This is a genomic window from Solwaraspora sp. WMMB335 (genome assembly GCF_049179075.1).
GTDB lineage: Bacteria > Actinomycetota > Actinomycetes > Mycobacteriales > Micromonosporaceae > Micromonospora_E.
On sequence record NZ_JBMHMF010000001.1, the window covers coordinates 5,516,324 to 5,977,696 of the forward strand.

384 protein-coding genes, 2 tRNA genes and 8 pseudogenes (2 of these 394 only partly in view) are annotated in these 461,373 nt (G+C 70.1%); 219 read left to right on the plus strand and 175 right to left on the minus strand.

Going from position 1 to position 461,373, the window contains the following annotated elements; all coding sequences use genetic code 11:
* Positions 1-525, minus strand: the 5' portion of a protein-coding gene (locus ACN27F_RS24040; protein ID WP_421437178.1) for a YqjF family protein. 258 nt of this gene lie to the left of the window's left edge; the window shows 525 of its 783 coding nt (coding positions 1-525); the start codon lies at positions 523-525; its stop codon lies beyond the left edge, outside the window.
* An 84-nt stretch (positions 526-609) separates the two neighbouring features.
* On the opposite strand from ACN27F_RS24040, the gene ACN27F_RS24045 reads away from it, so the two are divergent.
* A complete protein-coding gene (locus tag ACN27F_RS24045; RefSeq protein ID WP_421437181.1) occupies positions 610-1,077 on the plus strand; it encodes a PPOX class F420-dependent oxidoreductase in 468 nt (155 codons plus the stop codon).
* Between the two features lie 41 nt (positions 1,078-1,118).
* Here ACN27F_RS24045 and ACN27F_RS24050 read toward each other — a convergent pair whose 3' ends face one another.
* The 8 genes from ACN27F_RS24050 to ACN27F_RS24085 form a co-directional block, all read right to left on the minus strand.
* Positions 1,119-1,325 carry a hypothetical protein gene (locus tag ACN27F_RS24050; RefSeq protein WP_421437182.1) on the minus strand — a complete coding sequence of 69 codons (207 nt, stop codon included), beginning with the start codon at positions 1,323-1,325 and terminating at the stop codon, positions 1,119-1,121.
* A 170-nt stretch (positions 1,326-1,495) separates the two neighbouring features.
* A complete protein-coding gene (locus tag ACN27F_RS24055) occupies positions 1,496-1,783 on the minus strand; it encodes a hypothetical protein (protein ID WP_421437185.1) in 288 nt (95 codons plus the stop codon).
* 23 nt (positions 1,784-1,806) lie between these two features.
* Positions 1,807-2,082 carry a hypothetical protein gene (locus ACN27F_RS24060; RefSeq protein ID WP_421437188.1) on the minus strand — a complete coding sequence of 92 codons (276 nt, stop codon included), beginning with the start codon at positions 2,080-2,082 and terminating at the stop codon, positions 1,807-1,809.
* A gap of 34 nt (positions 2,083-2,116) precedes the next feature.
* Positions 2,117-2,314 carry a hypothetical protein gene (locus ACN27F_RS24065; protein ID WP_421437191.1) on the minus strand — a complete coding sequence of 66 codons (198 nt, stop codon included), beginning with the start codon at positions 2,312-2,314 and terminating at the stop codon, positions 2,117-2,119.
* A 438-nt stretch (positions 2,315-2,752) separates the two neighbouring features.
* Complete coding sequence (locus ACN27F_RS24070; protein ID WP_421437194.1) at positions 2,753-5,086, minus strand: hypothetical protein; 2,334 nt, start codon at positions 5,084-5,086, stop codon at positions 2,753-2,755.
* A complete protein-coding gene (locus ACN27F_RS24075) occupies positions 5,083-5,955 on the minus strand; it encodes a hypothetical protein (RefSeq protein ID WP_421437196.1) in 873 nt (290 codons plus the stop codon). Before ACN27F_RS24075 ends, ACN27F_RS24070 begins: the two co-directional genes overlap by 4 nt.
* A gap of 162 nt (positions 5,956-6,117) precedes the next feature.
* The gene (locus ACN27F_RS24080) at positions 6,118-6,828 is read right to left on the minus strand and encodes a Crp/Fnr family transcriptional regulator (RefSeq protein ID WP_421437199.1); all 711 of its coding nucleotides are present in this window, start codon (positions 6,826-6,828) and stop codon (positions 6,118-6,120) included.
* Between the two features lie 73 nt (positions 6,829-6,901).
* Positions 6,902-8,032 (minus strand): LCP family protein, encoded by a 1,131-nt coding sequence (locus ACN27F_RS24085; protein ID WP_421437202.1) that lies wholly within the window; start codon positions 8,030-8,032, stop codon positions 6,902-6,904.
* A 250-nt stretch (positions 8,033-8,282) separates the two neighbouring features.
* On the opposite strand from ACN27F_RS24085, the gene ACN27F_RS24090 reads away from it, so the two are divergent.
* On the plus strand, positions 8,283-8,558 hold the full coding sequence (locus tag ACN27F_RS24090; protein ID WP_421437205.1) for a GlsB/YeaQ/YmgE family stress response membrane protein: 276 nt from the start codon (positions 8,283-8,285) through the stop codon (positions 8,556-8,558).
* 18 nt (positions 8,559-8,576) lie between these two features.
* Here ACN27F_RS24090 and ACN27F_RS24095 read toward each other — a convergent pair whose 3' ends face one another.
* Positions 8,577-9,734: a tetratricopeptide repeat protein gene (locus tag ACN27F_RS24095; RefSeq protein WP_421437208.1), complete on the minus strand. Its 1,158-nt coding sequence runs from the start codon at positions 9,732-9,734 to the stop codon at positions 8,577-8,579.
* A 186-nt stretch (positions 9,735-9,920) separates the two neighbouring features.
* Here ACN27F_RS24095 and ACN27F_RS24100 point away from each other — a divergent pair, with 186 nt between their 5' ends.
* Entirely contained in the window at positions 9,921-11,537 is a 1,617-nt protein-coding gene (locus ACN27F_RS24100) for a PQQ-dependent sugar dehydrogenase (RefSeq protein ID WP_421437210.1), read from the plus strand.
* A gap of 121 nt (positions 11,538-11,658) precedes the next feature.
* On the opposite strand, the gene ACN27F_RS24105 is transcribed toward ACN27F_RS24100, so the two are convergent.
* From ACN27F_RS24105 to ACN27F_RS24135, 7 genes are all read right to left on the minus strand, one after another.
* Positions 11,659-12,150, minus strand: a complete 492-nt coding sequence (locus ACN27F_RS24105) for a hypothetical protein (RefSeq protein WP_421437211.1) — start codon at positions 12,148-12,150, stop codon at positions 11,659-11,661.
* 77 nt (positions 12,151-12,227) lie between these two features.
* On the minus strand, positions 12,228-12,548 hold the full coding sequence (locus ACN27F_RS24110; RefSeq protein ID WP_421437212.1) for a DUF2470 domain-containing protein: 321 nt from the start codon (positions 12,546-12,548) through the stop codon (positions 12,228-12,230).
* Positions 12,545-13,210 carry a heme oxygenase (biliverdin-producing) gene (locus tag ACN27F_RS24115; RefSeq protein WP_421437214.1) on the minus strand — a complete coding sequence of 222 codons (666 nt, stop codon included), beginning with the start codon at positions 13,208-13,210 and terminating at the stop codon, positions 12,545-12,547. The genes ACN27F_RS24110 and ACN27F_RS24115 overlap by 4 nt, the downstream gene beginning before the upstream one ends.
* Complete coding sequence (locus tag ACN27F_RS24120; RefSeq protein ID WP_421437216.1) at positions 13,203-14,117, minus strand: heme ABC transporter ATP-binding protein; 915 nt, start codon at positions 14,115-14,117, stop codon at positions 13,203-13,205. Before ACN27F_RS24120 ends, ACN27F_RS24115 begins: the two co-directional genes overlap by 8 nt.
* Positions 14,114-15,163 carry a FecCD family ABC transporter permease gene (locus ACN27F_RS24125; RefSeq protein WP_421437218.1) on the minus strand — a complete coding sequence of 350 codons (1,050 nt, stop codon included), beginning with the start codon at positions 15,161-15,163 and terminating at the stop codon, positions 14,114-14,116. Before ACN27F_RS24125 ends, ACN27F_RS24120 begins: the two co-directional genes overlap by 4 nt.
* Positions 15,164-15,168: 5 nt before the next feature.
* A complete protein-coding gene (locus tag ACN27F_RS24130) occupies positions 15,169-16,272 on the minus strand; it encodes a heme/hemin ABC transporter substrate-binding protein (protein ID WP_421437220.1) in 1,104 nt (367 codons plus the stop codon).
* Positions 16,269-17,159 (minus strand): hypothetical protein, encoded by an 891-nt coding sequence (locus ACN27F_RS24135; protein WP_421437222.1) that lies wholly within the window; start codon positions 17,157-17,159, stop codon positions 16,269-16,271. The genes ACN27F_RS24130 and ACN27F_RS24135 overlap by 4 nt, the downstream gene beginning before the upstream one ends.
* 213 nt (positions 17,160-17,372) lie before the next feature.
* Between ACN27F_RS24135 and ACN27F_RS24140 the strand changes: the two genes are divergently transcribed.
* From ACN27F_RS24140 to ACN27F_RS24150, 3 genes are all read left to right on the plus strand, one after another.
* Complete coding sequence (locus ACN27F_RS24140; protein WP_421437224.1) at positions 17,373-18,881, plus strand: HtaA domain-containing protein; 1,509 nt, start codon at positions 17,373-17,375, stop codon at positions 18,879-18,881.
* Between the two features lie 74 nt (positions 18,882-18,955).
* On the plus strand, positions 18,956-20,083 hold the full coding sequence (locus ACN27F_RS24145) for a WxL protein peptidoglycan domain-containing protein (protein WP_421437226.1): 1,128 nt from the start codon (positions 18,956-18,958) through the stop codon (positions 20,081-20,083).
* Positions 20,080-21,108, plus strand: a complete 1,029-nt coding sequence (locus ACN27F_RS24150; protein WP_421437227.1) for a hypothetical protein — start codon at positions 20,080-20,082, stop codon at positions 21,106-21,108. Before ACN27F_RS24145 ends, ACN27F_RS24150 begins: the two co-directional genes overlap by 4 nt.
* On the opposite strand, the gene ACN27F_RS24155 is transcribed toward ACN27F_RS24150, so the two are convergent.
* Together ACN27F_RS24155 and cobF are read right to left on the minus strand one after the other, a co-directional pair.
* Entirely contained in the window at positions 20,993-21,823 is an 831-nt protein-coding gene (locus tag ACN27F_RS24155) for a GntR family transcriptional regulator (RefSeq protein WP_421437229.1), read from the minus strand. The two genes, ACN27F_RS24150 and ACN27F_RS24155, sit on opposite strands and share 116 nt — an antisense overlap.
* The gene (gene cobF / locus ACN27F_RS24160; protein ID WP_421437231.1) at positions 21,816-22,610 is read right to left on the minus strand and encodes a precorrin-6A synthase (deacetylating); all 795 of its coding nucleotides are present in this window, start codon (positions 22,608-22,610) and stop codon (positions 21,816-21,818) included. Before cobF ends, ACN27F_RS24155 begins: the two co-directional genes overlap by 8 nt.
* Positions 22,611-22,816: 206 nt before the next feature.
* Here cobF and ACN27F_RS24165 point away from each other — a divergent pair, with 206 nt between their 5' ends.
* From ACN27F_RS24165 to ACN27F_RS24180, 4 genes are all read left to right on the plus strand, one after another.
* A complete protein-coding gene (locus ACN27F_RS24165; protein ID WP_421437233.1) occupies positions 22,817-24,505 on the plus strand; it encodes an amino acid adenylation domain-containing protein in 1,689 nt (562 codons plus the stop codon).
* Entirely contained in the window at positions 24,505-25,923 is a 1,419-nt protein-coding gene (locus ACN27F_RS24170) for a hypothetical protein (RefSeq protein WP_421437235.1), read from the plus strand. Before ACN27F_RS24165 ends, ACN27F_RS24170 begins: the two co-directional genes overlap by 1 nt.
* 57 nt (positions 25,924-25,980) lie before the next feature.
* Positions 25,981-26,745: an enoyl-CoA hydratase-related protein gene (locus ACN27F_RS24175; RefSeq protein WP_421437236.1), complete on the plus strand. Its 765-nt coding sequence runs from the start codon at positions 25,981-25,983 to the stop codon at positions 26,743-26,745.
* A gap of 264 nt (positions 26,746-27,009) precedes the next feature.
* A complete protein-coding gene (locus ACN27F_RS24180; RefSeq protein ID WP_421437238.1) occupies positions 27,010-27,228 on the plus strand; it encodes a hypothetical protein in 219 nt (72 codons plus the stop codon).
* Between the two features lie 116 nt (positions 27,229-27,344).
* Here the strand turns inward: ACN27F_RS24180 and ACN27F_RS24185 are convergent, their stop codons facing one another.
* From ACN27F_RS24185 to ACN27F_RS24225, 9 genes and pseudogenes are all read right to left on the minus strand, one after another.
* Positions 27,345-28,313: a TIGR03557 family F420-dependent LLM class oxidoreductase gene (locus tag ACN27F_RS24185; RefSeq protein ID WP_421437240.1), complete on the minus strand. Its 969-nt coding sequence runs from the start codon at positions 28,311-28,313 to the stop codon at positions 27,345-27,347.
* Positions 28,314-28,465: 152 nt separating this feature from the next.
* Positions 28,466-29,689 (minus strand): beta-ketoacyl synthase N-terminal-like domain-containing protein, encoded by a 1,224-nt coding sequence (locus ACN27F_RS24190; protein ID WP_421440417.1) that lies wholly within the window; start codon positions 29,687-29,689, stop codon positions 28,466-28,468.
* Between the two features lie 65 nt (positions 29,690-29,754).
* Positions 29,755-31,038, minus strand: a complete 1,284-nt coding sequence (locus ACN27F_RS24195) for a beta-ketoacyl-[acyl-carrier-protein] synthase family protein (protein WP_421437241.1) — start codon at positions 31,036-31,038, stop codon at positions 29,755-29,757.
* Between the two features lie 125 nt (positions 31,039-31,163).
* Positions 31,164-31,535, minus strand: a pseudogene (locus ACN27F_RS24200) (cupin domain-containing protein); the annotation flags it as partial.
* Positions 31,528-32,388: an SRPBCC family protein gene (locus ACN27F_RS24205; RefSeq protein ID WP_421437243.1), complete on the minus strand. Its 861-nt coding sequence runs from the start codon at positions 32,386-32,388 to the stop codon at positions 31,528-31,530. The pseudogene ACN27F_RS24200 and the gene ACN27F_RS24205, both read right to left, overlap by 8 nt.
* Entirely contained in the window at positions 32,385-33,773 is a 1,389-nt protein-coding gene (locus ACN27F_RS24210) for an acetyl-CoA carboxylase biotin carboxylase subunit (protein ID WP_421437245.1), read from the minus strand. The genes ACN27F_RS24205 and ACN27F_RS24210 overlap by 4 nt, the downstream gene beginning before the upstream one ends.
* A 13-nt stretch (positions 33,774-33,786) precedes the next feature.
* Positions 33,787-34,305 carry an acetyl-CoA carboxylase biotin carboxyl carrier protein gene (locus tag ACN27F_RS24215; RefSeq protein WP_421437246.1) on the minus strand — a complete coding sequence of 173 codons (519 nt, stop codon included), beginning with the start codon at positions 34,303-34,305 and terminating at the stop codon, positions 33,787-33,789.
* Positions 34,302-36,101 (minus strand): acetyl-CoA carboxylase carboxyl transferase subunit alpha, encoded by a 1,800-nt coding sequence (gene accA / locus ACN27F_RS24220; protein ID WP_421437248.1) that lies wholly within the window; start codon positions 36,099-36,101, stop codon positions 34,302-34,304. The genes ACN27F_RS24215 and accA overlap by 4 nt, the downstream gene beginning before the upstream one ends.
* On the minus strand, positions 36,098-36,436 hold the full coding sequence (locus tag ACN27F_RS24225; protein ID WP_421437250.1) for a TcmI family type II polyketide cyclase: 339 nt from the start codon (positions 36,434-36,436) through the stop codon (positions 36,098-36,100). Before ACN27F_RS24225 ends, accA begins: the two co-directional genes overlap by 4 nt.
* A gap of 341 nt (positions 36,437-36,777) precedes the next feature.
* On the opposite strand from ACN27F_RS24225, the gene ACN27F_RS24230 reads away from it, so the two are divergent.
* Positions 36,778-37,566 carry an AfsR/SARP family transcriptional regulator gene (locus ACN27F_RS24230; RefSeq protein ID WP_421437252.1) on the plus strand — a complete coding sequence of 263 codons (789 nt, stop codon included), beginning with the start codon at positions 36,778-36,780 and terminating at the stop codon, positions 37,564-37,566.
* A gap of 73 nt (positions 37,567-37,639) precedes the next feature.
* Here ACN27F_RS24230 and ACN27F_RS24235 read toward each other — a convergent pair whose 3' ends face one another.
* Together ACN27F_RS24235 and ACN27F_RS24240 are read right to left on the minus strand one after the other, a co-directional pair.
* Positions 37,640-38,290 carry a hypothetical protein gene (locus tag ACN27F_RS24235; protein WP_421437253.1) on the minus strand — a complete coding sequence of 217 codons (651 nt, stop codon included), beginning with the start codon at positions 38,288-38,290 and terminating at the stop codon, positions 37,640-37,642.
* A gap of 75 nt (positions 38,291-38,365) precedes the next feature.
* Entirely contained in the window at positions 38,366-40,228 is a 1,863-nt protein-coding gene (locus ACN27F_RS24240) for an ABC transporter ATP-binding protein (protein WP_421437255.1), read from the minus strand.
* 78 nt (positions 40,229-40,306) lie between these two features.
* Between ACN27F_RS24240 and ACN27F_RS24245 the strand changes: the two genes are divergently transcribed.
* From ACN27F_RS24245 to ACN27F_RS24265, 5 genes are read left to right on the plus strand one after another with little or no spacing between them, the layout of a single operon-like run.
* Positions 40,307-40,882 carry a TetR/AcrR family transcriptional regulator gene (locus ACN27F_RS24245; protein ID WP_421437257.1) on the plus strand — a complete coding sequence of 192 codons (576 nt, stop codon included), beginning with the start codon at positions 40,307-40,309 and terminating at the stop codon, positions 40,880-40,882.
* 57 nt (positions 40,883-40,939) lie between these two features.
* Complete coding sequence (locus ACN27F_RS24250) at positions 40,940-41,347, plus strand: TOBE domain-containing protein (RefSeq protein WP_421437258.1); 408 nt, start codon at positions 40,940-40,942, stop codon at positions 41,345-41,347.
* The gene (gene modA, locus ACN27F_RS24255; protein ID WP_421437260.1) at positions 41,347-42,156 is read left to right on the plus strand and encodes a molybdate ABC transporter substrate-binding protein; all 810 of its coding nucleotides are present in this window, start codon (positions 41,347-41,349) and stop codon (positions 42,154-42,156) included. Before ACN27F_RS24250 ends, modA begins: the two co-directional genes overlap by 1 nt.
* Before the next feature lie 17 nt (positions 42,157-42,173).
* A complete protein-coding gene (locus ACN27F_RS24260) occupies positions 42,174-42,989 on the plus strand; it encodes an ABC transporter permease (RefSeq protein WP_421440419.1) in 816 nt (271 codons plus the stop codon).
* Positions 42,986-44,131 (plus strand): ABC transporter ATP-binding protein, encoded by a 1,146-nt coding sequence (locus ACN27F_RS24265; RefSeq protein ID WP_421437262.1) that lies wholly within the window; start codon positions 42,986-42,988, stop codon positions 44,129-44,131. The genes ACN27F_RS24260 and ACN27F_RS24265 overlap by 4 nt, the downstream gene beginning before the upstream one ends.
* Here ACN27F_RS24265 and ACN27F_RS24270 read toward each other — a convergent pair.
* Positions 44,116-45,213, minus strand: a complete 1,098-nt coding sequence (locus ACN27F_RS24270) for a sugar ABC transporter substrate-binding protein (RefSeq protein WP_421437263.1) — start codon at positions 45,211-45,213, stop codon at positions 44,116-44,118. The two genes, ACN27F_RS24265 and ACN27F_RS24270, sit on opposite strands and share 16 nt — an antisense overlap.
* 152 nt (positions 45,214-45,365) lie before the next feature.
* On the opposite strand from ACN27F_RS24270, the gene htpG reads away from it, so the two are divergent.
* Entirely contained in the window at positions 45,366-47,279 is a 1,914-nt protein-coding gene (gene htpG / locus ACN27F_RS24275; RefSeq protein WP_421437265.1) for a molecular chaperone HtpG, read from the plus strand.
* 94 nt (positions 47,280-47,373) lie between these two features.
* On the opposite strand, the gene ACN27F_RS24280 is transcribed toward htpG, so the two are convergent.
* Positions 47,374-48,246, minus strand: coding sequence for an LLM class F420-dependent oxidoreductase (locus ACN27F_RS24280; RefSeq protein ID WP_421437267.1), 873 nt, complete (start codon positions 48,244-48,246; stop codon positions 47,374-47,376).
* 731 nt (positions 48,247-48,977) lie between these two features.
* On the opposite strand from ACN27F_RS24280, the gene ACN27F_RS24285 reads away from it, so the two are divergent.
* Complete coding sequence (locus ACN27F_RS24285; RefSeq protein WP_421437269.1) at positions 48,978-49,328, plus strand: hypothetical protein; 351 nt, start codon at positions 48,978-48,980, stop codon at positions 49,326-49,328.
* A 27-nt stretch (positions 49,329-49,355) separates the two neighbouring features.
* Here ACN27F_RS24285 and ACN27F_RS24290 read toward each other — a convergent pair whose 3' ends face one another.
* Together ACN27F_RS24290 and ACN27F_RS24295 are read right to left on the minus strand one after the other, a co-directional pair.
* Positions 49,356-49,994, minus strand: a complete 639-nt coding sequence (locus tag ACN27F_RS24290; RefSeq protein ID WP_421437271.1) for a hypothetical protein — start codon at positions 49,992-49,994, stop codon at positions 49,356-49,358.
* A 95-nt stretch (positions 49,995-50,089) separates the two neighbouring features.
* Positions 50,090-51,322: a PucR family transcriptional regulator gene (locus tag ACN27F_RS24295; protein ID WP_421437273.1), complete on the minus strand. Its 1,233-nt coding sequence runs from the start codon at positions 51,320-51,322 to the stop codon at positions 50,090-50,092.
* Positions 51,323-51,596: 274 nt separating this feature from the next.
* Here ACN27F_RS24295 and ACN27F_RS24300 point away from each other — a divergent pair, with 274 nt between their 5' ends.
* The 4 genes from ACN27F_RS24300 (at position 51,597) to ACN27F_RS24315 (ending at position 55,870) form a co-directional block, all read left to right on the plus strand.
* Entirely contained in the window at positions 51,597-52,517 is a 921-nt protein-coding gene (locus tag ACN27F_RS24300; RefSeq protein WP_421437274.1) for a dihydrodipicolinate synthase family protein, read from the plus strand.
* Positions 52,518-52,713: 196 nt separating this feature from the next.
* The gene (locus tag ACN27F_RS24305; RefSeq protein ID WP_421437276.1) at positions 52,714-54,762 is read left to right on the plus strand and encodes a M6 family metalloprotease domain-containing protein; all 2,049 of its coding nucleotides are present in this window, start codon (positions 52,714-52,716) and stop codon (positions 54,760-54,762) included.
* Positions 54,759-55,220 (plus strand): hypothetical protein, encoded by a 462-nt coding sequence (locus ACN27F_RS24310; RefSeq protein ID WP_421437278.1) that lies wholly within the window; start codon positions 54,759-54,761, stop codon positions 55,218-55,220. Before ACN27F_RS24305 ends, ACN27F_RS24310 begins: the two co-directional genes overlap by 4 nt.
* A complete protein-coding gene (locus ACN27F_RS24315; protein WP_421437280.1) occupies positions 55,217-55,870 on the plus strand; it encodes a TlpA family protein disulfide reductase in 654 nt (217 codons plus the stop codon). Before ACN27F_RS24310 ends, ACN27F_RS24315 begins: the two co-directional genes overlap by 4 nt.
* A 568-nt stretch (positions 55,871-56,438) precedes the next feature.
* Here ACN27F_RS24315 and ACN27F_RS24320 read toward each other — a convergent pair.
* Both ACN27F_RS24320 and ACN27F_RS24325 read right to left on the minus strand, forming a co-directional pair.
* Positions 56,439-56,630: a DUF397 domain-containing protein gene (locus tag ACN27F_RS24320; RefSeq protein ID WP_421437281.1), complete on the minus strand. Its 192-nt coding sequence runs from the start codon at positions 56,628-56,630 to the stop codon at positions 56,439-56,441.
* On the minus strand, positions 56,621-57,412 hold the full coding sequence (locus tag ACN27F_RS24325) for a helix-turn-helix domain-containing protein (protein WP_421437283.1): 792 nt from the start codon (positions 57,410-57,412) through the stop codon (positions 56,621-56,623). The genes ACN27F_RS24320 and ACN27F_RS24325 overlap by 10 nt, the downstream gene beginning before the upstream one ends.
* A gap of 517 nt (positions 57,413-57,929) precedes the next feature.
* Between ACN27F_RS24325 and ACN27F_RS24330 the strand changes: the two genes are divergently transcribed.
* On the plus strand, positions 57,930-58,067 hold the full coding sequence (locus ACN27F_RS24330) for a hypothetical protein (RefSeq protein ID WP_421437285.1): 138 nt from the start codon (positions 57,930-57,932) through the stop codon (positions 58,065-58,067).
* Complete coding sequence (locus ACN27F_RS24335; protein WP_421437286.1) at positions 58,064-58,381, plus strand: hypothetical protein; 318 nt, start codon at positions 58,064-58,066, stop codon at positions 58,379-58,381. The genes ACN27F_RS24330 and ACN27F_RS24335 overlap by 4 nt, the downstream gene beginning before the upstream one ends.
* Positions 58,382-58,617: 236 nt before the next feature.
* On the opposite strand, the gene ACN27F_RS24340 is transcribed toward ACN27F_RS24335, so the two are convergent.
* Positions 58,618-60,510: a CocE/NonD family hydrolase gene (locus ACN27F_RS24340; RefSeq protein ID WP_421437288.1), complete on the minus strand. Its 1,893-nt coding sequence runs from the start codon at positions 60,508-60,510 to the stop codon at positions 58,618-58,620.
* 330 nt (positions 60,511-60,840) lie between these two features.
* Between ACN27F_RS24340 and ACN27F_RS24345 the strand changes: the two genes are divergently transcribed.
* The 3 genes and pseudogenes from ACN27F_RS24345 to ACN27F_RS24355 all read left to right on the plus strand — a co-directional run.
* Entirely contained in the window at positions 60,841-62,235 is a 1,395-nt protein-coding gene (locus ACN27F_RS24345) for a cellulase family glycosylhydrolase (protein ID WP_421437290.1), read from the plus strand.
* 157 nt (positions 62,236-62,392) lie between these two features.
* Complete coding sequence (locus tag ACN27F_RS24350; protein ID WP_421437292.1) at positions 62,393-62,560, plus strand: hypothetical protein; 168 nt, start codon at positions 62,393-62,395, stop codon at positions 62,558-62,560.
* Between the two features lie 109 nt (positions 62,561-62,669).
* A pseudogene (locus ACN27F_RS24355) lies at positions 62,670-63,131 on the plus strand (TerC family protein); the annotation flags it as partial.
* Between the two features lie 15 nt (positions 63,132-63,146).
* On the opposite strand, the gene ACN27F_RS24360 reads toward ACN27F_RS24355, so the two are convergent.
* A complete protein-coding gene (locus ACN27F_RS24360; protein ID WP_421437293.1) occupies positions 63,147-64,928 on the minus strand; it encodes a S8 family serine peptidase in 1,782 nt (593 codons plus the stop codon).
* A 750-nt stretch (positions 64,929-65,678) separates the two neighbouring features.
* Between ACN27F_RS24360 and ACN27F_RS24365 the strand changes: the two genes are divergently transcribed.
* The 4 genes from ACN27F_RS24365 (at position 65,679) to ACN27F_RS24380 (ending at position 74,740) form a co-directional block, all read left to right on the plus strand.
* Positions 65,679-71,660, plus strand: a complete 5,982-nt coding sequence (locus tag ACN27F_RS24365; protein WP_421437294.1) for a DNRLRE domain-containing protein — start codon at positions 65,679-65,681, stop codon at positions 71,658-71,660.
* Positions 71,661-72,113: a hypothetical protein gene (locus tag ACN27F_RS24370; RefSeq protein ID WP_421437296.1), complete on the plus strand. Its 453-nt coding sequence runs from the start codon at positions 71,661-71,663 to the stop codon at positions 72,111-72,113.
* Positions 72,114-72,158: 45 nt separating this feature from the next.
* Positions 72,159-73,526, plus strand: a complete 1,368-nt coding sequence (locus ACN27F_RS24375) for an RHS repeat-associated core domain-containing protein (protein WP_421437297.1) — start codon at positions 72,159-72,161, stop codon at positions 73,524-73,526.
* Positions 73,527-73,606: 80 nt separating this feature from the next.
* A complete protein-coding gene (locus tag ACN27F_RS24380; protein ID WP_421431045.1) occupies positions 73,607-74,740 on the plus strand; it encodes an IS630 family transposase in 1,134 nt (377 codons plus the stop codon).
* A 144-nt stretch (positions 74,741-74,884) separates the two neighbouring features.
* Here ACN27F_RS24380 and ACN27F_RS24385 read toward each other — a convergent pair whose 3' ends face one another.
* On the minus strand, positions 74,885-76,450 hold the full coding sequence (locus ACN27F_RS24385; RefSeq protein ID WP_421437299.1) for an IS1634 family transposase: 1,566 nt from the start codon (positions 76,448-76,450) through the stop codon (positions 74,885-74,887).
* 32 nt (positions 76,451-76,482) lie between these two features.
* Here ACN27F_RS24385 and ACN27F_RS24390 point away from each other — a divergent pair, with 32 nt between their 5' ends.
* Positions 76,483-76,728: a hypothetical protein gene (locus ACN27F_RS24390; protein WP_421437301.1), complete on the plus strand. Its 246-nt coding sequence runs from the start codon at positions 76,483-76,485 to the stop codon at positions 76,726-76,728.
* Between the two features lie 206 nt (positions 76,729-76,934).
* On the opposite strand, the gene ACN27F_RS24395 is transcribed toward ACN27F_RS24390, so the two are convergent.
* On the minus strand, positions 76,935-78,251 hold the full coding sequence (locus ACN27F_RS24395; protein ID WP_421437303.1) for an IS4 family transposase: 1,317 nt from the start codon (positions 78,249-78,251) through the stop codon (positions 76,935-76,937).
* Positions 78,252-78,664: 413 nt separating this feature from the next.
* On the opposite strand from ACN27F_RS24395, the gene ACN27F_RS24400 reads away from it, so the two are divergent.
* Together ACN27F_RS24400 and ACN27F_RS24405 are read left to right on the plus strand one after the other, a co-directional pair.
* Positions 78,665-79,039 carry a hypothetical protein gene (locus tag ACN27F_RS24400; protein WP_421437304.1) on the plus strand — a complete coding sequence of 125 codons (375 nt, stop codon included), beginning with the start codon at positions 78,665-78,667 and terminating at the stop codon, positions 79,037-79,039.
* Positions 79,040-79,198: 159 nt separating this feature from the next.
* Positions 79,199-80,653, plus strand: a complete 1,455-nt coding sequence (locus ACN27F_RS24405) for an RHS repeat-associated core domain-containing protein (RefSeq protein ID WP_421437306.1) — start codon at positions 79,199-79,201, stop codon at positions 80,651-80,653.
* On the opposite strand, the gene ACN27F_RS24410 is transcribed toward ACN27F_RS24405, so the two are convergent.
* Positions 80,632-81,393 (minus strand): transposase family protein, encoded by a 762-nt coding sequence (locus ACN27F_RS24410; protein WP_421437308.1) that lies wholly within the window; start codon positions 81,391-81,393, stop codon positions 80,632-80,634. The genes ACN27F_RS24405 and ACN27F_RS24410 overlap by 22 nt on opposite strands.
* Positions 81,394-81,988: 595 nt before the next feature.
* On the opposite strand from ACN27F_RS24410, the gene ACN27F_RS24415 reads away from it, so the two are divergent.
* The 3 genes from ACN27F_RS24415 to ACN27F_RS24425 all read left to right on the plus strand — a co-directional run bounded on the left by ACN27F_RS24415 (position 81,989) and on the right by ACN27F_RS24425 (position 83,408).
* Positions 81,989-82,630: an RHS repeat-associated core domain-containing protein gene (locus ACN27F_RS24415; protein WP_421437310.1), complete on the plus strand. Its 642-nt coding sequence runs from the start codon at positions 81,989-81,991 to the stop codon at positions 82,628-82,630.
* A 236-nt stretch (positions 82,631-82,866) separates the two neighbouring features.
* A complete protein-coding gene (locus ACN27F_RS24420) occupies positions 82,867-83,118 on the plus strand; it encodes a hypothetical protein (RefSeq protein ID WP_421437312.1) in 252 nt (83 codons plus the stop codon).
* Complete coding sequence (locus ACN27F_RS24425; RefSeq protein WP_421437313.1) at positions 83,115-83,408, plus strand: DUF1905 domain-containing protein; 294 nt, start codon at positions 83,115-83,117, stop codon at positions 83,406-83,408. The genes ACN27F_RS24420 and ACN27F_RS24425 overlap by 4 nt, the downstream gene beginning before the upstream one ends.
* Positions 83,409-83,687: 279 nt before the next feature.
* Here the strand turns inward: ACN27F_RS24425 and ACN27F_RS24430 are convergent, their stop codons facing one another.
* Positions 83,688-83,957 (minus strand): hypothetical protein, encoded by a 270-nt coding sequence (locus ACN27F_RS24430; protein ID WP_421437314.1) that lies wholly within the window; start codon positions 83,955-83,957, stop codon positions 83,688-83,690.
* Positions 83,958-84,219: 262 nt separating this feature from the next.
* Here ACN27F_RS24430 and ACN27F_RS24435 point away from each other — a divergent pair, with 262 nt between their 5' ends.
* A complete protein-coding gene (locus ACN27F_RS24435; RefSeq protein ID WP_421437316.1) occupies positions 84,220-84,840 on the plus strand; it encodes an NUDIX hydrolase in 621 nt (206 codons plus the stop codon).
* 29 nt (positions 84,841-84,869) lie between these two features.
* Here ACN27F_RS24435 and ACN27F_RS24440 read toward each other — a convergent pair whose 3' ends face one another.
* Together ACN27F_RS24440 and ACN27F_RS24445 are read right to left on the minus strand one after the other, a co-directional pair.
* Positions 84,870-86,231, minus strand: a complete 1,362-nt coding sequence (locus ACN27F_RS24440; protein WP_421437318.1) for a hypothetical protein — start codon at positions 86,229-86,231, stop codon at positions 84,870-84,872.
* Positions 86,232-86,380: 149 nt separating this feature from the next.
* Positions 86,381-86,569: a hypothetical protein gene (locus tag ACN27F_RS24445; protein ID WP_421437320.1), complete on the minus strand. Its 189-nt coding sequence runs from the start codon at positions 86,567-86,569 to the stop codon at positions 86,381-86,383.
* A 116-nt stretch (positions 86,570-86,685) separates the two neighbouring features.
* Between ACN27F_RS24445 and ACN27F_RS24450 the strand changes: the two genes are divergently transcribed.
* The 3 genes from ACN27F_RS24450 to ACN27F_RS24460 all read left to right on the plus strand — a co-directional run bounded on the left by ACN27F_RS24450 (position 86,686) and on the right by ACN27F_RS24460 (position 89,682).
* A complete protein-coding gene (locus ACN27F_RS24450) occupies positions 86,686-86,895 on the plus strand; it encodes a hypothetical protein (RefSeq protein ID WP_421437322.1) in 210 nt (69 codons plus the stop codon).
* Between the two features lie 178 nt (positions 86,896-87,073).
* Entirely contained in the window at positions 87,074-87,496 is a 423-nt protein-coding gene (locus ACN27F_RS24455) for a DivIVA domain-containing protein (RefSeq protein ID WP_421437324.1), read from the plus strand.
* Positions 87,493-89,682 (plus strand): hypothetical protein, encoded by a 2,190-nt coding sequence (locus ACN27F_RS24460; protein WP_421437325.1) that lies wholly within the window; start codon positions 87,493-87,495, stop codon positions 89,680-89,682. Before ACN27F_RS24455 ends, ACN27F_RS24460 begins: the two co-directional genes overlap by 4 nt.
* A gap of 169 nt (positions 89,683-89,851) precedes the next feature.
* On the opposite strand, the gene ACN27F_RS24465 is transcribed toward ACN27F_RS24460, so the two are convergent.
* Complete coding sequence (locus tag ACN27F_RS24465) at positions 89,852-90,436, minus strand: winged helix-turn-helix transcriptional regulator (RefSeq protein ID WP_421437327.1); 585 nt, start codon at positions 90,434-90,436, stop codon at positions 89,852-89,854.
* Between the two features lie 62 nt (positions 90,437-90,498).
* Between ACN27F_RS24465 and ACN27F_RS24470 the strand changes: the two genes are divergently transcribed.
* Complete coding sequence (locus ACN27F_RS24470; RefSeq protein ID WP_421437329.1) at positions 90,499-91,377, plus strand: SDR family NAD(P)-dependent oxidoreductase; 879 nt, start codon at positions 90,499-90,501, stop codon at positions 91,375-91,377.
* Between the two features lie 100 nt (positions 91,378-91,477).
* Here ACN27F_RS24470 and ACN27F_RS24475 read toward each other — a convergent pair whose 3' ends face one another.
* The 5 genes from ACN27F_RS24475 to ACN27F_RS24495 form a co-directional block, all read right to left on the minus strand.
* Positions 91,478-92,152 (minus strand): LysE family transporter, encoded by a 675-nt coding sequence (locus tag ACN27F_RS24475; RefSeq protein ID WP_421437331.1) that lies wholly within the window; start codon positions 92,150-92,152, stop codon positions 91,478-91,480.
* A gap of 71 nt (positions 92,153-92,223) precedes the next feature.
* On the minus strand, positions 92,224-92,424 hold the full coding sequence (locus ACN27F_RS24480) for a hypothetical protein (RefSeq protein WP_421437332.1): 201 nt from the start codon (positions 92,422-92,424) through the stop codon (positions 92,224-92,226).
* 3 nt (positions 92,425-92,427) lie between these two features.
* Complete coding sequence (locus ACN27F_RS24485) at positions 92,428-93,273, minus strand: hypothetical protein (RefSeq protein WP_421437334.1); 846 nt, start codon at positions 93,271-93,273, stop codon at positions 92,428-92,430.
* A 128-nt stretch (positions 93,274-93,401) separates the two neighbouring features.
* The gene (locus ACN27F_RS24490; RefSeq protein ID WP_421437336.1) at positions 93,402-96,167 is read right to left on the minus strand and encodes an AAA family ATPase; all 2,766 of its coding nucleotides are present in this window, start codon (positions 96,165-96,167) and stop codon (positions 93,402-93,404) included.
* Between the two features lie 149 nt (positions 96,168-96,316).
* Positions 96,317-96,763 (minus strand): hypothetical protein, encoded by a 447-nt coding sequence (locus ACN27F_RS24495; RefSeq protein WP_421437338.1) that lies wholly within the window; start codon positions 96,761-96,763, stop codon positions 96,317-96,319.
* A 591-nt stretch (positions 96,764-97,354) separates the two neighbouring features.
* Here ACN27F_RS24495 and ACN27F_RS24500 point away from each other — a divergent pair.
* Positions 97,355-97,693: a ribbon-helix-helix protein, CopG family gene (locus ACN27F_RS24500; RefSeq protein ID WP_421437340.1), complete on the plus strand. Its 339-nt coding sequence runs from the start codon at positions 97,355-97,357 to the stop codon at positions 97,691-97,693.
* Positions 97,694-97,702: 9 nt separating this feature from the next.
* Here the strand turns inward: ACN27F_RS24500 and ACN27F_RS24505 are convergent, their stop codons facing one another.
* Entirely contained in the window at positions 97,703-97,921 is a 219-nt protein-coding gene (locus tag ACN27F_RS24505) for a hypothetical protein (protein ID WP_421437342.1), read from the minus strand.
* A gap of 246 nt (positions 97,922-98,167) precedes the next feature.
* Positions 98,168-98,734 carry a TetR/AcrR family transcriptional regulator gene (locus tag ACN27F_RS24510; RefSeq protein WP_421437344.1) on the minus strand — a complete coding sequence of 189 codons (567 nt, stop codon included), beginning with the start codon at positions 98,732-98,734 and terminating at the stop codon, positions 98,168-98,170.
* A gap of 113 nt (positions 98,735-98,847) precedes the next feature.
* On the opposite strand from ACN27F_RS24510, the gene ACN27F_RS24515 reads away from it, so the two are divergent.
* From ACN27F_RS24515 to ACN27F_RS24530, 4 genes are all read left to right on the plus strand, one after another.
* Complete coding sequence (locus ACN27F_RS24515; protein ID WP_421437345.1) at positions 98,848-99,246, plus strand: hypothetical protein; 399 nt, start codon at positions 98,848-98,850, stop codon at positions 99,244-99,246.
* A 100-nt stretch (positions 99,247-99,346) separates the two neighbouring features.
* Positions 99,347-99,967: a DM13 domain-containing protein gene (locus ACN27F_RS24520; protein WP_421437347.1), complete on the plus strand. Its 621-nt coding sequence runs from the start codon at positions 99,347-99,349 to the stop codon at positions 99,965-99,967.
* 2 nt (positions 99,968-99,969) lie between these two features.
* Positions 99,970-100,701: a response regulator transcription factor gene (locus ACN27F_RS24525; RefSeq protein WP_421437348.1), complete on the plus strand. Its 732-nt coding sequence runs from the start codon at positions 99,970-99,972 to the stop codon at positions 100,699-100,701.
* The gene (locus ACN27F_RS24530; protein ID WP_421437350.1) at positions 100,694-101,740 is read left to right on the plus strand and encodes a sensor histidine kinase; all 1,047 of its coding nucleotides are present in this window, start codon (positions 100,694-100,696) and stop codon (positions 101,738-101,740) included. Before ACN27F_RS24525 ends, ACN27F_RS24530 begins: the two co-directional genes overlap by 8 nt.
* 39 nt (positions 101,741-101,779) lie before the next feature.
* Here ACN27F_RS24530 and ACN27F_RS24535 read toward each other — a convergent pair whose 3' ends face one another.
* Together ACN27F_RS24535 and ACN27F_RS24540 are read right to left on the minus strand one after the other, a co-directional pair.
* Complete coding sequence (locus ACN27F_RS24535; RefSeq protein WP_421437351.1) at positions 101,780-103,393, minus strand: ABC transporter permease; 1,614 nt, start codon at positions 103,391-103,393, stop codon at positions 101,780-101,782.
* Positions 103,387-104,301 (minus strand): ATP-binding cassette domain-containing protein, encoded by a 915-nt coding sequence (locus ACN27F_RS24540; RefSeq protein WP_421437353.1) that lies wholly within the window; start codon positions 104,299-104,301, stop codon positions 103,387-103,389. Before ACN27F_RS24540 ends, ACN27F_RS24535 begins: the two co-directional genes overlap by 7 nt.
* 177 nt (positions 104,302-104,478) lie before the next feature.
* Between ACN27F_RS24540 and ACN27F_RS24545 the strand changes: the two genes are divergently transcribed.
* From ACN27F_RS24545 to ACN27F_RS24555, 3 genes are all read left to right on the plus strand, one after another.
* Complete coding sequence (locus ACN27F_RS24545) at positions 104,479-105,225, plus strand: helix-turn-helix domain-containing protein (protein ID WP_421437355.1); 747 nt, start codon at positions 104,479-104,481, stop codon at positions 105,223-105,225.
* A 9-nt stretch (positions 105,226-105,234) separates the two neighbouring features.
* Positions 105,235-106,599: a ThuA domain-containing protein gene (locus ACN27F_RS24550; RefSeq protein ID WP_421437357.1), complete on the plus strand. Its 1,365-nt coding sequence runs from the start codon at positions 105,235-105,237 to the stop codon at positions 106,597-106,599.
* Between the two features lie 532 nt (positions 106,600-107,131).
* On the plus strand, positions 107,132-108,118 hold the full coding sequence (locus ACN27F_RS24555; protein ID WP_421437359.1) for a glycoside hydrolase family 11 protein: 987 nt from the start codon (positions 107,132-107,134) through the stop codon (positions 108,116-108,118).
* Between the two features lie 73 nt (positions 108,119-108,191).
* On the opposite strand, the gene ACN27F_RS24560 is transcribed toward ACN27F_RS24555, so the two are convergent.
* The 3 genes from ACN27F_RS24560 to ACN27F_RS24570 form a co-directional block, all read right to left on the minus strand.
* Entirely contained in the window at positions 108,192-108,368 is a 177-nt protein-coding gene (locus tag ACN27F_RS24560; RefSeq protein WP_421437361.1) for a DUF397 domain-containing protein, read from the minus strand.
* 420 nt (positions 108,369-108,788) lie between these two features.
* The gene (locus ACN27F_RS24565) at positions 108,789-109,172 is read right to left on the minus strand and encodes a hypothetical protein (protein WP_421437362.1); all 384 of its coding nucleotides are present in this window, start codon (positions 109,170-109,172) and stop codon (positions 108,789-108,791) included.
* 152 nt (positions 109,173-109,324) lie between these two features.
* A complete protein-coding gene (locus tag ACN27F_RS24570; protein WP_421437364.1) occupies positions 109,325-110,212 on the minus strand; it encodes a helix-turn-helix domain-containing protein in 888 nt (295 codons plus the stop codon).
* 269 nt (positions 110,213-110,481) lie between these two features.
* Here ACN27F_RS24570 and ACN27F_RS24575 point away from each other — a divergent pair, with 269 nt between their 5' ends.
* On the plus strand, positions 110,482-111,006 hold the full coding sequence (locus tag ACN27F_RS24575; RefSeq protein WP_421437365.1) for a hypothetical protein: 525 nt from the start codon (positions 110,482-110,484) through the stop codon (positions 111,004-111,006).
* Between the two features lie 15 nt (positions 111,007-111,021).
* On the opposite strand, the gene ACN27F_RS24580 is transcribed toward ACN27F_RS24575, so the two are convergent.
* The 6 genes from ACN27F_RS24580 to ACN27F_RS24605 all read right to left on the minus strand — a co-directional run bounded on the left by ACN27F_RS24580 (position 111,022) and on the right by ACN27F_RS24605 (position 115,950).
* Positions 111,022-112,017: an ADP-ribosylglycohydrolase family protein gene (locus tag ACN27F_RS24580; protein WP_421440421.1), complete on the minus strand. Its 996-nt coding sequence runs from the start codon at positions 112,015-112,017 to the stop codon at positions 111,022-111,024.
* Positions 112,018-112,053: 36 nt separating this feature from the next.
* Entirely contained in the window at positions 112,054-112,719 is a 666-nt protein-coding gene (locus ACN27F_RS24585; RefSeq protein WP_421437367.1) for a VOC family protein, read from the minus strand.
* Between the two features lie 240 nt (positions 112,720-112,959).
* On the minus strand, positions 112,960-113,256 hold the full coding sequence (locus ACN27F_RS24590; protein ID WP_421437369.1) for a SelT/SelW/SelH family protein: 297 nt from the start codon (positions 113,254-113,256) through the stop codon (positions 112,960-112,962).
* 142 nt (positions 113,257-113,398) lie between these two features.
* Positions 113,399-114,598: an RtcB family protein gene (locus ACN27F_RS24595; protein WP_421437371.1), complete on the minus strand. Its 1,200-nt coding sequence runs from the start codon at positions 114,596-114,598 to the stop codon at positions 113,399-113,401.
* Between the two features lie 115 nt (positions 114,599-114,713).
* Positions 114,714-115,166 (minus strand): ArsR/SmtB family transcription factor, encoded by a 453-nt coding sequence (locus ACN27F_RS24600; protein ID WP_421437372.1) that lies wholly within the window; start codon positions 115,164-115,166, stop codon positions 114,714-114,716.
* Positions 115,167-115,218: 52 nt separating this feature from the next.
* Positions 115,219-115,950: an SDR family oxidoreductase gene (locus ACN27F_RS24605; RefSeq protein ID WP_421437374.1), complete on the minus strand. Its 732-nt coding sequence runs from the start codon at positions 115,948-115,950 to the stop codon at positions 115,219-115,221.
* A gap of 174 nt (positions 115,951-116,124) precedes the next feature.
* Here ACN27F_RS24605 and ACN27F_RS24610 point away from each other — a divergent pair, with 174 nt between their 5' ends.
* The 7 genes from ACN27F_RS24610 to ACN27F_RS24640 all read left to right on the plus strand — a co-directional run bounded on the left by ACN27F_RS24610 (position 116,125) and on the right by ACN27F_RS24640 (position 125,207).
* Positions 116,125-117,543 (plus strand): GH1 family beta-glucosidase, encoded by a 1,419-nt coding sequence (locus ACN27F_RS24610; protein WP_421437375.1) that lies wholly within the window; start codon positions 116,125-116,127, stop codon positions 117,541-117,543.
* 167 nt (positions 117,544-117,710) lie between these two features.
* Positions 117,711-118,733, plus strand: coding sequence for a sulfite exporter TauE/SafE family protein (locus ACN27F_RS24615; RefSeq protein WP_421437377.1), 1,023 nt, complete (start codon positions 117,711-117,713; stop codon positions 118,731-118,733).
* Positions 118,730-119,647: a nucleoside hydrolase gene (locus tag ACN27F_RS24620; RefSeq protein WP_421437379.1), complete on the plus strand. Its 918-nt coding sequence runs from the start codon at positions 118,730-118,732 to the stop codon at positions 119,645-119,647. Before ACN27F_RS24615 ends, ACN27F_RS24620 begins: the two co-directional genes overlap by 4 nt.
* 23 nt (positions 119,648-119,670) lie before the next feature.
* Complete coding sequence (locus ACN27F_RS24625) at positions 119,671-121,902, plus strand: glycosyl hydrolase family 95 catalytic domain-containing protein (protein ID WP_421437381.1); 2,232 nt, start codon at positions 119,671-119,673, stop codon at positions 121,900-121,902.
* Positions 121,903-121,905: 3 nt separating this feature from the next.
* Complete coding sequence (locus tag ACN27F_RS24630; RefSeq protein WP_421437383.1) at positions 121,906-122,976, plus strand: FecCD family ABC transporter permease; 1,071 nt, start codon at positions 121,906-121,908, stop codon at positions 122,974-122,976.
* Between the two features lie 2 nt (positions 122,977-122,978).
* Complete coding sequence (locus ACN27F_RS24635) at positions 122,979-124,010, plus strand: FecCD family ABC transporter permease (protein ID WP_421437385.1); 1,032 nt, start codon at positions 122,979-122,981, stop codon at positions 124,008-124,010.
* A gap of 159 nt (positions 124,011-124,169) precedes the next feature.
* Positions 124,170-125,207 carry an iron-siderophore ABC transporter substrate-binding protein gene (locus ACN27F_RS24640; RefSeq protein WP_421437387.1) on the plus strand — a complete coding sequence of 346 codons (1,038 nt, stop codon included), beginning with the start codon at positions 124,170-124,172 and terminating at the stop codon, positions 125,205-125,207.
* Positions 125,208-125,334: 127 nt separating this feature from the next.
* Here ACN27F_RS24640 and ACN27F_RS24645 read toward each other — a convergent pair whose 3' ends face one another.
* Complete coding sequence (locus tag ACN27F_RS24645; protein ID WP_421437388.1) at positions 125,335-126,651, minus strand: PQQ-binding-like beta-propeller repeat protein; 1,317 nt, start codon at positions 126,649-126,651, stop codon at positions 125,335-125,337.
* Positions 126,652-126,909: 258 nt separating this feature from the next.
* Between ACN27F_RS24645 and ACN27F_RS24650 the strand changes: the two genes are divergently transcribed.
* Entirely contained in the window at positions 126,910-127,182 is a 273-nt protein-coding gene (locus ACN27F_RS24650; protein ID WP_421437390.1) for a cellulose binding domain-containing protein, read from the plus strand.
* A 94-nt stretch (positions 127,183-127,276) separates the two neighbouring features.
* Here ACN27F_RS24650 and ACN27F_RS24655 read toward each other — a convergent pair whose 3' ends face one another.
* Positions 127,277-127,789, minus strand: coding sequence for a DinB family protein (locus tag ACN27F_RS24655; RefSeq protein WP_421437392.1), 513 nt, complete (start codon positions 127,787-127,789; stop codon positions 127,277-127,279).
* Positions 127,790-127,944: 155 nt separating this feature from the next.
* On the opposite strand from ACN27F_RS24655, the gene ACN27F_RS24660 reads away from it, so the two are divergent.
* The gene (locus tag ACN27F_RS24660) at positions 127,945-129,225 is read left to right on the plus strand and encodes a cellulose-binding domain-containing protein (RefSeq protein WP_421437394.1); all 1,281 of its coding nucleotides are present in this window, start codon (positions 127,945-127,947) and stop codon (positions 129,223-129,225) included.
* 53 nt (positions 129,226-129,278) lie between these two features.
* Here ACN27F_RS24660 and ACN27F_RS24665 read toward each other — a convergent pair whose 3' ends face one another.
* Complete coding sequence (locus tag ACN27F_RS24665) at positions 129,279-130,271, minus strand: acetylxylan esterase (protein ID WP_421437395.1); 993 nt, start codon at positions 130,269-130,271, stop codon at positions 129,279-129,281.
* 54 nt (positions 130,272-130,325) lie between these two features.
* A complete protein-coding gene (locus ACN27F_RS24670; RefSeq protein ID WP_421437397.1) occupies positions 130,326-131,384 on the minus strand; it encodes a LacI family DNA-binding transcriptional regulator in 1,059 nt (352 codons plus the stop codon).
* 299 nt (positions 131,385-131,683) lie between these two features.
* Here ACN27F_RS24670 and ACN27F_RS24675 point away from each other — a divergent pair, with 299 nt between their 5' ends.
* From ACN27F_RS24675 to ACN27F_RS24705, 7 genes are all read left to right on the plus strand, one after another.
* Positions 131,684-132,685: an ABC transporter permease gene (locus ACN27F_RS24675; protein ID WP_421437399.1), complete on the plus strand. Its 1,002-nt coding sequence runs from the start codon at positions 131,684-131,686 to the stop codon at positions 132,683-132,685.
* Positions 132,682-133,605 (plus strand): carbohydrate ABC transporter permease, encoded by a 924-nt coding sequence (locus ACN27F_RS24680; protein ID WP_421437401.1) that lies wholly within the window; start codon positions 132,682-132,684, stop codon positions 133,603-133,605. Before ACN27F_RS24675 ends, ACN27F_RS24680 begins: the two co-directional genes overlap by 4 nt.
* Positions 133,606-133,664: 59 nt before the next feature.
* A complete protein-coding gene (locus ACN27F_RS24685; protein ID WP_421437403.1) occupies positions 133,665-135,329 on the plus strand; it encodes an extracellular solute-binding protein in 1,665 nt (554 codons plus the stop codon).
* 120 nt (positions 135,330-135,449) lie between these two features.
* Positions 135,450-137,000 carry a GH39 family glycosyl hydrolase gene (locus tag ACN27F_RS24690; protein WP_421437404.1) on the plus strand — a complete coding sequence of 517 codons (1,551 nt, stop codon included), beginning with the start codon at positions 135,450-135,452 and terminating at the stop codon, positions 136,998-137,000.
* Positions 136,997-137,686: a DUF624 domain-containing protein gene (locus ACN27F_RS24695; protein WP_421437406.1), complete on the plus strand. Its 690-nt coding sequence runs from the start codon at positions 136,997-136,999 to the stop codon at positions 137,684-137,686. The genes ACN27F_RS24690 and ACN27F_RS24695 overlap by 4 nt, the downstream gene beginning before the upstream one ends.
* Entirely contained in the window at positions 137,683-139,737 is a 2,055-nt protein-coding gene (locus tag ACN27F_RS24700) for a beta-galactosidase (RefSeq protein WP_421437407.1), read from the plus strand. Before ACN27F_RS24695 ends, ACN27F_RS24700 begins: the two co-directional genes overlap by 4 nt.
* 143 nt (positions 139,738-139,880) lie before the next feature.
* Positions 139,881-141,527 carry an FAD-binding oxidoreductase gene (locus ACN27F_RS24705; protein ID WP_421437409.1) on the plus strand — a complete coding sequence of 549 codons (1,647 nt, stop codon included), beginning with the start codon at positions 139,881-139,883 and terminating at the stop codon, positions 141,525-141,527.
* Positions 141,528-141,655: 128 nt separating this feature from the next.
* Here the strand turns inward: ACN27F_RS24705 and katG are convergent, their stop codons facing one another.
* The 3 genes from katG to ACN27F_RS24720 form a co-directional block, all read right to left on the minus strand.
* Positions 141,656-143,932 carry a catalase/peroxidase HPI gene (gene katG / locus ACN27F_RS24710; RefSeq protein ID WP_421437411.1) on the minus strand — a complete coding sequence of 759 codons (2,277 nt, stop codon included), beginning with the start codon at positions 143,930-143,932 and terminating at the stop codon, positions 141,656-141,658.
* 22 nt (positions 143,933-143,954) lie between these two features.
* Positions 143,955-144,443 carry a Fur family transcriptional regulator gene (locus ACN27F_RS24715; RefSeq protein ID WP_421437413.1) on the minus strand — a complete coding sequence of 163 codons (489 nt, stop codon included), beginning with the start codon at positions 144,441-144,443 and terminating at the stop codon, positions 143,955-143,957.
* A gap of 156 nt (positions 144,444-144,599) precedes the next feature.
* Complete coding sequence (locus tag ACN27F_RS24720; RefSeq protein WP_421437414.1) at positions 144,600-144,731, minus strand: hypothetical protein; 132 nt, start codon at positions 144,729-144,731, stop codon at positions 144,600-144,602.
* 205 nt (positions 144,732-144,936) lie between these two features.
* Between ACN27F_RS24720 and ACN27F_RS24725 the strand changes: the two genes are divergently transcribed.
* On the plus strand, positions 144,937-146,637 hold the full coding sequence (locus ACN27F_RS24725) for a LamG-like jellyroll fold domain-containing protein (RefSeq protein WP_421437416.1): 1,701 nt from the start codon (positions 144,937-144,939) through the stop codon (positions 146,635-146,637).
* Positions 146,638-146,685: 48 nt separating this feature from the next.
* Here the strand turns inward: ACN27F_RS24725 and ACN27F_RS24730 are convergent, their stop codons facing one another.
* Positions 146,686-147,087, minus strand: a complete 402-nt coding sequence (locus ACN27F_RS24730; protein ID WP_421437417.1) for an MmcQ/YjbR family DNA-binding protein — start codon at positions 147,085-147,087, stop codon at positions 146,686-146,688.
* A 138-nt stretch (positions 147,088-147,225) separates the two neighbouring features.
* Here ACN27F_RS24730 and ACN27F_RS24735 point away from each other — a divergent pair, with 138 nt between their 5' ends.
* A complete protein-coding gene (locus ACN27F_RS24735) occupies positions 147,226-147,600 on the plus strand; it encodes a hypothetical protein (RefSeq protein WP_421437419.1) in 375 nt (124 codons plus the stop codon).
* Positions 147,601-147,638: 38 nt separating this feature from the next.
* Positions 147,639-147,935: pseudogene (locus ACN27F_RS24740) on the plus strand (tetrahydrofolate dehydrogenase/cyclohydrolase catalytic domain-containing protein); the annotation flags it as partial.
* Here ACN27F_RS24740 and ACN27F_RS24745 read toward each other — a convergent pair.
* From ACN27F_RS24745 to ACN27F_RS24755, 3 genes and pseudogenes are all read right to left on the minus strand, one after another.
* Positions 147,936-148,404, minus strand: a pseudogene (locus tag ACN27F_RS24745) (DNA polymerase beta superfamily protein); the annotation flags it as partial. It lies immediately after the preceding pseudogene.
* A 299-nt stretch (positions 148,405-148,703) separates the two neighbouring features.
* Complete coding sequence (locus tag ACN27F_RS24750; protein ID WP_421437420.1) at positions 148,704-148,883, minus strand: hypothetical protein; 180 nt, start codon at positions 148,881-148,883, stop codon at positions 148,704-148,706.
* Between the two features lie 29 nt (positions 148,884-148,912).
* Positions 148,913-149,095 (minus strand): DUF397 domain-containing protein, encoded by a 183-nt coding sequence (locus ACN27F_RS24755; RefSeq protein ID WP_421437422.1) that lies wholly within the window; start codon positions 149,093-149,095, stop codon positions 148,913-148,915.
* 195 nt (positions 149,096-149,290) lie between these two features.
* Between ACN27F_RS24755 and ACN27F_RS24760 the strand changes: the two genes are divergently transcribed.
* Positions 149,291-149,848 carry an MOSC domain-containing protein gene (locus tag ACN27F_RS24760; RefSeq protein WP_421437423.1) on the plus strand — a complete coding sequence of 186 codons (558 nt, stop codon included), beginning with the start codon at positions 149,291-149,293 and terminating at the stop codon, positions 149,846-149,848.
* A gap of 16 nt (positions 149,849-149,864) precedes the next feature.
* Here ACN27F_RS24760 and ACN27F_RS24765 read toward each other — a convergent pair whose 3' ends face one another.
* Positions 149,865-151,916, minus strand: a complete 2,052-nt coding sequence (locus ACN27F_RS24765; protein ID WP_421437425.1) for an alpha-glucuronidase — start codon at positions 151,914-151,916, stop codon at positions 149,865-149,867.
* A 142-nt stretch (positions 151,917-152,058) separates the two neighbouring features.
* Here ACN27F_RS24765 and ACN27F_RS24770 point away from each other — a divergent pair, with 142 nt between their 5' ends.
* Entirely contained in the window at positions 152,059-152,559 is a 501-nt protein-coding gene (locus ACN27F_RS24770; protein ID WP_421437426.1) for a DUF456 domain-containing protein, read from the plus strand.
* A 24-nt stretch (positions 152,560-152,583) separates the two neighbouring features.
* Here ACN27F_RS24770 and ACN27F_RS24775 read toward each other — a convergent pair whose 3' ends face one another.
* Positions 152,584-154,581, minus strand: a complete 1,998-nt coding sequence (locus ACN27F_RS24775; RefSeq protein WP_421437428.1) for a heavy metal translocating P-type ATPase — start codon at positions 154,579-154,581, stop codon at positions 152,584-152,586.
* A gap of 66 nt (positions 154,582-154,647) precedes the next feature.
* Here ACN27F_RS24775 and ACN27F_RS24780 point away from each other — a divergent pair, with 66 nt between their 5' ends.
* From ACN27F_RS24780 to ACN27F_RS24840, 13 genes are all read left to right on the plus strand, one after another.
* Positions 154,648-155,016 (plus strand): ArsR/SmtB family transcription factor, encoded by a 369-nt coding sequence (locus ACN27F_RS24780; RefSeq protein WP_421437430.1) that lies wholly within the window; start codon positions 154,648-154,650, stop codon positions 155,014-155,016.
* A gap of 129 nt (positions 155,017-155,145) precedes the next feature.
* A complete protein-coding gene (gene rpmF / locus ACN27F_RS24785; protein ID WP_421437432.1) occupies positions 155,146-155,325 on the plus strand; it encodes a 50S ribosomal protein L32 in 180 nt (59 codons plus the stop codon).
* A complete protein-coding gene (locus ACN27F_RS24790) occupies positions 155,322-156,635 on the plus strand; it encodes a GTP-binding protein (RefSeq protein WP_421437434.1) in 1,314 nt (437 codons plus the stop codon). Before rpmF ends, ACN27F_RS24790 begins: the two co-directional genes overlap by 4 nt.
* A gap of 90 nt (positions 156,636-156,725) precedes the next feature.
* Positions 156,726-157,412, plus strand: a complete 687-nt coding sequence (locus ACN27F_RS24795) for a choice-of-anchor M domain-containing protein (protein WP_421437436.1) — start codon at positions 156,726-156,728, stop codon at positions 157,410-157,412.
* Positions 157,413-157,443: 31 nt separating this feature from the next.
* Positions 157,444-158,094 (plus strand): choice-of-anchor M domain-containing protein, encoded by a 651-nt coding sequence (locus ACN27F_RS24800; protein ID WP_421437437.1) that lies wholly within the window; start codon positions 157,444-157,446, stop codon positions 158,092-158,094.
* A 169-nt stretch (positions 158,095-158,263) separates the two neighbouring features.
* On the plus strand, positions 158,264-159,892 hold the full coding sequence (locus tag ACN27F_RS24805; protein WP_421440423.1) for an anchored repeat ABC transporter, substrate-binding protein: 1,629 nt from the start codon (positions 158,264-158,266) through the stop codon (positions 159,890-159,892).
* Positions 159,893-159,959: 67 nt separating this feature from the next.
* Entirely contained in the window at positions 159,960-160,829 is an 870-nt protein-coding gene (locus ACN27F_RS24810; protein WP_421440425.1) for a choice-of-anchor M domain-containing protein, read from the plus strand.
* Positions 160,826-161,569 carry an anchored repeat-type ABC transporter ATP-binding subunit gene (locus ACN27F_RS24815; RefSeq protein WP_421437439.1) on the plus strand — a complete coding sequence of 248 codons (744 nt, stop codon included), beginning with the start codon at positions 160,826-160,828 and terminating at the stop codon, positions 161,567-161,569. Before ACN27F_RS24810 ends, ACN27F_RS24815 begins: the two co-directional genes overlap by 4 nt.
* Complete coding sequence (locus ACN27F_RS24820; protein ID WP_421437441.1) at positions 161,569-162,519, plus strand: anchored repeat-type ABC transporter permease subunit; 951 nt, start codon at positions 161,569-161,571, stop codon at positions 162,517-162,519. Before ACN27F_RS24815 ends, ACN27F_RS24820 begins: the two co-directional genes overlap by 1 nt.
* Positions 162,520-162,633: 114 nt before the next feature.
* Positions 162,634-164,103 (plus strand): choice-of-anchor M domain-containing protein, encoded by a 1,470-nt coding sequence (locus tag ACN27F_RS24825; protein ID WP_421437442.1) that lies wholly within the window; start codon positions 162,634-162,636, stop codon positions 164,101-164,103.
* 168 nt (positions 164,104-164,271) lie between these two features.
* Positions 164,272-165,387: a WxL protein peptidoglycan domain-containing protein gene (locus ACN27F_RS24830; protein WP_421440427.1), complete on the plus strand. Its 1,116-nt coding sequence runs from the start codon at positions 164,272-164,274 to the stop codon at positions 165,385-165,387.
* Between the two features lie 24 nt (positions 165,388-165,411).
* Complete coding sequence (locus ACN27F_RS24835) at positions 165,412-167,079, plus strand: TIGR03773 family transporter-associated surface protein (RefSeq protein ID WP_421437443.1); 1,668 nt, start codon at positions 165,412-165,414, stop codon at positions 167,077-167,079.
* A gap of 93 nt (positions 167,080-167,172) precedes the next feature.
* Entirely contained in the window at positions 167,173-167,553 is a 381-nt protein-coding gene (locus tag ACN27F_RS24840; protein WP_421437445.1) for a sensory rhodopsin transducer, read from the plus strand.
* Here ACN27F_RS24840 and ACN27F_RS24845 read toward each other — a convergent pair.
* Complete coding sequence (locus ACN27F_RS24845; protein WP_421437446.1) at positions 167,548-168,339, minus strand: hypothetical protein; 792 nt, start codon at positions 168,337-168,339, stop codon at positions 167,548-167,550. The genes ACN27F_RS24840 and ACN27F_RS24845 overlap by 6 nt on opposite strands.
* 115 nt (positions 168,340-168,454) lie before the next feature.
* Here ACN27F_RS24845 and ACN27F_RS24850 point away from each other — a divergent pair, with 115 nt between their 5' ends.
* Positions 168,455-169,153 carry a TetR/AcrR family transcriptional regulator gene (locus ACN27F_RS24850; RefSeq protein WP_421437448.1) on the plus strand — a complete coding sequence of 233 codons (699 nt, stop codon included), beginning with the start codon at positions 168,455-168,457 and terminating at the stop codon, positions 169,151-169,153.
* 111 nt (positions 169,154-169,264) lie between these two features.
* Here ACN27F_RS24850 and ACN27F_RS24855 read toward each other — a convergent pair whose 3' ends face one another.
* From ACN27F_RS24855 to ACN27F_RS24875, 5 genes are all read right to left on the minus strand, one after another.
* On the minus strand, positions 169,265-170,815 hold the full coding sequence (locus ACN27F_RS24855) for a TULIP family P47-like protein (RefSeq protein WP_421437450.1): 1,551 nt from the start codon (positions 170,813-170,815) through the stop codon (positions 169,265-169,267).
* A 166-nt stretch (positions 170,816-170,981) separates the two neighbouring features.
* A complete protein-coding gene (locus ACN27F_RS24860) occupies positions 170,982-171,173 on the minus strand; it encodes a hypothetical protein (protein WP_421437452.1) in 192 nt (63 codons plus the stop codon).
* Positions 171,174-171,539: 366 nt separating this feature from the next.
* Positions 171,540-172,166, minus strand: coding sequence for a helix-turn-helix domain-containing protein (locus ACN27F_RS24865; RefSeq protein WP_421437454.1), 627 nt, complete (start codon positions 172,164-172,166; stop codon positions 171,540-171,542).
* A 50-nt stretch (positions 172,167-172,216) separates the two neighbouring features.
* Positions 172,217-174,160, minus strand: a complete 1,944-nt coding sequence (locus ACN27F_RS24870; protein ID WP_421437456.1) for a LamG-like jellyroll fold domain-containing protein — start codon at positions 174,158-174,160, stop codon at positions 172,217-172,219.
* Between the two features lie 73 nt (positions 174,161-174,233).
* Positions 174,234-174,899 carry a TetR/AcrR family transcriptional regulator gene (locus tag ACN27F_RS24875; protein WP_421437458.1) on the minus strand — a complete coding sequence of 222 codons (666 nt, stop codon included), beginning with the start codon at positions 174,897-174,899 and terminating at the stop codon, positions 174,234-174,236.
* Positions 174,900-175,004: 105 nt separating this feature from the next.
* Between ACN27F_RS24875 and ACN27F_RS24880 the strand changes: the two genes are divergently transcribed.
* A complete protein-coding gene (locus ACN27F_RS24880) occupies positions 175,005-176,642 on the plus strand; it encodes a glutaredoxin domain-containing protein (protein ID WP_421437459.1) in 1,638 nt (545 codons plus the stop codon).
* A gap of 4 nt (positions 176,643-176,646) precedes the next feature.
* On the opposite strand, the gene ACN27F_RS24885 is transcribed toward ACN27F_RS24880, so the two are convergent.
* From ACN27F_RS24885 to ACN27F_RS24895, 3 genes are read right to left on the minus strand one after another with little or no spacing between them, the layout of a single operon-like run.
* The gene (locus ACN27F_RS24885; RefSeq protein ID WP_421437461.1) at positions 176,647-177,336 is read right to left on the minus strand and encodes a class I SAM-dependent methyltransferase; all 690 of its coding nucleotides are present in this window, start codon (positions 177,334-177,336) and stop codon (positions 176,647-176,649) included.
* On the minus strand, positions 177,333-178,121 hold the full coding sequence (locus ACN27F_RS24890) for a TIGR04282 family arsenosugar biosynthesis glycosyltransferase (protein ID WP_421437462.1): 789 nt from the start codon (positions 178,119-178,121) through the stop codon (positions 177,333-177,335). The genes ACN27F_RS24885 and ACN27F_RS24890 overlap by 4 nt, the downstream gene beginning before the upstream one ends.
* A complete protein-coding gene (locus ACN27F_RS24895) occupies positions 178,118-178,792 on the minus strand; it encodes a glycosyltransferase family 2 protein (protein WP_421437463.1) in 675 nt (224 codons plus the stop codon). The genes ACN27F_RS24890 and ACN27F_RS24895 overlap by 4 nt, the downstream gene beginning before the upstream one ends.
* Positions 178,793-178,936: 144 nt before the next feature.
* Between ACN27F_RS24895 and ACN27F_RS24900 the strand changes: the two genes are divergently transcribed.
* The gene (locus ACN27F_RS24900; protein WP_421437465.1) at positions 178,937-180,334 is read left to right on the plus strand and encodes a hypothetical protein; all 1,398 of its coding nucleotides are present in this window, start codon (positions 178,937-178,939) and stop codon (positions 180,332-180,334) included.
* Between the two features lie 26 nt (positions 180,335-180,360).
* Here the strand turns inward: ACN27F_RS24900 and ACN27F_RS24905 are convergent, their stop codons facing one another.
* Positions 180,361-181,428 carry an NAD-dependent epimerase/dehydratase family protein gene (locus tag ACN27F_RS24905; RefSeq protein WP_421437466.1) on the minus strand — a complete coding sequence of 356 codons (1,068 nt, stop codon included), beginning with the start codon at positions 181,426-181,428 and terminating at the stop codon, positions 180,361-180,363.
* Positions 181,429-181,581: 153 nt separating this feature from the next.
* Between ACN27F_RS24905 and ACN27F_RS24910 the strand changes: the two genes are divergently transcribed.
* Complete coding sequence (locus tag ACN27F_RS24910; RefSeq protein ID WP_421437467.1) at positions 181,582-182,907, plus strand: molybdopterin-dependent oxidoreductase; 1,326 nt, start codon at positions 181,582-181,584, stop codon at positions 182,905-182,907.
* Positions 182,900-183,436: a hypothetical protein gene (locus tag ACN27F_RS24915; protein ID WP_421437468.1), complete on the plus strand. Its 537-nt coding sequence runs from the start codon at positions 182,900-182,902 to the stop codon at positions 183,434-183,436. Before ACN27F_RS24910 ends, ACN27F_RS24915 begins: the two co-directional genes overlap by 8 nt.
* On the opposite strand, the gene ACN27F_RS24920 is transcribed toward ACN27F_RS24915, so the two are convergent.
* From ACN27F_RS24920 to def, 3 genes are all read right to left on the minus strand, one after another.
* Positions 183,437-184,960, minus strand: a complete 1,524-nt coding sequence (locus ACN27F_RS24920; protein WP_421437470.1) for a catalase — start codon at positions 184,958-184,960, stop codon at positions 183,437-183,439.
* A 186-nt stretch (positions 184,961-185,146) separates the two neighbouring features.
* Complete coding sequence (locus ACN27F_RS24925) at positions 185,147-186,031, minus strand: ABC transporter substrate-binding protein (RefSeq protein ID WP_421437472.1); 885 nt, start codon at positions 186,029-186,031, stop codon at positions 185,147-185,149.
* 63 nt (positions 186,032-186,094) lie between these two features.
* Positions 186,095-186,646 carry a peptide deformylase gene (gene def, locus ACN27F_RS24930; RefSeq protein WP_421437474.1) on the minus strand — a complete coding sequence of 184 codons (552 nt, stop codon included), beginning with the start codon at positions 186,644-186,646 and terminating at the stop codon, positions 186,095-186,097.
* Positions 186,647-186,695: 49 nt separating this feature from the next.
* On the opposite strand from def, the gene alaS reads away from it, so the two are divergent.
* Positions 186,696-189,356: an alanine--tRNA ligase gene (gene alaS, locus ACN27F_RS24935; RefSeq protein ID WP_421437476.1), complete on the plus strand. Its 2,661-nt coding sequence runs from the start codon at positions 186,696-186,698 to the stop codon at positions 189,354-189,356.
* A gap of 7 nt (positions 189,357-189,363) precedes the next feature.
* Here alaS and ACN27F_RS24940 read toward each other — a convergent pair whose 3' ends face one another.
* Complete coding sequence (locus ACN27F_RS24940; RefSeq protein WP_421437478.1) at positions 189,364-189,831, minus strand: Fur family transcriptional regulator; 468 nt, start codon at positions 189,829-189,831, stop codon at positions 189,364-189,366.
* 143 nt (positions 189,832-189,974) lie between these two features.
* Between ACN27F_RS24940 and ACN27F_RS24945 the strand changes: the two genes are divergently transcribed.
* The 4 genes from ACN27F_RS24945 (at position 189,975) to ACN27F_RS24960 (ending at position 196,712) form a co-directional block, all read left to right on the plus strand.
* A complete protein-coding gene (locus ACN27F_RS24945; protein WP_421437480.1) occupies positions 189,975-190,604 on the plus strand; it encodes a copper resistance CopC family protein in 630 nt (209 codons plus the stop codon).
* Between the two features lie 68 nt (positions 190,605-190,672).
* Entirely contained in the window at positions 190,673-191,257 is a 585-nt protein-coding gene (locus ACN27F_RS24950) for a copper chaperone PCu(A)C (protein WP_421437482.1), read from the plus strand.
* Positions 191,258-191,292: 35 nt separating this feature from the next.
* Positions 191,293-192,519 carry a Dyp-type peroxidase gene (locus tag ACN27F_RS24955; protein ID WP_421440429.1) on the plus strand — a complete coding sequence of 409 codons (1,227 nt, stop codon included), beginning with the start codon at positions 191,293-191,295 and terminating at the stop codon, positions 192,517-192,519.
* Positions 192,520-192,695: 176 nt separating this feature from the next.
* On the plus strand, positions 192,696-196,712 hold the full coding sequence (locus ACN27F_RS24960; protein WP_421437483.1) for a glycoside hydrolase family 9 protein: 4,017 nt from the start codon (positions 192,696-192,698) through the stop codon (positions 196,710-196,712).
* 100 nt (positions 196,713-196,812) lie between these two features.
* Here ACN27F_RS24960 and ACN27F_RS24965 read toward each other — a convergent pair whose 3' ends face one another.
* Both ACN27F_RS24965 and ACN27F_RS24970 read right to left on the minus strand, forming a co-directional pair.
* The gene (locus ACN27F_RS24965) at positions 196,813-197,406 is read right to left on the minus strand and encodes a hypothetical protein (RefSeq protein WP_421437485.1); all 594 of its coding nucleotides are present in this window, start codon (positions 197,404-197,406) and stop codon (positions 196,813-196,815) included.
* A gap of 140 nt (positions 197,407-197,546) precedes the next feature.
* Entirely contained in the window at positions 197,547-198,131 is a 585-nt protein-coding gene (locus tag ACN27F_RS24970; protein WP_421437487.1) for a hypothetical protein, read from the minus strand.
* Between the two features lie 553 nt (positions 198,132-198,684).
* Between ACN27F_RS24970 and ACN27F_RS24975 the strand changes: the two genes are divergently transcribed.
* The gene (locus tag ACN27F_RS24975; protein WP_421437489.1) at positions 198,685-199,185 is read left to right on the plus strand and encodes a DUF5980 family protein; all 501 of its coding nucleotides are present in this window, start codon (positions 198,685-198,687) and stop codon (positions 199,183-199,185) included.
* An 85-nt stretch (positions 199,186-199,270) separates the two neighbouring features.
* Here ACN27F_RS24975 and ACN27F_RS24980 read toward each other — a convergent pair whose 3' ends face one another.
* Positions 199,271-200,995, minus strand: a complete 1,725-nt coding sequence (locus ACN27F_RS24980; RefSeq protein ID WP_421437490.1) for a cellulose binding domain-containing protein — start codon at positions 200,993-200,995, stop codon at positions 199,271-199,273.
* Positions 200,996-201,142: 147 nt separating this feature from the next.
* Positions 201,143-203,824 (minus strand): CHAT domain-containing protein, encoded by a 2,682-nt coding sequence (locus tag ACN27F_RS24985; protein WP_421437491.1) that lies wholly within the window; start codon positions 203,822-203,824, stop codon positions 201,143-201,145.
* A gap of 180 nt (positions 203,825-204,004) precedes the next feature.
* Between ACN27F_RS24985 and ACN27F_RS24990 the strand changes: the two genes are divergently transcribed.
* The 3 genes from ACN27F_RS24990 to ACN27F_RS25000 are packed head-to-tail and all read left to right on the plus strand — an operon-like array spanning position 204,005 to position 206,563.
* Complete coding sequence (locus ACN27F_RS24990; RefSeq protein WP_421437493.1) at positions 204,005-205,411, plus strand: S8 family peptidase; 1,407 nt, start codon at positions 204,005-204,007, stop codon at positions 205,409-205,411.
* A 56-nt stretch (positions 205,412-205,467) separates the two neighbouring features.
* Positions 205,468-206,124 (plus strand): RNA polymerase sigma factor, encoded by a 657-nt coding sequence (locus ACN27F_RS24995; protein ID WP_421437495.1) that lies wholly within the window; start codon positions 205,468-205,470, stop codon positions 206,122-206,124.
* Complete coding sequence (locus tag ACN27F_RS25000) at positions 206,099-206,563, plus strand: hypothetical protein (protein ID WP_421437496.1); 465 nt, start codon at positions 206,099-206,101, stop codon at positions 206,561-206,563. Before ACN27F_RS24995 ends, ACN27F_RS25000 begins: the two co-directional genes overlap by 26 nt.
* Positions 206,564-206,701: 138 nt before the next feature.
* Here ACN27F_RS25000 and ACN27F_RS25005 read toward each other — a convergent pair whose 3' ends face one another.
* The gene (locus ACN27F_RS25005; RefSeq protein ID WP_421437498.1) at positions 206,702-207,742 is read right to left on the minus strand and encodes a hypothetical protein; all 1,041 of its coding nucleotides are present in this window, start codon (positions 207,740-207,742) and stop codon (positions 206,702-206,704) included.
* A gap of 621 nt (positions 207,743-208,363) precedes the next feature.
* Between ACN27F_RS25005 and ACN27F_RS25010 the strand changes: the two genes are divergently transcribed.
* From ACN27F_RS25010 to ACN27F_RS25030, 5 genes are all read left to right on the plus strand, one after another.
* The gene (locus ACN27F_RS25010) at positions 208,364-209,290 is read left to right on the plus strand and encodes a sterol desaturase family protein (RefSeq protein WP_421437499.1); all 927 of its coding nucleotides are present in this window, start codon (positions 208,364-208,366) and stop codon (positions 209,288-209,290) included.
* A 128-nt stretch (positions 209,291-209,418) separates the two neighbouring features.
* Positions 209,419-219,087 carry an amino acid adenylation domain-containing protein gene (locus tag ACN27F_RS25015; RefSeq protein ID WP_421437501.1) on the plus strand — a complete coding sequence of 3,223 codons (9,669 nt, stop codon included), beginning with the start codon at positions 209,419-209,421 and terminating at the stop codon, positions 219,085-219,087.
* The gene (locus tag ACN27F_RS25020) at positions 219,074-220,804 is read left to right on the plus strand and encodes a phytoene desaturase family protein (RefSeq protein ID WP_421437502.1); all 1,731 of its coding nucleotides are present in this window, start codon (positions 219,074-219,076) and stop codon (positions 220,802-220,804) included. Before ACN27F_RS25015 ends, ACN27F_RS25020 begins: the two co-directional genes overlap by 14 nt.
* A 1-nt stretch (position 220,805) precedes the next feature.
* The gene (locus ACN27F_RS25025; protein WP_421437504.1) at positions 220,806-221,861 is read left to right on the plus strand and encodes an MDR family NADP-dependent oxidoreductase; all 1,056 of its coding nucleotides are present in this window, start codon (positions 220,806-220,808) and stop codon (positions 221,859-221,861) included.
* Between the two features lie 977 nt (positions 221,862-222,838).
* Positions 222,839-225,922, plus strand: a complete 3,084-nt coding sequence (locus ACN27F_RS25030) for a choice-of-anchor M domain-containing protein (protein WP_421437505.1) — start codon at positions 222,839-222,841, stop codon at positions 225,920-225,922.
* Between the two features lie 193 nt (positions 225,923-226,115).
* On the opposite strand, the gene ACN27F_RS25035 is transcribed toward ACN27F_RS25030, so the two are convergent.
* The 9 genes from ACN27F_RS25035 to ACN27F_RS25075 form a co-directional block, all read right to left on the minus strand.
* On the minus strand, positions 226,116-227,366 hold the full coding sequence (locus tag ACN27F_RS25035; protein ID WP_421437507.1) for a DUF1501 domain-containing protein: 1,251 nt from the start codon (positions 227,364-227,366) through the stop codon (positions 226,116-226,118).
* A gap of 10 nt (positions 227,367-227,376) precedes the next feature.
* Positions 227,377-228,648 (minus strand): DUF1800 domain-containing protein, encoded by a 1,272-nt coding sequence (locus ACN27F_RS25040; RefSeq protein ID WP_421437509.1) that lies wholly within the window; start codon positions 228,646-228,648, stop codon positions 227,377-227,379.
* A gap of 58 nt (positions 228,649-228,706) precedes the next feature.
* On the minus strand, positions 228,707-229,882 hold the full coding sequence (locus ACN27F_RS25045) for a glycosyltransferase family 4 protein (protein ID WP_421437510.1): 1,176 nt from the start codon (positions 229,880-229,882) through the stop codon (positions 228,707-228,709).
* Positions 229,879-230,709 (minus strand): glycosyltransferase, encoded by an 831-nt coding sequence (locus ACN27F_RS25050; RefSeq protein WP_421437512.1) that lies wholly within the window; start codon positions 230,707-230,709, stop codon positions 229,879-229,881. Before ACN27F_RS25050 ends, ACN27F_RS25045 begins: the two co-directional genes overlap by 4 nt.
* A complete protein-coding gene (locus ACN27F_RS25055) occupies positions 230,706-231,890 on the minus strand; it encodes a glycosyltransferase (RefSeq protein WP_421437513.1) in 1,185 nt (394 codons plus the stop codon). Before ACN27F_RS25055 ends, ACN27F_RS25050 begins: the two co-directional genes overlap by 4 nt.
* The gene (locus tag ACN27F_RS25060) at positions 231,887-233,131 is read right to left on the minus strand and encodes a polysaccharide pyruvyl transferase family protein (RefSeq protein WP_421437515.1); all 1,245 of its coding nucleotides are present in this window, start codon (positions 233,129-233,131) and stop codon (positions 231,887-231,889) included. Before ACN27F_RS25060 ends, ACN27F_RS25055 begins: the two co-directional genes overlap by 4 nt.
* Positions 233,128-235,995 carry an O-antigen ligase family protein gene (locus ACN27F_RS25065; RefSeq protein ID WP_421437517.1) on the minus strand — a complete coding sequence of 956 codons (2,868 nt, stop codon included), beginning with the start codon at positions 235,993-235,995 and terminating at the stop codon, positions 233,128-233,130. Before ACN27F_RS25065 ends, ACN27F_RS25060 begins: the two co-directional genes overlap by 4 nt.
* A gap of 561 nt (positions 235,996-236,556) precedes the next feature.
* Positions 236,557-237,372 (minus strand): pentapeptide repeat-containing protein, encoded by an 816-nt coding sequence (locus ACN27F_RS25070; protein WP_421440431.1) that lies wholly within the window; start codon positions 237,370-237,372, stop codon positions 236,557-236,559.
* 200 nt (positions 237,373-237,572) lie between these two features.
* Positions 237,573-238,400 carry a siderophore-interacting protein gene (locus ACN27F_RS25075; RefSeq protein ID WP_421437518.1) on the minus strand — a complete coding sequence of 276 codons (828 nt, stop codon included), beginning with the start codon at positions 238,398-238,400 and terminating at the stop codon, positions 237,573-237,575.
* Between the two features lie 208 nt (positions 238,401-238,608).
* On the opposite strand from ACN27F_RS25075, the gene ACN27F_RS25080 reads away from it, so the two are divergent.
* From ACN27F_RS25080 to ACN27F_RS25120, 9 genes are all read left to right on the plus strand, one after another.
* On the plus strand, positions 238,609-239,817 hold the full coding sequence (locus tag ACN27F_RS25080; protein WP_421437520.1) for an ABC transporter ATP-binding protein: 1,209 nt from the start codon (positions 238,609-238,611) through the stop codon (positions 239,815-239,817).
* 28 nt (positions 239,818-239,845) lie between these two features.
* Positions 239,846-240,607, plus strand: coding sequence for an isochorismatase family cysteine hydrolase (locus tag ACN27F_RS25085; RefSeq protein ID WP_421437521.1), 762 nt, complete (start codon positions 239,846-239,848; stop codon positions 240,605-240,607).
* A gap of 45 nt (positions 240,608-240,652) precedes the next feature.
* Entirely contained in the window at positions 240,653-241,375 is a 723-nt protein-coding gene (locus ACN27F_RS25090; protein WP_421437523.1) for a cysteine hydrolase, read from the plus strand.
* Positions 241,372-242,493, plus strand: coding sequence for an ABC transporter substrate-binding protein (locus tag ACN27F_RS25095; RefSeq protein ID WP_421437524.1), 1,122 nt, complete (start codon positions 241,372-241,374; stop codon positions 242,491-242,493). The genes ACN27F_RS25090 and ACN27F_RS25095 overlap by 4 nt, the downstream gene beginning before the upstream one ends.
* A gap of 5 nt (positions 242,494-242,498) precedes the next feature.
* On the plus strand, positions 242,499-244,268 hold the full coding sequence (locus ACN27F_RS25100; RefSeq protein ID WP_421437526.1) for an ABC transporter permease: 1,770 nt from the start codon (positions 242,499-242,501) through the stop codon (positions 244,266-244,268).
* A 54-nt stretch (positions 244,269-244,322) separates the two neighbouring features.
* Entirely contained in the window at positions 244,323-245,513 is a 1,191-nt protein-coding gene (locus ACN27F_RS25105; RefSeq protein WP_421437528.1) for a M24 family metallopeptidase, read from the plus strand.
* 4 nt (positions 245,514-245,517) lie between these two features.
* Positions 245,518-246,816, plus strand: coding sequence for an MFS transporter (locus tag ACN27F_RS25110; protein WP_421437529.1), 1,299 nt, complete (start codon positions 245,518-245,520; stop codon positions 246,814-246,816).
* A gap of 125 nt (positions 246,817-246,941) precedes the next feature.
* A complete protein-coding gene (locus ACN27F_RS25115; protein ID WP_421437530.1) occupies positions 246,942-247,622 on the plus strand; it encodes a GntR family transcriptional regulator in 681 nt (226 codons plus the stop codon).
* Between the two features lie 40 nt (positions 247,623-247,662).
* A complete protein-coding gene (locus tag ACN27F_RS25120; RefSeq protein ID WP_421437532.1) occupies positions 247,663-248,907 on the plus strand; it encodes an MFS transporter in 1,245 nt (414 codons plus the stop codon).
* Between the two features lie 791 nt (positions 248,908-249,698).
* Here ACN27F_RS25120 and ACN27F_RS25125 read toward each other — a convergent pair.
* From ACN27F_RS25125 to ACN27F_RS25180, 12 genes are all read right to left on the minus strand, one after another.
* Positions 249,699-250,412, minus strand: a complete 714-nt coding sequence (locus tag ACN27F_RS25125; protein WP_421437534.1) for a response regulator — start codon at positions 250,410-250,412, stop codon at positions 249,699-249,701.
* Between the two features lie 74 nt (positions 250,413-250,486).
* Positions 250,487-250,666, minus strand: coding sequence for a hypothetical protein (locus ACN27F_RS25130; protein ID WP_421437536.1), 180 nt, complete (start codon positions 250,664-250,666; stop codon positions 250,487-250,489).
* A 142-nt stretch (positions 250,667-250,808) separates the two neighbouring features.
* Positions 250,809-253,700: a BTAD domain-containing putative transcriptional regulator gene (locus tag ACN27F_RS25135; RefSeq protein ID WP_421440432.1), complete on the minus strand. Its 2,892-nt coding sequence runs from the start codon at positions 253,698-253,700 to the stop codon at positions 250,809-250,811.
* Between the two features lie 475 nt (positions 253,701-254,175).
* Positions 254,176-255,192, minus strand: coding sequence for a hypothetical protein (locus ACN27F_RS25140; protein ID WP_421437537.1), 1,017 nt, complete (start codon positions 255,190-255,192; stop codon positions 254,176-254,178).
* Between the two features lie 156 nt (positions 255,193-255,348).
* Positions 255,349-256,605 (minus strand): ATP-grasp domain-containing protein, encoded by a 1,257-nt coding sequence (locus ACN27F_RS25145; RefSeq protein WP_421437539.1) that lies wholly within the window; start codon positions 256,603-256,605, stop codon positions 255,349-255,351.
* Positions 256,606-256,611: 6 nt separating this feature from the next.
* The gene (locus ACN27F_RS25150) at positions 256,612-257,463 is read right to left on the minus strand and encodes a [LysW]-aminoadipate kinase (protein ID WP_421437541.1); all 852 of its coding nucleotides are present in this window, start codon (positions 257,461-257,463) and stop codon (positions 256,612-256,614) included.
* Complete coding sequence (gene argC, locus ACN27F_RS25155) at positions 257,460-258,512, minus strand: N-acetyl-gamma-glutamyl-phosphate reductase (RefSeq protein WP_421437543.1); 1,053 nt, start codon at positions 258,510-258,512, stop codon at positions 257,460-257,462. Before argC ends, ACN27F_RS25150 begins: the two co-directional genes overlap by 4 nt.
* Positions 258,509-258,682 carry a lysine biosynthesis protein LysW gene (gene lysW, locus ACN27F_RS25160; RefSeq protein WP_421437544.1) on the minus strand — a complete coding sequence of 58 codons (174 nt, stop codon included), beginning with the start codon at positions 258,680-258,682 and terminating at the stop codon, positions 258,509-258,511. The genes argC and lysW overlap by 4 nt, the downstream gene beginning before the upstream one ends.
* The gene (locus tag ACN27F_RS25165) at positions 258,679-259,644 is read right to left on the minus strand and encodes a transketolase family protein (protein WP_421437546.1); all 966 of its coding nucleotides are present in this window, start codon (positions 259,642-259,644) and stop codon (positions 258,679-258,681) included. Before ACN27F_RS25165 ends, lysW begins: the two co-directional genes overlap by 4 nt.
* On the minus strand, positions 259,641-260,480 hold the full coding sequence (locus ACN27F_RS25170; protein ID WP_421437548.1) for a transketolase: 840 nt from the start codon (positions 260,478-260,480) through the stop codon (positions 259,641-259,643). Before ACN27F_RS25170 ends, ACN27F_RS25165 begins: the two co-directional genes overlap by 4 nt.
* Positions 260,480-261,775: a DegT/DnrJ/EryC1/StrS family aminotransferase gene (locus tag ACN27F_RS25175; protein ID WP_421437550.1), complete on the minus strand. Its 1,296-nt coding sequence runs from the start codon at positions 261,773-261,775 to the stop codon at positions 260,480-260,482. The genes ACN27F_RS25170 and ACN27F_RS25175 overlap by 1 nt, the downstream gene beginning before the upstream one ends.
* 105 nt (positions 261,776-261,880) lie before the next feature.
* Positions 261,881-262,600 (minus strand): hypothetical protein, encoded by a 720-nt coding sequence (locus ACN27F_RS25180; RefSeq protein WP_421437552.1) that lies wholly within the window; start codon positions 262,598-262,600, stop codon positions 261,881-261,883.
* Positions 262,601-262,772: 172 nt separating this feature from the next.
* On the opposite strand from ACN27F_RS25180, the gene lysX reads away from it, so the two are divergent.
* From lysX to ACN27F_RS25205, 5 genes are read left to right on the plus strand one after another with little or no spacing between them, the layout of a single operon-like run.
* Positions 262,773-263,633 carry a lysine biosynthesis protein LysX gene (gene lysX / locus ACN27F_RS25185; RefSeq protein WP_421437554.1) on the plus strand — a complete coding sequence of 287 codons (861 nt, stop codon included), beginning with the start codon at positions 262,773-262,775 and terminating at the stop codon, positions 263,631-263,633.
* The gene (locus ACN27F_RS25190; RefSeq protein ID WP_421437556.1) at positions 263,630-264,703 is read left to right on the plus strand and encodes a M20/M25/M40 family metallo-hydrolase; all 1,074 of its coding nucleotides are present in this window, start codon (positions 263,630-263,632) and stop codon (positions 264,701-264,703) included. The genes lysX and ACN27F_RS25190 overlap by 4 nt, the downstream gene beginning before the upstream one ends.
* Positions 264,700-268,482, plus strand: a complete 3,783-nt coding sequence (locus ACN27F_RS25195) for a non-ribosomal peptide synthetase (protein ID WP_421437558.1) — start codon at positions 264,700-264,702, stop codon at positions 268,480-268,482. The genes ACN27F_RS25190 and ACN27F_RS25195 overlap by 4 nt, the downstream gene beginning before the upstream one ends.
* Positions 268,483-268,491: 9 nt before the next feature.
* Positions 268,492-269,628, plus strand: coding sequence for an acyl-CoA dehydrogenase family protein (locus ACN27F_RS25200; protein WP_421437560.1), 1,137 nt, complete (start codon positions 268,492-268,494; stop codon positions 269,626-269,628).
* Position 269,629: 1 nt separating this feature from the next.
* Positions 269,630-270,628, plus strand: a complete 999-nt coding sequence (locus ACN27F_RS25205; protein WP_421437562.1) for an acyl-CoA dehydrogenase family protein — start codon at positions 269,630-269,632, stop codon at positions 270,626-270,628.
* Between the two features lie 93 nt (positions 270,629-270,721).
* On the opposite strand, the gene ACN27F_RS25210 is transcribed toward ACN27F_RS25205, so the two are convergent.
* Positions 270,722-271,762, minus strand: a complete 1,041-nt coding sequence (locus tag ACN27F_RS25210; RefSeq protein WP_421437564.1) for a scyllo-inosamine-4-phosphate amidinotransferase — start codon at positions 271,760-271,762, stop codon at positions 270,722-270,724.
* Between the two features lie 149 nt (positions 271,763-271,911).
* On the minus strand, positions 271,912-272,682 hold the full coding sequence (locus tag ACN27F_RS25215) for an SDR family NAD(P)-dependent oxidoreductase (RefSeq protein WP_421437565.1): 771 nt from the start codon (positions 272,680-272,682) through the stop codon (positions 271,912-271,914).
* A 210-nt stretch (positions 272,683-272,892) separates the two neighbouring features.
* Here ACN27F_RS25215 and ACN27F_RS25220 point away from each other — a divergent pair, with 210 nt between their 5' ends.
* The 6 genes from ACN27F_RS25220 (at position 272,893) to ACN27F_RS25245 (ending at position 279,572) form a co-directional block, all read left to right on the plus strand.
* Positions 272,893-273,480, plus strand: coding sequence for a hypothetical protein (locus ACN27F_RS25220; protein ID WP_421437566.1), 588 nt, complete (start codon positions 272,893-272,895; stop codon positions 273,478-273,480).
* Position 273,481: 1 nt separating this feature from the next.
* Entirely contained in the window at positions 273,482-274,540 is a 1,059-nt protein-coding gene (locus ACN27F_RS25225; RefSeq protein WP_421437568.1) for a BtrH N-terminal domain-containing protein, read from the plus strand.
* Positions 274,541-274,548: 8 nt separating this feature from the next.
* Entirely contained in the window at positions 274,549-275,748 is a 1,200-nt protein-coding gene (rocD, locus tag ACN27F_RS25230) for an ornithine--oxo-acid transaminase (RefSeq protein WP_421437569.1), read from the plus strand.
* A gap of 43 nt (positions 275,749-275,791) precedes the next feature.
* Positions 275,792-276,991, plus strand: a complete 1,200-nt coding sequence (locus tag ACN27F_RS25235; protein WP_421437571.1) for an MFS transporter — start codon at positions 275,792-275,794, stop codon at positions 276,989-276,991.
* Positions 276,992-278,236, plus strand: coding sequence for an ATP-grasp domain-containing protein (locus tag ACN27F_RS25240; RefSeq protein ID WP_421437573.1), 1,245 nt, complete (start codon positions 276,992-276,994; stop codon positions 278,234-278,236).
* A 442-nt stretch (positions 278,237-278,678) separates the two neighbouring features.
* On the plus strand, positions 278,679-279,572 hold the full coding sequence (locus ACN27F_RS25245; RefSeq protein ID WP_421437575.1) for an IS982 family transposase: 894 nt from the start codon (positions 278,679-278,681) through the stop codon (positions 279,570-279,572).
* Positions 279,573-280,172: 600 nt separating this feature from the next.
* Here the strand turns inward: ACN27F_RS25245 and ACN27F_RS25250 are convergent.
* The 6 genes and pseudogenes from ACN27F_RS25250 to ACN27F_RS25275 all read right to left on the minus strand — a co-directional run bounded on the left by ACN27F_RS25250 (position 280,173) and on the right by ACN27F_RS25275 (position 287,495).
* The gene (locus ACN27F_RS25250; protein ID WP_421437576.1) at positions 280,173-281,261 is read right to left on the minus strand and encodes a hypothetical protein; all 1,089 of its coding nucleotides are present in this window, start codon (positions 281,259-281,261) and stop codon (positions 280,173-280,175) included.
* A 129-nt stretch (positions 281,262-281,390) separates the two neighbouring features.
* A complete protein-coding gene (gene fxlM, locus ACN27F_RS25255) occupies positions 281,391-283,475 on the minus strand; it encodes a methyltransferase, FxLD system (protein WP_421437578.1) in 2,085 nt (694 codons plus the stop codon).
* Positions 283,476-283,489: 14 nt separating this feature from the next.
* Complete coding sequence (locus ACN27F_RS25260) at positions 283,490-284,752, minus strand: lanthionine synthetase C family protein (protein ID WP_421437580.1); 1,263 nt, start codon at positions 284,750-284,752, stop codon at positions 283,490-283,492.
* Positions 284,749-285,342: pseudogene (locus tag ACN27F_RS25265) on the minus strand (thiopeptide-type bacteriocin biosynthesis protein); the annotation flags it as partial. The gene ACN27F_RS25260 and the pseudogene ACN27F_RS25265, both read right to left, overlap by 4 nt.
* A gap of 27 nt (positions 285,343-285,369) precedes the next feature.
* Positions 285,370-287,289, minus strand: a complete 1,920-nt coding sequence (locus ACN27F_RS25270) for a lantibiotic dehydratase family protein (RefSeq protein WP_421437582.1) — start codon at positions 287,287-287,289, stop codon at positions 285,370-285,372.
* A 71-nt stretch (positions 287,290-287,360) separates the two neighbouring features.
* A complete protein-coding gene (locus ACN27F_RS25275) occupies positions 287,361-287,495 on the minus strand; it encodes an FxLD family lanthipeptide (protein WP_016815038.1) in 135 nt (44 codons plus the stop codon).
* A 574-nt stretch (positions 287,496-288,069) separates the two neighbouring features.
* Here ACN27F_RS25275 and ACN27F_RS25280 point away from each other — a divergent pair.
* Together ACN27F_RS25280 and ACN27F_RS25285 are read left to right on the plus strand one after the other, a co-directional pair.
* Positions 288,070-288,945, plus strand: coding sequence for a helix-turn-helix domain-containing protein (locus ACN27F_RS25280; RefSeq protein WP_421437584.1), 876 nt, complete (start codon positions 288,070-288,072; stop codon positions 288,943-288,945).
* The gene (locus ACN27F_RS25285; protein WP_421437586.1) at positions 288,942-289,151 is read left to right on the plus strand and encodes a DUF397 domain-containing protein; all 210 of its coding nucleotides are present in this window, start codon (positions 288,942-288,944) and stop codon (positions 289,149-289,151) included. Before ACN27F_RS25280 ends, ACN27F_RS25285 begins: the two co-directional genes overlap by 4 nt.
* Positions 289,152-289,350: 199 nt before the next feature.
* Here the strand turns inward: ACN27F_RS25285 and ACN27F_RS25290 are convergent, their stop codons facing one another.
* Together ACN27F_RS25290 and ACN27F_RS25295 are read right to left on the minus strand one after the other, a co-directional pair.
* On the minus strand, positions 289,351-289,725 hold the full coding sequence (locus tag ACN27F_RS25290) for a hypothetical protein (RefSeq protein ID WP_421437588.1): 375 nt from the start codon (positions 289,723-289,725) through the stop codon (positions 289,351-289,353).
* Between the two features lie 22 nt (positions 289,726-289,747).
* Positions 289,748-291,082: a transcriptional regulator gene (locus ACN27F_RS25295; RefSeq protein WP_421437590.1), complete on the minus strand. Its 1,335-nt coding sequence runs from the start codon at positions 291,080-291,082 to the stop codon at positions 289,748-289,750.
* A 536-nt stretch (positions 291,083-291,618) separates the two neighbouring features.
* Between ACN27F_RS25295 and ACN27F_RS25300 the strand changes: the two genes are divergently transcribed.
* From ACN27F_RS25300 to ACN27F_RS25310, 3 genes are all read left to right on the plus strand, one after another.
* On the plus strand, positions 291,619-291,831 hold the full coding sequence (locus tag ACN27F_RS25300; RefSeq protein ID WP_421437592.1) for a hypothetical protein: 213 nt from the start codon (positions 291,619-291,621) through the stop codon (positions 291,829-291,831).
* Positions 291,828-292,223: a type II toxin-antitoxin system HicB family antitoxin gene (locus ACN27F_RS25305; protein WP_421437593.1), complete on the plus strand. Its 396-nt coding sequence runs from the start codon at positions 291,828-291,830 to the stop codon at positions 292,221-292,223. Before ACN27F_RS25300 ends, ACN27F_RS25305 begins: the two co-directional genes overlap by 4 nt.
* A gap of 483 nt (positions 292,224-292,706) precedes the next feature.
* Entirely contained in the window at positions 292,707-293,534 is an 828-nt protein-coding gene (locus ACN27F_RS25310) for an abortive infection family protein (protein WP_421437595.1), read from the plus strand.
* Between the two features lie 369 nt (positions 293,535-293,903).
* Here ACN27F_RS25310 and ACN27F_RS25315 read toward each other — a convergent pair whose 3' ends face one another.
* The 6 genes from ACN27F_RS25315 to ACN27F_RS25340 form a co-directional block, all read right to left on the minus strand.
* The gene (locus tag ACN27F_RS25315; protein ID WP_421437597.1) at positions 293,904-299,639 is read right to left on the minus strand and encodes a tetratricopeptide repeat protein; all 5,736 of its coding nucleotides are present in this window, start codon (positions 299,637-299,639) and stop codon (positions 293,904-293,906) included.
* A 41-nt stretch (positions 299,640-299,680) separates the two neighbouring features.
* On the minus strand, positions 299,681-299,995 hold the full coding sequence (locus ACN27F_RS25320; RefSeq protein ID WP_421437599.1) for a trypco2 family protein: 315 nt from the start codon (positions 299,993-299,995) through the stop codon (positions 299,681-299,683).
* A gap of 366 nt (positions 299,996-300,361) precedes the next feature.
* A tRNA-Arg gene (locus tag ACN27F_RS25325) sits at positions 300,362-300,433 on the minus strand.
* Between the two features lie 65 nt (positions 300,434-300,498).
* Complete coding sequence (locus tag ACN27F_RS25330) at positions 300,499-301,116, minus strand: helix-turn-helix domain-containing protein (protein WP_421437601.1); 618 nt, start codon at positions 301,114-301,116, stop codon at positions 300,499-300,501.
* A 191-nt stretch (positions 301,117-301,307) separates the two neighbouring features.
* Positions 301,308-302,012: a DUF305 domain-containing protein gene (locus ACN27F_RS25335; protein ID WP_421440434.1), complete on the minus strand. Its 705-nt coding sequence runs from the start codon at positions 302,010-302,012 to the stop codon at positions 301,308-301,310.
* 29 nt (positions 302,013-302,041) lie between these two features.
* The gene (locus ACN27F_RS25340) at positions 302,042-302,920 is read right to left on the minus strand and encodes a DUF3105 domain-containing protein (RefSeq protein ID WP_421437603.1); all 879 of its coding nucleotides are present in this window, start codon (positions 302,918-302,920) and stop codon (positions 302,042-302,044) included.
* Positions 302,921-303,022: 102 nt separating this feature from the next.
* On the opposite strand from ACN27F_RS25340, the gene argS reads away from it, so the two are divergent.
* The 4 genes from argS (at position 303,023) to thrC (ending at position 308,545) form a co-directional block, all read left to right on the plus strand.
* Entirely contained in the window at positions 303,023-304,687 is a 1,665-nt protein-coding gene (argS, locus tag ACN27F_RS25345; protein ID WP_421437605.1) for an arginine--tRNA ligase, read from the plus strand.
* 52 nt (positions 304,688-304,739) lie between these two features.
* Positions 304,740-306,125 (plus strand): diaminopimelate decarboxylase, encoded by a 1,386-nt coding sequence (lysA, locus tag ACN27F_RS25350; RefSeq protein WP_421437607.1) that lies wholly within the window; start codon positions 304,740-304,742, stop codon positions 306,123-306,125.
* A 2-nt stretch (positions 306,126-306,127) separates the two neighbouring features.
* On the plus strand, positions 306,128-307,432 hold the full coding sequence (locus ACN27F_RS25355) for a homoserine dehydrogenase (RefSeq protein WP_421440436.1): 1,305 nt from the start codon (positions 306,128-306,130) through the stop codon (positions 307,430-307,432).
* A gap of 63 nt (positions 307,433-307,495) precedes the next feature.
* Positions 307,496-308,545, plus strand: a complete 1,050-nt coding sequence (gene thrC, locus ACN27F_RS25360; protein WP_421437609.1) for a threonine synthase — start codon at positions 307,496-307,498, stop codon at positions 308,543-308,545.
* On the opposite strand, the gene ACN27F_RS25365 is transcribed toward thrC, so the two are convergent.
* A complete protein-coding gene (locus ACN27F_RS25365) occupies positions 308,513-309,052 on the minus strand; it encodes a MarR family winged helix-turn-helix transcriptional regulator (protein ID WP_421437610.1) in 540 nt (179 codons plus the stop codon). The two genes, thrC and ACN27F_RS25365, sit on opposite strands and share 33 nt — an antisense overlap.
* Before the next feature lie 202 nt (positions 309,053-309,254).
* On the opposite strand from ACN27F_RS25365, the gene ACN27F_RS25370 reads away from it, so the two are divergent.
* From ACN27F_RS25370 to prfA, 8 genes and pseudogenes are all read left to right on the plus strand, one after another.
* Positions 309,255-312,563: an efflux RND transporter permease subunit gene (locus tag ACN27F_RS25370; RefSeq protein ID WP_421440438.1), complete on the plus strand. Its 3,309-nt coding sequence runs from the start codon at positions 309,255-309,257 to the stop codon at positions 312,561-312,563.
* 105 nt (positions 312,564-312,668) lie between these two features.
* Positions 312,669-313,889: pseudogene (locus tag ACN27F_RS25375) on the plus strand (MFS transporter); the annotation flags it as partial.
* A gap of 235 nt (positions 313,890-314,124) precedes the next feature.
* Complete coding sequence (locus ACN27F_RS25380) at positions 314,125-314,997, plus strand: SPFH domain-containing protein (protein ID WP_421437612.1); 873 nt, start codon at positions 314,125-314,127, stop codon at positions 314,995-314,997.
* Positions 314,998-315,012: 15 nt separating this feature from the next.
* The gene (locus ACN27F_RS25385) at positions 315,013-315,255 is read left to right on the plus strand and encodes a hypothetical protein (RefSeq protein WP_421437614.1); all 243 of its coding nucleotides are present in this window, start codon (positions 315,013-315,015) and stop codon (positions 315,253-315,255) included.
* A 9-nt stretch (positions 315,256-315,264) separates the two neighbouring features.
* Positions 315,265-316,209 (plus strand): homoserine kinase, encoded by a 945-nt coding sequence (thrB, locus tag ACN27F_RS25390; protein WP_421437616.1) that lies wholly within the window; start codon positions 315,265-315,267, stop codon positions 316,207-316,209.
* A 292-nt stretch (positions 316,210-316,501) separates the two neighbouring features.
* The gene (gene rho, locus ACN27F_RS25395; protein WP_421437618.1) at positions 316,502-318,376 is read left to right on the plus strand and encodes a transcription termination factor Rho; all 1,875 of its coding nucleotides are present in this window, start codon (positions 316,502-316,504) and stop codon (positions 318,374-318,376) included.
* A gap of 225 nt (positions 318,377-318,601) precedes the next feature.
* Positions 318,602-318,826, plus strand: a complete 225-nt coding sequence (gene rpmE / locus ACN27F_RS25400) for a 50S ribosomal protein L31 (RefSeq protein ID WP_421437619.1) — start codon at positions 318,602-318,604, stop codon at positions 318,824-318,826.
* Between the two features lie 121 nt (positions 318,827-318,947).
* Positions 318,948-320,036, plus strand: coding sequence for a peptide chain release factor 1 (prfA, locus tag ACN27F_RS25405; RefSeq protein WP_421437621.1), 1,089 nt, complete (start codon positions 318,948-318,950; stop codon positions 320,034-320,036).
* Positions 320,037-320,091: 55 nt separating this feature from the next.
* Here the strand turns inward: prfA and ACN27F_RS25410 are convergent, their stop codons facing one another.
* Complete coding sequence (locus ACN27F_RS25410) at positions 320,092-321,642, minus strand: GGDEF domain-containing protein (RefSeq protein WP_421437623.1); 1,551 nt, start codon at positions 321,640-321,642, stop codon at positions 320,092-320,094.
* A 111-nt stretch (positions 321,643-321,753) separates the two neighbouring features.
* Here ACN27F_RS25410 and prmC point away from each other — a divergent pair, with 111 nt between their 5' ends.
* From prmC to ACN27F_RS25485, 15 genes are all read left to right on the plus strand, one after another.
* Positions 321,754-322,644 (plus strand): peptide chain release factor N(5)-glutamine methyltransferase, encoded by an 891-nt coding sequence (prmC, locus tag ACN27F_RS25415; RefSeq protein WP_421440440.1) that lies wholly within the window; start codon positions 321,754-321,756, stop codon positions 322,642-322,644.
* Between the two features lie 83 nt (positions 322,645-322,727).
* Positions 322,728-323,372, plus strand: a complete 645-nt coding sequence (locus ACN27F_RS25420; protein WP_421440442.1) for an L-threonylcarbamoyladenylate synthase — start codon at positions 322,728-322,730, stop codon at positions 323,370-323,372.
* The gene (locus tag ACN27F_RS25425) at positions 323,373-324,017 is read left to right on the plus strand and encodes a phosphotyrosine protein phosphatase (RefSeq protein WP_421437625.1); all 645 of its coding nucleotides are present in this window, start codon (positions 323,373-323,375) and stop codon (positions 324,015-324,017) included.
* Between the two features lie 32 nt (positions 324,018-324,049).
* Positions 324,050-324,505 carry a hypothetical protein gene (locus ACN27F_RS25430; RefSeq protein WP_421437627.1) on the plus strand — a complete coding sequence of 152 codons (456 nt, stop codon included), beginning with the start codon at positions 324,050-324,052 and terminating at the stop codon, positions 324,503-324,505.
* Between the two features lie 104 nt (positions 324,506-324,609).
* Entirely contained in the window at positions 324,610-324,828 is a 219-nt protein-coding gene (locus tag ACN27F_RS25435; protein WP_421437629.1) for a hypothetical protein, read from the plus strand.
* Positions 324,829-324,853: 25 nt separating this feature from the next.
* Entirely contained in the window at positions 324,854-325,654 is an 801-nt protein-coding gene (atpB, locus tag ACN27F_RS25440) for a F0F1 ATP synthase subunit A (protein ID WP_421437631.1), read from the plus strand.
* 131 nt (positions 325,655-325,785) lie between these two features.
* Positions 325,786-326,007, plus strand: coding sequence for an ATP synthase F0 subunit C (gene atpE, locus ACN27F_RS25445; protein WP_421437633.1), 222 nt, complete (start codon positions 325,786-325,788; stop codon positions 326,005-326,007).
* 91 nt (positions 326,008-326,098) lie between these two features.
* Positions 326,099-326,626, plus strand: coding sequence for a F0F1 ATP synthase subunit B (locus ACN27F_RS25450; RefSeq protein WP_421437634.1), 528 nt, complete (start codon positions 326,099-326,101; stop codon positions 326,624-326,626).
* Positions 326,626-327,450 carry a F0F1 ATP synthase subunit delta gene (locus ACN27F_RS25455; RefSeq protein WP_421437636.1) on the plus strand — a complete coding sequence of 275 codons (825 nt, stop codon included), beginning with the start codon at positions 326,626-326,628 and terminating at the stop codon, positions 327,448-327,450. The genes ACN27F_RS25450 and ACN27F_RS25455 overlap by 1 nt, the downstream gene beginning before the upstream one ends.
* A gap of 57 nt (positions 327,451-327,507) precedes the next feature.
* The gene (atpA, locus tag ACN27F_RS25460; protein ID WP_421437638.1) at positions 327,508-329,160 is read left to right on the plus strand and encodes a F0F1 ATP synthase subunit alpha; all 1,653 of its coding nucleotides are present in this window, start codon (positions 327,508-327,510) and stop codon (positions 329,158-329,160) included.
* 12 nt (positions 329,161-329,172) lie between these two features.
* Positions 329,173-330,108 carry a F0F1 ATP synthase subunit gamma gene (locus ACN27F_RS25465; RefSeq protein ID WP_421437640.1) on the plus strand — a complete coding sequence of 312 codons (936 nt, stop codon included), beginning with the start codon at positions 329,173-329,175 and terminating at the stop codon, positions 330,106-330,108.
* Positions 330,108-331,562, plus strand: coding sequence for a F0F1 ATP synthase subunit beta (atpD, locus tag ACN27F_RS25470; RefSeq protein ID WP_421437642.1), 1,455 nt, complete (start codon positions 330,108-330,110; stop codon positions 331,560-331,562). The genes ACN27F_RS25465 and atpD overlap by 1 nt, the downstream gene beginning before the upstream one ends.
* Before the next feature lie 163 nt (positions 331,563-331,725).
* Complete coding sequence (locus tag ACN27F_RS25475; RefSeq protein ID WP_421437644.1) at positions 331,726-332,862, plus strand: LCP family protein; 1,137 nt, start codon at positions 331,726-331,728, stop codon at positions 332,860-332,862.
* 85 nt (positions 332,863-332,947) lie between these two features.
* A complete protein-coding gene (locus tag ACN27F_RS25480; protein WP_421440444.1) occupies positions 332,948-333,238 on the plus strand; it encodes a F0F1 ATP synthase subunit epsilon in 291 nt (96 codons plus the stop codon).
* 13 nt (positions 333,239-333,251) lie between these two features.
* Positions 333,252-333,689 carry a DUF2550 domain-containing protein gene (locus ACN27F_RS25485; protein WP_421437646.1) on the plus strand — a complete coding sequence of 146 codons (438 nt, stop codon included), beginning with the start codon at positions 333,252-333,254 and terminating at the stop codon, positions 333,687-333,689.
* Here the strand turns inward: ACN27F_RS25485 and ACN27F_RS25490 are convergent.
* Both ACN27F_RS25490 and ACN27F_RS25495 read right to left on the minus strand, forming a co-directional pair.
* The gene (locus ACN27F_RS25490) at positions 333,686-334,126 is read right to left on the minus strand and encodes a VOC family protein (RefSeq protein WP_421437647.1); all 441 of its coding nucleotides are present in this window, start codon (positions 334,124-334,126) and stop codon (positions 333,686-333,688) included. The two genes, ACN27F_RS25485 and ACN27F_RS25490, sit on opposite strands and share 4 nt — an antisense overlap.
* A 23-nt stretch (positions 334,127-334,149) precedes the next feature.
* A complete protein-coding gene (locus ACN27F_RS25495) occupies positions 334,150-334,722 on the minus strand; it encodes a cob(I)yrinic acid a,c-diamide adenosyltransferase (protein WP_421437649.1) in 573 nt (190 codons plus the stop codon).
* Between ACN27F_RS25495 and murA the strand changes: the two genes are divergently transcribed.
* Together murA and ACN27F_RS25505 are read left to right on the plus strand one after the other, a co-directional pair.
* A complete protein-coding gene (gene murA / locus ACN27F_RS25500) occupies positions 334,721-336,190 on the plus strand; it encodes a UDP-N-acetylglucosamine 1-carboxyvinyltransferase (protein ID WP_421437651.1) in 1,470 nt (489 codons plus the stop codon). The genes ACN27F_RS25495 and murA overlap by 2 nt on opposite strands.
* Positions 336,191-336,327: 137 nt before the next feature.
* Positions 336,328-337,176 (plus strand): 3-hydroxyacyl-CoA dehydrogenase family protein, encoded by an 849-nt coding sequence (locus ACN27F_RS25505; protein WP_421437652.1) that lies wholly within the window; start codon positions 336,328-336,330, stop codon positions 337,174-337,176.
* 753 nt (positions 337,177-337,929) lie between these two features.
* On the opposite strand, the gene ACN27F_RS25510 is transcribed toward ACN27F_RS25505, so the two are convergent.
* Positions 337,930-338,781, minus strand: coding sequence for an ABC transporter permease (locus ACN27F_RS25510; RefSeq protein WP_421437654.1), 852 nt, complete (start codon positions 338,779-338,781; stop codon positions 337,930-337,932).
* Positions 338,778-339,644 carry an ABC transporter ATP-binding protein gene (locus tag ACN27F_RS25515; protein ID WP_421437656.1) on the minus strand — a complete coding sequence of 289 codons (867 nt, stop codon included), beginning with the start codon at positions 339,642-339,644 and terminating at the stop codon, positions 338,778-338,780. The genes ACN27F_RS25510 and ACN27F_RS25515 overlap by 4 nt, the downstream gene beginning before the upstream one ends.
* 107 nt (positions 339,645-339,751) lie before the next feature.
* On the opposite strand from ACN27F_RS25515, the gene ACN27F_RS25520 reads away from it, so the two are divergent.
* Genes ACN27F_RS25520 through ACN27F_RS25540 form a run of 5 tightly spaced genes read left to right on the plus strand, consistent with a single transcriptional unit; the run spans position 339,752 to position 343,472 of the window.
* Positions 339,752-340,186: a GntR family transcriptional regulator gene (locus ACN27F_RS25520; protein WP_421437658.1), complete on the plus strand. Its 435-nt coding sequence runs from the start codon at positions 339,752-339,754 to the stop codon at positions 340,184-340,186.
* Positions 340,183-341,067, plus strand: coding sequence for an ATP-binding cassette domain-containing protein (locus tag ACN27F_RS25525; protein WP_421437659.1), 885 nt, complete (start codon positions 340,183-340,185; stop codon positions 341,065-341,067). The genes ACN27F_RS25520 and ACN27F_RS25525 overlap by 4 nt, the downstream gene beginning before the upstream one ends.
* Positions 341,064-341,789, plus strand: coding sequence for a hypothetical protein (locus ACN27F_RS25530; RefSeq protein ID WP_421437661.1), 726 nt, complete (start codon positions 341,064-341,066; stop codon positions 341,787-341,789). Before ACN27F_RS25525 ends, ACN27F_RS25530 begins: the two co-directional genes overlap by 4 nt.
* Positions 341,790-341,805: 16 nt before the next feature.
* The gene (locus tag ACN27F_RS25535) at positions 341,806-342,732 is read left to right on the plus strand and encodes an ABC transporter ATP-binding protein (RefSeq protein WP_421437662.1); all 927 of its coding nucleotides are present in this window, start codon (positions 341,806-341,808) and stop codon (positions 342,730-342,732) included.
* Positions 342,729-343,472: an ABC transporter permease gene (locus ACN27F_RS25540; RefSeq protein WP_421437664.1), complete on the plus strand. Its 744-nt coding sequence runs from the start codon at positions 342,729-342,731 to the stop codon at positions 343,470-343,472. The genes ACN27F_RS25535 and ACN27F_RS25540 overlap by 4 nt, the downstream gene beginning before the upstream one ends.
* A gap of 55 nt (positions 343,473-343,527) precedes the next feature.
* Here ACN27F_RS25540 and ACN27F_RS25545 read toward each other — a convergent pair whose 3' ends face one another.
* Complete coding sequence (locus tag ACN27F_RS25545; RefSeq protein ID WP_421437666.1) at positions 343,528-344,421, minus strand: polysaccharide deacetylase family protein; 894 nt, start codon at positions 344,419-344,421, stop codon at positions 343,528-343,530.
* A gap of 162 nt (positions 344,422-344,583) precedes the next feature.
* Positions 344,584-345,201: a DUF4126 domain-containing protein gene (locus ACN27F_RS25550; protein WP_421437668.1), complete on the minus strand. Its 618-nt coding sequence runs from the start codon at positions 345,199-345,201 to the stop codon at positions 344,584-344,586.
* Positions 345,202-345,270: 69 nt separating this feature from the next.
* Here ACN27F_RS25550 and nucS point away from each other — a divergent pair, with 69 nt between their 5' ends.
* Entirely contained in the window at positions 345,271-345,927 is a 657-nt protein-coding gene (gene nucS, locus ACN27F_RS25555; protein ID WP_421437670.1) for an endonuclease NucS, read from the plus strand.
* Positions 345,928-345,959: 32 nt separating this feature from the next.
* Positions 345,960-347,348, plus strand: coding sequence for a DUF2786 domain-containing protein (locus ACN27F_RS25560; protein WP_421437672.1), 1,389 nt, complete (start codon positions 345,960-345,962; stop codon positions 347,346-347,348).
* A gap of 62 nt (positions 347,349-347,410) precedes the next feature.
* Here ACN27F_RS25560 and ACN27F_RS25565 read toward each other — a convergent pair whose 3' ends face one another.
* Complete coding sequence (locus tag ACN27F_RS25565) at positions 347,411-348,916, minus strand: aldehyde dehydrogenase family protein (protein WP_421437673.1); 1,506 nt, start codon at positions 348,914-348,916, stop codon at positions 347,411-347,413.
* A gap of 349 nt (positions 348,917-349,265) precedes the next feature.
* Here ACN27F_RS25565 and ACN27F_RS25570 point away from each other — a divergent pair, with 349 nt between their 5' ends.
* From ACN27F_RS25570 to ACN27F_RS25585, 4 genes are all read left to right on the plus strand, one after another.
* A complete protein-coding gene (locus ACN27F_RS25570) occupies positions 349,266-349,769 on the plus strand; it encodes an FHA domain-containing protein (RefSeq protein WP_421437675.1) in 504 nt (167 codons plus the stop codon).
* A gap of 176 nt (positions 349,770-349,945) precedes the next feature.
* Positions 349,946-351,679 (plus strand): 3-hydroxyacyl-CoA dehydrogenase family protein, encoded by a 1,734-nt coding sequence (locus ACN27F_RS25575; protein WP_421437676.1) that lies wholly within the window; start codon positions 349,946-349,948, stop codon positions 351,677-351,679.
* 45 nt (positions 351,680-351,724) lie between these two features.
* Positions 351,725-352,087, plus strand: a complete 363-nt coding sequence (locus tag ACN27F_RS25580) for a hypothetical protein (RefSeq protein WP_421437678.1) — start codon at positions 351,725-351,727, stop codon at positions 352,085-352,087.
* 114 nt (positions 352,088-352,201) lie between these two features.
* Positions 352,202-353,014 carry an alpha/beta hydrolase gene (locus ACN27F_RS25585; protein WP_421437680.1) on the plus strand — a complete coding sequence of 271 codons (813 nt, stop codon included), beginning with the start codon at positions 352,202-352,204 and terminating at the stop codon, positions 353,012-353,014.
* Between the two features lie 37 nt (positions 353,015-353,051).
* Here ACN27F_RS25585 and ACN27F_RS25590 read toward each other — a convergent pair whose 3' ends face one another.
* Both ACN27F_RS25590 and ACN27F_RS25595 read right to left on the minus strand, forming a co-directional pair.
* On the minus strand, positions 353,052-354,026 hold the full coding sequence (locus ACN27F_RS25590) for a glycosyltransferase family 2 protein (RefSeq protein ID WP_421437682.1): 975 nt from the start codon (positions 354,024-354,026) through the stop codon (positions 353,052-353,054).
* Entirely contained in the window at positions 354,026-354,889 is an 864-nt protein-coding gene (locus ACN27F_RS25595; RefSeq protein ID WP_421437684.1) for a WecB/TagA/CpsF family glycosyltransferase, read from the minus strand. Before ACN27F_RS25595 ends, ACN27F_RS25590 begins: the two co-directional genes overlap by 1 nt.
* 221 nt (positions 354,890-355,110) lie before the next feature.
* Here ACN27F_RS25595 and ACN27F_RS25600 point away from each other — a divergent pair, with 221 nt between their 5' ends.
* The 10 genes from ACN27F_RS25600 (at position 355,111) to ACN27F_RS25645 (ending at position 373,548) form a co-directional block, all read left to right on the plus strand.
* On the plus strand, positions 355,111-356,082 hold the full coding sequence (locus ACN27F_RS25600; RefSeq protein WP_421437686.1) for a glycosyltransferase: 972 nt from the start codon (positions 355,111-355,113) through the stop codon (positions 356,080-356,082).
* 582 nt (positions 356,083-356,664) lie between these two features.
* Positions 356,665-358,548 carry a DUF4082 domain-containing protein gene (locus ACN27F_RS25605; protein WP_421437688.1) on the plus strand — a complete coding sequence of 628 codons (1,884 nt, stop codon included), beginning with the start codon at positions 356,665-356,667 and terminating at the stop codon, positions 358,546-358,548.
* A 342-nt stretch (positions 358,549-358,890) separates the two neighbouring features.
* Positions 358,891-360,057 (plus strand): hypothetical protein, encoded by a 1,167-nt coding sequence (locus tag ACN27F_RS25610; protein WP_421437690.1) that lies wholly within the window; start codon positions 358,891-358,893, stop codon positions 360,055-360,057.
* On the plus strand, positions 360,054-361,433 hold the full coding sequence (locus tag ACN27F_RS25615) for an O-antigen ligase family protein (RefSeq protein ID WP_421437692.1): 1,380 nt from the start codon (positions 360,054-360,056) through the stop codon (positions 361,431-361,433). Before ACN27F_RS25610 ends, ACN27F_RS25615 begins: the two co-directional genes overlap by 4 nt.
* A 280-nt stretch (positions 361,434-361,713) precedes the next feature.
* A complete protein-coding gene (locus tag ACN27F_RS25620; RefSeq protein WP_421437694.1) occupies positions 361,714-365,604 on the plus strand; it encodes a DUF4082 domain-containing protein in 3,891 nt (1,296 codons plus the stop codon).
* A 54-nt stretch (positions 365,605-365,658) separates the two neighbouring features.
* On the plus strand, positions 365,659-368,025 hold the full coding sequence (locus tag ACN27F_RS25625; RefSeq protein WP_421437696.1) for a glycosyltransferase family protein: 2,367 nt from the start codon (positions 365,659-365,661) through the stop codon (positions 368,023-368,025).
* Positions 368,012-369,535, plus strand: a complete 1,524-nt coding sequence (locus ACN27F_RS25630) for an oligosaccharide flippase family protein (protein ID WP_421437698.1) — start codon at positions 368,012-368,014, stop codon at positions 369,533-369,535. Before ACN27F_RS25625 ends, ACN27F_RS25630 begins: the two co-directional genes overlap by 14 nt.
* Before the next feature lie 91 nt (positions 369,536-369,626).
* Positions 369,627-370,748, plus strand: coding sequence for a glycosyltransferase family 2 protein (locus ACN27F_RS25635; protein ID WP_421437699.1), 1,122 nt, complete (start codon positions 369,627-369,629; stop codon positions 370,746-370,748).
* Positions 370,745-371,893, plus strand: a complete 1,149-nt coding sequence (locus tag ACN27F_RS25640; protein WP_421437701.1) for a glycosyltransferase — start codon at positions 370,745-370,747, stop codon at positions 371,891-371,893. Before ACN27F_RS25635 ends, ACN27F_RS25640 begins: the two co-directional genes overlap by 4 nt.
* 236 nt (positions 371,894-372,129) lie before the next feature.
* Positions 372,130-373,548 carry a hypothetical protein gene (locus ACN27F_RS25645; RefSeq protein WP_421437703.1) on the plus strand — a complete coding sequence of 473 codons (1,419 nt, stop codon included), beginning with the start codon at positions 372,130-372,132 and terminating at the stop codon, positions 373,546-373,548.
* 63 nt (positions 373,549-373,611) lie between these two features.
* Here the strand turns inward: ACN27F_RS25645 and ACN27F_RS25650 are convergent, their stop codons facing one another.
* Genes ACN27F_RS25650 through ACN27F_RS25685 form a run of 8 tightly spaced genes read right to left on the minus strand, consistent with a single transcriptional unit; the run spans position 373,612 to position 382,020 of the window.
* Positions 373,612-374,478, minus strand: a complete 867-nt coding sequence (locus tag ACN27F_RS25650) for a DUF6492 family protein (RefSeq protein WP_421437704.1) — start codon at positions 374,476-374,478, stop codon at positions 373,612-373,614.
* Positions 374,479-374,533: 55 nt separating this feature from the next.
* Positions 374,534-375,556 carry a TolB family protein gene (locus tag ACN27F_RS25655; RefSeq protein ID WP_421437706.1) on the minus strand — a complete coding sequence of 341 codons (1,023 nt, stop codon included), beginning with the start codon at positions 375,554-375,556 and terminating at the stop codon, positions 374,534-374,536.
* The gene (locus ACN27F_RS25660) at positions 375,553-376,854 is read right to left on the minus strand and encodes an MFS transporter (RefSeq protein WP_421437708.1); all 1,302 of its coding nucleotides are present in this window, start codon (positions 376,852-376,854) and stop codon (positions 375,553-375,555) included. The genes ACN27F_RS25655 and ACN27F_RS25660 overlap by 4 nt, the downstream gene beginning before the upstream one ends.
* Before the next feature lie 16 nt (positions 376,855-376,870).
* Positions 376,871-378,016, minus strand: coding sequence for a DegT/DnrJ/EryC1/StrS family aminotransferase (locus ACN27F_RS25665; protein ID WP_421437710.1), 1,146 nt, complete (start codon positions 378,014-378,016; stop codon positions 376,871-376,873).
* On the minus strand, positions 378,013-378,708 hold the full coding sequence (locus ACN27F_RS25670; RefSeq protein WP_421437712.1) for an acetyltransferase: 696 nt from the start codon (positions 378,706-378,708) through the stop codon (positions 378,013-378,015). Before ACN27F_RS25670 ends, ACN27F_RS25665 begins: the two co-directional genes overlap by 4 nt.
* Entirely contained in the window at positions 378,705-379,901 is a 1,197-nt protein-coding gene (locus ACN27F_RS25675) for a DegT/DnrJ/EryC1/StrS family aminotransferase (RefSeq protein WP_421437713.1), read from the minus strand. Before ACN27F_RS25675 ends, ACN27F_RS25670 begins: the two co-directional genes overlap by 4 nt.
* A complete protein-coding gene (locus ACN27F_RS25680; RefSeq protein ID WP_421437715.1) occupies positions 379,898-380,941 on the minus strand; it encodes an SDR family NAD(P)-dependent oxidoreductase in 1,044 nt (347 codons plus the stop codon). The genes ACN27F_RS25675 and ACN27F_RS25680 overlap by 4 nt, the downstream gene beginning before the upstream one ends.
* Positions 380,938-382,020 carry a Gfo/Idh/MocA family protein gene (locus ACN27F_RS25685; RefSeq protein WP_421437717.1) on the minus strand — a complete coding sequence of 361 codons (1,083 nt, stop codon included), beginning with the start codon at positions 382,018-382,020 and terminating at the stop codon, positions 380,938-380,940. Before ACN27F_RS25685 ends, ACN27F_RS25680 begins: the two co-directional genes overlap by 4 nt.
* Before the next feature lie 370 nt (positions 382,021-382,390).
* Here ACN27F_RS25685 and ACN27F_RS25690 point away from each other — a divergent pair, with 370 nt between their 5' ends.
* Positions 382,391-383,041 (plus strand): acyltransferase, encoded by a 651-nt coding sequence (locus tag ACN27F_RS25690; protein WP_421437718.1) that lies wholly within the window; start codon positions 382,391-382,393, stop codon positions 383,039-383,041.
* Positions 383,042-383,044: 3 nt separating this feature from the next.
* On the opposite strand, the gene ACN27F_RS25695 is transcribed toward ACN27F_RS25690, so the two are convergent.
* The 3 genes from ACN27F_RS25695 to mce form a co-directional block, all read right to left on the minus strand.
* On the minus strand, positions 383,045-384,814 hold the full coding sequence (locus tag ACN27F_RS25695) for a hypothetical protein (protein WP_421437719.1): 1,770 nt from the start codon (positions 384,812-384,814) through the stop codon (positions 383,045-383,047).
* 275 nt (positions 384,815-385,089) lie between these two features.
* Positions 385,090-386,337: a DivIVA domain-containing protein gene (locus ACN27F_RS25700; protein WP_421437721.1), complete on the minus strand. Its 1,248-nt coding sequence runs from the start codon at positions 386,335-386,337 to the stop codon at positions 385,090-385,092.
* A gap of 167 nt (positions 386,338-386,504) precedes the next feature.
* A complete protein-coding gene (gene mce / locus ACN27F_RS25705; RefSeq protein WP_421437722.1) occupies positions 386,505-386,969 on the minus strand; it encodes a methylmalonyl-CoA epimerase in 465 nt (154 codons plus the stop codon).
* Between the two features lie 74 nt (positions 386,970-387,043).
* Between mce and ACN27F_RS25710 the strand changes: the two genes are divergently transcribed.
* Both ACN27F_RS25710 and meaB read left to right on the plus strand, forming a co-directional pair.
* Positions 387,044-388,231 carry an acetyl-CoA C-acetyltransferase gene (locus tag ACN27F_RS25710; RefSeq protein WP_421437723.1) on the plus strand — a complete coding sequence of 396 codons (1,188 nt, stop codon included), beginning with the start codon at positions 387,044-387,046 and terminating at the stop codon, positions 388,229-388,231.
* A complete protein-coding gene (meaB, locus tag ACN27F_RS25715) occupies positions 388,228-389,280 on the plus strand; it encodes a methylmalonyl Co-A mutase-associated GTPase MeaB (RefSeq protein WP_421437725.1) in 1,053 nt (350 codons plus the stop codon). The genes ACN27F_RS25710 and meaB overlap by 4 nt, the downstream gene beginning before the upstream one ends.
* Here the strand turns inward: meaB and ACN27F_RS25720 are convergent.
* Positions 389,270-390,271, minus strand: a complete 1,002-nt coding sequence (locus ACN27F_RS25720) for an asparaginase (RefSeq protein WP_421437727.1) — start codon at positions 390,269-390,271, stop codon at positions 389,270-389,272. The genes meaB and ACN27F_RS25720 overlap by 11 nt on opposite strands.
* 105 nt (positions 390,272-390,376) lie before the next feature.
* Here ACN27F_RS25720 and ACN27F_RS25725 point away from each other — a divergent pair, with 105 nt between their 5' ends.
* Positions 390,377-390,802 (plus strand): ABC transporter ATP-binding protein, encoded by a 426-nt coding sequence (locus ACN27F_RS25725; protein ID WP_421437729.1) that lies wholly within the window; start codon positions 390,377-390,379, stop codon positions 390,800-390,802.
* Between the two features lie 34 nt (positions 390,803-390,836).
* On the opposite strand, the gene ACN27F_RS25730 is transcribed toward ACN27F_RS25725, so the two are convergent.
* A complete protein-coding gene (locus ACN27F_RS25730; RefSeq protein WP_421437731.1) occupies positions 390,837-391,766 on the minus strand; it encodes an LLM class F420-dependent oxidoreductase in 930 nt (309 codons plus the stop codon).
* Positions 391,767-391,818: 52 nt separating this feature from the next.
* The gene (locus tag ACN27F_RS25735) at positions 391,819-393,363 is read right to left on the minus strand and encodes an arylsulfotransferase family protein (RefSeq protein ID WP_421437732.1); all 1,545 of its coding nucleotides are present in this window, start codon (positions 393,361-393,363) and stop codon (positions 391,819-391,821) included.
* A 203-nt stretch (positions 393,364-393,566) separates the two neighbouring features.
* Here ACN27F_RS25735 and ACN27F_RS25740 point away from each other — a divergent pair, with 203 nt between their 5' ends.
* The 7 genes and pseudogenes from ACN27F_RS25740 (at position 393,567) to ACN27F_RS25770 (ending at position 401,469) form a co-directional block, all read left to right on the plus strand.
* On the plus strand, positions 393,567-395,297 hold the full coding sequence (locus ACN27F_RS25740) for a proline--tRNA ligase (protein ID WP_421437734.1): 1,731 nt from the start codon (positions 393,567-393,569) through the stop codon (positions 395,295-395,297).
* Positions 395,298-395,352: 55 nt separating this feature from the next.
* Positions 395,353-397,041: an acyl-CoA mutase large subunit family protein gene (locus tag ACN27F_RS25745; RefSeq protein ID WP_421437735.1), complete on the plus strand. Its 1,689-nt coding sequence runs from the start codon at positions 395,353-395,355 to the stop codon at positions 397,039-397,041.
* A gap of 93 nt (positions 397,042-397,134) precedes the next feature.
* Positions 397,135-397,365 (plus strand): hypothetical protein, encoded by a 231-nt coding sequence (locus ACN27F_RS25750; RefSeq protein WP_421437736.1) that lies wholly within the window; start codon positions 397,135-397,137, stop codon positions 397,363-397,365.
* Between the two features lie 8 nt (positions 397,366-397,373).
* Complete coding sequence (locus tag ACN27F_RS25755) at positions 397,374-397,598, plus strand: hypothetical protein (protein ID WP_421437738.1); 225 nt, start codon at positions 397,374-397,376, stop codon at positions 397,596-397,598.
* Between the two features lie 6 nt (positions 397,599-397,604).
* Positions 397,605-398,549, plus strand: coding sequence for a tetratricopeptide repeat protein (locus ACN27F_RS25760; RefSeq protein ID WP_421437740.1), 945 nt, complete (start codon positions 397,605-397,607; stop codon positions 398,547-398,549).
* Positions 398,550-398,558: 9 nt separating this feature from the next.
* Positions 398,559-399,710 (plus strand): annotated as a pseudogene (locus ACN27F_RS25765) (arginase family protein); the annotation flags it as partial.
* A 703-nt stretch (positions 399,711-400,413) separates the two neighbouring features.
* Positions 400,414-401,469 carry a hypothetical protein gene (locus tag ACN27F_RS25770; RefSeq protein WP_421437742.1) on the plus strand — a complete coding sequence of 352 codons (1,056 nt, stop codon included), beginning with the start codon at positions 400,414-400,416 and terminating at the stop codon, positions 401,467-401,469.
* A gap of 89 nt (positions 401,470-401,558) precedes the next feature.
* Here the strand turns inward: ACN27F_RS25770 and ACN27F_RS25775 are convergent, their stop codons facing one another.
* Together ACN27F_RS25775 and ACN27F_RS25780 are read right to left on the minus strand one after the other, a co-directional pair.
* A complete protein-coding gene (locus ACN27F_RS25775) occupies positions 401,559-402,134 on the minus strand; it encodes a hypothetical protein (protein ID WP_421437743.1) in 576 nt (191 codons plus the stop codon).
* 98 nt (positions 402,135-402,232) lie between these two features.
* Positions 402,233-404,176 carry a penicillin-binding transpeptidase domain-containing protein gene (locus ACN27F_RS25780; RefSeq protein ID WP_421437745.1) on the minus strand — a complete coding sequence of 648 codons (1,944 nt, stop codon included), beginning with the start codon at positions 404,174-404,176 and terminating at the stop codon, positions 402,233-402,235.
* A gap of 325 nt (positions 404,177-404,501) precedes the next feature.
* Here ACN27F_RS25780 and ACN27F_RS25785 point away from each other — a divergent pair, with 325 nt between their 5' ends.
* The 5 genes from ACN27F_RS25785 to ACN27F_RS25805 all read left to right on the plus strand — a co-directional run bounded on the left by ACN27F_RS25785 (position 404,502) and on the right by ACN27F_RS25805 (position 413,818).
* Complete coding sequence (locus ACN27F_RS25785; RefSeq protein ID WP_421437747.1) at positions 404,502-409,562, plus strand: NAD-glutamate dehydrogenase; 5,061 nt, start codon at positions 404,502-404,504, stop codon at positions 409,560-409,562.
* A 108-nt stretch (positions 409,563-409,670) separates the two neighbouring features.
* Positions 409,671-410,333, plus strand: coding sequence for a GNAT family N-acetyltransferase (locus ACN27F_RS25790; protein WP_421437749.1), 663 nt, complete (start codon positions 409,671-409,673; stop codon positions 410,331-410,333).
* Positions 410,334-410,439: 106 nt separating this feature from the next.
* Entirely contained in the window at positions 410,440-410,844 is a 405-nt protein-coding gene (locus tag ACN27F_RS25795; protein WP_421437750.1) for an SCP2 sterol-binding domain-containing protein, read from the plus strand.
* Positions 410,841-412,910, plus strand: a complete 2,070-nt coding sequence (locus ACN27F_RS25800; RefSeq protein WP_421437752.1) for a glycogen debranching N-terminal domain-containing protein — start codon at positions 410,841-410,843, stop codon at positions 412,908-412,910. The genes ACN27F_RS25795 and ACN27F_RS25800 overlap by 4 nt, the downstream gene beginning before the upstream one ends.
* Before the next feature lie 23 nt (positions 412,911-412,933).
* Entirely contained in the window at positions 412,934-413,818 is an 885-nt protein-coding gene (locus tag ACN27F_RS25805; RefSeq protein WP_421437754.1) for an LLM class flavin-dependent oxidoreductase, read from the plus strand.
* Between the two features lie 106 nt (positions 413,819-413,924).
* Here ACN27F_RS25805 and ACN27F_RS25810 read toward each other — a convergent pair whose 3' ends face one another.
* Positions 413,925-414,764: a potassium channel family protein gene (locus ACN27F_RS25810; RefSeq protein WP_421437756.1), complete on the minus strand. Its 840-nt coding sequence runs from the start codon at positions 414,762-414,764 to the stop codon at positions 413,925-413,927.
* Between the two features lie 130 nt (positions 414,765-414,894).
* On the opposite strand from ACN27F_RS25810, the gene ACN27F_RS25815 reads away from it, so the two are divergent.
* Both ACN27F_RS25815 and ACN27F_RS25820 read left to right on the plus strand, forming a co-directional pair.
* The gene (locus ACN27F_RS25815; protein ID WP_421437758.1) at positions 414,895-416,238 is read left to right on the plus strand and encodes a TrkH family potassium uptake protein; all 1,344 of its coding nucleotides are present in this window, start codon (positions 414,895-414,897) and stop codon (positions 416,236-416,238) included.
* Positions 416,231-416,905 carry a potassium channel family protein gene (locus ACN27F_RS25820; protein WP_421437760.1) on the plus strand — a complete coding sequence of 225 codons (675 nt, stop codon included), beginning with the start codon at positions 416,231-416,233 and terminating at the stop codon, positions 416,903-416,905. Before ACN27F_RS25815 ends, ACN27F_RS25820 begins: the two co-directional genes overlap by 8 nt.
* A 23-nt stretch (positions 416,906-416,928) precedes the next feature.
* Here ACN27F_RS25820 and ACN27F_RS25825 read toward each other — a convergent pair whose 3' ends face one another.
* The 3 genes from ACN27F_RS25825 to ACN27F_RS25835 form a co-directional block, all read right to left on the minus strand.
* Positions 416,929-417,579 carry a class I SAM-dependent methyltransferase gene (locus ACN27F_RS25825; protein WP_421437762.1) on the minus strand — a complete coding sequence of 217 codons (651 nt, stop codon included), beginning with the start codon at positions 417,577-417,579 and terminating at the stop codon, positions 416,929-416,931.
* 100 nt (positions 417,580-417,679) lie between these two features.
* Positions 417,680-417,916, minus strand: coding sequence for a DUF664 domain-containing protein (locus tag ACN27F_RS25830; RefSeq protein ID WP_421437764.1), 237 nt, complete (start codon positions 417,914-417,916; stop codon positions 417,680-417,682).
* Positions 417,917-418,080: 164 nt separating this feature from the next.
* A complete protein-coding gene (locus tag ACN27F_RS25835) occupies positions 418,081-418,620 on the minus strand; it encodes a GNAT family N-acetyltransferase (RefSeq protein WP_421437766.1) in 540 nt (179 codons plus the stop codon).
* A gap of 168 nt (positions 418,621-418,788) precedes the next feature.
* Here ACN27F_RS25835 and ACN27F_RS25840 point away from each other — a divergent pair, with 168 nt between their 5' ends.
* A complete protein-coding gene (locus ACN27F_RS25840; RefSeq protein ID WP_421437767.1) occupies positions 418,789-420,528 on the plus strand; it encodes an FAD-dependent oxidoreductase in 1,740 nt (579 codons plus the stop codon).
* Between the two features lie 99 nt (positions 420,529-420,627).
* On the opposite strand, the gene ACN27F_RS25845 is transcribed toward ACN27F_RS25840, so the two are convergent.
* Positions 420,628-424,059 (minus strand): M12 family metallo-peptidase, encoded by a 3,432-nt coding sequence (locus tag ACN27F_RS25845; RefSeq protein ID WP_421437768.1) that lies wholly within the window; start codon positions 424,057-424,059, stop codon positions 420,628-420,630.
* Positions 424,060-424,227: 168 nt separating this feature from the next.
* Entirely contained in the window at positions 424,228-425,961 is a 1,734-nt protein-coding gene (locus tag ACN27F_RS25850) for a sulfatase-like hydrolase/transferase (protein WP_421437770.1), read from the minus strand.
* A gap of 225 nt (positions 425,962-426,186) precedes the next feature.
* Between ACN27F_RS25850 and ACN27F_RS25855 the strand changes: the two genes are divergently transcribed.
* Positions 426,187-426,846, plus strand: coding sequence for a TetR/AcrR family transcriptional regulator C-terminal domain-containing protein (locus ACN27F_RS25855; RefSeq protein WP_421437771.1), 660 nt, complete (start codon positions 426,187-426,189; stop codon positions 426,844-426,846).
* On the opposite strand, the gene ACN27F_RS25860 is transcribed toward ACN27F_RS25855, so the two are convergent.
* The 3 genes from ACN27F_RS25860 to ACN27F_RS25870 form a co-directional block, all read right to left on the minus strand.
* Entirely contained in the window at positions 426,794-427,492 is a 699-nt protein-coding gene (locus ACN27F_RS25860) for a hypothetical protein (protein ID WP_421437772.1), read from the minus strand. The two genes, ACN27F_RS25855 and ACN27F_RS25860, sit on opposite strands and share 53 nt — an antisense overlap.
* A gap of 68 nt (positions 427,493-427,560) precedes the next feature.
* Positions 427,561-428,559, minus strand: a complete 999-nt coding sequence (locus tag ACN27F_RS25865) for a DUF2267 domain-containing protein (protein WP_421437774.1) — start codon at positions 428,557-428,559, stop codon at positions 427,561-427,563.
* Between the two features lie 86 nt (positions 428,560-428,645).
* Positions 428,646-428,933 (minus strand): hypothetical protein, encoded by a 288-nt coding sequence (locus ACN27F_RS25870; RefSeq protein ID WP_421437776.1) that lies wholly within the window; start codon positions 428,931-428,933, stop codon positions 428,646-428,648.
* A gap of 594 nt (positions 428,934-429,527) precedes the next feature.
* Here ACN27F_RS25870 and ACN27F_RS25875 point away from each other — a divergent pair.
* Entirely contained in the window at positions 429,528-429,815 is a 288-nt protein-coding gene (locus tag ACN27F_RS25875) for a type II toxin-antitoxin system Phd/YefM family antitoxin (RefSeq protein WP_421440446.1), read from the plus strand.
* Entirely contained in the window at positions 429,812-430,084 is a 273-nt protein-coding gene (locus ACN27F_RS25880) for a type II toxin-antitoxin system RelE family toxin (RefSeq protein ID WP_421437778.1), read from the plus strand. The genes ACN27F_RS25875 and ACN27F_RS25880 overlap by 4 nt, the downstream gene beginning before the upstream one ends.
* A gap of 1,563 nt (positions 430,085-431,647) precedes the next feature.
* Here ACN27F_RS25880 and ACN27F_RS25885 read toward each other — a convergent pair.
* Both ACN27F_RS25885 and ACN27F_RS25890 read right to left on the minus strand, forming a co-directional pair.
* Positions 431,648-431,720: transfer RNA gene (locus ACN27F_RS25885), tRNA-Arg, on the minus strand.
* Positions 431,721-431,866: 146 nt separating this feature from the next.
* On the minus strand, positions 431,867-432,889 hold the full coding sequence (locus ACN27F_RS25890) for an alpha/beta hydrolase (protein ID WP_421437779.1): 1,023 nt from the start codon (positions 432,887-432,889) through the stop codon (positions 431,867-431,869).
* 118 nt (positions 432,890-433,007) lie between these two features.
* On the opposite strand from ACN27F_RS25890, the gene ACN27F_RS25895 reads away from it, so the two are divergent.
* Complete coding sequence (locus ACN27F_RS25895) at positions 433,008-433,418, plus strand: PPOX class F420-dependent oxidoreductase (RefSeq protein WP_421437781.1); 411 nt, start codon at positions 433,008-433,010, stop codon at positions 433,416-433,418.
* Here ACN27F_RS25895 and ACN27F_RS25900 read toward each other — a convergent pair.
* Positions 433,387-433,980, minus strand: coding sequence for a TetR/AcrR family transcriptional regulator (locus ACN27F_RS25900; RefSeq protein ID WP_421437783.1), 594 nt, complete (start codon positions 433,978-433,980; stop codon positions 433,387-433,389). The genes ACN27F_RS25895 and ACN27F_RS25900 overlap by 32 nt on opposite strands.
* Entirely contained in the window at positions 433,973-434,806 is an 834-nt protein-coding gene (locus ACN27F_RS25905) for an alpha/beta fold hydrolase (protein ID WP_421437784.1), read from the minus strand. The genes ACN27F_RS25900 and ACN27F_RS25905 overlap by 8 nt, the downstream gene beginning before the upstream one ends.
* 478 nt (positions 434,807-435,284) lie before the next feature.
* Between ACN27F_RS25905 and ACN27F_RS25910 the strand changes: the two are divergent.
* From ACN27F_RS25910 to ACN27F_RS25945, 8 genes and pseudogenes are all read left to right on the plus strand, one after another.
* A pseudogene (locus tag ACN27F_RS25910) lies at positions 435,285-435,450 on the plus strand (transposase); the annotation flags it as partial.
* 261 nt (positions 435,451-435,711) lie between these two features.
* The gene (locus ACN27F_RS25915; RefSeq protein WP_421437786.1) at positions 435,712-436,242 is read left to right on the plus strand and encodes a hypothetical protein; all 531 of its coding nucleotides are present in this window, start codon (positions 435,712-435,714) and stop codon (positions 436,240-436,242) included.
* Positions 436,243-436,337: 95 nt separating this feature from the next.
* Positions 436,338-439,403: a BTAD domain-containing putative transcriptional regulator gene (locus tag ACN27F_RS25920; protein WP_421437788.1), complete on the plus strand. Its 3,066-nt coding sequence runs from the start codon at positions 436,338-436,340 to the stop codon at positions 439,401-439,403.
* A 522-nt stretch (positions 439,404-439,925) separates the two neighbouring features.
* Complete coding sequence (locus ACN27F_RS25925) at positions 439,926-440,750, plus strand: single-stranded DNA-binding protein (RefSeq protein WP_421437790.1); 825 nt, start codon at positions 439,926-439,928, stop codon at positions 440,748-440,750.
* Positions 440,751-440,872: 122 nt separating this feature from the next.
* Entirely contained in the window at positions 440,873-441,862 is a 990-nt protein-coding gene (locus tag ACN27F_RS25930) for a cobalamin biosynthesis protein (protein ID WP_421440449.1), read from the plus strand.
* Positions 441,849-443,447, plus strand: a complete 1,599-nt coding sequence (locus ACN27F_RS25935; RefSeq protein WP_421437792.1) for a cobyric acid synthase — start codon at positions 441,849-441,851, stop codon at positions 443,445-443,447. Before ACN27F_RS25930 ends, ACN27F_RS25935 begins: the two co-directional genes overlap by 14 nt.
* Positions 443,444-444,217, plus strand: coding sequence for a uridine kinase family protein (locus ACN27F_RS25940; RefSeq protein WP_421437794.1), 774 nt, complete (start codon positions 443,444-443,446; stop codon positions 444,215-444,217). The genes ACN27F_RS25935 and ACN27F_RS25940 overlap by 4 nt, the downstream gene beginning before the upstream one ends.
* 30 nt (positions 444,218-444,247) lie before the next feature.
* The gene (locus ACN27F_RS25945) at positions 444,248-445,390 is read left to right on the plus strand and encodes a M48 family metallopeptidase (RefSeq protein WP_421437796.1); all 1,143 of its coding nucleotides are present in this window, start codon (positions 444,248-444,250) and stop codon (positions 445,388-445,390) included.
* A 43-nt stretch (positions 445,391-445,433) separates the two neighbouring features.
* Here the strand turns inward: ACN27F_RS25945 and ACN27F_RS25950 are convergent, their stop codons facing one another.
* On the minus strand, positions 445,434-447,020 hold the full coding sequence (locus ACN27F_RS25950; RefSeq protein WP_421437797.1) for a plasmid pRiA4b ORF-3 family protein: 1,587 nt from the start codon (positions 447,018-447,020) through the stop codon (positions 445,434-445,436).
* 116 nt (positions 447,021-447,136) lie between these two features.
* Between ACN27F_RS25950 and ACN27F_RS25955 the strand changes: the two genes are divergently transcribed.
* The 3 genes from ACN27F_RS25955 to ACN27F_RS25965 all read left to right on the plus strand — a co-directional run bounded on the left by ACN27F_RS25955 (position 447,137) and on the right by ACN27F_RS25965 (position 450,410).
* Positions 447,137-448,522: a dipeptidase gene (locus tag ACN27F_RS25955; protein ID WP_421437798.1), complete on the plus strand. Its 1,386-nt coding sequence runs from the start codon at positions 447,137-447,139 to the stop codon at positions 448,520-448,522.
* Positions 448,523-448,532: 10 nt separating this feature from the next.
* Complete coding sequence (locus ACN27F_RS25960) at positions 448,533-448,784, plus strand: hypothetical protein (RefSeq protein ID WP_421437799.1); 252 nt, start codon at positions 448,533-448,535, stop codon at positions 448,782-448,784.
* 84 nt (positions 448,785-448,868) lie between these two features.
* Positions 448,869-450,410 (plus strand): ATP-dependent DNA ligase, encoded by a 1,542-nt coding sequence (locus ACN27F_RS25965; RefSeq protein WP_421437801.1) that lies wholly within the window; start codon positions 448,869-448,871, stop codon positions 450,408-450,410.
* A 67-nt stretch (positions 450,411-450,477) separates the two neighbouring features.
* Here the strand turns inward: ACN27F_RS25965 and ACN27F_RS25970 are convergent, their stop codons facing one another.
* Positions 450,478-451,503, minus strand: coding sequence for a glutathione S-transferase family protein (locus tag ACN27F_RS25970; protein ID WP_421437803.1), 1,026 nt, complete (start codon positions 451,501-451,503; stop codon positions 450,478-450,480).
* A 381-nt stretch (positions 451,504-451,884) separates the two neighbouring features.
* Between ACN27F_RS25970 and ACN27F_RS25975 the strand changes: the two genes are divergently transcribed.
* The 6 genes from ACN27F_RS25975 to ACN27F_RS26000 all read left to right on the plus strand — a co-directional run bounded on the left by ACN27F_RS25975 (position 451,885) and on the right by ACN27F_RS26000 (position 457,372).
* Entirely contained in the window at positions 451,885-452,256 is a 372-nt protein-coding gene (locus tag ACN27F_RS25975) for a hypothetical protein (RefSeq protein WP_421437804.1), read from the plus strand.
* 119 nt (positions 452,257-452,375) lie between these two features.
* Positions 452,376-452,798 carry a roadblock/LC7 domain-containing protein gene (locus ACN27F_RS25980; protein WP_421437806.1) on the plus strand — a complete coding sequence of 141 codons (423 nt, stop codon included), beginning with the start codon at positions 452,376-452,378 and terminating at the stop codon, positions 452,796-452,798.
* Between the two features lie 53 nt (positions 452,799-452,851).
* Complete coding sequence (locus tag ACN27F_RS25985) at positions 452,852-453,586, plus strand: Clp protease N-terminal domain-containing protein (RefSeq protein ID WP_421437808.1); 735 nt, start codon at positions 452,852-452,854, stop codon at positions 453,584-453,586.
* Positions 453,587-453,831: 245 nt separating this feature from the next.
* Positions 453,832-455,022 (plus strand): FAD-dependent monooxygenase, encoded by a 1,191-nt coding sequence (locus tag ACN27F_RS25990; RefSeq protein ID WP_421437809.1) that lies wholly within the window; start codon positions 453,832-453,834, stop codon positions 455,020-455,022.
* A 168-nt stretch (positions 455,023-455,190) separates the two neighbouring features.
* Positions 455,191-456,333 carry a sensor histidine kinase gene (locus tag ACN27F_RS25995; RefSeq protein WP_421437811.1) on the plus strand — a complete coding sequence of 381 codons (1,143 nt, stop codon included), beginning with the start codon at positions 455,191-455,193 and terminating at the stop codon, positions 456,331-456,333.
* Between the two features lie 166 nt (positions 456,334-456,499).
* Entirely contained in the window at positions 456,500-457,372 is an 873-nt protein-coding gene (locus ACN27F_RS26000) for an alpha/beta fold hydrolase (protein ID WP_421437812.1), read from the plus strand.
* A gap of 115 nt (positions 457,373-457,487) precedes the next feature.
* Here ACN27F_RS26000 and ACN27F_RS26005 read toward each other — a convergent pair whose 3' ends face one another.
* Positions 457,488-461,373 carry the end of an SDR family NAD(P)-dependent oxidoreductase gene (locus ACN27F_RS26005; RefSeq protein ID WP_421437814.1) on the minus strand. It continues 5,312 nt past the right edge of the window, so only the last 3,886 of its 9,198 coding nucleotides appear in the window; the start codon falls outside the window, past its right edge; the stop codon is at positions 457,488-457,490.

Here is a 461,373-nt window from a genome sequence, read left to right on the forward strand (position 1 = left end):
CGCCGAGCCGACCTGGACCGCCATTCGGTTGTGCGCCCCGCGCGGCCCAGGCCAGCGTCGTCGGCACCGGTAGACGAACCGGTCACCGTCGCGGTCCAGCCGCATCCACGACCACAGGTACGGCAGCCGCAGGCTGGCCTGCGCCACCAGCACCGGCAGCAACCGGGCCGCGTCGAGCGAGCGGAACACCACCCCGCGCCGGCCGGCGATGTCCACCGAATACAGCCGTACGTTGGTCTCGCAGAAGGTGCCGAGGTAGGGGATGCCGGGGCCGGTGAGCGGGCCGACCCCGACCATCCGGAAGCCGATCAGTCCGACATAGCTGACGCCGTCGACGGTGTCGGGGCGGGTGCCGGCGGGCAGCAACGGCGCGACCACCTCCGGCTCCACCGGCCAGTGCAGGAACGCCAGGTCGTGCCAGCGCTGTACGAGGATCGGCCGGCGTACCGGCCGGGGCGCGGTCGCGGTGACCGGTTCCGTCGGGGCGAGATCGGGCGCTTGCGGCAGGGGATCGGTGGCGGCCATGAGATCATTGTGCCCACCGCGCCGACCGCCATCACCGCCACCGCCACCGCCATCATCACCGCCAATCGTCTGAGGAGCGCCACCGTGGCACCTGCCGTCGCGACGAACACCCCAGTCGACCGGGCGGGTTTGCTCGACTTTCTGCGCCCGCGCCACCGCGCGATCCTGATGACCACCCGCGTCGACGGACGGCCGCAGGCCTCCCCGGTGACCTGCGGCATCGACAGCGAAGGCCGGTTGGTTGTCTCGACCTACCCGGACCGGGCCAAAGCGGTCAATGTCCGTCGGGACCCGACCGTCTCCGCCTGCGTGCTCTCCGACGAGTGGAACGGTCCGTGGGTACAGCTCGACGGCACCGCCATCGTGCTCGACCTGCCCGAGGCGCTGGAACCGCTGGTCGACTACTACCGCTGCATCGCCGGCGAGCACCCGGACTGGGCGCAGTACCGCGCGGCCATGCACCGGCAGGGCAAGTCGCTGGTCCGGATGACCGTCGACCGGTGGGGGCCGATCGCCACCGGCGGCTTTCCACCCCGTCTCGCCGGCGACTGACGGCTCACCGGACGCAGGCCCACCGCGAGCCCGCTTCCGGCTCACTCCGACGGTTGCGGGACCTCGCAGTCGATCTTCGGGTTCAGGCCGATGTAGTTCAGCGGCCCGGCGATCACCGTCACGACCGTGGTGCCGGCATGGGCGCAGTTGGTGTCCGACCGGTCGAAATAGCCGCGCTGGGCTGCGGCCACCACTCCGATCACCAACCAGATGAGCACGATCAACCCGGTTATCGAACCGCCACGCATGGCTCCTCCTCGTCTCGCGACCGCCCGCCACCATGTCCCTTGCCCGGCGACCGTCGGTCGCCGGGCAGCGGCGGATGGGCAACGCTGTACCCAGCGGCACTCAGCCGGTAACCAGATTCCAGAACCCAGAGCCGGCACCTCGACCGGTACGGGACGCTGTGGAGGCGCGGTCAGGCGATGTCTCGACGGTGAATCCGCAACGCCCCGGCGACGAGTGGCACCAGCACCCACAGCGCCACCGAGGTGCCCAGCCGGGCCCACTGCCCGGCGGCGACATCCGCAGTGCGCAGCGGCTCGGTGGTAAGCGTCAGATCCAGCCACTCGGCGGCGGTGCGCAGCCGCTCGACGATGCCACCGACCACGGTCCAGGCGGTCGGCAACAGCAGGAGCAGTACGATCGCCAGCGGTGTGTTCAGCAGCAGCATGCCGAACGCCACACCCATCACCACGTTGATCACCTGGAACAGTACGGCGTGGCCGATCAGCGCCGCGTCGACGTGCCACAGTTGCGTGCCGTCGGCGCCCCTGGCGTCTCCGGCCCCGCGCCCAGCACCCGGTGCCGCAGGGGGATCAGCGCGAAGGTGGTCAGCGCGGTGCGCTGGGACCATTCGGTGGTGACCAGCAGGACACCCAGCACCGGCAGCAGGAACGCCGACGGCAGCAGAGCCAGGACGAAGGTGCTGGCGAAGGTCTGCTCTGCGGGATCGACGAAGATCAACAAAAGGGCGACGACCGCCACGGTCGTCAGGCCGATCACCGCCAGCAGCCAGTAGCCGGCCCGGGTGTCGAGGTCACGCGTCGAGCACGCGACCGGCGAGATCGGCCCGGTCGAAGGAGACGAACACGTCACCGAGCCGGTCCAGCAGATAGCGGCGTTCGTCGGCGGTCAGGCCGCCGACGAAGTCCTGCACGGTCTCGGCGATCACCGCGCTCTGCCGGTCGCCATCTCCGGTGATCTTCGCGGCGACGTCCTCGAAGGTGTCGTCCAACAGCGGTTCGAGTGCGTTCGGGTGGTGGATCAGCCAATAGCAGCGGGCGGTCGCCGGATCGGTGAGGACCTTGTTTGTCCGCCATCGCCGTGTCCTGCTCGGCTTGGCTGTCCACGGTGAGCACGACCGTGCACCGCAGCAGGCGGATCTGCGAGGCGGTGGCGTCGACCCGCGGCAGTTGGCTGTTCAGTTCGGCTTCGAGCAGCGTCCGCTCGGTGACTTTGCGTCGGGCCGCCAGCTTCCGTGCCGCGTCGAGCAGGATCCACCGCACCGTCGCCGCGCTGCGCTCGATCGGGCGGATGTGCTGCCAGACAACGGTGAACATGGCGGTGAACGTGGTGCCGCCGAGCGCCGCCGGGAGCCGGTCGCTGAAGGTGTCCGCAAACGCGGCCGGTATGGCGGGCGCGGGGGACCTGAACAGGTCGAGGAATCCAGGCATCACAGCTCCAGGGCAGGTCGGATCGCCCGGCGGGTCGCCATCGGGTCCGCACGGTGCAGTTGGTGAATGAGATGGCGTCGCAACGCCGCGCGGCGGGATGCGTCCACGGCGCTCGTAGGGCCGGGGTAGTCGCCGTCGCGGCGGATCACCGGTTGCTGGTCGGTCGGCGGTTGGTCGGTCGGTGGTTGGTCGGCTGGTGGCGGGTCGGTCGGCCAGGCGTACAGCAGCGCGCGGAGCCGGGCGACCCGGCGGGCGGCCGCGGGACCCGCGGTGACGGATCGGCCGAGGACGTGGGTGAGCGTTGTGATCAATTCGCCGTCAGCGGCCGCGTCGTCGAACCAACGGTGCAGCAGGGCGGTGATACCGGCTGCCGGTTCCCGCTGATCGAGAACCCGCCCGATCGCCACGCCGATCTCGTCCTGCACGGCGGGCGTGGCCAGAGTGATCTCCTGAAACACCTGGTCGGGGTGCTCACCCGGGACCGTCGGGTCGGGGCAGCCCAGGGCGTCGAGAGCCTGACCGGCGAGCGCGGCCCGGTGCGGGTGGTCGCCGCCGAGCCAGCGGGCCAGCCGCAGCAGGACTGCCTGGCGCAGCGGTGGCCGGCGCCACAGTGACCCGAGCGCGTCCAGCACCGCGGTCACGGTGTCGGCGACGCCGTGACGGGCCAGGTGACCCAGACGGACCAGTGCCTGTTCGACGTAGAAGTCGGCGAACTGACCGCCGCACACCTCCGCGACGGTGATCATGATGGGCGGATGGTGGCGGACCTGCGCCCAGCGGTAGAGCTGCTGCCGTACGGCGGCGCCGAGCTCGGGGCTGAGCGCGGCGATGCCGAGTATGTGGACCAGCGTCGCGCGTAGTTCGACCCGTTGGCTCCACACCGGTGCCACCTGGGCGAAGATCTCCGGTGTGCGACGGCGCAACGCGGTCCGCAGGACGAGCTCGGCGGCCCGCCCGGCGAGGTCACGGTCCATGCTCGGGCGCGTTCCGGTGGCCCGCAGCGGAAGGTTGGCCACCCACCGCCAGAGCTCGCGGGAGAACGCGTCGGCGCGGTCGGAGATGGCGAAGTCGAGCACCGCCTCGGCGTATCCGGCCCGGCGGAACCGTACGGTGTGCACGCCGTCCAGGCAGGCATCGACGGCGGCGACCAGTTCCCGGACCCCGGCGTACTGGATCGCGTTGTTGCCTTCGGCGTCGGCCAACCGGGAGTCGAGGGATTCGGCGGCCCCGAGCACCGCCGGGGCCGGAGCGCCTTCCAGCGCCGCCGTGGCGATCAGGAACGCCCGCTGCCGTGGTTCGTTGTGCTGGTGGAACCAGGCGCCGAGTTCCGCCTCCCAGTTGTGGTAGGCCGAGACCAGTGCGGCGACCACCTCTTTGCCGCCTGGCGAGTCCGGGGTGACCGGTGCGGTCGGCTCGGCGGCGATACCGGTGGCGAGTGCACCGGTGGCCAGCACGTCGGCGGCGAGTTGGGCGAGCCGGACCGCTTCGGCCGGTGCCGCCCCGGCGAGAAGCTCGGCGACCTGCGGCTCGCAGCCGAGCCAGCCGAGTTCCAGATCGGGTCGCAGCCGACGCAGTCGCTGACGGAGGATCTGACCGGCGTCCGGTACGCCGACCCGCAGGACCGGTCCGTCGCGTGCCGAGCCGAGCTGCGTCCAGGTCGACTCGGCGGCCGTGACGGCGATGATCGAATCCCGGCGGGCCAGGCTGTGGCAGTAGGCACCGAGGTCGCGGGCGAACCCGTACTGGATGTGATGCGCCTGTTCCGGCAGTTCCAGCAGGTACGCCTGCTCGGCTGCGACCGGCAACTCGGCGATGGTCAACTGCTCCCGCCGGGCCGGGTCGAATGTCGGGCGGATCTCCCGCAACGGCTGACCGGTACCATGGAGCAGCTTCAACGCGGCGGTGTACCGGCCGGTCCCGGGGCTTGCGAGCAGAACGGCTCCGCCGTAGCGGCGCATCGCCGCGAGCGCCGCGCCGCTGTCGAGCCGCTCTCCACTGATCGTGTGGAAGCCGGGCTCGACGAAGCTGTCGAGCCGGTCGCGGACATAGTCGACGCTGAGTTCGTGGTAGTCGCGAACCCGCTGGACGTACTGGTGCAGCCCGCCGTAGACGACGCCGGCGACCTGTCCCGAGTTGTATCTGACGCTGACCGGCGCATCCGATCCGTCATCTGTCGGGTCGGCATCGGTCGGTGCCAACTCCACCGGGAGGTACTCGTCGAGATCGTCCAGGTCGTCGAGCTCCGGTTGCCGGTCGCCGGTCAAGGAACCGTCCGCGGTGCCGCCGGTGGCGTCCGCCGCCGGTACGGTGTCCTGCGCGGTACCGGCTGTCATCGACGTCCGCTCCGGGTTTGTCGCATTCCGCCCTGGACCACCGAAGCGGCCTGGCCGGAGTTGTCGTTGATGCGCGGCCCCGCGACCCGTGCCGGCGGCTGGTTGCCAGCACCCGGCGGCGATGACTGGTCCCAGCCGGGCGGTGACTGGTCCCGGCGGGCGGGCGCGGGTATTGGCGGGGGTTCCTCGGCCGGTCGCGCGGCGAGCCGAGGCACGGCGAGCAGACTGCCGGACGGCTCCGGCACGTACAGCCAGGCGCGCTGGCTGAATCCCTTGCCCGGCACGGACGCGGTCACCTCGAGGAAGTGATCCGGATGGCGGCTGGTGTACCCGCCGCGGACGACGTCGTCGAACACGCGATCCGACAGGATCGCCGCCAGGTGGGTCACCGACGGCTGAGCGGCGGCGAGGATGATACGGATCGGGTCGGAGTCGAGCAGCCGGTGCGTCTCATTGCGGGCGGTGCCGTTGCCGGCGGTTGCCGGATCGTCGGGATCCGCCGGCAACGGGCCCACGTGCAGGCTCGCCCGGAGCCTGATGGCGGGCTGGCCACGGAGCACGCTCGCGTTGTGCGTGGTCAGCACCTGCTGCAGCACCGCCAGAAACGGATGGACCAGCGCGGGTAGCAGCCGGGTCGGCACCCCGATGGCGAATCCGTCTCCGGTGTTGCTGTAGAACGGCGGAGCCTGCCACACCTCGCCGACGCCGCATTCGTCGAATGCCTGGCGGGCGAGCTGCGGGATCAGCCGGGCGATGTCCTGGTGGGTGCTGCCGGGCTCGGCGGTGAATCCTTTCGCGTCGACCGCGAGAATCCCGGTATACGGTGGCAGTTCGCGGGTGAATGTGTATGGCGCAGGTGTGAAGGACACCTGTTCTCCCGTCAGATCGGCATCGTCGGCCTCGCATCCTCACCTGGTGCGGTTCCGGGTTTCTGCCATCTGCTGGGCAACATTGGTATCAGGTGCCGGAAATGGCGGCTCGGCCCTGACTCCGGACCGGTGTAGACGATCCGCACGCGACAATCAGCCGGGTCACGGTCGCTGATCGGTCAGGTGATTCCGGCTGGCGCCGCGATCGCAGATCCGGGCCAGCTGGTCGAGATTCAGGAGTTCGTAGCGCCGCGAGGCCGTGGCGATCAACCCGCGTCGGCGCAACTCGCCGAGCGCGGAGACCACCGCGTTGCGGGAGGCGCCGATGAGCTGGGCCAACCCGTCCTGGGACAGACCCAGGTCCAGAACCGCGTGGTTGGGACCGTCAGGGCGGGCCTTCGCGAGCCGCAGCAACGCCCGGGCCAACCGCTGCGGTACGGGCAGCGAGGCGATCTCCACCCGTTGCTCGTCGGACTCACGTAGCCGGGCGTTGGTGTATCGCCGCAACGCGGAGTGCAGACCACGATCCTCGATCACGGCCAGAAACTGCTCCGGGGTGAGCCGACGGGCGGTCACCTGGCGTAGGACGGACACGCTCGCCGACCGAGGCGTGCCGTCCAGGGCGGCGATGTCACCCAGCAGGTCTCCTGTGGATCGTACGGTGAGCATGGTTTCGTTGCCGTTGGATTCGGTGCGAAAGACCCGGACCGCGCCGGAAAGGAGCACGAACACGTCGCGCCCATGCTCGTCCTGCAGAAACAACCCGTGCCGGCGGTGCAGATGCACCGGTTGACCAGCCTGGCGAAGCACCTGCCAGTCGGCGGCACTGACGTGGTCTACGAAGCTGACCCGTGCCGGGTACGCGGCGGACATGCGCCCACCGTACTGTTGCGAACGGAAACCAGGTAATTACCGTGACGGATGCGCTGGCGTCTGGGTCCGGCGTTCACTGCTGCTGCACCATCTCGGGGTTGGCGAGCAGGAAGTCGTCGAGGGTTCCGGTGGCGATGGACTCCAGCATCGCCACGCTCTGCGGGGTGAGCCGCTCCGCCGCGGTGCTGCTGAAACCGGCTGAATTGAACTCCCCATTGTTTGTCTTCACCAGCACCAGGTCGTTGGCGGTGATGCCGCGCAAGGTGAAGACGAAGTCGGCGATCGGCACGCCTGCGGTATCCAGCACGAAGGCGTTGCCGGCCGCGGTGATCACGCGGTCGATCTTCGCCGGGTTGGTCAGTACTCCCGTGCTGCTGGCCTCCTGCACCATCGCTTTGAGCAGTTGTCGCTGGTGGCGCTGCCGGTCGTAGTCGCCGTTGGGCAGCCCGTACCGTTGGCGGGAGTAGTCCAGCGCTTCCCAGCCGGCCATCCGCCGGCACCCTTCCTCGTGCCAGAGCTCTTCGCCACCGCCCATGTCGCGGGCCTGCGCGAGCCAGGTCGGCTCACCGTCTATCAGCCGCATGTGCTGTGACATCACCCGCTGATCGACACACATCCGAACTCCGCCGAGCGCGTCGATGACGTCCCTGAACCCGCTGAAGTCGATGATCGCGGCGCCGTTGAACTCGATTCCGGTGAGTTCCTTGAGGGTGAGAGCGACCAGTTGCGCCCCGCCGGACCGGCCGGCGCCGTTGCGGGAACCGGCGTGGAAGACGTCAGTGATCTTGGATTCGCCGCCGGTGTACCCACTCGGTTCGAACGCCGGTGCCTCGACCCAGGTGTCACGGGGGACGGAGACGAGATACGCCTGGTCGTGCGTTGCCGGCACATGCATGACGATGATCGTGTCCGAGCGCATGTCCCCCGGCAGGCTGCTCCGCTCGTCGACGCCGAGCAGCAGCATGGTGATCGGGCCTTCGAGCGCCTCCCGGGGCTGCTCCGGGACCGTTTTCGCGGCGCCGGCCAGGAGATCCTGCTGCAGGATGTTCGCGGTGTACCGGTCGATGAGCAGCTTGCTGCCGACGATCGCGGCGGCGCTGGCCGACATCAGCAAACTGCCGATCACCAGGGCCAGCACGGCCCACACCGGGGTACGCCGTCGCGATGGCGTGGTGGTGGAGGTGGACCTGCTGCGTGCCGACATGCCATGACTCCAGTTGAGGGGACGACCGGGAGGCAGGTCTGGTGTGTTACCCCGCAAGCTACCGGGTCAAGCTGCAAGTTTACTGAGTGATCGGCTGAGATCAGCAGGTAGAGCCGGTCCGAGTTCTAGTCCACTGTGGTTGATCGGGGGCTCGGTCCAGGTATCGGGGAATATCGCACTCGTTGCCGGAATCTGGCATCGTTGAGATAGGTCGACCAGGCCAGCGGAACCGGTATAAGGGGGCGAAGCAGTGGAAATCCACGGTATCTTCACAGCGCTCATCATCGGTCTCATCATCGGCGCACTCGGGCGTCTCGTCGTGCCGGGCAAGCAGGATCTGAAGCTCTGGGTCACGCTGCTGATCGGTGTGGTGGCCGCGCTACTCGGCACGCTGGTCGCCGGGTTGTTCGGGGTGGCCGACACCCGGGGCCCGGACTGGATCGAACTGGCTCTGCAGGTGGCGTTCGCCGCCGGCGGGGTCGCGCTCATCTCCGGAGCGGCTTCCGGTTCCCGCAAGAAGTCGTAGCCGGACGGGCAGCCGTAGTCAGACGGATCGCCCGGTCAGCCAGGTTCGCTCGATCGAGCCCAGATATCGGTCCCGGTGTTCCTCCCGGGCCAGGGCGCGCAGCAGGAAGTCCATGTGGTCGCAGATCTCGCGGGCGCGGCGGGCCGACTGGCAGGTCTGGTAGAGCACAGCGGCGTGCAGGTCGGCATCGGCGTAGTTGCCGCGCAGCACCTCGTCGCTCCACCGGATCAGCGACGCCCACATGGGTTTGATCTTTGCCCGGCGTTCGCTCGAATCGAGCCGGCTGATGGCCTCCGCCGACCGGTCCCGAGCGTGCGGCAGCGCCTGCGCCTGAGCGGCGAGCAGGGCCAGGAAGAACGGGGTGGAGACCAGGTCCTGATCCAGTCGGTTGGCTTGCTGGTGGGCGTCTCGGGCGGCGGTGAAGTCACCGTTGTCGCGCAGCAGCAGCCCCAGGCAGTTCCAGTTCTGTGGATCGTTGGGGCCGTGTTTGGTGGCGCTTCGCGCATAGCCGAGCGCCCGGTCGGGTTGCAGGTAGCGGTGCAGCAGAGCGAGCGCGCGTTCGGCGGCGTCGGTCGGCAGTTTGTACGCCATGGCCGTGGTCAACTCCGCCTCGGCGGCGATGTCCTCGCCGAGGTTGGTCAACGACCGGCCGAGTCGGTACCGCACCCGCGGATTGCGCGGGTCGAGTTCCACCGCCCGGCGTAGGAACTCGACCGCCTTCTCGTAGTAACCCTCCCAGTACGCCGCCTCGCCCTGGTTGAACAGGTAGGAGACCTCTACCTGGGTGGTCAGTCGGTGGTCGAAGTCGCTGAGCCGCGACTGCATGTCCTCGATCAACAGGTGTACCTGCTCGGATTGGCGCTCTGCCCGGGTGACCGCGGTCTCGACTCGCCCCACCAGGGTGTCCGTCTGCTCGGACAGCGTCTCGGCCTGGCCGATCGCCCGGTCGGCCTGTTCGACGATCTCCTGCGCCACGACCCGTTGCCGGTCGAGTTCGAGACGGGCCCGGGTGCCGATGCGCCGGATGCTGCGCAACTCCCGGACGCCGATGAAGCCGGCCAGCACGAAAACCACGGTCAACGCGGTAACAAGGAGGGAAAATGCCGCAATTATCCCGCCGGACCACGCGATCACCAGTTCGGCGATCTGGATCGGGTCGGGGGATACCGGCTCCATACCGACAGGGTACACACGGTATGAAGTCAAATACTTACTCTAAGTAAGTGATCTGATGGTTCGGTGACGCCGTACGGGCGCCCGCGACCTTGTCATAGACTCGCGTACATGAATATGAGTGCTCATCAATCATCTGTGTCGTCCGGTCGAGAACGTGGTGGCGGGCGCGCTCGATCAGCCAGATTGGTGGAACGGGCGACGCTGGCCGGGGTAGCGGCCACGGTCGCCGTGGCGCTGGCCGCAGTGACGGCCGTCGCCACGGCCAGCGCGGCACCGGCCGATCGAGCCGGGACGGCGGAGGCAACGGAGGCGACCGGGCTGAGCACGACGGCGGCCGTCCCACTCGATGAACTCGGCGTCTCCACCACTCAGGTCGCGTTCGGGCTGCAGCGGCCGACCGCGATGATCGCCCCGGACGACGGCAGCGGACGGCTGTTCATCACCGAGAAGGCCGGCCGGGTGCGGGTCTACCACCCGGACTCCGGGCTGGCCGCCGAGCCGCTGCTGGACCTCAGCGCCGCGGTCGACGTCTCGGGCAACGAGCGAGGTCTGCTCGGGATCGCCACCGCACCCGGATTCGCCGCCGATCCCGCGATCTACCTCGCGTACACGGCGTTGCCCGACGGGATGGTCACCCTGTCGCGGATTCCGCTGACGGCCCCGGACGAGCAGCCGGTGCCGGTCGACCGGGAGGAGGTGCTGCTGGCACAGCCGCACGTCGAGTTCGCCAACCACAACGGCGGGCAGCTCGCCTTCGGCAGCGACGGCTACCTGTACTGGAGCATCGGCGACGGTGGCGGGGCCGACGACGTGCTCGGCACCGGTCAGGACCTCGGCACCCTGCTCGGCAAGATCCTGCGACTGGACGTCTCCGGCGCTTGCGGGACGCTGCCCTACTGCGTACCGGCGGACAATCCGTTCGTGGCCGAGCCCGGCGCCCGCGCCGAGATCTGGGCGTACGGGCTGCGCAACCCGTGGCGGTTCTCCTTCGATCCGGCGGACGGATCACTGTGGATCGCCGACGTCGGCCAGGGCTCGTACGAGGAGGTCAACCACCTGCGCGGGGTCGCCGGAGCCAACCTCGGCTGGTCCTGCCGGGAGGGGCCGGTGGAGTTCAACCCGGACCGCTGCGACCCGGCGGCGCAGTACGTCGACCCGATCTTCCACTACCAGACGTCGGTGGGCGGCTGCGCGGTGATCGGCGGCCACGTCTATCGGGGTAGCGCCTCCGCCGACATCGCCACCGGCACCTACCTCGCCACCGACTACTGCTCGGCGGCCGCCTACGCCATCCGGCCCAACGCGGCCGGCGGGTACGACAGCGCTGTCCTCGGTGAGCTGCCGATCCAGCCGACCACTCTCGGGGTGGCCGCTGACGGCGAGTTCTACCTGGCCAACGATCTGCCCGGGCAGCTGCACCGGATCTCCTTCGTCGCGCAGGAGCCGGAGCCCGAGCCGGACTGCCAGGTCGGCTACCTGGTGAACAGCGACTGGGGTGCCGGTTTCACCACGGCCGTCACGGTCACCAACACCGGTACCGAGCCGATCGACGGTTGGTCACTGGCCTGGTCCTTCGTCGGCGCCCAGCAGATCGCGGTCGCCTGGAACGCGGTGGCGGTCCAGGATGGTGCGTCGGTGACCGCGACGAACGCGGCGTGGAACGCGATGATCCCACCCGGCGGCACGGTCGAGTTCGGATTCCTGGGCAGCAGCGACGGCAGCGGAGCCGGCCCGGCGCCGACCGAGTTCACCCTCAACGGACTGCCCTGCCTGGCCTCGTCGGCCGCGGCGACAGCCAGCTGATCAGACGGACGGCCAGCTGACCAGACGGACGGCCAGCTGACCAGACGGACAGCACGGCGCCAGGGCCGATGGACACCTGCGGCTCTGGCGCCGTCGCCGTCGCCGTCACCCGTCCATCGGGTCAGGACAGCGGACGGGCGACCACCGGATCCCCCGGCGGGAACTCCTCCGGATCGACCACGGCGACCGCTCCGCCATTGAAGAATCCGTGGCCGACCAGGACCAGCCGATGACAGTCGGGGTCGCCGGTCCGGTCCGGCAGCTGCCCGGCGAGCGCCCGGACCTGGGTCGCCGACGACTCCTCCAGCGCGAATTCGTCCTCTCCCCAAACCCCTCTGACCTGGAAGAACTCGCGGTCGTCGCGCTGAATGTCACCGTTGAGCACGATCATCTGATCCGATCCGGTCAGCGCACTCGACGCCTCGTTGAGCCCCCAGGCGGAGTAGACCGACTCGGTCCCGGCCTCCGGGGCGGGGCCGACGCCGATGCCGGTACACCCGCTGAGTGCCACCGTCACGAGGATACCGATGGTCAGCCTGGCACCGGTACGTCGTCGCGTCGTCGCCCGGCTGCCCGTCGTACGTCGCTCGGCACGGGCACGGGTACGACGCATGGCCTGCGCCTTCCCGACGGACGCGAGCCCAAACCCGGCGGGCCAGCCCGGCCAGCCCGGTCGCCCGGCCAGCCCGGTCACCCGGGCGGGCGGGCGGTCACGCCGAGCCGCGCGCAGGACTCCTCGTACATCCGGACCACCTCGCGGCGCACCTGCACCCGTTCGGTCAACCGGCGGGCGAACGGTACCCGTACCGGCACCTCCACTTCGTCGACCGTGGCGACGAAGTCGATGCCGTCGGCGTCCAGACCGGTCATCCGGGCTGCGGTCGCCTGTCCTGCCCCACCCAACGCCCGGCAGATCAGCAGCGAATCGGCCGCGTGGTCGTCGTTCATGTGCCGGGCGATCTGCGCGATCACCTCCGGGGTGAACGGGCCTGGGCCGACCGCCGCGCTCACGCCGCCTGCTCCACGGTCGACTCCGGCTCCAAATCGCGGCCAAGCTCGGCGAGGACCGCCGAGTTGTGCCGGTAGGCCACCGCGACCTCGCCGACCAGGGCGGCCTCGGCGGTCACGTCCAGCGGCAACGCGTCGAGCCGGGCCCGGTAGGCGTTCTTGTAGTCGCGCGGGTGCTCGATTCCGGAGAAGTGGTAAAACGCCACCCCACCAGTTTCGTCCAGTTGGTAGGTTTTTGCCACTTCTCGACCGATGAACAACCCGCCGGAGAGGTCCCCGAGGTAGCGGGTGTAGTGGTGGGCGATGAACGCGGGTGCGAAGGTGAAACACACTTCCTGCATGCGTGCCACGTAGCGCTGGGTGGCCACGCCGGGCGTGATCCGAGCCGCCCAGTCGGGGCCGAGCAGGAACGCCAGGTCCGTCTGCAGCGCCGGCAACCGGGTGAGCCGCTCGTCGACGAACCCTGCGGCCAGTTCGTCGTCGCGCATGGCCGCGGCGGCCTCCTCCAGCACCTGGTAGATGAAGTAGTGCTGGGCGACGAGGTCGGCGTAGCGGTCACGGGGCAACTCCCCGGCGACCAGCGCCGAGACGTACCGGGCGGACTCGGCCGCCTGGTGGTCCTGCCAACTGGCCGCCCGTAGCCGGGCCGAGAACGTGTCACTCATCGGAGCTTCCTTTCCGTGTCGTCCCGGCACGACCCGGGGGCGGTTCCGACGGAACAGCGTTCCGTCGCGGCAACACCAGCGGCAAACCGGTCTGCGGATGCGCCAACACCTCGATGTCGTGCCGGTACACCTCACTGAGCAGGTCAGCGGTGAGCACCTGCGCCGGTGGACCGGCCGCGCGTCGCCGGCCTGCCGACAACAACACGATCCGGTCCGCGTACGCACCGGCCAGGCCCAGGTCGTGCAGCACCACCACGACCGCGTTTCCGGCCGCGGCCTGGCTCCGGGCGATCCGCAACACCAGTTCCTGGTGGTGCAGGTCGAGCGCGGCCGTCGGCTCGTCCAGCAGGAGCACGGTAGCCCGCTGGGCGAGCACCCGGGCGAGGGCGACGCGGGCCTGCTCGCCGCCGGACAGTGAGGTGAACGCCCGCCCGGCGAACTGCGCGACGTCGGTGGCGAGCAGGCACTCGTCCACCACGTCGTCGTCGGACTCACCGCCGGGCACCCCGGCCCAGGGCGCCCGGCCCATTCGTACCACCTCGGTGACGGTGAACGGGAACGACAGGGTGTGCCGCTGGGGCAGCACGGCCCGGCGCAGGGCGAGCTCCGCCGGGCTCCAGTCGGACTGCGGCGCGCCGTCGACGCGTACCGTCCCGGCGGCCGGCGCCACGTCGCCGCAGACCGCGGCGAGCAGGGTCGACTTGCCCGCCCCGTTGGGACCGACCAGTGCGACCACCTCGCCAGTGTGGACGACCAGATCCACCGAGTCGAGCACCGGACGGCCACCGAGCTCCACCCGTAGCCGGTCGACCTCGATCATCGGGCTGCCGGTGGGCCGTCGCTCGGGCCGCCGTGGTACCTGCCGGCCGGGCAACCGTAGCGAACGTAGCCGGGCGCCGGTGCTCATCCCCAGCCTCCGGCGCGGCGACGGGTGCGGCGCAGCAACCAGAAGAAGGCCGGCCCGCCGACAACGGCGGTCAGCACCCCGAGCGGCATCTCCTGGTACTCCACGAGGGTGCGGGCCGCCAGGTCGGCGGCGATCACGACGAGCGCGCCGCCGAGCGCGCTCGCCGGCAGCAACACCCGGTGTCCGGGGCCGGCCACCATCCGGACCAGATGCGGCACCACCAGGCCGATGAAGCTGATCACCCCGGTGAAGGCGACCGCGGCGGCCCCGAGCAGGGCGGTCACCACGATCATCCGCACCCGGAGCCGCTCCACGTCGACGCCGAGATGGCGGGCGGGACGTTCGCCGAGAGCGAGCAGGTCCAGCTTGCCGGCGGAGGCGAGCGCGACCGCCAGCCCGACGACCAGACAGGGTAGGGCGACCGCGACCGCGTCCCAGTTGGCCTGGGCGAGGCTGCCGAGGTTCCAGAAGGCGATCGCCTGGACCCCGGCGGCGTCGGTGACGAACATCAGTAGCCCGATCGCCGCGCCGGCGACCGCGTTGACCGCGATGCCGGTGAGGACGAGGGTGACGATCTCGGTACGCCCGTCGGCCCGCGACAGCACGTAGACCAGGTAGGTCGTGATCAGCCCACCGGCGAACGCGGCGGCGGCCAGCACCCAGCCACCGGCCGCCGCGACCCCGGTGACGATCGCCAGGGCAGCGCCCACCGCCGCGCCGGCGGACACCCCGATGACCCCGGGCTCGGCCAGCGGGTTGCCGAAGATGCCCTGCATGACCGCGCCGGCACAGCCGAGGCAGGCACCGACGACCGCAGCCAGCACCACCCGGGGGAACCGGACGATCCATAGCGCACTTTCCGCGTGCGGGGCGGCGGACAGCGTACCGACGTCCAGCCCGATGCGGTGCAGCACCGACGCGACCACCTCGGCCGGCGCGATCTGCACCTGCCCGGTGCCGGCGGCGACCACACCGGCCACGACCAGCGCGGCGGCGAGCCCGGCGAGCAACAACGGACGCCGGGCGGCCAGCGTGGGCGCGGTCATCGGGGTCACCGGCATTCGTGGATCGCCCGGGCCAGCGCCGTGATGGTGGCACCGGTGCGGGTGCCGAAATTGAGCAGGATGGTGTCGTCCATGTCGATGACGCGTCGCTGCTGGCCGGCCGGGGTCTGCGCGATGCCGGGCAGGGCGAGCAGGCCGTCGACCCCGCCGACCGACTCCAGCCCCTTGGTCATCACCAGTATGACGTCCGGCGCGGCCTCGATCAGGCCTTCACTGGTGAGCGGCCGGAACCGTTGCAGTCCGATCGCGGTGCCGGCGTCCTCGCCGCCGGCGGCTTCGATCATCGCGTCGGATCCGGCGCCGGCACCGCCCATCAGGTAGACCCCGGCGGTGCCGCGTAGGTAGAGGAACGCGACCCGCGGCCGGTCGTCGCCGCCGCCGTCGCCGCCCGCGTCCGTGCCAGTACGGTCGGCTGCGGCGATTTCACCTTCGACCCTGTCGACCAGCCGTTCACCGGCTGGCGTGACGCCGAGCGCGGCGGCCACCTCGCGGATGTGCACCGGCACGGCGGCCAGGCTCTGCTCGTCGCCGACGCGCACCAGCGGGATCCCGGCGGCGCGCAGCTGGTCGAGTACCTCGGGTGGTCCGATGCTGTCGTCGAGCAGCACCACCGTCGGGTCGAGAGCGAGGATCGCCTCGGTGGACAGGTCGTGGCCGCCGGGGGTGACCACCGGTAGCTCGGCGGCGGCGGGGAAATCGGTGGAGGTGTCCCGGCCGACGACGCGGTCGCCGAGGCCGAGGCTGAACACGATTTCGGCGATCGAGCCGTACAGATTGACCGCGAGGATCCGGCTGGCGTCGGTGACGGTGACCCGGTCGCCGCTGGCGTCGGTGACGGTGACCGGCAGCCGTGGCACGGCCGCCGGGTCCAGCGGCACCACGTCGCTGTCGGCTACCACCGCGGTGACCGGCCCGCAGGTGCGTGGCGGGTCCCCGGCGGCATCGGTCACGAGATCGTCGGCACAGGCGGCGGACCCGGCCAGCACCACGGCGGCGAGCGTCGCCGCGCCCAGTCGGGTCGGGCCCAGTCGGGTCGTGGTCGGTCGGGTCGTGGTCGGTCGGGTCGTGGTCGGTCGCGGGCGGGCGATCACCGCCGGCTCCGGGTGCGCCGCCGGGCGGCGGTGAGTCCGAGCAGGGCGAGTACGCCGAGCGCGAGCAGGATCAGCGTACTGCTCCACCACTGGCCGGCCGGGCCGACCGTGCTGACCCGGGTGACCGACAGACTGTCCGACGCGGTGGCGGTCGGACCGCCGCTGACAGCCGACCCGGCACCCGCGCTTGGGGCCAGGCTGCCGGCGTCAGCTACGCCGGCACCGTCCGGGCCGGTGGTGGCGCCGGTGTCCGGTGCGTCCGTGTCGGACGTTTCGCTGCCGGAGGCGGTGCCGCCCCCGCCGGAGGTGCCGCCGGCCGGGGAGCTGCTGGGTCGCGGCGCGGCGCTGGTGGGTCGTGGCGCCGCAGCGGCCGCGAAGGTGATCGGGACGCGGACGTCCTGGCTGCGGTCGCTGGTGCGGGTGTGGTCCGCTCGGGTGACCACCGAGCAGGTACGCACCGTGCAGTCGACGTCGCCGATCTTCGTGACCAACGGGATGCTGACCTGGAACGAGCCGCCGGGTCCGTACGGGACGGCGAGCCCTTCGCCGTACGACGGCGGGTTGCTGGAGATCCAGTGCGAGCTGCCCGTGCCGCCGGACATGTCGACGCCGCCCCCGCACGGGGTCGGTAGCTGCCCGGCGCCGTTGTCCACGCAGTAGGCGACGTAGATGCCTTTGTCGGTGTCGTAGCCGGTGCCGGTCACGGTGACGGTCTCGCCGGAGCGACTGACGCCATCGGACTTGGCGACGGTGAGTCGTTGCCCGCCCGGTCCGGTGGCACTGATGTCCGCGAGCGCGGGTGCCGCCGGCAGAGTCGCGCAGAGCACGGCACCGGTCACGGTGGCGACGATCGCGACGGCCCGGCTGCCGACCAGCGGCGTCGACATGGGAGATCCTTCCGTCCAGCATCAGTTGAGTCATCAACAAAGGTTTGCCTAAGCTAAGTCACTGGCCCAGTTCGGAACAAGGCCCAATCGGCTCGATGATCAGGTACTCCGACTGGTTCCGATGTTGGTTAGGCATGGCTAACCTAACTTGGATCGCCAGCTGTGTCCACAACGAAGTGTGCACGGCGCGTAACATTCCGGAAAGGATCAGTAATGACCTCATCCAGAGCCAGTGCTCTGGGGCGACGGTCGGCGACCTGGGCGGCGGCAGCCGTACTCGGGGCCGTCACCGCGCTCGTCGGCGTCTCGCCAGCCGTGGCGGCTCCCGCCGGCATCACCGAAGGAAGCCTCAACTGGGGCTTCAAGGCGTCGTTCCGCAACTACGTGCTGTCCGGTGACGGCAACCCACCGATCGCGGCGAGTGACGGTGCCGCGATCAACGCCGGCGGCACGTTCACCTTCCCGTCGACCGGCGGCAGCTACGACGCCGAGACCGGTGAGACGAACGCCACGTACGGCGGCACGATCGTCTTTTCGTACCCGGCGCACTTTTTCACCATCACCCTGGCCAACCCCACGGTGACCGTCACCGGCGGTACCGCCGTGCTCAAGGCCGACGTCGAGTTGGAGAGCACCGCCTTCCCGCCGGTCGACGTCACCCAGGCCACCGTCGCAGACCTCACCACCACCGGAACCAACCCGGTGGCCGGTGTGGACGGCATCACCGGCACCGATCTCGCCGCCACCCTGACCGCTGAGGGCGCCGCCGCGTTCGCCGGCTTCTACGCCGCCGGGGAGACCCTCGACCCGGTGACGTTCACCGCAGCCACGTCCGGTGGCGGCGAACCGGGCGGCCCGAGCGTGACGGTCACCCCGTCGACCGGCGTCGACCCGGACGGCGCGACGATCACCGTCGACGGTGCCGACTTCGACCCGGAGGCCAACGATGCCGCCGGCATCTACGTGTCGTTCGGCCCTCTGGTCGACAACTACTGGACCAACGCCAGCGTGCTGCAGGTCACCAAGTGGGTGAGCAGCACCAACGAGCCGACCGACAGCCGGGACACGATGAACCCCGACGGTTCGTTCAGCACCACCCTGCCGATCAGCGCCCGGTACACCGACCGCAACGGCAACGCGGTCGACTGCACCGTCACCCAGTGTTACGTGATCACCTTCGCGGCACGCGGGTCCGCCGACCGCAGCCAGGACACCTTCACCGCGGTGACCTTCGCCACCCCGGCCGGCGGGGGCAGCGCCAGCCAGGAGATCGCCGCCACCGTCCTGGCCGGCGGCCCGTTGACGCTGAGCATGGCCGGATCCTCGGTCACCCTGCCGCCGGTCGGCAACGGTGCCGTCACCAGCGGTGCGCTGAATGCCGCTACCGTGGCCGACCTGCGCGGCACCAACGCCGGCTGGAGCCTGGTCGGCCAGGTCGGTGACTTCGCCGCCGCCGGTGGTGCGGTCATCGCCGCGGACAACCTTGGCTGGGTACCGACCGCGTCCGTGGTGGACGATCCGCTGGTCGGTGCGGCCGGCACGGTCACTCCGGGCACGGTCGCCGAGCCCGGCGCCGGCCTGGGCAGCGCCCACGCGCTGTGCACGTCGGACGCCGGAGCCAGCGCCGGCACCTTCACCTGTGGCGCACAGCTGAACCTCGGCGTACCCGCCTCGGCGACCCCGGGCGACTACACCGCGACCCTGACGCTGACCCTGTCCTGAGCGAACGCACCGCACGGCTGGTGCGGGTGTCACCGTGACACCCGCACCAGCCACCCCGGCCACCTGGAGTCCCGATGCCTCAGCCGAATCCGCCGCGACGGTCCAGTGTCCGGCGATGCGCACTGGCTACCGCGTTCGCCGCCGCCATCGCCGCCTGGGTTCCGGTCGCCGCCCTGTTCGGTGCGCCGGCCGCCGCTCAGCCGGCCGGTCCGTCCCCGGCCGCCGCTCGGTCGGACGACGCGGTCACCTGGGCGGTGCAGCCGTCCGGCCCGGACGGCCCGACCGGGCGCAACTACTTCGTCTACGACCTGGTCCCGGGCGCGGAGATCACCGACTACGTCGGTATCAGCAACCTCGGCGACCAGGACCGGACCTTCACCGTGTACGGCACCGACGGATTCCTCACCGACGACGGCGCCTTCGCTCTGCTCCCGGCCGATCAGCCGGCCACCGGCGTCGGTGCCTGGGTCCACTTCGAGCAACGCGAGTACGTGGTGCCGGCCGGGGAGCGCCTCGACGTCCCGTTCCGCCTCGCCGTGCCCGCAAACGCCACCCCCGGCGACCACGCGGGCGGGGTGATCGGCTCCATCGCCCAGGTCCGCACCGACGCCACCGGTCAGCAGGTCAACGTCGACCAGCGAGTCGCGGCCCGGATTTACCTGCGGGTCGACGGTCCGGTGGTGCCGGCGATCGACGTCGAGGCGATGCGCATCGAGTACGACAACCCGATCAATCCCCTCGGCGGCGGCACCGCCACGGTCACGTACCGGGTACGCAACACCGGCAACATCCGCATCGGTGGCACCGGTGCGGTGCTGCTGGACGGGCCGTTCGGCTGGCGGCTGGCCCGCACCGATCCGGTGGACCTACCGGAGTTGCTGCCCGGCAGCACCTTCACCGTCACCGAACAGATCACCGACGTGCCACCGGTGCTGTGGCTCACCGCCACCGTCGACCTCGCGCCGATGACCGTGGACGAGGCGTTGCCGCCGGTCACCCGTACGGCCGGCACCTGGGCGCCGCCCTGGCTGCTGCTCGCCGCCATCGCCGTGCTGGCCGGTTGGCTGGCGGTCCGCCGCTGGCGGGCCCGCCAGCGGCGGACCGCCCCGGCCGGAGCCGCGTCCGTCGACCCGGCGGGGGACGCGTCCGCCGATCCGGCTGGAGCGTCGACTGTCCCGACCGACACCGCCGCCGTGCCATGACCGGCCGGCGGACTGCCGGATGCGCGCTGGCCCTGGTCCTGCTGGCCGGCGCGGCGAGCCAGCCCTCGGCCGTGGCCCGTGCGGCACAGCCGCAGGTCGGCGTCAGTCCGGTCACCGCCTCTGTCGGGCAGTCGGTCGCCGTCACTCTCACCGGCTGGCCGACCGGAAACGTCCAGCTGGAGATCTGCGGCAACCGGGCCCGGCGGGGCACCCTCGACTGTGCCACCGCCGGCGCCAGTCAGCTCTACCTACCGGGTGCCGATCCCGTGTCCACCCGGATCACGGTCGTCGCGCCGCCAGTGGCCTGCCCCTGCGTGATCCGGGTCCGGACGCTCGGCGGCGGTGGCGTGCCGACCTCGGCCGTCGGTTCGGCCGCCGCCGGCGGTGTGACCGGGAGCGCGGCCGTCGAGATCGTCGGCACCGACGCGCCGGTCGCTCCGGCCGACGGGGGACCGGCACGCCTGCGCGTCACCGAGCTGGCCGTCGTGCCCGCCGACTGGGACTGGCCGTCGCTGTTCGCCCTGCCCAGCCAGCTTGTCATCGACCTGGAGGTGGGAAACGACGGCTCGGCCGACGTCAGCGAGGCGCGGATGTCGCTGCTGGTCGGGCGGCCCGATCGGCCAACCGTCATCGTCGACGCGCCGGAACTGGCCGGCCTTGCCGCAGGGCAGCGCCGAACTGTCCGGATCGCCGTGCCGCTGGACGCTCCGGTCTACGGGCGGTACGCGGTGCACGGCCAGATCCACGGCGGCGCTGCCGAGGGCATCGACACCGCCACCGGTGTGGCGTTCGTCGCCGAGGCGGAACGCTATCCGTGGGGCTGGGCGGCGGTGGCCGGGATACTCGTGCTGGTCCTGCTGCTCCGCCAGCTCATCCCGACGATCTTGGACTGGCCGATGGCCAAAACGGTCATTTCCTCTCGGCGAGTCCAAGATCGACGGGGAAGGGGGCGGAGCGTAGCGGCGACCCGTCGGCGACCTGCAACTGGTACGCCCGGTGCGGGGCCCAGCCGGCCAGCAGACTGAACCGGTCGCCGCGGACGAAGGTCTCCCGCCACTCGACCGGCGTACCGGCGGCTCGCCCGATCCGTTCCACCGCGAGCAGCCCGACGCTGCGGCCGATGCCGAGCAGTTGGCGTTGTTCGGCAGTGGGCACGGTGGCGTGAATACGCTCCTGCCCGTCGGTGATCCGCACGCCACAGGTGGCCAGCTCGGCGTAGATGCCGGTGCCGGTCAAATCGGCGGTCAGCAGCGGCCGGGCCAGGTCGGCGAGCAGCCAGGTCCGGTCGGTGGCGAGCGGCTCGTCGTCGGCGAAGCGCAGCCGCACCAGGTGGACGAACTCGGTGGCGGGGTCCAGGCCGAGTCGGGCGGCCACCGCCGTGTCGGTACGTAGGTCGCGGGCGAGCACCTCGCTGCGCTGGCGCATGCCGCGGGCCTGGACCTCGTCGAACAGCGAGTAGAGCGCGCCGAGCGGCTGCTCGATGCGTTGGTGGTGGACCGCGGTGCGCCGGCCCCGGGCCGAGTCGAGCACCCCGGCCTGGCGTAGCCGGCGCAGCGCCTCGCGTACCGTGTGCCGGCTGACGCCGTACTCCTCGACCAGCTCGTGCTCACCGGGGAACCCGGCGGTGAACCCGCCGGCGGACAGCCGGCGGACCAGGTCGTCGTGCAGTTGCGCCCAGAGCGGGAGTGGGCTGTGCCGGTCGACCGGTCGTGGCTGTCGGGCCAAGTCCTGTTCAGTCATCTCGCGCCTGCTGTCCGGTTGCCTGGCCAATGGTACGGCGCAGCAGGTAGGTGTCCATGATCCAGCCCTTGCGCGCCCGCGCCGTGGCCCGGGTGGTCACGATCTGATCGGCGATCTCGTGCACCGGGCCGGCGAGCAACAACTCGTCCGGAGTCCCCAGGTAGGCACCCCAGTAGATGTCGATCCGGTCGGCCGCGGTGAACCGGGTGAAGGTGCAGTGCGCGTCGAGCATGACCACGAGGTCGTCGACCCCGGGCGGGAACCCTTCGTCGGCGAGCCGTCGCCCGGTGGTGATCTGCACCGGTCGGCCGATCCGGTTGAGCGTGATCCGGTGCCGGGCGGTCAGCGCGGCCACCGCGCTGATTCCGGGGACCACCTGGTATTCGAACTCGACCACCTGCCGCGTGTACAGGTCGTCGAGGACGGCGAGGGTGCTGTCGTACAGGGCGGGGTCACCCCAGACGAGGAAGGCGCCGCGCCCTCCGTCGGGCAGTTCGTCGCTCAGCAGCCGGGCATAGAGATCGCCACGGCGGCGCCGCCAGTCCTCGACCGCCGCCGGATAGGCCGTCGCGGCCCGGTCGCGCTCCGGGTCAGGGGCCTCGATCAGCCGATACGCCTGCCGGGCGTGCCGCCGCAGGATCTCCGTCCGCAGCCGGACCAGGTCCTGCTTGGCCGGTCCCTTGTCGAGCAGGAAGAACACCTCGATCCGCTGGATGGCCGCGATCGCCTGCAGGGTCAGGTGGTCGGGGTCACCGGCACCGATTCCGATGATCGCTATCTCTCGCACCCGGCGAGTGTGCCGCACCGGGCCGGGTCGGGCGACCGAGCCCGGCGCAGGTCAGCGGGCCGATGACCGGTTTCACTGCTTCCTTGCACTTATTACGTATTTCTTACCTATTGTCACTGTCTGTAGATTGATGACCGACTCTGCGGTTCCCTTGAGGTGACCCGCGCCGCAGCCCTCGCAGCGGTGCGACACCGAGAGGAGACGTCATGCCGAGGCGACGAGCCGGCCGCTCGCTGACCCTGCACCGCAGCAGCGCTACCGCTCAGCACAGCATTCCCCGGATCGCGGGGGCCGGGCTGCCCCCGGACCCGCTGGCTCGACTGTCTGGTACGGACCGTCAGTTGTTCCGCCGGTTCGGCTATGGCCCGGATGAGCCGATCATCCATACGCACATCCACCATGCGTTCGAGCGATGGGCCGCCGCTGTCCCGGACGCGGTCGCCGTCGAGCACCTCGGCGTGACCATCACCTACCACGAGCTCGACCGGCAGGCCGACCAACTCGCCCGCCGGCTGGTCTCGCTCGGCGTCCGCCCCGGTGACCGGGTCGGACTGTTCCTGCGACGGTCGATTCCCATGATCATCGGGCTGCTCGCCACGCTCAAGGCGGGTGCCGCGTACGTACCGCAGCACGTCGGCGTGGCCACCGACGCGCAACTGCGCCACGTCCTGCACACCGCCGCGATCCGGGTCGTACTGACCACCAGCGAGTTCGCCGGGCAGATCCCGCAGCCGGCCGGCCAGGTGGTGCTCGCCGTCGACGAGACGCTCGCCGAGCCGCCGGCCACCGAGAGCGTGCCGGCCGGGCCGGTCAGCTCCGACGACGGCTGCTACGTACTGTTCACCTCCGGCACCACCGGCCAGCCCAACGGGGTGACCGTCACCCATCGCAACGTGTGCAACCTCCTGCTGACCGCGCCGGGTGATCTTGGCATCCGGCCAGGGTGGCGGGTCGGACAGATCTTGAGCATCGCCTTCGACATGGCCGCCTGGGAAATTCTCGGCTGCCTCAGCCACGGCGGCACCCTGGTGGTGCGCGGCCGGGACATCGCCGCCACGGTCGAGCAGGTCGACGTCGTGATCGCCACGCCCAGCGTGCTCGGCACGGTCGATCCCGACCGCTGCGCGCGGGTCAAGGTGGTGGCCGTCGCCGGCGAACCGTGCCCCCGCCCGCTCGCCGACCGGTGGGCCCGGCACGCGGTGTTCCACAACTCCTGCGGCCCGACGGAAACCACCATCGTGAACACGATGCAGCGGCACGATCCGGCCGCTGCCCAGCTGACCATCGGGCGCCCGACCCCGAACAACACGGTCTACGTGCTGGACGCCGACCGCCAGCCGTGCCCGATCGGCGAGGTCGGCGAGATGTGGGCCGGCGGCGACTGCGTATCAGCCGGCTATCTGGGCAATCCGGAGCTGACCGGGCAGCGGTACGCCCCGGATCCGTTCCTCGGCGGAGGGCGGATGATGTTCCGGACCCGTGACCTCGGTCGATGGACGTCCGACGGGGAACTGGAGCATCTGGGCCGCACCGACGACCAGGTGAAGGTGCGTGGCTTCCGGGTCGAACTCGATTCCGTCTCGGCGGTGCTGGAATCGGTGCCCGGCTGCCGGCGGGCGGCGACCCTCAAGGTCGACGACCGTACGCTCGTGTCGTTCGTCGCGCCCGGGGTGGTCGACCCGCAGGTCGCCCGCCAGGCGGTCGCCGATGCCCTGCCGTACTACTGCGTGCCGGATCAGGTGCACGCGTTGCCGGTGTTGCCGATGACCGACCGGGGCAAGATCGACAAGGCGGCGCTGCGCCGACTACTCGACCGCCCGGCGACGTCCGGTCCGGTCCCGTCGATCGACCGCCCCGTCGGGTCCGACGCGGCCACCCTGTCGGAGGCGGCGTGATGGCCGGCATCGCCACCCGGACCCGCCCGCCGACCACGGACATCGCGCCGGCTGCGGATGTCCTGCGGGCTGCCGAGGCCGCACCGGCCGCGGCGCCACCGGCCGGTGCGGTCGAGTTGCCGGCCGCACTGCCGCTGGCCGGCCGGATCACCAAACATCCCCGGCTGATGCCGTACCACCGGCTGACCGCTCTGGTGATCGCCGGCAATGCCGTCCTGTTGGGCTACGCGCTGACCGCCGGAGGCTGGTGGACCGGCACCGAAGGCGGACTGGCCAGCCTGTCCTACGCCGCGCTGGCCAACGTTGCCCTGGCCGTGCTGATCCGCCAGCAGTATCTGATCAACCTGCTGTTCTGGCTCGCCACCCGGGCCCCGACGAGCTGGCCGCTACGCGTGCGGTGGGCGCTGGGTAAGGTCTACCACTTCGGTGGGCTGCACGTCGGCGGGGCACTCGCCGGCACCGCGTGGTTCGCCGCGTACGTCGTCGAACTGACCCGCCAGGCCGTCGCCGCCGGGACCGTGACGGTCCCGCTCGCGCTGGCCTACCTGTTGATCGTCCTGCTGGTCGTGATCGTGGCGACCGCGCTACCACCGGTACGCCGCCGTCGGCACGACCTGTTCGAGCGGACCCACCGGTTCGGCGGGTGGGCCGCGCTGGTGATCCTCTGGGCCCAGACGGTGGCCGTCGTCGACGCCGGGCGAGACAGCCGTCCACTGGTCGCCGCACTGGCCGCCACGCCGGCACTGTGGATCCTGGCGCTGCTCACCGCCAGCGTGGCACTGCCGTGGCTGAGGCTGCGCCGGGTGCCGGTAGGCGTCGTGCGCCCGTCGAAGCACGTGGCCCTGCTCCATCTGCGGCACACCACACCGTTCGCCGGGTCGTCCACCGCCATCAGCCGCCGTCCGCTGCTGGAGTGGCACTCGTTCGCCAACGTACCGGCGCCGGGCGAGGCCGGTTTCCGGCTGGCCGTATCGCGAGCCGGTGACTGGACCGGCGACCTGATCGACGACCCACCGGAGCACGTGTGGGTCAAGGGGATCACCACCGCCGGGGTGGCCAACATCGAAGTCCTGTTCACCCGCGTCGTGTACGTCGCGACCGGCAGCGGCATCGGACCCGTTCTGCCGCACCTGCTGGCCCGGCAGGTGCCGGCGCACCTGGTCTGGGCCACCCGGGCCCCGCGGGCCACCTACGGCGACGACCTGATCGACGAGATTCTGCGGGCACAGCCCGACGCGACGATCTGGGACACCGCCACGCACGGCAAGCCGGACATGGTGGCGCTGGCGTACGAGGCGTTGCGGGCCAACGGCGCCGAGGCGGTCATCTGTATCTCCAACCAGAAACTCACCTGGCAGGTCGTGCACGGCCTGGAACGTCGGGGCATCCCCGCGTTCGGCGCGATCTGGGATTCCTGACCGGGGCCGTCGCGGCGCCGTGCGGCCCCCCGATGATGAAACAGCGGAGGAGACGACGTGTACGTCAAGATCGAACAACAGGGCGCAGTGGTGACCGCCACCCTGCACCGCCCAGCGGCACGCAACGCGCTCAACTCGGCGTTGTGCGCGGAACTGGTGGCCGCACTGCGGCCGCTGGACCGGGCACCCGACGTCGGTTGCTTCGTGATAACCGGCTCGGACGGGTTCTTCTGTGCCGGGGCCGACATCCGCGAGATGGCCGGCAGGACCACGGCGCAGATGATGGCCGACGACTTCTTCGCCGGCTGGGAGGAGTTCACCGCCCTGCGTACGCCGAAAATCGCTGCGGTCGCCGGATACGCCCTCGGTGGGGGATGTGAACTGGCGATGATGTGCGATCTGGTGATCGCGGCTGAGAACGCGCGGTTCGGCCAGCCCGAGATCACCCTGGGCGTGATTCCGGGGATCGGCGGCACCCAGCGGCTTACCCGACTGGTCGGCAAAGCCAAGGCGATGGATCTGATCCTGACCGGCAGGTCGATGGACGCCACCGAGGCGGAGCGGTGTGGGCTGGTGTCCCGGGTCGTTCCGGCCGGACGGCTGATGGCCGAGGCGTACACCGTCGCTGAGGTGATCGCCGGCCATGGCCGCCTCGCGGTGCGCGCTGCCCGCGAAGCGGTCGAGCGGTCGCAGGAGGTCGGGCTGCGGGAAGGGCTGCTGTTCGAGCGACGGGTGTTCCATGGCCTGTTCGACACGGCGGACCAGGCCGAGGGAATGGCCGCCTTCGTCGAGAAGCGGCCGCCTCGGTTCCTCGGTCGGTAGTCGTCAATGCGTGTCTGCCCCTACTCACGCATCGTGCCCGGAATATGACTGCTGTGCCGGGTCGAGTGTGCGGAGTGTGGCGATGACGATTGTTCCTCGCGTATGTGTGATGTATGTGAATGTTGCTCAGTGCTCTTTAGCGTTTACCCATGGTGACGACGGTGGTGCTTATCGTGGTGGTGGAGCGGAGCGGATCACTAAGCTTTGCCGCTAATTGTGCGTACGGATGAGGCGCCGGATGGCTAAACCGGCAAGGATCGCGATATGAAGGTTCTGTTCCTGGGTGGCCCGTGGCATGATCAACGGCGCGAGGTGACCCCCCGCCGCCTCGCCGCTGCCGCGGACACCTTGCCTACGCAGTACACGGTGCCGCTCCAGCCGGGGGCCGAGTCCGTCACGTACATCCGTCGCTACGCCCGTAGCCAGGGCGAGCGGCTGCCGGTCTACGTCGCGCCCGACTATTCCGGCCCAGCCCGCGCCTGACGGCGTCGGTGCGGTGGCCGGACACCAGCCACACCGGGCCGGCCACCGTGCACGCTGAGCGGGCCACCACGCACCTCCGCCGAGCGGCGCCGTCACCCGCGGCAGCCGGATTCCGGTCACCGCGCGCCGTCGAGCCCCCGCAACCGATCGGCCAGCACACGCTCGAAGAAGTCCATGAACCCGTCCGGGTCGGGCCCGGCGTTCTGCAGCACGACGTGGTCGAACCCGGCGTCGACGTACGGGCGGACCGCCTCGACATGCACCGCCGGGTCCGGCCCCACGCTGAAATGCCGCCGGATGTCGTTCGCGCCCACCATCGCCGACGCCGCCGCGAAGTTCACCGGGTTGGGGAGTTCGCTTTTCACCTTCCAGCCGGTCACCGCCCACCGGCTTGACTCCCAGGCGGCGGTCACCGCCTGCTCTTCGTCGGTAGCCCAGGCCATCGGGCACTCGGCGTACAGCGGTCCCTTACCACCCGCCCGGTGGAACTGGTCGATGATCGCGGCTTTCGGCTCGGTGGCGAACAGACCGTCGCCGAGTTCGGCCGCCAGCTGCGCCGACTCGGGACCGCTGGCCGCGACCGCCAGCACCGGTGGCTCCTCCGGCAGGTCGAAGACCCGCGCGTCGTCAAGCTGCAGGTGCCTGCCCTGGTACGACTGGTAGCCCCCGGACCACAGCAGCCGGATGATCTCCAGCGCTTCCCGTAGGCGTGCGTGACGCTCCCGTACGCTCGGGAACGGCTGACCGGTGACGTGTTCGTTGAGCCGCTCGCCGGCACCCACCCCGAGGGTGAACCGGCCGTCGCAGAGCAGCGCCACCGTTGCCGCCGCCTGGGCGATGACCGCCGGGTGATAGCGCAGGGTCGGGCAGGTCACCCCGGTGGCCAAGCCGATCCGCTCGGTGCGGGCCGCGATCGCACCCAGCACGCTCCAGGTGAACGGCGAGTGGCCCTGACTGTCCAGCCAGGGATGGAAGTGGTCACTCAGTTCGACGAAGTCGAAACCGACCTGCTCGGCCCGGACCGCCTGGCGGATGAGTTCCGCCGGTCCGAACGCTTCGGTGGCCAGCTTGTATCCGATCTGCATCCGTCCGCCTCCTCGGTCGCTGCGCTCACCCGTGTCCCCGCCGCGACGAGCCGTCCCAGCCCGTTGTCGCTTCATCCCGATACCCGATCCCCGGTCACCTATTCGCCGCCGCCACCAGCACGGTGACCGGACCAGAACCATGACCGACCGGATCACTCCCATGCCTGGTCTCGGCGCAGCAGCAGGGCGCTGTTGAAGCCGTCGAAACCCCGGGCGGCGACCAATGCCGTCCGGCCCGCGCACTCCCGCTGCGAACGGACGAAGTCGAGATCGCAGCCGGGCGCCGGGCGTCGCGGTGCGGCCGTCGGCGGCAGCACCCGGTGCCGCAGGGCCAGCAGCGCGGTCGCCACGTCCAGCGCGGCACTGCCCTGGTGCGCCCGCCCGGTCAGCGGCTTCGGCGTGGTCACCGGCGGTGAATCCGGCCCGAACACGACCCGCAGGGCCCGCGCTTCCGAGCGGTCGTAGCGCGGCACCCCGAGCGCGTCGGGGAAGCAGACGTCCACCTCGGTGGGAGCGGCGCTGGCGGCGTCCAGCGCGACCCGCATCGCCCGTGCGTACTGGCCGACATCGCCGCCGCTGTGCCGGGTGGTGTGCAGCGCGTCGTGGGTGGCACCCCAGCCGGCGACCTCGCCGTAGATCACCGGCGCGCCGCGTGCCAGGGCGTGCCCCAGCTCCTCGACTACCAGCACCGCCCCGCCTTCACCCGGCAGGTAGCCCTGCGCGTCCACGTCGAACGGCAGGTAGGACCGGTGTGGATCGGTGCCGCTGCTGAGCAGGCCGCTGCGCAGTTGGCAGGCCAGGGCGTACGGGCTCAGCGCGCATTCGGTGGCACCGGCCAGCACCACGTCGGCGCCCCGACGGATGGTGCGCGCCGCGTGCGCCAGGCTGTCCAGTCCCCCGGCGGCCTCCGCGACCAGCACCCCGCAGGCCCCCTTGAACTGGTGGGCGATGGAGAGCTGGCCGACGCTGGCGGCGTAGAACCAGGCGATCGACTGGTACGCGCCGACGGTGCGGCCCGGCCGTCCCCACAACCGCTGCAATTCCCGCTGCCCGAACAGGTTGCCGCCGGAGGAACTGGCCAGCGTGACCGCGTACCGGTAGGGGTCCGGGGCGGTCTCCGGTAGGCCGGCGTCGGCCAGGGCAAGGCGGGTGCCGGCGAACGCGAGATGCGTCCACCGGTCGGTCTGTACCGCCCGCCGGTTGTCCGTCCACTGCAGGGCGTCGAAGTCGGCGACCTCACCGGCGAGCGTCACCGGGTACGGGTCGGGGTCGAACAGCGTGATCCGCCCGGTACGCGGCTGCCCGACCAGGACGGCCTTCCAGTGCGCTTCGGCGCCGAACCCGGTAGGTGCCACCACACCGATGCCGGTGACCACCGCCCGGCGGCGGCCACCGCCGTCCGCCGCACCCGTGCTGCCGGACCGGGCGGCACCGTTGCCGCTCACCGTGCTGTCCTCTCCGGCGTGGCGAAGACCATCGCGGACTGGAACCCGCCGAATCCGCTGCCCACCGACAACGCCACCTCCACCGGCAGGTCGCGGGCCTGGTTGGGCACGTAGTCCAGGTCGCACTCCGGGTCCCGGGTCCGCCAGTTCGCGGTCGGCGGCACCACCGAGTGCGCCATCGCCAGGGCACAGGCGGCCATCTCGATGGATCCGATGGCACCGAGCGAATGCCCGACCATCGACTTGATCGAGCTGATCGGCACCTGGTACGCGGCGTCGCCGAGCGCCCGCTTGAACGCCGCGGTCTCGTGCCGGTCGTTCTGCCGGGTGCCCGAGCCGTGCGCGCTGACGTACGACACCTCGCCCGGGTCGAGCCGGGCCTGGTCCAGCGCGTCGGTGATGGCCAGCGCCATCTCGGCACCGTCCGGGCGTAGCCCGGTCATGTGGAAGCCGTTGCTGCGGGTGGCGTAGCCGGCTACCTCGCAGTAGATCCGGGCGCCGCGACGTCGCGCGTGGTCGATCTCCTCCAGCACCAGTACGGCGGCGCCTTCGGCGAGCACGAAGCCGTGCCGGTCGTTGTCGAACGGCCGACTGGCGTGGGCCGGATCGTCGTTGTCCGGCGTGGTGGCCCTGATCGCGTCGAACGAGGCGACGGTGACCGGGGAGATCGGCGAATCGGCCGCCCCGGCCAGCATCACGTCGGCCGCACCGTCGACGATCAACTGGTGGGCGTAGCCGATGGCGTCGATCCCGGAGGTGCAGCCGGTGGAGATCACCTGCGCCGGGCCGTGCCAACCGTGCCGGCAGGCGACGTCACCGGCCAGGCTGCTGGGTACCAGGGCCTGGTAGAGGTACGGCATGGTGCAGTCCACGTCGACCAGCCATCGCGCGCCACTGTCGCTGGCCACCACGTACTCCTGCTCCAGGGCCATGGTGCCGCCGACGGCGGAGCCGAGGGCCACCCCGGCGCGCTGACGACCAGCCTCGGTCAGGTCCAGCCCGGCATCGGCAAGTGCCTCGATCGAGCAGGCGAGTGCGAACTGCACGTACCGGTCGGCGCGTCGCCGCTCGCGCGGAGTGAGCCCGGCACCGGCCGGGTCGAAGTCGCACTCGGCGGCGATCTGGGACCGGAACGGTGACGGGTCGAAGAAGCTGATCCGCCGGGTGGCGGTCCGGCCGGCGGTGATCGCCGTCCAGAAGGCTTCGCGGGTCGCCCCGCCAGGGGCGACCACTCCGATTCCGGTGACCACCGTCCGCCGTGGCGACCGGCCGGCGGTCACGGCCGGCGTCCTCGCGGTGTCCCGGACGGCCCGCCGGTGACCCGCGCCCCGTTGGCGTGCGGGCTGGCGTTTCGCGGCGTGCCTGGCCGGGGCGCGTCCGGCCCGGGGCCGAGCACGACCGGACCTTCGGTGTCGACGTGACCGAGTTCCGGGCGGGGGGCCAGCGGGCTGAGATGGAACACCACCTCAGCAGGTCCCTTGCCGACGTTGCGTAACCGGTGCCGGGTGTTCATCGGCACGAACAGCGCTTCCGCCCGGTGTACCGCGACCGGCAGGTCGTCCAGGTCGACGATGATCTCGCCACGGGCGACGTAGAGAAACTCCTCGCTGTACGGGTGGTAGTGCTCGGTGATCTTTTCTCCGGGCCGCAGCACCGCCATGCCCAGAAAACCCGAGGTGCTGCCGACGGTCCGGGGTCCGAGCAGCACCCGCAGCTCACCGCCGCGACGTCGGTCCGGGGCAAGGTCGCGGGCGGCGACCTGACGCGGGTCATTCATCGCTTGCTCCCTCCGTGGCACCGGGCCGGCGGGCCGGGGCCGTGGGGGCCGGCCGTTCGCCGCGCGCCACCGCCTCGATCCGTTCCTTGATGACGTCCAGCTGGATCCGACTGTTGGTGTTGATCCGTTCGGTCATTCCCGCGTCGTCGACGGGCGCGTTGGGCCGCATCGCGAAGTCCTGGATCCAGGTCATCCGGGTCCCCTGGGGTACTTCGCAGTAGTACCAGCGGATCCGCATGTACTCGAACGGTCCCGGCTCCACCCGGTGTGCGTGCACCTCGCACCGCTGCCGGTCGGCGGTCCGTTCGCTGATCCAGCTCCACACGATTCCGTTCTCGTCGGGGTGCATGGTCAGCCGGAATCGCACCGTGTCACCCCGGCGGTGCAGGACCGTCGCCGAGGCGTACTCGGTGAACAGGTCCGGCCACCGGGGCACGTCGTTGGTGATGTCCCAGACCAGGTCGAGTCCAGCGGCGATGGTCACATCGTTCTCGGTGTGACCGGGGGTGGACGTGCCGCCGCCGTCGGCCTGGGCCGGCCTTTCGGCCTGGGCCGGCCTTTCGGCCTGGGCCGGTTTCTCAAGTTGTCCCGGTCCATCGTCGGTGACCTGACCGGCGACGAGGTCGGCCACCTGGGCGATGGTCAGGTCTGCGGACTGCTCAGGAATTTGGACCCGGTACCGGTCGGCGACCACGGCCTGCAGTTCCAGCAGCGCGAGGGAATCCATGCCGAGTTCCGCCAGGGACGCCGCGGGCGCGGCGGCGGCACTGCCCGCGTCCAGACCGCAGTTGCGGACCAGGATGGCGGTGATGTCCGCTGCGGTGACCGGCTGGTGCTGGTCGGTGATGCTCATCCGCTCCTCCTCCTAGGTGTGCGGGACTGCTCCGGCCGTCCGTCGAGCAGCCGGTTGACCAGGGTGGTCGAGTAGCGTCCTTTGCGGAATGTCGCGTCGTCGAGGACCCGCCGCAGGAACGGGATCGTGGTGCGTAGGCCCGGTCCGGACACCACGAACTCGCCGAGTGCCCGCTCCATCCGGTTGAGCGCGAGCTCCCGCTCGGGCGCCCACACCACCACCTTGGCCAGCAGCGAGTCGTAGTGCGGACCGATCACGTATCCCGGATAGCCGTGGGTGTCGACCCGGGTGAACGGACCGCCGGGGGGTATGAACCGGGCCAGCGTCCCGGGTGCGGGTGTGAAGCCGAGGTGCGGATCCTCGGCGTTGACCCGGCATTCGACGGCCACCCCGCGTGGACGTATCTCGCTCTGGCGCAGCCGCAGTGGTGTTCCGCTGGCGATGTGGATCTGCTCATGTACCAGGTCGACGCCGGTGATCATCTCGGTCACCGGATGCTCCACCTGGATCCGACAGTTGATCTCGATGAAGTGGAACTGCTCGTGCTCGTCGACGAGGAATTCGAAGGTCCCGGCGCCCTGGTAACCGACGGCCAGCGCGGCGCGCACCGCGACCGAGGCCATCTCGTCCAGCATCGCGGCCGGCAGGGCAGGGGCCGGCCCTTCCTCGATGAGTTTCTGGTGCCGGCGCTGCACCGAGCAGTCCCGGGTACCCAGATGCACCCCGTTGCCGTACCCGTCACAGAGCACCTGGACCTCGACGTGGCGCGCGTGGACCAGGTAGCGCTCCAGATAGACCCGGTCGTCGCCGAACACGGCGCGGGCGCTCTGCCGGGTCCGGTGGTAGGCGGCGGCCAGCGCCCGTTGGTCGACGACGACGGTCATGCCACGCCCGCCGCCGCCGGCCGCCGCTTTGATGATCACCGGGTAGCCGATCTCGGCGGCGACCCGGGCGGCGTGTGCCGCGCTGGCCACCGGCTCCTGACTGCCCGGCGGCAGCGGCAGTCCAGTCGCGCCGAGTGCCGTGCGGGCCTTCGACTTGTCACCGAGCGCGAGCATCACTTCGGCCGGTGGGCCGATGAAGACCAACCCGTTCTCGGCGCAGATCTCCGCGAAATCGGCGTCTTCGGACAGGAAGCCGTAGCCGGGGTGAATCGCCTGAGCTCCGGTACGCCGGGCGGCCTCGATGAGCGCCGCCGCGTTCAGATAACTGAGCCGCCCCGGTGGCGGTCCGATCTGGACCGTCTCGTCGGCGAAACGGGCCACAGCGGAGTCGCGGTCCGCTGTGGAACACACCGCGACCGTCCGTACGCCGAGCTCCCGGCAGGCGCGAGCGATCCGCAACGCGATTTCGCCCCGGTTGGCGATCAGGACCTTCTCGAACATCCCACCTGCCCCCTCACGCCGGTCCGAGGGTGACCAGCGGCTGGTCGAACTCGACCGGTTCGCCGTCGCCGACGTGTACCTCGGTCACCACACCTCGCCGGTCGGCGGTGATCTCGTTCATCAGCTTCATCGCCTCGACGATCCCGACCACCTGGCCCGGTTCGATCAGGTCACCGACCGCGACGAACGGCTTGCCGCCCGGTTCCGCGGCCCGGTAGAACGTGCCGACGATCGGCGAGGCGACCTGATGCAGGCAGGGCGGTCGGGTCTGCCCGTCCACGGCGGCCGGCTCGACCGCCGGCGGTGGCCCGGCAGCCGCGGTCCGGTCGTGCCACTCGATTTCGATCACCGTGTCGCCGTGGCGGACCTGCACCCGGCGCAGTGGGCCGGAGAGTTCGCCGACGAGCGCCCGGGTCTGTTCGGCCAGCCGGCGCAGCTGCCCGGCGAGCTCCGGGTTGGCAGAGATACCACTGGCATCGGCCGGGACTCCGCCGGCGTCGGCCGGGGTTCCGTTGGCGGAAGTGGCGGTCATCGCGGCATCACCCGGATCGGTCGGGGTTCGGTGGTCGACGCGTCGGCGTCCGGCACGGCGGCGCCGGTCCCGGTCGCGGCGCCAGCCGGTACCCCTCCGGCGGCGTAGCGCCGGAAGCGGCGCGCCCGGCCGTGCAGCAGCTGCGGTACGGGCAGGGCGAGCAGCGCGGGCAGCACGGCCAGCAGCGCGGTGCGTACCCGCTCGGCGGCACCGACCGGGTCGCGCTGGGCACCACCGGGCGGTTCGGCGACGGTGCCGTCGACTACGCCGAGCCGGAGCAGGTCGGCTGCGGTGAGCCGCAGCGCCGCGGCGGCCCGGGGCGCGGCGGCCCGGTCGTGAAACAGGATGGCGGCGCAGCCCTCCGGACTGATCACCGAGTAGACGGCGTTCTGCAGCATCAGCACCCGGTCCGCGACGGCGAGCGCCAGCGCCCCGCCGCTGCCGCCTTCACCGGTGACGACCGCGATCATCGGGGTGGGCAGTCGGGCTGAGGTGCGTAGACAGGCGGCGATCGCAGCGGCCTGGCCCTGCTCTTCGGCGTCCACTCCCGGATGAGCACCCGGAGTGTCGATCAGCGTGATCACCGGCAGGCCGAGCCGGGCGGCAAGGCGCATCACTCGCATCGCCTTGCGATAGCCGGCCGGGCTGGCCATGCCGAAGTTGCGGGCCAGCATCTCCCGGGCGTCGTGCCCCTTCTGATGACCGACCACCGCGACCGGATGATCGGCCAGCCGGGCCAGCCCGGCGACAATGGCCGGGCAGTCCCCGCCGACCCGGTCGCCGTGCAGTTCGACGAACCCGTCGAACACGGTCTGCAGATAGTCCAACGTGGTCGGCCGGGCCGGGTCACGCGCGGTGCGGACGCAGCGCCAGGCATCGGACTGCTGCCCCCGGCGTGCGGTCGGCACGGTGGCCGGCGGTGCCTGTCCTACGGTCGGCACGATGGCCGGCGGTGCCTGTCCTACGGTTGACGCCGGTGGCACCGCCGGCCGGCCGGCGGCGGCCAGCGCCAGCAGCGTACGCAGCCGGGCACGCAGGTCCCGCCGTTGCACCACGAGGTCGACTTGGCCGTGCCGGAGCAGGAACTCGGCGGTCTGGAAGCCGGCCGGCAGCGCCTGGCGGATCGTCTCGCGGATGACTCTCGGGCCGGCGAATCCCATCCGGGCGCCCGATTCGGCGACGATCACGTCGGTGTTGGTGGCGAACGAGGCGGCCACTCCGCCGTACGTCGGGTCGGTGATCACGCTGACCGTGAGCAGTCCGGCTGCGCGCAGCTCGGCGATCGCGGTGCTGATCGTGGCCATCTGCATCAGCGCCAGCACGCCTTCCTGCATCCGGGCGCCGCCGGAGGAACTGACCAGGATCAGCGGTTCGCCGGCGGCGAGTGACTGCTCGGCGGCCCGGGTGATCCACTCGCCGGTGGCGGCCCCGAGGCTGCCACCGAGAAACCGGAAGTCCATCACCGCCAGCACGGCGCGATGTCCGCCGATGCGGGCGGTACCGCACACCACCGCCTCCGTCAGGCCGGTCGCCGCCCGTGCCCGCGCCAGCCGTTCGCGGTACGGCAGCGAATCGACGAACTCCAACGGGTCCACTTCGGCGACCTGGCCGGGCAGCGGCGAAAAGCTACCGGGGTCGGCGAGCTGGTCGATGCGCTCGGTCGCAGTCAGCCGGCGATGGTGCCCGCACTCCGGGCATACCTCCAGATTGCGCCGTAGCCGGCGCCGGTAGATCAGGCTCCGGCAGGCGGTGCAGCGTAGCCACAACTCCCGCTCGGGTGTGGCCGGCGGCTTCATCGCTGCCGCCGGTGCTCTTGGGCGTCCCAGTGGTAGAACCGGTGCGCCAGCGCGTCGCGAGGGGAGCGCCAGCTGGCCAGGTACGGTGAGATGTACCGGGCAAGCCGACCGCTGACCCGGTCGAACTCGGGGTGGCGGCGGGCGGCGGCGATCGCGTCCGGACCGATGTCGTCGGTCTCGATCAGATGCACGTACAGGTCGTGCAGTCGGTACAGCGACCGGTGACGCACGCCGGCCAGACCAGGTAGCTCGGTCTGGTCAGACTCGGCGAAGATCTCGGCGACCTGCTGTTCGGCGTCCGGGACCACCTTGGCGATGATCAACGATCGATCCATGGTCTGCCTCCCACCGGCGATGCGGGCCCGTCGCGGGTCACCATGCCGGGGCCGCCGTCACCGCCGCGTGCACCGGACGTCGTCGCCCGCCGGGTTTCGGTTGACGCCTAGATGACGGCGTGGCAGCACACTCCGTGATCGTCATTGGGTGTTGTGTGGCGGTGGTCAGACCGGTCTTTTCGGGTGAATAAGCAGCTCAGGGCGATTGTGATCGGTTACCGGCAAAGATCGGATACCCGACTGCGCGATTGACTGAGAGTAATCATGATTGATAATCTTCGTAACCAGCGACACGACGCGGAGACGGCAACCGGTAACTGACGCGTGCAGGGGGTGCGGCCGTGACGTCGCAGGCAGGCAACCCGGCAGGGACCGTCCGACTGCTGCTGCTCGGCGGATTCCGGCTGGTGCAACGGGACGACGCCATCGCGGTTCCGCGCGGACTGCAGCGCATCGTCGCGTTGATCGGACTGCGGCCGGGGGTCACCCGTACGCACCTGGCCGGCCTGCTGTGGCCGGACGCGGCCGAGGACCGGGCGCTGTCCTCGCTGCGTACCGGGCTGTGGCGGCTGCGACAGGAGCCGAACTGCCCGGTACGCACCGCTGGCGACACCGTCGGGCTCGATCCGCTGGTCCAGGTGGACGTCGACGATCTGGTCCGAACCGCGGCCCTGATCCGCGATGGCGGTGATCCACAATTGGCGACCGAAGTGCTCACCGCCGCCCGGCACGACCTGCTGCCCGGCTGGTACGACGACTGGGTACTGCTGGAACGGGAGCGGTTACGACAGCTTCGGCTGCACATGCTGGAGCAGATCGCCCGGTGCTTTCTGGACGCCGGGCACCACGACGAGGCGCTGCAGGCCGCACTGGAGGCGATGGGGGCCGAGCCGTTGCGGGAGACCCCGCACCGGCTGATCGTGCAGATCCATCTGGCCGAAGGCAACGTGTACGAGGCCCTGCACGCCTTCTACGCGTACCGGGATCTGGTCCTGCGGGAGCTGCAGCTGGAGCCGTCGGCGGCGATGTCCGCCCTGCTCAGCGATATCCTCGCGCCGATCCGCGGCGCGCCGGCCAGGCGTGCGCGGACAATCAACGACAGAACGGTGACACCGCGACCGGCGCGCTGACCAGAAGCCGCCGGATTCGGCAGGCCGCCAGGTCGGCGGAGGGGGACCGCGCTCGACCGCGCTCGACCGCGCGTCACCCGCTGGCGCGGACCTCGTCGGCTGCGCGACTGCTGATGGAAACCCGCACCAACGCGGCAGCCAGTCTCGGCAGGTCCTTGCCACTGACCAGGGCGGCCAGTTGGTCGGCTGCGGTGGGCAGGTCGAGCTTGCGCGCCCCGGCGGTCACCCGTTTGTCCAGGTACGGCCGTAGCCCTGGCCAGACAGCCTGTGCCTCGCGCAGGAAGATGTCCGCGCCGGTGGGGCCGACACCAGGGAAGTCGGTGAGCCGTCGGCGCAGCTCAGCCGGATCCTCGCCCGCCTCGGCGGGCAGCTGTCGCAGGTCGCCGCCCCAGCGCTGCTGACACAGCTCGGCTCCGTCGCCGAGCATGCTCGCGGTGCGCTCGTCGTATCGCCGGTAGTGGCCACGCCCCAGCGCGTCTACCCGGTCCTGCCAGCTCGCCGAGCGCATTGCCGCCGGTGTGCGGTAGCCGGCGACGAACAGCTCCCGGGCACCGGCGACGGCGATCTCCGCCGAGATCCGGGCACTCAGCAAGGTGGCCAGCACCAGCAGTTGGTACAGCGGGGCCGGCTTGTCGGCCAGCGTGATGCCGGCGTCCGCGCTGAACGTGCGGCCCTGCCGGTCGAGCAGGGTCGTGACCGTGCGTCGCTGCCGATCATCAGCCATCTGGGGCCTCCCTGCTGGCACCGGTACCCCGGCCGGGCCCGCCGAAACGGTCCGGCCGGTGCCGGGTCCAGCCGGTCAGCCTGCGGTGCTGGCCGCCAGCTCGCCGGAACGCCCGGGGGTGGCCTCGGCGATGTGCAGCGCCTTTACCAGGTCGCGGTAGAGCTCGTCGGTCGCCAGCAGGGTCCGGTGGTCGCCGCGCGCCCGTACCTGTCCGGCCTGCATGACCACGATCGTGTCGGCGTCGATGACGGTGGACAGCCGGTGCGCGATGGTGACGACCGCGCCGTGCGTGGCCTGGTCCCGGATGCAGTCGTGGATGGCCGCCTCGGTGAGGCCGTCGACCTGGGCGGTGGCCTCGTCGAGCAACAGGATGTCCGGACGGCGCAGGATCGCCCGGGCGAGAGCGATGCGCTGTCGTTGCCCGCCGGACATCGATGACGGGGTCAGCACGGTGTCCAGTCCGTGCGCCAAGCTGTCGATCTTGTCGGTGAGGCGGACCGCGTACAGGGCCCGGTCGATCTCCTCGTCGGTGGCGTCGGGGTGGGTGAAGAGCAGGTTCTCCCGTACTGTGCCGGGGATCACCGGCGTGTCCTGCTCCACGTAGGCCAGCCGTCGCCGTACCTGGTCGAAGCCGAGCGCCGAGTACGGGTGCCCGTCGAGGAACAGCTCACCCTCCTGCGGGTTCAGAAAACGCAGGACGAGTGAGAACAGCGTGGTCTTGCCGGCACCGGACGGGCCGACGATCGCCAGATGGCCGCGGCGAGGCACGGCGAGGTCGATGTCGCGGACCGCCACCGGTTGACCCGGGCCGTAGCCGGCGGTGATTCCGCGTAGCTCCAGCACCGGCCGACCGGCGGCGTCCGGCGTCGTGGTGCCGCTTGCCGCCGGCGGTTCACTCAGGGCCGGCGGGTCACTCACGGCCGCGGTGGCGCGGACCGGCGGATCGGTCTCCACCGCCAGAGTCTCGATCTGGCGGATCCGTCCGGCCGCGGCGATGCCGGACTGCAGGGCGGTCAGATTCTGACTGAGCGAGGTGACCGGCTCCATCAGGCCGAAGGCGTAGAGCAGGAAGGCGATGAGGCTGGACACCGCGAGCGCACCGCTGCTGACCCGCCAGGCACCGATGCCGAGAATCAGGATGATCGCGAACTGGATGCCGCTCCAGGCGATCGTCCACGCGAACGCCTGCCGGCGGATCGCCCGGATGCTCTGCCGGGTCGACTCCTGGGCTTCGCGGATGATCCGGCCGGACTGACGCCGTTCGGCCCGGCTGACCTTGACCGTACGGATCGCCCGCAGCGTCCCCTCCAGCGTCGCGCCGAGCCGGCCGACATGTTCCTGGGCCCGTTCCTGGGCCTTGGCGATACCGGGCATCAGCAAACTGAACAGTACGGCCATCACGACGACCGAGGCGACCGTGGTGGCCAGCAGCACCAGGTCGAGCACGGCCATCAGGGCGAGGGTGCCGACCAGCATGATCACGCCGTTGATCAGGCCGACGATGCTGGACGCGGCGGCCTGACGCAGCAGCACCGTGTCGGAGGTCACCCGGGTGATGTACTCGCCGGTCGGTCGGCCGCTGACCGCTGCAACGGTCGCTCGGAACAGCCGGTTGACCATCGACGCCCGGGCGTCGAAGATCACCCGCTCGCCGACGGTGCCGAGCAGGATCCACTGCCAGCACCAGATGATCACGCCGAACCCGAGCAGGCTCAGCAGGGCGACGGCCGGGCCGAGGAGGGAAGTGGACCCACTCAGCGTGTCGAGCACCCACTTGGTGACCATCGGGGTGGCCAGGCTGCCGGCCGAGCCCAGCAGGGCGAGGAAGAGTCCGAGTGCCAGCGCCGGACGGTGCGGCCGGACGAACGACCAGAGCAGCCGTAGCCTCGCCAGCCGTGGCTCCGCCGCTGGCGTCGTTCCGCTCACCGGGTCAGTCATACCTTGAAGTGGAACATTAGTGTTCCACAACGGTCAACCGTGATTCTTTTGTCGAGCAGTCTCGGGTACTTTCCCGGTATGACAGGGGCACCGGTCGGCGTGGCGCGGACGGCAACCCGGGCCCGGACCCGCAGGGCGATCCTCGATGCGGCCGTGACCGTGCTCTGCCGAGACCCGGCCGCCGCCCTCGGCGAGATCGCCGTCGAGGCCGGCGTCGGGCGGACCACTCTGCACCGTTACTTTCCCGAACGTACCGATTTGCTCGACGGCCTGAGTCGACACGTACTGGAACGGATCGCGACGGCGACCGAGCGTGCCCGGACGGACGAAGGGCTGGCTGTTGTCGCCCTCGCCCGGCTGTGCCAGGAGTATTTCGCCCTCGGGGACGCGCTCGCGCTGATTTTCAGCGACCCCCAGATCGCCTGCCGGCCCGAGTGGAGCGAACAGACGTCGGCGGACCGGACGCTGCTACGGCTGGTCGAGCGTGGGCACGCCGACGGCAGCATCGATTCCGAAGTCGATCCGCTGTGGGCCCAACAGTTGCTCTGGGCGTTGCTCTACGCGAGTTGGCAGCACGTCAACGACAACTCGGTAGCCCGCTACGACGCCCTGGGCCACTGCCTGCGTACCTTGCGTAAGGCGTTTGCGCCCTAGTATTTCCAAGGTTCAGGCGGGGTTTACTCTCGTATCTGCGAGCCTTAACCTGAGTCCATGGCGAGTCGCCGGGACGACACGTACCGCATCGGGGAAGCCGCCGAGCTGCTCGGCGCCAGCGTCGACACCGTGCGTCGCTGGGTCGACGGCGGCAAGCTCGCCGCCACCCGCGACGGCAACGGCCACCGGGCGATCGCCGGTGCGGACCTGGCCGCGTTCGCCCGAGGGCTCGCCGACGACCCGGACGAAGGTGCCGGGCGTTCGTCGGCCCGCAACCGGATGCGCGGCATCGTCACCGCCGTCGTCCGGGACACCGTGATGGCACAGGTCGACATCCAGGCCGGCCCCTTCCGGATCGTCTCGCTGATGAGCCGGGAAGCGGTCGACGAACTCGAGTTGCGGGTCGGCGCCACCGTCACGGCCGTCATCAAGTCCACCAACGTCGTGGTCGAACGGAGCGACTGATGCGCCGTGCCCCCGCCGTACCGCACCCGGTGCGGACCTCCGCTGTCGGGCTCGTCGCCGTCGGGCTTCTTGCCGGCTGTGGCTCCGGCGACCGGCCGGCACCCGGCGGTCCGGACGACTCGGCGTCGGGCGTCACCGCAACGCTGACCGTGCTCGCCGCCGCCTCGCTCACCGACACGTTCACCCAGATCGGTGCCGAGTTCGAAGCCGCGAATCCCGGCGTGACCGTGACCTTCAGTTTCGCCGGCAGCTCGCAACTCGCCCAGCAGATCACCGCCGGCGCCCCGGCCGACGTCTTCGCCGCCGCCAACCCGGCCACCATGGCGACCGTCGTAGCCGCCGGCGACGCCGCGGACGAACCCGTTGTCTTCGTCCGCAACCAGCTGGTCATCGCCGTGCCGGAGGGTAACCCGGCCAGGGTGACCGGGCTGGCCGACCTCACCGCGCCCGGCGTCAAGGTCGCGCTCTGCGCCGAAGCGGTGCCCTGCGGTGCCGCCGCCCGCACGGCCCTCGACGCCGCCGGCAACGATCTCGTCCCGGTCACCCTCGAACGCGACGTCCGCGCCGCGCTTGCCAAGGTACGCATCGGTGAGGTCGACGCCGCGCTGGTCTACCGCACCGACACCGCTGCCGCCGCCGACGAAGTCGACGCGGTCGAGTTCCCCGAGTCCGCCCAGGCGATCAACGACTACCCGATCGTCACGCTCGCGCAGGCGGCGAACCCGACCGTGGCCCGCGCCTTCGTCGCGTACGTCCGGTCGGCCGTCGGCCAGGCGGTGCTGGCCGAGGCCGGATTCCAGAGTCCGTGACCGAGCCACCCGGTCAGCTGCGGACCGAGGCTGCCGGCCGGCGTCGCCCCGGCGAGCGGCTGCCGGCCTTCCTCGCCCTGCCCGCACTGGCCGGGCTCGCCTTTCTCCTGCTGCCGCTGGCCGGCCTGCTGCTGCGTACGCCCTGGGCCGAGCTGCCGGACCGGCTCGCCGCGCCCGGCGTCCTCGCCGCACTGCGGCTGTCGCTGTTCAGCGCTACCGCGGCCACCGGGCTGTGCCTGCTGCTCGGCGTACCGCTGGCCTGGCTGCTGGCCCGGACCCGGTTCCCGGGCCGGGGCATGGTGCGGGCCCTGGTCACCGTGCCGCTGGTGCTGCCGCCGGTGGTCGGCGGCGTCGCACTGCTGCTCGTCTACGGCCGACGCGGCCTGATCGGGGCCTGGCTGGACAGCACGTTCGGCATCACCCTGCCGTTCACCACCGGCGCGGTGGTCGTCGCCGAGGCGTTCGTCGCCATGCCGTTTCTGATAATCGCGGTGGAAGGCGCGTTGCGGGCGGCCGATCCGCGCTACGAGGAGGCGGCCGCCACCCTCGGCGCCAGCCGGTGGACCACCTTCCGCCGGGTCACCTTGCCGATGGTCGGTCCCGGCGTCGCCGCCGGTGCGGTGCTGTGCTGGTCCCGGGCACTCGGCGAGTTCGGCGCCACCATCACTTTCGCCGGCAACTTTCCCGGCCGTACCCAGACCATGCCGTCGGCCGTCTACCTCGCCCTGGAGCAGGACCTCGAAGCGGCGATCGTGTTGAGCCTGCTGCTGCTCGTCGTCTCCGTCGCCATCCTCGCCGGGTTACGCGACCGGTGGGTGGGTGGACTACGGTGACCGGGCCCGAGGCCTGGGGTGCGGTGGCGCGGGCACTGGACGCGCGTCTCGTGGTGCGGCTCGGCGGATTCGCCCTCGATCTGGCGCTGGCTGTCCGGCCTGGCGAGGTGGTGGCATTGCTCGGTCCGAACGGCGCGGGTAAGACGACCGCGCTGCGGGCGCTGGCCGGGCTGCAACCGCTGCACGGTGGGTGGATACGGCTCGGCGGCGTGCTGCTCGACGACCCGGCCGGCCGGGTGCTGGTGCCGCCGCAGCGCCGTCCGGTCGGCGTGGTGTTCCAGGACTATCTGCTGTTCCCGCGGTTGACCGCGCTCGACAACGTCGCGTTCGGGCCGCGCAGCCGTGGGATGCCCCGCCGGCAGGCCCGCGACGAGGCGGCCGGTTGGCTGGAGCGGGTCGGCCTCGGCGGGTACGCCCGGCGTCGGCCCCGGGAACTGTCCGGCGGGCAGGCGCAGCGGGTCGCCCTGGCGCGGGCGCTCGCCGTACGCCCCGATCTGCTGCTGCTGGACGAACCGCTCGCCGCGCTCGACGCCCGCACCCGGCTGGAGACCCGCGCGCACCTACGCCAGCACCTTCTCGCGCACGTCGGCGTCGCCCTGCTCGTCACGCACGACCCGCTCGACGCGATGGTGCTTGCCGACCGGCTGGTGGTCATCGAGGACGGCGCGGTGGTGCAGTCCGGCGACGCGGCCACGGTCACCACCCGACCCCGCACCGACTACGTCGCCCGGCTGGTCGGGCTCAACCTCTACCGGGGACGGGCCGACGGCAACACCGTGACCCTGGCCGGCGGATTCACTCTCACGGCGGGGCGGTCGCAGCGGGGCGAGGTGTTCGTCGCCTTCCCACCGTCGGCGGTGGCGCTGGTGCGCGACCGGCCCGACGGCGGCCCGCGCAACACCTGGCCGGTGACGGTCGCCGAGATCGCGCCCAACGGCGACCGGCTGCGGGTCGAGCTGACCGGGCCGGTCCGCGCCGCAGCCGACGTGACCGCCGCCGGCGCGGCCCATCTCGGGCTGCATCCGGGCCAGCGACTGTGGGCGGTCCTGACGGCGTCGGAGACCGCGGCGTATCCGGCTGGCGAGTCCGGACGAGACACCGGGTCCGGTCAGCCCGCCGGGTCCGGTCAGCCCGCCGGATAGAGTTCGGTCGGGATCAGGACCGGGCCAGGCGACGGGGCGCCGCCACGCATCCGCAACAGGATGTCGACTCCGGTCTGCGCGATCCGGTTCGCGTCCTGCACGATCGTCGCCCGCAGCTGGGTGTTGTCGGCGTTGATCAGGGCCCGGACCTCGGCGATCCCGTCGACCCCGATGACGGCCAGCTCGGTAAGGTCGTCACCAGCCGCGATCCGTGCCTGCACGGCGTCGAGGACGCCGAGAGCCATCTCGTCGTTGGTACAGAAGACCGCGTGTACGGCGGCGCCGTGCCGTCGGCGTGTCCGCAGATAAGAGGTGGCCGACTCGTACGCCCGGTCCCGGGTGAACTGCCCCGACTCGATGACGTCGATAGTGACCGCAGGGATCAGGCGCCAGAGCACCTCGGTGAAACGTTCATGCCGCCCGTGCTGCGCGTCCCCGGTCATCACCAGGACATGCGGATCGACGACCGCCTGTCGGCGCAGGTCGCGGGCCACCCACTCGGCAGCCTGCTCGCCGATCTTCCTGGCATCGCAGCCGACAAAGGCGGATCGAGCGGGATAGTCGCGCCGGTCGGCGAAGGGGAGGACGTCCAGAAAGACGATCGGGTATTCGGTCGACGTACAGAACTCCACCAGCTCCGGCAGTACGTGTTGCGGCTGGGCGGCGATGATGAAGCCGCCGACCGTGTGCGATCTCGTCTTCCGGAGCGAATCCAGCTTCCGCAGCTGATTGCGTCCGCTGTAGTCGTACGGCACGTATTTGAGTACCAGATCGATGTTGTTGCTGCCGAGCGTGTCAGCCAGCTGTCGTACGAGGTCCGCGATCCACCGGGACCAGGTGGGTACGGAGATCACCACGAACGCCTGCGGGGGGTGCCGGTTGAGTCGCCGACCGAGGAGGAAGAAGGCCGCTGCGGTGCCCGGCAGTGCGGCGGCGACCAGCCATCGCGGAACCGGCCAGGTGAGCAGGCCGGGCGCGATCATCGAGAGCAGCTTCGTAGCGGCAGCCACGATGGCCGCCGCTGCCAGCGAGACGGTCAGATCATGCGCGATCGCCCTACGGCGGCGGCGGATGCCGTCCATCTCGACTCCTGATCGCTGGCGGTGCCTGTCAGGCTAGCTTCCGTGGGCACCCGGGCGCCTTCGGTGAGACCGCGTCGTGGGCGCTGCGGCATCGGACGCCTGGATGGCCGTACGATTCGTTGGCAAGGTTCGTCTCCAGGGAGGGAGCCCAGTTGAGTACCGGGGTTGAGACGCGTGAGTTCCAGGCCGAGGCGCGTCAGCTCCTGCAGTTGATGGTCCACTCGATCTACTCGAACAAGGACATCTTTCTGCGGGAGTTGATCTCGAATGCCTCCGACGCGCTGGACAAACTGCGCTTGCAGGCGCTGATCGACAAAGAACTCGACGCCGACATCTCGGACCTGCATCTCGAGATCGAGGTCGACCGCGAGCAGCGGACCCTGTCGGTACGGGACAACGGCGTCGGCATGTCCCGCGACGAGGTGGTCAGCCTGATCGGCACGATCGCCAAGTCCGGTACCGCCGAGCTGCTGCGCCAGCTCAAGGAGTCCAAGGAAACCGAGTCCCAGGAACTCATCGGGCAGTTCGGGGTCGGCTTCTACGCCACGTTCATGGTCGCCGACCGGGTCACCCTGCTGACCCGGCGGGCCGGTGAGACCGAGGCGACCCGGTGGGAGTCCTCCGGCGAGGGCACCTACACGATCGAAACCATCGATGACGCCCCGCAGGGCACTACCGTCACCCTGCACCTGAAGCCGGAAGACAAGGAGGATCAGCTCTTCGACTACACCGAGGAGTGGAAGATCCGGGAAATCGTCAAGCGGTACTCGGACTTCATCGCCTGGCCAATCCGGATGCAGACCGAGCGCCCGGGGGAGGGCGACGGGGAGACCATCCTCGAGGTCGTCACTCTCAACTCGATGAAGGCGCTGTGGGCGCGGCCCCGCTCCGAGGTCACCGACGACGAGTACAAAGAGTTCTACAAGCACGTCAGCCACGACTGGAACGACCCGCTCGACATCATCCACATGAAGGCCGAAGGCACCTTCGAGTACGAGGCATTGCTGTTCGTCCCGGCTCAGGCCCCGTACGACCTGTTCATGCGCGATGCCAAGCGCGGTGTCCAGCTGTACGTCAAGCGCGTGTTCATCATGGACGACTGTGAAGCGCTGATGCCGGAGTATCTCCGCTTCATCAAGGGCGTCGTCGACGCGCAGGACCTGTCACTGAACATCAGCCGGGAGATCCTGCAGCAGGACCGGCAGATTCAGCTGATGCGCCGACGGCTCGTCAAGAAGGTGCTGTCCTCGCTCAAAGAGCTGCTGGACACCGACGCGGAGCGCTACCGTACCTTCTGGACCCAGCTCGGTCGGGCGGTCAAGGAAGGACTGCTCAACGACTTCGAGAACCAGCGCGCCATTCTGGACATCTCATCGTTCGCCTCCACTCAGGACGCAGAGCAGCTGACCACCCTCGCCGGGTACATCGAGCGGATGAAGGACGGTCAGGAGGACATCTACTACATGACCGGTGAGTCGCGGTCGATGATCGAGAATTCGCCGCACATGGAGGCGTTCAAGGCCAAAGGGTACGAAGTGCTGCTGCTCACCGATCCGGTCGACGAGATGTGGGTCGAGTCGGTCACCGACTACGACGGCAAGAAACTGCGTTCGATCGCCAAGGGCCAGGTCGACCTGGACGGCGACGACGATGCCGCAGAGTCCGACCCCGAGCGGGAGCAGCAGCAGGAGTCCTACGCCCCGCTGCTGGCCTGGCTGGGCAAGACGCTCGACGAGCAGGTCAAGAACGTACGTCTGTCCACCCGGCTGACCACGTCGCCGGCCTGCCTGGTCGGCGACGCCGGGGACATGACGCCGGCGCTGGAGCGGATGTACCGGGCGATGGGTCAGGACGGGCCGAAGATCAAGCGGATTCTGGAGCTCAACCCGACCCATCCGCTGGTCACCGGGCTGCGCGAGGCGTACACGGCGCGTGCCGAGGATCCGGCACTGGCCGAGACCGCCGAACTGCTCTACGGCACCGCGCTGCTCGCCGAGGGCGGCGAGCTGGACGATCCGGCCCGGTTCGCGAAGTTGCTCGCCGACCGGCTGGCCCGCACCGTCTGACGGTCGACGCACCGTCTGACGGTCGACGGTTCAGGGCTGCCCGAGACCCGCAGTCTCGGGCAGCCCTGAACACCCGCGCGCCCTCCGGCGGCGGTCAGAGATCGCGCAGCCGGGGTACGACCCGTTCGCCGACCTGCTCCACCCAGCTCGCCGAGTCGGGCACGGTCGGGGTGACCCAGACCTGCCCCACGCCGAGCTTGGCGTACTGCTCCATGGCCGCCAGGAAGGCATCGGGGTCGTCGAGCGGATCGTTCAGCGTGAGGATCGTCCTGCGGATTTCGGACGGGTCCCGTCCCTCGGTCTCGCAGTGCCGGGCGAGCACCTCCAGCTTGCGTTCGACCTCCCCGAATTCGAACGCGAACAGGTTGCAGGCGTCCGCGTACCGGGCAACCAGCCGCAGGGTCTTCTTCTCGCCGCTGCCGCCGATCAGGATCGGCGGTCCTGGCTGCTGGATCGGCGCGGGCACGCAGACCGTCTCCGCGAGTTGGTAGTGCCGGCCGGTGTAAGGCCCGTTGTCGGGGCCCCACATCTGCCGGCAGATCTGCACGGTCTCCTCGAGCCGCTCGAAGCGGTCCGCGACCGGTGGGAAGGGCACGCCGAGCCCGTTGTGCTCGCGTTCGTACCAGGCCGCGCCGACGCCGAGCATCGCCCGGCCGCCGGACAGGACGTCGAGGGTGGCCACGATCTTGGCCAGCAGCCCGGGGTGCCGATAGGTCACCCCGGTGACGAGCAGGCCGAGGGTCATTTGTCGGGTCTGGCCGGCTAGGTAGCCCAGCGTGGTGTAGCCCTCCAGCATCGGGTCGGTGGCGGCGGTGTCCGGCATCTCCATCTGGAACCAGTGGTCCATCAGCGTGAGCGTGCTGAACCCGGCCTGCTCGGCGGCGCCCGCCGCAGCGGTGAGCGCGGCCGGCAGCGCGGCCGGGCCGTCGGGCAGGTTGAACCGGGTGACGTGCAGCGCGATCTCCATGCCGTCAGCATATTGCGCCACTGCGGCAGGCGTGGGGCGTGAATGCCACGCTGTCATCGGCGGTCCCGGCGGAAAGGATAGCGGCGCGTCGGCTTGACGGATACTTCACGGCAGGTCGCCGCGCCGAGATCGGAAGGTGATCGTGGCCCGGGTCGGGATTCACCATGCCGCCGCCGTGCTCGGCTGCCGGCTTACCCGTTGCCTGCTGCCGCTCAGCCCGTTGTGTCCGGCTGGACGGCGGCTGACCGTCGGTGGATGAGCCGGCGTAATCACGCACGGTCACGAATGTGATGTCACCTCCTGCCCATTTCGGGCACTGCGTCGTGCTGCCTCCGTCCAGCCATCGTCATGTCCGCGGCGAGTGGAGCCAGACTGACGTCATCCCTGGCTTTTGAGGTGTGCCAGAGTCCACTCGCGATGGAGATTCCGTGTTACCCGGGCCGGCTCCAGCCCCCTGGTCACCGTGAGTGACCCGACTGGGGTCATGTGGTGCGTACGACGCACCGCGGTCGCCGCGCCGACCGACGGCAAATGGCTCGTCAGCGGCCTGGGTAGCCCGACGGCGCAGTCGGGCGGGGCGAGCGGCAGCGGCCGTACGCTTTCGTTTGGACCGCCGACGGGCGGCGGTGGGAGCTGCTGGTGGGACGGCGGCCAGTGGCATTGGCACGATTCCGGCACCCCGCCCGACTCGGCGGTCACCGGCACGGTCGGCGTCGTCGCAGGCGATGACCATGCCCTGGGTGTTCGCCGCCGGCCGCTACGAGGTGCATGCGCTGTCGATGACCGATGACGGCGAGTGGCTGTGGGCGAACCACGGCGGCCCCGGGCTGGGCCTGGAGCTGCCGTCGTCGGCCGGCGGGGTCGACATCCGCGACCACCCCTCGGGTCTGTCCCGTCCCTACCTGTTCACCTGCGACTACTTCAATGTCGGCCCGGTCTGGTCGAACTGGTGGGGCGGCGGGCGGTGGAACTGGACGCAGCAACCGGGCACCAAAGCGTTCAATGCCGTACCGCGCGGCGACCGGGCTGGCAAGGTCGAGGCATGGCGGAACTACTCACCGACGACCGGCACCATCTGCTGATCGCGTACGTCGTCTGCGCGCCGGCCGTCACCGCGCCAGCCGGGGCTCCCAGATCGTCAGGCCCGTGGTCAGATGCCGGTAGTTCGAGCCGACGATCACGATCCGGACTATCGCGTGCCGCGCGGTGGCGCCGCAGAGGATGTCGTCGACCTCCACGTCCTCGACGAGATCGCGCTCCCCAGCCGCAGCGGCACGGGCGTCCGTGTTGAGCAACAGCGCGCAGGCGTCATGGTTCGGCGTACCGTGTCCGCGCCAGCGGGCGATCACCCCCGCCGGCGCGCGTACCTGCCAGATCCCGGCCCCGAAGGGTCGGCCCGGGGCCCGCTGCCGGGCCTGCACGTACGCGGCGACGAAGTCGGGTACCGGGTCGCCGGCCGACTCCGCCGGGCCGGTGACGACCACGTCCCGAGGCGGCTGGTTCAGCCGGTCGTCGACGACGACCGGGACACCGTGCTGCAACAGGTAGGAACCTCGCCACTGGATCCGTGCTGGTCCGGGTGCGAAACGGGGTCGCAGGTCGTCGCCGAGACCGGGCAGGCGACCGGAGCCGGACGGGCGGTCACCGCCAGCGGCGAACAGCGCCACGGCCGCGGTGACGAAGACGGCCAGCGGTATCCAGATGCTGCGGGCGGCGGGCCGCGGGTGCACCTCGTCCCGCGAGTTCACCCAGGTAACGATAACGACGTCCGGCGACCCGCACCACGTACGGCTTGGGGTAGGGCCTGTGCCCACGGCTTGGGCGTGCCGTGACGCCGGGCGGCTCAGCCGGCCGACCGGCCGGGCCCGGCGAGCCGGCTCAGCTTCAATGCCAGATGCAGGCAGAGCCGTTCGTTGCCGTCCTTGAGGTCGGTTTCGGCCAGTTGCTCCACCCGTTGCAGCCGGTAGTACAGCGTGGTCCGGTGCAGCCGCAGCTGCTCGGCGGTGGCGTGCGCGTTGCCGGCCAGATCCAGGTAGATCTCCAGGGTTTCCAGCAGCACCTGGTGGGCGTCGTCGCGCAGCATCCGCTCCAGCCCCGGATGTACGCCGGCGATGTCGAGATACTGCCCGTCCATCCGCGACAGCACCCGGTAGATGCCCAGGTTGGCCCAACTGACCACCGGCCCGAGCGCCGGTAGTTGCACCCCGACCCGCGCCGACTGGAGCGCCTCGGCGTAGGAACCGACCGCGTCGGCGAGCCGGGGACGTGGTTGGCCGACCCCGACGACGGCCCGCAGCACCGAGGCGAGTCCAGCGGTGGCGTTGTGCAGCGCGTCACGCAGATGCGTCGCGGCCGATTCCGGGGAGTCCCGACCACTCAACCGCGCGTCGCGCAACAGCAGCACTCCGTGATCATGTCGAACCAGGTGCAACGCCTCCCGGCTGCCGACCCGGCGGCGGGTGACTACCAGGGCCTGCTCCAGCGCGATCCGGGCCACCTCGTCGAGGATCTGCCCGTTCGCCGGGACCAGCTGGGCGACCAGCGCGGTGCTCTGGCCGTCGCTGCCCACCACTCCGTCGGACAGCAACGAGCGAACCGTCTGGTCCCGGGTCTGTGCCGAATCCGACAGCAGGGTCCGGGTGGCCTCCGCCTCCCGTTGTGAGGCGAGTTCGCCGAGCAGGTTGGCCCGGTACAGCGCCAGCGCCAGATCGGCGGTCGCGGCGACGGCGACGGCGATCTCGGCGTCGGCCATCGTGGCGTCCGCGTCGATGAACCAGACGAAACCGAGCAGCAGGTCCTGGTGCCGAATCGGGACGCAGACCCGGGGCAGCAGATCCAGCTCGGCACAGGCCGGCGTCCGTACCGGCTCGCGGGCCTTCATGATGCCCACCTCGCGGAACCAGGCGATGACCTCGGGGGTGGTGTGCCGGCGCAGGATCGAGGTACGCCGGACGTCGTCCATCACCCCGGTGTGCTCGCTGTAGACCACCACTCGCTGCCGGCGGTCCTCGATCAGGGCCGGCCGGCCGACCCGGGCCGCGACCGTGTCGACAATGCGTTGCAGCTCATCGTGCATGCGCGTTCCCCCGGGTCGTCCCCGAAGCCCTCGGGTGACTGGCCCGACCGGCGTCGACTGTGCGGACTCGTAGGATCTTTCGCCTACCTTCCGGCGCGTCGACCTGGTGCGCAAGTGTCCAGTGACGGCTCTCGACAAAAGTCCGGTGTCGGCCGCCGGGCTTTCGGGCACCTGTCCGAAGACTCGGCACCCCGCAAGGGCCTACCGTTTCCCGGTTGCCGCCACGTCCCGACGTCCCGCCGCGCCCCGACAAACGCCCGTCGAAGGAGGCCGGTTGCCCCGCCTGACAAGGCCCCGCACGCCCTGGCAAGGTGTCCTGGCGGCGATCCCGACGCCGTTTCGCCGGGACCTGTCGGTCGACTTCGACCGGTTGCAGGAGCAGGTCCGCTGGCTCGGCGACGAGGGCTGCCACGGGATCGCCCCCGGTTGTGGTCTGGGCGAGTACCAGGCGCTGTCCGACGGGGAACGCGTCGACGTGGTACGGGCCGCCGTCGAGGCTGCACCGGCTGGCTGCCTTGTGCTGCCGGGCGTCGGCGGGTACGGCAGCCGGCAGGCCCGGCACTGGACCGAGCAGGCCCAGGCCGCTGGCGCGGTTGCCGTGCTGGCACCGCCGCCGGCCGGCCACCGCACCAGCACCGTCGCGGTGGTCGCGCACTACCGTGAGGTGGCCGCGGTCGGGCTGCCGGTGATCGTCGAGAACGACCCGACGCAGTGCCGGGGCGACCTGACGCCGGAGGTGCTGGCGACCGTCGCCGAGACCGACGGCATCGTCGGGGTGGTCGAGTCCACCGCCGACGTACGTCGGCTGCACCGCATCCGCGACCTGTGCCCGCACCTGGACGTGCTGACCGGCGCCGGGGACGTGCTGTTGGAGCTGATGGTCTGCGGGGCGGACGGTTGGCTGGCCGGCCTACCCAACACACTGCCGGCAATGTCGGTGCGGCTGTTCCAGTCCTGTGCCGATGGTGACCTGGCGACGGCGTTGCCGCTCTACACCGGCCTGCACCCGATGCTGAGCTGGGATGGCCGCGACGAAGCCGTTCAGGCGGTCAAGCTCGGCATGGACATCGTCGGCCGGTACGGCGGCCCGTGCCGGCCACCGCGCGGACCGTTGCCGTCGGGCACCGAGGCGCTGTTGCGGCGCGATATCGCCCGGGCCCTGGCTACCGGCGCCGACCGGCCGACCGACCGCTAGCCGGTCCGATTGGCTGACCGGCTGACCGGCTGTCAGCCGGTCCGGCCGGAGCAGCCCCGGTCCTGCAGGTGTCGGAACACGTCGATCGACCTGCCGACATCTGCACGGTGACCGGCTGATGACCGGACTCATAGATTCACATTTCCGGCTGGCCGGCCAACCCAGGACGCCAGCTCGCTCGACGAGAGGTGACTCGATGCACCTACTGTCCACCAGACGACCAGTGCGCCGCCTGCTGCTGGGCGCGACGGTCGTGACCGCGCTGATCGTTTCGACGGGTGCCGGCACGGCCGTCGCGGCGCCGGGCAACCCGGCCGGCGGTGGCGGACCGTTTGAGGTCCTCGACCCGCAGTACTGGCAGAATCCGGACACGATGACCTGGGACGACTGGGTGGCGGTGCCCGGCCGCAACTGGGCCGACCCGACCGTGACCGGTTCGGCGCGCAACTTCGACATCGCGCTGGTCACGCTGGACTACCCGGACCAGCCGTTCGCGGTCACCCAGCGGGCGCGGTCTACGGTCTTCGGCAACCCGCAGGCGGTGGCGTCGAACATCCCGCGTGAGCAGGTCGCCGAGTTCTACACCGACTTTCTGAACACCCCGAACAGCCTGAACCGGGGCCACACCCTGCACGAGTACTGGATGCAGAACTCCAACGGGCGCTACGGTGTTGACCTGACCGGCTTCGGGCCGTACGAGTTGCCGGTGAAGTCCTACCAGTACGGTATCGACAACGGATTCAATCCGGGCGCCTGCCCGACCGGCGAGCAGTGTGCCCGCAACATCCGTACCGATGGGTTGGGCGCCTGGCGGGCGGCGGTCGGCGACGACGTGGCCGACTCGTACGAGCTGGTGTTCATCCTCTCCGCCGGGCAGGACGAATCGTCCACCTGGCAGGAGTTCGGCCAGATGATGTTCCAGACCAGAGAGGACGTCCCGGACGCCTGGGGACCGCCGGATCCGAATCTGCCGAACTGGGCCCGGACCCGCTACGTCGAGTGGACCTCGTGGAAGGCCGCCGCGACGATCTGGCCGAACGCCGGTGGCGGCTCGTCGACCCAGGCGGAAAGCTCCGGGATGGGGGTGTACGCGCATGAGCTGAGCCACCTGCTCAGCATCGGGGACAACTACAACAACCCGTACGGCAACCCGTTGCGCCGCACGTACACCGGCATCTGGGGGATGATGTCGCGCGGCTCGTTCAACGGGCCTGGCGGACCGCACACCCGCTGGCAGATCCCACCGACCGGCGGCGGCTCGATGGGCTCGCTGCACGTGGTCCGCGACAAGATCAAGATCGGGCTGCTCGGTGAGGAACATGTGCTACGGCTCTCCCGAGAAGCGCTCGCCTCCTCGGGGATCGTCGTCGCGGACGTCACTGCCCGCGCGGTGGACGCCGGGCACAACGGGCTCACCGGCATCAACATCGCGATGGACCGGGACCGGTCGCCGGCCTGCGACTGGCGAGCCGACCCGCTCTGCGACGGCGGCAACTTCAACAACTACACCGTCGAGGTCGTCGACCGGATGGGCGCGGACTCGTTCACCCCGGACGCCGGCGTGCTGCTGAGCAAGACCAAGAACGCCGACAGCGCACCGTTCGTGTGGGTGGTCGACGCCAACCCGCAGGACATCGACATGGTCGACTTCTACCAGCCGGACGGCACCCCGCAGAAGATCACCATGGGTGACTACCGGCAGCTGTCCGACGCGCTGTTCCACGCCGGCACCCGTTCCGGCAGCGAGTACGAGTACGTCGACGACGCCAATCGGCTGCACTTCTACATCCTGGACCTGCGTCGGGACCGTAACGGAGTGCTGTCGTACACGGTGGCGGTACGCTCGCTCGACGGCGACGGCGGGCCCGGCACGCACGGTGTCGCCCTGTCCCGGGGCCAGGTGAGCACTCCCAACAGCAAGCCGACCAACCGGGGCGTGACCTGCTCCTTCGAGTTGACCAACACCGGTACGTACTCGGCCGGCGGCCAGCAGCACCCGGAGGACGTGTCCGCCTACCTCGACTCCGACGTGTACCGGTTGTCGACCCGGGCGGCCGGGATCGGCTGGCGCTCGGAGCTGCCCAACGAGCTGGCGACCGCTGAGTTCGGCACGTCGACGACGGTGAAGGTGTCGGTCGCGGCGGCCGGCGACGCGGTGCCGAGCGGGTTCATCAAGCTGACCGCCACCTCGGTCAGCGACCCGACGAAGACCGTGACCCAGACGTGCCGCGTCGAGAAGTCGTGACCCTGGTCGCTCGGCGCTGGAAGACGGTCCCCGTCGCGCTGCTCATCGGCGCGGCGGGGACCGCCGCAGCGGCGCTGCTCGCAGGCTGTGCCGGACCGCCGGAATCCGGGTCTGGGGTGACGGTTCGGGTGCTCGTCCGCGACATCAACATCCGGCCGGCCGGGGTCGACTGCGCGGGCACCGGCCCGTACACGTACGTCCACAACCGGGCACCGTTCGAGATCCTCGACCAGGCCGGTGTGGTCCTCGCCGCCGGTGAGTTGCCGCCCGGAACGTCGGTGCCGGCCTTCGACGAGGATCTCGAAGTGGAGCGGATCCCGACCTACTGCGAGTTTGCCGTAGCGGTCGAGGTGGCGGCGGGCGACGGCTACCGGCTGGTCGTCGACGGCCGGACGCCGATTGAGCTGACCCGTAACGACGCCGAGGGACCGGCCCTGGTCGCGGTGGTGCCGTCATGATCCGATGGCGGAACCGTCGCGGTGGTGCCGTGTTCGTCGCCCTGTTCGCCGTCGGCCTCGTGCTGCCGTCGGCGGCCGGCTGCACCGGTCGCGCTGGTGGCGCCGACCTGTCGTCGTCGCCGTCGTCGCTGTCGCCCTCGGTGGCCGGGGCGGCCGTGGCCGGAGGATCGGCGGCTCTGCCCGGGCCGGTGCCAGATGATCTGGCGCTGCGCCCGGCTCCGACCGACTCGCCGCCGGCACCGGCGGTCTCCGGGGAGTTGACCGACGGCAGCCCGCTGGCCCTGGCCGATCTGTGGGCCGAGCGACCGGTGGTGCTGACCTTCTTCAGTTCCTGGTGCACGCTCTGTGCCGAGCAGCAGGTCGCGGTGAGCGACCTGGCCCGCGCCCACGCCGACCGGGTGGTGTTCGTCGGCGTCGCGGGCGAGGACACCGCCGAGGAGTTGCAGGCGTACCTGCGCCAGCACCGGGTGGGTTATCCGGTGCTGGTCGACCACGACCAGACCATCTGGCGGTCGTACGCGGTGCGCGAGCCGCCGGCGGTGGTGCTGGTGGCCCGTGGCGGTACGTTGCTGCGCGGCTTCCCCGGCGGCGTCGACGCGGCCACTCTGGAGGCCATGCTCACCGACCTGGTCCTCGCCCCAGCCAGTTGACCCAGTTCCCGCCGGCCGGTGCCTTCGAAGCCCGGCAATCTTGGACGCATCGCGAAGTCAGAGATTCGTGATCATGGTCAAGGAAGCCGGACCCTGCCAGCGACCGGCGCAGAGCCCGCCGCCACCCGATCTTCAGGGCACTCTTGCTAAAGACCGGTATCTGCGATGACTTGCCCTACGGTTTCCCATCAGGATGCTGAGTGAGCCGCTGACGTTCCACAGGTGACCCCAGTCGATGGGAATCAACGGTCGAGTGGCGTCCAGCGCCACCGAGTCACCGTTCCTGAGCTTCCGTCAATCGGTGAGGGTCAGATTTGCGGCAAGGGCGAGAGAAGTGCAGGGAACGATGATGGCAACAACGAACGGAACCGCCATCGGGTGATCCCGGCCTACCTCAAGACGTTGCCCGGAGTGCTCACCAGCACGGCAGCCCTGATCGGGGCGGCTACCGGTCTGGTCGTGCTGTTCCTGTAGCGGGCTCGGGCTGAGCATGACGGAGCCCCGACCCCGAATGAGGGCCGGGGCTCCCGAATCGTCTGCGGCCTTCTCGGCGGGGCTATGTAGTCGCTCAGGGCTTGCGGGCCATCTCTACGAACGCCGACCACGCGGCCGGCTGGAAGGTGAGCACCGGTCCGCCCTGGTCCTTGCTGTCCCGGACGTGTACCCGGCCGGGAAGGTTGTCCGCGACCTCAACGCAGGTCGACCCACCGTTGCCGGATCTGCTGGACTTCCGCCAGCACGGCTCCCGGGTCATGTCCATGTCTCTGCCACTTCCTTGATCATTCTGGCTGCCGCCGAGTGCGGCAAAGCCTCGCTCCGTACAGCGTCCCACCGGGCATGAAGGGCCGCAATGTCCTCCGGTCGGTCGGTGACCCCGGCCTCTAGTGCGGCGTCGATGTGCGCAGCTTCCGCACCCTCCGGGCTCCGGGCGAGGATGAACGCACCCGCCAAGCCAACGTGCAGCCCGGCGCCGGACGGGATCACCTGTAGATGTACGTGCGGCATGGCGGCGACCTCCAGCAAGCGCTCACACTGCTCGTACATGAGTGCGGCGTCTCCGAGGTTCCGGCGTAACGCCTGCTCGTCGAGCAGGAAGAACGTCATGGGGGGTGTCGGCTCGCGGTGCAGTACCGCCTGCCTGTCCATCCGTGACGCCAGCCGTTGTTCTATCGCCGCTGGTGCTAGCAGCCCACCCCACGACAGCACCGCCCGCGCGTATGCCTCGGTCTGGAGCAACCCAGGGATCAGCGACGGCTCGAACCACCGGAGCATGACCGCCTCGCGCTCTATCTCGATCCATTCGCGCAGCCAGACCGGAGCAGATTCGCCAATTACGAAGTTTTCGTGAAAGTGGACAAAAGTCGTGCCGTGACGGCCGTCTACTCTCGCCAGATAATCCGGCAGTGCTGCGCGGTTTCCGCGTTCGATCGCACTGACATGTTGCGCCGAGTAGCCAATACTTGCACCCCATTGCTCCTGTGTCAATCCTGCCGATTCCCGGTAGCGTCGAAGGCTCATGATCAAGTATTCGCTTGGACTCATCGATTTCATGTTCTCCAGACTTTCTCCAGGATTGCGCGGCAATTCTTCATACAGGGCTGTCTGCTCTACGTGGCTGACGTCCGACTGACTCGTTTTCTCTATTTCGTCGTCTCATCTTCCCCTCTGCCCGGTTGGCAGTCCAGGGTGGAAATCGACGGCCCCGGGGGCTACCCCCCGCCATGGCGAGCTCTCGGGGCCGTCCCCCGATCCGCTCTCCACCCGAGGGGGACCAGTGCCCAGACGTAACGGCACCACCAGCCGGACCCGGCAGCTACCGAAGCGGACCACGACGGCCGAGGCGAAGCCCCGGTTAGCCTCGGGTCTGCCGAAGCGCACACCCGGACAGACGGACGTCGACAACGATCCGCGCTTCCGGCTCCGAGTCGTTCCCGATCCGCCGCCGCCAACTCCCGAGGGGCGGGCGGAAGCCCTGCGGATTGCTCAGGAGGTGACCTCCGCCCGCAGCGCCGTACAGCAGCACCTGCCATCAAAGTACGGGGACTGTCGAAAGTGCGACGTGACCGCGCCCTGCGACCCGTTCGTGACGGCGCTCAACGTCCTGGACGAGCACGACCCCGGGCCGGCACGGCGACTGCGCGCGGTCCTGAAGGTGCTGACGCTGCCGTTACCGCCGCTCCCGGAGGTGCGGCGATGACCGGGACCGGGGACGCATTTCCCCTCGGGGATGGCCGGGCCGATCCCGGGCCGCTGCTGCGCGTCGGTGACGTCCTGCACCTCGGGGAAGCCGACTGGGTGTACGGGGACCGTGACCTCATCGTCCGGGTGTCGGAGATCCGAGTCGGGCTCGATAAGCCCGACTACCTGGTGGTGGCCATCTTCGGGACCGTCATCGAGTTCGGTCGTGACGGCCGGATGATGATGCTCAGCGTCTACAAAACCGCGCTCACCCGCCCCGGCGTCCGGGAGCGCACCGGTGCCGCGAACGGCACAGAGAGGCGCTGGACGTAGGAACAAGACTCCCCCCCGGGGGGTGCACCCTCTGTGCCGGACGCCACGTTGGTCGCGTAGCCAGGCAGCACCTCGGGGGCCAGCTAGGGGGGTCCGGCTGTTCGTCGGTTGGCTGCGCCCGGACCCCCCCGTCCAGAAGAGAACGACCCCGGGGTGTCCCGGGGTCGTTCTCTGTTTCCGTGGGCTTACCGGCAGGGCGGAGTCCATTCGAACGGCGCCATCCGCCCGCAGCGCCGTCAGAGGCCGGCGGCGTGGGCGGCGGCGGTGCCGCCGACCACCGGCAGCACGATCCGGCTGGTCTTGAGCGCGACGTCGATGTTGGCCCGGGTCTGGACCGTCTGGCTGGAGTACTGCGGGTAGGACGCCACCAGGATCACCCCGATCCGGTGACCGGGCTGGAACACGTAGTCCTCGGGCAGCAGCGGGAAGGTGAAGTTGTACTTCGTACCCGGCTCCAGCGGGACGTCCACCCGGATCGACTGCCGGTTGCTGGCGTCCATGATGCCCTTGCTGACGAGTTCGTAGTCGGCGGTCGCCACCCGCTTCTCGGTCTGCCGGAAGCAGCCGTCGTCGGTGGCGCTGGCCTCACCCCAGCAGTCCTCGGTCGGCAGTGTGATGATGCCTTCGCCGGAGGCCCGGTGCGCCACCCGTTCGGCGGTGCCGTAGTCGACCAGGATCGCGCCGAGGTGGGTGTCGGTCTGGTCGGCCGAGGCCCGGATCCGGATCTGCGGGGTACCGGAGATGTGCAGCGGGGCGGCCAGCGGCGCGGACAGGTAGACCAGCCGGTTCGGCTGGACCGCGTCGGGGTTGAGGATCATCGTGTTCTGGCTCTGCGACGGGTTGTCCTGGAAGCTCTCGGCGACCGGGTCCGCGACCGGGACCAGGCCCAGCCCACCCGCGCTTTCCGCACCGGGCTGCAGGAAGACCTCGGTTTCGGCCATGCCGGGCACCGGCCAGTCGGCGTACGTCTGCCACACATCGGCGGCCCGCTCCACGTCCACCCGGGGCTCGTCCATGATGCCGTTGGGCACCTGGTGCAGCCAGTAGTCGAACCAGCGGTGCAGGGTCGCCACCCACTCGGCGCGCCGGAAGTCGAACGGGTCGACGTGCCCGGTCTGCGTGATCCACAGCTTGCGGGTGACGTCGTGCTCGGCCAGGGCGTACCAGAACTTGCTCATGTGGTCGGCGCGGACGTTGTCGTCGTTGATCCCGTGCACCAGGAACACGCTCGCGGTGATCTTGCCGACCTTCTTGACGTAGCTGCGCTCGTTCCAGAAGGCGGTGTAGTCGCCGTGTTCGTCACCGTCGTTGGCGGCGAGGTCGTCGCGCACCGGCTGGCAGTAGGCCCGCCGGTCCGGGTTGGTGACCACGTTCGCCAGGTACGACGGGTAGCTGTTGCCCCGGGTCACCACCCCGTTGCTGCGCACGTAGTCGTAGTATTCGGCCGGCCCGCTGATCGGCACGATCGTGGTCAGGCCCTTCACCCCGGTCACCGCCGTCGCCATCGCCAGCGACCCGTCGTACGACTTGCCGACCATGCCGGTGTGGCCGTTGTGCCAGTCGGCGACGACTTCCTCGCCGGCGGCGTTGCGGGCCACCGCGCGTCCGTTGAGCCAGTTGACCGCCTGTTTCGCGCTCAGGTTGTCCTGGTTGGCGTTGGTGGTGGGACAGCCGGTGGAGCCGCCGGTGCCGACCATGTCCAGCAGGATGATCGCGTAGCCACGGGGGACGAAGTAGTTGTCGTAGAACAGCGGCCACTGGTCGAGCAGTCCGTCGCCGTCGAGGTCCTGCTTGCACTGCGAGTCGTTGCCCCGGCACAACGTCGTGTAGTACGGGCTGGCGTCCATGATGACCGGCACCCGCAGCCCGTCCTCGGTGGCGCGGGGCCTGATGACGTCGAACGCGATGATGTCGCGCAGCCCGTCACCGTCGCTGTCGAAGGTCGAGTCGATGAACAGCTTCTCCCGGATCGCGTCCGCGTAGCCGAAGACCGGCTGCGTGACGCCGTCGGCCACCACGATCGTCGGTGCCTGCTGGGCGTACGCCGGTGACGACGCGCCGAACATGGCGACCACGGCGAGCGGGAGGACCACCGTGGCGGCCCCCCATGATCTGCCGATTCGTCCCATCCACACTCCTTTATAGGCTGGAGCCGCCAGGCTAAGCGTCGGGTGACGGTGTCCACTACCGCCAACTGTCGGAACCACGAGCCCGCTAGCTGCGACGACGGCCGGATCCGGCGAGCGGCGAGAGATTGTCGAAACGCATCGACTCATAGCTATTGCTTTCGTCGGGGGTGCCGAAGTAGCTTGTTGGCGTTGCGTCGAGCGCTGAGCCGGTCCTCGTACCACCGGTTACAAACGTTGCAATCGCGCGCCGCGCACGGCCCGCACCGGGCCGGTGCGCTTGGGCAGGTGCGCCTCGTCCCGGGGATTCCCGGGCTCAACCTGAGGTAGGTCATGAAGAGAAAGCTTCTTGTCCTCGGCGCCGCCCTGCTCACCTTCGTCGCGTCGATCCTGCTGGTCGCGCGGCCGGCGAGCGCGGCCGTCGGTCTGCACATCAGCGGCACCGACATCGTCGAGGCCAACGGCCAGCCGTTCATCATGCGCGGGGTCAACCACCCGCACGTCTGGTACACCGGCGAGACCGACTCCTTCGCCGACATCAAGGCGCTGGGCGCCAACACGGTACGGGTGGTGCTGGGCAGCGGCCAACGGTGGGGTCCGTCCAACGACGTCGCCAACGTGATCAGCCTGTGCAAGCAGAACCGGATGATCTGCGTGCTCGAGGTGCACGACACCACCGGGTACGGCGAGGAGGGTGCCGCCGCCTCGCTCGACCAGGCGGTCGACTACTGGATCAGCCAGAAGAGCGCGCTGGTCGGCGAAGAGAACTACGTCGTGATCAATATCGGCAACGAGCCGATCGGCAACGTCGACGCCGCCCAGTGGACCGCCGCCACGGTCAACGCGATCCAGCGGATGCGGGCCAACGGCTTCGAGCACCTGCTCATGATCGACGCACCGAACTGGGGTCAGGACTGGCAGAACATCATGCGGGCCGACGCCCAGACGGTGCTGGACGCCGACAGCCACGGCAACACCGTGCTGTCGATCCACATGTACTCGGTCTACAACAGTTCCTCGTCGATCGTGAGCTACCTCGACGACTTCGAGGCGAACGGGTGGCCGTTGGTGATCGGCGAGTTCGGCTGGCAGTTCAACTCCGGCGAGGTGGACCACAACACGATTCTGGCCGAGGCACAGGCCCGGGGGATGGGCTACCTCGGCTGGTCGTGGAGTGGCAACACCGACCCGATCCTCGACATGGTGCTCAGCTTCGACCCCAACCAGATGACCACCTGGGGCGAGCGGATCTTCAACGGTGCGAACGGCATCGCGTCCACCTCCCGCGAGGCCACCATCTTCGGCGGTACGCCACCCACCACCGCACCTCCGACGACGGCGCCGCCGACCACCGCTCCGCCCACCACGGCGCCGCCGACCACCACACCCCCGACCACCGTCCCGCCGACCACCACCCCGCCCGGCGGCCGGACCTGCACCGCCAGCTACAGCATCCTCGGCCAGTGGCCGGGCGGCTTCCAGGGTGACGTTCGGGTCACCGCCGGCAGTTCGGCGATCAGCGGTTGGGTGGTGACCTGGACGTTCGCCAACGGCCAGACCGTCACCCAGGCCTGGAGCGCCACCGTCACCAGCAGCGGGTCCACCGTGACCGCCCGCAACGTCAGCTACAACGGCAGCCTCGGTGCCGGAGCCAGCACGACGTTCGGATTCCTGGGCAGCTGGAACGGCACCAACAGCGCCCCGACGGCGACCTGCACGGCCAGTTGACGCAGCGGTAACCGTACGCGGCGGGGGACACGGCGGGCCGGGTACGAGCGTCGTACCCGGCCCGTCCCCGCCCCGTTCCCGCCGCGCCGACATCTGCCAGACCGCCGGGTCGTGGATGCGGTGATGGCGGTTCTGATTCGCGCAGTACGCGCGGTTCATGACGGCGCTGCGGCGGGCACACCTGGACCGCTCGCCGGTCGACGTCGACTGGGCGGCCTGGAGCGTCGCGCTCACCGAGGCGTCACGGCCGGCAGCGGCGGCACATCTCGTACTGCTCAACGCGATCCGCCGCTCGATGGGACGGTCGTTGGCGGACCTGCCGTGAGGTGATGCGACCAGCCGGTCGGCCTCGTCGTCGAAGCGCTGCGGCCGCCCGCAGAGCGTTTCGAGCACCCGTAGCGACCACTTGTCGGGCACCTGGTCGAGCAGTTCACGTCGCGACCATGCTGTTCGTCGTCCTCATCGCGGTCGAGGCCACCGACCTGATCTTCGCCATCGACTCGATCGCGGCGATCTTGGCTATCAGCACCAGTACGTTCATCGTCTGGACGGCGAACGCGTTCGCCATCCTCGGACTCCGCAGCCTCTATTTCTGCCTGGCCGGGCTGCTGCGCCGCTTCGTGCACCTGCACTACGGCCTGGCCGTGCTGCTCGCCTTCGCCGGTGTCAAGCTCATCCTCTCCGAGACCCCGGTCGGCAAGCTGCCCATCCCGGTCACCCTCGGGGTCATCGTGGTCACCATCGCCGTGTCGATCGTCTGGAGTCTGCGCAGCACCGGCGGCGACGGGGACACCAGCGTCGACAGCGGCGACGGCGGGAACGGGTCGGGTACCAGTTCCACTGGTACCCGACCCGCTGACCTCGCCGTTCAGCCGGACCGTCCCTCCGCCAGGTGACCGTCCGGCCTGTCGTCAGACGATGGTGCAGGGAGTGCCGTTCAGAGTGAACGCGGTCGGCTCCGCGGTGCCGGAACCGGTGCCGTTGAATCCGATGGTCGCCGTGCCCTGCGGCAGGAGGGTCGAGTTCCACGACAGCGAGGTCGCGGTGACGTCCTGGCCGCTCGTACCGTAGGTGGCGGACCATCCGCTGCCGAACGCGTGACCGCTGGGCAGGGTGAAGGCGAGAGTCCAGCCGTTGATCGTGCTGGTGCCGGTGTTCGTGATGACGATGTTGGTGGTGAAGGTGGAACCGCCGCTGCTGATCGCGTAGGCGACCTGGCAGGTGCCCGTTGCCGTCGCCGTCGTGACGGTGACCGCCGCCGAGAACGGCGACAGGTTGCCCGCCGCGTCCTCGGCGCGTACCTGGAACTGGTAGGTGGTCCCGGCGGCCAGCCCGGTCGCGACGAACGAGTTCGTCGCCGACGACCCGACCGGCGCGAACGTGCCACCGCCGGTGGCCCGCTCGATGTCGTAGCCGGCCACACCGACGTTGTCGGTGGACGCCGTCCAGGTGAGCGTGGCCGAGGTCGCGGTCACGCTCGACGCGACCGGGGTGCCGGGGGTCGACGGCGCGACGGTGTCGGTCGACGTGCCGCCCGGGTCGGCGTACAGCAGAAGGTTGGGTGACCCGGTGCCGATGCCGGTCAGGACGTTGCTGGTGGCGGCGCTGAGCAGCGCCGCCTTCGCCTGTGCCATCGTCGCACTCGGGTTGGTCTCCAGGTAGCGGGCCACCCAGCCGGTCACGTGTGGAGCGGCCATCGAGGTGCCCGACCAGCCGGCGGCGACGGCGCTGTCGCTGCCGTTGCCGGCCGAGGTGATGTTGTTGCCCGGGGCGAAGACGTCGATGCAGGAGCCGTAGTTGGAGCTGGACCACCGGCTGTCGGTGATGGTGGTGGCGCCCACTACGATGCCGTCCGGTGAGCGTGGGTTGTTGCCGCAGGCGTCACTGTTGTTGTTGCCCGCGGCGAACACCGCCAGCACCCCGGCGTCGATCATGTTCTGGGCGGCCGTGTTCACCTCGACGGCGTAGTTCTGCAGGCTGAGATTCGCCACGGCGCGCGGCGGTGCGTTCATCGCCACCCAGTCCATGCCCTCGATGAGGTCCGCGTTGGTGCCGAGGTTGCTGCAGTTCAACACCCGCACGTCACGGATCTGGACATCCTTGGCGACGCCGTACGTCGCACCGCCGATCGTGCCGGAGACGTGCGTGCCGTGCCCCTGGCAGTCACCCGGGCTGTTGCCGTCGTTGACCGCGTCGTAGGCCCACTGCGCCCGGCTGCCGAAGTCGACGTGCGTCGTGCGGATCCCGCTGTCCAGGACGAACACGGTGGTCCCGGTGCCGTCGGTGTCGTAACTGAACTCCTGGTCGAGCGGTAGGTTCCGCTGGTCGACGCGGTCCAGACCCCACGACGGGGGGTTGGGCTGGGTGGTAGCGCCACCACCGATTGGGGCCGGTCCGACGGCCTGGACCAGCGCGTCGGCGCGCACGTGGGCCACGTTCGGGTTGGCGCGGACCGCCCGGAGAGCGTCGGAATTCAGCTTCGCGGAGAAGCCGTTCAGTACGATCTCGTACCGGTGGACCTCCCGGCCACCGGCTCGTTCAGCGACCGCGACGGGGTCGTTCGCCGCGCCGCCGATGACCGGTTGATCCTTGAGGATGACGATGTAACCGCCATTCGGCGTGCCGTTCTCGGCCGGTAGCAGGGGAGCGAGACCGGTCGCCGGTTGGGCGACCGCCGGTGTGGCTCCGAGCACGGCGACAATAGTGGAAGCGGCCGCTGCCGCGATCGCGTGACGACGGAATCGGTGCTGTCTGGACATAGGAGAAATTGCCCCCTGGGCACGGTGACGCATGGACTGACCGGTGGAGGTGACGGCTTGTCCGGCCCGCCAGCTACCGGGATCGCCGGGCGCCGCAGCCGGACAGAGCGCTCGGCCCCGTCTGCCGCAATTTGAGCACAGGTGTAGACGTCGGCCAATACCCAGACTATTTGACAACTCAATGAACTATGTTAAAGAACGGGTGTGGCCAGGGGCTGTTCACGAAGTCGACAAATGGACTGCGCGCGTGATTGCTCTCACGTTTCCAAAATGGCTCACGCGTCGATAGTTGCGTACGGTGTCCGATCGGGACAAACTGACTGATATTGACGTATCTCTTGGTAATTCTTATTGTTGTCCCGGCGGGTCCCGTCTACAGTCTCCTTGCCGCAGTGGGCGGTGATCTCACGGGGAGAGGCACGGTGGACATGCGTTACGCCGGCTCGGATCAACCTGCTCGTTTGATGGTCAGTTCAGCAGCGGCCGGCGGCGGCCTGCGCCGCTGGACGGCGTACACATTGGCCGTCGTGCTGGCCGCGACGTTGTCCGACTGGGCGGGGGCACGGCCTGCGGTCGCGGCACCCGCACCCGAGCAGTCGACCCCCGCAGATTCGGCTGATTCCGCCGATCCGGCTGGCGAGTTGGCCCGGCCGGACGAGGCGGCGGCGCTGGTGACCGCCCCGGATGACCGGGCACAAGGTGAAGATCACCGGGCTGACGTCGGAAACGTCGGAGTTCTGGGCGTTGCCGGACGGGCGGGTCGAGGTCGAAGCCCATCTCGGCCCGGTACGGCTGCCGGATGGCGAGGGCGGTTGGCGGCCCATCGACTTCACCCTCGCGGCGCAGCCGGACGGCTCGGTCGCCGCCCGTGCTCACCCGAACGACCTGCGGCTGTCCGGCGCGGCCGGCGACGGTGAACACGACCTGGTGTCGGTGGGTGTGGGCGAAGACCGGTTGGCGTTGGGCTGGTCGGGACGGTTGCCGGCGCCGACAGTTGTGGACAGTCGGGCAACCTACTCTGACGTGCGACCCGGGGTCGACCTGGTGGTGGAGGCGACCCGCACCGGATTCCAGCAGTTTCTGATCGTCAAGGACCGGGCGGCGGCGGATCAGGTCCACGAGGTGCCGCTGGCGTTGCGGGGCACCGGGTTGACCGTCGCCGAAGGCGGGGCGGGCGGCTGGGAGATCCTCGACCGCGAGGGTGACCGGGTCGGTGTGGTGCCTGCTCCGATCATGTGGGACGCCCAGATCCACGAGGAGTCAGGCGAGCAGGTCCGCAAGGCGCCGGTCGAGGTGCGGGTCGCCCCTGGTCGGGGCGGCGAGACGCAGTTCGACCTGACGCCGTCGGTGGCCTGGCTCACCGACCCGGCGACCGTGTTTCCGGTGACGATCGATCCGTCGGTGACGCTCAACCCGAACTACGACGCGTTCATCCAGACCGGCTACGCCTCCGACCAGTCGACGGTGAACGAGTTGAAGCTGGGCACGTACGACGGGGGGACCAACAAGGCGAGGTCGCTGCTCAGCTTCCGCTACCTGTCGTGGCTGCAGGGCAAGCATGTGCAGTCGGCGACGCTCTACCTGTGGAACTACCACTCCTGGTCATGCACCGCCCGTCAATGGCAGGCGTGGTCGACCAGCTACGCCGACTGGACGTCACGCTGGTCCAACCAGCCGACCTGGATCAAGATCGTCGGCACGTCGTCGCAGACCAAAGGCTACGACAGTAGTTGCGGTGACGGCTGGGTCAGCGCACCGGTGACGACGGCGTTCGCCGACCTGGCGGCCGGCACCACCCAGTCCACCGTGAACATCGGACTGCAGGCGGCTTCCGAGACCGACAACCTCGGCTGGAAGCGATTCCACTCGATGGAGAACACCAAGGATCCGTACGTGACGTTGGTGTACCAGACGCTGCCGACGGTGACCGCCCGGGCTACCGTGCCGGTCACCGCCTGCGCGACGGGCAGCTCACGGCCGTTCCTCAACACCAGGACGCCGCAGCTGCGGGCGCAGGTCACCGATGCCGAGAGTTCGCCGGTCACCGCGCGTTTCGAGTGGAACGTGACGGGTGGCGCCCCGGTCGGCTCGGCGGTCGTCGGCCCTGGCGCGTCCGGGTCGTGGCTCGGCACCGTGGTGCCGTCCGGCGCCTTCACCGAAGGCGGGACGTACTCCTGGCGGGTGCGCGGCAACGACGCCATCGGCGACGGGCCGTGGGCACCATGGTGCGAGTTCACCGTTGACACCGTCGCCCCGTCGGCCATGCCGACGGTGTCGTCGTCGACGTACCCGTCGGGGCAGTGGGGTGGCGGCGTCGGCACGGCCGGGACGTTCACCTTCGGTGCGTCGGGGGTCGCTGACGTGGCGGCGTACGAGTACGGGCTGAACGCCAACCCGCCGAACCAGTCGGTCAACGCGGCCAGCCTCGGCGGCGGGGCGTCGGTGTCGATCACGCCGACGCAGGACGGACCGCAGACGTTGTACGTGCGGTCGCGGGACCGCGCAGGCAACCAGTCGGCGATCCGGGCGTACTCGTTCAGCGTGGGCAGTGGCGCGGTGACCGGCCCGAAGGCCGGGGACATCACGGCGGCGAAGACGGCGATCACCGGCGTGGGCCAGGCGGCCGCGACCGGGGTGACCTATCAGTGGCGGCGGGCCGAAACCGATACCTGGGTGAACATCCCGACCGGGCACGTCACCCTGGCCGCCGGTGGCGCGGTGGCGTCGTGGCCGGTGGCGACCACCGGCGGTGGAGCGTTCCCGAAACTGAACTGGGACGTCGAGGCGACCCTTGCGGCGGTGGACGCGCAGGCGATCGCCCGCAACGGCCCGTTGCAGATCCGTGGCGTGTTCACCGGCGGCTCGGGCGGTACGTCCAGCGCGGTGACGTTCACCTTCGACCGGGACCAGGCGACCGCCGCGTCCTCGGCGATCGGCCCGGGTTCGGTGAACCTGATCACCGGCAACTACAGCCTGTCGGACACCGACGTGTCGGTGGATTCGTACGGCACGGACCTGACCGTGACCCGGTCGTACAACAGCCGGCGGGCGGCGGCGACTGATTCGGCGAACATGTTCGGGCCGGGCTGGGTGTCCGGGGTGCTGGTGGAGGAGGCCGAATCGCCGTACACGTCGCTGACGGTGTACGGCTCGCTGGTGCAGGTGGGTCTGCCGGAGGGCGATACGCTCGGCTTCACCAAACGGAACACGACCGAGTTCGACTCCGAGCCGGGCATGGAGTTCGTGCGGCTGTCGTACGCATCCGGACCGGATTCGTACAGCCTGACCGACGAGGACGGCAACCTGGTGGTGTTTACCCGGGTCGTGGGCAGCGCGGCGGGGAAGTACTTCCCGACCGCGGTGACCGTGCCGGGCAGCAACCAGACCACGACGCTCAGTTGGGAGCGGGTGACCATCGGCGGTACGGAGATCGTCCGGCCGACCCGGATGCTCGCGCCGGTCGCGGACGGGGTGGCCTGTACGACGCTGGCCCGGGGCTGTCGGGCGTTGACGTTCGACTACGCGGCGTCGACGACCGCGACCGGGACCACCGAGGCGGGCTGGGGCGACTACGTCGGACGGGTGCGGCAGGTGTCGTTCACCGCGTGGGACCCGGACCTGTCGACCCCGGCGATGCGCACGATCGCGGTCGCCGGCTACGCCTACGACAACGCGGGCCGGTTGCGGGCGGTATGGGATCCCCGTCTCGACTACGTCGACGGCGCGACGACGCACCACCTGTGGGAGACGTACTCGTACAACCTGGACGGGGTGCTGGCGTCGGTGCAGCCGACCGCCGAGGAGCCGTGGCAGCTGACCTACACGACGTTGCCGGGTGATCCAGGGCTGGGCCGGCTGCATCAGGTGTCCCGCAGCGCGCTGTCGGCCGGTACGGCCACCACCACAGTCGTCTACCAGGTGCCGACGTCGGGCACCGGCGCGCCGTACGACCTGCCGTACGCGCAGACGGTGCGGTGGGGCCAGGACCCGCCGACCGACGCGACGGCGGTGTTCCCGGCCAACCAGGTGCCGACCGGCAGCCCGTCGACCGGGGTGCTGCCGTCATCGTACGAGCGGGCCACGGTGACCTACCTGGACGCCAACGCGCGGGAGGTCAACGCCGCCGTCCCCGGCGGGCACATCAGTGCCACCTGGTACGACCAGTGGGGCAACACCACCCGCACACTGACCGCCGGCAACCGCAGACGCGCCTTGGACGTTAGCGGCTCGGACGACTCGGCCGCGGAGACCGCGCTCGCGTACGCCCGGTCGACGTTGAGCCTCTACGGCGCCGACGGACAGCGGCTGTACAACGTGTTGGAGCCGGAGCGGGAGGTGACGCTGCCGGACGGGACGGTGGTGCGCGGGCGCAAACACACCCGGAACAGCTACGACCAGGGCGCGCCGACCACCGGCGGGCCGTACAACCTGATCACCACCGTCGAGGAGATGGTGAGCTGGTGGAACACCGCCGGTGTCTGGGTCGACTCGGACACCCGGATCAGCACCACCGCGTACGACTGGGGGTTGCGCCAACCGACGGTGGTGACGGTCGACCCGGCCGGACTGGCTCTCGCTACCCGCACCAGCTACGACCCGGTCACTGGTCTTGAGGTGACGACGACCGCCCCGGCGGGTGGCACGTCGACCACGACGCCGTCGACGCGGCGGACGGTGTACTACCGGGCCACCAGCGGCTCGGGCTACTCAGAGTGTGATCTGCGGCCGGAGTGGGCGAATCTGCCGTGCCGGATCGAGCCTGGCGGGCAGCCGGGGTCCGGGCCGGAGCTGCCGGTCACGGTCACCACGTACGACATGTTCAACCAGCCGCGTGCGGTGGTGGAGAAGACCAGCGCCGGCACGTTGCGGACCACGACCACCAGCTACGACCCGGCCGGTCGGGTGTACGAGGTGGCGATCAGCGCCGCGTCGGGGCTGGGTGCGGCGGTGCCGGTCACCCGCAACGTGTACGACGCGGCGACCGGCCGGCACCTGCGGACCCAGTCGGTGGTGGGTGGGACGGTCACGGCCGAAGTGGTCCGCGGCTTCGACGGGTTGGGTCGGCAGACGTCGTACACCGATGCGGATGGCAACGTGTCGACGACGACGTACGACCTGTTGGGGCGGACGGCGACGAGTTCGGATGGTAAGGCGACCCGGACCTACACCTATGACGGTGGCAGTGAGCGGCGTGGTTTGTTGACGTCGGTCGACGACACGCAGACCGGGGTGTTTACCGGCGGCTACGACGTCGACGGCAACCTGACGTCGGAGACGTGGCCGTCGGGGATCACGGTCGCCCATGAGTATGACGAGACCGGGACGAGCGTAGGCATCACCTACGAGCGGCCGGGTTGTGGTGCGTCGGACTGCACTCTCTACGGTGGTTCGGTGGCCGAGTCGGTGCATGGTCAGTGGCGGCAGCACGCGTCGACCCTGGCCGAGCAGACCTACACCTACGACGCGTCGGGTCGGTTGACGACGGTCGAGGACACTATCGGCGGCCAGTGCACGACCCGTAGCTATACCTTCTCGGCCAGCAGTAGCCGGACGAGTCTGGTCGAGTACGCCCCGGCTGGTGACGGCACCTGCCAGACCGGTACCGCCGCCTCCACCATCACCCACTCTTACGACACGGCGGACCGAATCACCACCACCGGCACGGTGTATGACGCGCTGGGGCGTACGACGACGGTGCCGGCGGCGGATACCGCGACTCCGACCGCTGGGGACGCGACGGTCGGCTACCACGTGACCGACCTGGTGGACACGATCACGCAGGCGGGCCGCACGGTCGACTACTCCTTGGATGTCACCGGGGAGCGGGTGCGGTCGTTCACCGACACCGCTGACGGCACGCCGGTGACGACGGTGCACCACTACGAGGACGATGGTGACAATCCGGCCTGGACGCAGGAGAACGTCGACACCTGGACCCGGATCGTGTCTGGTGTGTCGGGGATGGGTGGTATCTGGAGCAGTGACAACGGGCAGGTGACGTGGCGGTTGGCCAACCTGCACGGCGACCTGGTCGCTACCATCCTGCCCGATGACGAAGGTCTGTCGGCCACCACGGATTCCAGCGAGTACGGGACTTCTCGTAACCCTGAGGCGGTCGGCGGTGAGCGGTACGGCTGGTTGGGTGCGAAGCAACGCGCCAGCGACCCCGCGACCGGGCTGATCCTGATGGGGGTGCGTCTCTACAACACCACCACCGGGCGGTTCCTCACCGTCGACCCTGTGTACGGGGGCAGCTGCAACGCCTACGAGTACACTTGCGCCGACCCGCTCAACAAGGAAGACCTCGACGGCAAGTGGATTGGTCCGGTGGTGCGCGGGGCGATAGCCGCCTGCAAACTAGGCCGGAGTTGGTGTAAACGGGCAGCGGTCTGGACCGGAAAACAGGCCTGGCGCGGTGCGAAGTGGGCTGGTCGGAAGGCCTGGAGTGGGGCGAAGAAGGCGTGGACCGGCACACGAAATCTCATCCGGAACACATCGATCCGCTGTCACCGATTCCCCAATGTCGGGGGGTTCGGCTGCGATCTGCGTTACAAGGGAACGAGGAAATTTGCGGTGCACTATCATCGCGTGAAGGGCAAGTATCGGCCGCACTATCACCGGCGTCCGGGAATTGGTAAGCACCGCCCGTGGGAAGGTGGATGGTAAATGACGCAGTTTCGAAGTGTGCTCCCGCGTTTTCCGCTTCATTACTCAGAAGTTGATGTTGGGTCGGAGGTTCTGCATGACGTAGAAGCGGTCGAGACTACGGCAGAGTTCGTTGACGACAGTGACCCCGAGTATGTTTGCCTCGACGCGGATGGTAAACGAGTCCGGCTCATTGTCTGGGCGCTTGAGCTGTTGGTCTGCCAGACAGTTCCCAACAATTTCGAACCAGCTGGGTTGCGGATAATGGAAGTGGTCGAGGGTTCCGAATCATGGTTCGTTGAATGCCTTGGATCAACCTCGCTGCGAATGTTGCGGGGTGCGGGAAATGCGCTGCCGGCCGAGTGGGACCAGCTGGGTGATCTTCCGCAAGTCTGTGCAACCATTGAATCGAAAATGTCAGTGGAGGGCTTTCATAGAACGTGGATGAAGGCGAGAGTTGGCAAGCGGTACTGACGTTCGTTGGGTCGGCAGACGTCGTACACCGATGCGGATGGCAACGTGTCGACGACGACGTACGACTTGTTGGGGCGGACGGCGACGAGTTCGGATGGTAAGGCGACCCGGACCTACACCTACGACGGCGGCGCGGAGCGGCGTGGTTTGTTGACGTCGGTCGACGACACGCAGACCGGGGTGTTCACCGGCGGCTACGACGTCGACGGCAACCTGACGTCGGAGACGTGGCCGTCGGGCATCACGGTCGCCCATGAGTACGACGAGACCGGGACGAGCGTAGGCATCACCTACGAGCGGCCGGGTTGTGGTGCGTCGGATTGCACGCTCTACAGTGGGTCAATAGCGGAGTCGGTGCACGGCCAGTGGCGTCAGCACGCGTCGACCCTGGCCGAGCAGACCTACACCTACGACGCGTCGGGTCGGTTGACGACGGTCGAGGACACTATCGGCGGCCAGTGCACCACCCGTAGCTATACCTTCTCGGCCAGCAGCAACCGGACGAGTCTGGTCGAGTACGCCCCGGCTGGTGACGGCACCTGCCAGACCGGTACCGCCGCCTCCACCATCACCCACTCTTACGACACGGCGGACCGAATCACCACCACCGGCACGGTGTATGACGCGCTGGGGCGTACGACGACGGTGCCGGCGGCGGATACCGCGACTCCGACCGCTGGTGACGCGACGGTCGGCTACCACGTGACCGACCTGGTGGACACGATCACCCAGGCGGGCCGCACGGTCGACTACGCCCTGGATGTCACCGGCGAACGGGTGCGGTCGTTCACCGACACCGCTGACGGCACGCCGGTGACGACGGTGCACCACTACGACGACGACGGAGACAATCCGGCCTGGACGCAGGAGAACGTCGACACCTGGACCCGGATCGTGTCTGGTGTGTCGGGGATGGGTGGCATCTGGAACAGCGACAACGGGCAGGTGACGTGGCGGTTGACCAACCTGCACGGCGACCTGGTCGCCACCATTCTCCCCGGCGACGTCGGTCTGTCGGCGACCACCGATGCCAGCGAGTACGGGACTCCTCGCAACCCTGAGGCGGTCGGTGGTGAACGGTACGGCTGGCTGGGCGCGAAGCAACGCGCCAGCGACCCCGCGACCGGGCTGATCCTGATGGGGGTGCGTCTCTACAACACCACCACCGGACGGTTCCTCACGACCGACCCCGTGTACGGCGGTAACGCCAACCCGTACGACTACTGCGCCGGCGACCCGGTCAACTGCTTCGACCTCGACGGCAAATGGAGCTGGAAGAAGGCAGCGAGGAAAGTCGGCAAGTTCCTGTGGAAGTACAAGTATGACATTGCACTAACTGCCGCGAGCTTCATCCCCGGCGTTGGAGCTGCTGTTTGGGCGTATCGCGCCTATCGTCAATGCCACGTAGCCTAGTGCCGTATCAGGGAACGTTTGCCTCGTGACGCGCCGTGCGGGTGCTGGTCCGGGCGGTGGGGTGCCGCCAGGCTGTCCGGGTGGGAGAACGAGTACGCGTCCGTGAGATCGACGACGACGAGGGCCGGCGCCTGTTGCGGATCATCCGTAGAGGTACGGGCTCGGTGGTGACCTGGCGACGGGCTCAGATGGTGTTGCTGTCCGCGCAGGGCATGTCCGTGGGCACGATCGCGGAGGTGACGTTCACCAGCGGAGACCGGGTCCGCGACGTGATCCACAACTTCAACGCTGACGGCTTCGACTCGCTCTACCCGAAGTACAAGGGTGGCCGGCCGAGGACGTTCACCCTGCCGGAACGGCGTGAGATCAAGAAGATCGCCAAGTCCACGCCGGCCGAGCACGGTCTGCCGTTCTCGACCTGGAGTCTGGCCAAGCTGGCCGACTTCCTGGTCGCTGAGGGGGTGGTCGACGACATCAGCCACGAGGGCCTACGGGTCCTGCTCCGCGAGGAGGGCGTCTCGTTTCAACGGGTGAAGACCTGGAAGACCTTCCGCGACCCCGACTACGCCGCCAAGAAGGCCCGCGTCGAGCACCTCTACGCGATCGCCGACGGCGAGGTCGTCCCCGAGGCCGGTGAGCCCGACGTCATCTTCTGCCTGGACGAGTTCGGCCCGTTGAATCTGCAGCCCCACCCCGGACGGCAGTGGGCCGAACGCGGTGGACGGCACAAGGACCCCGAGCGTGGGCCCAGGCCCCGCCGGCGGGCGACATACACCCGCCCCCACGGCGTCCGCCACCTGTTCGCCGCCTACGACCTGGGCGCGGACAAGCTCTACGGCCACATCAAGCCGACGAAGCACCGGACACGGTTCCTGGAGTTCTGCCGCTACCTGCGCGGCCTGCACCCACCCGGGACCCGGATCGCGATCGTCCTGGACAACTACTCCCCGCACCTGAGCACGAAGAAGGACACCCGCGTCGGCGACTGGGCCGCCGCGAACAACGTCGAGTTCGCCTACACGCCGACCAACAGTTCCTGGCTCAACCGCATCGAGGCCCAGTTCACCGCTCTGCGCTACTTCACCCTCGATGGCACCGACCACACCAGCCACGCCGAGCAGGGCAGCATGATCCGCCGCTACATCATCTGGCGGAACAAGCACGCCGCCGACGAACGCCTACGCGAGGTAGTCAACAGGGCCAACGTTGCCTGACGCGGCACTAGGTTGATCTTGATGGTGGCTGGACCCGGTGGATGTGGATGGTCGGTGGACGCTGGTGGCGGATGCTGGCCGGTTCGTGGGGTTTCTTGATCCGGTACTGGTTGTGGCGGGCGCGTTTGACCCGACTTGGCTCATTTAGTGCGTGCGGTGGATGGCGTTGAGGGCGGTGTGGAGGTCGTCGGGGATGGGGTCGGCTGCGGTGATGGTGTGGTCGCCGGCCTGGATCTGGATGGTGCGGTAGCGTCGGGCGGTGGTGACGAAGCGTCTGATGCTCCAGCCGGTGGTGTTCTCGATCCAGCGGGACACGGCCAGGGCGGCGAACACGATGGTCAGGTGGGCCTCGATCGATTCGCGGGTGTGGTGGAACACCGGCCGGGCGGCCAGGTCGGTCTTGGACATGCGGAAGGACTTCTCGACCTGCAGGAGTCGGCTGTAGGCGCTGATGACCTGGTCGGGGTCGGGGTTCGGCAGGTTGGTGACGTAGCCCTTGATCCCGGCCAGGGCGCGGTTTTTCGCTTCGAGGGCGCGGTTGACGGTCTTGGTCGCGCCGGTCAGGCGTACGTACCGGTTGCGTTTGACCGGGGTCCGGCCGGCGACGGCGTTGACGGCCTTGGTGATCTGGGTGTCGATCCCCTTCAACGTGCGGCGGGCCCGGTCGGCGCGGTACTGGTAGAAGAACGTGTGGTCACGGCGGTTGTCGCCACGGCCGGCGGGCCAGGGCTGGACGAACACGTGCCCGTCGGGGATCTCCGCCTCGGGGTGGGCGTCGCGCCACTGCTGGACGGTGTAGGGCACGTCGGGGACACGGGCGCCGAGGATGAACGACAGACCGGCGGCCTCGATGGCGCGTTTGTTCGCCTCGGACACCATCCCGGCGTCGGCGACCACGGTGACGTCGGACAGCCGGTGCGCCTCCAGGAACGCTCGCAGGACCGGCAGCATGGTGGTGGTCTCGGCCCGGTTTCCCTCGAACGCGTGCACCATCAACGGGAACCCGGCCCCGTCGGTGAGCAGACCGACGGTGATCTGCGGCTCCAGACGCCGTTCCTTGGAGAAACTGGGCTCACGGAACCCGTCACCTTCGTCGGCCTCGAAGTACAGCGTGGTGACGTCGTAGAGCAGCAGGGTCGCCGGACCCAGGCGCACATGCTCGGCGCAGGCGCGTGCCAACCGTGCCCGCCACGGGCCACCCGCCGCACCCGCTGCGGTCTCGGCACCGGCCGGCACTGCGGCGTCGGAGGCACTGTCACCGCCGGCGTAGACCCGCAGCCGCCGTTTGATCGTCGCGTACGACGGCGCCCACGCGCCGGCCTCGTCGAGGACCCGCACCGAATCGAGCTTGCTGGTCGGCTCGATGATCCTGGCCAGCACCAACGCCTTGAACACCTCATCACGGCCGGCGGCCCGAGCGAATCCCAGCGTCTCGTAGCCGCGGCCCAGGGCGTCCAGTAGGTGCCCGGCCCGCGACGACGTGATCGGCAGCGGGGCGCCGCCGTTGGCCGGTTGGTCCGGCAGACGCAGGTCCAGCTCGCCCTGCCCGGCGGCGAGCCGCTGCCGGGCCACCGCCTTGAGCAGTTCCAGGTCCGCGTCGGTGTGCGCGGATCCGATGTGCTCGATGTCCCGCGATCCCCGACGCTGCGAGTGCACGATCTGCACCGCCCGCGCTCCCGACGCGGTCTTCACCGTCCGCACGTACGCCACGCCGACACCCTAGAACCCGGCGCGTTTAGTGCGTGCCTCCCGACGCAACACCCCAGGTCACAGCCCCGCAGACCCCGAAATCAGCCAACCGTGAGCCAAGTCGGGTCAACCGCATCGAGGCCCAGTTCACCGCTCTGCGCTACTTCACCCTCGATGGCACCGACCACACCAGCCACGCCGAGCAGGGCAGCATGATCCGCCGCTACATCATCTGGCGGAACAAGCACGCCGCCGACGAACGCCTACGCGAGGTAGTCAACAGGGCCAACGTTGCCTGACGCGGCACTAGGTTGATCTTGATGGTGGCTGGACCCGGTGGATGTGGATGGTCGGTGGACGCTGGTGGCGGATGCTGGCCGGTTCGTGGGGTTTCTTGATCCGGTACTGGTTGTGGCGGGCGCGTTTGACGGCGCGGGGGCAGGTGCGTTCGCGTCGGGTGGGGATCAGGAGGGTGGCGATCTGGGCGAGGTGGGTCGGTAGCTGGTCAGCCCAGTCCTGAGGGGGGAATGTCCGCCGTGCCGGTGGCGGTGCGGCGGATCAGGCGCAGGGCTCTGGTGAAGGAGATCCTGTCCGGATCGAGGTCGGCGGCGGCGGACGCTTTCGCGGTCAGCGCGCTGATCGCGTGGTGGACGATCAGGTAGGCCCAGATCTCCTGGTGGGCCAGGTCCGGCAGGCGGGACCGCAGCACCCGTGCGGGACCACGGAGGTGGGTTTTGAGCTGGTCGTTGGCGGTTTCTTCCTCCCACCGCTCGTGGTAGCCGCCGGCAAGTTCGTCGGCGTGGGCGTCGGCGGGGTCGACGATGGTGGTGATCAGGGCGATCAACTCGCCGGTGCCGTCGCCGACGCGGTCGGGGATGTCGTACTCGACCACCCGGGCGAGGTGAACGACCGGCAGGCCCCGGTCGTCGAACGCGTCCGGAACAGTGTCGATGTCGGTCAGATCAGCCCCGGCGCGGGCTGCCGCGAGGAGCCGTTCCCGCCGGGCGCCACGGACGGTCGGTTTGATCAGGACGGTGAGATAGGTGCCGTCGGACAGGACCTTGACCACGGGCAGGTCGATCTGGGTCGGGGCCCGCCACAGCAGCGCCGCGCCGGTCGCGGCGGCGGTGTCCCACGCCTGCCAGGAGTAGAACCCCCGGTCAGCGGTGAGCAACTCGTCGGACCGCAGCCGGGGGTACAGCCGCTGCGCGAGGGTCTTCTCACCCACCGTGTAGGCGCCGATCTCCGCGGCGACGAAGGCGTGGGTGCCGCACTCCGCGAGGGCCACGACCCGGGCCTTCGGAAACACGGACCGGTTCCCCCCTGACCCGGCGTAGCCGAACTCGGCCGCGTTGGCCGTGCTGTCGGGCACATCGACGGTGAACCCGTCGATCGCCAGCAGCCGCCACCGGCGCAGGAACGACCCCCGCGCGGTCCCCAACGCGCCCGCCGGCGCTGTCGGGCCCGACCCGCCCGCGACCGGCCCGCACGTGCGCTCGAACAGCTCGGCGAACACCCGGCGGCCCAACCGTTTCCGCGCCTGGCTGATCGCGCTCGAGGTCGGCACGCTCCACCCCGCACTCCAGCACCCGAACCGGTCCAACGACCCGGTGACCCTGGTCGCGACCTCGGTGTAGTCATCGTCGGGGAACAACGCCAACCCCAACGTCAGATACACGGTCACGTGCGCCGGCAGTTTCCCGTCCGACCGCTGCTCCCGCACCCCGCACACCTCGATCGCGGCGTCGACCTCCTCCCGCGACACCTGCGAGATCAGCACCCCGAGCGTCACCTGATCCGGCCGCACCACTGGACGGTCCACCACATCCACCGACATGACCCGTGATCAAAACAGTCAGCCCAGCCGTGGTCGTCCCGCCACGCCGCACCGCCCAGGAGCCCACACCAAACCCACAGGTCAAACCCAAGATCAACTTAAGCTACGTGGCATTGCGCCTATCGTCTCGTTCGGTTGGCTCAGACTGGGGTCCAAGCGGCACGGGCGACGCGTGCCACCAGTTGGCTTGCAGGCCGGATGTGGGTGGGTCGTGGCGGAATTCATAGCAAAGCAAGGAATGGAGCCCGAATGTATTCGAAGGGATTAGGTTCGGCTCAACGAGCCTGGCGAGGGTCGGCCAAGAAGGGCAGGTTCGGTTGGTCCTCCAATCTGACGAGTTCGGTCAAAGGTCGCCATGATTACCAGAGCTTCCACATCAACCATCGGCAGCCACGGCGATGGGCATCTTGGTGGTGATGATGGGAAAGGGAAATCACGTAGGTACCTTGCCTTTCGCATTCGACCGCAAGCTCGCTGACCTACTACTTGATGATGAAAAGGTCGGGGTTCTCTTTCTGGCGATCCATGAGGTTGCATCAATCAGTGGCCCGATCTACCGTCGGCTTAGGCAGACAGTGCCCAAGCTGGCATGGCGTATCGTTCTCAATTCTTCGTCACTGCCTCCCGATGAAGGGTATTACGATGATGTAGATGAGATATCTGAACTCTTGTCGGACAAATTTATCTATCGCGGGATCACCTATCACCTAGTCTGGTTGGACCAAGGGAGAGCTGAGATGGAGCGGACGAGGCTCGGCTTCGAAGATTGGTAGAGGAGTACGATCTTGCTGGCCTTAACGTGTCGTCCACGACGTACGACTTGTTGGGGCGGACGGCGACAAGTTCGGATGGTAAGGCGACCCGGACCTACACCTACGACGGCGGTACCGAGCGGCGTGGTCTGTTCGTCGGTCGACGACACGCAGGCCGGGGTGTTCACCGGTGGGTACGACGTCGACGGCAACCTAGTGACGGAGAGCTGGCCGTCGGGGATCACGGTCGCCCATTCCTACGACGAGACCGGGACGAGCGTCGGCATCACGTATGACCGGCCGGGTTGTGGTGCGTCGGATTGCACTCTCTACAGTGGGTCGGTGGCGGAGTCGGTGCATGGTCAGTGGCGGCATCACGCGTCGACCCTGGCCGAGCAGACCTACACCTATGACGCGTCGGGTCGGTTGACGACGGTCGAGGACACCATCGGTGGCCAGTGCACGACCCGTGCCTACGGTTTCTCGGCCAGCAGCAACCGGACGAGTCTGGTCGAGTACGCCCCGGCAGGTGACGGTGCCTGCCAGACCGGCACCGCCGCCTCCACCATCACCCACTCGTATGACGCGGCGGATCGGATCACCACCGCTGGCACGGTCTACGACGCGCTCGGGCGCACCACCACCGTGCCAGCAGCCGACACCGCCACCCCGGCCGCCGGCAACGCCACGGTCGGCTACCACGTGACCGACCTGGTGGACACGATTACGCAGGCGGGCCGGACGGTCGACTACGCCTTGGATGTCACCGGCGAACGGATCCGGTCGTTCACCGACACCGCTGACGGCACGCCGGTGACGACGGTGCACCACTACGACGACGATGGTGACAATCCGGCCTGGACGCAGGAGAACGTCGACACCTGGACCCGGATCGTGTCTGGCGTCTCCGGGATGGGCGGCATCTGGAACAGCGACAACGGGCAGGTGACGTGGCGGTTGACCAACCTGCACGGCGACCTGGTCGCCACCATCCTCCCCGACGACGCGGGCCTGTCGGCCACCACCGACGCCAGCGAGTACGGCACCCCTCGCAACCCTGACGCGATCGGTGGTGAACGGTACGGCTGGCTGGGTGCAAAGCAACGCGCCAGCGACCCCGCCACCGGGCTGATCCTGATGGGGGTGCGTCTCTACAACACCACCTCCGGACGCTTCCTCACCACCGACCCTGTGTACGGGGGCAGTTGCAACGCCTACGAGTACACTTGCGCCGACCCGCTCAACAAGAAAGACCTCGACGGCAAACGCTGGTGCTGGAAGTTCTGCGGCTGGGGCCGCAACTCGGTCTGGCGTATGGTTTTCTACGGCACCCGAATGTCCGTTCATATTGGTGGATGGGTTAGTGGGGCGGCTCTGCTGAAAGGCGGATTTCGATCAGCTCGTTCTGGCTGGAAAGTATATAGAGCTGTAAAGAAGAAGGGCTGGAAAGCCACCTTCCACCCTTTTCGCACTAAGGATCGGTGGAAGTACATCGGTTCCGGGTTGGCGTCGTGGGTAGGCTATCACGATTTTAAGAGTGACTGGCGGAATTTTAGCGCTGCGAGGCGTGATACCATTCATGCTGGCGCTAAGAAATACTGCCGCATTGAGGTCTATTCACAGGCGATCCTATAGAAGTGCAACCCGATGACGCAGGAGATCGTTTCTGTGAAGGTCGCAAGCGGTCTGCGGTAGTCGGTGTGCAGGATTCGCCATGTCTTCAGGTTCGCGATGACCTGTTCCACAACCCAGCGGATCTTGTTGACCTGCCTGTTGTATTCCTTCTGCCATTCCGCGAGCTCGCCGCCCTTGGGCCTCTTGTACGGGGTGATCATGCCGTTGCCGACGTAGCCCTTGTCACCGATCCAGTCTCCGGGATTCAGGGTGACGAGGACCTCGGTGTCGTTGATCGCGTACGAGTCGTGGTGGTTGCCGGTGACGGGATCGGAGATCCAGGCGAGCGCACCGTCGAGGGTGCAGGCGACCTGAACGCTCATGCCCGTGGTCTTGTGCTTGCCGGAGTACAGACAGCGGTGCGTGCGCCATGACCAGCAGGGAAGCAGCGTGCCGTCGACGATGTACTGGGTGGTCGGGCTGAGGTCGTCGGCTGTCGGCACGAACTCCGTCAGCACGCGATCGAGGACCGGGGTGATGCCGGTGACCGCTCGCGAGATCGTCGACTGGGAGACGCCGTGCGCTTCAGCGATCTCCGCTTGGACGCGGTTACGACGCATGTAGGTCAACGCGACGACGACAGCGCGGTAGAGACCAAGGACCGGGGGCCAGGGCTCCATATTCAGATCCTGGCATTCCGTTCGGACCAGCACGCAGAGGTCGCGGATCTGGTCCGTGGTGAAGCCAGTGGTATGATACATGTCCGGCGGTCCGCTTTTCTTTGAGATGTGGTGTGGTAACTCCATCCTACGGAAGAGCGGATCGTCCTTTTTGTTGGGGGTCTACTGTAGCGAGTCGGAGGCCTGCTGAATAAGCCTCATTGTACGGGAGATTTCTCGACGGGTCACAAGAGGAGTGTACTCGGGGTACTGGTGATATAGATGTCAAACCTTCCGCGTAGGCTTGGACAAAAAGTGTTTGGATCAAGTGATGTCAACCCTGTATTTCCTGTGTTATTTTTCCTCAGTTCTGTGATTTATTTCTTCAATCACGAAGGTGTCGTGTCCAGAACTTTTTCGGGTGCGGTTGCAGGATATATGCTGGTACAGCTTGTCCGAACATTGCTGACTGCCTGGCGCCGCTTCAGGAAGGTCAGCGAAAAGGATCCTCCGGCGAGATCGTAGCTTATTCAACGGTTGAATAGCTGGGGTCTATAGCAGGTCTATAGCTGTCAGGGTGGTTCCGGTTCGAGGGTGAGTCCGGGTCCGGTCTTGGTGCGCCGGTCATGACGGTGCTAACGACGACGGGGACAGCCCGGCCTGGACGCAGGAGAACGTCGACACCTACACCCGGATCGTGGCTGGCGTCTCCGGCATGGGTGGCATCTGGAACGGCGACAACGGGCAGGTGACGTGGCGGTTGGCCAACCTGCACGGCGACCTAATCGCCACCATTCTCCCCGGCGACGTCGGTCTGTCGGCGACCACCGATGCCAGCGAGTACGGGACTCCTCGCAACCCTGAGGCGGTCGGTGGTGAACGGTACGGCTGGCTGGGCGCGAAGCAACGCGCCACGGACCCCGCGACCGGGCTGATCCTGATGGGGGTGCGTCTCTACAACACCACCACCGGACGCTTCCTCACCGTCGACCCCGTGTACGGCGGTAACGCCAACCCGTACGACTACTGCGTCGGCGACCCGGTCAACTGCTACGACCTGAGCGGTCGAGTCGCGCCTGTCGCTCTCGTCGCAGTGGCAGGACTCGGGGTAAGTGTTGGTACGGTCATCTTGGTTATAGGCGCTGCGGCGCTTGCTGCTCTCGTCATCTACGCTACCTGGTACGGCACAAGGGCCGCAGCAAAAAAGCTGCGGTGCCGGCGGGAGTACTGGTGCTATGCCTGCTTCTTCACGAGGTTACGGTCTTGGTACGGGAACGGAGGCGTCCGCCATCGGCCGATTGAGATCGTTGGTGGTGCCAGGGCCTGGCGTAGGGATTGATGTTGGTGCTGGTCCTTCTCGGTCAGGCGGCAAGGCCGAGGAGTTCGGTGGCGCGGGTGGCGAAGTGGCGTACCTCGGGGAGGGTGGCGTACGGCTTCAGGCGGTGTTGCAGGGTCTCGGACGGTTCCGATGGTGCGGGACGAGTTGACGGAGGCGGCCAGCTCGACGACGTGAGTGGCGCGGTTGGCGGCGGCTTCGACGTCTGAGCGGTCGAGTTCGGCGGTGGCCAGGGCGGCGTGGCTGAGCGCGGCGCGGCGGGCGCGACCCTGCTTGCGGGCACCTTCGGCGAACTCGGCGGCGAATCGCTCGGTGTCGTCGGGCTGCCCGAGGCCGCGGAAGCAGTGGGCGGCTCCGCCGTACAGGTATGGGGCGTCGATGAATGCGGCCCAGACGGGTTCATCGTCGTGGTCAACGCGGGCGAAGGCGTGTTCGGCCTTGGCTACGCGTCGAGGACCACCAGTTGCTGCTTGCGTAGCCTGATCTCATGATTGAGTTCGAGGGTGTCGTGTGGGAATGGCGAGGGCCGTCCCCGTACCACTTCGTGACAATCCCGGACGAGCCCGCCGATGTGGTGCGAGAGTTGGCGTCGGCTGTCACGTATGGCTGGGGGATGGTGCCGGTCGAGGTTCGACTCGGGCGAAGCCGCTGGCGGACCTCGTTGTTCCCCAAGGACGGCGGCTACGCCCTCCCGCTGCGGGACTCGGTGCGCAAGAAAGAGAAGATCGGCATCGACGACATCGTGCGCGTATACCTGATCGTCCCTGCGGGGCAGCCCTGAGAGTGCCGTTACGCTCCATCTGCGCTCACCTGCTGTGTCGCAGCCAGGGCGTGAAGGCGACCATTTCCCGAAGCCATTCGGACAGCCGCGCGACTTCGCTGGCTGAGGCGGTGCCCAGGGGCTGTGTGCGGCGAAACCGTTCCGTGGAAACCGCTGGTATGTCCTCGGTGCGCTCAGCTGGGGCGGGTCAGTCCGGACTCGGAAGAGTAAATCCTCACATCCTGGTTCAAGTCGCTGTCCCGAGTGGTCAGCGGCACCACGGTGCGAGTTTGGGCTGGCTCACTCGTCGTACTCCGGGTACTCGTCGCGCCCGAGGGGCATGCCGTCACCGGCGGTGTTGTCGGTCAACGACGTCTCGGCCCGGTAGCTGGCCCATTCTTGCTGGTCGGACTGTAGCTCGGCGTACCGCGTCATGATCTTGTTGACCTGATGCTCTCTGATGAGCCGCCGAAGCGCCTCGGCAAGGGGAACGCCTGCGAAGTCGCGTCTGGCGATCTCCGCCAGTTCGTCTCGGACATCGCTGTCGAGCTGCATCGTCGTAGTAGCCATAACGTCCACTATGGCTCATGGTACGGAGAGCGTCACTGAGCGACCGTGATCGCGTACGACGGCCTGCCCAGCGCCCGGCGACCCTAGCGGCTGGTGACGGCCCAGGTGGTTGCCTGGGTCGCCGGCTGGGGGCGGCGGGGCAGCTCCAGGTGCCTGCGTCAGGCGGCGAGGCCGAGGAGTTCGGTGGCGCGGGTTCGCGGGCCCTTGTCTGCGGATTGGGTGCAGGGCTGCTTCGAACGGCTGCGCCGATAGGCTGGCCGGTGTGGGGGAGGCAACGGGTGGAGCCGAACGGCCGCTGCGGGGCCGGCTCGACGACGGGCCCGGCCCTGAGCAGACCGACGCCCACCGCTGGCAGGTGTTCGGAGCGCGAACCGTGTACGAGCGGCGGCCGTGGGTCAGTCTCGACCTGGTCGACGTCCAGCCTCCCGGCGGCGAACGGTTCGAGCATCACGTCGTACGGCTGTTTCGCGCGGCCATCGGCGTCGTCGTCAACGATCAGGACCAGGTGCTGATGCTGTGGCGGCACCGCTTCGTGTCGGACCAGTGGGGCTGGGAGCTTCCCGGCGGGATCGTCGACGACGGCGAGAGCCCGGAGACGGCCGTGGCACGCGAGGTCGAAGAGGAAACCGGCTGGCGACCGTACGTGATGCGGCCTCTGGTCTCGTACCAGCCAATGGTCGGCATGGTCGACTCGCCGCATGATGTCTACTACGCCAGGGAGGCGACGTTCGTCGGCCGGCCCGCCGTGTCCGACGAAGCCGGCGAGGTTGCGTGGGTGCCACTCACCAGCATTCGGCAGCTACTCGACCGGAACGAGATCCTGGGTTCCGGATCGATCGTCGGACTGCTGCACGTGCTGGCATTCGGCCTGCCAGGAGGCTGAACCGCTGAGGACAGCTTCAGCCGCTTTGGTCAGGCGGCGAGGCCGAGGAGTTCGGTGGCGCGGGTGGTGAAGTGGCGTACCTCGGGGAGGGTGGCGTACGGCTTCAGACGGTGTTGCAGGTCTCGGACAGTTCCGATGGTGCGGGACGAGTTGACGGAGGCGGCCAGCTCGACGACGTGAGCGGCGCGGGTGGCGGCGGCTTCGACGTCCGAGCGGTCGAGGTCGGCGGTGGCCAGGGCGGCGTGGCTGAGCGCTGCGCGGCGGGCGCGGCCCTGGTGGCGAGCACCTTCGGCGGACTCGGTGGCGAAGCGTTCGGTGTCGTCGGGCTGCCCGAGGTCGCGGAAGCAGTGGGCGGCTTCGCCGTACAGGTATGGGGTGTCGATGAATGTGGCCCAGACGGGTTCGTCGTCGTGGTCGACGCGGGCGAAGGTCTGTTCGGCCTTGGCCACGGCAGCTGCTGCCGGTGCCGATTCGCCGAGTGCCGCGAGGGCGCGGGCTTCGAGGATGTGCAGGTCGGCGAGGCAGGCAGGGGAGTCGCCGTCGGCGAGTCCGCGGCGGCCGGCGCGGGCGAGCATCAGTGCTTCGCGGGGGTGGCCGAGCAGGTTGGCCTGGTCGGACATGCCGGCGAGGACGTGCGCGCCGAGCGCGGCGTGGTTGGCGGCCTGGGCAAGTCGGAGCGCCTGGATGAGGTAGCGCTGGGCGAGCCCGTGTTCGCCGTCGTCGTAGGCCATCCACCCGACGAGGTACGACTGCTCGGCGGCTGCCTCGTAGAGCGCCTGCTGCACGTCCGGCTCGTGCTCCCGCTTGAGTAGTGGCAGTACGTAGCTCTGCATGTACTCGACGAGGGCGGTACGGGCGTGGCCGCCGCCGCGCATCACGTCCAGCTCCTGGAACAGGGCGAACATCTCCCGGATGCCGGCCACCTGCCGCATCCCGATCTGCCGGGGGCCGCGCTCCGTCGATGTTTCGTCGAGGGTGGCGAGGAGCCAGTCACGGCTCGGTGCCCCGAGTGCGGCGAGTACGAACGGTGCCTTGACGATGTTGCGGCGGGCGACGTCGGCCCTGCCCAGGTCGATGATCGTGTCGACGGTGGTACGCGGATGGTCGGCGTACTGCAGGCCGCGAGCGGCAAGGGTTTCCTCGTCGGTCATGCCGAAGTCTGCCGGGGTGATCCGGCGACGCAGACGTTCACTGAGCGCCCGTGCCAGCAGCGTCGGCACCGGTGGTCGCGGACGTTCGCCGCGCTTCACCCACCGGTGGACCGCTGTGTAGTCGTAGCGGAGCGCGAGACCTTCGTCGGCACCGAGATCGTTGACCCGCCGGGCCAGCCCGGCCCACGAGAAGCCCGCCTCGGTGATCAGTGAGGCCAGGGCATCGTTGGATCCGTTCACGGAGCACCCCTCCCATGTGACTACCTTGGACGGTACCGGTCAGGCATCGACGCTGCATATGGCCACACGAAGGCTCGAATTTCACACGGGTGTTCACATGGTGCCGGCGAGGGCGGTCGTCCAGTTGTCTCTGACGTGACGAGAGGTTCTCAGTCCTCGCGTTGGGTTGGTCGGTTCTTGCGGATCCACTCGGCAACCGCGTCGCGGGACCAGATGCGGCCGGTGGCGAGGACGTCCAGCGGTGCGGGGAACGACGGACGGTTGACGATCTCGGATGCCCGCTGGCGGGAGACACCACCGAGCATCTGCTGGATCTCGGACATCCCGGCCAACCGCATGTCAACGAACGTACGGAGCTTACGAGTAGCAGCCCCGTCAACTTGATGCACTTGACACTCGTAAGGGGGATGGGTGATTCTCAGTCGCGCACATCTTCAGAGGAGGGGAGTCGACCGTGACGCAGATGGATGACGACCGGTGGCGGTCGTGTGGGCCGGACTGGGACGACCCGGGAACCGGCCCCCGGCAGGTGCCGGTCGACGTACCGCCGGCGGTACTCATGCCCGACGCCCGGCGCGGTGACACCGACGTCCGGACCCGTACCGCTGCCCGGAGAGCGACCGGGCCGGTCAGCGCGCACTCCGACCTCGGCGACTGCGCCTGATCCGGATTTCCGCAGCTCACGCGGCGGAACCAAGGTCTGCCCCGGTCGCCGTACCGCCAAGGAGGGCTGCGGTGATCGGGGCGGGGGTGGCCCCGCCCGAGTCGGCAAGGGGCAGGGCCACCCCCGTCCACCACGCACACCAGCAACACCCACGGCACGACACAGGGGAGGAGCACTGATGATGCGAAGGATGTGGCAACGGATGCGGGTCCGCTGGGGACGCCGACGGATGGCGTCCACCCCGCCCAGCCGCTGGCCGGCTGGCAGCGACCCCGGCGTCCACCGAGTTCCCGGCACCAACACGCGCTCGGCGGCGTACCGGCCGATCCGGCCCTGGCAGGTGCGCAACCAGCGGTTCGGCCCGGCCGGCGTCGCGACCCGGGGGTTGAACCCGGTCGAGGTCGCCGCGTTCCTCGACCGGGTCGCCTACGACCTCAGCGTCATCTACGCCGAACTGGACCGCACCCGCGAGCAGAACGACCGGATCAAGGACGCGCTGCGCCGCTGGCAGTCCACCCAGGCCACGGTGAACCAGGCCATGGCCAACCAGGCGGCGGTGAACCAGGCCACCGCCTACTACCCGGCCGGCGTGAGCCGGTGACCGAGCAGCCCGGCCCCGCCGTCACCGTCGTCGACTGCGCCCGCTGCGCCGGCGGCGGCGTCACCACCCGAGCGTGCACCTGCACCTGGTACGGCGACCAGCTGATCGTCCCCGACGGCACGCCACCCGACGACAGCCGCGAGTCGGCGTACCGCGATTGTCAGATCTGCCTCGGCACTGGCAGCGTCTGCTGGACCTGCGACGGCTGCGACGGGCTCGGCCGCTGCCGGGCTCAGCTCGTGCTCACCGTCGCCAACGCCGACACCACCGCCGTCGCCTCGGTCAACATCGTGCCCGGCGCGCTCGACCCGGCGCGCCGCGACGGCCGCTGGTCGATCGACCTGGACGCCGTCGTCGCCGAGCTGGCCGGCCGGGTCGGCGCCACCCACGTCTACGACCCGGACGTGCCCGACCGCGAGGTCTCCGCCGGGGCGATCATGCTGCCGAAGGACTGGCACCCCGGCCTGCCCGCCGAGCGGCGGCACGCCATCGAAGCCGAGGCCATCGCCGGTTACTCCCGGCACCCGTGGCGGATCTGGCTCGGCCGCACTGCCGCGCCGCAGCGCCCCGACCCGGCACGTCACCTGGGGCAGCTCTGCGACCTTGCCGAACTGCTCTGCCTGGACCTGGTCGTCGAAGCCCGGCCCGACCCGTACGTCGACGGCCGCCATAGTTGGCAGCTGCGCCTCGATCTGCCCGACGCCGAGGTCGGCGACGCCTCCTCCGATGTCACCTTGTCCGATGGCGCCTCCTCCGATGTGCCCTTGTCCGGCGGAACCTTCGCCGGCGCGACCTTCGCCCGCTGCGCCGCCAGCCTCGACGCGGCGATCGTCGCCGCCGACCCGACCAGCCTCGCCACCGGGCTGGCTGACCGTGGCCGCCACGCGCCCGCCTACTACCTGCGGCCCGGCCGGGCCGGCGGGGCAGCCGGCTCTCCGGCCGGTGCCCGGATCGGGCCGCCGAAACTCGACCTTGACCAGCTCGAACGCCGGGTGCTCGCCGACTGCACGGCGCTCGGCACCGGTGAGCCGACCCCGGGCGCGCAGGCCATCTGGCGCGACGGCCGCTGGTGGCACACCAGCCTGCGGGTGGTCGAGGTCGTCGAGAAACTCACCGAACGCGCCACCGGACAGACCATCTCCCGTACGGTCGAGAAGCTCGCCCGGTCGTGGCAGCCGCCCCCGCCGACGTGGCAGGGGCCGGCGATCCCGTACGAACGCTGCGCCGACTGCGTGCCCGAGCACGGGCTCCGACGCTGCCTCGGCTGCGGCGACACGTACGAGATCCGGCATGGCGTCGTCGTCACCGTCACCGACGGGCGGACCTGGGCTCGGCACCTCAACTGGGCGTTGCCGGCCGACCAGGGCGGTCGATCTGTGGCGGTGCCGCAGGTCGGCAGCCGGCCTGGCGGCAAGGCCATCCACCAGGTGCCGCCACAGTACCGGTTGCCGGCCCACCTGGCGGATCTGCCGGTACGCCAGGAGCAGCTTGGACCGCTCGACGAGTACGAGGTCATCGCCGACCATGAGATGTGGCACGGCTACGTGACCCTGGACCACGCCGGGCAGGACCCGCTGACGGCGTACCTGGCGAACATCGCCAACGGGCATCCGGGTGCCCGGGTGCTGCTGCACGCCCGGGTGCCGGCCGCGCCGTCGCTGGCCGAAGCGCTGGCGATGGCGTACGGGCTCGGGCTGGCGTTGGTGGTCAGCGTCGTCGACCACCGGCCCAGCACCGGTACGCCGTACCACGTGCAGGGGGTCCGGTGGGGTGCCTACTACGCCGACCGTAGCGCCGACTTCGGCCTGCGGACGTTCGCGCACCTGCCCACCATCGAGCACGCACTCGCCCGCGCCGTCGAGTACGTGTGCAGCGACGCCCACTCGGCGGTGCCGACCGATCCGGCGACCGCGATCCGCGTACCGCAGTCGGTGCCGTCGCCAGCGGCCGACGAACCGGCGGCCGACGCGTCGACGGCTGGCGAGCCGGTGGCCGGCGATGACCTGGTGCCGTTGCTGTCGTTGCTCGGTGCGCATTTCGCCGGTGAGACGGTGACCGTCCGGTTCGCCGCGTCGCGGTGCGAGGTGCATCTGCACGAAGGCCCGGAAACTACCCGCCGGGTCGCCACCGCCGCCGACCTGCCCGCCGCTGTCACCGCCCTGCGCCTGCACCCACCCACCGACTGACCGCGATCACACAGCCGGGTGCCGGCGGGGTGCCGGCCGGGTGGCCGCACCGATGTGAGGCGGAGATACGTCATGGTTGCCGCGTAGGGTGTCTCAGCCTCACATCGGCGGGGCGGTTCGGCTCGGGCTGGCCTGCCAGGCGAGGCGGACGCCAGCAGCAGCCGCCACGTCACCCGGTGGCCGTCGCCCATGCGGCGAGGGCTTCACCGACCTGGTGGAAACCCTCACCCGTGGCCGTGAAGGCGTACGAGGCGTCGTCGAGCCGGCGGATCAGGCCGCGCCGCTCCAGATCGGCGAGCCGCGCGGTGAGGGTGACCTGGTTGACGCCGGTGTCGCGGGCCAGGTCGGTGAACCGGCGCGGCCCGGCCAGCAACGCGCAGTGCAGCTCCAGCATCCAGCGTTCCTGCATCAGGGTCAGCAGGTCGTCGAGCTGGTGGTGGCGGATGTCCGGGTCAGCGGTGTCGCCGGCCCAGGTGGCCATCTCGGCGAGCACCGGACGTAACCCGGCGCCGGTGGGCGTCAACGCGTAGCGGCTGCCGGGCGGGTTGGTGTCGATCACCGTACGGCTGACGATGCCGGCCGCCTCCAACTCGCCGAGCCGGCGGGCCAGGGTGCTCGGCCCGACCGCCGGGATCGCCCGGCGCAGGTCGTTGAAGCCGGCCGGGCCGTCGAGCAGTGCGTGCACGATGTGCAGGCTCCAGCGGCCCCGGAGCCGGCCGACGGCTGCCAGCAGTACCCCCGGTTCCACCTGCATCTCGTCACTGTAGCCACCGCCACTCTTGTAAATTCGCGATAGCTAGTTCTATTTTCTTAGTCATGACCCAGTCTTCGAAGCGGGCCGTCGTGACCGGCGGCACCGGTGGCATCGGTCTGGCCACCGCCCACGCCCTCGCCGGCCGCGGCTACGCCGTCACCGTCGTCGGCCGCGACCCGGACCGTGGCCACGCCGCCCGCGACCTGCTCGCCTCGGCGGGATCGCCCGACGCCCGGTTCGTCCGGGCCGACCTGTCCGCCATGCACGCCGTGCACGCGCTCGCCGACGACATCCGCGTCGCCGGCCCGGTCGACCTGCTCGTCAACAACGTCGGCGGGGTCTACCGGCAGCGCTGGCACACCGTCGACGGCATCGAAGCGACCTTCGCGATGAGTCACCTGTCCGGCTATCTGCTCACCGAACTGCTGGTCGACGACATGGTCACCACTGGGCGGGGGCGGGTCGTCAACCTGACCTCCGGCGCGATCCGGCTCGCCGACCGCACCCCGCTGGACCGCGTCGAGGTGGCCGGGCGGTATTACGGTTTCACCGCGTACGGGCGGGCGAAGCTCGCCAACCTCGCGTACACGATGGGTCTTGCCGACCGGTTGCGTGGCACCGGCGTCACCGTGCTCGCTGCCGACCCCGGTGCCAGCGCCACCGAGATGGGCCGGTCGATGCGGTCGGACCTGTTCCCGATGCCGGCCCGGTTGGCCTTCCCACTGATCTACCTCAATCTGTTCCGGACCAGTGCCACCGACGCCGCCCGCAGCTCGATCGTCGCCGCCACCGCCGACCTGCCCACCGGTACGGTGCTCGACCCGAAGGGGCGGCCGGTCACCCCGCACGCCCGGGCCACCGACCCGGCGGTCGTCCAGACCGTCACCGCGCTCAGCCAGGCGACCTGCGCCACCGCCCTCGCCCGGACCGACCCAGCCTGACCCGTCGCGGGCGGCCGGCCCTGTAGCGGGCGGCCGGCCCTGTAGCGGGCGGCTGGCCTGTAGGGAGCGGCCGGCCTGTCACGGGCGGCGGCGCCGTGGCTCAGCTGATCACCTGCCAGGCGAGGCGGACGGCGAGCAGCCCGATGATGCCGTTGCCGACCAGGGCGGTGATCAAACGGCCGCGCGGGCTGGCGAGTGCCCGGCCGAGCACCGCCCCGCCCGAGGCGAGCAGCAGTTGCCAACTCGTCGAGGCCACGAACGCCGCGCCGACGAATGCCGCACTGACGGACACGACGGTGACAGACATCGCTTCGTCGGGTGCCGGCCCGGTGCCGATCTGCGTCGGGTCGCTCTGGTAGCCGACCACCAGGGCGGCGAAGTAGACGATCGTCATGGGATTGAGCAACGTCAGTCCGACGAAGCCGGCGTACGTCCTGGCCAGGGACCCGGCTGGCGCGGGCCGCGCCGAGTCGGCCGGCGTGCGTCGGGCGCGCACCGCCGCGACGACGCCGTGTACGGCCATGGCGCCGAGCACCAGGGCGGCGATCGCCCGCAACGCGGCGATGGCCGGGCTGAGCAGTTGGGCGATCGCCGCGCCGCCGACGACGGCGACGATCGCGTACAACCCGTCGGCGGTGGCCACGCCCAACCCGGCGGCTGCTCCCTGACGCAGCGACACCCGCGCGGACAGGGCGACGATCAGGACCCCGATCGGTCCCACCGGAATCGCGACACCGTAGCCGGCGAGTAGTCCCGAGGTCAGCGCGTCGATCACGGCAGGACTATGCCGACCCGCCGGGCGGCTCACAACCGGTTATCGGCCCGGCAACACGACGTGACTGCCGCTCACCGGGCGCGGGACAGGACGCGCTGGCCGGGCAGGGCAGGCCCGGCGGCCGTCGACGCTGGCAGTGCGTCCTCACCGGCTGCCCGGCCCGCGTCCGAGTCGGCCGGATCCGCCGCGCCGCCACCGCACGCCGCGGTCACCGCCAACGTGGCCGCGAGCAGGCCGGCACCGAACAGTCGCGAGACGGTCGTCGAGGTCATGGTTCACCCACCGCTGACGAATCGGATCCGCCGTCGGCGCAGCACCGTGAGCACGACCAGACCGGCGCCGACCAGGCCGACGCCGCCGAGCGCGTAGCCGATGCCGGCCGCACCGGTGACCGGCAACTCGCCGCCGGCGCCTGCGCCGTCCGGTGTAGCGCTGGCCGTCGGCCCGTCGCCCGGCGTCGCCGACGCCGTCGGGGCGGGCGTCGAGCTCGGCGCGTCGCAGCTGTCCGGCCTGACGTACGTCCCGGTCATCCAGGTCGGGGCGTCGAGGGCGAACGGCCCGGTGATCAGGTCGTACACGGTCCCGTCCGGCAGTGCGAAGCCCAGTTCGGTGGTGCCGGGCGCGACCGGGGCCAGCGGTTCCCCGGCCGGGAACGTGTCGGCCGTGATCAGCAGCAGGCCGTCGACGGCGCCGGTGCCCCGGTTGGTGAGCGTGAGTTTCAGCCCGGCACATCCGTTGGTCGCGTTCACCTCCAGCAGCGGGGTTTCGCCGCAGCCGTCCGGAGCCGCGAACGGCACCGGCGGAGTGTCCCGTTCCCCGGCGCGCCGGATCACGAACAGGTCGCCGTCCGCCGCGCCGTAGCGGCGGAACCCGCTGCCCGTCATGGTGAACTCCTCCACCACGACCCCGTTGCGCAGCACCACCGTGTCGACCGGCGGCACGCCGTCGTCCAGCGGATCAGAGGTCCAGCGTACGTCGAGGGCACCGCACACCATCTCCACCGCAAGCTCCGGGGGGACGGCCTGCGCCGGGGCACCGACCCCGAGGACCAGCCCGGCGGTGGCGACGGCCGCGGCACCGGCGATGGCCGGTAGCGGACGGGATGGAAGGCGTGGACGCATGATGACGGGACTACCTCTCCCGGATAGCAGCTGACAGCAGGGTCACGGACACGCCCTGGCAGCGGTGTCGATCGAGCGGAGCGGGCAAAGTCCAGCACGGCATCGCCCAACCTGGCTTGAGTGATGATCTACTCAATCGCTTGGCGTGCGGCGCTCAGCGCGAAGCGCACTCGGTGGGGTGCCAGTGAGGCCTGCAACTCAGCCCGGCCGGTGACGCCGAGTTTGGTGTACGCGCGGTGCAGGTGGTTCTCCACGGTCCGTGCGGACAGGTGCAACCGGGTGGCGATCTGTTTGGTGGTTTCGCCGGCGGCGGCCGCCAGCGCCACCTCCTGCTCGCGTCCGGTCAGTCCGCCGACCGGCCCGCCCAGCCGTAGCGCCGGGGTGGTCACGGCCGGGCTGATCCGGTCCGGAGTGGTCAGATCCGGGGTGGTCACGGCGGCGGTCGTCGGCGGTTCGCACCGGGCCAGCTCGCGGTCAGCGAGCAGCCGGGCCACGGCCGCCGTCCGACCGTCCCCGGCCGCGGCGCCGCTGGCCGCCGCGAGCATCGCCGCCTCGGCCGCGTGCAGCGGCATGTGGTACGTGGCGAAGTCCCGGGCGATGCGCAACGACTCCGACGCGTCACGGGTGGCGACGGCGGTCGCGTAGTCGACCACGATCCGGCCCAGCGTCCAGCCCGCCGGCGGCGGGTAGGCGTCGAGGAGCCGCGCGGCGGCCCTGGGAGCACCCAGGCGTACCAGGTCGAGAGCTCCCAGCGTGCCGGCGCCGACCGCTCCGGTCTCGCCGTGCCGGGTCACCTCCTGCGCCAACGCGCGTAGCCCACGCTCGGTGTCGCCGGTGAGCGTGGCGAACCAGGCTCGGCCCCGGGCGACCTCGATGTCGAACAGACGTACGGCACCCGGCCCGCCCGGGTGCCGGTCCAGGTCGGCAACCGCCCGTCTGGCCGATGCCAGATCGCCGACCTGGGCGGCGCCCTGCAGCCGCAGCCCGGCCGCCCAGCGGCGTACACCACGCAACTCGACGTCACCGGCGACCAGGTACGCCTCGTTCGCCCACCGCAGTGCCGTGGACGGCTGTCCCCGAAGCAGAGCGATCTTGGCGAGGAAGAAGGCGGCGAGCGCCTGGGCGACCCGGTCCGGCGGCTGCAGACTGGCCTGGTAGGTCGACTCGGCGGCGGCTAGCGCACCGGCGACGTCGGGCAGGTCGATCAGCAACGACGCGACCGCGGCCGGGAACCCGTCCGACTGCACCTGGCTCGGCCCGGCGTGCCGGTGCGTGACCGGCACGACGTCCGCCAGCAGCAGTTCGGCTTCGGCGAACCGCCCGGCGAGCAGCAGTCCACAGCTGGCCGCGCCGGCGGCGGCCAGCCGCAGGTCGGCGGGGCCGGAGGAGTGGAACAGCGCCAGCGCCGGTGCCACCACGGAGCAGTCGAGTCGGTACGCCCGCAGGTAGAGCCGGACCGCGTCGAGTTGCTCGCGCCAGCCGGGATCGGTCACCGCGACGGCGTCGAGGGCGGCGAACCCGCCTGTCACGTCGTCGGCACCGTGCACCAGAATCGCCGCCTGCTGGATCGCGACCTGCGCCCGCTCGGCATCGTCCACAGCGGACTGACCGAGCGTGGCACAGAACCGGATCGCCTCGTCGAGCCGGCCACACTGGAACAGCGCCCGTACCGCGGCCAACCCGGCGGCGACCCCGCCACCCGCCTCGTACGCCCGCTGGGCCAGCCGCGCGGACAGCTCGTACTCCCGGACGAACGACGCTTCCTCGGCAGCGGCCAGCATCAGGCAGATGTCGATGTCACCACCGCCGTCGAGCCGCCACAACGCGACCCGCATCACGTCTTCGCCGCGTCGCGCGCCCAGCGCCGCGACCGCGTCGGCCAGTCGGCGGCTGTGCCGTAGCCGGGCCAGCTCCGGAGTGCCGGCCCGCAACAGTTCCGCGTACAGCGGATGGCTGAGTTGGACCAGCGCGCGCCGGCCTGCCGTGACGACGGCGATCAGCCCACGCCTTTCCAGTGTCTCCAGGGTCTGCGCGTCGATGGCGGCGAGCGCGGCGGGCAACGGCAGCGGCTGACCCAGGGCGAGTAGTTCCAGGGCGTCGCGCTCGGCTGGATCGGTTGCGGTCAGCCGGCTGCCCAGCAACTCAGTGAGGCGCGGTGCCGCGTCCAGCGGGCCGGTCAACCGCCAGATGCCGCTCGGGCGGTCGATGAGCCCGGCCTCCCGGACCGACGCCAGCAACTCGCGCAGCAGCAGCGGGTTGCCGGCCGCCGCGTCCCGCAGCCGGCGCAGCGTCCGACCCTCCACCGGCCCGCCGAGCATGGCCACCACCAGCGCCTCGGTCAGTGCCGGGCCGAGCGGGGCGAGGTCGATCCGGTGTACGCCGGTGTCCTTCCACAGTGCCGTCACCGTCTCCGGTGCCGGTTCATCGGTACGCATCGTGGCCAGTACCGGCACCGTGCCGTCGGCCACCAACTGGTGTACGACGGCGGCGGAGACGTCGTCGAGCAGATGTGCGTCGTCGATCAGCAGGACGTTCCGTGTCCGGCCGAGCGCCGCCTGGAGTCCGAGTAGCGCACGCTGCATCACAGACGTGGGCGAGTGCGCCGGTGCCGACGGCGGTGGCGGTGCCGACGGCAGTGGCGGGAGAAGGCCGGCGAGCGCGGCCAGGGGCAGATTGATGCCCGAGCCGGAAGTGCGGGCCCGCAGCAGTCGCCAGCCAGCCGCTGCCAGCCCGGCTGCGGCCTCTTTCAACAGCCGGGTCTTGCCGACCCCGGCTGGCCCGCCGATCAGTACGCCGTGGCACCGTTCGGCTGCTCCTCCCAGCGCCGCCCGCACGGCTTGGAGCTCGGCCCGCCGCCCGACCAGCGGTGGCTCACCGACGGCCTTGTCACTCATGTGATCAGGTTCGCAGGTGGCGGCCACCCATGGCATCCGTCGGTCGTCAAAGCGACGGGGGGTATGGCGGAGTGTCCATTTTCGTGGCAAGGGTGGGCCAGGAGTTCAAGGGTGGGCCCGGAGTTCACAGCGGCGGACATGGGGCTCGCCTACGAATCGATAGTCGAGCGATCCTCGCGACTCGTGACGCGGGTCCTGCTCGGGAGTCGGTTACGAGGCTGGGCGTTCTTGACGTTTTCTCGGGCACGGTCGACGGTGTGCCAGGTGTAGGCCATCCCGAAAGCGAGCACCATCGTCACAAGGACCGTGAACCAGATCATGATCTCCAGGAATTCGCTGCCGGTCGCCAGGCCGGTCGCGATTGCGCCGGAGCCGACGACGCCAGCGCTGACGCTGAGAGCGAGGAACGCGAGCGGGCCCTGGACTCGGTCGATGGTCCGGACCCCTACCGATACCTGCAGCGTGTCGAGCACGTCGAGGGCGAAATCCATCGAGTTCTCGACCTGCTTACGACTGATCCGAGCGTCGTTGGGTGCATTTCCGCCGGGTTCGCTCCGCAGGTCGACTGCCCTAGCTGCCTTGTGCTGCGCTGCCAACGATCTTCTCCCTGCTGATCCACTGGGCCGCTGACATCGGCCAGCGTCGGGCTGGGTGACGCCTCTGATGACCAACATGCTCACAACAACGGTAGCAACAACTGCATAAAACTCATATGCGTGGATGTGCGTACGCCTGCATGCTGACGGGCACTAGTGGGCGTTGGTAAGCAGTCGCGTCGTCGGTTCTGTTCGGAGCCGCAGCCGGTCAGCCGCGTCGGGGTGACCACGCCGGCTGCGCCGGCTGTGTGTTGCATCACAGGCGAGGCTCTTGGCGGGTCTGCTCCTGACCGAACATGCCATCCGGTATCGGCCGATTGGGTGATGCCCTTAGGTACTCTCGTCAGCTTGACGTCTGATGGTTCGAGAGCCAGCATTGATGCATGCATCAAGGTGCCACATCGCAGATAGTCAGCTGCTACCGTGGCTGGCACCGGTTTGGAGATCAACTTTACCCATGCGTGGCCTGGCCTGATGATCTCTGCCCGGTCGAGCGACTGTCACGCATACGGTCGATGTGAGTCGACGCGGCGAAGGTCAGCAAAGTGGGTGCAGGCTGATGGGTTGCCGCTTTGGAGGAGAGCACTTGTCATGAGCCCTGGTGTGAACCGTGCCGCTGCGGTCGGGGAAGGCGCCGGCATTTCGCTGGCCAACAATTCGCCGACCGGATCGCCCGCAGTGCCCGGGCCGCCGCCGTCGTCAGCCGCTTCCGGAGGTGCCGGCGGGCTGGTCAGGGTGACGGTCAACCTTACGCCCCGGTCTGCCGACGCGCTGGACAAACTCAGCGCCGAGACGGGCCAGTCCAAGACCGACGTGATCAACCGCGCGCTGCAGGTCTACCAGGTCGTCGAGGAACTGCTCGATCGCGGCGGCGGTAGCATCCTTGTCCGCCATCCCAACGGGGAGCAGGAGCGGATCTACATCATCTAGCGCCGGTGGTCACGGGCGTCCGAGCGCTGTCCGCGGCTGATCCGGCCTATCGAGGTGCCGTTCGACGTGGATGTTCGCCCGGCCACTGGGCTGCTCGTCGTCGGTGAGGTCGACGTCTTCGGGTGATTCGAGAATTGTCGACCGCTGCTTCGCCCGTGGCGGCAGGATATCAGCCTCGGCGGATGGCTTCTCGTCGGAGAGATCGATCCGGCGACCCGCTTCCGGCATGATCATCCTTTTCGCTGGCCGAGCATCGGAGCAACGAGTCTGCCAGAAATGATCCGGCTGGCCACTGCACCATTCGGTGACTCCTGCGAGACGATCAGTCAGCCACTCCCCACCGGACTGTCTTCATTCGACACTCTGGTGCGACGACGCCGCAGCCAGGGTTTCGCGGCGGGCCCGGCGAATCAAGGATGCCGTCGTTTCCGTCCAGCGGCGCCACGCGCGACCATTCCAAGATCGCCGGAGTCGTCAGGGGTGGGTGGGAGGGGGATCGAAGAGGAGGCGGATCACGGGGGCGGCGGCGGAGGGCGCGTCGTCGAGATCCGGCCCGAGCGCGCCGGCCAGCCACAGCGTCGCGAACCCATGCACGATGGACCACGCGGCGAGCCGTGCGTTGTCCCGGTCGCCCGGGGGCACTCGGGCGTCGTCGAGGCTGGTCCGCAGCGCTTGGCCGGCCCGCTGCCGGGCGGACACCGCCTCCGGTGCGTCGAAGTGGAACAGGCTCGGCTGGAACATCACTTCGAAGTGCGCCCGGTGCCGCACGGCGAACCGCACGTACGCCTGCCCGGCGGCCAGAATGTCGCCGCCGGCCCGGTCCAGTTCGTCGGCGAGCAACTCCAGGCCTTCGACGGCGATCGCGGTGAGCAGACCGGTCTTGTCGCCAAAATGGTGCGCCGGAGCGGCGTGCGATACGCCGACCCGGCGGGCCAGGTCGCGCAGGCTCAGCGCCGCCGGCCCGGACTCGGTGATCGCCTGGGCGGCGGCGGCGAGCAGCGCTCGGCGCAGGTCCCCGTGATGGTACGGCTGCTGCCGCATCGCACCTCCTGAGCATCTTGTCGTTGACAAGATGCTACCCGGTCACGATATCTTGTCAGTGGAAAGATGGTGGTGCGCGTGAGCGCGGAACGACGCGGCACGAGGAGAGGGCTATGGGCACGGCGGAAAGGGTGCTGACCGTCATCGCGCTGGTCAGCGTCCCGACGGTGATGGTCGGCGGCTATTCGCTGATGCGGCTGGTGACCACCCGCAAACTGAACGATTTCCAGCTGGCGGTGTTCCGGGCCGGACACGCGCACGCCGGTGTGCTGCTGGTGCTCACCTTGGCCGCGCTCGGTATTGCCGGGCGGGCCGACCTGCCCGAGCCACACATCTGGACGATCGGTGCGCTGCTCGCGACCGGCACGATCAGCCAGTCCGGCGGCTTCTTCCTGCACGCCGGGATCGGTACGCCCGGGAAGTGGTCCGCCGGCAACACGGTGACCGTGCTCGGTGCGGGGATGCTCGCGGTGGCCCTGTTGGCGCTCGCCTACGGTGTCGCGACCAGCTGATCCGGTGTGACGCCGGATCAGCGGTGGTCAGCGGGTCGTAAGACTTTCGCAAGAGATCAACTAGAGCATCGTCGCTGCTCCCGCCCGTACGCTGAGCCACGTGTGGAAACGACTCCTTGCCAATCCGTTGAGTTGGGTACTCGCTGTCGTCGTCGCTGCGGGGATGGCGTTCGGTGCCTACTGGTTCCAGCCGTGGAAGCTGTTCACCGACACCGTGGTCGACGAGGCGCTGCCGCAGGTGCAGGTCGCCGGTACGCCGACACCGGACGCCAGTGCCGCGGTCGAGCAGTCCCCGGCCGCTGGCGAGGACGGCGCTGTCGCCAGCGAGGATGGCGCCGCCGCCGAGCAGGCCAGCCCGTCGCCGGCCGGCAACCAGCTGCTGGCGTCCGGCCAGTTCGTCACCCACGAGCACGAAACCACCGGCTCGGCCGAGCTCGTCCAGCTCGCGGACGGTCGACGGCAGCTCGTACTGCGGGATTTCGCCACCTCGAACGGCCCTGACCTGCGGGTCTGGCTCACCGATCAACCGGTGATCGAGGGCAACGCTGGTTGGCACGTGTTCGACGACGGCGCCTGGATCGAGTTGGACCGGCTCAAGGGCAACCGGGGCGACCAGGTCTACGACATTCCGGCGGCGGCCGACCTGGCCGAGCTGACCAGCGTCTCGATCTGGTGCAAGCGGTTCTCGGTCTCGTTCGGGGCCGCCGAGCTGGCCGCCTGACCATGACAGCGCCGCCAGCCGCTGGACCGGTCCCCCAGGTGCTCGTCGTCGACGACGATCCCACTGTGTCCGATGTGGTACGCCGGTACCTGGAGCGGGCCGGCTGCCAGGTCACCCAGGCCGGCGACGGGCTCGCCGCGCTGGCCGCGGTCGGCCACCGTCGGCCCGATCTGGTGGTGCTGGACCTGATGCTGCCCGGTCTGGACGGGCTGGAGGTGTGCCGACGGCTGCAGCAGCAGGCCAGCGGCGTACCGGTGATCATGCTGACCGCGCTCGGCGAGGAGGCCGACCGGGTGCTCGGCCTGCAACTGGGTGCCGACGACTACGTCACCAAGCCGTTCTCCCCGCGGGAGCTCGTGCTGCGGGTGCAGTCGGTGCTGCGCCGGGCGGGTGCGGTCGCCGGGCCGGCCAGCGGCGAGCCGGCGGTCGTCCGCGACGGTGACCTCACCCTCGACACCCGCCGGCGGGCGGCCCGGCTCGGCGGCACCGACCTGGCGCTGACCACCCGCGAATTCGACCTGCTGCTCTACCTGGTCCGCCATCCGGCGCGGGCGTTCCGCCGCGAGGAGCTGCTCGCCGAGGTGTGGGGCTGGAACTTCGGGGACCAGTCCACCGTGACCGTTCACGTCCGCCGGCTCCGGGAGAAGATCGAGCCGGATCCCGCCCGGCCGCAGCGGATCGTGACCGTGTGGGGCGTGGGCTACCGCTACGAACCGGAGCCGGTCGATGCTTGACCTGCCGTCCGGCGACGTCGTCGCGGTTCTCGCCGTCGGACTCGGCGCGTCGCTGCTGGTCGGTGTGCCGGGGGCGATCACGGTGCGGATGCTGCGTCGGCACAGCATCGTCGTGCACATCACCGTCCTGCTGACCGTCACCGTGCTGGCGGTGCTGGCCGGTGTCGTCGGTGCGGCCCAGGCGATGTTCCTGTCGGCCCACGACCGTGACGTCGTGCTGCTGGTCGTCGCCGGCTCCGGCGTGGCCAGCCTGGCCATCGGCTGGTGGCTAGGAGCCGGGCTGGCCCGTGAGGCGGTCTGGGCCGACCAGTTGCGTCAGCGCGAACGCCAGGCCGAGGCCAACCGGCGGGAACTCGTCGCGTGGGTGTCGCACGACCTGCGGACACCGCTGGCCGGGCTGCGGGCGATGGCCGAGGCGCTGGAAGACGGCGTGGTGGCGGACCGGGTCACCACGGCGGACTACCACCGCCGGATCCGCGTCGAGGCCGACCGGATGGCCCAACTCGTCGACGACCTGTTCGAGCTGTCCCGGATCAACGCCGGGGCCCTGCGGCTGTCGCTGCGTCGGGTGCCGTTGTCGGAGGTCGTCTCCGACGCGCTCGCCTCGGCCGAGCCGCTGGCCCGGGCCCGGGGCATCCGGCTGGTCGCCGCCGAGCATGGCTGGCCGACGGTCACCGCCAGCGAGCCCGAACTCGCCAGGGTCGTCGGCAACCTGCTGCGAAACGCCATCAGGTTCACCCCGTACGACGGTGTGGTGCAGGTCAGCGCCGGTCGAGACGGTTCCGCGGCCTGGCTGGCAGTGGCCGACACGTGCGGCGGTATCCCGGAGGAAGACCTGCCGAGGGTGTTCGATGTGGCCTTCCGTGGTGAGCCGGCCCGCAGCCCGCACGCCGGGCGGACGGTCGAGCCGGCGACCGGCGGGGGGCTGGGCCTGGCGATCGTCCGTGGTCTGGTCGAGGCCCACGGCGGCCGGGTGGAGGTGGCCAACGCGGGAGCCGGCTGCCGGTTCCTGGTCCATCTGCCGGCCGCCGCCACCTGAGCCGGCGGCCGGGGTCAGTCGGCCGACGATCCACCGGGGTCAGCCGACCGGCAGGTCACGGCGACGCAGTCCGAGCAGGCCGGCGGCAGCGAGAGCGACGGCCAGCGCCAGCAGCCAGAGCATCGGGACGACCGACACCTGGCCACCGGGCAGGCTCGGCAGGTGGCTGAACGGCGAGACATCCAGCAGCACCCGCGGTAGCTGCAGGATCGCGCCGAACAGGCTGAGCAGTGCGGCCACCGCCAACACCGCCCAGGCCGTGTCCGCCAGCCGCGGTGCCAGCCCGACCAGGGCGACCGCGATCGCCGCCAGCAGCCAGACCGCCGGCAGTTGGGCAAGGACGGCGGCCAGCAACCGGAGCACGTGCCCGCCGATGTCGCCGCCGCCGCCGGCTCCGTGCGCCAGCGCCATCGCCAGCCCGGCGCTGGCGAGCACCACCACCGGTCCGCCCAGGGTGAACGCCAGGTGGCTGGTCGCCCAGCGCAGCCGGGGCACCGCCGTGGCCAGCAGTGACTCGGCCCGCAGGCTGGTCTCCTCGGTCCGCAACCGCAGCGCGGCGGCGATCGCGTAACCGGTGGCGCCCATCCCGAACAGCCCGACGATCGTGGCCAGGAACAGGTCGGTCAGGCCGGTGGCACCGCCGAGCCGGGCGAACAGGTCGCGTAGCGCCGGATTGTCGACGAGCATCTCGACGGCACCGCCGGCCGCCGCGCCGAGCACCGCGCCGGCGACGGCGAAGCCGACGGTCCAGCCGGCCAACTGCCCCCGGTGCAGTCGCCAGGCCAGGGCGAGTGCGCTGCGCAGGCCGGGAGCGCCGGCTGCCGGGCCGCGCCCGGCGGCCAGCAGCCCGGCACCGAGGTCGCGCCGGCCGCAGAGGACGACCGCCGCGGCGACCAGCGTGGCCGCCGCGGCGATCGACGGCCCGAGCACCCACCAGCGTTCATCGGCGTACGGCCGCAGCCGCATCGCCCAGCCGACCGGTGACGACCAGCTGAGCCAACCCAGCCGGCCACCGGTGTGGCTGCTGAGATCCCCGCTGATCCGAGCCAGCACGGCCGCGCCGAGCACGGCGGCGGCGAGCCCACGGGCTGCCCCGGCACCCGTGGTGAGCTGGGCGGCGACCGCACCGACCGCGGCGAAGACCCAGCCGCAGGCGGCGAACTGCAGGCCGAGGGCGAACGATCCGGCGACCGGCAGCCCGAGGGCCGTCAGACCGACACCGACGAGTACGGCGAGCAGCAGATTCGCGGCGCAGGCGACAACGAGCGCGGCGGCCAGCGCGGCGTACCGCCCGATCGGGGCGGCGCCGAGCAGTTCCCGCCGGCCGGCCTCCTCCTCGGTACGGGTGTGCCGGATCACGGTGAGCAGGCTGACCAGCGCGACGATCACCGTGGCGATGCTGATCCGCCAGGCGACCAGACCGCCGATGTCCGCGCTGTGCACCGGGCCGTAGAGGGCGACCAGTGCGGCGTTGCCGTTGCTGGTCCGCGCGAACGCGGACCGCTCGGCGGCGCCGGGGTGAAGGGCCGGGAACGTGGCGGCGAAGTTCGCCGGCATGGCCGCCAGCCAGACGATCCACAGCGGCAGGACGACACGGTCACGACGCAGGATCAGCCGGATCAGGTGGCCGGTGCCGGCGACCGCGTTCACCACCGTGCCTCGTCGCGGTAGTGCCGCAGGAAGAGTTCCTCCAGCGTGGGGGGTTGGCTGACCAGCCCACGGACGTCCATGGCGGCGAGTCGGCGCAGCGCCTCGGGTAGGGCGGCCGGCTCGACTTCGAACCGTAGCCGCTGGCCGTGCACGTCGAGCCCGTGCACGCCGCCGAGGCCGACCAGGTCGTCGAGGCCGGCCGGGGGCTCGGACAACTCGGCGGTGATCGTGGTGCGGGCGAGCCGGCGCAGCTCGGCGAGGGTGCCGTCGGCGACCGTACGGCCTTCGCGGACGATGGTCACCTGGTGGCACAGCGCCTCGACCTCGGCGAGGATATGGCTGGACAGCAGTACGGTGCGGCCCTGCGCGCTCGCCTCGGCGACACACTCGCGGAACACCTCCTCCAGCAACGGATCCAGGCCGGCGGTCGGCTCGTCGAGCAGCAGCAGTTCCACGTCCGCGGCGAGCGCGGCGATCAACGCCACCTTCTGCCGGTTGCCCTTGGAGTAGGTGCGGCACTTCTTGCCCGGGTCGAGGTCGAACCGCTGCAGCAGGTCGGTCCGGCGGCGCTGGTCGAGCCCGCGGTGCAGCCCGCCGCGCAGCCGGCCGAGCAGGTCGATCACCTCCCCGCCGGTGAGGTTCGGCCACAGATTCACGTCGCCGGGCACGTACGCGAGGCGGCGGTGCAGCGCCACCGATTCGCGCCACGGGTCGCCACCGAGTAGCCGGGTCCGTCCGCCGTCGGCGCGGACCAGTCCGAGAAGCACCCGGATGGTGGTGGTCTTGCCGGCGCCGTTGGGGCCGAGGAAGCCGTGCACGGTGCCGGCGGCCACGGTCAGGTCGAGTCCGTCCAGGACGGTCGTGTCGCCATACCGTTTGGTCAAGCCGCGCACGCTGATCGCTGTTTCCACTTCTAAAAAGCTACGTTGCGTTCGCAAATTGGTCAACAGACTATCGGCCCGGATGAAGCTGCATTCAGGAACACAGTACGCATGACGTTGCAATGGCGATTGCAACCGAACGCAACGAGGGATAGCATCGGTTGCAATGACTTGGATCTGAACGCTACCGGGCATGGGAGGTGGGCGATGCCGGGTGGACGGCTGAGCTATCGGGACCGGCAGCACATCGCGCAAGCGCTGGCCGGCGGTACTGGTTACGCCGAGATCGCCCGCCAGCTCGGCCGGCCGACGTCGACGATCAGCCGGGAGGTCGGCCGCAACGGAGGTCCGGGCGGCTACCGCGCCGATGCCGCCCATCGCGCCACCGGCCAGCGGGCCCGCCGGGCCGGGCCCGTGGTGCGTCCCGTGCCCGACCACACCAGCCGGTACGACCGGGATCCGGCCGCGGTGCGCGAGTTCGAGACGTACTTCGCCGGCATCATGATCCAGTCGGGCTTCCCTCGGATGATGGCGCGGGTCCTGGTCAGCCTCTTCGTCAGCGACACCAGGGCACTGACCGCGGGTGAGCTCGTGGCCCGGCTCAACGTCAGCGCCGCGTCGGTGTCCAAAGCGGTCGCCTTCCTCGAACGTCTCGGCTTCGTCACCCGCCAGCGGGTGCCCGGCCAGCGCCGCGACCGCTACGTGGTGGACGAGGACGTCTGGCATCGCGCTTGGTCGATGCGCGCACGCGCGTTCGGCAGCTGGGCCGCGGCGGCTTCCCGAGGCGCCGAGGTTTTCGGGCCGGAGACACCAGCCGGTGAGCGGCTGCGGCTGATGGCCGACTTCTTCGATCTGGTCCGCCGTGACGTCGAGCAGGTCACCGTGCACTGGCAGGAGTTCCTCGACGCCCGCCGTCAACCCGCAGGCACCCGCCCGTCGGTCGGCGGTGGTTAAGCTGGCACGATGATCCGCCGGCGGACGACGGCGCTGACCAGCGCCGTCGCCGCGGCGCTGGTCCTGCTCGGCTGCGGCGCAGCGGATCCAGGACCGGACCCGGGAACCGATCCGGGGTCCGGCGAGCCTGGCCGGGGCACCATGGACGCGGCGTACCAGGTGCTGGTCTTCTCCCGCACCGCCGGGTTCCGGCACGACTCGATCCCGGCCGGAATCGCGGCCGTCCGTGACCTCGGCGCCGCGCACGGGTTCGCCGTCGACGCCACCGAGGACCCGGCCGCCTTCACCCCGGCCAACCTGCGCCGGTACGCCGCCGTGGTCTTCCTCAACACCACCGGTGACGTGCTCGACGACGCCGGTCAGGCCGCGTTCGAGGGGTACATCCGCGACGGTGGCGGGTTCGTCGGGGTGCACGCCGCCGCCGACACCGAGTACGACTGGCCGTTCTACGCCGAGCTGCTCGGCGCGTACTTCGCCGGCCACCCGCCGGTGCAGCCGGCCACGGTCGAGGTGCTCGACCGGGCGCACCCGGCCACCGCGCACCTGCCGGCCGAGTGGGCCCGCACCGACGAGTGGTACGACTACCGGACCCGCCCGTCCGACGCCAAGGTGCTGGCCACCCTGGACACCGGCAGCTACACCGGCGGCGGCATGGCCCCGCCGCACCCGCACGCGTGGTGCCGCGGCGACGTCGGCGGCCGGGTCTTCTACACCGGCGGCGGGCACACCAGCGAGGCGTACGCCGAACCGGCGTTCCGTGCCCACCTGCTCGGCGGCATCCGCTACGCGGCCGGCCGGCACCATGCCGACTGCCGGCCGGAGACCGGCTACCTGACCCTCTACGACGGATCCGTCCGAGGCTGGACGCAGGCCGGGCCGGGCGGTTTCCGATCCGAGGACGGCACGCTGACCTCGCACGGTGGGTTGGGGCTGCTGCGGTACGCGGACCGACCGTTCACCGCGTACTCGCTGAAGCTCGACTGGCGGGTGACGGGTGACTCGAACTCCGGGGTCTTCGTCGGCGTACCCGCCTCGGACGACCCCTCAGCGGCGGTGCGCCACGGGTACGAGGTCCAGATCGACGCCTCGGACGTGCCGGAGCGCACCACCGGCGCCGTCTACGGGGTCCGGGGCGCCGACCTCGCCGCCCGCGACGGTGCGCTCAACCCGCCGGGGCAGTGGAACACCTTCGAACTGCTGGTCGATCCGGGTCGGCTGCGGGTCTATCTCAACGGCGTACTGGTCAATGATCTGACCCCGACCGACCCGGACCGGTCCCTCGCCGGGCACATCGGGCTGCAGAACCACGGCGACGGCGACGAGGTGGCGTTCCGTAACGTCCGGATCCGGCCTCGGTCGGACGGCCAGCGCTGAACTGCCAGTTGGCCACCCGGTGCACCGGCCGGAAGGCCGATCAGTGCGCTGGCAGTCGAGGTGCTGCCGGAGGTCCGCTCCGGCCGGACGTCCACCGGAATACTTCCGGAAGCTTGCGTGTCCCAGCTGGGGCTGCTTGCCCACAGATCGAATCCGCATCGCCGATCGACCTGACGGCTCAACTTCTCCTGCCAAGCGCTGAGCAGGTTGAACGCGCTTGTTCGAGGAACTCGGCACCGGGTACGACGTTTCCGCAATGTTTCCGAAACTTCTTGACAGACTGACGGTCGCCCAATACCGTCGGTCCAACGACAGATCTCGACACTTGTCGATGTAATCCCTCGCGACACGTCGGCCGGTCGCGCAGGCGACCGACCCCGCCCACCCCACGCCGTACGACGCCGATCTCCGGCGGCGGTCACCGTCCACCGACGACCGTCGGGTCGTACCGCACCGCTGGCCCGCGCCAGCCGTCACAAGGAGGAACACCTACATGAACGACATCCCCGTCCGACCGAGAAGGCGCGGCCGTATGCGGCTGCTTCTCGGTGCCACCTGCGCCGCGGCGTTGGTCGTCAGCGGCATGGTGATCGCCCCCAACGCGTACGCCGAGGCTGACCGCACCCTCACCCAGAACACGACCGGCACACACAACGGGTACTACTTCTCGTTCTGGAAGGACAGCGGCAACGCCAGCATGACGCTGCGCGCCGACGGCCGGTACTCCAGCCAATGGGGTGGCGGCACCAACAACTGGGTCGGCGGCAAGGGCTGGGCCACCGGCACCCGGCGGACCATCAGCTACTCGGGCAGCTACAACCCGAACGGCAACAGCTACCTCGCGCTGTACGGGTGGACGCGCAACCCGCTCATCGAGTACTACGTCGTCGAGAACTTCGGCACCTACAACCCGAGCAGCGGTGCCACCCGGATGGGCTCGGTCACCACCGATGGCAGCACCTACGACATCTACCGCAGCCAGCGGGTCAACGCGCCGTCGATCGACGGCACCGCTACGTTCTACCAGTACTGGAGTGTCCGCCAGCAGAAGCGCACCGGCGGCACCATCACCACCGCCAACCACTTCGACGCGTGGGCGCGCTCCGGGCTGAACCTCGGGTCCAACCACAGCTACCAGGTGCTGGCCACCGAGGGCTACCAGAGCAGCGGCAGCTCCGACATCACCGTCTGGGAAGGCGGCGGTGGCAACCCCGGCAACCCGGGTAACCCCGGGAACCCCGGTGACCCGGGCCAGAGCAACTGCACCGCGGTGCTGTCGGCCGGCACCCAGTTCGGTGACCGGTTCAACCTCAACGTCGCGGTCCAGAACGTCAGCAGCTGGACCGTCACCCTCAGTCTGGGCGGCGGCCAGAGCCTGCAGAACAGCTGGAACGCCTCGGTCAGCGGTACGACCGGCAACATCACCGCCAGACCGAACGGCAGCGGCAACACCTTCGGCGTGACGATCATGGCCAACGGCAACTGGACCTGGCCGACGGTGACCTGCCGAACACCCTGACCCGACCAGCCAACCGCGAAGGTGAAGTTCGCGGGCGGGCCGTCCCTGCCCGGGGCCGGCCCGCCCGACGTCCCTATCGCAGCGAACTCAGCAGTCTGCGCCACTGCGCGTGGCGGAATACCAGAGTGGCGCTGCGGCTCTTGGAGTCGCGGACGTAAACGAGGTGTTCGTCGTGCGCGACCTCGATGCAACCATCGCCTCCACTGCGCGTGCTCGTCCGCCAGTTGCATGGTCGCCGTGTGCCTGCCACGATGTCTCCCGCCCTGTCGTGACGATCAACCGCGTTGCGCGGAAGTCAATCGCACATCACGATACGAGTAACCCGATGCGCTGAACCGTTCGGCGTCGAGCAATCAAAGTATAGGCAGCCGCGTATATGGGTGCCATCTCGTGTAGCGAGATCAAATCGCGGTTGGTGCTTGATCTGCGAGACATGTCCCGCTTTCTGGCGAGTCATGTCCTGCTTCGCGGGGGCGCAGAATGCTAGCATCGACCCCGCTCGGCCGCGCTCGACAACATCTGTGGCTGAGGGCCGAACACCGGATCTTGGCACCGGGGCGAGGAGGATGCGCCAGTGGTGAAAGATCACCCACGGGACGGGTCGCCTGCTGAAGCAGGCCCGCCAGCCCGCTCCCCGGCGGAAGGCACCGGAGGGCCGGCGAACCTCAAACTACTGGCGTACGCCGTCGTCGCCGCTCCGTTGGTCGTGGGCCTGGCCGCCGCCGCTGGCTTTGCCGCCCGGCTTGTCGACGGACAGGCTGGCTGGCTGGCGCAGGTAGCTGTCGCGTGTGTGCTCGTTGTCGTCGCTGGCGCGGTGGTCCGCCGCCTCGCTACTCGCGCCCCGCGTGGTGGTCCGCCCCGCTAGCCGCCCGGCGACCAGCCGACTCGCGATCGGCCAGATCCGAGCGGTTGTGTAGATCGCCATGACGGCGACAGCGGTTTGTGCCCAGCGCCATGGGTCCAGTTGCAGATAGAGCACCACGGTCAACAAGCTCGCCATTGGCGTTGCGGTCAGCGCAAGCAGATGCCAGGGAATGTTGCGTCGGAGCGCCACCTGCGCATCCCGGGCTGCGGACCACAACGCCGAGCCGGCTCGCGAATTCAGGCGCAAGCGGGGAACGACGGACGGATCCCTGCGCTCATCCGCGTGACGTGAGGACGTCATCCCGCGTTCCCCTTTACAAACCACGTTGCGCCGAGGCGCAACTAGCTGTCAGCTGTCGGTGTCGGCCGCTGAGCGCGCCCCATGTCCGCGATGAGCTCATCCATGACCCCGTTCAATCGGGCCTTTGGCGTGGCCAGGTCCTCTATCTGGAAGAACTTCTCGACGTAGACTGCGGCGTCTTCGCCGCTGAGCGCCTGAGCGCTCGGTGACTCCAGGTAGACCAGGTCGTCGTCGGCCGGGTCCGGGAAGTCCAGAATCGCGAACGGGCCCTGCATCCCGGGGTGTTCGCCGGCCTCGAACCGGACGATCTGGATGTGCAGGTTCGGTAGTTCGTTCAGCCTCTTGAGCTTCTCGAGCTGCCGTACCATCACCCCGCTCTTGCCGACCACCCGGCGTACGGCGGCCTCGTCCATGAGGCAGAAGATTTCCGGGGGATCCTCCCGGGAGAGCAACTCCTGGCGTTCCATCCGAGCCTGGAGGATCCGCTCGATGTCGCGGTCGGACCGCGACGGCGGGGAGTAGGCACGGATGATCGCCCGGGCGTACTCCTCCGTCTGTAGGAGTCCGGGGATGAGCAGGGGTTCGAACTGCCGGATCCGTGATGCGGAGCTTTCGTAACCGAGGTAGAGAAGCAGGGCCGGGCTCAGCACGTCCCGGTACGACGACCAGGTCTGGTGCTTGGCGATCCGGGCCATCTCGATGAGCTGGTCGACGTGCTCGGGGTCGGTGACCTCGTAGTGCGCGAGTAGGGCGCGCAGGTCGCTCACCGCGATGCTTGACTCGCCGGTCTCGATCCGAATCAGCTTCGACGTCGACCAGTCGAGCTCCCTGGCCACGTCCTTCTGAGTCAACTGCCGTGACTGCCGGAAGTCGCGCAGCATGATCCGCAAGCGGCGACGTTGCACCTCGGGATCAGCATGTTTGATCATCGCGGGTACCCCTAAAGATCAACTAATATGAGATATAGCGTCATGCTACCTGTCCGTACTCTAGATTGCACCACACCACATGACGATCCGTCGTGTCAGCCAGGTGTCAGAGCGCAGGAGCTTAGCCAGAAAAGGGGACGAACTTCGCCATCAGGCATCGTGACACGACAGGTCTTCACCTGCGATTCAGTAATCTGAAACATCGCAGATCCACAGGTGCCGGGGTGCGACATTGTGCCGGATGGATGTCGATGGCTACCGTGGACCGTATGAGTCGGAACGATGGCGCGGTCGCTGACCGACCCGAGCAGGCGACGACCTGGGACCGAGACCGCCAGGTCGACCGGCGGACCGGGCGCAAACTCGTCGTGCTGGCCGCCGGTGGTGTGCTGGTCGGGCTGGCCATCACCCTGGCGACCGGGCGGGAGCAGCTGGTCGGTGCCTACCCGTGGAGCCGGACACTCCTGCTGCTCGCCGCCGTCGTCATCGCCGCCGGTGTGGGGGCGCTGATCACCCGTAGCATCACAGCGACCGGTCAAGCCACCGAGCAGGCCGAAGTCCGTCTCAGACAGGTGTCGACCACGCTCGACAGCGCGATGCGTCAGGCCGAGGAAACACCCCCGGCCGACGGCGACACCCTTGCCGTGCAAGCCCGGGTCGATGCCGTCAGCCGCCGGTTGGACAGCGTCAGCTCCGAACTTGCCGCGTTGCGGCACTCGGGCAACCGAACCGCGTGGGTCACCTTCTTCCTCGGCGCCCTGCTCGGTGTGATAACTCAGGTCACGCTCGGCTGATCCGCGACGGTGCGGTCAATCCCAGGACTCGCCGAGGGTCCGCAGGTGGTCGGCGTACTCGATGCGGTGCCGCCACGACGGTGGCCAGGCCGCCATTCCGTACGCCGCGCCGAGAAACGCCCCGGTCAGGCAGGCGATCGAGTCCGAGTCGCCGGACGTGGCCGCGCCCCGAGCCAGCGCCCGCACCGGATCGTCGGCGTGCCGAAGCGCACACAGCAGTGCGGTGGCCAGGGCCTCCTCCGCGACCCAACCTTCTCCCGTCACCCGGCAGGCGTCGTCGCCGTCGTCCGGCTCGGCGAGCGCCGCGTCGAGACGGTCGAGTACGTCCAGGCACTCCTGCCAGCCCCGGGTGATGAACCCGGCCGGGCTGGCCACGGCCGGCTGCTGCCACAGCGGGCCGAGCCAGTCTGCGCGGTAGATCTCCCGCTGCCGCCGACAGTGCTCGCGCAGCAGCCGCGGCAGCTGCGCCAACGCGGCGCCGTCGCGTAGCCGTCGCACTGCCACCGCGGTCAACTCGCTGGCGGCGAGCGCGGTCGGATGTCCATGGGTCAGCCCGGCCTGCAACTGGGCGACCCCGGCGAGGACGTCCTCGTCGTACCCTGCCACCAGGCCGACCGGCGCGACCCGCATGTTCGCCCCGCAGCCCTTCGAACCCGCCACGGTGGCCTGCTGCCAGGGCATCCCGGTCGACAGGTCGCCGCAGGCGCGCAGGCAGGTCATGCCGGGTGCCCGGTTGTTGTCCGGGCTGGCCGCCCAGGCCAGGAAGCGCTCGCGCAGCAGCGGCTCCAACACCTGGGGGGTCGGCGCCGCGGCGTCGCGCAGCGCCCAGCCGACCGCCAGCGTCATCTGCGTGTCGTCGGTCACCAGCGCCGGATCGCCGGCGAGCTCACCCGGACCGGCCGGGCCGTACCGCCGGCGGATCTCCGCGATCGTCATGAATTCTGTCGGACTGCCGAGCGCATCCCCGTACGCCAGTCCGAACAGGCACCCCGACGCCCGGTCGCTCACGATGTGCTCCACACGCTCACCGATGTCTCTTGCCGACCATCACGGATGATCCTGCCAGGTGCAGACGCAGGCCTCGTTGCCCTCGACGTCGGCGAGCACCCACCACGACGGTGCGAACTGGTCGGTCACCAGTGCCCCGCCGGCCGCGAGTGCCGCCGCGACCCGGTCCTGCGCCGAGTCGTGCGGGACCCAGACGTCCAGATGAAGCCGGTTGCGCTGCGGGCGAGGGGCGTCCATCGGCTGGAAGTACACCAGCGGGGCTCGGCCACGTGGGTCGATCAGATCCCCCGGACCGTCGCCACGGTCCTGATACCCGAGCACCGTGCGCCAGAACGGCAGCGTCTCGTCGGTGACGAGCGCGTCAATGGAGATCTGCACGTTCTGCAGGCCGGCCGGATCGGCCGGTAGGCCCAGCTCGCGGGCTGCCGCCGAGACCCGCTGGGCGACCTCCACGTGCCACCCGGCCAGCCCGTAGTAGCCGTCGCCAGCGACGATCAGCCGGACGGTGACGCCACCGGCGCGTACATCGACATCGGCGTGTCGACCGCCGGGGCCACCGGGGATCCGGCTGATCGCGTCCACGAGTGCGGCGCTGGAGGCGAACGAGTCGGAGCGGAAGTAGGCACAGGCGCCTTCGCCCACCACCCGCCAGTCCTCGACCCCGGTCGCCGCGTGGAACTGCCGAGGGGTGATCCGATCAGTCATGTCGGGACCGTAACAGCACACCCCGTCAGCGGCGTGGCTACCGCCTGACCAGCTCAGCGCAGCACGTGCGGGTACCGGATGGTCGCCGGACGCTATGACGACCTGGGCAAACTCGTGGCACACGGAATCGTCGGCGAAGACGCGGTGTACGCCAAGCTGGGACTGCGCCACTACCCGGCCAGCTAGTCCGACACACCTGGTCCGGAATGCGCGCCCCGGGCGCGACCGCCCTCCGGCCCGTCAGACCTGGGATCGTTTCACGCGATCCGAGTGGCCGAGACCGAGTTCCGGCGCGACCCGGTCGCGAACCAGGCGCTTCAACTCCGCGATGTCGGGGAAGCCGCGTTCTGCCCGCGACCAGATCGTCTCCGCGTCCAGCCTGATCTCGAAGATCCCGCCGGTGCCGGGCACGAGCGCCACCTCGCCGAGCTTCCGGTCGAAGGTGGTGAGCATCTCCTGCGCCGTCCACGCCGCACGCAGCAGCCAGCGACACTGGGTGCAGTACTCGATCTCCAACCGTGGTTGCCGTGTCGTCACGGCACCGAGTATGCCTGCCTCCGCCCCGCCCCTGCCCGTCCGCGACGATCTTGGATTTGTCGACCGACAAAGACGATATTTCTTCGCGACAACTCCAAGATCGTCGCGGACGGGCGCGGGGAGGGAGAGATGGTGGCGGAGGTCAGCCCTTGACGCAGACGACCTGGCGCAGGTGCGCGACCACCTCGACCAGGTCGGCCTGCTGGGCCAGGACCTGGTCGAGATCCTTGTACGCCGCTGGAATCTCGTCGATCACACCGGCGTCCTTGCGGCACTGCACCCCGGCGGTCTGCTCGGCCAGATCCGTCACGGTGAACGTCTTCTTGGCCATCGCCCGCGACATCCGGCGGCCGGCGCCGTGCGACGCTGAGCAGTACGCAGCCTCGTTGCCCAGCCCACGCACGATGTACGATCCGGTGCCCATCGAGCCGGGAATGACGCCCAGCTCCCCTCGCCCGGCCCGGATCGCGCCCTTGCGAGTCACCAGCAACGGCACTCCGTCGTAGCTCTCCTCGGCCACGTAGTTGTGGTGGCAGGAGATCGGCTCGTCGAACCGGGCCGCCGGCACCGCGCTCCGCAGTACCCCGCAGAGCAGCGCCATCATGATTGCCCGGTTGCGGGCCGCGTACTCCTGCGCCCAGGCCAGATCCCGCCGGTACGCCACCATCTCCGGCGTGCCGGCCAGAAACACGGCCAGGTCGCGGTCGGGCAGGCCGGCGTTGTGCGGCAGCCGGCGGGCCACCGCGATGTGCCGTTCGGCCAGTTCCTTGCCGATGTTGCGGGAGCCGGAGTGCAGCATCAGCCAGACCCGGCCCGCGTCCGCACCACCCTGCTCGACACAGACCTCGATGAAGTGGTTGCCGCCGCCGAGAGTGCCGAGCTGGCGGGCCGCCCGCGACTCGAGCGCGGCGACGCCGTCGTGCAGGCCGGCGAAGCCGGACCAGAACCGGTCCCAGCCGGCGGTCGCCAGCCCGGGTACCCGGCGCGGCTGGACCGGGTCGGCGTGCGCCTGGAAACCGACCGGGATGGCGGCCTCGATCGCGGTACGCAGCGCACCGAGGTCGTCCGGCAACTGCGTGTCGGTCAGGTTGGTCCGTACCGCCGACATGCCGCAGCCGATGTCGACCCCCACCGCAGCCGGTGCCAGCGCCTGTCGCATCGCGATCACCGAGCCGACGGTGGCGCCCTTGCCGTAGTGCACGTCCGGCATCACCGCGACACCCTGCACCCACGGCAGCGCGCCGATGTTGCGCAGTTGCCGGGTCGCTTCCGGCTCGATGCCCCACGGGTCGGTCCAGACCTTGACCGGGGCGCGGGTGCCGGGCAGCAGGGCATGACTCATCAGAGACTCCAGAGCTGGGCAGGGGTGCACCGCTACGCGGATCGAGCCGTCGGTGGGCGCCGAACCGCTGCGAGGTGCCCGCCGTGGCGTTCACGGTAGGGCGGGCGGGTCGTCGTCAGCAATCAGTTTCCGGGCCTGCTCGTCCTGCCGCGCCGTACCCGTGCGGTGCGCCGCGACCACCCTGGACGGTGCCGTCCTCGGTCGGATCGGTGGTGGTACCGGCCGGGGTCGGGTCTGCGGCGTGACGGCGTTCGCGTCGACCGCGGGCCAGCTCGGTGGCGAGTGCGTCGAGCCGCTGGGTCCAGAAGTGCCGGTACCGGGCGAGCCATTCGTCGACTTCGCGCAACGGCGCGGCGTCGACGGCGTAGAGCCGGCGGGTGCCGGCCGCCCGTACGCTGGCGAACCCGTTGTCCCGCAACACGCGTAGGTGTTGCGAGACGGCCGGCTGCGAGATGCCGAACTCGGCCTGCACCACCGCGCCGATCTCGCCGGCCGACCGCTCGCCGTCGGCGAGTAGTTCGAGGATGCGCCGGCGGACCGGGTCGCCGAGGACATCGAAAGCGTGCATCGGAGTATTGTATACATTCTTACTTATATAAGTAAGGGGGCAATAATACTGATCAGCCGAGCCCACCGGCGGCGATCAGGTTCTGCCCGGTCACCCACCTGCCGTCCGGACCGGCGAGGAAGGCGACCACGGCGGCGATGTCCTCGGCCGTACCGAGCCGGCCGAGCGCGGTCAGCGCCGGTACCTGGGCCAGCACCTGCGGGCTGTTGGCACCGCGGAGCAGGTCGGTGTCGGTCGCACCGGGCGAGACCGCGTTGACCGTGATGCCGCGCCCGCCGAGTTCCTTCGACGCCGAGCGGGTGAACTGCTCGACGGCTGCCTTGCTGCCAGCGTACGCCGCCACCCCGGGCGCGGCAGCGGCTGTGTTCAGCGTCGAAATGTTGATGATCCGGCCGCCGTCGCGCATCTGCCGTGCGGCGTGCGCGATCGCGAAGAACACGCTCTTGGTGTTGACCGCCATCAGCCGGTCGTACTCCTGTTCCGACATCTCGGCGATCGGCGTGGCCGCCGCGAGGCCGGCGTTGTTGACCAGGATGTCCAACCCGTCGAGTTTGTCGGCGACGACCGCGAAGACGTTGTCGAGTTCGGCGGTCGCCGAGACGTCGGCGCGCAGCGCCATGGCCGCACCGTTCGACGCCCGTACCACCTCCGTCGCGGCCGCCTCGTCGGTGTGGTACGTGAACAGTACGGTCGCGCCGTCGGCCACCAGACGCCGGACGATCGCCCGGCCGATACCTCGGGATCCCCCGGTCACCACCGCGCCGAGTCCGGCCAACGGTCCCATGTCGCCTCCTTGGTCAGCCGCGAAGATGGTAGTGGGCGTCCGGCCTACTGGCGCTCAAGCGGCATCCTGGAACCTCAAGCGGCATCCTGGAACCTGTTGCCCGTCGGTCGCCTCACCAACGGACCTCGCCACGATCAGCTCACGATCGCGTTACGCCCGTAAGGAGAAGACTGAATGTCCGTATCGTCACCGTCCGGTCCTGCTTTCCCTGGCAACTTCCTGTGGGGTACGGCGACAGCCGCGTACCAGGTGGAAGGTGCCGCTGCCGCCGGCGGCCGGACGCCTTCGATCTGGGACACCTTCTCGCACACTCCTGGACTGGTGACCAACGGTGACACCGGCGACGTGGCGTGTGACCACTACCACCGGCTGGAGGAGGATCTGGACATGCTCGCCGAGCTCGGTGTCGGGGCGTACCGTTTCTCGATCTCCTGGTCTCGGGTGCTTCCGAACGGCGGCACCCAGCTCAACCCGAAGGGCGTCGACTTCTACTCGGCGCTGGTCGACGGGTTGCGTGGGCGGGGCATCGCCCCGGTCGCCACGCTCTATCACTGGGACCTGCCGCAGGAGCTGGAGGACGCCGGTGGTTGGCCGCACCGCGACACCGCCGAGCGGTTCGCCGAGTACGCCGGGCGGCTGGGCGGGGCGCTCGGCGACCGGGTGCACACCTGGATCACCCTGAACGAGCCGTGGTGTTCGGCGTACCTGGGCTACGGATCCGGGGTGCACGCCCCGGCCCGCACCGAGCCGGCCGCCGCGCTGGCCGCTGTACACCATCTCAACCTCGGTCACGGCCTGGCGGTACGGGCGCTGCGGGCCAGCGTCGATCCGGCCGCCCGGGTCGGTGTGACGCTCAATCTGCATCACGTGCGCGGGGTGTCCGACGCTGACACCGACGCGGTGCGCCGCATCGACGCGCTGGCCAACCGGGCGTTCCTCGGCCCGATGCTGGCGGGGGCGTACCCACCGGACCTGATCGAGGACACCGCGTCGGTGACCGACTGGTCGTTCGTGCGTGACGGGGACACCGCCGCCGCGCAGGCACCGCTGGACCTGCTCGGGGTGAACTACTACAACCCGGTGCTGGTCCGGCAGTGGGACGGTGCGTCCCCCCGGTCGACAGCCGACGGGCACGCCGACGGGGCGGCGTCGCCGTGGATCGCCGCTGGTGACGTGGAGTTCGTGCGCCAGCCCGGCCCGTACACGCAGATGGGCTGGAACATCGACGAGACCGGACTGACCGAGTTGCTGTTGCGGCTGCACCGGGACTATCCGGGTCTGCCGATGATGATCACCGAGAACGGGGCGGCGTTCGACGACGTGGTCGACGCCGACGGACGGATCCGGGACGAGGCGCGCATCGACTACCTGCGCCGGCATCTCGGCGCGGTCGCCGAGGCGGTCGGGGGCGGGGCGGATGTGCGGGGCTACTTCGTGTGGTCGCTGATGGACAACTTCGAGTGGGCGCACGGTTATGGGAAGACGTTCGGCATCGTGCACGTCGACCGGGAGACGATGCGTCGGACCTGGAAGGAGAGCGCGCATTGGTACCGCGGGGTGGTGGCGGCGAACGCGCTGCCGGCGACGGGCTGACGCGCGGTCGTGCGTGTTGGCCAGCGGCTGCTCTGCGGTTGCTGCGGTCGGTGTGAGTCGGTCTGGTCCGGCTGACCGGAAGTTGCCTTAGTCTGGTTCACCTATCGCCTCAGTAAAACCTATCGAGAAGCTAGACAATATCGGGCCTGCTCCGGCACCCTCAGGAGATGGACTGGGTGTTGGTGCTGGCGGGCTGCGGCATCGGGATCGTCGTAGGGCTCACCGGGATGGGCGGTGGAGCGCTGATGACCCCGATGCTGGTGATCTTCTTCGGTATCCCGCCACTCGCTGCGGTCTCCAGCGACCTGGTGGTCAGCGCGGTCATGAAGCCGGTCGGCGGGCTGGTGCACATCCGGCGACGGACCGTGCACTGGTCACTGGTCGGGTGGCTCTGCCTGGGCAGCGTGCCGTGCGCGTTCGGCGGCGTACTGCTGCTGCGTGCGCTCGGCGACGGCGAGAGCCTGCAACACGGCATCAAGCTGGCTCTTGGTGTCGCCCTGCTGCTGGCCGCCACCGGCCTGGTGTTCCGCACCTACACCCGGATGGCCGAGCACGCCGCCCGTCGCCGGGCCTACGTCGCCGCCGCTGCGCCGGGACAGGCTGGTCCGCAGGCCGGCTCCGGCTCGCAGGCCGGCTCCGACCCGGGCGAGGCCCCGCTACGGGCCCGGGCACTGCCCACCGTGCTGATCGGCGCGGCCGGCGGGTTGATCGTCGGCATGACCAGCGTCGGGTCCGGTTCACTGATCATTATCGCGTTGCTGATGCTCTACCCGCTGCTGCGCCCGGCGTATCTGGTCGGCACCGATCTGGTGCAGGCGGTGCCGCTGGTGATCGCGGCCGCCCTGGGTCATCTGCTGTTCGGTGACTTCCGACTCGACCTGACCGCGTCCCTGCTGCTCGGCGCGGTGCCCGGGGCGTTCATCGGCGCGCAGTTCTCCTCCCGCGCACCGGGTGGGCTGGTCCGGCGGGCGCTGACCCTGGTGTTGCTGGCCAGCGCACTGAAACTGCTCGGTGTGCCGGACATCCCATTGCTGGCGGCGCTGGCTGTGATGGTGGTCGCCGGCCCGCTCGGCTGGATGGCCGCGCGCCGCCGGCACGGACTGCCCGCGCTGGCTCGTACCGAGCTGAGATCGACGGTACCGGGCGAGGCGCCGCAACGGGAACCGGTCGCCTCCGGCCGGCCCGGGTGACCGGGCCGGCGCGGTTCACCGTTGCGGCGGCCAAGCGGCTGCGGCTGCTAGTCGACACCGACGCCGCAAACGAGGCCGATGACCAGTACGCCATCGTGCACGCGCTGCTCACCCCCAGATTCGAGGTCCGCGGCCTGATCGGCGTACATTTCGGTGTCCGTGACGGCCCCGACACCGCCGCGGCCAGCGCGGCCGAGATCCACCGGCTGCTCGACCTGATGCGGCTGCCCGATTCGCCACCGGTCGCCGTCGGCGCCAGCCGGGCGGTGAACGCCGGCCCCGGTGGCGACGCCGGCCACGGTGCCCCTGCCGGGGTGGACCTGATCGTCGCCGAGGCCATGCGCGACGATCCACTGCCGTTGTTCGCCGTCTTCCTCGGCCCCCTCACCGACCTGGCCCTGGCACTGCGGGCCGAGCCGCGGATCGCCGAACGGCTCACCGCCGTGTGGATCGGCGGCGGGCCGTACCCGCACGGCGGCGGCGAATTCAACCTCGGCAACGACGTCGCCGCCGCCAACGAGGTGTTCGACTCCGCCGTCGAGCTGTGGCAGATCCCCAGCCCCGTGTACGGCATGGTCCGGGTCGGTCTGAGCGAGCTCGCGGTCCGGGTCGCACCGCACGGGGCGGTGGGCGGGTACCTGTTCCGGCAACTCGTCGAGCTCAACGACCGGCTCGGCGCCAACCCGGGCTGGCCGGCCGGGGAGTCCTGGGTGCTCGGTGACTCGCCCGCGGTCGGTGTCTTGCTCGACGAGCAGTGGATGGACCATGAACGGGTGCCGGCGCCGGCCATCCGGCCGGACCTGCGCTACCGGCCGCGACCGGACAATCCACGTACGATCCGGTGCTACCGCAGCGTCGACGCCCGGTTCATCCTGGAGGACCTGTACGCAAAGCTCGTCCTCGCGTACGGCTGAAGACCTTCGTTAAGGTCGACCCGATGCACAGGATCTACGACACCGCGCCCGCCGCGCGGTGGGAGGACGCGTTCCTCACCGGCAACGGTGAGTACGGGCTGATGGTGTACGGGGATCCGTACGCCGAACGGATCGTGGTCAACCACCATCGGTTCGTGTTGCCCAACGGCACCCGGGACCTGCGCCCGCCGGAGCTGGCCGGGGTGATGGACCAGGTCCGGGACCTGATCCTGGCCGGGCGGCGGGCCGAGGCCGGGCGGCTGCTCGCCGGTGGGCGGCAGCTGTTGTGGACCCAGTCGTTCCACCCCGGCTACGCGCTGACCCTGGATGCGCTGACCGGCGACGCGCCGGCCGGAGCCCCCGCGCCGCTGCCGCCGGACTATCTGCGTACCACCGATTTCACCACCGGCGAGGTGACCGCCAGCTGGGCCGGCGGGCAGAGCCGGCGGGCGTTCGTGTCCCGGGCCGACGCGGTCGCCGTGATACGCCTGGCCACCGGTGAATGCCGGCTCGGCGCTACCGGTGAGCTGCCCGGCAGACCGGCCGGGGTGACCTACCGGAGCACTGCCTACCGGCGCGACGGTCGGGCGTTTCTGCAGGTGCGTGGCACCTACCCGGCCGGGCGTGGGGCGTACGGCTTCGAGGGTCTCACCCTGGTTCTCGGCGACAGCGAGATCCGCGACGATACGATCCTGCTGGCCGGGGACGCCCTGCTGCTCACCGTCCTGGACCGGTACCTGACGCCGGGCTGGGGCACCGACGTGCTCGCCGCCCGGCTCACCGCGCTGGCCAGGGCCGGTTATCGGGATCTGTTGCAACGGCACACCGCCCGGCACACCCCGATGTACCAGCGCGTCAGCCTCGAACTCGCCGTCGGTGCCGGCGGCGAGGCGCAGCGCGACCATCCGGTCGGCGACCTGCTCGACGCGCAGCGGGCCGACGCCGGGCGGCTGTCCCCGGTGTTGCTGGAGCGGCTGTTCCACGCCGGCCGCTACCTGCTGATCAGTTCCAGCGGAGTGCTGCCGCCCCGGCTGACCGGGCTGTGGTTGGCCTCCTGGGACGCCGCCTGGGCCGGCGACTTCACCACCGACGCCAACCTCAACCTGCAGATGGCCGGTGCGAACATCGGCGCCCTGCCGGAGGTGACCGAGGCGTACCGGCGGTTGATCGCCGGCCAGATCGACGACTGGCGGCGCAACGCACGGGCGGTGTACGGCGGGCGCGGCCTGCTCGCCCCGGGGCGTACCGACGGCGAGCACGGTCACCTGTTCCACTTCTGTGACGAGTGGCCGTGGCCGGCCTGGCTGCCCGGCGCGGACTGGCTGCTGCACCCGTTGTGGGAGCACCACCTGGTGACCGGGGAGCCGCCGGGTGAGCTGGCCGGTTGGCTGGTCGAGGCGGCGGAGTTCTTCGAGGACTTCCTGACCCGCGTCGACGACGACGGCCGGCTGGTGGTCGTACCGTCGTTCTCCGGCGAGACCGGACCGCTGGACGAGCGCGGTGACCCGACCTATCTGTCGGTCAACGCCACCATGGACATCGCCGCCGCCCGGCATGCGATGCGTACCGCCGCGCAGGTCACCGGCTCGCGACGGTGGGACAAGCTGATCGAACAACTGCCCGACTACCTCATCGACGAGCGGGGTGCGCTCGCCGAGTGGGCATGGCCCGGCTACCGGGCCGACGACGACCACCGGCACATCAGTCACCTGTACCCGGTCTGGCCGCTGCACGAGATCACCCCGGCGGACACCCCCGAGCTGGCCCGAGCCGCACACCGGGCGCTGCGAGTGCGCGGGGACGAGAACCTGTCCGCGCACGGCAGCCTGCACCGGGCCCTGGCGGCGGCTCGGCTACGGGACGCCGAACTGGCCGCGGCCAACGTGCGGAAGATCGTCGGTGCGGACATGTTCTTCCGGTCGCTGATGAGCTCGCACAACCCCGGCCTGCAGGTCTACAACGCGGACGCGGCGCACGCGCTGCCCGGCGTACTCATCGAGATGCTGATCGATTCGCAACCGGGTCGGTTGCACCTGCTGCCGGCCTGGCCGGCCGAGCTGCCCGGTGGCACGCTGCGTGGGGTCACCTGCCGGGGCCAGGTCACCGTGGAGGAACTGACCTGGGACGGGTCCGGGCTGCGGGTCCGGCTGCGGGCCGCGGTCACCCAGCGGGCAGTGACGGTACGCAGCCCGTACGGTGACCAGGTGGTCGACCTGCCCGCCGGGGAGACGATCGAGCTCGCCCTGCATACTTAGGCCATGCTTACCTCACTCCGGACGGTAATCCGGACCGGACGAGGCGAGCGGAACGGCCGAAACGGCAGCAGGTTCACGCTGGGCCGGCGGCTGGGCGGGCTGCTTGCCGCCGTACTGCTGCTGGCCCTGGTCGTGTTCGCCAGCCTCGCCCTCGGTGCCCGCGACATCGCGCTGCCAGTCGTCGTCGAAGCCCTGCTCGGGCGCGACCGTGCGGTCAACGACCACGTGGTGGTCTGGGATCTGCGGCTGCCCCGGACAGTGATCGGGCTGCTCGCCGGGGCGGCCCTCGGCCTGTCCGGCGCCCTGATGCAGGGGTTGACCCGCAACCCGATCGCCGACCCCGGACTGCTCGGCATCAACGCCGGTGCGTCACTGGCCGTCGTCATCGCGATCACCTGGCTCGACGTCGGCACGGTCACCGGCTACATCTGGTTCGCGTTCGCCGGCGCCACCCTGGCCGCGTTGCTCGTCTACGGCGTCGGCTCGATCGGTGCCGATGGTGCCACCCCGGTCAAGCTGGCCATCGCCGGCTCGGCGCTGACCGCAGTGCTCACCTCGCTGATCACGCTGGTGCTGCTGACCAACCTGCAGACCTTGGAGCGTTACCGGTTCTGGCAGGTCGGTTCGCTGGTCGGGCGGGATCTCGACACCGCCCGTACGGTGCTGGTGTTCATCGCCGTCGGTGCGTTCCTGGCGTTGGTCTCCGGCCGCGTGCTCAACGCGCTCAGCCTCGGCGACGACGTGGCGCACGGACTCGGCCAGCACGTGGTCCGCGACCGGGCGGTGATTCTCACCGCGATCGTGCTGCTGTGCGGCTCGGCCACCGCGCTGGCCGGCCCGATCGTCTTCGTCGGCCTGGTCGTGCCGCATGCCGCCCGCTGGGTCACCGGGCCCGACTACCGGTGGATCCTCGGCTACGGGGCGCTGCTCGGCGCCACCCTGCTGGTCGCGGCGGACGTGCTCGGCCGGCTGATCGCCCCGCCCGGCGAGGTCGAGGCCGGTCTGGTCGCCGCCTTCCTCGGCGCACCGGTGCTCATCGCCCTGGTTCGTCGCTCCCGGTTGGCCAGCGTATGACCGTGCGGCTTCCGGCGTTGCGGCAGCTGCGCGGACGGCGCCGCCGTCGGGCCGGTGCCGTGCTCGCCGTGCTGGGGAGTCTTGTGCTCGTGCTCGCGGTGGCCAGCCTGAGCCTCGGCGCCTACCAGATCTCGCTCGACGGGGTGGCGCGTACCCTGGTCGGGCTGGGCGACAGCCGCGACGAGTTCATCATCTTCAGCCTGCGGCTGCCCCGACTGGTCGCCGGTGTGCTGGCCGGTGCGGCGTTCGGCCTCGCCGGGGGAATCTTCCAGACCCTGCTGCGCAACCCGCTCGCCAGCCCGGACATCATCGGGGTCACCGGGGGTGCGAGCGTGGCGGCCGTGGCCGCGCTGCTGCTGACCGGCGCCGGCAGCGTCGGCGTCTCGGTCGCCGCGTTCGCCGGTGCGATGGGTACGGCCGCCGCCGTCTACCTGTTCTCCTGGCGCGGTGGCCTGACCGGATACCGGTTCGTACTGGTCGGCGTCGCCGCCGCGTTCATGGCGCACGGCGCGTTGGGCTACCTGCTGACCAGGGGCGAGGTACGCGAGGCGCAGACCGCGCTGGCCTGGATGGTCGGCAGCCTGGGCAGTGCCCGCTGGCCGGAGATCACCGTACTGGCGGTGCTGCTCGCTGCCTTGACTCCGGTGTTGCTGGCCCTGCGGCCGACGCTCGGGCTGCTGCAGTTCGGCGACGACACCGCCACCGGGCTCGGGCTGAGGCTGGAACGCGGTCGGATCGGACTGCTGGCGGTCGCCGTGGCCCTGGCCGCGGTGGCGACCGCGGTGACCGGCCCGATCGCCTTCGTCGCCTTCGTGGCCATGCCGATCGCCCGGCGGCTGATGCGTTGCGGAGCGCCGGTGCTGCTGCCGGCCGCTCTGGTCGGGATCGTCGTGGTGACCGGGGCGGACCTGATCGCCCAGCATCTGCTCCCCGGCAACATCAAGACGCCGGTGGGGATCGTGACCGCGGTGATCGGCGGGCCGTACCTGCTGTGGCTGCTCGCCACGGCAGACCGTGCCGGCCGGAGCGGTTAGCGGCGTGCTGCCGGCCCGGGCGTCCGGCGGGGCACGTAACGGGAATTACACAGGCTAGCCAAACCTAATTGCTGCGTGGTTGCATGTGCCGACCCTGCGGCCGTCCCTTGTTCCTTTCCGGTGACGCCCGCGCGGACCGGCAACGCTTCAGGAGAGACAGTGATCAGCAACCGATTCGCCCGCATACTGCTCGCCGCCCCGCTCGCCCTCACCGTCGGCCTGGCCGCCTGTGGCTCCGGTGACGACTCCGGCGACGGCGACGCCGCGACCGGTGGCACCAGCTCGGCCGGTTTCCCGGTGACCATCGAGCACGCCTTCGGCGAGACCACCGTCACCGACGCGCCGACCCGGGTGGTCGCCTGGGGCTGGGGCAGCGCCGACGCGGCCATCGCCCTCGACGTGGTTCCGGTAGCGATCCCGTTCCAGAGCTACGGCGGCGACGCCGACGGCGTACTGCCGTGGATCGCCGAGAAGCTGGCGGAGTCCGGCACCGAGATCCCGACCGTGCTGCCGGACTCGCAGGAACCGCCGTTCGACGAAATCGCCGCCGCCGATCCGGACCTGATCCTGGCCGTCTACTCCGGAATCGACCAGGAACAGTATGACTTGCTCAGTCAGATCGCACCCACCGTGGCGTACCCCGGCGAGGCATGGGCCACTCCGTGGCGTGACGTGGTCACCATGGTCGGCACCGCGCTCGGCAGGAGCGCCGAAGCCGAGGCCGTGCTCGACGACATCGACGCGCTGATCGCCGAGAAGGCCGAGGAGCACCCCGAACTGGCCGGCAAGAGCGTGGCCATGGTGTGGGATTCCGCCGGCACCTTCTACGTCTACAAGGAAGCGGACCCGCGGGTCGAGTTCGCCCTCGACCTCGGGATGACGGGGGCGGCGAGCGTCAACGAACTCGCCACCGACGAGTCGACCTTCTACTTCACCATGAGTTACGAGCAGCTCGACCAGTTGACCTCCGACGTGCTGGTCTCGTTCGCCACCACCCAGGCCGAACAGGACGCATTCCTTTCCTCGCAGGCCGCGCAGACCATGCCGCAGATCCAGTCGGGTGCGGTCGCGTCGCTGGTCGGCGCGGAGTTCATCGCCTCGGTGTCTCCGCCCACCGCGCTGTCGGTGACCTGGGGCCTCGACGACTACGTCGCCGCGCTCGCCGAAGCCGCCGCCAAGGCCGACACCACCTCCTGACCACCACCCCGTCCCCGCCCGACCCCGCCGATCTTGGACTTGTCGCGAGCATTCTGGGCTTTTGTCCGTCGATAAGCCCAAGATCGTCGGGGCGGGGTGGAGCGGGGATGGAGCGGGGGCGGCGAAATCACGGTTGGTAGTGCCAGATGGTGATCGAGTCGGTGCCGTCGCGGCAGACGATCGTGTCGGAGTTGCCCACGCAACCGTCCAGCGCGGACGTGACGCTGCCGACGATCCGCACCGACTCCGCCGAGGGCGCCAGCACCGCCAGCCAGGTGGGTCCGCCCTCGACCGGCCGGCGGTAGCCGACGAACGTCGCGTCGCCACGCCCCTCCAACTCGGTCTCCCAGGCGCTCAGCGGCAGCACGGTGCGTCCGGTCGCCGGATCCACGATCCGCCCGGCACCGGTGCCGGGCGGATCGTCGTTGCCCGCCGTGTCGTCGCCGGTCGCGCCGCCGGCCGAGCCGGCGACGGTGAACGCCACCAGGTACGACTCGAAGTCCACGACCAGGTCCGCGGCGATACGCCACACCGGCTCGCCGGTGAGTGGATCCACTGCCTCGATATGTGCCCCGTCCGGGAAGCAGATCAAGCCGCCGCACTCGGTGATCCGGCCCGGCCCGTACCAGACCGGGCGGCTCCACCGTCGTCGCAAGGTGACCGGGTCCACCGCGACGACCCCCAGTCCGCCGTTCTGCCACCGGCGCAGCAGCAGTGTGTCGGCCATGGCCACCGGGCGGGTGACCGCACCGAGTTCGACGCTGCGGACGACGTGGCCGTCGCGGCCGTCGCGGAGCATCGCCCGGCCGTCGGCGCCGATCAGCAGCACCCGCCCCGCGCCGCCGGCCAGCACCTCGGTCGACGCGGGCAGGGCTGCCCGCCACAGCTGCACGCCGCTGGCCGGCTCGATCGCGCGTAACGTCGGGGAGGCGGCGCCGGGCGTCGACTCGGTGATCAGAGCGGCGGTGCCGTCGTCGGTGAGGGTGAGCCCGGTCGGAGCGACCCAGCGGGTCTGGCCGGTGGCGGCGTCCAGTACCACGGTCGACCCGGTGCCCGGTCCGGATCGCGGGTCGACCAGGATCACATCACCGGAGCGACGTACCTGACGTAACCGCCAGCTCGCCGCGTCGTACGGCACGGTCCACAGGTGCTCACCCGTCGGCATCGCGTACGCCGACAACTCCCAGATCGTCGGCGCGCCCTGCCCGGCCGCCGAGGTGACCAGCAGCCGGTCCCCGGCGAGGACGATGTCGCGGGCCTTGATCTCGTGTGAGGCGATCTCGATCAGCCGTGGGCCGTCCGACGGCGCGGCGCCGGCCAGGCCGAGCAGCAGCACCAGGCAGGCGAGTGCGGCGACCGGGCGGGTCCGCCGCGGTGAGAACCGCCAGCCGGGGGCCGGTGCCGCCGGCTCGGGCTCGTGGACCAGCCCCAGGTCGATGACCATGCACTCCACACTCTTTCCTGTGTCGGCCGGTGTCCAGTGCCGGACGCCGTACGGCTCGTCGACCATACGTACGCGGGCAGGTGGCGTCCGGGCTCAGCTGCCGTGACCGGCCGGCGCAGGCACGTGCGCGCTGGCCGTCCCGGGTCGGGTGGGGCAGGTGCGTCGTCCCGGCACCATATAGATCCGACACCGACGTCGACCCCCGGACCGACCGGCACGCCACCCACCCCGCCGCCGGCCGCTGGCTGTACGGCCTCGGTGGCGCTCAACCAGTGGCCTGGCGGGTTCGTCGCGACCGTACGGGTGACCGCTGGTCCGGTCGGGATCAACGGATGGTCGGTCGCGATGACCCTGCCGGGTGGGGCCACGATCACCAACGCGTGGAACGCCAGCCGCAGTGGTAACAGCCGGGCCGTCCGGTTCGACAACGTGAGCTACAACGGCCGGGTGGCCGCCGGGCAGTCGACCGAGTTCGGCTTCCAGGGCACCGGCACCGGTTCCGCAACGGCCCCGTCCTGCACCGCGAGCTGACAACCTGACGGTCCGACATTCCGACGAGTCCGTCGTCGGCACCGGCAGCCCTTGAGCACGCTGCCGGTGCCGACGGTCGACGGGCGGGGACGCGCTAGTAGTACCCTTTGCGGCCGTCGAGAAGCTCCCGGATCACGTCCAGGTGCCCGGCGTGCCGGCCGGTCTCCTCGACCATGTGGATCAGCATCCAGCGCAGGCTCGCCGCCGCCGACCGAAAATCCGGGTGGCGGCCGGTCTCGTCCAGCGAATGCGCCGCGATGATCTCGTTGGACATCGCACACTGCCGCTCGTACTCGGCCAGCAACTGGCCCAGTGGCACCCCGTCGACCATCATGTCGGCGTCCTCGCGGCTGGTGTCGAACGGTGGTCCGTCCGCCGGTCGGCCGAGGAAGAGCACTTCGAACCAGCTCTGCTCGACCCAGCGCAGGTGCGACACGACACCGGCCACGGTCATCAGCGGCGAGCCCGGCAGCACCGCCCGATGCGCGTCTTCGTCGGCGAGCCCTTCGCACTTGTAGTGCACGATCGCGCGCTGCAGGTCGAGCCAGCCGACCAGTTGCGTCCGTTCACCGGCGGCGAAGGGCGGGCGTTCGCGTGGGGGAGCCATACCGGCCGAGGCTAGCCGCGCGGGGGTCGACGCACACCGAATTATCTGGCGTGGTGCAATAAATATAGATAGGCTTCGCTCTAAACAAAGATAGGCCTGGTCAACAGCTAATCGGCCAGGATTCTCGTCCACCACCAGACGTAGAGGTGATCTCAGTGAGGTCTTCAGCCAGACGGGCGGCGCTGCTGGCGGCAGCAGTTGCCGCGCTCGTCGTCGCCAGCGGCGGCATGCTTGCCGGCACCATCGTCGGTGCATCCGCAGCCGCCGGCTGCCGGGTCGACTACCAGATCTCCAGCCAGTGGCCTGGTGGGTTCGGCGCCAACGTGACCATGACCAACCTTGGTGATCCGCTCACCTCGTGGCGGCTGACCTGGTCGTTCACCGCAGGGCAGACCGTCACCCAGGCGTGGAACGCCAGCGTTACGCAAAGCGGTGCGCAAGTCACCGCCACCAACGTCGCGTACAACGGAAACCTGGCCACCAACGCGAGCACGGCGTTCGGGTTCAACGGCGCCTGGAGCAACACGGCCAATCCCGCGCCGACCAACTTCGCCCTCAACGGTGTGGCCTGCACCGGAGCGGTCACCCCCAGCACGGCGCCCCCGCCGACGACGGCGCCGCCCACGACCGCGCCGCCGCCGACCACCAACCCACCGACCACGGCACCGCCGACCACCAACCCACCGACGACCGGGTGGAACCCGCCGGCCCACCTGGTCACTCCGCTGAGCGAGGTCTGGCAGCACCAGGAGCAGACCTACAACAACGGCAACCTGTACGGGTTCCGCAACTACGGCTGGGACCAGGTGATGGCCAACGGAGGGTACGTCAACTTCTGCGTACGGTGGGACTCGTCCGCCTCGGTCAACGCGACGCAGCGGGACCAGATCCACGCCACGCTGGCCCGACAGTACAAGAAGTGGATGGACGCGCTGGTCGGGCACAACGCCTGGCCGTACCGGGAGGTTCCGGTACGGGTGGTCGGCTGGGCGGTACGTGACCGCGCACAGCTGCAGTGGAGCGACAGCTCGGTCGACATCTACGTCGGCGACATCCGGGAGAGTGCTCCGCAATGCGCCGAACCCTGCGGTCGTTTCTTCAACCAGAACGGCCAGTACCCCAACTGCCCCGGTGGTGCGGCCCGCCACTACGACCAGTCGCTGTGGCTCACCGACGGGTTCGGCGGCGGTGCCGGCGGCGACTGGGGACAGCGGATGGGCCGCGAGTACTTCATGAACAACCTCAACGCGGAGAACATGACGATCCTGCTGCACGAAATCGGCCACACCTGGGGCCTGGACGATTTCTACGACTGGACGCCGACCGGAGTCAGCAGCTTCATCATGCGAGCCGGCAGTTCACCCTCGATTACCGAATTCGACCAGTGGATGCTCCGCGACTGGTGGCGGCATCTGAAGTCCCGCTACGGATACTGACCCGTGACACAGCACCGGGTCCAATTAGGAACCGGCGTCAGAATTGTTGAGGGCTAGTCGAATATCGAGTGCAACCAGCCCAGTTGGCGGCGGACCTGTTCCGCCTCGCCGCCCTCGTGGCCGTTGAACGGATAGACGTGCATCTGGCGGGCCGGTGGTCGCGGGCGCCCGTTGCCGAGGCCGTAGTGGTTGTACGCGGCGAAGACGGTGCTCGGCGGGCAGGTGGTGTCGCGCAGCCCGGTGCCGAAGTGTGCCGGTGCCACCGCCCGCCGGGCGAACGTCACGCCGTCGAAGTAGGACAGGGTGCGGCGTACGGCGGGCTCGGCACCCCGGTGCACGGCCAGGTACCGCGCGATGTCGCCGTACGGCTCGGCATCGGTGATGTCGATCGCCCGCTGCAGATGGCACAGAAACGGCGCGGTGCTGATCAGCGCGGCCAGATCGGTGACCAGGCCAGCGACGGCGAGGGCGAGCCCGCCGCCCTGGCTGTTGCCGGCCGCGGCGACCCGGGTCGGGTCGACGCCGGGTAGCGCCCGCACCGCCGTCACCGCCCGTACCGCGTCGGTGATCAGCCGCCGGTAGTAGTACTCGGTCGGGTCGCCGATGCCCCGGGTCACCGGGCCGGGTCCGCCGGCCGTGCCGGGCTGGGGATCGGGGGTGTCGCCGCCGTTGCCGTACTGGTCCCCCTGGCCGCGCGAATCCATCAGCAGGTGCGCGTAGCCGGCGACCGGCCAGGTCAACCGCTCGTGCGGCAGGCCGACACCGCGGCCGTAGCCGAGGTACTCCACGACCGCCGGCAACGGGGTGTCGACCCTGGCCGGGCGGGTGTACCAGGCCCGGACAGGGTCGCCGCCGTAGCCGGCGAAAATGATCCGCCGGGTGTCGAGCAGGCGCAGGTCGGTCGGCTCCGGCGTGACGTCGACGAGGACCTCCCGATTCGCCGCATCATCCAACGTAGACTTCCAGAACGTGTCGAAGTCGTCCGGCTCGGTCACCGCGGGTAGGTAGCGTTCCAGCTGCTCCAGCGGCAGGTCGAACAAGGCCATGGGGTTCCTCCGGTTGGTGGGTGCGGGATCGGGGTGCGGGATCGGGGTGCGGGGTCAACGGGGTGGGGCGGTGCTTTCCCGGATGACGAGCTCGGTGACCAGATCGATCCGGCTGGTCGGGGGGTCGACGTCGCGAGCCAGGTCGAGCAGCATCTGCGCGGCCGTGCTGGCCATGTCCCGCAGCGGTTGGTTGACCGTGGTCAGCGTGGGCACCGTCCAGGCGGCGACCGGCACGTTGTCGTACCCGATCACCGACAGGTCTCCCGGCACGTCGAGGCCGAGTTGGCGGGCGGCCCGCAACACCCCCATGGCCTGCATGTCCGAGCCGGCGAAGATCGCGGTCGGCCGGTCGGGCCGGTCCAGCAGCGCCATGCCGTGGGCGAATCCGGCATCGACGTAGAAGTCACCGTGCCGGACCAGGTCCGCGGCGATCGGGATGCCCAGCTCCTCGTGGGCGGAGCGGAAGCCCGCGGTACGTGCCTGGCTGCACAGCACGTCCTGTGGGCCGGAGATGAGCGCGATCCGGCGGTGGCCGAGCTGCAACAGGTGGCGGGTGGCGATCAGACCGCCGTTCCAGTTGTTCGAGCCCACCGTCGGCACCAGGGCGGACGTGGCGCTGTCGGTGTCGATCACCACGAACGGAATGCGCTGCTGCTCCAGCGACCGTCGTTGCGGCTCGCTGAGGTGGCAGAGTACGAAGAGTACGCCGAGCGGGCGGCGGGCCAGGGCCTCGTCGATCCACTGCGCAGGCGGGCTGTGCCGGCCCTGGAGCTGGGTCAGGTGCAGACCGATCCCGGCGGCCCGGGCGACTGTCTCGACCCCCCTGATGATCTCCATCGCCCACTGTGAGTCGAACTGGTGGAAGACCAGGTCGATCTGGTCGTGGCGGATCGGCGGCCGGCGCGCGCGGCGGCGGTACTGATGGCGGGCGAGGCTGGCCTCGACCCGGGCGCGGGTCTGCGGGGCGACATCCGACCTGCCATTTAGTACCTTCGATACTGTGGTGACCGAGACGCCGACCTCGTCGGCGATGGTGGCGATCGTCGCCGGCGACGGCTGGACGGGTGCCGGATTGGTGGGTGGAGGCGGGGGGATCGGTGGCGCTTCTGTCATCCGTACCTCACGAAAGGTAACCGAAACTTCCGGAGCCTATCCCGCTGCTGAGCTCGGGTTGGCTCGTTTCTGGGCGCGGTTGGAGCGCCACGCGGTCGGGTCAACGATCGCCGGGACCATACTCTATGCAGTTGAGCGTCCGATTCGGTGACCCTTGACACACCATGCCGGGGAGTTTAGGTTCCCCGCAAGGTAACGCACTTATTTCCGAAAGTTTCGAGGGTGTAGTCCCATCGAGGCGCGATCGGCTGCCCGCCGACCGCCCGAGCCGGACCGGATATTGAGGGGTGGCAGCTGGCATGAGCACACCCAGCGCGGTGGACCTGCCACCGCAGACGCAGGTGCCGGTGCCACCCGCCGACCGGCCACCCCGGCGACCGGCCAAAACGCAGTTGCGCTCGCGTAGCTGGCGGCGGGCGCTGCGCCGGGACTGGCAGCTCTACTCGCTGGTCGTACTCCCGCTGCTGTTCTTCCTGATCTTCCGCTACCTGCCGATGCTCGGCAACGTCATCGCGTTCCGCCGCTTCCAACCCGGCGGCAGCGTCTTCGGCGAGTACTGGGTCGGCCTGCGTTACGTGCGGATGTTCCTGTCCGACTCGACCTTCTGGTCGGTGTTCACCAACACCCTGGTCCTCGGCACGCTGACATTGGTCGTCGTCTTCCCACTGCCGATCGTGCTGGCGTTGCTGCTCAACGAGGTGCGCGCCCGCAAGCTCAAGCGCTTCGTGCAGTCGGTGTCCTACCTGCCGCACTTCCTGTCGATCGTGATCGTCGCGGCGATGGTGATGCAGATCCTGTCCGTCGACGGCACGGTCAACTCGATGATCCGCGCGTTCGGCGGCGAGGCCATCCCGTTCCTGCAGCGCCCCGAATGGTTCCGCACCATCTACGTCTCCTCGGAGGTGTGGCAGACCGTCGGCTGGGGAACGATCCTCTACCTCGCCGCGCTCACCACGATCGACGAGGACCTGTACGAGGCGGCCCGCATCGACGGCGCCAACCGATGGCGGCAGACCTGGCATGTGACCCTGCCCGGCATCCGACCCACCATGATCACGCTGTTGATCCTGAACATCGGCACCTTCATGGCCGTGGGCTTCGAGAAGATCCTGCTGCTGTACAACCCGCTGACCTACCCGACCGCCGACGTGATCTCCACGTACCTGTACCGGATGGGCGTGGTCTCCAGCAATTTCAGCTACGCCGCGGCGATCGGCCTGTTCGAAGCCCTGATCGGGCTGTTCCTGGTCCTGTCCGCGAACCTCATCGCCCGCCGCGCAGTAGGGACGAGCCTGTGGTGACCGTCGACTCCGCCCGCACCGTCCTGCGGCCCAGGCGTCGTGCCCGGAGTCCCCACGACACCCGTGGCTACCAGATCTTCAAGATCGTCAACGCGGTCATCCTGACCGGCGTGGTGGTGGTGACCCTCTACCCGTTCGCCAACATCATCGCCCGTTCGCTCAGCGACGAGGCGTACATCCGCGCCGGCCAGGTCAACGTCGTCCCACGCGGGTTCAACCTCGGTACGTACCAGCTGGTGATGTCCGACTCGATGTTCTGGACCAACTACCGGAACACGATCGTCTACACGGTCACCGCCACGTTCATCTCGATCGTGCTGACCACCTGCTACGCGTACGTGCTGTCGAAGAAGCATCTCAAGGGCCGCGGCATGCTGGTCGGCATCGCGGTGTTCACCATGTTCTTCTCCGGTGGCCTGATCCCCAACTACGTGCTCATCACCAGCCTCGGCCTCAAGAACAGCATCTGGGCGATCGTGCTGCCCAACGCGATCAGCGTGTTCAATCTGCTGGTCATGAAGGCGTTCTTCGAGAGCCTCCCGACCGACCTGGAAGAGGCCGCTGCCGTCGACGGGCTGAACACGTACGGCATCCTGTGGCGCATCGTGATCCCGCTGTCCAAGGCGATCATCGCCACGATGGTGCTCTTCTACGCGGTCTCGTTCTGGAACTCGTGGTTCTCCGCGTTCCTCTACATGGACCGCTCCGAGCTGTTCCCGGTGACCGTTTACCTACGCAACCTGATCGCCGGGGCAACCAGTGCAACATCAACCGGCAGCAGCAGCGACACCTTGGCGCAAGCTGCGGCAAACATCCAGTCCGTAACCATCATTCTCACCGTGCTACCCATCATCATGGTCTATCCCTTCATCCAACGCTACTTCGTGTCGGGCATCATGCTCGGCGCAGTCAAGGGATAGCACCGCGGACAGGTTCGCCCCATTCAACGAATGCCTTCCGCGTACCGAAAGGATTCCCTGTGTTTCATCGATCACGGCTCCGGACGACCCGGCACCGGACGGCGGCCCTCGCCGCCGGTGTCCTCGCCATCACCCTCACCGCGACCGCCTGCGGCAGCGACGAACCCGACGAGCCGGAGAACCTCGACGGCAACCGGGTCGGCGCGATGGAAGACTACGGCGTCGGCGACCAGTTCACCGCCACCGAGCCGCTGACCTTCTCGATGCTGTACAACAACCACCCCAACTACGCCATCGACAAGGAGTGGCTGTTCTGGGAGGAGCTCACCGAGCGCACCGCGGTGAGCATCGACTCGGTCGAGGTGCCGCTGAGCGACTACGAGCAGAAGCGCAGCCTGCTGATCGGGGCCGGCGACGCGCCGATGATCATCCCGAAGACGTACCCCGGTCAGGAGTCCGCCTTCGTCGCCAGCGGCGCCATCCTGCCGGTCAGCGACTACATCGACCTGATGCCGCACTTCCAGGACAAGGTCGCCAAGTGGAACCTGCAGGGCGACATCGACTCGCTGCGTCAGCAGGACGGCAAGTTCTACCTGCTGCCCGGCTTGCACGAGGACGTCTGGACGGACTACACCATCGCGGTGCGTACCGACATCCTCGCCGAACTCGGCCTGGAGGAACCGACCACCTGGGACGAGTTCCGGGACATGCTGCGGGCGATGAAGGAGGCCTACCCGGACACCTACCCGATGTCCGACCGGTGGAGCATCCCCACTCCGCTGGGCGCGCTGCAGAACATCATCGGCCCGTCGTACGGTTACGACACGATGGCTGGCTGGGGTTACCAGAACGCCACGTTCGACCGTGACGCCGGGGAGTTCGTCTTCACCGGCACCATGCCGGAGTACCGCGAAATGGTGGAGTTCCTGCACTCTCTGATCGAGGAGGGTCTGTTCGATCCGGAGAGCCTCACCCAGGACGACGACACGGCGATCCAGAAGCTCGCCAACAGCAAGTCCTTCGTGATCAGCACCAACGCGCAGACCCTGGTCAACGACTACCGGCCGGCGCTGGAGCAGACCAACCCCAGCGCGACCATCGCCAAGATCACCCGTCCGGACAGCCCGGTCGGTTCGGTCAAGGCCGGTTCCCGACTGGAGAACGGCATCATGATCTCCAGCGCGGCCCGACAGAGCGAGAACTTCGTCGCGATGATGCAGTTCATCGACTGGCTCTGGTACTCCGACGAGGGCCAGGAGTTCGCCAAGTGGGGCGTCGAGGGCGTCACCTACACCAAGGACGCCTCCGGCAAGCGGGTGCTCGACGCCGACATCGACTTCGTCGGGCTCAACCCGAACGGCAGCAAGCACCTGCAGAAGGACTTCGGCTTCAGCAACGGTGTCTTCGCCTACGGCGGCACCACCGACCTGCTGCAGTCCACCTTCTCCGCGGAGGAGCTGGAGTTCCAGGAGGCGATGGGACAGAAGGAGACGCTGCCGGTGTCCCCGCCGCGCCCATTCAGCGACGAGGAACGGGAGCAGGCCACCCTGTGGGAGACCCCGCTGAAGGACTACGTGCAGCAGCAGACCCTGCAGTTCATCCTCGGCCAGCGTGATCTGTCCGAATGGGACGCCTACGTCGAGGAACTGAACGGCAAGAACGCCCAGCAGCTCATCGACCTGGTCAACGGGGCGTACGAACGCTACAAGGAGCAGTACGGCTGACCTACCCGGGTGCCGGTCGTGTTCGTGGCAGGGGCGCGGCCGGCACCGGTCGGCGTCGGCCCGGGGCCTGACAGCCCTGGCCGGCGCCGACCGCGCCGAACCCTGCATGAAGGAGTGCGCATGAGCCGGATCGTCGTACCCGACCAGCCCATCGGGGTGTTTCCGCAGGCCTGGCGGGCGTGTGTCGGCACCGGCCGGTTCGACCTCGCGCTGCACCGCGACTACCAGGACTCCCTCGCGCTGGTCCAGCGGGAGATCGGCTTCCGGCACATCCGCGGGCACGGGCTGCTCAGCGACGGCACCGGCATCTACCGGCCGTACACCGATGCCGGCGGTGCGCAGGTGCGCTACTCGTTCACGTACGCCGACCAGATCGTCGACGCGTACCTCGAACTCGGCATCGCGCCGTTCATCGAACTCGGCTTCATGCCCACCGGGCTGGCTTCGGGCGGGCAGACCGTCTTCTGGTGGCAGGGCAACGTCACCCCGCCCCGGTCCGAGTCCGGCTGGGCCGACCTGGTCCGCGCCACCGTGCGCAACCTGGTCGACCGGTACGGGCTGGAGCAGGTCCGCGGCTGGCCGATCGAGGTGTGGAACGAGCCCAACCTGGACATCTTCTGGGCCGGGGCCGACCAGGCCGGCTACCACCGGCTGTACGAGGTGACCGCGCACGCGGTCAAGGAGGTCGACGCCAGCCTGCAGGTCGGCGGGCCGGCGATATCCCCCGGGTCGGACGAGTGGCTGGTGCCGTTCGCCGAGTACGTCACCGCGCACGAGGTGCCGGTCGACTTCGTCAGCCGCCACGCGTACACGTCGGGGCCCGCCCAGCACGTGCCGTTCGGCACCTACCAGACCCTGCGGCCGGCGGAGCACCTGCTGGAACAGTTCGCCAGCCCGCGTAAGCATCTCGCCGGCACCGCGTTGGCCGACCTGCCGGTGCACATCACCGAGTTCAACTCGTCGTACCGGCCGGACAACCCGGTCCACGACACCGCGTTCCACGCCGCGTACCTCGCGCCGGTACTGGTCGGCGGGGGTGACCTGGTCGACTCGTTCTCCTACTGGACGTTCTGTGACGTCTTCGAGGAGGTCGGCATCCCGACCTCGATCTTCCACGGCGGGTTCGGCCTGCTCACCCACCGGCAGATCCGCAAACCCACCTACCACCTGTACGCGTTCCTGGCCCGAACGGGCGACCAGATGCTCGCCCGGGGCGCCGACCACCTGGTGACCCGCGACGGGACCGGGCGGGTCACCGTACTGGCCTGGGCGCCGGTCGACGTCACCGACCTCGCGGCGTCTCCCGAACGGCACACCGTGGCCCTGTCGGTCCCGACCGCCGTACCGGCCCGGTCGGTGTTCGTGATGCGCTCGTCGGTCAGCGACGAGGCCGGCAACGCCCGGCGGGCCTGGGTCGAGATGGGCCGCCCGGCGTCGCCCCGGCCAGCCCAGCTCGACGCGCTGCGCGAGGCCGCCGAACCGGCCCGCAGCCACCGCAGCCTGCCGGTGGCCGACGGCCGGGTCGAGGTGGACCTGACGCTTTCCCGGCACGAGGTCACCCTGGTCGAGATCACCCCGGTGGTCGACGAAACTCCACCGTGGTCCGACGACCGGCGGCTGCTCGGCCAGGCGGCGGGCGCGACCGCCGCGAGCGGGGACAGCGGATCGTGAACGACCTGACGGCGGCGCAACGGCAGTTCGGCGACGGCCCGCTGTCGCGGGCGGCGGCCATCGTCTACCGGCTGCTCGTCGTCGAGTTGCTGCTGCTGGCCGGCGTACTGCCGGGGCTGGTGCCAGCGGTGCTGCTGGCCCGCGACCCCAGCAACATCCCGTTCTACGCCGCCTGCGCGATCCCGATCGGGCCGGCGCTGTCCGCCGCGCTGTACGCCATCGCCGCGCACCGACCCGACCTGACCGACCTGCACCCGGCCGCCGACTTCTGGCGTGGCTACCGGACCAATCTCGGCGGGGTGCTGCGGATCTGGCTGCCGCTGCTGGCCGGGTCGGCGGTCATCGCGATCAACCTGGCGTACTTCACCGCCGCCGGGGTGCCCGGGTGGTGGGCGGTGCTGCTGGTTTGCGTCGCGGTCGGGGCGGCGGCGTGGGGCGGCAACGCGCTGGTGATCACCTCGCTGTTCCGGTTCCGGTCCCGGGACGTGGCCCGGCTGGCCGCCTACTTCCTCACCCGTACGCCGGGCGCGACCCTCGGTGTGCTCGCCCTGCTGGTGGTGGCGGCCGCGATCACCGCGTACGCCTCCGAGGCGGTGCTGGCGCTGGCCGGCTCGGTGCTGGCGTTGTTGCTGCTGCGGACCAGCCGCCCGATGACCGCCGCGATCGAAAAGGAGTTCACCAGGTGACGCCGCCCGGCGATGGGTCGCTGCCGGCCGTGGCCAAGATTCCGTACGGCGGGGACTACAACCCCGAGCAGTGGCCGGAAGACGGATGGAAGGACGACTACCGGCTGTTCGAACTGGCCGGCATCGACACCGTCACCCTCGGCGTGTTCGCCTGGGCGCACACCCAACCCGCTCCGGCGACGTACGACTTCGCCACGTTGGACCGGATCGTCGAGCGGGCGGTCGCCGAAGGCCGGCAGATCTGCCTGGCCACCGGCACCGGTGCCCACCCGGCCTGGCTGGCCCGTGCCCACCCCGACGTCACCCGCGTCGACTTCGACGGCCGCCGGCACCGGTTCGGCCAACGGCACAACTCCTGCCCGAGCTCACCGGCGTACCGGCGGCTGTCCACGGAGCTGGCGCGGCGGATCGCGCGACGCTACGCGCGGACCCCGGGCCTGGTCGCCTGGCACGTCAACAACGAGTACGGCGGCGCCTGCTACTGCGAGACGTGCGCGGCCGGGTTCCGCGCCTGGCTGCGCCAGCGTTACGGGAGCCTGGACGCGCTCAACGGGGCCTGGTACACCACGTTCTGGGCGCACACCTTCACCGACTGGGCGCAGATCGAGCCGCCGTCGGCGTTGACCGAGCACTGGCGCGGGCCGGACCACACCGCCTTCCAGGGCATCACCCTGGACTACCTACGGTTCATGTCGGACGCCATGCTGGCCAATTTCGTCGACGAGAAGACGGCGATCCGTGAGTCCAGCCCGGACATGCCGGTGACGACGAACTTCATGGGCATGTACCGGCCGATCGACTACCATCGCTGGGCCGAGCAGCTGGACTTCGCGTCCTGGGACAACTACCCGCCCGACGACCGGTCGGCGGCCCGGATGGCGCTCACCCACGACCTGATGCGCGGACTCAAAGGCGGGCAGCCGTTCTGGTTGATGGAGCAGACACCGAGTGTCACCGCCTGCCGGGACGTGAATCCGTTGAAGCGCCCCGGTCTGATGCGGCTGTGGAGCTGGCAGGCGGTGGCGCATGGTGCCGACGCGGTGCTGTTCTTTCAGATGCGTGCCTCGCGCGGGGCGAGCGAGAAGTACCACGGGGCGGTGATCGGCCACGCCGGGCGCTCCGACACCCGGGTGTTCCGCGAGGTGGCGGAGCTGGGCGAGGAGCTGGAGCGGCTCGGCGGGGCGACACTCGGCGCACGGACCCCGGCCCGGGTGGCCCTGCTGTTCGACTGGGACAGCTGGTGGGCGCTGGAGATCTCCGACGGGCCGTCCCGGCTGGTCCGCTACCAGCAGGTGGTGCTCGCCTACCACCGGGCGCTGTGGGACGCCGGGGTCGATGTGGACGTCGTAGCGGTCACCGCCGATCTGGCCGGCTACGAGGTGGTCGTCGCCCCCGCGCTGCACATGATCAAGGGCGACGTGGCGGCCCGCCTGGAAGGGGTGGCCCAGCGGGGTGGCACCGTGCTGGGAACATACCTTTCCGGGCGGGTCGACGAGCACGACCAGGCGTTTCTGGCCGATGTGCCGGGCCCGCTGGGGCCGCTGCTGGGGATCCGGATCGATGAGTGGGACGCCCGGGAAGCCGACGTGGTCAACCCGGTCGCGTTGTCGACGGACGGTGCCCGGTCCCTCGTCACCGACGCGACACTGCTGTTCGAGCTGGTCGTTCCGCAGGGCGCCGAGGTCGTCGGCCGCTACCAGGCCGATTTCTACGCCGGCACGGCGGCGGTCACCCGCCACCGGTTCGGCGCCGGCGAGGGCTGGTACGTCGCCGCCGGGCTCGACCAGGCCGGTGTCTCCTGGGTGGTGCGGCGCATCCTGGAGCGGCACGACCTGGTCGGCCCGTACGCCGACGTGCCGGATCTGGAGTCGGCGGTCCGGACCGCCCCGGACGGCACTCGGATCCGGTTCCTGCTCAACCACGGGACCGAGCCGGTCGAGACGCCGGCGGTCGCCGCCGGGGTCGACCTGCTGACCGGGGTACGGTTCACCGCCGGTGACCGGCTGCATCTGGACCGGTACGGCGTACTCGTGCTGCGCGAAACCACCTGACGCGCGTCGGGCTCCGGTTCGCCCGGTCGGGTGAGCGCTCGCGCGGGCCGCCGCCGGCGAGGGCATCGGGTGGCAGGGTCGGCGAGGTGGCCGGGGCAGGAGCCACCGGCTGATCCGGATGGTGCCAGCGGGGGAGCACGATCATGGTGAACAGGCGTACGGCGTTGCGGGCGGGTGTGGTCGCCGGGCTGGTGCCGGCGACCGGGCTGATCTCGGCGGCGCGGTCGGCCGGTGCGTCGGTCAGGGCGGTGCCGGTGCCGGCCGACCCGGACCTCGGGGTCGCGGTGCCGCCGGCACAGTGGGAAGCCCTGCAGCGGCGGCTGTCGCCGGAGGCGACCCTCTACCGCCGGGGCGGGGCGAGCTACGAGGCGCTGAGCATCCCGTACAACCACCGGTACGCCAGCGTACGGCCGGCGGCGATCCTCACCCCGGGCGTTGCGGACGACGTCGTGGTGGCGGTCGACTGGGCCCGTACCGTCGGGATGCCGCTGGTGCCCCGGTCGAGCCTGGGCCACAACTACGCCGGCTACTCCACCACGAATGGCTTACTGATGGTGATGAGCCGACTGCGTGGGATCAGCATCACGCCGGACCCGTCGCCGCCGCCACCGCAGTCGTACGGGCCGGTGCAGGTCACCGACGACGCCGGGACGGTCACCGTGGCGGCCGGCGTGGTCAACGCCGACCTGCTGCCGCTGCTGCGCGAGCAGGGCGTCTTCGTACCCGCCGGCCGGTGCCCGACGGTCGGCGTGGCCGGCCTGGTGCTCGGCGGCGGCATCGGGTTCAGCGACAAGATGTTCGGCCTGACCTGCGACCGGCTCGTCTCGACGGAGCTGGTGCTGGCCGACGGCACCGTGACGACCTGCGACGAGACCGTCGACCCGGACCTGTTCTGGGCCTGCCGGGGCGGGGCCGGCAACAACTTCGGGGTCAACACCTCCTTCACCTTCCGGTACGTACGGCTGCAGGGGCTGGTGACGTTCTTCCGGTTCCGTTGGGCGGCGGACGCGGTGGTGCCGGCCCTGGCGGCGCTGCAGGACGTCGCCGCCGGTCGTCTCACCGACCGCCGGTTCGACTGCCGCATCGGTGCGGGCACGACGCTGGCCGGCGGCGGCCAGCAGGTGTACGCCGACGCGCTGGGCCAGTTCTACGGGTCCGTCGACGAACTGGTCGGGATATTCGAGCCGGTGTTGCGGGTCGGTACGCCGGCCGAGCGGCAGGCCAATCTGGACAGTATCCGGGCGGTGCCGCCGGCACAGGCGAGCGTGCTGCTGTCGGCGGACACGCCGATGCAGCAGTTCGCCGTGAAGTCGGCGGCGTTGCCCGAACCGTTGGACGAGACGCAGCTGCGGGCGGTGGTCGAGGGCCTGCGGAGCTGGCCGGGCAGCCGCAACCCGGACGGTGCCGGGATCGCGTTGTTCTGCCTGGGCGGGCGGGTCAACGAGGTGCCGCCGGACGCGACCGCGTTCGTGCACCGCGACGTCATGTTCATCATGGCGGCCGAGGCGACCTGGGCCGACGACGACCCGCCGGAGGTCGGGGTGGCGAACGGCATCTGGCTGGCCGAGTTCTTCGACGAGGTGTTCGCCGGCTTCCCGCCGGCGGGGGCGTACCAGAACTTCCCGGATCCGCACCTGGCCGACTGGCGGCACGCCTACTACGGCGGCAACTACGCGCGGCTGGTCGAGGTGAAGCGCAAGTACGACCCGACCGACTTCTTCACCTACCCGCAGGGCATCGGATCCTGTGGCTCGGTCGACGGCTACACCACCGAGTGGTGCCCCCGGTGACCGGCGCGTGAGCCGACGTGGCCCGGCCGACCCGCAGCGGGTCGGCCGGGCCACCTCGACCGGGTCTGATCGATCAGGTCCGGTCGGTCGGATCTGGCCGGTGGTCGGATCTGGCCGGTCGAGCTGGATCAGGCGAGGTCGAACCGGTCGAGCTCCATGACCTTCACCCACGCCGCGACGAAATCGGCGACGAACTTCTCCCGGGCGTCGTCGCTGGCGTAGACCTCGGAAAGGGCGCGCAGCTGCGAGTTGGAACCGAAGATGAGGTCGACCGCGGTCGCCGTCCACCGCACCTTGTCGGTGGCCAGATCGCGGATCTCGTACACGTGCTCGCCGGACTCGGCTGCCTTCCACCGGGTGCCCGGGGACAGCAGGTTGGTGAAGAAGTCGTTGGTGAGCACGCCGGGCCGGTCGGTGAGCACGCCGTGCTGCGCACCGCCGACATTCGCCCCGAGCGCCCGCAGCCCACCGACGAGCACGGTCATCTCCGGCGCCCCCAGGCCGAGCATGTAGGCCCGGTCGATCAGCAGGACCTCCGGCTGGGTCTTCTCGCCCGGCCGCAGATAGTTGCGGAACCCGTCGGCGCGCGGCTCCATCACCGCGAACGACTCGACGTCGGTCTGCTCCTGGCTGGCGTCGGTGCGGCCCGGGTGGAACGGCACGGTCACCTTGACACCGGCATCGTCCGCCGCCTTCTCGACGGCGGCCGAACCGGCCAGCACGATCAGGTCGGCGAGCGAGATCTTCGCCCCGCCGGCCGAGTTGAACTCCTGCTGGATGCCTTCCAGGGTGCCCAGCACCGCCGCGAGCTGCTCCGGCTGGTTGACCTCCCAGCTGCGCTGCGGTTCGAGTCGAATCCGGGCGCCGTTGGCGCCGCCGCGCTTGTCGGTGGAGCGGAAACTCGCGGCCGACGCCCAGGCGGTGCCGACCAGCTGGGCGGTGCTCAGACCGGAGTCGAGGACCTTCGCCTTGAGCGCGGCCACGTCGGCGTCGTTGACCAGCTCGTGGTCGACGGCCGGTACCGGGTCCTGCCACAGCTGGGCCTCGGGCACCCACGGCCCGAGGAAACGGCTGACCGGGCCCATGTCGCGGTGCAGCAGCTTGTACCAGGCCTTGGCGAAGGCCAGCGCGAACTCGTCCGGGTTGGCCAGGAAGTGGCGGGAGATCCTCTCGTACGTCGGGTCGACGCGCAGCGACAGGTCGGTGGTGAGCATCGTCGGCTTGTGCTTCTTCGCCGGGTCGTGGGCGTCCGGGATGATCGCCTCGGCGTCCTTGGCCACCCACTGCTTGGCACCGCCGGGGCTGGTGGTCAGCTCCCACTCGTACCCGAAAAGGATCTCGAAGAAGCGGTTGCTCCACTGCGTCGGCCGGTCGGTCCAGGTGACCTCCAGTCCGCTGGTGATCGTGTCGCCGCCCTTGCCGCTGCCGTAGCTGCTGAGCCAGCCCAGGCCCTGCGCCTCCAGCGGCGCGCCCTCGGGCTCCGGACCGACGTGGGCGTCGGCGTCGCCGGCGCCGTGGGTCTTGCCGAAGGTGTGGCCGCCGGCGATGAGGGCGACGGTCTCCTCGTCGTTCATCGCCATCCGGGCGAACGTCTCCCGGATGAAGTGGGCCGCCGCCAGCGGGTCCGCGTTGCCGCGCGGGCCCTCCGGGTTGACGTAGATCAGACCCATCTCGGTCGCGCCGACGCCGGTCGTCATCTCCTTCTCGGACAGGTACCGCGCGTCACCCAGCCAGGTGTCCTCCGGGCCCCAGAAGATCTCCTCGGGCTCCCAGACGTCCTCACGGCCGAAGCCGAAACCGAAGGTCTTGAAGCCCATCGACTCCAGGGCGACGTTGCCGGCGAGCACCAGCAGGTCGGCCCAGGAGATCTTCTGGCCGTACTTGGCCTTGACCGGCCACAGCAGCCGGCGGGCCTTGTCCAGGTTGGCGTTGTCCGGCCAGCTGTTCAGCGGGGCGAAGCGCTGCCCGCCGTCGCCGGCACCGCCGCGGCCGTCCTCGATCCGGTACGTGCCGGCGGCGTGCCAGCTCAGCCGGATCATCAGCCCGCCGTAGTGGCCGAAGTCGGCCGGCCACCAGTCCTGCGAGGTGGTAAGGACCTGGACGATGTCCCGCTTGACGGCCTCGACGTCGAGCTTGGCGAACTCGTTGGCGTAGCTGAAGCCCGCGCCCAGCGGGTTGCCCTTGGGCGAGTGGGCGTGCAGCACGGACAGGTCGAGCTGGTTGGGCCACCAGTCCCGGTTGGTGCGCGGCCGGCCGCCCGTCTTCGGGGTCGGCGAGTCGATCGCCGGGTTCTCGCTCTCGCTGCCGTGTGCGGTCACCGAGTCGTGGGCGACCGGGCAGCCGGCCGCCGCCATCTTGTCCACGCCCTGTGCGCTGGCGGGACCGTTGGCCTGGTTGTCGCTCATTTGTTCCCTTCCGGAGGTCGGATCACGAAGCGATACGTTCGGTTGGAGCGGTGCGTTCGGGTCGGGTCGGGTCGGTGCGTTCGGTCGGGTCGGTGCGTTCGGTCGCGCAACCGGGGCAGGTGCCCCAGAAAACGACCTCCGCCTCGTCGACCACGAAGCTGTGGTCATCCGAGGGGGTGAGACAGGGGGCGGACCCGACGGCGCAGTCGACGTCGGCGATCACACCACAGAATCGGCACACGACATGGTGGTGGTTGTCCCCGACACGCGTCTCGTAGCGGGCGGTCGCGCCGGCGGGCTGGATGCGCCGCACCAGACCGGCGTCGGTGAGGACCCGGAGCACATCGTAGACCGCCTGATGGGACACGGTCGGGTGATTGGCACGCACCAGGGCGAGCACCGTGTCGGTGTCGACGTGCGGGTGGTCCTGCAGCGCGGCGAGTACCGCCAGTCTCGGCCGGGTCACCCGCAACGAGGCCGCCCGCAACTGCGCCTCGAGGTCGGATGTCACGGAGCCACGATAGGCTCTTTTCTGGAATGGTTCAAGTTTCAGTGCGGAGTGCCACCGCTCTGTTGTCTTTCAGTGAAACCGCAGGTCAGAGCAGCAGAGTCAGGCAGCGGACGGCCATCATCGTGGCCGACTGGTGCACCGGACGTCCCGAACGTCTCACACCGCTGCGGACGTTGCCCGGACGGCGTACCGCTGCAGGGTGACGCCCGCGTCGAAGGACCGGTGCGTGACGACGGTGGCGCCACCGACGCCGATGTGCCCGTCCGCCTGCGCGAACCGGCCTGACACATGCCCCCAACCGATCGGATGTGCGACTGCGCGGCTCCGACGCTCGGGGAGGTGGTGGCAGGTCGCAACGGTCGCCGGCGGGCGCGTCGGACGCCCGCCGATGGCATGCCCTCCGCTCCCGGTAGCGGTTCCTGACGACCTTTGCGCTGACCGTAAGTGCTCGTTACAGTTCATGCATCGGTTGGCGTCAATCACGGGGGTGCCAATGGCTGGCGTACGCACGAACGTGTCGCAGCGAGGTCGGGCCGGGGTGTTGGTGGCCCTGGTAGCCGTTGCAGGGCTGGCGGTGCCGGTCCGGGCGGACGCGAATCCCACCGGTCCGCCAACGCTCGCCTCGGCCGTTGCCGCGACGCCACCAGCGCCGCCGGCGAGCATCAGCTCCACCGACTACCCCGATGACGGGGTGCCACACGGTGGCATCGGGTTGCCCGGCACCTTCGGCGTGACCGCGCCGACGACCCGACCGGACGAGGTCACGGAGTACGCGTACAGCTTCGACCCAGTCCTGATGACGAGTGCCGAGACCGTTGCGGCGCGGCCGACGGACCATGGCGCGTCGATCACCGTGGCACCGCCGCACGACGGCATCAACGTGCTCCACGTGTGGTCCAAGAATCACCTGGGACAATTCTCCACCCCCGCTACGTACTCGTTCAGTGTCCGGGCCGGCTCCGGCCCGGCGGCCGAGTGGACGTTCGAGGAGGCCGGGCCGACCGCTACCGACGTCACCGGCCACGGCAACGATCTGATCGTCGGGGCGTCGGCGAGCAGGGTGCCCGGCCGGGCGGGGGTCGGCACGACGCTGTCGCTGCCAGGCGCGACCGCGGCTACCCTGGCCGGCGCGATCAACACACCGCACCCCGACACCGGTGTTCCGACGTCGGTCCGCACCGATGCGAGTTTCACCGTCGCCGCCTGGGCCAAGCTCGACTCGACCTCCGGAAGCGGTGTGCAGACCGTGGTCAGCGCGAGTGGATCCCGGGTGTCCGCCTATCACCTCGGCTACGCCGCCGGAGCGCAGCGGTGGCAATTCACCATGGCCTCGGCCGACACCGACGACAGCACGCTCCACAGCGTGCTGTCCGACGCGATGCCCACCGTGGGCAAATGGACCCATCTCGCCGGGGTGTACGACGCGTCGAGCAGGAACCTGACGCTCTACGTCAACGGTGTGTCCCAGGCCGCGACCGCGAGCCTGATCGGGGGATTCAACGCCGCCACGGAGGTGTCCGTCGGCAAACGCAGATGGAACGGTGCCGACGACGGCTTCTTCGTCGGTGCCACCGACGACGTACGCTTCTACACCTTCGTCGAGACCCCGGCGAACCTCGCCGAGCTCGCTGTTCCGCTGCCGCCGGTGATCACCTTTCCCAACGGCACCGACGCCACCGCCGGCGGGCAGCTCGCCGTACGTTTCGACGCCGGCGGCGACACGAACGTGACGAAGTTCCGCTACAGCGTCGGCGGCACCGGGCTGGGTGGCACGGTGAACGCGGACACGGCGGGCGGCACCGCGACGGTGACCATCGACGTCGGCAGCGTCACGGGACAGTGGCCCATCTACGCGGTCGCGGTGGACGACGGCGATCGGGTCAGCGACATGAGTCAGGGCGCGTTCACGGTGGTGCCGGCGGCCCTGCTGTCCGGCACGGTGTGGAACGAGTTCTTCCTGCCGCAGCCGGGCGTCCTGATCGAGTTGCAGCCGGGCGGACACCAGACCGTCTCGGGCCCCGACGGCAGCTATGCGCTGACCGGCTTCCCACCCGGCCTGTACACCATCACCGCCAGCTACGGCAGCTGGTGTGGTGAGGTGTTCAACGGGCCGATGGAGATCGACGGCCAGGGCACTGTCCTCGACATCTATCTCTTCGCGATCGCCGCCGACCTCGGCCAGACCTGCCAGTGACCTTCCGCGACCTGGACCACTGTGCTCCGGTGGAGCTGGCCGGCACGATCACCCGGGTGGCCGGGCGTCGAGCGCCGCGACCCTGCGTGGCCCGGCCGTCCGCCGGTAGCTGGCGTCGAGCAACTCGCCGATCTCGTCCCAGTCGGTCTCGTCGGTCAGGTCGATCCCGACCCACCCGGAAGAGCCCAGGTACGCCGGCACATAACAGCGGTCCTCCCGCAACAGCGCCTCGCGCTCGCCCGGTTCGATCAGCACGAGCACCGACTGGTCATGCTGCCGATAGGTGCCAGCGACCTTCACCGACCCTCCGTAGTAGGCGAAGACCTTGGTGGTGAAAAAGGCGGGCCGCCCGTGCGAGACCTTCTCGGCCGCGTCGGGCAACGCCAGGGCGAGCGCCCGCACGCGGCCCAGGAGCGGGTCCGCCTCGTCGAACATGATCGGATGTGCCATGCCGGAGGGTAAACACATCCCGCCGCGTAGCACCTGCCGCCACGACGCGCAGACGCCCGCAGGTGTCTCGGATCCGGCACCATGTGCATCGTGTTCATCCGCCTTCGTCCGCCGACCTGGCAACGTCTGGTACCGATCGTGGCGCTCGCCACCACATCGGTGATCTTGACGGCGGCTGCCGTTGCTGACGGCGGTTGGACCGGCTGCACCGGCATTTCCGGTGCGGCCGTCGTGCTGGCCGGCGCCACGCGGAGCTCGGCCCTGCGCGTCGAAGTCGATGCGGATCAGGTGGTACTGGTCAACTGGCTCCGGGCCGTACGGCTGTCCTGGACGGAGATCGACCGGTTCGGCCACGACGACGACGGCCTCTGGGCGCGCCGTGGCGACGGCAGGGTAGTGCGCGCCTCGGCCTTCCACCACGGTCCCTACGCGCTCGGCTTTGCCCGGCGGCCGGCCATGGTCGCCGCCGCTCGACTGGAAATGATCCGCAGGCAACGGCAACGACGCGGGTGAACCACGTCGGCTTCCAATATGGTCGGCACCCAAGGCACCTGGCGGCATGGGACTCCGATGCCCGCGAATGCTCGACTGCTGCCCGGCGCGCCAGCCTCGCGACCATCCTGGTCGGCGACGACGACGCCAGCGCCGGCTACCTCCGCCTCAAACAGCGACAAGCCGCCGAGCTCGGCTTCGACTCGCCGCACCGGCATCTGCCCGCCGACGCCACCCAGGACGACCTGCTCGACGTGATCGCCGGGTTCAACGCCGGCCACCGGGTGCACGCCGTCCTGATCCAGTACCCGATCCCGGGCCATCTCGACTACGACGCCGCGCTGCAGAGCCTCGACCGGCAGCGTGGTGCCGGCCGCCGCGTCGTCGAGCTCGGCCAGCAGGTCCGCCGCCCAGCGGGTGACCGCCACCCACGGCAGCTCGCCGCGCCGGACCGTGAGCAGCCGGTCCCGCAGCTGCCCGACGTCAACCAGGACCTCGCCGGTACGCAGCACGTACGCACCGGCGGTCAGCAGCCGGAGCATGTGAATCGCCTGCTTGTGGTTAATCTCGCCGGTCCGGTCGCGGCGGGCCCTCACCCGGTCGAGCTGGTCGCTGGCGTAGCCGCCGTACGTCTGGGCCAGCCGTTTCGACAGGAACGCCTGCCGTGTCGCCCGCAGCCGCTCGCCGTCTGCGGTGAGCGTTTCGACCAGCGGGACCAGAGTACCTCCAGGCCGGTCGGATTGCCCTGCAGAGCCAGCGTGCAGAACCGTTCGAACTCCCAGGAGAACTGGTCCGGGGCCGGCCCGCCAGATGGGCGGGCGGCCGTGCCGCCGCCGGGCACGGACGTCATTGCCCGCACCGCGTCGTCGTCCCGGGCCAGCTTGTCGTGGTTGACCACCGCAACGGTCAAGCCGGCTTCCCGGGCGGCTCGGGCGTCTGGCGCGAAGTGCTCGTCCGGGCGGTCGGCCGCAGCGGGTCGCCGGGCACCAGGAGCATCGTGCGTCCGATGCTGCCCGACTCGACGGTGCCGCCTCCAGCGGTTAGCTGCGTCGATGTGAGGCTGGGATACCTTACGAGGCGGTCTTAACGTATCTCAGCCTCACATCGACGCAGCCTGCCGGACGTCAGGTCGTGAGCCACTGGCGGATGGTGGAGAAGTCGGCGTCGGTGAGGCCGATTCGCGGGTTGACACGGTGTGGCAGTCGGCAGCAGCGGCGGGCGAAGCACGCGGCCAGCCGCCCGAGCGCGAAGGGGATCAGTGCCCCGTCGACGTCGAGGAAGACGTACGGGCGGTTGGCGGGCACGGGTGTCGTCGGAAGGCAGACCGATCGCGTCAGCGGCTGGACACCGTGGTGAGGAACGTGGTCCAGGCGTCGGTGGGGAAGAGGAACACCGGGCCGTGCGGGTCCTTGGAGTCGCACGGCGATCGTGCCGCCGGCCAGCGTGGCCACCTCGACGCAGTCCGAGTCGGCTGGGCGGGCTGAGCTGGGGCGACGGCGACGGGGTCTGGAACCACGCCGACCTGTCGTACGTCTGCCGTGACCGCTGGGGTGGGGCCACCGCCACCACCGCCGTCCCGGAGGGGCAGATGGCAGACTGGTGGCGGTAGCCGCCTGGCGGTTGATCCGCCAGTAGGCGTGGCCGTCCTTGGTCATGTACGACGGTGGAGCGAGGCGGGGCACCGGTTAACAGAGCATGGGTGAAGGGAACCGTGGCGACAACGGATGGGCAGCCGATGGTCGTGGCGGTGTGCCGCGACGGCGAGCACCGGTTCAGCAAGAATGTCGCCGACGAGATCAACCTGCTGGCCGGGCTGGGGGTGGCCGGCGACGCGCACGCCGGGGTGACCGTGCAACACCGCTCACGGGTCGCCCGCGACCCGACCCAGCCGAACCTGCGCCAGGTGCACCTTATCCACAGTGAACTGCATGACGAGTTGCGGACGCAGGGCTTCGCCGTCCAGCCCGGCCAGCTGGGGGAGAACGTCACCACCCGCGGCCTGGATCTGCTGTCGTTGCCCCGGGGCACGGTGCTGCGGCTCGGCCCGCACGCGGCCGTCGAGGTGACCGGGCTGCGCAACCCGTGCCAGCAGATCAACGCCTTCCGTCCCGGCCTGCTCAAGGCGGTCCTCGACACCGACGCAGACGGCGGTCTGATCCGCAAGGCCGGAATCATGAGCGTCGTGCTGGCCGGCGGGCCGGTGCGCCCTGGTGATGCGGTCACCGTCGAGCTGCCGGTCCCGCCGCACCTGCCACTGGACCGGGTATGACCAGCGGACTTACCTCTCAGTGGATCCGGCGGCCGTGCGCGTCCGGGACGCCGGACTTGCGGAAGAAGTACGTGTTGATCTGGTCGCGCCACTCTCGCGCCGAGCGGACCTGCTCGTCGAGCCGGTCGGCGACCCGGGCGTACAGGGCCGGGTCGAGGCCGGCGTCGGCGAGCCGCTGCCAGTGCTCACGCATTGTCGCCGCCTCGTCGGCCCCGGCGAAGTGGGTGTCGTAGATGTGCTGGATCACCGTCGAACCGCTGCGCAGGACGTGGCCGTACGGCACGTGGTGGAAGAACAACAGCAGCTCGTCGGGACAGTCGGCGATCGACTCGTACACGTCCGCCCAGGGCTTCGGGTACTGGCCGGCGAAGCCGGTGCCGGCGGCCCGGGTGCGGTCCACGCCCACGCCGTCGCGGTCGGCGAAGTGGTAGGTGCCCCACTGGGTGTACTCGTACCCGTCGACGGAAGGGCCGTAGTGGTCGGCGGGGCGGACCATGAAGCCGACACCCAGCGGCGCGGTGTACCGCTCGTAGGTGCGCCACGAACCGTCCATCATCGCGTGCAGCACCCCGCGGACCAGCGCTGGATCGTCGACGGTGTCGGCCGGGAAGGTCAGGCTGATCCACTCGTCGAGCAGCACCACCGGGTCGGCCGCCGGCTCCCAGGCGAGCCGGCCGAAGGCGTACAGGTTGGCCTGGGCCAGTGGATGCCCGCACCAGAACGGGTCGTCGCCGACGTTCGACACCGCGACCAGGCTGCCGCCGTGTTCGGCGATGCCGGCGACGGTCGAGCCGGCGTCGCCGGTGAACGGGCCGTCGCCGTCGCCGTCGAAGCGGAAGCCGAGCACTTCGCTCCACAGCGGACCGAGGTAGCAGACGTGCAGCTGGTGACCGGTGTACTCCTGCGTCACCTGCAGCTCGACCGCCAGCCGGGTCGCCGGCATCGCGCCGATCACCGGTGACACCGGCTCGCGTGCCTGGAAGTCCATCGGACCGTACTTGACCTGCAGGATCGCGTTGTCGTGAAACTGGCCGTCGAGCGGGGCGAAATGGTCGTACGCCGCCCGCGCCCGGTCGGTGGAGCGGTCCCGCCAGTCCTGCCGGTGGTTGTAGACGAACGCCCGCCAGTGCACCACCCCGCCGTACGGGGCGAGCGCGTCGGCGAGCATGTTGGCGCCGTCGGCGTGACTGCGCCCGTACGCGAACGGGCCGGGCTGGCCTTCCGAGTCCGCCTTCACCACGTACCCGCCGAAGTCGGGCACCGCGTCGTAGACCCGCGCGGTGGTGGCCGCCCACCAGGCGCGTACCGACTCGTCGAGCGGGTCGGCGGTGGGCGGCCCGCCGAGCACCATCGGTGAGGCGAAACTGACCGACAGGTGCAGCGCGATCCCGTACGCGCGGAAGATCGCGGCGATCGTGGCGACGTCGTCGAGCCGGTCGGTGAGCAGCCGTGCCTCGGTCCGGCCCACGTTGACGTTGTTGACGGTGATCGCGTTGATCCCGGTGGCGGCGAGCAACCGGGCGTACGTGCGCAGCCGGTCCAGGTCGTCGGTGAGCGCGCCGGCCCGCCAGAAGATCGATCCGCCGGCGTAGCCGCGCTCGATCTGGCCCATCAACGGGTTCACGTCGACGTTGTCCCAGTGGTTGAGCATCCGCCGCCGCACGGCGGGCCGGTGCGTCCGGGTCGCCCGATCGTCGGTGACCGGGTCGCCGGTGAACGCGGACCCGCCGAGCCGGACCAGGTGGAACAGTCCGTAGAGCAGCCCGGCCGGACCGTCGGCGGTCACCGTGGTGATGCCATCGGCGCGGCCGACCGAGTAGCCTTCGTCGCCGAGCCCGCCAGGCTCGCTGGTCAGTCTCAGCATCAGATCGGTGTCGTCGTCGACCGACGACCGGGTCACCGTGCCGCCGAAGCGGTAGCAGGCCGCCCGCACCTCGGCGTACACGGTGTCGATGAGCGGGCTGTCGCTGGTGGTCGCGGATATCACGGTGCGGCGCGATCCGATCGCGCGGAACGCGTCCGCCGGCAGCCACGCGGGATGGAGATTGGTCTGCATTGCAACTGTCACGTGGATCCTCCCCAAGCTGGGGATATTCTTCCTGATCTGTACGTCAAGCGCAGCCCCGGTCGTGGGGTGCCGGCAGGCGCTGGGGTACCGGCACACACACCGACGGCTGGCGCAGGTGGCGCCGATCGGTCACCCTGGCGGCGTGGATCTCGACGACACCCAGTCCCTGGTCACGCTGCTCAGCGGCCTGGCGATCCTGGTCGGCCTGTTCGGCGTGGTCGTCCCGGTGCTGCCCGGCCTGCTGCTGTGTTGGGCGGGGGTGCTGGGCTGGGCGATCTTCAGCGACGCGGGTGGCGGCAAGTGGCTGATCGTGCTCGCGGCCACCGCGGTCGCCGTCGGCGGCACGCTGGTGAAGTACCTCTGGCCAGGCCGTGACCTCAAACGGGCCGGCGTGCCGACCAGGTCGCTGCTGATCGGCGGGTTGCTCGGGCTGGTCGGTTTCTTCGTCATCCCGCTGCTCGGGCTGGTGATCGGGTTCGTAGCCGGGGTCTGGCTGGCCGAACGGCAGCGACTCGGTGACTTCGCGCTGGCCTGGCCGGCGACGAAGCGGGCGGTGCTGGCGGTCGGATTGGCGATGCTGATCGAGTTGGGTGCCGCGCTCACCATCGGCGGCCTGTGGGGGCTCGGCCTGTTTGTGACGTGACGTCTCGTCGGGCACCGGCTGTCGTCACGGGCGCCAGGCCGACCGGCGCAGCAGCCGCATGCCGTTGAGTGCCACCAGCACGGTGGATCCCTCGTGGCCGGCGACCCCGAGTGGTAGCGGCAGGTGACCCAGGATGTCCCAGGTCGCCAGGACGGCGATGACGGTGCCGGCGATGACGAGGTTGGCGACGACGTAGCGCCGGGCCCGGCGGGCGAGCGCGACGACCGCCGGGACAGTGGTCAGATCGTCCCGGACGATGACCGTGTCCGCGGTCTCCAGGGCCAGGTCGGCACCGACGCCGCCCATCGCGATGCTGGTGTGGGCGGTGGCCAGCGCCGGCGCGTCGTTGACCCCGTCGCCGACCGCCAGCACCCGTCGGCCGGCGGCCTGCAGTTCCCGGACCGCGGCGACCTTGTCCTGCGGCAGCAGGCCGGCCCGCACCTGGTCGATGCCGACCTCGTCGGCCAGCCGCCCGGCGGAGCGCGCGTTGTCGCCGGTGAGCAGCACCGGTGCCCGTCCGGTCAGGGCGCGCAACGCGGCGGTGACCGCTGCCGCGCCGGGTCGTAGCTGGTCGGTCAGTGCCAGCACGGCCGCCGGGGCGCCGTCGACGGCTACCACCACGGCGGTCTGCCCGGCCGCCTCCACCTCGGCGGCCAGTTGCCGGGCCAGGCGGACGGCGGCGGACGGCGGCGGGGCGGCGTCGCCCGCCGCCGACAGCAACTGGGCCGGACTGGCCACCGCGACCCACCGGTCACCGACGCGGGCGGTGACGCCGCGTCCCGGCAGGGATACGAACTCGTCGGCGGGTGTGACGGGGAGTTCGCGGTCGCGTGCGGCGCAGACCACGGCGGTGCCGATCGGGTGCTCGCTGGGCAGTTCGGCGGCGGCGGCCAGCGCCAGCAGCCGGTCCGCGTCGTCGGACGTCGGCGTCCCGGGTACGAGATGGACGGCCGTGACCCGGGGGCGCCCCTCGGTGAGGGTGCCGGTCTTGTCGAACGCCACCAGATCGGCCCGGCCGAGGCGTTCGATCACGCCGGCCGACTTGACCAGCACGCCGTGCCGGCCGGCGGTGGCGATCGCGGCCAGCAGCGGTGGCATGGTCGCCAGCACCACGGCACACGGCGACGCGACGATCATGAAGGTCATCGCCCGCAGCAACGCGTCGGTGAAACTGTCGCCGAAGGCGAGTGGGATGCCGAACAGGGCCAGGGTCGCTACCACGACCCCGACCGAGTAGCGCTGCTCGATCCGCTCGATGAACAGCTGCGTGGGCGCCTTGGTGGCGGCAGCCTCGTCGACCATGGCCGCGATCCGGGCGACGACCGTCTCGTCGGCTGGCGCACTCACCCGTACCCGCAGCGTGCCGGTGCCGTTGAGGGTGCCGGCGTACACGTCGTCACCGGGGCGGCGGTCGATCGGCAGTGGCTCGCCGGTGATGGTGGCCTGGTCGACTTCGCTGGTCCCGTCGATCACCTGCCCATCGGCGCCGATCCGCTCGCCGGGCCGGACCCGGATGACGTCGCCGACCCGCAGCGAGGTGGTGTCCACCCGGTGTTCGTCGGGACCGTCGGGACCGTCGGTGATCCGGGTGGCCTGCGGTGGGGCCAGGTCGAGCAGGCTGTGCACCGCGTCGGCGGTACGCCGGGTGGCGAGCGCCTCCAGTGCGCCCGAGGTGGCGAAGATGACGATCAGCAGGGCGCCGTCGAAGACCTGGCCGACGGCGGCGGCACCGATCGCGGCGACCACCATCAGCAAATCGACGTCGAGGGTGCGTTCGCGCAGCGCCCGCAGTCCGGACCAGCCGGGATCCCAGCCGCCGGCCGCGTAGCAGGCCAGGTAGGCGGCCCACCAGCTCCAGGCCGGTGCGCCGGCCAACTGCAGCGCGCCACCGATGGCGAACAGGCCGGTCGCCGCCGTCGCCCAGCGGACTTCGGGCAGTGACCGGATCGGGGTACGGCGGGCGGCGTCGGCCAGGCGTTGCGCGCGTGACGGTGACGGGAGCACCGGCGTTTCGGTCAGCACGGTGATGACAATACTTGCGTAGCTATGCAGGTATGCAAGTTGGCAGCTTGAGATAGGCTCGCCGGCATGCACACCTCGATCCCGGACTTCCGGATGCCGGTCGAGGAGCAGGTGCACCTGGCCGCCGAGACGTTCCGCCTGCTCGCCGACCCGACCCGGATCAAGATCCTCTGGGCGCTGCTGCAGGGCGAGTCGTCGGTCGCCTGCCTCGCTGAGCTGGTTGGAGCGGCCCCGACCGCGGTCAGTCAGCATCTCGCGAAACTGCGGCTGGCGGGGCTGGTGCGCGGCCGTCGCGAGGGCACTTTCGTCTACTACTCGGCCGCCGACGTGCACGTCCGGCAACTGCTGGCCGAGGCGCTGTTCCACGCCGATCACGCCGATCGTGACCTGCCCGACCATGAGGCCGGAGACCGAACGGCCCACCGCCACCGCTGATCGGCGGCTACCCGGACGGCCCCGCGTGGTCGTGGCGGGCTGTGTCGAGGCCGTCGATAGGTGAGCCTTACCATCCTAATGAAAACGGCTTCCGTTATCTTCTGGGCCAAGAAGAGAGGAGGCCGTCCGATGGCCGTACCGAAGCGCCGTACCTCGCGGTCGAACACCCGCCACCGCCGTGCCCAGTGGAAGGCGGCGGTTCCGACGCTGGTCACCTGCCCCTGCCCACGACAGGAGAAGATCCTGCCGCACCGGGCCTGCGGGCACTGCGGCCTGTATCGGGGTCGCCAGGTCGAGGATCCCAAATGACCGTCGGTGACGCCGACGACCGGCTGCCGGTGACGGTGCTGTCCGGTTTCCTCGGCGCGGGCAAGACCACCCTGCTCAACCACGTCCTGGCAAACCGGGAAGGGCTGCGGGTCGCGGTCATCGTCAACGACATGAGCGAGATCAACATCGACGCGGCCCTGGTACGAGACGGCGGCAGCCTGTCGCGTACCGAGGAACGCCTGGTCGAGATGACCAATGGCTGCATCTGCTGCACGCTGCGCGACGACCTGCTGGTGGAGATCGCCCGACTGGCCCGGCAGGGCCGGTTCGACTACCTGGTGATCGAGTCCAGTGGTATCTCCGAGCCGCTGCCGGTGGCGGCGACCTTCGCCTTCGGCACCGACGACGGTGGGGTGCTGGCCGACATCGCCCGGCTGGACACCATGGTCACCGTGGTCGACGCGCCGCACCTGATCGCCCAGTTGCGCGCCGGCGAGTCGTTGGAACAGCGCGGGCTGGCCGCGTACGACGATGACGACCGCACCATCGCCGACCTGCTGGTCGACCAGATCGAGTTCGCCGACCTGATCCTGGTCAACAAGACCGACCTGGTCGAGCCGGACGAGTTGGCGGTGGTCGAGGCGCTGGTCACCCGGCTGAATCCAAAGGCCCGCCAACTGCGGACGGTGCGTGCCGAGGTGCCGCTGAGCGAGGTGCTCGATACCGGACGGTTCGACCTGGACGCCGCGGAGACCGCACCGGGCTGGGTCGCCGAGCTCAACGGCGAGCATGTGCCGGAGACCATCGAGTACGGCATCAGCAGCATCGTCTACCGGGCGGTCGCGCCGTTTCATCCGCAGCGGCTCTGGGACCTGTTCGCCGAGCTGGACACCTTCGGCGTCGTGCGGTCGAAGGGGTTTCTCTGGCTGGCGACCCGCCCGCACGTGCAGGCACTGTGGTCACAGGCCGGCCCGTCCGCCCGGTGTGACCCGGCCGGCGTACCGGTGGCCAGTTCGGGTGAGTGGCCGGACGATCCGGCCGAGCGGGCCGATCTGGCTGCCCGGTGGGATCCCGTGTTCGGCGACCGCCACCAGGAGCTGGTGTTCATCGGGATCGGGCTGGCCGCCGACCGGCTCCGGACGGCACTGGACGGTTGCCTGCTCACCGAGGTGGAGCTGGCGGTGGTCGGCGGAGGACCGACGGGCGGCCTGGACGCTTGGCGTGAGCTGCCCGATCCGTTCCCCGAGTGGGACCTCGACGAGTTCGACGAGCATGGACACGTGCCGGGCCGGTCGGCGCATGCTCCGTCCCACCCGGACCTGCCGGCGGTGATGACGTCGGTGGACTGAATGCACATCGCCCCCTATCCGGACTAGCTGAAAACGATTATCATTGCTCCCCGGTGGCCCACTAGGGGTCATCGGGAAGGAGTCTGTCTCGTGTTGACCGCAACCCGCAGTCGGGCCGCAGCCGCACTGGTGACCGGGGCCGCGATGGTCGCGGCGCTGACCATCGCGGCCGCGCCGGCGCAGGCGCAGGGCCTCACCGTGCCGGTCGTCCTGCATGAAGGACATGTCGACGTCATCGAGGTGGAGTACGAGGACGGCGAGCTGGAGCTCGGTGTGCACGACGACACTGTCGAGCCGCCAGCGCACCGTGCCCACGACGATGTGATCTTCGTCGCCAAGTCCGCGGCGAAGACCACAGTGCCCAGCGATCCGGCCTTCGGTTTCCTTGGTGCCGCCGGCTCGCCGGTGTGGATCCTGCCGCAGATCGAGGACGAGGACCTGCTCTTCGCCGGCCTGGCCGCTGAGGAGCTGGAAACCGGCGTCTTCGCTGACGACACGGTCCAGCTGACCGTGCAGCAGTTGATCAGCGCGCCCAGCTCGGCCGAGATGGCGATCTACATCGAAGACCTGTTCGGGCAGCCCACCGTGCTGGCCAACAGCCGGGACGGCCTGCCGGACGTCATCGACCTGTCGGTCGGCGACCACACGCACGTCAACTGGGCGTTCAGCAAGGCCGGTGTCTACCTGCTCAAGGTCAAGGCCAGCGCCACGCTGGCCGGCACCTCGACCGTCGTCGAGTCCGATTCGGTCTGCCTGAGATTCGTCGTCCTGCCCTGAGACAAGCCCGTGATCGGGAGGGAGCAGTGTGATGAACATCCGTACTAGTCGGTGGCTGGCCGGCGGTGTGTCCGGCGTGTTGGCCGCGGTGCTGGCCGTCGGCGTGCCCGCGCCGGCACAGGCCACGGTCGTCGAACTGACCAGCGGCCACGTCGACATCCTCTACGTCAAGCACACCGCCGGTGGGCCGATCGAGGTCACCGTCGGTGACGACACCGGCTCGACGCTCGTCGAGCGGGACCCGTCCACCGTGGTCTTCGTCGTGCCGCCGGCCGCCTACACCGCGGTGCCGGGTGGGACAACCTGGTCGTTCCTCGGTAGTGGTGGGTACGCCTACGTCCTGCCGCAGACCAACGTTTCCGGCCTGCTCTGGGCCGGCTGGGACACCAACGGAATCGCCAGCGGGGCCCTGCAGTTCAACCGGGTCACGTTCAAGCTGACCGACGTGCAGGGGCCGGGCGGGTTCAGCATCTTCACCGCCTCCGGTAGCACGCCCACCGTGTTGTTCGACAGCGGCAACGGGTTGCCGGACAGCATCAGCGTCCCCCGTACCCACGCCCACCCCAACTGGGGCTTCGACGTCGCGGGAACGTACGTGGCGACCTTCGAGGTCAGCGGTGTGCGTACGTCGAACGGACAGACCGTGAGCACCACCGAGGAGTTCACCTTCGAAGTCGGTTGATCCGGTCTTCGGGCTGAACCCTGGTCCCTCGGCCCGGTCGGTGCCCTCGTGGCCCGGCCGGGCCGTCGGGCTAACATGACAACGGTTATCGTTTGCCTGGTACCGTGCTGCCCACGAGTCGTCAGAAGGTGGTGAAAGCGTGCGCGTGGTGCGATGGCTCGTCGGACTGGTGCTGCTACCCGTCGGTCTGACCGGCGGCGGAGCGCTTGCCGGTTGCGTTGCGAACGACACACTCAGCGCCCACGACGATCGGGTCCAGGCCATCACCACCACCGGCATCCTGCGTGACCTGGTGGGCCACGTCGGCGGCGACCGGGTCGTGGTCAACTCCCTGGTCCCCGACAGCGCCGACCCGCACTCCTACGAGCCGTCCCTGCGTGACGTGCGCGACATCGTCTACGCCGACGTCGCCTTCAGCAACTACCTGCTGCTCGAGGAGCAGGCGATCATCAAGGCACTCGACGCCAACCTGCGTGACGGCGTGCCGAACGTGTCGCTCGCCGAAGGCGCGGTCAAGTACGCCGCCGAGATCATCCCGCTGGTCGAGGACGTCGCACTGGACACCATCTGGCTCGGCATGCGGGTACGCGGGACCGGTGCGACCTACGACGCGACCCGGACCTCCGACGTGCTGCTGCAGGGCACCGCGGCGACCGGTCCCGGCACGATGGCCGCCTACCTCACCGAATCGTTCGGCAACCCGAGCATCTACGTCAATTCGGCCGACGGCTTCGACGCCGCCAGTGGCTTTCGGGACGACACCGCGACCCTGCCACCGGACGCGCACACCCACATGAGCTGGGTGTTCACCGAGCCGGGTGTCTACCGGCTGACCATGGCGGCGCAGTTGGCCGTCACCGCGCAGACCCGCCCGATCGCGCTCGGCGAGCAGACCTTCACGTTCGCCGTCGGGGTCGACCCGCACAGCGTTCCCGGCATGGCCGGTGCCACCGTGCTGCGGGGCGGCCACGCCGACATCACCGTCGACCTGGACGCCGTCGCGCGCGGCGAGCCCGCCCTCTACCTGCTCACCGACCCGCACGGCAGCGCCGAGGTGCCCGGCGGCGGTGCCGAGGTGCCCGGCGGCGGTGCCGACACCCACCAGCACGAGCACGACGTCCCCGACAACGTGCACGATCCGGCCGACACCGTGATCGAGGTGCCCAACAAGGCGCTGGCCCAGGTGCCGGCGGACCGGGCCTTCCGGTTCCTCGGCCGGCCCGGCACCGAGATCTACCAACTGCCACAGGCGGTGCTCGGCAGGCACGTGCACGGCGAGATCGACCCGCACCTGTGGCAGAACGTCCGCAACGCGATCGCCTACGTGGAGCTGATCCGGGACACCCTGATCGGTGTGGACCCGGCCGGCGCCGGGGACTACCGGCGGCGCGCCGAGGAGTACATCGCCGAACTGACCGCGCTCGACGACTACGTGCGGGACACGATCGGGCAGATCCCGCCGAGCCGCCGGCACCTGATCACCACGCACGACGCGTTCGGCTACCTCGGGGCGGCGTACGACGTGCAGATCTCCGGGTTCGTCACCCCGCACCCGGCCGCCGAGCCGAGCCTGGCCGACCGGCGCCGGCTCACCGAGACGATCCGCAACCTGCGGGTGCCGGCGGTGTTCCTGGAGCCCAACCTCCGGTCGCGTTCGTCGACGCTGACCGAGATGGCCGACGCGCTCGACGTGCGGGTCTGCGAGATCTACGGCGACACCTTCGACGACCGGGTGACCGGCTACGTCCAGATGATGCGGTTCAACGCCGAGTCGCTGCGGGACTGCCTGACGCCATGAGAAGGCCCGACCATCCTGTGAGGAGGCAGCTGTGAAATCGTTCGGCCTGTCGGCGGCCGTACCCGTGATGCTGTCGTTGGTGCTGGCCGCCGCCCAGCCGCAGACGCCCGATCCGGCGCCCGACCAACCGGTGGCCGCCGAGCCGGCGGTGCTCGCCGCCGGGCACGTGGACATCGGGCCGCGCTACGTCGACGACGAGTGGACGCTGCTGATCCACGACGACGCGGCACAGCCGGTGTGGCGGGACCCGGACCGCACCGTGCTGCAGGTCACCGACGCGGCGGTGCAGACCGTCCCGGACGATCCGGTGTACGGGTTCCTCGGCGTGCCGGCCGGCACGCCGGTGCACGTCGTTCCCCAGGTGCAGCATCCCGACGTGGTCTGGGTCGGCTGGAACACCCAGGACCCGCAGGTGATGCAGACCATCGATCGGGGGGTGACGCTGGAGCTGGCCGGCGTCGACGGGCCGGGCGAGGTCACGATGTACCTGCAGGCCGGCACGTTCAGCGAGCCGCAGGTGCTGTGGAGTTCCGCCGAGCCGCCCGGCCAGCCGATGTGGGTGGAGGTCAACACCCACACCCACGCCAACTGGGTGTTCACCGCACCCGGCGTCTATCTGCTCGCGGTGCGGGTGAGCGCCGACCTGATCAGCGGTGAGCAGGTGAGTGCCACCCGGCACCTGCGGTTCGCGGTCGGGGACGCGACCGACCCCGACGAGGCGTTGGCGGCGCAGCCGGGCGAGCTGGCCGAATCGCAGCAGGCGGCCGCACCCGACACCGGCGGGGCCGGAGCCGACTCCGGTGCCGGTGGCACCGGACCATGGCTGGTCACCGGACTCGTCGTGGTCGCGGTCGGCCTGGCGGTCGCGCTGCTCGTCGTGGTGCTGCGAAACCGGGCGGTACGCCGCCGTGTCGAACAGGAGCGTGTGCAGTCATGACCGCGCTCGGCGTACACGATCTCGATGTCGACCTGGGCGGCCGGCCGGTGTTGCGCAACGTGCGGCTGCACGTGGACCCGGGCGAGCTGGTCGGGCTGGTCGGGCCGAACGGTGCCGGCAAGACCACCTTGCTGCGGGCGATCCTCGCGCTGGTCCGGACCCGGTCGGGACGGGTGCTGGTCGACGGAGCGCCGAGCCGGCCCGGCCGGTCGGCGATCGGGTACGTGCCGCAGCGGCACGAGTTCGCCTGGGAGTTCCCGATCTCGGTGGAGCAGGCGGTGCTCAGCGGCCGTACCCGCCGGGTGGGCCTGCTACGCCGGCCGCAGGTGGCCGACTGGCGGGCGGTCGCCGAGGCGGTCGACCGGGTACGCCTGGCCGACCTCCGTCACCGGCCGGTCGGTGAGCTGTCCGGCGGGCAGCGCCAGCGGGTCCTGGTGGCCCGCGCACTCGCGTTGCAGCCGGCGCTGCTGCTGCTCGACGAGCCGTTCACCGGGCTGGACCTGCCCACCCAGGAGCTGCTCAGTGACCTGTTCACCGGGCTGGCGGCGGAGGGGAAGGCCCTGCTGATGACCACCCACGACCTGATCGGTGCGATGGACTCGTGTTCCCGGCTGGTGCTGCTCAACCAGCGGGTGATCGCCGAGGGCACGCCGGACGAGTTACGGGATCCGCAGGTGTGGATGCGTACGTTCGGGGTGAGCGAGCGCTCGCCGCTGCTGCGGATCGTCGGGGCCGGCTGATGCCGATCATCGACTTCCTCACCGATCTGACCAACCCCGATCTGGCCTTCCTGCCGAAGGCGTTGCTGATCGCGATGATGTCCAGCGTGGTCTGCGGGGTGGTCGGCTGCTACGTGGTGCTGCGCGGGATGGCGTTCATCGGCGACGCGGTGGCGCACTCGGTCTTTCCCGGGCTGGCGATCGCCTTCGTGCTGCAGGGCAGCCTGGTGCTGGGTGGTGCGGTCGCCGGCATCGTGACCGCGTTGCTGATCGCGGTGTTCGCGCAGCACCGGCGGGTCAAGGAGGACTCGCTGATCGGCGTGTTCTTCGTGGCCGCGTTCGCCCTCGGCATCGTGGTCATCTCGCGGGCGCCGGGGTACGCCGGATCGTTGCAGCAGTTCCTGTTCGGCTCGATCACCGGCATCCCGGATCGGGACCTCTACACCGTCGGCTTCACCGGTCTGGCCATCCTCACTGTGCTGTTCCTGCTGCACAAGGAACTGGTAGCGGTCAGTCTCGACCGGGAGATGGCCCGCTCGATCGGGTTGCCGGTGTTCTGGCTGGACATCGTGCTGTACGTGCTGGTCACCCTCGCCGTGGTGATCTCGCTGCAGACGATCGGCAACATTCTCGTACTGGCGTTGCTGGTCACCCCGCCGGCGGCGGCGCGGCTGCTGACCGACCGGCTCGCCGTGATGATGCTGCTCGCACCGCTGATCGGCGGCGGGTCGGCACTGGTCGGGCTGTATCTGTCGTGGAGCTACGACCTGCCGGTGGGTGGCACCGTCGTGCTGGTGGCGACCGCCGTGTTCCTGCTCGCCTGGCTGTTCGCGCCCCGGCACGGTCTGCTCGCCCGGCGGTTGCGTGACCTGCTCGCCCGCCGGCGCGAATCGGCCGGTGGCCGCGTCGCCATCGAGGAGGCGCAGGTCACAACGGGTCCGGCAGAGGTACCCGAACGGGTGATGGGCTAGTGAAAACGATTGTCGTTACGGTGCGATAGGGCGGCCGCCCTGAACCAGGGTCGCCCTGGACCATGACCAACCACGTCCCGCGCCGGCCGGTGCGGGCGAGGGGAGGAAACCGAAATGAGAACAACAGGTGTCCGCGGGCTCGCGGCCCTGATCGGCAGTACGGTGATCGCCGGCGGGGTACTGCTCGCGCCGGCCGCCGCAGCCGCCGCCGAGCAGGTGGTGCTCAGCAAGGGACACACCGACGCGGTCGACGTGCACTACGACGACGGCGAGCTGTCCCTGAAGGTGCACGACGACACGGTCAGCCCGTCGGTCAGCCGGGATCCGGCCGACGTGACCTTCCAGGTGCTGCCCGAAGCCGCCATCACGGTGCCGGACGATCCACGCTTCGCCTTCCTCGGGCCGACCGGATCCCAGGTGTGGCTGCTGCCGCTGACCCAGGACCCGGACCTGCTCTGGCCGGGCTGGAACACCACCGAACTCTCCAGTGGCGTGTTCACCGGTGACCAGGTCAAGATCAGTCTTGTCGACGTCGACGGACCGGGTGACCTCTTCGTGTTCACCCAGGACAGTTTCGGCAGCCCGCTGATGAAGTTCCGCAGCGACGACGGACTGCCCGACGCGCTCGATGTACCGGCGCACACCCACGCCCACGCCAACTGGGCGTTCACCGCGGAGGGCAACTACACGCTGACCTTCCAGGCGGACGCCACGCTGGTCGGTGGCGGCGCGGTCAGCACCGGACCGGTGGAATACTCGTTCGTGGTCGGCGAGCTCAGCACCGGCCCGGACACCGTGCTGTCGATCAGCGGCATGGCCGACGAGGAGTACCAGCCGGGCGACACCGTGACCTTGCAGGCGGTACAGACCCCGCAGACCGACCTGGACCACTACCACTGGTTCAGCCGCTGCCCCGGCAGCGACGACTTCGTCATCATCTCCGGCGAGGTCGGCGAGGAGTACAGCTTCACCGCCACTCGCGAGCTCAACGCCTGTGAATACCAGGTCAAGCTCTACGACGAGAACCACAGCGTCGTCGCCACCAGCGAAGCGGTGTGGCTCTGGGTGGCCTTCCCGCCGGTCGATCCGGCTGCTTCACAGACCATCACCGCCTCCATCGACCCGGCCCAGGGCGCCCTGGTGATCAGCGTCGACCCGGACGACCGCAGCGTCGTGCTACCGCCGGCGCAGCTGTCGGCCGGCGGTGACCGGTGGGAGAGCACCGGCAGCCTGCGTCCGGTCACCGTCACCGACACCCGGGCCGGTACCCCCGGCTGGAGTGCCTCGGGGCAACTGCCGGAGGACTTCGTCAGCGCTGGCGGAGCCACCTTCAGTGCCGGCTACCTCGGTTGGACGCCACAGGTCGTGAGCCAGTCCAACGGACAGGGCGTGGTCGCCGGTCCGGTGGTCGAGCCGTACGTCGTCGGCGTCGGCGGCGGACTCGGGGCCAGCGCCGTCCTCGGTTCCGCACCCAGCGGTGCCGGCCGCGGCACCGCGACCCTCTCCGCCAACCTGCAACTGCATCTGCCGACCGAGACCGTGCCCGACACCTACACCGCGACCCTGACCCTGACCGCGATCTGACGACCCTGTCACGCGGGCCGTGATCTGACCTGTCACGCCGGTCCGTGATCCGACCGATCGTCCCGATGACTGGCCGGGCGGCACCCTGCCGAGTGCCGCCCGGCCAGTCCCCACCCCCCCGACACCCCGAACGGACCACCCGCCATGCGTACGTCTGCCGCCGCCCCGATGCGCGCGGTGCTGGTCACCGTCGTGCTCGTCGCCGGGCTGTTGCTCTCCGGCTCACCCGCACCCGTGTCCGCCGCCGCGCAGTCACTGACCTGGGGGGTGGCACCGTCCAGTCCGGACGGTCCGGACGGGCGTCCGGCCTTCGAGTACAAGCTCGACCCGGGCGCCACGCTGACCGACTACGTGGCGATCACCAACCACTCCGACCAGCCGATCACCCTCGACGTGTACGCCAGCGACGCGTTCACCACTGAGCAGGGCGGCTTCGACCTGCTCGCCGCCGACGCCGAGCCGGTCGACGTCGGGTCCTGGGTCACCTTCGAGACCCGGACCGTCGTCGTGCCCTCGACGTCGCGGCTGGACATCCCGTTCACCATCGCCGTACCGGACAACGCCACCCCCGGGGACCACCCGGGCGGCATCGTCGCGTCCCTCGCCGCCACCGGCACCGACGCACAGGGAAACCAGGTGGCGGTCGACCACCGGGTCGGTGCCCGGATCTACCTGCGGGTCACCGGCGAGTTGGCGCCCACCCTCGACGTCGCGGACCTGACCATGCGCTACGACCGCAGTTGGCACCCGGCGCGCGGCGGGCCGGTCATCGCCACCTTCACCGTGCGCAACACCGGCAACGTCCGACTGACCGGCCAAGCAGAGCTGTCCGTCGCCGGACCGTTCGGGCTGGCCCGTCGTAGCACCGTCGGCGACCCGTTGCCGGAAATCCTGCCCGGCGACAGCTTCCGGACCAGTGTGCGGATCGACGACGTGCTGCCGCTGGTGCGCCTGCGGGCGACGCTCACCGTCGTCCCGGCGGCCGTCACCGGCGAAACGCTCGACCCGGCGCCGGCCACCGTCACGCGGCACGAGTCGATGTGGGCGATGCCCTGGCCCCAACTGCTGGTGCTGCTGCTCGTGGCGGCGGCCATCGGGTTGTCGATCATCGCCCGCCGTCGCCGTCGTCGCCGGAGCGCCCAGGCACTCGACCGGGCGGTGGCCGCCGCCCGCGAGCAGGGACGCGCCGAAGCCGCAGGGGGCGCACCGGACGCGACCGAGGCGGACGAGGTCCCGGCGGATGCGGGCACCGGCCGGTCCACCACCACCCCTACCACTGACTGATCACTGATCACAGGAGATGCGCTCATGACGACCGTACGACGGCTGGCCGCTGCGGCTGCCGGACTGGCGCTGGTCGGCCTCGGCATCGTGCCAGGGCCAGCGGCCGCCGCACCGGCCGACGACCAGGCGGCGTCAGCCCGGGTGACCGACGCGGCCGGCGCCGACCTGGTCTCGGTCACACTCGACCAGAACCTGCTCGGCGTGCAGGTCCGCGAGGCTCCCTCGGGCCGTCGACCGGCGGACACGGGGGCAGGGCTGGACCCGTCGGCCGTGGTGTTCGGACCCCAGGGCGGAGCCGCGGTACGGGTGCCGGAGCACCCCGCGTTCCGCTTTCTCGGTGTACCGGGCCGTTCGATGTGGGCGTTGACGCCGGGTGACACGCAGTTCGCCACGGTGGACACCACCGGCGTGCGCCGGGACGCGGTCCGCGACGGCGTGATCGAGCTGTCGCTCGGGTCGGTCGACGGGCCGGCCGACGACTCCGGCGGCGAGCCGGTCGAGGGGCCGGGTGACTTCGCCGCGTACACGATCGACGGGCTCGGCCGGCCGACGCCGCTGTTCGGCACGGTGGCCGGCATGCCGAGGGTCGCCCGGCTGCCCGCGGCGACCCGAACCGGCGGACTCGTCTGGCTGTTCGGCGCCGCAGGTGACTACCGGGTCCCGGTGACCGCCACCGCGACCCTCACCGCGGGCGAGCAGGTCCGTGCCGAAGCCGTCTACCACGTCCGGGTGCCGCAGTTCGGTGCCCCGGTGCGGATCGAAGTGCCGGCGCCGCAGCTGCGGGTCGCACCGGCACCGGTGCCGACGACCACGCCTGACGGGGCGGGCACACCGGACGGCGCGGACACCGTGACGACCGCCCCACCGGCCGACGAGGACGCCGTGGCCATGCCGCAGGCGGCGGCGTTGGCGGCCGCCGCGCAGAACGACCCGCCCGCCAGTGGACAGGTGGTGATCGAGGACGGTCACGTGGACATGGGTCCGCAGCTGGACGGATCGGACCTGACGATCCGGCTCAAGGACGACCGGGTCAACCCGGCCCTCTGGCGGGAACTCGCCGACGTGGTGTTGCGCGTCAAGGACAACGCCAAGATCACAGTGCCGGCGGATGCCGAATACCTCGGGTCGGCCGGTGACACGGTGTGGCTACTGCCGCAGGGCCAACAGGCAGGCATCGTCTGGCCCGGCTGGAACACCCAGCACTCGTCCGTGATCGCCGGCACCCGGGGACCGGTGACCTGGACCTTCCGTGGGGTGAGCGGACCCGGCCGGTTCGTGCTGTTCCTCACCGGGTCGTTCGGGGCGGCGGAGGTGCTGTTCAGCTCGGCGGACAGTCTGCCGCAGCAGCTCGACATCCCGGCCAACACCCACGCGCACGGCAACTGGGCGTTCAGCCAGCCCGGCATCTACCGGCTGGCGTTCGAGATGACCGCCACCACCACGGCGGGTGCGCAGGTGACCGACACCAGGACGTTGACCTTCGCGGTAGGCGACGAGACCGACCCGGACGCCGGCTTCGGCCCGGGCAGCGGTGACGGGTCGGGCGACGGTGACGGGTCGGGCGACGGCGGTCTGGCGCGTACCGGGACCTCCTGGCGGGTGCCGGCATTCGGCGCCGGCCTCGTGGTCGCCGGAGCGCTGGTGTTGTTGGCGCTGCGGTGGCGTCGGCCAGATCAGCGGCTCGCCCGGTGAGTTGAGCCGGCCCCGGTGAGTTGAGCAGGCTCGCGGTTGCGGAGGTTTCCCGCCATCGGGCGCGGGTAGCCGGACGCGGCTGGAGGTGCAGTGATGGCCGTGGCGATCGGTTGCCGTACCTGGGTGGTCTCCGGTGGGAACATTCCCACGGTCAGTCATGGTGAGGAACCCGAGTTCACCAGCTTCGACCAGCTCTGCCTGCTCAACACCGGTGACGGGGACGCCGCCGTCGAGCTGACGGTCTACTACCCGGATCAGGAGCCGGTCGGGCCGTACGCCTTCCGGGTGCCCGGCAGACGGATCCGGCACGTACGGCTCAACGATCTGATCGACCCGGAACCGATCCGGCTCGGTCGTCCGTACGGTTGCCTGCTCACCTCGTCGGTGCCGCTGGTGGCGCAGTTCCAGCGGCAGGACACCCGGCTGCCCGGCGCGCTCGCGCTGACCGACGCGCTCGGCTACGCCGGCTCATGAACGCCGGCTGCTGAACCTGGAGTCGCGCTGCCGTGCCCGTACCACTTCCTTGGTCCGGACCTCGTCCCAGCCCGTCAGGATCGAGCGGGCGGACGAGCCGGCACCGTAGACCGCCTCGGCCTGCGCCTGTGCGGCGGACCGGAACCGGGGCAGCATGCCGAACATCTGACCGGGCCGGAAGCCGGAGATGTGCAGCACGTCCCACGCCGGTTCGCCGACGGGGCCGTGGCGCCGCTCGGTCACCTCGAAGCCGACGAACCGCTCGCAGTGCCCACGTTCGTGCAGGCGGCGCATTGCCGGGCCGGAGAAGACGTACTGCTGCGGGTAGTAGGTGTCGCGACGGGCCGGGTCCGACACGACGTACTCGATCCACTGCAGCATCCGTCTGGTCCGGCCGGTCCGCTGCCGGACCGGATGGAACATGTCCAGGTTCGGCTGCAGGGTGAGCAGGTCGACGGAGCGCAGCTGCCGGCCGGCGGCGCCGACCAGTTCGGTGGCGAGCTCGTCGAGGGTGGCGGCCCGGGCGCCGACCGCCACCACGCATACCGACCAGGTGGGGCCGTCGTGACCCGGCACGGTGACCGGCCGGTGTTCGTACGCCAGCACGTCCACCAGCGTGCCCGCGTCCTGGGCGGTGCCCAGGATCGGCGCCACCTGGGTGTCGTACGCCCGCCAGAAGCTGCCGTCGCGGCGGGCAGCGAGCCAGGTGAGGGCGATCCCGGGGATGTCGGGGTGGGCCGGAACCGGCGGTGTCGCCGGCCGGTCGGCAGTGCTGCCAGCGGCCATGTCGCCCATCCTGATCAGGTTGGCGGTGGGTCCGGGAACTCCTGGTCACTTTAGCGACAGGTTGTCACTAAATCAATCGGGTCGGTGGTGCCGATCGCGGGCGACAATGACGGGCATGCCCGATCCACCGGTCCCGCCACCGGCCGCGCCGGCCGCCGGCCGCCCCCGATCCGGCCGGCGGGGACGACCGCCGCGCCTTGACCATGACGCCATCGCCGATGCCGCACTCGACGTGGGCTTCGCCGAGTTGACCATGACGACGGTCGCGCGTCGCCTGGCCACCACGCATTCAGCTCTGTACCGGCATGTGCGGGATCGGCAGACGTTGGTGCTGGCCGCCGTCGATCGCCTGGTGGAGCGGGCACCCTGGCCGGATCTGACCGGGCGGTGGCGGCATGACCTGGCTGCTCGGGCCTGGCTGATCTGGAACCTGCTCGACGGGCACCCCGGCCTTGACCGTGAGCTGCTGACTTTGAGCTCGATGCCGCCACAGATGCTCGCGCGCTTCGGCGAGACCGTAGCTCACCTACGGTCCTGTGGCTTTCCCACCGAGCTGGCGTTTCTCGCCGCCGACTCGGTCTTCGACCTCGCGCTGACCCAGTTCGTCCTGTCGGGCGTGGTCCGCCGTGCCGCCGGTCCGGACGGGACCACCGGCCTCGGCGGCGGCACCGACCGGGCCGAACCGGTGCCGCCGCAGGTCGCCGCGATGGTCGAGGCCGCAGTCGTCGAATCCCCGGCACTGTGGTTCGACCGCAAGCTCGATCTGATCCTCGACGGGGTGCAGGCGCGGCTCGGGCCGGCGTCGCGACGCTAGCCGACGTTGCCCACCTGGCCTGTGCCGTCGCCCATGTTCCGCCCGGCACGGACCCGCACCGTCGACCCGGTCGGTGCGTCGACCGGCGGTCGACGCACCGAGGGGACGCTACTACGCCGTGAACGGGGTTCCGCCCATCTGCAGGCCGCCGTTGAGGAGCAGGTGGGTGAGCTCGAACTCGTCCGAGTCCGGCCACTGCTGGTCCGCGGTCGCGTTGTCGATCAGCAGATTCAGCGACGGGAGGGCGTCCGGCACGCTGTCGGCGACCCATTCCGGGCTGTTGAACATGACCTCGCTCACGGCGGCGGCGATGCCGCCGACGAGCGCCATGATGATCGCCTTCCGGACGGCGGACTGGGTCTTGGCGACGATCTTGCCGACCACCGCACCGATGACGGCGAAGATGATGGTCGTGATGATCTCGACGGCGTCCACCCACGGGGCGATCTCGGTGTAGGAGCGCGTCCACGGATCCTGGGTCTCGTACCAGGTCATGGTCTGGCTACCGTCGTCCTTGGTCGCCAGCTTGACGCCGTAGAAGAAGGTTCCCTCGACGAACGAGTCGATGCCGGGCGAAATCGCGGTGTGCACCCGGACGTACATCTCGATTTCCTCGGCGTCGATCCTCAGCGAGAAATCGGTCACCTGCGGGTGGTAGTCGATCGCCCCGACCCGGACGGCACCCAGGCTGAACTCCCGGTCGGACTCGATTTTGGTGGCCGAGCCGTTCAGGCCGAAGGTGCCGGCCGGCGCGTGCTCGAACTCGTGGGGCAGCACCGGCAACAGCATCTTGCTCATGAACCGTTCGAGCGAAATGTTGAAGCTGGCGTGGGCGCCGGGCGGGATGGAGCCGGCGGAGATCTGTTGCACCGCCCCGATGTCGGACCGGTTCTCGGTCATGCACAGCACGCCGAGCAGTGCCTTGTCGATCTCGGCGTTGTCGAGATACGCGTAGCTCGTCTTGGTCGGCCTCAGCCAGGCGAAGTCGCCTTCGGCGACGGAGTTGCTGAGGTTGACCGTGGCGAACACATGCTCGAACTGCTGCAGATTCGCGTTGAACCACTGCGTCAGCAGCTCGATCAACACGGGGCCGAGGCCCGCAATCGACGGCTCGAAGGTCACCGAGGAAACGATCACCACCGGGTCGTCCGCCGTTCCGCCGGACGTGCGGACCCTGAGGTCGTTCGGGGCCACGTCGTCGGTCTGCGGCTGCGGGATGTAGGTGAGCTTCACCGAGACGAACGCGGTGCCGTTCCCGACGCTGACGTTGTCGACCTGGGCGCCGTTGATGATGGTGAGGTCCACGTCGAACGGAATGTGCATCCGGACGATGGAACCCGATCCGCCGTTCGTCAACGACCAGGTGCCGAACGTCCCGACGGCGTCGATCTCAGGGCTGAACAGGTCTGCGTCGCTGTGCGCGGTCCAGTTGGTGGGCGACGTCCCCTGGTTGGCGATCGCCTTGTTCGCCTCGGTGATCGGGATGACGTAGACGGTGTCCCAGCCGTCGGTGTCGTAGGTCAGCGCGGCCTGCGCCTTGGCGGGCTCGCGGTCGATCAGACGGGCGAGCTCGCGGTGGTCGGAGCTCACCCCCTGTTGTCCGACCTCGATGCGGAGGACCTCGTCCGACTTGATCTCTGAGAGTAGTTGCTGCAGAGCCATGATGTTCTCCTTCTGGGCGTAGTGGATCCCGGTGTAGTGGATCCCGTTTTCGGCACTGGGCCACCCGCGCCACCGGTGACCGGTCGCAGCGCGGGTGAGACAGAGTGGCGGTCAGGCCGCGACCGGACCTGGTGTTTCGAGCCGGCGACGGTGGTCGCCTACGTCGTCAGGACGTCGACCACGCCGTCGGGCACCAGCCGGGCGCCGACGGCCCCCAGCACCGCTCGCGGTCGGCACAGCGGAAATCGGACGCTTCGAAGTCGGTGATCAGCCGGTCGGTGCTTTCGGTCAGATCCCGATTGGCCGCGTCGATCGGACACGCGCTGGCCGTGTCCCATCCGTTGAGGTTGATCGTCATGTCGTTTCCCTCTTTCCTGACGACTGTTCCGTCGGCGTCGTTCTTCGATACGAACCATGAACAGCGGCCCGAAGAACTGTTCCGCTTCCGTTTCTGTCGTCCGGAACAACGGTAGGGACGATCGACCGGTCAACCTTGTGGAATTCCTCAGGATGCTCTGTGGAATTCCTCAGGATGCGCTGAGGGCGATTTGAAGATGTTCTGAGTGGACATCGCCCAGTGCGCGACTGTCATTGGTGATCATAAATCAAATTCGAGGCGTGTAGCCCCGAATATGTCGATGCCCGGGATCTGCGGGGTGCTGGCGACCGAGGCGAGACTGCGGCCCGAGCACCGCCATCACCGTTGACCCGTCGCGGCGCCGCTCTACCCGGCGTTCCGCTTGGGGCGGGCCCGCAGGTGTGCACGTTCACCCTGCTTGCCGAAGAGACTGAGCAACTCGACCGATCCGCTGTCGGCGGCGCCGAACCAGTGCGGCACCCGGGTGTCGAACTCGGCCGCCTCGCCGGGTGACAGTACGAGGTCGTGCTCGCCGAGCACCAGCCGCAACCGCCCGTTCAGCACGTACAGCCACTCGTAGCCGTCGTGGGTCTTCGGATCCGGTTCGCGGCGGCGCCCGTTCGCCGGAATGATCAACTTGTACGCCTGGATGCCACCGGCCCGCCGGGTCAGCGGGAGCAGGGTCATGTCGTGGCGGCTGACCGGCCGCAGGTGCACCCGTGGGTCGCCGGTCGGTGGCGCGTCGACGAGTTCGTCGAGCGTCACGCCGTAGGCCCGGGCCAGCGGGAACAGCAGTTCGAGGGTGGGACGGCGGGTTCCGGACTCCAGCCGGGACAGGGTGCTGACCGAGATGCCGGTCATGACCGACAACTCGGCCAGTGTGGTCTCCTGCTGCCGGCGTAGCGTCCGCAGCCGGGGACCGACGGCGTCGAGTGCCTGGTCCAGGTCGCCGTCATCGCCCCCGGCCTGGTACACGCTCCTGGCTTGGTTCACGTCTCCAGATTGCCGTATCGGCAATCTGGTTTGCCAGTCCAGGCCGGATGTTACTCGTACGGCCGGAGGAACTGGTGCGGGCGCAGCGCCTTGGCGCTGATCCGCACATCGCCGATCCAGCCGTAGAAGCCCTGCCGGTAGCGCAGGTCGAAGGAGGTCGCCCCGATCACGAACGGCAGGCCGAGAGTGGCGATGCCGGTCGAGGGTTGGGTCGGGTTACGGGCGATCGTCGATCCGTCGACGTAGACGACGGTCTGCTCGGAGTCGTTGACCACGGCGAGATGCAGCCAGCGGCCGGGCGGCAGGGCGTGGCTCCACGACGTCGGGTCGGCGTCCTGCACGTCGGCGTAGACGACGTACTGCAGGAACCGCTCGGGGGAGATGTTCAGACTGCAGGTGCACTCCAGCGGGGACCAGCCGGTGGTCTTGCCCGCGTCGCCGCTACGCCCTTCCCAGCTCAGGATGCCCATCCAGGCGTGGTCACCCTGGTACGGATCGGGCAGCTTGACGAACGCCTCGATGGTGTAGCCGTCGCGGAACGTCATGCTGTTGATCGGCGCGTGCGGGCCGGCCCGCAGGATGGCGCCCCGGTCCGGGCCCTTGCCGCCGTCGAAGCGCAGGCTGGCGTGGGCCGGCTGGCCGGGGTGGTGTTCGTCGGAGAAGGTCAGGGTTTCGGCGGTGCCGGCGCCGATCCGGGCCACGGTCAGGTCGTTGCCGTTGCCGCTGAGGTCGCGGACCACCGTGCCGTCGATCACCGGGTCGCCGCTGACCGGGTCGCCGCTGACCGGGCTGCTGGTACCTGCCCCGAAACCGGACGAGTCGAACCGCCAGTAGCCGACGGTGGTGTGGCGCAGCACCGCTACCGGGGGCCGAGGCACGGGTGGCGGCACCGGCGCGAACCCGTCGAACCGGGCCGCGAAGTCGATCTCGACGCTGAACCGGTCGACCGGGCCGGTCAGCTCGACCGTCTCGGCCTGCAGCGGGGTGCGCTTGGCCGGATCCCGGGTGAGGAACCAGGGGGCGAACGTCTCGACGTCGATGACGTTGCGGATCAGATCGAAGTGGTAGAGCCGGATCATGCCGGCCCCGCCGTAGTAGCGGTCCTGGTAGTTGGCGATGTGCACGTGCACGTCGTGGTCGGCCGCGTTGGCCAGCGTGGTCCGCCCGGGTGGCCAGTAGTGGCCGTTGATGGTGAGGAAGATCTGGTCGTTGTCCCGGACAAGCCGGTCCCACAGCCGCTGCCCATGGCCGGACAGCTGGGCGGCGCCGGCGTCGTCGGCCCAGGCCAGGTCGTGGGTGGTGAGGATCACCGGCAGCGTACGGTGTGCGTCGAGGACGCCCTGCGCCCAGGCCAGGCCCTTGTCGGAGGCCCGCCAGTCGAGTGCCAGGATCAGCCAGTCCCGGCCGCCGGCGCGCAGCACGTGGTAACTGTTGTAGCCGTCCGGTGAGGCGCCGCCGAAACTCGGCGTGTCGATGAACCGGTGCGGACCGAAGGCGCGCAGGTAGACGCTGTCGCCGCGCTGGTCGTCGCCGCCCCGGATGTCGTGGTTGCCGGCCAGCACGCTGTACGGCAGCCGGCCGTCGATGGTCCGGAAGGCGTCGCTGGCGAGGTCGATCTCGTGTTCGCTGCCGTGTTCGGTGATGTCGCCGAGGTGGGTCATGAACGCGATGTTCGCGTCCCGCCGCTCCTGGTTGAGGTAGCGGAAGCTGGCTTTCAGCGGCTCCGGGTCGGAGCTGTCCTCATCGAACAGGTACTGCGTGTCGGGCAGTACCGCGAGCGCGAACCGCGGGCTCGCCGAGTCGAAAGGGCCGCTGGCGGCGGCGACCGCGGGGGTGGCGGAGACGCCGATCAGCGTGGCGGCGGCGCCGGCGGCCGGCGCGGCGAACGCCGCCTGCAGCAGGGAACGCCGCTGCAGACGGCTCGGCTCTGCGGCGCGGTGTGGGGTCTCGGGGTGCTCCGACTGGTGGGTACTACGCAGGCGATCGTCAGTCACCCGAGCAACGTCGCGTCCGGTGATGAGCACCGGGCGTCAGCCGGCTGAACGGCGGTCTGCGATAAATCGAAGATCAACTTGGTGAGGCTGGTGGGCGGGGCACCGGAATGGGAGTCGCGATGTCGGGTGCCGAGCGGGCTCCGATGCCGGCGAGGGTGCTGTCCACCACGGCGTCGATGTGCTCCGCCGTCCGGGCGCGCCACTGCCGCTCCGGCAGTCGTCGGTGCTCCAGGAAGAAGAACGACAACGTCGAGGTGATCAGGTGCGCAGCCGCGACCGTCGAGGCGTCCGCGCGGATCGAACCGGCCTGCACCGCCCGGTCGAGCCACCCGGCCAGGCCGACGCGCATGTCGCCGACGACGTCCCAGAACACGCTCGACAGGTCGCTGTCGAGTTGGCTCTCGCCGGCCAGCACCGCGATGAGGTCGGCGTGTTCGCGCAGATGGGCAAGCAGTGCCCGACAGTAGGCCGCCAGCGCGGATCGGGGATCGCCCGGATCGAGCGGGTCGAGGACCTCGCCGATCGCGAGCCGGTAGCCGCCGTACTCGGAGACCACGTCCCTGAGTAGGTCGAGTTTGGTCGCAAAGTAGTGGAACAGCAGGCCCTCGGCGACACCGGCCTCCTTGGCGAGCTGTTTGGTGGTGGTGGCCGCGAAGCCCTGCCGGGCGAAGACGCGCACCGCGACTTCGCGCAGCTGCCGCCGTCGCTGCTCGGCGGCCTGTTGCCGGCTGGTTGCCATGATCCTCCACATCCTCGATCCGCACTCGTTGAGTGAATACTCATTGAGTGTATGCTCAACAAATCACTCCGGGGCCCGGTAGCCGCGACCATGAGGAGGCATATCGTGCACCCACCCCTGCCCGCCCGCCCGACCGTGCGTGCCTTCACCAAACCCGACTGTGTGTTCTGCGCCCGCGCCAAGCGCACGCTCACCGACGAAGGCATCGACTTCCAGCCGTACGACGTCACCGCCGACGCCCGCACCGCCGACGCCAGCGCCTACTTCTCCGGCGCGCACACCGTCCCGCAGGTCTTCCTCGGCGACTACCACGTCGGCAGCGCCGACGACCTGGACCGGCTGGCCGTGACCGGCCGGCTGGCCGCACTGACCACGGCACCACCCCACGGCGACCTGGACGTCGACGCGTACCCCGACGACGAGCTGGCCCGCGGGGCCGCCGACCTCCCGCTGTCCACCGTCATTCCCACCAGCGACGGCACGCACGATCCCGACCCGCAGACCTGGCCGATCCTGCACATGTACCGAAGGTTCTTCGGCTTCTGGCCCAACACCTTCGCCTACCTGCATCGCTGGCCGGCAGCGTACAAGCTCTTCGTCTACTGCCAGAACGCGGCGGCGGTGCAGGCCGGCGGGCAGCGGCTCGGCCGGCCGGTGATGTCCGCGGTCGCCTACGCGACGTCCCACGCGCACGGCTGCTCGTACTGCATGACGCACGCTGTCGCCGTACCCGGCGCGGCAGGCCAGGAAAGCCCGGACGGCACCGGGCCGCACGAGGCCGCCCTGGCCGACCTGGCGGCCCGAGCCACCCGCAACGCGGTCACCCCGCAGGCGTTGGCCGAGGTCCGCGACACCGTCGGCGTGGCCCGTCATGGCGACGGCGACGCCCAGGCCAGGATGGACGCGCTCACCATGGTGGTGGCGTCGTTCGGCTTCCTGAACGTGTTCAACGACCTGACCGGCCTGGAGATCGAGGGCGACTGGGCGGCGACGGCCAGCGCGCGCGGTGTGGCCGCCGGCCGGCACGCCGTCGGCGATGCCAACCCGCGCAACCTTGACCACGACCTACCGTCCGGCGGGCCGTCGTTGGCGCAGCTGATGGCCGGTTACGACGCGCTGGTCGGCGACCTGGACACGTACGCCGTGCGCGAGCTGAGCTTCGTCCCGGCCTGGGTGCGGGCCTGGCCGGCCGCGCAACGCCGCCGGCACTGCCACCTGTACGTCGAACTGATGGGCGAGCGGTCGCACGCGCGAATCCCCACCGACCTCAAGCATCTGATGGCCCGGGTGTCGGCCGTCGCCCGGGACCACGCCTACCTGGCCGCGGTCGAAGGCTACCTCGCCTACACCGCGGCTCCGGACCGGCCGGACGCGGTGACCCGGGTCGACCGCTGCGTGGCCGCCGCCACCGGCCGTGCCGGCGACGGCGGCGTCTTCGACGATCGGGAACGCGCGGCGCTACGGCTGGCCTGGCTGTCCGCCCAGGTCCCGTTGGTGACCCCACGGCGGCATGTGCAGCCGGTCATCGACCTTTTCGACGCCGACGAGTTGGTCGAGCTCGCCGTCGTCTGCGCGGTCGCCTCGATGATCCAGCGGTTCGTCGCGCTGACCGGGCCGGCCGTCGAATCACCGGTACGCGAGTTCCTCACCCGACACGACCTGGAAACCGATCCGCTGGTCCTGCGCTACCCGTTGCCGGACGCTCCGTTGCCGGACGGCTCGTCGCCGGCCGGCGACCGGTAGCTGCTCACCGCGACACGGTCAGCTCGCCGAACCACCGTCCGGCGTCGCGGAACACCTCCCGGACCGCCAGCCCACTGGCGGCGGCGGTGCCGCGCACCGCCCGTACGCCGAGCCGGGCCCACCGGAACGCCGGCCCCAGCAGGGGCCGGCCCCGGGTGGCGGCGGTGACCACGTGCGCGTACCCACGCCACAGCCCCACCCCGGGCGGCTCCAGCTCGACCAGCACGGTGCCCTGCGGATGCAGCAGCGACCGGCAGCGGTGCAGCAACGCCACCGGATCGCCGCCGATACCGATGTTGCCATCCAGCAGTACGGCGTGCCGCCACCGGCCTTCGCCGGGCAGTTCGTCGAACAGGTCACGGTGGATCGCGACCCCGCCCCGGGCCCGGGTCAGCGCCACCGCCCGGGCGGACACGTCCACCCCGACCGCCGTCACTCCGGCCCTGGCCAGTGCCACCGTGACCCGGCCCGGACCGCAACCCAGATCCAGGGTCGGTCCGGAACACCGGTCGACCACCGCGACGGTCGCCGCCTCGACCGGGCCGTGCCACCGCTCCACCGGCAACCGCCACCGGACACCGTCGCCCTGCACCAACCAGTGCCCGCCCGCCGTCGGGGCGAGCAGTGCGGCGGCGAAACCGCTGTCGGCGGCCTGCCGGCTGTCGGCCGCGTACCGGCCCGGGACGGCGGTCACCGACCGACCCCGGCGACCAGTACCCGCGCGGCCGTGGCCGTGGCGACCTGGGCGGCGAACCGGCCGCCCGGGATCGCGTCAGCCACCACCAGCGCATCCCGCCACTCGTCGACGTCCCGCAGCACCGGCAGCGATGCCACCCGCAGCCCTCGCCCGCGCAGCGCCGCCCAGGTGTCGCGCCCGGTACGCGACGTCGACATCGGCACCCGTCGCAGCGCCTCGGCGTGCTGCGGATCGCGCAGGCCCAACGCCCACCAGCCGCCGTCGGCGGCGAAGCCGAGCACCGCGTCGGTACCTTCCCGTCGGCCAGGACCTTGCCGCCGGCCGAGGCTTTGCCGTCGGCCGAGGCCTTCCCGTCGGCCAGGACCTTGCCGTCGGCCGAGGCCGGTCAGCGATCCGGCGGCGGCGCTCAGCCGCGTTCCGGTCAGCTGCGGGGTGTCCATCCCGATCTGCAGCACCGGTCGCCCCGGGTAGGCCGCCGCCACGTCGGCGTACGCGTTCGCCAGCCGGTCGGCGAACCCGTCACCGCGCTGCGGCAGCACCCGCCAGCCGGCGACCGCCACGGCCAGTTCCTCGGCGGCACCCGGGTACCCGTCGGCGTCGGACAACCGGCCGGCCAGCGCCAGCACCGGCGTCGCTGCGCCGCTCGCCTCGACCGCTTCGACGGTGTCCAGCAGGGCGGCGGTGGCGAGCCGGGCGGCCTGCACCGGGGTGGCCGGTGGGCACAGTCGGGTCTTCGCCCGTCCGGCCACCGGTGCCTTCGCCATCACCAGCAGGACGGTCACCGGGAGCCGTCCACGGTACGCAGTACCCCGACGAAGTCGCGGGTCGCCCGGAACGTGCCGCGCACCGAGCCGGACACCTTGGACCGGGTGCCGATCGTCCGTGGCGCGTACGTCACGTCCAGCTCGACGATGCGCCAGCCGGCACCGGCCGCCCGGATCAGCAGCTCCAGCGGGTAGCCGAAAGCCCGGTCGGTGACGCCGAGATCCAGCAGCGCCGCGCGACGGGCCACCCGGATCGGGCTCAGATCCCACAGCGGTACGCCACGGTGCCGCAGCAGCGCCGCGACCAGCGCGGTGCCGGCTCGGGCGTGCCACGGCCAGACCCGCGCCGACACCGGCCGGCGCCGGCCCACGGCCATCTCGGCGCGTCCGGACGCCACCGGCTCCACCAGCACCGGCAGTTCGGCTGGGACGAACGACCCGTCGGCGTCGAGCACGCAGACCAGTTCGGTTTCGGCGGCCAGCAGGCCGGTGTGTACCGCGGCCCCGTACCCGCGGCGCGGTTCGTGCACCACCCGGGCCCCGTGCGCCGCGGCGACCTGCGGGGATCCGTCCCGGGAACCGTTGTCCACGACAATCGCCCGGTAACCTGGCGGCAGCGCGGTGAGCACGCCCGGCAGGGCGGCCGCCTCGTCGAGGCAGGGCAGCACCACGTCGATCGGTGTCGGCATACCGCCGACGCTAGGACGAATCACCCCTGGCCGACGGGGGTTCCGGGCTTACGGAAGTCTTACGGGCGGCAATTCTTACCGGAGGGTTACGGCCCGCTCGTTGCGCCACCGAGGAGCCGGCGCACGCCGTACCGTCCGGTGGTCATGACACCTGATCCCGCCGCCGGCCGGCGGTCCGGCCGCGCCGACCTGATCGTCCTCGGGGTCGAGCTGGCGCTGATCCTGGCCGCCGTCGTCGTCGGCGCGGTGCTCAACCAGCGTGGGGTACGCCTCTACGCCGAAACCGCGCCGCTGTACGCGTTCTGGCGCCCGCACGTCGGTTGGGGTACTCCGGTCGCGGTCGCGATCGCCGTCGCGGTCGTCGGCTGGGGGGTGCGCTGGGCGCGTACCGCCCGCTGGGGCCGGCTGCTCGGCGTCGCGTACCTGGCCGCGGTGGCCTGGATCATGTCCCTGGCCCTGATCGACGGCTGGACCGCCGGGGTCACCGAACGCCTCACCAACCAGGCCGAGTACCTGCACGAGGTGCACCGGATCGACAGCATCCCGGCGATGCTGGCCGGCTTCAGCGATCGGATCATCGACTTTCAGCCCGGCTCGTGGTCCACCCACACCGCCGGGCACCCGCCGGGCGCCCTGCTGTTGTTCGTCTGGCTGGACCGTGTCGGCCTCGGCGGTGGCACCGCCGCTGGCCTGGCCTGCATCCTGATCGGCGCGACGATGGCGGTCAGCGTGCCGGCGGCGCTGCGCCGGCTCGGCGCCGAAGACGCCGCCCGCGCCGTGCTGCCGTTCCTGGTGCTGCTGCCCGGCGCGGTGTGGATCGGTTCCTCCGGTGACGGGGCGTTCACCGGGATCGTCGCCGCCGGGCTGGCCCTGCTGGCCGCCCGCCACCCGGGCGCGCTGCTAACCGGGGGAGTGCTGCTCGGCTTCGTGCTCTACCTGTCGTACGGGTTCGTGCTGATCGGGCCGCTCGCCCTGGCGGTGCTGGCGTTGCGTGGCGGGCGGTTGCTGCCGGCGCTACTGACCGCCGGCGCTGGCGTGGCGGCCGTCGTCGTCGCGTTCACCCTGGCCGGCTTCTGGTGGTGGGAGGGCTATCAGCTGGTCGTCGAACGGTACTACCAGGGCTGGGCCGCCGAACGCCCGTACGGCTACTGGGTGTGGGCCAACCTGGCGGCGATGCTGCTGTCCGCCGGTCTGGTCGCCGGGCCGGCGCTGCGCCGCACGGTCGGGGCTGCCCGACTGGCCGTGCGCCGGGCCGGTTCGACCGCGCTGGCCGATGAGTTCAGCGAGCCGCGCCGGCTCGGCGGCCGGTTCCGGGCGGCTGCTCAGCCGACGATCGTGCTTCCGCTGGTCGCGGCCGTCGCCATCGGAGCGGCCGACCTGTCCGGGCTGAGTAAATCCGAAGTAGAGCGGATCTGGCTGCCGTTCGTGGTGTGGCTGCTGGTCGCCACCGCCCACCTGCCGGAGCGCTCGCGTCGCTGGTGGCTGGCCGGGCAGGCGGCGACCGCGCTGGCCGTCAACCACCTGCTGTTCACCCTGTCCTGACCACGCTCGGGCGGGACCGAGCGCGCTCAGGCCGGCAACGGCAGCGCGGCCGGCTCGCGCAGCGGGTCGGTGGCGAAGGCGGCGACCCCTTCGGCGAAGCCGACCCGGGCGGTGAAGCCGAGCAGCCGGGCCGCCCGGCCGGGGTCGGCCACCACGTGCCGTACGTCCGGTCCTCGTGCCCCGCCGGCGATCACCGGTGCCGGCCCGCCCATCGCCGTCGCGAGGGTCTGCGCCAGTTCGCCGACGGTGTGCGGTTCACCCGAGCAGATGTTCACCGGCACCAGGCCGGTCGGCCGCTCGGCGAGCAGCGCCCGCAGGTTGGCCCGGGCGACGTCGGTGACGTGGACGAAGTCGCGCTGCTGCCGGCCGTCCTCCAGCACCACCGGCGGCCGGCCCTCGGCCAACGCCGACCGGAACAGCGACGCGACCCCGGCGTACGGGGTGTTGCGCGGCATCCGTGGCCCGTAGACGTTGTGGTAGCGCAGCGCCCAGCCGCCGCCGTCGGTCTGCCGGGTCCAGGCCGCTGCCAGGTGTTCCTGGGCGAGCTTGCTCGCCGCGTACGTGCTGCGCGGCTGCAGCGGCGCGTCCTCGGGCACCCGGGCCCAGCCCAGCGGGATGTCGCAGGTCGGGCAGCGCGGATCGTAGCGCCCAGCGGCCAGGTCGTCCGGGCGGCGGGGAACCGGACGGACGACGCCGTGCTCGGCGCAGGTGTAGCGGCCCTCGCCGTACACCACCATCGAACTGGCCAGCACCAGCCGGGTCACTCCGGCCCGGTGCATGGCGGCGAGCAGCACTGCCGTGCCGTAGTCGTTGTGGCCGGCGTAGCTCGGCGCGTCGGACGGGTCGAGGCCGTGGCCGACCATCGCCGCCTGGTGGCAGACCGCGTCCACGCCGGGCAGCAGCCGGTCCAGCAGGTCACCGTCGCGGACGTCGCCGAGGATCAGATCGTGCCGTCGTGACCAGTCGGGTGCCGCGCCGCCGTGCGCCTGCGGCAGCAACGCGTCCAGTGCCACCACCTCGTGCCCCTCGTCGACCAGCAGATCGGCGACGTGCGATCCGATGAACCCGGCCGCGCCGGTGAGCAGTATCCGCATCCGCTCACGGTATTGCGGCTGAGGGGCCGGCCGGACCGGTTCGGTACCAGCCGTCAGGATTCCGTAATAGGACAAGCGCGGACGCGCCGCGTAAGGAATCCGTAATCGCCGAATCGGGTCCTGACCGGTTTCGTCGCGACTAGCGTGCCGGTCATGCCCGCCACGACTGATTCGGCACCGGAGGACGGCCCCGGCTCCGCCGCCGGGCCGACCGGCGTCGCCGGCCGGTGGCGCAGCCCGTTGCGGGGTCCCTGGCTGACCTCGGTCTTCGGCCTCGTCCTGCTGATCGGGCTGCCGCTGGTGATCGTCACCGGACTGTTCGACTACCTCGCCTACGGCCCGCAGTTCGGTCAGGCGTTTCCGCGCGATGTCGGCTGGCTGCGGCTGCCGTACTTCGACTGGCCGACCCGCCCCTCCTGGCTGTTCCGGGTCAGCCAGGGCCTGCACGTCGCGCTCGGCATCGCGCTGATCCCGGTGGTCCTGGCCAAACTGTGGTCGGTGATCCCGAAACTGTTCGCCTGGCCACCGGTACGTTCGGTGGCACAGGCGCTGGAGCGGCTTTCGTTGGTGCTGTTGGTCGGTGGGATCCTGTTCCAGACCGTCACCGGTGTGCTCAACGTGCAGTACGCGTACCTGTTCGGTTTCGACTTCTACACCGCGCACTATTTCGGAGCGTGGGTGTTCACCGCCGCGTTCGTCGTACACGTGGTACTCAAGCTGCCCCGGCTGGTGTCGGCCCTGCGGTCGCGGTCGCTGCGCGCCGAGCTGCGTACCCCGCGAGCCGCGACCCGGCCCGAGCCGCCCGATCCCGACGGTCTGGTCGCGCCCCGGCCCGGACCGCCGACCATGAGCCGGCGCGGGGCGCTGGCCCTGACCGGCGGCGGAGCGCTGCTGCTGGCCGTGCTGACCGTCGGGCAGAGCCTGGACGGCCGGTGGCGGCGGCTGGCCCTGCTGCTGCCCCGGGGCCGGCAGCCCGGCGACGGGCCGAACGGCTTTCCGGTCAACCGGACGGCCGCCGCCGCCGGCATTCAGCAGGCCGACACCGGGGCCGGCTGGCGGCTGGAGCTGCGCGGCGACAGCGACGCCGACGCCGACGGTACGGTACGGCTGAGCCGGGAGCAGCTGCTCGGCATGCGGCTGCACACCGCCCGGCTGCCGATCGCCTGCGTGGAAGGCTGGTCGACGCTGCAGACCTGGACCGGGGTCCGGCTACGGGACCTCGCCGCCCTGGCCGGGGTGCCCGAGCCGGCTTCGGCCACGGTCAGCTCGATCCAGCGTGGCGGGCTGTTCAGCAAGGCGACCCTGCAGGCCAACCAGGTGCTGGATCCCGATTCGTTGCTGGCGTTGCGGGTCAACGGGGTCGATCTTTCGCTCGACCATGGCTTCCCGGCCCGGATCATCGTGCCCGCCCTGCCCGGCGTGCACTGCACCAAGTGGGTGGCAACCATCGAGTTCCAGATCGGCGGCGGCGATGAGTGAACGTGGTCGGCCCGCGTCGAGTGAACACGACCAGTCCGCGTCGGGCGCGCCGGCCAACCGGTTCCGGTCCGGCTACGGCGCACCGGTCTGGCACCTGCTGTTGCTGGTCGGCTGCTTCGCGATCGCCGGCTGGGTGGCACTGCGGCTGGCCGGCGAGGCCACCGCCGTACGGATGCTGATCTGGTTCGTGGCCGCGGTGATCATCCATGATCTGGTGATGTTCCCGGTGTACGCGGCGGCCGACCGGGCGCTGCTCACGGCCGGCCGGGCCGGGTACGGCACCGGCGCCCGGCCGGTCCGGCTGTCGGTGGTGAACCACGTCCGGGTGCCGGTGCTCGGCTCGGTCCTGCTGTTCCTGGTCTACCTGCCCGGCATCCTGCGGCTGGGCAGCGGCACCTTCACGTCCGCGACCGGCCTGACCCAGGAGCCGTACCTGGGCCGCTGGCTGGTGCTCACGGCGGTGATGTTCGCGGTCAGCGGACTGGTGCTCGTCGCGCGACTGCTCGTCGCCCGCCGGTCACCTCCGTGATCAGGCCTTGGCCTGCATGCTCGACCGGGCCGGGTTGGCCTGCCCGGCGGCCTTGGGATCCTTGTCGCCCTGCTTGGCGCGTACCCCCGCCTCGATCCGGTCACCGAGGTGCTTGTCGACGTTGCGCCAGTATTCGAAGGCCCGCCGCAGCACCGGCTCGCTCACCCCGTTGAGCAGGTGACCGACCACGTTGTCGACCAGCCGGTCGCGGGCCGCGTCGTCGAGGACCTCGCGCACCATGGTGCCGGCCTGGCTCCAGTCGTCGTCCTCGGCGTGCGCCGTGTACGCCGAGCGCACCATCTCGCCGTCGGCGTACCAGGTGCCGCCGTCGTCGGTGCGCCCCGGCTGCGCCCGCGGGCCGCCGTACGAGTTCGGCGCGTACACCGGGTCGGTCACGTTGTGGATGCGCATCGCGCCGTCCTTGGCGTAGCTGTGCACCGGCACCTTCGGCGAGTTGACCGGGATCTGCTTGTAGTTGACCCCGAGCCGGGCGCGGTGCGCGTCGGCGTAGCTGAACCCGCGGGCCAGCAGCATCTTGTCCGGCGACAGTCCGGTGCCCGGCACCGTGTTGTTCGGCTCGAAGGCCACCTGCTCCATCTCGGTGTGGTAGTCGGTGACGTTGCGGTTCAAGGTCAGCTTGCCGACCTCCCGGAGCGGGTAGTCGCGGTGCGGCCAGACCTTCGTCAGGTCGAACGGGTTGAACCGGTACGTCTTCGCGTCGGAGAACGGCATGATCTGCACGTACAGCGTCCAGGACGGGAACCGGCCGGCGGCGATGTGCTCGTACAGGTCCCGCTGGTGGTAGTCGGTGTCGGCCGAGGCCATCTGGTCGGCCTCGTCCTGGGTGAAGAACTCGATACCCTGGTCGGTCTTGAAGTGATACTTGACCCAGAATCGCTCCCCTTCGGCATTGATCCACATGTACGTGTGGCTGCCGTACCCGTTCATGTGCCGCCATGTGCGCGGGATGCCCCGGTCGCCCATCAGCCAGGTGACCTGGTGCGCCGACTCCGGTGACAGGGTCCAGAAGTCCCACTGCATGTCGTGGTCGCGCAGGTTGTTGTCGGCCCGGCGCTTCTGCGAGCGGATGAAGTGCTGGAACTTCATCGGGTCCTTGATGAAGAAGACCGGTGTGTTGTTACCGACGATGTCCAGGTTGCCGTCGCTGGTGTAGAGCTTCACCGCGAATCCGCGGGGGTCGCGCCAGGTGTCCGGGCTGCCGCGCTCGCCAGCGACGGTGGAGAACCGGACGATCGTCTCGGTCTCGGTGCCGGGCTGGAAGACGGCCGCCCGGGTGAAGGCGCTCACGTCCCGGGTCACCCGGAAGGCGCCGAAGGCGCCACCGCCCTTGGCGTGCGGTTGCCGCTCCGGAACGCGTTCCCGGTTGAAGGTCGCCATCTGCTCGATCAGGTAGTGGTCCTGCAGCAGCAGCGGACCGTCCGGCCCGACGGACAGCGAGTGCTCGTCGCTGGCGACGGGCACCCCGGCATCGGTGGTGGTCGGTGGGCGCGGGTGATCGGTCATCGGGCACTCCTCCCTAGGGTTGGTTCTGGCTCGTCGCGCGCTCCGGCTCGCTGCGCGCCATCCGGCACCCCATACCCCACCGACGACGATTTCAGGCCTTCCGGCGATCACCGGTCTGACCTGGAAGGCACCGCTCATGCTGGCGTACGGACCGCAGATGTGCGGTGAACTCCACGCCGACGCCGGTCAGGCGACGCGGGTGGCCGTGCCGACCGGCGCGGCCGGCACCCGGTCGGGGTGCAGCACGGCGGCGATGGTTTCGACCCCGTCGACCAGGCGCGGTCCGGGCCGGACGATGAGGGAGTCACCGTCGAGCGCCCACACCGGTACGCCCGGCAGCCGGTCCGCCACCACCCGGGCCTGCCGGGCGGCCCCGTCGAGGTGGAACCCGCACGGTGTGACCAGCACCACGTCCGGGTCGGCGGCGGCGAAGGCGTCCCAGGTGGTCTGCGTCGACCGGGCACCCGGACGGGCGACGACCGGGCTGCCGCCGGCGGCCGACACCAGGTCCGGCACCCAGTGGCCGGCGGTGAACGGCGGGTCGACCCACTCCACGACCGCCACCCGGGGTGCGGCGGCGTCGGCGACCGCGGCGGCCACCGCCGCGAGCCGGCGGCGCAGGCCGGCGACCAGCGCGCCGGCCCGACCGGGTACGCCGGTACGCGCGCCGACCGCGACGATGGTGTCGAGCACCTCGTCAAGGGTGTACGGGTCGAGCGACAGCACGTCGGCACGGCAGCCGAGGTGGTCGAGGGCGTCGGACACCTGACCGGACGGCAGCGCGCACACCCGACACAGGTCCTGGGTCAGGATCAGATCCGGCGCCAGGTCGGCCAACGCGTCGGCGTGCAGTGTGTACAGGTCGTCCCCGGCCGCCATCCGGCCCTTGACGTAGCTGTCGATCTCCGCCGGGGTCATGCCCCGGGTGTCCCGACCGCCGACGACGACGGCCTTGTCCCGCCGGGCGGTCGGCGGCTCGTCGCACTCGAACGTCACCCCGACCAGATCGCCGTCCAACCCGAGCGCGTAGACGATCTCCGTCGCCGACGGCAGCAACGACACCAGACGCATCCGGTCATTATCCGGACCGGTTAGGACGGCCAGGTTTCGATCCTCCAGCACCAGTGGCACAGGTCAACCGCCGGGGTGAATGCTGTCGAGGTCAACGGTACCGAGGCCGGCCTGGCGCAACAACGAGGCGCGGACGCCAGCGGGTAGCCGGTCGACGTAGACGATGCCGTCGAGGTGGTCGGTCTCGTGCTGCAGACATCGGGCGAAGAATCCGGTGCCGGTGACCGTGACGGGGTCGCCGCGTAGGTCGACGCCGGTGACCGTGGCGAGCGTGGCGCGCGGCACCGACGCGCTGGGTCCGGGGACCGACAGACAGCCCTCGCTGCCGTCGTCGATGCCGGCCAGCGCGGTCGCGGTCCGCAGTACCGGGTTGACCACGTGTCCGGTCCGGCGGACGTCGTCGCCGTCCGGGCAGTCGTAGACGAAGACACGGGCGTCGACGCCGATCTGGTTCGCGGCGAGGCCGACGCCGTTCGCGGCGTACATCGAGGCGTACATGTCGTCGACGAGGTCCGCCAGTGACCGGCCGAAGACGGTCACCGCGGCGCAGCGGCGGTGCAGCACCGGTGTCCCGTAGTACGTGATCGGGTGGGCTGTCCCCCGGTTGGTCGGCATGACCGCACACTACCCGCATTTGCAATTCGGTTGCAGGTAGGCTGTCTGGGTGCGTACGGCCGAGATCAAGCGACGGTTCCTCGACCACTTCGAGCGGCTCGGCCACACGGTCGTGCCGAGTGCCCCGCTACCGGCGGTCGAGGACCCGAACCTGCTGTTCGTCAACGCCGGCATGGTGCCGTTCGTGCCGTACTTCCTGGGTCAGCGGGCCCCCGGCGCCGCGCGGGTGGCCAGCGTGCAGAAGTGCGTGCGCACCCCGGACATCGACGAGGTGGGGAAGACCTCGCGGCACGGCACCTTCTTCCAGATGAACGGCAATTTCGCCTTCGGCGACTACTTCAAGGACCAGGCGATCCGGTACGCCTGGGAGTTGGCCACCGGTGGCGTGCGGGCCGGCGGGCTGGGCCTCGATCCGGAGCGGATCTGGGTCAGCGTGTACCTCGACGACGACGAGGCGATCGACCTGTGGCAGCGGCAGATCGGCCTGCCCGCGGCGCGCATCGTGCGTCGCGGCAAGGCCGACAACTACTGGTCGATGGGGATCCCGGGTCCGTGCGGGCCGTGTTCGGAGCTGTTCTATGACCGCGGTGGCGCGTACGGCCGTCCGGGCGGCCCGGACATCGACGAGGAGCGCTACCTGGAGTTCTGGAACCTCGTGTTCATGCAGTACGAACGCGGTCCCGGCAGCGACAAGGAGAACTACCCGATCGTCGGCAGGTTGCCGGCGCGCAACATCGACACCGGGATGGGCCTGGAGCGGATGGCCGTGCTGCTGCAGGGCGTCGACAACCTGTACGAGATCGACGAGGTGAGCCCGATCCTGGCCCGCGCCGCCGAACTCACCAGGAAGCGGTACCGTGCGCACGGAACGTCCCATCCTGACGACGTACGGTTGCGGGTGGTGGCGGACCACGTCCGCGCCGCGCTGATGATCATCGCGGATGGTGTCACACCGGGAAACGAAGGCCGTGGCTACGTGCTGCGGCGGATTCTGCGCCGGGCGATCCGCGCGATGCGGCTGCTCGGTCGGGCGGATCCGGCCCTGCCGGAACTGCTACCGATCGCCCGGGACTGCATGGCCCCGTCCTACCCGGAGATCGCCGCCGACTTCGGCCGCATCAGCGACCAGGCATACGGTGAGGAAGAGACGTTCCGGGCGACGCTGCGGACCGGGACCGCGATCCTGGACACCGCCATCACCGCCACCAGGCGGTCCGGCGGCAGTCGGCTCAGCGGGCAGCAGGTCTTCCAGCTGCACGACACGTACGGCTTCCCGGTCGACCTGACCATGGAGATCGCCGCCGAGCACGGCCTCGCCGTCGACGAGGCCGGATTCCGCGCGCTGATGGCCGACCAGCAGGCCCGGGCCAAGGCCGACGCGCAGGCCCGCAAGACCGGGCACGCGGACCGCTCCGCGTACCGGGCGGTGCTCGACGCGCACGGCGCCACCGAGTGGCTCGCCTACCAGCGGCTGGAAACCGAATCCCGCGTCCTGGCGATGTACGACGCCGACGGGCCGGTCACCGTCGCCGTCGCCGGTGCGGTCGTCACGGCGGTCCTCGACCGCACCCCGTTCTACGCCGAGTCCGGTGGCCAGGCATCCGACGCGGGCACGATCACCGGGCCGGACGGACGGGCCGAGGTCATCGATGTCCAACGCCCCGTGAAAGGGCTCGTCGCGCACACGCTCCGGATCCTCGACGGCACCCTGGCCGCCGATGACACGGTGCAGGCCGCGGTCGACCCCGACTGGCGGATCGGAGCCAGGCAAGCCCACTCCGGTACCCATGTGGTGCACGCCGCGCTGCGCCACGTGCTCGGGCCGACCGCGTCGCAGTCCGGCTCCTTCAACCGTCCCGGCTATCTGCGCCTGGACTTCGGCTGGCGGGGCGGACTGTCCGCACAGGCCAGGAGCGAGGTCGAGGACATCGCCAACCAGGCCGTACGAGCCGACTTCCCGGTCACCGTCGAGCTGATGCCGTTGGCCGCCGCCCGGCAGGCCGGCGCGCTGGCGCTGTTCGGTGAGACCTACGACGACGTCGTCCGGGTGGTCGAAATCGGCGGTGACTTCTCCCGGGAGCTGTGCGGCGGTACCCATGTCGACCGGTCGGCGCAGATCGCCGCGATCGCCGTGACTTCGGAGTCATCGGTGGGGGCCGGGCAACGCCGGATCGAGGCCGTTACCGGAATCGAGGCATTTCGCTATCTGGCTCGGGAACGTGACCTGGTCACCCAACTCGCGGAGCAGCTCAAGGCACCCCGGGAGGAACTCGCCGACAAGGTGCACGCCCTGATCGGCCGGGCCAAGGCGGCCGAGCGCCGTGCCGAACGCCTGCAGCGGCAACTCCTGCGGGCCGAAGCGGTCCGGCTGGTCGACGGCGCTGCCGAGGTCGCCGGTTTCGCCTACGCCGGTACCACCGTCACCGACGGTGCCGATCCTCGCCAGCTCGCGGAGCTCGTCCGCGACAGCTTTCCGGCCGACCGGCCCGGTGTCGTCACCGTCGCCGTGCCCGCCGGCACCGGGAGCCGGGTCGTGATCGCGGCCAATCCCGCCGCGGTCGCCCGCGGCGTCTCCGCCGCCGACCTGATCAAAAACCTGCCGGGCGGGCGTGGTGGAGGTTCAGCGGCCCTCGCTCAGGGCACCCGGCAGGGGCAAGGGGATCTGACGACGGTCCCGCCGGCGATCGGTGCCCTGCTCGCCGACGCGTGAACCTCGTCTACCCGCTGGGCACCCGCGCCGTCCGGTGTGGCCCGGCGGCACATGTCGGGCACCGGCCGAACAGCGCAATGCCAGTCGAGCCGATGTCGAGTCCGCTTCTGCTGCGGGCCTCGGCGAGGACGGCTGCCAGCCGGCCGGCCGGTAGCTCACTGTGCCGGCCGCACTGCTCGCAGACCGCGTGTACGTGTGGACTCTCGTTCAGGCCGTACAGCACCTCGCCCGGCCATTGCAGCACGTGCGCCACCCCGTGCTCGACCAGAAACGACACCGTACGGTGCACCGTCGAGATGTTGACCTGGGGTCGGGCCGCCACGACCCGTTGATGAATGACACCGACCGACACGTGCTCCGCGGATGCGGCCAGCACGTCCACCACCAGCCGACGCGCCCAGGTCCGCCGGGCGCCGGCGGCCACCAGCAGCTCCCAGGCCCGTTCGGCGCGGGCAGACGCGGCCGTGGTAGTCATCACGGCCAACGGTAGCCGAATCCGCGCCGCGCCAGCCCAGCCGGCGGCGAGTGCCGCCCGACCGGCGGCGAGCGTCGCGACGTGAGTGGTGTTCAATCGATTCTGGGCCGAGTTCAGGAGCCCTGACCGAGGAGGTGCCGTCCGTGCAGGCAGCAGCCGACATGTCCGTACGTGGTCGCCGTGGCGTCGCCCTCGCCGCGCGGGGTCTGAGCGTGGCCGTGTCCGTCACCGCCGTGGTGACCGCCGTTGTGGCCGCCACCCTGCTGGTGCCGGCGTCGCCGGCGGCGGCGCACAACGCGCTGGTGAGTTCGCAGCCCGGGCAGAACACCCGGGTGGCGCAGTCGCCGGAAGAGATCGAGCTGGTGTTCATCGAGCGGCTCAACGGTGAGTTCACCACCATCGTGGTCAGTGATGCCGCTGGTGCGCAGGTGCCGATCGAGGGCCCGGTGGTCGATCAGCAGCGGGGTGTGGTGCGCCCGGTGGAGCCGTTGCCGGACGGGGTCTACACGGTGGCGTACCGGGTGGTGTCGACCGACGGCCACCCGGTGCAGGGGTCGTTCCGGTTCGCGGTGAACGCGCCGCTCGTCGCCGCCTCCGGTGCCGCGGCGGCGAGCGCCGCCGCGGACGGGAGCGAGACGGTGGAGCCCGTGCAGGCGCAGCCGGAGCCGACCGACGGCCTCGGGTGGTGGCCGTACCTGGTCGGCGGGGTGGTCCTCGTGATCGTCGGAGTGGGTGTGGGGGTATTTGTCGTGCGTCGTCGGCGTGTGACCTAGGTCATACCCGGAACTCGGTTGCGGCACGGCGCGACTACTCGGGCGTACGACTCGTGAGGAGAACGCGCATGGCAACAGCGGTCCAGGCTGGTTCGGTACGCAAGAAGGCGCGGCGGCTCGCGGTGCTGTCCGGGTTCGCCGGTGTCGTGGTGGCCCTGGCCGGCTGCGGCGGCGACGGGTCGTCGACAGCGGAGTCGACGCCGTCGGACAGCCCGGCGGCGCAGGAGAGCGCGGGTCTCGTCATCGAGGATCCGTGGGTGAAGGCCGCTGACGAGGGCATGACCGCCGCGTTCGGAGTGCTGGTCAACGACACCGACGCGGACATCACCATCACCGCCGTCGAGACCGAGATCTCGCCGATCGAACTGCACGAGATGGCTATGCAGGACGGCACGATGGTGATGCGGGAGAAGGACGGCGGGATCACCGTACCGGCCGGTGGCAGCCACACCCTCGAACCCGGTGGCGATCACATCATGCTGATGGACATCGCCGAAGCGGTGCAGCCCGGCGACGAGCTCACCTTCACAATGACGTTCGCCGACGGCGGGACGTACGAGTTCAGCGCGGTGGCGAAGCCGTTCGTCGGCGCGGAGGAGAGCTACGACCCCGGCTCCGACTCCGATATGGACATGGACATGGACAACGGCTGAGTGGCATGTCTGACGAGCGCCTCGCCCGGCCGGCGGTGAACCGCCGTCTGCTGTTCACCAGCGGTGCCGCCGCGCTCGGCGGCGCGCTGGCCGGCGGGGCGGCGGTCGGCGCGGCGGCGCCCGGCGGCCGGCAGACAGCCGATCCCGGTCCGGGCGCTGCCGTCGAGGAGACCACGCCGGTCGACTTCGGCGCGGAGACGGTGCCCTTCCACGGCGCACGACAGGCCGGGGTGGCGACCGCACCGCAGGCGTACGCCTCCTTCGTCGCGTTCACGCTGAACGCGGGGACGGACCGGGCCGCGGCGGGCCGGCTGCTACGGCTGCTCACCGACGACACGGCCCGGTTGACCCAGGGCGTGGCACCGCTGGCCGACACCGAGCCGGAGCTGGCCGTGCTGCCGGCCCGGTTGACGGTGACGTTCGGGTTCGGTCCGGGACTGTACGCGGCGGCCGGGGTGCCGGACCGGCGACCGGATTCGGTGGCCGACCTGCCGGCGTTCGCGATCGACCGGTTGGAACCTGGTTGGTCCGGCGGTGACCTGCTGCTGCAGATCTGCGCCGACGATCCGCTGACGGTGGCGCACGCGCAACGCATGCTGATCAAGGACGCCCGGCCGTTCGCCCAGGTGCGCTGGGTGCAGCAGGGCTTCCGTCGTGGCCGTGGCGTCGAACACGAGGCGCACACCCAGCGCAACATCATGGGGCAGATCGACGGTACGGCGAACCCGACACCCGGCACGGACGCGTTCGACACGGCGGTGTGGGTCGCTGACGGTCCGGACTGGCTGCGCGACAGCACCACCTGTGTGGTGCGCCGGATCCGCACCGAGATGGAGACCTGGGACAAGCTGGGCCGGGTCGACAGGGAACTGGTGATCGGGCGCCGGATGGACAGCGGGGCACCGCTGACCGGTGAGAAGGAGACCGACGAACCGGACTTCACCGCGGTCGACGAGGTCGGGCTGCCGATCATGCCGGACTTCTCGCACGTCACCCGGGCCCACATCGCCGACGACCGGTACAAGATCCTGCGGCGGCCGTACAACTACGACGGGGTGCCCGGTCCGGACGGTACGCCGGACAGTGGACTGATCTTCGCCGCGTACCAGGCGGACGTCACCGCCCAGTTCCTGCCGATCCAACAGCGGCTGGCCGACCACGACCTGCTCAACGAGTGGGTGACCCCGATCGGGTCGGCGGTGTTCGCCATCCCACCCGGCTGCGCGGCCGACGGCTGGATCGGCGAAAGCCTGCTCGCCTGAGGACTGAACGTCGGCTGCCGGTTCACCTGCGCACCGACGGTTTCACGAGATTTGCAGGCGCCCTGCCCCTGCTGTTCATACATCGATCATCGGCTGCATGTGCGCTCCTGGTTGCCTGCGAGGCGACTTCGGGCAGACCGCCTGGTGGGTCATTGCTTCGCGCAGCTGGAGGTACGGTGCCTGGAACCGACGGTGGGACGTTCGCGTCGTCCACACGTGCCCGACGACGGGGCGGTGCTGCGGTAGCCCTGCTGCTCACCCTGGTCCTGGCAGTCCAACTGGGCGCCGTGGCACCGGCGTACGCCGATGTGTCGTACACGGCCGTGTTCGAGTTCGACCTGCCCGAGAACCTGGACCGCCGTGACGTGGTGGAGTGGGCGACCGAGCTCAACGATCGCAACGCGTCGCTGGGCGACACGCTCGAGGAGGAACTCAGCCGCAACGATCTGGAGCTGCCGGGCGGGCCTGCGGATTACCGGTGGCCCGAGTTCGACGGGCGGATCGTGGTCACGAACACCGGCCTGTCGTTCACGGTCGAGGCGGACGAGGCTACAACGGACGTGGACTGGGGTCTGATCGGGGCGGGCGTCGCCGGGATCGCGGTCTGGCTGCTTGTCCGGGTCGCCTGTACGGCCGGCGTGGCGTACCTGTTCCCTGCCCTGACCAAGGTGGCCGTCCAGACGATCTGTGCACCGCTGGCGGCGTTCCTCGGCTCCTTCACGACGGAAGCCATCGTCATCAAGCTCAACGGGCTGGACCGGGACTGGCGGGCGTGGGTCGAGGCGGTCGGGTTGTCCGTGGCGGCGGCGGTCGGCCCGGCGGTGTGGGAGTCGTATCTCGGGCCGTGGCTCAACGGCAACGGAGCCCAGGCGCTCTGGAGCGTCAGCGGGGTGCTGCAAAAGACGGCTGGCGGGCTGTGGTGGTTCGGCAGCGGGATCGTGGGCGTCGTGCGATGGCTCGCTACCTTTCTCTCCGACAACGCGCACTTCCTCATCGCGGCCCTGCAGCGGGGTGCGGCACGGGCCCGTTCCGCCACGGGCGTCTGCCGCGAGCCCGTCGATGGTGTCCCGCCGGGCTGGTCACCGCTCGGCCAGATCACGAACGGCCCGAGCGACGGTGCACAGACCCGGTATCCGGACATCGACGGTGACGGGGACGCGGATCGCGTCATCGTCGCAGACGGTCGGCTCCACGGTTGGCGCAACGCCGGGTGCGACTCGGACGGGGAACGGGTCTGGCTGCCGATGGGTGACATCGCGCCGGAGTCGGCGACACCCGACGATCTCGACCGGCATCCGCTCCAATTGCTCTTCGGCGACCTCGACGGCGACGACCGGGACGACTTCGCCGTCATCCTCGGCGCGCACGAGTCGCCGACGGGATACGCGGCGATGCGGGTGTGGCGCAACGAGTCCAGCGTCGAGCAGACCGGGTGGGCGCAGCCGCGCACCGTCGCGAACGACCTGGGCTACGTCGGCACCCCGACGTTCGTCGACATCGACGGCGACGGCGACGACGACCTGCTCATCATGGGCAGGTACAACTTCGTCACCGGGTGGGAGAACCGGGCGAGCGGCTTGCCCACCCCCGGTGACTGGCGCAAGATCCAAGACTTCGGACACCCGGCCGAGGGACCGACCGGGCAGGTGCACTTCGCCGACATCACCGGCGACGGCCGCGCCGACGTCGTGGTCGTCGAGTACACGACCGGCGACGTGGTCGCCTGGGAGAACCTCGGCGGCCCATGGGACTTCCAGACCGGCTGGCGCCCGCTCGACACCATCCGATCCGGCGATCCGTTCAACGGCACCATCGGTGCCTTTGCCGATCTCGACGTCGACCGGGTCGCCGACTTCCTGCTGTTCAACAGCGTCTCGCGGGGTATCGACGGCTGGCTGCTGCCCCGCTACGGACCGGACCCGCCGGGGCCCGGCCAACCCGGTCAACCGGGCGGCCCCGGTGACCTGCCGCCCGGCACGCTGCCCGCGTACCACGGCGGGCAGCCGCAACCGCAGGTCGACGGCAGGCTGCTGCAGAACAGCAACTTCACCGGTACGGACAAGCCGTGGTGGGTCAACGCGGGGATGACGCCGTCGGTGAACGGCGGCGTGTTCTGCGTGACCGCTCCGGCGTCGACCAACCCGTGGGACGTCCTGGTCGGACACAACAGCATCTACCTGCCCGGTGGTGGCTCGTACACGTTGCGGTTCCGGGCCCGGACCGGTATCACGGCCAATCCGTTGGTGCAGCTCGCGCCCTTCGACAACCCCAGCAATGTCACGTACCTCAACAAGGGGTTGACGACCGGGCCGTCCTGGAAGCACTTCGAGTACACCTTCGCCGCGAACGTCGCCGCCGAGTACGTGCTCGCCCAGTTGCAGTTCCGGCTCGGGCGTTCGGCCCAGCCGTACGAGTTCTGCATGGACGACGTCTCGCTGACCGGCGAGGAGTACGCCTATCAGGCGGACCGGGGTCCCGCCGTGAAGGTGAACCAGCACGGGTACCTGCCGGACGGGCCGAAGCGGGCGACGGTGGTGACCGACGCGACGGCTCCACTGCAGTGGGCCCTGCGGCCATCCACCGGTGGCACGGTAGCGACCGGCACGACGACGCCCGCCGGCTTCGACGGCTCGGCCGCCGCCGCGGTCCACACGATCGACTTCAGCGGCTTCTCGGCCACCGGCCGGTTCCAGCTGGTGGTCGGCGGGCAGGCGAGCCACCCGTTCGACATCAGGTCCGACCTGTACGCGTCGCTGCGGACCGATTCGATGCGGTTGTTCTACACCAACCGCAGTGGCATCGCCATCGACGGTGGCATCGCCGGAGCCGCGTACGCCCGACCCGCCGGCCACGTCGCCGCCTCACCGGGCGGTGGGGACACCCGGGTGCCGTGCCAGACCCCGAAGCCGTACGTCGACAACTGGACCTGCGACTACACCCTCGACGTGACCGGCGGCTGGTACGACGCCGGCGACCACGGCAAGTACGTGGTCAACGGCGGCATCGCCACCTACCAGTTGCTGTCCGCCTGGGAACGGGCGCTCGCGCAGGGTTCGTCGGGCCCGCTCGGCGATTCGACACTCGCCGTCCCCGAGCGCGGCAACGGGGTGCCCGACATCCTCGACGAGGCCCGCTGGAACCTGGAGTTCATGCTCACCATGCAGGTGCCCGATGGCCGGCCGCTGGCCGGCATGGTGCACCACAAGGTGCACGACGAGTCGTGGACCGGTCCGCCGATGCTGCCGCACCAGGACAAGAAGAAGCGCGAGCTGCACCGCCCGTCGACGGCGGCGACGCTCAACCTGGCCGCCGTCGCCGCGCAGGGTGCGCGGCTCTACACACCGTACGACGCGGTGTTCGCCGCGCGGCTGCGTGCCGTGGCGGAGCGTGCCTACGCGGCGGCCCGGGCCAACCCGGTGCTGTACGCGCCGCAGGCGGACCGCGTCGGCGGCGGCCCGTACGCCGACAGCGACGTGTCCGACGAGTACTACTGGGCGGCGGCGCAGCTCTACCTCACGACGAGGAACGCGGGCTACCTCGACGCCGTACGGTCGAGCCGGTTCCACACGGCCGGGGCGGCGTTCAGCCAGAACGGGTTCTACTGGGGCTCGGTCGCCGCTCTCGCGCAACTCGACCTCGCTCGATTCGGCACCGGACTGACCGAGCAGGCACAGATCCGTACCTGGGTCCGGCAGGCCGCGGACCGGCTGATCTCGTTCCAGCGCGCCGAACGGTTCGGCCAGACGTACACCCCGAGCACCGGTAGGTACGACTGGGGCTCGAACGCGTCGATCCTGAACAACCAGGTCGTTCTCGCTACCGCGTACGACCTCACCGGCAATCGCGCGTACGCCGACGCCGTCTTCGAAGCGTTCGACTACCTGCTCGGTCGCAATGCCCTCGGTCAGTCGTACATCACGGGCTACGGCAGCAACGACGCGCGCAACCAGCACAGCCGCTGGTACGCGAGATCCTTCGACGCGACACTGCCCAACCCGCTGGTCGGGTCGGTCTCCGGTGGCCCGAACTCCAGCCTGCAGGACCCGCTCGCCGCGTCCTGGCTGCACAGCTGCGCACCGCAGCTGTGCTACGTCGACAACCTCGAAGCCTGGTCGGTCAACGAGATCACCATCAACTGGAACTCGGCACTGGCCTGGGTCAGCGCCTTCGCCGCAGACGTCGCCGGCAGCTAGAGCCCGGCGGGAAGCGTCCCCCTGGGCAGCGAGTAACGAGAAACGCCGGTGTGCCGGACCGCGAGGGTGGTCCGGCACACCGGTTTGGGGGGAGGGAAGATCAGATCATCCAGCGGTTGCGCTGCACGAAGGGCAGCTTGGCCCAGAGCCGGCCGAGTCCCCAGGTGTGACCGGCGTAGGCGGCGGCGAGAACGATCAGGACAACCGCGTAGACGATGTGGTAGTCGATGAGCGGGTTGGTGGCGTGGGCGGGTTCGCCGCTGGCGGTGACGCGGTCGAGGGGGAACTCGGCGAGCCACATGAACACCATGATCAGCGCGCCCGATCCGGCGGCGACGCGTAGGCCGATGCCGGCGATGAGGGCGATACCGATGGCGCCCATGCCGACCATGAACAGGGTGTCGGCCCACCAGGTGCCGGCGATGGAGTGGAAGAACGACTGCAGCGGGCCGACCTCGACGGAGGAGAGGAATCCGTTGGTGGGGGAGCCACCGTTGACCCAGGCGCGCTCGGCCGGGGTGGCGAAGCCGAAGCCGAAGGTCTTGTCGAGGAACGCCCACAGGAAGACGAAGCCGGTGGAGATCCGCAGCACGGCGAGGGTGCGGGCGGCGGTGGCGGTGAGCATCGAGCCGGGGAGTTCTGCCTGCTCGAGTGGGCGGTCGATCGATCGGTGGGTGGCCTGCTGGGTGGTCATCGTTGCCTCCGCGTTTCGCATCTGCGTGCTACGTGATCACTCTCCCGCGCTGGCGGTGCCCGGTGCCTGGGGCGGAACACCCAAGGTGTCCGGGACCAAGGTCCCGACCTCGACGGGACCCTCGATCCGGTAGACGTTGGTCAGAGCCCGGCCGCGGCGTCGTAACGGCGGCGTAGGTCGACCATTTCCGAGTCGGCGAGGGCCTCCGTCATCGCCAGCTCCGCGTACTTGTGCGGAAACATCTGCCGTAGCCGGTCGACGAACATCACCTCGGCGGTGGCCTCGACCACCTGGAAGCCAGGAGGCTCGACCGACATGTCCATGATCAGCGGACCGGCCAGCTTCGGCGCTACGTCCCAGGGACGGTCCGGCCCGGCGACTCCGCAGAGATGGAAGCCGTAGACCGTGTCCACGTCGGCGAGCTGGGTGACCTCGACCGGCTCGTATCCGTAGACGTGGACCCCGCAGATCACCGCCTGCCGGGTTTCCTCCCCGATGTTCAACTGCTGGAGATCATGTCCAGCGTGGTTGTGCTCCTCTGGGTCCGCCTGTTCGAGCGCGGCTCGCATCCGGGTCAGGATCTGCCCGCGCAGATCGGCCGGGTCAGCCGTTGAGCCGGCCGTGTTCACCAGGGCGACCGCGCCGGCCGACGTCGCCAGCATGATCACCGCCACCCACACGAAGCGGTTCCGGTACCACCTCGTGACAGTTTCCCGGGAAACCATGATTGCTTCTCACCTCGTCGCCGGTTCTGGTGCGTTGGCAGAGCGCGTCGGACGCCGCCGGCGTGTCGGACGTCGAGCGCGTCGGCCATGGCTGGGGACATGTACTACATGGACGTGTGGGCGGGGATGCCCGCCGGCGCTGCGCTGCTCCCGTGCTGCCCGTGCCCAGCGCGGTTGCCCCCACGCTGCGGTGATGTGAGTCATTCCAGCATGCCTGGACCCGCGTCGGCAACATTGACGATTCTCAGTATGTTTGCGGCTTGATCGACCTGTTGGCGCGGGTCGCGGACGCGACGAGATCACCGCCGGGCAGATGCCGTCGATCATGGACTGTGCCGGTACCGTGACGGTGTCGCCGCGCGTCCGTCTGCTGTGGATGATACCGGCGCGGTGCGACGGCAATTCGCTATGTATTTGTAGGGGAAACCCAAGAGGTTCGTAGTGACCGAGGCGTATTCCCGTAATACTCCGTTCACATGGGCGGCGGCCCGGGTGAGGACCGGGCCCGAGGGGTCGGAGGCTGCCCGAAGAGGATCACCAGAGGAGGCCCACTGTGGAATTGACGTCCCGTGCCGCCAAGCTGGCGCTCGCCGTGGCAACCGGCTTGGCGCTGACCTTGGCCGTCAGTCCGTCAACCGCCTCGGCGGCCGGCAGCACGAGCTCGGCGGCCGCGGCGGTCTCGGCGGAGGCCACCGGCGCTGTGAACGCATCACAGGCGACGTGGCATCTGTCGGACTACGAGCAGCGAGCCTGCCTCCCGGCCAACGTCTCCAACTTCACGTACTTCGTCGGCTTCGTCGCCGGATCCTGGTCGACGCCACTGTATGTCGATATGCATGGCTTGCCCGCCGGCACGGTCACCAGCTTGCCGCATCCGCCGATCCCGCCGGGATCGAACGGTGACCGGTACGTCGGCATCGCCTGGGTCTCGATGACCCTGCCGCCACTGACCTTCGGTGAGTACCGGGCCGAGATGACGCTGACGGACGGAGTGGTGACCCAGACCATGCCGATCGTGATCAAGATTCAGGAGAGGTGGGGGTGCGGGCTCTGAGCAGCTCGCCGGAAGGGATGGCCCGGTGTGGCGGCGGGGCGAGCCGCCACACCGGGCCGGTGGGGGAACTGCGTTGCGGACCGGACTACCCGGCGGAGCAGGTGGGCGTCATGCCGGTGCCGGTACCGGTGCCCTGGAAGCCGAACTCGGTCGACTGCCCGGCGCCGATGTTGCCGTTGTAGCTGACATTGTCGAACCGGACAGTGCCGCTGTTGCCGCTACGGCTGGCGTTCCAGGCGTTGGTGACGGCGGCGCCACCCGGCAGGGTCATCGTGACCGACCAACCGCTGACCGGCGAGGAGCCGGCGGTGACCCGGACGGTGACGACGAACCCGCCCGGCCACTGGTTGACCGACAGCGACGCCGTGCAGCCACCACTCGGCGGCGGCGTGGTGGGCGGCGCGGTCGTCGGTGGCGGGGTGGTCGGTGGCGCTGTCGTCGGCGGTGCCGTGGTGGGCGGTGCCGTGGTGGGCGGCGGCGTGGTCGGCGGTGCCGTGGTGGGCGGCGGCGTGGTCGGCGGCGGGGTGGTCGGGCCGTCGGCGAGCGTCGGCGTCGTCCAGTCCCGCCACTGGGCCAGGTTGCCGGACTTGTTGCTGGCGATCCGGAAGGTGCCGGCCGCGCTGCCCGTGTTCAGCAGGTACTTCTGGATGTGCTGCTGCAACGGCGTGCGCCACTCCGAGCGGATGGCGCAGTGGTTGCCGTCGGAGACGGCCGACCAGTAGGTGATGTTCTCGTACGCGCCGAGCGCCCGGTAGACCTCGGCACCGCCCAGGGCGGCGACGCTGCCGGACTGGGCGGCCAGCCAGTCGATGTGCGGGTTCTCCATGATGAACAGTCCGCGTGGGGCGACCATGCCGACCATCTCGTGGGTGTCCACCGGCAGGCCGGCCGGGTTACCGGTGTACGAACCGAACGCGTCACCGAGCCACGGCTGCTCGCCGTATGCGCTGCTCAGCGGCTGCGCCCCGCCTTCCTGAGCGATGCTGCGGAACGCTGGCGCGCCGCCGCTGCCCGATTCGATCGGCATGGTCAGGGCGACCCGCTGGTCGAACACCCCGGCCACGAAGGCGCCCTTGCCGTACCGGGAGCATCCGGTGACGCCGATGTCCGCGCGTAGGATGCTGCCGCCGGACTGCTGGATGACGTCGATGATCCGGCTGACGCCCCACGCCCAGGCCATCAGCAGCCCGGTGCTGCTCGACGAGCCGTAGATGCTGTAGAACGCGCCCTGCTTGTTGCTGCGTCCGGTGCCCTCCTGACCGACGGAGAACGGGTCGAAGCTGATGACGGCCGCGCCGGAGGACCGGATGGTGGAGGTGTCCGCGCCGAAGCCGCCGAAGACGATGACCGCCGGGTGAGGCCCGGATCCGCCGCTGGTCGGCAGTTGGACGCCGGCCGAGAAGGTGGAGCTACGGCCGTTGTGCGAGACGTTCACCGTGATGTTCGAGTTGGACACGGTCCCGGTGACCGTGGCCGGCTTCGCCGGCTTGTCGCCGTAGACGTACCGCTCCGCCTGCTCGCGGATCTCGGCCCGGCGGCAGCGCCAGTCGGCCTTCGTGGTGATCCGACTGCCGTCGATTTTCCGGAACGGATCCGGAAGTCTGGAGCTCGGCGAGAACGATCCTGGATTGGGTACGGGGCAGTCGGCGCCCTCGTCCTCGACGTTGGACGCGAAGGCGAAGGTGCCGACGTCGGCTCTGGCGTCTGGGGTTCCCGCCAGCACTGTTACCGCTCCAGCGACGGCGAGCGCCGCTGTCGACAGCACGATGACCGTCGAGCGAATCTTCGAGCGGCCCGAGCTGATGATCACTAGGGCTCTCCTTCCGGCTAGGTGATGGTGCCGGCATCCGATCGAAGATCGCGGATGTCGACAGCGATAAGTTTCGAACAAATCAACGAAACGTGTCAATGGTGCTCGCGGGAGTAGCCGAAGGAGACGACGAACCGACGACGGTGGCTAACCCGCCCCGAAGCAGACGAAAGCGGCGGCGGTCGCGTGTCCGGCACCGGTGGGGTGCCCGGCGGCTGTGCCGTCCGGCCCGACGGGCCCGGCGGCACCGGCGAGGAACGCCTGCTGGGCGCCGGCCAGCGCCACCGCCGGCCGGTCGCCGGCCCGCATCCGGCGGTGCAGCTCCAGCATCAGGCTGGTGGTCAGGTCGGCCGGCACCGGCAGCACCGTGGCGATCAGGCACCGGGTGCCCAGCGCCAGCAGCACCGCGGTGAAACCCATCACCTCGTCACCCGGGCGGACCCCGGCCAGCCCGGAGTCACAGGCCGACAGCACGACACAGCCGGGCGGGCTGGTCAGCCGTTCCAGTTCGTACGCGGTCAGCGGCCCGTCGGCCAGCTCCAGCGTCGAGAACAACGGGTTGTCCGCCCGGAACCGCCCGTGCGCCGCGATGTGCGCCAGGCCCGCACCGTTGAGCGCTTCGGTGACCCGTTCGGCGGTGGCGGCGGCGCCGGTGAGCGCGCGGGCGTCGGGCAGCACCGCGGTGAGCTGACGTACTTCGGTTTCGGCCGCCGGCAGCCGTGGTCCGGCCACCAGCACCGGCGGCCGGGGCGAGCCGGTGACCGGGGCGTCGGCGGCGCGCAGCCAGGCCGTGGCCGACGGCGTCACCGTCACCGCCCGTCCGGCACAGCTCGGCAGACCCGACCAGGCCACGGCGTGCAGCTCACCGATCGGCACGACCACCAGCGGCCGGTCGGCGAGCTGCCCGCGTACCGGGTCGAAAAGCTGCCGGTCCAGCGCGCCGGCGGTGTGCGCGACCCCGGCTCGGGCATCCGCGCCGTCGCCGGTGGTGACCAGCCGGCGCAGCCCGAACCGGTGCAGCCGGGCCGTGCGTACCGCGTCGGCCAGCGACCCGAGGTCATGCAGGGTGACCTGCCCGTCGCGGACCAGCACCGCCCGTAGCCGTTCGCCGTGTGCCACCAGTTCCAGCAGTACGGCGTCGCCGAGTGCCGCGGCGAGTTGGGCGGCCCCGGGCGGCGCGAGTAGCTCGCCGCCACCGTCCACGCCCCGGGTCAGCTCCCGAATCCGTTGCTCCAGGCGGGCCTGGCTGCCGCGCAACGCCTGGACCGGGTTCCCGGCGAGCAGCGCGTCCTCCAGCGCGGCGCTGACCATCCGCAGCTCGGTGAGGGCGGTGGCCAGATCCGGATCGGCCGGCGGGGAGACCCGTCGCATCCGTAGCGCGTTGGCCCGCCACCGTTCCGCCCAGGTCAGCACCTGGGCCGGCGCGCCATGTCCGATGACGATGTCCAGCCCTTCGGCGGCCAGCTCCTGGCCGTACGCCCCGCTGTGGGCCCGCAGCTCGGTCGCGCCGAGCGAGGCGCGGTGCCCGTCCAGCACCGCCAGCCCCCGGCGCAGCGCGCGGACGGCGCGGGCCTCGTCGCCGGCCAGCCGGTGACGCAGCGCCAAGGCGTACCACCCCTGGGCCCGTCGGGGTGCGGTGCCCCGCCGCCGGGCGAGGGCCGCGATCCGCAGCAGTTCCACCGCACGGGCCTGCCGGCCCAGCCCGGCGGCCAGCCGGGCCGCCTCGATCCTGGTGGCCAGCGCCGGTCCGGGCCAACCGGTGGCGTCGAGCTGGTCAGCCGTGCGCACCATCGAGGCGAGCAGCGCCGTGGTCCGGGTGCCCCGGGCGTACGCGGCGCGCAGTTCGACGTGTCGGGCGAGGGTGGCCCAGGCACGCCGGCCCTGGCGGCGGAACCGGCTGCGCGCCGCCGCCGCGGTCTCGGCGGCCGTGGCCAGGTCGCCGGCGAGCAGCGCGGCGCGGGCCTGCGCGAGCAGCGCCTCGGCCAGGTCCGACGCCATGCCGAGGCGGCTCAGCTCGGTCACGGCGGTGCCGGCCACCGAGACCGCCTCGTCGATCAGCGGTACGGACAACAGCAGCTCGAAGCGGTCCAGCAGCAGCGCCGGCCGGGGCACCGCGAGCCGGCGGTACTCGGCGTCGACCGCCGTGAAGCAGTGCAGCGCGCCGGCCACGTCGCCGCGTTGCCCGGCGGCGATGCCGCTGTTCCATCTCGCGTCGGCGGCGGCCAGGTCCAGCCCGAGCCGGTTGAAGATGGCCGCGGCCCGGTGCAGGTCGTCATCGGATCCGGGGCCGGGGCCGGGCTCGCCGTTGAGGTGGGCGTTCAGGTGGGCGTTGAGCAGGCCCCGGTTGTTGCGGGCGCGGGCTTCCAACAGCGGGTCGCGCTCGCGTTGGGCGATGGACACCGCCACGTCGTAGTCGCGGACCGCCTCGTCGAACCGGCCCCGGTAGTGCAGCACCACCCCGCGCTGCATCCGGGCCCGGCCGGCGTCCGCACCGGTCAGTTGCGGTAGCGCCAACGTGACCGCGCGCAGGGCGGCGGTGGTACGTCCCGAGCTGGCCAGCACGTAGCCGAGGCTCATCCGGGCCAGCGCCCGTAGCCGGGGGTCGGCGCTGGCGCGTACCGCCCGCCGCAGGTGCCGGATCGCGCCGGGCAGGTCGTTGAGCTCCCGTAGCGCCAGGCCGATGGCGCGCTCGGCAGTGGACCGGGCGGCCGCGTCCGACGGGCTGGCGAGCACCTGACGGGCGATCGAGATGGCGTCATGCGGGTAGCGCTGAACGGAGTCCAGGGCCCGCTGTGCCGGGTCGACACCGGAATCGGTGCGTACGGCCATGCGAGAGAGAATTCCCGAATCATGCGCCCGGGTCAATGACAGCGCACCGGGTGTCGACGATCGACCGATAGTTGATCAATTGACATCTAACTATGCTTTGAAATAATCGTGTTGGTGTCGTAACCTTCTGTGGCCGCCCGGTGACGGTGCCGGCCCGTCTACCACCCGCCTGGAGGCCAGGTGTCGCCCGACCGCCGCATCGTGCCGGGTCCGCCCGGGCAGTACTCCCGCCGGCATCTGATGGGGTGGTCGGCGCTGGCCGCCGCCGTACTGCCGCTCGGACCGTCCGGGCCGCTCGCCCGGACCAGCCAGTCGTCGCCGGGTCAGCTGATGCCGGGTCAGCTGATGCCGGGTCAGCCGATGCCGGGTCAGTCGTCGCCGGGCCAACCGATGCCGAGCGATGGCAGTGCCCTCGACCAGAGCTACCAGCGGGCCTTCCTGGAGATCCTGGCCACCAACCCGACCGTACGGCGGTACACCGCCATCGCCGGCCGGGAGTTCCTCTACCGGCCCCGGCAACTGCTGGTCGCTCCGGCCGACGTCGGCCGAGTACTGGCCCGGCTACGGGCCGACGGCCACGAGGTCAGCGAAAGTGAAGGTTTCGGCCGGGTGAGCCGGCTGCGCTTCCAGCGGGAAACGGACATTCCGGCTGTGGTCGGCAAGCTGCGCGATCCCCGTGAGTGGCCGAACAAGCAGGTTCCGCAGGTGCAGCCGCACCACGTCCTGCTCGGCTTCGGCAACATCATGGGCAACCCCGGTGGGCCGCCCCGGCTCGCGGCCGCGCTGTCCCCGCCCGACCCCGCCCGGCTCGGTGAGGGAGCCGACGTCACCGTGGGTGTCTGTGACACCGGCATCTGGCGTCTGGCCGGCAACGTGCATCCGCAGTGGCTCGGTGGCAGTTACCTGCCGGAAGCCGACGACGAGGATCCGCTCTATCTCGGCGGCAGCCAGCTGGCCCTGCAGGGCGGGCACGGCACCTTCGTCGCCGGCGTCGTCCGACAGGCCGCGCCCGGCGTGCGGGTCGATCCGGAAGCCGCGCTGGACGCCAACGGCGTCGGCGACGAGGAGAGCCTGGTCGCCGCGCTCGACCGGCTCGGCACCGAGGTGGCGATCGTCAACCTCTCGCTCGGCTTCTTCACCCAGGACGACCAGGCGCCGCTGCCGCTGGCCAACGCCCTTGCCGAACTGCCGGATTCGGTGGCCGTGGTCGCCGCTGCCGGCAACGCCGGCACCACCCGCCGATCCTGGCCGGCCGCGCTGGACGGGGTGCTCGCCGTGGCGGCGGTCGCGTCGGGTGACAATGGTCCGGTGCCCGCCAGTTACAGCAGCCACGGTCCCTGGGTAGCCGCCAGTGCGTACGGCGATCGCACCAGTACGTACGTCGAGGGCGAGATGCTTTTGCCCGGCCAGCCCGTCCTGCCGTTCCACGGTTTCGCCGCGTGGGCCGGCACATCCTTCGCCACCGGTCACGTCAGTGGCCGGCTCGCCGCCCTGATGACCGCCACCGGGCTCAGCGCACCGGCCGCGGCGGCGGCCCTGACCGCCGGCCCGGCCTGGCATCCCGACTACGGCGTGTTGGTCGGATGAGCCGGCCCGCCACCGCCGGAGGTCCCGGCGACACCACCGTCTGGGAACATGGGAGGGTGCCTGTCGGTGAGTTCGGCGATGCCGTACCCAGACTCGTCGCCGCCGCCGTCGCCGGCGACGAGTCCGCCTGGGTCGACCTGGTACGCCGTTACACCCCACTGGTGGCGGCGGTGATCCGCAGCCACGGCCTCGACCGCGCCGACGCCGCCGACGTCAACCAGACAGTCTGGCTGCGGCTGGTCGAACATCTGGGCCAGCTGCGCGAGTCGCACGCGTTGCCGGCCTGGCTGGTGACCACCACCCGGCGGGAGTGCCTGCGGATGCTGCGGCTCGGCCGGCGTACCCAGCCGTTCGACCCGTACGACGAGTCGGTCGACGGCCACGTGGGCGTCTTCCTGCTGGTCGATCCGTCCACTCCGGACGAGGACCTGCTGCGTGCCGAGCGGCGCCAGGCCCTGCGCGACGCGTTCGCCGAGTTGCCGGCGCGCTGCCGGGAACTACTCACTTTGCTCGTCGCCGACCCGCCGGCCAGCTACCGTGAGATCGGCGAGCGGCTCGGCATGCCGACCGGCAGCGTCGGCCCCACTCAGGCCCGATGCCTGGCGAGGCTGCGTAACTGCCCGGCTCTCGCCCCCTATGTCCGGCATGCCCCGGACGAGAGCCAACCGGGGAGCGGAGGTGAACGCGATGGAGCAGTGGCCGCCCAAAAGTGACGACCGGCTGCTGATCGAGTTGGGTGCGGCCCTGCGCGACTCCGGGCCGGTGCGGGAGGAGTTCCTCGACGCCGCGCTGGCCGCCTTCAGCTGGCGTACGGTCGACGCCGAGCTGGCAGTCGCCGAGCTGACCTTCGACTCCGCCTGCGACCGGGAGCCGGTCGGGCTGACCCGGTCCGTCGGCACCGACCGGACACTGACCTTCCGATCCGGGCCGGTGGTCGTCGAGATCGAGGTAACCGCTACCGGGGTCGTCGGCCAGCTCTCCCCGGCCAGCCAGGGCCGGGTCAGCGCCCGCACCGCTGCCGGGCAGTACGAGGACGTACCGGTCGACGAGCTCGGATTCTTCTCGATGGGCGTACCGCCGGTCGGTCCGGTGCAACTGCGTGCCAGCACCGCGAAATACACGGTCCGGACCTGCTGGGTCAGCCTGCGCTGAGGCCCAGCAGGTCCGCGTCGACGGCCGGCTCACCGTCGCCGGCCGGCCTGTCGCTGGCGGCTGCCCGTCGCCGCCGGCCAGGCCGGGACGGAGGCCGCGGGTCCCGTACGCCACCTCCGTCCCACTACCGATGGACGGCTACTGGTCGCGCTTACTGACCGTCACGTCGTAGCGGACCCCGCCCAGGTCGGCCCGCTCGTTGCCGTCGACGTCCGGACCGAACTGCGTCACCCGGATGGAGATCGGCTTTTCGGTCGGCGTCGTCGCGGTGAACTGCAACTGCATCGTCAACCGCTCGCCGCCCATCAGCACCAGGCCGTCCAGCCGGGCCTTCGCCGGCTCCACGATCTCGACCTGGTTGCGTCCGACCTCGCGGATGCCCTCGCCGGCCATGCCGCCCTCGACCCAGCGCTCGAACAGCGTCGGTCCGAGGTCCACCACCAGCCGGCCGCCGGCGTTCTCCAGTGGCTCGGCGACCTCGGTGAAGACCAGGCTGTTTCGGGTCGGCTCGGCGAGCACGTTGCCGATGGCGAACGGCCGGGTCTGCGGCCGCCCGGGGGTCAGCAGTACCGAGCTGACGTTGCGCCAGGCGACGTTGTTGTTGTTGCGGGTGTTCACCGAGGTGCTGGGCCCTTCGAAAGTCATCGGGTCGTTGGCCGACAGCCATCGGGCCAGCAGGCAGAAGTGTCCCGGTCCGGGAACGTTGTCCCAGGGGATGACGACCGTGGTGACCCCGGAGTAGACCGGCACCGCCATCCAGCCGATCTCGGTCCACTGGGTCGGCCAGGTGGTGCCGCCGCCGGGGGTGGTCCGGTAGACGTGGATCTCGCCCTGCTCCATCGTTCCCGAGCCGTACGGGCCGGGGTTGCGCAACTTGATGAAGATGTAGTTGCGCTGCCCGATGATCGGGTTCTGGCTCACCGAGCATTCGATGGCGGTGGGGCAGACCTTGATGTCGGGGCTCTCCGAGATCGGGTTGAAGTTGTGCGGTTGGAGCCCGATGTCGGACGGATGGTCCTTCATGTAGACGTCGACGGGTGAGGCGAGGGCGCCGACGGTGCCCGACCGGTCGAGTGCGGTCGCCGTGGCCGAGGCCGTCGGCAGCAGCAGCGCCAGGGCGGTCGCGCCGATGACGGCGAGCACCGACCGTCGTACGCGTCGCGTCAGTCTGGTGGACAAGGTTCCCTCCTGAGGGATAGGGCTGCCGCAGCCGCCGGACGGCGGCGGCTGCGGGGCTGGACACTCCTACCGAGCCGGATCGATGCCCGAAAATACGTCGGGCGTCCGGGTGCTTCGTCAGATGGTGGAAATTGTCGAGATCTCCGGGCGAACCTGGCGAGGGCATGTTGAATCATGCTCGTAACCCGACAACGGGTCTAATATTGCGACAAAACAGCAACTGCATCACCCTAAGGTCGGGCCGGTGGCGTGCAAATGGTGAGAGACGACTACTGATCTAGATGGATACTCGGTTTACTGTCCGTGGGTCCGGCAATACACCGCGATGTTTAGTGGGGTGATCCTGCGCCTGAACCCAGCACGGTGAACCATCGAGATTTTTCCGGGGACCGGGCTGCGGAAATCACAAAGATTCTCAATCGCCCAGGCGCATGTCGGCGCTCACCTGTAGTCAGTCAAGGATCGATGCTTGGCGGACGGCCGCCAGCGAAACCGACGCCACCGTACCCGACCAGCCCGTCAATGAGCTGGGAAGTGCATCTCCACGGCGCTTTCCAAATGCCGAGACGTCGGCCCGTTCACCGGGCGGTGAACGGTCGGCCAGACCTGCATGGAGGCAGCATGGAGATTTCCTACGAGTACGACGGTCGCTCGGCACCGTCCGCGCCGACGGTCCGTGCCGTCACGACGGCCCGTATCGTGGGACGGGTGGTCGCCTATCCGATCCTGATCGGTGCCATGATTGTGGTCAGTGTGGTCGCGCTGCGACACGGATGGAACCTCGGCGCCGTCAACTTCGTCTTTTTGATCGGCACACTCACCTACTTCGCGATCCTCGAGCGCCTGATCCCGTACGAGCCGAACTGGCACCCGAATCTGCGCGAATGGCGCTGGTACGGCATTTACTTCCTGCTGACGATGCTCGGCGGCGGGCTGGCGCAGTTGCCGATCATGGCTGTCGTCGGGGCGATCGCCATGCCCCAGGGGCACTTCCCGCTCTGGGCCGAACTGCCGCTCGCGGTGCTGCTCGGCTCGCTGGCCAGCTACGTGATGCACCGACTCGGGCACACCAACGCCTGGCTGTGGCGGCTCCACGGCGTGCACCACGTGCCGGACAAAGTCAACGTCGGCAACAACGGCGTCAACCACATCTTCGACATCGTGCTGGCCCAGGGCACGGTGCAGCTGGCCCTCGCCCTCGCCGGGTTCTCCGAGCCGTCCGTCTTCGTCGTCGGCCTGTTCGTCATCGTGCAGGGATACTTCATCCACGCCAACATCGACGTGCGCATCGGGTGGCTGAACTACGTCCTCACCAGCCCCGAACAACACCGTCTGCATCACAGCACCAACCTTGCCGAAGCAGGCAACTTCGGTTCCGACCTGTCGATCTGGGATCAACTCTTCGGCAGTTTCACGTGGCGTTCGGGTCGCCGCCCGATGGCGATCGGACTACACAATCCAGCATCGTTCCCGCCGACCGGGGACGTCGTCGCCAGTCTGTTGCATCCGTGGCGTGCCAGACCCGGTGTCCGACGTAGGACTGGCTGATCCCTCAGTATCGCTGTAACTCCGCCCGTTGCTTGAAGGGTAAGTGCGTCGTGCGCGTCGCCGCGTCGTGCGTGGCGCACGCATGCCCATCTTCTGTTTCGTCGTATCGCGACCCGAAGGACTCGACAATGACCTACTCCCGCACCGCTGGGGCGCAAGGACAGGACTCGCCGGACGGCGGTTGGTCGGAAAAGATCGCCATCATCGGTATCGGGTGCCGGTTGCCCGGCGGCGCGTCAGACTACCGGACGTTCTGGCAGAACATCGTCAATGGTCGGGACTGCATTACCGCGACACCCCCCGACCGCTACGATGTCGCCACGCTGGGCAGCCGGGACAAATCGAAACCGGGGCGACTGGTCGGTGGGCGGGGCGGCTACATCGACGGGGTGGCCGAATTCGACCCCGCCTTCTTCGGAATCAGCCCCCGCGAGGCCGAACACATGGACCCGCAGCAGCGCAAGCTGCTGGAGGTCAGTTGGGAGGCCCTCGAAGACGGTGGACAGAAGCCGGCGGAACTGGCCGGGCGGGACATCGGGGTCTTCGTCGGCGCGTTCACTCTGGACTACAAGATCCTGCAGTTCGCGGACCTGAGCTTCGAGACGCTGGCGGCGCACACGGCGACCGGAACCATGATGACGATGGTGTCGAACCGCATCTCGTACTGCTTCGACTTCCGTGGGCCCAGCGTGTCGATCGACACCGCGTGCAGTTCCTCCCTGGTCGCCGTACACCTGGCCCGGCAGAGCCTGCTACGCGGGGAGATCGACCTCGCGCTCGCCGGCGGGACCCTGCTGCACCTGACCCCGCAGTACACCATCGCCGAGACCAAGGGCGGGTTCCTGTCCCCGGAAGGTCGCTCACGCACCTTCGACGCGTCGGCCAACGGGTACGTCCGGGCCGAGGGCGTCGGTGTGGTCGCCCTGAAACGGCTGCCGGACGCGCTGCGCGACGGCGACCCGATCCACGCCGTGATCATCGGCAGCGGAGTCAACCAGGACGGCCGTACCACCGGCATCACCGTGCCCAACGGCGACGCGCAGCGCACGCTCATCGAGCGGGTGTGCGCCGAGGCCGGAATAGTGCCGGGCAACCTGCAGTACGTGGAAGCGCACGGCACCTCCACCCCGGTGGGCGACCCGATCGAGGCCGACGCGCTCGGCCGGGCGTTGGCGATCGGCCGAGCGCCCGGGCAGACCTGCTATGTCGGCTCGGTGAAGACGAACATCGGACACACCGAGTCCGCCGCCGGCATCGCCGGCCTGATCAAGACCGCGCTGTCGGTCAAACACCGCGTCATCGCCCCGCACATCAACCTCGACCAGATCAGCTCCGACATCGATCTGGCGTCGCTGCCGTTCGAGATCCCCACCGAACCCCTGCCGTGGCCGCCGCACCAGGGACCGGCGCGGGCCGGGGTCAACTCGTTCGGATTCGGCGGGACCAACGCCCACGTGCTGATCGAGGAACCTCCGCAGCGGTCGGTGGCCACCACGCCGACGGCCGGCTCACCCGCGTACACCATTCTTCCGCTGACCGCCCGCGACCCCGAGGCCCTGCCGGCGCTCGCCGCGGGCGTCCTCGACGAGTTGACCGGGGCCGACGGCCGTCAGCCTGTCGCGCTGGCCGATCTCGGCTACACACTCGCGCGCCGTCGGCAGCACCACGAGCACCGCCTGTCCGTCGTCTACCCCAACCGGCCGCCGGTGCACTCGAAGCGGGCGGCGCTGGCCGACACCCTGGCCACCTACCTGCGCGGCGAGCCGCATCCACACGTGCTCGTCGACCAGCGGCGCGACCCGCACGAGCGGGCCCTCGTGTGGGTGTTCACCGGTATGGGCCCGCAGTGGTGGGCGATGGGCCGGCAACTGTACGCCGACGAACCGGTGTACCGGCGGGCGATCGACCGTTGCGACGAGGCGATCCGGCGGCTCACCGGCTGGTCGTTGATCAACGAGCTGAACGCCGACGAGGTCGACTCGCACATGGCCGAGACCTGGCTCGCGCAGCCGGCCAACTTCGCGGTCCAGGTCGGCCTGGCGACGCTGTGGCGCAGCTACGGGGTGCGCCCCGATGCGGTCGTGGGGCACAGCACCGGCGAGGTGGCGGCCTTCTACGAAGCCGGTGTCTACTCCCTCGACGACGCCGTGCGGATCGTCGTACACCGCAGCCGGCTGCAGCAGAAGCTCGTGGGCACCGGCACCATGCTCGCCGTCGGACTGACGCAGGCCGAGGTCGAGCACCGGATCCGGCCCTACGGCGAGCGGATCTCCGTCGCCGCGGTCAACAGCCCCGGCGCGGTGACCCTCGCCGGTGACGAGGGCGCCCTCGCCGAGGTCGCCGCCGCTCTCACCGCCGAACAGGCGTTCGCCAAGTTCGTCGCGGTACGGGTGCCGTACCACAGCGCCGCGATGGAAATGATCAAGGATGAACTGCTCATCTCGTTGCGCGGTCTCACCCCACGCGACGCCCAGGTGCCGCTCTACCTCACCGGGCAGGACGGCCTGGCGCGCGGCCCCGAACTCGACGCCGACTACTGGTGGCGCAACGTGCGCGACAGCGTACGGTTCCACGGCGCGGTCGACCGGCTGATCGACGACGGGTACCGCCTGTTCGTCGAGATCGGCCCGCACCCGGTGCTCGGCTACTCCATCCAGGAATGCCTGGCCGGCCGGGACACGCAGGGCCGTACGCTGCCCTCGATCAGGCGCGGGGAAGACGAACCGCAGCGGATGGCCCTGTCCCTCGCCGCACTGCACAACCTCGGCGTGGAGATCGCCTGGGACGCCCTGCAGCCGGCCGGAACGCCGGTGCCGCTGCCCCGCTACCCGTTCAAGCGTGACCGCTACTGGGTGGAGCCGCGTCCGGTCGCGCAGGTCCGGCTCGGGCTGCGGGACCATCCACTGCTGGGCCGGCGACTGTCCAGCGCCGAACCCACCTGGGAGGCGAAGCTCGACACCGAGGACCTGCCGTACCTGGACGACCACCGGATCCAGGGCAACGCGGTGTTCCCGGCCGCCGGCTACCTCGAAATGGCGGCGCAGGCGGTCCGGGCCCTCACCGGCGGCGGCGCGGCGACGCTGGCCGACGTCGAGCTGCGCAGGGCCCTGTTCCTGCCCGCCGGTGAGACCCGGACCGTACAGCTGTCGGTGGCCGCCGGGACCGGCGAGTTCACCGTGGCCTCGATCGCCGGCGACGCCGCCGACCACCCCGTACACGCCACCGGGGTCCTGCTCGCCGGCCAACCCGGCCGACGTGTGCGCCGGTTCGACCCGGGCCCGGTGCGGCGGCGGCTGGGGCGCCACCTCGACAGCGCGCAGTGCTACGCGGACCTCGCCGCCCTCGGCTACCACTACGGCCCGGCCTTCCAGGGCATCGAGCAGGTGTGGGTCGGCCCGGACGAGGCACTGGCCCGGATCCGGCCGCCGGCCGTGCTGGGCGACTCCGCCGACGGCTACCACGTCCACCCGGCGCTGCTCGATGCCTGCTTCCAGGCCCTGCTGACGCCGCAGCTGCTCGATGTCCGGCGTGGCGACGACAGGCAGACCGGCATCCGGCTGCCGTTGTCCATCGCGGAGGTACGCCTCGATCCGGTCGGTGACCAGACGCTGTGGGCGCACGCGCGGATCGTGCGCCGCGACGCCGACGAACTGGTCGGTGACATCGCGGTCTACGCCGATGACGGCACGTCGGTGGGTCACGTCGGTGGCTTTCGCGCCGCCGACGTGGAGAAAGCCACCGCCGCCGTCGGTCTCGGTACGATCGACAGCTGGCTCGCCGAACTCCGGTGGGTGCGGCGAGACCCGCTGACCGATGTCGACGGTCCGGGTGATGATGTCGACGATCCGGGCGATCCGGGCGATCCGGACGCGACGTCCACCGCCGAGCGTTGGCTGGTCCTCGCCGACCGGGACGGTCTCGGCGAGGAACTGGCCGATCTCGTGACGGCCCGTGGCGGTCACTGCCATCTCGTACGGCCGGGAGCTGAATTCCACCTCGACCCCGAGGGCGTCGCGTCGACGGTGCGCCCGGGTCACGCTCACGACCTGCACCGGTTCTTCGCGCAGCTGCGGGCGGCCGGCGTCGGACCGTTCGGCGCGGTGGTGCACCTGTGGGGCCTGGACCTGCCGTCGCTGGATCGGGCCGCCGCCGACGAGTTCGCCGAGTACAACAGCGTTGGTGTCTATTCCCTGATCGTCCTCGCCCAGGCGCTGCTCGCCCAGGGCGGTGCCGGCCGGCTGCACGTCGTCGCCAGAGGCACCCAGGCCGTCGCGACCACCGATCCGGTGCGGCCCGTCGGCGCGTCCGCCTGGGGCGTCGGCCGGGTGCTGCGGCATCAGGAACTGCTCGACCATCCCGGCAAGCTGATCGACCTCGATCCGGCCGGCGGCCGGGACCGGGCGGCCCGGCGGGCGGAGGCGGTGGCCCTGCTGCGGGAGATGGCCGTCGACGACGAAGACGAGATCGCCCTGCGGGGTGACCACCGGTACGCCAGCCGGTTGCGCCCGGCCGACGAGCTGACCCGGCCGTTGCCGCTGCGCCTACGCGCCGACGGTGCCTACCTGGTGACCGGCGCGTTCGGTGCCCTCGGCCGGCTGCTGTGCCGCACCCTGGTGCGCCGGGGCGCCCGCCGGCTGATCCTGCTCGGGCGCAGCCCGGTCCCACCCCGGCAGCGGTGGGGCGAGCCGGACTGGGACGACGCGGTGCGCGACCGGATCGACTTCCTCAGGGAGTTGGAGTCGCTCGGCTGCCAACCGATCCTGGCCCGGCTCGACGTCACCGACGAGGCCGCGCTGACCGGTTGGCTGGCCGACTACCGCGCCGGCCAGGCACCGCCGATCCGGGGCGTGTTCCATCTCGCCGGTCAGGTACGCGACACGCTGCTCGCCGAGATGGACCGGGCGGCGTTCGACGCCGCGTACGACCCAAAGGTGCTCGGCGCCTATCTGCTGCACCGCCACCTGGGCGATGAGCCCGTGGAGCACTTCGTCCTGTTCGCTTCGATCGCCTCCCTGCTGACCACCGCGGGGCAGAGCAACTACGCCGCCGGCAACGCCTTCCTGGACGCGCTGGCCCAGCACCGCCGCGCCGCCGGGCTGCCGGCGCTGAGCCTGGACTGGGGTCCGTGGGCCACCGGCATGATCGAGGAACTCGGCCTGGTCCACCACTACCGGCACAGCCGCGGCATGAGCTCGTTGTCGCCGGAGGCGGGCATGGCGGTGCTGGAGCGGGTGATCGGGCAGGACCGCGCGCAGTTGCTGGTGACCACCATCGTGGACTGGCCGACCTTCCTGTCCTGGTATGCCAGCGCGCCGCCGCTGGTGGCCGACCTCGCGGCGACGGCGGTGCAGGCGCCGGCCGTCGACGGCGACAGCTTCCTGGACGTGTTCCGCGACGCCGGCGACGACCGGCGGCGGCGCGAGTTGCTCGGCGAGCGGTTCAGCACGGTGGTGGCCACCGTGCTGCGGGTGCCGCCGGAACGGGTGGATCCGGCGTCCAGCATCACCGCGCTGGGCCTGGACTCGCTGCTCGCCATGGAGTTGCGGGCCCGGATCGCCGCCGAGATCCACGTCGCACTGCCGGTGGTCGCGCTGCTCGGCGGCGCACCGCTCGCCGATCTGATCGACCAGGCGTACGACGGGCTCGTCGAACTGCTCGCCACCGACACCGGTCCGGACGGCGCCGGCACCGGCACCGACGTCGAGGTGTTCACCGACGAGCAACGCTATCCGTTGACCCAGAACCAGCAGGCACTGTGGTTCCTCAAGCAGCTCAACCCGGACGGCTTCGCCTACAACATCGGTGGCGCGGTCGAGGTACGGGTCGAGCTGGAGCCGGAGCTGATGTTCGAGGCGGTCCGTGCCCTCATCGCGCGTCATCCGAGCCTGCGGGCGAACTTCCGGCTCGAACAGCACCAGCCGGATCCGGGCCGGCCTGCCGGCCGCCGCGAGTCGGATCCGGGCCGGCCTGCCGGCCGCCGCGAGTCGGATCCGGGCCGGCCTGCCGGCCGCCGCCAGCCGGTGCAGCGGATCTCGCCGGAGATCCGGGCCGACGTCGCGGCGTTCGACGTGCGCGACCAGGCATGGGACGACGTCTACCAGATGATCATCCAGGAGTACCGCCGTCCGTACGACCTCGAACGCGACCCGCTGGTGCGCTTCCGCCTGTTCCACCTCGGACCACGGCGCTGGGTGATCATGAAGGCCGTCCACCACATCATCTCGGACGCCATCTCCACGTTCACCTTCATCGAGGAACTGCTCGCCAGCTACGAGGGGCTGCGCCAGGGTACGCCCGTCCAACTGCCCCCGCCGTCCGCCCGCTACCTGGACTTCCTGAACTGGCAGAACCGGTTCCTGGCCAGCTCACAGGCTCGCAGGTCGCTCGACTACTGGCGGGCGCACCTGCCGGCCGAGGTGCCGATCCTCAACCTGCCCACCGACAAGCCACGTCCGGTGGTGCAGACCAACAACGGCGCGTCGGAGTTCTTCACCCTCGACCCGGATCTCACCGCACGGGTGCAGACGCTGGCCCGCGACCACAACGCGACCGTGTTCATGGTGCTGCTGTGCGCCTACTACGTCCTGCTGCACCGCTACTGCGGGCAGGACGACGTCATCGTGGGCAGCCCGGTGACCGGGCGGACCGCCGAGGAGTTCGCCTCGGTCTACGGGTACTTCGTCAACCCGTTGCCGCTGCGTGCCGACCTGTCCGGCGATCCGTCGATCGCCGACCTGCTGGCGCAGGTCCGCGCCACGGTGCTGGGCGGGCTGGACAACCAGGAGTATCCGTTCGTGCTGCTGGTGGAGCAGCTCGGCCTGCAACACGACCCCAGCCGTTCGGCGGTCTTCCAGGCGATGTTCATTCTGCTCACCCACAAGGTGGCGACGCAGAAGTACGGCTACCGGCTGGAGTACATCGAGCTGCCGGAGGAGGAAGGGCAGTTCGACCTGACGCTGTCGGTCTACGAGGACGAGGCCGACCACCGGTTCCACTGCGTCCTCAAGTACAACACCGACCTGTTCCTGCCGCAGACGGTACGGCGGATCACGGGGCACTACGTCCAGCTGCTCGACACGATGACCAGATCGGCGGCCGGGCAGCCGGTCCGCCGACTGGAACTACTCGGCGTCGAGGAACGCGAACGCCTGCTCGACCGGTGGAGCGGCGCACGGCAGCGGGCCGGGTACGACATACCCGTCCATGAGCTGGTCGTCCAGATCGCCGCGCAGCGGCCGGACACCGCCGCCGTCGTGACACCGGCCGGAACCGGTGGCACGGCCGCCGTGCCGACGCACGCCCGCCGGCTCGACTACGCCACCCTGGAACGGCGGTCACGGTACCTCGCGCATCGGCTGCGCCGCCTCGGCGTACGCGACGGCGCGGTGGTCGCGCTCTGTCTGGACAAGTCCCCGGAGCTGGTCGTCGCGGTGCTCGCGGTGCTCCGGGCGGGTGGTGCGTATCTGCCGCTGGACGCCGACTATCCGGCGGAGCGGCTGACGTACATGCTGCGCAACGCCGGTGCCAGCCTGGTGCTCACCGACGGCGCGGCCCGCGACCGGCTGTCCGACCTGCCCGGGACATCCGGTCCGGTGCTGGAGCTGGGCCCGCTGTTGCGACAGGCGGAGGACGAACCCGACGCCACCCTCGACGTGCACGTCGACCTCGACGACCCGGCCTACGTCATCTACACCTCCGGCTCGACCGGGCTACCGAAGGCGGTCCAGGTCACTCACCGCAACCTCGCCGCGGTGTACGCCGGCTGGCGGCAGGAGTACCGCCTCGACGAGGTGCGGGCGCACCTGCAGATGGCCAGCTTCGCCTTCGACGTGTTCGCCGGGGACCTCGTCCGCGCCCTCTGCTCCGGCGGCACCCTGGTCCTGGTCGACCGGGACCTGCTGTTCAACACCGACCGGCTGTACCGCACCATGGTCGACGAACGCGTCGACTGCGGCGAGTTCGTTCCCGCCGTCGTACGCGGGCTGCTCAGCTACTGCGAGCGGCAGGGGCGTCGGCTGGAATTCCTGCGGCTGCTGATCGTCGGCTCCGACATCTGGAAGGTCGAGGAGTACCAGCGGCTGCGTTCGCTCGGCGGCCCGCACACCCGGGTGGTCAACTCGTACGGCCTGACCGAGGCGACCATCGACAGCACCTACTTCGAGGGGCCGGTGGACACCCTCGACCCCGGTCACGTCGTGCCGATCGGGCGGCCGTTGCCCAACAGCGCCGTCTACCTGCTCGACGCGAACGGTGAGCTGGTGCCGCCCGGCGTACCGGGCGAGCTGTGGGTCGGCGGCGACGGCGTCGCGACCGGTTACGTCGGCGACGCCGAGCAGACCGCGCACCGCTTCGTCACCCGTACGTTGAGCCGTCGGACGGACGCCGCCGCGCTGCGGCTCTACCGCACCGGGGACCTCGCCCGGTGGGGCGCCGACGGCGCGCTGCACCTGCTGGGCCGGGCGGACACACAGGTCAAGGTCCGCGGACACCGGATCGAGACCGGCGAAGTCGAGTCCCGGCTGAAGGCCCGGCCCGAGGTGACGGAGGCGGTGGTCGTGGTCCGCCCGGACGCCAGCGGCGAGCCAGTGCTGTGCGCGTACTGCGTGCCGACCGACGGCGCGGTGCTGGACCGGCGGGAACTGCGCGGCCACCTCGCCGATCATCTGCCGAGCTTCATGATCCCGGCGCACATCGGGCAGCTGGCCGCGCTGCCGCTGACCGCCAACGGCAAGGTCGACGTGGCGGCGCTGCCGCCGCCCGGCCCGGCAGACGCCGACCAGGGGCGGCACGATCCGCCGGTGACGCTGTACGAGACCCGGATGGCCGAACACTGGCGGGCGCTGCTCAACCTCGACGAGGTCGGACTGCAGCAGGACTTCTTCGACATCGGCGGGAGTTCGATCAAGCTCGTTGAGCTGATCTACGGCCTGCAGGCCGAGTTCAACATCGAGATCCCGGTCAGCCGGCTGTTCCAGATCACCACCCTGCACGGCATGGCCAAGACGGTGGAGGACATCGTCACCGGCCAGCTCGCCGGCGGCCAGCCGTACCTCACCTTCAATCCGGCGGACCGGCCGACGCTGTTCTGTTTCCCGCCCGCCGGCGGGCACGGGCTGATCTACCGGCAGTTCGTCACGCAGCTGCCGGAGTACCACGTCGTCGGGTTCAACCACATTCCGGGCGACGACAAGGTCACCCGGTACGCGGACCTGGTCGACGGACTGCAGCCGGCGGACGACTGCCGGCTGCTCGGCTACTCGCTCGGCGGCAACCTCGCCTTCGAGGTGGCGAAGGAACTCGAACGCCGGGGTCGCACGGTGCGGCACGTGGTGATCGTCGACTCGTACCGCATCGGCGAGGTGTTCGAGTTCGGTCCGGAGCAGTTCGCCGCGTTCGAGCGGGAACTCGCCGAGCACCTGCGCCGGCACACCGGCTCGACGGTCGTCGCCCAGGAGATCCGGGAACAGGCCCGGGAGTACATCGAGTTCTGCGCCCGGACGCCGAACCTGGGCAGCGTCGCGGCTCCGGTGACGGTCATCAGCGACCAGGACAAGGCGCAACTCTACGTGGCCGGCAGCCGTGGCAGCTGGGCCGGCGCCTCGACCAGCCACGACGCACTGCTCGCCGGGTTCGGCAGCCACGCCGAGATGTTCGACCGGGAGTACGTCGCCCGCAACGCCGGGCTGGTCCGTGACGTCCTCGGCAGCGTCGACGGAGTTGCCGCGTCCGTGCCGCACGACCCATCGCTCGCCCAGTGGACCGACCATCGAGGAGGCACCGACCATGCCAGGACGTGATTCCGCCAGAGAAACGATAATCATTATCGGTGGTGGCCTGGGTGGCCTTTCCACCGGTTGCTACGCCCAGATGAACGGCTATCGGACGCACACTTTCGAAATGCACGAGCTGCCAGGTGGCTGCTGCACCGCTTGGGACCAGGGTGACTTCACCTTCGACTGGTGCGTGAGCTGGTTGCTCGGCAGCGGGCCGGGCAACGACATGTACCAGATCTGGCTCGAGCTGGGCGCGCTGCAGGGGAAGCAGATGCGCGACTTCGAGACGTTCAACATCGTCCGTGGCCGCGACGGCCGGACCGTCTACTTCTACTCCGATCCCGATCGGCTGCAGGCGCACCTGCTGGCGCACTCACCCGCCGACGCGCGGCTCATCCGCGACTTCTGCGCCGGGGTGCGTACCTTCAAGAAGCTGCTCAACGCCTATCCGTTCCTCAAGCCGGTCGGGCTGATGGGCCGGTGGGAGCGGTGGCGGATGCTCGCCGCCTTCCTGCCGCACTTCAACACCATCCGCAAGTCGATCACGACCTTGATGACCGACTACTCCGCCAGGTTCACCGACCCGCTGTTGCGGGAGGCGTTCAACTTCATCCTGTACGAGCGGCACGCCGCTTTTCCGGTGCTGCCGTTCTACTTCCAGCTCGCGGCGCACGCTGGGCGCACCGCCGGGGTGCCGGAGGGCGGCTCGCTGGGGCTGGCCCGCTCGATCGAGCAACGTTACCTGCGGCTCGGCGGCACGATCACGTACAACGCGAAGGTCGACGAGGTGCTCGTCGAGGACGACCGGGCGGTCGGTGTCCGGCTCAGTGACGGCAGCGAGCACCGTGCCGACATCGTCGTCGCCACCTGCGACGGGTACACCACGACCACCAGGCTGCTGGGCGGGCGCTACCTCAACGAGACCTACCGGCGGCTGTACACCGAGGCCGTCGACGAGCCCGGTCAGATCTACCCCGGGTACGTCAGCGCGTTCTTCGGCCTGAACCGGCCGTACCCGGACGCCGACCCCTGCACCACCCACCTGCTGACCCCGCAGGAAGCCACCGGCCTGGTCGGCATCGGCGAACACCCGAGCATCAACGTCCAGTTCCGCAGCCGGCACTACCCGGAGTTGTCCCCGGCGCAGACCTCGGTCGTGTTCGTCACCTTCTTCTCCGACACCGGTACCTGGCGCGAGCTGGTGGAAGGGCCGGAACAGGCCAGCCGGGTGCGTAAGGGCGAGTTGCTGCACACCCTGCGGGTACGGCGGGGACGGGCCTACTACGCCGCGAAGCGGCAGGTCCGTGGCGCCCTGCTCAACCTGCTGGACCAGCGCTATCCGGGGTTGGCCGACGCGGTTGTCGCGCACGACATCGCGACACCGCTGACCCAGATCCGCTACACCGCCAACCACGACGGTTCGATCGCCGGCTGGCAGCCGTTCGTCGACGCCGGCGAGACGATGGAGAAGGAACTCGAAAAGCACGGCCCGGTGCTGCCCGGCCTGGCCAATTTCTACCTGGCCGGCGTCTGGACCACCATCGGCGGGCTCATCCGGGCCGCCGCCAGTGGCCGCCACGTCGTGCAGTTCATCTGCCGCGACGACGGCCGGCCCTTCACCGCCAGCATCGACGAGACGGCGCCGCCGCCCACCCAGGTGCTGGTGCCCGTCCCCGCCAAACCCTCCCCGGCCTTCGTGGTCGAGGGGCACCCGTCCGTTCTCACCCGGCAAGGAGCCTGAGTTGAAGATCGAGAAGTGGGTCGTACGCGAGCACCTCGACGGCGTCCCCGATGCCGCCCGGATCTACGAGAAGACGATCGAGGAGGTCCCGGTCGCGCTCGGCGACGACGAGATGCTGTTCCAGACCAGGTACGTCTCGGTCGACCCGTACCTGCACGGGCTCGCCCTGGAGACGCCGATCGGCCAGCACATGGTCGCCGACTCCATCATGGAGGTGGTCGAGGCCGGGCCGAAGGCCCGCTTCCAGGTGGGCGACCTGGTCCAGGGCTACGGCGGGTGGCGCAGCCACGTCGTCGGGACCGGCGGCGAGGTGCTGTGGCAGGGCGAGACGTTCCCGATGGTGTTTCCCGCGTACCGCAAGCTGAATCCGGCCCACTACGACGATGTCCTGCCGGTGTCGACGGCGCTGGGGATCATGGGAGGACCGGGGATCACCGCGTGGGGCACCCTGGCGTACTTCATGACCCTCCGGCCCGGTGACACGCTGGTGATCAGCGGAGCTTCGGGCGCCATCGGGACGCTGGTCGGGCAGCTCGCCAAACGGGCCGGGGCGCGCGTGGTGGGCAGCACCGCGTCTGCGGAGAAGGTCCCGTTCCTCACCGAGCTCGGCTTCGACGCCGTCGTCGAGTACCGGCACGGCGACGAGCCGGGCCGGGTGCGCGAGGCCCTGGTCAAAGCCGCTCCCGACGGTGTCGACAGGTATTTCGACAACCTCGGCGGCACGATCACCGACATGGTCTTCACCATGCTGAACGTGCACAGCCAGGTCGCGGTCTGCTGGCAGTGGGCCACCCAGGTGGGCCGGGAACAGACCGGGCTGCGGTTGCTGCCGATGATCATGTATCCCCGGGCGACCATCCGGGGCATCTTCGCCCACGAGTGGTTCACCGAGGAGAACCTGTCGGCGATGCGCGACGAGCTCGGTGGCATGCTCCGGCGCGGCGAGTTGACCTACCAGCAGACCCTCCACCATGGATTCGATCAGATCCCGAACGCCTACCGCAGCCTCTACCTGGACCGAGCGGCGAACCGGGGCAAGGTCCTGGTCACCGTGTAGCCGGTGCCGACCCGCGCCGCGCTGAACAGTTCGAATCCCTTCGGGCGCGCAAAGTAGAAGCCCTGACCAGCGGAAACGTTGGTCAGGGCGACAAGCTTGTCTAGGCGAATTCGAACTGTCCCCTGAAACCCCCGATAAGTGCTACCTCCGCGACCCGTCGACGGAGCCTGGCGCACGCGATGTCGATACGCGGGAGCGCCGCCCATTCTCGGAAGAGTATTCTGAAAGCGTTCGAGCGGGCGTGAACCAGAAAACGCCGTTCAACTTTCCGATCCGAGACCCTTTCCTGCCGGTTAATCATTTCTCGATGACCTCATCTGCTCTAGCGAAGTAGCAGCATTGCAGGCCGAGAATCCTCGACGTCATTTCGGGCTCTGGCCCGCTGGGCGCAGCCATGTTCTCAACAGCGCGGCGCTAGATATAAGTCAATGATGTCGATGGTGGGTTTCGGGCCCTAATCCGCTGGATAGACGCTGGTACCGTTGCGCCCGCCCGTGGCAACTCGACATGACCGCCGCGTGATGTGCCATGTTCGAGGCGACTCGTCGCCTCTACTCCACGGGCGATGCGACCGTTCGCAATACTCGCTCGGCCAGCCGTCCCAGTGTCGCTCAGCCGTTTACGGAGTCGCTTTTCGCCACGATCAAGACCGGACTACCGGACCGGAGGGCGTGGTCGACCAGGGCCGCCGCCCGTGCGGCGGTTTCGAGTGGGTCGAGGGGCGGTACAACACCCACCGTCGTCATTCCACCTTGGATTACATGAGTCCAGTCGAATATGAAGCGGCCTATTCCCAGAGGTCAACCAGCAAGGTAGCGTGAGATCAACTTGCCGACCCTGTCCGTCAAACCGGGTCGACCCCATGTGCTCTCCCGACCACGATCCGATGCCCCGTGTACGGGTGGACAGTGATCGCGTGTCGCAGCGAGTAATGGCGCAGTGCTCCTAGACACAAACGAGAGGGTTCCATGATGAAGATGAGTAAAAGTCGGTTGCGCCGACTGGTCGCGCTGGCGGCCGGGTCGGCGTTGGCGACGGGGGCGGTGTTGATGCCGTCGTCGGGCGCGCCCGCCGCGGAGGGCCCCGCGCCCGATCCTGTGGATATCCGGGTGCTGGCGGGGATCCACACCGATGCGGTGTCGACGTTCCTCGACGACGGCGTGTTGGAGCTCGACCTGAAGGCTGATGTGCCCGAAGGGAACGGGACCCGGTTCGCGGACGAGGACGTGTGGTTCCACGTGACCGATGCGGCGCAGGTGTCGGTGCCGTCGGGGTTCGAGTTCATCGCGCCGGTCGATTCCACGGTGTGGATCGCGCCGGAGACGAACCCGAACGGTCCGGATAAGCCGGCTCGGTTGTGGCCGGGGTTCTCGACCGAGTCGATCGCGCTGGGTGCGATCGATGACGACGAGACGAGCCTCACCCTGGTGGGCGTGGACGGTCCGGGTGCTCTGGAGTTGTTCACGAACCCTCCGCCGTTTGGCGGTGACGTGACCCGGTTGTGGTCGTCGGATGAGTCCGGGTTCGAGTCGTTCACGGTGGGTCGGACGCATATGCACGCGAACTGGGCGTTCACCGCAGCAGGTACCTATGAGGTGACCGTCGAAGCGTCAGTGGCGATCAGTGGGGTGACCCAGACCGACACCGCCACCTACACCTTCGTCGTCGGTGGACTGCCTGAGCAGGTGGTGACGTCGACGGAAATGCATGTACACGGCGACTCCGCGGTCACCGTCGGGACGGACGTGGAGTTCCACGCGACGGTGTCACCGTCGACCGTCGAGGGCTACGTCGAGTACTACGACGGGTCGACGGTGCTCGGCCACGAGCCGGTCGTCGATGGCGAAGCTGAGTTCGAGACCGACGCACTCACCGTCGGCTCCCATGATGTGACCGCGGTATTCGTGCCAGCGGTCACCAACCTGGCGGCCGGCTCGACATCGGATCCGGTGACGGTGACGGTCACCAACGACGATGGCGTCGAGTTCGCGCTGACCGGCATCGAGGACTCCTACCAGCCCGGCGACACACTCACGGCCACCGTCGTCGGCCACACGTTGGATCCCGACGTCGCCTCCTACGGCCAGAAGTTCGCTTACTACATCCGACAGGTCGGCAGCACCACTGCCAGGAGCCTCGGAATCCCCACCACGTCCTACACCCTGTCTCGGGTCCTGGGAGCCAACGACGACGGCTACGAGCTCAGCGTCCAGCTGCGCAACTGCACCAGTTACGGATGCTCGTCGTCTTCCACTCACACGGTGGTGGGACAGACCGCGTGGGTGCCGATCAACGTCGTGACCGAGGGCACCCCGCCAACGGTCTCGCTCGTCTCGGGCGCCACGGAGATGTACCCGGGTGACACCATACGGATCGAGGCCTCCGGTCTGAACCTTGCCGACGGCGAGACGACGAAGTGGGTGTGGCACGTGGTGGGGGGCACGTGGAACGATTTCAGTTCCACTTTGCTACCGGTCGCCGAGGAGGCGTCCCTGGAGCTGACCCAGAGCTACCTCGTGGACTGCGGCGGCTGCTCCGGTGAGGCCGCGATCCAGGTGTTGAACGTCGACGGGATCGTGGTCCGCCAGTCCTCCAACGCGATTTCCTTCACGCAGACGTTCTACGAGTTGCTCGTCGACGGGCTCCAACCGCTCTACATGGACGGCGCCACCACCAACGTCACGGGGCAGATCTACCCCGTGCGGGAATCCGACGCGAACCTCACCTACCAGTGGCTGTTCTACACGAGCAGCTCCGACCTCGCCACCAACGACAACGCCCAGGTGTGGGGTGAAGCCACGGGCTCGATCCCGCCGCTCGAGCACCAGGTCACGATGGCCGACAACGAGGGCTACCTGATCCTCGTCGCCCTCAAGCCTGGGCACCAGGCCCTGGGGCCGCGGACCGAAAACTATGGAGGCCGGGTGGGGCAAAGCCAGACCCAGCGGGTCTACGTCACCGACGACCCCGATGCGCAGCTGTTCTTCTTCGACGCCCTCTCCGACCACTACCACCAAGGCAACGGGATCGGTTTGAACCTCACCGTGGGCCCACCGCCGTTGGAGGACGACGAAATCATCTGGGAGTGGATGTGGCCAGGCGGTGGGTGGGAGACCTACCCGGGTGCCTCGGGCGAGAGCCACGCGCTGACCGCCGAGCAGGCGCTTGACGGTCTGCAGGTGCGTGCGACGCTCGACTTCGCCGACCCCGACAAGGAGTCCCTGGTCGCAGGGCCGCTGACCATCCACGTCGACGACCACGGCGCGTCTGCGCGGCAGAAGCCGACGATCGGCGGTGAAACGGCCTACGGCGTGGGTGACACGGTCCTACTGTCGGTGGAGTTGCCGGCGGACGGTCCGACAATCCTGACCGATCATCTGTGGGAGCGTCAGGCCATGGGCTCCGATGACTGGACGCCGGTCGCCGGTGAGTCCGGGGCAACTCTGTCGTTTGCGGCGGCTGAGGCCGATGACGGTGCGTCCTATCGGGTGTCGATCCTCACCCCGGCCGGTGTGCTGGCATACGGGCCCTCGCCGGCGGTCGCCCTCTCGGTCCAGGATGCCGGTGGTGCGCCGCCGGTGTCCCAGACGATCGTGGCGACGTTGGACGAGAGCCAGGGCGCGCTGGTGGTATCGGTCGACCCGGACGATCGCGAAGTGATCATGTCGCCAGCGCAGCTGGCGGGTTCGAATGACCGGTGGGAGTCCAGTGGCGTGTTGCGACCGGTCACCGTGACCGACACACGTTCGGGTGCTCCTGGCTGGTCGGTATCGGCCCAGGTCGGTGACTTCACCAATGACGAGGCGAGCTTCTCGTCCAGCTATCTCGGCTGGACCCCGCGACTCCTCGACAGCAGTGATGGCCAGGTCGTCACGCCTGGTGCCGTGGTGGCGCCGGGATTCCCGACCGGTGCCGGGTTGTCGATGGGTGCCGGGTTGGCGTCGTCGGCTGCCGGTCAGAGTCTGGGGACCGCCGTGCTCGACGCCAACCTGTCGCTGATGCTGCCGACATCGACACCGCTTGGCGCCTACGACGCGCTGGTGACGATCACCGCCATCTGACCGTACACGTGGACGGGTCCGGGTCGCACCGCCCGGGCCCGTCCACAGCCGGCCGTCCGCCCCACAGCCTGCACCTCGATTCGGTCGCGTCCGCAGGGTGGGAAGACTATTCGTACGCCGTCCGGAACCAGGCGGCGTTCGTCGCAGTTCGCCGGTGTGCGTCGGTCAACTACGCGGCGGAGATCATCCCGCCTCAGAACAGTGGGAGCCGGTCCGCGGGCGTGTACCCCTCCAGGTAGCGGGCCGGCTCCGCGTCCAGCACGCCGGCCAGGGCGGCCCCGAACACGTCGCGGAAATCGGTGGTCGCCTTCAGGTCACCGTCGTCCAGGTCGGCGAGGCCGGGCTGCTCACCGTACAGGCCGCCGTCGACCCCCGGGCCGAGTACGAAGACCGGACCGGCGGTGCCGTGGTCGGTGCCGTCCGAGGCGTTGGCCCGCACCCGCCGGCCGAACTCGCTGTACACCAGCACCGAGGTCAGCCGGCCCGCCTCGGTGCCGGCCATCCGGGTGACGAAGGTGGTCAGTGCCTGGTCCAGCTCGGACAGCAGCCGTTCATGCCCGACGAGCTCCTGTGCGTGGGTGTCGAAGCCGCCGAGGCTCACCGAGTACACCGACGTCGGTACCCCGGCCTCGACACACTGGGCGACCAACATCAGCTGCGCAGCCAGCGCACTCGCCCCGCCGGTCGCGGTGCCCGGCAGGAAATCGTCGGGCGACCCTGACGGGCCGGCGGCGGTCTGCCGTGACTCACGCACCAGCGTGTCCATCGTGATCAGATCGGCGTACGAGCCGGCCGCCCGCGCCCGCATCGCCGGCTCACCCTCCTCGGCCTGCCCGAGCGGGGCCAGCACGGCGCTGGTCAGCCCGCCCGGCAGCTGCAACCCGTCGACACTCACGCACGCACCGGAGCGGCCCTCGCCGACCAGCAACGGAGGTAGCACCGACTCGAAACTCACCGCCGCTTCGACCGGCGCCCGGGTGCCGTCCAGCCACCTGCCGACCCAACCGGTCTGGATCGGTGCCTCCGGCGCGGCGGTCTGCCAGATGTCCATCGACCGGAAGTGGCTGCGGTCCGGCCGGGGGTAGCCGACGCCGAGCACCACGGCGAGCTGGCCTGCCTGCCAGAGCCCGTGCAGGCCGCCCAGCACCGGGTTGAGCCCGAGCTGGTGGTCCAGCCGCAGCACCTGCTCGGCCGGGTAGGCCAGCTCCGGGCGCGCCCGGTAGTAGGCCGGATCCGTGTACGGGACGACGGTGTTGAGCCCGTCGTTGCCGCCGTAGAGCGTGACGATGACCAGCTTGCGCCGTTGCCGGGCGGCCACGGCGGTGCTCGGGTCGGCGGTACGCAGCAGTGCGGCGAGGCTGAGCCCGGCGGCACCGGCGGCGATCGCGCCGGCTCCGGTGACCCCGGAGGCGATCAGGAACTTGCGTCTGGTCAGGGAATTCATCGCAGGCACCTCAGGTGACCAGGTATTCCGGACTGGCCAGGCCGAGCAGCAGCAGCTGGAGCTGGTCGGTGACCTCGCGTAGCCCGGCATAGGTTCGGTTCGTCCAGGTATCGATCGTCAGCAGGTTCGCCAGCGACTCCGGGTTCAACGACGGCAGCGACGGCATACCGACCAGGATCCGATTGGCCAGGCCCAGCCGGGCCTGGGCGGTGCCGGGGGTCAACCAGTTCGCCCCGGCCGGCCAGCCGCCGACGCTCGGCGGCGCGAACGGCACCTGGCCGAGCCGGTCCATGCTGTACAGCACCTGCCCGGTGGTCCGGTCGTCCCAGCCACCCGGCCGGATGCCCAACTGGCGTACCGCTCCGACCAGCCACTCCACCGGCTGCTTCACCAGCTCTCCGGCGCTGTCGGCAAAGGCCGCACTGGTGAACAGCACCCGCAACATGGCGACCGGATCGGGGAAGGCGGCGGCCATCGACTCCCGCACGTCGGCCGGGACGGGCCGCTGCGAGGAGGCGTAGCGGTGCCAGAGCCGGGCCGCGATGAACCGTGGACATTCCGGCCGGTCGAGCAGGAGGTCGACCAGATCGTCGGCGCCGAACGCGGCGCTACGGCCCAGGATCGTCTTGACCCCGTCGTCGTGCGAGCGTCTGACAAGGACCGACGTGCCGGAGGCATAGTCGATCCGCCATCCGGTGAGTGCCCGCCCAGCCTCCTTGACGTCCCGCTCGGTGTAGGCGCCGATGCCGAGCAGGAACAACTCCATCAGCTCCCGGCCGAAGTTCTCGTTCGCCGAACGGTGGTCGTTGAGCTGACCGTCCAACCAGAAGATCAGCGCGGGGTCGCGCACCATCCGGTGCGCCAGCGTCCGTACGTCGGCCGAGGCGCGCAGCGTCTGGTGCTGGCGCAGCATCAGCGAGGGCCGGATCACCTTGCGGATCGAGGTCGCCCAGTGCCCGTGCCAGAAGAAGACGAGCTTCTCCCGGACCTGATGGTCGGCGACACTCATCCGGTCCAGCCACCACCGGGTCAACCGCAGCGTCTGCTGCTCGCGGGCGCGGCTCGCCGCCTCCCACGCCGCCTGGTCCGCGTCGTCGAGCCCGTCGTAGGGATCGGGCCCGAGATCCGGCACCGGCGACGCGGAGGCACCCAGGTCGGGTCCGGCCGGGGCGACGAGCGCCGACACGGCCTGCGCGAAGCCGGTCCGCCGTGCCGCGGTCAGCTCGGCTGCGGTCGGCCCGAAACCGGACCGCCGCAGGAGCAACGCCACGTCGTCGGTCACCGCATCAATGTATGCGACCGTGACCGTGGTCGACAGCGGCGGTGGACACCGGACACCGTCAACCGCCGACCGGGCTGTCCCGCTGCGGGCGAGGTGCGCTCAGCATGCCGTACGCCCGGGCCAACTGCTGGCGTACCGCCTCGGTGCCGTGTTCGGCCACCGCCCACTCCCGACCGGCGGCCGCCATGCCGTTCGCCGAGGCGGAATCGGTGAGCAGGTCACGCACTGCCCGTACCCACTCGTCCGGGGTGTCGGCGACCCGCAGGTGCACCCCGTCGCGGACGCCGGCACGCGACGCCACAGTGGAGCTGGTGACCGTCGGCACGCCGGCGGCCAGTGACTGGATCATTTTCAGCTGGATTCCGGTACCCCGGAAGATCGGTGCGATCGCCACCGTCGCGTCCGCGTAGTACGGCGTCACCTCCGGCACGTTCGCGTGCAGCTCGATGCCGTCACCGACCAGGGCCCGTACCGAGCGGGGCGGATCGGCGCCGACCACCCGCAGCGTGACGTCCGGCACCGCCGCGCGCAGCTGCGCCCAGCAGGACCTGACGAACCAGTGCAGGCCGACCACGTTCGCCTCGTAGCTGAGCCGGCCGACGAACAGCACCACCGGACCGGCCACCTGCCCCGGCGGGCGCAGCGGGAAGTCGCACGGGCTGCGGACCACCGCCGTACCCGGGGTCGGCGGGCCGGGCACCTCCGGACCGGACAGGATGATCGGTACGCCGGCCTGGACCAGCCGCTGCTCGCGGGCCCGCATCCGGGGCTGCTCGATACGCCCCAGCGCCCGCCACAACGGGTTCGACCCCTCGGCTGCGAGCTGGGCGTAGTACTCGCTGCGGAACTCGTCCAGATCGATGACGACCGGCACCGGCGCCGCCGCTTCCACCAGATGAGCGGTACGGAACACGTTGAAGTGCACCGCGTCCGGGCGCCAGCTGGCGATCTCCTGGCGCAACCGTGGCACCAGCGCGGCCGGGTCGGCGTACCCGGTCTGCAGGGAGTCGCCGGTCAGCAGCGACCGGAAGCTGCGCGCCACGGAACCGAGCCGGGAGTTGTCCACCAGTACCGGGTCGGCGACCGGCAACTGGGCGGCCAGCCGCCGCTCGGCGGAGTTGCGGACCAGGCCGAGGAACCGCACCTCGTGCTCGGCGGCGAGCATCCGCAGCAGGATCAGACTGCGCGGCCGCTCAGGTGAAGGGATCCAGGGCGCGACGAACAGGATTTTCACATCGGGCTCCTTCGGAGGGCCTCGGCGAGCAGCCGCTGGCCGCGGCTGCCGTGCCGAGCGAAGTAGGTGGACATTCCTTCGCGGTACAGCCGGTTCTTGCCCACCGCGGCGGTGCTGGTGCTCTCCCGGTGCTGGGCGACGCTGGTGCCGACCGAGGCCACCGACCAGCCACGCTCCCGCAGCCGGACGCACAGATCGACATCCTCGAAGTACAGGAAGTAGGTCGGGTCGAAGCCGTCGATCGAGTGGAAGGCGTCCGCCCGGACCAGCATGCAGAAGCCGGAAACCCAGTCCACCCGGCGGGTCTGCGGCGACGGTTCGACGTCGAGATAGGCGAGCATCGGGATCCGGGACCGCAGGAACCGCGAGGCGGCCAGCCGGCGACGTACGCTGTCCGGCACCAGGTCGTCCACCCGCAGCGCGGCCAGCCACTCCTTGGTCATGCCGGGATCCGAGCCGGCGGAGACCCCGTAGCGGCCGTTCGGGTACCGCATCAGCGGTGCCACCACGCCCAGCTCCGGATCGGCCCGCAACGCCGCCACCAGCCGGGCGTAGTCGTCGGGCGCGATCCGGGCGTCCGGGTTGAACAGCAGATAGGCATCCGCCGGCGGCACCGCCGCCACCGCGTCGTTGATCGCCGCGCCGAACCCGTCGTTCGCCCTGGTCAACACGTGCGGCGTGTATTCGCGGGCGAGCTGTGCGCTGGTGTCGGTGGACGAGTTGTCGGCGACCACGATCCGCTCCAGCGGCAGCTCCCGCAGGCTGCCGAGGCTCTCCGGCAGGTCGGCGGCCGAGTTGTAGGCCACCACGATCGCGGTCACCTTCATCGGGTCACCGCGATCGCGTAGGCGTCCAGGTAGCTGCGTACCGTGTCGGCCCACCGGAACGTGGCCCCGATGTGCGCCCGGGCGTGCTCACCACGGGTCGCCGCCTGCGCCGGATCGGTGAGTGCGGCGTCGACGGCGGCGGCCAGGCCGGTGGGGTCGGCGCCGATGTAGAGCATGCTCTCGTCCGCGCCGACCGAGGCGGCCGGTCCGGGAGAGGTGATCACCGGCGCGCCGAGCGCCATCGCGTGCAGGACCTTCATCAACACTCCGCCTCCGACGATCGACGGCACCAGCACGGCATGCGCGGCCCGCATCTCGTCCTGCAGATCCGGCACCGCACCGGTCACCACGATCCGCTGGTCGGCGGCGGCCAGTGCCCGCAGCGCCGGCCCTGGTTTCGCCCCCACCAGCCGCAGTTCGACCTGCGGATGCGCCTGCCACACCAGCGGCAGCACCTGCTCGGCCAGGTACCGCGCCACCAACTCGTTCGCCCGGCGCCAGAGCGCGCCGACGAACACCAGCCGTGGGCGGGTGTCGGCCACCGGCGCCGTCCACGGCTTCTCCGGCAGCTCGACACCGGGCCGGGCCAGGACCACCCGTGGGTTGAGCGTGCGGGCCACCGTCTGGTCGGTCGCCGACAGGGTGAGCACCGCGCCGGCCCGCCGGATCGCCGTCCGCTCGAACCGGCGGGTACGGATCAGCTCGGCCCGACGGTAGACCCGGGCCGGGCCGGTGGCCACCCGGTACGACTCGGCCATCACCGACTCGGTGATGTCGTGCAGGCCCAACACCGTACGCCGGCTGTGCGCCAGCGCCTCGGCACCCTGCAGGTACTCGACGTGCACCACGTCCGGGCGAACCCGCTCGATCGCCGCGGCGGCCTCGTCGGCCGCGCCGCTCGACCAGGCCTGCCGCAGCCAGGCCGGCCGTACGCCGAACCGGTCGGTCGGTGTGGGTCGGGCCACGGCACGTTCGGCCACCGGCAGCAGGGTGTACTCGCCGGTGCTCCCGTCGGCCTCGACGGCGATCGTGGTCTGCGCCGGCACCGCCGCCTGCGGCGAGTAGACGAACAACTCGGTCTGTGCCGCCAGCCGAGGCACCAGTCGGACCAGGGTGTCCGACGCGGCGTGGTCGTGCGCGCGGTGCGGCGCGAACGGGGTGAGCAGCAGCACCCGGGTCATCGCCGACCACCCACCGCGGCCGCCACGAACTCCCGGGCGATCTCGCCCTGCGCCCGCACCCGGTCGGCGGCGGCCGCGAAGATCTCCGGCGCGGCCACGGCGGCGAGCGCCGCGCGGTGCATCGCCTCGGCGTCGGTGTCCGGGCCGAGTGCGTAGTCGGCGAGTCCGAGGTCGGCGAACGCGTCCAGGACCTTGCGCTCGTACGCGATCGCCACCGTGGGCACGCCGAGGGCGACCGCCGGCAGCACCGCGTGCAGCCGGGCGCCGATCACCAGCCGATGACCGGCCAACCTGGCCAGCCATTCGTCCAGCGCCGCGCCGAACCGGCTGCGACCGGCGGCGTCCCGGCCCGAAACGGCGTTCGCCCCGGCGGCGTCCGGGGCGGCCGTGGCCGTGGTGGCGCCCGCCAAAGCGGACGGTCCGGTCGCCGTCGCCCCGGCCGCCGTGGTCGCCTCCACCGCGAACGCGGCGTCGTCCAGCGGATTCGGCAACAGGCCGAGCAGATCCTGGAAACTCGATCGGTAGATGGTGGCGTCGTCCTCACCCTGGGCGTCGCGTCCGTACGCCATCGGCAGGAAGTCGCCGGCCCAGCCGGCGCCGGTCAGCCGTCGTACCACCTCGGTGAGCGCGGCGACCAGCGGCGCCTCCAGGTGCTCGGCCAGCGGGCGCATCGAGACCGCGAAGCGGTCGGGCGCCGGCCCGGCGGCCGGCGGTAGCGGCAACGCGTACGCCATGTCGCCGATCACCCGCGCCGATGATCCGAAGTGGTCGGCGCTGCGCCGGTCGCGGACACCGATCGCCCGGCACGCCGCGCCGAGACCGCGCAGCAGGGCCCGTCCGGCTCCGGTCGCACCCTCGCGTACCCCGGCCCCGGCGATCGCCACCGGCGTACCGGCCAGTCGGGCCATCGTGGTGATCCGGGCGAACATCGGCAGGGTGCCCGGCCAGGGCAGGTTCGGCGACCGTTCCTGGAAGACCGTGCCCGGACCGAGCAGCAACAGGTCGCACTCGCGCAGCGCGCGTTGGGCCGCCGCCTGCCGACCGGCCGACCCGGACGAACGCAGGGTCGGCATGTGTACGGCGTCCACCGCGTGCAGTGCGGTGACCCGCTCCGGCACGGGGCAGAGCACCACGAACGTGGCGGTCGGATCCGCCGCTCGGACCGCCGACATCAGGCTGTGCAGCAGTAGCTCGTCGCCGAGATTGTCCGAACCGAACCAGCCGGCGATTGCGAATCTCATCTGGCCTCCGCAGGGGTGTGGGTGGGTCGGCCGGCGGCGCGGCGCTGCCAGAGCAGCCCGGCACCGGCCAGCCCGACGAGGAGTGGACCGACGCACAACACGGCCGTGGTGAGACCGACGAACTGCCAGGCCGCCACGAGCAGCGCCCCGACGGCCGCGACGATCGCGACCTCGACCAGCACCGGGCGCAACAGTGCCGGTGACCGGATGAACCAGAGCATCGAAGCGGCCACCACCAGTTCGGTCAGCACGGTGGACCAGGCCGCGCCGAACACCCCGAACCTGCTGGCCAGCAGCAGGTTGAGCAGGACGTTCGCGGTCAGGCTGCAGACCAGGACGATCAGTCGCCCGCCGGCCCGCCCGGCCGCGAGCAGCACGGCCGACAAGCCGTAGTTGGCGAAGCGCAGCGCCAGGAACAACCCGAGCACGGTGGTGACCGCGGCGATCGTCGAACCGTCGGTGCCGAACAGGATCGCGATTCCCGCTGGAAGCGCGAGGTAGAGCAGGCCGGAGGCACCCCACCCGGCGGTACGGAAGAACCGGTAGACGGTCACCGGATCGTCGGCGGCCGGGTGGTCGTCGGCGCGTCGGCCGGCGGCGAAGGCCAGCGCACCGACCCCCATCGCCGCGGCCACCTGGACCGCCGGGCCGACCAGCGCGGCCGCCGAGACGTACACGCCGACCTGGGCGGCCGTCACGAACAGCGCCAGGATGAACGTATCGCCGCGGAAGTAGGCCAGTCCGAGCAGGTCTGCGGCGAAGTACGGCGCGGCCTGCCGGATCCGGCCACCGCCGACCCTGCCCCGTCCGGCCTCGCCCCGTCCGGCCTCGGCCCGCCGGAGACTGGGCAGCGTCTGCCGCCACAGCCCGGTGAACAGCACCGCCGCCGCGGAGCGCAGCACGGCGACGGCGAGTAGATACTGCCCGGCACGATCGAAGTCGAGCGCCCCGGTGCGCAGGACCTCGACCCCGCACAGGCCGATCAGCAGCACTCCACATGCGCCGTTGGTGGCGGCCTCGACCCAGCCCCGGGTGGTGCCACGGACCACCGGCCAGGCGGTCTCGTTCCACTGCTCCAGCAGACTGGCCACGAAGCAGAGCAGGAACGCGGCACGGACCTCGGCCGGAACCACCACCCCGGTCACGATCCAGGCGGCCACCCCGGCCAGGGTGAACAGCGTCAACCGGCTGAAGTGCAACCGGGCCACCTCGGCGGAGCTGACCAGGCCGGCGGCGTACTCCCGGGTGAGATAGGTCGCCAGCCCGAAGGAGAGGAACGCGGCGACGAACGACGCGCTCAGCGTGGCCAGGCCGTAGTAGCCGACCACCGCGGCGCCGGCTCCCCGGGTGAGCAGCGCCATCAGTACCAGAATGGTCAGACGGTTGGCGATCGCGGCCACCCCGAGCAGCCCGGACGCGACCGCCAGCGAGGCGCGTCGGCGTGCCGGCACCTGGTTCGCATCGTCCGAAATGGTGTCCTGTTTCCTGGTTGATATTGGTTTTTGCTTGACGTCCACAGTGCTGCCTGGCCCGTCGGCCGCCGGCACCCAGATCGCCGCCGGGGGCGGTGCCGGCGGTGCCGGCGGGCCGGCCGGCCCGCCGGCCGTCCCGACGCGTGCGCCGAAGAAGCCGACAATCAGCATGAACATGAGAAAGTACGGGCCCTGCAGCAGACCCCAGCCGGTCATCCCGATCAGCAGAATGCCCGGCGTGGCGCTGACCAGCAGACGGGCCGCGGGATCGGCACCGCGGGTGCGGATCGTGCGCCGCAGCGCCGTGCCGAGTACCAGCAGCAACGGCAGCCAGAGCAGCGCCGCGCCGACGATGCCCAGTTCGGCCAGGCTCAACAGGAAGATGTTGTGCACCGGGACTCCGCTGGCGGTCAGGGAGTCGGTGCGGCCGACCAGCGCCACGTACCCGTTCGGACCGACGCCCGCCCACGGGTTCGCGATGATCACCTCGAACGCGACCTGCGCCACGTGACCGCGGGCACCACCGCCCGGGTCGGCGGTGAACCGCTCGATCAGCCACGGTAGCGAGCCCAGGCCGAGCGCTCCGGTCAGGCCGATCAGCGCCAGGTGCTGCCGCTGCCAGCGCCCGTTCGCCCGCTCCAACAGCAGGAACAGACCGACCATGCTGACCACGGCGACCAGTGCGGTACGACTCTGGGTCAGCCAGACGCCGACGAAGACCGCGGCCAGCGTGCTCCAGGCCAACCGACGCTGGTTGCGGGTGCGCTGCGGCAGCACCAGCGCGCACATTCCGCAGAAGAAGAGCAGCTTGGCGAGCTCACCGGGATGCGCGGTCAGGCCGGTGGCCCGGCCCAGCACGTCCAGCGCCTGTACGCCGTCGATCCGGCGCAACGGTAGCCCGATCGCGGCCAGCCCGACCGCGATCAACTGTGCCCACGCGACCAGTGCGAACGCCCAACCGAGCACCGGTGGCCGGGGATCGTGAGCGGGGTCGGCGCGGGAGACCAGCCGGATCTGGGCACCCGCCTGGCCGATCGCGAACGCCATCGCGCCCAACACCAGGTGCAGCACGCCGGAGAGGGTCCGCAGGTTCGGCTCCCAGGCCGTCACGGCACCGAGCACCAGCCAGGCCAGCAGCGGCAGCCAGGGCAGCATCACCTGCCCGAGCCGGCGTGGTATCCGTACCGCTAGCAGCGCGAACGCCGTCGCCAGCGCGATCGTGTACGTGTGGAGAGTCGGGTTCAGGTTGGCGATCCCGGCGTAATGGGGATTCTCCGACGGTAGAAGTGCCATCGGCCCGATGCCGATGCTGACGACCACCGCACCAAGCGCCAGGATCGACGCGGGATCGGCCAGCGAGCCGGTGAGCGTGGACCGTCGTACGGCGGCCATGGGACTGGGGCTGGTTCCGTTCTGTCGACGGCCGGCAAGCGATCACCGACCGGTATCGGCTGAGGATCGCCTCACAGTAGCGGTTGTCAGAATTTCGCGCTGTCGCGGACTCCATTGGCGATCTTCCGCAGCTCGTCGGTCCAGCTGCTCGGTCCGGCCATCCGGATCACGACCTGACGCTCGACCGCACCGTCGGGGTCGGTACGCCAGTAGCCGACGACCACCAGGCCGTACTCGGTGCCGTCGGCCAACTCCGGTGCCTCGGCGATCGTGGCGTGGCTGCCCGCGTAGCGCCACTGTGCACCCCAGGCCTCCTCGGCCTGACGCATTTCGGTGCGCCGGTCCTCGTTGCAGATCGCCGGACACTGCCGTACGACGACCTCGCCGCCGACCTCCTCGCCGGCCTCGGTCGTCAGTCCGCAGCCGTAGCGGGTCATCTCGGCGGTGGCCTCGGTAGCCATGCAGGCCCAGTTGGCCGGCAGGGTGAGCGTGAAACCGAGCCCTTCCAGGTCACGTCGCTGCACCGGGTCGTCGGCGTCGTACGCCGGCCAGTCCGGCCACTCACCGGGCAGTGGTGGCTCCACGCCCGGCTGCAGCGGTTTGCTGCTCGGCAGGGGTACGGTCGCCGAGGGATCCGCCGTGGGGGTGGCGGTCGTGGTCGGCGTGGCGGTACCCGGTTCGTCGCCGCTGAGCATGCGCGTGACGGCGACGACGCCGATCGACACCAGGAGCACGATGCTGCCGACAGCCGTCCCCACCCACAGCCACGTGCGTCTTCTCGGTCGGGGGACCGGGTCGGCGACCGAGGCGCCGTACGGATCGTCGGCCCCCTCGCCGAAGTAACGGCGCCGGTAGGTGGACGTCGCCAGGCCGTACTCGTCCATCGCGCCGGTCTGGTCGGTACCGTACGTGGCGCCGGCCGGGCTGGTCGGCCCGCCGGAAGTCGGCCCGCCGGAAGTCGGCCCGCCGGAAGTCGGCCCGCCGGAAGTCGGCCCGCCGGAAGTCGGCCCGCCGGAAGTCGGCCCGCCCGAGGTCGGTGCCGGGCTGGCAGGGCGCGGCCCGGATCGCTCGCCGGGCGATGCCGGCGGGTACTCGCCGGGCAGCGCCGGCGAGTAGGTGCGGCCAAGGGCGACGAACACGCGTTCCGCACCCGCCTGGCCGGTGTGCAAATAGGCCACCCACGGCGTGGCCGTGGTGAAGTCGGCCCCGACGTAGGGTGTGGGCTGGCCGGTCTCGGGCGAGACCAGCGACTGGACCGCGGTGATGAAGGCATCGCGCCACTGCCGGTCGCTCGCCGCACCGGAGCTGAGCACGGCGACGGTGAGCGCGAGGCCGCGGGTGTCGTCGATCGCGGACCAGACCGTGCCCACGTCGCACGAGCCGAGTAGCCCGATCACCCGGTACGGTATCTCCGGCTGCACGACCGCCTCCCCGCTACCTGGTGCCTCCCCGCCGCGCCCAGATTCTAGCTCTGGGTGGCCGAAAGATCCGGGCAGGTCGAGGCTGGCCACGCCGCGAACCGTCCTGATTCGAGGTATTGTTCGGGGCCTGATCGGCGGCGTCGCCGATGCGGCCGATCAGTCGATGCGGCCGATCGGCTCGCGCTTCTCCGCCTGGAACACGTCCTCACTGCGGCCACGGGCCCAGTAGCCGGATATCGAGATCGCCTCGCGGGGGATGCCCCGTGCGTGCAGCATCTTGCGAACGGCCTTGATCGACTCACGCTCGCCGTGGGCGAAGACCTGTACGGCGCCGGGGGAGTCCGTTGCCGGCGGCCAGGGCCAGTCCTCCATCGCGCGGGCGAGAAACACGGTGTCCCCCGCGTCGGTGTTGATCAGCCAGTTCACCGTCACCTGCGCGGGGTGGTCGAGGTCGAGGATGTCGGCCGGATCGGTGATCTCGATGTGCGCGACACCTCGCGCGTGTCCCGGCAGCGCCCGCAGCGACGCGGCGATCGCGGGCAGCGCGGACAGGTCGCCGGCGAACACGTGCCAGCCGACCGCCGGGTCGGGCGCGTACGCCCCGCCGGGGCCAGCCATCACCAGCTGGTCGCCCGGCCTGGCCTTGGCCGCCCACACCGCCGCTATCCCGGTCTCGCCGTGGGTCACGAAGTCGATCGCCAGCCGCCGGGCCGCCGGATCTGCCCAGCGCACCGTGTAGGTGCGCGTCACCGGCCGTTGCTCGGCCGGCAGGGTGGTCCGCAGCGCGGCGAGGTCGTAGGGCGGCTCCAGCCCGAGCGCCGGATCCACGAACAGCAGTTTCACGTACGCGTCCGTGTGTCCGTTGCAGGTGAATTCGGCCAGTGACGCGCCGGAGAGGACCACCCGCACCAGATGCGGCGCCAGCCACTCGGTGGACTCGACCGCGAGCACGTGCTGACTCGGTGCTTGCCGCTGAGGCGCCATCTCGTCGCCCTTCCGTCTGCCTGGTTGCTGGTTAGGCTAGGCTAGCCTACTCGCTCGAGGATGTCGTGGCGGCGCCGGAACGCCAGCTCGCGACCTCGCTGTGCAGCGGTTTTGTCATGGCTTGCTAATCGTGCCGCAACACTCGGGGCCGGCTGGCCGTAACACGGTCTACCTACTCTCGTCTCTAGTCTATAGAGAAGGGAGTGAGATGACCGCTACGCAGAGTGCAGGTATTGCCGAGGCGGCTGGCACCGTCGACGAGGTGCTGGCGCCGCGTGTCCCTGAACCTGCGCCGATGGTGTCGATCGTCGATCTCCACAAGCAATATCGCACCGCCGATGGCGATGTTCACGCCGTACGCGGAATCAGCTTCGACGTCGCCAGAGGCGAGTTCGTCACGCTGCTCGGCCCGAGCGGTTGCGGCAAGACCACGATCCTGCGCTCGGTCGCCGGATTGGAAACGCCCACGTCCGGCGAGATCTCCATCGGCGGACGACCGGTCTACTCATCCGGCCGTCGGATCCGGCTCACCCCGGCGCAGCGCCAGATCGGCATGGTGTTCCAGTCGTACGCGATCTGGCCGCACATGTCGGTCTTCGACAACGTCGCCTACCCGCTGCGGCGCCGCAAGCTGCGCAAGGCCGAGATCATCGCCCGGACCACCGAGGTACTGGAGATGCTGGGGCTCGCCCACGCGGCGCAGCGTCCGGCCACCAAACTCAGCGGAGGGCAGCAGCAGCGCGTGGCGGTGGCCCGCGCGCTCGTGTCGCGTTCCGAACTCATCCTCTTCGACGAACCACTGTCGAACCTCGACGCGAAGTTGCGTAAGGAGGTCCGCCAGGAAATCCGCGACCTGCAGCAGCGTCTGGGCATCACCGTCCTCTACGTCACCCACGACCAGGAGGAGGCGATGGCGGTGTCGGACCGGATCCTGGTCCTGGAAAGCGGTGAGATCAAGGACCAGGGTGCGCCGACCCGGGTCTACTCACGTCCCGCCGACGTGTTCGCGGCGAACTTCGTCGGCGAGAGCGAGACGCTGCCGGGCACCGTCGTCGACGCCGACGACGACCACTGGTTGGTGCAGACCGGCATCGGGCAGCTGCATGTGGCGCGGCAGCCGCATGACACCGTGCGGGTCTCCGAAACCGTCGTGCTCACCGTTCGCCCGGAGCACCTGCAACTGCGGGAAGCGGTGGTGGACAGCCCGACACCGGTCATCGCCGGATCGGTGCGTTCGGCGTCGTTCCTCGGCCCGTTCGCGGAGCTGGTCGTCGAGCTGGAGTCCGGCCACCTGGTCACGGCCCGGGTGAGCGGCGGCGCGGGCGCCGCACTGGGCGCCCGGGTCCACGTGCGGATCGAGCCACACCACGTGGTCCTGCATCCGGACCGCTCGCCGGCCGGTCAAGACGCGCAGTGAGAAGACACAGCGACCAGAGGAGAAGGACATGACCGACAACCAGGTGCACCCGAAGAGCCACGCCGTCGATGTCATCGACCGCAGCGAGACGCTCACCAGGCTGAACGACGCCCTGGAGATCGACTTTGCGAAGACCGCGATCGTGCAGATCGACATGCACGTACGGCAGATCGACAAGGACTGGTCCTCGTTCCCGCAGAACGTGGCCGAGCGGATCCTGCCGAACGCCGCCGCCTTCCTCGACGCCGGACGCGAACTCGGGCTGCCGGTCATCCACGTCATGGTCTACCAACGGCTGGTCGAGCGTGGCATGCAACCGCGCAGCGCGATCGTGCAGAGCACCGGCCGGCCGGGCACGCCGTACGGCCTGGCGCCCAGGCCCGGCTATCACCCGGACGCGCCCGAGGGCTACTTCGAGTGGGACGTCATGCCGATCCTCGGTCCCAAGCCGGGCGACTACATCATCAACACCAAACGGCAGATGACCAGCAGCTTCCTGTCGACCGACGTGGAGCACCTGATCCGCTGCCTCGGCGTCGACACGTTCTTCGTCGTCGGCATCAACACCAACAACTGCGTCTCCAACTTCTCGTTCGACGCCTACAACCGGATGTGGACACCGGTCATCGTCACCGATGCCGTGGGTTCCACGCACGGCAAGGACCTGCACGAGTTCGCGTTGCAGAACTACCCCCGCACCATCGGTTTCGCGATGTCCTCCGCCGAGGCCGTCGAGCGGCTCTCCGCCGCCAAGGCCGCCGCCGGAGTCTCCGCGATGGCGGGCATCTGACCGGCCCGTCGGCTGATTGTCATATTTATCGAAGGGAATACATATATGCTGACCGGACCCATAGTCGACGTCTACGACCGCAAGGAGTTTCTCCAGGTCATCAACGACGCCGTGCCGGTCGTCCCGGCCACGTCCGCGGTCGTGACGGTCGAGATGACCAAGCGTCGGCTCACCCCCACCGCGCCGTTCCCACCGGGCGTACGGGACGATCTGCTCGCCAACACCGAAAAACTCCTCACCGTGGCCCGGGAGAGCGGCACCGCGGTCATTCACGTCCTGTCGGCGCTGCGGCCGGTCGAGGCACAGGCCCGGGCCAACACCCGGGTCGACCGGGCCTGGGCCGCGATCGGCGAGTCGCCGAGCCCGTACGGCCCGGTGCCCGACGAGTCGGTCGACGTGCAGGACGGCACGTTCAAGCCGGACTTCGCGGTCTCGGTCGCCGACAGCGACTACATCATCAAGACCAAGAAGTCGCTGAGCGCCTTCTACCAGACCGACCTGGAGTGGCTCACCAAGGCGCTCGGCATCGACACGCTGATCCTCGCCGGCGCGAACACCAACGCGGACATCCAGTCCACGGCCTACGACGCGAGCTGCAAGGCGTACAAGGTGATCACGGTCGCGGAGTGCGTCGCGACCTGGTTCGGCGAGGACCTGCAGGAACTCGGGCTCCAGCAGCTCGGGCGCTGCCAGGGCTGGGTCCTGTCGCTGGCGGAACTGGCCGCCAAGCTCAGCTCCGCTCCGGCCGCGACGGAGGTGCCGGCATGAGACGTCGCAGTACGACCATGCTGAGGATCACGGTTCCGCTGACGGCGATGGCGCTCGCGCTGGCCGCCTGTGGTGGCGGCGACGACGCCGACGCCGAGGCGGCGACCCTGTCGGAGGAGCTCGCCGTGGCGTCGACCGTCGACATGACCGACGAGGAGTACGCCGAGTACCTGGCGGAGCTGGAGGAGGCGTCCAAGGCCGAAGGCGGGGTGCTCAGCTACTACTTCAGCGCGCCCGCCGCCGCTGCCGAGAACCAGATCAACCTCTTCATCGAGAAGTACCCGTGGGTGGAACTGGAATACACCTCCGGCGGCACGCTGGAGCTGATCGAGCGCGTCATCACCGAGAACGCGGCCGGTCGCCCCAGCGCGGACGTCCTGCAGGGCGGCCCGCTGGAGGACAACACACTGTGCCGTGACGAAGGTCTCTGCCTGGAGTACGACCCGCGTGGCGAGGGCGACCTGCCGGCCGACCGCGCCTATGCGGACTGTGGCTGCTCGGTGGCTGACTTCTTTACGTTCCACATCACCTACAACACCGACAAGGTCACCGCGGCCGAGGCCCCCCAGACGTACGAGGACCTCACCGATCCGAAGTGGCGGGGCCGGTTCGGCGTCAACATCGACCAGCTCGACTGGTTCGCTGGCGTGCTGGCCGAGATGGGCGAGCAGGACGGCCTGGCGTTGATGGAGGCGATCGCCGCCAACGAGCCGGTCGTCTACGCCGGAGCCGACGGTCTGGAGAAACTCGCCGCGGGCGAGTTCGACGTCGCGTTCCCGCAGAGCGCGACCCGCACGGTCCGGGATCTGATCGCCGACGGGGCACCGATCGAGATCGTCACCACGCCGGTGACCATCGCCCAGCCGGACATGTACTTCCCGCTGAAGAACGCGCCGCATCCGGCCACCACCCGGCTCTACATGGAGTGGTTGATGAGCGACGAATGGCAGAACAAGGTCGGCGAGGTCGTCGTCAAGGTGCCGATCAAGGAAGGTGCGCCGATCCCCTCGTCGGCCGAGGGCATCCTGGAGAGCGAACTGTTCTTCGAGACCACCGACAACTTCGGTGACTACGACACCCGCGTCGAACAGCACCAGTCGATCTTTGTGACGGGCTGATCGACATGACCACCCTCGTGGAAGGCTGGGCCCGGCGCACCACCGGTCGGGTCACCCGCCTCCCCGCGCTGCGGGGGGTCTTCACCCCCCGCAGCGCGGTCTACGGCCTGGTTCTGGTCATCCTGCTGGCACAGGTGGCGCTGCCGATCGCCATCCTGCTGTTCACCAGTCTCAAGGACGCCCGACCCACCGACGCCGACTTCTTCTCCCTCAACTTCACGCTGGAGAACTTCCGCGACGCGTTCGCCTCCGGCCGGCTGCTGCGCGTCACCTGGACCACGGTGCAGTTCGCTGGCGGATCCACGCTCGTCGCGCTGGCGCTGGGGACGTTCCTCGCCTGGATCGTCGCCCGCACCAACGCGCCGTTTCGCAATCTCGTGGGCGTGCTCACCATCGTCCAGATGGCGGTGCCGGGGATCCTCGTTCCGGTCGCGTGGACGTTCCTGGCCAGCCCGAAGATCGGGGCCATCAACGTGGCCTGGCGCAACCTAACCGGCACCGAGGGCACCCTGTTCAACGTCTACTCGATGCAGGGCCTGATCCTGGTCAACGGCCTGACCATGGTGCCGATGGTCTACCTGTTCGTGGTCACCGTCTTCTCCTCGATGAACTCCTCGCTGGAGGAGGCCGCCGAGGTGTCGGGGGCCTCGAAGCTGCGGGCGGTGCGGGACATCTCGCTCCCGCTGGCGGCACCCGGCATCGCCGCCGTCGCGATCATGGCGTTGATGCGGGCCTGGGAGGCGTTCGAGATCCCGTGGTTCCTCGGCGTCAACGAGAAGATCTTCACCTACGCCTCGGAGATCTACCTGCGGACCAGCACGCCGCCGAGCAACGTCGGCCTGGTCTCCACCTACGCGGTGTTCATGCTCCTCGGAGCCGTGGTGATGATCTGGTGGTACGACCGGTTCAACCAGGCAGGGGAGCGGTACGCGGTGATCAGCGGCAAGAACTTCTCCTCGGTACGGATGGACCTGGGCCGGTGGCGGGTGCCGGTGGCCGTCCTCACCTTCGCCGTACTGACGCTGGTGATCCTGCTGCCGTTGTTCATGCTGCTGTGGATGTCGCTCAACCCGTTCTTCCGGCAGGTCAGCTGGGAGGCCGTCACGTCGCTGTCGCTGGAGTCGTACGTGGCTGCCCTGCAGACGCCCAACATCCTGCAGGGATTCGTCAACAGCCTGCTGGTCGGCGTGCTGGCGAGCATCGGGGTGCTCACGCTGTCCACCCTGGCTGCGTGGTTCTCGGCCCGCCGGATCCCCGGTGGCCGGCTGCTCTACCTGCTGACGTCGGTGCCGATGGCGCTGCCCAACGTCATCGTCGGGGTCAGCTTCCTGTGGATCTTTCTCATCACCCCGCTGCCGATCTACTCGACCCACTGGGCGCTGGTGATCGCGTACATCACCATCATCATCGCGGTGGTGTCGCGGCTGGTCAGCGCCCGCATGCTGCAGATCAGCTCGGAGCTGGAGGAGGCAGCGCAGGTGGCCGGGGCGAGCTTCGCCCGGGCGATCTGGACGATCGTCGTCCCGCTGCTGTCGCCGGCGCTGCTCGCGGGCGCGCTCATCACGATGGTGATGAGTTTCCGCGAGTTGCAGACCACGCTCTATCTCGCCGGTCCGCAGACCCGCACCGCGGCGGTCGTCATGTTCGACATGGCCGGCGACGGCCAGTTCTCCACCGTGGCCGCGTTCGGCATCGTCACCTTCGCGATCCTGCTGGTGGGGCTGGTCGGCTACAACCGCCTCAACGCCCGGATGGGACTCGAGGGCGGCCTCTAGGCCGCCCTCGGGCCCCGGCGACCGTCACTCGTCGAGAACCTGTAGTGAGGATCTATGACCACGACCGCTCAGGAACCACTCACCGACCGCGAATACCCGACGTTCTCCGCCGCGGAGTTCGACCGGCGCGACGCCGAGGTCCGGGCCAGGATGGACGCTCTCGGTCTGCAACTCGTCATCGTCTGCGGTCGCGGTGGCCGCGACCCGAACGTGCTGTACCTCAGTGACTGGTGGTCGACCCGGGAGGCCTGGGTGATCTTCCCGCGCCACGGCGAGCCGACGATGCTGATCCAGCTGTCGAACCACCTGCCGCTGGCCCGGCGCATGTCCCGGTTCCCCGACGTGCGCTTCGGCGGTTCGGCCCCGACCGGTTCGGTGGACACCGTGCCCACCCTGATCGGATGCCTGCGCGAGCGTGGTGTCTCCACCGGTCGGGTGGGCCTGGCCGGGACGATCACCTGGCGCGAGTACGCCCGGCTCACCGAGGCCTTCCCCGGCGTCGAGTGGGTCGAGTTCGGCGGGCAGTTGGTGGACCAGCGTCAGATCAAGAGCGCCGAGGAGCTGGACCGGCTGGCGGTTTCGGCGCGGATGTGCGACGCCTCGGCGATGGCGATCGCCGAGCAGGCCAGGCCCGGCATGACCGAGCACGAGCTGGCCAAGGTCGTCGAGGACAGCTACCTGGCCGACGGCGGGATCAACGGCATCCACTTCATGGTCGCCACCCAGATGTCGAACCCGCGCGGTGGCGTACCGTGCCAGCACCAGTCCGACCGCGAACTTCAGGTCGGTGACGCCCTCGTGGCGGAGCTCAGCACGAACTACGCCGGCTACTCCGCCCAGGTCCTGCGTAGCTACACGATCGGCACCGGCCCGACACCGTTCTACGCCCGGCTGCACGACGTCGCGGTCGAGGTCTTCGACGCCGTCCGCTCGGCGATCAGGCCCGGGTCGACAGTGTCCGACGTTCTCGACGCGGCGGAGGTCGCCCAGCGACACGGGTTCACCATCTACGACGACCTGGTGCACGGCTGCGCGCAGCTGCCCGCCATCGTGCGCACCCGCCAGACCTACCGCGGCGAGCCCGAGGGATTCGTCTACCAGGAAGGGATGTGCCTGGTCATCCAGCCGAACGTGGTGACGCCCGACGGTCTCGCCGGCGTCCAGTACGGCGAGATGTTCACCGTCACCGGATCCGGCCTGGAGTCGCTGCACTCGGTGCCGCGCGAGTTCTTCCGGTGCGGCTGACCAGGTGACGACCACGGGAAACCAACGACGGACGATACCCGCACCCGCCCGCCGACGGCTGGTCGTCGACATCACCCCGCTGCGCGAGTCGCCGGATTTCCGGCGACTCTGGAGTGGGCACGCCGTCGCCATCATGGGCACCCAGATGACGCGGGTCGCCGTGCCGTACCAGGTCTACGTGCTGACCGAATCGACGCTGATGGTCGGGTTGGCGAGCCTCGCGCAGCTTGTTCCACTGATGGTCTGTTCCCTGTTCGGCGGCTCGGTCGCCGACGCCGTCGACCGACGCAAGCTGCTGCTGGTCACCGAGAGTCTGCTCGCCGCCGTCGTCGGCGGGCTGGCCATGCTCGCCCTGCTCGATCGCCCGCCGGTCTGGGCCATCTTCGTGCTGGTGGCGGTCTCGGCCGGGCTCTCGGCACTGGAGAGCCCGGCGCGCAGCGCCTCGGTGGCCGGCCTGGTGCGGCGGGAGATCCTGCCGTCCGCCTTCGCGCTGAACCAGACCCTCACCCAGGTGGGTGCGATCGTCGGGCCGGCCGTCGCGGGCGTCGTCATCGCGGCGCTCGGGCTGTCGACCACGTACGGGCTGAACGTCGTCACCTTCCTCATCTCCATCTCGGTGCTCAGCCGGATGCGGCCGATGCCGCCGGTCCACGCCGTCACCAAGCCCGGGCTCAAATCGGTGGTCGAGGGCCTGACCTACCTGAGGACCAAACCCGCGGTGCTGGGATGCTTCCTCGCCGACCTGAACGCCATGTTCTTCGGCATGCCCCGCGCGCTCTTTCCGGCGATCGCCCTCGGCCAGCTCGGTGGCGACGCGGTGACCGTCGGCCTGTTGCACGCCGCTCCGGGAGCGGGTGCCCTCATCGGAGCCCTCACCTCGGGCTGGGTAGGGTCGGTGACGCGCCACGGACGAGCCGTGATCATCTCGATCGTCGTGTGGGGTCTGGCGATCGCCGGCTTCGGCCTGTCGCACTGGCTGCCGCTGACCCTCGTCCTGCTCATGGTCGCCGGCGTCGCCGACGTGGTGTCGGCGGTGTTCCGCCAGACCGTCCTGCAGCTCAGCGTCCCGGATCACCTGCGGGGTCGGCTCTCCGCCGTGCACATCGGTGTCGTCACTGGTGGACCGCTGCTGGGCGACGCACGGGCCGGCGCGACGGCGAGCTTCACCGGCCCGGCGTTCGCGATGGTCTCCGGCGGCCTGGCCTGCGCGGTCGTGATGGGTTTGCTGGGCTGGCGGCTGACGGCGCTACGTCGGTGGACGCTCGCCGATGCCGAGATCGATCTCCGAGAGGACCGGACCTGACATGGCGCAGCGCACAGTATCCAGCCACTACACGTGGTGTTCGCCTCGATTCTGTAGAATCGAACGGTCGGAGTATGCCCCCGGGGGTTTGCCGCCGGGCGAGAAGAATCGAGGGCAGGACAGTGGTGTTCGGGGACCAGGCGGCGACATCCTTCGCCGGTATCTCGGGGACCGTCCACGAACGCGTCCGGGACTGGATGCGCTCGGCAATCGTCGACGGGACGCTCAAGCCTGGATCACGGATCGTGCAGACCGAGATCGCGCAGATGCTGGGGGTCAGCCCCACACCGGTACGCGAGGCGATGCGCGATCTGGCCGCCGAGGGTCTGATCAAGGTCCATGCCCGCAAGGTGGCCACGGTCACCGCCATCGACGCCGACGAGCTGCGCGACATCCGGCTGCTGCGCGAGACGCTGGAGGCGTTGGCGGCACGGCTGTGTGCCGAGCGGATCACCGACGAGGAGCTCGCCGAGGCCGAACGGATGCAGGAGGAGATGGAACGCGACCCGGACCTCAGCAAGTACGTCGAGCTGAACCGGGCGTTCCACGTGTTCCTCTACCACGCCGCCCGTTCACCGCGGCTGACCCAGATGTTGCTGTCACTGCGCACCGCGACCCCGGGCATGCTGTCGGTGGCGTTCATCCGCTCCAAGGAGCGTCGCCTCGACGGCCTCGACGAGCATCGGCGTTTCCTGAAGGCCTGCCGCGACCGCGACCTCGACGCGGCCGAGGCGATCTTCCGGACGCACTCGTCCGCCGCGTTCGACGAGATGAAAGCGTTCCTGGAGCACCAGCCGATCGACTGAGCCGTCGGCTGCGCCGCTGGACGTGGCTGGGGGAGCGGTCGTGACGAGCGGCAACGACATCTCCCGGACCCGGGTACCGCTGGCCCCCGCCGTCCCCCCGTTGCTGGTGTTCTTCAACCCGCTCACCCAGCTGGCGTACATCCCGATCTCGGTGGGCCTGGGACGCAGCCTCGATCTCAGCCCGGCCCAGATCGGGATCACCATCGGCGCGCACAGCGTGGCCACCGCGGTCGCCGGACTGCTCGCCGGACCCCTGCTCGACCTCGTTCCGATCCGCCGGGTCCTCGTACCGGGCATGATCGTCAACGCCGTCGTGTCGATCCTGCTCTGCCTGTACCAGAGCTACGCCGTGCTCACCGTCGGGCGGCTGCTCACCGGCTTCGCCAGCGGCGCCATGGCACTGTGCGGCCAGGCACTCGTGGCGGACCTGACGAAAGGCGATCCGAGAGCCCGCGACCGGGGCTACTCCCTGCTGCAGACGTTCGTCAGTATGGGCGCCGCCTCGGCGCTCGCGCTGGGCGCGTTCTCGGCGTCGCTGGACCAACCGATCATCGTGTTCGCGGTCGGTGCGGTCTACGCGACCATCCTGCTGGTGGTCGTGTTCGTGGCCCGGCTCGGGCGGGAACGCCCGCCCGACGCGCACGCGCCCGACGTCCCGTTCCGCCGACGGATCGGGCTGACCTTGCGGGCGATCCAGGCCATGCTGGGGGAACGGCGGCGTCGCTGGCTGATCCTGTCCAGCGTCGGGATCGGGCTGATCATGCAGGGCAGCCACTTCGGTGTCAGTGTCCTGCTCGACCGGCTGGCCGACGACCTGAGCACCCTGGAACGGGTCGGCGTGTCGATCCTCATCCCGTGTGGCGTCTTCACCGGCAGCTTCATCAACCGCATGTCGCTCAAGCGGATCACTCGTGAGCAGCTGTTCACCCGGCTCTACCTGGTCATCCCGCTGGCCGCCGCGGCCTACGCCGCGGTGGCCCTGGCCGCGCTGGACGTCGCGGCCGTCGCCCTGACCCTGGTCCTGCTCGGGACCTGCCTGGGCGCCCTGATGCCGCTGTCCATGGCGATCAGCGTGAACTGGAATCCGGAACTGCGCGCGAGTGCCGCCGCCACCGAGGCCCTCTCCCGCAGCGTCGGCCAGACCACCGGTCCCATCGCCGTCGGTGTGCTGGTGGCCCTGGGCGGCGTCAGTACGGTGGGCCTGGTCGTCTTCGGCGCGACCCTGCTCGGACTCGCCGCGTCCCGGAACATCTTCACCGCCAAGTCCGACGCGGCCGTGCCGTAGCGCGGCCTTCCCCTCGTGCCCGGTGTCGTCGGCGGCATCTGTCGGGATCCGCGCGAAGCGTGTGCGGGCGTCCTGGGCGTGCGGATCTGCCGTCCGGGGGCGCGTCGACCGAGCCGAATGCCTCGATGAAGCTCGACGGGTGGACCATCCGCACGCCCTCGCGGTGGCGGTGACCGAGTCGCCGTCGGTAAGACGGAGCAGGGCGTGGTGGACGCGCAGGATGGTGCGCAGCGGTGGAAGCTCATGCCGAGTTCGTCATGGAACAGTCTGCTGAGGGTGCGTTCGCTCGCTCCGGCGGCCCGTCCGAGCTCGGCCAGGGACGTCGCCCGGCCGGGTTCGGTGTGCAGAAGGTTGGTGACGTCGCGTAGTCGGTCGTCGCGTGGCTCGGGTAGACGCAGCGGCTGCTCGGGGGTCTCGGTGAGCTTGTCGATCACGACCGCGTGCAGCCGTTCGTGTGCGCCGGGGCGGGTCTCCGGCCGGCCGGTCAGCGCCAGGATGGCCTCGCGGAGCAAGTGACTTACCGCGAACACGCCGGGACGTGCCATGAGTTCGCCGCACATTCCGGCCGGGATGGCGACGACGCGGACGTCGGCTCGGCCGTAGAAACGGTGGGAGTGGTCGAATCCGGGGGGCGTCCAGGTCACCCGGTTGGCCGGTGCGATCCAGGTCCCGTGCTCCGTCGTGGTGGCCGAGGCGTCCACCGTGCCAGCTGCCGGCTCGCCAGCTATTTCTCAACCATGCCGTGCCGACCCCGACCTCGTACACCCGCCGGCCGTTGCCTCCGTGGCCGGTCAGGTTGCCCACTGGCTGCTCGACGGCAGGAGCGGGCCAGCGTCGAAGGGCTGCCCGGCCGGGCGGATGAGCCCGGTCCGGTAGGCCAGCGACACGAGCTCGGCCCGGTCGCGGACGCCGAGCTTGGTCCGCACCCGGTAGAGATGGGTGCGGACGGTGGCCTCGCCGATGATCAGCTCGCGGGCCACCTCCTCGGTGGACATACCGCGCGCCACCATCCTGGTTACCTCCCGTTCCCGCGGGGTCAGCTCAATCGCCTCCGGGCATGCCGCGGCTCCCTGGGGCTCGGGCTGTGCACGGAACCAGGTGACCAGGCGCCGAGCGATGCTCGGCGCGAGCATGGTCTGCCCGGCGGCCGCCGCCTGGATCGCGGTGATCAGCTCCTGAAGGCTGGCGCCCTTGTCGAGCAGGCAGCTCACCCCGGAGTGCAGCACGTCGCTCACCGTCTTGTCGGCGTCGGACGAGGTGAACACCACGACGTTGGGCGGCTCGTCCTCCTTGTCGAGTCTGCGGATCAGCTCGAGGCCGGAGATGGTCTGGAGGTTCAAATCCGTGACCACCACATCGGGTCGCTTGGTGCGGACGAGAATGATGGCTTCCATGCCGTTGTGCGTCGTGCCAACGACGTCGATGTCCGGCACCGCGTCGAGGATGATCTTCAGACCATCCGCGATCACGGGTAGTTCGTCACAGATGAGTACCCGAATCGTCATGGTGTTCCCCCCGAGGAAGAATGCCGGTGGTCGGACCCGTGAGCCGCGTCAGCCAGTGGTTACCGCTCACCTGTTCAGCCGTTACCGTTGTTGTCGGTCTGCCCGGGCACAGGCACGTTCGGCGAAGGGTCGGTGGCGACTGTGCGCTGCTGGTCCGTGCCCGGCGTGATGGCGTCGGTGGAGGCGGTGAATCCCCCCAGGAGAAGCCCGAGAGCGAGAACGGAGGCGGCGGTAGCAGCAGGGATCAGGCGCATCAGTGACCTCCTGTGAAGGCGGATCGTTTCGACATCATCGATGTTCCCGATCAGCGATCCCGGCCCGTTCCCGTTTGGGCACCCCACCGATCCCCGTGCTGCGGGTCGGCCGGCGAGCGGGTCCAACCGCGCAGCCTTCGACTCACCGCGCGGACTGCGGAACCTTCATCAGCGAGAAGAGGTGGTCCGCCGCCATGCGGTGCCGCCGGGCCACCTGCGGTTGCCCCTGTGCCTCGGCGGTGCGACCGAGGGCCCACAGTGCGCACGCCTCGTCGTAGCGCAGCTCCATCCGGCAGGCGATCTCGTGGGCCAGGAGCTGCTGAGCCTGCGCTGTGTCCAGGTCACCCTGGGCGTACCGGACGCGACCGACCGAAAGGTGCACGGCGGCTCGGTGGATATCGTCGGTGCTGCTGGTGGCCCTGGCCAGGGCGTGGTCGACGCTGCCCGCCGCCTCGTCCAGCTTTCCCAAGCGCACCAGAACGTCGGCCCGGCGGGCGAACACGAGCGGCAGCACCGAGAGCATGTTCATGTGCTGGCACCGTTCCAGCGCCGCGTCGGCCCAGTCGAGAGCCTCCGCGAAACGGCCGAGACGCTCGGTCGCCTGGGAGAGATTACTCAACGCGTCCACGGAGAGCTGGATCTCCTCGATCGAGTCGAAGATGGCCACCGCCTGCCGCGCCGACTCCACCGCCTCGGCGAAATGCCCGAGCCGCACCTGAACCAGGCTGAGCGTGCTCAACGACGAGCCGTCGAGTCGGGTGAAGCCGAGCTTGCGCGCACACGCGTTGGCCTCCTGACACAGCCGCAGAGCGTATTCCAGTTCTCCCAGGCTGTTGCACGCCTGCCCCAGCCGGGCCCGGCACTCCGCCTCGCTGTGCGGATCCTCCATCTGCCGGGCCAGCTCCACGGCCTCCTCGAGCCGGGCGACCGCCTCACTCAACTGCCCCAGCCGCCACTTGCCCATGGCCAGATTCATCAGGTTCAGCCGGGTCAACGACAGGTCCCCGAGCTGACGTGACGCGCTGACGCCCTTCTCCAACGCCGCGTTCGCGCTGGCGTCGTAGGCTCTGATGCTGGAGTGGAAGCCCAACTCACGGGGCAGCCGCGCGGCGTGCCACAGCAGTCCCTCGTGATACGCGACGTCCACCGCCTTCAGCAGGCTGTCCTGGTGCTGGTCGAGCCACTGCAGCGCCTCCTCCCTGCGGTCGAAGTCGTCGCGTGACTGGCTCTGCTCCTCGCCGTCGCCGAAGTGACGCCGGCCGGGGAACAGCAGGTCGCACGCGCGTTGCGCCGTGCTCAGGTAGTGATCGAGCAGCCGTCGCACCGCTCGCCCGTCCTCCGGCGCCCGCTGTCCCTGCGCGACCCGTTGCACGAAGCTGCGCACCAGATCGTGCAGGGCGTAGACCCCCGGCTCCCGAGCTTCCAGCAGCCGTACGTCGACCAGCTCCTCCAGGACGTCCTCGGTCGTGAGAACGTCGGTGTCCAGCAGCGCGGCGGCTTCCTCGACGTCCAGATAGCGTCCGGGGTGGTAGCCCAGGAGTCGGAAGGCCGTTCGCTGCTCGTGCGGCATGGACTGGTACGACAGCAGCAGCGCGCTCGCCACCCCCCGGCCCTCGCTGGTGAGCTCGTCCAGGCGCCGGTCGTGGTTGCGCAGCCGCTCGACGAGCCGTTCCACCGCCCAGTGCGGACGGTTCGCCAGCCGGGCGGCGGCGATCCGCACCGCCAGGGGCAGACCCCCGCACAGCCGCAGCAGCTCACGGGCCGCTTCCGGCTCCTTCTCCACGCGCTCGGCACCGAGGGTGCTGCGCAGGAGCTGATGGCTGTCCAGCTCCGGAAGGGCGCCCACGGAGAGCCACTCGACGCCGTCGAGCCCGGTTAGCCGCGGACGGCTGGTGATCAGGACCAGGCTGTCGGACGAGGCGGGGATCAGCTGCCGTACCTGCTCGGAGGTGGCGGCGTTGTCCAACACCAGCAGCATGCGACGGCCGCGCATGTGGGACTGCCACCGCGCGGCACGCCCGGCCGGCACCGTGGGCAGCTCGTCGCTGGGAATGCCGGCGGCGGCGAGCAGGTCACCCTGTGCCTTGAACGCGCTGAGCGGCGTCTGACCCGGCGTGAAGCCGTGCAGGTCGATGAAGAGACTGCCGTCCGGATACTGCTCGACCAGCTGATGCGCGGCCCGGATGGCGAGGGCCGTCTTGCCGCCGCCGCCAATGCCGTCGAGGGCCAGGACCGTCGGCGAACCCTCCGGGGCACGCCGGGCCGCATCGCGGATCCACTCCAGCTCGCAGCCGCGTCCGGAGAAGTCGGGTACGTCGAACGGCAGCGCGTGCGGGGTTTCGATCACCTGCCGCGGGACCCGGGCAACGGTGCGCTCGGAACGGGTCAGCGACGGGTCCTGGCGCAGGATGCGCTCGTGCAGTTCGGTCAGCTCCGCGCTGGGGTCGATGCCCAGTTCGTCGGCGAGGTGCCCGCGGGCACGGGCGAACTCGTCGAGCGCGGCGGCCTGCTGGCCGGAGTGGTAGAGGGCGAGCATCAGCCGGCCGCGCAGCGTCTCGCGCAGCGGATGCTCCTCGACGAGGACACGCAGCTCACTGGTGATCCCGGCGGCCTCGCCGGCGTCGATGCACAGCTCGTAGAACTGCTCGGCGGCGGCGAGCCGTTGTTCCTGCAGAGCCGTCGAGGCGGCGTCGACCACCCGGCCGCCTTCGCCGGCCAGCACCGGGCCCCGCCACAGTGCCAGCGCCTTGCGGAACCGTGTGGCGGCCCGCTCCGTGTCCCCCTCGTCCAGGGCCGCCCTGGCCTGTCCGAGCAGTTTCTGGAAGCGCAGCAGGTCGAGGTGGCCGGCGTCGACGACGGCGCGGTATCCGAGCCCGTCGGTGACGATGATGTCCGGGCCGTACGGAATGCGGCTGCGTAGTTTGGCGACCGTCTTGCGTACCTGGTGCTCGGCGCTGTCCGGCGGTTGCGCGTCCCAGGCGGCCGCCACCAGGCGGGAGACGGGCACGACGCGCCCGGCCTCCAGAAGCAGCATCACGAGAACGCGCCGTTGCAGAGCGGCGTTGATCGATATGAGGGCGCTGCCGCTACGAACTTCCAGGGATCCCAGAACGGAGAATCCCGGTCTGAAGCCTGCGTCCTCTTCAATTGATCTCGACGTCACGGGTCGCACCGTTCCTCCCCGGCAGCGATGAGCTGGGGATATGCGCCCGCGAGCATGGATCCTCTCGCCGAGAACACGCACTAGGCATGTTCCTGTTGGCGTCCCTTCCCCCGCGCCTCGCCTCATTCTACGACGGCAGCCGCCATTTGCTAGTTGGCCAGGGAATACCGTCGGTTGAGCCGGGTGCGTTGGTGGAGCCAGCCTGCTCGGGCTTGGTGGCGGCTTCGGGATCTCGCGGACCAGTGCCGACAGCGACCGGCCCGCGTGCTGCCAGGTCTGCGTGCGCACGAAACGCGACCGCAACCGCTCCGGCGGCTCACCTGCGGTCCCGGCCGTCCGGTGCGCGTCATGCGGTGGCCGGCCGGATGGCGGCGACGAGATCCCGCCGCGCCTTGGCGACCCTTTCGCCGGTGATTTGCGGTGTCTCGCCCTCGACGACCACATAGGCGCGCCGGGCGCGCGGGTCGCCGACGGGTGCCACCCAGTCGCCGGCCGTGTACGGGAAACGCGCTCCGTGGACCCACGGGGTCACGGCGATGTCCTCCGTTCCGGTGAACGTCTCGAGGCGTCCCTCCGGCAGCAGGAAGAAGCCTACCTCGGCGTACCGGACGGCGTTCGGCACAACCGGGCGGGCGCCCAGCAGGCCCGTGAAGACCGCCGACTCCAGGTCGTACCCACGTGAGATCTCGATGAGCAGGGGGATACGGTCGGCGCCCAGGTGCGCCTGGCAGGACACGATCCACGGCCCGTGGGGCAGCAGCGCCACCTGGGTGTGGGCCGGGCCGAACCGGTATCCGCTCGTCGTCAGGCGCTCCTTGACAGCCTGCTCGATGATCGTCCGTTCGTCGTCGGTCAACGGCGCCGGATGCAGGTAGCCGGTCACGAGGAAGTGCGGTGGTCCCGTGGTGCGCTGCGCGGTGATGCCCACGACGGTGTGGATCCCGTCCACCGTCAGCGTCTCGACGCTCACCCGGGGAGTCTCCCGAGGGACCTCATCGTCGGCTTCGCGGGCCTGCAGCCGCTCGTACACCACCGCCGGGTTCGGGGACAGCCCCAGTTGCCACGCCGCCCGGGTCACCGGCAGCACGGAACTGCCCTGTCCGCAGGGCAGCACGGCGTCGATGCGATGGCGCCGCGCGGTCCGCGCGATCGCATCGCACAGTGCGATCTCGTCAGAGAAGTCGGTGAGCAGCAGTTCCTCGGAGACCTCTTCGACGCGGGGCGCGAAGTCGGCGTCGAGCCGCGACGGATCCCAGATCGACCAGATACGGAAACCGAGCTCGGCTCCTTTTCGAGCGAGCTGGTGACCCGGCATCACCAGCAGCAGCCTGAACCGTGGATTTCTCGGGGATTGTGCGCGCATAAACGTCACTGTGCAGTGCGTCCTTCCCGTCCCGTTTCCCTTACCTTCCCTCCCACTTGCCCACTTGCTTCTCGGCCGACGGCGAGCTTTTCGGCCGACGGCGAGGAAGGCGCCGGGCCCCGGCGTGAGCGACCTGGGCTCGGTACGGCCGTCCTCCTACTTGGGCTCGGCCGAGTAGAGGTAGTCGCGTTCTATCTCACGCAGGCGTTCGTAGTCGGCCTGTATCTGTTTCGGATCCTCGGCGACCAGGAAGATCCAGCCCGGCTGGGTGGCGACGTCGATGGTGCGGGGGATCATGGTGCCCTCCGGGTGTGCCATGAGCGTGTGCGCGTAGGACGGCAGCGACCGGATCTCCGCCAGCGTCTCCTGCGACGGAACCATGCCCTGATCCAGCGAGTTGATCAGGGAGACGTCGCGGACGTGCGCGAGTAGCTCGTACGCCATGGTCGGCAGCTGGTCGAAACCCTCCGGATCGAGCAGTGCCTGGGCGAACATCTCGATCTGGTTGGTGCCGAAGCAGCGCTTGTTCAGCGGCGGGACCTGACCCCCGCCGAAGCGGGCGGCGCACTCGACCAGGACCGGACCGCGGGCGGTCATCATCACCTCGGTGTGCGCGGCCCAGTGCCGGACCTCCAACGCGTCGAGAACCTGGTGAGTGTAGGCCGCCAGCCGCTGGGCGACCGGGTCCTCGGGCGCGAGCGGCTCATCGTAGTCATAGACGATGTTGCCGGCCGCCGACCGGATCTTGTAGTACCGCCAGATCTCGCCGGTATGGTGCCGCCCGTCCCGGCTGACCGTGTTGACGAAGTACTCGTCGCCGTCGAGGAACTCCTGAGCGAGCACCACGGTGTTGGGCTTGCCGTGGCGATCGGCGCTCGTCAGGATCATCTCGTGCACGGCGCGGATCTGCTCCGGTGACGAGCAGGCGACCACGTTGTCGGTGCCGGAGCTGGCGACCGGCTTCAGCACGACCGGGTATCCGGCGGTCCGGTCGGCGAACTCGATGACCTCGTCGACGTCGGCGGAGACCATCGTCGCCGCGTGGTCGAGACCGGCGTCGCGGATCGCCCGCACCATGTCGTACTTGTTGCGCCGTGAGCTCGGCCGGCTCATGCCGTTGCCCGGGGTGCCGAGCTCGGCGTTGAGCAGGTCGGCCAGCTCCACGCCGGACTCCCCGGCCGAGATCACGAAGCTGACCCGCTGCTCGCGCAGCGCGGCCGCGGTGGCCGCGAGGTCACCGGTGTGGCGCACGCCGGCGGCGAAGCCGTCGGGGACGGGTAGCTTGGCCAGGTGCACGTCGGGGGCCGGGGACTGCACGTGCACGCACTCCACCCCCAGCGGGCCGAGCACGGGCAGCAGATGGCGCCCCATCGAGTACGCGTCGACCAGCGCCACTCGCAGACTTGTGGACATCGTCAGCTACGCCCCTTTCAGAGACGGGATCATGTCTGAGAGCCGGACCACGGTCCCGGCTCCGTTCAACGCCCGCCGCACCGGCTCGGACACCCGACCGTCGGCTATGCGCACGGACCCCACCCCACCGGTCAGGGCCTCGCGGGCGGCGACGAGCTTGAGCGCCATGCCGCCGCCGGCGAACCGGCCGGGCGCCCCGGTCGCCGGCACCTCGTACGTGCGCAGCAGGCTACCCTCGTCGGCCGGGTCGGCGAGCACCCCGGACGCGCCGGTCAACAGCACCAGCTGGCTGGCGCCGAGGGCCGCCGCGAGCGCCGCGGCGACCCGGTCGGCGTCGACGTTGACCGGCTGGTCGTGTTCGTCGATCGCCGGCGGCGACACGACCGGCACGAAACCGCGGCACAGCAGGGTTTGCGGCAGGGCGGTGCGCACTCGGCCGAGTCGGCCGCTGAGGTTGTCGCGGACCAGCGTCGTCCGCCCGTTCACGACGGCCCGCACGGCCGACTTGCGGCGTGCGCGCAGCATGCCACCGTCCAGGCCGGTCAGCCCGACCGCGGGCACACCGAGCCGGGACAGGCCGGCGACGAGCCGAGGCTTGACCCCGCCGGCCAGTGCCAGGGTGACCACCTCCATCGTCGCCGGGTCGGTGTACCGGCTGGTCACCCCGTCCGGGGCGACCAGCGTGCGGTGCGGCACACCGAGCCGATCGGCGAGGTCTGCGATCGCCCCGGAGCCGCCGTGCACGAGCAGGACCGAACGGCCGGCGCGGACCAGATCGGCCACGTCGGCGCAGATGGCGTCCGCGTCGACGGCCGGGTTCCCGCCGCACTTGACGACGACCAGCGCTGCGGCGCTCATGCCGGATGCAGACCGGGGAAGGACAGGCCGAGGTGCTCCGGCCAGCCCATGCGGATGTTGAGGCACTGCACGGCGTTGCCGGCGCCGCCCTTCATGAGGTTGTCCAGCGCCGCGATGACGGTGAGTCGGCCGCTGTGGGGTCGACCCGGCGGACGCGGCCGTCCCGCACCGACCGCGAACCCCACGTCGCAGAAGTTCGAGCCGAGCAGGATCTTCGGCTCGGGGTAGCGATAGGTGCCGCGGTCGTGCGCGACGACCCGGACGAACGGCTCGTCCTGGTACTGCTCACGGAACGCCCGGCGCACCGCCAACTCGTCGACACCGGGGCGCAACTCGGCGTGCCCGACCGTCTGCACCCCCCGTACCGCCTCGACCCCGGTCGCCGTCATGGCGACCGGAATGCCGAGGTGCCGGGAGATCTCGGCCTCGTGGCGGTGCCCGGTCGGGGCGAACACGCGCATCGCCCCGCTCCGCTCGGCGTGCAGGTTCGCGTTGCCCGCGGTGGCGCCGGACCCGCTCGATCCGGTACGCGCGTCGAGCTGCGCCCGAGGTTCGATCAGGTCCCGGGCGACGAGCGGCAGGAGCGCGAGCACACCCGCCATCGCCATGCAGCCCGGCACGCTGACCCGGTCGGCCGTGCGCAGGGCGTCCCGATGCAGCTCCGGCAGACCGGGTACGAAGTCGCCGAGCAGGTGCGGCGCCGTGTGTTCGGTGCCGTAGTAACGCCGGAAGACCTCCGTGTCGTCGAGCCGGAAGTCGGCGGTCAGGTCGATGACCTGCTTGGCCCGCCCGGCCCACCGACCGACCTGGGTCATGGCGGTGCGGTGCGGCGTGGCCAGGAAGACCACGTCGCAGCCGTCCACCTCGTCGGCCGTGCGGAACACCAGGTCGGTGACGGACCGCAGGTTGGGGTGCACGCCGTCGACCCGTCGGCCGGGAAAGCGCGACGACACCGCGCCGGCCACCTCGACCTCGGGGTGGCTCAGGAGCAGCCGCAGCAGCTCACCGCCGATGTAGCCGGCCGCGCCGACCACCGCGACGCGGATCATTCGCCCCAGTCCTCTTCTACCTCGGGAGCGAGCGCGAGAACCGCCGGTGTCAGCGAGATGATCTCCAGCTCGCTGCGGCAACTCGGGCACTCGACGATCTCGTTGAGCCGAGGCGCGTCGCCGAGCTGCACCTTTTCCTCGCACTTCGGGCAGAGCTGTACGGCGTTCATCGGACCTGTGTCCTTTCCGGAGAGAGCGCGGTTACCACCGCGTTGACGACCTGCTCGGCGGTGATGCCGTACTGGTCGAGCAGGTATTCATGGTTGCCGACGGTGTCGACGAACTGGTCGGGCATACCGAGCCGCAGTACCCGGGTGGGCGCCGCCTCGGCCAGCGTCTCGGCCACCGCGCCGCCCAGACCGCCCCCGCGCCAGTGCTCCTCGACGGTGACGACGAGTCGGGCCGGGCCCGCCGCGGCCACCAGCGCCGCGGTGTCGAAGGGCCGTAGCGTGTGCAGGTTCAGCACGGTGGCCTCGATGCCACGCCCGGCGAGGGTGTCGGCGGCGGCCAGGCAAGCCAGCACCGGGTACGGCCCGCAGCAGGCGAGCACCACGTCGCCGCCGTGCCGCAGCGTCTGCGCCCGCCCGATGACCGGAGCGGCGGCGGCGGGCAGCGGCGGGGTGGCCTTGCGGCCGAGCCGGACGTAGAGCGGCCCGTCCAGGCCTACGCTCTGCGCGACGAACGCCTCTGTGGCGGCGGCGTCGGCGGGCACCACCACCGTCATCCCCGGCAGTACCCGCAGCACGGCGAGGTCCTCCAGCGCCTGGTGGGTGGGGCCGAGGTGGCCGGCGGCCAAGCCACCGTGGGTGGCCATGATGCGGACCGGCAATCGGTTGTACGCGATGTCGATCTTGATGAACTCCAGGGCGCGGGAGGTGGCGAAGGCAGCCATCGTGTTGACGAACGGCACTCGCCCCGACGCGGCCAGCCCGGCGGCCATCCCCATCAGGTTGTGCTCGGCGATGCCGAGGTTGAGGTACTGCTCACCGGCGCAGGCGGCGAACTCGGTACCGAACAGCCCGGTGTCGCTGTCCAGACAGATCAGCTCGGGATGGCGGGCCAACAGCGGCAGCAGGGATTCCCGGTACGCATCGCGGGTGGCGCGGCCCGGCGTGGCGGTCGCGCGGCTCATCGGACAGCGTCCGTCGCGTGCAGCGCGGCGGTGGCCCGCGCGTGGTTGCGCTCCGACAGCGTCATATAGTGGCTGGCCGCCCGTCCGGCGAGGAACGGCAGCCCGTGCCCCTTGACCGTGCGGGCGATCAGCACGCTCGGCCTGCCCGGCTCCCACGGTGCCGCGGCCAGATGCGCGGCGAGGGCATCGGCGTCGTGACCGTCGGCCTCCCGCACCGACCAGCCGAACCCGCGCCACCGGTCGGCGAGCGGCTCCATCGCCGCGATCCGCTGGGTCGCGCCGGTCAGCTGCAGTCCGTTGCGGTCGACGACGGCCACCAGGCGGTCGAGACGCAGTGTGACGGCCGCGATCGCCGCCTCCCACACCGAGCCCTCCTGCAGTTCGCCGTCGCCGAGTAGTACGAAGCTGCGTGAGGTGCGGCGGTCGTACCGGGCAGCGAGGGCGAACCCGCAGGCCAGCGCGAGCCCGTGACCGAGCGACCCGGTCGGCATCTCCACGCCGGGTACCACCCGCACCGGGTGACCCATCAGCCGGGTGCCGGGCCGCCCGTAGTCGGCGAGCTCCTCGACCGGGAAGTAGCCGCGCTCGGCCAGCGTCGCGTACAGGCCGACGGCGGCGTGGCCCTTGCTGAGCAGGAAGCGGTCACGTTGCGGGTCGTCGGGCCGCGACGGATCGACGTTCAGTACCGAGAAGTAGAGCGCGGTGAGCACCTCGGTCGCGGAGAGCGCGCCGCCGAGGTGGCCGCCCTCGGGGCCGGCGCACATGTCGACGACGTGCGAGCGGATGCGGGCGGCGACCGGGGCGAGTGACTCCCGGGTCGCCGTGGCGGCGGGCATCACGAGGCGCCCGCCGTGAGCGTGGCCACCATGTCGGCGTTGGCCCACACCTTCTCGAAGGCGTCCGCGTAGCGCTGCAGCAGGTCACCCGATTCCGGGTGCAGGTGGCGCTTCTGCAGGGTCAGCGAGTCGGCGATGACCGCGCGGGCCACCGGATGGCCTTCGCCCGCCGGCGGCCGGGTCGCGCCGGTCACCGTCCAGGGGTAGCCGCTGCCGAAGCCGACGCGGTCGACGAACACCTTCTGGTCGGGCAGCGGCATGAGCTGGTACTGCGATATCGGCACGCCCTCGGCGCGCAGTAACCGGCGCAGCGTCGCGCGCAGCGCCTCGGGCCGTACGCCGTCGAGACCGAACGCGGCCGGGTCGAAGCGGAACCGCAGAATGTGCCAGACGTGCGTGGTACCTGCCCGCGCGACCGGGATCCGCAGGCCGGGCAGCTCACCGAGCCGGGCGAGGAACCGGGCGATGTTCTGCTGCCGCGCGTGCTCGTACCCGTCGAAGCGGGCGAGCTGGGAGCTGGTGAACGCGGCCTGGATCGCGTTCATCTTGTGGTTCCAGCCGAGGCCGTGGGAAACGTAGTCGCGATCCTGCCCGGCCTCGATGACCTCCCCGAACTGCCGGCCCCGGCGTACGGTCGCGGCGAGCTCGGCGTTCCCGGTCACCAGCAGCCCACCCTCGCCGCAGGTGGGAATGTTCTTGGTGGCCTGCAGACTGAACGCGCCCACGTCGCCGAGTCCGCCGACCGGCCGTCCCCGGTGCGTCGCGCCGGGGGCCTGTGCGGCGTCCTCGATCACGGCGAGGCCGTGCCGGCGGGCGATGTCCAGGATCCGGTCCATGTCGGCGGGCGCGCCGTGCAGGTGCACGGGGATGATCGCCGCGGTCCGCTCGGTGATCCGGCGCTCGACGTCATCAGGGTCGAGGTTGAATGTCACCGGATCGACGTCGGCGAAGACGGGAACGGCCATCTGGTGCACGGGCGCGAGCCCGGTGGCGATGAAGCTGAGCGCCGGCACGATCACCTCGTCACCGGGACCGACGCCGAGCGCGGCGAGGGCCAGCGACAGCGCGGCCGTGCCGGTGGAGACCGCGACGCAGTGGTCAAAACCAAAATGCCGCGCCCACTGCGACTCCAACGCGGACACCGGGTTGGCTCCGTCGGAGTTGGAGACGAGCCGGGCACCGTCGAGCGCGTCGAGGACGGCCTTGCGGTCCTCCTCCTCGACCAGCGGCCACTGCACGTGGCGCAGGTGCCGCGGCACGACAGCGGTACCGCCTAACGCTGCGAGCTTGTTCATCACTGTCCTCTCAGGCTGGTTTCGAACGCGCCGTTGCGCACCGTTGCGCGCCGAAGACGGCCCGCGATGGGGCCGGTCACCCGCGCCGTGGGCTCCCCGCGCCGCTCACGGTTGTACCGCCACGGTGCGCAGCCGCTCGTAGAACGGCAGGTGGTAGTCGAGGTGAGCCGCGAGTACCGGATCGGCCGCGATCGTCGCGCCGCCGCCACCGCCGCCGCTGGTGAAGCCGACCGTCCGGCTGGTCAACTCGTGCCAGCGGCTGGTCCGCTGCCATTCCGGACGCATGCCGGGCTGCCAGCTCAACGCCTCGGCGACGAAGTCGATGCCGACCGCTTCGCAGTACGCCCGCACCGTCGGCCCAGGACGGTCGAGCAGGTCGTCGGAGTCGATGACGACCGGCGTGCGACCGGTCGCCGTCCGCACCGCCTCGAAGATCTCGTGCAGGCGGGCGAAGCCGATCTCGTCGCGGCCCAGCGAGGGGTTGAGCCGGTGGTGCGAGGCGATCGACTCGGCGGGGTGTCGGATGAGGAACGTGTGCGTCGCCACCGCGAGGAAGTCCCGATCGGCCAGGAGCGCCGGATAGTGGAAGTCGGTGGTGTCCTTGAAGAAGACCGGCGTGTGGGCGGCGATCGCGCGGAGCGCCGTGAGCACGTCGGTTTCGCTGTGCGCCACGTGGTCACCGACGTTCACCCGTCCGAAGTCGACCACCTGTGAGAAGGGCTCGTGCACGACGACGCGGTCACCGCGTTCGGCCATCATCCGGGCGAACGCGGTGGAGCGTGAACGCGGCGCGCTCCATAAAGCGAGGACTGGTATCCGTGCCACGGATCCCCCTTTCCGAACAATCGGACCGGTGGCCAGCATGGCACGGGCGAACTCCGCTGCGGGTAATCGAAATAGGGAGCTGTAGATGAGCTTGTCGCGGACGCGCGCGGCCCCGCAGAACTCGTAACGTCCCTCTGACGCCAGCCGGTTCCAGTCCCACGACGGAGGTCACGTGCCAACGACAAACGGCAGAATCGCAGTGCTCGCCAGCCGGGTCGGCGTGGATGAGAAACAACTTTTCGACGCACTCGACAGGCGCGCCGTTGCATTCGATCACATCGACACCCGCAAACTATGGTTTGGTGTCGGTGAACGAGACAACGCCGGAGATCTCGTGCTGAACCGCGAGATCGGCCAGGTCCGCGCGGCATACGCGGCCCGCGCCCTCACCGCCGCCGGAGCCCACGTGGTCAACAGCGCGGACGCCACCGAGCTGTGCGGCGACAAATGGCGCACGACGATGGCCCTGTGGGCGGCAGGGATCCCGACACCGCGCACCGCCCTGGGCCTGACCCCGAAGGCCGCCCTCGCCGCACTTGACGAGATCGGTTACCCGGCGCTGATCAAGCCGCTGGTCGGCTCCTGGGGGCGTCTGGTGACCAAACTCGCCGACCGCGCGAACGCGGAGGGCGTGCTGGAGTACGTCGCAGCCCTGCCCGGCCCGCAGTCGCACCTCGGCTACGTACAGGAGTTCGTCGACAAGCCCGGCCGGGACATCCGGGTGATCGTCGTGGGCGGCGAACCGCTCGGCGCGGTGTACCGCACCGGCGAGCTCTGGCGCACGAACGTGGCGCTCGGCGCGCGCACGGAACCCTGCGAGGTGACACCCGAGATCGACAAGCTGTCGATCGACGCGGCTGCGGCCGTCGGCGCCGACATCGCCGGCGTCGACCTGATCGAGGACCGCGACGGGCGGCTACTGGTCCTCGAGGTCAACCACCGGGTGGAGTTCACGGGCTTCCAGGCCGCGCTCGCCGGCCGCGTCGACGTCGCCGACCGCATCGTCGAGCACCTGCTGGAGCGTGCGCGATGACCGTCACCGACACCCACGCCATCGGACTGCTCGCCCAGATGCTGCGGGTCGCCTCCACGTCCTACCAGGAGCGCGCGCTCGCCGACGTCCTGGTCACCGCGATGCGCGACCTGGGCTTCGAGGCACACATCGACGGAGTCGGCAACGTCATCGGCCTGATCGAACGGGGACCGGGCCCCACCCTGATGCTCCTGGGCCACCTGGACACCGTCCCGGGCCACGTCCCGGTCCGCTCCGAGGACGGCCGCCTCTACGGCCGCGGCGCCGTCGACGCGAAGGGTCCGCTCGCCGCGATGATCTGCGCCGCCGCCCGGGCTACCGACTTCCACGGCCGCCTGCTCGTGATCGGGGTCGTGGAGGAGGAGACACCCGGCTCCCGCGGCGCGATGGCCATCCGCGCCACCCACGACCGGCCGGACGCGTTGATCATCGGCGAGCCGAGCGGCTGGTCGGGTGTCGTGCTCGGCTACAAGGGCAAGCTCGACCTGCGCTACACCGTCCGATGCCCCGCCACCCACCCGAGCAATCCGGCGCCGAAGGCCTCCGAACTGGCCGTCACCGCTTGGACCGCACTGGTCGATCTGCTCGGTCCCGAGGCCGGCCACGAATTCTTCGACCGGCCGGGCGCGACCCTGGTCTCGCTCAACGCCGACCTCACCTCGGCCACGGCGGACCTCAGCGTCCGCACGCCGCCGGACTTCGACAGCGACAGGCTCCTTCGCGCGATGCGCGACCGCCTGCCGGAAGGAACCCTCCACGTGCTGAACGAGGTGGCCGCCTGCCGCGTCGGCCGGGCCAACCCGGCGGTCCGCGCCCTGGTGTCGGGCATCCGGCGGGTGCACGGTCGGCCCCGACTGGTGGTGAAGACCGCCACCTCCGACATGAACACCCTCGCCGAGGTCTGGGACGTGCCGATGGCGACGTACGGACCGGGCGACAGCCGGCTCGACCACGCCGACACCGAGCACATCATCCTCTCCGACTACCTGCGTGGCATCGACGTGCTCTCCGTCGCCATCGAGGAGCTGGCCGACCTACGGTCGCGGCTGGCGGAAAGGAGTGCCCGGTGACTGGCCTGACCCAGCGACTGGCCGAGCTGCCGGCGCGGCGGCGCGCACGGTTCCTCGCGACTCTGCGGGCGGAGGCGTCCCGGCGGGGGCCGGCCCGCCGGGGTAATACCGGCCCGGCACCCTTGACATACGCGCAGGAAGCCCTGTGGCAGCTGCCAGGGGCGCCGCAGGTGTCCCGCCGCGTACGGCTGCGCGGTGCACTCGACGAGAGCGCGATGCGGTCGGCGCTCACCACCGTCGTGGCCCGCCACGAAGCCCTGCGAACCACGATCGAACAGCGCGAAGGCGCCGCCACGCAGGTCGTCACCGCAGGGCTCTCCCGGCTGTGGCGGGTGGAACTGACCCGCGACGCGCCCGGCGACCACCTGCTGCTCGTCGCAGCGCACCCCGTGGTCGCCGACCGCCGGTCGCTGTGCCTGGTCCTCGACGAGGTGGCCGAGGTCTACCGGGCCCTGCGTGACGGCGAACAGCCGCACCTGCCCGCCCTGCCCGTCCAGTTCCCCGACTACGCGGTGTGGGAGCGCGACAACATTCCCGCACCCGAGACCGGTGCCGAGGTGCTGGAGTTCCCCACGGACCGGCCACGCGGCGGCGCGCCGGGCCACGCTGACGTCCACCGCTTCCCGATCGGCCGCGAGCAGCTGCGGCGGGCCCGGGAACTCGCCGCGGGGGAGAGTGCGACGCTCTTCGACGTACTGGTCGCCGCGTTCTTCACCTTCCTGCATCGCTACACCGGCCTCGACGACCTGACGATCGGCACGCCCGGCACCGACCGGCGTGACGATGCCGTGGCCCGGGTGATCGGCCCCGTCACGACGACTCTGGCGCTGCGCGGCGATCTCCGCGGCGACCCGACCTTCCGCGAGCTGACCCGCCGCCTGCGCGACGCGACCCCCGACCGCAGAGCGGTCGACGTCGGCGAACCCGTACGCGACCTCGTCTTCTCCCTCGAGCAGGCGGAGCCCGCACCCGCCCTGCCAGGTCTGCTGGTCTCGGAGGAGACCGTGGAGCCCGGCACCGCCCGGACCGAGATGAGCTGGACCCTGACCGACGCGACCCTCACCATCGAGTTCGACACCGGTCTGTTCGACGCCGACAGCGTCGCGCGCTTCGCCCGGCACTACGACGAAATCCTGCGCACGCTCACCGCCCGGCCCGACGCACCGCTCTCCGCGGCCGACATGCTCAGCCCGGCCGACGATGCCTTCCTCGCACAGGCCGCCACCGGGCCGGTACGCCCGATCCGCGAGACCACCGTCGTCGCCGAGTTCGAGGCCCGGGTCGCGCAGGGACCGGAGAACGTGGCCGTCCTCGTCGACGGCGTCGCCACCAGCTACGCCGAGCTCAACGCCCGCGCCAACCGGCTCGCCGCGCTGCTGCGCGGCCGTGGCGCCGGCCCGGGTACGACCGTCGGCCTCTGCCTGCGCCGCACCGTCGACCTGCCGACGGCGAAGCTCGCGGTGCTCAAGACCGGCGCCGCCTACGTACCACTCGACCCGGCGCACCCGCCCGCGCGCGTCGCGGAGATCGCCGCCGACGCCCAGCTCCGCGCGGTGGTCGCCCACACCGCCGTCGCCGCCGCGGTGGGCACGGTCGCCGCACCGGTGCTCGTCCTCGACGACGCCGGCGCGGAGCTGGCGGCCGCCCCCGCCGGTGACCCGCCGCTCGCCGCGCGACCCGGCGACGTCGCCTACATCATCTACACCTCCGGCAGCACCGGACGGCCCAAGGGGGTGCTGCTGGAACACCGCGGCGTCGTCAACTTCATCGACTCCACCCGTGAGCTGTTCGACCTGACGCCTGCCGATCGGGTGCTCGGCTTCGCGTCGTCCACCTTCGACGTCTCGGTGTTCGAGACGTTCTCCGCGCTGCTCACCGGCGCCTGCCTCTGCCTGGCGACCGAGGACGAGCGGCTGTCCATCGACCGGCTCCAGGCGCTGATGCAGCGGGCCGGTATCACCGTCATCGACCTGCCGCCCACCGTGATGCCACTGCTGGTGCCCGAGAGGTTCACCGACCTGCGCATCGCGTTCGTCGGCGGCGAGGCGTTCAGCGGCGAACTGGTCAACCGCTGGAACCCGGGACGGCGGCTCTTCAACGGATACGGCCCAACCGAGTGCACCGTCACGATGATCGTCGAGGAATGTCCCGGCAACTGGGACAGCTCGCCGCCGATCGGCCTGCCGATGGCCAACCACGTGGCGCACGTGCTCGACCGCCACCTACGGCCCGTGCCGGTCGGAGTACCCGGCGAACTGGTGATCGGCGGCGCCGGACTGGCCCGCGGCTACCTCGACCGGGCGCAGCTGACCGCCGAGAAGTTCGTCACCGACCCCTTCGGTACCGCGCCCGGCGGCCGGCTCTACCGCACCGGCGACCTGGCGAAGCGGCTGCCCGACGGGCGGCTCGTCTTCCTCGGCCGACTCGACCAGCAGGTCAAGATCCGGGGCCTGCGGATCGAACTGGGTGAGGTCGAATCGGCGCTGGCCTCGGTGCCCGGGATCGGCGCGGTCACCGTACGCCCGTGGACGGACGACGCCGGCGACAAGCACCTCGTCGGCTACCTCAGCGGCCTGAGCGCGCGGCAGATCCCGGCGGTCCGCGACCACCTCGGCGCGGTTCTGCCCGCGTACATGATCCCGTCGTTCTTCGTGGTCCTCCCCGAGCTCCCGCTCACCAGCAGCGGCAAGGTCGACTGGCGGCGGCTGCCTTCGCCCGACCGCGACCACGCCGACGCCGACGCCGGGACGAACGACCCCACCACCACCGAGACCGAACGGGTGCTGCTGCGTGACGTGCTGGCCCCGCTGCTACGTACCACACGGCTCGGCGTGCGTGACGACTTCTTCCAGGCCGGCGGCAACAGCCTGCAGGCCGCCCAGCTGATGTCGGCGATCAACCGGCGTTTCGGGGTGGAGATCACTCTCAACGACTTCTTCGTCTCGCCGACCGTCGCCCACCTCGCCGCCCTCGTGGACACCCGGGCCAGCGCCACGCGCCCAGACGACCGGGCCCGCGTGCTCATGCGGGCACCCGAACCGGCGCGGGTGGTCCTGATCCACCCGTCCGGCGGCGAACTCTTCTGCTACGTGCCGCTGGTCCGCGCGCTACGCGAGGGCATCGGCGCGGTCGGGTTCGCCGCCGATCCACGAGACACCGCCGCGCCGCCCCAGGACGCGCTGCCGATCGCCGCGGCGAGGATCGCCAAGGCCCTCGCCGGTGAGCCCGAACCGTTCTGCCTGGCCGGCTGGTCCTACGGCGGTGTGCTCGCGTTCGAGGCGGCCCGGCAACTGGAACGCGATACCGGGCGGCGGCCGCCGGTCGTCCTGATCGACGCCGGCTACGACGAGGACACCGTCCCGCTCGACGAGCGCACCGTGCGGCGGCGGTTCATCCACGACGTGGCCCGGCTGGCCGGCCAGGACGGCCCGGCGGTGCGCGCGGTCCTCGACGACCCGGACCTCGACACCGAAGACCTGCGCAAGATCCTGGCCGTGCTCGGTGTCGAACTCGACCTGAGCGACGACGAACTGGCCACCCGGCACGCCGTCTTCCGCTCCTGTGCGCTGTCCATGCAGGCGTACCGCCCACCGGGCTCGTACGGCGGGCCGGTCACCCTGCTGGCCGTGGCGCCCCGCACCACCTTCGAGGAACAGTGGCGCGTGGTCTGCGCCGGTCGCTTCCACGCCGAGGACCTGCCTGGCGACCACTACACACTCTTCGCGGGACCCGCCCTGAACCGGATCACCGCCGCCGTCGAGCGGGCCGTGGACCTCTGAGGAGCCGACATGCGGTTCGGATTCACCCAAGACCAGGAACAGTTCCGCACCGAGGTCCGGCGCGCGCTGCGCTCCGCCGACGTGCGAGCGGCGCTGCCCGCGGCCACCCCGGCCGGCGGCGTCGAGCACGACCAACGTCCGCTGTACCGACTGCTCGGCGAGCTCGGACTGCTCGCCGTGCACTGGCCCATCGCGTACGGCGGCGAGGGACGCCCGCTCACCGACGCCGCGATCGTCGCCGAGGAACTGGTCCGCGCGGGCGTGCCGGACACGCTGCACGTCAACACCATCCAGATCGTCGGCCAGTTCCTGCTGATGGCCGGCACCGCCGCGCAGCAACAGCGGCACCTGCCCGCCCTGGCCCGCGGCGAGCGCTTCGCCTCGGTGCTCTACACCGAACCCGACGCCGGCTCGGACCTCGGCGCCCTGCGGACCGTGGCCGCGCCCGACGGCGACGGCTACCGGATCACCGGCACCAAGGTGTACAGCCTCAAGACCCGCTTCGTCGACCTCGGCCTCTGCGCCGCGCGGACCTCGCCGGGAACCGGCAAGTACCAGGGAATCAGCCTCTTCCTGGTCGACCTGCGCGCACCCGGCGTGACCGTCACCGCGATACCCGGTATCAACGACGAGCAGTTCCACCGGGTCGACCTCGACGCGGTGCCGGTGTCCGCCGACGACCTGATCGGGCCGCGCGACCAGGGCTGGCCGTTGCTCAACGAGGCCCTGGCCGTCGAGCGCACCGGCCTCGACTACCACCTCAAGGCCGAGCGCTGGCTGCAAACCGCGCTGGAGGTCCTCACCGGGCAGGAGCCCGACTCCCACCTGGAGCGGATCGGGCGCTGGGAAGGCTCACTCGCCGCTGACCACGCCCTGTGCTGGGAGGTGCTCACCGGGCTCGCGGCCGGCCGGGTCGATCCCGTCGCGGCCGCCGTCGCCAAATACCACAGCAGCGAACTCGCCCAGGCGGTCGCGAACTGGGCCGCCGACCTGAGCGGACCCGCGCGTACGCCGTCGCCGGCCACGGCGATTCTCGACTCCGCCTACCGGGAGGCGCCGGGGCTCACGCTCTCGGCCGGCACCTCCGAGGTGATGCTGCAGATCGTGACCACCGCGTTCGACTCATTCGGACAGGAAAAACGCTGACATGGACCTGACACCCGATCCCCTCGTCGTCGAGCTACGCGCCGCCCTACGGACGGCCCTGGCCGGTGTGCCCGTCAACAACGCCGTGCACGGCGCGCCCGTCACGGACGGCTCGGCCAGCCCCGCGCGGGCCGTGCTCGACCGGCTCGGCGTACCCGACTTCGAACGGCCCGCCTCCGCCGGCGGACTCGACCTGCGCCTGACCGCCGGCATTGTCGTGAGCGAGGAACTCGGCCGCGCGGCCTGCGGAAACCCCTACCGCGCCGATGCGCTCGCCGCCGACGCCGGCCAACCGGTCGGCGTGGCACTCGCCGGCTTCGAAGCAGTGCCGGTCGGCTCCGGTGTCCAGATGTCGGCAGGCGGCGAGCTGACCGGGACGGCCACGGTCGACGACCCCGAACCGAAGGTGCTGCTGATGCCCGCCCGCGACGGTGCGCTCGTCTCGGTGGCGGCGGACGCGCCGGGCCGCGACATGGAACGCGACTGCTGGCCGCCGGTCGTCCGGTTCGACGGTACGCCGGCCACCGTCACCGGCGACCTGGACGCCCCGCTCGCCCGGGGCCGCCTGCGGCAGGCCGCGTATCTGCTGGGCATCGCCGACGGCGCGCTCGAGACCGCGGTGCGGCACACGGGCGTACGGCGTCAGTTCGACAGCAGACTGCGCGACCTACCCGTGGTGTCGTTCCCCCTGGCCCGAGCCCTGGTGGCGGTGCGCGCCGCCAGGGCGGCGGTGTATCGGGGGGCCTGGCTGATCGACGCCGGTCGGGAACCCGGCACCGCACCGGTGGCAGCCCTGGCCATGGCGGCGGAGACGGCGCGCGCCGTCGTGCGGGTCGCCATGCAGAGCTGCGGGGTACGGGCGATGACGTCCGAACTCGGGCTGCACCGGTACTTCCGGCTGGCCCAGGCCGAGGGCGTCCGGTATGGCGCACCGGCCGCACTGTGGCGGTTGGTCGGCGCCGCCCGCCTGCTTGCGGCCAATGGCTCGGCCCGCGATTGAGGCCAGGGACCGGGTCGGTGTTCTGTTGCTGGACGACGAAGGTCCGCCGTCCGGGCCGACTGGCCATCGGACGGCGGACCTTCGTTCCCTGACTCACCGGTAGGTGGCGAGATCGCCCTTCCGGCGGACGTCGAGCGTCACGCAGTGGAAGCCACCGCCCAGGGTACGGGAGTGGGTGAGCTGGGCCGGGATCACCTCGACCCGGTGGCGCTCCAGCTCCCTGACGAGTCCGGTCTGGCGCCGGTCCACGATGGCCTTGCCCGGCGCGACGACCAGGAAGTTCATGCCGATCCAGATCGACGACTTCGGGTGGTCGCCGACGTAGCCCATGTCGACCAGTTCGGGGCAGACGATCCGGTCCCAGCCCTGGAGGAACTCGGGGAAGTTGGTGTCGTTGACCCGGGCCGGATTCACCAGGACGAGCCCGGGCCGCAGCGGCACCAGCGTCGAGTCGATGTGGGTGGAGGCGTACAGCCCTTCGCAGGCATGCACGGTGTACCGATCGCCGAGCGCCGCCTGCAGCCAGCGGGCGCCGAGCAGGTTGCCGCTGTCGGAGACCTGGTAGAGCAGGTCGGTGCCGAAGCGGAGCACGTTCGCCGCGTCGAAGGCGGGCTCCCGGTTCTGCAGCCGCTTGCCTTCGGGCGCGGTTGGTTCGTACATGTCGTCGGCGAGCCGGGGTTTGGGCGCCGAGAGCCAACGGGTGCCGCTCTCCAGGTACTCCAGGAACAGGTCCTTGTACGCGAAACCTTCGAAGAAGCGCGGGCGCAGCACCATCGGCGACTCGATGAGGGCGTTCCCGACCGCGAGAAACCCGTCACGGGGGCAGTAGTCGTAGAAGCCGTCGGCACTCCAGTCCTGCGTGGACACCACGGCCTCGTGGTCACGCCCGCCGGGGCGCCGCACCGTCACACCGAGACCCCTGAGCAGGTCGACCAGCTCCTCCAGCTCGGCCTCGGTCTGCTCGACGACGTGACCCGGGTACGGCCCGGTCGGTATCTCCCGCGGATCGTCGACATCCGGGTACTCCGTGGCGAGCAGGCTGCGGTCGGCGATCGGCATCCGCGCGCCTGCCATGGTACCGACGATGATCTCTTCGAGTGGATCCCATTCGTTGTACACGCTGACCAGGCTCATGAGTTTGAGTCCTCTCCTCCCATGGATCCGGCGGTGCCGGTTCCCGTGTTTCGCGGAAAAGCAATTCGCGGGCCGGTTCAGACACTCGTACCCGCCAATGCCTGTCAAGGCCCGGTCGATCCGCCGGGCCGCGGCCCTGATCCTCGCGATCAGTACCTGCTGCCCTGCTGGGACGCCGGGCGCAGCCGCAGGCCGTGCATGCCGCCGTCCACGCCGAGCACCGTGCCCACCGAGGCGCTCGACAAGGGGCTCGCCAGATACGCGATCGCGAAGGCGACCTCGTCGGCCGAAACCATCCGGCCCATCGGCTGGCGCGCGTTGAGCGCCGCCCGCTCGCCCTCGGGGTCCGCCGTCCGGCCGAGCAGCCGGTCCACCCACGGCGTGTCGGCGGTGCCGGGCGCGACGCAGTTGACCCGGATGCCTTCGCGCAGATGGTCCGCGGCCATCGCCAGGGTCAGCGCGTACACCGCGCCCTTGCTGGCGGAATAGAGGGTCCGCTTCTCCATGCCGGCCCACGCCACGATCGAGCAGGTGTTGACGATCGCCGCGCAGGGGGAACGGCGCAGGTGCGGCACCGCGTGCCGGGCGACCCGGACCATGCCGACGACGTTGACGTTCAGCACGTGCAGCCATTCCTGGTCACTGTTGTCCGTGACGTCGCCGACCGCGCTGATTCCGGCGTTGTTCACCACCACGTCCAGCCGGCCGAACCGCTCGTTCACCGTGTCCACGGCCGCCTTCACCTCGGCATCATCGGTGACGTCGGCTTTCACCCCGAGGACGCCCTCCGGGAGGCCGGATGGATCGACGTCGAGCACCGCCACCTCCGCACCGCGGCCTTGCAGCTGTATCGCCGTCGCCAAGCCGATCCCCGACGCTCCGCCGGTGACGATGGCGACCAGCCCTTCGAAGTCACTCACGTGCTCTCTCCTGTCCACTCCGGACCGTCGGGACGGCAATGACTTTGACGCGTCACTCGGACGCTACGGGCGTATTCGCAATGGCGCGTCCTCGGCAAGTTGACGGGACTCCCCATTTCGCTTACCCGGCGCGATCGCCGCCAGGATTCACCCGGCGAGGTAATAGTCACGAGGACGACCGGACCGTTCGCCGTCCCTAAATTTGAGTCCGTGACTGATATGGCGATCCCCCCGGCCATCACCGGCCTGTGTGAACCGGTCGACGTCTCTGGCCACCGCAACAACACGGCCATCTCCGCGGCGACGGAGACCAAGGCGGGCGGCTTCAACGTCTGGGGCAACTCGTTCGCCGCCGAGTACCTGCCCGCAGGCGGCAGCCTGGTGGAGGTGGCTGGCGTGCCGTTCCGATTCCCACCGGTCTGCCACGGCCCCGACAATGTCCGCTGCGACGGCCAGTTCCTCGCCCTGCCCGAGGGGCGTTACGACTGGGTGCACCTGCTCACCGCGGCCGAACGGCGCTGCGAGGACGTCGCCGAACTGCACTACGCCGACGGCTCGGTCGACGCCGAGCCGCTGCGGGTCTCCGACTTCTGGGCCGCACCATCCTGGTTCGGCGAGATCAAGGCGTTCGAGACCCCGGTCATGCACTACCCGCACCACGTGCAACGCGGCGTACCCGCGGTGATGTGGGCGCAGCGGGTGCCGGTGACCCGGCGCGCCGAGCTGACCGGCGTCCGGCTGCCCCGCAACATCGCGGTGCACGTCTTCGCGGTGACGCTCCAGCGGAGCGGGGCCTGACATGGCCGTCGACGCAGTCGCTCGCACGTACACGATCATCGGCCCGGAGCCTGAACTCTGGTACCGCGACCTGGTCAGCTGCCTGCAGGCCACGTTCGGCACCGTGCTGGCCCGGGCGGGCACCGACCCGCTCACCGTGCTCGGCGCGGCCTGGCGCTTCCTGCATCTGCCCGGCGACGTGCGCTCCGAGGAGTTCTACTATCCGTGCCCCGACGGCACCGACCTCGGCACCGCCCTGGCGCCGCACCACGATCTGCGGTCGCGGTGGTGGCAGCCGCAGGACCCGGCGGACCCCTGGCGGGAACTGCGCGCCGCACTCGCCGAGGACCGCCTGGTCATCGCGGCGGTCGACAACTTCCACCTGCCGTTCCGGCCCGCGTACGGCGACGTGCACGCCGCCCACCTGGTCGTGGTCTACGGCCTCGACGAGGTCCGCGGGGTGGTGCACGTCTCCGACGCCATGCCGCCAGCGTTCAGCGGCACCGTGCCGATCGAGGCGTTCCTGCGCAGCTGGGGATCGGCCAACCCGCCCGACGCCCAGGATGCGTTCTTCAGCGACTCGCAGATCGGCCGGCGGTGCCTCGACGTGCGCCTCGGCAGCAAGCCCCCACCCCTGACACCCACCCTGCTCCGCGGCTTCCTGCGCGCCGACGTGGAGAGCTTCACCACCGTCGGTGCCGCCCGCAGCGGCCTGGCCGGCTTCGACGCCTTCGCCACGGAATTGGCCGAGCGGTGCCGGGCCGGTGACGCCGGTGCGCTACGCGAGCTCTACCCGTTCGGCTGGGCCATGCAGGCGCAGGCCGCCCTGCACGGCGAGTTGCTGCGCCGCTGCGGCCGTCAGTGGGGCGATCCCGAGCTCGCCGGCGCGGGCCGCGCCGTCGAGGCGGTCGCGCACGCCTGGACCGGGCTGCGGATCACCGGAGCACACGGCCTCGGTGACGCCCGCGTCGTCGCCGCCGACATCGTCCACCACGCCACCGTCCTACGCGGCAGGTACGCCCGCGCGGTCGACGCCGTCGCGGCGGTGGCGGCGCGACCTTCCCCCACCCGAGAGAGGTGAGCCACGCCATGACCGACGGCTTGACACCGGACCAGCACATCGCGATCTCCGAGCGCTGGAGCGCGCACAACTACCACCCGCTGCCGGTGGTGCTCACCCACGGGGAGGGTGCCTGGATGACCGACCTGAACGGCAAGCGTTATCTTGACTTCCTCGCCGGGTACTCCGCGCTGAACTTCGGACACCGGCACCCGGAGATCGTCGCCACGGCCAAGGCGCAACTCGACCGGCTCACGCTGACCGGCCGCGCGTTCCACCATGACCAGTTCGGGCCGTTCTGCCGGGAACTGGCCGAGCTGACCGGCACCGAGATGGTGCTACCAGCCAACTCGGGCGCCGAGGCCGTCGAGTCCGCCGTGAAGATCGCGCGAAAGTGGGCGTACCAGATCAAGGGCGTACCGGACGGCGCGGCCGAGATCCTGGTCGCCGGCGAGAACTTCCACGGCCGCACCACGACGATCGTCTCGTTCTCCACCGATCCTGAGGCCCGCAACGGCTTCGGGCCGTTCACCCCGGGCTTCAAAGTGGTGCCCTACGGCGACGCCGACGCGCTGCGCGCCGCGGTCACCGAGAACACCGCGGCGGTCCTGCTGGAGCCGATCCAGGGCGAGGCCGGCGTGGTCGTCCCCGCGAAGGGCTACCTCGCCGACGTCCGGCAGATCTGCGACGACACGAACACCCTCTTCGTCGCGGACGAGATCCAGTCCGGCCTGGCCCGCACCGGCACCACGCTCGCCCTCGACCACGAGGGTGTCCACGCCGACCTGTACACCCTCGGCAAGGCACTCGGCGGCGGCATCGTGCCGGTGTCCGCAGTGGTGGGCCGGGCCGACGTGATCGGGGTGCTCAGGCCCGGCGAACACGGCTCGACCTTCGGCGGCAACCCGTTGGCCTGCGCGGTCGGCCGGACGGTGACGCGGCTGCTGGCCACCGGGGAGTACCAGGAGAGGTCACGCGAGCTTGGCGCGTACGTGCACTCGCGCCTGTCCGAGCTGGAGGGCATCGCCGAGGTACACGGCCGCGGCCTCTGGGCGAGCGCGCGGATCGCCGACGGCGGTCCGAGCGGACGCGAGGTTTCCGAGGCGTTGATCGGGCACGGCGTGCTCTGCAAGGACTACCACTCCAACCTCCGGATCGCGCCGCCACTGGTCATCACCCGAGAGGAGATTGACCTGGGCATGGACGCGCTCGCCGCCGTCCTCGGCTGACCTCCGGCCGCCGAAGGCACCGATATCGTTACCGGCGTCCGGGATGGACATTCCCGACTTCCACCCTGGAGGAGAAGTGGCCGCCTCGACGATCCGGCTCGACCAGTACCGGAAAGTGTTCGCCGTCCGGGGATTCCCCCTGATCACAGGGATCGGCCTGCTCGCCAAGCTACCGATTGTGGCGATCCCGATCGTTCTGACGCTGCACGTGGCGACCGGACTCGACCGGGGATACGCGCAGGCCGGCCTGGTGATCGGTGGATGGACCGCAGGAGTGGCCGTCGGCGCACCGGTGCAGGGCCGCTTCATCCGGCGGCACGGCCTGCGGCCGGTCCTGACGGTCGTCGCGCTGGCACAGGGGTTGTTCTGGGCAGTGGCGCCACTGCTGTCGTTCCCGGCCTTCGCGGTCGGTGCGGTCGCCTCTGGGCTGCTGCTCGTCTCCGGCTCGACCGTGGTCCGGCTGGCGATCGGCGGTCTGGTCCCGCAGGCGCACCGCCACACCGCGTTCGCCGTGGACTCGATGATCACCGAGATTTCGATCATGATCGGCCCGCCGCTCGCCATCCTGGCCGTCACCCAGGCAGGTACGGACGGCGCGCTGGTCGGCCTCTGCGTCGCCCTGGTGCTCAGCTGCGGCTCCCTGGCGCTGGTCAACCCGAGGATCGAGCCGGCCGACGCCCCGGCGGCACCGAAACCCCAGGGCTGGCTGAGCACCCGGCTGGTCACCGCGCTCGCCTGCTCAATGGCAATCGCGGTGATCGTCACCGGTTACGAGGTGGTGGTGGTCGCCGAGCTGCGCAGCACGGGGCAGCTCAGCTGGACCGGACTGGTGCTCCTCGGCTGCGCCGTTTTCTCACTGGCGGGCGGCCTGCTGTACGGAACCCTCCGGCACGGTGCACCCGTGTCCTGGATGGTTGGCCTGCTCGCCCTGGCCGTCCTGCCGCTCGGGCTGGTCGGATCGCACTGGTGGGCGCTCGGGCTCGCGCTCATTCCCGCCGCGGCGCTGGTCGCGCCCGGATTCGCCGCGACCGCCAACGCCGTCACCCAGGAGGCCGCCGGAAACCAGGCGGTCGCCATGAGCATCTACGGGTCCGTGCTGAGCGCCGGCAGCTCGATCGGCGCGCCACTCGCCGGGGCCGCCTTCGACGGCGGCGGCGCCGAGGCGGGCTTCGCCTCGGTCGGCGGGCTGGGCGTGCTCGTCGCGCTCGCGGGATGGTTCGTGCTGGATCGTAGGAGGAATTGAATGTCTACCTCAGAACACGTTGTGATCATCAATCGGTGGGCGGAGCACTACGCGCAGTTCACCAGGTACCTCGACCATCAGGCGCACCGGGTCACGTACGTCAGCACCGAGGTGGGTCTCTCGGCCGTACCCACCGAGGCCACCGAGGTGGTCACCGTGCGGGCCACCGACGATCTGGCCGAGGTGACCAGCGCGGTCGACGGCCTGGCCCGGCGGCATGGTGCGCCCGACCGGATCGTGGCACTCAAGGAGGATGACCTGCTGGTCGGTGCCGCCCTGCGAGACAGATGGGCGGTGCCGGGCCCTCGGGTCGACGACCTGCTGCCCTTCCGGGACAAGTTCCTGATGGCGACCCGGGTAGCCAAGGCCGGTGTGCCGCTACCGGAGTTCGAGCTGATCTCCGACGAGCAGGCCGTCCACGAGTTCGCCGGCCGAGTGGGCTGGCCGGTCATCGTCAAACCGACGATCGGCAGCTCCAGCGCGGGCGTCGTCAGGATCGACGGCCCCCATGGCGTCTTCCCGATCGAGGAGCCGCAACTCGCTCAGGCCTTCAACCCGCACCAGATCTATCACGTCGACGGGGTGTTCACCGGCGAACGCCTGCTGGTCATGCGCGCCTCCCGTTACCTGAACAACTGCCTCGACTTCCGTAGCGGCGGCATGCTGGGCTCGGTGGAGGAGAGCGACCCGGCGATCAACGAGATCATCGCCGAGTTCGCGCTGCGGGTCATGTGCGCCCTCTCCGACCTGGCCCTCGTCTTCCACCTGGAGATGTTCTTCGACGCCGAGGCCGGCAACTGCGCCTTCCTGGAGGTCGGTGCCCGGGTCGGCGGGGCGGAGATACCCCTGCTCTGGCGCGAGGTGCACGGCCACGACCTGATGAAGACCGCGTTCCGTATTCAACTGGGTCTCGGCGTCGGCGAGGAGACGCCGCACCTCACGCCCGAGATCGGCGGCTGGCTGCTCGCCCCGGCCCCGGCTCACCGTCCCTGCCGCATCACCGAGACAACACCGATGGTGGGCCGAGACCCCGGCCCGTACGCGGAGGTGCTCCTGAAGGTGGGGGAGATCCTTCCCGACGCCGACTCCTACTACGAACACGTCGGCGGCAGGTTCCGGTTCCGCGGCCCCAGCACCCAGGCCGTCGAAACCGCCGTTCGTGCCATAGCCGCCGAATTCCGCGTCAGCGGGCAACCTGTCGCACAGGCGAAAAAGGCCGACCAGACTGAGACCGAGCTAGGCTAGCAGCTGCGCCACCCGACCTCGACGAAATCACGGAAGCGCTGAACCGACTTCCCGAGCTGGCCGACACCATCGTCGGTCGGCCCCCCGAGGATCTCCACGCGCTGTACGAGGCGTTCGACGTCCAGGTGCGGTACCACCCCGAGGATCGCGTCGCCGACGTCGAGATCACGTTGGCCAACGCACCGGGGCCAGATTTTCCGCTGCCAGCGCCCGCCGACCTACCACAACCGGCGTCGCGTATCCGTTTGGTGCCCCGGCGGGGCACGTACAGAACTGCAAAAGGTCGCTGCCCCCGCCGTCGTCGGCGAGGGCAGCGTCGTTTGCACTGGTGTGGCGGCGGGTGGCGGGGCGGGGGCCATCTGCCGTGGCGCGGATTAGACGAGTAGTTCCGATGTCAGGGGTCGATGTCCGGGCGTGAAGAGAGGGTGTCCAAGATCGTGTTGTGACGCAAGACCTGGACACCCTCCTGACCGCACTGTACGTGAAGATCGACGACACCATCCGCACGCCCCGGTGGCGCGGCAGACCACCGCTGCTGACCGACTCGGAGCTGGTGTGCCTGGCCGTGGCGCAGGTCCTGCTCGGCGCCCGCTCGGAAGCCCACTGGATCCGCTACGCCCGCATCCACCTACGCCCCTGGTTTCCCTACCTGCCACAACGACCCGGCTACAACAAACGGCTCCGCGCCGCGCTACCACTGATCAAGAAGACGATCCGGGCCCTGGCCCGCGACAGTGACTTCTGGTTCGACAACCACTGGATCGTCGACTCCACCCCGGTGCCGTGCGGCATGTCCCGCCCCACCGTGCAACGCTCGGACCTGGCCGGCTGGGCCGGATACGGCTACTGCGCCTCCCACTCCCGGTTCTTCTGGGGACTGCGCCTGTACCTGGTCTGCACCCCGACCGGAATGCCGATCCTGTGGGCTCTGGCCAACCCGAAGCTCGGCGAGCGGGAGGTCCTCACCGCGATGCTGGAGGTCGAGGCCGGTGTCGTCGCCGAACACGACGGCATCCTGCTGATCAGCGACAAGGGCTTCGCGTCCGGACCCTTCGAGCGGAACCTCGCCGACCAGGGCATCACCCTGCTACGCCCGTCCCGCAAGAAGGAGAAGACCCGCCACGGCGAACCGCTGCTCAAGAAGGTCCGCCAGCTGATCGAGTCGGTCAACGACACCCTCAAGGGCCAACTCGACCTTGAACAACACGGCGGACGGACCTTCACCGGTGTCGCCGTACGCGTCGCTCAACGCCTCCTCGCGATGGCCGCCGCGATCTGGCACAACAACAAGACCGGCGCATCCGTCACCCGGTCACTGATCGCCTACGACCACTGACAGTTTTCGGAACTACCACTGGTGCGGTGTTTCGTCCGAGCTTCACGTTCGCTCGCGACCGAACTACGGGATGCCCGTGCGCGCCTATGCCTCGGATGCCGTCCCGGTCAGCTCGTGACCGTCGCCGTCGGTCGTCGACGCGAACCACGAAGTCGGGGCAGCACCCACCGTGGTTGACGCGGCGCGGCGTACTCCTGAAGCGCCTGGTCGACGGCGTGGCAGACGCCCATACTTGATGATCGTGGTGCCGGCCTCTTGGCGTCCGGGGCACGGCTCGACCTCACCGCACGTCACGCACTCTCCGGACGGTCGGACCGTCAGGTGGCGTTCAAGTTCCGCCTGGGCTCGTTCGACCTCTTCGAGTGCCACGTTGGCCAGGTAGGTCGTGCTCACCACGGCCTCGACGATGGCGTAACGCGCAGGGCGCGCATCCGAACGAGTGTCGGTCGAGGGCTTGGGCCGAGCGGCGTGTCGTCTACCCGTAGCGCCAGACCGTCCCCGTTCAACGGCCCGTGGCCGTGCATCCGGGCCTGGTCACCGACACGGGTGGCTCGTGGAGTCGGATTATTGTTTCCGTTCATGTAGTCCTGCTCCCCGACCTCAATCACGTCGCCCAGCTATCACGGTTCCGGCCAGGTCGAGCGCTACGGAAAGTGGATCACTCCCCGTAGCTGGCAGGTAGCCCTGGTCTAACCCGCTCGCCTTGATCAAGGGGCGTAACGTCCCTTGGTGTTCGGCCGCGACAGCCGAGTGATTGATGAGGTCGCGCGCCGCGTTCGCGTCCTCGTTGTGGATAGCATCTGCCACCAGCTGTTTGATCAGGCCATCTACGACATCGGTTGGCAAGCCCATCGAGAGGTCCAGGGCCGCCAGCCCGAGGCGAACGCGGAACACTGCGAGCCCGGGAGTTCGCGGTACGGCTGACACTCGATCGATGAGGTCAGCGTGGTCGACGGCGACCGTCCCCACGGCCAACTCCTGCCAGGCGTTGAGGAGCCCATGCACCGATTGCTCCCACGGCGTTTCGATCTTGGTGGCCGCTAAGAGGTCCGCTGCTGCCGGCCCTTCGTCGTGCAGTAGATGGGCGACGACCGCGATCTGTCGTCCATCAAGGAGAGTCGGCTCGATCCCGTCGTATCGGCGTACATGGGTTACGGCGTCGTCCCACCGTCCGGCAAGGGTGAGGGCGCGGGTTCCATCGGAGAGCAGTGTGCCGCGCAGCCAACTGATGATCTGGTGGAGTTCTTCGGGATCAGCGGGAAGTTGTCGAGGGTGTATCTCCAGGTCGTCCAAAAGAGCGGGAGTGCCGCCGACGATGGCCGAGTGCAGGTGGGTGAGTAGGCGGTACGCGCCGTCACCATCGCCTTCACGGATGCGCAGGCGAGCGAGGTTGACGACTGGTTCGAGAGCGAAGCGGGCCGTGTAGCCGTTCAGTGGGGCTCGGTTGAGGTAGAGGCTCGCGTGGCGGTGGCACCAGGCGCGGGCAAGATTGGGGTCTCCGCAGTCGGAGGCGACGAGGGCGGCCCCGTTGAACACCATGGACGCCTTGTCCGGATCGCTCTCGCAGTGTGCGGTCTCGGCGAGCCTGGCGAGCCGGTCTACCCGGGCGTCCAGAGGTGTGGCGGGCGGTCGTTTGCGGGCGACGAGAGGGAAGCGGGCGGCGATGGTGGCGGCAAGAGACGGAGTCATGGTGTCCTCATCTGCTGCGGAAGGGCCGCATGGTGGCAACGAGGTGCGTCCAGGTCGTGCGTGACGTCTCAGCTGCGCTCGTCCACGGGTGCCGGGGCGGGACAGGGCACCGCCCCGGCGTGGATGCGGTCAGAAGGAGATCGTGAGGATGATGTCGGCTCGGCTGATGTCGTCGCGTCCGGCGGGCCGGGTTCCTGCGCGGTGGGCGGTGACGGTGGGCTGGTTGGGGCGGCCTGCGGCGTCCCATTGGTCGAGCAGGTTGGTCAGGTCGGTGGCGAGCGTGGTGGCGTCCGGGCCGTGGGCGATCGCGCCGAGTTCGTGGTGGCCGTTGCCCGCGTCCTGGAAGGCGAGGTAGGCGATGGTGCCGCCGTGGTAGATGGCGGCACCGGCCCATCGGTAGGCGGGGGTGACCAGTCCGCTGGTGCGGGCGGTGTCGCCGACGCCGAGGCGGCCGAACGGCTTGTTGGCGTGTACGAGGAGCCACAGGTCGAGGTGGCCGATGGGGTCGGTGTCGCTGACCTGGATGCCGGTCCAGCGTTCGAGCCGGGGGTGGCTGAGGGCGCTGGCGAGGGCGGCGCGGTCGGGTTGGTCGGTGGCGTCGAGTTTGAGGACCACGTCGGGGTCGAGGCGTACGTGGTGGTCGGTGTGTTCGGTGCTGCCGCGCATGGGGACGAATCCGCAGACCAGTGGCGTCGTGGTGCTGACGAGTTGGTGGGGGCTGGTGCGGTCGAAGGCGAAGCATCGGGTCAGGCCGCTTTCGTGCACGCGCAGGGGTACGACGATGCGGCCGTGGTCGGCGAGTTGGTCCCACCAGGCGGCGGAGATGTCCCAGGCTCCGGCGGTGATGATGATCCGGTCGTAGGGCGCGTGGTCGGGGTCGCCGAGGGCTCCGTCGCCGCAGATCACCTTCACGGTGTCGTAGCCGGCGCGGTTGAGGCTGGCGCGGGCGCCGTCGGCGAGGTCCTGGTCGAGTTCGATGGTGACGACCGTGCCGCCGGGGCTGGTCAGCTCGGCGAGCAGGGCGGCGTTGATGCCGGTGGCCGCGCCGATCTCCAGGACGCGGTGGCCGGGTTGTGGGGCGAGTTGTTTGAGCATGTCCGCGACGAGGCTGGGGCTCGACGCTGACGACAACGCGGCACCGCTGGGGTCTCGTTTGGTGACGATCTGGCGGCGGGTGTAGACGGTTTCCAGCTCGACGCCGGGGAGGAACTGCTCGCGGGGGACCGTACGGAATGCGTGCGCGACGGGGGCGGAGCGGATGTGGCCGCGCTTTTCGAGCGTGTTGACGAGTTGTTCGCGCAGCGTCGCGGCGCTCGACGTTCCCGGTGCGGTGGGGGAAGTGTTCACTGCGTTGACCCTACTGTCGATCTTGGCGGCGGGCTGATAAGCGGATGGGGTGTCGAACGGGTGGTGGAAGGTGACGTTCACGGCCGCCGTCGCGAGCAGCCAGGTGTCTGCGGCTGAGATGCCGAGCCGGTTGAACAGGAACAGAAGGTGGTGGGTCAGCACCTCGCGTAGGTCGCGGGTCAGCGCGCCGTGCCGGTCGAGGAAGCCGAGGTCGGCGCCCGCCTGGACGTGGGCTTTCGGCCAGCGCGGGGTGATGACCAGAGGGCTTTTGGCTGTGTCGTCGGCTGCGGTGATCAGACGCTGCACGGCCGCGATGAGCCGTGGGCTTGGCGCGGGGGCGTTCGGCTGGTGCCGGCGCGAGGCGAGAAGCCGCCAGACGTCGCCCTGCTCAAAGAACTCCAGTCCGGCGGCGCGCATGAGACGAGTGGCGAGTAGGACGCCGAGTTCACGCAGGTGGGTACCGCCGGTGGTGGCGAGATGGCCGAGGATGTGGCGGCTGTCGGTGTGGAAGAGGGTGTGGGCGATCGTCATTGCCTGGTCCCCGCCGAAGGCGTATGCCTCGGGTCGGTAGATGGGCTCGGTGACACTGCGGATGCGGTCGTCGTCGGTGATGGCGGCGAGGAGGGCGTAGACCTGGGCGAGCCGGTCGCCGGGCAGAAGCCGCAGCCGCCACGTCTTGCTCTTACGGATGAACCAGAAGGCGGTGATCGCCCGGTGGTCCTCCGCAGCGGTGAGCTCGGGGGTGAGCCGCGTTGCGGCGTAATCCTCAGCGCTCTGCCAGTCCGAGAACGTCAGGTTGATCTGGCGCCATCGGCTCGCCTGCGCCACGCCTGGTGGCTCGGTGTCGGGTTCGGAATCGAGATCCACGATGTTTTCCTCGTCTAGTTGATCAGCAGGCTGGTGGCCCAGCGGACGTCGGTGCCGGTCGCGACGGTGTGCAGGGTGAGGGCGATTCCGGCGGGGCCGGTGATCAAGCCGGATCGTGCCGGGGTGGTGTCCGTGGCGTGCTGGATCAGCAGGCGCACGATCTGGGGCAGCTGTTTCTGGAGGCTGGTGGTGCGGGCGTCGGCGGCGGCGTACCAGGCCGTAGCGGCAAGTCCTGCCCAGCCGTGACAGAGTGACGGGTCGACGATCCGGCTGAGTTGGAGGTGGTCGGCCAGGCAGCGGGTCAGGGCCTCTTCTGCTGCCTGTTGCCGGGCGTTGTCGTCGAGAGCGATCCCGGCTAGCTGCTGGGCGCGGGCGACTCCGGGGGTGCCGTAGCACCAGGACGGCCGCGCCGGTCCGCTCATGGAGGGTTTCCCGGCGTGCAACTCCGCGACGGTGATCTTCTCTGGCCACCACGGTCCCGCAGGGCTTGTCTGCTGCCAGCGGTCGAGCCACGTGCAGATCTGGCGGATCGCCTCCGTCTGCCCCGGCACCCGGATGTTCTGCCGCATGGCCAGGGCCAGGAGAGCCAAAGGGCCGGCGATGCCGTGCGCCATGCCAAAGTTGGCATGTCCGCCCTGCTCCGGGCCTTCGCGGTCGGCGGGGTCTGCGCTCCACCACCCCGGCGCGAGCCGGCCCGCCTCATCGTCGGTGCGTACCGGCTCGGTGAGTCGGACCAGGTACGCCAGCACCCGCCGGAGCAGAGGTCCCTGCGGGGCGCGGCGCAGCAGGTGGGCTCCCAGGCCGGTCAGCCCACGTACGAGGTCGAACTCCGACAGCGAGGGCCGGGCACGCGCTGCGAGGCGTGCTGTGGCAGCGGCCAGGCGGCGTTCCACCAGGTCATCGAGGGCATGATCAAGCGCGTCCAAGGCTGCTGGGCGGGAGTGCGGCATGGCGATGGTCAGCGCGTGGGTGACAGCGGGTGCGCCGAACCAGAGTCCGGCTCCGCTGCCGTTGTTCAGCGTGTCAGCGGTCGCGCGGCGCAGCCATGCATGGACCGGTTCCCATCCACCGTGTCCTGTCTGCGCTCGCACCCCGTGTAGGAGTGCCACCCCGGCGGCACCCCGGGACAGCGACTGGGCGTACCAGCGAGTGCTGCGTGGCCCGTAGTCGTCCGCTGCGAAATCCGGGGGCGGCGGCTCGGTCAGGGTGTCGGTGATACATGCGGCCATCGCCTCGGCCGCCCGTAGCAACGGTGTTCCCAGCGGTGCTCCGGTCATCGGGATGCTCCTACGGCGCGAGTCCGGCGACGAACCGTCGCCAGCGCGACATGGCGTGCCAACCGATACGTGAGCTGCTCGGCGTCCTCGTCGGGACCGTGAGCGCGAACGAAGTGCAGATGTACCAGCGACGCAAGCACCGAGGCGGGGGTGAGCGGGCCGGCAACGGCGGACAGTTCGGCGGCGTACCGGGTTGCGGCCCTGGAGCGTTCCTGCCATGCATGCTGGATGGGCTCGGGAAGTTCGCTCGGGTCGAGGGTGACCGCTTGACGCAGCACGTCTCGTTGGACCGGTGCCTGCCCGGTCTGCTCGGGGCGCGCCACCAGCCACTCGCATCCGTCGGTGCGGCTGCCGAGCATCGAGGCGGCCAGGTCGACCATGCTCAGGGCGGTCAGTGCCTGCCGATCGATCCCAGACGCGGGCTGCACTGCCAACTGCGCCAGGGCTGCGGTGGAGTCGGCGGCGAAGAGTTTCTCGGCCGCTGCCAGCGCGGTGCCGCAGCCGTAACGACCGGACTCGGGATGGTAGGTATCCAGGCTCCAGTCGCCGGCAAGGCGCTGCTGTCGGAGCCCGGTGACCCACCGGCCGACCCGTACCGTCGCGTCGCGTCGCCGGAGTCACCGGTGTGCAGTCGCAGTCGAAGCTGCGGAGTGGGGCGTCGCATGCGGACGAACCACCACAGCGGCGGCTCGGGCCAGTCGGCGAACAGCGCGGGCAGCCCTCGGCAACTCCAGGAGAAACCGACCGAGCAGCGGCATCGTGTGGACGGCGGCGGCGTGCGCCACTGTCGGCTCCACCGCCCGCCGCCGCGACATCGACACCAGCACCAACCGATCACGCCCGGCAGTCACACCGAGGTCGTCGAGGCCAATCACGTTCTCGGCCACGGGTCGGTGCTCGGCCAGGCTGACCAGCCACGGGAGTACCTGCCGGGAGTTGAGCACGTTCTGGGTGTGCAGCTTGGGCGGTGGGAAGCTCAGTTGCGCTGGCATGGCCCCGGCCACCGCGACCGGAAGGCGTGCGAACTCCCGGCACATCAACTCCCGGTCGGCGTAGGGCAGCCTGTCGAGGAAGCGCCCGCTCGTTGCCATCGCCGAGCGGCCCATGCCGGTCAGCGCGACAGTGAACCGGCCTCGGGTCAGCGCTTCCAGCGAGACGGCGCGGATCTCTGCCGAGACGTCGACGTGAGGGCTGACAGGCCCGGCGACTCCGCCAGTGCCGGCGAGCCATTCGACGGCCGTGTCATCGAGAACCACCTCACGAGCACCGTCGATCAACGCCTGCTGAGCCATCGCGAGCAGGCGCTCGTCACGGCCGGACAGTGGTGCCGCAGGCGCGTCGGTCCCAGTGCCGAAGTGTTCTGGGAAGCCCAACCCGACGAGCGGATCTACCAGCCGAGCGAGCGGCACCACTGCCGTCATCCCGTAGCGGTCGACGAACCGGGCACAATACACACGCCACTCGGGCCGTCCCGCCGGATCTGGCGTCAGCCGTCGTAGCACCTCCACTGATGCGGCGATCTCGGCGGCGACCTGCTCCGGCAGGGCGACCTGATCCGCGAGCTGAAGATCCACCGCGAGCGGCTGGGTGGCCGTTGCCACGCTGCGCATGTGGTCGGCGAGCCCACGAAGGTACGTCGCGCTCGCTGCGCTGGTACTGGTACCACCGAGACGACCATGCAGCGAGCGCAGCTCGGCCCGAAGGGCTCGCTGTCCCTCAGGATCACCGTCGAACACCGCATCAAGGGTGTCCAGGACATGCCTGATTGAGTCTGTGCACGTCGATGGTGGTCGGAGAGCGGAGATCAACACGCCGTGGTCCACCAGGCCGGCAACCATCGCGTCAGCGGACGCGCGTGGGAAGCTTGAGAACGCAGCAGCGACCGTGTTGACCAGCTCAGCCCACGGCAATGGGGCACGGGCGAGTGACACCGCCAGCCGTACCGCTTCGGTGTTTCTCACCGAGATCGCCCCCGCACTTGCGGAGGCGTGCGGCCGGCGCGCCACGACGATCCGAGGCCCGTTCACCAGCGCCAGGTTGTTCGCCTGCAGGGGCAGACGGCGGTGCACGTGGGGCTCAGCTTCAAGGCGCGTTATCAGGGACGCGAGCCAACTCGCGTCCGGCCGTACCCGGATCGCCGGCTGCCCTGCCGGTACCACCGCAGCCACCGTGTCGAACCGCAGGTTTGCCACCCCCGAGAACAACCCGAAGGGCGTCGCACGCCGCTGCGCACGGACCAGGTACCGCGCCAGCGCCAGCGCGATCCGCCACCCTCGGTCCGGAGTAGCGCCTCCTGCGGCGAGGACCGCTTCCACGCGAGCAGCGAACTCAGGGCTGGCGGCCCAAACAGCATCGGCTAGGCCGACCTTCCGCCACGTCGCCTGCAACCAGTCCCCGATACCGGAGGCGTCGCTTCGGTCCGGCCAAGGCACCAGGCCGTCGGGCCATGAGTGAGCGGCAATGCGGATCGTCGCGGCATCGACCGACCGAAACATGAATCGTCCTCCTTCCGTCACGAGGCGCTCCTCCGGGGACATGGCTGGATGTGGGGGCGCCGGTTCCGGCAGGCATCGGGGGATCGCCTGCCGGAACCAGCCTGGGTGTTCGGTCAGCAGTCGCTGCCCTTCACGGTGTCGCAGCCGTCGTCCGTGTCGGCCAGTAGGGCGGCGGCGACCGGACCCTCCGTGACGATCTGCACGTCGAGCTCGAACGGGTCGTTGCTGACGGCGAGCAGGCTGTTCATGGCAACCTCCAATGGGACTGGGATGATGGGTGGGCAGGTAGCCCCCGCAGCTACCGGCACGTTGGCTGGCGGATCGATGAGCCTTTCTGGAACGCCGCACAAGGAGAACTCGCGACGTTCGGCCTGCCCGCCGCCACGCCCTCCCCGGCAGTGACAGCGGGCAGGAGCCTCAGGTACGCCGGACGAGCACCAGATCTTCCGGTGCAGCGCCGACACGGATCCCGGTAGCGTTGATGGCGATCAGCGTTGCGCTCGTGGCGTCCATGCTGCTCCTCCCGCACCTCGGACGTGGGAGTCCGCCGCGAACCTGTCGCAGCATGACCCCACTCCAAGCCGTAGACACATCGCTTGTGGTGATTCCACGATCGCGGTTCTTGCGTAGCCCCGGGAACACCGGCCAATGGGGAAAGTAAGGGGGAGACTTACCGGTCGCCGCGCGCTTGACCAGGAGTTACTATGCGGAAAGCATGATCGGCGCTGGCGGTGATCGGCAAAGCAGGCGTTACGCTCTTGTCGCCGAGGTCCAGGCGGGATGGATCACCGGAGCTAATCGCGTCTCTCGCCGGAGGTGTCGGTGATCAGTCCATATGTGCGTCGTCGCCGGCTCGCTACCGAACTCGTGCTGCTACGGGAGGAACACGGCTACTCCGCTGAGCGGCTCTGCAAAGAGGCAAAGATTGCCAAGCAGAAGGTGAGCCGTTTGGAAAACGCGAGAGTACGACCAGATCAAGACGAGATTATGCGAATCCTCGACCACTTTCGGGTTGACGAGCAGCGGTGGGAAGAGATCATGGCCATCGCTCGCGAGTCCCAGGAGAACGGCTGGTGGGAAAAGTTCCGCGTCGAGATGGGACCCCGCCAGGCCCTCTACGCGGACCTGGAAGCCGGTGCAGAGCACATCTCCGAGTACCACATCACCCTGCTGCCAGGCTTGTTGCAGATCCCGGCGTACACCGAGGTCCGCGCGGTGGCAGATCGCGCCGCCTACCCCCGCAGATTCACCGTGGAGCGAGCACTGGAAGCCCGAGCTGCCCGGCAACGGGTCCTTGACAGGCCCGGCGGACCCACCTACGAAGTGATCATCGATGAGCTCGCGATCCGTCGGCACGCCGCACCGCCGGAGGTCGTCCGCGCGCAGCTTGACCACCTGATCAACGTCGGTCACGAGAAGCAGAAGACCACGATCCGGGTACTGCGGCTGACCGCGCGAATCGCTGGCAACGCGGTACCCCGGTCGTCGTACTTCAGCTATCGATACCCCGACCCGAGCGATCCGGTGGTCGTCGCGGTCGACACCATCACCAGCGACCTCGTCCTCACCGACCCGGACGAGGTGGCCAACTACGCCTCCCTGTACGAGCGCCTGCGTTCCGCGGCCCTCAGCCCCGCCGACAGCCTCGACTTCCTCGCCAGCGTGGCAGAGGAACTGCCCGACTACACCAGGAGATGACCATGCACCCCGAGAAGTTCACCAACTGGCGGAAGTCCAGCCGCTCCGGCGGTGGCGACAACTGCATCGAGGTCGCCTTCGCGCTCGACGGCACCGTGGGGATGCGGGACTCGAAGGACCGGACGGGACCAGTACTGGGGTTCACCCGGGGCGAGTGGACGGCGTTCACTGACAGCATCCGCGACGGTGATTTTGACGCACGCTGAGCTGCTGCCTCGTCGGCGCGCCCGGGAAGCCGGGCGCGCCGCGCTGACCTCGGCCGACATGAGTGTCACTGCTTGCAGGTGCAGTTCATGCTGGTCGGTGCAGTGCCTAGCTCGCCAATCTCGCGCCGGCTCGGAAGAACCCGGACTCCGATACGAACATGAAGTGAAAGTTGCGCTTTCCTGTCGACTTGTTCTCAGCTCAGCGCATCGAGACCAACGTCTGCTCGATGTGTTCGAAGATGTCCGAGTCCGTCTCCTGCTGCCACTCCGGCATGTCTGACCAGTCGACCACGTAGGAAGCCTTCGGGCTGGGAAAGTGTTTGAATATTTGCGCGATCCAGCACAGGGCGACGAAGCGTCCTTTCTGTTCACGGGTCAGCTTCGCGGTTGCGCCGTCGGCTGCCTCGATGAACTGGCAGACCTGCTCATACACTGCGGCGGCACTGTCCCGTTCCCATTCGGGCGTATCATCCCAGGGCGTGACGTAGCCCGGTTTCGGTTCGCCGGGGTAGTGCTTACGGACTCCCGCGATCCATGCCTCGCGGAACACGCGCCCCGGTTCTTCGACCTGCACGCTGGTCCTCCCTCTGGTCGTGTCAGTTCCCTGCCCTTATCAGGGCATTGATCTGGCTGTTGAGATGCCGCACGTGAGTGTCGGCAAGGAACGGCTGCAAGTGGTGGTGTAGTCGGTTGAGTTTGGAGCCGACCACGCCGGAGCCGCTTTGGCGGGCAGTATCGAGGGCGGCGCTGCCGTAGAGCACGATCTGGTGTACGTCGCTACGGTGAACTCCGACTAAGGCGAGGTCTGTCAGGACGGTTCCGCGTCGTCGTATGGAGAGGGTCTGAGACAGAGCACCGGACAGCACCGGCTCGGCCAGGTCTGGGCGCTTCAACTCGACGTAGCAGGCTCCGCGTTCCTCGGCGAGACGGGAGCCGTCGAAGCGCAACCATCCGCCGTTGTGCACCTGGCCGGGCAGGTGGTTGACCTCTTCGGCTTGGTCGAGCGCCCGCCGGCATCCGACGAGGTCGCCGAGGCCCGCGAGAGCCTGCGCCCGCACAGTGTGTGCCCAATGCCGGGTCGACAACGCGCTGTCCCCGTTCTGGGCCAGGCCGGTGGCAACGCCCAGCATCGGTGCCGCGTGCCGGAAGTCGCGCTCGTAGACGCTGATGAAGGCGTGACGGATCATCGCGCACGCCCAGAGGTCGTAGGCAGCGGCTTCTCGGGCGGCGGTCGCTGCCAGGGTGTAGCAGTGCGCGGCCTCGCTGTAGGCGTTCGCGTCGAAGGCAACCTCGCCGGCGAGCTGGAGCAGGTCGGCCGTGATCTCGCAGAGCCGACGGTGCAAGGGTGTTGTGTGGGAGCGACGTAGGTTCGTCGTGAGCGTCGTCAGCTGACGGTTGACCAGCGGTGATACTGCTGCCTTGGACTCGGCTGCGCCGAAGGCCGCCCACAGCTGGGCGTTCAGCCCTTCGTACTCGTCGAGGGTCGCTGGGTCTAGTCGCCTGTTTCCGTCACTGGAGGACTCGATACGCGCCCAGTCGAGCTGGCTGCCCGGGACGGGCGCGGCCAACAGCGCACCTGTCAGGCTCAGCAGGCGTAGCACCTCGCGGCGGTTCATGTCGCCAGTGTCCGTGATCTCCCTGCCGGTCAGCGACTCGCCAGCGTGATCATCACCAGCGGTGAGCCTCTCGCCAGGGGGCACCTGGTGCACAACGGGATCAGAATGGCGTTGGCCACGGGTGATGTAGAAGCCCAGGTCGGCGTCCCGCGATGCCTTCAGCACCGCCCGGAACGCCTCCCGGGTCGTGGGCTTGGGCCAGCGGTGTTCTCCTCGCTCAAGCTTCCCGAGATGGTTGGCGTCCATGCTGGTTCTCGTGCCGTAGGTGTCCCACAGGTAGTTGTTGACCGCCTCGGCGACCTCCTGCCGAGACATCCGTCGGCCTGAGCCGCTCGGGGACAGAAGTCGACGGCGGGCGTCGCTGAGCAGGGTGTTGGGGCCATCTGACGCACCCGACTTCGGTGCCAACCCATCACCGCCCACCGAAACTCGCTGTAATCCTCACGGGCGGCCCTGCAAGGTCACTGCCACCCTCATCCTGGTCTGCTGGACCTCGGCGTCCGTTTGCCGAACGAGGCGACCCGACGGTTCGGTTTGCCGGAATTCCACGCCAGCATGCCAGCGTGACTACCTGATCACAAGACGAACTACCAACAGAACGTCAGACTGACCGCAACCCGTCCGGGTGGCCTGCTCGCCCCTGACAACCACGGCAGTGTCACCAGGAGCTGCCGCAACCAAACGGGTCTACTGATCAGCCGCCAAGCGAGCGTCACGGTGAGTGATGTTCGGCGGAGATCGACGCGCGGTCGTGCCGAAGAGAGCATGTCGGTGGTGGGACAACCTATCCCGATCAGTGTGGTTGTCTAGCCGGTTTTACTTGATCTATCTAGCGGACTAGGCTAGAGTCCATGAAGCGGGTTGACCTCATCAAGAAGCTCGGTGCAGCGGCAGCCAAGGCGGACAAAGAATTTGTGCTGCTTCGGGAGGGCGGTAGTCACTCGATCTTCAGGTGCGGCGGCCAGAAGATCGTCATACCCCGACACAGAGAAATCAACGAACATACCGCGCGAGGCATCATGAGCGACCTCGATGACCAACTTGGGGAGGACTGGTGGAAATGACAACCTACTCCGTGTCCTGCCGGCGAGTCGGCAACTGGTGGGCCATCAGCGTGCCCGAACTCAAAGGCACCCACACCCAGGCCCGCCGACTCGACCAGGTCCCCACCATGGCTCGCGAGGCGATCGCGTTGCTACTCGAGACCGACCCGGCCTCAATAAGCATCGAGGTACACCCAGAGCTTCCCGGAACAGTCGTAGCAGCACTGGACGCCAGGCGGACCGCTCGGGACGCTGACGAGAAGGCCGAACAAGCAACCACAACAGCCGTACGGGCACTCCTGAGCGACGGATACACCGTCCGAGACGCGGGCGCTCTCCTGGGACTGTCGCCCCAACGCATCTCACAGATCGCCGCCCAGAACACCACACGTCCCACGTCAAGCGCGGCGTAGGAACTGCCGGACACGCTGCCGAATCTCACTGTTCTGCCGCGATCCGGGCGCGTTCGGCACCCGTACATCGAGGCAACGTGTGATGCCCCGGCCGCTCGGCCGGGGCATCCTTGATCCTCTACGCGAACACGAAGCTGACTTCCACGATCAGTAATCGCCCGGTCGCGCTGCGCGCTTGCAGTTCTGTGACGTGCCCCCGGCTGGAGATAGCGCTGCGCATCTCCTCGCCGCCGTGCTGTGCGTCTACCTGCGAAGACGTGCGGCTTGAGCTCGATACATGGCTCAGTTGCTGTGCACAGGTTGGTGTCTCAGACGGTGGTCGGCTGGGGCACACCCAGGCGAGACGATGGCCGACCAGGACCGCTCGGCGGGGTTGGCCTGGGCTTCAAGGGCCGCTGGTGGGTCTTGCACGCTTCCGGGCCCCACACCACCTCGCCGGGATCCCCGCTGGGGCGTACAACCGAGAGCTGACAGACTGAGCTGATGACAGCGGGCGATGACGAGTGGTGGTCGGAATCCGAGCCACCTGACCCGGAGGACCTACTGGAACGGGTGGACCGCATGGCTGCCCTGTTGGTCCAAACCGGGAGGGCGTACGGTGACGACTCTTGGCAGCGCTTCGACCGAGAGTACCAACGCGGCGTCAAGAATCTCGACGCCGATCTGCGGCGCCTCGGTTTGAGGTCGCCATTCGTAGTTTGGCCCTCCTTGGCAAGCTGGCACGGAAGCGCGAAGCAACACGGGAGCTACGCCAAGCGGGATGCATATGTCAACGAACGCCTATCCCAGATTCGGGAGCAGCTCCGGAAGCGCATCGACGACAGAACCGCTGGAGATCCCGAGGCGCAACTGCATCACCTTGGTGACAGCGCGGATCGAGCTGTACGCGAACCCGCCGCGGTTCGCCAACAACTCGTACGGCTGGAACGTGCCCTTGGCTCCGATCCGGGCCAGGCTATAGGCGCAGCGAAGAACCTTGTCGAGTCAACGGCAAAGGTCGTTCTGGACGCCCGGGGCCTGGAGGTGCCCAGATCCGCCACGCTGCCCGCTTTGATTGCCGCAGCCCTGCAAGCGCTGGACGCGCACCCCGCGAACGAGGAGCGCCGTCCGGTGAGGGATATCGTCTCCAAGGCGGCCGCCATCGCAAACCACGTAGGCGAACTGCGTAATGAGGCTGGCGATGGCCATGGCCCCCTAGCGCCGCCGACCGGGCTGGAGCTGCGGCACGGGCGCCTAGCTGCCCGCGTCGCCGTCGCTTGGTGCGCCTTTGTGCTGGAGTCCTTGGAGGAGCAGGATAGAACAGAAGCGTGATCGGCGGCGCAGGTCACCGACTCCGACGGCCGGCCTGGTTCAGCAGGACGAGCACTAGTCAGAGCTTGAGGCCAATTCAGCTGGGAACACGGCTGAGCTTCCCCTCATTCGTACAACCTGCGCAATTAGTGCCAGGACTACCTGGGTGACTAGCGATTCGTACCTCTTCCCCGCCTACGATGTGATTTGCCCTGGACGGTCGCGGCACCGCGCAACCGTGCGCTCACCCAGGAGGTCCCGTGTCTCCGCAAGCAAAACCTCGCGGACGAAGTGGAACTTACCTTGGCGAACGGCGTTGATCATTTCGGACCCGGCTGCCATTCCGTTCTCTAGGACGAAGCGTATCGTGACTGACTTCGGCTTTGCGTCCTACGCTCCGCTATGGGTGTGAGACGCCCAGGCAAGGGGCTGGTTCGGCATGGCATCGCGCAACCTGCGAGTTGCGTTGTGAAGCGCGACGGCTGCGGCGTCAGGTGAATCGTGAACAGCTAACGTCCGGTAGAAGTCTTCGGCGATGCCGGCTGCCGGAGCGTCGGCAATAGGCCAAAGCGTAGCAATAACGTGCCGGTAGCCAGCGAGCTGGAATGCAGCCGCTAGATGAATCGCCTCATCGGACAGTAGAATTCCACCACGGCCGGTAGCTGATGAGGATAGGAAGGCAAGTTCCGCGCTGTCCAGCATCAACTTGGCGACGTCCGTAACTGTCAGCACGCGGTCTTCGAGCAGAAGCCCGCTCGTTGACGGATTGGCCAGATCGCTTAAGCTATGGCAGGCAAAATGCGCCCACTGATGCGAGGGCAACGCGTCCATCACATTCGAATATGTGGCATGGCGTCCCTCAAGAACTTTTGCCTGCCCCGGGAATAGGCGATCGATTAATCTCGCCTCTTCTTCCGCGCCTGGTAGATAGGTCGCGCCGGGAGCATGCGGCGTCGCGACTACTAGGACGCGCTCAGAACTCTGCGTCCACTCGTCTGTTCCGTGACTTATGGCGCCTGCCCGGCGGGCATGGATGAGCGCGCGAATGGTTGGGCTGTACGAGGAAATCACTCGATCTATTACGGTCCTAGAGAAATGATTTTGGTGTGAATTATGATAGCCGGCGGCGTGCAATGGCAGGAAGGTCAACAATCCGGACGGGCACCACCACAGCCGTGGCCGTTGCTGATCGCCAGGAGGTTTGCCGGTGAGATGAAGATGTTCTAGTGCCGGGCCGGTAACAGTGTCCCACAGCCATTCCAGTGTCTCGGACAACTGGGCGTTAATTCGCCGGGCTTCTGGCATCTCCCCAGGAAGCGGGTCGTTTAGCGCGGTGAGGAACGCCAAGGCTCGGGTTTCAACATCGTGGGGTGTCAACCCGGGCAAGGGCACTATCTCCACTCCTGCCGACGTCAAAATCAGGGCATCGCAGCGGATGTCACTGATGTTGACAAGAACGACCGGACCCGCGCTCGCGGCCGACAGCAAGTCATCAATTGCGGGAGGGGTCAAGAAGCGCTCGAAGCCGGGCAAGGCCCGAATCTCACTAACTAGCTGGTCAAACTGCTCGGCCAGCATGAAGCGGTGATCAAGAGCTCGGCGTGTTGACGGCATGCCGTCTGTATCGTCACCTAAAAGGTGCTCATAACCCTGCCTGAAACCTTCGGTTCCCGCAACGTCTATCGGGTGGTCGAGGGCATATCGCAACTGAGCGAAGCGTTCAGCAAGAACTGGGCGATGTTTGGCAAGACTGCTAAGGTCAGGCCGCGTGTCGAGGACTTGGCTGAACAAAACTGCCCGACCTTGCTCCCACAGCTCGACAGCGAGCTGTACCCGGCCTGCTTGCAGGGAACATGCCACGGCATTTGATACCAGCCCTGATAGCCCCACTAGATTGTGTTCTCTGTCGTTCTGACTTAGGCTCCGGGGGGCGGCGGCTGCAAAAAGACTTATTGCCGCTGCATACCCCTCAACTGCTCGTTGCCAGTCGCGCTGCGCTGCCGCAGCTGCTCCCCACTCTCTTGCCGCGCTAGCCCGTTGTCCGGCCGGAGCTGTTTTGACTTCGACCGCGCGTTGGCTGGCGAACACGGCTTGGTCGAGGTCGGCGAGGTCGCCGGTGCGTTCGTACCGGGTGCGCAGGGCAGCGCTGAGGATTGCCAGGTAGCCGGCTTGGTTGGGGTGGTCGCTTGGGGTGGTGTCGATTGCGCGTTGGCTGGCGAACACGGCTTGGTCGAGGTCGGCGAGGTCGCCGGTGCGTTCGTACCGGGTGCGCAGGGCAGCGCTGAGGATTGCCAGGTAGCCGGCTTGGTTGGGGTGGTCGCTTGGGGTGGTGTCGATTGCGCGTTGGCTGGCGAACACGGCTTGGTCGAGGTCGGCGAGGTCGCCGGTGCGTTCGTACCGGGTGCGCAGGGCAGCGCTGAGGATTGCCAGGTAGCCGGCTTGGTTGGGGTGGTCGCTTGGGGTGGTGTCGATTGCGCGTTGGCTGGCGAACACGGCTTGGTCGAGGTCGGCGAGGTCGCCGGTGCGTTCGTACCGGGTGCGCAGGGCAGCGCTGAGGATTGCCAGGTAGCCGGCTTGGTTGGGGTGGTCGCTTGGGGTGGTGTCGATTGCGCGTTGGCTGGCGAACACGGCTTGGTCGAGGTCGGCGAGGTCGCCGGTGCGTTCGTACCGGACCCATAAGATGAATCCGAGATTAGACTCGAACGCTGCTCGGCCTGGATGCTCCGCTGGCGTAGCCGCTACTGCCCGCTCGGCGGCGTTCAGTGCACGGTCCAAGTCGATCAACTCGCCGGTACTCTCGAACCGGATCCGCAATGCTGCTGCCAAGTTCGACAGATATTCGGGCTGGTTAGGATCATTGGGTGGAACTGCCGCGACTGCGCGCTCGGCGGCGTCGATAGCTTGGTGTAGGTCCGTTATCTTGCCGGTGCGCTCGAAGCGGATGCGCAATGCGGTCGCCAGGCTCGACAGGATCGCGGCTCGATCTGAGGCATCGGATGGAAGTGTCCCCATCCGCCGGAATGAACCAATCGCTGTGTTCAACGCATCAGCATCGTCCGATCGTAGCGCCTGTTGTAGTTGTTGCGCGGCTTGAGCGCCGACTGCGCTGGTCAACCGTGGGCGGATCGCTGCAACTTCCTGAAGTAGCTCTTGGGCGGACTCTGCTCGTCCAATTGCCAGAAGGGCGGCGCTGAGGTTGTTGAGCGCGGTGGCGAGGTTGGGCAGGAAGGCGTCTGGCGCGCTGGCGGCTAGCTGGCGGTAGAGGTCGATGGCTTCTTGGCCGGCGGTTAGTGCCTCTTCGCGGCGGCCGACCTCGGACAGGCGGGCACTGAGGTTGTTGAGCGCGGTGGCGAGGTTGGGCAGGAAGGCGTCTGGCGCGCTGGCGGCTAGCTGGCGGTAGAGGTCGATGGCTTCTTGGCCGGCGGTTAGTGCCTCTTCGCGGCGGCCGACCTCGGACAGGCGGGCACTGAGGTTGTTGAGCGCGGTGGCGAGGTTGGGCAGGAAGGCGTCTGGCGCGCTGGCGGCTAGCTGGCGGTAGAGGTCGATGGCTTCTTGGCCGGCGGTTAGTGCCTCTTCGCGGCGGCCGACCTCGGACAGGCGGGCACTGAGGTTGTTGAGCGCGGTGGCGAGGTTGGGCAGGAAGGCGTCTGGCGCGCTGGCGGCTAGCTGGCGGTAGAGGTCGATGGCTTCTTGGCCGGCGGTTAGTGCCTCTTCGCGGCGGCCGACCTCGGACAGGCGGGCACTGAGGTTGTTGAGCGCGGTGGCGAGGTTGGGCAGGAAGGCGTCTGGCGCGCTGGCGGCTAGCTGGCGGTAGAGGTCGATGGCTTCTTGGCCGGCGGTTAGTGCCTCTTCGCGGCGGCCGACCTCGGACAGGCGGGCACTGAGGTTGTTGAGCGCGGTGGCGAGGTTGGGCAGGAAGGCGTCTGGCGCGCTGGCGGCTAGCTGGCGGTAGAGGTCGATGGCTTCTTGGCCGGCGGTTAGTGCCTCTTCGCGGCGGCCGACCTCGGACAGGCGGGCACTGAGGTTGTTGAGCGCGGTGGCGAGGTTGGGCAGGAAGGCGTCTGGCGCGCTGGCGGCTAGCTGGCGGTAGAGGTCGATGGCTTCTTGGCCGGCGGTTAGTGCCTCTTCGCGGCGGCCGACCTCGGACAGGCGGGCACTGAGGTTGTTGAGCGCGGTGGCGAGGTTGGGCAGGAAGGCGTCTGGCGCGCTGGCGGCTAGCTGGCGGTAGAGGTCGATGGCTTCTTGGCCGGCGGTTAGTGCCTCTTCGCGGCGGCCGACCTCGGACAGGCGGGCACTGAGGTTGTTGAGCGCGGTGGCGAGGTTGGGCAGGAAGGCGTCTGGCGCGCTGGCGGCTAGCTGGCGGTAGAGGTCGATGGCTTCTTGGCCGGCGGTTAGTGCCTCTTCGCGGCGGCCGACCTCGGACAGGCGGGCACTGAGGTTCTCAAGAGACAACGCTAGCCCTGCAACGGCATCAGGTTCATTGCGCTGAACAACAGTGCGATACAACGTGACAGCCTCAGCTGCCGTTCGCACCGCGACGGTTCGGCTGCCTCGAGCCGCGAATACCTCCGCTTGGCGAGACAGAGCGTATGCGAGATCCGACGCGAACTGGTCCGGTTGCTTATCGACTCTTTCTCGGTACAAGTCGACGACTTCGTCGGCAAGGATGGGACGCCGCCCATGTGCCGCCATCGTGACTGTGCCGGCCTGGAGGAGGGCTAGGAGGGCGCTCATGTGGAGAGTTAGCGGACTGCCGTAGCGGTCGGCGTCCAAGTCCTCGGGAGGAATGACTTGTGCTGCGAGGTCTTGCCAGTCGGTGCCGGGGTCGATGGCGGGTAGGGCGGCGGCGAACGCGGTGACAGCACGACGGTATGCCTGGCGTCGGGCGGACAACGTGTCATCCAGGGGCGGCAGCGTGGATGTCGTTGCCGTTTCTAGGGCGTCGGGGTGATGCAACTTTAGATCGCGCCACCAGTCGCCCTCAGTGCGTGCGAGCAGTAGCACCCGGACTGGGGCGGTGTCGGCGGCGTTCCACAACAGCGGTAGCAGCCGCCCGAGCTGCTGGGTCCGGGTCTCGGCGTAGTCAGCGACGAGAAGTACTCCGGGGACGGCGGTGTCGGAAGTGTCGGCAAGGGGAGACAGGTCGAGGCTCTGGCCGGGAAGATCAGCGCGGATGAAGCCGGCGAGCCAACCCCTCTCGGTCATCGTGTGTACGAGTTGCCGAGCAAACCGGGTCTTGCCCTGCCCACCCGGACCGCGCACGAGGCGGATCTCAAGGAGCGACTGCGGATCGCAACACCATTCCACATGGCTGCTGAGCTGAGTTTCTCGGCTACGAAACGGCACGACTTCCTGATCGGCGCGCAACAACGTCGCTGGGGATCGCCGACTTTGGGGGGCTAGCCGCGGGTGGGAGAGTAGATGGGCTAGCTCGACCGACTCCGCTTCCTGCCATGCCTCTGTTTCCCCGAGCTGGGCCGCAAGGACACCACGGAAGTGGGGGTCGGCGAGCAAGCGGTGTACTGGTAAGGCGGTAAGTCTATCGTGAGGAAAGCCCGGCAGATCGACCACCAGCACACCGGTGAGCAACCCGTGGACAAACACGCCTGCGCCCGAAGCTCCGGACCACGGTGACACGGAGTCGTCCTCAGTGGGTGAGACGGGGGCCGCGCTAGTGATCTTGATGTCGTGCCGGCCAACAACGGCCCCTGAACCCGGGTTGATGAATCCCGATATGTGATCATCAATGCGGAGGCCGTCCGGGTCTCGGAGTACTCGAGGATAGCCGATCGCCTCGCAGGGCATTCCGCCAGCACGACCAGTCATCATACCGAACGAAACGGCGCTCGTCGGCCCCGCCGTATGCGGCGAATCTTGATCAATCTCGACGAGTGCAGCATCCATGCCCCGTCCGGGGACGGGGTGCGCCTCGTAGCGTTCGGGCCAGACCACGCTGCCAGTAAGGAGTGCCGCTCGTTGGTAGGGCCCGACTTGAATCGTGGCCAGCGGAACGCCGGTGCTGTCGAAGACGACATGAGCTGCCGTGAGTACTAGACGTCCGCCGATAAGGGTGCCAGTGCCGATGCGGTACTTGCCGTTCGGTAGAGGACTGCGTAGCAGCGCCACGCGTTGCCCCGGCACTCCGATTGGCACTGCAACCGGCCCGGCTATTCCTCGTCGGAGATCAGCGGACTCCGCCCATCCTGCGTCTTGGGCTTGAGTTCCAGCGTAACGGTGTGAGTGGCGGAGCGCCCGACGCTGCCGCCGGCGGCGAGTTCAACCACCCAGAACCTTACGCCGCCTTTCGCTTCCGCGTCGGCGGTGACTTCAACCGCGAACTCCATGGTCACAGTACCGACCTCGAACCGTAACGCTTCGTGCTGTCCTGCTGTCATTGCGTCGTTCAGCTCGGCCCGAAGCGCTTTGACAGCCTCCGCCAAGCCAGCCACGGTGCCCGCTGGCCGGGTCTCTTCCCTGGACATGCTCGCATCCCCTTCAGGTCGGCTCCGCACGCGGAAACTCGTCTGATAGCCAGCGTGCGACGGGCACACCGAATTTCGTTAACCTCGGGCTGAGCTTACTGCGGTGCCTGCTTGGTGGCGGGTGGGGCTCGCCAGCAACCACGCGGAGGTGACCGTAGACGGATTGAGCAACCGCTCCGCGGGAGGTTTTCGGATTGTCCAGTTCTGTGGTGCCTGGCCAGGGAAGCGAACCTACGGCACCCCGCCGGGCATGATTTGCCATGGGGATCGAGGGGTGTGCTCATCCCCGCTGTCTCCGTGATCGCGTCAGGGGATAGGTCGCCTTGACGATCAGTGTGCCTGACGGCACTGCATAGTTCTGTGACGTGCCCCCGGCAGGATTCGAACCTGCGCTCCCGCCTCCGGAGGGCGGTGCTCTATCCCCTGAGCTACGGGGGCTCAGCGACCCAGGAAGATTAGCAGGCCCGGGCCGCCGTTGCCGAACCGGTATCCGTCGCGGTGCCTCAGGCGGCGCGAGTGGTCCGGGCGCAACTCGGCAGCAGGTGCGTGACGATGCCGCGCGGCAGCCGTCGGGGCAGCTCGGAGCTGACCCAGGAGCCGTCCACCACGATGTGCGCGCCACGGCGGTCCGGTCCGGACAGTCGCAGCAGGAACTCACGCGGCAGCGGCGGATCCAGTGATGGCGTCAGGATCATGAAGCGGATCTGGCCGCGTACCGAAGCGGCGGACAGCACGTCGGCGGCGGGCGTGGTGCCATGCAACCGGGTCCGTCCCAACCACCACAGATCCGTACGGTGGTCACGGGCGGTACGCATCAGATCCGGGTAGACGGTGTCCACCCAGTCGCTGACCGCGGCGACGCACAGCCCGCAGGCCCGCTCGGCCGGCCGCTTGGGTGCCAGCCCCCACGCGTCGAGGTAGTGGCCGACGTCGGTCGGGCTCAGCGCCAGCCCGAACCGCCGCTCGACCAGCGTGGCCACCGTACGCCGGCTCCAGAGCTCGTCCGCCAGGGCATACTCCTGCGGCCAGCGGCCCCGCAGCATGTCGATGAGTTCGAGTTCCTGTTCCGGTGTCAGCCCGCCGGCGTCACCGGTACCTGTCCCGCGACGGCGGGCCGCCACCGCGCCGTCACCGCCGAGCCGGTGCCGACGGCACCAGCTCGTGAGCGATCTCCTTGTGTCACTTAGCACTGCCCCCACGTCAGGACCAACGAGGCTGTTTCAGGACGGTAGCGATATGTAGCCAGAAAAGGTCCCGAGAGCCGCCGATGCGACTCAGTCGACCAAATCGGGCGAATCGCCGAATCCTGGATTTACCCGCCGACCTGCGACTGCAGGGTACGGATCAGCTCGATCTCCTTCTGCTGACCGTTGACCATCGTCTCGGCCAGCCAGCGCACCTCATCGTCGTCGGACAGCTCGAGCACCCCGTCGGCCATGTGGATGCCGCCCAGGTGGTGAGTGAGCATCAGCGACAGGTAAAGCCGGTCGAAGTCGGGTCCGGACGCCTCCCGCAACTCGGCCCGCTGGGCGTCGGTGGCCATCCCCGGCATCAGCCCGTCGACCACCGCCCACTCGCCGGCGACCTCCATCCAGTCCATCCGGGGCCGGGTGCCGGTCGGCTCCAGCCCCCACTCACGCAACCAGGTCTGCATCATGCCGATCTGGGCCTGCTGGGTCAGCGCGATGTCGCCGGCCAGGGTGCGCACCGCCGGATTCTCACTGCGCTCCAGCGCCAGCATGGACATCTCGACCGCCTGCGCGTGGTGTGTCGACATGTCCCGGGCGAAGCCCGCCTCCGGTGCGGTGTCGCCCGGCCGCAGCAGGCCGGGGGTGAGCAGGCCGGCGGCGTACCCGAGCAGCAGGCCGACCACGACGGCGGCGGCCAGCCAGGCGGTGCCGAACCGGCCCCGGCTGCCGGTTCCACCCGCCCCGTCACCCCGCGTCGCGGGCTCGTCCGAGGCGTCCGTCGCGGGCTCGTGGTGCGCGGCCGGCCCGTCCGACGCGATGCCGCTCATCGCGTCCGGATCCGGATCCGTCCTGGCGGTCACGATCCGGCGCCGTCCATCTGCTGCTCCTGGGTGCCGATGTCGCGCGGCGTGGTGCCGGTCGCGGTGATCCCGCCGGAGCAGGTGGCGCCCGGCTCGACGGTGGCGTTCTGCCGCAACGCCCGGATGAACTCGTCGATCCGTGGATCGTTGGCGTCGTCGACGGCCAGCTGGTAGCCCCAGGCCTGCAGCGAGATCGGCGACTCCAGGCCCTCGAACGGGCTCATCATGATGTATTCGTTGCCGCGTACCTTGCCGGCCAGGGTCTCCACCTGGTCGGCGGCCAGACCCTCCTGGTAGGTCACCCACACCGCACCGTGCTCCAGGCTGTGTACGGCGTGCTCGTTGGCGATCGGCGCGTCGTAGACGTCACCCATGCAGTTCTGCCAGTTCGGATTGTGGCTGCTGCCCACCGGCGGCTGGATCTCGTACTCCAGCGGGCCCCACTCGTGCGACTGCTTGCCCTCCATCGGCTGCAGCAACGCCTCGTTGGTCTCCCGATAGTTGACCAGGCCGTCGATGCCGGCGGCCCGGTCCTGCCAGGACTTCGCACCCTGGGCGACGGCCCACGCGCCGTACCCGATGATCCCCGTCGCCAGCACGCCGACCGCGACCATCAGAGCGATCGGACCCCAGGCCCGCTCCTGGCTCACCCTGACCGGCTTGACCGGCTTGCGGGGGCCCTTGCCGCCCTTGCCCGTGGTGCCCGGTTTGCCGCCGCCACCCGCCCGGGCGCCGACGGCCTTCGTGTCACCGGCCTTGGCGGTGGTCTTGGTACCGGCCTTGGACTCGGACCTGGCCTTGCCCCCGGCCGCCGGCTTGCCGGTGCTGACCGCGGAGGGACGGCGCTGCTCGCCACCCTGGGTGCTGATGCTCATGGTGTGGTGCCTCGTCAGTCGGTGGGTCAAGGGGCTCCGGCGGGTCACAGCAGGTACGGGTCGCCGCCAAGTCCCCGAGTCTACCCCCGGTAACATGTTTCGGTGACTCCCGACAATCTCGCTGAGATCGTCCGCGCCGCGGCCCGGTCGGTCTTCGCCGACCGTAACCTCGATCTATCTTTACTCCCCGCGGCGGTCACCGTCGAGCGTCCCCGCAACCCCGATCACGGCGACTACGCCTCGAACCTCGCGTTGCAGCTGGCCAAGCGCGTCGGCACCGCGCCGCGCGAGCTGGCCGCCGCGCTGGCCGCCCGGCTCGGCGAGACCGACGGGATCAGCTCGGTGGAGATCGCCGGGCCCGGTTTTCTCAACATCCGCCTCGACTCGGCCGCCGCCGGATCACTCGCCCGCACCGTGGTCCAGACCGGCCGGGCGTACGGCCACGGCACCCATCTCGCCGGACAGCGGCTCAACCTGGAGTTCGTCTCGGCCAACCCGACCGGCCCGGTGCACCTGGGTGGCACCCGCTGGGCCGCTGTCGGTGACGCGCTGGCCCGGATCCTGCGCGCGACCGGCGCCGAGGTCGGCACCGAGTACTACTTCAACGACGCTGGCGCACAGATCGACCGGTTCGCCAACTCGTTGTTGGCCGCGGCGCGCGGCGAGCCGACCCCGGCCGACGGCTACGGCGGGGCGTACATCGCCGACATCGCCAGCGTCATCGTGGCCAAGCATCCGCAGGTACGCGAGCTCGACGACGCCGCCGCCCGGGAGCTGTTCCGCGTCGAAGGCGTCGCGTTGATGTTCGACGAGATCAAGTCGTCGCTGGCCGGGTTCGGGGTGCACTTCGACACGTACTTCAACGAGAAGGACCTGCACGACCGGGGCGAGCTGGACCACGCGCTGACCCGGCTGGGCGAGCAGGGGCGGCTCTACGAACGAGCCGGCGCGACCTGGCTACGCAGCAGCGACTTCGGCGACGACAAGGACCGGGTGCTGCGCAAGTCCAACGGCGAGTGGACCTACTTCGCCGCCGACTGCGCCTACTACCTGGACAAGCGCGAGCGGGGTTTCGACAAGGTCGTGATCATGCTCGGTGCCGACCACCACGGCTACATCGGCCGGCTGCGGGCCATGGCCGCCTGCTTCGGCGACGACCCCGATCAGACGCTGGAGATCCTGATCGGGCAGATGGTGAACCTGGTGCGCGAGGGGACCCCGGTGCGGATGTCCAAGCGGGCCGGCACCGTGGTCACCCTGGAAGACCTGGTCGAGGCGATCGGCGTGGACGCCGCCCGGTACGCCCTGGCCCGCTACTCCTCCGACTCGCCGATCGACATCGACGTCGAGCGGTGGACCCGGGCCAAGAACGACAACCCGGTCTTCTACGTGCAGTACGTCGCCGCCCGGACCGCCAGCGTGGCCCGCAACGCCGCCGACGTCGGTCTGCACCGGGGCGACCCGGAGGCGTTCCGGCCCGGGCTGCTCGACCACGACAAGGAGAACGAGCTGCTCAAGGCGCTCGGCGAGTTCCCCGGTGTGGTCGCCTCCGCCGCCGAGCTGCGCGAGCCACACCGGATCGCCCGCTACCTGGAGGAGCTGGCCGGGGCGTACCACCGGTTCTACGACAAGTGCCGGATCATGCCGCTCGGCGACGAGGAGATCACCGATCTGCACCGCGCCCGGCTGTGGCTCAACGACGCCACCCGTACGGTGATCGCCAACGGCCTCGACCTGCTCGGCGTCTGCGCCCCCGAGCGGATGTGACGGCGACGACGGATGACCGACGGACGCATGACTGACGAAGGACGGTAGTGCCGTGCGCGCACACGAAGCCGGAGCCCTGCACGGCGACCTGGGCAGCCGGGGGCCGGGCTGGCTACGTACCCCCGACGACGTCAACGCCCTGCTGCCGCAGCTGTGGCCGCGCACGGTGACCCGCAACGACGCCGGTGCCCTCACCGTCGGCGGCCGGGACGTGCGCGAGCTGGCCGCCGAGCACGGCACCCCGGCGTACCTGCTCGACGAGGACGACCTGCGGGCCCGCTGCCGCGACTTCCGGGCCGCCTTCGCCGGTCAGGACGTCTACTACGCAGGCAAGGCGTTCCTGTGCCGGGCGGTGGTGCGCGTCGTCGCCGAGGAGGGCCTGCACCTGGATGTCTGCACCGGCGGCGAACTGGCCGTGGCGCTCTCGGCCGGGATGCCGCCGGAGCGCATCGGCTTCCACGGCAACAACAAGTCGCCGGCCGAGCTGGCCCGCGCGGTGGACGTCGGCGTCGGCCGGATCATCGTCGACTCGTTCGACGAGATCGACCGGCTGAGCGTCCTGGCCCGCGAGCGCGGGGTACGACCGACGGTGCTCGTCCGGGTCACCGTCGGCGTCGAGGCGCACACCCACGAGTTCATCGCCACCGCGCACGAGGACCAGAAGTTCGGCTTCTCCCTCGCCGGTGGGGCCGCGTTCGCCGCCGCCGCCCGGATCCTCGACGAGGGCGTGCTCGACCTGCGCGGCCTGCACTCGCACATCGGCTCGCAGATCTTCGACACCAGTGGGTTCGAGGTGGCCGCCCGGCGGGTGCTGGCGCTGCAGGCGCAGATCCGCGACGCGCGCGGCGTCGAGCTGCCCGAGCTCGACCTCGGTGGTGGGTTCGGCATCGCGTACACCACCCAGGACGACCCGGCGCCCGCGCACGACCTGGCCAAGCGGATGAACAAGATCGTCGACGCGGAGTGCGAGGCGCTGCGGCTGGCCGTGCCGCGGCTGTCGGTCGAGCCGGGCCGGGCGATCGTCGGGCCGGCGGTGCTCACCCTGTACGAGGTCGGCACGGTCAAGGACGTCGACGGCATCCGCAGCTACGTCAGCGTCGACGGCGGCATGAGCGACAACATCCGCACCGCCCTGTACGACTCGTCGTACTCGGCCACGGTGGCCGGCCGGGCGTCGGCCGAGCCGCCGATCCTGGCCCGCGTCGTGGGAAAGCACTGTGAGTCCGGGGACATCGTGGTGAAGGATGAATTCCTGCCCGCCGACGTGCGGCCCGGAGATCTTCTCGCGGTGCCGGGTACGGGGGCGTACTGCCGGAGCATGGCCAGCAACTACAACCACGTGCCCCGGCCACCGGTGATCGCGGTCCGCGACGGCGCGGCCCGGGTGATCGTGCGCCGGGAGACCGAGGACGACCTGCTGGCATTGGATGTGGGGTGAGCATGGACAAGCCGGTACGGCTGGCGCTGCTGGGCTGCGGCACGGTCGGCTCCGAGGTGCTGCGGCTGCTGCACGAGCAGGCCACGGACCTGACCGCGCGAGTGGGCGCGCCGATCGAGATCGCCGGGATCGCGGTGCGGCGACCCAACCGGGCCCGCGGCGGGTTGCCGGTCGACCCGGCGCTGTTCACCACCGACGCGCTCGGGCTGATCAAACGCGACGACGTGGACGTGGTCGTCGAGGTCGTCGGCGGCATCGAACCGGCCCGTGGCTGGCTGGTCGAGGCGCTGCGCGGCGGCAAGAGCGTGGTCACCGCCAACAAGGCGCTGCTCGCCGAGGACGGCGGCACCCTGCACGACGCGGCCGCCGAGGGCGGCGCCGACCTGTACTACGAGGCATCGGTGGCCGGTGCCATCCCGCTGTTGCGACCGCTGCGTGAGTCGCTGCACGGCGACTCGATCACCCGGGTCACCGGCATCGTCAACGGCACCACCAACTTCATCCTGTCCGGCATGGACGCCACCGGTGCCGGCTTCGCCGAGACCCTCGAACAGGCCACCGCCCTCGGCTACGCCGAGGCCGACCCCACCGCGGACGTCGAGGGCTTCGACGCCGCCGCCAAGGCCGCCATCCTCGCCTCGTTGGCCTTCCACAGCCGGGTCGGCGCCGCCGACGTGCACCGCGAGGGCATCACCGAGGTCAGCGCCGCCGACATGGCCAGCGCCCAGGAGATGGGCTGCACCATCAAACTGCTGTGCATCGCCGAGCGCGGTCCGGACGCCAGCGGCGCCGAGTCGGTCAGCGTCCGGGTGCATCCGGCGATGATCCCGCGCAGCCATCCGCTGGCCAGCGTCGGCGACGCGTTCAACGCGGTCTTCGTGGAGGCGGTTGCCGCCGGGCAGTTGATGTTCTACGGCCGGGGCGCCGGTGGCGCGCCGACCGCCAGCGCCGTGCTGGGCGACATCGTGGCGGTGGCCCGCAACCGGCTCGCCGGGGTCCGCTCGGCCAGCGAGAGCTCGTACGCCGCCCTGCCGATCCGGCCGATGGGCGAGGCGGTCACCCGCTACCACATCAGCCTCGACGTGGCCGACCGCGCCGGTGTGCTGGCCGCCGTGGCGGGCGTGTTCGCCCGCCACGACGTGTCGATCGCCACCGTGCGTCAGTCCGGCCGTGACACCGACGCCAGCCTGGTCATCGTCACCCACCGGGCTCCGGACGCCGCCCTGGCCGCCACCGTCGAGGAGCTGCGCGGCCTGGACATCGTCCGCTCGATCGCCAGCGTGCTGCGGGTCGAGGGCGACCATTAGCACCGACCGGGACGCGCGGCCCGCGACGGCCGGTACGCTGTGCGCCGAGTCGAGGAGGTTGTCATGTGGCGGGGCCTGATCGAGGCGTACCGGGACCGGTTGCCGGTCACCGACGCCACGCCGGTGGTCACCCTCTACGAGGGCGACACACCGCTGCTGCCCGCGCCGGTGCTCTCCGACCGGGTCGGTGCCGACGTCTACCTCAAGGTCGAGGGGGCCAACCCGACCGGGTCGTTCAAGGACCGCGGCATGACCATGGCGGTGTCCAAGGCGGTCGAGGAGGGCAACAAGGCGATCATCTGCGCCTCCACCGGCAACACCAGCGCGTCGGCCGCCGCGTACGCCGCCCGGGCCGGGCTGACCTGCGCGGTCCTCGTCCCACAGGGCAAGATCGCGTTGGGCAAGTTGGCCCAGGCACTGGTGCACGGGGCCAAACTGCTGCAGGTCGACGGCAATTTCGACGACTGCCTGTCGATGGCGGCCAAACTCGCGCAGGACTACCCGGTCGCGCTGGTCAACTCGGTCAACGTGTTCCGGCTGCACGGGCAGAAGACCGCCGCGTTCGAGATCGTCGCCGGGCTCGGTGACGCCCCGGACATCCACTGCCTGCCGGTCGGTAACGCCGGCAACATCAGCGCGTACTGGATGGGCTACCTGGAGGACGTCGCGGCCGGCAACGCCACCCGTACCCCGAAGATGTACGGCTTCCAGGCCTCCGGCGCCGCGCCGATCGTCACCGGCGAGGTGGTCCGCCAGCCGTCGACGATCGCCACCGCGATCCGGATCGGCAACCCGGCCAGCTGGACGAAGGCCCTCGACGCCCGGGACGCTTCCGGCGGGCTGATCGACGCGGTCACCGACCGGGACATCCTGGCCGCGTACCGGTTGCTGGCCCGGGAGGTCGGCGTCTTCGTGGAGCTGGCCAGCGCGGCCAGCGTCGCCGGGCTGCTGCAGGCCGCCGCGGCGGGCCGGGTGCCCGGCGACGCCACCGTGGTCTGCACGGTGACCGGACACGGTCTGAAGGACCCGGAATGGGCGATCTCGACCGCACCGGCACCGACCACCATCGGCAGCGATCCGCTACTCGCCGCCCGTGCTCTCGACCTGGCGTAACGCCGGCCCTACCGGGTGGGAGCGGTCGGTCGGCCACCCGCAGGTGGTGTCCATCCCGCCGCCCTCGGCCGCGTCCGCCTCGGCGGCCTGTAGCAGCAGCTCGGACGCGGCCGAGACGGTCCGCAGGCCGGCCAGGTCCAGCCGGCCGAGCAGCCGGGCCTGCCGCTCGGCACCGGCGGTGACGATCCGATCGATCAGCTCCTGGCCGTCCCGGGTCAGTTCCACCAGCCGTACCCGCCGGTCGTGCGGGTCTTCTCTGCGTCGTACCAGGTGCTGGGCGACCAGCCGGTCGACGATCCCGGTCATGGTGGCCAGCCGTACGCCGTTCGCCCGGCTCAGCTGCTGACCGGAGGCGGCGCCATGCAGGTAGAGCAGGAGCAGTATCTTCAGCTGCGGAACGGTGAGCTGCGACTCGAACAGCGGATCGGATCGGTCGGAGGCGAACAGGAGCTGGAATCGGTGGTGGGCGGCCATGATCTGCGCGATCAGTTCGTCCCGCCGGGTCACTGCGGCTCCCTCCGCCACCGCTGGGCGCGGGTCGCCGCCCGCCATGGCTGCACACGTTATCCAATAACCCGGTGTGACGCTAACTGTTAGCCTGGGGCAAACTAATTGCGCTGCTGCCGAGGCAGCGGCACCACACCCACCAATCCGCTCGTGAAAGCCGCTCAACCAAGCCGCCGGACCCTTTCCAGGAGTGAGCCCGCACATGTCGTTGCTCGCCAGACTCAGCCTCGCCAACCGGGGCCTCGTCGCGCTCGTCGCGGTCGTGATCACGCTGTTCGGCGCGTTCACCATCCCGACACTCAAACAGCAGCTCCTGCCCTCGCTGGAGTTCCCGGCCGCCTTCGTCAGCGCGGTCTATCCCGGCGCGGCGCCGGAGATCGTCGAAGCGCAGGTGACCGAGCCGATCGAAAGCGCCATCTCGGGCGTCGCCGACATCGAGGGCGTCACCTCCAGCTCCAGCGAGAACTTCGCCACCGTCCAGGTCGAGTTCGCCTTCGGCACCGACCTGGACAGCGCCGTGAACGAGATGGAGACCTCGCTCAGCCGGCTTCAGCTGCCCGACGGGGTGGAACCGGTCGTCTTCGCCGGTAGCACCGACGACCTGCCGGCGGTCGTGCTGGCCGCCACCGGCGCCGGCGGTCCGGGACTGGCCGGGCGGCTCGACGAGATCGTGGTGCCTGAGCTGGACGGTATCGACGGCGTACGCACCGTCGACGTCACCGGGGCCAGCGAGCAGGTCGTCACGATCACCCCCGACCATGCCGCGCTGGCCGCCGCCGGTCTCGACCCGAGCGCGATCGGCACCGCCCTGCAAGTCAACGGCGTCACCGTTCCGGCGGGCGCGTTCACCGACGGTGAGCAGAGCCTGACCGTCCAGGTCGGCAGCAGGATCGATTCGTTGACCGACCTCTCCGGGATCTACCTCACCGCATCCGGTCGGCCGCCGGTGCAGCTCGGCGACGTGGCCGAGATCAGCCAGCAGAGCGCCCCGGCGACCTCGATCACCCGGACCAACGGCGAGGACAGCCTCGGGATCGCCGTGACCGCCGGCCCCGACGGCGACGCGGTCGGCATCTCCCACGAGATCCGCGACCGGCTCGACGAGCTGGGCGAGGCCGCCGGTACCGAGCTGATCGTGGTGTTCGACCAGGCGCCGTTCGTGGAGCGCTCGATCGAGGCGCTGACCACCGAAGGCATGCTCGGCCTGGTGATGGCGGTCCTGGTCATCCTGGTCTTCCTGCTGTCGGTGCGGTCCACCCTGGTCACCGCGGTGTCCATCCCGCTGTCGGTGCTCATCGCGCTGATCGCGCTGTGGACCGGCGACTACTCGCTCAACCTGCTCACCCTGGGCGCGCTGACCATCTCGGTCGGCCGGGTGGTCGACGACTCGATCGTCGTACTGGAGAACATCAAACGTCATCTCGGGTACGGCGAGGACCGGCAAAGCGCGATCATCACCGGCGTACGGGAGGTCGCCGGCGCGGTGACCTCGTCGACCCTGGCGACGGTGGCGGTCTTCGCCCCGATCGCGATCGTCGGCGGCTTCGTCGGGCAGCTGTTCGCGCCGTTCGCGATCACCGTCACGGTGGCGCTGCTCGCCTCGCTGCTGGTGTCGCTGACGGTCATCCCGGTGCTGGCCTACTGGTTCCTCAAGCCGGCCGCCGACGGCGAAGACGCCGACGCGATCCGCCGCGAAGCCGAAGCCAAGGAGCTACGCAGCCCGTTGCAGCGCGGCTACCTGCCGGTCATCCGGTTCGCCACCACCCGCCGCTGGGCCACCGTGGGAATCGGCCTTGCGGTGCTGCTCGGCACCTTCGCGTTGAGCACCCGGCTGGAAACCAACTTCATCGACGACGCGGGCCAGGACACGCTGAGCATGCGCCAGGAGTTGCCGGCGGGCACCAGTCTGGCCGCCGTGGACCGGGCGGCCATCTCGGTGGAGCGTACCCTCGCCCGGACCGACGGGATCGAGTCCTACCAGGTGTCGATCGGCGCCAGCAGCAATCCGTTCGCCGGCGGTGGCGGCAACACCACGGCGAGCTATTCGATCACCTTGACCGAGGGCACCGACAACATCGCCGTGCAGCAACAGCTGCGTGACGAGTTGGCCGGTCGCGACGGGCTGGGAGAGATCACCGTCGGGGCGGCCGGCGGCGGGCCCGGCGGGTCGAGCACCAACCAGTTGCAGGTCGTCGTCCAGGCCAACGATCCGGACGACCTGGCCACCGCCGCCGAGCGGGTCCGTACGGCGATGTCGCAGACCCCGGACGTGGCCGACGTCACCAGCACCCTGTCCGAGGACGTGACCCGGCTGCAGGTGCGGATCGACCGTGCGGCGGCGGCCCAGGTCGGACTGAGCGAGGCCGCGCTGGGGCAGCTCGTCGCGCAGGCCTTCCGGGGCAGCCCGCTCGGACAGGTCACCATCGACGGCGACCAGATGGACGTCCTGCTCAGCCCCGCCGCCCGGGTGACCTCGGTCGAGGAGCTCGCCGCGTTGCCGATCGGGCCGGCGACCCTCGACGACGTCGCCGACATCGTCGAGGTCGACGGCCCCGTACAGATCAACCGGGTGGACGGCGAGCGCAGCGCCACCATCACCGGCACCGCCACCGGCTCGAACGTCGGGCAGACCAGCGCCGACCTGGCACAGCGGCTGGACGACCTGCGACTGCCGGCCGGGGCGACGTACACCATCGGCGGGGTCAGCGCCGATCAGGCCGAAGCCTTCGCCGACCTCGGGCTGGCGCTGCTCGCCGCGATCGCCATCGTTTTCGTGATCATGGTGGCGACGTTCCGCAGCCTGATCCAGCCGCTGATCCTGCTGGTCTCGGTGCCGTTCGCCGCGACCGGCGCGATCGGCCTGCTGGTCGCCACCGGTACGCCGATGGGCGTACCGGCGTTGATCGGCGCGTTGATGCTGGTCGGCATCGTGGTCACCAACGCGATCGTGCTGATGGATCTCATCAACCAGTACCGCGATCAGGGCATGAGCGTGTCCGAGGCGGTGGTCGAGGGCGGCCGGCGCCGGCTGCGGCCGATCCTGATGACCGCGATCGCCACCATCTGCGCGCTGACCCCGATGGCCCTCGGCCTGACCGGGGTGGCCGGCTTCATCGGCCAACCGCTGGCGATCGTGGTGATCGGCGGCCTGTTCAGCTCGACACTGCTCACCCTGGTGCTGGTGCCGACGCTGTACACGACGGTCGAGGGGACCAAGGAACGGTGGCGCGCCCGGCGCGCCGAGCGCCGGGCCGGCACCCGGGCCGGCGACGCCGCGGACACCGACTCCGCTACCGCGGCGGCCACCACGTCGACCGGGTCCGGTGGCGGTGCCGGCAGTGACAACGGTCGCGGTGCCGACGCAGCCGCGAAGCCGACGGCGCGCAAGGAGTCACCGGTAGCGGCACCGCCGACCCGCCCGTCGGCGGCGTTGACCGATGGCACCGACCAGTTCGAGGTGCTCAAGCTGCCGAAGAGCCGCAAGTCGCCACTGCCGCCGGCAGACCAGTAACCGTCCCGGTGGGCCCCGGAGGAGACCTCCCGGGGCCCACCGGGACAGGTAGCGCGGATCACAGTCCGCCCGCTGCCGGCACGCCCGTCGGTAAGGTGTCGGTACGTGACCTCACCGCTGGCGGTCCTCACCAACAACCGTGACTTCCGACGCCTGCTGCTGTCGGAGCTGGTGGTTTTCGGCGCCGACTGGTTCGTCATGGTGCCGCTGCTGGTGCTGCTGCCGCAGCTGACCGGCAGCGGTGTCTGGGGCGCGCTGATCCTGGCCGCGGACACCGGCATACACGCCTTGGTGCTGCCGCTGACCGGCACGCTCGCTGACCGGTTCGACCGCCGTAAGATCCTGATCGTCGCCAACCTGGCCGCGGTGCTCGCGGTGCTGGGGTTGCTGGCCGTGCGGACGCCGGGCACCGCCTGGCTCGCCGTGCTGGCGGTGGCGGCACTGGCGGTCGCCAAGTCCTGCTACTCGCCGGCGGCGCAGGCCGCCCTGCCGAACCTGGTGTCCGCGGCCGAGTTGCCCGCTGCCAACGTGTTCGCCGGTTCCGCCTGGGGCACGATGGCGATCGTCGGCGCGTCGCTCGGTGGTGTGCTCAGCGCCGTGATCGGCCCATACGGCTGTTTTTGGATCGCGGCGGGGGCGCTGTTGCTGGCGGCGGTGGTGACCACCACGATCCGCCGGCCGATGCAGGCTCCCCGGGAATCGTCCGTCCCGGCGCTGCGGACCTTCGCCGCGATCGGCGAGGCGTTGCGCTACGTCAGCCACCGGCCGCAGGCGCTGGGCCTGATCACGGTGAAGAGCGCGGTGGGTCTCGGCAACGGGGTGCTGACCCTGTTTCCACTGCTGGCCGGCGTCTACGGAGTGGGCGCGATCGGCACCGGTCTGTTGTTCGCCGTCCGGGGCGCGGGCGCGGTGGTTGGTCCCCTGCTGATGCGTCCGGTGCTCAACCGGCCGGCCTGGCTGCTCACCGCGCTGGCCGCGTCGATGTCGGTCTACGGGATCTCGTACGCCAGCATCTCCCTGGTCACCTGGTTCCCCCTGGTGCTCGTCCTGGTCTTCGTCGCGCATCTGGGCGGCGGCAGCAACTGGGTGCTGTCCAACTACGCCCTGCAGGCCGTGGTGCCGGACCGGCTGCGCGGGCGGGTGTTCGCCACCGACCTGATGCTGGCCACCCTGTCGATCTCGGTGAGCCAACTCGTCGTCGCCGCCGTCATCGACTCGATCGAGCCACGGATCATCCTCGCCGCCTGTGGCCTGGTGACGGTGGTCTACGCGGTCGGCTGGCGGCTCGCCACGCGGCGGTTGTCGCTCGCCGTACCGGCTGGCGACGCCGTGGGCGGCACCGGCCCGGGTGACGAGGCCGTGGGCGGTAAGGCCGTGGGCGGTGATGACGTGGGCGGTGATGACGTCGTGGTCCGGGCCACGTCCGGCACCGTCCGCTGAGCCGCGCACCGTCCAACGGCCCGACAGCCGTCCAGGTTGCTATCGCTTGCTAGCATAGTGATATCACTTTGATACCGGACCCCGCCCGGGGGAGCGGTACGTCGTCAAGCGAGGAGAGATCATGGAACGGGCCGTGTACCGCACATCGGGGTTCCTGGTGCTAGCCGTCATGATCGGGTTCGGACTGCTCGGCGTGGCGGTCGTGCTGGGTGACACCGGCGGCTCCGCGTACGGCGTCGAGCCATGGATGGTCGGCGTCGTCGTCGGGTACGTCGTGGTGGTCGCCCTTGCTGTGACCGGATTCACCGTAGTGAATCCCAACGAAGCCCAGGTGGTGCAGTTCTTCGGTCGCTATCTCGGCTCGATCCGGAGCGCCGGCCTGCACTGGACCTGGCCGTTGACCGCCCGTCGCCGGGTCACCCTGCGGGTGCGCAACTTCGAGACCGACCGGTTGAAGGTGGCCGACGCCGACGGCAACCCGGTCGAGATCGCGGCCGTCGTGGTATGGCGGGTGGTCGACTCGGCCCAGGCGGTGTTCTCCGTCGACGACCATGTCGAGTACGTCGCGGTGCAGGCCGAGGCCGCCGTGCGGCACCTGGCCACCAGCTATCCGTACGAGGCGCACGACAGCAGCCGGGCCAGCCTGCGCGACAGCGACGTGGTCGCCGAGGAGTTGACCGAGGAACTGCGCGAGCGGGTCGAGTTGGCCGGTGTGGAGGTGCTGGAATCGCGGGTCACCCATCTGGCGTACGCCCCGGAGATCGCCCACGCGATGCTGGCCCGTCAGCAGGCGTCAGCGATCGTCGCGGCCCGGTTCCGCATCGTCGAAGGCGCCGTCGGCATGGTCTCCAACGCTCTGGAGCGGCTGCGCGACGAACACGTCATCGACCTCGACGAAGAGCGGAAGGCGCAGATGGTGGCAAACCTGCTGGTGGTGCTCTGCGGTGACCGGGCCGCTCAACCGGTGGTGAACACCGGCTCGCTCTACAGCTGAGGTGGTCTGCGGCTGATGGCCGAACGTAAGAGGCTGTTGCTGCGGCTCGACCCGGCGGTCCACGAAGCCATCGCCAAGTGGGCCGCCGACGACCTGCGCAGCGTCAACGCCCAGATCGAGTACGCGCTGCGGCTGGCGCTGAGCGCCGCCGGGCGGTCTCCGAGACGCGCACCGCCCGGCGGTGGCTCGGCGGACGGCGGTTCGGCGAACGGCGACGCGGAAGACGGCGACGCGGAAGACGGCTTGGACAGCACCTAGCATGAGGCGATGGGCATTCGCTTCGTACCCGGGCCGGTCACCGTACGGGTGCCGGCCACCAGCGCCAACCTGGGCCCGGGCTTCGACGCCCTCGGGCTCGCGCTGGGCCAATACGACGAGGTCACCGCCCGGGTCGCCGCTGCCGGCAGCCAGGTGCAGATCACCGGCGAAGGAGCCGGCGAGTTGCCCCGGGACGACGGCCACCTGGTGGTACGGGCGATGAACGCGACCTTCGACGAACTCGGTGCCCGACCGTCCGGACTCGTCCTGGACTGCGTGAACCGGATCCCGCAGGCGCGCGGCATGGGGTCGTCGTCGGCCGCGATCGTGGCCGGTGTGCGACTGGCCCGGGCACTGGTCGACGGCGGCGAGCGGTTACTGGACACCGCCGCCGCGTTGCGGATCGCCGCCCGGCTCGAAGGGCATCCGGACAACGTCGCCCCCTGCCTGCTCGGCGGATTCACCATCGCGTGGACGGAACCGGACGGTGCCCGGGCCGTGTCGATGCCGGTGAATCCCGACATAGCGGTGACCGTTTTCGTGCCGACCCAGCGAGGGCTCACCGAGGTGGCCCGGGCCGCGCTGCCGGCGCAGGTCCCGCATGCCGACGCGGCGTTCACCGCGGGCCGGGCCGCGCTGCTGGTGCATGCCCTGACCAGCGAGCCCGGGCTGCTGCTGGCCGCGACCGAGGACCGACTCCACCAGGACTACCGGGCTGCGGCGATGCCGGGCAGCGCCGATCTGATCGCCCGGTTGCGGGCAGCCGGGGTCGCCGCGGTCGTCAGTGGCGCCGGTCCGAGCGTGCTCGCGCTCACCGCCGTACCGGAGGATTTCTGTCCGGGAATGGACTGGCGGGCACATTCGTTGCTGGTAGACGTTGCCGGAGCGCGGATCGAAGGCGCTATAGTAGGACACGCCGAGCGGGACCCTGTTGCCGCAGGTCGGAAGAGTTGATTACGCTCTAGGCCAAGCACAGCCGCGAAGCACGCGATCTCCTGCGGGGCGGCGCACCCCCGAAGCTTTCGGCGGTAACCCCGTCTTACCTCTGCCTAGGCCTCCGCCAAACCGCAGTCTCCACGGATCGCTGCAGACGCCGAGATCTGTCACCGAGGCTGGTGATGCTCTGATACCGGCAAGGCTGCGCGAAGACTCCCGCGACGTGTCATGCGAGGCGGGTGCACCGAGGCGACCCGGCCACCTAGCTCTTTTGACCCGGGTTGCCCGGCCTATCGAGGGAAGGAATCCATTGAGCGACACCACCGACGTGACGTCGGATGTCTCCAACGTCGCTGACGACACTACCGCTGCTCCTGCCCGCCGTCGGCGGTCCGGCACCGGGCTGTCCGCGATGCTGCTGCCGGAGTTGCAGAGCCTCGCGGCGTCGCTCGGCATTTCCGGTACCGCCCGGATGCGCAAGAGTGAGCTGATCGTGGCGATCTCCGAACGCCAGTCAGGCGAGGGCGCGCCACGAGCGCGCGTCGAGGTCGCGGCGGCCACCGCTCCCCCTCGGGAGGAGGTCCGTGCCGACGTCCGCACCGACACCGAGCGCCGCGACGGCGGCGACGGCGAGCAACTCGCGATCGTCGAGGAGCCACCGGCACGCGAGCGGGCCCGGCGAAGCCGGTCGAGCCGCACGACGGCGACCGAGCCTCGCGCCGACGAGGCGGAGGCTGCCGCACCCGCCGAGCCTGCGGAGCGCACCGACCGCGGTGAGCGCGGTGGCGACGGCCGCAACGGCCGTGACCGTGGTGAGCGTGGCGAGCGCAGTGATCGCGGTGACCGTGGTGATCGCGGTGACCGTGGTGATCGCAGCGACCGAGGTGATCGCGGTGACCGCGGCCAACGCGACAGCGACGACGACGGCAACGACAACGATGGTGGCGGCCGGCGCGGGCGCCGGAGCCGATTCCGGGACCGCCGGCGGCGGGGGGACCGCGGCGACGGCGCCGACGGCGGCGGCAGCGGCCGCGAACCGCAGGTGACCGAGGACGACGTCCTCGTCCCGGTGGCCGGCATTCTCGACGTGCTGGACAACTACGCGTTCGTCCGGACCACCGGCTACCTGTCCGGGCCCAACGACGTGTACGTGTCGATGTCGCAGGTCAAGAAGTACGGCCTACGGCGCGGCGATGCGGTCACCGGCGCGGTGCGGGCCACCCGGGAGGGCGAGCAGCGCCGCGACAAGTACAACCCACTGGTCCGCTTGGACACCATCAACGGCATGGAGCCCGAGGAGGCCCGTCGACGGCCCGAGTTCTACAAGCTGACCCCGCTCTACCCGCAGGACCGGCTCCGGCTGGAAACCGAGCCGCACATCCTCACCACCCGGGTCATCGATCTGGTGATGCCGATCGGCAAGGGGCAGCGGGCGCTGATCGTCTCCCCGCCCAAGGCGGGCAAGACCATGGTGCTGCAGGCGATCGCCAACGCGATCACCCGGAACAACCCCGAGTGCCACCTGATGGTCGTCCTGGTCGACGAGCGTCCGGAGGAAGTCACCGACATGCAGCGGTCGGTGAAGGGCGAGGTGATCGCCGCCACGTTCGACCGGCCGCCGCAGGACCACACCACTGTCGCCGAGCTGGCGATAGAGCGGGCCAAGCGGCTGGTCGAGCTGGGCCACGACGTGGTCGTCCTGCTCGACTCGGTCACCCGGCTGGGCCGGTCGTACAACCTGGCCGCGCCGGCCAGTGGCCGGATCATGTCCGGCGGTATCGACTCGACCGCGCTCTACCCGCCGAAGCGCTTTCTCGGTGCCGCCCGCAACATCGAAAACGGTGGCTCGCTGACCATCCTGGCCACCGCCCTGGTGGAGACCGGATCCATGATGGATACCGTGATCTTCGAGGAGTTCAAGGGCACCGGCAACGCGGAGCTCAAGCTAGATCGCAAGATCGCCGACAAACGGGTCTTCCCGTCGATCGACATCCACCCCTCCGGCACCCGTAAGGAAGAGATTCTGCTGGCGCCGGAGGAACTCGCGATCACCCACAAGCTGCGCAAGGTGCTCCACTCGCTGGACTCCCAGGCCGCGCTGGACCTGCTGCTGGACCGGCTCAAGCAGAGCCGTACCAACATCGAGTTCCTGATGCAGATCGCCAAGTCCACTCCGGGGGAGTGACCGGCCGACGAACGGGAATTCGCCTGGTCCGCGGGGCGTTGCGTAGCGCGGACCAGGCGCCGGCGGTGCGCCGGGCGGTCCCGGCCGCCCGGCGCGGTCCGGTACCGCAGGCCATGGCAGACTGGTCAACCGGCCAAGGTTCCGGTTCACGCCCGAGTCGACCCGCGTCAGGACGCGGGCGGCGATGACGGCGACCCGGCGACCGACGATGAGAGGACCACGCCCGTGAAGAAGGACGTCCACCCGGAGTACGTGAACACCGAGGTCAGCTGCTCCTGCGGCAACTCGTTCATTACCCGTAGCACCGCTACCAGCGGCAGGATCCACGTCGAGACCTGCAGCGCCTGCCATCCCTTCTACACCGGCAAGCAACGCGTCCTCGACACCGCCGGCCGGGTCGCCAAGTTCCAGCAGAAGTACGCCAAGGCTCAGGCGAAGAAGGCCAAGTAGCTGCCCGCACGGCGCCCGCTTCCGGTGACCACCGGAAGCGGGCGCCGCAGCGTCTGTCGCCCGGCGTGCGCCGGGCACGTGTCTCGGGCTCGCCGGGCGCGGCGGATGAAGGAGTACGGGTATGAGCAGTGAGCGCCTGGCCGCGCTACTGGACGAGTACACCGAGCTGGAAAGGCAGCTGGCCGACCCGGCGATCCACGCCGATCAGGCCACCGCCCGCCGGGTCGGGCGCCGATTCGCCGAGCTGGCGCCGGTGCACAAGGCCGCAGGTGAACTTGCCCAGGCCCGGGCCGACCTGGCGGCCGCACGTGAACTGGCCGGCGAGGACGCTGCCTTCGCCATCGAGGCCGACGCGATCGCCGCCACCGTGCCCGAGCTCGAAGCCCGCCTGGCCGAGCTGCTGATCCCCCGCGACCCGCATGACGCCAAGGACGTCATCGTCGAGATCAAGGCCGGTGAAGGCGGCGAGGAATCCGCCCTGTTCGCCGGCGATCTGCTGCGGATGTATCTGCGGTACGCCGAGCGGCGTGGCTGGCAGGTGGAGATCCTCGATGCCCAGGACTCCGACCTGGGCGGGGTGAAGGACGTCTCCCTCGCGGTGAAGTCCCGTGGCGTTCCCGACGGCGGCAACGGCGTCTGGTCCCGACTGAAGTGGGAAGGCGGCGTCCACCGGGTGCAGCGGGTGCCAGTGACCGAATCGCAGGGCCGCATCCATACCAGCGCCGCTGGCGTCCTGGTGCTGCCCGAAGCCGAGGATGTCGAGGTCAGCATCGACCCGAACGAGCTGCGCATCGACGTTTTTCGGTCATCCGGCCCCGGTGGCCAGTCGGTCAACACCACCGACTCGGCGGTGCGGATCACCCACCTGCCGACCGGGATCGTGGTCTCCTGCCAGAACGAGAAGAGCCAGTTGCAGAACCGCGAGCAGGCGCTGCGCATCCTGCGGGCGCGGTTGCTCGCGGCTGCCCAGGAGCAGGCCGACGCGGCGGCCTCGGACGCCCGCCGCTCCCAGGTGCGCACCGTCGACCGTTCCGAGCGCATCCGCACGTACAACTTTCCGCAGAACCGGATCACCGACCACCGGATCGGCTACACCGCGTACAACCTGGACCTGGCGTTGGCCGGCGAACTCGACGGTGTCCTCGACGCGCTGGCCGAGGCGGACCGGGCGGCCCGGCTTGCCGGCGACACCGAACTGGCCCGCCGCTGACGGCTGCCGTCAGCGGCGACGGCGACTGCCGTCAGCGGCGACGGCGAGCGGCCAGCTAGGCGACAGTACGACGCCGTGAGTCGCGCATCTGCCGTTCGGCGAGCTTGAATGCCCGGGCGTACTCCTCGCCGAGCGCCGCGCCGGCGCCGCTGATCTCGGCGTACCCGACGCTTATCCCCACCGGTGTGCCGGGTACCAGCGACTGCCATTCCTCGCTGGCCACCGCGGCGGCGATCCGGCGGGCCACGTCCGCCGCCTCGATCCGGCCGGCCCCGGGCAGGACGACGACGAACTCGTCCCCGCCGTAGCGGGCGACGAAGTCGCCCCGGCGCATCACCCGGTTGACCACGCCGGCGACCCGCTGCAGCACCAGATCACCCGAGTGATGCCCGTGCACGGTGTTCACCGAGGTGAAGCCGTCCAGGTCGCAGAACATCACCACGGCCCGTTCGGCCCGGCCCGCCATGTCGGCCACGTACAGGTCGAGTTGGCGGCGGTTGGCCAGCCCGGTCAACGGATCCGTCAGGGCTTCCTTGGTGTACTGGGCAGCGGTCCGGCGCATCTCCTCGTGGTCCAGGCGCGCCGCGATGCCGTCGACGTACATGTCCCGCAGCCGGTCGTTGCGGCGGTTGGCCAGCCGGAAGGCGTAGCGGTCGGCATGATGCGCGGCCAGGTGGTCACCCTCCCTGGTGTGTGCCACGCTACGTAGCCTGGCCTGTTCGGCGGAGCCGAGCGTCTCGGCGGAGACCACCACCATGTCGAGCCGGGTCAGCGCCTCCGCCGGTCGGTCGGCCGCGATCGCCAGGCAGACCGCGCCGAGTTGACGCAGGTCGCGTGCTCGGGCGCTGTCGCCGCCGTCGATCATCAGCCGGGTGGCGTCCGGCGCGCCTGGTGGCAGTCGCGCCGGCTCACCCAACGCGGCGAGGCGGGCCAGGGAGTATCCGTACGCGACGCGGCTGCTCGGACGTAGCTTGCCGGTGCTGCCGGCCCGGACGAATTTGGCCAGGTCGGTGCCGATGTCGCGGAGTACCCGCAGACAGCCGTCGGTGTCGCCGTGATGGTCCAGCGCTACCGCGTTGCGCAGCCGGATGGCCGGCGCGGCGAACATCTCCTCGGCGATGCCGGTGGCGCTGCCGAGCTGGCGGGCGCGCTCGATCGCGCTCAACGCGTGTCCGTGGAAGCTCAGATAGGAGTACGCCATCGCCAGGTCGTGCCAGCCCCAGGCGGTTTCCCGGTCGACGTCGGGCGCCGCGCCGAGGGCCCGGGAGCTCTGCACCAGGTGGGTGACGCAACGGTCGAACGCGCCCTGCTGGTGGGCGGCGAGCGCGGCCAGCGCGTGCAGGTGGCCGTGCAGGTACGGCTCGTTGAGGTCCCGGGCGGCCTCGAACGCCCGGTCCACCGCGCCGGCGTACTCGGTGGTGCGGTCCAGGTTGAGCAGTGCGGACAGCCGCTGCACCAGCGCGTCGGCCCGCACGTAGGGGTTACTGCTGTGCTGGATCACCTGCTCGAACGCGACGCAGGCCTCGGCTGAGCGGCTCGCCTCCATCAGGGCACGTGCCTGCATCAGGGTCTCGGCCTGGTCGGTGAGCCGGTCGAGCCAACCCACGCACAACCTCCCTGGAACCCGCGGGAATTCTGGCGGAACGCCACCCGGCGGCTGCGCGTACCGATCACACGCAGATCCGGAGGGACGCACCATGATTATGTCGTGAACCACATGCCGGAAAACAGCTCTGGATGGCCGGATCGAGTGTCGATTTCGTCCGCGTTGACCGCTGCGACCGTCCTACTGGCCCGTGCCGGCGTCGCCTCGGCGCGGGGCGATGCGGAGCTGATCGCCGCTGCGGTGCTCAAGATTCCACGGGGGCGACTAGCGCTGAGCAGCGGATTCAATCATATCGATCTAGATCGTTTCGATGAACTCGTGTCTCGGCGTGCGGCACGGGAGCCGCTGCAATATCTCACCGGATCGGCACCATTTCGTTATCTTGAGTTGGCGGTCGGTCCGGGCGTGTTCGTGCCCCGCCCGGAGACCGAACTGCTCGCCGGCGCGGGCATCGACGCGCTGCGTGCCGGTGGCGGCGGCCTGCTGATCGACCTCTGCAGCGGTAGCGGTGCCATCGCGTTGTCGGCCGCACACGAGGTTCCCGTCGCCCGGGTGGTGGCGGTGGAGCGCTCCGCCGCGAGCCTGAGCTGGCTACGGCGCAACGCGCGGCGCCGGGCCGAGGCCGGTGACCGGCCGATCGAGGTGGTGGCCGGCGACGTCACCGATCCGCAGCTGTTGGCCGGACTGAGCGGTCAGGCGGACGTGGTGCTGTGCAACCCGCCGTACGTGCCGGCCGGCACGCCGGTGCCGCCCGAGGTGGCCGGGCACGATCCGGACGACGCGGTCTTCGGCGGCCCCGACGGGCTGGTGGTGATCCGTCCGGTGATCCGCCTCGCCGCGACCCTGCTGCGGCCCGGCGGCGTGTTCGGCATCGAGCACGACGACAGCCACGCCGCTGCGGTGGCCGGGCTGATCGCCGCCGACGCGCGGTTCACCAAGGTGACCAGCCACCGGGATCTCGCCGACCGACATCGCTACGTCACCGCGGACCGCGCCGGCTGATCCCGGCCTCCCGGGCCGCGATCAGGATTGTCCCCCGGGCAGGATCAGGTGGCGAGTCGCACGTGGCAGACTGGCACACCGTGATGCTTTACGACTGCCGGTCAGCCGCCGACCGCGACAAGGGCATCGCCGCGGCGATCGAGGCGGTCAAGAACGGTGAGCTGGTCGTGCTGCCCACCGACACGGTCTACGGCGTGGGCGCCGACGCCTTCACCTCGTACGCGGTGACCGCGCTGCTCAACGCCAAGGGCCGCGACCGACAGATGCCGCCGCCGGTGCTGGTCGGATCGCGCAACACCCTGGACGGGCTGGTGCTGATCCTGCCGCAGACCGCCCGCGACCTGGCCGACGCCTTCTGGCCGGGAGCGCTCACCATGATCGTCGAGCACGCGCCCAGCCTCAACTGGGATCTGGGCGACACCAACGGGACCGTCGCGGTGCGGATGCCTCTGCACCCGGTGGCCCTGGAGGTGCTGCGTGAGACCGGGCCGATGGCGGTCTCCTCGGCCAACAAGACCGGGAAGCCGCCAGCGGTCACCGCCGCCGAGGCACGCGAGCAACTCGGTTACTCGGTGCGTACCTATCTGGAGGCCGGGCGCTGCCCGGATCCGGTGCCGAGCACCATCGTCGATCTCACCGCCGACGCGCCACGGGTGCTGCGCCAGGGGGCCATCCCGATCGAGAAGCTGCGCGACGTGGTGCCGGACATCGTCGGTACGGAGTCCTGAGTGCCACCGTTCACCGTCCTCCACGTCTGCATGGGCAACATCTGCCGGTCCCCGATGGCCGAGCGGCTGCTGGTGCTCGCGGTACGCGAGCGCCTCGACCGGCTCGCCCTCGACCGGTTGGAACCGGGACCCGCATCCGCGGTGCCCGTCCCCGAGGAGGAGGCCCTGCTGCACAGCCACAGTGCCGGCACCGGTGGCTGGCACGCCGGCGAGGAAATGAACCCGCCCGCCGCCCGGCAGGTCGTCGCCCGGGGCGGTGACGTCGACGGGTTCGCCGCCCGCAAGCTGCGCTCGGATCAGATCGACGCAGCCGATCTGGTCCTCACCGCCACCGCTGATCAGCAGGAGTACGTGCTGGCGTTGCGTCCCGACGCCGTGGAGCGCACCTTCGTGCTGGGCGAGTTCGGCCGGCTGCTGCCGGCGGTGAACCGGGATCTGCTGCCGCCGGCGCAGCCCACCCCGGACGCGGTCTACGCGCGTGGGGTGGCGCTGGTCGCCGCGGTCGCCGCAGCCCGGGGTGGTGCCGCCCCGCAGCCCGGCGACGACCTGGACGACCCGTGGGGCCGGGGCGATCACACGTTCTCCCGGGTGGCCGACGAGATCGAAGAGACGGTGGAGGCGCTCGGCGTGGCGCTGCTGCCATGAGCCGGGCCCGGGAAGAGCCGGGAAGAGCGTCGATGATGCGTCGCCGGTTGCGTCACCTGCCGTTGCCGTTGGCGGTGTCGGCGGCGCTGCTGGTCGTCCTGGTCGTGGCCGGCAGCCTGGTGGACGGCCCCGCCGGGGCGGTGGGCGCCGCCGTCGGGGTGCTGCTGGTGGTGGCCAGTTACGTCGGCTCGAGCCTGGCACTGGCATGGGCCGACACGGTGCACCCGAAGCTGGTGCTGAGTGTGGGCTTGCTCACGTACGGCGGGAAGTTCGCCCTGCTCGGTGCGGCGGTGTTCGCCGTCGCCGATTCTGGCTGGTCAGGCCTTCGGATGCTGGCGGTGGCCATCATGGCCGGCACCGTCGGCTGGGTCGGCGCCCAGGTCTGGTGGACCTTCCGGGCCCGCATCCCGTACGTCGACACCGAGCCAGAACCCCGGAGCGGGCGCGGTGGGGCGGGGCGGATACCCACTGGGGCGTGGAAGGAGTAGCCTGTGCACCCATCTGAGGTGCCACCGGGTTTCGCCCACACAACGAGGGTTGTGCGGGGGGTGTCGCACAGCCTCTATCGTTGCCCTGATATGTTTCCGGCGTCATGGCCGGTGAATCACCCCCTCCTCAACCCTCCGGCCCTTCGGGGGCGGACGCGGGTTTCGCCGCGCTCGGCTACCTGCTCGGCGGGATGGCCGTGTGGGGCGGGGCGGGGTGGCTCGTCGACCGCTGGCTGGACCTGCCCAACGTCGGGCTGCTGATCGGGCTGATCGGCGGGACGGCGGCCGGGGTCTACCTGACCGTTAAGAAGCTGGGCGCGTGACCAGGCCCGACCGACGGAGGATGCGTTGACTGAGCAGCCGACCGTCCTCGCCGCGGAGTTCCCGCCCGGCGTGGACGCCTTCGACTTCCGTAGCCTGATCTCCGGGCTGGACGGCACCGCCTGGGCGGCCGCCTTCACCAAGATCTCCCTGCTGCTCTGGATCGCCGCGGCACTGGTGATGGTCTTCTTCCTGGTCACCTACCGGAGCCCCAAGCTGGTGCCCACCAAGGGCCAGTGGCTGGCCGAGGCGGTCTACGGCATGGTGCGCGACAACATCGCCCGCGACGTGATCGGCAGGGACGGCGTCCGGTTCGCGCCTTATCTGACTGTGCTGTTCTGCTTCATTCTGCTGAACAACCTCTGGGGCATCATCCCGTTCGCGCAGATCTCGCCGATGTCGCACATCGCCTTCCCGATCGTGCTCGCGGTGATCAGCTGGCTGCTCTACATCGGTCACGGCATCCGCAAGTGGGGCTTCGTCGGCTACGTCAAGCACGCCTGCTGGGTCTCCGGGGCACCGCTGTGGGTCCAGCCGATCCTGGTGCCGATCGAATTCGTCTCCAACCTGATTCTGCGGCCGGTCACCCTGTCGGTCCGGCTCTTCGCCAACATGTTCGCCGGCCACATGATCCTGCTGGTCTTCACCCTCGGCGGGGTCGCGCTCTTCCAGGCAGAGAGCCTGTTCATCAAGCCCATCGCCGTCCTGAGCTGGGGGATGGCGATCGTAATGACCTTCTTCGAGTTCGGCATCATGGTCCTGCAGGCGTACGTGTTCACCCTGCTCAGCGCGACCTACCTGCAGCATTCCCTGGCCGAGGCGCACTGAGCCGAGTCTGCGCTCGGCACCCACCACAACCCCATCGGCACACGTTCGCGGCTTGTTCCGCGGGCGACAACTGAAAATTCACCTAAACGTGCGCGTGATGGTCACGCGTTCAACGCAGGAGGAAAACAACCATGTTCCTGGCCGAGATCACGGGCAACCTGAACGCCATCGGCTACGGCATCGCTGCCCTGGGCCCCGGCATCGGCGTCGGCCTGGTGTTCGCCGCCTACATCCAGGCGACCGCCCGTCAGCCGGAAAGCGCCGGCCTGACCCGGGTCTACATGTTCATGGGCTTCGCCGTGATCGAGGCGCTGGCCCTGCTCGGTCTGGTGCTCGCGTTCGCGCTCACCTGAGCCGAACCGGTTGCCGCGCGAGCCGACGGTCTCGCGCATCTGACTCGGTGACCGGCTGCGCCAGCACCGGTCCGGGCGAAGGGAAACGTCCATGTACATAGCCGCCGAAGAGGGCGGGAACATCCTGCTCCCGCCGCTGTCCGAGATCATCGTCGGCCTGGTCGCCTTCGGTCTGCTCGTCGCCGTCCTGCTCAAGTTCGTCTTCCCCCGGATGGAGGCGATGTACCAGGCGCGGGTCGACGCGATCGAGGGCGGCATCAAGCGGGCCGAGGCCGCGCAGGCCGAAGCCAACCAGCTGCTGGAGCAGTACAAGGCCCAGCTGGCCGAGGCACGCACCGACGCCGCCCGGATCCGCGACGACGCCCGGGCCGACGCGGAGAGCATCCGCCAGGACATCCTCGCCAAGGCACGGGAGGAGTCCGACCGGATCATCGCCGCGGGCAAGGAGCAGCTCGCCGCCGAGCGGCAGACCATCATCCGGGAGCTGCGGGCCGAGGTCGGCACCGTCGCCGTCGACCTGGCCAGCCGGATCGTCGGGGACGCCCTCGCGGACGAGGCCCGCCGTAAGGGCACCGTCGAGCGGTTCCTGGCCGATCTGGAAAGCACGGGAGCCCGCTGATGCAGTCCGCCACCAGCCGGGAGTCCTACGCCGCGGTGACCGACCGCCTGGCCGCCTTCGTCGCCGGTGCCACGCCGGCGGCGATCGCGACCACCGCCGAGGAGGTCCTCTCCGTGGCCGACGTGCTGCGCCGCCAGCCCCGGCTGCGGCGGGCGCTGGCCGACCCGGCCCGGGCCAGCGACGACCGGACCGGTCTGTTGCGTGGTCTGCTCGACGGCAAGGTCGCCGGCGATACCGTCGATCTGCTGGCCGCGGTGGTCGCCGCCCGCTGGTCGGCACCGTCGGAGCTGCTCGACGCGAGCGAGCAGCTCGGCGTCGACGCGGTGCTGTCCGGTGCCGAGTCCGCCGGCGAACTGGCCGAGGTCGAGGACGAACTGTTTCGCTTCGGCAAGATCATCGACGGGGATCCGCAGCTCGGTGCCGTGGTCGGTGACGTCACCGTGCCGGCCGACCGACGGGTCGAGCTGATCCGGTCGCTACTCGACGGCAAGGCCCGGAGCGCCACCACGATCCTGGCCGAGCAGGCGGTACGCGGGTTCGGCGGGCGGTCCGTCGGGGCCGGGCTCACCCGCCTGGTCGAGCTCGCCGCGCAGCGGCGGGACCGGCAGGTCGCGCACGTCACGGTCGCCGCGCCGCTGTCCGAGGCCGAGGAGCAGCGGCTGGGCGCCACGCTGGCCGGTATGTACGGTCGGGAGGTCTCCGTCAAGTTGACGGTCGACCCCGCCGTACTCGGCGGGATGAGCGTACGGATCGGCTCCGATCTGTACGACGGCACCGTACGGCGCCGCCTCATCGACACCCGTAAGGCGCTCGCCGGGCGCTGATTTGAGTCCATGCCGTTCCGGGATCCTCCCGGCCACTAGACACAAGGGAAGCAGAGGATGGCCGAGCTGACCATCTCGTCGGACGAGATCCGCGGTGCCCTAGAACGCTACGTCTCCTCCTACACGCCGGAGCTGTCTCGCGAAGAGGTCGGCACGGTGGCCGACGCCGGGGACGGCATCGCCCACGTCGAGGGACTGCCCTCGGCGATGGCGAACGAACTGCTCGAGTTCGAGGACGGCACGCTGGGCGTGGCGCTGAACCTCGACGTACGTGACATCGGTGTGGTCGTGCTGGGCGACTACGCCGGCATCGAGGAGGGGCAGCGCGTCAAGCGCACCGGTCGGGTGCTGTCCGTACCGGTCGGCGACGCCTTCCTCGGCCGGGTGGTGAGCGCCCTCGGTGAGCCGATCGACGGCCTCGGGGAGATCGCCAACGACGGATTCCGTGAGCTGGAGCTGCAGGCGCCGAACGTGATGGCCCGCCAGTCGGTCCACGAACCGCTGCAGACCGGCGTCAAGGCGATCGACGCGATGACCCCGATCGGCCGTGGCCAGCGGCAGCTGATCATCGGTGACCGCAAGACCGGCAAGACCACCATCGCGCTGGACACGATCCTCAACCAGCGGGCCAACTGGCAGTCCGGCGACCCGGCCAAGCAGGTGCGTTGCATCTACGTGGCGATCGGGCAGAAGGCGTCCACCATCGCCTCGATCAAGGGTGTGCTGGAGGAGCACGGCGCGATGGAGTACACCACCATCGTCGCCTCGCCCGCCTCCGACCCGGCCGGCTTCAAGTACATCGCGCCGTACACCGGATCGTCGATCGGCCAGCACTGGATGTACGCCGGCAAGCACGTGCTGATCGTCTTCGACGACCTGAGCAAGCAGGCCGAGGCGTACCGTGCGGTGTCGTTGCTGCTGCGCCGCCCGCCGGGCCGCGAGGCGTACCCCGGTGACGTCTTCTACCTGCACTCGCGGCTGCTGGAGCGGTGCGCGAAGCTGTCCGACGAGCTCGGCGGCGGTTCGTTGACCGGCCTGCCGATCATCGAGACCAAGGCCAACGACATCTCGGCCTTCATCCCGACCAACGTGATCTCGATCACCGATGGTCAGATCTTCCTGGAGACCGACCTGTTCAACCAGGGCCAGCGGCCGGCGATCAACGTCGGCACCTCGGTCTCCCGGGTCGGTGGCGCCGCACAGGTCAAGCCGATGAAGAAGGTCGCTGGCCGGCTGCGACTGGACCTGGCGCAGTACCGCGAGCTGGAGGCCTTCTCCGCGCTCGCCTCCGACCTGGACAAGGCCTCGCGTAACCAGCTGGAGCGCGGTTCCCGCCTGGTCGAGCTGCTCAAGCAGCCGAACTACTCGCCGTTTCCGGTGCAGGAGCAGGTGGTGTCGGTCTGGGCCGGCACCGAGGGCAAGCTCGACGACATCCCGGTGGGCGACATCCGCCGCTTCGAGACCGAGTTCCTGGAGTACCTGCGGCATTCCCACGCCGGCATCCTGGACTCGATCGCCGCCAACAACTGGGACGACGAGATCATCGCGGCGCTCAGCGACGCGATCGAGAAGTTCAAGCAGATGTTCCTGTCCAAGGACCCGGCCCGGGTGATCAACGAGGCACCGGCCGAGGCGCTCGCGGGCGACCAGGAGCGCGAGAGCGTCACCCGGTACGTACCCGAGCACGACGACGCCGAGAAGCAGCAGTAAGGGCGGTTCCGGATGCCAGCGCAGGTTCGGGTACTCCGCCAGCGGATCCGCTCGGCGAAGTCGATGAAGAAGATCACCAAGGCGATGGAGCTCGTCGCGACGAGCCGGGTCGCCAAGGCCCAGGCGCGGGTGGCGGCGTCGCTGCCGTACGCCAACGCGATCACCGGTGTGCTCACCGCGCTGGCCACCAACGCCTCGGTCGACCACCCGTTGCTGACCGCCCGCCCACGGGTGCGGCGGGCCGGCGTCCTGGTGGTCACCAGCGACCGTGGCCTGGCCGGCGGCTACAGCACCAACGCGATCAAGATGGCCGAGTCGCTCATCGCGCGGCTGCGTGAAGACGACAAGGAACCGGTGCTGTACGTCGTCGGCCGCAAGGGCGTGACGTACTACCGGTTCCGTAACCGCCCGATCGAGGCGAGCTGGACGGGCTTCTCCGAGCAGCCCACCTTCGCCGATGCCCGGGAGGTCGGCCAGACGCTGATCGCGGCGTTCCAGCGGGGGGCCGACGACACCGACGGCGGCGGGGCCGACCAGGTGCTCGGCGTCGACGAGTTGCACATCGTCTACACCGAGTTCACGTCGCTGATGACGCAGACCCCGGTGCCCCGGATCCTCGGCCCGATGGAAGTCCACGACCGGCCGCTGGACGAGGCGGCGGGTGGGGTGCTGCCGGCGTACGAGTTCGAGCCGAACGCCGAGGCGCTGCTCGACGCGTTGCTGCCGAAGTACATCAACACCAGGATCTACGCGGCGCTGATCGAGTCGGCGGCCAGTGAGTCGGCGGCCCGGCGGCGGGCGATGAAGAGCGCCACCGACAACGCCGAGGAAATGATCGAGAAGTACACGCGGCTTATGAACTCGGCGCGCCAGGCCGGGATCACCCAGGAGATCAGCGAGATCGTCGGCGGCGCCAACGCGCTCGCGGCGGCGGGAAGTGAAGTGTGATGACTGCCTCTGTTGAAACCCAGGCAACCGGAGCGACCAGCACGGCGACCGGCCGCGTGGTCCGGGTCATCGGCCCGGTCGTCGACGCCGAGTTCCCGCGCGAGGCGATGCCCGACATCTTCAACGCGCTGCACGTGGATGTCGCGCTCGCCGGCGGGGAACGGACTTTGACCCTGGAGGTCGCTCAGCATCTCGGCGACAACGTGATCCGGGCGATCTCGATGCAGCCGACCGACGGCCTGGTCCGGGGCACGGAGGTCCGCGACACCGGCTCGCCGATCATGGTGCCGGTGGGCGACGGCATCAAGGGCCACGTGTTCAACACGATCGGCGAGTGCCTCAACCTCAAAGAGGGCGAGAAGCTCGAGGTCACCGACCGCCGGTCGATCCACCAGAAGGCGCCGGCCTTCGCCGACCTGGAGCCCAAGACCGAGATGCTGGAGACCGGCATCAAGGTGCTCGACCTGCTCGCCCCGTACGTCAAGGGCGGCAAGATCGGTCTGTTCGGCGGTGCCGGCGTGGGTAAGACGGTGCTCATCCAGGAGATGATCATCCGGGTCGCGAACAACTTCGGTGGTACGTCGGTCTTCGCCGGGGTGGGGGAGCGGACCCGAGAGGGTAACGACCTCATCCACGAGATGACCGAGTCCGGCGTCATCGACAAGACCGCCCTGGTCTACGGCCAGATGGACGAGCCGCCGGGCACCCGGCTGCGGGTCGCGCTCGCCGCGCTGACCATGGCCGAGTACTTCCGCGACGTGCAGAAGCAGGAAGTGCTGCTGTTCATCGACAACATCTTCCGGTTCACCCAGGCCGGTTCCGAGGTGTCCACCCTGCTGGGCCGGATGCCGTCCGCCGTGGGTTACCAGCCCACCCTGGCCGACGAGATGGGCGAGCTACAGGAGCGGATCACGTCGGTCCGGGGCCAGGCGATCACCTCGATGCAGGCGATCTACGTGCCGGCGGACGACTACACCGACCCTGCGCCGGCCACCACCTTCGCCCACCTGGACGCCACCACCAACCTGGAGCGGTCCATCTCCGACAAGGGCATCTACCCGGCGGTGGACCCGCTGGCATCCTCGTCGCGGATTCTCGCCCCGGAGTTCGTCGGCCAGGAGCACTACACGGTGGCCTCCGAAGTGAAGCGGATCCTGCAGAAGTACAAGGACCTGCAGGACATCATCGCCATCCTTGGTATGGAGGAGCTGTCCGAGGAGGACAAGATCACCGTTTCCCGGGCCCGGCGGATCGAGCGGTTCCTGTCGCAGAACACCTACGCGGCCGAAGTCTTCACCGGTATCCCTGGCTCCTACGTGCCGGTCAAGGACACCATCGAGGCGTTCCGCAAGATCAGCGAAGGGGAGTTCGACCACTTCCCCGAGCAGGCCTTCTTCATGTGCGGTGGGCTCGACGACCTGGAGCGCAACGCCCGCGAGCTGATGAAGGGCTGACCGCCTGAGCGGGTACGTCCCCCGTGTGACGGATCCGGATGCCATCCGAGCGCCCCGCCGAGCCGGCGGGGCGCTCGTGTGTTCGCCGACGGCAACCGACGGTGTTTGCCGGTGCCGGCTCCGGGTACGCGACCGGCGCTGCCGGCGGTGGGAGGAGGCGGCCATGACGGTGGAACGCACGCCGGAGTCGGACCGGACATCCGCGCCGCGTCGCCGGACCCGGATCATCCTGCTGGGCGTACTCGCCGTGGTCCTGCTCGGCGCGGGGCTGGCCGTCGTGGTTAGCCGGGCCGCCATCGACCGGTATGCCACCGCGGTACCGGCGGCGGACCTGTTCGGTGACGGCGCCGATCCGACGGGGCCCGCCGGTGAGCTGACCGGTCCGCTGAATCTGCTGGTCGTCGGCATCGACCGGCCAGCCTCCAGCGGACCGGAGACGGTGCCCCGGGCCGACACCGTTCTGCTGGTGCACGTCCCGGCCGGGCTGTCCCGCGCGTACCTGGTCTCGCTGCCCCGGGATCTGCTGGTGGACATTCCGGCCTACGGCGCCAACGGCTATCCGGGTGGCGTCGACCGGCTCAACGCCGCGATGGCCTACGGCAGCCGCTCCGCCGGCACCGCGTACGCCGACCCGGTGGCCGGATTCCAGCTGCTGTCCGCGACGGTGTCCGCCCGCACCGGGATCGACCGTTTCGACGCCGGGGTCATCGTCAACTTCGCCGGGCTGGAGCGTCTCGTCGACGCGCTCGGCGGGGTGCGGATGTACGTCGACACCGACGTACGCTCCGCCCACCGCCAGCCTGACGGCCGGGCACGACCGGGCAACCCCGACGGACCGGGGTACGTCGGCCCGCAGGCCGAGTACCGGCAGGGTGACCACGTGCTCAACGGCTGGCAGGCACTGGACTACGTCCGGCAGCGGGACAGCCTGCCCGACGGGGACTACGGCCGGCAGCGGCATCAACGGCAGCTGGTGCAGGCACTGGCCAGCCAGGTGATCAGCCGGGACCTGGTCACCAACCCGGTACGGCTGGACGCGGTGCTGCGGGCCACCGGTGACGCGGTGCTGGTCGACACCCGGGGCCGATCGTTGCTCGACTTCGCGATCGGGCTGCGCCGGCTGCACGCCGACGATCTGGTGCTGCTCGATCTGCCCGGCAGCGCGGTAGCCGGACCGGGCGGTGACTATCTCGGTGAACAGTTCACCGGGGACGCCGACGGGTGCCTCGCGGCGTTGCGTGACGGCACTCTGGACCGGTTCGTAGCCACCCGTCCTGAACTGGTCAATCGCGCGAAGTAGCGGCACGTCGGGCGGGCACCCGCTTGGGATCACTGCGGTGGGCCGGATTAGAATCTCAATGTCCGCGCCACCGAAGGAGACCGCGTTGGCAAAGCAACTGCACGTCGAACTCGTTGCCGTCGAGCAGCTGGTCTGGTCGGGCGAAGCTGAGATGGTGGTCGCCCGGACGACCGAAGGCGAGCTGGGAGTGCTGCCCGGTCACGCGCCGATGCTGGGTCAGCTCGCCGAGCCGGGTCAGGTACGGATCACGCTGCCCGGGCGCGAGCAGGTCGCCTACGATGTGGCCGGCGGATTCCTCTCAGTGACCACCAAGGGCGTCACCATCCTCGCCGAGCAAGCGACTCCGGCCGCGCCAGCCACCGCGTCGAGTCACTGATCGGGCCGGGCCGGTGTCAACCATCCAGTGGTTCGGGATCGGCGTCCTCGTCCTGTTCGTCGCCATCGTGGTGCTGTTCATCCGTCGTGCCCTGATGGCCCGGGTCAGCGGCACCATCAAGCTCAACGTCCGGCTCTCCACCTTGGTCGACGGTCGTGGCTGGTCGGCCGGATTCGGTCGGTTCGTCGGTGACGAGCTGCGCTGGTACCGCATGTTCAGCTTCGCGCTGCGGCCCAAGCGTGTGCTGTCCCGTCGTGGTCTCGCGGTGGAGAGCCGGCGTAGCCCGCGTGGGCAGGAAAGGCTCGCGCTGCCGGCCGACTGGGTGATTCTGCGCTGTACGAGTCATCACGCCCCGGTCGAGATCGCCATGGCCGAGTCGACGGTCACCGGCTTCAGCTCATGGCTGGAGGCCAGTCTGCCGGGCGGGGACTCGTCCCGGCTGGCGGCCTAGCCGATGCCGCTCAACTCGTCTGTCCCCGTCGCGACCAGTTCTACTTCGTAGCCGTACCGATCGGCGAGGTAGCCCGCGTAGGTGTCGGGCCCGCCGGCGTACGGATGACGGTCGGCGAACAACAGCGACCAGCCGTGACCCGGCGCCACCGCGACGAGCTCGTCCACCCGCTGCCGGTCGCCGGCGTGGAAGGCCAGATGGTTGAGCCCGGCTGCGCACCGGTCATGGCTGGCCGTGGTCAGCGCCGGCGACTGTTCCAACACCAGGTAGGTGCCGCCGTGGCGCCATGATCTGCCGGCTGCCCACCGCTGGTACGGCTGCCAACCGAGCTCGCCGAGCAGCCACGCCCAGCTATGTTCGGCGCTCGTCAAATCGGGTACCCAGACCTCGACGTGGTGCAGGCCGCCGATGCGGGCAGCCGGGGTATTGCGGGCCACCGGGTCAGCACCTGCCGCCCCGGTCAGCGCTTGCCACCGGGCACCCAGAGCACGTCGCCGCCGGGGTTCGCGGTTCTGGCCAGGATGAACAGCAAATCCGAGAGACGATTGAGATACTTTGCCGGAAGAGTACTGGTTCGTTCCGGGTCGCTGGTGATCAGTGCCCACGCCGCCCGCTCGGCGCGTCGGGCGACGGTCCGGGCCACGTGCAGCAATGCGGCGGCCGGGGTGCCGCCAGGCAGGACGAAGGAGTCGAGCTTGGTCAGCCGCGAGTTGTACTCGTCGCACCAGCCTTCCAACCGGGTCACGTACTCCTCGGTGACCCGCAGCGGGGGATACGCCGGGCGCGGCTCCACCGGCGTCGCCAGATCGGCGCCGACATCGAACAGGTCGTTCTGGATCTGGGCGAGGACCGCGCGCAGGCCGTCGTCCGGTTCGCCGAGTGCGACCGCGACGCCGATCGCGGCGTTGCACTCGTCGACGTCGGCGTACGCGCAGATCCGGGGATCGGTCTTCGCTACCTGCTCGTTGTTGCTCAGCCTGGTCATGCCGGTGTCGCCGGCCTTGGTGTAGATGCGGGTGAGGTGGACGGCCATGAGCGACAGGGTACGGATTCCCAGCCGTGCCGGCAGCATCGGTGCGCTTCCCGAGCTGGCCGGCGCGCGGCCTGAGGTCCGTGACGCCGTGGCCGGCGAGCCGCCGCTGAGCCCGCCGCCCGCGTCCGGTGGCGACGTCATCCGGGTGAGTGGCAGCACCCGGCTGGCCGGCACCGTGCTGGTCGAAGGAGCGAAAAACTCGGCGTTGAAGCTGATGGCCGCAGCCCTGCTGGCCCCGGGCCGCACGGTGATCAGCAACGTGCCGCGGATCACCGATATCGGGCTCATGGGCGAGGTGCTACGCCGGCTCGGCTGCGAGGTCACCTTTGCCGACGATCGGCCGGCCGGTGCCGCAGGTGCAGGAGTCGGTGCCGCCGGCCCGCCGCGGGCCAGCACGGTCACCATCGATGTGCCGGAGGCGCCGGGCTGCGAAGCTGACTACGACCTGGTCCGTCGGCTGCGGGCGTCGATCTGTGTGCTCGGGCCGTTGCTGGCCCGGTGCGGGCAGGTCCGGGTCGCCCACCCCGGCGGCGACGCGATCGGCTCGCGCGGCCTTGACATGCACGTCGCCGGATTGGCCCGGATGGGCGCGGACATCTCCGGCGAGCACGGATTCGTCATCGCCGCCGCGCCACGCGGCCTGCAGGGGGCGACGATCTGGCTGGACTTTCCCAGCGTCGGCGCCACCGAGAACCTGGTCATGGCGGCGGTGCTCGCGGACGGGACGACGGAGATCGACAACGCCGCCCGGGAGCCGGAGATCGTCGACATCTGCACCATGCTCAACGCGATGGGCGCGCAGATCGAAGGCGCCGGCACGGCCACGTTGCGTATCGAGGGCGTATCCGAGCTGGCGCCGGTGCGCCACGCCACGATCGGGGACCGGATCGTCGGCGGGACCTGGGCGTTCGCCGCCGCGATGACCCGTGGCGACGTGACCGTACGCGGGGTGAACGCGCGATTTCTGGAGATCGCGCTGGACAAGGTGGCGACCGCCGGTGCCGGCGTCGAGGTGACCACCGACGGATTCCGGGTACGGATGGACCGCCGGCCCCGCGCCGTCGACGTGGTCACCCTGCCGTTCCCCGGGTTCGCCACCGATCTGCTGCCGATGGCGATCGGTCTCGCCTCGGTCAGTGACGGCGCCTCCCTGGTGACCGAGAACATCTTCGATGGGCGGTTCATGTTCGTCAACGAACTGATCCGCCTCGGCGCGGAGATCAAGACCGACGGCCACCACGCCGTCGTACGTGGCCGCGAACGACTCTCCGGCGCGCCGGTGCGGGCCACCGACATCCGGGCCGGTGCCGGCCTGGTCATCGCCGGACTGTGCGCCGACGGGGTCACCGAGATCTCCGACGTGCACCACATCGACCGGGGTTACCCGAACTACGTGGCCGATCTGCGCGCACTCGGCGTGACGGTGGAGCGGTCGCCCGCGCCGAAGGAGCCGGCGTACCGCATGTAACGCCTGCGTAGTCGGCTTCAGCGGCGGGGGTTACCGATCGTTCAGGCCGGGCCGCTAAGGTGCTAGGCATCCGGTCGACGAGGCGATTCGACGAGGTGACCGCCTCTCGACGAGGCGTGGGACGTGAGGAGCGGCAGATGGCAGGTCGGCTAGCAGTGATCGGAGCCGGATTGATGGGATCCGGCATTGCCCAGGTCGCCGCCGCGGCCGGCTGGCAGGTGACCATGCGTGATGTCGACGACGCGGCCACCGATCGTGGTCTCGCCGGCATCCGACGGTCGCTGGAGAAGTTCGCGAGCAAGGGCACGCTCAGCGCCGCCGACGTCGAGTCGACGATGGGCCGGATCACCACGACCACCGAACTGGACGCGGCGGCCGACGCGGACATCGTGGTCGAGGCCGTCTTCGAACGCCTCGACGTCAAACACGAGGTGTTCCGGGCGCTCGACAAGATCTGCAAGGCCGACGCGGTCCTCGCCACGAACACGTCGGCGATCCCGGTCACCCAGATCGCCGCCGTCACCGAGCGGCCCGAATCGGTCGTCGGCACGCACTTCTTTTCCCCGGTACCGATGATGAAGCTCTGCGAGCTGGTGCGCGGCTACAAGACCTCGGACGCCACTTTGGCGACCGCCAAGACGTTCGCCGAGCAGATCGGCAAGACCTGCGTGGTGGTCAACCGGGACATCGCCGGTTTCGTCACCACCCGACTGATCGCCGCCCTGGTGGTCGAGGCGGTGCAGCTCGTCGAGTCGGGAGTGGTCTCCGCCGAGGACCTTGACACCGCGTGCAAGCTGGGCTTCGGCCACGCCATGGGGCCGTTGGCGACCACCGACCTGACCGGTGCGGACGTGTTGCTGCACGCGGCGCGCAACATCTACACCGACACCGGCGACGAAAAGTTCTTCCCGCCGGAGCTGCTGCAGCGCATGGTCACCGCCGGTGACCTCGGCCGCAAGACCGGACAGGGCTTCTACACCTACTGAGCCGAACACCAGACACCTGTCCGCGTGCTCGCAAGGTGTCTGGTGTTCGGCTCATGCCGACGCCACGGCCATCGGCGGTTGGTCGACCGGGTCGCCGGATCGGCGCATCGCCTATGGCGGTGGGCCGCCGGCCGGCAAATGCGCGACGCGTACGACGCGGTAGCCAGCGCCGCCCCGATGCCCCGCCGACGTAGCCATGGTGCGGCGGCCAGGAACGCCAGGTGATGGTGCCGGCCGGTCGGCTCCAGCCGGCCGGTGGTGAAGGTGTAGTGCGCGTACGGTCCGTGCCGGTCGCCGCAGGCTCGCGATCGACGCCGCCGATGCTCCGCCGACAGGAGCCGGTCTGCCGGATGCGGATACCAGATCGCCACCCCGTCTTAGTGCCCGACGACGTCGATCCCGTGCCGTACGGCGAACTCCAGCTCGGCATTCATGATCAGGTGACGCCTACGTACGTTATTCTCGCGTTTTGACGTGCGTAGGCGTCACCTCGATAGCGTTCGGCATCGGCGACGGCTACCTGTGGCGTCCGGGCCTGCCATCAGACCCATGCCGTCGGTCACCACGGCTTCCAGCCCGTCCGACTCGGCGTACCCGAGATCGAGGTGGACACCAGCGACGGCTACCGTCCTGGGCTCGACGAGATCGTCGCTTTCGTGCACGCCGGACGATGAGCCACCCGTGGTCACCTGCATGGCTTCGGATCTGGCCACCAAGGGGGAAATCCAGCTGGCCGCCGACAGCGGTGTCGAGTCAGCCGTCGCGTTTGGTGGTCCAGCGAAACGTCGTCAGGCACAGCACCAGCCCGATCACGCACCAGACGGCCAGCACCAGCGCGACCCGGCCCAGCTCGAACGAGCCGCCCGGCTCCTGGGTGGCGAATGCCTCGGGCAGGAAGACCGACCGCAGCCCCTGACACATCCACTTGAGCGGGAACAGCGCCGCCACCTGCTGCATCCAGCCGGGCAGACTGGTGAAGACGAAGAAGACCCCGGAGATGAACTGCAGCACCAGCGAGACCGGGGTGGCCACCGCGGAGGCGCTGCGCCCGCTGTGGGCCAGCGACGAGAACGCGATCCCGCACAGCGTGCAGGCGGTGATGCCGAGCACCGAGACCCAGCCGAGGGTGAACCACTTGGTCGCGGTGTCCGGCAGTTGCAGGCCGAACAGCATGGTGGCCACGGCGAGCAGCAGCACGGTCTCGGCGACGCCGATCACCGCCACCATGATGACCTTGCCGGCGAAGTACACCCATTTCGGCATCGGGGTGCCGCGCAGCCGCTTCAGCACCCCCCGGTCCCGCTCGATCGGGATCTGGATGGCCAGGCTCTGGAAGCCGACCGTCATCAGCCCGGTGGCGATCATGCCGGTCACGAAGTACTGGGTGAACCGGACGCCGTCGGTGATCTCACCGGTGAAGATCGACGCGAAGATCAGGATCATGAGGACCGGGAACGCCATCGTGAAGACGACCGACTCCCGGCTGCGCAGGAACTGACGTATCTCCAGGCGGCCCTGGCGCAGCCCGAGCGCGACGGGTCCGATCCGGCGGCGGGCGGCGCCGGTCGGCGGGGTGGTGGCGGTGGTGGCGGTCGTCGTGCTCACCGGTGTCCGATCATCCGCAGGTATACGTCTTCCAGGGTGGGCCGGGTGACGGTCAGCTCGGGCACCTCGCCGTCGAAGCGCGTGGCCAGCTCGGCGACCAGCGCCGTCGGCGTCGCGCTCTCCTCGTGCCGCACCGTTCCTTCGGCGGTACGCCAGGAGACGGTCGACATGGCCTCACGCCGGCCGCCCAGCTCGGCCGGGGACGCCACCTCGACCAGTCGGCCGGCGGCGATCACCCCGACCCGGTCGGCGAGGGCTTCCGCCTCGTCGAGGTAGTGGGTGGTCAGCAGGATCGTGGTCCCGCTGGCGGCCAGTGACTGGATCAGCTCCCAGAACTCGTGCCGTGCCTCGGGGTCGAAGCCGGTCGTCGGCTCGTCGAGGAAGAGCAACTCAGGGCGGCCGATGATGCCGAGCGCCACATCCAGCCGGCGTTTCTGTCCGCCGGACAGGGTGTGCGTGCGGGCACGGGCCTTACCGGCAAGGCCCACCTGCTCGATCACCCTGGCTGGATCGTCCGGTGCCGGGTAGAACGCGGCGAAGTGGTCGACCACCTCGGCGACGGTGAGCTCGTCGAACTCGCCGGTGCCCTGCAGCACGATGCCGACCCGGCCGCGCCAGGCCGGCGTACCAGGGTCCGGGTCGACGCCGAGGACGCGGACCTCGCCGGCGTCGCGGCGGCGGTAGCCCTCCAGGATCTCGACGGTGGTCGTCTTGCCGGCGCCGTTCGGTCCGAGCAGGGCGAAGACCTCGCCGTGCGACACGGTCAGGTCCAGGCCGTCCACTGCCGGCCGACCCTCGTACGCCTTGCGTAGCCCACGCACGGCGATCGCCGGCTCGGTGGCGGGCGCTGACTCGTCGGTCATGGGTCAACTATCGCCCCACCGTCGACTCGACTCCGCTGGACCCCCCGGGTTCTTGGGTGCTACGGTTCATTACACGAGTAATGAACCAGTGAACCAGGGGTGCACCCGTGTTCGATGATCGAAGTCCGATCTATCAGCAGATAGCCGACAAGATCAAAACCGACATCCTGAGCGGGGCGCTGCAGGAGGGCGAGCAGGTCATGTCCACCAACCAGTACGCCAGCTACTACCGGATCAACCCGGCTACCGCCGCCAAGGGCTTCCACCAGCTGATCGACGAGGGCGTGCTGTTCAAGAAGCGCGGCATAGGCATGTTCGTCAGCCCCGACGCCCGTGAGAAGCTGCGCGGCCAACGCCGGGAGCGGTTCTTCACCGAGGTCGTCGACCCGATGGTGGCCGAGGCCCGGATCATCGGCATTCCGCTTGCCGAGATCGTGGCCCGCATCCAGCACACTAACGACCAGTGGCGCACAGACGATCAGCAGCACGCGGACGATCAGCGGGTCGCCGGGCGGGGCGTCGGGGAAGGGGAGCGACAGTGACCGGCCTGGACATCGCCACCCACAACCTCACCGTCCGCTACCGCGACACGGTCGCCGTCGACGCGCTCGACCTCACCCTGGCTCCGGGCAAGATCTACGGACTGCTGGGGCGCAACGGCTCCGGCAAGACCAGTTTGCTCGCCGTACTCTCCGCCTTTCGGCCAGCCACCAGTGGCAGCGTGCTGGTCGGCGGCATGGATCCGTTCGAGAACGCCTCGATCATGTCGCAGATCGGCTTCGTCCGGGACCGGGTCGACGCCCAGGACAGCGACCGGGTCGGCGGCATCCTCGCCGTCGCCGCGAGCCTGCGTCCCAACTGGGACGCGGACTACGCCGCCCGGCTGGTCGAGCGGTTCAACCTGCCACCGCGCAAGCGTCTGAGCGGGCTGAGCCGGGGCATGAAGTCGGCGCTCAGCGTCACGCTCGGCCTGGCCGCCCGCACCCCACTGACCATCTTCGACGAGGCGTACCTCGGGCTGGACGCACCCAGCCGGTACGCCTTCTACGACGAGGTGCTCAACGACTACCTCGCCCACCCACGCACGATCATCCTGTCCACGCACCTGATCGAGGAGGTCGGCGCGCTGTTCGAGGAGGTGGTGATCCTGCACGAGGGCCGCCTCGTGGTCCACGAGGAGACCGAGCAATTGCGCCAGCACGGCACCACGGTCACCGGTCCGGCGGTAGCGGTCGACGCCTTCGTGACGGGCCGCACCGTCCTGGGCAGCCAGCGACTCGGCGGCACCCGATCCACCACCATCTACGGCCCGCTCGACGACGCGGACCGGGCCGCCGCCCGCGCCGCCGGACTGGAGCTCGGCCCGATCGGCCTGCAGGACCTGTTCGTGCACCTCACCGGAGATCAGGAGTCCCGGCGATGAAGAGTCCCATCTGGATGGTCACCCGTGCGCTGCTGCGCTCCCAGTTGCCGCTGGCCGTCACCTACTGGTCGATCATCTACTCGGTGTGGGCGGTGGTGATCAGTCTGATGGCCAGCGCCGACGTGATCGAGGCCAGCATGTGGCAGAACATGGGGCTGCAGGCACCCCGGTGGTTCGCCTTCGTCTTCGGCATCGTCGCGGTCGGGACAGCCCTGCCGATCTTCGTCGCGCAGGGGGTCACCCGTCGACACAGCTTGCTCGGCGCGTGGGGCTTCTTCGTCCCGTACGCGACGGGCTTCGCCGCGCTGACCGCGGTCGGGTTCGTCGTGGAACGCCTCGTTTTCCAGGCCGCCGGGGTGTTGAACCAGCTCACCGAGCCGCTGCCGGTCATCTCGGCCGCCGAGGTGGGCGCGGTCTGGCTGCACCACAGCCTGGTCAACCTCGGCTACATGCTCACCGGTGCGCTCGTCGCGGTTGCCTACTACCGGATCAACCCCTGGTGGGCGACCCTGTTGCTGCCGTTGGTGTTCCTGCCCGCGTTCGCGGTGGAGACCGCCTTCGGTACGCCGTGGACCGGCTACGGGCTCCGATACCTGTTCGGGCTGTCGCCGGGTCCGGCGGTGGTCCCGGCGACAGCCGTCGCGCTGGTCGTGCTGGCCGTCGCCGCAGGCGTCGGCTGGCTGCTGATCCGGCGGCTGCCACTGACCAAGATCTCCGGCTGATCGGGAAGGAACCGGCATGCCCATCATCGAAGTCGAACACCTGCACAAGCAGTACGGCGACCTGATCGCGGTGGACGACGTGTCGTTCGCAGTGGAGGAAGGGGAGATCTTCGGCATCCTCGGACGCAACGGCGCCGGCAAGACCACCACCGTGGAGTGTGTCCAGGGACTACGCCGACCCGATCGGGGCAGCGTACGGGTGCTGGGTCTGGACCCGCAGCACGACGGCGCGCAACTTCGCCAGCGGACCGGTGCCCAGCTGCAGGAGGGCGAGCTACCGGAACGGATGAAGGTCTGGGAGGCGCTGGACCTCTACAGCTCCTTCTACCGCCGGTCGGCCGACTGGCGGGAACTGCTCGACATGCTCGGCCTGTCCGACCGGCGCAATGCCCGCTTCCGCCAACTCTCCGGTGGACAGAAGCAACGGCTGTCCATCGCGTTGGCCCTGGTCGGTGACCCGCAGGTGGCCTTCCTCGACGAGCTGACCACCGGGTTGGACCCGGCCGCTCGTCGGGACACCTGGTCGCTGATCGAGTCGGTGCGTAACCGTGGAGTCACGCTTGTGCTGGTCACCCACCTGATGGAGGAGGCGGAGCGGCTCTGCGACCGGGTGGCGGTGATCGACGCCGGGCGCGTCGTCGCCGTCGACACCCCCGCCGGGCTGGCCGCCCGGGTCGACGCCGGGCAACGCGTCCGGTTCACCACGGATCAACCGGTCGATTCCACGCTGCTGACCACGATCTCCGAGGTGACCGACATCACCGTGGACGGGCGCGAGGTCGTCGTCACGGGCAGCGGCAACCTGTTGTTCGCGGTCGTCGCGGCGCTCGCCGGTGCCGGCATCACGCCACGTGAGCTGCGGATGCAGCAGGCCACCCTCGACGACGCCTTTCTCGCCCTCACCGGCGCCACCGAGTCGATTCCTTCCGGAGGTACGCGATGACCGCGCTACGCAGGCTCACCGTGATGGAAGCCAAACTGTTGATGCGCGACCCGGCGGCGATGGCGATGGGCCTGGCCTTCCCGACGCTGCTGACCCTGGTGCTCGGAGCGGTCATGCCCGGCTTCCGCACGCCGGTCACCGAATTCGGCGGTCTACGTCCGATCGACATCTATCTGCCCGTGGTGGTCACCCTGGCGGTCGCCACCGTGGCGCTGAACTCGCTGCCAGCCACTGTCGCCAACTACCGTGAGCGGGGCGTGCTGCGTCGGATGGCCACCACCCCGGTCCGTCCGGTCAAGCTGCTCGGAGCCCAGCTGCTGGTGGCGGTGGCGACCACCGCGACCGCGGTCTGCCTGTCGATGGTCGTCGGGGTCGCGGTCTTCGCGGTGCCGCTGCCCCAGCAACCGGTCACCTTCCTCGCCGTGTTCCTGCTCGGCGCGGCGGCGGCGTTCGCGGTCGGCCTGTTGGTGGCGGCGGTGGTCCCGACCGCCCGCTCGGCGAACGCGGTCAGCATGGCCATCTACTTCCCGATGCTGTTCTTCGCCGGTGTGTGGACTCCCGGGCCGATCATGCCCGAACCGGTCCGCCGGATCAGCGATTTCACCCCGCTCGGCGCGCTCAGTCAGGCAGCGCAGGCGACCTGGAGCGGCGAACCGCCGCGCCCGTTGCACCTGCTGGTGATGGCCGGCTATCTGCTGGTCGTCGGCGCGCTTGCCGCCCGTTGGTTCCGCTGGCAGTGACCGCCGGCAGTGACCGTCGGCGGCGACGGGAAGGGCGGTGACCGGCGCAAGCCGGTCACCGCCCGGCGAGTACCTGGGACAGGGCCGCCGGGGCCAGCCCGCGTTGGCGTAACCCGGCCAGGATGTGCGGCAAGGCCTCGTCGGTCATGGCCGCGTTGGCCTCCGTGACGTGCAACACGATCACCGAACCGGGCCGCACCGTCGACAACACCGCCGTCACGATCGGCTCCCAGGCGACGGCGAACGGGTCGCCGCTGATCACGTCGCCGCCGACAACGGTCAACCCGATCGGAGCGAGCGCGGCCAGCGCCGCGCCGTCGTGGCACAGTCCCGGAAAACGGAAGTACCGGGTCTGCCGGCCGCCGTACGGACCGATCACGGCGAACGTCTGGGCCACGTCGCTGACCATCGCGGTCGCCGGCAGCTGCGGCAGGCCGTGGCAGTCACCGGTGAACGCGGCATGCCGGTACGTGTGATTGGCCAGTTCGAACCGGGGGTTGCCGGCGATCCGCCGGGTGAGGTCGGGATACTCCTCGACCCACATGCCGGTCAGGAAGAACGTGGCCGGGACCTGCTCGCGCTCCAGCAGCTCGATCACCCGCAGGTTGGCGTACGAGCGCACCTGGCCGCTGCGCAGGCGGTAGCGCATGGCCTCGGTCATGTCCGCGTCGAACGTCAGCGCGACCAGGTTGCCGGTCCGCGGGCCGTGGTCGATCACCGGCGGCCGGGTGCCCGGACGGGTCGTCCCGGGCCGACCCGGCGCGGCGCCCGGTTGCGGTGTGGTGCCCGGTTGCGGTGTGGTGCCCGGCTGGGTCCCGGTCGCCGGCACGTCGCCGGGCCGTGCCGTCGCCGCGCTGCCCGGCGCTGCGGGCATCATCGGGCGGGTCGTGAGCACGATGGTGATCGTCGCCGCGGCTACGACGCCGAGCACCACCGCTGCCGCCGCCATCGGTACCGACCACCAGGGCCGCTCCGACATCCGGAATCGGAATCGGCATCGATATCGTCGCGGTGGCGGCACGGCGCAGATCGTCGCAGCCCGTGCCGGCCAGTTGTGCGGGACCCCTCACGTTCCCCCGAACGGGCCTGATCAAGGCCGGGCGTCCGAAGGTCAGACCCGGTATCCGGCGGCTCGGGCCGCCTTCCGCTCTCGGCGGCGCCGTCGGGCACGGCCGATCAGCCAGGGGCCGCCGATCACCAGCACGGCCAGGAACACCAGCACCAGTACGGGAAGCAGGATCGCCGCGACCGACACGATCACACTGGTGGCGTCTTCGGCGGTGCTCGCCACCGGTGCGCCGAGCCCACCCGTCGTCGTGTTGATGATCGGTCGTAAGGTGGCCTTGACGGCGTGTACGCCGAGCGCGATCAGTACCCCCACGACCACCGGGATCCACTGGTCGGACGAGAAGAATCCGCCCGGGTCACTGACCGTGACCGTCTCCGAGGCCGAACCTGCCCCGAACGCCAACCCGCCGGCGGTCGGCCGGACGACGGTCTGCACGACGTCGTTGACATGATCGACGACCGGCACCTTGTCCGCGACGAGTTCCACCGCCAGCAGCGCGGCGAGGATCACCAGCACCCAGCCGTTGCTCAACCACTGCCAGCCGTCCGGCAGGGTGATCAACCCGGTGTAGCGGGCGAGTACACCGATGGTCAACAGTGGGATGTAGGCGTTCAGTCCGGCGGATGCGGCCAGTCCGGTCCCGGTCAGCAGTTCGAACACATCAACCAGGATCGCACCGGTGCGCCAGCCTCGCGTGGCCCGTACCGACGGCTCCGCTACCCTCGTCGGGTGCGGCTGGTGATTGCGCGATGCTCGGTGGACTACGTCGGTCGGCTCTCGGCACATCTGCCGTTGGCCACCCGGCTGTTGATGGTCAAGGCGGACGGTTCGGTGTCGATCCATGCCGACGACCGGGCGTACAAGCCGCTCAACTGGATGAGCCCGCCATGCCGGCTGGCGGAGTCGGACGGCCTGTGGCGCGTGGTGAACAAGGCCGGAGAGGAACTGCGGATCACCATCGAGGAGATCGTCGAGGAACTGTCGTACGATCTCGGGGTCGATCCGGGGCTGCGCAAGGACGGTGTCGAGGCGCACCTGCAGGAGTTGCTGGCCGCCAACCCCACCACCTTCGGCAACGATTTCAGCCTGGTCCGGCGGGAGTACATGACCGCGATCGGCCCGGTCGACCTGCTCTGCCGTGACGGCTCGGCCACGGTCGCGGTCGAGATCAAACGGCGCGGCGAAATCGATGGCGTGGAACAGCTCACCCGCTACCTCGAACTACTCAACCGGGATCCGCTGTTGGCGCCGGTGACCGGGATCTTCGCGGCCCAGGAGATCAAGCCGCAGGCGCGGGTGCTGGCCGTGGACCGGGGCATCCGGTGCGTCGTCGTCGACTACGACAAACTGCGCGGTATCGAACGCGACGAACTCACCCTGTTCTGACCGGAACTCACCCTCCGAGGAGGTAGCCACTCATGGGAATCCGTAACCAGCAACGCCGCGCGGCCAAGAAGAAGGCCCGCGAACAGCGGCAACGGCAGCGGGCGGCGGCCACCGGCCAGGCGTATCCGGGCGGGTTGTTCGGCCTCCTCGCACCACCGACCGAAGAGGAACGGATCGACGAGCTGTTCCGTTCGGCCGCGCACGCGGTCACCCACGACGACGCCGACGCTCTCGCCGAGTGCCTGGCCGACCTTGCCGAAGCCGACGACCGGCTGGTCGACCAGGTGTTGGACCAGATTTTCCGGACCGTCCTCGACGCCTTGTGGAAACACGGCTGGATGCCGGCCGACGTTCTGCGGATCGTCGGCCGCGAACGCGGCAAGCGGCCGACGGACCTGACCGCCGGGCAGGTCGCGGCCCATTTGCGCGGGTACGCCGCGGCGACCGTCGCCGACCGCTGGCACCGCCAGTTGCGCGAGCTCGACCTGGAGGTGTGGGGCGATGACCTGCTCGACCACCGGCTGAGCGGATGGGCCCGGCGGACCGGCCTGGACCGAACCGCCGCGCTGCGGCACGCCGTGCAGGTGCTCGAACTGCTCTCCGGGCTGCCGGCGCTGGAGCCGGTGGCCCCGCTGCCCGGCAGCGTACGCCCGGGTGAGGACGGACCGGACCGCCGGGCACCCGGCACGGCCGGTCCGGACGCGGCGACGGCGGAGGTCGACGAGCGTCAACTCTCCCGGATTCGGGCGCTGCTGGCCAAGGCCGAGTCCACCGAGTTCCCGGAGGAGGCCGAGGCACTGTCGGCCAAGGCCCAGGAACTGATGACCCGGCACAGCATCGACCACGCGTTGCTGGCGGCCAGCCAACCCGCGTACGGGGCGAGCGCGCCGACCCCGGTCGCTGTCCGGGTTGGCCTGGACGCACCGTACGAGCAGGCCAAGGCGTTCCTGCTGCAGCAGGTGGCCGAGGCGAACCGGTGCCGGTCGGTCTGGTCCAGCAAGCTCGGCTTCGCCACCGTGGTGGGGTTCGCCGGTGACTGCGAGTCGGTCGAGTTGCTGCACACGTCGCTGCTGGTGCAGGCCACCTCGGCGATGTTGCGCAACGGACCGCAGCGCGGCCGGGGTGGGCAGTCCACCACCCGCTCCTTTCGCCAGTCGTTCCTGGAGGCGTACGCGGTGCGGATCGGTCAGCGGTTGTCGGCCGCCGCCGGTGAGGCCGGCCGGGAAGCGACCGCGCGGACCGGCACGGATCTGGTGCCGTTGCTGGCGGCCCGGCAGGAGCAGGTGCGGGAGGCGACCGAGCGGCTCTTCCCGGAAATGACCGGTCGGATGATCTCCGGGAACAACCGGTCGGGTTGGGTCGCCGGTACCGTCGCCGCTGACCAGGCCAGCCTCGGCGCCCGTCAGCCGATCTCCGACTGACGACCTGCGACCGACGACCTGCGCCCCGCCGGGCCGATCGCCGGCAGACGTGGACCTGTCGATCAGGCACGGCCACCGAAGAGCAACCGGGTGGCCTTGACGATCCGGTCCACCCCGGCCGAGGTCCGCTCGAAGGTCATCGTCGGCAGCACCGACGGCCCCCGGCGCCGGGTGATCGCCTTGGCACGGCTGAACTCCCGTAGCCCGTCCACGCCGTGGGTACGGCCGAATCCGGACTCGCCCATGCCGCCGAACGGCAGTTCGCTGAAGCCGACGAAGGTCAGCGTCGAGTTGATCGACGTCATCCCGCTGTGCATCCGGCGGGCCACCTGCACCGCCCGCCGCTTGCCGAACACCGCGCCGCCGAGCCCGTACCGGGTGTCGTTGGCCAGTGCGATCGCCTCGTCGATGGTGTCCACCCGGGTGATGGTGACGGTGGGGCCGAAGGTTTCCTCGCGGATGGCAAGCGAATCCGGCGGCACGTCGACCAGCACCGTGGGGTGCACGAACGGTGGACGTACGGCGGCCGGGCCGCCGAGCACCGCCCGAGCGCCACGGGCCAGTGCGTCGTCGATGTGCCGCCGGATGATCTCGAGCTGACCGGGCATGGTGATCGGCCCGATGTGGTCGTCCGGCGAGGCGCCGACGGTGAGCCGGCCGGCCTTGTCCACCACGGTGGTGATGAAGGCGTCGTAGATCGGGGCGAGAGCGTACACCCGTTCGATGCCGATGCAACTCTGCCCTGCGTTGGTGAACGCGCCCCAGACACATCCCTCGGCCGCGGCCTCGATGTCCGCGTCGTCGTCGACGATCATCGCGTCCTTGCCACCCGCTTCGATCAGCACCGGGGTGAGGGTCTGCGCGCAGGCGGTCATCACCGCTCGGGCGGTGCGCGACGAGCCGGTGAAGGAGATCTTGTCGACCCCTGCGCGGCACAGCGCGTCGCCGGTCTGGCCGAGTCCGTGCACGATCTGCACCACGGGTTGCTCGCCGACCGCCTCGGCGAAGGTGTCGACCAGCCATTGCCCGACGGCCGGGGTGTATTCGCTGGCTTTGAAGACCACCGCGTTGCCGGCGGCCAACGCGTACGCGATCGCACCCATCGGGATGAGCACCGGGTAGTTCCATGGCGCGATCACCCCGACCACGCCGAGCGGCTGGTACTCAAGGTGGCCGCTGAATTCGGCGGTGGCCAGCCGGGTCCGGGTGCGTCGGTGGCCAAGTACCCGCCTGGCGTTGCGAGCGGCCCAGTCGAGATGCTCCATCGCGGCGGTGATCTCGACGACGGCGTCGGCGAACGGCTTTCCGCCCTCCCGGCCCATCAGCTCGGCGAGTTCGGTCATCCGATTGGTGATCACCGATCGCCAGCGCAGCAGCCGGGTCCGCCGCTGCGCGTCACCGAGGCCGATCCACCACCGGCTCGCCGCGCGGGCGTCGATGACGGCAGCATCGACCTGCTCGGCGCCGGCGACCGGGAAACGGCCCACCTCGGTGCCGTCGGCCGGGCGCGACGAGATGAGGTAACCGTCGTCGACCACCGCCTCGCCGGCAACGCCTACCACGGTCATTGGCCACCCTCCGGTTTCGCCGTGCCTGTCGATTGTCCCGCGCCCGGATATTCTGCCCCGAGTCTAGACAGGAACGCTACTCGCTGGTAGCAACGATTGTGATTAATGGCAATGTGTTGACCCGCTTGACCGCGTGGCGCGGCACCGGGTGTCCGGTTGGCGGGGCGTGCCGACGAACCGGTGGCGCAGCCCTGCCCCGGCCGGTGGCGAAGACCGGACGAGGGACCGTGTCGGTGCCGTTGCGGGACCTGGCAGGCTGCACCGGGCGGTGCGAAGCGCATCGCCGCCGAGGGGGGAGGCACTGCACCAGAAGATGTCCGAGCATCAGTCGTTGTTACCTCTCCTTCAAATGATCACCGGACCGACCCCGGGCGCCAGTTACCGGCTTTCCGCCGGTAGACGGATCGTCGGCCGGGACGCGGATCTGGATATTGCGATCGACGACATCAAGGTCAGCCGCCATCACGCGGTGATCGACGTCGCCGGGGGCCGGACGGTCGTCACCGATCAGCAGTCGACCAACGGCACCTGGGTCAACGACAACCGGATCCAGCAGCCGACCGAACTGCGCGACGGCGACCGGATCCGGTTCGGGGCGGTCGAGTTGCGCTTCTACGACCCGGCCTCGGCGCTGACCGACCCGGTCGGCACCCGGATCCCTCGTGCCGACACCGCGGCGCTGACCGCCGGGCCGGTACGTCCGACCACCGGGATGCGCTCGCTGCACGCCGCGCTGGGCGAGCCGACCCAGCCGATGCGGCCCCGGCGTCGACCGAGTCTGTTGCTGATGGCAGGCCTCGGCGGAGCGTTCCTGATCGGCTGGCTGACCTGGCTGATCGTCGTGCTTACCTGAGTCTGCATCCGCAGGCTTCGCGCCAGCCTGCCCCCCGGGGCCCCGCGTCGGTGGGGTCCCTGGGAGCAGGCGGCCGACCCAGGTTCGACATCGTGGTGGATCGTGGCAGACTCGCCTTCGAAGCTTAGTCGGCGTTCAGCTGCCGGTGTATCCGGTCGAGGTGGAGGCGCGGGAACGTGGCGCGGGAGTTCAACACCGTTGCAGTGGTGGGTCTCGGCACGATGGGTGCCGGCATCGCCGAGGTCTTTGCCCGCAGTGGCGTCGACGTCATCGCCACGGAGATCGACCAGTCGGCGCTGGACCGGGGACGCAAGACCCTCGCCGGCTCGACCGACCGGGCCCTCGCCAGAGGCAAGCTCAGCCCGGACGACCGGGACGCGTTGCACTCCCGGCTCACGTTCGCGGTCGGGCTCGACGCGGTGCGGCCGGCCGATCTCGTCGTCGAGGCGATTCCCGAGCGACTCGACCTCAAGCGGCGGACGTTCGCCGAACTCGACCGGGTGTGCAAGCCGTCCGCGATTCTCGCCACCAACACCTCCTCGCTCAGCGTCACCGAGATCGCGGTCACCACCACCCGCCCTGAGCAGGTCATCGGACTGCACTTCTTCAATCCGGCGCCGGTGATGAAGCTGATCGAGGTGGTTCGGACGGTGGTGACCGATCCCGGGGTGGTCGCCGATGTGGCGGCGCTGTGCACGAGCCTCGGCAAGGTGGGCGTCACCATCGCGGACCGCGCCGGCTTCATCGCCAACGCGCTGCTGTTCGGCTACCTGAACCACGCGATCGGCATGTACGAGTCCCGGTACGCGACCCGCGAGGACATCGACCTGGCCATGCGGCTGGGCGCCGACCTGCCCATGGGCCCACTCGCGCTGCTCGACCTGATCGGCCTCGACACGGCGTACGAGATCCTGGACACGATGCACCGACAGGGCGGGCGCGATCGCCGGCACGCTCCGGCACCGTTGCTCAAACAGATGGTCACCGCCGGGTTGCTCGGGCGCAAGTCCGGACGCGGCTTCTACACCTACGAGCGGGCGGGCTCCGGTCGGCTGATGCCCGACGACCGGACCCCGGCCGAACCGATGCCGGCCGAACCGATGCCGGCCGGCGACGGCGATGCTGCCGCGACCGGGACGACGGCCGGCAACCCGGTGCGGACCGTCGGCGTGGTCGGCTCGGGAGCCGTGGCGTCCGGCGTCGTTGAGACCTTCGCCCGAGCCGGCTTGGACGTGCTCTCGGTCGCCACCGACCGGCCAGGTCCGGAGCTCGACCAGCTCGCCGATGCGGATCTGGTCGTCGAGGCCGTGGTCGAGGACCTCGACGCCAAGAAGGCGGTGTTCGCCGGTCTCGGCGAGATCTGCAAGCCTGGCGTGCCGCTCGTCACCACCGCCTGGTCGCTGCCGGTCATCGAGGTGGCCATGGCCACCAGCCGTCCGGCGGACGTACTGGGCCTGCGTCTGCCCACGTCCGACCCGACGGCGCCACTGGTCGAGGTGGTCGGCACGATCCGCACCGCCGCGCCGGTGTTGGCTACCGTACGTGATCTGTGTCGTACGTTGGGCAAGATTCCGGTGGTCTGTGGTGACCGGGCCGGTGCCATCGTCGACGCGCTGCGTACGCCGTACCTCAACGACGCCGTACGGATGTTGGCGGCCAACTACGCGACGGCGGACGACATCGACGCGGCGATGAAGCTCGGCTGCGGTTACCCGGTCGGACCGTTCGAGCTGCTGGACTCCATCGGCCTCGACGTAGCGCTCGCCGTCCAGCGCCGGATCTACCACGAGTCGGGTGAGCCCGGCCTGGCACCGGCACCGTTGCTGGAGCATCTGGTGATCGCCGGCCATCTCGGCCGGGCGAGCGGCCGCGGCTTTCGCGAGCACGGCACCGACCCCGCCCGGCCGTAGATCGCCGGACGCGTCCGACCCACCGCCCGGCGTACCCTTGAGATCATGAGCCCGCGCCGTAACCGCCCCGTCCGCCGGTCCGGCGGCGGCGGGCGCTCTGGTCGCGGCGACGCGGTGCCCGAGCCGGTCGATCCGGAACGGGTACGCCGTGGTGTCGCTGCGGTCCAGTCGTGCAACGACGGCGAGTGGATGGTCCGGGCCGTTCCCGCCCCGGCGGCCACCAAGTCCTACCGCTGCCCGGGGTGTGTCCAGGAGATCCGGCCAGGGGTGCCACACGTCGTCGCCTGGCCGGCGGACGGCCAGGGCGATCTGACCGATCGGCGGCACTGGCATCGCGGCTGCTGGCGGGCGCGTGAGCAGCGTCGGCCGGCGGTCGAGCGGTCCCGCAACGCCCCTCGCTACGGCTGACCCGCAGGCTACGGCTGACCCGCAGGCATCCCCGGCTACGGCAGATCCGCTGCCGGCGATCTTGAAACCCGGGTCGGCCGGTCGGCCGGTCCGCGGCGGTGGGACACTGGGCAGGTGAGCGCCCCGATCCGAGCCATGTCGATCCTGCCTGCCGAACGCCGGGACATCGAGCTGCGTACCGCCGATGGGTTGACCCTGGTCGGCGAGTTGGCGTTGCCCGTCGACCGGCCGCCGGTCGCGACGCTGATCTGTCTGCATCCGCTGCCCACCCATGGCGGGATGATGGACAGCCACGTCCTGCGCAAGGCTGCCTGGCGGTTGCCGGCGCTCGCGGGGTTGGCCGTACTGCGCTTCAACACCCGGGGCACCAGTAGCGAGCGCGGTGCCAGCGAAGGCGGTTTCGACCAGAGCGAGGGGGAGCGGTTCGACGTCGCGGCGGCGATCGAGTACGCCGAGTTCGCCGAGCTGCCCCGGATCTGGTTGCTCGGCTGGTCGTTCGGCACCGACCTGGCGTTGCGCCACGGCTGCGATCCGGTCGTCGAGGGTGCGGTCCTGCTCTCCCCACCGCTGCGTTTCGCCGCCGACCCGGACCTCGCCACCTGGTCGGCATCGGGCAAACCGGTCACCGTGCTGGTGCCGGAGTTCGACGACTACCTACGACCGGCCGAGGCGACCGAGCGGTTCGCCGCGATCAGCCAGGCCGAGGTGATCGGCGTGCCGGGGGCCAGGCACCTGTGGGTCGGTAACGTGGAACGGGTGCTCGACGAGGTGGTCCGCCGGGTCGCACCGCAGGTGCCGGTGCCACTGCCGACGACCTGGGACGGCCCGATGGAGTACGGCGATGCCGGCGCGTACGCCGACCGGACGGTGGCCGCCTTCGCGGACGTTCCGGTGGCCGGCCCGCCGCAGCGTGACGCCACGGCCTGACCGATCTGGTCGTCAGTTCGCCTGACTGACCTGGTCGTCAGTTCGCCGGTGCCGGTAGGTCCACGGCGGGCCGGGGCTCGTCGACCGGCGGGTAGCCGGCCGCCCATTCACGGCGGGCCCGCCAGACTCCGACCCAGTCGACGCCACGGGAACGGTCCCGGCCCAGGATCGTCTTGCCCACCGCGCGTAGGCCAACCCCGGTGACCAGCAGCGCGACTCCGGCCCGGGCACGCCACGGTGACCAGTTCCGGCGCAGGTAAGTGGCCTTGCCGCGAAGGATCCGGATGCGTTGCCCTTCCGAGCTGGACGACGCACCGACCGTGTGTACGACCTGCGCGGCCGGGTTCACCACCGGGCGGGCGCCCAGCGCCCGGGCCCGGGTGCTCAGATCGATGTCCTCGCTGTAGAGGAAGTACTGCGGGTCGAAACCGCCGAGGCGGCCGAAGAGATCGCGCTCGACCAACAGCAGGCAGCCGGACAGCGCGGGTACCTCGCGTACGCTCCGTCGGTCGTAGCCGACAAGGGCCTCCGGATCGGCCCAGGCCCGACCGCGAAACGCCGTGGTCAGACCGCTCGCGAAGCCGAACGTGCTCCACAGGCTGGGCATGCCCCAGCAGGAGTAGTTGTCGTCCGTGCCGTCGGGGTGCAGCGTCCGGCCGGTGTACAGGCCATGGCCCGGATGCTGGTCGGCGAAGGTGACGAGCTCGGTCACCGGGTGACCGACCGGCACCGTGTCCGGGTTGAGGCAGAGCAGGTAACGACCGGAGCTGACCATGGCGCCGCGGTTGACACCTCGGCCGAAACCGACGTTTTCGGTGAGCCGGACCAGGCGTACCTGCGGAAACTGGGCCGCGATGGCATCGGCGGAGCCGTCTGCCGAGGCGTTGTCGACCACAACGACCTCTGCGCAGACGTCCGGTGTCAGGCTTGCGTGCAGCTCGGTCAGGCAACGCAGGATCAGCTCACGGGTGTTGTACGAGACGATGACGATCGAGACGTCGGGCCGGTCCATCACGGTTTCCTGACGCCGACCGGGCCGGTGACGACCGACCGGGCGGCCATCGAGCCGGCGGTGGCTGATGGGGTGGCCACCGAGCCGGCCTGGTGGCCACCTTCCGGGCTGCGGGGCGCCGGGATCCGGCGGGTGATCGGGGGTGTCGGTGCCGGCTGCGGTGCCGGACGCGTACCACGCCGCAGCCGGGCCTGCACGCCGCCGCCGAGCAGGTGCAGCGCGTACGGTACGTCGTGGACGAGGTAGCGCCGCACGAGTCGCTGCGGTTCGCCGGCCAGCCGGTGCACCCACTCCAGTCCGGTGCGCTGCATCCAGCGCGGGGCACGGCGGTGCACCCCGGCCACGAAACCGATCGCCGCGCCGCAGCCCATGAACCAGGTCCGGGGCAGCAGCGGGCGCAGCCGGGCGATTAACCGCTCCTGCTTGGGAAAGCCCAGCCCGACGTAGACGAGGTCCGGCTGGGCGGCGGCCACTTCGGCACAGATCTGCGCGAGCTGTTGCTCGCAGCGGTCGAACCCGAACGGCGGGCTCATCTCACCGGCGACAGCCAGTCCGGGGAATCTGCTGCGGAGTACGGCCGCCGCCTGCATGGCGGTGCCTGGCTCCCCGCCGAGCAGGTAGACCGAGCGACCGTGCTCGCCGAGTGTCCGGGACAGGCTCCAGATCAGGTCGGAGCCGGGCACCCGGGCGGGGAGCGGCCGCCGGTACAGCCGACTGGCCCAGATCAGGGGAGCGCCGTCTGCTACTACCAGCGATGACGACTCTATGTGTCGACGGCACTCCTCATCGCGGCTGGCGCGGCGCAGGATGTCGACGTTCGGGGTGATGATCTGGCCGCCGACGCCGGCTTCCAATGCGGTCACGACGTGGTGGAGGACATCGGCTTCGCGAACGGGGTCGAAAGCGACGTTACCGAGAGTGACGCGATGCCTATCCGCAGTAATGAAGTCCTGATCCTGAGGCACATGAGCACGGTACTCGGCGCGTTCGTCGGACGGATGGGCCATCCGGTGTCAGCTAGGCGATAGTGAGGTTGCCCATTCGACCGGTTGTCGTATCCCCCGTGAATGGAACCATCGTGGCTGTGCAGCAGATCACCGTCATCATGCCGGCCTTCAACGAGGAAGCGGGGATTGGCGCGGTCTTGCGCGCAATGACCGAATCCCCGGGGTTCGGGCCAGACATCGAGATTATCGTGGCGGCCAACGGCTGCACCGACCGCACGGCGGAGGTCGCGCGCTCGTTCGGAGTCCGGGTGGTGGAGATCGGCACTCCATCCAAGATCGCTGCGCTCAACGCCGCCGACGCCATCGCCGGCGGCGACGTACGGGTGTATCTCGATGCGGACATCGCCGTCCCGGCGGAACTTCTACGGGCCTTGGCGGCGGCGATCGCCGAACCGGGGGCGCAAGCGGCGGCGCCCCGACCGGTGATCGACACGTCGGACGGAAGTTGGCCGGTGCGGGCCTACTATGCGATCAATTCCCGCCTGCCGGTCTTTCGTGGTCGGCTGTTCGGCCGAGGTCTGATCGCGCTGTCCGCCGAGGCGCGTGCGCGATTTACCGACTTTCCGGACATTATTGCGGACGACATGTTTCTGGACGCCGTGGTGCGGTCCGAGGAGAAGCGTGACGTCGATCTCCCGGTCCGGGTGGTGGCACCACGGCGTACCGGTGACCTGATTCGGCGGGTGGCGAGATCCCGTGCCGGCAACGTCGAATTCTGGCATTTCGTTCGTACCGATCCGCGCGGTGCCGAGTTGGCCCTGGATCCGGTTCCCGGGGCGAGTCAGTGGTCCTGGTTGCGCCGAGTGGTAATCGCCGCACCACGGTTGGTCCCGGCGGCGTTCTGCTATGTCGCGATTACGGTTCTCGCCGAGTTCAAGCGCCGTTCTCCCGGGTGGAACGTTCGTTCGGGATGGGGTCGCCCAGCCGCGACCGTCGTCGCTTCGTCGGGAGCCGCGGCATCGAATGATCGGCAGGTTTCCACGTCGACTCCAGTCGATGTTCCTGGGTGGTCTTCCGATGTGGACGACGAACGGATCGCCCGCGGTTGAGTCGAGGGCGGGCGGCAGCCTGGCGGCGTGCCCGTGACGTCAGCTGGCAGCGAATATCCGAGGTGAGTGGATTTCACCATTCGCGTTGCTCGTGCCGGTGCGCCGAGTCATGCCACCTTGCCATAAGAGAACATTAAGTTCCTTGGGCAGCCCAGGTCGCTGGGTTACGGTCGGCCTCGGTCCCGAACGGCCGGCGCGGTTTGCTGCCAGCTCACCGGGGCCGCAGTGCCTGGGGGAGATCCATCTAGCGCAGTACCGACAGCGGACCATGTCCCGAGAGGTGTACATCTCGTGGTGAGCAAGGATTCTTTCGACACGGGCGGGGGGCGGGACGACCTGTTCCCGGAGTCGTCCATGGGCGCTTCGCGCGGTTTACCTGTTTCGCCGCGTGCGCGACGGGCGGGCGACCGGCCGTCGCCGCGGCCGACGCGTGGCGCGAACGATCCCGTGACCGACCCGCACAGTCCGGCCCGGCCCGGTTACCAGTCAGGCGCTGCGGGCGCCGGGCGGCACGCCTCTCCCGGTCGTCGCCGGCTTTCGGCTGGTCGTCGACGTCCGACCGGACGTCGTGGCCGGATCATGATGATCGGCGCGGTAGTGCTCAGTTTCCTCGCGACCGCGACCGTGGTCACCGCCTCGTCCGCGTACCAGCAGGTGGACGGCTACACGTTCTTCGCCGAGGCGGACGTCTCCAAGGCCGAAATCGACCCGGACACCAAGCCGGTCGAGCTCGGCCTGCGCTTCCGGTCGAGTAGCGACGGGACGATCACCGCGGTTCGGTTCTTGAAGGCCAAGGGCGATCGCAGCGCGCACCGGGTGAGCGTGTGGAACGCCGAAGGCAAGCGGCTGTCCACCGCGACTCCGGTCCGGGAGTCCCGCTCCGGCTGGCAGCACGTGACGCTGCCGGAACCGGTCGACGTCACCGCCGGCCAGATGTACGTCGTCTCCTACCACACCGCCCGCTACCGGGCTACGCAGCAGTACTTCTCGCGCAAGTTCGACACCGGCCCGCTGACGACGGTCGGCGCCGCCGGTGTCTACGCCTACGGATCCGGTGGTTTCCCGGAGCAGACCTGGGAAGGCAGCAACTACTGGGTCGACCTGGCGTTCCAGCCGGCGGCCGAGGAGGGCGGCCCGGCGCCGCAGCCCAGCCCGACGGCGTCGGCGTCGCCAACGGCGGTGCCCAGCCCGACGCCGTCGGCCAGCCCGTCGGCGAGCCCGACCACCTCGCCGCCGCCGGTGGCGCCGCAGCCCACCGCGACCGCCCCGGCGCTGGACCTGCCGCGGGTCGCCTGGGCCGGCGGACCGTCCTACTACTCGGCGTTCCCGCAGGCGAAGACCTCTGGGTGGACCGATGCCAGCTTCTTCCCGATCGGGGTCTGGTTCGAGGGCGTCTACACCCAGAGCGAGATCGACAAGGACAAGGACGTCGGTCTCAACACCTACGTGGTGCTGACCGACCCGTCAGACCTCGGGTTGATCCGGCGCAACGGCATGACCGCGATGACCATGGGCTCGCACAGCGGCCAGGGCAACGAGAGCATCGGCTGGGTCCTGCAGGACGAGGTCGACATGTGGGGTGGCGCCGGCAACGGCACCTGGAACGGGAAGTATCCCGGCCAGGGGCATCCCTGTGTCACCGCGGGCAAGCACGACTGCGGCTTCGACGTGATGAACAAGCTGACCGATCGGCTGCCCGACCGTACCCGGATGCGGTACACCAACTACGGCAAGGGCGTCATGTTCTGGCAGTCGGACACCGACGCCGCCCGGTTCGTCAACGACTACACCGACATCCTCTCCAACGACATCTACTGGTACACCGACCCCAACGTCTGCTACTCCTCCTCGGAGGGGCCGAGCATGGGGGTCAACGCCAGCAACTGCCGTCGGGCAGCCAACTACGGGCTGACCATGGATCGGATGCGTGAACTCGACGCGGCGGACGGCAAACACCAGCCGATCTACGCCTTCGTCGAGGTGGGTCACCCGTTCACCGAGAACGACGCACCCACCATCAACGGCAACCAGATCGCCGGTGCGGTGATGAACTCGGTGATCCACGAGGCTCGCGGGATCATCTACTTCAACCACAACTTCGGCGGCTCCTGCATCTCGCAGCACGTGCTGCGGGACACCTGCGGGCGGGCGGTACGCCCGGCGGTCGCCGCGCTGAACAAGCAGATCACCACGCTCGCCCCGGTGCTCAACACCCAGTCGTACGAGTGGGAGTTCAGCCCACGGATGGACACCATGCTGAAGGCGTACGACGGCTCGTACTACGTCTTCGCCATGCTGGGCCGCAACGGGGCTCCCGGCCCGCAGCAGTTGAAGCTGCCCGCCGGGATCGACGCGGACACGGCCGAGGTGCTTTTCGAAGACCGTACGGTGAACATCTCGGATGGCACGATTTCGGACAACTTCGCCCAGGAGTTCACGTATCACATCTACAAGATCACACCCTGATGGTGTGCGGTAGCTGTCTGGAGTGATGGTCGGTGTCAGAGGGCCGGGCGGTGCGTATCAGCACCGCCCGGCCCCGCCGTTTCGACACCTTTGTATGGCCGACTGGTGACCGACTCCGACTGGCCGTCGCGTTCGTGACGCGGCTAGGTCGGCTACGGTCGGCGTGCTGGGCAGTCTCAGAAGATCGGGTACGAGCCGTGACAACCCGGCCTTGCGGATGCCCGCCGCCCGCCGGGACACTGGACGCGCTGCGCCGGCACGCGGGGCCGCATGCCTGGTTCGCCTTGTTCGACACAGCCTGGTTATCTTGAGTCGCCCCCTGGTTCCCACGAGAGGACAGCAGTGGATTTTTGGGACCTCACCAAGCTGTTGTTTCGGCGGTGGTACATCGCCACACCGCTGCTGCTCCTCGCTGTCGCCAGCACCGGCCTGGCGGCCGCCACGATCGAACCCGACTACGTCGCGACCAGTTACGTGCAGCTGATCCCGCCGACCGGCTCCGCCGCCGAGGATCCCGACGCCGATCCGGCTCCTCGGAATCCGTGGTTCGACCTGGGCCTCGGTTCGCTCAGCCGGGCCGCGATCATCACCGTGCAGGACCAGACCGTACTGGACCAGTTGGACGAGGACGGCTACAGCACGAACTTCACGATCGGGTTCGACACCCAGCTGCCGGTCATCACCTTCGAGGTGATCGGTGATACCGAGCAGCAGGCGACCGAGACCAGCGAGGAACTGGTCAGGCGGTTCAGCGAGAGTGTCGCCGCCCTGCAGAGCGAGTACGGCGTCTCCGGTGACCAGTCGATCACCACTCGCCGGTTGGATCTCGGCGACAACCTGAAGGAATCGACCTCGAAGATCAAGCGGGCGCTGGTGGCGATCGCTGCCACGGGTGCGCTGCTCAGCGCCGGTGTCACCGTCGCTATCGATGCCTGGCTGCGTCGTCGGGCCCGCCGCCGGGCCGTGGCCGCTGGCCAGGGCAGTGCCGCCGGACCGCCGTCCGGACCCGCAGCGACCGGCATGGGACCGCAGTCGGCAGGCGTCGCGGCGTCGCCCGGTGCCGAGGCCGAGCGTACGTCGGGTCGCCCGACCCGGATCTGGCAGCCGGTGTCGGTCCAGCCGGTCGCCGGCGCCAAGCCCGGTCCCGCGGTCCCGGCCGGTGCCGATCCCGGCGGACGGGTGGGTGCCATCGACCTTCCGGTGGCCGGCGCCGCGCCGGTCTCTCCCGCCGCGCCGGTCGCTGGCGGTCCCCCGACCATGGCGGGCGGTACCCCGACCGCCGAGACGTCGACCGTCGGCGGCGGGCAGGTACCGCCACCGCGCAAGTCCGGCGGCGAGTACCGGTCCAGCATGAGCAACACCGACCAGGAGGCCGAGCCGCAACAACGGACGCCGGCAAGCGACGACACCGCGGTGATCGCGATCCAGTCCGACGACGCGACGATGGTCCTGCCCCGGACCAGCGGTGACTTCTGGGCAGCCCGGAGCAACGGGAGCAAGTCACATTGACCGCCCCGGCGGCGGTGCACCCGGCCGACTTCGAACCATCGCTGGTAGCTGAGCGCACCTACATCTCGCGGCGTCGATTCACCCGGATCGACGCCGCGATGGTGATCAGCCTGATGGTCATCTTGCTGACCTTGGTCCCGGCACGGCTGATCGTGCCCAACATGACTGATCTGGGGCGTCCTGCCCTGATCATCGGCATGTTGCTGTTCGTCTGGTGGATGGTCGCCCGGCTCAATCCGCGACTCGTCCTGCTCGGGCCGCAGCCGATGCGTTGGGCGGTCTTCGGCTACCTGATGTCGGTCCTGATCTCGTACCCGATCGGTCTGCTGCGCGGGCTCACCAGCATCGAGGCGAACAGCGCGGACCGGGCGTTGCTCACCGCGGCGGTCTTCGTGGGCGTCATCCTGATGACCGCCGACGGCTTGCCGAACTGGGCCCGGATGAGATCCGTCCTGCAGGTGTTCGTCTGGTGCTGTAGCGCGATGGCGGTCATCGGGCTCATGCAGTTCATCCTCTACATGGACGTCACCCAGTTCATTACGATCCCTGGCCTGCAGGCCAAGGGCTGGGTTCCGGAGCTGGAGATCCGCGGTTCGGGTATCCGGGTGGCCAGTACCACCTCGCACTACATCGAGTTCAGCACGATCATGGCGATCGCGCTGCCGTTCGGCATCCACTTCGCGGTGTTTTCGGCGACCCGGCTACGGCGACAGATGTTCGCGATCGCGGCGCTGTGTATCGCGGCCGGTGTGCCCGCCACCATGTCCCGGACCGGCTTCATCGGCCTCGGCATCGTTGTGCTGGTGATGCTGCCGATCTGGGGTTGGCGGATGCGTTACAACATGCTCGCGCTCGGCACCTGCATGGTCGCCGGGATGATCGTGGCCAAGCCGGCGGTCTGGAGCACGATCAACGGCATGTTCGCCGGAGCGGCGGAGGATCCGAGCATCACCGCTCGGACCAAGCGGTACGAGATGTGGAACTACTACTTCGCCCAGCGTCCCTGGTTCGGCCGGGGGACCGGCACCTGGGTGTGGCCGCAGTACCAGTACCTGGACAACCAGTGGTTGGCGACCGCGCTGACCAACGGGCTGGTCGGTGTGAGCATGCTCGCCGCGCTGCACATCACCGGCATCGTGCTGGCCATCATCGCCATGCGTCGCTCGGTCACGTATGCCGACCGGCACTTGTGCGCAGCCTTGATCGCGTCCCAGTTGGTCGCAATTTTCGTCGGAGCGACCTTCGACTCGTTCAGCTTCAGCAGCTACCTGATCGTGCTTTCGCTGATGCTCGGACTTTGCGGCACCGTGTGGCGATTCACCCATCCGAAGCGCCAGGTCCGGACGTCGACTCCGTGGCTTGGTCGCGTTGGGTGACGCATTGAGTACCGAAAGTCCCTGAATCTGTCGTCGTGCGTACGTTCCGGGTCGTGTCGGCCTGCCCGATGGCGGTGTCCGATGTCCGAATGGCGGAGTGGTACCACCCGTGCCGGCCCAGGCATCGGGGTGGACGCACAATTGCGGTGGCGCCGGCCGGCATGGCAGCGTATGGGCAGTTGACCGGTCGCACAGGCAGGTCGTCGGCGAGCCGGAAGGCTTGCTTGAGTAACCCGATATAGAGACACATACATAGCTGACATGCCAGGGGAGGTCGGCCGTGCGTGCCGATTGGCGTAAACGGGCGTTCATGTGGTGGACACTGCTGCGTGAACTACGTCTCGTCGGGGGACCGAAACGGTCCCTGAGTGTTGCCGTCGCCGCTGCGGTGGTGCTCGGCATGCTTGTCGGCATCCCGCCGGCATCGGCTGCGTTCGGTCCGTGTGTCGAGCCGGTCAACCCGGTCGTCTGCGAGAACAGCAAGCCGGGGACGCCGGCGTCGGTGTGGGACATCAGCGGCGCGGGTGACCCGTCGATCCAGGGGTACGCGACGGACATCAGCGTCAACCTGGGCGATCAGGTGACTTTCAAGATCGATACCGACGCCGCAGACTACGCGATCAAGATTTACCGGCTGGGGTGGTACGACGGTGACGGTGCCCGGGAGTGGGCCACCATCTCTCCGTCGGCCAGCCTGCCGCAGCAGCAGCCAGCCTGCATCACCGACCCGACCACCGAGATCTTCGACTGTGGCAACTGGGCGCCCTCGGCCAGTTGGATCGTGCCCGCCGACGGGGTGTCCGGGGTCTTCATCGCCCGGTTGATCCGGAGCGACACCGGCGGCGAGAGTCACATTCCATTCATCGTCCGGGATGATTCAAGCACCTCGGACCTTTTCTTCCAGACCTCGGATACCACCTGGCAGGCGTACAACAACTACGGCGGTTCCGACTTCTACGTCGGTGGGGCGAACGGGCGGGGGTACAAGCTCAGTTACAACCGGCCGTTCGCGACCCGTGCCGACAACTCGGGGCGTGACTACCTGTTCAGCAACGAGTATCCGATGATTCGGTTCTTGGAGCAGAACGGTTACGACATCAGCTACACCACGGGCGTTGATTCCGACCGGCGTGGGGAACTGATCCAGAACCACAAGGTCTTCCTGTCGGTCGGTCACGACGAGTACTGGTCCGGTGCACAGCGGGCACATGTCGAGGCCGCCCGCGACGCTGGCGTGAACCTCGCCTTTTTCAGCGGCAACGAGATGTACTGGAAGGTCCGCTGGGAGGAGAGCCAGGACGGCGACGGGACGCCGTACCGGACCCTGGTCTGTTACAAGGAGACCTGGGCCGGTGCCAAGATCGACCCGGCTGCGGAATGGACCGGGACCTGGCGCGATCCGCAGTTCAGTCCGCCCAGTGACGGCGGTCTGCCGGAGAACGCGTTGACCGGCACGGCGTACAAGGCCAACCACAACGACATGCCGATCGAGGTGCCGGCCGAGCAGGGCAAGAACCGGTTCTGGCGGGGCACCGACGTCGCCGCGCAGGCTCCCGGTCAGGTGGCGACGCTGGCAGAACACACGGTGGGTTACGAGTCGAACGAGGATCTGGACAACGGGTTCCGGCCGGCCGGCCTGATCCGGATGTCCACCAGTGTCGGGTACACCCCGGAGTACCTGTTCGGGTTCGGCAACCCGGCTGAAGTGGCGGCCGGGGAGACCACGCACCACGTCACCCTGTACCGGGCCGGTAGCGGGGCACTGGTCTTCTCCGCCGGCACCATCCAGTGGGCGTGGGGCCTCGACACCCAGCACGACGGCAACCGACCACCGGTGGACGAGGCCATGCAACAGGCCACGGTGAATCTCTTCGCCGACATGGGCGTCCAGCCCGACACCCTGATGTCCTGGCTCACCCCGGCCGCGCCATCGACCGACACCCAGGCGCCGACCGCGGTCATCACCGCGCCGGCGGCTGGCACCACGGTCGCCCGAGGGTCGGTGGTCACGGTCAGCGGGACCGCCAGCGACGTCGGCGGCGGTCGGGTCGCCGGGATCGAGGTGTCCGTCGACGGAGGTACCCGCTGGCATCCGGCCGACGGCACGGACACCTGGTCGTACCAGTTCTACGCCAGCGCCCTGAACGACCAGCAGGTACTGGTGCGGGCGGTGGACGACAGCGCCAACCTGGGTGAGCCGTCGGCGCCGCTGACCCTCGACCTGACCGGGGAACACACCCTGTTCGGCGACCGGGTACCGGAGGAGCCGGTCGCCGGCAACGGCGACGCGTACGAGCTCGGCGTCCGGTTCTCGACAGCGACGGACGGGCTGGTGACCGGTATCCGGTTCTACAAGGGAGCCGGCAACACCGGAGAGCACCATGGCCGGCTCTGGACCTCCACCGGGACGCTGCTGGCCGAAGGGACCTTCACCGGCGAGTCGGCCACCGGCTGGCAGCAGTTGGTCTTCTCGTCGCCGGTGCCCGTCGCCGCCGGCGTCGAGTACGTCGCCTCCTACTTCGCCCCGAACGGGCACTACCCGGCTGATCTGTACGCGTTCAGCGCCGGCGACTGGCAATCCGGTCCGCTGACCACGCCGCGCTCGGTCGCCGGGCAGCGCAGCGGGCTCTACACCCCGGGTTCCGGGTTTCCGACCGAGTCGTACAAGGACACCAACTACTACGTCGACGTGACGTTCGCGGTGAGTGCCGCTACGCCACCGGTCGTGACCTCGGTCACCCCGCTGCCCGACGCGACCGGTGTGCCGGTGTCGACGACGCTGTCGGCAGCTTTCTCCAAGGAGATCGATCCCGGGTCGATCGAGTTCGCCGTCACCGACGACGCGGACACGACGATCGCCGGGACGACCAGCTACGAGGCGTCGACCCAGACCGCGACCTTCACCCCTGCCGAACCGCTCTCCTCCACCACCGCGTACAGCGTGTCGCTGACCGCCGAAGACGATGAAGGCGTCGCGATGAGCTCCCCGATGGCGTGGTCGTTCGTGACCGACCTCGATCAGACACTGGTCACCCTGTTCCCGTCGGAGTCGACGCCCGACAACCTCTCCGTCGCCGACGGCAACGCCGTCGAACTCGGTGTTCGGTTCGTTGCCGGAGCCGAGGGCAGTGTCGTCGGCATGCGGTTCTACCGTGGCCCGGCCAACACCGGTTCACACAGCGGCTCGCTGTGGTCCGGCAGTGGACAACTGCTGGCCCGGTTGACGTTCGACAATCCGAACGGCATCGGGTGGCAGATCGGCATGTTCGACAGTCCGGTGCCGTTGACGCCGGGAGAGACCTACGTGGTGTCGTACCACGCGCCGAACGGCTACTACTCGTCGACGTCCACCTATTTCGACAGCGAGTACGTCAACGGGGCGCTGAGCGCACCCGGCGGTACGAACGGCGTGTACCGGTACGGTGGCAGCAGCTTCCCGAGTGACAGTTGGCAGTCGACCAACTACTGGGTCGATCCGATCTTCGCGCCGGACGCTGGTAGCGACCCGGATCCGGACCCGGATCCGACCGGCTCGCCGTCGGATCCTCCGAGGACCGGACCCTCGTCGACCCCGAGCCCCGACGACCCCTCGCCGACTCCGGAAGCCTCCCCGAGCGGCTGGTCGGACCCGAGCCCGACGCCCTCGCCCTCGCCGGAGCCGAGCGTCAGCCCGTCACCGGAACCCAGCCCGGATCCGGGCGGTGCGACCATCTTCGGTCCGACCGCCACCCCGGACACGGTCAACTGGCCGGACCACAACGCGATCGAGGTCGGAGTGCGGTTCACCGCCGACACCGACGGGGTGGTCACCGGGGTGCGGTTCTACAAGGGCTGGCAGAACGGTGGTACGCACGTCGGCTCGCTCTGGACCGAGACCGGTACCCTGCTGGCGACCGCCCAGTTCGCCGACGAAACCGCAAACGGATGGCAGACAGTAACGTTCAGCCAACCGGTTGCGATTAGCGCCGGATCGACTTATGTCGCCTCGTACTTCACCCCCGTAGGCTTCTACGCGGTCACCTTGAACACCTTCTCCGGGGTGGGGCTGGACCAGCCGCCGCTGCACGTGCCGGCTTCCGGCGCGGTCTACCGCTACGGTGGCGGGTTCCCCAGCGACACGTCGGTGCACAACTACTGGGTCGACGTGGTGTTCGAGCCGGACGAGGAGTAGCCGGTACGGGTGCTCGACGGATCGAGCCGGAGGCGGTCGCCTTCGGCTCGATCCATGCGGGTGCCCAGGCTGCTGCCGGCCGCGACCGCGCCGACGGCCGACACTCTCCACGAAGTGATCGACACTCGCCACGAAGTGATCGACTCCGACACGAAGGGGCACACAACGGTGGAACAGGCTTCCCCGCCTCGGGACAAGCCACGGCTGGTCTTCTTCCGGATGCTCCAGCCGGACCTGCCGGGATTCATCCAGTTGCACCTGCGCGAGCAGGTCGACTGCCTGGCTCAGTTCTTCGACGTGGTGGTCGTGACCGAGGAGTGCGACTACGGCGAGATCTGCGAGCGCTACCAGCCCGACCTGGCGTTGTTCGAATCCGGGGCGTACGCCGGCAAGCGGCGGATCGTCAACACCGCCGCCCACCCGCAGGTGCCCAAGCTCGGGTTCGTCCACTCCGACGCGTACTGCCTGTCCCGGGCGGCCTCGATCTCGGACATGGCGCAGTGGGGCGTGGAGAGCTTCGTGAGCATCTCGGTCGCGATGGCGGAATACACCCCCGAACTCGCCGACGACATGTTCGTCTGGCCGAACTTCGTCGATCCGCAGCTGTACCGCGACTACGGCGGCGCGAAGGTGGTGCCGGTCTTCTTCGCCGGCAGCCAGGCGATCCACTACCCCTGGCGCAACCGGATCCACCGTACGGTCACTGCGGCGTACCCGTCGCTGACCACGCCGCACGGCGGCTGGTTCAGCAACCGCAAGTCCGCCCGGATGATCTTCGGCGAGCGGTACGCCCGGATGCTCAACGCCTCCCAGGTGGTGCCGACCTGCGGCACCATCGCCAAAGAGGTGGTCCGCAAGCACTTCGAGATCCCGGCGGCCCGGTCCTGCCTGCTGACCGAACGCGCGGCGTCGGTCGAGGCCGCCGGCTTCGTCGACATGGAGAACTGCGTCGTCGCCGACGAGCACGACGTGCTCGACAAGCTGGATCACCTGTTCGAGCATCCCGACGACCTGGCCCGGATCACCGACGCCGGCCACCGGCTCGTGCACACCCGGCACACCGCGGCCCAGCGTGACGAGATCTTCCAGTGGTACACGCTGCACCGTGAGCTACGACCTGGGCAGCGGATCCGGCAACCACGGCCGTTCGCCCCGCTGGAGATCGTGGATGCCGCAGTCGCCGGTTCCCCGGTGATCAGCGGCGGGCTGGACCGGACGTTGCTCGCGCGAGGGGACGAGGCGCTGCGCCAGGGCCGCTACGACGAGGCGGAAAACCTCTTCCGGCAATGCCTCAACTACCACTTCATGGCGGAGCCGGTACTCCGGCTCGCCATCTGCGAGTTGCGCCGCGGGCAGGCCGTAGCCGCCATCGACTGGCTCAACCAGACGATCGAGGGCACTCTGCTCACCCACCGTGCCGCCGAGCCGGACCCGGTCGAGTGGGCGTACCTGGTCCGGGCCTTGCTCTGCGCCGGTCGGTTGGCTGATGCCACCGGTCGGGCGCGCCAGTACCCGGGCCTGCGGCATCCGGAACTCGACCGGATCCGGGTGGCCGCCGGTCTGCTCGCCGGCAGCCCGGTCGGGGTCGACGATCGGCCGGTGCGTCGCTCGGTGCACACCGTGCCGGAGACCGGGCTGGCGCCATGGCTCACCGAGCTGTGCACGATGCTCGACGCCGCCGGTCAGCAGCGGCTGGCGGCCAGGCTGCGGGACCACGCCGTCACGGTCGACAGGTTCGAACCGGTGGTGGGCGCGGTCGAGCCGGGCGGCCAGGCCGAACCGGTGCCCGGCGGCGGGCGGGCCAGCCGGCCGGCCGAGATGCTGGCCAAGGGACGCCTGCTGGGACGCAAGGTGCAGCGCCGACTCGACTACGAGCTGAGCCGGCGGCGGGCCCGTAGCCAGCCCTCGGATCCGTTCACCCTGCGGATCGCCGCGCTGGCCGAGAAGGAGGACGTCAGCTCGGCCCTGCTGTTCGACCCGCCGGCCGGTGCCGAAGAGGTCGACGTGGCGCGGGAGGCGTTGGTCGGTGGGCTGCGGGCCAACCCGAACCGCCCGCTGATCGTCACCGCCACGCCGAGCGGTACCGCCTGTGCCCAGCGGGGCGACGAGCGCGTCACCGCTGCGCTGCCGGAGATCACCGCCCGGTACGGACTGGCTACCGTGGATCTGGTGTGGATCGCCGATCCCGGCGCGGGAATCGAGGCCCCGCTGCCCGAACAGGTGTTCGGCGCTGACTTCGTGATCGTCAGCTACCTCAACGGGGCAGCCGGTTTCGCGCTGTGCCGTCGACTACTGGCCGATCCGCGATACCTGTTGCTCGAGCACGATCCCGGTCATGACTCGGGGTACGCCATCTTCCGCCGGTTCGGCCCGTCGGCTGCACCCCGTGATGCCCAGGAGGAGCCCAGTGTCGAGTCCTGACCAGCCGCCGCCGTCCCCTGCCGGTCAGTCCGACACCGCCGGGCTGGGTGGCCGGGTCCGCCGGGCGATCGCCTGGAGCGCGTTCAACAACATCGCCATCCGGTTGGGCAGCTTCGGGGTGAGCATCCTGCTCGCCCGACTGCTCGCGCCGAGCGAGTTCGGCGTCTACGCGGTCGCGCTCACCGTGCAGACCATCGTGGTCGCCTTCGCGGAGCTGGGTCTGTCCGCGGACCTGATCCGCAAGGGCAACATCGCCGAACGCGCCGGCACCGCGACCACGGTCGCGACCACCAGCAGCGTGCTGCTCGCCGTCGGCATGTTCCTGCTCGCCGGTCCGATCGCGACCGCGATGGGCAGCCCGCAAGCGACCTCTGTCGTACAGGTGATGTCGCTGACACTGATCCTCAGCGGCTTCTCGGTCGTGCCGTACGCGGTGCTGCATCGCGAGTTCCGCCAGTCCGCCCAGATGTCGGTCGACGGACTCAGCCTGGTGCTCAACGCGGTGGTCACGGTCGGCCTGATCCTGCTGGGCTTCGGTGCGATGGCGCTGGCCATCGCCCGGGTGGTGTCGCAGGCCGGCGCGTGCGCGTTGCAGTTCTGGCTGGCCAGGGTCTGGCCCCGGTTCGGGTTCGACCGGCTGACCGCGATCGAGCTGATCCGCTTCGGGATGCCGCTGGCCTCGGCGAACGTGGTCTCCTGGGCGGTGATGACGGTCGACTACATGATCGTCGGTAGTGCGCTCGGCTCCGTGCTGCTGGGTTACTACGTGATGGCGTTCAACATCTCCAGTTGGCCGATGGGCGCGCTCGGCGCGGCCGTGCGCGCCGTCGCCCTGCCGGCTTTCGCCCGGCTCACCGTCGCGGCGCAGCGCGCCCGGGCGTTGCACGCCGCGGTCGCGCTCAGCTGGGCCGGGGCACTGCTGGCCGGGGTGCTGCTGTCCGGACTGGCGAGCGTGCTCATTCCACTGGTGTACGGTGCCCGCTGGCTGCCGGCGGCGGCGGCACTGGCCGGACTGGGCCTGTTCGGCGCCGTACGCGTGGTGACCGACCTGCTCAGTTCGTTCCTGATCGCCGTGGGCGCACCGCGTAGGGTGCTCTGGGCCCAGTTGGTGTGGCTGGCTCTGCTGGTGCCGGCGATGCTGGTCGGCGTCGATCGCTGGGGCATCGCGGGCGCCGGTTGGGCCCACCTGGTGGTCATGCTGGTCGTGATCCTGCCGTTGCACCTGGTGCTGGTCCGGCCGTACGGGGTGCGGCTCGGCCCGGTTCTCGGCTACCTGTTGGTGCCGGTGCTGGTGGTGCTCCCGGCCGCCGCCCTCGGGATCTCGGCGGCGGACCGGATCGACAACCTGTTCCTGGCCCTGCTCGCCGGTGGCACGATCACCACCGTACTGTTCCTGGCACCGCTGGCCCGGTGGCTACCACGTCGGCTCCGGGAGCTGCGCCAGACGGCCGCTGAACCGGCGGCGGAGCCGGAGCGGGCCGAGCCGGCACTCGTCGCCACGGCGTCATGAACCACCGCGTCGTGAACTGCCGTGCGCCCTATCTGTCCGAGAGACGTCCGTCGGTGACCGGTGGACTTTGTACTGTGGAAAGGCGACCAGCGTGAACAGCGACCGGAGTGCATCGAACGGGCGGCTGACCAGCAAGTCCGTCGTCGTGGCACCGGTGCCGGGAGTCACCGGCGAGCCACCGACCGTATCGGTAATCATTCCCTGCTACAACTACGGCCACTTCCTGCCCGAGAGCGTGCCGAGCGCGCTGTCCCAGGAAGGCGTGCAAGTCGAGGTGATCATCGTCGACGACGCCTCGACCGATGACAGCGCCGCCGTGGCGGAGAAGTTCGCTGGCGCCGACCCACGGGTCCGGGTCGTCCGGCACCAGAAGAACACCGGTCACGTCGTGGCGTTCAACGACGGCCTCGCCGAGGCCAGCGGGGCGTACATCCACCGGTTGGACGCCGACGACCTGCTCACCCCCGGCGCGCTGGCCCGCGCGGTGGCGCTGTTCGAGCACCAGCCCTCGGTCGGGCTGGTCTACGGTCACCCGAGCCACTTCACCACCTCACCACCGCCGCCGGCGCGTACCCAGGTCCGCAGCTGGACTATCTGGTCGGGCGGGGACTGGATCGCCGAACGCTGCCGGCGCGGCGTCAACTGCATCACCACCCCGGAGGCGGTGGTCCGGGCCAGCGTCGTCGAACAGATCGGGCCGCTGAGCCTGCGGTTGAAGTTCGCCCAGGACATGGAGTACTGGCTGCGGGTCGCCGCGGTGAGCGACGTCGGCCGGATCGACGGCGCGGATCAGGCCTGGCACCGTGACCACGCAGCGAGCATGAGTGTGACCACCGGCGCTGGTCAGCTGCTCGACCTGCGGGAACGTCGGACGGTCTTCGAGACCGTCTTCGACGGGCCCGGTGGTCGGTTTTCGGACGCGACGGCGATGCACCGGACGGCCCGGCGGGCACTGGCCGGTGAAGCGCTGCAGATCGCGTCGCACGCCTACGACCGGGGGCGCACCGCTGAGGTCGATGTGGACAGCTTCATCGCCTTCGCCCGGGAAACCTTCGCCGATTACCAACAGCTTCCGCAATGGCGAGCGCTGCAGCGGCGCAGCCGGGTAGGTGCCCGGCTGGCACCGGTGGTGCCGCCGTTCGCGGCGAGCGTGGTGTGGCGTCGGGTGCAGCGCGAGGTCCGGTACCGCCGCTGGGTGCGGGCCGGCGTATGAGCACCGGTGACGCAGACGAGCGCCCGCTGCTGGTGGTCTGCGCGGGTACGCCGTGGGACGGACCGGCCGGTTCCGACCGGCTGCTCACCACCGCGCTGACCCGGTACGCCCGGGTGCTGTGGGTCGACCCGCCGGTCTCGTTGGCGAACCCGGCCGCGCTGCGCCGGGCCCGCGTCGTGCCGGAGTTGGTCCAGGTGCATCCCGACATCACCCGGATCACCCCCGTGGTGGCGCCGCTGCACACCCGCGCCGGCATCCGCCACCTCACCCCGCACCTGGTGCGTGGGCAGATCGCTGCCGCGCTGCGCCGGCTACGGGCCCGCCCGTACGCGGTCTTCGACTGCCGGCTCGGCCGGATGCTCGGCGGTTGGGGTCCGCAGGTGCGCAACGTCCTGTACGGCACCGACGACTTCGTGGCCGGCGCGCAGTTGATGGGCCGGCGGGTGGCGCAGGTCGAGGCCGAGGAACGGGCCGCGTTGGCCAGTGCCGACCTGGTGCTGGCGGTGTCGACCACGTTGGTCCGGCGGTGGACCGCGATGGGCGCCTCGGTGTTGCTGGTGCCCAACGGGGTGCAGACCGCGGCGTACCGGGATCTCGACACGGTGACTCCGGCGGCGGACGTCACCTTGACGCCGCCGATCGCCGGGGTCGTCGGGCATCTGTCCGCCCGGATCGACATCGACCTGCTCGACCTGGTCGTCGACGAGGGCTGCTCGTTGCTGCTGGTGGGCCCGTACGACCCGCGTTGGGAGCCGGAACGATTCCACCGGCTCTGCGCGCGTCCGCAGGTGCAGTGGGTCGGTCCCCGGCCGTACGAGCGGATGCCCAGCTATCTGCGGCACATCGACGTGGGATTGACCCCCTACACCGACACCGCCTTCAACCGGGCCGCGTTTCCGCTCAAGACGCTGGAGTACCTCGGCGCGGGGCGGCCGGTGGTGAGCACCGACCTGCCGGCGACGCGATGGCTGGACACGGATCTGATCTTCGTAACCGCCGATTCGTCCGAGTTCGGCAAGGCGGTTCGGGAGATGGCGGTCCACCCGGTGGATCCGGCGGCGGCGGTGCGCCGGCGGGCGTTCGCCGAACGGCACAGTTGGCCGGCACGGGCGGCGTCGGTCGCGAAGGCGATCGGGCTGCGCTGAGCCCCTGGCCGGCTGAGCCCCCTGGCCGGCTGAGCCCCCTGGCCGGCTGAGCCCCCTGGCCGGCTGAGCCCCCGGGGACCGGCCGAACCGGGCCGGTGTGTCGGCTACCGGACAACGGACTGGTCATCACGGAAGGTGACTGTCTAAAACGGACAATTTGTCCTGATATGAGCTGTTACGCTGGATGCTGCGGAACGTGTTGAGTTGATCACGTCGAGGTGTCCAGGAGGGTGTGGATGGCAGCGACCACCGGCACGGCGGGCCGTCGTCCGTCGGCCCGAGCCATCGCTGTTCTGACGGTGGTCACCGTCGTCGCCCTGCTCGCCGGGGTCGCCGTGGTGCGGTTACTCGCCGACGCCGGACTCGGGCGCCCCGCGGCCAGTGGGATCGGCCCGGGTACGACGGCCAGCCCGGGCGGGCTCGGTGCCCGCCTGCGGCCGGTCGACGGGGGAGCGGACTTCTACTCACGGTTCAGCCCGTCGCTGCCGGCGGACCCGGAGTTCTTCCCGATCGGGGTGTGGCTGGAGAGCGTCGTCGACCCGGTCGACACCGAGACCGATGCCGCCGCCGGCATCAACACCTACGTCGAGCTGGCCGGGGGCAGCAACCTCGATCTGGTCCGGGCCGCCGGGATGTACGCGATCACCAGCTCCACCGACGCAGCCCACGGCGAGGAGACCGTCGGCTGGTTCATCTCCGACGAGGCGGACATGTGGGCCGGGCCGGGGGACGACCCGTGGACCGGCAACTACCCCGGGCAGGGCGACATCTGCCAGCCCGCGGACGGCCGCTGTGGCTATACCGTGCAGCAGCGCTCCGTCGACGGGCTGCCCACCGACGACCGGCTGCGGATGGCCAACTACGGCAAGGGCGTCGCCTTCTGGCAGGACGACGCCCAGGCCGCCCGGTTCGTCAACGACTACGCCGACATCGTGTCGATCGACGCCTACTGGTTCACCGACGGCGCGATCTGCGGGCACAGCGAGGGAGCCCGCTACTTCGACCCGGACCGGCTGGTGACGATCGACGGAGTCCAGCGGATTCCGGCCGAGTTGTGCCATCGCGCAGCCAACTACGGCGCGACGATCGATCGGGTCCGGCGCCTGGTCGAGCCGACGGGCAGCAAACCGGTGTGGAGCTTCGTCGAGGTCGGACAGCCGCTCGGCGAGGAGAGCTACCCGTCGATCACCCCGCAGGACATGACCGCCGCTGTCTGGAGCAGTCTGATCCACGGTGCCCGGGGCATCGTCTACTTCAACCACAGCTTCAGCGGACCATGCCAGACCCAGCACGCGCTTCGGGAGCCCTGCTACGCCGCGATGCGGGCGGCGGTCACCGCGGTCAACGCGCGGATCACCCGGCTCGCGCCGGTACTGAACGCACCGTACGCCGACGGGGTCGCCGAGGTGTCCGACGGTGTCGACCTGGCCACCAAGTGGCATGACGGCCACTTCTACCTGCTGGCCGGGTCGGCGGGTGCCAGCGTCGCCGAAGCCACCTTCCAGCTGCCGTGCGTCGGTGACGCCCGGATCGAGGTGCTCGACGAGGACCGCGCGATCGTCGCCGAGGAAGGCACCTTCACCGACTCGTTCGTCGACGGCAACGCGGTGCACATCTACCGGGTCGACGGCGGGTCGAGCTGCGGCGCGTACTGACCGAGCCGCCCCGCCCGCCGATCGCGCGGCCCGTCGCACCGGCAGCCAGCCGGTGACCGGAGGTCAACCGGCGAGTTCGGCCATCGCGGCGCGGCGCACCGCCATCGGCGTACGCGACTTCGCCGAGATCATCACCGCGATGTCCGCCGGGCCTACCTTGCCGAGAAAGTCCCGGATGCCGACGTCGTCCAGCGGAACCTCGGCGGAGTAGTCGTGGCAGAGCATGTCGTCGGTGGCGTTGCCGGTCGCCGGTGAGCCCAGCACCTCGTCGAGGTACACCCCGTAGAGAATCTCCTCGGAGAAGTGCAGTTGTGCGCCGATGGCGGTCGGCCACGGCTGTCCGGTGACCTCCTGCACCCGGGCCAGCAGACTTCGCACCAGTCGCGGATCCCACGGCGCCGGCCAGCAGATGTAATCGGGCAGCGGCAGCGTCGCCTGCGTCGGCAGCCCGAGCAACTGCCGGGACACCTCGTGCCAGTGCACGTGCCGGGGCAGCCGTTGGTCGATCTCGTCCGGCTTGCGGTAGAACCGGACGACGTCTGCGGCGCAGAACAGGCTGGCGTCGAACGGTCGAATGAACTCGATGTCGGAATCCACCAGCAACACCACGTCCGCATCGGAGCGGGCGGCTGCGGCCAGCTTGACGATCTGCTGGGTGATCCAGCCCCGCAGCGGCGGGAACGGCCGCCGCAGGTTGACCCAGCCGTTGACCCCCGGCACCGCGACCAGCGAGCGGGGGAGAAACTCCGCTACCGGATGCACCTGCACCCGTGGCCCGGCCAACTGCCGGAACAGCGCCAGGTCCCGGCGGGGCACGATGATCTGCTGCCGGACCGTCTCCGGCGTGTGCGCCAGCACCGACCGCTGCAGGTCCGCGCAGAGCTCGAAGTCCGGGGCGAAACTCGGCGTGATGATGTCCAGCCGCTTCATGCGGTTCCTTCCTCGTTCATCAGGGCGCTCGATATGCAAGCCGGGGGATGTGCCGTCACCGGATGACGGCCGGTGACCAGGCATCGTGCACCAGCACCTGCGGCGTACCGGTGCCGTCGGCCGGCACCCGCCAGACGTCGCTGGTCGCCGCCGTCCCGCCGCCGGTCCGCGGCAGGCCGTAGATCACCTCGTCGTCGTCGAGCCACTCGACCTGGTCGTCGACGCTGCGGTTCTCGGCGAGCAGGGTCTCGGTGCCGGTGGTCAGGTCGTAGACCGCCAGCCGCCACTGTCCCGGCGGCAGGTCACCGCGCTTCTTGAACACCACCCGGGTGCCGTCCGGTGACAGCGAGGGGCATTCGGCGTCTTCGCGCAGCGCCGTCACCCGCCGGGCGCTGATGCTCCCGGACACCAGCCAGGTCCGTGCGCCGGAGGCCGCGGTGGCGTAGAACCGGTCGTCGTCGGCGAACGTCACGCCCCACAGGTTCTTGTCGACGGCGGTGACCGGCGCACCGTCGACATAGAGCGGAAACTCCTCGATGTCGCCGATCACCTCGCCGCTGGTCCGGCTGATCACCGTACGGGTGGAGAACTCGCCCGGGTTGGTGTACGAGTCACCGGCGACGAACGAGGTGGTCGCCGCGAGCGTGCCGGTGCGCGAGAGCCTGGCGCGCGACGGGATGCCGGTCAGCGGCAGGTTTTGCTTCGGCGCGAACTCGTCGTCGAGCAGCTGGGCCCGGTAGACGGTGAGCAACCCGCGTTCGGCCGACAGACAGATCGTCTCCGACCGGGTCGCGTACACCCGCTCGCAGGGCGCCCCGGTCAACGCCCGGGGCCCGTCCGGATCCGCCAGCGGCGTCATCGCCACCTCGCCGTACCCGGTGCCCAGCGCGGTGGAGCGGAACACCAGGTGCGGCTGCGCCCGTACCGAGGCCAGGTCGGCCCGGGTGGCCACCGGTGACGCCTGCGCCCGCACCTGTGCCTGCGACTGGCGGACGTGCCACACGTAGCCGCCCGCGCCGAGGACCGACATCAGCACCACAGCCACCAGCACGATCAGCCGGGCCCGCAGGCCGGTCACGACCCCGACCCTGATCCCGCGTCGGGGGCGGCGTCCACGCCGCTCAGCAGCCATCCGGCCAGCGGGATCCCGCCGGCCAGCGCGACCGCGAAGACCAGCACCGCCGAGCCGGACCCGAGGACGCTCCACAGCAGGCCGAAGGCGAGCGAGGAGGCGAACCGGGTCAGCACTACCATCGTCTGCGCCGCGGCGATCCCGCTGCCCCGGGCCGCCGCCGGCACCAGCCTGGCGACCAGCGCGGGCAGCACTCCGTCGGTGGCCGCGTAGAAGACGCCGAGCAGCAGCAGCACCGAGGTGGTCAGCCAGAGACCGCCGGCCGGGGCGGCGGCCAGCAGGTAGCAGGCGAGCAGCGCGCCGTGCCCGGCGACCATGACCTTCGCCCGGCCCACCCGGTCGGCCAGCCGGCCGAACGGCACCGCCAGCAGCAGGTACGCCACATTGGTACCGACGAACAGCAGCGGGAAGTACAGCGCGGCGAAGTCGTCCCGGTCCTGCAGCGTCAGGTACAGGAACCCGTCGCCGACGGTCAGCAGGCCGAGCAGTCCGGCGGCCAGCAGCGGCCGGCGCAGGCGGGCGCCGGTCACCTCGGCCACCATCCGCCGTACGCCGAGCCGCGCCGCGCCGACCGCGGTCGGGATGTTCGGCACGAACAGCACCAGCACCGCCAGCCCGACCAGGCCGAATGCGAACGACACCAGAAACACCGAGTCGTAGCTGGCCGGAACCGCGGCGAGCAGGGCGAACGCGACCAGCGGGCCGAGCGCGGCGCCGACGGTGTCCAGCGCCCGGTGCACCCCGAACGACCGACCCAGCATCGCCGGATCCGAGGATGCGGCGATCAGCGCGTCCCTCGGTGCGGTGCGCAGCCCCTTGCCGAGTCGGTCGGTGGTGATCACCGCCGTGATCGCGGCGAAGCCCTGCGCCGGGAGCATGGCGATCCGGCTCACCGCCGACGCGCCGTACCCGGCCACCGCCACCCACTTGGGCCGCCCGCCCCGGTCCCCGGCGTAGCCGCCGGCGATCCGGACCAGCGCGCTGACACCCTGGTAGATGCCGTCGACGAAGCCGTACGCGACCGGACTGAGCCCGACCACGGCGGTCAGGTACAGCGGCAGCACCGAGGCGACCATCTCCGAGGAGACGTCGGTGAGCAGGCTGACCGTACCGAGCAGCAACACCGTGCTGGACACCCGCCAGCCGAGCAGCCGGCCGGTCCTGCCACCGGGCCGGCCGGCCGGCCCACCCGACGGCTGGCCGGGGGAGTCCCCGGCCGGCCGGTCCCGCACCGTGACGTACATGACTGGCCCGACCCGGTCAGCCCGCCAGCGCGGCGGCCAGCACTTCGACCACCCGCTCCTGCGCCGCGGCGGTCAGCTGCGGGTAGATCGGCAGCGACAGCAACTGCGGCGCGGTCGACTCGGCGTTCGGGAACGAACCGGCCGGATAGCCGAGGTCGGCGAAGGCGGGGGTCAGGTGCACCGGCACCGGGTAGTGGATGCCGGCCCCGATGCCGGCGCCGTTGAGCGCGGCCAAGACCCGGTCGCGGCGGGCACCGGTGCCGTCCCCGGGCACCCGTACGCAGTAGATGTGCCAGACGTGCTCGTTGCCGTCCAGCGTCACCGGCCGGACCACGTCCAGCCCGGCCAGCAACTCGTCGTAGCGGGCGGCCACCGCCCGGCGCCGCGCGTTCCAGTCGGCCAGCCGGGCCAGTTTGGCCCGCAGCACCACCGCCTGCAGCCCGTCGAGCCGGCTGTTCATACCGACCACGTCGTGCACGTACTTGCGGACGCTGCCGTGCGCGCCCATCCGCCGTACGTCGGCGGCGATCCCCGCGTCGGTGGTCACCACGGCACCGGCGTCGCCGTACGCGCCGAGGTTCTTGCCCGGGTAGAAGCTGGTCGCCGCGATCCCCAGGGCGTCGGTGCCGCTTCCGTGGCCGGTGCCCGCAGCCGCACCGTGCCGGGTCGCGCCCTGGCACTGCGCCGCGTCCTCCACGATCGCGATGTCCCGGCCGGCCAGCCCGGTGCGCAACCGCTCCACCTCGGCGAGCTGTCCGTACAGGTGCACCGGGGCGATCGCCCGGGTCGCCGGGGTGACCGCCGCCAGCGCCGCGTCCACGTCGACCAGGTACGTGTCCGGGTCGCAGTCGACCAGCACGACCTTCGCACCGGTCCGGGCCACCGCCTCGGCGGTGGCGATGAACGTGTTGGCCGGCAGGATCACCTCGCTGCCCGGGCCGACGCCGACCGCACGCAGCGCCAACTCCAGCGCGTCGGTGCCGTTGGCCACCCCGACACAGTGCGGCACCCCGCTGAACGCCGCGTACTCGGCTTCGAACCCGGCGACCTCGGCACCGCCGATGAACGCGGTGTCCGCGATGACCCGTTTGAAACCGGCGTCGACTTCCTCGGCCACCTCGGCATGTGCGGCGGCCAGGTCGACGAGGGGGATGCTGGTCACGGGTGACTCCTCAAGCTCGAACGTGTAGCAGGTTGATCGGTGGGGCGCAGGAACCGGGCCGGGTTGCCCACCCAGACCTCACCGGCGGGTACGTCGCGTAGCACGACCGAGCCCATGCCGATCTGCGCCCAGGCGCCGACGGCGACACCCTCGCGCAGCAGCGCGCCGGCACCGACGTACGCGCCTTCGCCCAGCACGGCGCCACCGCCGAGGCGAACCCCGGAGGCGATGGTGGCGAACGGCTCGACCACGTCGTCGTGGGTCAGCACCACCTGGGGCATGACCGCCACGTGCGCGCCGACACGCACCTCGGCGGTCAGGTCGACCCCGGCCAGCAGCACGCTGCCCGGTCCGACCGTACAACCGGTGCCGATCCGGGCGGCCGGGTGGACCAGGGTGGCGTACCGCCGCGCCGGCAGCCCCAGCCGCTGGACCAGCCGCTGCCGGGACCGGTAGTTGCGGGGGTTGCCGACGCAGATCACCACCGCCGCGTCGGGCAGGTCGTCGACCAGCCCGGTGCCGCCGAGGACCGGGACGCCGACCCGCTGCGTACCGTGCAGCGCCGGGTCGTCGTCGAGGAATCCACGCAGCCGCCAGAGCGGGGCACCGGGCGCGGCGGCGTTGATCGCCGCGACGGCCGCCGCGGTCTCCCGGGCGAAGCCGCCCGCGCCGATGATCAGCAGGTCCCTCATCGGCCGGCCAGCTTGCGCAGCACCGCGACCACGTGCTCCTGGTCGGCCCCGGTCAGCGCGTGGTGCAGCGGCAGGATCAGCGAGTCGCGGGTCAGCCGCTCGGTCACCGGCAGCGGGGCCGGGGTGACGTGCGCGTACGCCGGCTCCAGATGGGCGGCCATGATGCCGCGCCGGGCGGAGACCCCGGCCGTGGCCAGCTCGGCGAGCACCTCGTCGCGACCGACGCCGTACGCCGGATCGATCAACACCCAGAACGACTGGAAGTTGGTCTCGCCGTACGGCGGGTCGGTCACCGGCACCAGCCCATCGATCCCGGCGAGCAGCTCGTGGTAGCGGGCCGCCATCGCCCGCCGGCCGGCGACCAGGCCGGGCAGCCGGCCCAGCTGGACCAGCCCGACCGCGGCCTGGATGTCGGTCATCCGGTAGTTGAACGCGGTTTCCAGGTACGCCTCCAGCACCGGCTGGGCGCTGGCGTGCCGCTCGGCGGCGGAGACGTTCATTCCGTGCTCCCGCAGCCGGCGCAGCCGGGTCGCGCCCTCGGTGTCGTCCAGGGTGAGCATGCCGCCCTCCCCGGTGGTGATCACCTTGCGCGGGTGGAACGACCAGGCCGAGACCGCTGCCCCGGTGCCCACCGACCGCCCGTACGCGGTCGAGCCGGCGGCGCAGGCCGCGTCCTCGATCAGCGGGACACCCCAGGACGCGGCGGCGGCGCGCAGCGCGACGGTGTCGAACGGCATGCCGCCCTGGTGGACCGCGATCACGGCCCGGGTACGCCCGGTGCGGACGGCCTCGATAGTGGCTACCGTCAGATTGCCGGTGGCCAGGTCGACGTCGGCGAAGACCGGCTCGGCACCGGCGTGGCGGACCGCGTTGGCGGTGGCGATGAACGACAGCGAGGGGACGACCACCTCGTCGCCGGGTCCGACCCCGTGCAGCACCAGCGCCAGATGCAGCGCGGTGGTGCAGGAGCTGACCGCGACGCCATGCCCGGCGCCCACGGCGGTGGCGAACTCACGCTCGAACTGGGCGACCCGGGGGCCCTGGGCGACCCAGCCGGAACGGATCGCCGCGGCGGCGGCCTGCTCCTCCTCCTCGCCCAGCATCGGCAGCATCACCTGGATGCGGCGAGGGCCGGCCTGAGGGTCCGCCTGGGGGGCGGCCTGAGGACTGGCCTGGGGGGTGGCCTCATTCATGCCGGCTGGCTCCAGTTCTTCAGCTGCATCCGCTGCAGGGCGGCCGGCTGTTCACGCAGCAACCGCTGGAAGTACTCCAGGGTGTGCCCGATGCCTTCGGCCAGCGACACCCGGGGAGCGAAGTCGATGCTCTTGCGCAACTTGGAGGTGTCCACCCAGAGCCGGGGGACATCGGCCGGCCGGGGCGCTTCGAAGACCGGGCGCAGGTCGGTGCGACCGACCGCCGCCAGCACGGTATCGGCCAGCAGCCCGATGCCGAGCTCCTCGCCGTAGCCGAGGTTGACCACCTCGCCGACGAGTTCGGTCGACTCGGCGACCCGGGCCAGCGTCTCGACACAGTCGCCGACGTACAGGAAGTCCCGGGTGACGGTGCCGTCACCGAACACCACCGGTGGCTGCCCGGCCAGGGCACGCAGGATGAACCGGGGGATCACCTCGCCGGAGTCGCCCTCGAAGTGCGACCGCGGCCCGTAGTTGTTGAACGGGCGTACGCAGACCACCGGCAGGTCCCAGCACTCCCGGTAGGAGCGGGCGTAGTGCTCGCCGGCCAGCTTGCTGCTGCCGTACACGGTCAGCGGCCAGGGGGTGGTCTCCTCGGTGATCGGGAACTCCAGGGCCCGGCCGTAGATCTCCGACGTCGAGACGTACAGCAGCCGGGACACCTGCGCGGCCCGCGCCGCCTCCAGCACGTTGAGCGTGCCGAGCGCGTTGACCTGGTGGTTCTCCACCGGGCTGTGCAGCGAGTGGCGGACCCCGAGACAGGCCAGGTGGAACACCACGTCGACGCCGGCCAGCGCGTCGTGGCAGGTCTGCGGGTCGCAGATGTCGCCCTCGATCACTCGGATCGACTCGGCACCGGGGAAGTCCAGGTTGTCCCGGGTGCCGTTGCGGAAGTTGTCCAGCACGACGACCTGGGCACCGAGCGAGACGAGATGCTCGGCCAGGTGCGAGCCGATGAATCCGGCGCCGCCGGTCACCAGCACGGTGGCACTGCTCAGGTCGACCGCCGGGGCGGGGCCGCCGGCCGGGGATGCGCTCATGCGGGGGTCTCCTCGGACTCCTCGTCGAGTTCGATCATGGCGCCACCAGCGGCCAGGCTGCGGGTGGCGGCTTCCAGGACGGCCAGCACCCGCAGGCCGGAGCGGCCGTCGGTGAGGGCCGGGCTGCCGGTGCGGATCGCCCGGGCGTACTCCTCGACCATGGTGCGCAACGCCTCCCGCTCGGTCAGCGCCGGGGCGACCATGTCGCCGGAGCGGTACGACACCAGCATGTCGCGACGCGCCTCGGTGCCGAGCTCGTCCGGCGCGGCCACGTCGACACCCCGGTCGAACAGGGCGAGCCGCTGGCTCGGGTTGAGATCGTCCCAGACCAGGGTGCGCTTCGAACCCCCGACGATGGTGGTCCGGATCTTCACCGGGGACAGCCAGTTGACGTGCACGTGGGCGATGGCACCGGTGTTCAACCGGAGGGTGAGGTAGGCCACACAGGCCCGGCCGGCACCGATGCCGTCGGCACCGTGCGCGGCGACCGCCACCGGCCGGATGCCCGGCGGCAGCACGAAGTCGAGGATCGCCAGGTCGTGCGGGGCGAGGTCCCAGACGACGTCGATGTCGCGCTGCACCAGGCCCAGGTTGATCCGTACGGAGTCCAGGTAGTGCAGTTCGCCCAGCTCGCCGGAATGCAGCATTTCGCGGATCCGCAGCACGGCCGGGGTGTAGCAATAGGTGTGGTCGCACATCAGCGTCAGGCCGCGTTGCTCGGCCTCGGCGACGAGTCGCGCCCCGTCGGCGTGGCTGGCCGCGAGTGGCTTCTCGACCAGCACGTGTTTGCCGGCCCGCAGGGCGGCGAGCGCCACGTCGAGATGGGTGCCGGCCGGTGTGGCGATGGCCACCGCGTGCACCGTGTCGTCGGCGAGCACCGCCGACAGGTCGTCGGTCGCTCCGACGGTCGAGTAGCCGCCGAGCACCGCACGGGCCCGGCCGAGATCGAGGTCACAGAGCCAGCGGAGCCGGAAGGCCGGGCTGGACATGAAGTTGCGGACCAGGTTGGGGCCCCAGTAACCGGCGCCGATGACGGCTACGCCGATGGGTGCGTCCGGCGTGGCAGGCGGAGGAGTCACGCAAGATCCATTTCGTCAGGGTCGGGCAGGATCCGAAGAACAACCGGCGGACAGCGTCCACCGGAACCGGACAGGATCCACCGGCGGCCGGCGGAGAGGGTCCGTCCGGGAAGCTACCCAGCGTTGCCGGGCTGACGCTAGCGCTGTGACGCAAACCCGGCACAACCGTGCGGTCACGAGGTACCTTCGTCGACCCGGCTCCACCTGTCGGCCAGTCTGTGACCGGAGGGTCGGTTTGCCGACATCGGCGCTGCCGACGACCCCGTACCGTGTCCGGGCGCGGTCGCCGGTCGTGCGACACTCCCGCCTGGGCGGGGTCAGACCGCCGTCAGGGGAGGGGATCAGCACGATGGATGCAACATCATCGCAGGTGGAGGCCGTTGCCGCCGGCCAGGCGGCGGCCGCCGCTGACGAGTCGGCCGCGGTCGCCGAGTCGGCCGACGTCTCGCCCAAGGCGAGCATCGGGGCCGGCACCCGGATCTGGCACCTGGTGCAGGTCCGCGAGGACGCCGTGGTCGGCCGCAACTGCAACATCGGCCGTGGCGCGTACGTCGGTCCCGGGGTGCGTCTCGGTGACAACGTCAAGCTGCAGAACTACGCCCTGGTGTACGAGCCGGCACGGCTCGACGACGGAGTCTTCGTCGGGCCGGCGGCCGTGCTCACCAACGACGAGTACCCGCGGGCGGTGACCCCGGACGGCCGGCTGAAGACCGGCGACGACTGGACCGCCGTCGGCGTCACCATCGGCACCGGTGCGGCGATCGGCGCCCGTGCGGTCTGTGTCGCTCCGGTGCGGATCGGCCGTTGGGCGATGGTGGCCGCAGGTGCCGTGGTCACCCGGGACGTACCGGACTTCGCCCTGGTCGTCGGGGTACCGGCGCGCCGGGTCGGCTGGGTGGGCCGGGCCGGCGCGCCGCTGACCGCCGCCGGCGACGGGCGGTACGTGTGCCCGCGCACCGCAACCGGCTACCTCGAACGCGACGGCCGGCTCAGCGAGCTCGGCGAGGAAGACCTCCGGTAGGAATCAGGCGCGGGTACGCTGCTGTGGCTCGGTGGCACCAGCGGCTACCGTCTCGGCGGTCTGGTCGACCGACACGGCTTCCGCCGGTACGGCATCGACCGACAGCGTGTCCGGCGGCGGTGCCGGGGTGTCCTCGGCCCGTTCGGCCGGCTTCCGCCGCTCGGCCAGGCGCTGCTGTTCGGCTAGGCGTTGCTGTTCAGCTAGGCGCTGCTGTTCGGCGGCCAACTCGGCCCGGACCGTGGCGAGCACCCGGCGGGCCTCGTCGGACTCCTGCCGGCTGAGTACGGTCTGGTGCCGCAGGTCGGCGAGGGACTGCTGAGCCTCGGCGACCTCCTGCAGTACCTCGGTGAGCTGTTGCCCGGCGGCGACCACCTCGCGTTGGGCGGACGCCACCTGCTGCTGGCTGCTGGCCAGCTGCCGTTGCGCGATCGCCGCGTGTTCCTCGGACAGCCGCCGGACACTGGCGGCATGCTCGTCGGCACCGCCACGCGTGCTCAACGCGTACTGTTCGGCCTGCTGGCGGATGGTGACCGCCTGTTCCTCGGCGCGGGCCCGTACATGGGTGGCGTACTCCTCAGCCTCCCCGCGCTGGTTGGCGATGATCTCCTGTGCCGAGGTCCGCCACTGCTCGACCTCCTGCTCGGCCGCGGCACGCGCGGCGGCGACCTCCGTCTCGACGGCGCTACGCTGCTCGGCCAGTTCCTGTTCGAGGCCGCTCCGCCGGCTGGCCAACTCTTGATCCAGCTCGGCACGGGTCCGGGCGACGGTCGCGTCGGTCTCCGCGTGGGTACGGTTGACGTACTCGGTGGCCTGCTCGACCGCTTGCGCGGCCTCTCGTCGGGCGGCGTCGGCTGCGGCCTGGCCGTCGGCGCGGATGTGCTCGGCGTCCTGGCGGGCGGCCGCGATCGCCGCCTCGGCCGCGTCGCGTAGGTTGGCCGCCTCCTCCTGCGCCGCGTCGACCATCCGGCTGGCTTCCATCCGGGCCTGGGTCACCAACCGCTCCGCCTCGGCCCGTGCGTCGGACAGGGCCCGGTCGGCGGCCTCCTGGGCGGTGCTGACCGCGTCGGCGGCCTGCTCCTGGGCGGTGGTGACGGTGTCCCGGGCCTCCCGTTGCGCGGCCTTGATCGTCTCGTTCGCCTCCCGTTGCGCCGCGTGGACCGTGTCGCTTGCCTGCTGCTGGGCGGTGGCGATGACCTGATCGGCCTCCTCCCGGGCAGCGACCAGTGCGGCTTCCGCGGCCGTTCGGAGGTTTTCCGCCTCGTCGCGCGCCGTGGCGAGGGTCGCTTCCGCCTCGGCGCGGCGGGCGGCGTTCGCTTTGTCCTCCTCGGCGCGGCGGGCGGCGAGCGCCAGCTCGAAGTCCCGGATCGCGGTGTCGGCCTGCTCGCGCGCGTCCGCCAGGACCTGCTCGGCTTCAACCCGCCGGGCGTCGATGTCTGCGGTGGCGGTGGCGCGGATGTCCTCGGCCTGGTCCTCGGCGAGGGCGAGGATCTGTTCGACCCGCGGACCCAGGTGCCGGAACGAGACCTGGTCGATGAAGCTCGCCTCCCGCCTGGCGTCGGTCAGATCGGCCTGCAACTGCTCGATCTGGGCAGCCAGCGTGTGTAGCTGCACGTACGCCTGTTCACGCTCGGCGCCCAGCGCGGCCAGCTCCTGCTCGGTGCGGGCGATGTAGCGGTCGACCTGCCGTTTGTCGTACCCCCGCAGAGCCAGCTCGAAGTCCGGGCCGGACCTGGTGTCCCCGCCGAGTGTGAAGAGTTCTTCGCCTTGCGCCATGGCTCCATCCTCACACGCAGCGCCCCGTTCCGGGGCGATACCCATGCTCCTGACAGGACGCGCGTCACTTTGGCGGAATTGCCAGGTGTGAGCCATTCGTCGGGTGGGTATGCCGGAACGGCGGACCCGCCCTGGTGCCCCGGATTCAGGGCGGTGCACGGCGGAGTCGGGGCGGCGCACGGCCGGGTTCGGGTGGCACGCCGAAGGCCGCGCCGGGGACCCGGCGCGGCCTTTCACCGCGTACGGCCGTACCTGTGCTGGGGTCTCGGCGGGCGTCAGCTCGGCGAGTTGCCGGCGCTGACCCGGTCCCCGTTCTCGCCGGACTCGGCCTTCTTGGCGTCGCCCGGCGGCACGCCGGGCACGATGCCGGCCAGGCCGGAGAGCATCTGGCCGAGCTGCGAGGTGACCGCGTCCTTCTGCCGGGTGAGGTCCTCGACCTCGCGGCGAGCCGCCTGGGTGGTGAGCTCGGCTTCGGTACGGGCCTCGGTGAGCAGCCGGTGCGCCTCGGAGCGGGCTTCGCTCAGCGTCTTGTCCGCCGACGACTTGGCCTTGTCCACGGTCTCCTGGGCGGTACGCTCCGACTCGATGCGCCGTGCCTCGGCCCGCTGCTCGATCTCCTTGGCCCGGTCCTCGGCGGCACGGGCACGCCCCTCCGCCTCGGCGACCAGCCGCTGGGTCTGGGCAACCTGGGCGGCGTGCCGCTCGGACTCCTCGCGTTCGGCCTTCTCCCGCCGCTCGGCCAGCTGCAGTTCGAGTGCCTGCAGGTCCTTGTCCCGCTTGTCGCGGGCGTCGGTGAGCAGCTTCGTCGCCTCGGCGCGCTTCTCCTCGGCCTCGCGCGCGGCCTTGGCCCGCAGTTGGGTGATCTCGCGTTCGGCGGTGGCCCGCAGCGTGGCAACCTCGCGTTCCACGGTCGACTTCAGCTCGGCGACCTCGTGCGCGGTGACCGCACGTAGCTGCTTGGTCTCCCGTTCGGCATCGGCCCGCAGCGTGTCGGCCTCACGTCGGGCCTGCACCCGTACCTCGGCCGCCTCCCGTTCGGCCGCGGTACGTACGCTGCCCGCCTCCCGCTCGGCGGTCGCCTTCATCGCCGCAGCCTCGGCCCGCGCCTTGTCGGTGATCTCCCGCGCTTCCAGCCGGGCCGCGGAGAGAATGCCCTCGGACTCCCGCTTGGCCTCGCCGCGATGGTCGTTGGCCTGTTCCTCGGCCAGCCGCAGAATCTGCTCGACCCGGGTGCCCAGCCCGGAGAGGGTGGGTCGGTTGTTCTCCTCGAGCTGCTTGTTGGTGTCGGTGAGCTTCTGCTCCACCGAGTTGAGGCGCTGCTCGGCCTGGCGGAGCCGACGCTGAGCGTCGTTCATCCGCTGCTCGGCCTCAGCTCGAGCCTGCTCCGACTGGGTGAGGGCGGCTACCAACCGCTGCAGGTGGTCATCCACCTGGTTGCGGTCGTAGCCACGAAGCACGACGGTGAAGTCGTGCGGAGCGCTGGCGTTATCGAAGAACGCAAGGGAGGACTGCTGCTGGGGCATTGGGACATAGTGGCAGACACACCAGGGGGCTTCGCAAGAGCGGACGACCCTACTCCACGATAGCCGACATGGTCATCTTTTCAGCCGTCCGGATTTTCGTCTACGAATTGTAGGCATGTGGATACGCAACGGAGTCCGGGGTCGGATTTCCGTTGCTGTATATCCGCTCAGGCCGGCTGCACCAGTTCCACGAGTACGCCGCCGGCGTCCTTGGGATGGACGAAGTTGATCCGGGAACCCGCCGTGCCGGGCCGGGGTGCCTCGTAGAGCAGCCGCAGACCACGCTCGCGCAGCGCCGTGCAGGCCGCGTCGATGTCCACCACGGTGTACGCCACCTGCTGCACCCCGGGACCGTTGCGGTCGAGGAACCTGGCGATCGTGGAGTCCGGCGACAACGGGGCGAGTAGCTGCACCTGGCCGCCGTCGGGCAGCGGACCGACGGCGAGCATCGCCTCGCGTACCCCTTGGGCGTGGTTCACCTCGGTGTGCACGCAGCGCATGCCGAAGGTGCGGGTGTAGAAATCGATGGCGGTGTCCAGGTCCGCCACCGCGATCCCGACGTGGTCGATCCTCAGCAGCCCGATGTCTGTGACATAGTCGGCAGCGGTCTCGGCCGGAGCTTGTTCCATCATGGCGATAGTCTTACCTAACCCTCGTTAAGTTGTCGCCGGCATCCCGGCCCTTACCCACGGCGGAGGCGCAACCCATGACCTCGGTGATCGTCAGCGGCGCACGCACGCCGATGGGGCGGCTGCTCGGCAATCTTAAGGACTTTCCGGCGACCGCGCTCGGCTCGGCCGCCATCGCCGCCGCCCTCGACCGGGGCGGCGTCGCCGCGGACCAGGTGCAGTACGTCATCATGGGGCAGGTGCTGCAGGCCGGTGCGGGACAGATCCCAGCCCGGCAGGCTGCGGTCGGTGCCGGCATCCCGATGGGCGTACCCGCGCTGACCATCAACAAGGTGTGCCTGTCCGGGCTCGACGCGATCGCGCTGGCCGACCAACTGATCCGGGCCGGTGAGTTCGAAACGGTGGTGGCCGGCGGCATGGAGTCGATGACCAACGCCCCTCACCTGCTGCGCGGACAGCGCGCCGGCTACAAGTACGGTGACGTCGTGGTCGCCGACCACATGGCCCTCGACGGGCTGACCGACGCCTGGGACTGCTGCGCGATGGGAGAGTCGACCGAGCGGCACGGCACCCGGCTGGGCATCAGCCGCCAGGAGCAGGACGCGTTCGCCGCCACCAGCCACCAGCGGGCCGCCGCGGCGCAGAAGAACGGTGTCTTCGCCGACGAGATCACCCCGGTCGAGGTGCCGCAGCGCAAGGGCGAGCCGGTGCGGCTGACCGAGGACGAGGGCATCCGTGCGGACACCACGGTCGAGACGCTGTCCCGGTTGCGGCCGGCGTTCACCCCGGACGGCACCATCACGGCGGGCAGTTCGTCGCCGATCTCCGACGGGGCCTGCGCCGTGGTGGTGATGAGCAGGGCCCGGGCCGAGGCACTCGGACTGGACTGGATCGCCGAGATCGGCGCGCACGGCAACGTTGCCGGTCCGGACAACTCGCTGCACTCGCAGCCGTCGAACGCGATCCGGCAGGCCCTCGCCAAGTCCGGACTGTCCGTCACCGATCTCGACCTGATCGAGATCAACGAGGCGTTCGCCGCCGTCGGCATCCAGTCCATCCGCGATCTCGGCGTCAGCGCGGAGATCGTCAATGTCAATGGCGGCGCCATCGCGCTCGGGCACCCGATCGGCATGTCCGGCGCCCGGCTCGCGCTGACTCTCGCCCTGGAGTTGCGCCGTCGCGGTGGCGGCACCGGCGCGGCGGCGCTCTGCGGCGGCGGCGGGCAGGGAGACGCCCTGATCCTGCGGGTGCCGGCGGCGGCGTGACCCGGTCGGTACCGCGCTGGCGGTACGACGTCACGGACCTGGTCCGGCAGGCCCGTGACGGACAGGCGCGAGCGGTGGCTCGGCTGATCACCCTGGTCGAGTCGAACGATCCGGTGCTACCGCGGATCGCCACCGAACTCGCCCCGCACACCGGTCACGCGTTGGTGGTCGGTCTGACCGGCGCTCCGGGGGTCGGTAAGTCGACCACCACCAGCGAACTCGTCCGCGTGCTGCGCGAGCGTGGCCGGCGGATCGGGGTGCTGGCGGTCGATCCGTCCAGCCCGTTCACCGGCGGCGCGATCCTCGGCGACCGGGTACGGATGCAGGAACATGCCACCGATCCGGGCGTCTACATCCGATCCATGTCCAGCCGTGGCCACCTCGGCGGGCTCGCCGCCGCCACCCCGGCGGCGGTCCGGGTCCTCGACGGCGTCGGCTGCGACGTGGTGCTCATCGAAACCGTGGGCGTCGGCCAGGCCGAGGTCGAAGTGGCCGGGCTGGCCGACACCACCGTCGTCCTGCTGGCACCCGGCATGGGCGACGCGATTCAGGCGGTCAAGGCCGGCATTCTGGAGATCGCCGACGTGTTCGTGGTCAACAAGGCCGACCGCGACGGTGCCGACGCCACCGTACGCGACCTCAACGGCATGATCGGCCTCGGCACCCGGGCACCTGGCCAGTGGCGGCCCCCGGTGGTACGGGCAGTAGCCACCAGCGGCGACGGGATCGACGGGTTGGTCACGGCGATCGAGCGGCACCACGACTGGCTGGCCGGGCACGGCGAGCTCACCACCCGCCGGGCACGACGGGCGGCCGCCGAGGTCGAGGCGATCGCGCTGGGTGCGCTACGAAACCGGATCAGCGCGCTGCGCGGCGGTACGCGGCTGGCCGGCCTGGCCGCCGAGGTGCTGGCCGGGCGACTCGACCCGTACGCTGCGGCCGGCCGCCTCATCGCCGACCTGGTCGACCTGGCCGATCCGGCCGGCCTGGCCGATCCGGCCGACCCTGGTCGGGGGCCGGTCGGTCGAGGGCCGGCCATCAGCGGTTGAACCATGCGTGCGCGGCGGCGACGCCACCGTCGGCGGCGAGGGCGACCATCAGCGCGATCCGGGCCTTGCCTGCGGTGAGGTCCCCGGCGCTGATCGCACCGACCCGCAACGCCAGCCCGGCCTCGGCCGGCAGTGTCGACGGTTCGGTCACCCCGGTCCGGCAGCGGGTGGCGACGACGACCGGGACGTCCGAGGCGACGAGATCACCGATCGTGGTCAGCAGGTCCACCGGTACGTTGAACAGGCCGGTTCCTTCCAACACGAGACCGCGTGCGCCGGCGTCGGCGGCGGCCAGCAGTAGCGCCGGGTCGATACCGGGATAAGTCTTGACGAGGGCGACGTCGGTCTCGGGTTCGCCGGCCGGTGCGGGCAGGCGGGCCGGTGCCGGGCCGAGTAACTGTGCGCGACCGGCGACGAGGCGTCCGAGCAGGCCGTGCGGCGCCGACGAGAAGGCCGCCGGCCGACCCGCGTCGACAAGGTTCGCCCAGCGCGCCGCGTGCAGTTCGTCGTGCAGGCAGATGACGGCTCCAGCCGAGTCGAGTGCGGGATCCGCAGCCGCCGTCAACGCGGCGGCGAGGTTGCGCGGGCCGTCGGTGGCCGGATGATCGAGAGGTCTGGTCGCCCCGGTGAGCACGATCCGGCCGTGTCCCGGTGCCGCCGCGGCGACGAGATCGATGAGGAAAGCGGTGTCTTCCAGAGTGTCGATCCCGTGCGTGACGACGACGGCGTCGTATCCGTCGTCCCGTACCGCGTCTCGGGTCCGGCGGGCCAGCAGCAGCATCGTCGACGGGGTGATGTCCCAGGCCGGGCCGACGTCGAGGTCCTCGACGGTCACCTCGACGCCGTCGCCGCCTCGGACCGGATACCGGGCAACCGGATCCGCGGCGATCGTGGCCAGCAGTTGCGCGCCGGTGAGCACCGCTTCCTGACCGTGCTCACGCCGGAAGGCGTGGGTGTCCTTCGTCGCGAGCAGCAGTATTCGTACGGCCACGGCACCCCTTCAGATCTCGTCGGATCGAATATGACCCCATATAACTCTACTGGGGTTATCCACGAGGTGGAGATCCGGCGCGGTACGCCCGTATCCGGTACGCCTGTGCCGTTCGGCAAGGCGCGCCGGGAAGGCGTCGGCCGAGGGCGCCGGGGAGGCACCGGATGGGGTCGACTGCTCGCCGTCACCGGGCCGTCCGGTGCGGGCAAGACCACGCTGCTGTCGGCGATGGCCGGCATCCTGCAACCACTCAGCGGCGCCGTCACCCTCGGTGGCGAGCCACTACGCGGCCGCGACCACGCCGTGGCCCGGGCGCTGGCGCTGCGCGGTGACGTGCTGCTCGCCGACGAGGTCACCAGCGAACTGGACGCGGCCAACCGGCAGGTGGTGCTGGAGTTGCTGCGGGCCGAAGCCGACCGGGGTGCCGCCGTCGTCTTCGCCACCCACGATCCCGAGGCCGCCGCGGCCTGCGACGCCGAGCTTCATCTGCTCGATGAAAGGGCACCCCCCGATTCCGATGTGAGATCTTGAAGAATCTTGCCCGGATGCCAGCCGATACTTCCAGCTAAAGGTGCGGTGCGACTTCGGCGGCGACGAGCTCGATGTGGTCGAGGTCGGCGAGGTCCAGCACCTGCAGGTAGATCCGCCGGGCGCCGATCTCGGCGTACCGGCCGATCGTGTCCACCACCTCGGCGGGCGTGCCGGCCAGGCCGTTGGCGCGCAACTCGCCCGGTGCCCGGCCGATCGCCGCCGCCCGGCGGGCGACCTCGGTGTCGTCCCGGCCGCAGCACAACACCAAGGCGTTGGACAAGGTCAGCGTCTCCGGAGCGCGTCCGATCTCGGCGCAGGCCGACCGGACCCGCTCGAACAGCCGCGCCGACTCACCGAGCCCCTCGAACGGTACGTTGAACTCGTCGGCGTAGCGGGCGGTCAACCGCGGGGTCCGCTTGAGCCCCTTGCCGCCGAGCAGCACCGGCGGACGCGGCTGCTGCACCGGCTTGGGCAGCGCCGGCGAGTCGGCCACCTGGTAGTGCTTGCCGTCATAACGGAATGTATCGCCGGCCGGCGTCTGCCACAGACCGGTGATGATCGCCAACTGTTCCGCCAGCCGGTCGAACCGCTCGGCCAGCGGTGGGAACGGGATGCCGTACGCGGCGTGCTCCGCCTCGAACCAACCGGTGCCGATGCCGAGCTCGACGCGTCCGCCGCTCATCTCGTCGACCTGGGCGACGGTGATCGCCAACGGGCCGGGCAGCCGGAAGGTCGCGGCGCTCATCAGCGTGCCCAACCGGATCCGGCTGGTGTCGCGGGCCAGCCCGGCCAGGGTCGCCCAGGCGTCGGTCGGCCCCGGCAGCCCGGCCGAATCGCCCATCGCCAGGTAGTGGTCGGAACGGAAGAAAGCGTCGTAGCCGGCGTCCTGTGCGCACCGGGCAACAGCGAGGAGCTGCTGATAGCTGGCACCCTGCTGGGGTTCGGTGAAGATCCGCAAGTCCACGTCGTCGAGCATAGGCCGCCGGCCGGACCGCCCGGCCGCCCGACCATGATGATCACTCCTCGGCTGGTTGTACCACCACGGTCAGCGAGGACGCCAGCGTCCGCCGGGCGGTGTCGAGCGCGTCGACCGCGACGAAGCCGACTGGCCCGTGCACCGTCACCGAGGTTTCGAACCCGGTCCGGTCGGCCTCCCCGAGCACGGCCAGGTCGGTCGGCTGGGCGCCCCCGCGTACCTGCCAGCTCGCCACTTCGGTGGCGCCGTTCCAGCTGACCTGGACGGTCACCGCGTCCTCGCTGGTGGCGCGGGCCACCACCGCCGGTCGATCGGACGGGCGGCCCGTCCAGGCGAACCGGTACGCCCGGTAGGAGACGTTGTCGTCGGGCAGGTGACCGGTGAACGTCATGGCACCGTCCGGGGCGTACTCGGAGAAGTGTGGTTTCGCGCCCCAGCCGACGAACGAACCGCCGCCGGGGAGTTCCTGCACCCCACCCTGGGTACGGGCGAGTAGCTGCTGCGGCGGCGCGAGTTCGCGCACCACCGACGCGGTCCGGTTGGCCTCGTCGACGGCGAGGATCAGGCCACGTGAGGTTTCCGCCTCGTCGGTGATGCCGGCCCGGTTGTCGAAGATGCCGATGGTTCCGTCGGCCCGCCGACGCGCGTCGTGCTGCCAGGAGAAAGCGGCTCCCTCGGCGAGCGTGAAATCGTTGCGCTTGCCGCCGAGCCGCCAGAGCACCTGCCCGGTCTCCCGGTCGATCTTGTAGATCGCCCAGGTGTGCCGGGCCGAGACCAACAGATGGCCGTCGTGGTCGATCTCGACCGAGTTGGGGTGGAAGAAGTCGTACGGCGTACGGGCACGGTCACCTTCCGGGGCGTCCGCGTACGACTCGGTCAACGCCACATGGTCGCGGGCCTGCCAACGGCGTACCGTCCGGCCGCTGCTCACCTCGACCTCGTGGAGCACACCGTCGTAGAGCGCACCGTCGGCGAGCCCGCCCACCTCGGACAGGTCGGCGGCGGCCAGCTCGTAGACGAAGAACAACGCGGTGCCCCGCTCGGTGAGGATGAGATCGTGCTGGTCGGTCGGCAGGTCACCGTCGGCGCGCAGCCGGATGATCTCGCGGTAGGCGGTGTCAGCGATGACGAACTCGCCGCCGCCGACGCCGCTGGCGATCACACCCTCCCACCAGGTCAGTACCGGCTCGCCGGCCAGCTGCTGTACCCGCAGGTCGACCGCGACCTCGGCCGGCCCGGCCACGTGGCGGAACCACACCGGTTCGCCGTCGCCGTCGACGATCAGCGGCCCCCGGCCGCCGGCACCGGCCGCCGGGGTCAGGAAGATCAGCCCGTCGGCCGTGGCTCCGGCGGTCTGCGTGCCGACCACGGGAACACGCAGGTCGGTCCGGGTGGCGTAGCGCCGGACCGGGTCCGTCTCGGTGACCTGGTCCGGCCCGCCCCCGGACGCTTGCCCACTGCGGTGGCCGATGCCGAAGCCAGCGGCTCCGGCCGCCCCTGTGGCGAGCAGCCCACCACCCGCGCCGAGCAGCCCGCGCCGGGTGAGCCGGCGTCGTGCCGGCCGCGTATTCCCGTCCTGGGTCATATCGATCGACCCTGCCACCCGTACCTGGACGCGGCCCGCGTTTATCCTGTGTGGTTTCTGTGTGGATCCGGCGTTCCGCCGGGTGTGATTCTGCCCCGCCGCCGGCCGACCCCGGTCGTCGACCGACAGTCGGCTGTCGCCGACCCCGGTCGTCGGCTGATATTCGGTTGTCGGTCGGCAACGGCGAGAGAGAAGGTCGAGCAATGCGCTGGTCCCAGACGTACGTGCCGACCTTGCGCGCGGACCCGGCCGAGGCCGACGCGCCGAGCCACCGGCTGCTGCTGCGCGCCGGGTTCATCCGGCAGCTGATGGCCGGCCACTATTCGCTGTTGCCGCTGGCCGTGCGGGTACGGGCGAAGGTGATCGAGGTGATCCGCGACGAGATGCGACGGATCGGGGCACAGGAGTTCGTGTTGCCGGCGCTGCATCCGGCGCAGGTGTGGCGGGCCAGCGGCCGGTGGGAGGCGATGGGTGAGGAGATGTTCCGGTTGCGCGACCGGCGCGGCGCGGATCTCGCGCTGGGCATGACCCACGAGGAGATCTTCACCACGCTGGCCGAGGAGTTGAGTTCGTACCGTCAGCTGCCGCAGCTGTGGTACCAGTTCCAGACGAAGTTCCGCGACGAGCCCCGTCCCAAGGCCGGTCTGCTGCGCACCCGCGAGTTCACCATGAAGGACTCGTACAGTTTCGATCTGGCCGCCGATGGCCTGGACCGGTCGTTCGAGCTGCACCGGGCGGCGTACCGGCGAATCTTCGACCGGCTCGGGATTCCGGCGGTGCCGGTGGAGGCCTCCAACGGCGGTATGGGCGGGTCGGCGTCGGTGGAGTTCATGTGCCCGGCGCCGACCGGCGAGGACCAGGTGGTGGACTGCCCAGGCTGCGGCTACGCGGCCAATCGGGAGCGGGCCACCGCCCGGGTCGATCCGGTGACCGACGACGACACGGTGACCGACGACGCGCCGCAACCGTTCGACACCCCGGGCGTACGGACCATCGACGACCTCGCGGTGCGCTACGGCGTCGCCGCTGTGCGACAGATCAAGACCCTGGTGTACGTGCTGGACGAGCGGCTCACCCTGGTGCTGTTGCGCGGCGATCACGCGCTGAACGAGCAGAAGCTGGCCGACGTGACGGCAGCCGGGCGGCTGCGCCCGGCGCACGCCGACGAGATCCACGCGGCGCTCGGCGCGGCACCGGGCAGTCTCGGCGCCGTCGGCGTCGCCGCTGAGCTGCCCGTACTGGCCGACGAGTCGCTGCGCGGCCGGCGGGACATGGTCACCGGGGCCAACATCGACGGTGTCCACCTGCGTGGGGTCGACATCGACCGGCACATCACCGTCGGCGGCTGGGCGGACCTGCGTGAGGTGGCCGCCGGCCAGCCGTGCGTACGGTGCGGGCAGCCGTTGCGGATCGGGCAGGCCATCGAAGTCGGTCACATCTTCAAGCTCGGCTACCGCTACAGCGAGGCGCTCGGGGCCACCGTACTCGATCCGGGTGGTGTCCGGGTGCCGTTGATCATGGGTAGTTACGGCATCGGGGTGGAGCGGGCGATGACCGCCATCGTGGAGAGCCACCACGACGACCGGGGCATCGTCTGGCCACGGTCGGTCGCTCCGTTCGAGGTGGCGGTCGTGGCGGCGCAGTTCGACGACGCGCCGGTCGCGCAGACCGCCGAGCGTCTCTACCGGCAACTGGTCGACGCCCGGGTCGACGTGGTCATCGACGATCGGGCCGAGCGTGCCGGGGTGAAGTTTCGCGACGTCGAGCTGATCGGCATTCCGCTACGGGTCACCGTCGGCAGGCGGGCGCTGGCCGACGGCGAGGTCGAGGTGACCGACCGGTCCAGCGGCAAGACCGTGCGGGTGCCGGTCGACCAGGCCTTCGGGTACGTCTGCCAGGAGCTGCGCGGGGACACCTGCCATGGCGAGGCTTAGTCATCGTTCAGGAAGCCTCTAGACTCGGATTCGCCAGGAGACGAGGAGGCCTTCGATGGACGCCGAACAGATCGCCGCCGGCCGCGCCCGCTGGCAGGCCCGCTACGACGCCGCGAACAAGCGGGACGCGGACTTCACCACGCTGTCCGGCGCCTCGGTCGAGCCGGTCTACGGCCCGCCAACCGGCGTCGACCAGCCCGGGTTCGAGCGGATCGGCTGGCCGGGGGAGTACCCGTACACCCGGGGGTTGTATCCGACCGGCTACCGGGGGCGGACCTGGACGATCCGGCAGTTCGCCGGCTTCGGCAACGCCCGGCAGACCAACGAGCGCTACAAGATGATCCTCGGCGCCGGGGGCGGCGGACTCTCCGTGGCGTTCGACATGCCGACCCTGATGGGCCGCGACTCCGACGACCCGCAGTCGCTCGGTGAAGTCGGCCACTGCGGGGTGGCGATCGACTCGGCCACCGACATGGACGTGCTGTTCGACGGCATCGACCTGGCCGCGGTCACCACCTCGATGACCATCTCCGGCCCGGCGGTGCCGGTGTTCTGCATGTACCTGGTCGCCGCCGAACGCCAGGGCGCCGATCTGGCCACTTTGGACGGCACTCTGCAGACCGACATCTTCAAGGAGTACATCGCCCAGAAGGAGTGGCTGTTCGGCCCCGAGCCGCACCTGCGGCTGATCGGTGACCTGATGGAGTTCTGCGCGCGACGGATCCCGCGCTACAAGCCGCTGTCGGTGTCCGGCTACCACATCCGGGAGGCCGGCTCGACCGCCGCCCAGGAGTTGGCGTACACCCTCGCCGACGGATTCGGCTACGTCGAGCTGGGGCTGTCCCGCGGCCTGGACGTCAACCGCTTCGCCCCCGGGCTGAGCTTCTTCTTCGATGCGCACGTCGACTTCTTCGAGGAGATCGCCAAGTTCCGGGCCGCCCGGCGGATCTGGGCCCGCTGGCTACGCGGACAGTACGGCGCCACCGACGAACGGGCGCTGTGGCTGCGTTTCCACACCCAGACGGCCGGGGTGTCGCTGACCGCGCAGCAGCCGGTGAACAACGTGGTCCGCACGGCGGTCGAAGCGCTCGCCGCAGTGCTCGGCGGCACCAACTCGCTGCACACCAACGCCCTCGACGAGACCCTTGCGCTGCCCACCGACGAGTCGGCGGAGATCGCGCTGCGTACCCAGCAGGTGCTGATGGACGAGACCGGGGTGGCCAACGTGGCCGACCCGCTCGGCGGATCGTGGTACGTCGAGGCGCTCACCGACCGGATCGAGGCCGAGGCGGAGGAGATCTTCACCCGGGTCCGCCAACTCGGCGGCGACGGCCCGCACCCGATCGGGCCGATCACCTCGGGCATCTTGCGCGGCATCGAGGACGGCTGGTTCACCGGGCAGATCGCCGAGGCCGCGTTCACCTACCAGCGGGCGCTGGAGGACGGCCGTAAGAGGATCGTCGGGGTCAACTGCCACACCGGTACGGTCGCCAAGGAACTGGAGATCCTGCGCATCTCACACGAGGTCGAGGTCGAGCAGTGCAAGCTGTTGGCGGCCCGCAAGGTCGGCCGCGACGACGCGCTCGTCCGCCGCCGCCTCGACGAACTGGTCACCGTGGCGCGCGGCAACGACAACATGGTGCCGGCGATGCTCGACGCGGTCCGTGCCGAGGCGACCCTCGGCGAGATCTGCGACGCGCTGCGCGCCGAGTGGGGCGTCTACCGCGAGCCCGCCCGCTTCTGACCCAGCCGGTCCTGCCCTGCGCGGGGGCAGCGGGGTAGGACGGTTCGTGGTAGGCGGTACGCCGTGGCGGGACTTGCGGTCAGCTGCCGGCGAGTGGTGCAGATCTATCGGGGCGAGGCCGGCGTCGTGGTCGTGCTCTCCGGCGTGGACCTGAGATCGGGGGTGGTGCTGCAGGGCGCCGCCCGCAACCTGTTGCCGTACGCGACGTTGCCGACCGACACGCCGTACCCACTGCCGGCGCTGGCCGCCGTCGCCGCCGCGCCGAGGACCTGCGAGCGCTGCGTACCCAGGGCCTGCCGGCCCGGACCGCGGCCCGTTCGCTGAGCTGGAGCGTGCTGCCCGCAGTGCTGTCCGCCACACTCACCGGCGTTGTCGCGGCACTGCTGGCCTGCTGGGCGACCGGCTCGTACCTGCCGGTCGTGGTCGACGACGCGATCCCGGTCGCCCCGCCGACCTGGCCCCGCCCGCAGGCCGTGCTGGTGTCGGTGGCCGGGGTCATGTTGCTGTTCGGGGCGGTGGCGCTGGCGCTGGGACGCGCCGTGCGCGTGCGAGACTAGGTAACCATGAGCGACCCACGTACCACCCCGTCGATCTTCACGCGCGGCGCTGTTGACCTCAGCTCCCTGCGCAGCGCCGCGCCGGCTGGCAACGGGCCGGCCGACGGTTCCCCGACCAGCGCCGGCGGCGGGCCGGCCACGGCGGCGGCCGGTGCTTCTGCCGGTGGCGCCGTCCGTGGCGGCGTCGCCGTCATCGACGTCACCGAGGCCACCTTCCAGTCAGAGGTGCTCGAACGCTCGATGACCACACCGGTGGTCATCGACTTCTGGGCGGAATGGTGCCAACCCTGCAAGCAGCTGTCGCCGGTGCTGGAGAAGCTGGCCACCGAAGGCGGTGGTGCCTGGGTGCTGGCCAAGATCGACGTCGACAGCAACCAGCGCCTGGCGCAGATGTTCCGGGTGCAGAGCATCCCGATGGTGTACGCCGTGGTCGGCGGCCAGCCGGTGGACGCGTTCGCCGGTGTGGTGCCGGAGGCACAGCTACGGCAGTGGATCGACGCGGTCCTCAAGGCCGGTGGCGTGGCCGTCGAGGCTCCCGAGGATCCCCGGCTCGACGCTGCCGACGAGGCGCTGATGGTCGGCGACCTGGAAGCCGCCGAGCAGGCGTACCGCAAGATCCTCAACGAGTCGCCGGCGGACGTGGCGGCCGAGGCGGGCCTCGCCCAGGTCGAGTTGGCCCGCCGGGTGCAGGGAGTGCAACCGGCGGCCGTGCTGGCCGCCGCCCAGGCCGCCCCCGACGACGTCGCCGCGCAGTTGCTCGCCGCCGACGTGGAGGTGCTCAGCGGCCAGGCGGAGCAGGCGTACCAGCGGTTGGTCGGCCTGATCCGGCGCGTCTTCGGCGACGACCGGGAGACCGTACGCAAGCACCTCGTGTCGCTGTTCACCGTGGCCGGCCCGGACGACCCGGCAGTTGCCAAGGCCCGTCGGTCGCTGGCCAGCGCGCTGTTCTGAGTCACGCCGATGCGCCGGATCGCCGTGCTAGACGCACCGTCGAACCTCGGTCTGCGCCCGCCGACCGAGACGTCGGTGCCAGGCTGCGCGAAAGCACCCGGCGCGTTGCGTGATCACGACCTGGTGGCCCGGCTGGGCGCCCGCGACGCCGGCTGTCTCACCTCGCCCCGGTACGATCCGGCGGACTGGCGCCCTGGTGACGGTGTGTGCCACGCCGGGTCGATCGCGGCGTACTCGACGGCGTTGGCCGGCCGGATCGGCGCCATCATCGACGCCGGGGAGTTCCCGGTGGTACTCGGCGGCGACTGCTCCATCCTGCTCGGCGCGGGCCTGGCCATGCACCGGCTGGGGGAGGCGGTCGGCGGGCGGATCGGCCTGGTGTTCGTGGACGGGCACTCCGACTTCCGTCATCCGGGCAACGCCTCCTACGTGGGCGCGGCGGCCGGTGAGGACCTGGCCCTGGTCACCGGCCGGGGCCAGCCGGACCTGGCCGCCATCGAGGGCCGCCGACCGTACTTTCGGGACATCGACGTCGTGGTGCTCGGCATCCGGGCGCAGGACGAGTACCGCCTCGATCTGCAGGCCGCTGGGATCGTCACCCGGCCGGTGCCGCGGTTGCGGGCCGAGGGCGCCGCGCGTAGCGCCCAGTGGGCCCGCGACCAGCTGGTGGACTGTGCCGGCTACTGGGTACACGTCGACGTGGACGTACTCGACCCGGCGGTGATGCCGGCGGTCGACGCGCCCGATCCGGGCGGGATCGCCTTCGCCGAGTTGGAACTGCTGCTCGCCGAGCTGGTCGACACCCCGCACTGCCTCGGCATGGAACTGACCGTGTTCGACCCGGACTACGACCCGGACGGCGGATACGCCGCGGAGATCGTCTCCGCGTTGGTCGCCGGGCTGCGTCCGGTCCACGCCGACCGGAGCGCCGCCGGCCTGCCGGCCAGCCCGGAGCGGGACAACGACCCGCCACCTGCCCCCACGCAAGCAGCCGACGTCCCGACCACTGATCCGCCGGTGGTGCCGGCGCAGGTTTCCGCACCGCCCGGGCCGTCTGCCGAGCCGTCTGCCGGTCCGGCATCCGACACGGCACCGCCGGTGGCGGTGACCGTCGCGAACCGGGTCGGCCCCCGGGCGTCGGTCAAACCTGGCCGGCTGCGTCGTGCCACGCCGGTCGAACCCGCTGCGTCGGAACCGGCCGAGGCCGTCGTCCCATGGACCGTTCCGGCAGCGGCCGGTGTCGTCGAGTCCGCCGACACATCCGAGAACGCCACCGCCGAGCTGGCCGCCGCTGATGACGAGGAAGCGGTCGACGCCTACCCGCGTGGCGGTGCCGGGAGCCGACCGGATGGCCGCCGGGCAGCACCGGATCGGCCAGATCAGGCTGGCCAACCGGCACCGCCTGCCTGACGGATCGCCGAACGGTTGGGCCAGACCGCAGCACCTGGACGATTTCGACGAACCGGCTGACAACGGCCGTGGTCTCTATGGGTCAAACATCTGTCAAATTGATGTATGGCCATATTGCTCTGTCCGTGGAGTCGGACCTCGATCGCAGGTATTCGACGATCTGCTCGTGGCGGTGGGGAAAGGTGTCCTTGATTTTGTCGATGGGGTGACCGAATGGTGTGATTCGGGCACCCCATCCCGGGGCGCAAAGCGGACAAGTAGTGCGCTTTGTGTGGATGTGATCTCTTGTCTCGCACGGCGTTTGGTGGAAAACAGTACCGTTCATGTAATTCGAGGTAATGGCTGGTGGCTTGGTGGCTGTCAAAACATCGACATACTACTATTGATCTTGGCGTCCATCATTTCTTCTTTGTGAGGCCGCGGTAACAGACCGCACCCGCATACGGAGGAAGTCATGCTCGCAAGGAAAAGGACGCTCGTCGGCGCCGTCGTCGCAGCCACCGTCGCCCTGACGGTGCTCGGCACCACCTCGGCGCAGGCCGCACCGACCGGTGACAAGGAGACCGCTCGCCAGGTCACCGCACAGCTCGACGAACGCTTGGCGCCCGACCGGGGTGCTCATGCCAAGGTCGCCGCGTCGGCTGCGGCGACGGCGACACTGGCGACGATTCAGCGGCGGATCGCCAACTATGTCGCGACCCACGGCACCAAGTACACGTTCGGCAGCTACCTCGACGCCACCACCGGCAAGATCGTCGTCGACACCGACGCGCCCGCCGACGTGGTCGCCTCGCTGACCAAGCCGGTCGGCACCAGCGCGGCCCTGACCCAGGCGGCGAGCGAGGTGCAGGTGAGCAAGACCAGCATCAGCGACTTCTGGCACCGTCGCGACGACATCCAGCCGTACTGGGGCGGCGGCGGTATCACCCAGACCGCCAACACCGCGTGGTGCTCGGCGGGGTACGCCGTGCAGAACGGCTCCGGTACCCGTTTCTCGGTCACCGCAGGCCACTGCTTCGCCAACGGCATCAACGTGCTGACCGAGTCGGGCGCCAACCCGTACGGCACCGTCTCCAACCGGCGGCTGCCCACGGTCACCGGCCACGCCCAGGACATGGAACTCGTCGGCGGCCGGTCCTACTCCGGCCGCATCTTCACCGGTGGTGTCACCAGCACCTCCAGCGCCCCGGTGGTCGCTGCCGGCACCGCGTACGTCGGGTTCAGCGACTACTGCCACAGCGGTCGTACGACCGGCGAGAACTGCGGCCACACGGCGACCAGCATCACCGGCCAGGTGTGCACCTCCACCGGCTGCAAGTCACCGGTCATCGTCTTCAACGGCGGAACCCAGCCGGCCGGCGGCGACTCGGGCAGCCCGTTCTACGTGAAGGACTCCTCCGGCGGTGCCTGGATCCGCGGCAACGTCATCGCGGGTAACGGCACCACCAGCTACGCCGAGCGGTGGCTCGACGTGCAGGCCGCCTACGGCGTGAGCATCGTGACGGGCTGACGTCCCGGCACCGATCCGACCATCCACCATCCACCGGCCGGGGACCGCGACGCGGTCCCCGGCTTTGTCGCGCTGTCGGTACCGGCGGCTCAGCTGACCCGCAGCGACCACGGTCCGCCGAACGAGGGCATTGCCGGGCCGTCGTCCGGGACGATCGTCACCCGCGCGTACACCTCGTAGTCGCCGGGTGGCACAGACCCGGCGCCCGGCTCGCAGGACATCAGCGTGACATCGCCGGGCAGCTGTTCGACCTGCCCGGCGGCGAGGTCCCACTGGACGCCCAGCAGGTCCTGGGGCAGCGGGACCCCGACCACGCGGCCGTCGCGGACCAGGAACATCTCGGCCCGCTGGCCGACGACGCCCCGGACCGGCCGCTGGCTGGTGACCTCGACGGCACCGGTGACCATCCGGTCAGCCGCCGACGCCGTCCGGGGCAGCTGCGCGGCCACGGTCAGCACACCGTCGGCCGGTACGTCGAACAGCTGCCCGCAGCCGAGCAGGTCGTCGCTGGTGCCGTGCGTCGCGTCCACGTTTTCACCCCTGTCGGTGGACAGTTCCGGGTCCGGCGCTCCACCGACGTCGTCGCCCGCGCAACCGGCGGTCGCGAGCGCCACGACGAGGGGGAGAAACGCGATCCGTCCGGCGAACTTCCGGTGGCCCCGCACGAGTCCTCCCTTCGCAACGGTCGATCCAGACATGGTGTTGGACGGGCGCCCGGCGTTGCGGGTTCCCACATCCGCTCAGGTCGTCGGCGACCGGCCGACTAGCCGGCGAGGCCGCGCAGGAACCGCTCCGCGATCGGCACGGCGCGGCCCGAGCCCGAGCCGCCCTGCTCGACGAAGACGGCGACGGCCAGGTCGCCCTGCCAACCGATGAACCAGGCGTGGGTGTTGGCCGGGTTGTCGTCGTACTCCGCGGTGCCGGTCTTGCCATGCACCGGTCCACCTGGCACGTCCCGCAGGTCCTGGGCGGTACCGTCGGTGACCACCTGGCGCATCATCGCGTGCAACGCCTCGACGCTGCCGGCGGCCAGCTGCGGGCCGGCCGCCGCCGGTGACTGCGGAGCGGGATCGAGGATCAGGCTCGGTTGGCGCCACTGCCCACGGGCCACGGCGGCCGTCGCCCCGGCCATCGCTACCGGGCTGACCAGCGTCGTCCCCTGTCCGAAGGCCGCGGCGGCCCGCTCGGCGGCCGGACCGCCGGTGGAGACCGCGCCGGTGAACGCGGGCATTCCGAGCCGCCAGTCGCCGCCCAGACCGAGTAGCCGCCCGGCCTCGGCCAGCCCGTCCGCGCCCAGTCGCGGCGCGAGGTTGGCGAAGGTGGTGTTGCAGGACCGGGCGAAGGCGGTCCGTAACGGCACCTCACCGAGTTCGAACCCGTCGGCGTTGGTGAACGTACGTCCCTCGACGGTGGCGGTTCTCGGGCACCGCACCGCGGTGTCCGGGCCGACGGCACCGGTTTCGAGCAGGCCGAGCGTGCTGACCATCTTGAACGTCGACCCCGGCGGGACCTGTGCGGTGAACGCCAGGTTCGCCGCGCCGCCGTCCGGCCCGTTGGCGACCGCGACCAGCGCGCCGTCGCTGACGCGTACCGCGACCAGGGCGCTGCGCCGCTGCTCACCGGCGAGGGCCGCGTCGGCCGCCGTCTGCACGCGCGGGTCGAGGGTGGTGCGCAGCGGCTCGCCGGGCTGCGGTTCGGCGCGGAACAGTTCGGTGTCGGTGACGGTCACCGCACCGTCCGGCGTGGTCCTGGCGACCCGTACGGCGTAGCCGGGAACGCCGCGCAGCCGCTCCTCGTACCCGCCCTGCAGGCCGCCGTGACCGACCAGGTCACCGATCTCATACCGACCGGGATAGGCGTCCATGTCCTGGCGCTGGACCGGGTCGACGGTGCCGAGCAGCGCCCGGGCGAACTCGCGGGTCGGCGCGAGGTCCCACTGCTCGGCGCGGAACGTGGTGCCGGGCAGGTCGTAGATCTGCGGTTTGATCTGCTGATACGCCTCCTCGCGCAGGGTGACGACCTCGACGAAGGCGTCCGGCTGCGCGTCGGCGAGCCGGTCCGTCAGCCCGGTGAGGTCGACCGGCGGAATCGCCGGGCGGATCGCCCGAAACGCCGCGTCCAGCTGGTCGACCAGCCGTTGCGGGTCGTCGACCTCGCTGGGCTGTACGCCGATCCGGACCACGCCGCGGGCGGTGACGATCGGGTCGCCGGCGTCGTCGAGGATCGAGCCGCGGGGCGGGCCGAGCCGCTGTACCGACAGTTGGTCACCGGTGTCGAGTTGCTCGTGCACGATGCTCGGCGCCCAGATGATCTGCCACGCGTCGTCCGGGCCCCGGCGCAACCGGATCGGAGTCTGGTAACTCCATCGCACGTCGCCGGGCAGCTGCCAGGTGATCGAGACGCTGGCCGTCGCGATGTCCTGGGTGACCTCGGCGTCCGCGCCACGGCTGAGCTGTGGCGGCTGTTCGCCCAGGTCGCCGACGAGGGCCTGCAGTTGCCCGGTGACGTCCTCGGCCGGTATCCGGTCCCCGCTCGGGGTGATGAAGCCGATCGCGGACAGGTCGCCGGCCAGCCAGCCGGCGAGGAAGGTGTCGACGGTACCGTCCGGCCCGTCATCCGACGAACAGCCGGCGAGCACGGTGGCGGACAGCAGCAGTGCCGCGCCGGTCGCGATCAGCTGGCCGGTGGCGGACGTACGGCGGCACATGCGGCGGTCCCCTTCCGGACGCATGACGGCCCCTTCCGGACGCATGACGGACATCCGCACGGTAGCCCGCGTTCGCGTCCGGTGGTGTCCCGGCTGGCGCGACTGCGTGAACCCGCAACCGTGGGGTGATGTGTGGCGACCTGCGGGGTATCCAGGAACGCGTGACTGCGCGACTGGTCGAACCCCTATCACGGCTCGTGTCCGGATGGTGTCGTCAAGTCGACGGTAACCAGCTGATGTGCCGTCGGATTGATGATCCAGGAGGCATAGGCTTGGCCCAGAGTTTGACCCCACAACGTGGTGGGGCCGAGGGGAGTCTGCACCAATGAACCGGCGTCCGGTGACCAAGTCGAAACGTAAAGCAACGGGTGGCGACGATCATCGCCGTGGCACCACCGGACAGCGCAACCAGCCCGACCGCGGCGACCTTCCCGCACCAGGTCCGCAACCTACCTTCATGGCACCCGAAGGCACCCTCGCCGCAGTCGTCGACGACAGCGACGACACCGACATCGACGAGCCGATGCCCAACGCCGAGCGGCTGATCACCGCCGCGGTGTCCCTCGCCGGGACCGACCACGACGCCGCGTCCCTGGTCGACCGGTTCTGGCGGTTCGCCGCCGACGAGGAACTGTTCGGTGCCACCCCGCAAGAGATGCTCGCCGCCGCACGCGCCCACCGTGAGCTGGCCGAACACCGCCTTCCCGGGGAACTGAAGCTCCGGCTGACGGGGCCGGACAAGAGCCAGCCGTACACCCTCGTCGAGATCGTCACCGACGACATGCCGTTCCTGGTCGACTCGGTGACCGCGCTGCTCACCGAGCGGCACCTGGACGTACAGCTGCTGGTCCACCCGCTCGTGGTGGTCCGGCGCGAGCCGTTGGGGCAGCTCACCGAGGTCGCGGCCGACGTGGAACCGGACGACGCGATCGACGGCGACCTGGTGGAGAGCTGGATCCGGATCGAGGTCGACCCGATCCGCGACCCCGGTGACCTGCAACGGCTGCGCCGTGATCTGCAACGGGTTCTCACCGACGTACGGGAAGCAGTCGAGGACTGGCCGAAGATGCGCCAGCGGGCGTTGACCCTCGCCGAGGAGCTCGACCAGGCGGGCCGCTCGCCGACCGGGTTGCCGGTGCCGGACAAGGACATCAGCGACTCGATCGAGCTGCTGCGCTGGCTGGCCGACGACCACTTCACGTTTCTCGGCTACCGCGAGTACCGGCTGGTGGACAGCGGGGACGGTGACCGGGCGTTGGCCGCGGTGCTGGGCAGCGGGCTCGGCATCCTGCGCCAGGACCAGACCCGACCCCGTCCGCTGGCCTCGATGACGCCGCAGGCCGCGGCCAAGGCGCTGGAACAGCGGCTGCTGGTGATCACCAAGGCCAACTCGCGGGCCACCGTGCACCGTGCCGCCTACCTCGACTACATCGGGTTCAAGATCTTCGACGTCGCCGGTGAGGTGATCGGCGAGCGGCGCTTCCTCGGGTTGTTCTCCAACGCCGCGTACCGCACCAGCGTGCAGGAACTACCGGTGGTCCGGCGCAAGGTGGCCGAGGTGCTGGAACGCTCCGGCCTCAGCCCGCGCAGCCACTCGGGCAAGGACCTGCTGCAGATCCTGGAGACCTACCCCCGCGACGAGCTGTTCCAGATCCGCACCGACGACCTGTACCACGCGGTGCTCGGCGTGTTGCGGATGGCCGGGCGGCGGCAACTGCGGCTGTTCCTGCGCCCGGACGGCTACGGCCGGTTCATGTCCTGCCTGATCTACCTGCCACGGGACCGGTTCACCACGCACAACCGGCTGCGCATGCAGCAGATCCTGCTGCGCGAACTCAACGGTGTCGGCGTCGACTACACCACCCGGGTCACCGAGTCGATGCTGGCCCGGGTGCACTTCATCGTGCGGACCGACCCGGCCGCGCCGCCGGCGCAGGTCGACCCGGACCGGCTCGCGGAGCTGCTCGCCGACGCCACCCGGCTGTGGGAGGACGACTTCCGGCTGGTGCTCGAACGCAAGCTCGGCGACGAGTCGGCCAAGTCGCTGCACCGCCGGTACGCCAACGCCTTTCCCGAGGGCTACAAGGAGGAACACACCGCGTACGAGGCGGTGCAGGACCTGGCCAAGCTGGAGCTGCTGGAGGAGCCGGGCCAGCTGGAGATGCACCTGTTCCGCCCGCCCGGCGGCGGTGCCGACGAACGCGACGTGCGGTTCAAGGTCTACCGGTACGGCGAACCGATGGTGCTCTCCGACGTACTGCCGGTGCTGCACTCGCTCGGCGTGCAGGTCATCGACGAGCGGCCGTACGAGATCGACCGGGTGGATCAATTGATCTTCCTGTACGACTTCGGACTTCGCCTGCCGGTCGGGTCCCATGCCCTGGCCGAGGTCCGTCCGCACGTGGAGAACGCCTTCTCCGCCTCCTGGCGCGGCGAGGCGGAGATCGACGGCCTCAACGAGTTGGTGCTGCGCGCCGGGCTGACCTGGCGGCAGGTGGTGGTGCTGCGGGCCTACGCGAAGTACCTGCGCCAGGCCGGGACGGTCTTCTCCCAGGAATACATGGAAGCCACCTTCGTGGCCTATCCGACGATCGCCGCCGGGCTGGTGGAGCTGTTCGAGACCCGGTTCTGTCCGGAGCCGCAGGTCAGCGACGACCGCCGCCAGCGACGCGGGCAGGAGCTGGTCGCCGCGGTCGGCCGCCAGTTCGACGAGGTCGACAGCCTCGACCAGGACCGGATTCTGCGCGGCTACCTGACGTTGATCCTGGCTACCCTGCGGACCAACTTCTACCAGCGGGCCAGCGACGGCCGGCCGATCCCGTACGTGGCGGTCAAGCTCGACCCGCAGGCCATCCCGGACCTGCCGGCACCCCGACCGGCGTACGAGATCTTCGTGTACTCGCCCCGGTTCGAAGGTGTGCACCTGCGGTTCGGCGAGGTGGCCCGGGGCGGGCTGCGCTGGTCGGACCGGCGGGAGGACTTCCGCACCGAGGTGCTCGGCCTGGTCAAGGCGCAGATGGTGAAGAACGCGGTGATCGTGCCGGTGGGTGCCAAGGGTGGTTTCGTGGTGAAACAGCCGGGCAGCACCGCACGTGCCCGCGGCGGCGTCGAGCCCCCGGACCGCGAAGCGGTGCAGGCCGAAGGGGTGGCCTGCTACCAGCAGTTCATTTCCGGCCTGCTGGACGTCACCGACAACATCGTCGCCGGGGAGATCGCCGCGCCGGCACGGGTGATCCGCCACGACGGCGACGATCCGTACCTCGTCGTCGCCGCCGACAAGGGGACCGCGACCTTTTCCGACGTGGCCAACGCGATCTCGCAGGCGCGCGGGTTCTGGCTCGGTGACGCGTTCGCCTCCGGCGGGTCCGCCGGCTACGACCACAAGCGGATGGGGATCACCGCCCGGGGCGCCTGGGAGTCGGTCAAGCGGCACTTCCGTGACCTCGGCGTGGACATCCAGCGGGAGGACTTCACCGTCGTCGGCATCGGCGACATGTCCGGTGACGTGTTCGGCAACGGCATGCTGCTGTCCGAACACGTCCGGCTGGTCGCCGCCTTCGACCACCGGCACGTGTTCCTCGACCCGGATCCGGACCCGGCCACCTCGTACGCCGAGCGGCGCCGGCTGTTCGAGCTGTCGAGGTCGTCGTGGGCCGACTACGACGCGGCGCTGATCTCGGCCGGCGGTGGTGTCTACCCGCGTACCGCCAAGTCGGTGCCGATCAGCGCCCGGGTCCGCGCGGTGCTCGACCTCGACGACGGAGTCGATTTGCTCTCCCCGCCGGAGCTGATCCGGGCGATCCTGCGGGCCCCGGTCGATCTGCTGTTCAACGGTGGTATCGGCACCTACGTCAAGGCGTCCGTCGAGTCGCACGCCGAGGTGGGCGACAAGGCCAACGACGCGATCCGTATCGACGGGCGCGCGGTGCGGGCCAAGGTGGTCGGCGAGGGCGGCAACCTCGGCCTGACCCAGCGGGGCCGCATCGAGTACGCCGCGGCCGGTGGCCGGATCTACACCGACTTCATCGACAACTCCGCCGGGGTGGACTGCTCCGACCACGAGGTCAACATCAAGATCCTGCTCGGCGGCGCGGTGGCCGACGGCGAGTTGACCGTCCCGCAGCGTGACGAGCTGCTCGCCGAGATGACCGACGAGGTCGCCGCGCTGGTCCTGCAGGACAACTACGGCCAGGCCCGGGCCCTGGCCAACGCCCGCGCCCAGGCGCGTTCACTGCTACCGGTGCACCGGCGGATGATCGCCGAGCTGGAGGAGTCCGGCCAACTCGACCGGGAGCTGGAGGCGCTGCCCAGCGACGAGGAGCTGGCCGAACGCCTCGCCACGGGCGTGGACGGGCTGACCCTGCCGGAATTCGCGGTGCTGCTGGCATACACCAAGATCGCTCTGGAGGAGCAGGCCCTCGCCGACGGCCTGCCCGACGAGCCGTGGACCGAGCGGGTCCTGGTCGACTACTTCCCGACGCCGCTGCGGCAGCGCTACGCCGAGCGGATGACCGGCCATCGGCTACGCCGGGAGATCGTGGTGACCAGCCTCGTCAACGAGGCGGTCAACCGGGGCGGGATGTCGTTCGCCTTTCGGACCATGGAGGAGACGGGGGCCTCGGCGGCCGACGTACTGCGCGCGTACGTGGTGGTCCGCGACGTGTTCGACCTCGACGAACTGTGGTCCGGCATCGACGCGCTGGACAACAAGGTCGGCACCGAGGCACAGATATCGGTCTATCTGGAAAGCCGGCGGCTGCTGGATCGGGCGGTGCGCTGGCTGGTCACCAACCGACGGTCGCCGCTGGACGTGCCCGGACAGACCACCCGGCTGCGGGACGGGGTGTGCCGGCTGCTGCCCGAACTCGGCAGCTTCTTTCGTGGCGATGAGCGGGAGTCGCTGCTGGCACACGTGCAGACGATGGTCGACCGTGGGTTGCCGGCCGACCTGGCCGACCGGGCAACCCGGATCATGTACAGCTTCGGGCTGCTGGACGTGGTGGAGACTGCCGAGGACACCGGGCGGGACGTCACCGAGGTCGCCTCGGTGTACTTCATGCTCTCCGAACGGTTCCGGGTCGACTGGCTGCTGTCCAAGATCTCGCTGCTGCCGCGCGAGGACCGCTGGCAGACACTGGCCCGCACCGCGCTGCGCTACGACCTGTACGCCGCCCTGGCCGCGCTGACCGTCGAGGTGCTCACCTGCACCTCCGTCGATCTGCCGGTGCAGGAACGGGCAGAGCAGTGGGAGCAGGCCAACGCCACCGCGGTGGCCCGGGTACGTCGGGCGATGGAGGACTTCGCCCATTCGCCGGCAGATCTGGCGGCCCTGTCGGTCCTGCTGCGCCAGATCCGCACCCTGGTCCGGACATCCTCGGCGACATGACCGCGACGACCGGAAAGGTTGCATACTTTCGACAAGGGCAGGGAACGGCCCGCCGGGCGGCCGGGTCGTTCCAGCGGTTGGCTGTCCCACGGCATTGCAGGAGGCAGGATGCTGGACAAGCGCCTCTACCACCATCTGGTCAGCTGGTTGGGGCAGTGGCCCGCCGGCCGGGCGTTGCAGGTGGTGGGCTCGGAGCGGCGGGTGCGTCCGGGCTGGGACGGCCGACCGCATCCGGTCGTCGGCGTCGGCGCACCCGGCGGTGCCGTGCTGTCGGTGCCGCCGGAGCGGGTCGAGGCGGTCCGGGCGCTGACCGATCTGCCGGTCGGTGATCTGCTGGCCAAGCTGCCGGCGGCGGTCGGCTACGCCGGCTGGCACGCGCACCGCGCCGTGTTCCGCTACTGCCTGGCGCCCGCGCCGCTGCCCGACGCGGGTGACTGGATCTGCCCCGACGACGAGGTGATACCACCGTGGCTGCGGGTGTTCGGCGACCCGGTGCTGGTCGCCCGGGACGCTACCGGGGCGTTTCTGGCCGGGGTCGGTCTCAAACGTCACGACGCCCACGGGCAGGAGATCGCGGTCGGCACCGTACCGGCCGCCCGCGGCCGTGGCCTGGCCCGCCGGCTGGTGGCGCAGGCCGCCCGCCGGGTGCTCGACGGCGGTGCCGTCCCGACCTACCTGCACGGACCCGGCAACGGTGCGTCGGCGACCGTCGCCGACGCGGCCGGGTTCCGTGACCGTGGCTGGACCGCCTACGGCATCTCCGAGGACTGACTCCGCCGGCTCCGCCACCGGGGTCCGGGCGGCGCTTCATCCGGTACGGGCGATGGCGGGCCACCCGGTCGACCAGGACGCTGCCTGTGGGTGGAGGGAGCGGACGATGCCGCGGACAACCAGGGCGACCACGTCGATGCAGGCCACCAACGACTTCTTCGACAGCCTCGGCCACAAGGAGAACGCCGTACTGCTGCGCCAGATCTCCGGGACGGTCCGGTTCGACCTGGCACACGACGAACGGGTCGACTACTGGTTCGTCACCCTCGACCAGGGCGTCGCCGTGGTAACGCAGGAACAGCGGGACGCCGACTGCGTACTGCGTACCGACCGGAAGATCTTCGAGGCGATGACCCGGGGCGAGATCAACCCGATGGCGGCGATGCTGCGCGGTCAGATCATGGTCATCGGCGACCTGCGGCTGCTGATCCTGCTCCAACGGATGATGTCCGGTCCACCCGGTGCCCACGATCCACGCGCGTTCGCCCGGCGGGAAAGGACTGAGCGATGACCGAGGGAATGGTCAGCATCCTGGACGGCAACACCTTCGTGGTCAGCGACAGTCAGGGCGACATCGACGCGTCGCCGGCCGCGCCGACAGGTCTCTTCTCGTTCGACACCCGGTTCCTGTCCAAGTGGCAGCTCACCGTGAACGGTGAGCGGCTGAGCTCGCTGTCAGTCGACGACCTGCAGTACTTCGAGGCGAGGTTCTTCCTGGTGCCGGGGGAACCGACACACTACGTCGACGCCGACATGTCGGTGATCCGGCAGCGCTGGGTGGGCGGCAGCTTCGACGAGGAGATCACCATCCTCAACCACGCGCAGGAGCCGATGGAACTCATCGTACGGCTGGAGGCCGGCAGTGACTTCGCCGACCTGTTCGAGATCAAGGACGTCCGGCACAAGGTCGGCAAACACTACGCCCATGTGGAGCGGGACAGCCTACGACTGGGCTACCAGCGGGAGAGCTTCCACCGCGAGACGATCATCACGAGCAGCGAGACGGCGGCGATCGACGAGCGTGGGCTGAGCTTCACCATCGTCATCGAGCCGCACGGCAAGTGGATCACCCACATCAAGGTGAAGACCACGGCCATCGGACCCGACGGGCGGGACCTGCGGGAGGGGCTGCTCGGCCAGCACTTCGACCGGGAGAAGCCGGAGATGCGCCGCGAACTGGAGGAGTGGGTCGCCCGGGCACCACGGCTGGCCTGCGACTGTGAACCGCTCGCCTCGACGTACAAGCGGAGCCTGGTCGATCTGGCGGCATTGCGGTACACCCCGTTGTCCCTTGGCGGGCAGTCGGTACCGGCGGCTGGTGTGCCCTGGTTCGCCACCATGTTCGGCCGCGACAGCATCTTCACCAGCCTGCAGTCCCTGCCGTTCGCCCCGGAACTGGCATCGGCGACGCTGCGCCTGCTCGGGGCCCTGCAGGGCAGCAAGCTGGACGACTTCCGCGACGAGGAGCCGGGCAAGATCCTGCACGAGATCCGCTACGGCGAGTCGTCGGCGTTCGAGGAGCAGCCGCACACGCCCTACTTCGGCGCCGCCGACTCGACTCCGTTGTTCGTGGTCCTGCTCGACGAGTACGAACGCTGGACCGGTGACGGCAAACTGGCACAGGCACTGGAGTCGGAGGTCCGGCGGGCGCTGCACTGGATCGACACCTACGCCGACCTGCTCGGTAACGGCTACATCTGGTACGAGCGGCGCAACGAGGCGACCGGCCTGGAGAACCAGTGCTGGAAGGACTCCTGGGACTCGATCTGCTACCGCGACGGCCGACTGCCGGGGTTCCCCCGGGCCACCTGCGAACTTCAGGGGTACGCCTACGACGCCAAGGTGCGGGCAGCCCGGATGGCGCGCACCATCTGGAACGATCCGGGCTACGCGCAGCAGTTGGAACGGGAGGCCGCGGACCTGAAGGAGCGGTTCAACCGGGACTTCTGGGTCGCCGACGGGGAATACTTCGCGCTCGCCCTCGACCCGCAGGGCGGCCAGGTGGACGCCCTGTCGTCCAACATCGGCCACCTGCTGTGGAGTGGCATCGTCGACGACGCCAAGGCCAAGAAGGTGGCCAAGCACCTGGTCAGCCCGCGGATGTTCTCGGGCTGGGGGGTGCGGACCCTGGCCGAGGGGGAGGGCCGCTTCAACCCGATCGGCTACCACGTCGGTACGGTCTGGCCGTTCGACAACTCCTTCATCGCCTGGGGGCTGCGCAAGTACGGCTTCGTCGAGGAGGCGTCCCGGATCGCCGACGGGATCATCAACGCCGCGCAGTTCTTCAACGGCCGGCTGCCGGAGGCGTTCGGCGGCTACGACCGGGCGCTGACCAAGTACCCGGTGGAGTACCCGACCTCCTGCAGCCCGCAGGCCTGGTCGACCGGGGCGACGTTGCTGCTGCTGCGGACCATGCTCGGCCTGGAACCGCTCGGCGAGCACCTGGTCGTCGACCCGGCGTTGCCGATCGGCATGGGTCGCATCGAGCTGCTGGACATTCCGGGCCGGTGGGGACACATCGATGCGTTCGGGCGTGGCCGGATGGACATCCATCGCAAGAAACGCCAGCCCGCCTGAGCGTCACCACCCGAGTAGGGTGGTTGACTGTGCGGGTCGGGATCGCAATCTTGCCGGACGATTCCTGGTCGGTCACCGCGGACCGGTGGCGGCAGGCTGACCAGTGGGGCTTCGACCACGCCTGGACGTACGACCATCTGGGCTGGCGGGACCTGGTCGACGGGCCGTGGTTCGACGCGGTGCCGACACTGGCCGCCGCCGCCACCGTCACCTCCCGGATCCAGCTCGGCACCCTGGTCGCGTCGCCCAACTTCCGCCACCCGGTGCACTTCGCCCGGGAGGTCACCGCGCTGGACGACATCTCCGACGGTCGGCTGCTGCTCGGCGTCGGCGCCGGCGGGCTCGGGTTCGACGCGACGGTCCTCGGCGCCGAACCGCTGCCGCCACGGGCCCGGGCCGACCGGTACGCCGAGTTCGTCGACCTGCTCGACCGGCTGCTGCGCGAGCAGCGGGTCAGCTGGCACGGGCGCTACTACCAGGCGGTCGACGCACGTAGTACGCCAGGCTGCCGACAGCAGCCCCGGGTGCCGTTCGTGGTGGCCGCCAACGGGCCACGCACGCTCGCCCTGGCCGCCCGCTACGGGGCGGGCTGGGTGACCACCGGGACGGTCTTCGACGACCTGGAGGGATGGTGGGCGTCCGTGGCGACGCTCGCCGGCCGGTGCGCCGAGGCACTCGCCGCCGCCGGCCGGGACCCGGCCGATCTTCGGCGCTACCTGTCGCTGGACTCGGCACCGGTCTACTCGCTGACCAGCGCCGGCCACTTCACCGAGGCGGTACGGCGAGCCGAGGCGCTCGGGTTCACCGACGTCATCGTGCACTGGCCACGCCGCAGCAGCTGGTACGCCGGTGACGAGCGGGTGCTGACCGAGGTGGCGACCGACGTCCTGCCGGGGTTGCGCGGCTGAGCCGCGGCCGCGAAACGTCCCGCGCGCCGGATGTCCGGTGCTGCCGGATGTCCGGTGCTGCCGCGTGTCCGGTGCTGCTGTGTGTCCGGTGCCGCCGGCCGCGTGGTCAATCCGCGGCGGCCCGGGGCACCGGAGCGGCCTCGTCGCTGGCGCGTAACGCGGCGACCTCGGCGCGCAGGGCGGCCAGTTCGGCGGTGAGCGCGACGACGTCTTCGCGGGTCGCGGGCGCTTTCGCCGCGTCGGCCTCGTCCGACGCCGCGGAGATGCGTTCCACGATCCAGCTGGCCAGTGAACCGGTGACGAAACCGATCAAGCCGATTCCGCCGATCATCAGGGCCAGCGCGACGAACCGGCCGGTCGCGGTCACCGGGTAGAAGTCGCCGTACCCGACGGTGGTGATGGTCACCACCGACCACCAGAGGGCATCAGGGTAGGACGTGATGCCGGTCTCCGGATGGTTGCGCTCGGCGTCCAGTACCGCCAAGCCGGAGACGATCACCAACAGCACGGTGGTGGAACCGACGTACAGTGCGAGCCGGCCGCGGGCCCAGACCTCGGTCCGTCGGGTCAGTGTGATCACCGCGGTCACCAGGCGGAGCATCCGCAGCGGCCGGAGCACGGGCAGCACCAGCACGATCAGGTCGAACAGATGCGCCCGGACGAACCGCCACCGGTTGCTGGCCAGCCACAGCCGGGCCAGGTAGTCGACCCAGAACACCAGCCAGATCCCGATGTTGGCCACGACACACGCGGCACGCCAGCGAGTCGGCATCTCCGGATGCAGAATGGGCGCGGCATACACCACGAGGAACGCCACGGCGAGTACGGTCAGCACGCCTGCCGTCCGGTGTTCCCACCTGGCGATCCGATCCTGGTTCCCGAGCTGGTCCTGTTCCCCGGGCCGGTCCTGGTCCCGGGGCTGGGTCGCGTGATCCTGGAGAGACATGCCCGACAGGCTGCCTGATGGTGGCAACCGGCCGCATCCCGGCCCACCGGGATCCGGCCGGAAGACTGGCCGGACGACCGGCCGCCGGGTCGGGCCGCCGGCTGGCCGCCGGCCCCACTGGCGTCCCCCGATGTGGCGGCGCGGCGCGGACCGCTTCCAGCACCCGGCGCAGGTGATCGCCGGCGGCTTCGCGACCGCGATCCTGGCCGGCGCGGCGTTGCTGATGGTGCCGGCGGCCAGCCGGTCCGGCGAATCCGCGTCCCTGGTCGACACATTGTTCACCGCGACCTCCGCGGTCTGCGTGACCGGACTGGTGGTGGTCGACACGGCCGGCCACTGGTCAACCTTCGGTCAGTTGGTGATCCTGGCCCTGATCCAGATCGGCGGGCTGGGCATCATGACCCTGGCAACGCTGTTGACCGTGCTGCTGTCGCGTCGGCTCGGTCTGCGGGCCCGGTTCCTCGCCCAGGCGGAGACGAAGTCGTTGAGCCTGCGCGACGTGCGGCGGGTGGTGCGCAACATCGTGCTGTTCAGCCTCGCCAGCGAGGTCGCGGTGGCGGTGGTGTTGACCGCCCGGTTCGCCCTCGGCCACGACTACCCGGTGGGCCGGGCGATGTACCACGGGGTGTTCCACGCGGTGTCCGCGTTCAACAACGCCGGCTTCGCGCTCTACCCGGACAGCCTGATGCGGTTCGCGGACGACCCGTGGATCATCGTCACCGTGGCTGTCGCGGTGATCGTCGGCGGCCTCGGTTTCCCCGTGGTGTTCGAGCTGCTGCGATCCTGGCGTCGTCCGGGCACCTGGTCGGTGCTGACCCGGATCACCGTGGTGCTGACCGCCAGCCTGCTGGTGCTGGGTACGGTGGTGTTCACTCTGGTGGAGTTCCGCAATCCGGCCACCTTCGGTCGACTTGACGGCGCGCACAAGGTGCTGGCCGGCTTCTTCGCGTCGGTGATGACCCGTACCGCCGGCTTCAACAGCGTCGACATCGCCGGAATGCGGCCGGAGAGCCTGCTGCTCAGTGACATCCTGATGTTCGTCGGTGGCGGCAGCGCGGGCACCGCCGGCGGGGTGAAGGTGACCACGGTGGGCCTGCTGGCCTTCATGCTGTGGGCCGAGATGCGGGGCGAGACCCAGGTGAACATCGGTGCGCGCCGGGTGCCGGAGAACAACCAGCGGCAGGCGCTCGCGGTGCTGCTGCTGGCCTTGGCCGCGGTGGCGGTGGCGACGTTCACCTTGCTCGGCATGACCCGGTACACGCTGGATCAGGTGCTGTTCGAGGTGGTTTCCGCGTTCGGCACGGTCGGTCTCTCCACCGGCATCACCGCCGGACTGCCGCCCGCGGCGGACCTGTTGCTGATCATCTTGATGTTCATGGGCCGGATCGGGCCGCTGACCGTCGCGTCGGCGCTCGCCCTGCGGGAACGGATCCGGCGGTACGAGCTTCCGGAGGAGAGGACGATCGTTGGCTGACTCACGCAACGAACCAGTGGTGGTGATCGGGTTGGGCCGCTTCGGCGGCGCGCTCGCGATGGAACTGGCCGGTCGAGGTACCGAGGTGCTCGGCATCGATGGTGATTCGAAGATCACGCAGAGTTTCAGTGGCCAGCTGCCGCACGTGGTGACCGCCGACGCGACGGACCTGGAGGCGCTGCGGCAACTCGGCGTGGCCGAGTTCCACCGGGCGGTCGTCGGCATCGGCACCGACATCCAGGCGAGCATCCTGGCCACCTCGCTGCTGTCCGAGCTGGGAGTCGCGGACATCTGGGCCAAGGCGATCAGCCGGCAGCACGGCCGGATCCTGGAACGGATCGGCGCCCACCATGTGATCCTGCCCGAGCACGACATGGGGGAGCGGGTGGCGCACCTGCTCACCGGCCGGTTGCTCGACTACGTCGAGGTCGACCGTGATTTCGCGATGGTCAAGACGACGCCGCCGCAGGAGGCGGTGAGCGTGCCGCTGCGCGAGTCGCGGGTCCGGTCGCGGTTCGGGGTCACCGTCGTGGCGGTCAAGAGCGAGGCGCAGGGCGTGAACGCGCGCTTCACCTACGCCACGCCGGACACGGTACTGATGTACGGCGACATCATCCTGGTGATCGGCAAGATCGACGACGTGGAGCGGTTCGCCGAGTCGGCGTGACCCGGACCGCCGGACGTGCCCGATCAGCGGCGGGGCCGGCGGGCGTGGTAGACGAACGCGGGTGGCAGGTTGCCCAGCACCGTACGCCCCATCACGACCTCTTCGAACCGGTCCCGCAGCAACTGCCGGAACCGCCGGGCCGGCGGAGTCTGCGCGGCCAGCACGTAGGCGAAGGTGGTGAACGCGCCGTCGGGCTCCAGCACCTCGCAGACCGCACCGAGCGCACCGCGTTGCAGTTCCTGGGGGAAGGACGCCCACGGCAGGCCGCTGACCACCACGTCGACGGCGCGCACGCCGCGCTCGGCGACCAGCGACCGGCAGTCAGCGGCGTTTCCGGTCAGCACCTCGACCCCTGGATGCCGGCTGGCGAGCAGGCCGGCGAGGGCGGGACTCAGCTCGATCGCCAGGTGCCGGCCCCGGCCGCCCAGCCGGTCCTGGATCACCTTGGTGAAGGCGCCGGTGCCCGGGCCGAGTTCGACGACCACCGGCTCCCCCCGCTCGGGAATGGGCGCGGTGATCGCGGCAGCCAACCGCCGGGAACTCGGCGCGACCGCGCCGACACGGGTGGGCGAACGGAAGAACTCCCGCAGGAATGCACCGGTGTCGCCGCGCGTCCGACCGGCGGCCACCGGCGGGTGGCCGGGGGTGGTGGTCTCGGACACGGGTACGGACATGGAGCGCTCCTCAACGTGGGGGGACGAGCCGGCGGACCGGCAGACCCAAAATGTAGACGATGACACCACGTGTCGACGGCGGTCAGCCGGTCGACGGCGGTCAGCCGGTCGCGGTGAGCAGACCACGCAGGTAGCCTGCCTGGCCGACGTGTCGCAGGTCGTCGGTTGCCACGCTGACCAGCCGTACACCCAGGGTGACCGGCGGATCCCACCGCTCGTCGACGACCCGGTCCAGGTCGGTGCCGGTCAACGTGATCAGGAAAGCACGGGTGCGCCCGGCGACCGCCGCCTGGTACTCGACCAGCGCCGCCGCGCTTTCCGGGGCGATCGCCGCCACCTGCTCGGCCGAGTGGCCGTACCCGGTTTCCGTCGGGTCGGCCGCGGACAGCGCAGTTGTTCCGAATTCAGCCCGTGCACCGCGTCGTGTACCAGGTCGGGCAGCCGGTCGAAGGTCTCCACCAACAGCGCGCTCGCATCTGGCTGCGATGCCGAAACGTCGGCTCACAGGTCGTCGAACGGCGTGGCGTAGCGGAACCGACCGTACGGCGCCGGGTCCGGGCCGAGCAGCCGGACCTGGAAGTGCCGGCCCCACTGCGGGTCGGGCGCGATGATGCCGAATTCGGCTGCGGCCCGGAACCCGAACCGGCGGTAGAAAGCCGGGCTGCCGAGCAGCGCCACCAAGGGCTCGTCGAGTGCCTCGGCCGCGCCGAGGACGGCGTGCATCAACGCCGTACCGACCCCGGTGCGCTGCCGGTCCGGGCGGACCGCGAGCGGACCGAGGCCCAGCACCGGTCGGTCGTCGCCGAGGTACGCCCGGGTGCAGACCACGTGCCCGACGATTCCGCCGGCCGGGTGGCCGCTGCCCGGCTCGACGAGTGCCACCAGGGACAACTCCGCAAGCCATGACCCGTCGGCCCGCAAGCGGTCCAGCAGAGCGACCTCGACCGGTGCCTCGTCGGGTGTGCCGGTCCGGGCGAACGCCGCCGCCACGACCCCCCGGACGGCCCCGACGTCGTCCGCCTGCTCCCGCCGTACCAGCATGACCACCATTAGCGCGGCCGTCCGGTGCGGGGACAACCGAATTCCGGCCGGGCCGGCCCGGGGCCGCGCCACGCCTGGGCCACGACACCGTCGAGCGTTTGCCGGACCGGCAAGAAAGGTTGCCGATACGGTGACCTCAGCCAATCCTGGGTGCTGGAGGTGGTCAGCGTGACTGACGACAACATGGCGGACCGACCCGCCTACCGAGCCGCGGTGGCCGTGATCGGCGGCGGTGCCGCCGGGCTGAGTGCGGCACTGACCCTCGCCCGGGCCCGCCGGTCGGTGGTCGTGATCGACGCGGGCGAGCCGCGTAACGCGCCGGCGGCCGGCGTTCACGGCTTCCTCAGCCGCGACGGGATGCCGCCGGCCGAGTTGGTCGCCGCCGGCCGTCAGGAGGTCCGAGGGTACGGCGGGATCGTGCTGCCGGGCCGGGCGGTCGCCGTGCGGCGCACCGGCGACGGCTTCGAGCTGCGGCTGGCCGACGGGGCGGCGGTGGCTGCCCGGCGGCTGCTGTTTGCCACCGGTGTGGTCGACGAGCTGCCGGACATCCCCGGGTTGCGTGACCGCTGGGGCCGCGACGTGCTGCACTGCCCGTACTGCCACGGGTGGGAGGTCCGTGACCAGCCGATCGGGGTGCTGGCCACCAGCGACATGGCGATGCACCAGGTCCTGCTGTTCCGGCAGTGGAGCTCGGATGTGCTGCTGTTCACACACACCGGTGCCGAGCTCGCCGACGAACAGGCCGAGCAGCTGGCGGCGCGTGGGATCCGGGTGGTGCCCGGCGAGGTGACAGGGCTGGAGGTGACCGACGACCGGCTGACCGGCGTACGGCTCGCCGACGGCACCGTCGTGCCCCGCACCGCGGTGACCGTCGCCTCACGGCTGCGGGTCGTCGACGGGCTGCTGGCCCAGCTCGGGGTGCCGGTCACCGAACACCCGAGCGGCTTGTCCGAGCAGGTCGAGGCCGACGAGACCGGGCGGACGCCGGTGCCGGGTGTCTGGGCGGCCGGCAACCTGACCAGCCCGTTCGCGCAGGTGATGGCGGCTGCCTCGGCCGGAACCATGGCGGCGGCGGCGATCAACGCCGACCTCGTCGAGGAGGACACCGCCGCGGCCGTACGCCGGCACCGGGCAGCAGCCGCGGCGGCTGGTGACGCCTCGGCCGGTGACGCCACGACGGAGCAGGCGCACCTCGGTCATCGACCCGATGGTCCCGGGCACGATGGCGATGGCGCCGGGCCCGATGGCGTCGGGCACAGCGGGCCGGCCGACGTCGCGGACCTGCTCGCCGCGGGATTCTGGGACGAGCGGTACGGCTCCGTCGAACGGGTCTGGAGCGGCAACCCCAATCCGCGTCTGGTCACGGTCGTCACCGATCTGCCGCCTGGCACCGCCTGCGACGTGGGCAGTGGCGAGGGGGCCGACGCGATCTGGCTGGCCGGCCGGGGGTGGGAGGTCACCGCGGTCGACGTGTCGCAGGTGGCGCTGCGCCGCGCGGCCGACCACGCGGCGACCGTCGGCGACGAGGTGGCGAAGCGGATCACCTGGCAGCAGGCCGACATCCGTACCTGGGGGCCGCCGCCGGCCAGTTTCGATCTGGTGACCGCGCACTTCGTACACCTGCCGGACCCGGACCGGGCGATGCTGCACCGCCGGCTGGCCGCCGCGGTGCGGCCCGGCGGTAGCTTCCTCGTGGTCGGCCACCATCCGTCCGACCTGGACATTCCCGGGGTGCGCCGGCCCCGGATGCCCGACCTGATGTTCACCGCCGAGCAGGTCGCGGCGGCGCTGGAACCGGACGAGTGGGACATCGTCACGCTGGCCGCGCTGCCGCGTCCGGCGACCCACCCGGACGGTCAGGAGATCACCGTCCACGACGCGGTGCTGCACGCCGTCCGTCGTCGCTGACCTGCGTGCGGAGATCCAGCGAGCGGGGCGCCGGGCGAACTGCCCGACGCCCCGCGTGGGCAGTTGCCCGGCACGTGACGACCGCTCGCGCGGTCCCGGTCACTCGATCACGATGTCCCCGCCGGAGGCGGTGATGCCGGTCAACGCGGTGCCGGTGTAGCCCCAGTTGGAGGAGAACATCAACCGGTCACCGTCGAAGACACTGACCGCGACGGCGTCGTAGCGACCCAGCCACCGCAGGTCGTACCCGACCACCACCATGGTCAGGTCGGTGGCCACCGGAACCGGCTGCTGCGGGGTGGACAGGTCGTACAACGTCACCCGGTAGCGCAGCTCGGCCAGCCGGTGCTCGCCCACGGTCGTGGTGCCCAGCGACTCCAGCGTCGCCCCCTGGAACTTGTGCCGCTTGTCCCCGGTCCGGTAACCGACCAGCGCCTTGCCGGCCAACTGCCCGCCGGCGGTGAACCGCCCGTCGAAGTCGAACTCGATCCGGTGGTCCGGGTCCAGCGGGTAGGCGCCGGCGGTCCGGTCGCTGCGGACGTACCCGGTGCCGTCGACGCTGAACCCGGTCGACGGTGTGACGGTGACCGTGTCGGTCGTGCTGCCGGTGTGCCGGCCGGTGACCGTCGTAGTCACCTCGTGCACGCCGAGCGGCAGCGTCACCCGGCAACTGGCCGTGCCGCCGGTGGTGTCCGTACCCCACAACCTGACCTCGGCGGCGCACAGCGTGGTGTCCCCGGTGGCGAAGGCCAGCTGGGTACCCCGGACGTCTCCGGCCTGCCCGGTGACGACGGCCCGCAGCAGCACCTCGGCCTCGGCCGCGCCGGGTGCCGGGTGCACGACCGTATCGCCGGCGTACGCCAGTTGCTGCAGCGCGCGGACCTGGTCGATGCGGATGTCGGCGTCGTTGATGTCGAAGAAGACGTTGCCGACCGCCTCGATCCTGATCCGGCCGGTGGTGGTGTCGATGTTGGGCAACGTCACCGTGGCGCTGCCGGTGTTCGGCACCGCCTGCGCCAGCACGTACGGGAAGGTCTCGGCGCCGTCGACGGACAGCGAGATCCGCACCTGTGCCGCACCGACCGGGGCGGCGTCCGTGCCGGCCACGTCCCAGCTGATCTCCTGGGTGGACCCGCCCAGGTAGAACACCGGCCGGTCCTGCGAGGTCACCAGGAACGGGCCGGCGTCCGGTGCCAGCACCAGCGCGGTCTCGGCGTTGCCGATGCCGCCGCCACCGGGCCGCCCGTCCCGGGCGGTCAGTTTGAAGTGCATCGTCCGGTCGTTGGCGTAGCCGACCCAGTCGGCGGTCGGCAGGAACTCCGAGTAGCAGTCGACCAGCGCCTGCGGCAGGTTCGAGGCGCTGCCGCTGGCCGGCGGCTCCGGCGCGGTCGGGCAGGACCCGGTCACCGCGTTGGTGTTGCCGGCCAGGATCTGGGCCATGTCCGGGAAGATTCGGGTCGGGTTGTCGTCGACCGCGTTCAACCCGGGGGAGTAGTACTGCTCGGTGTCGTCCGGGCCGACCAGCGCCGCCGTGCCGAACACCCGGAACAGCGGGCCGTTGGTCTTGACATTGTCGACCAGCGCGGTGCCGGCGCTGCTGCCGCCGCTGATCCCGCCCCGGTCGTTCTGCTCCCACATGTAGGTCAGCGCGTCGGCGTCGGCGTCGGTGGCGCTGCCGGTCAGCGCGAACGGGGTCCGTACCGGGATGGTGAACGAGTCCGGCACGGTCACCACCGGGGCGTGGTTGGTGGTCTGCGTGACCTGCCAGCCGCCGTTGTCGACCGGCCCGCCCTTGGCGGTCTCGCCGACGAAACCGCCGGCACCGTCGAGATCGGTCAGACTCAGCGCCGGTACGTTGGTCTGCGCCACCGCGCCGCCGTTGAAGGTGACCTGGAAACCGGCGTCGGTGAGGGCGCCGATGCCGCCGAACGCCGCGACGCTCACCGTCGCGCCGGCCGGCCATCCGCTGATCGCCTCGATCGCCGCCTTGATCCCGGCGGTGGTGTAGTCACCGCCGCGCACGATCGGCGCCGAGGACTGCCCGCCGTAGGTCAGGGTGAACGAGTCCCCGTCGGTGTCGAAGTCGCGCAGCGACACCGTCTGCACCTCGTTGATCGACGGCCGGGTGGCGTTGACGAACGTGGTGATCTCGTAGTAGCTGCGCTGCGACCAGTACGGATCGGTGTGTGGCTGCAGGTTGTCCTGCTGGCAGATGCCCGCGTAGGCCATGATCGACGAACCACTGCCCGGCTCGTACGAGTTGGCGGCGCTGCGGTTGCCGCCGGAGCAGTTCCACTGGGTGCCGTTGAAGGTGTGGTTGCCGGCGAACTGGTGGCCGATCTCGTGCGCCACGTAGTCGACGGCGTAGAAGTCGCCGATCGGATTCGGCAACCCGGTGCAGCCGCGTGCCTTGCCGTCGCCGCCGGCCACGCCGAGCCCGGCGACGCCACCGCCGGGCAGGCCGAAGCCGATGTGCCCGACGTCGTAGTTGCTGGCCCCGACGAGCTGGCCGAGCACGATCCGGTTGCGGTTGAGCGTGGCGCCGGAGCAGCCGGTCAGGTGCGACTCGGCGAAGCACGGTGCCGAGCCGCACGGCCCGTCCGGACCAGCTGCCGCCTCGGCGGTGTTCAGGTTGGTCTTGTCGGTGTCGTTGACGAGCACGAGCCGGATCGCGGTTTCGTCCTCGTAGATCTGAGTGACCCGGTTCACCAGGGTGACCTTGGCGGCGGTGACGTTGTCCGCGCCGAAGTAGGTCGCGTACGACGGGTCGGTCAGGAACGCCAGCCGGTAGGTGCGCAGGGTGACCAGCGGCCCGGCCTGGTCGTCGGCCTGCTGCTGCGCGATGTCTTCGCCGATGGATTCGGCGGCGGCACCCACGTCTGCCCGTTCGACCAGTGTCCCGTGCCGGTTGACCAGGTCGTGGGCGTAGTAGCTGGCGTAGACGCTCTGGTCACGGTGGTACGGGTCGACGTACCAGGCACCGTCCGAGGAGCGGACCGAGGCGTGGAAGCCCAGCGGGGTCAGATCGGCCCGGATCGTCGCCGTCGGATCGTCGACGCCACTACCGGCGTACGTCCTGATCTCCGGGTGTCGGGCGGCCAGGCCGTCCTGCATCACCGGTGAGTCGACGACCTCGAAGCGCTGGATCTCGCCGTTCGGATCCGGCACGGACAGCACCAGCGGGGCGGCCGTCGCCGTCCGGGCCGACTCGTCGGGCGCCCGGTCGAGCTGCGCGGCGATGGCCTCGCGGTCCAGGGAGTACGCCGCCATCCGGCGGGCTTCGATGTCGGCCGGCCGGCCCGACCGGCTGGTCGCGGGCGCACTGTCCAGGGTGGCCCACGGGGTGCCGGCGATGTCCGTGCCGCGTTCGGGTGCGGCGCTGGCCGCCCCGGACGGGCCGATCGCCGGCAGCAGTGCCGCCGCCACCACCGCGACGAGGAGCACGACCAGTCGCCGGCTGCGGGACCTGCCGGTACCGGTCGTCGTCGGTGGAGAGGACTGGCCGGTGGGGGATGTCGAGGAGGTCCTCAAGTTGTCTCCTTGGTTCCGTCACGACCACGGTGCCGCCGGCATGGGCGTATCGGCCATCGGACCGCGGATCTTGAGGCCGATCATGCCTGCTGCGGGGCTTCACTGGTGCCCCGACCGACCCATCGCTCCACAACGGATCCAACCGGAAACAAGGGCGAAATCGCCGGCTCACTGGAACGCGGTCAGGAACCGGTCCCGGAACGAGTCCATTTGCCAGACCGGGGACTCGGCACCGGGCCGCAACCCGTCCTGCCAGTCCCAGTCCGCGATCCGGTCGAGGACCGCCTGATCACGGGTCACGATGGTGATCGGCACGTCGTGGCTGGCACCCGGTCCGGTGATCACCGGTGCCGGCTGGTGATCACCGAGGAAGATCAGCACCAGGTCGTCGTCGCCGCGTGCCTCCAGGTACGAGATGAGAGTGCCGACCGAGTACCCGACGGCCCGTGGATAGTCGCTACGCAGTCCCTCCTCGGCAGAGCGGGTCGGCTCGTCGCCGGCCATCGCCTCGCGGTCGAAGACCGCACCATTGCGTACCGTGTTCCAGCCGACCGGCTTCGGCAACGGGGTCCACGGGGCGTGGCTGGACAGCAGCGCCAGTTCGGCCATCACCGGCTGGTCGCCGTTGCCCCGTTCCAACCGGTCCAGGGCGGACAGGGTGTACTGGTCCGGGATGGACGCGAAGTTGAACCGGTCACCCCGGTAACCCATGTTGCGTGAGTCGTAGACCTGGTCGTAGCCGAAGAACGCCCCCTCCGGCCAGGCCCGCGTGTTGCCCGGAAAGAAGCCGGCGACCCGCCAGCCGGCGTCGCCGAACGCGCGGGTCAGCGTCAGCCGGTCACTGTTGACCAGGCTGCGGTAACGCTGTTGGTTGTCCACCCACAGCCCGGACAGCACGGTGGCGTGCGCCAGCCAACTGCTGCCGCCGACGGTCGAGGAGGTGAGGAAGGCGCTGCGTGAGCCGTACCCTTCGGCTGCCAGACGCTGGGTCCCCTCGTCGAGCACTGCGCCGACCAGTGGCTCGAATTCGGGGTCGGTGATCACGTCGCGGCCGTAGCTCTCCACGAACGCCAGCACCACGTCCTTGCCGCGTAGGCCGGTCAGTAGCTCGTCACCGGGTACGTCGCGGAACGCGTCGACCGCCGCCAGCTCGGCGAACTCCTGCCGGTCGAGCAGGCTCGCCCCCACCTGCGCCGTGTGGTCGTACGCCAGGTGCGAGGTGCCCCGGTCGGCGACCGGCAACCCGATCCGGCGTGCGGGCGTCTCGTACACGATCACCTGCGTACCGAGCAGAGCGAACACCAGCCACCCGGCCGCCGCCACACCGATCGCGCCGCCGACCACCCGGCGACGGGCGGCCAGCAGCCGGGCGATCCGCCGTACGGCCCACACCCCGGTCGCCAGCACCGCAACGGTGAGCCCGACCGCACCGGCCGCCGCACCCACCGCCGCCGCTCCGCCGTACGAGGCGGCCACGAACCGGTAGCCGTCGGCCAGCAGCCCCCAGTCCAGCACCAGGTCGAACGGCCGGTCGAGCACCGAGAAGAACCCGATGTCCATGACCTTGAGCACGGTGAGCACGCCGAGCGCCGCGCCGAGCGCGACCGCGACCGGAGTCCGGGCCCGGTGGGGCAGCACGAGCAGCAGCGCGGCGGCGAGAATCGCCTCGACCGGGATCCGGGCGAACGCGGTCGCGGTGATCAGGTCGAGTTCGTGCGGCAGAACCAGGGCGGTCAGGACCGCCAGCACGGCGACCGCGTTCGCCAGCCGTCCCGACACACGCTGGGCCAGCCGCCCCGACGGACGCCGCAGCCACCACCGGCCCTCCCGCGCCGCCGGCCGTACGCCGGGATCCTCGTCCTCGTCCTTGTCGTTGGTGCCGTGCTCGGTGACGTCGGACAAACCAGTCGCCTTTCCTACCCGTGGACTGACACCTACCTACCTACTACCTACCGGATCACCTTGGTGGCCGGGTATCCAACTCCGGCTGACCGGACGCGACACCATAACCGTCGGGCCGGATGCGCAACAACCAGACACCCAACCACACGTGACGATCGCCGGAGCGGATCGATTGGCACCCGGATCCGCCGCTTCGTCGGCCAGGGCCGAGGCTAGGGTCGACGGGTGACCGGCCGTCCTCGTGGTCGCCCGCCGTCGCCCCGGTTGAATCGGGCGATGGTGGTCGCCGCAGCTGTGGAACTCGTACGCCGGGACGGGCTGGATTCGCTCACCGTCCGCGGGTTGGCGGACCGGCTCGATGTCCGCCCGGCTGCCGTGTACCACCATCTCGGCGGACTCGACGCCGTGCGGGGCGCGGTGTGCGAGGCCGTGCTGTCGACGATCGCGGTGCCGGCGGCCGGGACCGCCTGGCGGACGTGGCTCCGTGACCTGGCGACCAAGGTCAGGACCGTACTACTCGAGCATCCCGGGACATCCGGATGGTTCCGGGTGCAGGGCGCCTACGCCGAGCGGCAGCTGGACATCGTGAACCAGGCTATGGACGTGCTGTTGGGCGCTGGATTCACCGCCGCTGAGGCCGCGCTCGGCTACTCGGTGCTGCTGGCGTTCACACTCGATGTCGTCGAGTTGGAGGACGAGCGCCGGCGCGCCGGCCCGTCGCCGGCTCGGCAGGTCTGGGCCGAGCGACTCGCCCGCTCGGGCCCGGTACCGCTGGCGCCGGGCCTGACCAGTGCACTCACCCTGTTTCTGGCTACCACCCCCGACGACCTCTTCAACCACGGCCTGGCGCTGATTCTCGATGGGATGGACCGACGGCGAGGATGACGGCGAGGACGCCGAAGTAGACCAGATGGCTCGTGGAGAACGGCAGAAAGGCCCGGGCCGCACCGTCGTCGAACAGGAACGACCGCAGCCCCACTTCGATCACCAGGAGACCGACCACCGGGTGGAAGGCGAGTGACCACCGGGGAAGCGTCGAATCTGCTCGGAGCGTGGCAACGATGAGCCCGAGCAGGGTACCGGCCAAGCCCACCAGGCTGAGTCCGGCGGTGATCTGGAACGCCCACAGCATGGTTTCGGTAGCCGGGCCGGTGCCGCTCAGCGTCGTCTCCCAGGCCGCGTCGGACGTCAGCCCGGCGTTGTCGAGGGTATCGAGGACCGGGGCGAAGACGGTGTGGGAAGCCACCGTGGCCAGCACGAAGATCAGCCACAGGACACGGCCGACGCCGGCTGCCTGCCGGTTGATCGGCGTCAGCAGGTTGGTCAGGAGTGGAGTGCCGGCCAGGGCGTAGCAGAGACCGGCTGTCAGCCCGAGCACGACGCTCGTCTGGAGTTGCCAACGCTGTCCGCCGGCCGGTTCCAGGTAGCTGAGATACAGCACGTCGGCGGCGTAGAGGGCGATGGCGCCGGCCGCCAGACCAGCCGCGGTTCGGGGCCCAAGGCCGCTGGAGGGGTTCTCGCGGTCGTCCACGGGTTAATTGTACGACGTACAATTAACCCGTGGACAGCTGGCCGCCTGGGCATCTCCGGAGATCCGGATCAGGCCAGGCCGCCCCGAGCCTCGTCGATCGCATCCGCCACCCGAGCGGCCAGGTCGACATCCAGCGCGGTGACCGCCCCCGCCGTGGCGGTGTGGATGACGATGTGCGCGGTCTGCGGATCCGGGCGGCTGATTCGGGGTCCTCGGCCGGACTCCCGTTTCAGCTGATCCACGCGCAGGAGCACGCGGTCCAGTTGGTCGGCCGGCAGAACCAGGATTCGGCTCAACGCGTTGCGGTCGCCGGTCCAGCCCGGCAGCCGCCGCACCGCGGCCCGCAATTGGCCGTCGTCCAGGGGCGCGGCCTGCCCGTCGGGGCCGACCAACCCGCCGCCGGGCGGTGCCGTAGCGGTCAGCCCGGCCAGGCCGGGTGGCAACGCCAGGTTGTCGATCAGGTCGCCGTCCTGGTCGGCGATCGCGCTCAGCACCGCTTGGGCCCGTTGTTGGGCCTGTTCCGGAAATTGTCCGGCGAGTGCCGCTACGTCGTGTGCGAAGCCCGCCAGATCGTCCGGGCGGCGCCCGGTGTCGGTACCATCGGTGTCGGAGACGACAGGTACCTCGCCGGACAGCTCGGCCGGCAACGATTCGAGCAGCCGGCGCCGGTCGTCGTTGCCGAGCGCCCTGGCCAGCGTGGCGACGGTGGCCAGGGCGGTGGTCTTGGCCTGGTCGAAGTCGAGCCCGGTACGGGCGCTTACCTCGCTGACCAACTCGCGGTAGCGCAGGCGAAGCACGTGTGGGTCGGACGCGGTGTCGCCGTCGGACGTGGGACGGGACGGTCGTGGCGGGGCGGGTGCCGCCGGTCGACGCGGCAGCTCCGTACGCGGGCCCGGTTTGTGCGCGCCGGCCGCAGGCGGACCGTGACGGTCGGCGCGATCGACGCGTTCGGGTTGCTTGGACGCACCCAGACTGACACCTGCCTTACTGGCGCTGCTGCCCTGTTCCCGGGCGTCGCGGGCGAGTGCGCGCCGCTTGCGGTTGTCGCCCTCCACCTGCTTGGCCATGGCATCGACTGCCCGTCCCAGGCCGAGATATGCCTCGCAGATATGGCCTTGTGGTCGGGTTGGGCTCGTCGGTTCAACTGGTCCGGCTAGTCCACCCAGGCCCAGAGGAACCAGAGCCCGTTCGATCCGGCGTTGGGCTGGAACTCGCAGTACCACGTGCCCCACAGGCCGTTGGCGGCACCGTAGTTGCCGTACCAGACGCAGAAGTCGCGATCGTAGTAGACCCCCTGCAGCTCCAAGGCTGCGGCCGCGACGCCCGGTGCGGCTGCGGGCGCGGCGGACTGCGCGGGCGCGGCCAGCGCGGGCGTGCCACCGGTCAGCACCAGAGCGCCGGTCAAGGCGACTGTGGCGATGATTGCGTGAACCTTTCGCATCGATCCTCCTCGGGACGGCATTACTTCGAAGAATATCAATATATATGTCACCTGGAAATGGTTCTGCGCCTGCCCCGAGCGCGGCGCTGGTCGACGAGGTCGGCGGCAGGAGCGGCGCGGTACGGGCCGGGGCCCGTGACGCCTGGAAACTGTGGTGTACGGGGATGCCAGCCGGAGCAGCGACAACGTGGTGGGGCGCAGACTCCTGAGAGTCAGGGTTCTCTCCCGCTTCGTTCGTCCGGCCCTGCACCGGCCCAACTCGGCCCGGTGCAGGTGCGCCGACGCCGCTGGCGGTCCGGGTGTCGAGCTGCCGACCCAGCCTGATCAGCGCCCTGATCAGGCTGGGGCTATCCGCGCCTATCCCGACTGGCGGACTCTGTCGTCCCGAACGACCTGGCCGATGAACGACTGCGTACCTTCGCTTGCGCAGTAGCTGAAGCTTTGCAGCCGACGTCACTATGCTCGCAGGCAGGAGCTTGGATTGGCACCTGCGCGAGGCGAACGGAACGTCCGCTCATGCCGCGAGTAGCGCGAGGTCGGATGTACTGATCTTGGCGACTCCCGTGACCGACGCAAGGAAGCCGGCTATATGACCTGTATGCCCGTCTCGGCGCGCCAGGCAAGAACCTACGAAGCGGCGTCCGCGACCACCTCTCAGAGTACGTCGACCGGGTCGAACGTGAGCATGAGCGGATCGTGCTTACCCGCAACGGCCGTGCCGCAGCGGTGTTGATCAGCCCGGAGGACTTGGCCCAACTGGAAGAGACGATCGACGTGCTGCGCGATCCACAGGCCCTAGCCGACATCCGCGAGGCCGACGCCGCGTACACCCGTGGTGATGTCGTCCGGGGCGCCGAGGCGGTGCGCGAGCTGCGCAGGTGAATAAGTACGAACTCGTCGTAACCCCACCCGCGCGGCGCGCGCTCGCGCAGACCCTGCCCGAGCCGGTCGCAGCCGCAGCAATCGAATTTCTGACCAACACCTTGATGCACAACCCGCATCGAGTGGGGAAACCTCTGCGGTTCGAGTTAGTCGGCGTTTGGGCTGCACGACGCGGGACCTACTGCGTACTCTACCGAATCAACGAGAACACCCACGAGGTCGTCGTACTGCGAATAGAACACCGACGAGACGCATACCGCCCTATGTAAGGTAAGTTGCCCGGACTCATCGAGCGCGATTGCGCACTTTTTCTGCCGCGATTCGCTCGTCGTACGGAGTTGGCCAGGACACAAGGGGGAAACAAGGCCTGCCCCCGGGCCATCCTTGGGAAGCCGGAATGCCCGCATGGTGATCCCGGCCGAGGGATCGGTTCCAGGTCGAAGGGCCGCACCAGGGCTTGCTCCTACGCCGCGATGAAGCGCGTGTTTCAGGCGGAGGGCGGAGCCGGGCGGGGACTTCGTCCTGACCCTTGACGGCGTCGGGCGCTTTCGCGTCGGGCTGCAGGCGAACCGGTTGCCAGCGCCCCGAGTTGGGTCACGTTGAAGATCATTTTCTGATCTCGGCGCTGTGACCTGCCGTGTTGCTCGCGACCGTGTCGAAATCTGCGCACTAACCGACACCCTGACCTCGGCACAACGTTCCATCTTGACGACTTCCCTACGCCCAGGAAGAGACACGGGCATCCGATGTGGATGACCAAGCCTACCGGAAGAGCCGCAAGGGCCGCCGACCACGACGTGCCCACCAGGACCCACGCCGGCGGATGCCAGGTATCCGCCCACGCCGACACGCCGCCATCCAGAGCGAAGGTGCTCCTCCAGCCGGGGCGCTCAACGGGCGGCACCGCTGCCACCAGCGGAAACGCCGCACCGATCGTCGTACGCACCACATGACCCCAGTCGGGTCACTCACGGTGACCAGGGAGCTGGAGCCGGCCCGGGTGACACGGGATCTCCATCGCGAGTGGACTCTGGCACACCTCACAAGCCAAGGATGACGTCAGTCTGGCTCCACTCGCCGCGGACATGACGATGGCTGGACGGAGGCAGCACGACGCAGTGCCCGAAATGGGCAGGAGGTGACATCACATTCGTGACCGTGCGTGATTACGCCGGCTCATCCACCGACGGTCAGCCGCCGTCCAGCCGGACACAACGGGCTCAGCGGCGGCAGGCAACGGGTAAGCCGGCAGCCGAGCACGGCGGCGGCATGGTGAATCCCGACCCGGGCCACGATCACCTTCCGATCTCGGCGCGGCGACCTGCCGTGAAGTATCCGTCAAGCCGACGCGCCGCTATCCAGTGCGAAGGTGCTCCTTCAGTCGGGGCGCTCAACGGGTGGCACCGCTGCCACCAGCGGAAACGCCGCACCGATCGTCGTACGCACTAAATGACCCAAGTCAGGCTTGACGGCGTCGGGCGCTTTCGTGTCGGGCTGCAGGCGAACCGGTTGCCAGCGCGGTTGCGCGGTCGTTGCTGTGGGTGAGGTCGACGGTGAGGTCAAGCAGCTCGCCTCCGCATGGGTCCAGCACCGGTTTTGCGGAGGGGCCTGCGCGCTGGTGCCCCGGGTTCGGGTGGTGCTGGTGGGTCGAGCTCGGGTCGGCGGCACCGGGAGGACCCGTGCGGGGTACCGGGGGCCGGTCCTGACGTACGAACTCAAACGCGCTGGTCAGAAGGCCACATGATCAGCTTCGTGTGTTCCTGCCCGTACTTCCGGCGGATGCGTTTGCCCAGCTCAACCCCTGTGTGGGGTGGGGTTTAGCTGGGTTTCTGTGCGCCCGGCAGGATTCGAACCTGCGGCCTTGGGATTAGAAGTCCCCTGCTCTATCCGCTGAGCTACGGGCGCAGTACGTTTCGTCACGATCGTGGCAGGTCGATCATGACGTGGACCTGATCTTCAGGTCCGGCGTGCACATAGTAGTAGCAGGTGATGGCTGTGACGAGTGGCTGCGATCATCGCATCGATGCATGTTGAGCATGGATAGTCTGGGATCAGTCGGTTTGGGGGATCCCGCGGTTTTCCGGGCGCTCGGCGGCGACCGGCTGACCGGGATCCGGACCGGTCGGCTCCGACGTGAAGTAGGCGCGCAGCCAGCGGTCCAGTTCGCTGAACAGTTGATCACGGGCCGGCTTGCCGGACAAAGTGAGATCGTGCAGCCCGCCGTCGATCCGGACCAGGGTGACGTGCCGGCCCAGCCGTGGCGCCCAGCGGACCATGTGCTCGACGTCCAGCACGGCGTCGGCGAGCGTGGCCGCATCGTGCCATCTGCGGCTGCGAAACGACCGGGTCGAGCAAGCCAGCAGGACCGGCACGGTGATCCGCAGCCCATGCCGCAGCCGCCGCTGTGCCTGCCGGATGGCGTTGAGCCAGCCGGCCCGCACCGGAAAGCCGGCGAGCGGCTTCCAGTCCAGGTCGAAGTTCCACTCACCCTGGTATGAGTCGTGCACGCTCTGCCCGTACACCGAGGAAAGCCCGGTCTGGACGACCCGGTACGGCGTGCGGGCATTGAGCCGGCACACGGCCGCCGCGAGCGGCCGGCGCAGCAGCCACGGCAGGTTCAGATCGAAGAACGGGCTGTTCAGGAACAGTCCGTCCAGCGCGACATCCTGGCCGGCCCGCGCGTCCGACCAGATCGCCGCGATCAGACCACCGGTGGAATGGCCGTTGACCAGCAAGGTTTCGTTGCCGTCCCGACGGATGATCCGGGCGGCGGCATCGAGTTCGGGAAAGTATTCGCTGATGTCCCGGCAGAAGTTCGGCGTCTGGTGCGGCAACAGGCTGCGACCGTACTTGCGCAGGTCGAGTGCGTAGAAGTCCCAGCCGTCGTGGATGAAGTGGTCCGCGAGATGGGTCTGGAAGAAGTAGTCGCCGAAGCCATGCAGGTAGAGCACGGCGCGCCCGGCCGGGCGATCCGCGCGGCGCCGGACCAGGGTCGCGACGACCGGCCCTTCGTCGTCCGGGTCCAGCTCGATGACCTGCTGCTCGTACGGCGGGCCGAGAATGTCGGGCTGCACGACCTGACCGTACCCCTGCCGCGTTACCTGCCGGTAGGTCCGATCCTGGGGTCGCACAATCGGTGTGGTACCGCCGCCCTACCCGGGCGGCCGAAGGCGAACAAGCGAAGGAGACCACATGGATGTCGATCGGGTACGCGACTTCCTGCAGGACAACCACCGGGCGGTGATGGTGACCCGGCACCCGGACGGGCGGACCCAGACCAGTCCGGTCCTGGTCGCCGTCGACGACGCGGGCCGCGTCCTGGTCAGCACCCGGGAAACCGCGACCAAGGTACGCAACCTGGCGAACGACCCTCGGGTCACCTTCTGCGTCACCACCGACCGCTTCTTCGGGCAGTGGGTGCAGATCGACGGCGAGGCCGAGGTGGTGCGGCTGCCCGACGCGCTCGACCTGCTGGTCGACTACTACCGCCGGATCTCCGGTGAGCATCCTGACTGGGACGACTACCGGGCGGCGATGCGGCGCGACAAGCGGGTCGCGGTTCGCACCACCATCACCCACGCCGGCCCGGACCGGCACGGCTAGGCCCGCTCGCCGTACGACGTAGTCCACGGTCGAGGAAGTCGATCAGCCACTCGAAACTCTCGTCGGTGTCCGCTTCCCACTGGAACCCGTTGGCGGCCTGGAGCGTGGCGAAGCCGTGCAGGGCGCTGCGCAGTGTCCGTAGCGCGTGGGTCTGCTCGGTCGGGTCGATCCGGTAACCGCGCAGCACCGCGGCCAACGACGCGATGATCCGTGCACCGGCCGCGTCCAGACCCGGCTCGGATGCCGCACCGATCGTGGCGGCGTACCGGCCCGGGTGCCCGACCAGGTACGACCGCCACGCATGGGCGGCCGCGGCCAGGGCGTCACGGCCGGCGTACCCCTGGGTGGCGTCCCGCAGCACGTCGCCGAGCTCGGTCACGGCCAGCGTGGCGACGCCCTGGTGCAACTCGGCGAGGCTGCCCACGTGCCGGTACAGCGACGGGGTCCGCACGCCGAGCCGATCGGCGACCAGGCCCATGGTCAGCTGCCCGAAGCCGTGCTTGTCGGCGACCTCGGCGGCCGCCGCGATCACGGTCGCCCGGTCGAGCCCGGCCCTAGGCACGGGCGGCAGCGGCGAGGAACGGCAGCAGGAGCGCCACCACCTGGTCCGGGAACTGGGTGTGCGGGTAGTGACCGGCGCCGTCGACCAGCGACAGGGTGGCCAGGCCGTCGGGCATGGCGGCCACGATCGCCTCGCCCTCGGCCTGTGGGTCGCCCCAGTCCGGATCGAGGGTGCCCTCGACGATCAGCGTCGGGCAGCGCACCCCGCCCAGATGCGCGCCGGCGTCTGCCGGGCTGGACTGGCCCATCTTCTGCAACACCCGCATCCGGCCGGGCTCGCGCAGCTTGGCCTCGATGCCGGCCAGCTGAGCGGTCCAGTCGGCCGGGCGGGGACCCGGGTAGGCCACGTCGAGGTAGCCGAGCCAGCTCTTGACGCTGCCGAACAGGCCGGCGCCGAGCAGCCGGGACATGCCCTGCCGGAACCGCCGGACCCGCAGGTCGGCGAGCCCGATCGACTGTTTGCGGGTGAACGGTGCCAGCTCGACGACGGCGGTGACCAGCTCGGGCGCGGTGGCCGCGGCGATGGTGGCCGCCCCGCCGGAGATCGAGTGTCCGACCAGGACGGCCGGTCCGCCGAGGCGGCGGATCAGGGCGGTCAGGTCGCTGGCGATGTCGGTGCGGCTGTAGCTCGGGAAGCCGATGTCGGACTCGCCGGCACCGCGCAGGTCGGTCGCCGCCACCCGGTAACCGGCCGCGACGAGCTGTGGGACGACGAATCGGTACGCGGCACGGCTGTCGCCCATGCCGTGCGCGAGCACGACCAGCGGGCCCTCGCCGGTCACCTCGTACGCGAGGCGACCACCGTCGACCGGGAGAAACTCGGACATGGCACCTCCAAGCGGAGCTAACTAGATTAGCTCAAAACTAATCTAGTTAGCTTAGCTGGTCAAGGCCGATGACGACGCGCTGAGGCTGATTGGCGAGGGTCGACCGGCACGCTGACCTTCGGTCCGGCCGCCTGGTCGGCGTTCGTCGAGCTGGCGAAGCACCGCTGAGTCGAGCGTTACGGCAACGGCCTCCGGAGCCCGTGCGGTGACGCCGCCGAAGATGACAGTGATGATGGCGAGTAGGGCTGCCTGGCCGGCGGCGGCGTTGCCGGAGGCACGTCCACCCGTTGCCGATCCGGTTGTCCACAGTCCGAGGTCTGTCCGCGGCGCGGCTTGGTCGTCACTGGCAGCATGGGCGCTGCGGGGCCGAGGCTGGTTGGCGAGTCGACTCGCCAAGATCAGTCCACGAGCCATAGGTTGTCAGGTCGTTGTGGCGTGTCGCTTGCCGGGCCGCCCAGGCTGGGTTTGACGCCCGGGCGTGGACGAGCGGGGACTCACCCAGGTGAGGGCCCGGTCGGAGGACTTCGCGGCCAGGGTTTCGCGGGTTGCCGAGATCGGATCGGCGGGCGACCGGGCTGCGGTATCTGCGCGGGTTGATGCTGAACGGCCGGCGTAAGTCGATGCAGCCGATGGCGCAGCGCCTTGTTCTTACAGACCAGCTTCGGGAGCTCGTCTCGGGCCGTGTACTGCTCCACGTGGGACTATCCGCCCGCCTCGTAGCGGTCCGACCGGCCGGTTGCCTGCTCGCGGTTCCGGCGCGCATAGCGGACGCATAACGCACGCTGGAACCGTCGCCATCGCTGGAACAGGTCCAGCGGTAGCGTTGGAGGAACCAGATGAGTTCATACATTCGGCGTACGGTCGGGCGGGGCGGGATCGTGTTACTCCTCGGGCTCGTCGCTGCCGTGGTGCCGGCGGCCGCGGCCCACGCCGGTGACGGGCCGTGGTCGCAGTCGATGTCCTCACCCTGCAGCTCCGCAATCTCGGGCAAGACCGGTGGCGGCTACGGCTACGCCCGCCTCACCTACGACGCCGACCGGCTGACGACCCGTAGATACCTGATCGAATACGCGAACAGCCGGGCGGACAGCTTCGCGCAATGCGCGCAGAGCGTGGCCGTGAGCCCGTACCAGATCAGCATAACCCTGCAGTTTCAGTTCAACGGCACGTCCCTGAGCTGCACCGGTGGCATCGACGCGTCGTTTCCGCGGAACGCCGGAGTGAGCTACAGCTGCACCGGAAGCGGCTCGACGGTCACGGAAAGCATGTCGACGACCTGTTCCACCTTCTCCTCGTCCTGCCGGATCGACCTGGGGTACTTCGAGGTCCTCGCGCCGGCGGGCGCGTCGTTCGCGAACTACGTTCTGTCGCGAACCAGAGTGACCGTCACGAACTCCAGTGGCAACGCCGTCACGTGGGGAACCGGCTGGATCTAGCACGCACGCGGTACCGTTCGGGAACGGTCGACGCCGTACCGGTGCGGCGATGATGCGCACCGGTACGGCTCGACCTGTTGTGAAGCGGGGGAATCGTGCGTTTCTACCTTCTCGGTCCGATCACAGTGGAACGACGCGGTTACCGACTGCCACTCGTCCGTCCCCGGCAACGGGCGGTGCTCGGGTTCCTGCTGCTGGAGGCCAACCGGCTGGTCACCATGGACGCCCTGGTGGAGGCGGTGTGGGGCGGCGCGATGCCATCGACGGCAAAGACCCAGATCCAGGCGGACGTGTCGGCGCTGCGCAAGGCGATCCGGGCGGTGGACGCGGCCGACGTGATCCGCACCGAGCCGGCCGGGTACCGCATCGTGGTCGATCCGTTGCACCTCGACCTCCAGGACTTCGACCGGCTCGTGCGGCAGGCCTGGGACGCGACTCAGGCTGAGGACAGCGCGGCCGTGGCGGTCAGTCTGGAGTCCGCGCTGGCGCTGTGGCGGGGTCCGGCTCTCGCCAACGCCGCCGGGCACTACGTCGAGGCGGAGCGGGCCCGGCTGGAGGAGCGGCGTCGTGCCGCCAAGGAGGACCTCGCCGAGGCGCGCCTGGCCCTCGGCCGGGCGACCGACGTCATCCCGGACCTCCTGTCCTTGGTGAACGAGGCGCCGCTGCGGGAACGTTCCTGCAGTCTGCTGATGACCGCGCTGTGCCGGGAGGGCCGGCCGGCGGAGGCGCTCGCCGTGGCGCGGAAGCTGCGCCGGGTGCTGGTTGAGGAGCACGGTCTGGACCTCACCCGGCGGATCCGCGACCTGGAGAGACGGATCCTGCGCGCCGAGCCGGCGACCTCGGCCCGGCCTGGGTTCGCCGCCCACGACGGCCGGACCCCCCGACCGCTCCAGCTACCACCCGCCGTCGCCCACTTCGTCGGGCGCGGCGACGTGCTGGAGCTGATGGACCGCGCCGTCGCCGTGAGCGAGCCACCGGCTCCCGTGGTACTCGTCCTGACCGGCGCGGCCGGTGTCGGCAAGACCGCGCTCGCGGTGCGATGGGGGCACCGTTGCGCCGGGCGGTTCCCGGACGGCCAGCTCTACGTGAACCTGCAGGGCTACTCGGCGACCCGGCCGCAGACCCCGCTCGCCGCGCTCGCGATCCTGCTGCGCGGCCTCGGCCTGCCCGCCGACCAGATCCCGCTCGACGTCGACGAGGCGGCCGCAGCCTACCGGTCGCTGCTGGCCGGTCGGAAGATGCTGGTAGTGCTGGACAACTGCCGCGACGGCCCGCAGGTACGCCCGCTGTTGCCGGGGCACCCCGCCTGCGTCACGGTGGTGACGAGCCGGGACAGCCTGATCGGGCTGGTGGCCCGAGACGGGGCGGTGCGGGTCGAGGTCGACGTCCTGCCAGCGACCGATTCGGTGCGGTTGCTCGCCTGCATTCTCGGCTCCGAACGCGTGGACCACAGTCCCGAGCAGGCCATGGTGTTGGCCGAGCTGTGCGGTCGCCTACCGCTCGCGCTACGGATCGTCGCGTCCCGCCTCGCGGCTGACCGCGGCCTGAGTATCACGCATGAGGTCGGGCGGCTCCGTGACGGGACGCTGTGGCCGGGTCTGGCCGTACCCAACGACCGGGACGCCTGCGTGGGCACCGCGATCGACCACACCTACGCCGTGCTCCCGCCCGCCACCCGGCGGTTCTTCCGGCTCCTCAGCCTTGTCCCGAGCCCGGACATCACCGCTGCCGCGGCCGCCGCCGCAGTCCAGGTCAGCGCGGCCGACGCCGGCCGGATGCTCGCCCGGCTGGCCGACGTCCACCTCCTCCGTCCCGCCGGAGCTGACCGGTACTCCTTCCACGACCTGGTCCGGCAGCTCGCACAGGTCAAGGTGGACGCCGAGGACGAGCCGGGGGTGCGGGAGGTGGTCCTGCGCGGACTCGTGTCCAGCTACCTGGCCCGGGTGTCGGCGGCGGCTGTCCGGCGGTACCCCCAGATGCTGCGGATCCCGGCAGCCGACCCCACCGAGGAGCACTTCGTGGACGGTGCGGCTGCGTCCGCATGGCTGAACGCCGAGCGCCACAACCTGGTGGCGACGGTGATCTTCGCCGCCGAGCACGGTCCCCGCGCGTTGGCCTGGCGACTCGCCGACGCGATGCGTGGCTACTTCTTCGCCACGATGCACACCGTGGACTGGCTCCGCGTCGCCAGCGCTGCGCTCTGCGCTGCCGAGCACGACGCCGACCTGACCGGACAGGCGGCGGCCCAGATGAGCCTCGGCGGCCTGCACTGGCGGCAGGGCCGGCACGTCGAGTCGCTGCGGCACCACACCCGCGCGTTGGCCCTCGCCCAGGCAGTCGGCTGGGCGGAGGCCGAGGCCGCGACGCTGGGCAACATCGGCACCGTCCACGCCGAGCTGGGCGAGCTGGACACCGCCAGCGATCACCTCGGGCGCGCACTCGCGGTCAACAGCAGGCTCGGCTGGCGGCCGGGAATCGCAGTGAACCGGGTGAACCTGGGGCTCGTCACCCGCCTGCAGGGTCGGTACCGGCCGGCGGCCGAGCACTACGACCATGCCCGCCGGATCTACCGCGAGCTGGGGTCCGTGAGCGGCGAGGGAATCTGCGCCACCAACCTGGGCGAGATGTTGGTGGCGGTCGGCCGCACGCAGGTGGCGCGGGACGTGCTGGCCGAGGCACTCGCGCTGCACCGGTCGGTGGGGGACCGCGCCAACGAGGCTGAGACGATGCGCTGTCTGGCCGCCCTCGACCGGGACACCGGGCGCCTGGCGGACGCGTTGCGCACCGGCGTCGCCGCGGTCGCCCTGAGTCGGGAGGTGGGGCACTCGCGGTTCGAGGCCGAGGCAACGGCCACCGTCGCGAGCATTCACCACGCGATGGGACGGCACGACGAGGCCCTCGCCCACTGGCTGCCGGCGCTCCACCAGGTCCGCGAGATCGGAGCCACTCCGGTGGAGGTCGAGACCCGGCTCGGGCTCGCCGAGACGTTGCGGGTGCTCGGTTTCCCCGAGGAGGCCGAGGGCCACCTCCGGCACGCGCTGCACTTGGCCGACGAGCGCGGGTACCGGCACCTGGCAGAGCGCGTCCGCGAGGCGATTCGCCGGACGAGCGGGCCACGCCCCGCGAAGTCACTGATGGGCACCGATGCCAGTTCGTGCTGATGACGACCCCGCGATCTCCTCGTCAACGCAGGCGCTGGAACGACCCCGGTACCGGCGGGACCGGTAGCGGCGAAACCACGGCACCGAACCGCCTGCTCATCAATGCTCCCCGACCCGGTCAACGTACCGGACTGGGCATGCGTACATCGGTACGGTGTGCCCGCTCGGGTGCTTACGTGAGACGCATCCAGTTTGCGGTCGCGCCATCGCAGTACAGGAGGCCCGACAGCAATTGGGCGGGGCGGCGTCGTCGCTTGTACGGGCAGACCTCCCCAGTCCGGTGCCTGACCAGGATCGCGCAGACGCGGTGCCGGTCGTCGAGCGGGAGCAAGAGCTGGATTTCCTGGACAGCGATGCCCGCTGTTGCCGTAGCACATTCAGCCGAAGGCAGGCTGGCTGTCCACAGTTCGGGGTCCGTCCACAGGGCAGCCGGATCGTCACTGGTCGTACGGGCGCCACAGGCCGAGGCTGGTCGGCGAGTCGACTCGTCCAGATCAGTCCCCGAGCCCATGTGGAGATGCGATGTTCGATACGTATGTAACGGTTGTTGGCAATGTGTTGACGACCCCGGAGTGGCGCCGGACCACCCAGACCAACACCCTGGTCGCCAACTTCAAGGTGGCCTCCACCTCCCGCCGGCTCGACCGGGAGAACAACCGGTGGGTAGACGGAAACAGCCTGCGGGTGCGGGTGAACTGCTGGCGGAAGCTCGCCGAGGGCGTCGCCTCGTCGATCATGCTCGGCGACCCGGTCGTGGTCGTCGGGCGGCTCTACACCCGCGACTGGGTCGACGGCGACGGCAACAGCCGCCTGCAGTACGAGATGGAGGCCGTCGCCGTCGGACACGACCTGGCACGCGGCCGTGGCCGGTTCATGCGTAACCGGCCGACGCTGGCCACCAGCGAGGTGAACGGCGACGACCCGGAGCGGCGGGTGCAGGGCGAGGCCACCGCCGACGTGCCGCCGGACCAGGCGCCGTCGGCCCGTAACGAGCTGTTCGACGCCGACGACGACCCGACGTTCCTGGAACCGTCGGTGCCCTCGCCGGTCGAGGGTGAGCCGGCCCGCACGAGCAACGGCCGTCCGGCGGTCACCCTGGCGGTGGACGTGCTGGCCGCGCAGACTGCGGCCGAGGGCCTGCCGTCCGAGAGCCTGCCACCCGGCAACGACGGGATGCCAGCGGTCGATGAGGAGCCGCCGGCTCCGCCCGCCGGCTCGGCGGGCGATGAGGATCCGGATGGAGACGGGGACGGGGACGCGGACCGGGACGTCGACCGGGCAGCGGGACAGCCCGTGCCGCCGAGCCGTTCGCGGCGCTCGCGCGGCCGGGTTCCGGTGCCCGCCTGAGCCCGTCGAACTCCCGATGCCGGGCGTGGCGGCATGGTGGCGGAGCGCCGACTCCGCGTTCCCCGCCGCCGCGCCCGGCCCAACCGGCCGGTGACTACGCCGCGTAAGCTGCCCGGGTGGCTATCGGCGCTGGCAGGATCGAGGCGGCTGCTGCGGTCGCCACGGCTGGCGGGATGCTCGCCGGCTATGCACTTGACTCCCTGCTCGGTGACCCGCGTCGCTGGCATCCGGTCGCCGGCTACGGACGCTTCGCCGGCGCGTTGGAACGGCGGATGTACAGCCCGAGCCGGCGCGCGGGGGCGGCGTACACGGCCGTCGCGGTCGGCGTACCGGTGCTGGCCGCAGCGGCGGCCTCGGCGCTGACCCGGCGCCGGCCGATCGCCCGCGCGGTCCTTGCCGCCGGCACCACCTGGGCGGTGCTGGGCGGGCGGACACTGCGGGCCGAGGCGGGCACGATGGCCCGCGCACTGCGCGCCGGTGACGTGCCGGGGGCGCGACGGCGGTTGAGCAATCTCTGCGGGCGCGACCCGGCCGCGCTCGACCCGCCCGAGCTGGCCCGGGCGACGGTCGAATCCGTCGCCGAGAACACCTCGGACGCCGTGGTCGCCCCGCTGTTCTGGGGAGCGGTCGCCGGCCTGCCAGGCCTGGTCGGCTACCGCGCCGCCAACACGCTCGACGCGATGGTCGGCCACCACTCGGCCCGCTACCAGCGGTTCGGGACCGCGTCGGCCCGGCTCGACGACCTGCTCAACGTGGTGCCGTCGCGGCTCACCGGGCTGGCTGCCGTGGCCTGGTCGCCAGCGGTCAAAGGCGACCGGGACCGCGCAAGACGGGTCTGGTTGCGCGACCGCGCCGACCATCCGAGCCCGAACGCCGGCCAGTGCGAAGCCGCGTTCGCCGGGGCGCTCGGTGTCCGGCTCGGCGGGCGCAACGTCTACTTCGGCCGCAGCGAGGTCCGCCCCTTCCTCGGTGACGGCCCTCGCCCGTCGTATCGCCACATCAAACGTGCCGCCACGCTGTCCCGCCTCGTCGGCCAGACCGCCCTCGCCCTCCCCACCGCCCGCGCGATCGTGGACTTGTCGCGGGTATTTGTCCGCTATGTCTCTCGATAAGTCCACGATCGCCGAGGAAGGGGGCAGCGGAGGGCTGCTGGTCGCGGGGACGACCTCCGACGCGGGCAAGAGCGTACTGACCGCCGGCATCTGCCGGTGGCTGAACCGACGCGGCGTGCGGGTCGCCCCGTTCAAGGCGCAGAACATGTCCAACAACTCGGCGGTGGTGGTCGGCCCGGATGGCCGGGGCGGCGAGATCGGCCGGGCCCAGGCGATGCAGGCGGCCGCCTGCGGGCTGGAGCCCGACGTCCGGTTCAACCCCGTACTGCTCAAACCGGGCAGCGACCGGTCCAGCCAGGTCGTGCTGCTCGGCGAGGCCGTCGACACCGTCACCGCGGCCAACTACCGCGCGATGCGCTCCCGCCTCGCCGGCACCGTGCACGCCACCCTCGCCGCGCTGCGCGCCGAATACGACGTGGTGATCTGCGAGGGTGCCGGCAGCCCCACCGAGATCAATCTGCGGGCCGGCGACTTCGTCAACCTCGGTCTGGCCCGGCACGCCGGCCTGCCGGCGATCGTCGTCGGCGACATCGACCGGGGCGGGGTGTTCGCCGCCATGTTCGGCACCGTCGCGCTGCTCAGCGCGGAGGATCAGGCCCACGTCAGCGGATTCGTGATCAACAAGTTCCGGGGCGATCTGGGCCTGCTGCGCCCGGGCATCGACATGCTGGCCACGGTGACCGGACGACCGACGTACGGGGTGTTGCCGTGGCGACCCGACCTGTGGCTGGACGGCGAGGACTCGCTGGCGTACGGGCGTACTCTCGGCCGGCCCGCACCGCCGCGCGGCCGCGACACCCTGCGGGTCGCGGCGATCCGGCTGCCCCGGATCTCCAACGCCACCGATCTGGAGGCGTTCGCCGCCGAGCCCGGCGTGCGGGTCCGGCTCACCGTCGACCCGTCCGAGGTCTCCGCCGCCGACCTGGTCGTCATCCCTGGCACCAAGTCGACAGTGGATGACCTGGCCTGGCTGCGGGAGACCGGCCTCGCCGACGCGGTCAGCGCGCACGCCGCCGCCGGCCGGCCCCTGCTCGGCATCTGCGGGGGCTTCCAGATGCTCGCCCGGGTGGTACACGACGACGTGGAAAGCCGGCGGGGCACCGTACCCGGACTCGGTCTGCTGCCCGTCGAGGTCAGTTTCGCACCGCACAAGACAGTGACCCGTTCGGTCGGGGCCACCGTCGGTGCCGACCCGGTCCCGGTGCGCGGCTACGAGATCCACCACGGGTACGTCAGCAGCGTCGACCCGGCCACGCCGCCGTTGCTGCGCTACGCCGACGGGCGGGGCGAGGGCGCGCGGGTCGGGGCGGTGGCCGGCACCCACTGGCACGGGGCGTTCGAGTCCGACGAGTTCCGCCGTCGCTACCTCGACGAGGTAGCGCGGCAGGCGGGCCGGCGCGGCTTCGTCGTCGCGCCGGACACCAGCTTCGCGACGCTGCGCCAGCGCGGACTGGACCTGCTCGGCGACCTGGTCGAGGAGCACCTCGACACCGTTGCGCTGTGGCGGTTGATCGAGTTCGGGCCGCCGGCCGGGCTGCCGTTCATCCCGCCAGGCGCGCCACGGGCGGGCACGAGCCGGACATGAGCGGGCACGAGCCGGACGTCAGCGAACACGAGCCCGGCATGGGCGGGTGCGATCTCGGCGAGGGCACGGTCGAGACGTTCGCCGGACTCGTCCGGCGGGTGTCCGCCGGTCCGGCCTGCCGCAATCCGACCCGCCTCGGCCCGGTCCGGCTGGTCGTCATCGACGGCCCGAGCAGCGCCGGCAAGTCGACGTTCGCCGATCGGTTGGTCGAGGCCTGGGCGGCAGCCCCAGCCGGATCGACGACCCGGCCGAACGGCAGGATCGCGCTGGTCCGTACCGATGATCTGCTCGACGGCTGGGGTGACCAGTTCACGTTCTGGCCCCGGCTGCAGGAGCAGGTGCTGGCTCCGCTGCGGGCGGGCCGGCCGGCACGGTACCGGCGCTACGACTGGATCGCCGGGCGGTTCAGTGACGGATGGGTCGTCGTCGAACCACCTGACGTACTGCTGGTGGAAGGGGTCAGCGCGGCGCGGGCGGCAGCCCGCGCGCAGGCGGCCCTGTCGATTTTCGTCACCGCGCCGGAGCCGGTACGGCTGGCCCGATCGCTGGCCCGTGACGGCGCCGCGATGCAACCGGTGCTGGACCGTTGGCGCCACGCCGAGCGAGGTTTCTTCGCCGCTGACCGGACGGCGGCCGAGGTCGATCTGCTGGTCGACGGAGCAGCGCTGCGACCGGGCGATCCGCCCAGCTACCGCCGGCTCGACCGAGGCGCCGAACCGGCCGGCGGGGTAGCCGGCGATGGTGCCGGTGCGGCACCATCGGCCGGGTAGCCCACGTCCGTCGAGCCGGGAGGCCGTGACATGACCGCAGACGATGACGGCGCTACTACGCCGGCCAGGCGACGGATCGTCCTCACCGGGATCAGCTCACGGGCCTGGGAGCACCCGGCGGACCGGGGAGCACTGACCGCGTTGCGCGAGCTGCGCGGCTTCGACGACGTGGTCAAGACGTTCGTCGGCATGTGGAACGAGCGAGGGTTCCGGCTGTCGTACCTCGCCTCGTCGATTCGGGTCGACCACCGGCAGTACCCACGGGTGCACCGGCTGTTCGCCGAGGCTGCCGCCACCCTCGACGTACCGGAACTACCGGAGCTGTTCGTCACCCAGTCGCCGGTGCTCGGCGCCCAGGCGATCGGGCTGGACCGGCCGTTCATCGTGGTCAACACGGCCTGTGTGCAGCAGCTCGACGACGACGAACTGCGAACCCTGCTCGGCCACGAACTCGGACACGTCCGCAGCGGACACGCCGTCTACCAGACGATCCTGACCATTCTGACCCGCTGGGCGGCGAACCTGAGCTGGCTGCCGGTCGGCGCGATCGCGTTGCGGGCGATCATCGCCGCGATGCTGGAATGGTGGCGCAAGGCGGAACTGTCCGGCGACCGGGCCGGCCTGCTCGCCGGACAGGATCCGGCCGCGTCGCTGCGTCTGCTGATGAAGCTGGCCGGCGGTGGCGACCTGAGCCAGGTCGACACCGCCGCCTTCCTGGAGCAGGCCGCCGAGTACGAAGGCGGTGGCGACCTGCGGGACAGCCTGCACAAGGTACGGATGACCGCGTGGAACACCCATCCGGTGCCGGTGGCCCGGGCCGCCGCGCTGCGTCAGTGGATCGACTCCGGTGGCTACGGCCAGGTGCTCGCCGGCGAGTATCCGCGCCGCGACGGCGACGCCGCGGCCTCGGTCACCGACGAGATCAAGGCCGCCGCCGACGCCTACCGCGAGGAGTTCAGCCGTAGCCAGGATCCACTGGTCGGCCTGCTGCGCCGGCTCGGCGACGGGGCCGTGGGCATGGGGGAGTGGGCCGCCGGCGCGGCCGGCCGGGCCCGTTCCTGGATGGGCGCGGCCGGTGCGGCCAGGCGTCCACCCGGTGCGGCCAGGCGTCCACCCGGTGGGGACGGGCGAGCGGGCCGGCCACCGACCGGCCCGCCACCGTCGAACCCCTGACCCCAGCCCGCTCGGCGGCGGGAGATCAACGCTGGTACGTCGCTCACCGCAGGTATGCCAGCCGGCGGTCCACCTCGTCCAGGTCGAATCGGTGTGGGTCGAACCGCGTTCCGTCATCGAGTCCGAGCCACTGCCGCCGCTCCGCGTGCTCGGGGTGGGACGGGTCGCCGAGGATCCCGACGAGCTCCGCGTAGCCCCAGACCCCGCCGCAGTCGTCCGGCGGCGCCGCGCACTCGCCGCCCGTACATCTGGGGTAGCCGGCCTGTGGGTCGTGGTCGGTGATCGTCTCGACCCGGACGTCGTGGGTCCAGCCGTCGCCGAAGTCGTACAGGTAGGTGACGGTGTCGCCGACCGTGGCGGCGACCTGTTCCAGGGTCACCTTCCGCTCCGAGCGCTGGCCGGCGCGGTTGTCCGGCGGCCCGAACTCGCCGTACGAGGTGTCGAACTCGTGCAGGTGGTCGCCGTTCCAACCGAACGCCACCTGGATCGCCGCGTGCAGCCGTTCCAGCGGGATGTCGCCGGGCACTTCGAGTTCCCGCCAGATCAGCGGTTCGCTGTCGACCAGCTCGACTCTGACCCGGTAGATCGGCGCCGGGCCATGAGACTTCTTCCGCTTGCCGGGCAGCTTCGGGGGCGGCAGCTGCCGCGCGACACGCCCGCTGCCGGCGCTCGGGTAGGGCAGACCGGTGAGCTCTTCGTCCGGGTCGAGGTCGAACGCGTGCACGCTGTGGTCCGCCAGCGCCGGCCGGTTCGCCGCAGGTAAGACGGACAGCCTGGTCCGCAGCAGGGCGGCGAGCGATGCGAAGTCCGGCCCTTCGGCATCCTCGTCATCATCGCCGGCGCTGTCGTCGATCACGTCCGGTGACGCATCGCCGGCCAACCCGAGTTCGTCCCGGTCGTGGTCGTCACCGTCGAGTTCGGGGTCGTCCAGATCCCATTCCGGATCGTCGAGATCCGGGTCGAGGACGTCCTCGTCGTGTACGGCTCGGGCGTTCAGAGCCTGCTCCACGTGCCAGCGGAAGTCGGCCGGCTCGATCCGTTGCCGGGTCATGCGTAGACCGCCGTCTTCGGCCATGGCCAGGGCCTGCGGCAGTTGGCTGCCGTCGATCAGTGCGATCTGCTGGGCGGCGCCACAGTCGGTGTGATCCACAAAGACCATGACGGCGTGTTCACGGCCGGCGCGTTGGAAGTCTGCTGCCAGGATCGAGGCGAGTTCACCCGGCCCGGTGAGGTACCAGCAGTCACCCACCGTCACCGGTGTGGTGATTTCGGTAGCCCACTTCGGCTGCGGTACGTCGGCGGCGATCCCGGCAGCGGCGGCAGTGGCAGTCGCTGCCATGGCTGGTGGTGCTACCGAGGCGATCGCCAGCAGCAACGCGTGTGCTTCGGCACTGGCGCGTGCCGCCAGTTGCGGGATGAGCCCGTCGACGAGCAACTGCTCACCCTGCGGGTCGTCGGCGCCGATGAGCGAGACGAACATGGCTCCGATGATTTCGGCTTCCAACGGGTCGTCGCTGGCGACCAGATCAGCGGTCGCGGCGAGCATCGCCTCGATCATGTTGCCGGGATCGGGCAGTTCGCCGGTGCAGCCGGGGCAGTCGCACGGTCCGTTCGAGGCTGAAGGATCCATCACGACAGTGTGCCGAAGTCACCCTCGTGGTGCGCGTGCCACCCCTGGCGTGTCGGCGTCGCCCGAGGTTGCCAGACGACGGCGACCGCGACCGGGACGCTGCATACGATCGTCGAATGACCACAGCCATCCCTACCGAAGCCGACCTGCGGGCCGCGATCGCCCGGGAGTTGCCCGGTGTCCGAGCGGATCTGGACCGACTCATCCGGATACCGGGAATCGCCTTCGACGGCTTCGACCACAGTCAGGTGCAGCGCTCCGCCGAAGCGGTCGCCGAACTCGCCCGCGGTTGCGGGCTGGACGTCCAGGTGGTGCGGTCCGGTGGCCAGCCGGCGGTGATCGGCCGGCGTGCCGCCCCGCCCGGTGCCCCGACCGTCCTGCTGTATGCCCATCACGACGTGCAACCGGTCGGCGACCTGTCTCGGTGGCACAGCGACCCGTTCGAACCGGTCGAGCGCGACGGCCGGCTGTACGCCCGGGGCGCCGCCGACGACAAGGCCGGCATCATGGCGCACATCGCGGCGCTGCGGGCGTTCGGCGACGCGCTGCCGGTCGGGGTGGTCCTGTTCGTCGAGGGTGAGGAGGAGTACGGCAGCGACTCCCTGCCCGGACTGCTCACCCGGTACCGCGACGAGTTGGCCGCCGACGTCATCGTGATCGCGGACTCCATCAACTGGGAGGTCGGCGTACCGGCGCTGACGACTTCGCTGCGCGGCCTGATCAACTGTTTCGTGGCGGTCCGTACGCTCGACAAGGCCGTGCACAGCGGGATGTTCGGCGGCCCGGTGCCCGACGCGCTGACCGTGCTCTGCCGGCTGCTGGCCACGCTGCACGACGAGGTGGGTGACGTCGCGGTATCCGGCCTGGTCGGGCGTACCGGGGCCGCCGTCGACCTGCCACCGCGACGGCTGCGTGACGAGGCCGGGATGGTCGACGGTGTGCAGTTTACCGGCACCGGCGCGTTGACCGACCGGCTGTGGACGAAGCCCGCGCTGGCGGTACTCGGCATCGACGCGCCGGCGACCGACGGCGCGCCCAACGCGCTGGTCCCGGCGGCGCGGGCGAAGCTGAGTCTGCGGCTGGCACCCGGCGACGATCCGGCCACGGCGTACGCGGCGCTCACCGCACACCTGCACAAGCATGCCCCGTGGGGAGCTCAGGTCGAGGTGAGCCTGGAAAGCGACGGCGAGCCGTGTGTGATCGACGCGTCCGGTCCGGTCTTCGATGCGGCTCGGACCGCGTTCGCCGCCGCGTGGGACGGCGCGGCCCCGGTGGACATCGGTGTGGGGGGCTCGATTCCGTTCATCGCCACATTTCAGGAGATGTTTCCGTCCGCCGCGATCTTGGTGACCGGGGTCGAGGACCCGTACGCCGGCGCGCACGGGCCCAACGAGAGCCTGCACCTGGGGGAGTTTGCCCGGGCCTGCCTGGCCGAGACGCTGTTGCTGGCGGCGGTGGCCGATCCGGCGATTTGGCTGCGTGATGTCGGTGGGGTGCGCTAGGGTTTCGAACATGAGTACGAATGAAGTGATCGCGCGGCTGGACGCTGCGGTCAGTGCGCTTCGCGACGTCAGCGTCTCCACGTGGCCGGAGGAGTCGCTACGGGCCCAGCTCGGCGAGCTTTCGGTCGCTCTTTGTGCCATCGATTCGGCCCTGGCCCGGGTGGCCGACGAGGTCCGGGCCCGAGGCCTTCGGGTCGAGGAGCCGGTGACCGACAACGGTACGGCCCACCGACCTGCCGAAGCCAACCTGGTGACGGCGTAGCGCGGCGAGCACCGGTGCCGCCGGCCGAGCACCGGGCGCAGCTGTCGCTGTCGAGTTGTCGCAGGTGGCTGCCAGGATGGGGCGGTGCGGTTCATCGACCTGGCGGCCACCTCGGCCGCAGTGGCAGCGACCTCGGCCCGGCGGGTCAAGGTCGAGTTGCTCGCCGACGCGCTGCGGGCGCTCCCTCCCGACGAGCTCGTCGCCGGGACGGCCTATCTCACCGGCGAGCTGCGTCAGCGGCAGACCGGTATCGGCTACGCCAGCCTGCGTGACCCGCCCCCGGCGGCCGCCGTGCCGACGCTGTCGGTCGCGCAGGTGGATGCCCGCATCGCCGAGATCACCGCGGTCGGCGGCGCCGGTGCCCAGGCCCGCCGCCGGCAGTTGCTCGGTGCCCTGTTCGCCGCCGCCACCGCTGACGAGCAACGGCTGCTCGTCGGGCTGTTCACCGGCGAGTTGCGGCAGGGAGCGCAGGCTGGCCTGCTCACCGATGCCCTCGCCCGCGCCGCCGGTGTCACGCGGCCACTGGTACGCCGCGCGCTGCTGCTCACCGGTGACCTGACAACGGTGGCGGTGGCCGCGCTCACCGGTGGCGAGGCGGCGTTGGCCGGTTGCACCCTGACCGTCGGCCGGCCGCTCGCGCCGATGCTGGCGCAGAGCGCGTCCTCGGTCGACGACGCGCTCGCCGCCACCGGTGTTCCGGCGGTCGTGGACACCAAGCTCGATGGCATTCGCATCCAGGTGCATCGCAGCGGTGCCGACGTCGCCGTGTTCACCCGTAGCCTCGACGAGATCACCGCCCGGGCGCCGACCGTGGTGGCCGAGGTTCGGGCGCTGCCGGCGCGCGAGATCGTCCTGGACGGCGAAGCGCTGGCGCTCGACGCCACCGGGCGGCCCCGACCGTTCCAGGAGACCTCCCGCATCGCCGCCACCCGGGGACCGGACCGCGCGTCGGCCGGCGGCGGGGCGGTGCTCAGCCCGTACTTCTTCGATCTGCTGCATCTCGACGGCACGGACCTGCTCGACGAGACCGGCGACACGCGGTGGTCGGCGCTGCGGGCGGCCGTACCGGCCGGGTCGCTGGTCACGCGCACCAGCGTCGCGGGCGCCGAGCAGGCAGCCGCCGCTTTCGCCACCGCGCTCGACGCCGGCCATGAGGGGGTGGTCGTCAAGTCGCCGCGGGCACCGTACGACGCCGGACGGCGCGGCGCGGCGTGGGTCAAGGTCAAGCCTCGACACGTCCTCGACCTGGTGGTGCTCGCCGTCGAGTGGGGCAGCGGCCGGCGCCGGGGCTGGCTGTCCAACCTGCATCTGGGCGCCCGCGACCCGGCCGGTGGCGGTTTCGTCATGCTCGGCAAGACGTTCAAGGGCCTGACCGACGAGACGCTGCGCTGGCAGACCGAGCGGTTCCAGCAACTCGCCGTCGAGCGCGGCGACTGGGTGGTCCGGGTACGCCCGGAGCAGGTGGTGGAGATCGCCTTCGATGGCGTGCAAACCAGTCCGCGCTATCCCGGCGGGCTGGCGCTGCGGTTCGCCCGAGTGCTGCGCTACCGCGACGACAAGACCGCGGCCGAGGCGGACACCATCGACACCGTACGAGCGATCCACGCCGGCCGCCGCACCTGTTAGCCGCCGCTCCGGCCCAACCGCTCCGGCCCAACCGCTTCGGCGACTGATCGGCGGCGGCTTGGTCCGGTCAGCGCAGGGGCGTGTGCCCGGCCGGTACGACCTCATCGGCCGGCGGTGGGGACGGTGGCGTGCCGTCGCCGAACGGGCGGCCACCGAGGCGTTCCCGGCCGTGCGGGGTCAACCAGTTGGCCAGGTCGGGCCCCAGCGGCACCACGCCGGTCGGATTGATGTCCCGGTGTACTTCGTAGTAATGCCGTTTGATGTGATCGAAGTCGATGGTGTCGCCGAATCCGGGTGTCTGAAACAGGTCCCGGGCGTACGCCCACAACACCGGCATCTCGGCCAGCTTTTGCCGATTGCACTTGAAGTGACCATGGTAGACGGGGTCGAATCGCACCAGCGTGGTGAACAGCCGGACGTCCGCCTCGGTGATGGTGTCCCCGACCAGGTACCGCTGGCCGTCCAACCGGCTGGACAACCAGTCGAGCCGGTCGAACAGCCGTTGGTACGCGGCGGCGTACGCCGCCTGGCTGCCAGCGAACCCGCACCGGTAGACCCCGTTGTTGACATCGGTGAAGACCACCCCGTTGACCTCGTCGATCTCCGAGCGCAGCGACTCCGGATACAGCTGGGGAGCGCCGGCGCGGTGATAGGCGGTCCATTCGGTGGACATGTCCAGGGTGATCTGGGCGTAGTCGTTGGTCACCACCTGGCCGGTCGGCACGTCGACGACGGCTGGCACGGTGATGCCCCGCTCGTATCCGGGAACGCGGGCGAAGAAGGCGTCCTGGAGCCGCTCGATGCCCAGGACCGGGTCGCGCCCGCCGGGATCCAGGTCGAAGGTCCAACTGCGTTTGTCGTGGGTGGGGCCGGCGACCCCCATGGACAGCGCCTGCTCCAGTCCCAGCAGGCGCCGGACGATGATCGTCCGGTTGGCCCACGGGCAGGCGCGACTGACCACCAACCGGTAGCGGTCCGGCTCCACCGGATAGCCGTCGCGCCCGTCCGCGGTGATGCGGCTGGTGAGGTAGCGCTGGTCACGGGTGAACTCGCCGCCGGGGTTGACGTAGCTGCCGTCTGCCGTCTTCGCCATGGTGGTACCGTACCCAGTTCACGGGTCGGGTAGCCGGGCTGGCGCCAGGACGTGTCCCGCGTACCGCTACCAAGCCGGAACCTTCGGCGGTTGTCCCTCTTCGGTGCGCTTCTTGGGTGTTTCTCGGCTGATCGTTTGGTATACGGTGCGATGACCTGCGGTATCGGCCATGTCGGTAACTTCGGTGTCAGGGCGGCGGAGCTTGGTAGTCTGCTCAGCCAGTAATTTCCTGGCGGCGTGCAACCGGCCGATCGTCGTGCAACTCTCCGGTGGGAAACGTGGCGCCGGACGGGCGGCCAACGGGTCGGTATCGCCGGACCACGGGCGTAGCGGGCTTGCCCGCTCGCTCGCCGACAACCTGAATGACCCCGGAGGCAGGGCATGGCTTCGCTCGACACGGCGCTCAAGGACGCGATGGCCATCGAGGGCGCGATTGGCGCGGCTTTGGTGGACTACTCCAGCGGCATGACGCTCGGCACGGCCGGCGGATCGGCCGACATGGATCTGGCGGTGGCTGCGGCTGGTAACACCGACGTGGTCCGAGCCAAGATGCGTACGCTGGAGATGCTCAAGGTCACTGACGGCATCGAAGACATTCTTATCACCCTCGACACCCAGTATCACCTGATCCGCCCGGTTTCGTCCCGCTCGGGACAGGGCCTGTTCTTCTACCTGGCGCTCAACCGGTCCCGGTCGAACCTGGCCATGGCCCGGCACCACCTGCGGCAGATCGAAGCCGCGCTCGAAATCTGAACCGTAGTCAACGCGGGATCGGCTGCTCGCCGGGTCGCCGATCAGTCACCAGTGACTGATCGGCGACCCGGCGAGCTGGCCTGACCGGCCGGCACGGCACTGTCGAACGGAGACCAGTCATGCAGGAAAGCAACGGCGGCGCGTCGGCACCAGCGGACGATCCGGCATACGCGCAACTGGCCTCGCTCAAGCGGGAGGTCGGCGGCGTGGTCGGTTCGGTGATCGCCGGCGTGGACGGCCTGCTGCTGCTGCACGATCTGACCGATGGCACGGAACCACACGATCTCGCCGCGCTCGCGGCGGCCACCTTCGGGCTCGGTCGCCAGACCGGGCTGGCGTTGCGCCAGGGGCCGTTCCGGGAGTCCACCGTACGCAGCCACAAGGGCTACTTTTCGGTGTACGCCATCAACGACAAGGCACTGTTGGCGGTCCTCGGCGCCGACGGCCTCAACGTCGCCAGGTTGCACATCGAGGCGCGGGCGGTCGCGGGCCGGTTGACCACCATGCTGGATGCGCACGTGGCGAACCAGGTCAGGCTCTGACCGACCGTCAACTAGAAGTTGACACCAGCCATGCGTCAACTTACAGTTGACGCATGGCTGAATCCGTACAGATCGACATTCCGGTCCGGCTCGACGACCTGATCACCGGTATCAAGCGGGCGCACGACGACAGTCTGGAGCAGCTCACCAGTGCCGTGGTGATCGCCGAGCATCTCGACGAACTCGCCGACCACCTGGTCGGCCACTTCGTCGACCAGGCGCGCCGCTCCGGCGCGTCCTGGAGCGACATCGGGCGCAGCATGGGAGTCACCAAGCAGGCAGCTCAAAAGCGGTTCGTGCCCAAGACACCGGACGAACCCAACGATCTCGATCCCAAGCAGGGCTTCAGCCGGTTCACCCCACACGCCCGCAACGTCGTGGTCGCGGCACAGGCGCACGCACGGGCGGCCGGCAACGACGAGATCTGCACCGCACACCTGTTGCTGGGCCTGCTCGACGATCCGGCCACGCTGGCCGTCCGGGCGATCCTCGCCCAAGGTCCGGATTTGGACCAGGTCCGGACCCAGGCGAGCGCCGCCGTGCCACCGGCCGTCGATCACGTGCCCGACCTCATCCCGTTCGACGCACACGTACGCAAGGTGCTGGAGTTGGCCTTCCGCGAGGCGCTGCGCCTGGCCGACCGCACCGTCGACACCGAGCACGTCCTGCTCGCGCTGCTGGAGTTCGCGGTGGACGCCGGCCCGCTCGCCGATCTCGGCATCACCAAACGGGCCGTGGAGACCTACGTGCGAGCATCCTCCGGGAGTGCCCGGACCGAGCGCGACTAGCGGATCCGCTCAGCTGGCCGGCACCGGTCGTTCCCCGTCCGGGGTGGAACCACGCCTGGCGTTTGTGTGAGGCTGTTGCGATCGGTGATCGCCCGGTAGGCGGTGTCCGGCGCGGGGGCGGAGACACCCGCTGTGGGCACCTGGGAGCATCGCGAAACCTCAAGCAAGACTCCAGGGTGTAACGGCAGACTCGACGATCTCAACGGTGCGGCAGGCGCGGAGGAGCAGAGGAGAGGAAGGCGTCGATGACAGCACGGGCCACGGTGGTGGGCGGCGGGCTCGCCGGCGCGCTCGCCGCAGTCGCGCTGGCCCGCGCTGGAATCGGTGTCGCGGTGCATGAGGCGTACCTGGATCCGGCCGGTGCCACCGGCGGCTTCCTGACCCTTACCGGCAACGGGCTGCGGGCATTGCAGTCGGTGGGCTGCCTGGATGCGGTGTTGGACCGTGGCGTGGTGACGACCAGTCTGTGCCTGTGGACCGGAGAGGGCCGGCTGCTCGGTTCGGTCGCCCGCACCGGCCGGTCCGGCATCGCACAGACGAACGTGACGATCGCGCGGAGTGATATCGTGGCCGCTCTGCGTGAGGAGGCGGCCAGAGCGGGCGCGACCATCCAGACCGGGCGATGGCTGGCCAACGCGAGCAGTGTGACCGGTGGCGTCGCCGCCCACTTCATCGACGGCGGGCAGGTGGAGAGCGAGCTACTGATCGGCGCGGACGGCGTCCATTCGCGTGTCCGTCGCGCGATCGCCAACTCGGCACCACTGCCGGAGTTCGGCGGCCACTGCACGATTGACGGGACGGCCCACCTGCCGGGGATCGCGGCCGGCGCCGCGCACCTGGTTTTCGGTCGTTCCGGCTGCTTCCGCTACACCGCCAGACCGGACGGCACCGTGTGGTGGAGCGCCGTGCTGTCCACTGGTGATGTGACGGTGCCGGAGCTGGGCACGGTCACCGAGCACGACTGGCGCGAGCGGTTGCTTCAGCAGTACGGCCAGGGCGCGACACCGGCAGCAGCCTTGATCGACCGGACACCAGCACTGGGCCGTCCGGTGCCGTTGTACCTGCCCTACCGGGTCGCGCGCTGGTGGCGCGGCCGGATGGTGGTCATCGGCGACGCCGCTCATCCGGTCGGCTACGGTCTCGGCGCCGGGCTGGCGATGGAGGACGCGGTGATCCTGGCCCGGTGCGTCCGCGACATCAAGGACGTGCCGACCGCCCTCGCCACCTACGAGAAGCTGCGTCGGCCCCGTCTTGACCAGGCGCTGCGTGCTGGCGCACGGTACGGCCGGGCCAAGCGGCTACCCGGACGGGGGTGGCTCGACCTGGCTCTCGCCCCGCTCTATCGGCGCTATTTCTGGGGAGACCTCTCGTCCTGGCTGCTCACGTACGACGTCGAGTGGCATCGTCCGGTGCGGACCGGACCGGACCTGACCTGACCAGATCTGACCGGATCGGACCTGACCAGATTGGCCGGAATCGCGGCACCGAAGCCCTGGCCGGCACGGATCCGCCATCGATCGTTCCGCCATCGATCTTTCGGATAAGATCGGCCGGGGACGATCGGATGAGGTAGCTGGCCTAGTGGATCGTGATTCAATGTGGCCATGGCTGCCGATGCCGAATCGAGCGTCTCTAAAGGACAGGAATTCTGGCTGCGTCGACGCGGCATCCAGGTGCGGTTGTTCGCCCTGTCGTGCCTGGCCTTTCTGGCGTTTCCGCTCAGCGTCGCGCACGAGCGCAGCGGGTTGCTGTACGTGGGGCTGGCTGTGTTCACCGCCGGCTACTCCCGGGTGATCCTGCGCAACACCCCACGGCTGCACACCAACCGGGCGCCGGTCACGATCGTTCTCACCCTGATCTGCGGTTTCCTGATGGTGCCTCTGCTCCGCTACGACTGGCTGTCCGGTCTGAGCTTCTTCAGCTCGGTGATGCTGCTGATCAACTGCCCGCTGCGGTGGTGGCCAACTCTCGTCGTGGTGCAGGCCGTCTCCTTTGTCACGATTGCCGTCGCGATGCAGGTCAGCATCGACTCACTCGTCATTCTCGTGTTGCTGATCGCGATTACCAGCGGTGTGCAGGTGGCGATCTACAACCAGATCGACACCTCGATGCAATTGCTGCAGGCCCGAGCCGAGCTGACCCAGCTCGCGGTTGCCAAGGAACGCCTGCGTATCGCACGCGACCTGCACGACATTCTCGGCCAGCGGCTGTCTGCGGTCGCTCTCAAGGCGGACCTGGCCGCCCGGATGGTCGACTCGGCGCCGCGCCGGGCCGCGACCGAGATGGTCGAGGTAGGTGCGGTCGCCCGGGACGCCCTGGCCGAGGTCCGTGCTGCGGTGTCGGGATACCGAAAGACGTCGTTGGCGGTGGAGGCTCAGTCCGCCGAGACGTTGCTGCAGGCGTCGGGCGTGGTGGTCATCATCGACGGTGGTCGGGTCGACCTGCCGGAGCCGATCGAGGAGTGCGCCGCCTGGCTGGTGCGGGAGGCGGCGACGAACATCGTCCGGCACGCCAAGGCCCGGCGCTGCGCGATCACCGTCGGCGGCTCGGAGGCAACGGTGGTGCTGGAGGTGCGTGACGATGGCGTCGGCGCCACGCTGGTAGAACCGCCGGTCTGTGGCACCGGCCTCACCGGGCTCGCCGAGCGGGTCGCCATCGTCGGCGGCAGCCTGTGCGTCGGTCCCGACGACGGCTGGTTCGTGCTCCGCGCCGAACTGCCACGGGCGATGACCACCCTGGCCTGCTGAAAGGCGTCGGCCCGCGGTACGGCCGAATTTCTGGGCCGGGTCCGGCGACCTGACCACGACGCTCGCCAGCGTTCGGGTCAACCGGCGCTCAAGCGTCGCGGCTCACGCTCGACGTATGACCATTGGACCTCACCATGCCCAGGTTGCGGGCACGGCAACGACACGGATGAGTGAAACGAGCTCAGCGGAGATCTCCATCGCGTACGAGCGGTTCGGCGAACCCGACGGCGAGCCGATGCTGCTCGTGGCGGGGCTGGGCATGCAGATGATCATGTGGCACGACGAGTTCTGCGAGGCGCTGACCGCGCAGGGCTTCGCGGTCGCCCGGTTCGACCACCGCGACGTCGGTCACTCGACCCATCTGCACTCGGCCGGGCGGCCGACCATCATGCGGATGATGCTGCGGCCGTCGACCGCGGCGTACCGGCTGAGCGACATGGCAGGCGACGCGGTTGCGGTGCTCGACGCGCTGGGCTGGCCGCGTGCGCATGTGGTCGGCATCTCGCTCGGCGCGATGATCGCACAGGAGATGGCGATCCGGCACCCGGACCGGCTGCTCAGTCTCACCTCGATCGCCGCAACCGCCTCGCCTCGCATCGGCCGGCTGAGCATGCGGACCGCGATGAAGCTGCAGCGGATGCAGGACCGGCCGGTGGCCGACCGGGAAGATGCTGGTCAGTTGATGGTTGATCTGTTCACGTTCATCGGGTCTCCGGGCTACGACATGGACCACGCGTGGCTGCGCGAGATGGGTCGGCGGGCCTTCGACCGTGCCTACGACCAGGCCGGACGGTTGCGCCACGAGGCGGCCCTGATGGCGTCACGAGATCGCCGTGCCGGACTGTCGACGCTGCGGATTCCGGCACTGGTGGTGCATGGCGAGGCCGACCGGATCTGGCACCTGCCCGGCGGTCGGGCCACTGCGGACGCGATCCCTCAAGCCCGTTTCGTGACGTACCCCGGACTGGGCCACGGCCTGCTACCGCGCGCCCTGTGGCCGGCGGTGATCGATGAGATCCGGACAGTCGTCCGGACTTGACCGGCGATGTAACGTGCCGGGTCGACCAGCCACCGGCCACCCGACGACGCGACCGCGGTGGACCCGGGTTTCTCTCCCCGGCGGGGAGACGCCCGGCCACCGCGGCCGCGACCGACTACGTCCCGGCGGCCAGATCGGCGCGGGCCGCCCGGACGAGATCATCAAGCGAGAGCGACTCGATCCGATCATCCGGTTCGGACTCCGCCGGTTGCGCCCGATCGGCCGGTGGCCAGAGCAGTCCGCCGACGAACGACGTCATCGCCAGCACCGTCGGATGATCCAGTGCGACAGTCGCCGGTAGCTCGATGTCCAGCGCATGAGACAGCCGGGTACGCAGGTCGATCGCCATGATCGAGTCAAGCCCGAGTTCGGCGAAACCGAGCGTGTCGTTGATCCGGGCCGGAGTGCCCAGAATTTCCGCGACCATCTCGGCGACTGCCTCCCGCAGACCGTCGCCGCGATCGGGATCAGCGATCCGCAGTAGCCGTTCCCGCAGCCATCCCCCGGCCGCGCGGGCGTCCGCCCCGATTTTGTTGGGCTCGATCCGCCTGCCGACCAACTCTGCTACCAGGGCGGCGCGTGGCGCTCCGGCGACCGCGTCGGCGTAGACCTCAAGATCGGCTGCGACCGCGACCACCTGGGCGGCGTCGCTGGACAGCGCCGCGACCAGCATCGGCGCGGCGTCCGTGTCGGAGAGCGGACGCACGCCCAGTTGCGCGGTGGCCCGGCGGACGGCGGCACTGGCAGCCATCCCGCCGCTGCCGTCCGGTTCCCACGGGCCCCAGTTGACGCTGGTCGCCGATACCCCGTCGGCCCGCAACGCCATCGCCAGGCCGTTGAGGTAGCCGTTCGCGGCGGCGTAGTTCGTCTGCCCGGCCGCCCCGAACACGCTTGATATCGACGAGAAGAGAACGAAAGAGGTGGACGGCCGGTCCCGTACCGCCGTTGCCAGCACCTCGGCGCCGTACACCTTGCCGGCGAACACCGCGTCGAACGCCGTCGCCGCCGACGTGCCGAACGCGCCGTCGGCGGTCGCGCCGGCGAGGTGCAGGACCGCGTGCAGCGGCCCCAGCCGGTCCGCCGCGGCGAGGGCGGCGGCGCAGTCGGCCGGGTCCGCGACGTCGCCACGGACCACGGCCACCCGTACGCCGCGACCGGTCAGGTCGTCGATCACCCGCTTGGCCGCGGCGGCCGGTGCCGAGCGGCCCAGCAAAGTGATCGCCCGCGTCCCGCCGTCGGCCAGCATGCGGGCGGTACTCAGCCCGAGTGCGCCGAGGCCGCCGCTGATCAACACCCCGGCCGGCCAGTCACGCCCGGCCCGCGGCCCGCCCGCCGTGGCCAGCCGGGCCGCCGCCACCCTTCCGTCACGTATCCGGATCCGAGGCTCGACGACGCCGGCGGCGAGTGTGCGGTGGAGCACTCCGGCCAGCGGGTCGAGGGTCCGGTCGTCCAGGCCGGGCAGTTGTACCCGCAGGAGACGCCGGCCGGGTTCCTCGGCCTCCAACGCGGCCAGGAGGCCCCAGATCGCCTCGCGGCCCGGCGCGGCCGCCGTAGAATCCGCGCAGAGCACCGCGTACGGCACCGCGGCCGGCACGCCGCGCAGCGTCGCGGACAACCGGGCCAGCGCCGCCCGTACGTCGCCGGCCTGCTTCGCCGTCGCCATGAACCGCAGATCGACGACGAGGTCGACCTCGGCGTTCCCGCCGTCGTCGACCAGCACCGCGTGGCTGGCGCCGCGCAGCAACCCGGCGAGGTCACCGGCTCCCGGCAGGTCGCCGCCGAGCAGCAGCACGGTACGCCCGCCCGCGGCGGGGCCGGCAGCGGCGTCGTCGGACCGGTCCGGTCGCTCCGCCCAGTCCAGCGTGTACAGCCCCGCGTCGCTGCTCCGCAGGCTCTGCTGCAGGACCTCGCGGGGCGCGTGCCGGACCCGGAAGTCGTCCACCACCAGCACGTCGCTGCCGTCCTCGGCGTGCAGGCTCAGGTCGGCGGCGCTCACCCGGCTGCGGCCGTTGGGCAACGGTTCCGCCGCGCGGACCCGCACCCGGCCCCACAGCTCACCGCCGCCCGGCCGTCCGACGAATCGGACCCGGGCGGCCGAGAACGGGATCGCCAGCGACGGTGCCTGCCGGGCCTCGTCGTCGACCAGGAAGCCGGCCAGGCTCTGGAAACAAGAGTCGATCAGCCCTGGATAGATCTCGTAGTCCGCCGGGTCGTCCGGCAGGGCTGGGCGGGCGTAGCGCACGAGCGCCTCGTCGCCGGCGAGCCAGACGTCCGCGATCCACCGGAACGACGGTCCGAGGGTGTAGCCGAGGTCACGGAAGTACGCGTAGAACCGGTCTCCGGTGAGGTGTCGCTCGGCCGTGGCGATGAACGCGGCGCGCCGCGCCGGTGCGGCCGCGCCGCCGGCCGGTTCCGGTGAGCCGGTCGTGCCGGACGGCTGCGGTGAGCCGGTCGCGCCGCCGGACAGCCGCGCCGCCAGGTGTTCCTGCCACAGCTCGCGGTCGGCGTCGACGAGGCTGAGCACCCGCAGCCGGCCGGTCGCCTCGTCGACGACGAGTTGCACCTGGTACTGCTCGTGCTCGGCGATGACCAGGGCACGCGGGCAGATCAGGTCGGTGATGGTCAGCGGCGCCCCACCCGGCGCCAGCGCGGACAGCGCCGTGGCCAGGTGCGAGGCGGCGGGCGTCACCACCGTGCCGTACAGCCGGTGGTCGGTGAGGTAGCGGGGAAACTGCGGGCTGCGGGGAAACTCGAAGACCTGCCCGGACAGGGCCGGCGAGCACAGCCTGCGGCCCCAGTGCGGCACCGTCGGCGGCCCGGCCGGCATCGCCGTCGCCGCTGTCGTCGCCGCTGAGCCGGCCGCTGTCGTCGCCGATGGTGCCACTGTCGCGGGCGCCGGCGCGGTGGGGCCACCGACCCAGAACCGGGTCGCCGCGAAGGGGTAGCGGGCCGCGACCGCCCGCTCCGGCGCGCCGGTCCGTGTCCCGCGCCGTGGCTGCACCGCCGCCCACCGTATCGGCTGCCCCGCCTCGTACAGGTCCCGAACCGCGGCCAGCATCGCCGAGCGCTCCGCCGTGCCACGGCGCAGCGACGTCGTCACCGGACCGCGTGGTGCCGCCCCGGCGGCGCTCACCAGACCGGCCAACGTCCGACCCGGACCGATTTCCAGGAACGCGTCGACACCGAGTTCGTGCAGCCGCTCGATGCCCGCGTGGAACAGCACCGGCTGGCGTACGTGCCGGCACCAGTAGTCGGCGTCGTACGTGTCCGGCCGGGCGAGCTCACCGGTCAGGTTCGCCACGATCGGCAGCAGCGGTGCCCGCAACGCCGCCGGTGCCAGCGCCGAGCGCAGCTGTGCGAGCATCGGCTCCATCAGCCGCGAGTGGAAGGCGTGCGACACCGTCAGCCGTTGCGTCCGGACGCCCTCGGCCCGGCGGGCCGAGGCGAACGACTCGATGTCCCCGGTCGGCCCGGCGACCACCACCGCGAGCGGACCGTTGATCGCGGCCACGTCCAGCGCGGTGCCGACCAGCCAGTGCCGGACCTGCTCGGCGCTGGCGGCCACGGAGAGCATGCCACCCGGTTGCGTCGCCTGCATCAGCCGCGCCCGGTCGACGATGAGCGTGAGCCCGTCGCGCAGGTCCAGGACACCGGCGTGGATCGCGGCGGTGATCTCGCCGACGCTGTGTCCGATCACCGCATCGGCGGTGACACCCCAGTGCGCCCAGAGGGCCGCCAGCGACAGTTCCAGCGCGACGAGGGCCGGCTGGGTCAGCGACGTCTGGTTCACCAGGTCGGGCTGGTCGCCGTACCAGATCAGGTCCGGCAACGAACCACCCAGCTGCGGTGCGAGGATCTCGTCGCAGGCGTCGAAGGTCTCGCGGAAGGCCGCCTCGGTCTCGTAGAGTTCGCGGCCCATGCCGAAGTACTGGCTGCCCTGGCCGGAGAAGAGGAACGCGATCCGGGGCGGCCTGGTCGGCCCGGACCGGCGGCCCGGTTGG

Bases quoted from the DNA above. Each gene is read 5' to 3' on its own strand.
- ACN27F_RS24050 (WP_421437182.1), bottom strand. From the start codon at position 1,325: ATGCGTGGCGGTTCGATAACCGGGTTGATCGTGCTCATCTGGTTGGTG.
- ACN27F_RS24070 (WP_421437194.1), bottom strand. From the start codon at position 5,086: ATGACAGCCGGTACCGCGCAGGACACCGTACCGGCGGCGGACGCCACC.
- ACN27F_RS24080 (WP_421437199.1), bottom strand. From the start codon at position 6,828: ATGTCCGCCGCGTACCCGGCACGGGTCAGCTTCGTAGACCACGTCAGT.
- ACN27F_RS24085 (WP_421437202.1), bottom strand. From the start codon at position 8,032: ATGTCGGCACGCAGCAGGTCCACCTCCACCACCACGCCATCGCGACGG.
- ACN27F_RS24095 (WP_421437208.1), bottom strand. From the start codon at position 9,734: ATGGAGCCGGTATCCCCCGACCCGATCCAGATCGCCGAACTGGTGATC.
- ACN27F_RS24105 (WP_421437211.1), bottom strand. From the start codon at position 12,150: ATGCGTCGTACCCGTGCCCGTGCCGAGCGACGTACGACGGGCAGCCGG.
- ACN27F_RS24115 (WP_421437214.1), bottom strand. From the start codon at position 13,210: ATGAGTGACACGTTCTCGGCCCGGCTACGGGCGGCCAGTTGGCAGGAC.
- ACN27F_RS24120 (WP_421437216.1), bottom strand. From the start codon at position 14,117: ATGAGCACCGGCGCCCGGCTACGTTCGCTACGGTTGCCCGGCCGGCAG.
- ACN27F_RS24125 (WP_421437218.1), bottom strand. From the start codon at position 15,163: ATGACCGCGCCCACGCTGGCCGCCCGGCGTCCGTTGTTGCTCGCCGGG.
- ACN27F_RS24135 (WP_421437222.1), bottom strand. From the start codon at position 17,159: ATGTCGACGCCGCTGGTCGGCAGCCGGGCCGTCGCGATCGTCGCCACC.
- ACN27F_RS24140 (WP_421437224.1), top strand. From the start codon at position 17,373: ATGACCTCATCCAGAGCCAGTGCTCTGGGGCGACGGTCGGCGACCTGG.
- ACN27F_RS24145 (WP_421437226.1), top strand. From the start codon at position 18,956: ATGCCTCAGCCGAATCCGCCGCGACGGTCCAGTGTCCGGCGATGCGCA.
- ACN27F_RS24150 (WP_421437227.1), top strand. From the start codon at position 20,080: ATGACCGGCCGGCGGACTGCCGGATGCGCGCTGGCCCTGGTCCTGCTG.
- ACN27F_RS24155 (WP_421437229.1), bottom strand. From the start codon at position 21,823: ATGACTGAACAGGACTTGGCCCGACAGCCACGACCGGTCGACCGGCAC.
- ACN27F_RS24165 (WP_421437233.1), top strand. From the start codon at position 22,817: ATGCCGAGGCGACGAGCCGGCCGCTCGCTGACCCTGCACCGCAGCAGC.
- ACN27F_RS24170 (WP_421437235.1), top strand. From the start codon at position 24,505: ATGGCCGGCATCGCCACCCGGACCCGCCCGCCGACCACGGACATCGCG.
- ACN27F_RS24180 (WP_421437238.1), top strand. From the start codon at position 27,010: ATGAAGGTTCTGTTCCTGGGTGGCCCGTGGCATGATCAACGGCGCGAG.
- ACN27F_RS24185 (WP_421437240.1), bottom strand. From the start codon at position 28,313: ATGCAGATCGGATACAAGCTGGCCACCGAAGCGTTCGGACCGGCGGAA.
- ACN27F_RS24205 (WP_421437243.1), bottom strand. From the start codon at position 32,388: ATGAGCATCACCGACCAGCACCAGCCGGTCACCGCAGCGGACATCACC.
- ACN27F_RS24210 (WP_421437245.1), bottom strand. From the start codon at position 33,773: ATGTTCGAGAAGGTCCTGATCGCCAACCGGGGCGAAATCGCGTTGCGG.
- ACN27F_RS24215 (WP_421437246.1), bottom strand. From the start codon at position 34,305: ATGACCGCCACTTCCGCCAACGGAACCCCGGCCGACGCCGGCGGAGTC.
- accA (WP_421437248.1), bottom strand. From the start codon at position 36,101: ATGAAGCCGCCGGCCACACCCGAGCGGGAGTTGTGGCTACGCTGCACC.
- ACN27F_RS24225 (WP_421437250.1), bottom strand. From the start codon at position 36,436: ATGGATCGATCGTTGATCATCGCCAAGGTGGTCCCGGACGCCGAACAG.
- ACN27F_RS24235 (WP_421437253.1), bottom strand. From the start codon at position 38,290: ATGGCTGATGATCGGCAGCGACGCACGGTCACGACCCTGCTCGACCGG.
- ACN27F_RS24240 (WP_421437255.1), bottom strand. From the start codon at position 40,228: ATGACTGACCCGGTGAGCGGAACGACGCCAGCGGCGGAGCCACGGCTG.
- ACN27F_RS24245 (WP_421437257.1), top strand. From the start codon at position 40,307: ATGACAGGGGCACCGGTCGGCGTGGCGCGGACGGCAACCCGGGCCCGG.
- ACN27F_RS24250 (WP_421437258.1), top strand. From the start codon at position 40,940: ATGGCGAGTCGCCGGGACGACACGTACCGCATCGGGGAAGCCGCCGAG.
- modA (WP_421437260.1), top strand. From the start codon at position 41,347: ATGCGCCGTGCCCCCGCCGTACCGCACCCGGTGCGGACCTCCGCTGTC.
- ACN27F_RS24270 (WP_421437263.1), bottom strand. From the start codon at position 45,213: ATGGACGGCATCCGCCGCCGCCGTAGGGCGATCGCGCATGATCTGACC.
- ACN27F_RS24280 (WP_421437267.1), bottom strand. From the start codon at position 48,246: ATGGAGATCGCGCTGCACGTCACCCGGTTCAACCTGCCCGACGGCCCG.
- ACN27F_RS24285 (WP_421437269.1), top strand. From the start codon at position 48,978: ATGCCCTGGGTGTTCGCCGCCGGCCGCTACGAGGTGCATGCGCTGTCG.
- ACN27F_RS24295 (WP_421437273.1), bottom strand. From the start codon at position 51,322: ATGCACGATGAGCTGCAACGCATTGTCGACACGGTCGCGGCCCGGGTC.
- ACN27F_RS24305 (WP_421437276.1), top strand. From the start codon at position 52,714: ATGCACCTACTGTCCACCAGACGACCAGTGCGCCGCCTGCTGCTGGGC.
- ACN27F_RS24315 (WP_421437280.1), top strand. From the start codon at position 55,217: ATGATCCGATGGCGGAACCGTCGCGGTGGTGCCGTGTTCGTCGCCCTG.
- ACN27F_RS24320 (WP_421437281.1), bottom strand. From the start codon at position 56,630: ATGGACATGACCCGGGAGCCGTGCTGGCGGAAGTCCAGCAGATCCGGC.
- ACN27F_RS24325 (WP_421437283.1), bottom strand. From the start codon at position 57,412: ATGAGTCCAAGCGAATACTTGATCATGAGCCTTCGACGCTACCGGGAA.
- ACN27F_RS24335 (WP_421437286.1), top strand. From the start codon at position 58,064: ATGACCGGGACCGGGGACGCATTTCCCCTCGGGGATGGCCGGGCCGAT.
- ACN27F_RS24340 (WP_421437288.1), bottom strand. From the start codon at position 60,510: ATGGGACGAATCGGCAGATCATGGGGGGCCGCCACGGTGGTCCTCCCG.
- ACN27F_RS24345 (WP_421437290.1), top strand. From the start codon at position 60,841: ATGAAGAGAAAGCTTCTTGTCCTCGGCGCCGCCCTGCTCACCTTCGTC.
- ACN27F_RS24350 (WP_421437292.1), top strand. From the start codon at position 62,393: ATGACGGCGCTGCGGCGGGCACACCTGGACCGCTCGCCGGTCGACGTC.
- ACN27F_RS24365 (WP_421437294.1), top strand. From the start codon at position 65,679: ATGACCGGGCACAAGGTGAAGATCACCGGGCTGACGTCGGAAACGTCG.
- ACN27F_RS24370 (WP_421437296.1), top strand. From the start codon at position 71,661: ATGACGCAGTTTCGAAGTGTGCTCCCGCGTTTTCCGCTTCATTACTCA.
- ACN27F_RS24400 (WP_421437304.1), top strand. From the start codon at position 78,665: ATGGGCATCTTGGTGGTGATGATGGGAAAGGGAAATCACGTAGGTACC.
- ACN27F_RS24410 (WP_421437308.1), bottom strand. From the start codon at position 81,393: ATGTATCATACCACTGGCTTCACCACGGACCAGATCCGCGACCTCTGC.
- ACN27F_RS24425 (WP_421437313.1), top strand. From the start codon at position 83,115: ATGATTGAGTTCGAGGGTGTCGTGTGGGAATGGCGAGGGCCGTCCCCG.
- ACN27F_RS24430 (WP_421437314.1), bottom strand. From the start codon at position 83,957: ATGGCTACTACGACGATGCAGCTCGACAGCGATGTCCGAGACGAACTG.
- ACN27F_RS24445 (WP_421437320.1), bottom strand. From the start codon at position 86,569: ATGCGGTTGGCCGGGATGTCCGAGATCCAGCAGATGCTCGGTGGTGTC.
- ACN27F_RS24455 (WP_421437324.1), top strand. From the start codon at position 87,074: ATGATGCGAAGGATGTGGCAACGGATGCGGGTCCGCTGGGGACGCCGA.
- ACN27F_RS24465 (WP_421437327.1), bottom strand. From the start codon at position 90,436: ATGCAGGTGGAACCGGGGGTACTGCTGGCAGCCGTCGGCCGGCTCCGG.
- ACN27F_RS24470 (WP_421437329.1), top strand. From the start codon at position 90,499: ATGACCCAGTCTTCGAAGCGGGCCGTCGTGACCGGCGGCACCGGTGGC.
- ACN27F_RS24480 (WP_421437332.1), bottom strand. From the start codon at position 92,424: ATGACCTCGACGACCGTCTCGCGACTGTTCGGTGCCGGCCTGCTCGCG.
- ACN27F_RS24485 (WP_421437334.1), bottom strand. From the start codon at position 93,273: ATGCGTCCACGCCTTCCATCCCGTCCGCTACCGGCCATCGCCGGTGCC.
- ACN27F_RS24490 (WP_421437336.1), bottom strand. From the start codon at position 96,167: ATGAGTGACAAGGCCGTCGGTGAGCCACCGCTGGTCGGGCGGCGGGCC.
- ACN27F_RS24500 (WP_421437340.1), top strand. From the start codon at position 97,355: ATGAGCCCTGGTGTGAACCGTGCCGCTGCGGTCGGGGAAGGCGCCGGC.
- ACN27F_RS24505 (WP_421437342.1), bottom strand. From the start codon at position 97,921: ATGCCGGAAGCGGGTCGCCGGATCGATCTCTCCGACGAGAAGCCATCC.
- ACN27F_RS24510 (WP_421437344.1), bottom strand. From the start codon at position 98,734: ATGCGGCAGCAGCCGTACCATCACGGGGACCTGCGCCGAGCGCTGCTC.
- ACN27F_RS24515 (WP_421437345.1), top strand. From the start codon at position 98,848: ATGGGCACGGCGGAAAGGGTGCTGACCGTCATCGCGCTGGTCAGCGTC.
- ACN27F_RS24525 (WP_421437348.1), top strand. From the start codon at position 99,970: ATGACAGCGCCGCCAGCCGCTGGACCGGTCCCCCAGGTGCTCGTCGTC.
- ACN27F_RS24530 (WP_421437350.1), top strand. From the start codon at position 100,694: ATGCTTGACCTGCCGTCCGGCGACGTCGTCGCGGTTCTCGCCGTCGGA.
- ACN27F_RS24545 (WP_421437355.1), top strand. From the start codon at position 104,479: ATGCCGGGTGGACGGCTGAGCTATCGGGACCGGCAGCACATCGCGCAA.
- ACN27F_RS24550 (WP_421437357.1), top strand. From the start codon at position 105,235: ATGATCCGCCGGCGGACGACGGCGCTGACCAGCGCCGTCGCCGCGGCG.
- ACN27F_RS24555 (WP_421437359.1), top strand. From the start codon at position 107,132: ATGCGGCTGCTTCTCGGTGCCACCTGCGCCGCGGCGTTGGTCGTCAGC.
- ACN27F_RS24570 (WP_421437364.1), bottom strand. From the start codon at position 110,212: ATGATCAAACATGCTGATCCCGAGGTGCAACGTCGCCGCTTGCGGATC.
- ACN27F_RS24575 (WP_421437365.1), top strand. From the start codon at position 110,482: ATGAGTCGGAACGATGGCGCGGTCGCTGACCGACCCGAGCAGGCGACG.
- ACN27F_RS24585 (WP_421437367.1), bottom strand. From the start codon at position 112,719: ATGACTGATCGGATCACCCCTCGGCAGTTCCACGCGGCGACCGGGGTC.
- ACN27F_RS24595 (WP_421437371.1), bottom strand. From the start codon at position 114,598: ATGAGTCATGCCCTGCTGCCCGGCACCCGCGCCCCGGTCAAGGTCTGG.
- ACN27F_RS24600 (WP_421437372.1), bottom strand. From the start codon at position 115,166: ATGCACGCTTTCGATGTCCTCGGCGACCCGGTCCGCCGGCGCATCCTC.
- ACN27F_RS24605 (WP_421437374.1), bottom strand. From the start codon at position 115,950: ATGGGACCGTTGGCCGGACTCGGCGCGGTGGTGACCGGGGGATCCCGA.
- ACN27F_RS24610 (WP_421437375.1), top strand. From the start codon at position 116,125: ATGTCCGTATCGTCACCGTCCGGTCCTGCTTTCCCTGGCAACTTCCTG.
- ACN27F_RS24615 (WP_421437377.1), top strand. From the start codon at position 117,711: ATGGACTGGGTGTTGGTGCTGGCGGGCTGCGGCATCGGGATCGTCGTA.
- ACN27F_RS24625 (WP_421437381.1), top strand. From the start codon at position 119,671: ATGCACAGGATCTACGACACCGCGCCCGCCGCGCGGTGGGAGGACGCG.
- ACN27F_RS24630 (WP_421437383.1), top strand. From the start codon at position 121,906: ATGCTTACCTCACTCCGGACGGTAATCCGGACCGGACGAGGCGAGCGG.
- ACN27F_RS24645 (WP_421437388.1), bottom strand. From the start codon at position 126,651: ATGGTCATCGACCTGGGGCTGGTCCACGAGCCCGAGCCGGCGGCACCG.
- ACN27F_RS24655 (WP_421437392.1), bottom strand. From the start codon at position 127,789: ATGGCTCCCCCACGCGAACGCCCGCCCTTCGCCGCCGGTGAACGGACG.
- ACN27F_RS24665 (WP_421437395.1), bottom strand. From the start codon at position 130,271: ATGGCCTTGTTCGACCTGCCGCTGGAGCAGCTGGAACGCTACCTACCC.
- ACN27F_RS24670 (WP_421437397.1), bottom strand. From the start codon at position 131,384: ATGACAGAAGCGCCACCGATCCCCCCGCCTCCACCCACCAATCCGGCA.
- ACN27F_RS24675 (WP_421437399.1), top strand. From the start codon at position 131,684: ATGAGCACACCCAGCGCGGTGGACCTGCCACCGCAGACGCAGGTGCCG.
- ACN27F_RS24690 (WP_421437404.1), top strand. From the start codon at position 135,450: ATGAGCCGGATCGTCGTACCCGACCAGCCCATCGGGGTGTTTCCGCAG.
- ACN27F_RS24705 (WP_421437409.1), top strand. From the start codon at position 139,881: ATGGTGAACAGGCGTACGGCGTTGCGGGCGGGTGTGGTCGCCGGGCTG.
- katG (WP_421437411.1), bottom strand. From the start codon at position 143,932: ATGAGCGACAACCAGGCCAACGGTCCCGCCAGCGCACAGGGCGTGGAC.
- ACN27F_RS24725 (WP_421437416.1), top strand. From the start codon at position 144,937: ATGGCTGGCGTACGCACGAACGTGTCGCAGCGAGGTCGGGCCGGGGTG.
- ACN27F_RS24730 (WP_421437417.1), bottom strand. From the start codon at position 147,087: ATGGCACATCCGATCATGTTCGACGAGGCGGACCCGCTCCTGGGCCGC.
- ACN27F_RS24780 (WP_421437430.1), top strand. From the start codon at position 154,648: ATGCACACCTCGATCCCGGACTTCCGGATGCCGGTCGAGGAGCAGGTG.
- rpmF (WP_421437432.1), top strand. From the start codon at position 155,146: ATGGCCGTACCGAAGCGCCGTACCTCGCGGTCGAACACCCGCCACCGC.
- ACN27F_RS24790 (WP_421437434.1), top strand. From the start codon at position 155,322: ATGACCGTCGGTGACGCCGACGACCGGCTGCCGGTGACGGTGCTGTCC.
- ACN27F_RS24800 (WP_421437437.1), top strand. From the start codon at position 157,444: ATGAACATCCGTACTAGTCGGTGGCTGGCCGGCGGTGTGTCCGGCGTG.
- ACN27F_RS24810 (WP_421440425.1), top strand. From the start codon at position 159,960: ATGCTGTCGTTGGTGCTGGCCGCCGCCCAGCCGCAGACGCCCGATCCG.
- ACN27F_RS24815 (WP_421437439.1), top strand. From the start codon at position 160,826: ATGACCGCGCTCGGCGTACACGATCTCGATGTCGACCTGGGCGGCCGG.
- ACN27F_RS24820 (WP_421437441.1), top strand. From the start codon at position 161,569: ATGCCGATCATCGACTTCCTCACCGATCTGACCAACCCCGATCTGGCC.
- ACN27F_RS24825 (WP_421437442.1), top strand. From the start codon at position 162,634: ATGAGAACAACAGGTGTCCGCGGGCTCGCGGCCCTGATCGGCAGTACG.
- ACN27F_RS24830 (WP_421440427.1), top strand. From the start codon at position 164,272: ATGCGCGCGGTGCTGGTCACCGTCGTGCTCGTCGCCGGGCTGTTGCTC.
- ACN27F_RS24835 (WP_421437443.1), top strand. From the start codon at position 165,412: ATGACGACCGTACGACGGCTGGCCGCTGCGGCTGCCGGACTGGCGCTG.
- ACN27F_RS24840 (WP_421437445.1), top strand. From the start codon at position 167,173: ATGGCCGTGGCGATCGGTTGCCGTACCTGGGTGGTCTCCGGTGGGAAC.
- ACN27F_RS24845 (WP_421437446.1), bottom strand. From the start codon at position 168,339: ATGGCCGCTGGCAGCACTGCCGACCGGCCGGCGACACCGCCGGTTCCG.
- ACN27F_RS24850 (WP_421437448.1), top strand. From the start codon at position 168,455: ATGCCCGATCCACCGGTCCCGCCACCGGCCGCGCCGGCCGCCGGCCGC.
- ACN27F_RS24855 (WP_421437450.1), bottom strand. From the start codon at position 170,815: ATGGCTCTGCAGCAACTACTCTCAGAGATCAAGTCGGACGAGGTCCTC.
- ACN27F_RS24860 (WP_421437452.1), bottom strand. From the start codon at position 171,173: ATGACGATCAACCTCAACGGATGGGACACGGCCAGCGCGTGTCCGATC.
- ACN27F_RS24875 (WP_421437458.1), bottom strand. From the start codon at position 174,899: ATGGCAACCAGCCGGCAACAGGCCGCCGAGCAGCGACGGCGGCAGCTG.
- ACN27F_RS24895 (WP_421437463.1), bottom strand. From the start codon at position 178,792: ATGCCGACACCGATCGACGTGGTGCTGCCCTGCCTCGACGAGGCGGCC.
- ACN27F_RS24900 (WP_421437465.1), top strand. From the start codon at position 178,937: ATGACACCTGATCCCGCCGCCGGCCGGCGGTCCGGCCGCGCCGACCTG.
- ACN27F_RS24905 (WP_421437466.1), bottom strand. From the start codon at position 181,428: ATGCGGATACTGCTCACCGGCGCGGCCGGGTTCATCGGATCGCACGTC.
- ACN27F_RS24910 (WP_421437467.1), top strand. From the start codon at position 181,582: ATGCCCGCCACGACTGATTCGGCACCGGAGGACGGCCCCGGCTCCGCC.
- ACN27F_RS24915 (WP_421437468.1), top strand. From the start codon at position 182,900: ATGAGTGAACGTGGTCGGCCCGCGTCGAGTGAACACGACCAGTCCGCG.
- ACN27F_RS24920 (WP_421437470.1), bottom strand. From the start codon at position 184,960: ATGACCGATCACCCGCGCCCACCGACCACCACCGATGCCGGGGTGCCC.
- ACN27F_RS24925 (WP_421437472.1), bottom strand. From the start codon at position 186,031: ATGCGTCTGGTGTCGTTGCTGCCGTCGGCGACGGAGATCGTCTACGCG.
- def (WP_421437474.1), bottom strand. From the start codon at position 186,646: ATGCCGACCAACCGGGGGACAGCCCACCCGATCACGTACTACGGGACA.
- ACN27F_RS24940 (WP_421437478.1), bottom strand. From the start codon at position 189,831: ATGACTACCACGGCCGCGTCTGCCCGCGCCGAACGGGCCTGGGAGCTG.
- ACN27F_RS24950 (WP_421437482.1), top strand. From the start codon at position 190,673: ATGGCAACAGCGGTCCAGGCTGGTTCGGTACGCAAGAAGGCGCGGCGG.
- ACN27F_RS24965 (WP_421437485.1), bottom strand. From the start codon at position 197,406: ATGACCACCCAGCAGGCCACCCACCGATCGATCGACCGCCCACTCGAG.
- ACN27F_RS24970 (WP_421437487.1), bottom strand. From the start codon at position 198,131: ATGGTTTCCCGGGAAACTGTCACGAGGTGGTACCGGAACCGCTTCGTG.
- ACN27F_RS24985 (WP_421437491.1), bottom strand. From the start codon at position 203,824: ATGGCCGTACGCACCGATTCCGGTGTCGACCCGGCACAGCGGGCCCTG.
- ACN27F_RS25000 (WP_421437496.1), top strand. From the start codon at position 206,099: ATGGAGCAGTGGCCGCCCAAAAGTGACGACCGGCTGCTGATCGAGTTG.
- ACN27F_RS25010 (WP_421437499.1), top strand. From the start codon at position 208,364: ATGGAGATTTCCTACGAGTACGACGGTCGCTCGGCACCGTCCGCGCCG.
- ACN27F_RS25015 (WP_421437501.1), top strand. From the start codon at position 209,419: ATGACCTACTCCCGCACCGCTGGGGCGCAAGGACAGGACTCGCCGGAC.
- ACN27F_RS25020 (WP_421437502.1), top strand. From the start codon at position 219,074: ATGCCAGGACGTGATTCCGCCAGAGAAACGATAATCATTATCGGTGGT.
- ACN27F_RS25030 (WP_421437505.1), top strand. From the start codon at position 222,839: ATGAGTAAAAGTCGGTTGCGCCGACTGGTCGCGCTGGCGGCCGGGTCG.
- ACN27F_RS25035 (WP_421437507.1), bottom strand. From the start codon at position 227,366: ATGAATTCCCTGACCAGACGCAAGTTCCTGATCGCCTCCGGGGTCACC.
- ACN27F_RS25050 (WP_421437512.1), bottom strand. From the start codon at position 230,709: ATGAAGGTGACCGCGATCGTGGTGGCCTACAACTCGGCCGCCGACCTG.
- ACN27F_RS25055 (WP_421437513.1), bottom strand. From the start codon at position 231,890: ATGACCCGGGTGCTGCTGCTCACCCCGTTCGCGCCGCACCGCGCGCAC.
- ACN27F_RS25060 (WP_421437515.1), bottom strand. From the start codon at position 233,131: ATGAGATTCGCAATCGCCGGCTGGTTCGGTTCGGACAATCTCGGCGAC.
- ACN27F_RS25065 (WP_421437517.1), bottom strand. From the start codon at position 235,995: ATGGCCGCCGTACGACGGTCCACGCTCACCGGCTCGCTGGCCGATCCC.
- ACN27F_RS25075 (WP_421437518.1), bottom strand. From the start codon at position 238,400: ATGGCGCCTCAGCGGCAAGCACCGAGTCAGCACGTGCTCGCGGTCGAG.
- ACN27F_RS25080 (WP_421437520.1), top strand. From the start codon at position 238,609: ATGACCGCTACGCAGAGTGCAGGTATTGCCGAGGCGGCTGGCACCGTC.
- ACN27F_RS25085 (WP_421437521.1), top strand. From the start codon at position 239,846: ATGACCGACAACCAGGTGCACCCGAAGAGCCACGCCGTCGATGTCATC.
- ACN27F_RS25090 (WP_421437523.1), top strand. From the start codon at position 240,653: ATGCTGACCGGACCCATAGTCGACGTCTACGACCGCAAGGAGTTTCTC.
- ACN27F_RS25095 (WP_421437524.1), top strand. From the start codon at position 241,372: ATGAGACGTCGCAGTACGACCATGCTGAGGATCACGGTTCCGCTGACG.
- ACN27F_RS25100 (WP_421437526.1), top strand. From the start codon at position 242,499: ATGACCACCCTCGTGGAAGGCTGGGCCCGGCGCACCACCGGTCGGGTC.
- ACN27F_RS25105 (WP_421437528.1), top strand. From the start codon at position 244,323: ATGACCACGACCGCTCAGGAACCACTCACCGACCGCGAATACCCGACG.
- ACN27F_RS25125 (WP_421437534.1), bottom strand. From the start codon at position 250,412: ATGACGATTCGGGTACTCATCTGTGACGAACTACCCGTGATCGCGGAT.
- ACN27F_RS25130 (WP_421437536.1), bottom strand. From the start codon at position 250,666: ATGCGCCTGATCCCTGCTGCTACCGCCGCCTCCGTTCTCGCTCTCGGG.
- ACN27F_RS25135 (WP_421440432.1), bottom strand. From the start codon at position 253,700: ATGCTGCTTCTGGAGGCCGGGCGCGTCGTGCCCGTCTCCCGCCTGGTG.
- ACN27F_RS25140 (WP_421437537.1), bottom strand. From the start codon at position 255,192: ATGCGCGCACAATCCCCGAGAAATCCACGGTTCAGGCTGCTGCTGGTG.
- ACN27F_RS25145 (WP_421437539.1), bottom strand. From the start codon at position 256,605: ATGTCCACAAGTCTGCGAGTGGCGCTGGTCGACGCGTACTCGATGGGG.
- ACN27F_RS25150 (WP_421437541.1), bottom strand. From the start codon at position 257,463: ATGAGCGCCGCAGCGCTGGTCGTCGTCAAGTGCGGCGGGAACCCGGCC.
- argC (WP_421437543.1), bottom strand. From the start codon at position 258,512: ATGATCCGCGTCGCGGTGGTCGGCGCGGCCGGCTACATCGGCGGTGAG.
- lysW (WP_421437544.1), bottom strand. From the start codon at position 258,682: ATGAACGCCGTACAGCTCTGCCCGAAGTGCGAGGAAAAGGTGCAGCTC.
- ACN27F_RS25165 (WP_421437546.1), bottom strand. From the start codon at position 259,644: ATGAGCCGCGCGACCGCCACGCCGGGCCGCGCCACCCGCGATGCGTAC.
- ACN27F_RS25170 (WP_421437548.1), bottom strand. From the start codon at position 260,480: ATGCCCGCCGCCACGGCGACCCGGGAGTCACTCGCCCCGGTCGCCGCC.
- ACN27F_RS25175 (WP_421437550.1), bottom strand. From the start codon at position 261,775: ATGAACAAGCTCGCAGCGTTAGGCGGTACCGCTGTCGTGCCGCGGCAC.
- ACN27F_RS25190 (WP_421437556.1), top strand. From the start codon at position 263,630: ATGACCGTCACCGACACCCACGCCATCGGACTGCTCGCCCAGATGCTG.
- ACN27F_RS25200 (WP_421437560.1), top strand. From the start codon at position 268,492: ATGCGGTTCGGATTCACCCAAGACCAGGAACAGTTCCGCACCGAGGTC.
- ACN27F_RS25205 (WP_421437562.1), top strand. From the start codon at position 269,630: ATGGACCTGACACCCGATCCCCTCGTCGTCGAGCTACGCGCCGCCCTA.
- ACN27F_RS25210 (WP_421437564.1), bottom strand. From the start codon at position 271,762: ATGAGCCTGGTCAGCGTGTACAACGAATGGGATCCACTCGAAGAGATC.
- ACN27F_RS25225 (WP_421437568.1), top strand. From the start codon at position 273,482: ATGGCCGTCGACGCAGTCGCTCGCACGTACACGATCATCGGCCCGGAG.
- rocD (WP_421437569.1), top strand. From the start codon at position 274,549: ATGACCGACGGCTTGACACCGGACCAGCACATCGCGATCTCCGAGCGC.
- ACN27F_RS25235 (WP_421437571.1), top strand. From the start codon at position 275,792: ATGGACATTCCCGACTTCCACCCTGGAGGAGAAGTGGCCGCCTCGACG.
- ACN27F_RS25240 (WP_421437573.1), top strand. From the start codon at position 276,992: ATGTCTACCTCAGAACACGTTGTGATCATCAATCGGTGGGCGGAGCAC.
- ACN27F_RS25250 (WP_421437576.1), bottom strand. From the start codon at position 281,261: ATGACTCCGTCTCTTGCCGCCACCATCGCCGCCCGCTTCCCTCTCGTC.
- ACN27F_RS25260 (WP_421437580.1), bottom strand. From the start codon at position 284,752: ATGACCGGAGCACCGCTGGGAACACCGTTGCTACGGGCGGCCGAGGCG.
- ACN27F_RS25270 (WP_421437582.1), bottom strand. From the start codon at position 287,289: ATGTCCCCGGAGGAGCGCCTCGTGACGGAAGGAGGACGATTCATGTTT.
- ACN27F_RS25275 (WP_016815038.1), bottom strand. From the start codon at position 287,495: ATGAACAGCCTGCTCGCCGTCAGCAACGACCCGTTCGAGCTCGACGTG.
- ACN27F_RS25285 (WP_421437586.1), top strand. From the start codon at position 288,942: ATGACCATGCACCCCGAGAAGTTCACCAACTGGCGGAAGTCCAGCCGC.
- ACN27F_RS25295 (WP_421437590.1), bottom strand. From the start codon at position 291,082: ATGTCTCGGCAGGAGGTCGCCGAGGCGGTCAACAACTACCTGTGGGAC.
- ACN27F_RS25300 (WP_421437592.1), top strand. From the start codon at position 291,619: ATGAAGCGGGTTGACCTCATCAAGAAGCTCGGTGCAGCGGCAGCCAAG.
- ACN27F_RS25305 (WP_421437593.1), top strand. From the start codon at position 291,828: ATGACAACCTACTCCGTGTCCTGCCGGCGAGTCGGCAACTGGTGGGCC.
- ACN27F_RS25310 (WP_421437595.1), top strand. From the start codon at position 292,707: ATGACAGCGGGCGATGACGAGTGGTGGTCGGAATCCGAGCCACCTGAC.
- ACN27F_RS25320 (WP_421437599.1), bottom strand. From the start codon at position 299,995: ATGTCCAGGGAAGAGACCCGGCCAGCGGGCACCGTGGCTGGCTTGGCG.
- ACN27F_RS25335 (WP_421440434.1), bottom strand. From the start codon at position 302,012: ATGAGCGGCATCGCGTCGGACGGGCCGGCCGCGCACCACGAGCCCGCG.
- ACN27F_RS25340 (WP_421437603.1), bottom strand. From the start codon at position 302,920: ATGAGCATCAGCACCCAGGGTGGCGAGCAGCGCCGTCCCTCCGCGGTC.
- ACN27F_RS25355 (WP_421440436.1), top strand. From the start codon at position 306,128: ATGGACAAGCCGGTACGGCTGGCGCTGCTGGGCTGCGGCACGGTCGGC.
- thrC (WP_421437609.1), top strand. From the start codon at position 307,496: ATGTGGCGGGGCCTGATCGAGGCGTACCGGGACCGGTTGCCGGTCACC.
- ACN27F_RS25370 (WP_421440438.1), top strand. From the start codon at position 309,255: ATGTCGTTGCTCGCCAGACTCAGCCTCGCCAACCGGGGCCTCGTCGCG.
- ACN27F_RS25380 (WP_421437612.1), top strand. From the start codon at position 314,125: ATGGAACGGGCCGTGTACCGCACATCGGGGTTCCTGGTGCTAGCCGTC.
- ACN27F_RS25385 (WP_421437614.1), top strand. From the start codon at position 315,013: ATGGCCGAACGTAAGAGGCTGTTGCTGCGGCTCGACCCGGCGGTCCAC.
- thrB (WP_421437616.1), top strand. From the start codon at position 315,265: ATGGGCATTCGCTTCGTACCCGGGCCGGTCACCGTACGGGTGCCGGCC.
- prfA (WP_421437621.1), top strand. From the start codon at position 318,948: ATGAGCAGTGAGCGCCTGGCCGCGCTACTGGACGAGTACACCGAGCTG.
- prmC (WP_421440440.1), top strand. From the start codon at position 321,754: ATGCCGGAAAACAGCTCTGGATGGCCGGATCGAGTGTCGATTTCGTCC.
- ACN27F_RS25420 (WP_421440442.1), top strand. From the start codon at position 322,728: ATGCTTTACGACTGCCGGTCAGCCGCCGACCGCGACAAGGGCATCGCC.
- ACN27F_RS25430 (WP_421437627.1), top strand. From the start codon at position 324,050: ATGATGCGTCGCCGGTTGCGTCACCTGCCGTTGCCGTTGGCGGTGTCG.
- ACN27F_RS25435 (WP_421437629.1), top strand. From the start codon at position 324,610: ATGGCCGGTGAATCACCCCCTCCTCAACCCTCCGGCCCTTCGGGGGCG.
- atpE (WP_421437633.1), top strand. From the start codon at position 325,786: ATGTTCCTGGCCGAGATCACGGGCAACCTGAACGCCATCGGCTACGGC.
- ACN27F_RS25450 (WP_421437634.1), top strand. From the start codon at position 326,099: ATGTACATAGCCGCCGAAGAGGGCGGGAACATCCTGCTCCCGCCGCTG.
- ACN27F_RS25455 (WP_421437636.1), top strand. From the start codon at position 326,626: ATGCAGTCCGCCACCAGCCGGGAGTCCTACGCCGCGGTGACCGACCGC.
- atpA (WP_421437638.1), top strand. From the start codon at position 327,508: ATGGCCGAGCTGACCATCTCGTCGGACGAGATCCGCGGTGCCCTAGAA.
- ACN27F_RS25465 (WP_421437640.1), top strand. From the start codon at position 329,173: ATGCCAGCGCAGGTTCGGGTACTCCGCCAGCGGATCCGCTCGGCGAAG.
- atpD (WP_421437642.1), top strand. From the start codon at position 330,108: ATGACTGCCTCTGTTGAAACCCAGGCAACCGGAGCGACCAGCACGGCG.
- ACN27F_RS25475 (WP_421437644.1), top strand. From the start codon at position 331,726: ATGACGGTGGAACGCACGCCGGAGTCGGACCGGACATCCGCGCCGCGT.
- murA (WP_421437651.1), top strand. From the start codon at position 334,721: ATGAGCGACAGGGTACGGATTCCCAGCCGTGCCGGCAGCATCGGTGCG.
- ACN27F_RS25495 (WP_421437649.1), bottom strand. From the start codon at position 334,722: ATGGCCGTCCACCTCACCCGCATCTACACCAAGGCCGGCGACACCGGC.
- ACN27F_RS25505 (WP_421437652.1), top strand. From the start codon at position 336,328: ATGGCAGGTCGGCTAGCAGTGATCGGAGCCGGATTGATGGGATCCGGC.
- ACN27F_RS25515 (WP_421437656.1), bottom strand. From the start codon at position 339,644: ATGACCGACGAGTCAGCGCCCGCCACCGAGCCGGCGATCGCCGTGCGT.
- ACN27F_RS25530 (WP_421437661.1), top strand. From the start codon at position 341,064: ATGAAGAGTCCCATCTGGATGGTCACCCGTGCGCTGCTGCGCTCCCAG.
- ACN27F_RS25535 (WP_421437662.1), top strand. From the start codon at position 341,806: ATGCCCATCATCGAAGTCGAACACCTGCACAAGCAGTACGGCGACCTG.
- ACN27F_RS25540 (WP_421437664.1), top strand. From the start codon at position 342,729: ATGACCGCGCTACGCAGGCTCACCGTGATGGAAGCCAAACTGTTGATG.
- ACN27F_RS25545 (WP_421437666.1), bottom strand. From the start codon at position 344,421: ATGGCGGCGGCAGCGGTGGTGCTCGGCGTCGTAGCCGCGGCGACGATC.
- ACN27F_RS25560 (WP_421437672.1), top strand. From the start codon at position 345,960: ATGGGAATCCGTAACCAGCAACGCCGCGCGGCCAAGAAGAAGGCCCGC.
- ACN27F_RS25565 (WP_421437673.1), bottom strand. From the start codon at position 348,916: ATGACCGTGGTAGGCGTTGCCGGCGAGGCGGTGGTCGACGACGGTTAC.
- ACN27F_RS25570 (WP_421437675.1), top strand. From the start codon at position 349,266: ATGATCACCGGACCGACCCCGGGCGCCAGTTACCGGCTTTCCGCCGGT.
- ACN27F_RS25580 (WP_421437678.1), top strand. From the start codon at position 351,725: ATGAGCCCGCGCCGTAACCGCCCCGTCCGCCGGTCCGGCGGCGGCGGG.
- ACN27F_RS25590 (WP_421437682.1), bottom strand. From the start codon at position 354,026: ATGGACCGGCCCGACGTCTCGATCGTCATCGTCTCGTACAACACCCGT.
- ACN27F_RS25605 (WP_421437688.1), top strand. From the start codon at position 356,665: ATGATCGGCGCGGTAGTGCTCAGTTTCCTCGCGACCGCGACCGTGGTC.
- ACN27F_RS25625 (WP_421437696.1), top strand. From the start codon at position 365,659: ATGCGGGTGCCCAGGCTGCTGCCGGCCGCGACCGCGCCGACGGCCGAC.
- ACN27F_RS25640 (WP_421437701.1), top strand. From the start codon at position 370,745: ATGAGCACCGGTGACGCAGACGAGCGCCCGCTGCTGGTGGTCTGCGCG.
- ACN27F_RS25645 (WP_421437703.1), top strand. From the start codon at position 372,130: ATGGCAGCGACCACCGGCACGGCGGGCCGTCGTCCGTCGGCCCGAGCC.
- ACN27F_RS25650 (WP_421437704.1), bottom strand. From the start codon at position 374,478: ATGAAGCGGCTGGACATCATCACGCCGAGTTTCGCCCCGGACTTCGAG.
- ACN27F_RS25660 (WP_421437708.1), bottom strand. From the start codon at position 376,854: ATGTACGTCACGGTGCGGGACCGGCCGGCCGGGGACTCCCCCGGCCAG.
- ACN27F_RS25670 (WP_421437712.1), bottom strand. From the start codon at position 378,708: ATGAGGGACCTGCTGATCATCGGCGCGGGCGGCTTCGCCCGGGAGACC.
- ACN27F_RS25675 (WP_421437713.1), bottom strand. From the start codon at position 379,901: ATGAATGAGGCCACCCCCCAGGCCAGTCCTCAGGCCGCCCCCCAGGCG.
- ACN27F_RS25680 (WP_421437715.1), bottom strand. From the start codon at position 380,941: ATGAGCGCATCCCCGGCCGGCGGCCCCGCCCCGGCGGTCGACCTGAGC.
- ACN27F_RS25695 (WP_421437719.1), bottom strand. From the start codon at position 384,814: ATGGCGCAAGGCGAAGAACTCTTCACACTCGGCGGGGACACCAGGTCC.
- ACN27F_RS25700 (WP_421437721.1), bottom strand. From the start codon at position 386,337: ATGCCCCAGCAGCAGTCCTCCCTTGCGTTCTTCGATAACGCCAGCGCT.
- mce (WP_421437722.1), bottom strand. From the start codon at position 386,969: ATGATGGAACAAGCTCCGGCCGAGACCGCTGCCGACTATGTCACAGAC.
- ACN27F_RS25710 (WP_421437723.1), top strand. From the start codon at position 387,044: ATGACCTCGGTGATCGTCAGCGGCGCACGCACGCCGATGGGGCGGCTG.
- ACN27F_RS25735 (WP_421437732.1), bottom strand. From the start codon at position 393,363: ATGACCCAGGACGGGAATACGCGGCCGGCACGACGCCGGCTCACCCGG.
- ACN27F_RS25740 (WP_421437734.1), top strand. From the start codon at position 393,567: ATGCGCTGGTCCCAGACGTACGTGCCGACCTTGCGCGCGGACCCGGCC.
- ACN27F_RS25745 (WP_421437735.1), top strand. From the start codon at position 395,353: ATGGACGCCGAACAGATCGCCGCCGGCCGCGCCCGCTGGCAGGCCCGC.
- ACN27F_RS25760 (WP_421437740.1), top strand. From the start codon at position 397,605: ATGAGCGACCCACGTACCACCCCGTCGATCTTCACGCGCGGCGCTGTT.
- ACN27F_RS25770 (WP_421437742.1), top strand. From the start codon at position 400,414: ATGCTCGCAAGGAAAAGGACGCTCGTCGGCGCCGTCGTCGCAGCCACC.
- ACN27F_RS25780 (WP_421437745.1), bottom strand. From the start codon at position 404,176: ATGTGCCGCCGTACGTCCGCCACCGGCCAGCTGATCGCGACCGGCGCG.
- ACN27F_RS25785 (WP_421437747.1), top strand. From the start codon at position 404,502: ATGAACCGGCGTCCGGTGACCAAGTCGAAACGTAAAGCAACGGGTGGC.
- ACN27F_RS25790 (WP_421437749.1), top strand. From the start codon at position 409,671: ATGCTGGACAAGCGCCTCTACCACCATCTGGTCAGCTGGTTGGGGCAG.
- ACN27F_RS25795 (WP_421437750.1), top strand. From the start codon at position 410,440: ATGCCGCGGACAACCAGGGCGACCACGTCGATGCAGGCCACCAACGAC.
- ACN27F_RS25800 (WP_421437752.1), top strand. From the start codon at position 410,841: ATGACCGAGGGAATGGTCAGCATCCTGGACGGCAACACCTTCGTGGTC.
- ACN27F_RS25810 (WP_421437756.1), bottom strand. From the start codon at position 414,764: ATGTCTCTCCAGGATCACGCGACCCAGCCCCGGGACCAGGACCGGCCC.
- ACN27F_RS25815 (WP_421437758.1), top strand. From the start codon at position 414,895: ATGTGGCGGCGCGGCGCGGACCGCTTCCAGCACCCGGCGCAGGTGATC.
- ACN27F_RS25825 (WP_421437762.1), bottom strand. From the start codon at position 417,579: ATGTCCGTACCCGTGTCCGAGACCACCACCCCCGGCCACCCGCCGGTG.
- ACN27F_RS25835 (WP_421437766.1), bottom strand. From the start codon at position 418,620: ATGCTGGTACGGCGGGAGCAGGCGGACGACGTCGGGGCCGTCCGGGGG.
- ACN27F_RS25865 (WP_421437774.1), bottom strand. From the start codon at position 428,559: ATGGCCAAGCAGGTGGAGGGCGACAACCGCAAGCGGCGCGCACTCGCC.
- ACN27F_RS25870 (WP_421437776.1), bottom strand. From the start codon at position 428,933: ATGCGAAAGGTTCACGCAATCATCGCCACAGTCGCCTTGACCGGCGCT.
- ACN27F_RS25895 (WP_421437781.1), top strand. From the start codon at position 433,008: ATGGATGTCGATCGGGTACGCGACTTCCTGCAGGACAACCACCGGGCG.
- ACN27F_RS25905 (WP_421437784.1), bottom strand. From the start codon at position 434,806: ATGTCCGAGTTTCTCCCGGTCGACGGTGGTCGCCTCGCGTACGAGGTG.
- ACN27F_RS25925 (WP_421437790.1), top strand. From the start codon at position 439,926: ATGTTCGATACGTATGTAACGGTTGTTGGCAATGTGTTGACGACCCCG.
- ACN27F_RS25935 (WP_421437792.1), top strand. From the start codon at position 441,849: ATGTCTCTCGATAAGTCCACGATCGCCGAGGAAGGGGGCAGCGGAGGG.
- ACN27F_RS25940 (WP_421437794.1), top strand. From the start codon at position 443,444: ATGAGCGGGCACGAGCCGGACGTCAGCGAACACGAGCCCGGCATGGGC.
- ACN27F_RS25945 (WP_421437796.1), top strand. From the start codon at position 444,248: ATGACCGCAGACGATGACGGCGCTACTACGCCGGCCAGGCGACGGATC.
- ACN27F_RS25950 (WP_421437797.1), bottom strand. From the start codon at position 447,020: ATGGATCCTTCAGCCTCGAACGGACCGTGCGACTGCCCCGGCTGCACC.
- ACN27F_RS25955 (WP_421437798.1), top strand. From the start codon at position 447,137: ATGACCACAGCCATCCCTACCGAAGCCGACCTGCGGGCCGCGATCGCC.
- ACN27F_RS25960 (WP_421437799.1), top strand. From the start codon at position 448,533: ATGAGTACGAATGAAGTGATCGCGCGGCTGGACGCTGCGGTCAGTGCG.
- ACN27F_RS25970 (WP_421437803.1), bottom strand. From the start codon at position 451,503: ATGGCGAAGACGGCAGACGGCAGCTACGTCAACCCCGGCGGCGAGTTC.
- ACN27F_RS25975 (WP_421437804.1), top strand. From the start codon at position 451,885: ATGGCTTCGCTCGACACGGCGCTCAAGGACGCGATGGCCATCGAGGGC.
- ACN27F_RS25980 (WP_421437806.1), top strand. From the start codon at position 452,376: ATGCAGGAAAGCAACGGCGGCGCGTCGGCACCAGCGGACGATCCGGCA.
- ACN27F_RS25985 (WP_421437808.1), top strand. From the start codon at position 452,852: ATGGCTGAATCCGTACAGATCGACATTCCGGTCCGGCTCGACGACCTG.
- ACN27F_RS25990 (WP_421437809.1), top strand. From the start codon at position 453,832: ATGACAGCACGGGCCACGGTGGTGGGCGGCGGGCTCGCCGGCGCGCTC.
- ACN27F_RS25995 (WP_421437811.1), top strand. From the start codon at position 455,191: ATGGCTGCCGATGCCGAATCGAGCGTCTCTAAAGGACAGGAATTCTGG.
- ACN27F_RS26000 (WP_421437812.1), top strand. From the start codon at position 456,500: ATGAGTGAAACGAGCTCAGCGGAGATCTCCATCGCGTACGAGCGGTTC.